Origin of the sequence: Jingyaoa shaoxingensis, assembly GCF_014385005.1 — a bacterium.
GTDB classification, from domain to species: Bacteria; Bacillota; Clostridia; order Lachnospirales; family Lachnospiraceae; genus Marvinbryantia; species Marvinbryantia shaoxingensis.
The window spans coordinates 1-461,373 of the sequence record NZ_JACRSZ010000001.1; the positions used below are offsets into that span (position 1 = coordinate 1).

At 43.5% G+C, this 461,373-nt stretch carries 427 protein-coding genes, 10 tRNA genes, 5 pseudogenes, 1 CRISPR repeat array and 2 riboswitches (1 of these 445 only partly in view); of the genes and pseudogenes, 55 read left to right on the forward strand and 387 right to left on the reverse strand.

All coding sequences use genetic code 11. The annotated features are described in order from the left end of the window. Window positions 1-450, forward strand: a pseudogene (locus tag H8716_RS00005) (IS66 family transposase); the annotation flags it as partial. Between the two features lie 414 nt (window positions 451-864). On the opposite strand, the gene H8716_RS00010 reads toward H8716_RS00005, so the two are convergent. From H8716_RS00010 to H8716_RS00025, 4 genes are all read right to left on the reverse strand, one after another. After that, window positions 865-1,518, reverse strand: coding sequence for a TMEM165/GDT1 family protein (locus H8716_RS00010; protein WP_249306160.1), 654 nt, complete (start codon window positions 1,516-1,518; stop codon window positions 865-867). A gap of 39 nt (window positions 1,519-1,557) precedes the next feature. Then, window positions 1,558-2,553: a calcium/sodium antiporter gene (locus H8716_RS00015; protein WP_249306162.1), complete on the reverse strand. Its 996-nt coding sequence runs from the start codon at window positions 2,551-2,553 to the stop codon at window positions 1,558-1,560. A 391-nt stretch (window positions 2,554-2,944) separates the two neighbouring features. After that, window positions 2,945-4,483, reverse strand: a complete 1,539-nt coding sequence (gene asnB, locus H8716_RS00020) for an asparagine synthase (glutamine-hydrolyzing) (RefSeq protein ID WP_249306164.1) — start codon at window positions 4,481-4,483, stop codon at window positions 2,945-2,947. A gap of 27 nt (window positions 4,484-4,510) precedes the next feature. Continuing rightward, entirely contained in the window at window positions 4,511-5,629 is a 1,119-nt protein-coding gene (locus tag H8716_RS00025; RefSeq protein ID WP_249306166.1) for a DUF4317 domain-containing protein, read from the reverse strand. Between the two features lie 258 nt (window positions 5,630-5,887). On the opposite strand from H8716_RS00025, the gene H8716_RS00030 reads away from it, so the two are divergent. Beyond that, window positions 5,888-6,484 carry an SGNH/GDSL hydrolase family protein gene (locus H8716_RS00030; RefSeq protein ID WP_249306168.1) on the forward strand — a complete coding sequence of 199 codons (597 nt, stop codon included), beginning with the start codon at window positions 5,888-5,890 and terminating at the stop codon, window positions 6,482-6,484. Here the strand turns inward: H8716_RS00030 and sfsA are convergent. The 11 genes from sfsA to H8716_RS00085 all read right to left on the reverse strand — a co-directional run bounded on the left by sfsA (window position 6,476) and on the right by H8716_RS00085 (window position 18,491). Then, window positions 6,476-7,162 carry a DNA/RNA nuclease SfsA gene (gene sfsA / locus H8716_RS00035; protein ID WP_249306170.1) on the reverse strand — a complete coding sequence of 229 codons (687 nt, stop codon included), beginning with the start codon at window positions 7,160-7,162 and terminating at the stop codon, window positions 6,476-6,478. The genes H8716_RS00030 and sfsA overlap by 9 nt on opposite strands. 66 nt (window positions 7,163-7,228) lie before the next feature. After that, window positions 7,229-8,770: a ribonuclease Y gene (rny, locus tag H8716_RS00040; RefSeq protein ID WP_249307192.1), complete on the reverse strand. Its 1,542-nt coding sequence runs from the start codon at window positions 8,768-8,770 to the stop codon at window positions 7,229-7,231. A gap of 152 nt (window positions 8,771-8,922) precedes the next feature. Further along, window positions 8,923-9,384 carry a regulatory protein RecX gene (locus H8716_RS00045; protein WP_249306172.1) on the reverse strand — a complete coding sequence of 154 codons (462 nt, stop codon included), beginning with the start codon at window positions 9,382-9,384 and terminating at the stop codon, window positions 8,923-8,925. 6 nt (window positions 9,385-9,390) lie between these two features. Next, entirely contained in the window at window positions 9,391-10,440 is a 1,050-nt protein-coding gene (gene recA, locus H8716_RS00050) for a recombinase RecA (protein ID WP_249306175.1), read from the reverse strand. A gap of 388 nt (window positions 10,441-10,828) precedes the next feature. Then, window positions 10,829-11,494 (reverse strand): acyltransferase, encoded by a 666-nt coding sequence (locus H8716_RS00055; protein ID WP_249306182.1) that lies wholly within the window; start codon window positions 11,492-11,494, stop codon window positions 10,829-10,831. Window positions 11,495-11,532: 38 nt separating this feature from the next. After that, window positions 11,533-13,524: a DNA topoisomerase gene (locus H8716_RS00060; protein WP_249306186.1), complete on the reverse strand. Its 1,992-nt coding sequence runs from the start codon at window positions 13,522-13,524 to the stop codon at window positions 11,533-11,535. A 9-nt stretch (window positions 13,525-13,533) separates the two neighbouring features. Continuing rightward, on the reverse strand, window positions 13,534-14,253 hold the full coding sequence (locus H8716_RS00065) for a hypothetical protein (RefSeq protein WP_249306188.1): 720 nt from the start codon (window positions 14,251-14,253) through the stop codon (window positions 13,534-13,536). Next, window positions 14,246-15,130 carry an ABC transporter ATP-binding protein gene (locus H8716_RS00070; RefSeq protein WP_249306190.1) on the reverse strand — a complete coding sequence of 295 codons (885 nt, stop codon included), beginning with the start codon at window positions 15,128-15,130 and terminating at the stop codon, window positions 14,246-14,248. Before H8716_RS00070 ends, H8716_RS00065 begins: the two co-directional genes overlap by 8 nt. A gap of 59 nt (window positions 15,131-15,189) precedes the next feature. Beyond that, on the reverse strand, window positions 15,190-16,275 hold the full coding sequence (gene asd / locus H8716_RS00075; protein ID WP_249306193.1) for an aspartate-semialdehyde dehydrogenase: 1,086 nt from the start codon (window positions 16,273-16,275) through the stop codon (window positions 15,190-15,192). A gap of 52 nt (window positions 16,276-16,327) precedes the next feature. After that, a complete protein-coding gene (gene argH / locus H8716_RS00080; RefSeq protein WP_249306196.1) occupies window positions 16,328-17,722 on the reverse strand; it encodes an argininosuccinate lyase in 1,395 nt (464 codons plus the stop codon). A 142-nt stretch (window positions 17,723-17,864) separates the two neighbouring features. Then, complete coding sequence (locus H8716_RS00085) at window positions 17,865-18,491, reverse strand: epoxyqueuosine reductase QueH (protein ID WP_249306199.1); 627 nt, start codon at window positions 18,489-18,491, stop codon at window positions 17,865-17,867. 214 nt (window positions 18,492-18,705) lie between these two features. Between H8716_RS00085 and H8716_RS00090 the strand changes: the two genes are divergently transcribed. From H8716_RS00090 to H8716_RS00100, 3 genes are read left to right on the forward strand one after another with little or no spacing between them, the layout of a single operon-like run. Then, window positions 18,706-19,188, forward strand: a complete 483-nt coding sequence (locus tag H8716_RS00090; protein WP_249306212.1) for a MarR family winged helix-turn-helix transcriptional regulator — start codon at window positions 18,706-18,708, stop codon at window positions 19,186-19,188. A 4-nt stretch (window positions 19,189-19,192) separates the two neighbouring features. Continuing rightward, window positions 19,193-20,926, forward strand: coding sequence for an ABC transporter ATP-binding protein (locus H8716_RS00095; RefSeq protein WP_249306215.1), 1,734 nt, complete (start codon window positions 19,193-19,195; stop codon window positions 20,924-20,926). 58 nt (window positions 20,927-20,984) lie between these two features. Beyond that, window positions 20,985-22,877 carry an ABC transporter ATP-binding protein gene (locus tag H8716_RS00100; RefSeq protein ID WP_249307193.1) on the forward strand — a complete coding sequence of 631 codons (1,893 nt, stop codon included), beginning with the start codon at window positions 20,985-20,987 and terminating at the stop codon, window positions 22,875-22,877. A 119-nt stretch (window positions 22,878-22,996) separates the two neighbouring features. On the opposite strand, the gene H8716_RS00105 is transcribed toward H8716_RS00100, so the two are convergent. The 10 genes from H8716_RS00105 to H8716_RS00150 form a co-directional block, all read right to left on the reverse strand. Next, window positions 22,997-23,572, reverse strand: a complete 576-nt coding sequence (locus tag H8716_RS00105; protein WP_249306219.1) for a nitroreductase family protein — start codon at window positions 23,570-23,572, stop codon at window positions 22,997-22,999. 43 nt (window positions 23,573-23,615) lie between these two features. Next, window positions 23,616-24,083, reverse strand: a complete 468-nt coding sequence (locus H8716_RS00110; RefSeq protein ID WP_249306221.1) for a DUF2284 domain-containing protein — start codon at window positions 24,081-24,083, stop codon at window positions 23,616-23,618. A gap of 123 nt (window positions 24,084-24,206) precedes the next feature. After that, on the reverse strand, window positions 24,207-24,773 hold the full coding sequence (locus H8716_RS00115; protein ID WP_249306226.1) for a Fe-S-containing hydro-lyase: 567 nt from the start codon (window positions 24,771-24,773) through the stop codon (window positions 24,207-24,209). Between the two features lie 2 nt (window positions 24,774-24,775). Next, entirely contained in the window at window positions 24,776-25,618 is an 843-nt protein-coding gene (locus H8716_RS00120) for a fumarate hydratase (RefSeq protein WP_249306229.1), read from the reverse strand. A gap of 120 nt (window positions 25,619-25,738) precedes the next feature. Next, window positions 25,739-26,338 (reverse strand): thiamine phosphate synthase, encoded by a 600-nt coding sequence (locus H8716_RS00125; protein WP_249306232.1) that lies wholly within the window; start codon window positions 26,336-26,338, stop codon window positions 25,739-25,741. Next, the gene (thiH, locus tag H8716_RS00130; RefSeq protein WP_249306235.1) at window positions 26,319-27,578 is read right to left on the reverse strand and encodes a 2-iminoacetate synthase ThiH; all 1,260 of its coding nucleotides are present in this window, start codon (window positions 27,576-27,578) and stop codon (window positions 26,319-26,321) included. The genes H8716_RS00125 and thiH overlap by 20 nt, the downstream gene beginning before the upstream one ends. Window positions 27,579-27,589: 11 nt before the next feature. Next, the gene (locus H8716_RS00135; RefSeq protein WP_249306238.1) at window positions 27,590-28,354 is read right to left on the reverse strand and encodes a thiazole synthase; all 765 of its coding nucleotides are present in this window, start codon (window positions 28,352-28,354) and stop codon (window positions 27,590-27,592) included. Between the two features lie 14 nt (window positions 28,355-28,368). Further along, on the reverse strand, window positions 28,369-29,022 hold the full coding sequence (thiF, locus tag H8716_RS00140; RefSeq protein ID WP_249306241.1) for a sulfur carrier protein ThiS adenylyltransferase ThiF: 654 nt from the start codon (window positions 29,020-29,022) through the stop codon (window positions 28,369-28,371). A 3-nt stretch (window positions 29,023-29,025) separates the two neighbouring features. Next, window positions 29,026-29,220, reverse strand: coding sequence for a sulfur carrier protein ThiS (thiS, locus tag H8716_RS00145; protein WP_249306244.1), 195 nt, complete (start codon window positions 29,218-29,220; stop codon window positions 29,026-29,028). 161 nt (window positions 29,221-29,381) lie between these two features. Next, window positions 29,382-29,489, reverse strand: a riboswitch (TPP riboswitch). A 25-nt stretch (window positions 29,490-29,514) separates the two neighbouring features. After that, entirely contained in the window at window positions 29,515-31,923 is a 2,409-nt protein-coding gene (locus H8716_RS00150; protein ID WP_249306247.1) for a hybrid sensor histidine kinase/response regulator, read from the reverse strand. 222 nt (window positions 31,924-32,145) lie between these two features. Between H8716_RS00150 and H8716_RS00155 the strand changes: the two genes are divergently transcribed. Beyond that, a complete protein-coding gene (locus tag H8716_RS00155; RefSeq protein WP_249306249.1) occupies window positions 32,146-32,535 on the forward strand; it encodes a cupin domain-containing protein in 390 nt (129 codons plus the stop codon). Window positions 32,536-32,603: 68 nt separating this feature from the next. Here the strand turns inward: H8716_RS00155 and H8716_RS00160 are convergent, their stop codons facing one another. From H8716_RS00160 to H8716_RS00185, 6 genes are all read right to left on the reverse strand, one after another. Continuing rightward, window positions 32,604-33,137, reverse strand: a complete 534-nt coding sequence (locus tag H8716_RS00160) for a GNAT family N-acetyltransferase (protein ID WP_249307194.1) — start codon at window positions 33,135-33,137, stop codon at window positions 32,604-32,606. Between the two features lie 269 nt (window positions 33,138-33,406). Next, complete coding sequence (locus H8716_RS00165) at window positions 33,407-34,234, reverse strand: ABC transporter permease (RefSeq protein WP_249306252.1); 828 nt, start codon at window positions 34,232-34,234, stop codon at window positions 33,407-33,409. Then, window positions 34,225-34,992: an ABC transporter ATP-binding protein gene (locus H8716_RS00170; RefSeq protein WP_249306259.1), complete on the reverse strand. Its 768-nt coding sequence runs from the start codon at window positions 34,990-34,992 to the stop codon at window positions 34,225-34,227. The genes H8716_RS00165 and H8716_RS00170 overlap by 10 nt, the downstream gene beginning before the upstream one ends. Window positions 34,993-35,074: 82 nt before the next feature. Further along, entirely contained in the window at window positions 35,075-36,343 is a 1,269-nt protein-coding gene (locus H8716_RS00175) for an ABC transporter substrate-binding protein (protein ID WP_249306262.1), read from the reverse strand. A 102-nt stretch (window positions 36,344-36,445) separates the two neighbouring features. Further along, window positions 36,446-37,285, reverse strand: a complete 840-nt coding sequence (locus tag H8716_RS00180; protein WP_249306265.1) for a carbohydrate ABC transporter permease — start codon at window positions 37,283-37,285, stop codon at window positions 36,446-36,448. A 13-nt stretch (window positions 37,286-37,298) separates the two neighbouring features. Continuing rightward, window positions 37,299-38,186: a carbohydrate ABC transporter permease gene (locus tag H8716_RS00185; RefSeq protein WP_249306268.1), complete on the reverse strand. Its 888-nt coding sequence runs from the start codon at window positions 38,184-38,186 to the stop codon at window positions 37,299-37,301. A gap of 160 nt (window positions 38,187-38,346) precedes the next feature. Here H8716_RS00185 and H8716_RS00190 point away from each other — a divergent pair, with 160 nt between their 5' ends. Continuing rightward, window positions 38,347-40,128 carry a sensor histidine kinase gene (locus tag H8716_RS00190; protein ID WP_249306278.1) on the forward strand — a complete coding sequence of 594 codons (1,782 nt, stop codon included), beginning with the start codon at window positions 38,347-38,349 and terminating at the stop codon, window positions 40,126-40,128. A 63-nt stretch (window positions 40,129-40,191) separates the two neighbouring features. Continuing rightward, window positions 40,192-40,935, forward strand: coding sequence for a response regulator transcription factor (locus H8716_RS00195; RefSeq protein WP_249306281.1), 744 nt, complete (start codon window positions 40,192-40,194; stop codon window positions 40,933-40,935). Window positions 40,936-41,033: 98 nt separating this feature from the next. Here the strand turns inward: H8716_RS00195 and H8716_RS00200 are convergent, their stop codons facing one another. The 13 genes from H8716_RS00200 to glnA all read right to left on the reverse strand — a co-directional run bounded on the left by H8716_RS00200 (window position 41,034) and on the right by glnA (window position 56,871). Continuing rightward, complete coding sequence (locus tag H8716_RS00200) at window positions 41,034-42,029, reverse strand: 2-hydroxyacid dehydrogenase (protein ID WP_249306285.1); 996 nt, start codon at window positions 42,027-42,029, stop codon at window positions 41,034-41,036. An 11-nt stretch (window positions 42,030-42,040) separates the two neighbouring features. After that, entirely contained in the window at window positions 42,041-42,922 is an 882-nt protein-coding gene (locus tag H8716_RS00205) for an amidohydrolase family protein (protein ID WP_249306289.1), read from the reverse strand. Between the two features lie 72 nt (window positions 42,923-42,994). Then, complete coding sequence (gene nrdD / locus H8716_RS00210; protein ID WP_249306296.1) at window positions 42,995-45,127, reverse strand: anaerobic ribonucleoside-triphosphate reductase; 2,133 nt, start codon at window positions 45,125-45,127, stop codon at window positions 42,995-42,997. An 81-nt stretch (window positions 45,128-45,208) separates the two neighbouring features. Then, window positions 45,209-46,510, reverse strand: coding sequence for a polysaccharide deacetylase family protein (locus tag H8716_RS00215; RefSeq protein ID WP_249306299.1), 1,302 nt, complete (start codon window positions 46,508-46,510; stop codon window positions 45,209-45,211). A gap of 67 nt (window positions 46,511-46,577) precedes the next feature. Next, window positions 46,578-48,014, reverse strand: a complete 1,437-nt coding sequence (gene gatB / locus H8716_RS00220) for an Asp-tRNA(Asn)/Glu-tRNA(Gln) amidotransferase subunit GatB (RefSeq protein ID WP_249306302.1) — start codon at window positions 48,012-48,014, stop codon at window positions 46,578-46,580. Further along, entirely contained in the window at window positions 48,015-49,502 is a 1,488-nt protein-coding gene (gatA, locus tag H8716_RS00225) for an Asp-tRNA(Asn)/Glu-tRNA(Gln) amidotransferase subunit GatA (protein WP_249306305.1), read from the reverse strand. 12 nt (window positions 49,503-49,514) lie between these two features. After that, window positions 49,515-49,808 carry an Asp-tRNA(Asn)/Glu-tRNA(Gln) amidotransferase subunit GatC gene (gene gatC, locus H8716_RS00230; protein ID WP_249306307.1) on the reverse strand — a complete coding sequence of 98 codons (294 nt, stop codon included), beginning with the start codon at window positions 49,806-49,808 and terminating at the stop codon, window positions 49,515-49,517. 55 nt (window positions 49,809-49,863) lie between these two features. After that, entirely contained in the window at window positions 49,864-51,195 is a 1,332-nt protein-coding gene (gene aspS, locus H8716_RS00235; protein WP_249306310.1) for an aspartate--tRNA(Asn) ligase, read from the reverse strand. A gap of 526 nt (window positions 51,196-51,721) precedes the next feature. After that, window positions 51,722-52,732, reverse strand: coding sequence for an aspartate--ammonia ligase (gene asnA / locus H8716_RS00240; RefSeq protein ID WP_249306312.1), 1,011 nt, complete (start codon window positions 52,730-52,732; stop codon window positions 51,722-51,724). A 137-nt stretch (window positions 52,733-52,869) separates the two neighbouring features. Next, the gene (locus tag H8716_RS00245) at window positions 52,870-54,084 is read right to left on the reverse strand and encodes an LL-diaminopimelate aminotransferase (RefSeq protein ID WP_249306316.1); all 1,215 of its coding nucleotides are present in this window, start codon (window positions 54,082-54,084) and stop codon (window positions 52,870-52,872) included. Window positions 54,085-54,096: 12 nt separating this feature from the next. Then, a complete protein-coding gene (gene dapF, locus H8716_RS00250) occupies window positions 54,097-54,930 on the reverse strand; it encodes a diaminopimelate epimerase (protein WP_249306320.1) in 834 nt (277 codons plus the stop codon). Between the two features lie 20 nt (window positions 54,931-54,950). Beyond that, the gene (locus H8716_RS00255; protein WP_249306323.1) at window positions 54,951-55,499 is read right to left on the reverse strand and encodes an ANTAR domain-containing response regulator; all 549 of its coding nucleotides are present in this window, start codon (window positions 55,497-55,499) and stop codon (window positions 54,951-54,953) included. Between the two features lie 43 nt (window positions 55,500-55,542). Continuing rightward, complete coding sequence (gene glnA / locus H8716_RS00260; protein WP_249306334.1) at window positions 55,543-56,871, reverse strand: type I glutamate--ammonia ligase; 1,329 nt, start codon at window positions 56,869-56,871, stop codon at window positions 55,543-55,545. 281 nt (window positions 56,872-57,152) lie between these two features. Here glnA and H8716_RS00265 point away from each other — a divergent pair, with 281 nt between their 5' ends. Continuing rightward, window positions 57,153-57,293 (forward strand): hypothetical protein, encoded by a 141-nt coding sequence (locus tag H8716_RS00265; RefSeq protein ID WP_249306337.1) that lies wholly within the window; start codon window positions 57,153-57,155, stop codon window positions 57,291-57,293. Here H8716_RS00265 and H8716_RS00270 read toward each other — a convergent pair. From H8716_RS00270 to H8716_RS00290, 5 genes are all read right to left on the reverse strand, one after another. Beyond that, a complete protein-coding gene (locus tag H8716_RS00270) occupies window positions 57,274-58,554 on the reverse strand; it encodes a S41 family peptidase (RefSeq protein ID WP_249306344.1) in 1,281 nt (426 codons plus the stop codon). The two genes, H8716_RS00265 and H8716_RS00270, sit on opposite strands and share 20 nt — an antisense overlap. Before the next feature lie 164 nt (window positions 58,555-58,718). Next, the gene (locus tag H8716_RS00275; RefSeq protein WP_249306347.1) at window positions 58,719-59,807 is read right to left on the reverse strand and encodes a PucR family transcriptional regulator; all 1,089 of its coding nucleotides are present in this window, start codon (window positions 59,805-59,807) and stop codon (window positions 58,719-58,721) included. 172 nt (window positions 59,808-59,979) lie between these two features. Beyond that, the gene (gene greA, locus H8716_RS00280; RefSeq protein WP_249306350.1) at window positions 59,980-60,483 is read right to left on the reverse strand and encodes a transcription elongation factor GreA; all 504 of its coding nucleotides are present in this window, start codon (window positions 60,481-60,483) and stop codon (window positions 59,980-59,982) included. 66 nt (window positions 60,484-60,549) lie between these two features. Next, window positions 60,550-61,839, reverse strand: a complete 1,290-nt coding sequence (locus tag H8716_RS00285; RefSeq protein WP_249306353.1) for a glutamate-5-semialdehyde dehydrogenase — start codon at window positions 61,837-61,839, stop codon at window positions 60,550-60,552. A gap of 100 nt (window positions 61,840-61,939) precedes the next feature. Beyond that, a complete protein-coding gene (locus H8716_RS00290) occupies window positions 61,940-63,097 on the reverse strand; it encodes a PucR family transcriptional regulator (RefSeq protein ID WP_249306356.1) in 1,158 nt (385 codons plus the stop codon). A 216-nt stretch (window positions 63,098-63,313) separates the two neighbouring features. Between H8716_RS00290 and H8716_RS00295 the strand changes: the two genes are divergently transcribed. Then, the gene (locus tag H8716_RS00295; protein ID WP_249306361.1) at window positions 63,314-63,472 is read left to right on the forward strand and encodes a hypothetical protein; all 159 of its coding nucleotides are present in this window, start codon (window positions 63,314-63,316) and stop codon (window positions 63,470-63,472) included. Between the two features lie 126 nt (window positions 63,473-63,598). Here H8716_RS00295 and H8716_RS00300 read toward each other — a convergent pair whose 3' ends face one another. From H8716_RS00300 to H8716_RS00405, 22 genes are all read right to left on the reverse strand, one after another. Continuing rightward, on the reverse strand, window positions 63,599-66,751 hold the full coding sequence (locus H8716_RS00300) for an ATP-binding protein (RefSeq protein ID WP_249306364.1): 3,153 nt from the start codon (window positions 66,749-66,751) through the stop codon (window positions 63,599-63,601). A 155-nt stretch (window positions 66,752-66,906) separates the two neighbouring features. After that, complete coding sequence (locus H8716_RS00305) at window positions 66,907-67,077, reverse strand: hypothetical protein (RefSeq protein ID WP_249306367.1); 171 nt, start codon at window positions 67,075-67,077, stop codon at window positions 66,907-66,909. Between the two features lie 51 nt (window positions 67,078-67,128). Next, window positions 67,129-67,632 (reverse strand): flavodoxin family protein BilS, encoded by a 504-nt coding sequence (bilS, locus tag H8716_RS00310; RefSeq protein ID WP_249306370.1) that lies wholly within the window; start codon window positions 67,630-67,632, stop codon window positions 67,129-67,131. Window positions 67,633-67,693: 61 nt separating this feature from the next. Continuing rightward, window positions 67,694-68,785: an acyltransferase family protein gene (locus H8716_RS00315; RefSeq protein WP_249306373.1), complete on the reverse strand. Its 1,092-nt coding sequence runs from the start codon at window positions 68,783-68,785 to the stop codon at window positions 67,694-67,696. Between the two features lie 162 nt (window positions 68,786-68,947). Then, entirely contained in the window at window positions 68,948-69,337 is a 390-nt protein-coding gene (rpsI, locus tag H8716_RS00320) for a 30S ribosomal protein S9 (RefSeq protein ID WP_249306376.1), read from the reverse strand. A 17-nt stretch (window positions 69,338-69,354) separates the two neighbouring features. Beyond that, window positions 69,355-69,783, reverse strand: coding sequence for a 50S ribosomal protein L13 (gene rplM / locus H8716_RS00325; protein ID WP_249306379.1), 429 nt, complete (start codon window positions 69,781-69,783; stop codon window positions 69,355-69,357). 202 nt (window positions 69,784-69,985) lie between these two features. Further along, a complete protein-coding gene (locus tag H8716_RS00330; RefSeq protein ID WP_249306382.1) occupies window positions 69,986-71,062 on the reverse strand; it encodes a hypothetical protein in 1,077 nt (358 codons plus the stop codon). A 116-nt stretch (window positions 71,063-71,178) separates the two neighbouring features. Further along, a complete protein-coding gene (locus H8716_RS00335) occupies window positions 71,179-71,949 on the reverse strand; it encodes a formate/nitrite transporter family protein (RefSeq protein ID WP_249306385.1) in 771 nt (256 codons plus the stop codon). Between the two features lie 110 nt (window positions 71,950-72,059). Further along, the gene (locus H8716_RS00340; RefSeq protein WP_249306387.1) at window positions 72,060-73,748 is read right to left on the reverse strand and encodes a formate--tetrahydrofolate ligase; all 1,689 of its coding nucleotides are present in this window, start codon (window positions 73,746-73,748) and stop codon (window positions 72,060-72,062) included. A gap of 100 nt (window positions 73,749-73,848) precedes the next feature. Beyond that, a riboswitch (THF riboswitch) is annotated at window positions 73,849-73,943 on the reverse strand. Between the two features lie 409 nt (window positions 73,944-74,352). Then, window positions 74,353-74,432: transfer RNA gene (locus tag H8716_RS00345), tRNA-Leu, on the reverse strand. 96 nt (window positions 74,433-74,528) lie between these two features. Next, a tRNA-Lys gene (locus tag H8716_RS00350) sits at window positions 74,529-74,601 on the reverse strand. Window positions 74,602-74,611: 10 nt separating this feature from the next. Further along, window positions 74,612-74,683: transfer RNA gene (locus tag H8716_RS00355), tRNA-Gln, on the reverse strand. A gap of 20 nt (window positions 74,684-74,703) precedes the next feature. Beyond that, a tRNA-His gene (locus H8716_RS00360) sits at window positions 74,704-74,777 on the reverse strand. Window positions 74,778-74,831: 54 nt separating this feature from the next. Continuing rightward, a tRNA-Arg gene (locus H8716_RS00365) sits at window positions 74,832-74,905 on the reverse strand. Window positions 74,906-74,908: 3 nt separating this feature from the next. Next, window positions 74,909-74,979: transfer RNA gene (locus H8716_RS00370), tRNA-Gly, on the reverse strand. Window positions 74,980-74,983: 4 nt separating this feature from the next. Next, window positions 74,984-75,058 (reverse strand) — tRNA-Pro (locus H8716_RS00375). Window positions 75,059-75,219: 161 nt separating this feature from the next. Next, a complete protein-coding gene (locus H8716_RS00380) occupies window positions 75,220-75,705 on the reverse strand; it encodes a metallophosphoesterase family protein (protein ID WP_249306388.1) in 486 nt (161 codons plus the stop codon). A gap of 13 nt (window positions 75,706-75,718) precedes the next feature. Continuing rightward, complete coding sequence (gene rdgB / locus H8716_RS00385) at window positions 75,719-76,330, reverse strand: RdgB/HAM1 family non-canonical purine NTP pyrophosphatase (RefSeq protein ID WP_249306390.1); 612 nt, start codon at window positions 76,328-76,330, stop codon at window positions 75,719-75,721. Further along, window positions 76,327-77,652: a lectin like domain-containing protein gene (locus H8716_RS00390; protein ID WP_249306392.1), complete on the reverse strand. Its 1,326-nt coding sequence runs from the start codon at window positions 77,650-77,652 to the stop codon at window positions 76,327-76,329. The genes rdgB and H8716_RS00390 overlap by 4 nt, the downstream gene beginning before the upstream one ends. Further along, a complete protein-coding gene (locus H8716_RS00395) occupies window positions 77,649-78,800 on the reverse strand; it encodes a THUMP domain-containing class I SAM-dependent RNA methyltransferase (RefSeq protein WP_249306394.1) in 1,152 nt (383 codons plus the stop codon). Before H8716_RS00395 ends, H8716_RS00390 begins: the two co-directional genes overlap by 4 nt. 73 nt (window positions 78,801-78,873) lie before the next feature. After that, a complete protein-coding gene (locus H8716_RS00400; protein WP_249306395.1) occupies window positions 78,874-79,197 on the reverse strand; it encodes a rhodanese-like domain-containing protein in 324 nt (107 codons plus the stop codon). 106 nt (window positions 79,198-79,303) lie between these two features. Next, window positions 79,304-79,468, reverse strand: coding sequence for a hypothetical protein (locus H8716_RS00405; protein ID WP_249306397.1), 165 nt, complete (start codon window positions 79,466-79,468; stop codon window positions 79,304-79,306). A gap of 330 nt (window positions 79,469-79,798) precedes the next feature. On the opposite strand from H8716_RS00405, the gene H8716_RS00410 reads away from it, so the two are divergent. Next, window positions 79,799-80,545: a hypothetical protein gene (locus H8716_RS00410; protein ID WP_249306399.1), complete on the forward strand. Its 747-nt coding sequence runs from the start codon at window positions 79,799-79,801 to the stop codon at window positions 80,543-80,545. Window positions 80,546-80,592: 47 nt separating this feature from the next. Here the strand turns inward: H8716_RS00410 and rpoD are convergent, their stop codons facing one another. The 25 genes from rpoD to H8716_RS00535 all read right to left on the reverse strand — a co-directional run bounded on the left by rpoD (window position 80,593) and on the right by H8716_RS00535 (window position 114,710). Then, on the reverse strand, window positions 80,593-81,717 hold the full coding sequence (rpoD, locus tag H8716_RS00415) for an RNA polymerase sigma factor RpoD (protein ID WP_249306400.1): 1,125 nt from the start codon (window positions 81,715-81,717) through the stop codon (window positions 80,593-80,595). Then, window positions 81,710-83,092 (reverse strand): ATP-dependent Clp protease ATP-binding subunit ClpX, encoded by a 1,383-nt coding sequence (clpX, locus tag H8716_RS00420; protein WP_249307195.1) that lies wholly within the window; start codon window positions 83,090-83,092, stop codon window positions 81,710-81,712. The genes rpoD and clpX (H8716_RS00420) overlap by 8 nt, the downstream gene beginning before the upstream one ends. Before the next feature lie 248 nt (window positions 83,093-83,340). After that, window positions 83,341-84,855, reverse strand: coding sequence for a S1C family serine protease (locus H8716_RS00425; protein WP_249306402.1), 1,515 nt, complete (start codon window positions 84,853-84,855; stop codon window positions 83,341-83,343). Window positions 84,856-84,935: 80 nt separating this feature from the next. Then, the gene (locus H8716_RS00430; protein WP_249306405.1) at window positions 84,936-85,907 is read right to left on the reverse strand and encodes a glycosyltransferase family 2 protein; all 972 of its coding nucleotides are present in this window, start codon (window positions 85,905-85,907) and stop codon (window positions 84,936-84,938) included. A gap of 55 nt (window positions 85,908-85,962) precedes the next feature. Next, window positions 85,963-87,459, reverse strand: a complete 1,497-nt coding sequence (locus tag H8716_RS00435; protein WP_249306407.1) for an LCP family protein — start codon at window positions 87,457-87,459, stop codon at window positions 85,963-85,965. A gap of 17 nt (window positions 87,460-87,476) precedes the next feature. Continuing rightward, window positions 87,477-88,877 (reverse strand): undecaprenyl-phosphate glucose phosphotransferase, encoded by a 1,401-nt coding sequence (locus H8716_RS00440; RefSeq protein ID WP_249306408.1) that lies wholly within the window; start codon window positions 88,875-88,877, stop codon window positions 87,477-87,479. Window positions 88,878-88,983: 106 nt separating this feature from the next. Further along, window positions 88,984-89,946 (reverse strand): glycosyltransferase family 2 protein, encoded by a 963-nt coding sequence (locus H8716_RS00445; RefSeq protein WP_249306410.1) that lies wholly within the window; start codon window positions 89,944-89,946, stop codon window positions 88,984-88,986. A 19-nt stretch (window positions 89,947-89,965) separates the two neighbouring features. Then, on the reverse strand, window positions 89,966-91,864 hold the full coding sequence (locus tag H8716_RS00450) for a glycosyltransferase family 2 protein (protein WP_249306411.1): 1,899 nt from the start codon (window positions 91,862-91,864) through the stop codon (window positions 89,966-89,968). Window positions 91,865-91,879: 15 nt separating this feature from the next. After that, complete coding sequence (gene rffA / locus H8716_RS00455; RefSeq protein ID WP_249306413.1) at window positions 91,880-93,019, reverse strand: dTDP-4-amino-4,6-dideoxygalactose transaminase; 1,140 nt, start codon at window positions 93,017-93,019, stop codon at window positions 91,880-91,882. Window positions 93,020-93,032: 13 nt separating this feature from the next. Beyond that, on the reverse strand, window positions 93,033-95,759 hold the full coding sequence (locus H8716_RS00460; protein ID WP_249306414.1) for a YfhO family protein: 2,727 nt from the start codon (window positions 95,757-95,759) through the stop codon (window positions 93,033-93,035). An 18-nt stretch (window positions 95,760-95,777) separates the two neighbouring features. Further along, window positions 95,778-97,334 carry a glycosyltransferase family 2 protein gene (locus H8716_RS00465; RefSeq protein ID WP_249306416.1) on the reverse strand — a complete coding sequence of 519 codons (1,557 nt, stop codon included), beginning with the start codon at window positions 97,332-97,334 and terminating at the stop codon, window positions 95,778-95,780. A 10-nt stretch (window positions 97,335-97,344) separates the two neighbouring features. Next, complete coding sequence (locus H8716_RS00470) at window positions 97,345-101,136, reverse strand: glycosyltransferase (RefSeq protein WP_249306418.1); 3,792 nt, start codon at window positions 101,134-101,136, stop codon at window positions 97,345-97,347. Between the two features lie 4 nt (window positions 101,137-101,140). Next, complete coding sequence (locus tag H8716_RS00475; protein WP_249306420.1) at window positions 101,141-102,394, reverse strand: ABC transporter ATP-binding protein; 1,254 nt, start codon at window positions 102,392-102,394, stop codon at window positions 101,141-101,143. 13 nt (window positions 102,395-102,407) lie between these two features. Continuing rightward, window positions 102,408-103,217, reverse strand: a complete 810-nt coding sequence (locus H8716_RS00480; RefSeq protein ID WP_249306422.1) for an ABC transporter permease — start codon at window positions 103,215-103,217, stop codon at window positions 102,408-102,410. A gap of 4 nt (window positions 103,218-103,221) precedes the next feature. Beyond that, the gene (gene rfbD, locus H8716_RS00485; protein ID WP_249306424.1) at window positions 103,222-104,136 is read right to left on the reverse strand and encodes a dTDP-4-dehydrorhamnose reductase; all 915 of its coding nucleotides are present in this window, start codon (window positions 104,134-104,136) and stop codon (window positions 103,222-103,224) included. Window positions 104,137-104,169: 33 nt separating this feature from the next. Continuing rightward, window positions 104,170-105,096, reverse strand: coding sequence for a glycosyltransferase family 2 protein (locus H8716_RS00490; protein WP_249306425.1), 927 nt, complete (start codon window positions 105,094-105,096; stop codon window positions 104,170-104,172). A 23-nt stretch (window positions 105,097-105,119) separates the two neighbouring features. Next, on the reverse strand, window positions 105,120-106,376 hold the full coding sequence (locus H8716_RS00495; RefSeq protein WP_249306427.1) for a CDP-glycerol glycerophosphotransferase family protein: 1,257 nt from the start codon (window positions 106,374-106,376) through the stop codon (window positions 105,120-105,122). A 28-nt stretch (window positions 106,377-106,404) separates the two neighbouring features. Continuing rightward, the gene (locus tag H8716_RS00500) at window positions 106,405-107,430 is read right to left on the reverse strand and encodes a ribitol-5-phosphate dehydrogenase (RefSeq protein WP_249306428.1); all 1,026 of its coding nucleotides are present in this window, start codon (window positions 107,428-107,430) and stop codon (window positions 106,405-106,407) included. After that, the gene (locus H8716_RS00505) at window positions 107,424-108,149 is read right to left on the reverse strand and encodes an IspD/TarI family cytidylyltransferase (protein WP_249306430.1); all 726 of its coding nucleotides are present in this window, start codon (window positions 108,147-108,149) and stop codon (window positions 107,424-107,426) included. The genes H8716_RS00500 and H8716_RS00505 overlap by 7 nt, the downstream gene beginning before the upstream one ends. A 2-nt stretch (window positions 108,150-108,151) precedes the next feature. Beyond that, the gene (locus H8716_RS00510) at window positions 108,152-109,324 is read right to left on the reverse strand and encodes a CDP-glycerol glycerophosphotransferase family protein (RefSeq protein WP_249306432.1); all 1,173 of its coding nucleotides are present in this window, start codon (window positions 109,322-109,324) and stop codon (window positions 108,152-108,154) included. Then, the gene (locus H8716_RS00515; RefSeq protein WP_249306435.1) at window positions 109,321-110,481 is read right to left on the reverse strand and encodes a CDP-glycerol glycerophosphotransferase family protein; all 1,161 of its coding nucleotides are present in this window, start codon (window positions 110,479-110,481) and stop codon (window positions 109,321-109,323) included. Before H8716_RS00515 ends, H8716_RS00510 begins: the two co-directional genes overlap by 4 nt. Before the next feature lie 11 nt (window positions 110,482-110,492). After that, the gene (locus H8716_RS00520) at window positions 110,493-111,245 is read right to left on the reverse strand and encodes a glycosyltransferase family 2 protein (protein WP_249306436.1); all 753 of its coding nucleotides are present in this window, start codon (window positions 111,243-111,245) and stop codon (window positions 110,493-110,495) included. Window positions 111,246-111,309: 64 nt separating this feature from the next. Next, window positions 111,310-112,713 (reverse strand): sugar transferase, encoded by a 1,404-nt coding sequence (locus tag H8716_RS00525; protein WP_249306438.1) that lies wholly within the window; start codon window positions 112,711-112,713, stop codon window positions 111,310-111,312. A 97-nt stretch (window positions 112,714-112,810) separates the two neighbouring features. Continuing rightward, window positions 112,811-113,608: a hypothetical protein gene (locus tag H8716_RS00530; protein WP_249306439.1), complete on the reverse strand. Its 798-nt coding sequence runs from the start codon at window positions 113,606-113,608 to the stop codon at window positions 112,811-112,813. 22 nt (window positions 113,609-113,630) lie between these two features. Next, a complete protein-coding gene (locus H8716_RS00535; protein ID WP_249306440.1) occupies window positions 113,631-114,710 on the reverse strand; it encodes a DUF6077 domain-containing protein in 1,080 nt (359 codons plus the stop codon). A 184-nt stretch (window positions 114,711-114,894) separates the two neighbouring features. On the opposite strand from H8716_RS00535, the gene H8716_RS00540 reads away from it, so the two are divergent. Then, entirely contained in the window at window positions 114,895-116,247 is a 1,353-nt protein-coding gene (locus tag H8716_RS00540; protein ID WP_249306442.1) for a L,D-transpeptidase family protein, read from the forward strand. Window positions 116,248-116,301: 54 nt separating this feature from the next. Here H8716_RS00540 and H8716_RS00545 read toward each other — a convergent pair whose 3' ends face one another. From H8716_RS00545 to truA (H8716_RS00630), 18 genes are all read right to left on the reverse strand, one after another. Then, the gene (locus tag H8716_RS00545) at window positions 116,302-116,568 is read right to left on the reverse strand and encodes an HPr family phosphocarrier protein (RefSeq protein ID WP_249306444.1); all 267 of its coding nucleotides are present in this window, start codon (window positions 116,566-116,568) and stop codon (window positions 116,302-116,304) included. Between the two features lie 3 nt (window positions 116,569-116,571). Continuing rightward, complete coding sequence (locus H8716_RS00550; RefSeq protein WP_249306446.1) at window positions 116,572-117,903, reverse strand: CdaR family protein; 1,332 nt, start codon at window positions 117,901-117,903, stop codon at window positions 116,572-116,574. Then, window positions 117,893-118,786 carry a diadenylate cyclase CdaA gene (gene cdaA, locus H8716_RS00555; RefSeq protein WP_249306447.1) on the reverse strand — a complete coding sequence of 298 codons (894 nt, stop codon included), beginning with the start codon at window positions 118,784-118,786 and terminating at the stop codon, window positions 117,893-117,895. The genes H8716_RS00550 and cdaA overlap by 11 nt, the downstream gene beginning before the upstream one ends. Window positions 118,787-118,788: 2 nt before the next feature. Further along, a complete protein-coding gene (locus tag H8716_RS00560) occupies window positions 118,789-119,721 on the reverse strand; it encodes a hypothetical protein (protein WP_249306450.1) in 933 nt (310 codons plus the stop codon). Between the two features lie 14 nt (window positions 119,722-119,735). Then, complete coding sequence (locus H8716_RS00565; protein ID WP_249306451.1) at window positions 119,736-120,140, reverse strand: hypothetical protein; 405 nt, start codon at window positions 120,138-120,140, stop codon at window positions 119,736-119,738. Between the two features lie 23 nt (window positions 120,141-120,163). Next, the gene (locus H8716_RS00570) at window positions 120,164-120,901 is read right to left on the reverse strand and encodes a ComF family protein (protein ID WP_330606440.1); all 738 of its coding nucleotides are present in this window, start codon (window positions 120,899-120,901) and stop codon (window positions 120,164-120,166) included. 6 nt (window positions 120,902-120,907) lie between these two features. Continuing rightward, a complete protein-coding gene (recD2, locus tag H8716_RS00575) occupies window positions 120,908-123,118 on the reverse strand; it encodes an SF1B family DNA helicase RecD2 (protein WP_249306456.1) in 2,211 nt (736 codons plus the stop codon). A gap of 95 nt (window positions 123,119-123,213) precedes the next feature. Continuing rightward, entirely contained in the window at window positions 123,214-124,212 is a 999-nt protein-coding gene (mreB, locus tag H8716_RS00580) for a rod shape-determining protein (RefSeq protein WP_249306458.1), read from the reverse strand. 424 nt (window positions 124,213-124,636) lie between these two features. Further along, on the reverse strand, window positions 124,637-127,483 hold the full coding sequence (uvrA, locus tag H8716_RS00585) for an excinuclease ABC subunit UvrA (RefSeq protein ID WP_249306460.1): 2,847 nt from the start codon (window positions 127,481-127,483) through the stop codon (window positions 124,637-124,639). Continuing rightward, complete coding sequence (uvrB, locus tag H8716_RS00590; RefSeq protein ID WP_249306462.1) at window positions 127,480-129,471, reverse strand: excinuclease ABC subunit UvrB; 1,992 nt, start codon at window positions 129,469-129,471, stop codon at window positions 127,480-127,482. Before uvrB ends, uvrA begins: the two co-directional genes overlap by 4 nt. Window positions 129,472-129,764: 293 nt before the next feature. Continuing rightward, on the reverse strand, window positions 129,765-131,018 hold the full coding sequence (locus H8716_RS00595) for an urease accessory protein UreH domain-containing protein (protein ID WP_249306464.1): 1,254 nt from the start codon (window positions 131,016-131,018) through the stop codon (window positions 129,765-129,767). Between the two features lie 2 nt (window positions 131,019-131,020). Next, the gene (locus H8716_RS00600) at window positions 131,021-131,611 is read right to left on the reverse strand and encodes a DUF2318 domain-containing protein (protein ID WP_249306472.1); all 591 of its coding nucleotides are present in this window, start codon (window positions 131,609-131,611) and stop codon (window positions 131,021-131,023) included. A 236-nt stretch (window positions 131,612-131,847) separates the two neighbouring features. Continuing rightward, complete coding sequence (locus H8716_RS00605; RefSeq protein ID WP_249306474.1) at window positions 131,848-132,795, reverse strand: transporter substrate-binding domain-containing protein; 948 nt, start codon at window positions 132,793-132,795, stop codon at window positions 131,848-131,850. Between the two features lie 314 nt (window positions 132,796-133,109). Then, window positions 133,110-133,880, reverse strand: a complete 771-nt coding sequence (locus H8716_RS00610; protein WP_249306476.1) for an amino acid ABC transporter ATP-binding protein — start codon at window positions 133,878-133,880, stop codon at window positions 133,110-133,112. A gap of 3 nt (window positions 133,881-133,883) precedes the next feature. After that, window positions 133,884-134,558, reverse strand: coding sequence for an amino acid ABC transporter permease (locus H8716_RS00615; RefSeq protein WP_249306478.1), 675 nt, complete (start codon window positions 134,556-134,558; stop codon window positions 133,884-133,886). Beyond that, window positions 134,539-135,198 carry an amino acid ABC transporter permease gene (locus H8716_RS00620; protein ID WP_249306480.1) on the reverse strand — a complete coding sequence of 220 codons (660 nt, stop codon included), beginning with the start codon at window positions 135,196-135,198 and terminating at the stop codon, window positions 134,539-134,541. Before H8716_RS00620 ends, H8716_RS00615 begins: the two co-directional genes overlap by 20 nt. 124 nt (window positions 135,199-135,322) lie before the next feature. Continuing rightward, a complete protein-coding gene (locus tag H8716_RS00625; protein ID WP_249306482.1) occupies window positions 135,323-137,335 on the reverse strand; it encodes a HelD family protein in 2,013 nt (670 codons plus the stop codon). Between the two features lie 15 nt (window positions 137,336-137,350). Continuing rightward, complete coding sequence (truA, locus tag H8716_RS00630) at window positions 137,351-138,106, reverse strand: tRNA pseudouridine(38-40) synthase TruA (RefSeq protein WP_249306487.1); 756 nt, start codon at window positions 138,104-138,106, stop codon at window positions 137,351-137,353. 105 nt (window positions 138,107-138,211) lie between these two features. Between truA (H8716_RS00630) and H8716_RS17550 the strand changes: the two genes are divergently transcribed. Beyond that, entirely contained in the window at window positions 138,212-138,334 is a 123-nt protein-coding gene (locus tag H8716_RS17550; RefSeq protein WP_283242893.1) for a hypothetical protein, read from the forward strand. Here the strand turns inward: H8716_RS17550 and H8716_RS00635 are convergent. Then, a complete protein-coding gene (locus H8716_RS00635) occupies window positions 138,322-139,068 on the reverse strand; it encodes an SH3 domain-containing protein (RefSeq protein WP_249306489.1) in 747 nt (248 codons plus the stop codon). The genes H8716_RS17550 and H8716_RS00635 overlap by 13 nt on opposite strands. A gap of 210 nt (window positions 139,069-139,278) precedes the next feature. Here H8716_RS00635 and H8716_RS00640 point away from each other — a divergent pair, with 210 nt between their 5' ends. The 3 genes from H8716_RS00640 (at window position 139,279) to H8716_RS00650 (ending at window position 141,618) form a co-directional block, all read left to right on the forward strand. Next, window positions 139,279-139,977: an amino acid ABC transporter permease gene (locus H8716_RS00640; RefSeq protein ID WP_249306491.1), complete on the forward strand. Its 699-nt coding sequence runs from the start codon at window positions 139,279-139,281 to the stop codon at window positions 139,975-139,977. Between the two features lie 17 nt (window positions 139,978-139,994). Continuing rightward, window positions 139,995-140,717, forward strand: coding sequence for an amino acid ABC transporter ATP-binding protein (locus tag H8716_RS00645; protein ID WP_249306495.1), 723 nt, complete (start codon window positions 139,995-139,997; stop codon window positions 140,715-140,717). 70 nt (window positions 140,718-140,787) lie between these two features. Then, window positions 140,788-141,618 carry a transporter substrate-binding domain-containing protein gene (locus H8716_RS00650; RefSeq protein WP_249306497.1) on the forward strand — a complete coding sequence of 277 codons (831 nt, stop codon included), beginning with the start codon at window positions 140,788-140,790 and terminating at the stop codon, window positions 141,616-141,618. Between the two features lie 47 nt (window positions 141,619-141,665). Here H8716_RS00650 and H8716_RS00655 read toward each other — a convergent pair. From H8716_RS00655 to H8716_RS00675, 5 genes and pseudogenes are all read right to left on the reverse strand, one after another. Further along, window positions 141,666-141,857: pseudogene (locus H8716_RS00655) on the reverse strand (peptidase C39); the annotation flags it as partial. A gap of 178 nt (window positions 141,858-142,035) precedes the next feature. Beyond that, entirely contained in the window at window positions 142,036-144,453 is a 2,418-nt protein-coding gene (locus H8716_RS00660) for a two-component system response regulator (RefSeq protein WP_249306499.1), read from the reverse strand. A gap of 197 nt (window positions 144,454-144,650) precedes the next feature. Next, entirely contained in the window at window positions 144,651-145,646 is a 996-nt protein-coding gene (locus tag H8716_RS00665) for a uroporphyrinogen decarboxylase family protein (protein ID WP_249306500.1), read from the reverse strand. Window positions 145,647-145,665: 19 nt separating this feature from the next. After that, entirely contained in the window at window positions 145,666-146,871 is a 1,206-nt protein-coding gene (locus H8716_RS00670; RefSeq protein WP_249306502.1) for an MFS transporter, read from the reverse strand. Window positions 146,872-147,095: 224 nt separating this feature from the next. Continuing rightward, window positions 147,096-148,592: a PucR family transcriptional regulator gene (locus tag H8716_RS00675; RefSeq protein ID WP_249306504.1), complete on the reverse strand. Its 1,497-nt coding sequence runs from the start codon at window positions 148,590-148,592 to the stop codon at window positions 147,096-147,098. Between the two features lie 144 nt (window positions 148,593-148,736). On the opposite strand from H8716_RS00675, the gene H8716_RS00680 reads away from it, so the two are divergent. Next, complete coding sequence (locus tag H8716_RS00680; protein ID WP_249306506.1) at window positions 148,737-149,429, forward strand: hypothetical protein; 693 nt, start codon at window positions 148,737-148,739, stop codon at window positions 149,427-149,429. 162 nt (window positions 149,430-149,591) lie between these two features. Here H8716_RS00680 and H8716_RS00685 read toward each other — a convergent pair whose 3' ends face one another. The 21 genes from H8716_RS00685 to H8716_RS00785 form a co-directional block, all read right to left on the reverse strand. Continuing rightward, window positions 149,592-150,602: a GGGtGRT protein gene (locus H8716_RS00685; protein ID WP_117448996.1), complete on the reverse strand. Its 1,011-nt coding sequence runs from the start codon at window positions 150,600-150,602 to the stop codon at window positions 149,592-149,594. A 19-nt stretch (window positions 150,603-150,621) separates the two neighbouring features. Next, window positions 150,622-151,314 (reverse strand): iron-sulfur cluster assembly scaffold protein, encoded by a 693-nt coding sequence (locus H8716_RS00690; RefSeq protein ID WP_117448995.1) that lies wholly within the window; start codon window positions 151,312-151,314, stop codon window positions 150,622-150,624. A gap of 235 nt (window positions 151,315-151,549) precedes the next feature. Beyond that, window positions 151,550-151,804 carry an HPr family phosphocarrier protein gene (locus H8716_RS00695; protein ID WP_249306508.1) on the reverse strand — a complete coding sequence of 85 codons (255 nt, stop codon included), beginning with the start codon at window positions 151,802-151,804 and terminating at the stop codon, window positions 151,550-151,552. Further along, window positions 151,797-152,777: a DNA-binding protein WhiA gene (gene whiA, locus H8716_RS00700; RefSeq protein WP_249306511.1), complete on the reverse strand. Its 981-nt coding sequence runs from the start codon at window positions 152,775-152,777 to the stop codon at window positions 151,797-151,799. Before whiA ends, H8716_RS00695 begins: the two co-directional genes overlap by 8 nt. 18 nt (window positions 152,778-152,795) lie before the next feature. Continuing rightward, window positions 152,796-153,656 (reverse strand): RNase adapter RapZ, encoded by an 861-nt coding sequence (rapZ, locus tag H8716_RS00705; RefSeq protein ID WP_249306513.1) that lies wholly within the window; start codon window positions 153,654-153,656, stop codon window positions 152,796-152,798. A gap of 12 nt (window positions 153,657-153,668) precedes the next feature. Beyond that, the gene (murB, locus tag H8716_RS00710; RefSeq protein ID WP_249306515.1) at window positions 153,669-154,580 is read right to left on the reverse strand and encodes a UDP-N-acetylmuramate dehydrogenase; all 912 of its coding nucleotides are present in this window, start codon (window positions 154,578-154,580) and stop codon (window positions 153,669-153,671) included. Between the two features lie 12 nt (window positions 154,581-154,592). Then, window positions 154,593-155,762: an aminotransferase class I/II-fold pyridoxal phosphate-dependent enzyme gene (locus H8716_RS00715; protein WP_249306521.1), complete on the reverse strand. Its 1,170-nt coding sequence runs from the start codon at window positions 155,760-155,762 to the stop codon at window positions 154,593-154,595. Further along, on the reverse strand, window positions 155,759-158,716 hold the full coding sequence (locus H8716_RS00720; protein WP_249306523.1) for a YfhO family protein: 2,958 nt from the start codon (window positions 158,714-158,716) through the stop codon (window positions 155,759-155,761). The genes H8716_RS00715 and H8716_RS00720 overlap by 4 nt, the downstream gene beginning before the upstream one ends. Window position 158,717: 1 nt before the next feature. Then, window positions 158,718-162,305, reverse strand: coding sequence for a helicase-exonuclease AddAB subunit AddA (addA, locus tag H8716_RS00725; protein ID WP_249306525.1), 3,588 nt, complete (start codon window positions 162,303-162,305; stop codon window positions 158,718-158,720). After that, complete coding sequence (gene addB, locus H8716_RS00730) at window positions 162,283-165,711, reverse strand: helicase-exonuclease AddAB subunit AddB (protein WP_249306527.1); 3,429 nt, start codon at window positions 165,709-165,711, stop codon at window positions 162,283-162,285. The genes addA and addB overlap by 23 nt, the downstream gene beginning before the upstream one ends. 300 nt (window positions 165,712-166,011) lie before the next feature. Beyond that, entirely contained in the window at window positions 166,012-168,663 is a 2,652-nt protein-coding gene (locus H8716_RS00735; protein WP_249306530.1) for a valine--tRNA ligase, read from the reverse strand. 126 nt (window positions 168,664-168,789) lie between these two features. Next, complete coding sequence (locus H8716_RS00740; protein WP_249306532.1) at window positions 168,790-169,017, reverse strand: hypothetical protein; 228 nt, start codon at window positions 169,015-169,017, stop codon at window positions 168,790-168,792. A gap of 58 nt (window positions 169,018-169,075) precedes the next feature. Further along, window positions 169,076-170,386, reverse strand: a complete 1,311-nt coding sequence (locus H8716_RS00745) for a sedoheptulokinase (RefSeq protein WP_249306534.1) — start codon at window positions 170,384-170,386, stop codon at window positions 169,076-169,078. 12 nt (window positions 170,387-170,398) lie between these two features. Continuing rightward, window positions 170,399-170,680 carry a hypothetical protein gene (locus H8716_RS00750; RefSeq protein ID WP_249306536.1) on the reverse strand — a complete coding sequence of 94 codons (282 nt, stop codon included), beginning with the start codon at window positions 170,678-170,680 and terminating at the stop codon, window positions 170,399-170,401. A gap of 118 nt (window positions 170,681-170,798) precedes the next feature. Beyond that, entirely contained in the window at window positions 170,799-172,580 is a 1,782-nt protein-coding gene (pepF, locus tag H8716_RS00755) for an oligoendopeptidase F (protein WP_249306537.1), read from the reverse strand. Window positions 172,581-172,822: 242 nt separating this feature from the next. Then, window positions 172,823-173,431: a ribosome biogenesis GTP-binding protein YihA/YsxC gene (gene yihA, locus H8716_RS00760; RefSeq protein WP_249306538.1), complete on the reverse strand. Its 609-nt coding sequence runs from the start codon at window positions 173,429-173,431 to the stop codon at window positions 172,823-172,825. 83 nt (window positions 173,432-173,514) lie between these two features. Continuing rightward, the gene (gene lon / locus H8716_RS00765; protein WP_249306540.1) at window positions 173,515-175,875 is read right to left on the reverse strand and encodes an endopeptidase La; all 2,361 of its coding nucleotides are present in this window, start codon (window positions 175,873-175,875) and stop codon (window positions 173,515-173,517) included. Between the two features lie 8 nt (window positions 175,876-175,883). Beyond that, window positions 175,884-177,182 carry an ATP-dependent Clp protease ATP-binding subunit ClpX gene (gene clpX, locus H8716_RS00770; RefSeq protein ID WP_249306542.1) on the reverse strand — a complete coding sequence of 433 codons (1,299 nt, stop codon included), beginning with the start codon at window positions 177,180-177,182 and terminating at the stop codon, window positions 175,884-175,886. A 126-nt stretch (window positions 177,183-177,308) separates the two neighbouring features. Continuing rightward, window positions 177,309-177,890: an ATP-dependent Clp endopeptidase proteolytic subunit ClpP gene (gene clpP, locus H8716_RS00775; protein WP_249306543.1), complete on the reverse strand. Its 582-nt coding sequence runs from the start codon at window positions 177,888-177,890 to the stop codon at window positions 177,309-177,311. Window positions 177,891-177,933: 43 nt separating this feature from the next. Then, the gene (tig, locus tag H8716_RS00780) at window positions 177,934-179,253 is read right to left on the reverse strand and encodes a trigger factor (protein WP_249306553.1); all 1,320 of its coding nucleotides are present in this window, start codon (window positions 179,251-179,253) and stop codon (window positions 177,934-177,936) included. A gap of 442 nt (window positions 179,254-179,695) precedes the next feature. Continuing rightward, window positions 179,696-180,247 (reverse strand): DJ-1 family glyoxalase III, encoded by a 552-nt coding sequence (locus tag H8716_RS00785; RefSeq protein ID WP_249306555.1) that lies wholly within the window; start codon window positions 180,245-180,247, stop codon window positions 179,696-179,698. A gap of 217 nt (window positions 180,248-180,464) precedes the next feature. Here H8716_RS00785 and H8716_RS00790 point away from each other — a divergent pair, with 217 nt between their 5' ends. Then, the gene (locus H8716_RS00790) at window positions 180,465-180,911 is read left to right on the forward strand and encodes a CYTH domain-containing protein (RefSeq protein ID WP_249306557.1); all 447 of its coding nucleotides are present in this window, start codon (window positions 180,465-180,467) and stop codon (window positions 180,909-180,911) included. Here the strand turns inward: H8716_RS00790 and truA (H8716_RS00795) are convergent. The 16 genes from truA (H8716_RS00795) to H8716_RS00870 all read right to left on the reverse strand — a co-directional run bounded on the left by truA (H8716_RS00795) (window position 180,906) and on the right by H8716_RS00870 (window position 196,747). After that, the gene (gene truA, locus H8716_RS00795) at window positions 180,906-181,658 is read right to left on the reverse strand and encodes a tRNA pseudouridine(38-40) synthase TruA (protein ID WP_249306559.1); all 753 of its coding nucleotides are present in this window, start codon (window positions 181,656-181,658) and stop codon (window positions 180,906-180,908) included. The two genes, H8716_RS00790 and truA (H8716_RS00795), sit on opposite strands and share 6 nt — an antisense overlap. 57 nt (window positions 181,659-181,715) lie before the next feature. After that, the gene (locus H8716_RS00800; protein WP_249306561.1) at window positions 181,716-182,522 is read right to left on the reverse strand and encodes an energy-coupling factor transporter transmembrane component T family protein; all 807 of its coding nucleotides are present in this window, start codon (window positions 182,520-182,522) and stop codon (window positions 181,716-181,718) included. Next, entirely contained in the window at window positions 182,515-183,387 is an 873-nt protein-coding gene (locus tag H8716_RS00805) for an energy-coupling factor transporter ATPase (RefSeq protein WP_249306563.1), read from the reverse strand. Before H8716_RS00805 ends, H8716_RS00800 begins: the two co-directional genes overlap by 8 nt. Further along, window positions 183,378-184,268, reverse strand: coding sequence for an energy-coupling factor transporter ATPase (locus tag H8716_RS00810; RefSeq protein ID WP_249306566.1), 891 nt, complete (start codon window positions 184,266-184,268; stop codon window positions 183,378-183,380). Before H8716_RS00810 ends, H8716_RS00805 begins: the two co-directional genes overlap by 10 nt. Before the next feature lie 51 nt (window positions 184,269-184,319). Further along, a complete protein-coding gene (gene malQ / locus H8716_RS00815) occupies window positions 184,320-185,804 on the reverse strand; it encodes a 4-alpha-glucanotransferase (RefSeq protein WP_249306569.1) in 1,485 nt (494 codons plus the stop codon). 30 nt (window positions 185,805-185,834) lie between these two features. Next, entirely contained in the window at window positions 185,835-186,500 is a 666-nt protein-coding gene (locus H8716_RS00820) for a methionine ABC transporter permease (RefSeq protein WP_249306571.1), read from the reverse strand. Then, window positions 186,490-187,500: a methionine ABC transporter ATP-binding protein gene (locus tag H8716_RS00825; protein ID WP_249306573.1), complete on the reverse strand. Its 1,011-nt coding sequence runs from the start codon at window positions 187,498-187,500 to the stop codon at window positions 186,490-186,492. The genes H8716_RS00820 and H8716_RS00825 overlap by 11 nt, the downstream gene beginning before the upstream one ends. 261 nt (window positions 187,501-187,761) lie before the next feature. After that, window positions 187,762-188,655, reverse strand: coding sequence for a MetQ/NlpA family ABC transporter substrate-binding protein (locus H8716_RS00830; protein WP_249306575.1), 894 nt, complete (start codon window positions 188,653-188,655; stop codon window positions 187,762-187,764). A 132-nt stretch (window positions 188,656-188,787) separates the two neighbouring features. After that, window positions 188,788-189,591 carry a GNAT family N-acetyltransferase gene (locus H8716_RS00835; RefSeq protein WP_249306577.1) on the reverse strand — a complete coding sequence of 268 codons (804 nt, stop codon included), beginning with the start codon at window positions 189,589-189,591 and terminating at the stop codon, window positions 188,788-188,790. Further along, window positions 189,585-190,106, reverse strand: coding sequence for a peptidylprolyl isomerase (locus H8716_RS00840; protein WP_249306579.1), 522 nt, complete (start codon window positions 190,104-190,106; stop codon window positions 189,585-189,587). Before H8716_RS00840 ends, H8716_RS00835 begins: the two co-directional genes overlap by 7 nt. 150 nt (window positions 190,107-190,256) lie before the next feature. Further along, window positions 190,257-191,015: an exodeoxyribonuclease III gene (locus H8716_RS00845; RefSeq protein WP_249306581.1), complete on the reverse strand. Its 759-nt coding sequence runs from the start codon at window positions 191,013-191,015 to the stop codon at window positions 190,257-190,259. A gap of 152 nt (window positions 191,016-191,167) precedes the next feature. Then, window positions 191,168-191,461 (reverse strand): DUF2325 domain-containing protein, encoded by a 294-nt coding sequence (locus tag H8716_RS00850; RefSeq protein ID WP_249306583.1) that lies wholly within the window; start codon window positions 191,459-191,461, stop codon window positions 191,168-191,170. A gap of 160 nt (window positions 191,462-191,621) precedes the next feature. Next, entirely contained in the window at window positions 191,622-192,491 is an 870-nt protein-coding gene (gene aroE / locus H8716_RS00855) for a shikimate dehydrogenase (protein ID WP_249306585.1), read from the reverse strand. Window positions 192,492-192,777: 286 nt separating this feature from the next. Then, on the reverse strand, window positions 192,778-193,668 hold the full coding sequence (locus H8716_RS00860; protein ID WP_334299699.1) for a quinate/shikimate dehydrogenase: 891 nt from the start codon (window positions 193,666-193,668) through the stop codon (window positions 192,778-192,780). A gap of 26 nt (window positions 193,669-193,694) precedes the next feature. Continuing rightward, window positions 193,695-195,716 carry an oxidoreductase gene (locus H8716_RS00865; RefSeq protein ID WP_249306592.1) on the reverse strand — a complete coding sequence of 674 codons (2,022 nt, stop codon included), beginning with the start codon at window positions 195,714-195,716 and terminating at the stop codon, window positions 193,695-193,697. A 101-nt stretch (window positions 195,717-195,817) separates the two neighbouring features. Beyond that, entirely contained in the window at window positions 195,818-196,747 is a 930-nt protein-coding gene (locus H8716_RS00870) for a LysR family transcriptional regulator (RefSeq protein ID WP_249306593.1), read from the reverse strand. Window positions 196,748-197,320: 573 nt separating this feature from the next. Between H8716_RS00870 and H8716_RS00875 the strand changes: the two genes are divergently transcribed. The 5 genes from H8716_RS00875 to H8716_RS00895 all read left to right on the forward strand — a co-directional run bounded on the left by H8716_RS00875 (window position 197,321) and on the right by H8716_RS00895 (window position 202,391). Further along, a complete protein-coding gene (locus H8716_RS00875) occupies window positions 197,321-198,535 on the forward strand; it encodes an MFS transporter (protein WP_249306594.1) in 1,215 nt (404 codons plus the stop codon). An 18-nt stretch (window positions 198,536-198,553) separates the two neighbouring features. After that, on the forward strand, window positions 198,554-199,315 hold the full coding sequence (aroD, locus tag H8716_RS00880) for a type I 3-dehydroquinate dehydratase (RefSeq protein ID WP_249306595.1): 762 nt from the start codon (window positions 198,554-198,556) through the stop codon (window positions 199,313-199,315). A 136-nt stretch (window positions 199,316-199,451) separates the two neighbouring features. Continuing rightward, window positions 199,452-200,078: a TRAP transporter small permease gene (locus H8716_RS00885; RefSeq protein WP_249306596.1), complete on the forward strand. Its 627-nt coding sequence runs from the start codon at window positions 199,452-199,454 to the stop codon at window positions 200,076-200,078. Then, complete coding sequence (locus H8716_RS00890) at window positions 200,078-201,367, forward strand: TRAP transporter large permease (RefSeq protein WP_249306597.1); 1,290 nt, start codon at window positions 200,078-200,080, stop codon at window positions 201,365-201,367. The genes H8716_RS00885 and H8716_RS00890 overlap by 1 nt, the downstream gene beginning before the upstream one ends. 16 nt (window positions 201,368-201,383) lie before the next feature. Further along, entirely contained in the window at window positions 201,384-202,391 is a 1,008-nt protein-coding gene (locus H8716_RS00895) for a TRAP transporter substrate-binding protein (protein WP_249306598.1), read from the forward strand. 86 nt (window positions 202,392-202,477) lie between these two features. On the opposite strand, the gene H8716_RS00900 is transcribed toward H8716_RS00895, so the two are convergent. The 7 genes from H8716_RS00900 to nikB all read right to left on the reverse strand — a co-directional run bounded on the left by H8716_RS00900 (window position 202,478) and on the right by nikB (window position 209,231). Then, on the reverse strand, window positions 202,478-203,266 hold the full coding sequence (locus H8716_RS00900; RefSeq protein WP_249306599.1) for a shikimate kinase: 789 nt from the start codon (window positions 203,264-203,266) through the stop codon (window positions 202,478-202,480). A gap of 168 nt (window positions 203,267-203,434) precedes the next feature. Beyond that, window positions 203,435-204,127, reverse strand: a complete 693-nt coding sequence (locus H8716_RS00905) for an SH3 domain-containing protein (RefSeq protein WP_249306600.1) — start codon at window positions 204,125-204,127, stop codon at window positions 203,435-203,437. Between the two features lie 140 nt (window positions 204,128-204,267). Beyond that, window positions 204,268-205,026 (reverse strand): ABC transporter ATP-binding protein, encoded by a 759-nt coding sequence (locus H8716_RS00910; protein WP_249306601.1) that lies wholly within the window; start codon window positions 205,024-205,026, stop codon window positions 204,268-204,270. Further along, the gene (locus H8716_RS00915; protein ID WP_249306602.1) at window positions 205,023-205,817 is read right to left on the reverse strand and encodes an ABC transporter ATP-binding protein; all 795 of its coding nucleotides are present in this window, start codon (window positions 205,815-205,817) and stop codon (window positions 205,023-205,025) included. The genes H8716_RS00910 and H8716_RS00915 overlap by 4 nt, the downstream gene beginning before the upstream one ends. A 25-nt stretch (window positions 205,818-205,842) precedes the next feature. Further along, window positions 205,843-207,381, reverse strand: coding sequence for an ABC transporter substrate-binding protein (locus tag H8716_RS00920; RefSeq protein WP_249306603.1), 1,539 nt, complete (start codon window positions 207,379-207,381; stop codon window positions 205,843-205,845). 33 nt (window positions 207,382-207,414) lie between these two features. Then, on the reverse strand, window positions 207,415-208,287 hold the full coding sequence (nikC, locus tag H8716_RS00925) for a nickel transporter permease (protein ID WP_249306604.1): 873 nt from the start codon (window positions 208,285-208,287) through the stop codon (window positions 207,415-207,417). Continuing rightward, on the reverse strand, window positions 208,287-209,231 hold the full coding sequence (gene nikB / locus H8716_RS00930) for a nickel ABC transporter permease (protein ID WP_249307196.1): 945 nt from the start codon (window positions 209,229-209,231) through the stop codon (window positions 208,287-208,289). Before nikB ends, nikC begins: the two co-directional genes overlap by 1 nt. Before the next feature lie 519 nt (window positions 209,232-209,750). Here nikB and H8716_RS00935 point away from each other — a divergent pair. Further along, window positions 209,751-210,608, forward strand: a complete 858-nt coding sequence (locus tag H8716_RS00935) for a mechanosensitive ion channel family protein (RefSeq protein ID WP_249306605.1) — start codon at window positions 209,751-209,753, stop codon at window positions 210,606-210,608. 9 nt (window positions 210,609-210,617) lie between these two features. Here the strand turns inward: H8716_RS00935 and H8716_RS00940 are convergent, their stop codons facing one another. The 5 genes from H8716_RS00940 to H8716_RS00960 form a co-directional block, all read right to left on the reverse strand. Continuing rightward, window positions 210,618-211,505 carry an ABC transporter permease gene (locus H8716_RS00940; protein WP_249306606.1) on the reverse strand — a complete coding sequence of 296 codons (888 nt, stop codon included), beginning with the start codon at window positions 211,503-211,505 and terminating at the stop codon, window positions 210,618-210,620. After that, on the reverse strand, window positions 211,502-212,506 hold the full coding sequence (locus H8716_RS00945) for an ABC transporter permease (protein ID WP_249306607.1): 1,005 nt from the start codon (window positions 212,504-212,506) through the stop codon (window positions 211,502-211,504). Before H8716_RS00945 ends, H8716_RS00940 begins: the two co-directional genes overlap by 4 nt. Continuing rightward, a complete protein-coding gene (locus H8716_RS00950; protein WP_283242895.1) occupies window positions 212,503-213,420 on the reverse strand; it encodes an ATP-binding cassette domain-containing protein in 918 nt (305 codons plus the stop codon). The genes H8716_RS00945 and H8716_RS00950 overlap by 4 nt, the downstream gene beginning before the upstream one ends. After that, window positions 213,417-214,427 (reverse strand): ABC transporter ATP-binding protein, encoded by a 1,011-nt coding sequence (locus H8716_RS00955; RefSeq protein ID WP_249306608.1) that lies wholly within the window; start codon window positions 214,425-214,427, stop codon window positions 213,417-213,419. Before H8716_RS00955 ends, H8716_RS00950 begins: the two co-directional genes overlap by 4 nt. 67 nt (window positions 214,428-214,494) lie before the next feature. After that, window positions 214,495-216,036 carry an ABC transporter substrate-binding protein gene (locus H8716_RS00960; RefSeq protein WP_249306609.1) on the reverse strand — a complete coding sequence of 514 codons (1,542 nt, stop codon included), beginning with the start codon at window positions 216,034-216,036 and terminating at the stop codon, window positions 214,495-214,497. Window positions 216,037-216,301: 265 nt separating this feature from the next. On the opposite strand from H8716_RS00960, the gene H8716_RS00965 reads away from it, so the two are divergent. Together H8716_RS00965 and H8716_RS00970 are read left to right on the forward strand one after the other, a co-directional pair. Next, on the forward strand, window positions 216,302-216,565 hold the full coding sequence (locus tag H8716_RS00965; RefSeq protein ID WP_249306610.1) for an autorepressor SdpR family transcription factor: 264 nt from the start codon (window positions 216,302-216,304) through the stop codon (window positions 216,563-216,565). Window positions 216,566-216,569: 4 nt separating this feature from the next. After that, on the forward strand, window positions 216,570-217,211 hold the full coding sequence (locus H8716_RS00970) for an SdpI family protein (protein ID WP_249306611.1): 642 nt from the start codon (window positions 216,570-216,572) through the stop codon (window positions 217,209-217,211). Window positions 217,212-217,681: 470 nt separating this feature from the next. Here the strand turns inward: H8716_RS00970 and H8716_RS00975 are convergent, their stop codons facing one another. From H8716_RS00975 to H8716_RS01055, 17 genes are all read right to left on the reverse strand, one after another. After that, window positions 217,682-218,884 carry a class I SAM-dependent rRNA methyltransferase gene (locus H8716_RS00975; RefSeq protein WP_249306612.1) on the reverse strand — a complete coding sequence of 401 codons (1,203 nt, stop codon included), beginning with the start codon at window positions 218,882-218,884 and terminating at the stop codon, window positions 217,682-217,684. A 14-nt stretch (window positions 218,885-218,898) separates the two neighbouring features. Then, window positions 218,899-219,369 (reverse strand): HD domain-containing protein, encoded by a 471-nt coding sequence (locus tag H8716_RS00980; protein WP_249306613.1) that lies wholly within the window; start codon window positions 219,367-219,369, stop codon window positions 218,899-218,901. A 22-nt stretch (window positions 219,370-219,391) separates the two neighbouring features. Then, window positions 219,392-221,089, reverse strand: a complete 1,698-nt coding sequence (locus H8716_RS00985; protein WP_249306614.1) for a hypothetical protein — start codon at window positions 221,087-221,089, stop codon at window positions 219,392-219,394. Between the two features lie 25 nt (window positions 221,090-221,114). Then, window positions 221,115-222,803 (reverse strand): hypothetical protein, encoded by a 1,689-nt coding sequence (locus H8716_RS00990; RefSeq protein WP_249306615.1) that lies wholly within the window; start codon window positions 222,801-222,803, stop codon window positions 221,115-221,117. Between the two features lie 67 nt (window positions 222,804-222,870). Next, complete coding sequence (locus H8716_RS00995; RefSeq protein WP_249306616.1) at window positions 222,871-224,898, reverse strand: diguanylate cyclase domain-containing protein; 2,028 nt, start codon at window positions 224,896-224,898, stop codon at window positions 222,871-222,873. A 197-nt stretch (window positions 224,899-225,095) separates the two neighbouring features. Continuing rightward, window positions 225,096-225,308 carry a hypothetical protein gene (locus H8716_RS01000; protein ID WP_249306617.1) on the reverse strand — a complete coding sequence of 71 codons (213 nt, stop codon included), beginning with the start codon at window positions 225,306-225,308 and terminating at the stop codon, window positions 225,096-225,098. A 108-nt stretch (window positions 225,309-225,416) separates the two neighbouring features. Beyond that, window positions 225,417-226,073 carry a phosphate signaling complex protein PhoU gene (gene phoU, locus H8716_RS01005; protein WP_249306618.1) on the reverse strand — a complete coding sequence of 219 codons (657 nt, stop codon included), beginning with the start codon at window positions 226,071-226,073 and terminating at the stop codon, window positions 225,417-225,419. Between the two features lies 1 nt (window position 226,074). Next, window positions 226,075-226,824 carry a phosphate ABC transporter ATP-binding protein PstB gene (gene pstB, locus H8716_RS01010; RefSeq protein ID WP_249306619.1) on the reverse strand — a complete coding sequence of 250 codons (750 nt, stop codon included), beginning with the start codon at window positions 226,822-226,824 and terminating at the stop codon, window positions 226,075-226,077. Between the two features lie 15 nt (window positions 226,825-226,839). Next, on the reverse strand, window positions 226,840-227,685 hold the full coding sequence (gene pstA, locus H8716_RS01015; RefSeq protein ID WP_249306620.1) for a phosphate ABC transporter permease PstA: 846 nt from the start codon (window positions 227,683-227,685) through the stop codon (window positions 226,840-226,842). A gap of 2 nt (window positions 227,686-227,687) precedes the next feature. Then, the gene (gene pstC, locus H8716_RS01020; protein ID WP_249306621.1) at window positions 227,688-228,551 is read right to left on the reverse strand and encodes a phosphate ABC transporter permease subunit PstC; all 864 of its coding nucleotides are present in this window, start codon (window positions 228,549-228,551) and stop codon (window positions 227,688-227,690) included. A 27-nt stretch (window positions 228,552-228,578) separates the two neighbouring features. Next, entirely contained in the window at window positions 228,579-229,439 is an 861-nt protein-coding gene (locus H8716_RS01025) for a substrate-binding domain-containing protein (RefSeq protein ID WP_330606402.1), read from the reverse strand. 257 nt (window positions 229,440-229,696) lie between these two features. Then, window positions 229,697-230,602, reverse strand: coding sequence for a dihydroorotate dehydrogenase (locus tag H8716_RS01030; protein WP_249306622.1), 906 nt, complete (start codon window positions 230,600-230,602; stop codon window positions 229,697-229,699). Continuing rightward, the gene (locus H8716_RS01035) at window positions 230,595-231,314 is read right to left on the reverse strand and encodes a dihydroorotate dehydrogenase electron transfer subunit (protein ID WP_249306623.1); all 720 of its coding nucleotides are present in this window, start codon (window positions 231,312-231,314) and stop codon (window positions 230,595-230,597) included. The genes H8716_RS01030 and H8716_RS01035 overlap by 8 nt, the downstream gene beginning before the upstream one ends. Window positions 231,315-231,338: 24 nt before the next feature. Continuing rightward, a complete protein-coding gene (locus tag H8716_RS01040; RefSeq protein WP_249306624.1) occupies window positions 231,339-232,607 on the reverse strand; it encodes a dihydroorotase in 1,269 nt (422 codons plus the stop codon). Between the two features lie 17 nt (window positions 232,608-232,624). Next, window positions 232,625-233,068, reverse strand: coding sequence for a DUF1934 domain-containing protein (locus H8716_RS01045; protein WP_249306625.1), 444 nt, complete (start codon window positions 233,066-233,068; stop codon window positions 232,625-232,627). Between the two features lie 12 nt (window positions 233,069-233,080). Further along, on the reverse strand, window positions 233,081-233,896 hold the full coding sequence (gene murI / locus H8716_RS01050) for a glutamate racemase (RefSeq protein ID WP_249306626.1): 816 nt from the start codon (window positions 233,894-233,896) through the stop codon (window positions 233,081-233,083). Between the two features lie 72 nt (window positions 233,897-233,968). Next, complete coding sequence (locus H8716_RS01055) at window positions 233,969-234,613, reverse strand: YigZ family protein (protein WP_249306627.1); 645 nt, start codon at window positions 234,611-234,613, stop codon at window positions 233,969-233,971. 217 nt (window positions 234,614-234,830) lie between these two features. Here H8716_RS01055 and H8716_RS01060 point away from each other — a divergent pair, with 217 nt between their 5' ends. Continuing rightward, entirely contained in the window at window positions 234,831-237,587 is a 2,757-nt protein-coding gene (locus H8716_RS01060) for a transglycosylase domain-containing protein (RefSeq protein ID WP_249306628.1), read from the forward strand. A 180-nt stretch (window positions 237,588-237,767) separates the two neighbouring features. Here the strand turns inward: H8716_RS01060 and H8716_RS01065 are convergent, their stop codons facing one another. The 74 genes and pseudogenes from H8716_RS01065 to rpsJ form a co-directional block, all read right to left on the reverse strand. Continuing rightward, window positions 237,768-238,700, reverse strand: a complete 933-nt coding sequence (locus tag H8716_RS01065; RefSeq protein WP_249306629.1) for an ROK family glucokinase — start codon at window positions 238,698-238,700, stop codon at window positions 237,768-237,770. Between the two features lie 22 nt (window positions 238,701-238,722). After that, window positions 238,723-239,658 carry an HPr(Ser) kinase/phosphatase gene (gene hprK / locus H8716_RS01070; RefSeq protein ID WP_249306630.1) on the reverse strand — a complete coding sequence of 312 codons (936 nt, stop codon included), beginning with the start codon at window positions 239,656-239,658 and terminating at the stop codon, window positions 238,723-238,725. A 98-nt stretch (window positions 239,659-239,756) separates the two neighbouring features. Beyond that, on the reverse strand, window positions 239,757-241,598 hold the full coding sequence (uvrC, locus tag H8716_RS01075; protein WP_249306631.1) for an excinuclease ABC subunit UvrC: 1,842 nt from the start codon (window positions 241,596-241,598) through the stop codon (window positions 239,757-239,759). Window positions 241,599-241,616: 18 nt separating this feature from the next. Next, the gene (locus tag H8716_RS01080) at window positions 241,617-242,876 is read right to left on the reverse strand and encodes an N-acetylmuramoyl-L-alanine amidase (RefSeq protein WP_249306632.1); all 1,260 of its coding nucleotides are present in this window, start codon (window positions 242,874-242,876) and stop codon (window positions 241,617-241,619) included. A 118-nt stretch (window positions 242,877-242,994) separates the two neighbouring features. After that, on the reverse strand, window positions 242,995-244,164 hold the full coding sequence (gene ftsZ / locus H8716_RS01085) for a cell division protein FtsZ (RefSeq protein ID WP_249307199.1): 1,170 nt from the start codon (window positions 244,162-244,164) through the stop codon (window positions 242,995-242,997). Between the two features lie 175 nt (window positions 244,165-244,339). Next, window positions 244,340-245,383 carry a cell division protein FtsQ/DivIB gene (locus H8716_RS01090; RefSeq protein WP_249306633.1) on the reverse strand — a complete coding sequence of 348 codons (1,044 nt, stop codon included), beginning with the start codon at window positions 245,381-245,383 and terminating at the stop codon, window positions 244,340-244,342. A gap of 33 nt (window positions 245,384-245,416) precedes the next feature. Continuing rightward, window positions 245,417-246,700: a UDP-N-acetylglucosamine 1-carboxyvinyltransferase gene (gene murA / locus H8716_RS01095; RefSeq protein ID WP_249306634.1), complete on the reverse strand. Its 1,284-nt coding sequence runs from the start codon at window positions 246,698-246,700 to the stop codon at window positions 245,417-245,419. Window positions 246,701-246,763: 63 nt separating this feature from the next. Continuing rightward, window positions 246,764-247,822: an FtsW/RodA/SpoVE family cell cycle protein gene (locus tag H8716_RS01100; protein ID WP_249306635.1), complete on the reverse strand. Its 1,059-nt coding sequence runs from the start codon at window positions 247,820-247,822 to the stop codon at window positions 246,764-246,766. Between the two features lie 48 nt (window positions 247,823-247,870). Then, on the reverse strand, window positions 247,871-249,232 hold the full coding sequence (gene murD, locus H8716_RS01105; protein WP_249306636.1) for a UDP-N-acetylmuramoyl-L-alanine--D-glutamate ligase: 1,362 nt from the start codon (window positions 249,230-249,232) through the stop codon (window positions 247,871-247,873). Between the two features lie 26 nt (window positions 249,233-249,258). After that, complete coding sequence (gene mraY, locus H8716_RS01110; protein ID WP_249307200.1) at window positions 249,259-250,215, reverse strand: phospho-N-acetylmuramoyl-pentapeptide-transferase; 957 nt, start codon at window positions 250,213-250,215, stop codon at window positions 249,259-249,261. Window positions 250,216-250,338: 123 nt separating this feature from the next. Continuing rightward, window positions 250,339-252,084: a peptidoglycan D,D-transpeptidase FtsI family protein gene (locus H8716_RS01115; protein ID WP_249306637.1), complete on the reverse strand. Its 1,746-nt coding sequence runs from the start codon at window positions 252,082-252,084 to the stop codon at window positions 250,339-250,341. A 70-nt stretch (window positions 252,085-252,154) separates the two neighbouring features. Next, window positions 252,155-254,332: a peptidoglycan D,D-transpeptidase FtsI family protein gene (locus H8716_RS01120; RefSeq protein WP_249306638.1), complete on the reverse strand. Its 2,178-nt coding sequence runs from the start codon at window positions 254,330-254,332 to the stop codon at window positions 252,155-252,157. A gap of 19 nt (window positions 254,333-254,351) precedes the next feature. After that, a complete protein-coding gene (locus H8716_RS01125) occupies window positions 254,352-254,882 on the reverse strand; it encodes a hypothetical protein (protein ID WP_249306639.1) in 531 nt (176 codons plus the stop codon). 21 nt (window positions 254,883-254,903) lie between these two features. After that, window positions 254,904-255,842 (reverse strand): 16S rRNA (cytosine(1402)-N(4))-methyltransferase RsmH, encoded by a 939-nt coding sequence (gene rsmH, locus H8716_RS01130; protein WP_249306640.1) that lies wholly within the window; start codon window positions 255,840-255,842, stop codon window positions 254,904-254,906. A 15-nt stretch (window positions 255,843-255,857) separates the two neighbouring features. Continuing rightward, window positions 255,858-256,289: a division/cell wall cluster transcriptional repressor MraZ gene (mraZ, locus tag H8716_RS01135; RefSeq protein ID WP_249306641.1), complete on the reverse strand. Its 432-nt coding sequence runs from the start codon at window positions 256,287-256,289 to the stop codon at window positions 255,858-255,860. 281 nt (window positions 256,290-256,570) lie between these two features. Further along, a complete protein-coding gene (locus H8716_RS01140; RefSeq protein ID WP_249306642.1) occupies window positions 256,571-256,720 on the reverse strand; it encodes an aspartyl-phosphate phosphatase Spo0E family protein in 150 nt (49 codons plus the stop codon). A 12-nt stretch (window positions 256,721-256,732) separates the two neighbouring features. Beyond that, window positions 256,733-257,611 (reverse strand): prolipoprotein diacylglyceryl transferase, encoded by an 879-nt coding sequence (gene lgt, locus H8716_RS01145; RefSeq protein ID WP_249306643.1) that lies wholly within the window; start codon window positions 257,609-257,611, stop codon window positions 256,733-256,735. A 30-nt stretch (window positions 257,612-257,641) separates the two neighbouring features. After that, window positions 257,642-258,739 carry a redox-regulated ATPase YchF gene (gene ychF / locus H8716_RS01150; RefSeq protein WP_249306644.1) on the reverse strand — a complete coding sequence of 366 codons (1,098 nt, stop codon included), beginning with the start codon at window positions 258,737-258,739 and terminating at the stop codon, window positions 257,642-257,644. Window positions 258,740-259,103: 364 nt separating this feature from the next. Further along, window positions 259,104-259,223: pseudogene (locus H8716_RS01155) on the reverse strand (TfoX/Sxy family protein); the annotation flags it as partial. 32 nt (window positions 259,224-259,255) lie between these two features. Further along, entirely contained in the window at window positions 259,256-259,639 is a 384-nt protein-coding gene (locus tag H8716_RS01160; RefSeq protein ID WP_249306645.1) for a VOC family protein, read from the reverse strand. A gap of 109 nt (window positions 259,640-259,748) precedes the next feature. Beyond that, window positions 259,749-260,165 carry a hypothetical protein gene (locus H8716_RS01165; RefSeq protein ID WP_249306646.1) on the reverse strand — a complete coding sequence of 139 codons (417 nt, stop codon included), beginning with the start codon at window positions 260,163-260,165 and terminating at the stop codon, window positions 259,749-259,751. A gap of 25 nt (window positions 260,166-260,190) precedes the next feature. Beyond that, a complete protein-coding gene (locus tag H8716_RS01170) occupies window positions 260,191-260,937 on the reverse strand; it encodes an N-acetyltransferase (RefSeq protein WP_249306647.1) in 747 nt (248 codons plus the stop codon). A gap of 66 nt (window positions 260,938-261,003) precedes the next feature. Then, entirely contained in the window at window positions 261,004-261,510 is a 507-nt protein-coding gene (locus H8716_RS01175; RefSeq protein WP_249306649.1) for a flavodoxin domain-containing protein, read from the reverse strand. A 221-nt stretch (window positions 261,511-261,731) separates the two neighbouring features. After that, a pseudogene (locus H8716_RS01180) lies at window positions 261,732-261,927 on the reverse strand (cysteine-rich KTR domain-containing protein). A 14-nt stretch (window positions 261,928-261,941) separates the two neighbouring features. Continuing rightward, window positions 261,942-262,556, reverse strand: a complete 615-nt coding sequence (locus H8716_RS01185) for a TetR/AcrR family transcriptional regulator (RefSeq protein ID WP_249306650.1) — start codon at window positions 262,554-262,556, stop codon at window positions 261,942-261,944. A 295-nt stretch (window positions 262,557-262,851) separates the two neighbouring features. Then, window positions 262,852-263,754 (reverse strand): ABC transporter permease, encoded by a 903-nt coding sequence (locus H8716_RS01190; protein WP_249306651.1) that lies wholly within the window; start codon window positions 263,752-263,754, stop codon window positions 262,852-262,854. Next, window positions 263,754-264,665: an ABC transporter ATP-binding protein gene (locus H8716_RS01195; RefSeq protein WP_249306652.1), complete on the reverse strand. Its 912-nt coding sequence runs from the start codon at window positions 264,663-264,665 to the stop codon at window positions 263,754-263,756. The genes H8716_RS01190 and H8716_RS01195 overlap by 1 nt, the downstream gene beginning before the upstream one ends. Window positions 264,666-264,681: 16 nt before the next feature. Continuing rightward, a complete protein-coding gene (locus H8716_RS01200; protein ID WP_249306653.1) occupies window positions 264,682-264,843 on the reverse strand; it encodes a PF20097 family protein in 162 nt (53 codons plus the stop codon). Between the two features lie 584 nt (window positions 264,844-265,427). Next, window positions 265,428-265,610: a cysteine-rich KTR domain-containing protein gene (locus tag H8716_RS01205; RefSeq protein WP_168932829.1), complete on the reverse strand. Its 183-nt coding sequence runs from the start codon at window positions 265,608-265,610 to the stop codon at window positions 265,428-265,430. Window positions 265,611-265,692: 82 nt separating this feature from the next. Continuing rightward, entirely contained in the window at window positions 265,693-266,160 is a 468-nt protein-coding gene (locus H8716_RS01210) for a GNAT family N-acetyltransferase (protein ID WP_249306655.1), read from the reverse strand. Window positions 266,161-266,167: 7 nt separating this feature from the next. After that, complete coding sequence (locus tag H8716_RS01215) at window positions 266,168-266,398, reverse strand: hypothetical protein (protein WP_249306656.1); 231 nt, start codon at window positions 266,396-266,398, stop codon at window positions 266,168-266,170. A 265-nt stretch (window positions 266,399-266,663) separates the two neighbouring features. Further along, window positions 266,664-267,308 (reverse strand): thiamine diphosphokinase, encoded by a 645-nt coding sequence (locus H8716_RS01225; protein WP_249306657.1) that lies wholly within the window; start codon window positions 267,306-267,308, stop codon window positions 266,664-266,666. Window positions 267,309-267,320: 12 nt separating this feature from the next. Next, window positions 267,321-268,196 (reverse strand): ribosome small subunit-dependent GTPase A, encoded by an 876-nt coding sequence (gene rsgA / locus H8716_RS01230; protein WP_249306659.1) that lies wholly within the window; start codon window positions 268,194-268,196, stop codon window positions 267,321-267,323. Between the two features lie 3 nt (window positions 268,197-268,199). Continuing rightward, complete coding sequence (gene pknB / locus H8716_RS01235; RefSeq protein WP_249306660.1) at window positions 268,200-270,212, reverse strand: Stk1 family PASTA domain-containing Ser/Thr kinase; 2,013 nt, start codon at window positions 270,210-270,212, stop codon at window positions 268,200-268,202. Continuing rightward, window positions 270,212-270,949: a Stp1/IreP family PP2C-type Ser/Thr phosphatase gene (locus tag H8716_RS01240; RefSeq protein ID WP_249306661.1), complete on the reverse strand. Its 738-nt coding sequence runs from the start codon at window positions 270,947-270,949 to the stop codon at window positions 270,212-270,214. Before H8716_RS01240 ends, pknB begins: the two co-directional genes overlap by 1 nt. Continuing rightward, window positions 270,946-272,010 carry a 23S rRNA (adenine(2503)-C(2))-methyltransferase RlmN gene (gene rlmN, locus H8716_RS01245; protein WP_249306662.1) on the reverse strand — a complete coding sequence of 355 codons (1,065 nt, stop codon included), beginning with the start codon at window positions 272,008-272,010 and terminating at the stop codon, window positions 270,946-270,948. Before rlmN ends, H8716_RS01240 begins: the two co-directional genes overlap by 4 nt. Continuing rightward, window positions 272,010-273,365, reverse strand: a complete 1,356-nt coding sequence (gene rsmB, locus H8716_RS01250) for a 16S rRNA (cytosine(967)-C(5))-methyltransferase RsmB (protein ID WP_249306664.1) — start codon at window positions 273,363-273,365, stop codon at window positions 272,010-272,012. The genes rlmN and rsmB overlap by 1 nt, the downstream gene beginning before the upstream one ends. Beyond that, window positions 273,358-274,080, reverse strand: coding sequence for a zinc metallopeptidase (locus tag H8716_RS01255; RefSeq protein WP_249306666.1), 723 nt, complete (start codon window positions 274,078-274,080; stop codon window positions 273,358-273,360). Before H8716_RS01255 ends, rsmB begins: the two co-directional genes overlap by 8 nt. Window positions 274,081-274,094: 14 nt before the next feature. Continuing rightward, window positions 274,095-275,036: a methionyl-tRNA formyltransferase gene (gene fmt, locus H8716_RS01260; RefSeq protein ID WP_249306667.1), complete on the reverse strand. Its 942-nt coding sequence runs from the start codon at window positions 275,034-275,036 to the stop codon at window positions 274,095-274,097. An 81-nt stretch (window positions 275,037-275,117) separates the two neighbouring features. After that, window positions 275,118-275,603, reverse strand: a complete 486-nt coding sequence (gene def / locus H8716_RS01265; RefSeq protein WP_249306668.1) for a peptide deformylase — start codon at window positions 275,601-275,603, stop codon at window positions 275,118-275,120. Window positions 275,604-275,671: 68 nt separating this feature from the next. Next, the gene (priA, locus tag H8716_RS01270) at window positions 275,672-277,897 is read right to left on the reverse strand and encodes a replication restart helicase PriA (protein WP_249306669.1); all 2,226 of its coding nucleotides are present in this window, start codon (window positions 277,895-277,897) and stop codon (window positions 275,672-275,674) included. Continuing rightward, the gene (locus tag H8716_RS01275) at window positions 277,875-279,350 is read right to left on the reverse strand and encodes a UDP-N-acetylmuramoyl-L-alanyl-D-glutamate--2,6-diaminopimelate ligase (protein ID WP_249306670.1); all 1,476 of its coding nucleotides are present in this window, start codon (window positions 279,348-279,350) and stop codon (window positions 277,875-277,877) included. The genes priA and H8716_RS01275 overlap by 23 nt, the downstream gene beginning before the upstream one ends. 154 nt (window positions 279,351-279,504) lie before the next feature. Then, window positions 279,505-280,041 carry a bL17 family ribosomal protein gene (locus tag H8716_RS01280; RefSeq protein WP_249306672.1) on the reverse strand — a complete coding sequence of 179 codons (537 nt, stop codon included), beginning with the start codon at window positions 280,039-280,041 and terminating at the stop codon, window positions 279,505-279,507. 74 nt (window positions 280,042-280,115) lie between these two features. Further along, on the reverse strand, window positions 280,116-281,075 hold the full coding sequence (locus H8716_RS01285; RefSeq protein ID WP_249306674.1) for a DNA-directed RNA polymerase subunit alpha: 960 nt from the start codon (window positions 281,073-281,075) through the stop codon (window positions 280,116-280,118). A gap of 86 nt (window positions 281,076-281,161) precedes the next feature. Beyond that, complete coding sequence (rpsD, locus tag H8716_RS01290) at window positions 281,162-281,755, reverse strand: 30S ribosomal protein S4 (RefSeq protein ID WP_249306677.1); 594 nt, start codon at window positions 281,753-281,755, stop codon at window positions 281,162-281,164. Window positions 281,756-281,771: 16 nt separating this feature from the next. Then, window positions 281,772-282,167, reverse strand: coding sequence for a 30S ribosomal protein S11 (rpsK, locus tag H8716_RS01295; RefSeq protein ID WP_249306678.1), 396 nt, complete (start codon window positions 282,165-282,167; stop codon window positions 281,772-281,774). A 29-nt stretch (window positions 282,168-282,196) separates the two neighbouring features. Beyond that, window positions 282,197-282,565 carry a 30S ribosomal protein S13 gene (rpsM, locus tag H8716_RS01300; protein ID WP_249306679.1) on the reverse strand — a complete coding sequence of 123 codons (369 nt, stop codon included), beginning with the start codon at window positions 282,563-282,565 and terminating at the stop codon, window positions 282,197-282,199. A 320-nt stretch (window positions 282,566-282,885) separates the two neighbouring features. After that, a complete protein-coding gene (gene rpmJ / locus H8716_RS01305) occupies window positions 282,886-282,999 on the reverse strand; it encodes a 50S ribosomal protein L36 (protein ID WP_003497809.1) in 114 nt (37 codons plus the stop codon). A 166-nt stretch (window positions 283,000-283,165) separates the two neighbouring features. Continuing rightward, the gene (infA, locus tag H8716_RS01310; protein WP_005428560.1) at window positions 283,166-283,384 is read right to left on the reverse strand and encodes a translation initiation factor IF-1; all 219 of its coding nucleotides are present in this window, start codon (window positions 283,382-283,384) and stop codon (window positions 283,166-283,168) included. Next, window positions 283,377-283,634, reverse strand: a complete 258-nt coding sequence (locus H8716_RS01315; RefSeq protein WP_249306681.1) for a KOW domain-containing RNA-binding protein — start codon at window positions 283,632-283,634, stop codon at window positions 283,377-283,379. The genes infA and H8716_RS01315 overlap by 8 nt, the downstream gene beginning before the upstream one ends. A 44-nt stretch (window positions 283,635-283,678) precedes the next feature. Continuing rightward, window positions 283,679-284,437 (reverse strand): type I methionyl aminopeptidase, encoded by a 759-nt coding sequence (gene map, locus H8716_RS01320; RefSeq protein ID WP_249306683.1) that lies wholly within the window; start codon window positions 284,435-284,437, stop codon window positions 283,679-283,681. A 1-nt stretch (window position 284,438) separates the two neighbouring features. Next, window positions 284,439-285,083: an adenylate kinase gene (locus tag H8716_RS01325; RefSeq protein ID WP_249306685.1), complete on the reverse strand. Its 645-nt coding sequence runs from the start codon at window positions 285,081-285,083 to the stop codon at window positions 284,439-284,441. Between the two features lie 92 nt (window positions 285,084-285,175). Further along, window positions 285,176-286,489: a preprotein translocase subunit SecY gene (gene secY, locus H8716_RS01330; RefSeq protein ID WP_249306687.1), complete on the reverse strand. Its 1,314-nt coding sequence runs from the start codon at window positions 286,487-286,489 to the stop codon at window positions 285,176-285,178. Beyond that, window positions 286,489-286,929, reverse strand: a complete 441-nt coding sequence (gene rplO, locus H8716_RS01335; RefSeq protein ID WP_249307201.1) for a 50S ribosomal protein L15 — start codon at window positions 286,927-286,929, stop codon at window positions 286,489-286,491. Before rplO ends, secY begins: the two co-directional genes overlap by 1 nt. Before the next feature lie 33 nt (window positions 286,930-286,962). Continuing rightward, window positions 286,963-287,145 (reverse strand): 50S ribosomal protein L30, encoded by a 183-nt coding sequence (gene rpmD, locus H8716_RS01340; RefSeq protein ID WP_249306688.1) that lies wholly within the window; start codon window positions 287,143-287,145, stop codon window positions 286,963-286,965. A gap of 19 nt (window positions 287,146-287,164) precedes the next feature. Next, on the reverse strand, window positions 287,165-287,674 hold the full coding sequence (rpsE, locus tag H8716_RS01345) for a 30S ribosomal protein S5 (protein ID WP_117447688.1): 510 nt from the start codon (window positions 287,672-287,674) through the stop codon (window positions 287,165-287,167). Window positions 287,675-287,685: 11 nt separating this feature from the next. Then, on the reverse strand, window positions 287,686-288,054 hold the full coding sequence (gene rplR / locus H8716_RS01350; protein ID WP_249306689.1) for a 50S ribosomal protein L18: 369 nt from the start codon (window positions 288,052-288,054) through the stop codon (window positions 287,686-287,688). 17 nt (window positions 288,055-288,071) lie between these two features. After that, window positions 288,072-288,611: a 50S ribosomal protein L6 gene (gene rplF / locus H8716_RS01355; RefSeq protein ID WP_249306690.1), complete on the reverse strand. Its 540-nt coding sequence runs from the start codon at window positions 288,609-288,611 to the stop codon at window positions 288,072-288,074. Between the two features lie 76 nt (window positions 288,612-288,687). After that, the gene (gene rpsH, locus H8716_RS01360) at window positions 288,688-289,089 is read right to left on the reverse strand and encodes a 30S ribosomal protein S8 (RefSeq protein WP_117447685.1); all 402 of its coding nucleotides are present in this window, start codon (window positions 289,087-289,089) and stop codon (window positions 288,688-288,690) included. Window positions 289,090-289,145: 56 nt separating this feature from the next. Further along, the gene (locus H8716_RS01365; RefSeq protein WP_117447684.1) at window positions 289,146-289,331 is read right to left on the reverse strand and encodes a type Z 30S ribosomal protein S14; all 186 of its coding nucleotides are present in this window, start codon (window positions 289,329-289,331) and stop codon (window positions 289,146-289,148) included. Between the two features lie 45 nt (window positions 289,332-289,376). After that, a complete protein-coding gene (gene rplE / locus H8716_RS01370) occupies window positions 289,377-289,916 on the reverse strand; it encodes a 50S ribosomal protein L5 (RefSeq protein ID WP_249306691.1) in 540 nt (179 codons plus the stop codon). Between the two features lie 24 nt (window positions 289,917-289,940). After that, a complete protein-coding gene (gene rplX / locus H8716_RS01375; RefSeq protein WP_117447682.1) occupies window positions 289,941-290,255 on the reverse strand; it encodes a 50S ribosomal protein L24 in 315 nt (104 codons plus the stop codon). A 12-nt stretch (window positions 290,256-290,267) separates the two neighbouring features. After that, window positions 290,268-290,636, reverse strand: coding sequence for a 50S ribosomal protein L14 (gene rplN, locus H8716_RS01380; RefSeq protein ID WP_117447681.1), 369 nt, complete (start codon window positions 290,634-290,636; stop codon window positions 290,268-290,270). A gap of 17 nt (window positions 290,637-290,653) precedes the next feature. After that, window positions 290,654-290,908 (reverse strand): 30S ribosomal protein S17, encoded by a 255-nt coding sequence (gene rpsQ / locus H8716_RS01385; protein WP_117447680.1) that lies wholly within the window; start codon window positions 290,906-290,908, stop codon window positions 290,654-290,656. A 29-nt stretch (window positions 290,909-290,937) separates the two neighbouring features. Further along, window positions 290,938-291,141: a 50S ribosomal protein L29 gene (gene rpmC, locus H8716_RS01390; RefSeq protein WP_117447679.1), complete on the reverse strand. Its 204-nt coding sequence runs from the start codon at window positions 291,139-291,141 to the stop codon at window positions 290,938-290,940. Continuing rightward, window positions 291,131-291,568, reverse strand: a complete 438-nt coding sequence (gene rplP, locus H8716_RS01395; protein WP_117447678.1) for a 50S ribosomal protein L16 — start codon at window positions 291,566-291,568, stop codon at window positions 291,131-291,133. The genes rpmC and rplP overlap by 11 nt, the downstream gene beginning before the upstream one ends. Then, window positions 291,568-292,224: a 30S ribosomal protein S3 gene (gene rpsC / locus H8716_RS01400; RefSeq protein WP_249306692.1), complete on the reverse strand. Its 657-nt coding sequence runs from the start codon at window positions 292,222-292,224 to the stop codon at window positions 291,568-291,570. The genes rplP and rpsC overlap by 1 nt, the downstream gene beginning before the upstream one ends. Window positions 292,225-292,234: 10 nt before the next feature. Continuing rightward, window positions 292,235-292,621: a 50S ribosomal protein L22 gene (gene rplV, locus H8716_RS01405; RefSeq protein WP_117447676.1), complete on the reverse strand. Its 387-nt coding sequence runs from the start codon at window positions 292,619-292,621 to the stop codon at window positions 292,235-292,237. A 28-nt stretch (window positions 292,622-292,649) separates the two neighbouring features. Continuing rightward, window positions 292,650-292,925, reverse strand: coding sequence for a 30S ribosomal protein S19 (rpsS, locus tag H8716_RS01410; RefSeq protein ID WP_117447675.1), 276 nt, complete (start codon window positions 292,923-292,925; stop codon window positions 292,650-292,652). Between the two features lie 39 nt (window positions 292,926-292,964). Then, window positions 292,965-293,810, reverse strand: a complete 846-nt coding sequence (rplB, locus tag H8716_RS01415; RefSeq protein WP_249306693.1) for a 50S ribosomal protein L2 — start codon at window positions 293,808-293,810, stop codon at window positions 292,965-292,967. A 107-nt stretch (window positions 293,811-293,917) separates the two neighbouring features. Then, window positions 293,918-294,217 carry a 50S ribosomal protein L23 gene (gene rplW, locus H8716_RS01420; protein WP_249306694.1) on the reverse strand — a complete coding sequence of 100 codons (300 nt, stop codon included), beginning with the start codon at window positions 294,215-294,217 and terminating at the stop codon, window positions 293,918-293,920. Then, entirely contained in the window at window positions 294,217-294,837 is a 621-nt protein-coding gene (gene rplD / locus H8716_RS01425; protein WP_249306695.1) for a 50S ribosomal protein L4, read from the reverse strand. The genes rplW and rplD overlap by 1 nt, the downstream gene beginning before the upstream one ends. A gap of 27 nt (window positions 294,838-294,864) precedes the next feature. Beyond that, window positions 294,865-295,500 (reverse strand): 50S ribosomal protein L3, encoded by a 636-nt coding sequence (gene rplC / locus H8716_RS01430; protein WP_249306696.1) that lies wholly within the window; start codon window positions 295,498-295,500, stop codon window positions 294,865-294,867. Window positions 295,501-295,644: 144 nt separating this feature from the next. Further along, complete coding sequence (gene rpsJ / locus H8716_RS01435; protein ID WP_117447671.1) at window positions 295,645-295,962, reverse strand: 30S ribosomal protein S10; 318 nt, start codon at window positions 295,960-295,962, stop codon at window positions 295,645-295,647. 537 nt (window positions 295,963-296,499) lie between these two features. Between rpsJ and H8716_RS01440 the strand changes: the two genes are divergently transcribed. Next, window positions 296,500-297,357, forward strand: coding sequence for a class I SAM-dependent methyltransferase (locus tag H8716_RS01440; protein WP_249306697.1), 858 nt, complete (start codon window positions 296,500-296,502; stop codon window positions 297,355-297,357). A gap of 102 nt (window positions 297,358-297,459) precedes the next feature. Here the strand turns inward: H8716_RS01440 and H8716_RS01445 are convergent, their stop codons facing one another. The 4 genes from H8716_RS01445 to H8716_RS01460 form a co-directional block, all read right to left on the reverse strand. Further along, the gene (locus H8716_RS01445; protein ID WP_249306698.1) at window positions 297,460-298,086 is read right to left on the reverse strand and encodes a metallophosphoesterase family protein; all 627 of its coding nucleotides are present in this window, start codon (window positions 298,084-298,086) and stop codon (window positions 297,460-297,462) included. Next, complete coding sequence (locus tag H8716_RS01450) at window positions 298,083-300,005, reverse strand: BMP family ABC transporter substrate-binding protein (protein ID WP_249306699.1); 1,923 nt, start codon at window positions 300,003-300,005, stop codon at window positions 298,083-298,085. Before H8716_RS01450 ends, H8716_RS01445 begins: the two co-directional genes overlap by 4 nt. A 148-nt stretch (window positions 300,006-300,153) precedes the next feature. After that, window positions 300,154-300,909, reverse strand: a complete 756-nt coding sequence (locus H8716_RS01455) for a TIGR03915 family putative DNA repair protein (protein ID WP_249306700.1) — start codon at window positions 300,907-300,909, stop codon at window positions 300,154-300,156. Window positions 300,910-300,929: 20 nt separating this feature from the next. Continuing rightward, a complete protein-coding gene (locus H8716_RS01460; RefSeq protein ID WP_249306701.1) occupies window positions 300,930-302,378 on the reverse strand; it encodes a putative DNA modification/repair radical SAM protein in 1,449 nt (482 codons plus the stop codon). 165 nt (window positions 302,379-302,543) lie between these two features. Between H8716_RS01460 and H8716_RS01465 the strand changes: the two genes are divergently transcribed. After that, entirely contained in the window at window positions 302,544-303,515 is a 972-nt protein-coding gene (locus tag H8716_RS01465) for a carbohydrate kinase family protein (protein ID WP_249306702.1), read from the forward strand. A 21-nt stretch (window positions 303,516-303,536) separates the two neighbouring features. Next, window positions 303,537-303,812, forward strand: coding sequence for a type II toxin-antitoxin system HicB family antitoxin (locus H8716_RS01470; RefSeq protein ID WP_249306703.1), 276 nt, complete (start codon window positions 303,537-303,539; stop codon window positions 303,810-303,812). A gap of 569 nt (window positions 303,813-304,381) precedes the next feature. On the opposite strand, the gene pflA is transcribed toward H8716_RS01470, so the two are convergent. The 3 genes from pflA to eno all read right to left on the reverse strand — a co-directional run bounded on the left by pflA (window position 304,382) and on the right by eno (window position 308,802). Next, the gene (pflA, locus tag H8716_RS01475; RefSeq protein WP_249306704.1) at window positions 304,382-305,119 is read right to left on the reverse strand and encodes a pyruvate formate-lyase-activating protein; all 738 of its coding nucleotides are present in this window, start codon (window positions 305,117-305,119) and stop codon (window positions 304,382-304,384) included. 2 nt (window positions 305,120-305,121) lie between these two features. Next, complete coding sequence (gene pflB / locus H8716_RS01480; RefSeq protein WP_249306705.1) at window positions 305,122-307,374, reverse strand: formate C-acetyltransferase; 2,253 nt, start codon at window positions 307,372-307,374, stop codon at window positions 305,122-305,124. A gap of 129 nt (window positions 307,375-307,503) precedes the next feature. Beyond that, window positions 307,504-308,802, reverse strand: coding sequence for a phosphopyruvate hydratase (eno, locus tag H8716_RS01485; RefSeq protein ID WP_249306706.1), 1,299 nt, complete (start codon window positions 308,800-308,802; stop codon window positions 307,504-307,506). 192 nt (window positions 308,803-308,994) lie between these two features. Between eno and H8716_RS01490 the strand changes: the two genes are divergently transcribed. Beyond that, window positions 308,995-309,426, forward strand: coding sequence for a hypothetical protein (locus tag H8716_RS01490; protein WP_249306707.1), 432 nt, complete (start codon window positions 308,995-308,997; stop codon window positions 309,424-309,426). A 41-nt stretch (window positions 309,427-309,467) separates the two neighbouring features. Here the strand turns inward: H8716_RS01490 and H8716_RS01495 are convergent, their stop codons facing one another. From H8716_RS01495 to H8716_RS01525, 7 genes are all read right to left on the reverse strand, one after another. Next, the gene (locus H8716_RS01495) at window positions 309,468-310,451 is read right to left on the reverse strand and encodes a DUF4981 domain-containing protein (protein WP_249306708.1); all 984 of its coding nucleotides are present in this window, start codon (window positions 310,449-310,451) and stop codon (window positions 309,468-309,470) included. Between the two features lie 71 nt (window positions 310,452-310,522). Then, on the reverse strand, window positions 310,523-310,879 hold the full coding sequence (rplT, locus tag H8716_RS01500; protein WP_249306709.1) for a 50S ribosomal protein L20: 357 nt from the start codon (window positions 310,877-310,879) through the stop codon (window positions 310,523-310,525). Between the two features lie 26 nt (window positions 310,880-310,905). Continuing rightward, window positions 310,906-311,103: a 50S ribosomal protein L35 gene (gene rpmI, locus H8716_RS01505; protein ID WP_117447853.1), complete on the reverse strand. Its 198-nt coding sequence runs from the start codon at window positions 311,101-311,103 to the stop codon at window positions 310,906-310,908. A gap of 53 nt (window positions 311,104-311,156) precedes the next feature. Beyond that, window positions 311,157-311,651: a translation initiation factor IF-3 gene (gene infC, locus H8716_RS01510; protein WP_249307203.1), complete on the reverse strand. Its 495-nt coding sequence runs from the start codon at window positions 311,649-311,651 to the stop codon at window positions 311,157-311,159. Between the two features lie 288 nt (window positions 311,652-311,939). After that, window positions 311,940-312,251, reverse strand: a complete 312-nt coding sequence (locus H8716_RS01515) for a DUF1540 domain-containing protein (RefSeq protein WP_249306710.1) — start codon at window positions 312,249-312,251, stop codon at window positions 311,940-311,942. A 90-nt stretch (window positions 312,252-312,341) separates the two neighbouring features. Next, window positions 312,342-314,303 (reverse strand): threonine--tRNA ligase, encoded by a 1,962-nt coding sequence (thrS, locus tag H8716_RS01520; RefSeq protein WP_249306711.1) that lies wholly within the window; start codon window positions 314,301-314,303, stop codon window positions 312,342-312,344. A 3-nt stretch (window positions 314,304-314,306) separates the two neighbouring features. Continuing rightward, window positions 314,307-314,498 (reverse strand): hypothetical protein, encoded by a 192-nt coding sequence (locus tag H8716_RS01525; RefSeq protein ID WP_249306712.1) that lies wholly within the window; start codon window positions 314,496-314,498, stop codon window positions 314,307-314,309. A gap of 406 nt (window positions 314,499-314,904) precedes the next feature. On the opposite strand from H8716_RS01525, the gene H8716_RS01530 reads away from it, so the two are divergent. Continuing rightward, complete coding sequence (locus H8716_RS01530) at window positions 314,905-316,149, forward strand: hypothetical protein (RefSeq protein WP_249306713.1); 1,245 nt, start codon at window positions 314,905-314,907, stop codon at window positions 316,147-316,149. A gap of 56 nt (window positions 316,150-316,205) precedes the next feature. Here the strand turns inward: H8716_RS01530 and H8716_RS01535 are convergent, their stop codons facing one another. The 3 genes from H8716_RS01535 to H8716_RS01545 all read right to left on the reverse strand — a co-directional run bounded on the left by H8716_RS01535 (window position 316,206) and on the right by H8716_RS01545 (window position 318,446). Next, complete coding sequence (locus tag H8716_RS01535; RefSeq protein ID WP_249306714.1) at window positions 316,206-316,979, reverse strand: YdcF family protein; 774 nt, start codon at window positions 316,977-316,979, stop codon at window positions 316,206-316,208. Further along, the gene (locus H8716_RS01540) at window positions 316,979-317,479 is read right to left on the reverse strand and encodes an SEC-C metal-binding domain-containing protein (protein ID WP_249306715.1); all 501 of its coding nucleotides are present in this window, start codon (window positions 317,477-317,479) and stop codon (window positions 316,979-316,981) included. The genes H8716_RS01535 and H8716_RS01540 overlap by 1 nt, the downstream gene beginning before the upstream one ends. Before the next feature lie 289 nt (window positions 317,480-317,768). Continuing rightward, the gene (locus H8716_RS01545) at window positions 317,769-318,446 is read right to left on the reverse strand and encodes a YkgJ family cysteine cluster protein (protein WP_249306716.1); all 678 of its coding nucleotides are present in this window, start codon (window positions 318,444-318,446) and stop codon (window positions 317,769-317,771) included. Window positions 318,447-318,649: 203 nt separating this feature from the next. Here H8716_RS01545 and H8716_RS01550 point away from each other — a divergent pair, with 203 nt between their 5' ends. After that, entirely contained in the window at window positions 318,650-319,378 is a 729-nt protein-coding gene (locus H8716_RS01550; protein WP_249306717.1) for a hypothetical protein, read from the forward strand. Between the two features lie 199 nt (window positions 319,379-319,577). On the opposite strand, the gene yfcE is transcribed toward H8716_RS01550, so the two are convergent. From yfcE to lysA, 3 genes are read right to left on the reverse strand one after another with little or no spacing between them, the layout of a single operon-like run. Next, the gene (gene yfcE / locus H8716_RS01555) at window positions 319,578-320,120 is read right to left on the reverse strand and encodes a phosphodiesterase (RefSeq protein WP_249306718.1); all 543 of its coding nucleotides are present in this window, start codon (window positions 320,118-320,120) and stop codon (window positions 319,578-319,580) included. Next, window positions 320,117-321,445, reverse strand: coding sequence for an MATE family efflux transporter (locus H8716_RS01560; protein ID WP_249306719.1), 1,329 nt, complete (start codon window positions 321,443-321,445; stop codon window positions 320,117-320,119). The genes yfcE and H8716_RS01560 overlap by 4 nt, the downstream gene beginning before the upstream one ends. Window positions 321,446-321,461: 16 nt before the next feature. Next, entirely contained in the window at window positions 321,462-322,730 is a 1,269-nt protein-coding gene (gene lysA / locus H8716_RS01565; protein WP_249306720.1) for a diaminopimelate decarboxylase, read from the reverse strand. Window positions 322,731-322,847: 117 nt separating this feature from the next. On the opposite strand from lysA, the gene H8716_RS01570 reads away from it, so the two are divergent. Then, the gene (locus H8716_RS01570; protein ID WP_249306721.1) at window positions 322,848-323,756 is read left to right on the forward strand and encodes a LysR family transcriptional regulator; all 909 of its coding nucleotides are present in this window, start codon (window positions 322,848-322,850) and stop codon (window positions 323,754-323,756) included. After that, entirely contained in the window at window positions 323,749-323,973 is a 225-nt protein-coding gene (locus H8716_RS01575) for a hypothetical protein (RefSeq protein WP_249306722.1), read from the forward strand. Before H8716_RS01570 ends, H8716_RS01575 begins: the two co-directional genes overlap by 8 nt. A 68-nt stretch (window positions 323,974-324,041) precedes the next feature. On the opposite strand, the gene H8716_RS01580 is transcribed toward H8716_RS01575, so the two are convergent. From H8716_RS01580 to nrdR, 7 genes are all read right to left on the reverse strand, one after another. Further along, complete coding sequence (locus H8716_RS01580) at window positions 324,042-325,325, reverse strand: adenylosuccinate synthase (RefSeq protein WP_249306723.1); 1,284 nt, start codon at window positions 325,323-325,325, stop codon at window positions 324,042-324,044. Between the two features lie 201 nt (window positions 325,326-325,526). Next, entirely contained in the window at window positions 325,527-326,957 is a 1,431-nt protein-coding gene (gene purB, locus H8716_RS01585) for an adenylosuccinate lyase (RefSeq protein WP_330606408.1), read from the reverse strand. Between the two features lie 96 nt (window positions 326,958-327,053). Beyond that, the gene (gene purF / locus H8716_RS01590) at window positions 327,054-328,502 is read right to left on the reverse strand and encodes an amidophosphoribosyltransferase (protein ID WP_249306725.1); all 1,449 of its coding nucleotides are present in this window, start codon (window positions 328,500-328,502) and stop codon (window positions 327,054-327,056) included. 133 nt (window positions 328,503-328,635) lie between these two features. Then, complete coding sequence (locus H8716_RS01595) at window positions 328,636-329,436, reverse strand: hypothetical protein (protein ID WP_249306726.1); 801 nt, start codon at window positions 329,434-329,436, stop codon at window positions 328,636-328,638. Between the two features lie 18 nt (window positions 329,437-329,454). Beyond that, window positions 329,455-330,600 carry a DUF5716 family protein gene (locus tag H8716_RS01600; RefSeq protein WP_249306727.1) on the reverse strand — a complete coding sequence of 382 codons (1,146 nt, stop codon included), beginning with the start codon at window positions 330,598-330,600 and terminating at the stop codon, window positions 329,455-329,457. Window positions 330,601-330,619: 19 nt separating this feature from the next. Beyond that, window positions 330,620-334,156, reverse strand: a complete 3,537-nt coding sequence (locus tag H8716_RS01605; protein WP_249306728.1) for a DUF5717 family protein — start codon at window positions 334,154-334,156, stop codon at window positions 330,620-330,622. A gap of 54 nt (window positions 334,157-334,210) precedes the next feature. Continuing rightward, window positions 334,211-334,660, reverse strand: coding sequence for a transcriptional regulator NrdR (gene nrdR / locus H8716_RS01610; protein WP_249307204.1), 450 nt, complete (start codon window positions 334,658-334,660; stop codon window positions 334,211-334,213). A 109-nt stretch (window positions 334,661-334,769) separates the two neighbouring features. Here nrdR and H8716_RS01615 point away from each other — a divergent pair, with 109 nt between their 5' ends. Then, complete coding sequence (locus H8716_RS01615; protein WP_249306729.1) at window positions 334,770-335,021, forward strand: YlmC/YmxH family sporulation protein; 252 nt, start codon at window positions 334,770-334,772, stop codon at window positions 335,019-335,021. An 80-nt stretch (window positions 335,022-335,101) separates the two neighbouring features. Here the strand turns inward: H8716_RS01615 and sigG are convergent, their stop codons facing one another. The 7 genes from sigG to H8716_RS01650 form a co-directional block, all read right to left on the reverse strand. Then, the gene (gene sigG / locus H8716_RS01620) at window positions 335,102-335,881 is read right to left on the reverse strand and encodes an RNA polymerase sporulation sigma factor SigG (RefSeq protein WP_249306730.1); all 780 of its coding nucleotides are present in this window, start codon (window positions 335,879-335,881) and stop codon (window positions 335,102-335,104) included. Between the two features lie 94 nt (window positions 335,882-335,975). Further along, window positions 335,976-336,674, reverse strand: a complete 699-nt coding sequence (gene sigE, locus H8716_RS01625) for an RNA polymerase sporulation sigma factor SigE (protein ID WP_330606445.1) — start codon at window positions 336,672-336,674, stop codon at window positions 335,976-335,978. Between the two features lie 72 nt (window positions 336,675-336,746). Then, window positions 336,747-337,565: a sigma-E processing peptidase SpoIIGA gene (locus H8716_RS01630; protein WP_249306732.1), complete on the reverse strand. Its 819-nt coding sequence runs from the start codon at window positions 337,563-337,565 to the stop codon at window positions 336,747-336,749. A 213-nt stretch (window positions 337,566-337,778) separates the two neighbouring features. Next, window positions 337,779-339,671: a sensor histidine kinase gene (locus H8716_RS01635; RefSeq protein ID WP_249306733.1), complete on the reverse strand. Its 1,893-nt coding sequence runs from the start codon at window positions 339,669-339,671 to the stop codon at window positions 337,779-337,781. Continuing rightward, window positions 339,668-340,366, reverse strand: coding sequence for a response regulator transcription factor (locus tag H8716_RS01640; RefSeq protein WP_249306734.1), 699 nt, complete (start codon window positions 340,364-340,366; stop codon window positions 339,668-339,670). Before H8716_RS01640 ends, H8716_RS01635 begins: the two co-directional genes overlap by 4 nt. A gap of 139 nt (window positions 340,367-340,505) precedes the next feature. Beyond that, window positions 340,506-341,282: a ZIP family metal transporter gene (locus tag H8716_RS01645; protein ID WP_249306735.1), complete on the reverse strand. Its 777-nt coding sequence runs from the start codon at window positions 341,280-341,282 to the stop codon at window positions 340,506-340,508. A 161-nt stretch (window positions 341,283-341,443) separates the two neighbouring features. Continuing rightward, on the reverse strand, window positions 341,444-341,788 hold the full coding sequence (locus H8716_RS01650; protein WP_249306736.1) for a hypothetical protein: 345 nt from the start codon (window positions 341,786-341,788) through the stop codon (window positions 341,444-341,446). Window positions 341,789-342,155: 367 nt separating this feature from the next. Between H8716_RS01650 and H8716_RS01655 the strand changes: the two genes are divergently transcribed. Then, a complete protein-coding gene (locus H8716_RS01655; RefSeq protein ID WP_249306737.1) occupies window positions 342,156-342,461 on the forward strand; it encodes a helix-turn-helix domain-containing protein in 306 nt (101 codons plus the stop codon). 125 nt (window positions 342,462-342,586) lie between these two features. Here H8716_RS01655 and H8716_RS01660 read toward each other — a convergent pair whose 3' ends face one another. The 22 genes and pseudogenes from H8716_RS01660 to H8716_RS01760 all read right to left on the reverse strand — a co-directional run bounded on the left by H8716_RS01660 (window position 342,587) and on the right by H8716_RS01760 (window position 357,268). Next, a complete protein-coding gene (locus tag H8716_RS01660) occupies window positions 342,587-342,799 on the reverse strand; it encodes a hypothetical protein (protein ID WP_249306738.1) in 213 nt (70 codons plus the stop codon). 4 nt (window positions 342,800-342,803) lie between these two features. Continuing rightward, window positions 342,804-343,499 (reverse strand): M15 family metallopeptidase, encoded by a 696-nt coding sequence (locus tag H8716_RS01665; RefSeq protein WP_249306739.1) that lies wholly within the window; start codon window positions 343,497-343,499, stop codon window positions 342,804-342,806. 116 nt (window positions 343,500-343,615) lie between these two features. Continuing rightward, the gene (locus tag H8716_RS01670) at window positions 343,616-344,608 is read right to left on the reverse strand and encodes an ADP-ribosylglycohydrolase family protein (RefSeq protein WP_249306740.1); all 993 of its coding nucleotides are present in this window, start codon (window positions 344,606-344,608) and stop codon (window positions 343,616-343,618) included. Beyond that, on the reverse strand, window positions 344,583-345,290 hold the full coding sequence (locus tag H8716_RS01675) for a vWA domain-containing protein (protein ID WP_249306741.1): 708 nt from the start codon (window positions 345,288-345,290) through the stop codon (window positions 344,583-344,585). The genes H8716_RS01670 and H8716_RS01675 overlap by 26 nt, the downstream gene beginning before the upstream one ends. Before the next feature lie 99 nt (window positions 345,291-345,389). Next, the gene (locus H8716_RS01680; protein WP_249306742.1) at window positions 345,390-345,947 is read right to left on the reverse strand and encodes a hypothetical protein; all 558 of its coding nucleotides are present in this window, start codon (window positions 345,945-345,947) and stop codon (window positions 345,390-345,392) included. 21 nt (window positions 345,948-345,968) lie between these two features. After that, window positions 345,969-346,475, reverse strand: a complete 507-nt coding sequence (locus tag H8716_RS01685) for a macro domain-containing protein (RefSeq protein WP_249306743.1) — start codon at window positions 346,473-346,475, stop codon at window positions 345,969-345,971. Window positions 346,476-346,610: 135 nt separating this feature from the next. After that, window positions 346,611-346,814, reverse strand: coding sequence for a hypothetical protein (locus H8716_RS01690; protein ID WP_249306744.1), 204 nt, complete (start codon window positions 346,812-346,814; stop codon window positions 346,611-346,613). 136 nt (window positions 346,815-346,950) lie between these two features. Next, window positions 346,951-347,169 (reverse strand): annotated as a pseudogene (locus H8716_RS17800) (AAA family ATPase); the annotation flags it as partial. A 224-nt stretch (window positions 347,170-347,393) separates the two neighbouring features. Beyond that, window positions 347,394-347,756 carry a TatD family hydrolase gene (locus H8716_RS01700; protein ID WP_330606446.1) on the reverse strand — a complete coding sequence of 121 codons (363 nt, stop codon included), beginning with the start codon at window positions 347,754-347,756 and terminating at the stop codon, window positions 347,394-347,396. Beyond that, window positions 347,716-347,847: an acylphosphatase gene (locus tag H8716_RS18015; protein ID WP_408610874.1), complete on the reverse strand. Its 132-nt coding sequence runs from the start codon at window positions 347,845-347,847 to the stop codon at window positions 347,716-347,718. Before H8716_RS18015 ends, H8716_RS01700 begins: the two co-directional genes overlap by 41 nt. 201 nt (window positions 347,848-348,048) lie before the next feature. Then, entirely contained in the window at window positions 348,049-348,477 is a 429-nt protein-coding gene (locus tag H8716_RS17555) for an SEC-C metal-binding domain-containing protein (RefSeq protein WP_283242898.1), read from the reverse strand. Between the two features lie 157 nt (window positions 348,478-348,634). Continuing rightward, on the reverse strand, window positions 348,635-348,802 hold the full coding sequence (locus H8716_RS01710) for a hypothetical protein (RefSeq protein WP_249306745.1): 168 nt from the start codon (window positions 348,800-348,802) through the stop codon (window positions 348,635-348,637). A gap of 209 nt (window positions 348,803-349,011) precedes the next feature. Then, on the reverse strand, window positions 349,012-349,776 hold the full coding sequence (locus H8716_RS01715) for an Rpn family recombination-promoting nuclease/putative transposase (protein ID WP_249306746.1): 765 nt from the start codon (window positions 349,774-349,776) through the stop codon (window positions 349,012-349,014). Between the two features lie 275 nt (window positions 349,777-350,051). Further along, window positions 350,052-350,330, reverse strand: coding sequence for a MazG-like family protein (locus H8716_RS01720; RefSeq protein WP_249306747.1), 279 nt, complete (start codon window positions 350,328-350,330; stop codon window positions 350,052-350,054). 95 nt (window positions 350,331-350,425) lie between these two features. After that, window positions 350,426-351,223, reverse strand: a complete 798-nt coding sequence (locus H8716_RS01725; protein WP_249306748.1) for a TatD family hydrolase — start codon at window positions 351,221-351,223, stop codon at window positions 350,426-350,428. A gap of 12 nt (window positions 351,224-351,235) precedes the next feature. Next, window positions 351,236-351,967: a metallophosphoesterase gene (locus tag H8716_RS01730; RefSeq protein WP_249306749.1), complete on the reverse strand. Its 732-nt coding sequence runs from the start codon at window positions 351,965-351,967 to the stop codon at window positions 351,236-351,238. A gap of 29 nt (window positions 351,968-351,996) precedes the next feature. Then, complete coding sequence (locus H8716_RS01735; protein WP_249306750.1) at window positions 351,997-352,980, reverse strand: hypothetical protein; 984 nt, start codon at window positions 352,978-352,980, stop codon at window positions 351,997-351,999. Beyond that, entirely contained in the window at window positions 352,977-353,783 is an 807-nt protein-coding gene (locus tag H8716_RS01740; RefSeq protein WP_249306751.1) for a hypothetical protein, read from the reverse strand. The genes H8716_RS01735 and H8716_RS01740 overlap by 4 nt, the downstream gene beginning before the upstream one ends. 128 nt (window positions 353,784-353,911) lie before the next feature. Beyond that, the gene (locus tag H8716_RS01745; protein ID WP_249306752.1) at window positions 353,912-354,196 is read right to left on the reverse strand and encodes an acylphosphatase; all 285 of its coding nucleotides are present in this window, start codon (window positions 354,194-354,196) and stop codon (window positions 353,912-353,914) included. 62 nt (window positions 354,197-354,258) lie between these two features. Beyond that, on the reverse strand, window positions 354,259-355,254 hold the full coding sequence (locus H8716_RS01750; protein ID WP_249306753.1) for a hypothetical protein: 996 nt from the start codon (window positions 355,252-355,254) through the stop codon (window positions 354,259-354,261). 57 nt (window positions 355,255-355,311) lie between these two features. Then, complete coding sequence (locus H8716_RS01755; protein WP_249306754.1) at window positions 355,312-356,199, reverse strand: PHP domain-containing protein; 888 nt, start codon at window positions 356,197-356,199, stop codon at window positions 355,312-355,314. A 706-nt stretch (window positions 356,200-356,905) separates the two neighbouring features. Then, window positions 356,906-357,268 (reverse strand): hypothetical protein, encoded by a 363-nt coding sequence (locus H8716_RS01760; protein WP_249306755.1) that lies wholly within the window; start codon window positions 357,266-357,268, stop codon window positions 356,906-356,908. A 674-nt stretch (window positions 357,269-357,942) separates the two neighbouring features. Between H8716_RS01760 and H8716_RS01765 the strand changes: the two genes are divergently transcribed. Further along, window positions 357,943-358,809 (forward strand): Rpn family recombination-promoting nuclease/putative transposase, encoded by an 867-nt coding sequence (locus H8716_RS01765; protein WP_249306756.1) that lies wholly within the window; start codon window positions 357,943-357,945, stop codon window positions 358,807-358,809. Window positions 358,810-358,884: 75 nt separating this feature from the next. Here H8716_RS01765 and H8716_RS01770 read toward each other — a convergent pair whose 3' ends face one another. The 8 genes from H8716_RS01770 to H8716_RS01805 form a co-directional block, all read right to left on the reverse strand. Next, on the reverse strand, window positions 358,885-360,192 hold the full coding sequence (locus H8716_RS01770; RefSeq protein ID WP_249306757.1) for a hypothetical protein: 1,308 nt from the start codon (window positions 360,190-360,192) through the stop codon (window positions 358,885-358,887). Further along, a complete protein-coding gene (locus H8716_RS01775; RefSeq protein WP_249306758.1) occupies window positions 360,189-360,935 on the reverse strand; it encodes a GHKL domain-containing protein in 747 nt (248 codons plus the stop codon). Before H8716_RS01775 ends, H8716_RS01770 begins: the two co-directional genes overlap by 4 nt. A gap of 4 nt (window positions 360,936-360,939) precedes the next feature. Then, a complete protein-coding gene (locus H8716_RS01780; protein WP_249306759.1) occupies window positions 360,940-361,656 on the reverse strand; it encodes a LytR/AlgR family response regulator transcription factor in 717 nt (238 codons plus the stop codon). Between the two features lie 662 nt (window positions 361,657-362,318). Then, complete coding sequence (locus H8716_RS01785) at window positions 362,319-363,803, reverse strand: glutamate synthase subunit beta (protein ID WP_249306760.1); 1,485 nt, start codon at window positions 363,801-363,803, stop codon at window positions 362,319-362,321. A 1-nt stretch (window position 363,804) separates the two neighbouring features. Continuing rightward, window positions 363,805-368,352 carry a glutamate synthase large subunit gene (gene gltB, locus H8716_RS01790; protein WP_249306761.1) on the reverse strand — a complete coding sequence of 1,516 codons (4,548 nt, stop codon included), beginning with the start codon at window positions 368,350-368,352 and terminating at the stop codon, window positions 363,805-363,807. A 365-nt stretch (window positions 368,353-368,717) separates the two neighbouring features. Next, complete coding sequence (locus H8716_RS01795) at window positions 368,718-369,287, reverse strand: Maf family protein (RefSeq protein ID WP_249306762.1); 570 nt, start codon at window positions 369,285-369,287, stop codon at window positions 368,718-368,720. 593 nt (window positions 369,288-369,880) lie between these two features. Further along, window positions 369,881-370,798 (reverse strand): AEC family transporter, encoded by a 918-nt coding sequence (locus H8716_RS01800; RefSeq protein WP_249306763.1) that lies wholly within the window; start codon window positions 370,796-370,798, stop codon window positions 369,881-369,883. 76 nt (window positions 370,799-370,874) lie between these two features. After that, window positions 370,875-373,361, reverse strand: coding sequence for an ATP-dependent DNA helicase (locus tag H8716_RS01805; RefSeq protein WP_408610875.1), 2,487 nt, complete (start codon window positions 373,359-373,361; stop codon window positions 370,875-370,877). 275 nt (window positions 373,362-373,636) lie between these two features. Here H8716_RS01805 and H8716_RS01810 point away from each other — a divergent pair, with 275 nt between their 5' ends. The 3 genes from H8716_RS01810 (at window position 373,637) to glyA (ending at window position 377,500) form a co-directional block, all read left to right on the forward strand. After that, window positions 373,637-374,173 carry a hypothetical protein gene (locus H8716_RS01810; RefSeq protein WP_249306765.1) on the forward strand — a complete coding sequence of 179 codons (537 nt, stop codon included), beginning with the start codon at window positions 373,637-373,639 and terminating at the stop codon, window positions 374,171-374,173. Between the two features lie 62 nt (window positions 374,174-374,235). Next, a complete protein-coding gene (locus H8716_RS01815; RefSeq protein ID WP_249306766.1) occupies window positions 374,236-375,957 on the forward strand; it encodes a carbon starvation CstA family protein in 1,722 nt (573 codons plus the stop codon). Window positions 375,958-376,261: 304 nt separating this feature from the next. Next, window positions 376,262-377,500, forward strand: coding sequence for a serine hydroxymethyltransferase (gene glyA / locus H8716_RS01820; RefSeq protein ID WP_249306767.1), 1,239 nt, complete (start codon window positions 376,262-376,264; stop codon window positions 377,498-377,500). 62 nt (window positions 377,501-377,562) lie between these two features. Here glyA and H8716_RS01825 read toward each other — a convergent pair whose 3' ends face one another. After that, window positions 377,563-378,756, reverse strand: coding sequence for a DUF362 domain-containing protein (locus tag H8716_RS01825; protein WP_249306768.1), 1,194 nt, complete (start codon window positions 378,754-378,756; stop codon window positions 377,563-377,565). 131 nt (window positions 378,757-378,887) lie between these two features. Between H8716_RS01825 and H8716_RS01830 the strand changes: the two genes are divergently transcribed. Then, the gene (locus H8716_RS01830) at window positions 378,888-379,388 is read left to right on the forward strand and encodes a heme-degrading domain-containing protein (RefSeq protein ID WP_249306769.1); all 501 of its coding nucleotides are present in this window, start codon (window positions 378,888-378,890) and stop codon (window positions 379,386-379,388) included. Window positions 379,389-379,559: 171 nt separating this feature from the next. Here the strand turns inward: H8716_RS01830 and H8716_RS01835 are convergent, their stop codons facing one another. Genes H8716_RS01835 through H8716_RS01855 form a run of 5 tightly spaced genes read right to left on the reverse strand, consistent with a single transcriptional unit; the run spans window position 379,560 to window position 386,562 of the window. Beyond that, window positions 379,560-380,432, reverse strand: coding sequence for an RluA family pseudouridine synthase (locus tag H8716_RS01835; protein WP_249306770.1), 873 nt, complete (start codon window positions 380,430-380,432; stop codon window positions 379,560-379,562). Beyond that, entirely contained in the window at window positions 380,429-381,343 is a 915-nt protein-coding gene (locus H8716_RS01840) for a radical SAM protein (RefSeq protein ID WP_249306771.1), read from the reverse strand. The genes H8716_RS01835 and H8716_RS01840 overlap by 4 nt, the downstream gene beginning before the upstream one ends. 13 nt (window positions 381,344-381,356) lie before the next feature. Then, on the reverse strand, window positions 381,357-383,627 hold the full coding sequence (locus H8716_RS01845; RefSeq protein WP_249306772.1) for an ATP-dependent helicase: 2,271 nt from the start codon (window positions 383,625-383,627) through the stop codon (window positions 381,357-381,359). After that, window positions 383,584-386,301, reverse strand: a complete 2,718-nt coding sequence (locus tag H8716_RS01850; protein ID WP_249306773.1) for a DEAD/DEAH box helicase — start codon at window positions 386,299-386,301, stop codon at window positions 383,584-383,586. Before H8716_RS01850 ends, H8716_RS01845 begins: the two co-directional genes overlap by 44 nt. Window positions 386,302-386,304: 3 nt before the next feature. Next, window positions 386,305-386,562 carry a glyoxalase gene (locus H8716_RS01855; RefSeq protein WP_249306774.1) on the reverse strand — a complete coding sequence of 86 codons (258 nt, stop codon included), beginning with the start codon at window positions 386,560-386,562 and terminating at the stop codon, window positions 386,305-386,307. Window positions 386,563-386,712: 150 nt separating this feature from the next. On the opposite strand from H8716_RS01855, the gene H8716_RS01860 reads away from it, so the two are divergent. The 3 genes from H8716_RS01860 to H8716_RS01870 all read left to right on the forward strand — a co-directional run bounded on the left by H8716_RS01860 (window position 386,713) and on the right by H8716_RS01870 (window position 387,914). Then, window positions 386,713-387,435 (forward strand): AzlC family ABC transporter permease, encoded by a 723-nt coding sequence (locus H8716_RS01860; RefSeq protein WP_249306775.1) that lies wholly within the window; start codon window positions 386,713-386,715, stop codon window positions 387,433-387,435. Beyond that, a complete protein-coding gene (locus H8716_RS01865) occupies window positions 387,425-387,736 on the forward strand; it encodes an AzlD domain-containing protein (RefSeq protein WP_249306776.1) in 312 nt (103 codons plus the stop codon). The genes H8716_RS01860 and H8716_RS01865 overlap by 11 nt, the downstream gene beginning before the upstream one ends. Window positions 387,737-387,841: 105 nt before the next feature. Then, window positions 387,842-387,914, forward strand: a tRNA-Thr gene (locus H8716_RS01870). 190 nt (window positions 387,915-388,104) lie between these two features. Here H8716_RS01870 and rlmB read toward each other — a convergent pair. From rlmB to H8716_RS01905, 7 genes are all read right to left on the reverse strand, one after another. Next, complete coding sequence (rlmB, locus tag H8716_RS01875) at window positions 388,105-388,851, reverse strand: 23S rRNA (guanosine(2251)-2'-O)-methyltransferase RlmB (RefSeq protein WP_249306777.1); 747 nt, start codon at window positions 388,849-388,851, stop codon at window positions 388,105-388,107. 73 nt (window positions 388,852-388,924) lie between these two features. Then, complete coding sequence (locus H8716_RS01880) at window positions 388,925-389,404, reverse strand: Mini-ribonuclease 3 (protein WP_249306778.1); 480 nt, start codon at window positions 389,402-389,404, stop codon at window positions 388,925-388,927. After that, entirely contained in the window at window positions 389,389-390,798 is a 1,410-nt protein-coding gene (gene cysS, locus H8716_RS01885; RefSeq protein WP_249306779.1) for a cysteine--tRNA ligase, read from the reverse strand. Before cysS ends, H8716_RS01880 begins: the two co-directional genes overlap by 16 nt. Window positions 390,799-390,945: 147 nt before the next feature. Beyond that, on the reverse strand, window positions 390,946-391,452 hold the full coding sequence (locus H8716_RS01890; protein WP_249306784.1) for a DUF1284 domain-containing protein: 507 nt from the start codon (window positions 391,450-391,452) through the stop codon (window positions 390,946-390,948). Between the two features lie 243 nt (window positions 391,453-391,695). Then, window positions 391,696-392,877 (reverse strand): GNAT family N-acetyltransferase, encoded by a 1,182-nt coding sequence (locus H8716_RS01895; protein ID WP_249306791.1) that lies wholly within the window; start codon window positions 392,875-392,877, stop codon window positions 391,696-391,698. A 6-nt stretch (window positions 392,878-392,883) separates the two neighbouring features. Beyond that, window positions 392,884-393,429: a 2-C-methyl-D-erythritol 2,4-cyclodiphosphate synthase gene (ispF, locus tag H8716_RS01900; RefSeq protein WP_249306796.1), complete on the reverse strand. Its 546-nt coding sequence runs from the start codon at window positions 393,427-393,429 to the stop codon at window positions 392,884-392,886. Window positions 393,430-393,581: 152 nt separating this feature from the next. Beyond that, window positions 393,582-393,839, reverse strand: coding sequence for a hypothetical protein (locus H8716_RS01905; RefSeq protein WP_249306801.1), 258 nt, complete (start codon window positions 393,837-393,839; stop codon window positions 393,582-393,584). A gap of 595 nt (window positions 393,840-394,434) precedes the next feature. Between H8716_RS01905 and H8716_RS01910 the strand changes: the two genes are divergently transcribed. Next, complete coding sequence (locus tag H8716_RS01910) at window positions 394,435-394,911, forward strand: S-ribosylhomocysteine lyase (protein ID WP_249306805.1); 477 nt, start codon at window positions 394,435-394,437, stop codon at window positions 394,909-394,911. 77 nt (window positions 394,912-394,988) lie between these two features. On the opposite strand, the gene H8716_RS01915 is transcribed toward H8716_RS01910, so the two are convergent. From H8716_RS01915 to araA, 20 genes are all read right to left on the reverse strand, one after another. Next, window positions 394,989-396,047 carry a 2,3-butanediol dehydrogenase gene (locus H8716_RS01915; RefSeq protein WP_249306807.1) on the reverse strand — a complete coding sequence of 353 codons (1,059 nt, stop codon included), beginning with the start codon at window positions 396,045-396,047 and terminating at the stop codon, window positions 394,989-394,991. 16 nt (window positions 396,048-396,063) lie between these two features. Further along, window positions 396,064-396,777 carry an ABC transporter ATP-binding protein gene (locus H8716_RS01920; RefSeq protein ID WP_249306811.1) on the reverse strand — a complete coding sequence of 238 codons (714 nt, stop codon included), beginning with the start codon at window positions 396,775-396,777 and terminating at the stop codon, window positions 396,064-396,066. After that, on the reverse strand, window positions 396,777-397,547 hold the full coding sequence (locus tag H8716_RS01925) for an ABC transporter ATP-binding protein (protein WP_249306818.1): 771 nt from the start codon (window positions 397,545-397,547) through the stop codon (window positions 396,777-396,779). The genes H8716_RS01920 and H8716_RS01925 overlap by 1 nt, the downstream gene beginning before the upstream one ends. Further along, entirely contained in the window at window positions 397,547-398,431 is an 885-nt protein-coding gene (locus tag H8716_RS01930) for a branched-chain amino acid ABC transporter permease (RefSeq protein ID WP_249306823.1), read from the reverse strand. The genes H8716_RS01925 and H8716_RS01930 overlap by 1 nt, the downstream gene beginning before the upstream one ends. Window positions 398,432-398,443: 12 nt before the next feature. Continuing rightward, on the reverse strand, window positions 398,444-399,322 hold the full coding sequence (locus H8716_RS01935; RefSeq protein WP_249306829.1) for a branched-chain amino acid ABC transporter permease: 879 nt from the start codon (window positions 399,320-399,322) through the stop codon (window positions 398,444-398,446). A 131-nt stretch (window positions 399,323-399,453) separates the two neighbouring features. Next, window positions 399,454-400,620: an ABC transporter substrate-binding protein gene (locus tag H8716_RS01940; RefSeq protein ID WP_249306832.1), complete on the reverse strand. Its 1,167-nt coding sequence runs from the start codon at window positions 400,618-400,620 to the stop codon at window positions 399,454-399,456. Window positions 400,621-400,696: 76 nt separating this feature from the next. Beyond that, window positions 400,697-402,001, reverse strand: coding sequence for an O-acetylhomoserine aminocarboxypropyltransferase/cysteine synthase family protein (locus tag H8716_RS01945; protein WP_249306837.1), 1,305 nt, complete (start codon window positions 401,999-402,001; stop codon window positions 400,697-400,699). 233 nt (window positions 402,002-402,234) lie between these two features. Continuing rightward, a tRNA-Met gene (locus tag H8716_RS01950) sits at window positions 402,235-402,308 on the reverse strand. 34 nt (window positions 402,309-402,342) lie between these two features. Beyond that, window positions 402,343-402,415: transfer RNA gene (locus H8716_RS01955), tRNA-Val, on the reverse strand. Between the two features lie 124 nt (window positions 402,416-402,539). Continuing rightward, entirely contained in the window at window positions 402,540-403,526 is a 987-nt protein-coding gene (locus tag H8716_RS01960) for a diaminopimelate dehydrogenase (RefSeq protein ID WP_249306840.1), read from the reverse strand. A gap of 156 nt (window positions 403,527-403,682) precedes the next feature. Next, window positions 403,683-404,720 (reverse strand): ABC transporter substrate-binding protein, encoded by a 1,038-nt coding sequence (locus tag H8716_RS01965; protein WP_249306843.1) that lies wholly within the window; start codon window positions 404,718-404,720, stop codon window positions 403,683-403,685. A gap of 59 nt (window positions 404,721-404,779) precedes the next feature. Further along, on the reverse strand, window positions 404,780-405,796 hold the full coding sequence (locus H8716_RS01970; protein WP_249306844.1) for an ABC transporter permease subunit: 1,017 nt from the start codon (window positions 405,794-405,796) through the stop codon (window positions 404,780-404,782). 1 nt (window position 405,797) lies between these two features. Further along, window positions 405,798-406,859 carry an ABC transporter permease gene (locus H8716_RS01975; RefSeq protein ID WP_249306850.1) on the reverse strand — a complete coding sequence of 354 codons (1,062 nt, stop codon included), beginning with the start codon at window positions 406,857-406,859 and terminating at the stop codon, window positions 405,798-405,800. Beyond that, window positions 406,852-408,369: a sugar ABC transporter ATP-binding protein gene (locus H8716_RS01980; protein WP_249306851.1), complete on the reverse strand. Its 1,518-nt coding sequence runs from the start codon at window positions 408,367-408,369 to the stop codon at window positions 406,852-406,854. Before H8716_RS01980 ends, H8716_RS01975 begins: the two co-directional genes overlap by 8 nt. A gap of 270 nt (window positions 408,370-408,639) precedes the next feature. Then, window positions 408,640-409,626, reverse strand: coding sequence for an ABC transporter substrate-binding protein (locus H8716_RS01985; protein WP_249306852.1), 987 nt, complete (start codon window positions 409,624-409,626; stop codon window positions 408,640-408,642). A 168-nt stretch (window positions 409,627-409,794) separates the two neighbouring features. After that, window positions 409,795-411,249 carry a sensor histidine kinase gene (locus tag H8716_RS01990; protein WP_249306853.1) on the reverse strand — a complete coding sequence of 485 codons (1,455 nt, stop codon included), beginning with the start codon at window positions 411,247-411,249 and terminating at the stop codon, window positions 409,795-409,797. A 12-nt stretch (window positions 411,250-411,261) separates the two neighbouring features. Further along, the gene (locus tag H8716_RS01995) at window positions 411,262-412,878 is read right to left on the reverse strand and encodes a response regulator (protein WP_249306854.1); all 1,617 of its coding nucleotides are present in this window, start codon (window positions 412,876-412,878) and stop codon (window positions 411,262-411,264) included. A gap of 10 nt (window positions 412,879-412,888) precedes the next feature. Continuing rightward, window positions 412,889-413,575: an L-ribulose-5-phosphate 4-epimerase gene (locus H8716_RS02000; protein ID WP_249306855.1), complete on the reverse strand. Its 687-nt coding sequence runs from the start codon at window positions 413,573-413,575 to the stop codon at window positions 412,889-412,891. A 12-nt stretch (window positions 413,576-413,587) separates the two neighbouring features. Beyond that, window positions 413,588-415,189: a xylulokinase gene (locus H8716_RS02005; RefSeq protein ID WP_249306856.1), complete on the reverse strand. Its 1,602-nt coding sequence runs from the start codon at window positions 415,187-415,189 to the stop codon at window positions 413,588-413,590. A gap of 84 nt (window positions 415,190-415,273) precedes the next feature. Beyond that, complete coding sequence (araA, locus tag H8716_RS02010) at window positions 415,274-416,770, reverse strand: L-arabinose isomerase (protein WP_249306857.1); 1,497 nt, start codon at window positions 416,768-416,770, stop codon at window positions 415,274-415,276. Window positions 416,771-416,922: 152 nt separating this feature from the next. Between araA and H8716_RS02015 the strand changes: the two genes are divergently transcribed. Beyond that, window positions 416,923-418,419 carry a PucR family transcriptional regulator gene (locus H8716_RS02015; protein ID WP_249306858.1) on the forward strand — a complete coding sequence of 499 codons (1,497 nt, stop codon included), beginning with the start codon at window positions 416,923-416,925 and terminating at the stop codon, window positions 418,417-418,419. A 24-nt stretch (window positions 418,420-418,443) separates the two neighbouring features. On the opposite strand, the gene H8716_RS02020 is transcribed toward H8716_RS02015, so the two are convergent. Beyond that, window positions 418,444-419,814 carry an MATE family efflux transporter gene (locus H8716_RS02020; protein WP_249306859.1) on the reverse strand — a complete coding sequence of 457 codons (1,371 nt, stop codon included), beginning with the start codon at window positions 419,812-419,814 and terminating at the stop codon, window positions 418,444-418,446. Between the two features lie 224 nt (window positions 419,815-420,038). Between H8716_RS02020 and H8716_RS02025 the strand changes: the two genes are divergently transcribed. Continuing rightward, complete coding sequence (locus H8716_RS02025; protein ID WP_249306860.1) at window positions 420,039-421,439, forward strand: MFS transporter; 1,401 nt, start codon at window positions 420,039-420,041, stop codon at window positions 421,437-421,439. Between the two features lie 59 nt (window positions 421,440-421,498). Then, window positions 421,499-422,539, forward strand: coding sequence for a uroporphyrinogen decarboxylase family protein (locus tag H8716_RS02030; protein WP_249306861.1), 1,041 nt, complete (start codon window positions 421,499-421,501; stop codon window positions 422,537-422,539). Window positions 422,540-422,615: 76 nt separating this feature from the next. Here H8716_RS02030 and H8716_RS02035 read toward each other — a convergent pair whose 3' ends face one another. Further along, window positions 422,616-423,053 carry a GatB/YqeY domain-containing protein gene (locus tag H8716_RS02035; RefSeq protein WP_249306862.1) on the reverse strand — a complete coding sequence of 146 codons (438 nt, stop codon included), beginning with the start codon at window positions 423,051-423,053 and terminating at the stop codon, window positions 422,616-422,618. 170 nt (window positions 423,054-423,223) lie between these two features. On the opposite strand from H8716_RS02035, the gene H8716_RS02040 reads away from it, so the two are divergent. Further along, the gene (locus tag H8716_RS02040; protein ID WP_249306863.1) at window positions 423,224-424,099 is read left to right on the forward strand and encodes a hypothetical protein; all 876 of its coding nucleotides are present in this window, start codon (window positions 423,224-423,226) and stop codon (window positions 424,097-424,099) included. Window positions 424,100-424,184: 85 nt separating this feature from the next. On the opposite strand, the gene H8716_RS02045 is transcribed toward H8716_RS02040, so the two are convergent. The 18 genes from H8716_RS02045 to H8716_RS02130 all read right to left on the reverse strand — a co-directional run bounded on the left by H8716_RS02045 (window position 424,185) and on the right by H8716_RS02130 (window position 445,807). Then, on the reverse strand, window positions 424,185-425,480 hold the full coding sequence (locus tag H8716_RS02045) for an ATP-binding protein (protein WP_249306864.1): 1,296 nt from the start codon (window positions 425,478-425,480) through the stop codon (window positions 424,185-424,187). 167 nt (window positions 425,481-425,647) lie between these two features. Continuing rightward, window positions 425,648-426,973 carry a type III-A CRISPR-associated CARF protein Csm6 gene (csm6, locus tag H8716_RS02050; protein ID WP_249306865.1) on the reverse strand — a complete coding sequence of 442 codons (1,326 nt, stop codon included), beginning with the start codon at window positions 426,971-426,973 and terminating at the stop codon, window positions 425,648-425,650. An 11-nt stretch (window positions 426,974-426,984) separates the two neighbouring features. Beyond that, entirely contained in the window at window positions 426,985-427,320 is a 336-nt protein-coding gene (gene cas2, locus H8716_RS02055) for a CRISPR-associated endonuclease Cas2 (RefSeq protein WP_249306866.1), read from the reverse strand. Window positions 427,321-427,324: 4 nt separating this feature from the next. Beyond that, window positions 427,325-428,326, reverse strand: a complete 1,002-nt coding sequence (gene cas1, locus H8716_RS02060) for a CRISPR-associated endonuclease Cas1 (RefSeq protein WP_249306867.1) — start codon at window positions 428,324-428,326, stop codon at window positions 427,325-427,327. 42 nt (window positions 428,327-428,368) lie between these two features. Next, window positions 428,369-430,933: a CRISPR direct-repeat array (repeat unit 36 nt; unit sequence GTTTCCGTCCCCTCTCGGGGTTATCTCTTTTTTTAC). 134 nt (window positions 430,934-431,067) lie between these two features. Further along, entirely contained in the window at window positions 431,068-432,195 is a 1,128-nt protein-coding gene (csm5, locus tag H8716_RS02065; RefSeq protein WP_249306868.1) for a type III-A CRISPR-associated RAMP protein Csm5, read from the reverse strand. Further along, complete coding sequence (gene csm4, locus H8716_RS02070) at window positions 432,192-433,109, reverse strand: type III-A CRISPR-associated RAMP protein Csm4 (protein WP_249306869.1); 918 nt, start codon at window positions 433,107-433,109, stop codon at window positions 432,192-432,194. The genes csm5 and csm4 overlap by 4 nt, the downstream gene beginning before the upstream one ends. Before the next feature lie 15 nt (window positions 433,110-433,124). Beyond that, window positions 433,125-433,790 carry a type III-A CRISPR-associated RAMP protein Csm3 gene (csm3, locus tag H8716_RS02075; RefSeq protein ID WP_249306871.1) on the reverse strand — a complete coding sequence of 222 codons (666 nt, stop codon included), beginning with the start codon at window positions 433,788-433,790 and terminating at the stop codon, window positions 433,125-433,127. A 29-nt stretch (window positions 433,791-433,819) separates the two neighbouring features. Then, on the reverse strand, window positions 433,820-434,218 hold the full coding sequence (gene csm2, locus H8716_RS02080) for a type III-A CRISPR-associated protein Csm2 (protein ID WP_249306872.1): 399 nt from the start codon (window positions 434,216-434,218) through the stop codon (window positions 433,820-433,822). Window positions 434,219-434,222: 4 nt separating this feature from the next. Next, on the reverse strand, window positions 434,223-436,580 hold the full coding sequence (gene cas10, locus H8716_RS02085; protein WP_249306873.1) for a type III-A CRISPR-associated protein Cas10/Csm1: 2,358 nt from the start codon (window positions 436,578-436,580) through the stop codon (window positions 434,223-434,225). Further along, window positions 436,570-437,319, reverse strand: coding sequence for a CRISPR-associated endoribonuclease Cas6 (gene cas6 / locus H8716_RS02090; RefSeq protein ID WP_249306874.1), 750 nt, complete (start codon window positions 437,317-437,319; stop codon window positions 436,570-436,572). The genes cas10 and cas6 overlap by 11 nt, the downstream gene beginning before the upstream one ends. A 168-nt stretch (window positions 437,320-437,487) precedes the next feature. Continuing rightward, entirely contained in the window at window positions 437,488-438,264 is a 777-nt protein-coding gene (gene trpA / locus H8716_RS02095; protein WP_249306875.1) for a tryptophan synthase subunit alpha, read from the reverse strand. Next, the gene (trpB, locus tag H8716_RS02100) at window positions 438,257-439,444 is read right to left on the reverse strand and encodes a tryptophan synthase subunit beta (RefSeq protein WP_249306876.1); all 1,188 of its coding nucleotides are present in this window, start codon (window positions 439,442-439,444) and stop codon (window positions 438,257-438,259) included. Before trpB ends, trpA begins: the two co-directional genes overlap by 8 nt. A gap of 80 nt (window positions 439,445-439,524) precedes the next feature. After that, on the reverse strand, window positions 439,525-440,343 hold the full coding sequence (gene trpC, locus H8716_RS02105) for an indole-3-glycerol phosphate synthase TrpC (protein ID WP_249306877.1): 819 nt from the start codon (window positions 440,341-440,343) through the stop codon (window positions 439,525-439,527). A 24-nt stretch (window positions 440,344-440,367) separates the two neighbouring features. Further along, complete coding sequence (gene trpD / locus H8716_RS02110; protein ID WP_249306878.1) at window positions 440,368-441,378, reverse strand: anthranilate phosphoribosyltransferase; 1,011 nt, start codon at window positions 441,376-441,378, stop codon at window positions 440,368-440,370. Further along, the gene (locus tag H8716_RS02115; protein ID WP_249306879.1) at window positions 441,375-441,962 is read right to left on the reverse strand and encodes an anthranilate synthase component II; all 588 of its coding nucleotides are present in this window, start codon (window positions 441,960-441,962) and stop codon (window positions 441,375-441,377) included. Before H8716_RS02115 ends, trpD begins: the two co-directional genes overlap by 4 nt. Then, window positions 441,959-443,470, reverse strand: coding sequence for an anthranilate synthase component I (gene trpE / locus H8716_RS02120; protein WP_249306880.1), 1,512 nt, complete (start codon window positions 443,468-443,470; stop codon window positions 441,959-441,961). The genes H8716_RS02115 and trpE overlap by 4 nt, the downstream gene beginning before the upstream one ends. Before the next feature lie 379 nt (window positions 443,471-443,849). Then, window positions 443,850-445,142, reverse strand: a complete 1,293-nt coding sequence (locus tag H8716_RS02125; protein ID WP_249306881.1) for a putative ABC transporter permease — start codon at window positions 445,140-445,142, stop codon at window positions 443,850-443,852. Then, entirely contained in the window at window positions 445,139-445,807 is a 669-nt protein-coding gene (locus H8716_RS02130; RefSeq protein ID WP_408610877.1) for an HAD family hydrolase, read from the reverse strand. The genes H8716_RS02125 and H8716_RS02130 overlap by 4 nt, the downstream gene beginning before the upstream one ends. A gap of 366 nt (window positions 445,808-446,173) precedes the next feature. Between H8716_RS02130 and H8716_RS02135 the strand changes: the two genes are divergently transcribed. From H8716_RS02135 to H8716_RS02145, 3 genes are all read left to right on the forward strand, one after another. Then, window positions 446,174-447,343 (forward strand): PqqD family protein, encoded by a 1,170-nt coding sequence (locus H8716_RS02135; RefSeq protein WP_249306883.1) that lies wholly within the window; start codon window positions 446,174-446,176, stop codon window positions 447,341-447,343. After that, a complete protein-coding gene (locus tag H8716_RS02140) occupies window positions 447,340-449,109 on the forward strand; it encodes a peptidase domain-containing ABC transporter (RefSeq protein ID WP_249306884.1) in 1,770 nt (589 codons plus the stop codon). Before H8716_RS02135 ends, H8716_RS02140 begins: the two co-directional genes overlap by 4 nt. An 89-nt stretch (window positions 449,110-449,198) precedes the next feature. Beyond that, entirely contained in the window at window positions 449,199-449,546 is a 348-nt protein-coding gene (locus tag H8716_RS02145) for a hypothetical protein (RefSeq protein ID WP_249306885.1), read from the forward strand. 54 nt (window positions 449,547-449,600) lie between these two features. Here H8716_RS02145 and H8716_RS02150 read toward each other — a convergent pair whose 3' ends face one another. Then, window positions 449,601-449,984, reverse strand: coding sequence for a hypothetical protein (locus H8716_RS02150; protein ID WP_249306886.1), 384 nt, complete (start codon window positions 449,982-449,984; stop codon window positions 449,601-449,603). Window positions 449,985-450,243: 259 nt separating this feature from the next. Here H8716_RS02150 and H8716_RS02155 point away from each other — a divergent pair, with 259 nt between their 5' ends. After that, entirely contained in the window at window positions 450,244-450,720 is a 477-nt protein-coding gene (locus tag H8716_RS02155) for a S24/S26 family peptidase (RefSeq protein WP_249306887.1), read from the forward strand. Window positions 450,721-450,741: 21 nt separating this feature from the next. On the opposite strand, the gene H8716_RS02160 is transcribed toward H8716_RS02155, so the two are convergent. After that, window positions 450,742-451,005, reverse strand: a complete 264-nt coding sequence (locus H8716_RS02160; protein ID WP_249306888.1) for a PqqD family protein — start codon at window positions 451,003-451,005, stop codon at window positions 450,742-450,744. Window positions 451,006-451,083: 78 nt separating this feature from the next. On the opposite strand from H8716_RS02160, the gene H8716_RS02165 reads away from it, so the two are divergent. Further along, window positions 451,084-452,280 carry a nucleotidyltransferase family protein gene (locus H8716_RS02165; protein WP_249306889.1) on the forward strand — a complete coding sequence of 399 codons (1,197 nt, stop codon included), beginning with the start codon at window positions 451,084-451,086 and terminating at the stop codon, window positions 452,278-452,280. On the opposite strand, the gene H8716_RS02170 is transcribed toward H8716_RS02165, so the two are convergent. The 8 genes in view from H8716_RS02170 to pelF are tightly spaced (at most 57 nt apart) and all read right to left on the reverse strand, a layout consistent with a single transcriptional unit that may run on beyond the window. Continuing rightward, window positions 452,277-453,368, reverse strand: coding sequence for a glycosyltransferase family 2 protein (locus tag H8716_RS02170; RefSeq protein ID WP_249306890.1), 1,092 nt, complete (start codon window positions 453,366-453,368; stop codon window positions 452,277-452,279). The two genes, H8716_RS02165 and H8716_RS02170, sit on opposite strands and share 4 nt — an antisense overlap. Further along, window positions 453,365-454,915 (reverse strand): lipopolysaccharide biosynthesis protein, encoded by a 1,551-nt coding sequence (locus H8716_RS02175; protein WP_249306891.1) that lies wholly within the window; start codon window positions 454,913-454,915, stop codon window positions 453,365-453,367. The genes H8716_RS02170 and H8716_RS02175 overlap by 4 nt, the downstream gene beginning before the upstream one ends. Window positions 454,916-454,940: 25 nt before the next feature. Beyond that, entirely contained in the window at window positions 454,941-456,221 is a 1,281-nt protein-coding gene (locus H8716_RS02180; RefSeq protein WP_249306892.1) for a DUF4874 domain-containing protein, read from the reverse strand. Continuing rightward, window positions 456,211-456,996 (reverse strand): glycosyltransferase family 2 protein, encoded by a 786-nt coding sequence (locus H8716_RS02185; RefSeq protein ID WP_249306893.1) that lies wholly within the window; start codon window positions 456,994-456,996, stop codon window positions 456,211-456,213. The genes H8716_RS02180 and H8716_RS02185 overlap by 11 nt, the downstream gene beginning before the upstream one ends. Further along, window positions 456,950-458,212 carry a glycosyltransferase gene (locus H8716_RS02190; RefSeq protein WP_249306894.1) on the reverse strand — a complete coding sequence of 421 codons (1,263 nt, stop codon included), beginning with the start codon at window positions 458,210-458,212 and terminating at the stop codon, window positions 456,950-456,952. Before H8716_RS02190 ends, H8716_RS02185 begins: the two co-directional genes overlap by 47 nt. After that, complete coding sequence (locus H8716_RS02195) at window positions 458,209-458,574, reverse strand: DUF2304 domain-containing protein (RefSeq protein WP_249306895.1); 366 nt, start codon at window positions 458,572-458,574, stop codon at window positions 458,209-458,211. Before H8716_RS02195 ends, H8716_RS02190 begins: the two co-directional genes overlap by 4 nt. Before the next feature lie 57 nt (window positions 458,575-458,631). Beyond that, entirely contained in the window at window positions 458,632-460,089 is a 1,458-nt protein-coding gene (pelG, locus tag H8716_RS02200) for an exopolysaccharide Pel transporter PelG (protein WP_249306896.1), read from the reverse strand. Window positions 460,090-460,134: 45 nt separating this feature from the next. Next, window positions 460,135-461,373, reverse strand: the 3' portion of a protein-coding gene (pelF, locus tag H8716_RS02205; protein WP_249306897.1) for a GT4 family glycosyltransferase PelF. It continues 219 nt past the right edge of the window; 1,239 of the gene's 1,458 nt are visible here — the last part of the coding sequence; its start codon lies off the right edge, out of view; it ends in the stop codon at window positions 460,135-460,137.

The window sequence follows — 461,373 nt, forward strand, 5'->3', positions numbered from 1 at the left end:
GCAAAAAATCACACTGCGGAGCAGAGAAAACAATTTCGTCTTGAAAAGGAGAAGCCGATACTGGAGGCATTCTGGAATTAGCTGGATCAACAGCGCCCAAACAAGGGAACCCGTCTGGCAAAAGCGGTGAACTATGCCCAAAATCGGAAAGACACCCTGATGACTTATCTGGAAGACGGTCATTGCAGTTTGTCCAATAATCTTAGCGAGAATGCAATCAGACCATTCACTGTTGGCCGGAAGAACTGGCTGTTCAGCGCCAGTCCTAAAGGAGCCACCGCTAGTGCTATTGTGTATACAATAGTTGAGATGGCAAAAGCGAATGATCTGAATACCTATAAATATCTGACATATCTCTTATCACAACGGCCAAACGATAAAATGTCAGATGAACAGCTGGAACAACTTGCTCCATGGAGCGAGACTGCGAAAGCGAACTGTCAAAACTAAAATAAAGTAAAACGCTTGCATCTATCATTTTGGTGCAAGCGTAATTTACGAGTAACGTAGCAATATTTTGCGCTTACTCTGTATTACCTATCCAAAGTACGCACCCTTCATCAAATTGCAAATGTATTCGGGATGACATTAAGTAAATTTCTGGATTTTCCAGAGTTGAATGATTATTCAATCGATAATGAAGAAGATGAAGAAACATTTCTCTCTTCCATTTAAGAACACTTGGTCAAAAAAATAACACTTTCTATCTAAACGTTAAAAACAGCCACTTTATTTTTCACAAAAACAAAGTGACTGTTCCTTATAATTCAAGAATGCCTTTTATATCACTATTCTTTGAATCTGCATGGATGCTGTTGTCATACTATCACCACCTCGTATTTATCCTGCACCTGGAGATCTGCTTTACGCAGCTTTTTTCTTCCGGTACAGGGTAAGACAGACGATGGCGAATACTACTGCCGCTGCCACGGTGATTCCCATGATCCATGCATTACCTACACCCAGAAGCAGTGTCAGTCCTTCTCTCAGGGTCAGGATTCCGAATACGGAGAAGATGCAGAATGCTACTGCATTTAAAACGCCCGCAGGCATTTTGTTTTTCAGAAGATAGCCTACCAGCATGCCGATAATGTCGGCTGCGAAGAGTCCGATGGAACAGGCGAGCCAGACAACCAGCGCTGCTTCCATTCCTTCGTTTGCTCCGAATGTAATGGCGGTAAGCTGCGTCTTGTCTCCCAGTTCTGCTACGAAGAATGTGGAAAATACGGACAGTGCTGCGATTTTTCCTTTTCCACTTTCTTTTACTTCCTCATCTTCTTCGTCGCCACCCTTTAATGTGGTAGCCGCAAAGAACAGGAACGCACCCGCTGCGATCAGACGGATCAGCCAGGTCGGGATTACCTCGCTGACCAGACCTCCTGCCAGCACTGCCAGTCCGTTCAGTACCAGGATTGCCACACCGGTTCCCAGAATAATATCTTTTAATTTGTATTTTGATGTCATCGCTACCAGCATGAGCTGTGTTTTATCACCCATCTCAGCGATGAATTCAGTCAAAAGTACTTTCCAAAACAATACCATGTCGTTCCCTCAATTTTATCTCAGAATAATGTAGATTGCATACACCAGATACAGGGCCACCATTGCCATGCCTTCTTTTCTGGTAATTTTTCTTTTTGTCGCGGCAAATGCCCATACAAGGAGAGAAAAGCCTACCAGAATCATGATGTCAATCAGGTTCTCTGCCAGAAGTCCGATTGGATTTATAGCTGAAGCAATTCCAAGAACCATCAGAATATTGAAAATATTGGATCCCACTGCGTTTCCAACTGCCATGTCCACTTCATTCTTTCTGGCAGCCACAATGGATGTCACCAGCTCCGGAAGAGAAGTTCCTATGGATACGATAGTCAGTCCTACCAGAGTCTGGCTCATTCCCAGTTCAACCGCTATGCGGCTTGCCGTATCTACAGTAAGATCACCGCCAATGGCGATTGCGATGGCTCCTCCCACGATGCACAGGATGCTCTTTGGATAAGAGAGAACTTTGAGATCTTCCTCTCCCTCAATCGCCACTTCTTTTCCTTCTGCTCTTGCTTTTAACGCACTGCGGATCATCAGAATAATATAGCCTGTAAATAATACCAGGAAAATCACACCATCCAGATGTCCCAGAATATACGATCCCTTATCGCCAACTGCCAGGATTCCCAATCCTGCCAGAAGCAATGCACAAATAACAGATAACGGGATATCTCTCACAATCGTATCTCGCTGTACCGCAATCGGGGTCAGAATCGAACAGACACCAATGACAAACATCAGATTAAAAATGTTCGATCCGATGACATTACTGACGGCAAGCGCATTATTATTTACCATCGATGCAGTCACGCTGACGGCTGTCTCCGGAAGGGATGTTCCCATTGCCACAATAGTCAGTCCAATGATAATAGACGGTACCTGCAACCTTTTTGCAATACTGGAACTGCCCTCCACAAAAAAGTCCGCTCCTTTGATCAGAAACACAAACCCCACAATCAATAACAGTACTACAAGTGGCATAGATGCTCCCTGAATAAATTGTTCCATATAACTCCTCCTTTTCTTTTTCACTTTTTCCGTTCTGAGTCTTAAAAAGATGCCTTACGGATTGTTTCGTGCTTTGCACTCTCACAGTCCCTGGCATCTAAAAAAAGACCCACGTATGCTCTGTGTTTTAAAAGCATACATGAGTCTCATTCTTTAAGATTTGCCAGGTCTGCTGACCGGGTCTGTTGACAAATCACGTATTTACGCGAACTACTCCCTCACGGAATTCGTTTTCTATTTTCTCTGCCCAGCATCTTTTGATGTAAGCCTTTCTGAACAGTTATATCGTTAAGAGGATATCAAATAGCTCTGCAAATGTCAACCCTGTTTTTTCATTTTTCTGCCTGTTCTTATACCGGTCCGTAAGGAATCTTATGGATTTTCTGAACTATTATCTTTTCACAAAGTATTCTTCATACCATACCAGGAAGGTATAGATGGTCCATACTTTTCTCCAGTTATCAGAGTTGCCTCCTACATATTCATCGAAGATCTTCTGGATTTCTTCCACGTTGAAGAACTTCGCTGCCATCTCACTGTGGAACTTTGCCTGTACATCCTGATTGTAGCGTTCATCTGCCATCCAGATACGGATCGGTACAATGAATCCCAGTTTCTTGCGGAACGCGATTTCTTCCGGAAGTACCTTTGCTGCTGCGGTACGGAATGCCACTTTATTCTGTTCTGCATTTACCTTGTAACAGGATGGCATTCTGGATGCAATATCAAAGACGCGGCGGTCTGTCAGCGGCATACGGATCTCAAGTCCTGCAGCGGTACTCATTTTATCTACATTCAGATAAATGTCACCCTCCAGCCAGATCTGAATGTCAATATCAGACATCTTGGATAACGGATCCAGACCTTCGATTTCCTCATAGATATCCTTTACCAGATTGATCGGCAGTACTTTCGTATCATAGTGTTTCAGAATCCGTTCTTTCTCGTCTTCTTTCATGATATTCGTATTGCCTACATAAAATGTCTTCAGATTATCCCCATAGCGTTCGGCATTCCGGTACATGTTGTATCCACCGAAAAATTCATCCGATCCTTCTCCTGAATAACAGATCTTCGTGTGCTTTGCAGTCTCCCTGCAGGCAATGGCAAAGGCAATCGCTGATGCATCTGCCAGAGGCTGTTCCATCTCATACATGACATACGGTACAATATCAAAATACATCTCCGGTGTGATCAGACATCTGCTGTTCTCTCTGTGAAGCAGATCTGCGGTCTGTTTTGCCAGACCGGATTCATCAAAACGTTCCTCTTCATAACCGCAGGAATCCGTCATCTTCACATCTGATACTGCCACCACATAAGAAGAATCCACACCTCCGGACAAGAACGCTTCTGCGGTCTCATCCTTTGCCAGGACTTCCGGCATAATGTTCTGAACGGTTGTATGAATCTCTCCGGCCCATTCTTCCAGAGACTTGCTGTTATCCGGATGGAACTCTGGTGTCCAGTATCTGGTAATGGTAAGTTCCTGATTTTTCCATACCAGATAGTGTCCCGGCATCAGCTTCTTCAGTCCTTTAAAGAATGTATCTTCTCCCCCTACATATGTCAGTGTCAGATAAATCTGAAGCATCTCTTCGTTTAATTCTTTTTCAAATCCCGGCTGCTTCATGATGTCACGGATCATGGTCCCATATAAGAGATTTCCCTCTTTTGTCATATAGTAATAAAATGGTTTGGTTCCAAACTGATCTCTTAAGGCAAAGAGTTCTTCCTTCTGTTCATCCCACAGGGCAAAAGCGAACATGCCATAAATATGGTCTGCCATATCATGTCCCCATTTTTCATAAGCTTTTACCAGAATCTCTTCTTCTCTTTTTTCTCTTGTCAGAGACGGATCAATCCCCAGTTCTGCACACAGGCTTTCCCAGTTTCTGATATGTCCTCTGTATTCTTTGATGATTATCATACGTGTTCATACTCCTTTGTTTTTCAACTATTTTATCGTAATACCATTGACTTCTACTTCATCATTCAGTTCAATGACCAGACATTTTCTTCCATCAATCTCCCTGGTCTCCACCAGATCTGTCCGTTCCGGATTCACCTGTATCACGATATCCGGTGTCTTAATCTCAAACTTTCTGGTATTCACCACATTGGCGGCCATGAAAGAAGCATTTTCTCCGGCGGTCTCTTCATAATGAGTATCGAATTCTTCCAGTTTATCGTTCGCCACTTCACTCTGTTCCAAAAGACGTTTCACATCTCCCTTATCCAGCTTCAGCGGTTCCGGTTCTTCCTTCTGTTCCTCCAGCATCTCATTCAGATTGTCATAGATGGTTCGCACCATATCATAACTGCAGTCCTCGCCCAGCGTCTGTTCTACCAGCTCCTGGAACGTCTCCTTCTGGTCTCCTGCCGTCATCGGAAGTACACAGCCTAATATGTTGTCCACGAAATCCGTTGCCGGCTGCTCTGGCTTCTGGTTGTAATATAACAGGCTGTGGACATCTGCACTGCGGTCATGAAACGCCGGGAACAGAAATCCCTGCACCGGCATCTCTACTACCCAGTCCTGAATATTATTCTCAAAACAGTGTCCTTCCGCATTATAAGAAAGGCACGGCTTGGACAGATTCACCGGGCAGATACAGCAAATGATATGCTCATAGATCTCATCCGACGCATCAAACATCTCCAGATTATCTGATGACTTTCCGGGGATGTCATAGGTTCCATGTATCAGCAGGATCAGATAATTTCCCACATAATAGTAAGAATCAATGATCTTGTCATAAAACTCTTCCAACAGGCCGTCATCTTTCAGACCTGAATACTTTAACTTCATCAGCAATTCCTGTGTTCCGCCTTCCATCTCAGTATCCAGCGGGAACTCCATAGTCAGAAGATTCTTTCCTATGGTTCCCGACATGGTCTTGCGGAAAATATTCAGATATTTGAAAAATTCTTCATCCGGCAGTGAAAGAAATGCCTGACAGAATTCTGTCTGCTTCTTCTTCTCTCCGTCTACATAGCAGCCACAGATCCTGGTTGCCGGACATTTTTCCTGCGTATATTGCTTTTTAATTTCTGCAATCTCTTTTTTATTCATTCCAACTGCGGGAATCCATCCCGCACCTCCGTTTCTTATCCTTAATTCTGATTGTCTTCTTTCCTGGCATACTTTTTTCGTTACTGTTCAATCCGTTCACAACAGCCATTTTTCGACATAATTCTCTTCTCATCTGATTATAATTGTTTTTTCTTTATTCAGCAACTATAATGTAAAGCGTAATAAGCAGGGATTATGGATGTAGGATATATATAAATCCATATTCTATCTTTTCGTACCAATAGCAGGAGGTTCCACATGAATACGGATTATTTATTTTTAGGTGATAGCATTACTGACTCAAACCATCTCTGGCTGCCGGAAACAAACGGCCTGGGAGATGGCTATGTTGCCATGCTGGCAGACAGACTGGGACCCGATGCCCGGATTACGAATAAAGGAATTGACGGTTTTACCGTCGCCGCACTTCTGGAGCGTCTGCAACGTGGATTTCTGAAAGCACATCCAGATGTAATCTCGCTCCTGATCGGGATCAATGATATCGGCGTTGCCTTAAATACAGGCGTCACACTGGAAGAGCTTCAATTTGCTGAGAATTACAAAGAAGTCCTAAAGCGCCTCTCAGATACCGGTGCAAATCTTCTCTGTTCCGGTCCTTTTATCTTCCCTCATCCTCAGAAATATCAGATCTGGATTCCTTATGTGCTGGAGCTGGAACAGATCATGGGAGAAATCTGTTCCTCACTGTCTGTTCCATTTATTCCACTGCATAGCTATCTGACCTCTCTGGTAAAAAACGGAGATTATGATGCTGTCACAGTCGATGGCATTCATCTGACCACCTATGGTCATGAAATGCTGGCAGAATACCTCCTGCCACATCTTTTATTCTAATACCACTGGCAATGGCCGGTCTGCCCGTATGCTGTCTTCTGTCATAAGGCAGTCATATGCCAGCAGATGCACACCAGCATCTGCTGCCTTTTGCAGGGCATGCCCAAATTCCGGATGCGTCTTCCAGTTCGGTTCAACATGCTTAATACACTTCATCTGTACCACAAAGAACAGATAAGCTTCATATCCATCCTGCATACAGGTTATCAGTTCTTCCACGTGCTTTACTCCACGCAGGGTTGGGGCATCCGGGAAACGCGCAACGCCATTTTCCTCCAGTGTAACACCCTTTACCTCTATAAACGCCCTTTTATCCTCTCCATACTCTACATACAGGTCAAAACGAGACTTTCCATAGGTCACTTCCCGCTTCACCAGTTTCAGGTTCTGAAAATATCCACTTTCCTTTACCCATTCTTCCACTACCGTATTGGTCACCTGAGAGTCTACATTAATCAACTGTCCATTCTTGTATACCGCAATCAAATCATATTTGGTCTTGCGATTGGGATTGTCACTTTCCTGAAGGACAACCTTCACCCCTGACAGGAACAATTCCCTGCATCTTCCCGTGTTCTTCACATGACAGTCCACTACTTCACCATCTATCTCCACTTCTGCAACAAAACGGTTCCTTCGCAGAAGGAATCTTCCTGTTCTGATTCTTTCGTATCTCATAATATCTGCTCCTTGGGATCAAAAAAACCGGCGTCTCACATCTACTGATCAACACCGGTTTTCTCATTATTTTGCGTAATCCACTGCTCGTGACTCACGTATTACACTGACTTTAATCTGTCCAGGATATTCCATCTCCGCTTCAATCTGCTTAGAAATATCTCTTGCCATCAATACCATATCGGCATCGCTGACTTTTTCAGGAACAACCATAATTCGAATCTCTCTACCTGCCTGAATAGCAAATGATTTATCAACACCCTTGAAGGAATTTGATATATCTTCTAACTGTTTTAATCTGTTGGTATATGTTTCCAGAGTCTCTCTTCTTGCACCAGGACGTGCCGCTGAAATGGTATCTGCGGCCTGTACGATACATGCAATCAGAGTTTCCGGTTCTACATCGCCATGATGGGACTCCACTGCATTGATAACAGTAGCAGATTCCTTGTACTTCTTACAGAGATCTGCACCGATCTGCACATGTGATCCTTCAATTTCATGGTCAATGGATTTGCCGATATCATGTAATAAACCGGCACGTTTTGCCATACGGATATCCACGCCGATTTCCCCTGCTAACAGTCCTGATAACTGGGCCACTTCAATAGAATGCTTCAATGCGTTCTGACCATAGCTGGTACGGAACTTCATTCTTCCCAGTAAACGGATCAGTTCAGGGTGAATTCCATGTACTCCTACCTCTAATGCTGCTGCTTCGCCTTCTTCGCGAATCATTGTCTCTACTTCTTTTTGCGCTTTCTCCACCATTTCTTCGATTCTGGCCGGATGAATACGTCCATCCACAATCAGCTTCTCCAGAGCAATTCTTGCCACTTCACGCCTGATTGGATCAAAGCTTGATAAAATGACAGCTTCCGGTGTATCGTCAATAATCAGATCCACACCTGTCATTGTCTCCAGAGTACGGATGTTACGACCCTCACGACCAATAATGCGTCCCTTCATCTCATCGCTTGGGAGCTGCACTACGGAAATCGTAGCTTCTGCAACGTGGTCTGCTGCGCATCGCTGAATTGCGGTAGCTACATATTCCTTCGCCTTTTTGTTTGCGTCTTCTTTTGCTCTACTTTCCAGTTCTTTGTAAAGTCTGGCAGTATCGCTCTTTACTTCGTCTTCAACAGTTTTTAACAGATAGTCTTTTGCTTGTTCGGAGGTTAAACCTGAGATTCTCTCCAGTTCCTGCACTTTTTTCTCATGAATTTCTTCAATCTCTACGCTTTTTATCTTTAATTCTTCTTCTTTGCTGGCCAGATTGCTTTCTCGTCTTTCCAGTGCATCAGACTTTTTCTCAATGGCTTCTTCTTTTGCCAGTACGCGTCTTTCATACTTCTGCAGCTCTGCTCTACGCTCTCTGGTCTCTTTATCGAGTTCATTCTTTCGATTCATAGACTCTTCTTTAGCTTCAAGCAGTGCCTCACGCTTCTTCGTCTCTGCAACTTTCAATGCGTCATCTATTATGTCCCGGGCTTTTTCTTCTGCACTTCCTATCGTCTTTTCTGCTACATTCTTACGATAGATCGTCGCTGCCACCCAGCTAATAGCTGCTGCAATCAAGGCGACCACAATACAGATAACAAACGTCATCGCATTCACAGGAGCACCTCCTTATTTAATTTTCATTGTACAATACAACAGTTCTATTTTATACTGCTTTTATATATCTGTCAAGCAGATGAAAGAAAAAGCCGGAATAAGTGATAAAAAATCTCTCAGCTTATTCCGGCTTTTCATCAGATTTATACAAATTCTGACTTCATTGCTCTCTGGATATTCTCAGCCCGGAATCCCTTTCTTGCAAGAAAGGCATACATTCTCTGCTTTTCCTTCAGATCAGCCTCTTCCGGATGGTAATTCCGCTTCTCCATCCATCTGGCAATCTGTTCCTCTTCCGGCACTTCCCCTGTCTCTTCAAAGGCTTCCTGTATCAGTTCTCTGTCCACACCCTTCTGGTACAGTTCCTGCTCAATCTGTCTTCTGCTCTTACGTGACTGCATTGCCTCGATATACTTGCATGCATATCTGCCGTCATCTACATAGTGAAAACTCTTCACATATGCAATGGCTCCGTCAATCTGTTCTTCCGTGTATTCAGTCTTGCCATTCTCCAGCTTCTGGCGCAGTTCCTTCTCAGTATAGTCTCTCTTCTCCAGAAGATGCATACAGCGAAGCTTTGCTCTCTTTAACATATCATAAGTCATGACAGGTTATTCCTCTGCATCTTCCTCTGGCACAGTCTGTACTGTCTGACCTGCGGATGTGCCCTGAAGCCCGTAATGCTCGCGCACCTTACTCTCAGCCTCAGCCATCACTTCCGGGTGATCACGGAGGAACTGCTTGGCATTCTCACGTCCCTGACCGATCTTATCTCCATTGTAGGCATACCATGCACCACTCTTATTAATCACTCCGATATTCGCTGCCAGATCCAGCACATCTCCTTCACGGGAGATGCCTTCTCCGAACATGATATCAAATTCAGCTTCCTTAAAAGGCGGTGCAATCTTGTTCTTTACTACCTTGATTCTGGTACGGTTACCGATCATCTCACCTGCCTGTTTCAGTGTCTCGATACGACGTACATCCATACGGACAGAAGAATAAAACTTCAGTGCACGTCCACCTGTGGTAGTCTCCGGATTACCGAACATCACACCCACCTTCTCACGAAGCTGGTTGATAAAGATCACGGTACAGTTCGTCTTACTGATGCAGGCTGTCAGCTTTCTCAACGCCTGGGACATCAGTCGTGCCTGTAATCCCACATGGGAATCTCCCATATCTCCGTCGATCTCTGCCTTCGGTACCAGTGCAGCTACGGAATCGACAATAATAATGTCTACAGCTCCGGAACGAACCAGTGTCTCAGTAATCTCCAGTGCCTGTTCTCCGTTATCCGGCTGTGAAATGTATAAGTTGTCAATGTCTACACCGATCTTGGATGCATACACTGGATCCAGTGCATGCTCTGCATCAATAAATCCCGCTACGCCGCCTCTCTTCTGCACTTCTGCTACCATATGAAGTGCTACGGTGGTCTTACCGCTGGACTCCGGACCATATACTTCGATCACACGTCCCTTCGGAATCCCGCCAAGTCCCAGTGCAATATCCAGGCTCAGGGAACCGGTAGGAATCGTCTCTACATTCATATTCGCACTGGAATCTCCCAGCTTCATCACAGATCCTTTACCAAACTGCTTCTCTATCTGGGAAAGAGCGGCATCCAGTGCCTTTTGCTTCTCATCATTTATCATCTTTTTACCCCTTGTTCGAACCTATGTTCGTTTTTTCTAAACTTATAGTATTATATTTGCCTGCAAATGTCAACCCTTATCTCTCATATTCTGATCCGTATCTGTTCAGCACCTTCACAGATAGTTGGTTTTGAACAGTTACTCCGATCATTACTTTCAGGGAAGACAGACTGGCGTGTTCTATCTTCTTTCCTGACATTTCTCAGTTTCGTCTTCTGTATCTTTACAGGGAATTCTGCGGTGAACACCGCACCGGAATGGATGTGAACTGTTCTTATCATAGCAATTGGGTGCTTTTTCTGTCAAGTTTTTTTCATCGACCTTTTTCGACAGCACAGACGTGCCGGATCAGCGTCTGCCTGATAAAGCACTGATCCGGTCAGTTTCGCTACTGTTTTTCTACGATCTCACCCTGTTTTTTGTAAATACTGTTCTCATGGATCACACCACGTACACAGGAAGTCGGATAGATCTGAGAATTTCTTCCCACGACAGTTCCCGGATTCAGTACGGAATTGCATCCTACTTCCACGCAGTCACCCAGCATGGCACCAAACTTTTTCAGTCCGGTGGCAATCTGTTCCTCTGCATCTTTTACAACCACCAGTGTTTTGTCTGATTTTACATTAGAGGTAATACTTCCGGCCCCCATATGTGCACGGTATCCCAGAATGGAATCTCCCACATAGTTGTAATGCGGAACCTGTACTTTATTGAAAAGCACCACATTTTTCAGTTCTGTGGAGTTACCGACTACTGCACCTTCTCCTACGATGGCATTTCCACGGATAAACGCACAGTGACGCACTTCTGCATCCTTTCCGATAATTGCCGGACCGTTAATATAAGCGGTCGGTGCCACTTTTGCACTTTTGGCAACCCACACATTTTCTCCGCGTTTCTCATATTCTTCACTGTTTAAAGTATTTCCCAGTTCCATAATAAATGCGCTGATCTTCGGCAGTACTTCCCATGGGTACTCTGCATCTTCAAATAATTTCCCTGCAATCGTTTCTTCCAGATTGTATAAATTACTGATTTTTGCTGCTTCCATTTATTTTCCTCCTGAAATAATAGTGTTCAATTCCGCCCTCAGGCTTTCGCCTTCACCGGCTTTTTATAATATCTGGCAGATGCATCGAAATACTCTCTCAGCGCAATATGCTGATTCATATGTAAGACAGCATCTGTCCTCGTTCTCACAAAATGATTGAGTTTGTTCATATATTCTTCGGATGTGATGGTTCCTTCTGCCACATAGGTCAGTCCCTTTTCCCAGCTTGCTGTCAGTTCCGGATTCAAAAGTGACCGGATGGATACACTCACCACATCAAAAATCATCTCTCCCAGTAAAGTAGGGGTAAGAATCTGTGTTTTTTTATTTAATGCAATATATTTATTGGATATGAGCTTTTTCAGGATCTCTGCGCGGGTGGCACTGGTGCCGATTCCGCTGCCCTTGATCTGCTCTCTGAGTTCCTCATCTTCAATTAACTGTCCTGCATTTTCCATGGCAAGAATCATGGAACCGGAATTATAACGCTTTGGCGGAGCCGTTTCCCCTTCTTTGATATCCAGACTCTTCACCGGAAGAATACTTCCCTTTTTCAGCGTCTGTAATCGGAGAAGCAGATTTCTGTCCTTCTGTTCCTCTCCATCCTTCTTTACGTTGGTTACCTTCAGGTAGCCTTCCTGATCCAGTACTTTACAGGCCGAGAAGAAACGTTCTTTTCCCATCATGGTCACCATAGATACTTTTTTGTAAACCGCCACCGGATAGAAAATACTTAAAAATCTTCTGGCTATCAGTTCATATACTTTTGCAGATCTGGCAGACACACTTTTTAGTGCCCCCAGTCCCTGTCCGGTGGGAATAATCGCGTAATGGTCTGTAATCTGCTTATCATTTACATACCTAGTGGATGCGATCTTTTTGTAACTTCCATTCTCCAGCACCTCTGTTGCAAAAGCTCCTGTCGGCTCAAAGCTGCACAGTCCGCGGATGTTTTTGTAGATCTCTTTTGCCACGGCTGTGGATAAGACCCTCGCATCGGTTCGCGGATAAGTGACCAGTTTTTTTTCGTACAGCTCCTGTACAATCTTCAGCGTCTCATCCGGGCTGACCTTAAAGAGCCTGGAACATTCATTCTGAAGCTCCGCCAGGTTAAAGAGAAGTGGCGGATTCTTGTTTTCATTTTTCCGTTCGATCTTCTCCACTACTGCCTGCATCGGCTGGATGACTGACAAACGCCGGATCAGCTCTTGGGCGTCCTTTTTCTCTTTGAATCCATTTTCCTTGTACAGCTTCGGTGACTGATACCAGTCTGATCCTTCCACCGCACGGAATTCCCCTTCCAGTTCACTTCCCTGACAGTCCAGCATGCTGACTACACGATAAAACGGTGTCTTGACAAACTGCCGGATCTCCCGTTCTCTTCGCACAATCATACCAAGGACACAGGTCATTACACGTCCTACAGATATCACGGTATAACGGGTATTCAGATAATTGGATATGACATTGCCATATTTCAGTGAAAGAAGTCTGGAAAAGTTGATTCCCATCAGGTAATCTTCCTTCGCCCGCAGATACGCCGCGTCACCAAGATGATCGTATTCTGAAAGATCTTTTGCCGTCTCGATTCCTCTCAGGATCTCTTCTTCGGTCTGAGAATCGATCCAGACTCGCTTTCTCTTCTTTTTCCGAATATCTACCTTCGCCTGCTGTTCCACCAGACGGTAAATATATTCTCCCTCCCGTCCGGAGTCGGTACAGACATAGATAGTATCCACATCCTCACGGTTCAGCAGACTACTGACAATCCGGAACTGCTTTTCCACCTGTGGAATAACTTCATAGAGAAACTTTTCCGGTAAAAAAGGAAGTGTCGCCAGGCTCCACTTCTTGTACTTCTCGTCGTAGACTTCCGGATAGCTCATCGTAACCAGATGCCCAACACACCAGGTCACTACTGCTGTCTCACCTTCCAGATATCCGTTTTTTCTTGTTGTATTTACTTTCAGTGCTTTTGCAAATTCCTGCGCAACACTGGGTTTCTCAGCGATAAATAAGGCCTTTCCCATCGTTCACCCCTATTCTGGAAAATTATGATCATAAAATGCTCTGTTTCCCAAAAGGAAACACAGAATTCCTAAAATCAGTAAAATACCGATTCCGATCCATGACATGACCGAGCCTTTCGCAAACCAGTTCTGACGAAACAAACTGAATACGGTAATATACTGAAGAAAAAATAACTGTGGAATCCGATAATATATAACATAAATGCCATATAACACCATTGGTATGAGTGCACCTGTCAGTATATATTTTTTCAGGCTGCCGGATCTGCATGCCATCCAGTAGCTGAAGCCTCCCAGAAAGATCTGCAGACCGACTGCCCCTGCATTCAGACAAAGATAACTGTTCCGGTTCCATTCTCCTGTCAGGCGGTATACTCTTGTCAGACAGCCCAGAAGTGTTGCTGCTCCAACAAGTACAATACCAGATACCATAATGAAAAAGATCTTACTGAACAGAATCTTCTGCGGCTTGATTCCGGTTGCCAGAATCAGATCCATGGTCCCCTCTTCCCCGCATCTGGTAATGGTCTCATAAGCCAGCAGCATCTCAAGCAGCATGGGAATGATCATCACCGGTATGGTGTCCCAGAAAATATCTGAGATCTCAATCAGTTTCATCTCACAGATCCCGATTGCCATCAGCATACTTACCATCTGCAAAACAAACATTACCAGGATTCTTCCCCGGTTGATTTTAAAATCCTGTCTTATAATCGGTAAATTAAGCATGAAGTCTGCCTCCGTATATATGCTGAAATGTTTCTTTCAATGATGTGGGAACCGATTCAATCTCCGTCACATCGTATGCCGACAATGCCTGCAGCAGCGGCTTTACCGCTCCCTGCACCTCTACCACCAGATTACGGTCCTTCATGGTTTTGATTTCAAATTTTTCTTTTGAAAACTTTATGGTGCTTCTTGCATCATGAAACTGAATCATATATTCCCGGCACATGTTGTCCCGCAGATCTTCGATGTCTCCCAGATATACCATATTCCCGTGATCCAGCAGTCCTACTCTGTCGCAGGTCATATCCACACCGTTCACATCTTCTGTGCCCAGCAGTACCATATGATTCCGTTCCTTTTCTTCCAGAATGATATCCACCAGGACACTGCGGCTCTTCGGATCCAGATGCTCAAAGGGACGATCCAGAAGCAGTATCTGCGGATTGTGCTGCATGGCGCATACAATCCCGGTCTTCTTCACATCAGCAGAACTCATCTTTCCGATTCTCTGATCCACATCCAGATTCAGTTCACCTGCCAATTCAAACAGCCGCTCCAGGTTCTTCACCCCACGCATCTGCGCCATGGATTTCAGGAACTGACGCCCGGTCAGTTCCTGTGGCAGTCTGATGTTTTCTGGCAGATACCCTGTAATCCTACGAAGGGAAAGACCGGCTTTCGCACAGTCTTTCCCGTTCATTGCACATCTTCCCTTAGTTGGTTCCTCGAATCCCATAAGCATGCGAAGCGCCGTTGTTTTTCCGGATCCGGACGGTCCGAGAAGACCAAATACTTCTCCTTCTTCTACTTCAAAAGAAAAATCAAAGATTCCCTTTCCGGGTCCGTAGCTTCTCGTCAGATTCTTAAATCGTATCATGTAACTCCTTATTCTCCATATCATCTACAGATACGACCGGCTAATGTGCTGCCGTATCTTTATTTTCTGGTAATATATCCCAGTGCTTTCAGGCTCTCTGCACAAAGTACGGCTCCACCTGCTGCACCTCTTACGGTATTGTGGGACAGTCCGACAAACTTGTAATCGTAAACAGTATCTTCACGAAGACGTCCGATGGAGATTCCCATACCGTTTTCATAATTTACATCTGCTTTTACCTGTGGTCGGTTGTCTTCTTCCATATAACGGATGAATTGCTTCGGTGCACTCGGCAGTTCTTTTTCCTGTGGAAGACCTTTGAAGTTCACAAGTTTCTCAATTAACTGTTCTTTGGTTGGTTTCTTTCTGAATTTTACAAACACGGCTGCGGTATGTCCATTCAGTACCGGAATACGGATACACTGGCAGGTGATGACAGGTTCTGCTGCCTTCACGATCACACCGTCTTTGACTTCTCCTAAGATTCTCAGTGGTTCCTGTTCGGATTTTTCTTCTTCTCCGCCGATATAAGGGATCACGTTCTCGATCATCTCCGGCCATTCCTTAAATGTCTTTCCTGCTCCGGAAATTGCCTGATAAGTCGTTGCCACTACTTCGTATGGTTCAAACTCTCTCCATGCTGCCAGACATGGGGCATAACTCTGGATAGAGCAGTTCGGTTTTACTGCGATGAATCCTCTTGTAGTACCGAGACGTTTCTTCTGGGATTCAATGACTTTAAAGTGGTCTGCATTAATTTCAGGGATCACCATTGGTACATCCGGTGTCCATCTGTGTGCACTGTTATTGGAAACAACAGGTGTCTCTGTCTTGGCATATTCTTCTTCAATTGCCTTGATCTCGTCCTTTGTCATATCAACAGCTGAGAATACAAAATCCACACTTGCAGCTACTTTTTCCACTTCATTTACATTCATAACTACGATGTTCTTTACTGCTTCCGGCATTGGTGTATCCATTTTCCATCTGCCACCCACAGCTTCTTCATAAGTCTTTCCTGCACTTCTTGGGCTGGCTGCCAGTGTTACCACCTCAAACCATGGATGATTCTCCAGCAGAGAGATAAATCTCTGTCCAACCATACCGGTTGCTCCCAAAATACCAACTCTTAATTTTTCACTCATAATGTTCTCCTCTCCTGTATCTCCTGATATCTCACAATATCATCGTTACCATTTACTTCTGCATCGCAGGATGCTCTGTCAGATATACTTCATTCACTGCAATCACCTTATTCATAGCGTCCTCGGAAGGTGCTCCGATGGTCTGACGCTTCTCCACACAGGTCCTCATACTGATTGCTTCGTAAATATCTTCTTCAAACACCGGACTGATTGCCTTGTATTCTTCCAGTGACATGTCATCCAGTGAAATATTCTTATCTATACAGTATAATACCAGACGTCCCACAATACCATGAGCATCACGGAATGGTACGCCGTGATTTACCAGATAATCTGCTGCATCAGTCGCATTGGTAAATCCGTTCTTTGCACTACTCTCCATCACGTCCCTGCGGAACTTCATGGTAGAAATCATACCGGTAAACAGCGCCAGACATCCTTTGGTGGTATCCATGGCGTCAAAAGTCAGTTCCTTGTCCTCCTGCATGTCCTTATTATATGCCAGAGGCAGTCCCTTCATGGTAGTCATCATAGAAATCAGCGCCCCGTAGACACGTCCTGTCTTACCACGAACCAGTTCTGCAATATCCGGATTCTTCTTCTGTGGCATGATGCTGCTTCCTGTACTGTAGGCATCATCAATCTCCACAAACCGATATTCATTGGTATTCCAGATGATGATCTCCTCACAGAAACGACTCAGATGCATCATAATAGTAGAAAGCGCGGATAACAGTTCAATTACATAATCTCTGTCTGCCACAGAATCCATACTGTTCAAAGTCGGTCCTTCAAAATGTAACAGCTCTGCTGTGTATTCGCGATCAAGCGGATAGGTGGTTCCTGCCAGTGCCCCGCTTCCCAGTGGGCAGAAATTCATACGTTTATAGATATCAGCCAGTCTCTGGCGGTCTCTCTTGAACATCTCAAAGTATGCGCCAAGATGATGAGCCAGTGTAATCGGCTGTGCCTTCTGCAGATGGGTAAATCCCGGCATATAGGTTCCGATATGTTCCTTCATCATGCCAAGAAGGGTATCCAGCAGCTTCTTTACCAGTCCGTCAATCTCTACAATCTCATCTCTGGTATACAGCTTCATATCCAGTGCCACCTGATCATTTCTGCTTCGTCCGGTGTGCAGCTTCTTGCCTGCATCCCCGATCCGGTCAATCAGATTGGCCTCCACAAAGCTGTGAATATCTTCATATTCTTCTGTAATCTGCAGTGTGCCATTCTCCACATCTGTCAAAATGGACTCCAGTCCCTGCAGGATCTGTTCTTTTTCTTCTTCTGTCAGGATGCCCTGTTTTGCCAGCATCTTCACATGTGCCTTGCTTCCTTCAATATCCTGACGATAAAACTTGCGGTCAAAAGAGATGGATGCATTAAAATTATATACCAGCTTATCTGTCTCTTTTGTAAATCGTCCGCCCCAAAGTTGTGCCATATTCGTTACTCTCTTTCTCATATATGTACGGGTCAACACTCCAGTTCTCTTATCCTGCAAGCAGGAACAACCCCTGCACTTTTGACCTTTGTATACCAGAATATCATACTTTTTTTTCGGTATCAAGACAGAGTGGAGAAAATCACTGTTTTTCCTCTCGCTCTCTTTTGGAGAATATGCATCCACAGTAATTCTGGCGGTACATGCCGTATTCTTCAGACAGTTCCACGGATCGTTTATAACCGTTACGCTTTTTAAAGTCTGACGGCAGCCAGGTTACCCCCAGTTCTTCCGCTATCTGCTCTCCTACCTCATTTAAAACCTGCGCATTTTTCAGTGGGCTGATGGTCAGTGTGGTGGTCAGATAGTCTGCCCCAATACGCTTTGCTTCCTGTGCGGCTCTTCGCAGGCGCAGTGCAAAGCAGACACGGCATCTGGCTCCGCCTTCCGGTTCCTTTTCCAGACCCTTTACTGCCTCATAATATTCCTTCGGATCGAATTCCCCTTCTATAAAAGATATGGGATGTTTCACAGGCAGCCGCTCAATGAAGTGCTGCTGTTCTTTTACCCGTTTATAATATTCTTCTTCCGGATAGATATTGGGATTATAATAAAAAACTGTAATGGAAAAATACTGGGACAGATATTCCAGTACATAACTGCTGCATGGTGCACAGCAGCTGTGAAGAAGCAACGTTGGAATCCGTTCTTCATTCTGCTCCTTGCCAATCACCTGATCCAGTTCTTTCTGATAATTTCTTTTATTCATAGTCTTTCTGCTGATCTGTTACATGTCTTCACAGATCTCTTTCTTTATGATGATGTCGGTGTCAAAAGCCCCCGACTTTGATACCTACGGATTATTTCGTGCTATGCCCTCCAGTATAAACATATTTTTTTCTCTTGACAATTATTTTTTCCTAAGTTATTATAATGTTCGTTTTCTAACAATTAGATTTCTAACAAAGAAACGAGGTGATTCTATGCCAATACCAGAACATATCGGTGTCTACGTCAATGTCGCATCCAAGCATATCCGCCGTCATCTGGATTCCATCTTCTATGAGTACGACCATCTGACCGGCACTCAGGCCTGTGTTCTCGGTGAAATCTCCCATGCAGCCCAGGAAGGAAGACCTTACTATCAGAAAAACATTGAGCATCATTTTGGTATGCGTCGTTCTTCTGCCAACAGTCTGATCTCTTCTATGGAGCAGAATGGCTATCTGACACGAGATCCTGTGAAAGAAGATGCGAGGCTGAAGCGCCTTGTTCTGACCGAAAAAGGGCAGGAAACCAGTAACAGTATCCAGCAGCGTCTGGACAACTTTGAAGCTTCCCTTGCATCTCTGTATACAGAGGAAGAACAGCAGCAGCTTCTCACGCTGTTAAAACGTCTGATTGATCAGGTACCTGACCCGAAATGCACATCATACTCAAATATTACTCATCAGGAAAGGATGTGACTCTATGTTAAAAAATGTATTAAAGTCAGTAGGCAAATATAAAAAAGATTCCCTTCTGGCACCAGTTACCGTAGCCATCGAAGTTCTTTTTGAAGTGCTGATTCCTTTTTTCATGGCTGAACTGATCGATAAGGGAATCAATACCGGCGATATGACAGAGATCCTCAAATACGGTGCTCTTCTTGTCGTTCTCGCCATGGCAGCTCTTGGTTTTGGAGTTCTGTCCGGTCACTTTGCAGCAGTTGCCAGTGCCGGGTTTGCCAAAAACTTACGTAAACGGATGTATTATAAGGTACAGGATTTTTCTTTCCTGAATATTGACCATTTTTCTACATCCAGTCTGGTTACCCGAATGACCACTGATATTACCAATGTACAGAATGCCTATCAGATGATTATCCGTGTGGCTGTCCGTGCCCCGATCATGCTGATTCTGGCATTTGCCATGGCATTCAGGGTCAACATCGAACTGGCAACTATTTACCTGTGGGTCATCCCGATTCTGGGTATTGCCCTTGCCTTTATCATGACTCATGTACACCCGATCTTCGTCCGTGTGTTCAAGACTTATGATAAACTGAACAACGTGGTGCAGGAAAATGTACACGGTATCCGTGTGGTTAAATCCTTTGTTCGTGAGGACTTTGAAGAGGAAAAGTTCAAGACAATCTCTTCCAGTATTTACAAGGACTTTACAAAAGCGGAGAAAATGATTGCTTTTAACGGACCGATTATGCAGATCTGTGTATACACTTGTATGATCCTGATTTCCTGGTTTGGCGCCAACCTGATCGTAGGCGGATCCATGACCACCGGTGAACTGACTTCCATGTTCACTTATACCATGCAGATTCTTATGAGTCTGATGATGCTATCCATGATTTTTGTGATGACCATCATGTCCAAAGCTTCTGTAGAACGTATTAACGAAGTGCTGATTGAGGTTCCGGATATTTCCAATCCGCAGAACCCGGTTACCAAAGTTTCTGACGGTTCCATTGATTTCGATCACGTATCCTTCAGCTACAGCCAGAATCCTGACAAGCTCTGTCTGAAGGATATTGATCTGCATATTAAGTCCGGTGAAACCATCGGCATCATCGGCGGTACCGGAAGTGCAAAGAGTTCTCTGGTTCAGTTAATCCCGAGACTCTATGATATCACCAGCGGAACCCTGAAGGTCGGCGGCGTGGATGTCCGTGATTATGATATGGAAGTGCTTCGTGACGCCGTTTCTATGGTACTTCAGAAAAATGTGCTGTTTTCCGGTACCATCAAAGAGAACCTGCGTTGGGGAAATAAAAATGCAACCGATGAAGAACTTGTTCATGCATGCCAGCTTTCTCAGGCCGATGATTTTATCCAGACCTTCCCGGATAAATACGATACCTATATTGAACAGGGCGGATCTAACGTATCCGGTGGTCAGAAGCAGCGTATCTGTATTGCAAGAGCGCTTCTGAAAAAACCCGCCATATTGATTCTGGATGACAGTACTTCTGCTGTTGATACTAAGACGGATGCCATGATCCAGAAAGCATTCATTGAGGAAATCCCGGATACCACCAAGCTGATTATTGCACAGCGTATTTCTTCTGTTCAGAATGCTGACCGCATCATTGTCATGGATAACGGACGTATTGCCGATGTAGGGACTCATGAAGAACTTCTGGTTTCCAGCAAAATCTATCAGGAAGTTTATAATTCTCAGGTAAAGGGGGCTGCTGACAATGAGTAACGAGAACAAACCAACCCAGAGAAAATCAAACAATGAAATGAAAAATATGGCACGAGGCATGTCCAAAGAACAGCGAAAAAAAATGATGAAAGAACAGAATCCCATGATTCCGTTAAAGCGTCTGATGGGATATATCTGGAAGGATTATAAATTCCAGATGCTGCTGGTTCTGGTCTGCATTCTGGCAAGTTCCATTACCGGTGTCATCGCATCCCTGTTCCTGCGGACCCTGATTGACAGTTATATCACTCCGCTCCTGCAGTCCGCAAATCCAGACTTTGGGCCATTGTTCCATACACTGGTTCGTATGGGATGTATCTATCTGGCAGGTGCTTTGGCAACACTGGTTTACTCCAGAGTCATGGCAAATATCTCCCAGGGTGTTCTGCGTGATATTCGTGACGAGCTGTTTACTCATATGCAGTCTCTTCCAATCAAATATTTTGATACCCATTCCTTTGGTGATATCATGAGCCGGTATACGAACGATACCGATACATTACGGCAGATGCTTTCTCAGAGTTTAACACAGATGCTCTCTTCTGCTGTTACCATTATCTCTGTAGCGGCAGCTATGCTGACTACCAGTATTTATTTATCCATCGTGGTTGCTTTTTCTGTATTCTTTATGCTGAAAGTAACCGGAAAAGTTGCTGGAAACAGTGGACGCTACTTTATGAAACAGCAGGAATCCCTGGGTGCCACCAACGGTTATATTGAAGAGATGATTAACGGTCAGAAGGTCGTAAAAGTATTTAATTACGAAGAAAGAGCTGAGGAAGCTTTTGACCGGTTAAATGACGAACTTTGCAGCAACGCCACCAACGCCAACCGTTTTGCCAATATTCTGATGCCTATGATGAATAATCTTGGAAATCTTCAATATGTAGTTCTGGCTATCATAGGCGGTGTACTGGCTTACAATCATATCGGCAACATCACCATCGGTGTGATTGCCAGTTTCCTGCAGCTGAGCAAGTCTTTCACTAACCCGATTGGTCAGATCTCTCAGCAGTTAAATGCCATCGTTATGGCACTGGCAGGTGCGGGACGTATCTTCCAGTTAATGGATGAAGAACCGGAAGTCGATGATGGTTATGTAGAACTGGTTCGTGCAAAAGAAGCGTCTGACGGCACTCTGACAGAATGTAAGGAGCGTACCGGTACCTGGGCATGGAAACACCGCCATGGTGACGGCACTCTGACTTATAAGAAAATGGAAGGTGATGTCCGTTTTTATGATGTAGACTTTGGATACAATCCAGATAAAATCGTGCTTCACGATATTTCCCTGTATGCAAAACCAGGTCAGAAGATTGCTTTCGTCGGTGCTACCGGTGCTGGAAAGACTACGATTACCAACCTGATCAACCGTTTTTATGATCTGGCTGACGGCAAGATCCGCTATGATGATATCAATATCAATAAGATCAAAAAAGCAGATCTGCGCCACTCACTGGGTATCGTTCTTCAGGATACCAACCTGTTTACCGGTACGATCCGTGAGAATATCCGTTACGGAAAACTGGATGCTACAGATGAAGAAGTCATCGAAGCAGCAAAGATTGCCAACGCCCATGATTTCATTGAAATGCTTCCAAATGGTTACGATACAGAAATCGACGGAACCGGATCTTCCCTTTCCCAGGGACAGAGACAGTTACTCTCCATTGCAAGAGCCGCCATCTCCAATCCGCCGGTTATGATCCTGGATGAAGCTACTTCCAGTATCGATACCCGTACTGAAGCCATTGTCCAGAAAGGCATGGACGCTCTGATGAAAGGACGTACCGTATTTGTCATTGCACACCGTCTGTCCACTGTCCGTAATGCAGATGCCATCATGGTTCTGGAACATGGACATATCATTGAACGTGGTACCCATGATGAACTGATTGCACAGAAGGGCAAGTATTATCAGTTATATACCGGTGCTTTTGAACTGGAATAAAATAGTGTAATACCTTTGTATACAGAAATTGCCGGTCGGAACCGTAACTGCTCCGACCGGCATTTCTGTTATCTTCTTGTAACTGTTCAGTACCTTCACAGATAGTGGGATCTGAACAGTTACAGATATTTTACTATATCATCCAGCTTGCGTTTTGGTACAACGTAATCCTGATTCTCATCCAGATAATATTTAATCGCTCCGTCTTTCACATCTTCTATATAGCTTTTGTGGGATGGATACCCAAATGCCACTACTGTATGTAACTGCTGATTCTCTGTCAGTCCGAACATCTCTGACAGTTTTGGCTTGTTGCAGGCTCCGATCATGCAGCTTCCCACACCATGGCTCCATGCTGCCAACGTCAGATTGCTGATGGCAAGGCCCGCATCTGTATCCGCATAATTCTTACTGATATCCAGATTCTCCACGATACCGATAAACAACACCGGTTCTTCTCCTGCTTTCGGGCGGCCTGCATCATTTGGAAAATATCCTGCCCACTTCGTCAGATCAAAGACTTCTTTTACCTTTTCCGGGGTTCTTACTACCACGTAACTGATCGGCTGCTTATTTGCCGCGCTGGAGGCATATCTGGCTGCTGTAAGCATATCCTCCAGAATCTTATCTGATATGGCCTTTTGCTCAAATCGTCGGTAAGTCCTTCTTGTCTTTAACAATTCCATAATGTCCATATGTCCATCTCCTCTTTTTCAATCATTTATTATTCTGTTCATGCTATTCATGGAACAGAATCTCCGAGAAATACCGGATATAGTCATCGTCTGTCCAGCATTTCATCCCCACTGCATTTGCCATCTTCTGCGCATCCACACAATACGCCGACATACAGGAATTGTGCTTATATGGTCCGGCACTCATAATCAGAATATCGGTCTTTCCAGCTTCCTTCATCTTCTCCACCAGCTGCTCTGTCAGCTGATTCTGATGGAGCTTTGCTTTCTTATAGTCCATCTCATAATCCTGCATCGTCTGTAATACCAGCGTCTTCTCATACTTCAATGCCCGCTGCTTCATTTCCTCCACTGTACCACTCTCAGGAGGGCATGCAGGATTCACATTATAACAGCCACATGCGTTCTGTTCACAGTACATCCGGTATTCTGGTACAAACACCAGATCTTTGGTATCCATCAACGCTGCATCCGAAAATCCCAGCTTCTTTGCCTCTTTGATCAAATCCATCTTCTGTTCTGCTCCTCCACTCCATTTCAATTCAAGAATGCCTCTGCATTTTAGATCATTATAGCATATTCCTCAGCTAAGATAGAAGTTAAAAATTGTCAGGCAAATGCGCCTGACAATTTTTTAATCCTCACTATGTTTTTTCAGATACTCTGCCTTGCCGTCTTCATACAGGTTGTTTCCTTCACTGTCGATGATGACAACCAGTGGCATGTCTTCTACATATAATTTTCGAAGTGCTTCTGCTCCCAGATCTTCGTAGGCAATTAATTCTGCTTTTTTGATACATTTTGCCAGCAGTGCTCCGGCACCTCCAATGGCGCCAAAGTATACACCATCGTACTTCTTCATGGCCTCGACTACTTCCGGAAGACGGGCGCCTTTTCCTATCATTCCTCTTGCGCCGACAGACATCATGGTCGGTGCATAGGCATCCATACGTCCACTGGTGGTCGGTCCTGCGGAGCCGATGACCGCACCTGGTTTTGCCGGTGTCGGTCCTACATAATAGATCGTGGCATCGGTCGGGTCAAATGGAATCTTCTCTCCTTTCGCCAGTGCTTCACACATTCTCTTGTGTCCGGCATCACGGGAAGTATAGATCGTACCGGTTAACAATACCTGATCTCCTGCATGAAGTGTTCTGGCTAATTTCTTGGTTAACGGGAGTGTAATTTTTCTTTTCTCCATCTCTAAATCACCTCCGATTTATGACGCGTCACATGGCAGTTAATATTGACTGCACATGGCATACCTGCAATATGCGTCGGCATAGTCTCAATATTCATGCCAATTGCCGTGGTTTTTCCGCCAAATCCCTGCGGACCGATGCCCAGCTGATTGATTTTTTCCAGCATCTCTTTTTCCAGATCTGCGTAGAATGGATCTGGATTCTGGGTATTCAGCGGACGCATCAATGCTTTCTTTGCCAGCAGTGCACATTTATCAAAGGTTCCGCCAATTCCCACGCCGACTACCATCGGTGGACATGGATTCGGTCCTGCTGTCTCTACCACTTCCAGAATAAAGTCCTTGATCCCCTGTAATCCGGCAGATGGCTTGAACATACGGATCTGGCTCATATTCTCACTGCCGAATCCCTTTGGTCCTACCGTTATCTTCACCTGATCTCCCGGAACGATCTCTGTGTAGATCATGGCCGGAGTATTATCGCCTGTATTTCCACGGCGGACTGGATCTTTTACCACAGATTTTCTCAAATATCCCCTATCATATCCACGACGTACGCCTTCATTAACGGCATCTGTCAGATCTCCGCCAACCAGATGCACATCCTGTCCTATCTCCAGAAATACACATGCCATTCCGGTATCCTGACAGATTGGCACATTCTCCTGATCCGCAATCTCATAATTCTCAATAATATTGTCCAGTACCCCTTTTGCGATTTCTCCATCTTCACATGCCCGACAGGTCTTAATGGCATCTTTCACATCTGCCGGAAGATGTTCATTTGCTTCAATGCAGAGTTTTTCAATCACCTCTGTCAGTCTGCTCACTTCTATCTCACGCATTTTGGTAAGCTCCCCTTCTTTTTTCTGATTCGTATCTGTTCACTTCCTTCACAGACAGTGGAATCTGAACAGTTACATTCTTTTTCTATTTTATCCAGTAAAATGGAGAGTGTCAACTAATCAGAAACTCATTTTCATGAATCCGGACATCATGCATCCTCCCGCTGCTCCTGCATCCATAACATCGGCAAGTCTTTCCAGATTCATTCCGCCTATGGTATACACAGGTACGGGGCACTGGCTGCAGATTTCTTTGACAAATTCTGTTCCTTTTCCTTTCAGTCCTTTTTTACAGTCTGTCTCAAAAATCGTACCGAGGATAATCTGCGTTGCCCCACTGTTTATCGCAGTCTGTACATCTCTCAGACTGTGGCAGGAAATGCTGATTTCTTCAAATTCTTTTCTCAGGCGGATTCGCTCCACTTCCGTCAGATTCTGCAGAATCGGTATGGACAGATGTATCCTCTCGCAGCCAATTTTCCTAGCAATAGCAATTCTGGAATGCAAAAAGCAGGCCACATTCTCTTTACGGCAGATTTCCAGCACTTTCCCAGCCAGCTGTTCGTATTCCTCATCCGTCAGATCTTTTTCCCTTAAAATCAATGCACGGGGATGCAGACGGACCACTTTTTCCATCTGCATCAGAAAATCTCCCTGCACCAGGGCACGGTTGGTAATCACTATGGTATGTTCATATTCCCTACACATAAATATAATCATTCAGAACCGGCTGAAGACCTCCCTGTTCCATGTCCTCATACATGGATGCAAAAGAACGGTTATCGTTGATCTCAAACTGTTCATCTCCAACATCTGCCTCTTCTTTTCCTTCATACTTTTCTTCATGGTCTCCTATACCGGTAGAAACTCCTGCTGATACTTTCGTAGCACAAATTTTGGCAATACCATTACGGAATGCGGCGCTTTCTCTGCTGGATACGGTTATTCCCGCAAATGGGAGGAAAATCCGATACGCACAAAGTACCTGACAAAGTTCTTTTTCCCCTACGTCTCTTGGGTTAATCTTGTCGTTATTCACGATCGGACGCAGGCGTGGACAACTCAGTGACAGTTCTGCATGTGGATATTTTCGGTTAATATAATAGACATGCAATGCTGTTGCCAGTGCATCTTTTCGAAAATCATCCAGGCCCAGAAGAGCTGAGAATCCTGCCCCTCTCATGCCTCCCATCAGTGCACGCTCCTGAGAGTCAAACCGGTATGGCCATACCCGCTTATGTCCCATCAGATGCAGTGTTTCGTATTTATCTGTATGATAAGTTTCCTGGAATACCGTTACGTAATCTACGCCACATTCATGAAGATACTGATATTCATCCACATTTACCGGATAAATCTCAATACCAATATTTTTGAAATATTTTCTGGCAATCTTCACTGCTTCTCCAATATACTTCACATCTGAATATGCCCGGCTTTCGCCTGTAAGGATCAGAATCTCTTCCATTCCGGTTCTGGAGATTACCTGCATTTCGTGTTCCATCTCTTCAAATGTCAGTTTTTTCCGGCGTATATTGTTATAACAGTTGAATCCACAATAGATACAGTAATTCTGACAGTAGTTGGCAATATACAGTGGTGTAAAAATGTACACGGTATTTCCGAAATGATTCTTGGTAATCTCTTCTGCCTTTCGTGCCATCTGCTCCAGATAAGGCGCCGCAGCCGGGGATAAAAGCGCTTTCAGATCTTCTATGGAACAGGACTCATGTGAAAGTGCCCGCTCCACATCCAGTGCTGTATAGGTATCATAGTCAAACTCATCCATAGCTTTTAATACTTTATCCTTGATGTCAGATTCAATCACCTGCATGCCTTCCATATATTCCATATGATTGGTTCGGAAAGACGGATCCTGTTCCAGACGGTGCTTTCTCTTAAGTGCTGCCGGTGGAAGCTGGTCGCTGTCTACAAAATATACCTGATTTTCTTCGTTCATCCCTGTTCCTCCTAACGTAAGAAACCTGTCAGTGGGTCAGATGCACTTCCACCTCTTGCCAGGACTCTTCCCATTCCGGTCAGATATGCTTTTCTTCCCGCTTCAATTCCAAGTTTAAAGGCAGCTGCCATCTCCGGCACATCTCCTGCTGTTGCGATTGCAGTATTTGCCATAACAGCCGCAGCTCCCATTTCCATTGCTTCACACGCCTGCGACGGTTTTCCAATTCCGGCATCTACAATAATCGGCAGGTCAATTTCATCAATCAGTACCTGAATCATGGCTTTCATAGCCAGTCCCCGGTTACTTCCAATCGGTGCTGCCAGTGGCATGACCGCTGCTGCTCCTGCGCTTTGAAGATCCCTTGCCACATTCAGATCTGGATTCATGTATGGGAGTACCACAAACCCTTCACTGGCAAGAATCTCGGTTGCTTTTATGGTTTCCTGGTTGTCTGGGAACAGGTATTTGGTATCACGCATGATCTCTACCTTTACAAAATCTCCGCATCCCATAGCTCTGCTTAAACGTGCAATACGAACGGCTTCTTCTGCAGTTCTTGCACCGGAAGTATTCGGAAGCAATGTTACTCCTTTTGGAATGTAATCCAGAATATTTTCACTTTCCTGTGTATTGGCACGGCGCAGCGCAAGTGTAATAATCTCCGCACCACCCTGCTCTACTGCCGCTTTAATCAGATTCAGGTTATATTTTCCAGATCCGAGAATAAAACGACTTTTAAATTCTTTTCCACCTAAAACTAATTTATCTTCCATGACTTTTTCTCCTTTTATCTTTCCATTATCAACTGTATGACTTTATTCGCTTCATGGGCTGCACAGGCTGCTACTCTTGGTGCCATCAGCCCGATGCCGCCACCCACATCTGTTTTCTGGTCTCCGCATACATACAGACGTCTCATTTTCTGGCTGGTACAGATATCATTGGTGTCTCCGTAACCAGCCATTCCATTACCGGACACTACGATCGTTTCCGGGCACTGCATCAATAATTCTCTTACCAGCATGGCTTTCTGGTCTGGCTTATCAAAAGCCTCACACACAATCGGATACTCCTTAAATAATTCTCTGACATTCTCCGGTGTTACTTTTATTCGCATTGATTCACAGATCAGATAGGGATTAATCTGATATAAAATCTGTGGCAGAGCCTCTGTTTTCGGCAATCCCAAATGTGAGATGAAATACATCTGCCTGTTCAGATTGGTCACATCTACCACATCAAAATCCACCAGGAAAAGATGTCCGATTCCGCTCCGTGCCAGCATGACTGCTATGTTCGACCCCAGTCCTCCAAGTCCGGCTACCGCCACCTTTGCTCCCCGTAGTTTTTTCCGCATTTCATCTGGGAATCTCGCATCAAAAGCACGATCCAGTTCCTCATTTGAGATCATCTGCTGCATCTTTATCTGCATTTCTGTCATTTTTCAGCCTCCGCCTACAAATCGCAATACTTCTATTGCATCTTCATCCTGAATGATTACATTTCCAAGTTTCTCCTGTGGAATGATCTCCTGGTTTCGTTCTACTACTACTCTCTCTGGTTCAAATCCGGACTCTTTTAAATACTCCAGAAGATTTTTTCCGGCGAGATTTCTTTCCTCTCCATTGATCTTTACCATGTATCCACACTCCTTTCTCTTTTTCGGCACTCATTCTTTCTCAAAACGCCAAAAAACGCCGAATGATACACTTAATCTGTATCATCCGGCGCCTGTTCTGCTCCTGTGAAAAGTGGTGCCCCCAGTTCACGTAAAACAGAGAGCGGCAACTTTACCTTCTAACATTGCAACATGTATTTCCCTACGTTGGCATTATCCAAATCAGGTTTCAGGTCAAGACTACAAAGTCTACTCTCAGCCCATCCATTTGAGCTCCCTATTTGCTGATCATTATATAGCATTTATCTTTCATTTTCAAGTATGTTTTTTAACACATTCCTTAAGTACATTCCGTAACTGATTCATATCAAGTGGTTTTGCAACGTGCCGATCCATTCCGGAAATACGGCTCTTAATAATATCCTCTGTAAATGCATTCGCACTCATAGCTATTATCGGTATCTTTTCGGCATCTGCCCGCTTCATGGTCCGTATTTTCCTTGCTGCATCCCATCCATTGAGGTTTGGCATCATAATGTCCATACAAATCACATCATAATAACCTGGTTCCGTATTTTGAAATTTCTTTACTGCATCCATCCCATCCACAGCACCCTCAACCTGCATACCATTTTCTTCTAACATATACTTGGCGATTTCCATGTTCAGTTCGTTGTCTTCTGCAACCAGAACACGCAGTCCTTCCAGAGATACTTCTCCCTGTACATACGGCTCTTCTGTCTCAATTCTTTCTCCAATTTTAAATGTTAATGTAATCAGTACGGTAGTTCCTTTTTCCTTCTGGCTCTGAATCTCAATGGTTCCTCCCAGTTTATCCGCAATTTTCTTTGCAATTGCCAGTCCCAGTCCACTGCCTTCATACTTTGATCTGCTGGTTTCATTCTCCTGTGAAAACATATCAAAAGCCCGTTTTACAAATTCTTCGCTCATACCAATTCCAGTATCCGAACATCCAAATTGATATGTCACATGTCTGTCATCTGCGGTCTTTTCTTCCCCCCAGACCTGTATCTGTCCACCTGCATTCGTAAATTTCACCGCATTATCAGCAATAATTGTCAGAATCCGTTCCACATACAGTGGATTCCCGATGAGATAGCGGTGTTTTATTCCCGCACGTTTCCAGTTCACCACATAGTCGATCAGCTTATTGGCCGCCATCTTCTCTCTGCTGGTATTCACTTTGTTCAGCAATTCTGCCAGATCAAACGGAATATTCTGCTTCACCTCTGTTTCTGACTCCAGCTTATTCATATCCAGGATATCATTCACCAGTGCCACCAGATATTTGGAGGATTCCCTTATTTTATCTCTGCATCTTTTCTGCATTTCCTGATCATCCGGATAACGTTCTGCCAGATCCAGCATCCCAAGAATTCCATTCATCGGAGTCCGGATATCATGGCTCATATTCGATAAAAATCTGCTTTTGAGAGCGGCATCCTTCTTAGCTTCCGCTACCTGATACATCAGATCCTGCTCTCGCTTTTTTGTATCACTGATACTTCGTATCGCACAGAGTGCATGAGTCAGACAGCCATTTTCATCTCTCTTCTTTTCTATTAAACGCATTTTATGCCAGCTTCCATCTTTCATACGATATTCCAGATCAACAGATTCTTCCGATTTCATCCTCTCAGGCAGGGTAGTAATATCTGTAAATTTTAAAAATGTTTCCTGATATTCTTCTGCCACATCTTGTCTGCAAACTCTTTTATTGTTTACAGATAAGATACCTGTCCGGATAAAGTTCAGATGTATCTTGTCTCTGTTTATAATTTCTTCAAATGTATCTGCCTGAATATCTATCTGCGAAATATACTGATAGGATTTGGCAATAGCTGTAATGATCTCGTTGCTCAGCTTCGCCTGCTCCAGTGCTTCCTGAAGCTTTTGCTGAATAGAACGTTCTTTGTAAAGAATGCTGTCTATATTACGATATCCTAAAAAAATCTGAAATGTCTGATCATCTGTCTTTTCCTTCACTGCATATGCTTCATAATAACTGTCTTTTCCCTCTCTGGAAACACTGTGATAATGATACGTAATTTTATCTGTATTACATAGCAGTTTTTTCATATTCTTACAGGAATGCCAGTTCTTAAATTCTTCTCTGTCTTCCTCTAGAATAAAATTCTCTGCATAATGCTCTGTATATTCGTCAAAGGTCGAAAATACCATACCGGACTGCTCAGCCATCTGCCTCGCATTGGTATTTCCTATAAGTCGCAGCGTTTCATATTTTCCAGAATTGAGTTCTATGCGGTACAGAGAAACGTATTCCGGCAAAAGCTTTTTTAAGCCCTGTTTTTCCTCCGTCAAAGAATCCTGATTTTTCTCTATTTTTTTATTTCTTTCCGCATAGATCATGCATGAGCAGAAGCCTTTTTGCCCGGCAGGCACAACCACGACATGATACAGTTCGTCCAGCATCAGATCCATTTCACTGATTTTATTCTCATATGCTGCCGCATAATAAGCATTCAGCCATTCCGAATCGATCTGTGGATACAAATTTAAAAATGAATGATTGATCATGTCATCCAGACAATATCCCTTCAGCTCTGCAAATGCAGGATTACAATACCGATAAATCCAGTCTGTCGGATGCCCATCTGTATCCAGTATAAGTTCCGCCACACAATATGCAGCCGGACTGTTTTGAAAAATATCGAGATGAAAATCTTGTTGACAGAAAGCCATAACGAGTTCTCCTTTATCTGATGAAATGGATTATTTCTACACGTTCTTCTTTTTCGGGAGTCATGATTTTATTATTTATCATACCACGAAAATTTCCGTCTCACAATTTTTTTTCCGTTTCTTTCTCTATTTATTTCGGTTTCCTAACTTGATCCTTTCTGTGATTCATGTTACGATTTTTATAAATAAAATCGTAGTATTTATTATACATGGAGGTTCTTTATGGAAAAAGGATTATATACTCATATATCAAAAGGCGATATCAAACATCTTCCCGGTCGTGATGCCATCTGGCTTCAGACACCGGAAACCACAGGCGGGAAATATACCACTGTATCCACCACATTCTATCAGCCAGGTGTGAAAGTGACTCCTGCCCACTCTCATCCATATGGCGAGGAGACCGGATATGTTGTATCCGGACATGGAAAGGTACTGATTGGCGATCAGGTATTTGAAGTGGAACCTGGTTCTGTCTTCCTTTTCCCACAAGGCGTTCCACATATGGTATGGAATACAGGTGATGAAGTGATGCAGCTTCTGTTCGTCTACGCCAACGGGCCAAAAGCATCCGAGAGCATTCCTTACGAAGATGTTGATTTTCCTGAATAGAATCACTGCAAAAGACCGCTCAGAATTGCTCTGCGCGGTCTTTTTTTCAAGAATGCCTCGGCATCCTTCTATAACTGGTAATCCATCTCATGCCAGATTTCTCCGCCCCAGGTGGAATTGGCCATTCCCAGATCCCGGAAACCAAACTTCTGATACATCTCCACTTTACTCTCAAGACAAGTCAGTACCAACCGCCTGCGTCCATTTTTCTTTTCCCGCTCTGCATACTGTCTTACGATCTCACGGGCAAGTCCCTGTCTGCGATACTCTGGTCTCACATCCAGTCCCAGAAGCATGACATTCTCACCTGCCGGGTCATAAAGATGAATCTCTGTAAAGAATTCATCCCGGAATATTGTCTCTTTTGTGGACAGTCCATTTAAAAATCCTGCTATCTTTCCTGTCTCTGTATCTTCTGCCACCAGAAACAGTTCCGGTGCAGTCTCTACCCTTTCCTTCATGGACCTGGCCGAGCAGGCTTCATTTGGCGGAAAACAGATCTGTTCAATCTCTGTCACCTCTTCCTTCTCATCCATTCGGATGTCCCGGAAAAGAAAACGTTCCGGCCAGATACTGCCCTCGTCCAGTCCTTTCTCTGTCATCCATGCATCGGTAACAGATACATACCGTTCCTCTCCATTCTCATTAATAAGTGTCAGGGAAAGCTCTCCTGTCTGTTCTTCTGACGCTTCCTCACAGCCATAATTTCCGTCAAAAATATGCTTGATCTTCCACATAATAACCTCTCTGCCTGTTTTCCAAAACAAATGCTTATATTTGCACCCGTTTCAGAAGTTTCTTGTATCCATCATAACATAATTTTTCAAGTCTCACAAGTTAGTGCAATGCCTCAGTTTCCAAAAACGGGTGCTTATCTCCGCACCCGCTTCTCTACCATATTCAGGATTCCATACAGTACCATGGCAATGACACACAATATTACTATAGCCATGATCAATCTCGTCAATTGAAAAACCTGACTGCTATAAATAATCAGATAACCAAGTCCCCGCCTGGCTCCCATGAATTCTCCGATAATAACCCCCACCAGGCATAATCCAATGTCTACTTTCATAATACTGATGATAGATGGGATGTTACTTGGCAGGATCACTTTCGTCAATACATGGTGCTTTTTTCCCCCAAGTGTATAGATCAGTCTTGTTTTTTCACTTCCGGATTCTTTGAATCCTGTATACAGGTTCAGAATGGTTCCGAAAATTGCTACTGACATACCCGCCACGATGATGGTCTTCTGATTGGCTCCCAGCCAGACGATCAGAAGAGGTGCCAGCGCAGACTTTGGAAGACTGTTTAGGACAACGAAAAATGGTTCGGTAATTTCTGCCGCACTGTCACTGCACCATAACAATACTGCTGTCAGGATTCCAAGCAGTACTGTCAGGAAAAAGCTGATCATTGTCTCAAACAAGGTAGCTCCTGTATGCATCCACAAGCTTCCATCTTTCCCCATACTCATCATGGTTTCCCAGATTCTTACCGGACTGCTGAAGATGAATCCGTCGATCCATCCCACCCGTACCGCCAGTTCCCATAAAAAGAAAAAGGCAATTATAATGCTGATCCTCATTGCCTTTACGAACTTCCTGTGTTGACTTTGCTGCTTTAAATATGCCATCTGCGCCACAGATACCTGCCCAGTGTCCAAAGCAACTCCTGCTTTTCTCTTTACTGACATTGCAGTACCTCCCAGATCTCATTGAAATATTCCTTGAATCCCGCCATATTTCTTGCTTTCATAGGGGTGCGCTGTTCCATCTCAAATGTGGTTTCCACTTCTTTTAATACCGTTGCCGGACGCTTTGATAAAATAAGTACCCGGTCTGCCATACTGACTGCTTCTGACAGATCATGGGTAACCAGAATTGCTGTCTTGTGTTCTTTCTTAATGATCTGGTAGATATCATCTGCCACGGTCAGACGCGTCTGATAATCCAGTGCGGAAAACGGCTCATCCAGAAGCAGCAGGGATGGTCTCAGAACCAGGGTGCGGATCAACGCCGCACGCTGCCTCATGCCACCGGATAACTGACTGGGTCTTGCATGGCGGAATTCCCACAAACCGTATTCTTCCATCAGTTTTCTGGCATATGCCTGATTCTCCTCTGTCAGTTTTTTCTGTATTTCCAATCCAAGCGTGACATTTCCATAGATATTTCTCCATTCAAACAGCTGATCCTGCTGTGGCATATATCCGATATGAAAGTCCATATGATCTCTTAATGGTTTCCCACGAAATAAAATCTCTCCTGCGCTTTCTGCAAGCTGTCCGCACAGAAGTGACAATATTGTAGTTTTTCCGCATCCGCTGGGACCTACGATTGCCACAAACTCGCCTTCATCCACCGTAAAACTGATATGCTTAAGCGCCTTCGTTTCTCCGTTCAGACTGTGATACGTATATTCCACATCTCTGCATTCCAAAAAAGATGGCATCTTTTACACCTCCACTTTCTCTTAGTGTTAATGTATGAGATACCATCTTTATTGTTCACTCTGTGACAAGTAACAATTATCTCTACTGTGCGCCGTCGATTGCTGCCCACTGCTCTTCGATAGAAGCACAGGTAGTGTCTTTGTCTGCTGTTCCGGCTACATATGCCTGCATCAGTTCACCAAATACCTGATGCCAGCTGTCTGTAGAGTAGCATACACCCAGTGGTGCTGCTCCCTCAGATTCTTCCAGTGCACTTCCCTGTTTGATGATCTCAAAATCGCTCTCCGCCTCGGTAGCTACAGGAGGTACTACGCCTGCTACATCTGTAAACCACTGTGTGCCGTAGTCTGAAGTGTACCACCAGTTTACGAAATCCAGTGTAGCCTGAAGAGCATCGGAATCTTTTGCCACACGCAATGCCTGGTCAGATCCGGAAATGATCTGTGACTGTGCTGCATCCTCGGTTACCGGATATCCTGCGAATCCAATCTGAAGGTCTGGATCAATTGCCAGTGAATCTGCTTCGATCCATGCACCCTGTCCCAGAACCATAGCTGCCTGTCCGCTTCCGTAAGCAGCCAGTTCGCCGTCCAGACCAGTCTCCAGAGGTTTGTCATCGCCATATTTTACTGCCAAGTCGATAAACTGGAAGAAGTTATCATACAGTTCCGGATAGTCAGATACTTTTGCTTCTCCGTTTTCAAACTTCTGTACCAGTTCTGCTACTGTTGTATCAGCATTGGTAGCCGCTGCTGCCAGGAAATGCTGCCAGATGTGTTTGAATACCCACCACTCACTGAAGCCTGTGGTAAATGGTGTATAACCTGCTTCAGAGATAGCTTCGCATGCAGCTTCTACTTCTCCTAAAGTCTTTGGAACTTCGATTCCAACTTCATCAAAGATAGCTTTATTATAAACTAATCCGAAATAATTGCCTTTGATAGCCAGACCATAGATACCGCCGCCCTCTTCTGTGGATGCCATAGAAGAAGCTACAGACGGAAGCATGGTTTCTGCCAGAGGCTGGTCAGAAAGATCTGCCGACCATTCACGGTAAACATCGATCTCTTTTCCTGATGTAGAGGAGAAAATATCAGGTACTTCTCCGGAATTCAGTTTGGCTTTCAGTAATGTAGGGTAATCATTCTGTGTGGTTTCGTAGTTGATGGTAACATCCGGTTCTACTTCTTTGTAAGCATCAATCAATTCATTAATCGCGTCTGCATACTCCGGAGAACTGATGAACATATAAATCTCATTCTCTGCTGCGGATGCACTGATACCAAGACCTGAGAACACACCTGCCACCATCACTGTACTAAGTAATACACTCACTAATTTCTTTTTCATGGAATTTCCCTCCTTATACAATATATATTTTTGCCCCTGCCCATGAACTGCAGGTGTTCTTTAACCGCATCACGTCAGATCTTCTATGCGGATAAATTCGTTTTAACCTTTTACTGCTCCTGCCACTACACCATCCACGATATATTTCTGTAAAAAAATGAAGATGATAATGGATGGAACTACTGCCAGCACCATGGCTGTCATAGCATAATGCCATTTGGTATTCATCTGGCCTACAAAGGTATAAGCTGCAAGTACCAGTGTCTTGGTCTCATTACTGCTGTTGACCATCAGAAGAGGAAGCAGAAAGTCATTCCAGATCCACATCACATCAAGTACAATCACTGTGACTGTAACAGACTTTAGCAGTGGAAAAATCACTCTGAAAAATGTCACATGGGTAGATGCACCGTCGATCTCTGCGCTCTCATCCAGTTCCTTTGGTATCGTCTTCATAAAATTATAGAAAATAAAGGTCGCCATCGGGATACCAAATCCCCAGTATTGTACACCAAGTCCCAGCTTGCTTCCAGACAGATGAATCACATTCATGGCTTTCAGCAGTGTGATCATAATCGTCTGAAACGGAATCAACATCGGCGTGATAATCAGCAGATGAGCTATTCTGGTGTAACGGTTTCTTCTCCGGTCCAGCATATAGGCTGCTGCAGAACTGAACAGAACAATTCCTGCAATACCTGTTACCGTAATGATCACGTTGTTTCCAAACAGTTTAAAATAATTGATCTTATCGACAACGTATGTATAATTCTCGATTTCCGGCTTTGTCGGCATCGCAATGGCATCCCTGACAATCTCACCAAATGGCTTGAAGGAATTCATAAACATCAGAAATACCGGGTAGATATAGATCACTGCCACAATCAGAAGAAGCAGATAGAACAATACTCTGTTTACTTTTTTTCTTGTCTTCACGTTCATCCTCTGCCACCTCCTACAGTTCTACTTCACGGCTGCTGAAAATCTTCAGAACTACCTGGGTCACAACCAGCACCACAATAAAGTAGATGATGGATTCTGCGGATCCAAGTCCGTAATTATTATTCTGGAATGCTTCTTTGTAGATCTGCAGCGTCACACTATAGGTAGATCCTCCGGGACCACCTTTGGTCAGTGCCAGAATAATATCAAATACCTTCAGTCCGTTGGTCAGAGACATAAAGATACAGGTAGTCATCGATGGTCCCAGCAGCGGAAGCGTCACCTTGAAAAAGCGCTGTCTGCCGGTGGCTCCATCCACAGTCGCCGCCTCCAGCACATCCGCAGGTACTGCCTGCAGTCCTGCAATATAAAGGACGATATAAAATCCAAGGGACTGCCATACACCTACCAGTACCACAGAATAAAATGCCAGCTTCGGATCACCCAGCCAGCTCATATCCCATATCCCCCATCCGGTGATATCTGCAAGTCTGGCAAACCCCTGAGTGAATATGAATTTCCAGATAAATCCGACAATCGTCATGCTCATAATGTACGGAATAAAAAATACCCCACGAAGTACATTTGCCATCTTAAATTTCTTTGTCAGGCAGACTGCCAGAAACAGTGCCAGCACATTGGAAAAGATAATAAATAACAATGTATACTTTCCGGTAAAAATCAGTGCATTAGAGAATTCCTTACTTTTACTGAAAATCATTACGAAGTTATCCAAACCGATAAACTCTGCGTCTTTTGCTATTCCGTTCCACTTCGTCAGTGAATAGTAACCACTCATAATAAATGGAATATACATCATCATGGTTACCAGAACGATCGCCGGAAGCGTATACAAAACGGTGTCAAACACTTCCTTTCTCTTTCGCTTTGACTTCAGCATAGTTTGCATCCCCCGTTTCTGTTTTTGTATTGTTTTCATAACTTTTTCTGTTATTTTTAGTATATATCTGTTAAAATGACAATGAAATGGAATTTTAAGAACGTTTTCTGGTAAAAAATTGACCAGTTCCGTTTTATTTTTCGAAAAGGAAGTGTTTATTTTGTCAATTATTAACAAAAAAAGTCGATTACAGCTTCGAAGAGAACGAATTCCCCTCTGGTCTCAGCTTGTCATTCTGGTCACTCTGATCACCGCCTTGCTGATCAGTTTTATTCTGATCCGGGATTATAGGAAAAACAGGGACTACCTAATGGAACAGCATGTTTCCACATCCGTCAGGCTTCTGGATCTGGAAATGCAGAATCTGGAGCAGTATATCCGAGATCTGACCTCCTTCTGTCTGCTTCCACTGTATGACAGCCAGTTTACCCAGGCACTGAACTCACGCACCTCCTTCACGCCGTCACAAACCAAGAATATTAAGGAGCTGATTCAATCCGGTTATTATTCCCGCAGTGATCTTGACGGGTACCAGATCTATTTCTGCAATCAGGATCAGACCTACGGGCGGGTAGGTGCTTCACAGCATGTGATGCTGCTTCCATCCTCTTCTCTTTCAGAAGAACCAGGCAGTATCATTTCCGCTTCCGGAAAATATTACAATGCCATTGAACCGTCTGCAGAACAGAACGGTTTCTTTTCCTATTACCAGACAATTATCCGTATTCAGGACTGCAGCCAGCAGGCTGTGGTAAAGGTAGATGTAGATACCAGCTACGCCAGATCTCTGAACAGCAAGCATCAGAACTATGGCGAATTTATCTGCATTTTTAATAGGGACGATGCTCTGCTTTATTCCGGTAAACCAGATATCTTTTCCACAGCAAATACTTTATCAGCCAAGACATCCGTCGATGCTTCTGATGATACATCTTTTCTGCTTACACTGAACGACACTGATTATCTTGGCGTCCTGTGCACAAGCATTCCATATGGGCTGAAAATGACAGCTTTTCTGCCACTTGATAACTTACATCAGGAAATCCGTTCCCTTCTCTATACCAATATTTTTACCGGTATTCTTTTATGGTGCGTTGTCTCTGCGCTGATCTATATTCTGCTGCGCCTTGCCATGCGCCCGCTTGCACAGCTTAGCCGGCAGATGGTCAAAGCCGGGGACGGTAATTTTTCACCGGTTACCGGTATCGGTGGCAGTCTGGAAATCACTGATCTGGCAGACAGTTACAATGATATGGTCCGCCATATTGACCGCCTGATCCGCCGCAGCTATCTGTCTGAGATTAATGAGAAAACTTCACGTCTTGCAGCTCTGGAAGCCCAGTTGAACCCTCATTTTCTCTATAATACCCTACAGGCTATTGCAACCGAAGCACTGGTGAATGACCAGCCTCAGATTTACCAGATGATCACTTCACTGGCCTCTAACCTGCGTTATTCCATCCAGGGCGGTGATCTGGTCTATCTGAAGTCAGAGATCACATATGTGAAAAACTATGTATTTCTTCAGAAAATAAGGTTGGAAGACCGACTTCAGGTTACTTTCGATATGGATGAATCCCTGCTTCAGACTATGATTCCGAAAATCAGCATTCAGATTCTGGTGGAAAATGCCATTATTCACGGGATAGGTCCAGAGACCGACTCTATTACCATTGTCATTGAGACTGTCCGTCATGACCGCTGGCTGTGTGTCTCCGTCTCAGATGATGGCTGCGGAATTTCTGAGAATCAGCTTCAGCAGATGCAGGCTGAATTCCAGAACTATCTTCACCCTGGCAATGCCGGAAAAATAGGTCTCGCCAATCTGAATAGCCGCCTGCATCTCCTGTATGAAGAAGATGCCACTCTGGAGATTCAGAGTCAGGCAGGAAAAGGCACCTCTATTACTATGAAAGTTCCTGTGGATGCCGTCCGTGGCTGAACCTGTGGTCTGTAAAGGCAAGCTCATGTTTTGATATCTATATAAGAAAGAAGGTTTTGGTATATGTGGAAAGCATTGATTATAGACGATGAAAAACCGGTCCGCATCGCAATCAGCAAACTGGGAAAATGGTCTCATTTTCAGATTGATCCGCCACTCATGGCCGCCAATGGAAAAGAGGCTCTGGCAGTCATGCGAGAAGTACACCCTGATCTGGTATTTGTGGACATGTCCATGCCAATCATGGATGGTCTGGAATTTCTGAAAGCAGCTTCCGCCGAGTTTTCTGACAGCCGCTTTATTATCATCAGTGGATATGATGATTTTTCCTATGCACAACAGGCCATTCGGTATGGTGTCATGGATTATCTCTTAAAGCCCATTATTGAGGATGACCTGAATATGGCCATCCAGCGGGCAGTGGAATCCATCTGCCCAGACTTTCGTCCATCTAATGAGAAAAAAGAAGAAACAAATCTGGATTCCGATACCGTAACCACCATCATCCATGATTATATCGATAAACATTACAGTACCAATATTAAGATCTCTCAGTTTGCTGATAAATACTTTTTTTCCAAAGAATATCTGACCCGTCAGTTCAAGGCCCGGTATCATTGTGGAATCTATGAGTATGTCCTTCAGGTACGCATGGAACGTGCCAGGGATCTGCTTCTGAATCCGGATATCAAGATCCAGGATGTTGCCCAACGGGTGGGATATGCCGATAACAACTATTTTAGCAAAGCCTTCCGGACTTATTATGGCATCTCACCGACCACATTCCGCCAGGAACAGCATATCTGAATACGTCCCCAAAAAAGGCATCTCCGGATGGTATAAAACAGTAAAACCTGTCATACCATCCGGAGATGCCTTTTTCTTTCTTATACTTTCATGCTCTTTTATGCAGTTACTTCATTTCCGTTCTTTCTTCCTTCCATGAATGCAAGTGCATTGTCCATAGTTGTCTTACTGATTGCCTGCAGCGCTTCCCTTGCAAAGAATCCTTGGTGAGATGTTACCATAACGTTCGGGAAGTTAAGCAGTCTGGCTACGGTAGAATGTTCCAGAATCTGATCCGAACGGTCTTCGTACACGTTAGCATTTTCTTCCTCATATACATCCAGTCCGACTGCAAAGAACTTACCTTCACGGATTCCCTGAATCAGATCATCTGTTTTGATCAGACCACCTCTGGAAGTATTGACCAGAATGACACCATCTTTCATTTTGTTAATGGTATCAATATTGATCATGTGATGGGTGGATTCCATCAGCGGGCAGTGCAGGGAAATCAGGTCTGACTGTGCCAGAAGAGTATCCAGATCTACATATTCTGCAAAATCCAGATCCGGATTCTGATATACATCATATGCCAGAACCTTCATGCCAAATCCATGGCAGATCCGTGCCATGGCTGCACCGATTTTACCGGTTCCTACAATACCGGCTGTTTTTCCGTGTAATACCACACCCATCAATCCGCCAAGACTGAAGTCGTTTTCACGTACTCTTACGTATGCCTTGTGAGTATGACGGTTAGCTGTCAGTGCCAGTGCCATGGCATGTTCTGCCACTGCTTCCGGCGAATAGCCAGGTACACGCATAACCGTAATACCCTTATCCTGCGCCGTCTTCAGATCCACGTTATTGAATCCTGCGCAGCGCATCAGAATCAGCTTTACGCCGCACTGTGCCAGTGTTTCTACTGCCGGTGTGCTCAGATCCATATTGACAAATGCGCAGACAGCTTCATACCCCTGTGCCAGTCTTGCAGTATCCGGTGTCAAAAGTACATCTACATAATCGATCTCAATCTGTTCATATACTTTATCTTTCCATGTATCATTAAAAAACTGTTTATCATAACTTTTAGTTCCGAAAAATAATATTTTCATGCTATATCTCCTCACTTTCTGTGAAAACGCTCCCGGATCCAGCGCTCTCCCTGCTGTATCCGCTCTCTCACACCGGTCTCATTATACCCTATGTTCGTTAAACTTTCAACAATGATTTGTATTTCCTGCAAAACTCCCTCTCCATGAGGAATCAGATACGCTCCGGCATCGCTGCCTGCCGCCAGCTTCACACCTTTTTCAAATCCATATATCAGATTCTCGCACTCTTTTTCATAGATCTGTTCCAGCACATGTTCCGGGTATCTGCCACATCCCAGCAGATTCCTGGTGGTCACAATCGTAGGCACCCAGACACATTCTCGCTCTGCCATGGCATCCAGACAGTCTGTATCAATATAATTACCATGCTCAATACTGTCTGCCCCGGCTTCCACTGCTGCCAGCACCGGCTCCCGGCCATTTCCATGCACCATAACCGAAAAGCCTTCTTCATGGGCAATATGCACCATCTCCCGGATCCAGTCAGCTTCCAGTCCCGGTTCACTGAGTGCACCAAAGGTCTCGTACTCCATAATGCCGGAAACCATAATTTTAATAAAATCACCGTTCCTGTGTCGGACTTCTGACACCAGCTGTGCGAATTCCGTCAGTGTCTCTGCTGACTTTCCCACAATGCCACCGTAATGCCCTTTTCTGTGAATGGCAAATACAGGAGTACGGTAATCAATACCATACTCCTGTGCCAGATCTCTCGCTCTCTCTGACACACCGTATTTGTCACCGCCATCACGGACAAAATCAATTCCATTTTTCTGATAGGAAGCTAATTCCTCCCTTATCTTCTGCACATTTACTGACTCTTTATGATCCCGTACTGCCTGGCGGTAATCTGTACCATTCATAAAGAGATGTGCGTGGCATTCTCCAAACATATTTTTCCTTTCTAACGCGATTACGCAAATTGTTACGTGCTGCGCACTCCCACAATTTGCCCACTGTAATCGCTACATGCTCACTCTCTCTTTAATCTCAGCCATCTTGGCTGCATTTAATCTGGTATCTCCGTGAACGCGGCTGTAGGACAGGTATCCGTTCATACGGTCGATTTTTGTCAGGTTCTTAGAACCGCATACCGGGCAGACATCCATATCCAGTTCCTGATGACCGCAGTCATCACAGTATGCCAGTGAAAGATTCACCCCTTCGTAATACCCCAGTTCCATGGCACGCAGTACCAGTTTTTTGATGGCTTCTTTGTTGTAATCAATCGGATAGCGTACATACTGGATCTTACCACCGTTACACAGTTCCCAGAATCTTCCTTCCAGATCCTGCTTTTCAATTGGAGTCAGATTCTCAGTCACATGGCAGTGAAAACTATTGCTTACATATGGACGGTCCGATACATTCTTTACGATACCGTATATTTTACGGAACTGTTCTACCTGCAGCCCACACAGGCTCTCTGCCGGTGTACCATAAATAGCATAAAGCCATCCGTCTTCTTTTTTAAATTCATTGACTTTTTTGTTAATATACTGCAATACCTCCAGCGCAAACTGTCCGTCTTCTGCAATGGACTTTCCGTTATATAATTCCTGAAGTTCATTTAATGCTGTAATTCCAAAGGATGCTGTCATCGGTTTTAACAGCTTTTCAATCCGTTCTCCCGGCTGCAGATGGCCACCGTAAAATCCACCTTCACAGTAGGCCAGTGGATTAGTGGATGCACGCATATTTCCCAGATATTCATAAGTCCTAATGTGAATCTTACGTATCATCTCCAGATAATAGTCCAGCACCTCATAAAAATCCACACTGTCCTGTCTCGCTTTTGCCAGTATCATCGGCAAATGCAGACTGACCGCCCCAATATTAAATCTTCCCACAAAAACCGGTTTATCATTCTCATCTGCCGGTTCCATGCCTCCACACTCATACCACGGACTTAAAAAAGCACGGCATCCCATCGGGCTGATGACACGACCATATTTTTTATACATCTCGCAGATATAGCCTTCTCCGGTAAGCGAAAGCCAGTCCGGATACATGGTCTTAGAAGAGCAGTCAATACCTGCTTCGAAAACATCTTCACAGATTTTTCCCGGTCCATGCAGATTCTCATCAAATAAAAAGACAATCTTCGGGAACAGCACCGGCTTTTTGTTTCCAGGCTTTCCCTGACCTCCCTTGTGTACCTCAAGAAGGGAAATATTACACATTTTTTCAAAACGCTTTGTTCCAAGTCCCATGGTCACTGTGACAAACGGATAATCCCCGCGGGAGGATCCTACCGTGTTTAACTTATATTCAATCCCCTGCCAGCCCTGGTCAAACTCCCTTCGCAGCTTGTTCATGGCATATTCTTCTGCCTTCTCTTCCGCGCCTGTCCATGACGGATCTGCATATTTTAAAAATTCCTCTTTATGCTTCACGTAACTTTTTTCTGCATAAGGTCCCAGAATTTTATCCACCTCTGGCACCGTGAATCCACCATACTGCTGTGCTGCTGTACTTAAAACAATGTCTCCCAGCACATCAAATGCAGTATCCAGGCTCTTCGGCTCATTGTACCACACATTTCCCATCTCAAATCCGCCCTTTAATACGGTTCCCGCATCAAAAAGACAGCAGTTCATGGTATCCAGTCTTGCTGACTGGTCATGGATATAGATATAGCCATCCTTGCATGCCTGGCGCTCATCTCTGGTCATAAAAAACTTCTGGTACAGATTCTTATTCAATTCATTAAAAATCAGGCTTCGCTTGGTTGCCACCAGTGCACTGTCTGTGTTGGCATTACTTTTATCTCCAATATACCGGATAGACTGACTCTTGGTATAGACGTCGTCCATCATATGGATAAAATCCACTTTATAATTCCGGTAATCCCGGTAACTTTTTGCCACATCCGGATTCACTTTTTCCAGGGCACTTTCCACAATATTATGCATCTCTGCAATGGTAATGCCTTCTTTTCCCAGGCTTTCCGCTCTCGCCGTCGCATAGCGGCACAGTTCCAGCGTTTCTTCTTCCGAAAATGTGTACATCGCTCTGGCGGCAGATTTATTTACTGCACGGACAATCTTCTGTACATCAAATTTTTCTCTGGTTCCATCTTTTTTGATTACGTACATACTTCATCTCTCCTGTTCTTCTGCCTGTACTTGTTATGTGGTTCCTCAAATATGCAGCTGCTTCCATACTGCTCCTGTACATCATTCAAATGGCGGTCTTGCCGGATCCAAAATCTCTTTTGCATCAAAAAAATCCGTCATATCTTCTCCATAATAATACAGGTCATATCCATCCAGCACACGTCTGGACTGGATCACATAGTCACTGTTTACTTCCAGATAATCTGCTGTTGCCCACAAATTAAAGAAGAAGCGGTATCCTGCATCAAATAGCTGTCCCTGCTTGTAACTTCCTGCTGATACCGAGTCTCCAAACGGATAGAACAGCAGATCCGTATCTCCCACCAGTGCAGCTACCTTGCTTTGCCAGTCATCCAGATCCTCCTGTAGGTCATTGGAATCCATCTCACTTTCCATCATCAGATTACTGTAGCCATTGCATGCAATCAGCCATCCGTCTTCCTTCAGACTGTCGGCAATTGCTTTGATCTCTTCTGCATCGGTACTTATATTATATCCAAAAACTCCTTCATATCCAGTCAGTGAAATAATTCCTTTTGCCCCGCGCAGGGAAAAATCCGGGTGTTCTTCCACAAACTGATCCAGGACTGGTATCACGTCATAGGCTCCCACCAGTGTATTGCCCTGCTCATCTACATATTCATTCTGCACACTTCCATCATCTGCCAGCACTATTTTATCAGAATATGCGCCGTAATTAGTATCACTGTAATAATTTGCTTCCGCAAAAGAAAAGATGATTGGTGTCTTCCCTGCCGGAACGGTTGGTGTATTCAGTGCAAAACTGATCGTTCCATCTTCATTCTCCACTTCTACTACCAGATCATAGACACTCATCAAAATGTAATTTTTCTCATATAATGACTGCAAGATCTGTTCAAATTCATCAATCGTCAGAGACCAGTTATTATAATAATATGCCATATCTGCATCTCCAAACGCCCGGTCTTTGTCTGCAATCAGACTCTTTACAGAAAAATGTGTAAAGTCACCGCCATAGGTAATCATCATTCCCTGTAATCTCTGGTACTCTACCTTGGCACTGATGACCCGTTCATCATCCTGATACTCTTCATTAATCAGTGACAGCTCTGCCAGTGCATTGGTATAATCATAAGAAGCTGCCAGTCTCTGAGCTTTATCCAGATGTTCGCTGACATTATCTTCTTCTTCCTGTTTTGCTTCCTGTATTTCTTTTTCCGCCTTCATCTTCGGGGTCTCCACCGGCTCATTATTCTCATACATGCCCAGTGTCCCGATGCTCTCTGCGATCTGTTCATTCATCTGCGTCCTGGTACAGCCTGTCAGTCCCAGACTCACAGTCAGCAGGCATAAAATAAGAGTAGATATCTTTTTCTTCATGGACCTCTCCTTTCCATGTTTCTTAGTATATCTACTCTTATCCAAAATTACAAGTAAAAGCGTGATGTCAGGCATCCAGGATCTCTTTTAATATCTTATTGACAGATGCCGGATCTGCCTTTCCTTTCATGGCTTTCATGGTCTGACCCACCAGGAACCCAATGGCTTTCTGCTTTCCACCCTTGTAGTCTGCCACTGACTGCGGATTTGCTGCCACGATCTCTTCTATGGTACTGCGAAGTGCTCCTTCGTCATTGACCGTTTTTAATCCATGCTCTTCCACATAGACAGCCGGATCCACATCTTCTTCAAAGATCTTTTCAAATACTTCTTTGGCCACGCTGCTGTTGATGGTTCCTTCCTCTGTCAGTTCTACCAGTTCAGCCAGATGTTCCGGTGAAAACATGATATCTTCCGGATCCTGCCCTTTTTCTTTTAACAGGCGCAGGGTTTCTACCATCAGCCAGTTGGATACTTTCTTTGGCTTTTTGCAAATGGCTGTTGCCGCCTCAAAAATATCTGCCATATGCTTGGATGAAGTAAGAATTTCCGCATCATAATCTGGGATATCAAATTCTTTTTTGTAACGTTCCAGTTTTTCAGTACGAAGCTCTGGCTGTACTGCTTTTACCCGGTCAATCCATTCGTCACTGATGATAACCGGAACCAGATCCGGATCCGGAAAATAGCGGTAATCCTGGGCGTCTTCCTTAGATCGCATCGCATAGGAATATTCCTTGTTATCATCCCATCGCCTGGTTTCCTGAATGACTGGTTTGCCCATTTCCAGAAGTTCGATCTGACGGGCACGTTCTCCTTCGATAGCTCTTGCAATTGCCTTAAAAGAGTTGATGTTTTTCATTTCCGTACGGGTGCCGAATTTTTCTGCGCCCACTTCCCGGACAGATAAGTTCACGTCTGCACGCATGGAACCTTCCTGAAGCTTGCAGTCAGAAGCTCCCAGATACTGAATGATCAGACGCAGCTTATCTAGGTACGCAATGACTTCTTCTGCACTTCTCATATCCGGTTCAGACACGATCTCAATCAGGGGCACGCCACTTCGGTTGTAATCCACCAGAGAGCAGTCTTCCCATTCATCGTGTACCAGTTTACCGGCATCTTCTTCCATATGAATCTCATGAATGCCGACATATTTTTTACCTGCGGTTGTCTCGATCTCCACTTTTCCATCATGGCAGATCGGAAGATAGAGCTGGGAAATCTGATAGTTCTGCGGATTGTCCGGATAAAAATAGTTCTTACGGTCGAACTTGCAGTACTGATTGATCTCACAGTTGGTAGCCAGTCCTACTGCAAGGGCATACTCTACTACCTGTTTATTTAATACCGGAAGAGAACCCGGCATACCGGTGCAGACCGGACAGGTATGGGTATTCGGTGCCCCTCCAAATGCGGTAGAACAACCGCAGAATATCTTTGTCTTTGTGGCCAGTTCCACATGTACTTCCAGTCCAATAACTGTTTCATATTGCTTTGCCATTTACTCCACCGCCTTTTCTAACACTTCGCTCATATCCGGACAAATAATTTTTTCCTGTCTGCTCTGTTCATAGGTATATGCCGCACGGATGATTTTCTTCTCCTGAAAACAGTCTCCCAAGAGCTGTACCCCAATTGGAAGTCCTTTACTGTCGATACCGCATGGTACTGTCATACCCGGCAGCCCTGCAAGGTTACAGGATATCGTGTAGATATCACCCAGATACATCTTCAACGGATCACCCAGACTCTCTCCCAGCTTCGGTGCAGTTGTCGGTGCAGCAGGCCCGAGAATCACATCATACGTGGCAAATGCCTTATCAAAAGCCTGTTTGATCAAAGCTTTCGTGCGCAGTGCTTTCAGATAATAGGCATCGTAATAACCGGAACTGAGTACAAAGGAACCCAGCATAATTCTTCTCTTCACTTCCGGCCCGAAACCTTCAGAACGGCTCTTTTTGTACATGTTATGAAGTCCTTCGTATTCTTTGGCTCGATAACCGTATTTCACACCATCAAAACGTTCCAGATTGGAACTGGCTTCCGCTGCTGCTATGGTGTAATAGGCAGGGATCGCATAATCCACAAGGCTTAAGTCAAATTTTTCCACGACAGCTCCGGCTTCTTCCAGTACCTTTGCAGCTGCCAGCACTGCTTCTTTTACTTCCGGATCCAGTCCTTCTCCAAGATAATCTCTTGGGATACCAATCTTCATATCCTTTACATCCTTTACCAGTGCTGATGTAAAATCACAATCCGTACGATCCAGCGAAGTGCTGTCTTTTTTATCATGGGAGGCGATCACTTCCAGAATGGTCGCGCAGTCTGTCACATCTTTTCCCACCGGTCCGATCTGATCCAGAGATGATCCATAAGCAATCAGTCCATAACGGGATACTGTTCCGTAAGTTGGCTTGATTCCTGTCACACCGCAGAAAGAGCTTGGCTGACGAATGGATCCGCCTGTATCAGACCCCAGTGCATAAAAGCATTCTCCTGCTGCTACAGCTGCACAGGAGCCACCGGATGAGCCCCCCGGTACATGCTCCGGATCCCACGGATTTCTCGTAACGCCATAAGCGGATGTCTCTGTGGTGCTTCCCATGGCAAATTCATCCATGTTTGTTTTACCAAGAATGACAGCGCCTGCCTCTTCCAGATTCTTTACCGCTTCTGCCGTATAGGTCGGAATAAAGTTATCCAGTATTTTAGAACTGCAGGTAGTACGCATTCCAGCGATACACATATTATCTTTGATAGCCACCGGTACCCCTGCCAGCGGACCTGTCAGTTTGCCTTCATCAATTTTTTTCTGTACTTCTTCTGCTTTTTTCAAGGCACCTTCTCTGTCAATGGTCACATAGGCATGAATGGTGCTTTCTGCTTTTTTGATCTGATCCAGGCATGCCATAACCGCTTCTTTTACAGTCACTTCCCCAGATTTTATTTTCTTTCCCAGTTCTACTGCTGTATCATCCAGTAATCCCATATCTGTTCTCCTTTACTCCACCGTCTTTGGAACCATAAATGCGCCGTCTTTCTTTGCAGGTGCATTCTTCAGCATGTTCTCGCTGTCATCTCCATTGGTTACCACATCCTCCCGGAATACATTGTGTACCGGGAAGACATGAGACATCGGTTCCACTCCTGTGGTGTCCAGTTCGTTTAACTTGTCAATATAATCCAGCATGATTTCCATGTCTTTTTTCGCCTGTGTTTTTTCTTCTTCAGACAATTCCAGTTTTGCCAGAATGCCTACATATTCCATTGTTTCATCGGAAATGATATTTGCCATGGTTGTTACTCCTCACTTTCTGCTGCCTTCTTGAATTTCTTCATTCTGTATCTTCCTACGGTTCCAGTCTGGACAGATCTCTTGGAAACAGTGTGGTTTCTCTGACATTGTCTTCTCCTACCAGTTTCATAGTAAGTCTTTCCAGTCCGATGCCCAGACCTCCGTGAGGTGGCATGCCATGTTTGAAGGCTTCCAGATAGGAATCCATTCCTTCTGTGGTCATGCCTCTTGCTGCAATCTTATCCAGCAGCATCTGGTAATCGTGAATACGCTGACCCCCTGTAGTGATCTCCATTCCGTGGAACAACAGGTCAAAGCTTAAAGTGAACTTTGGATCTGCAGGATCATCCATTGCATAAAACGGACGTTTTTTCGATGGATAATGGGTAACAAATACGAAATCCGCATCGTAATCTTCTTTAAAAAGCTGGCCGATCAATGCTTCTTCTTCCGGTTCCAGATCGTATGGGTTCTTGATGCGTCTGTTGTATTTTTCAGATACCATTCTCTTGGCTTCATCAAAACGAACCATTGGGATGTCGTCTGTCTTTGGAAGAGTTACATTCAGAATCCGCAGTTCCTCACTGTAATGTTCCTGCAGAAACTTCATGGTGTACTGCAGGAATCCGGTTTCCATTCCACAGATATCCAGGAAACTGTCAATATAACCCATTTCAAAATCCAGGCTGGTATATTCATTTAAATGACGTTTGGTGTTGTGCTTTTCTGCCCGGAATACCGGTCCGGTCTCAAATACACGGTCGTATACACCTACCATCATCTGCTTGTAGAACTGTGGGCTCTGCGCAAGCACTGCAGGCTTGTGGAAATAGTCCAGACGAAACAGGTTCGCTCCGCCTTCTGCGCCTCTCGCTCCCAGCTTGGCGGTACGGATCTCTGTAAATCCCTGTTCATATAAGAATTCACGGAAGCCCCGTTCGATTCCTTCCTGAATCTTGAATTTGGTACGTTCACGAATGTTCCGAAGGGAGATCGCACGCATATTCAGTTTGGCATCCAAAGAAGCATTCATTTTCCATTTGGAAATGGCCAGTGGCATGGCTTCCGTCGGCTGGCTTAAGATTGTCACTTCTGTCATACGAATCTCAATACCATGAGGCGCTTTTGCTTCTTCTTTTACCATTCCGGTTACTTCCATGGTCGTGCCTTCTCTGATCTCAGACAGTGGCACATTCACCTTGCCATCCTCATAGACACACTGGAGAAGTCCTTCTCTCTTTCGTAAAATCACAAAGGCAATCTCACCCATATCACGGATGACATGCACCGCACCATTTACTTTTACCGTCTGACCTACCAGTTCCGGCTTCACTAATTCACTGATCTCTTTTGTCTCTTTTTTGATTACTCCACTTAACGTTTCCATGTTCATGCTCCTTTCTTTTCATATCGTATTTCCACGAATTGTATTTGCTCCCTGATACACTGGAAATACAAAAAGTCCCGGAACAGAAACTCTCATTCCTGTTCCGGGACGGTATATTCTCATATAGCCGCGGTGCCACCCGCAGTTGCACGCGCCTTTGCATGCCACTTTTGTACTTAACGCGTACCACGTACCGACTTACTTGTCTGAATATCAGATCTGTTCAACCGGTCTGCTCCAGAGTGTTCCCCATTGGTGATTTCCCTAAACAGCGCTCTCAGTCGGTGACGCTGTATTCCTGTCAGGTTCCTCTGCCGGAGTCTCCTTCATTGCTTTGCATCTCATTTATGTCAGTCATATTAACACAGTGTTTTGTAAATTACAAGTCTATGTTTGATGAAAAAAATGCATGGCTGTAATGCAAGAGACCAATTTAACCATACAAAAAATACACCATTTCATATCTCAACGGATATGAAATGATGCATTTCTTCGTTTGTTAATCAATAGAAAAGATCTCAACGACCTACAGTAACTGTATTCCAGCCTTCTCTGCTGTTTCTGTCACATCCTCCGGCCACAGGGATGCTTGTACCTCGCCGATATGTGCTTTTCTTAAATAGAACATACAGATTCGTGACTGTCCGATACCACCGCCGATAGTATATGGCAGCTTACCATCCAAGATAGCTTTCTGGAATGGCAGGTCCTTTCTTTCCGGGCAGCCTGCTTCGTCTAACTGTTTTACCAGTGCTTCTTCATCTACACGGATACCCATGGAGGATAATTCCAGTGCGATGTCCAGTACCGGATAGTATACGATAATATCACCGTTTAAGGACCAGTCATCGTAGTCCGGTGCACGTCCGTCGTGCTTTTCTCCTGATGCCAGCTTACCGCCGATCTGCATGATAAATACAGCACCTTTTAACTTGGTGATCTTGTATTCCCGCTCCTTCGGTGTGCAGTCCGGATACATGTCTTCCAGTTCCTGTGTAGTGATAAAGAAGATATCCTTTGGCAGAATCTCCTCAATATAGTCATACTGCAGGGACATATAGGTCTCGGTAGCTTTTAATGCCTTATACACATTTTTCACTACATTTTTCAACGTTTCCACATTACGTTCTTCTTTGTAAATAATCTTCTCCCAGTCCCACTGATCCACATAGATAGAGTGAATATTGTCTGTATCTTCATCTCTGCGGATGGCATTCATATCGGTGTAAAGACCCTCTCCATGAGAAAAACCGTATTTCTTTAATGCATAACGTTTCCACTTTGCCAGAGAATGCACAATCTCTGCCTGGGCGTCATTCTGCTCTTTGATTCCAAATGCAACCGGACGTTCTACGCCATTTAAGTTATCATTCAGACCGGACTGCGGTGTAACAAATAATGGTGCGGTCACACGCAGAAGGTTCAGTCTGGTAGTCAGTGCCTTCTGAAAATAGTCTTTTACTACCTTGATAGCTACCTGTGTGTCATGCAGGTTCAAAGCGGAAGCGTAATCTTCCGGAATGATCAAATTGTTCATGTCCATATCCTCCTCATATCTGTTCAGCAGTTTCACTGATACGAGGTTAAAATGCCTTCGGGACAGTAATTTCTGAACAGTTATCTCACATTTCCAAAATCTTAGTATAACAGATTCTGGAAAATATACAAGCATTCTTATAATGCTTTCATACGTTCGATTGCCTCGACAGTATTATCATAGCTGCCAAATGCAGTCAGACGGAAGTATCCTTCTCCGCTTGGTCCGAATCCTGATCCGGGAGTTCCGACCACGTTTGCTTTTTCCAGAAGATAATCAAAGAATTCCCAGGAAGTCATCTGATACGGTGTCTTCAGCCAGATATATGGTGCATTCACACCGCCGGATACGGTGTAGCCTGCGGATTTTAAGCCTTCATAGATAACTTTTGCATTATTCATGTAATAAGCTACCTGTTCTTTTAACTGTGCCTTTCCTTCCGGTGAATATACAGCCTCTCCGGCTCTCTGTACAATGTATGGTGCACCGTTGTACTTGGTACCGTGTCTTCTCGCCCAGAGCGGATGCAGATTCGTCTCTCCTGCCTTTAACTCTTTTGGAATGACCGTGAATCCCAAACGCACTCCGGTAAAGCCTGCATTCTTGGAAAAGCTTCGCAGCTCAATGGCACAGGTTCTGGCGCCTTCACATTCGTAGATAGAATGTGGCACATTTTCTTCTGAAATATAAGCTTCATAGGCTGCATCATAGATAATGATGGCACCCATTTTATTGGCATAATCTACCCATACCTGAAGCTGGTCTTTCGTGATCGTAGAACCAGTCGGGTTATTCGGGAAACAGAGATAGATCAGGTCCGGTGTCTCCTTTGGAAGCTCCGGTGCAAAGTTATTCTCTGCGGTACAAGGCATGTAGATCACATCACTCCAGGTCTCTGTCTTCGGATCCCAGGTTCCGGTTCTGCCTGCCATAACATTGGAATCCACATATACCGGATAGACCGGATCACAAACAGCAATCTTGTTATCCAGACTGAAGATCTCCTGAATATTGGAGGAATCACATTTGGCCCCGTCAGATACAAAAATCTCATCTGCCGCAATATCACAACCACGATCCTGATAATCATTTTGGGCGATAGCACTTCTTAAGAATTCGTAACCAAGATCCGGTGCATATCCATGGAAGGTCGCTGCATCTGCCATCTCATCTACCGCTCCATGAAGTGCTGTGATAATGGCCGGAGCCAGAGGCTGGGTCACATCTCCGATGCCCAGACGAATGATCTTTTTGTCCGGATTCGCTGCTGAAAATGCTGCTACTTTTTTACCGATTGTAGAAAACAGATAACTGCCTGGCAGTTTTAAATAATTGTCATTTACTTTTACCATTGTTCTTTCCCCCTATAAATCAATTTCACCGTCAAATACGGTGGTTGCGCTCCCGGTCATATATACCCGGTTCTCCTTACGGTCCCAGAAAATCTTCAAATCACCACCCAACAGTTTTACTGTCACTTCCTCTTCTGTCAGACCATTTAAGATAGAAGATACCGCTACTGCACATGCTCCGGTTCCACAGGCATAGGTTTCACCGGATCCACGTTCCCATACACGCATCTCCACTGTATTACGGTCAATCACATGGACAAATTCTGTATTTACACGATCCGGAAAAATCGCATGATTTTCAAACTTTGGACCGATCTTCTCGATCTCCAGATGCTTTACATCGTCTATGTAAGTAATCGCATGGGGATTGCCCATGGACACACAGGTTATCTTCCACTCTTTTCCGTCTACTGTAACCGGTTCACTGATCACTTGCTCTTTTTTCGAAACCACCGGAATCTCTGATGCCTTTAAAATCGGCGCTCCCATATTTACTTTTACAGTATCTACTTTTCCGTTTTTCAGAGTCAGATCCAGATATTTGATACCGCTCTTAGTCTCTACACTAATACTGGTCTTATCTGTGATACCATAGTCATACATATATTTTGCCACACAGCGGATTCCATTTCCACACATGGCTCCCTGGGATCCGTCTGCATTGTACATCTCCATTTTTCCATCTGCTACTTCAGACGGCTTAATGAGAATCAGTCCGTCAGAGCCGATTCCAAAATGCCGGTTACTGACCTTTATTGCCACTTCAGATGGATTCTCCACCGTTTCTTTAAAACAGTTTACATACACATAATCATTTCCGATTCCATGCATTTTTGTGAATTTCATGGTTTCTGTCTCCTTTTCCTTCAACTCGTCATTAACGCAAATACCATTTCCGCCGTCTCTACCAGATTAGTTCCACTGTCCATACTGCATTTCTGCATATAACGGTGGGCTTCTTCTTCTGTCATACTGTTCCGCTCCATCAGCAGTTTCTTTGCCTCGTCTATGATCTTCTGTTCCTTTTCCGATCTGACTTTTGGCATCTTCTTCTTTTTCTTCTGCCTCCGGATGAGCGATGCCTGCATAAATTCTATGGTATTTATCAGGTCATGTACCTTCAGTGGCAGACAGAGCCGCACAATATCCGAATCCACACAGCCTCCAAGTACACCTTCTGATGCAACCAGAAGCATTTCAAAATCCTTTGGCAGGCATTCCTTCAGATGATCATACTGCATATCCCGGAAGCGGTAACTGCAGACCACCATGCCTTCACCCAGATTATCGGCAGCCTGCAGCACCTGTGCTCCGCTGACACAGACAGCTGACACCTGATATCCATTGCGCACGATAATATTTCTGATGTTTTTCGCATCTTCCACTTTTGGGAAAGCCACAATGATGCTGGTCATTCTTCACGCACCTCCTGTTATAATATTTCTTGAAAACAGGTGGTTAAATTCTGTATAAATACTGATCCAGCTCCCACTGTGTAACCTGATTGGTATATTCTTCCCACTCCGCTTTTTTGGCTTTGCAGTAATTCTTTACAATATGATCACCAAGTACATTACAGATAAATTCACTTTTTTCCAATTCCCGGACTGCTTCATTTAAGTTCTCAGGAAGCCGCTCCAGACCGATATCTTTTTTCTCCTGCTCAGACAATTCATACAAATTGCTGTCCACGCTTTCCGGCGGCTCGATCTGATTCCGTATTCCATCCAGTCCTGCTGCCAGGCAGACTGCCAGTACCAGATATGGATTGCTTGACGGATCAGGGCTTCGCAGTTCAATTCTCTGGCCTTCTCCTTTGGTCATAGGGATACGGATCAACGGCGTACGATTCTGGGTTGACCAGGCAATGTAAACCGGTGCCTCATATCCTGGTATCAGACGTTTGTAAGAATTAATCAACGGATTCGTGATTGCTGCCATTCCTTTCATATACTTCAAAAGACCGCCCATAAAATAGCGGGCCTCTTTGCTTAATTCTTTTTCGTTTTCCGGATTTGCAAATATATTCACTCCGTCTCTGGATAATGACATATTAATATGCATGCCGGAACCATTGATATTCTGTTTTGGTTTTGGCATGAAGGATGCATGCAGTCCATGTCTCTTGGCGATGGTTTTTACTGCCTGCTTAAAGGTCATCAGATTATCTGCCATAGCCAGCGCATCTCCGTACTTCAAGTCAATCTCATGCTGCGCCGGTGCTACTTCGTGATGGGACGCCTCCACGCCGATTCCCACATCTTCCAGTGTCATAACCATATCTCTTCTGGCATTTTCGCCCAGATCGACAGGACCCAGATCAAAATATCCCGCTTTTTCATGGGTGATGGTTGTAGGCTGTCCATTATCATCCAGATGATATAAGAAAAATTCGCATTCCGGCCCCACATCAAACTGACAGCCCATATCTGCCGCTTCTTTTATCACTTTTTTCAGGATATATCTGGAATCTCCTTCAAACGGGGTTCCATCCGGACGATACACATCGCAGATCAGTCTTGCCACTTTGCCCTGCTGCGGTCTCCATGGGAAAATTGTAAAAGTATCCAGATCCGGATGCAGGTACATATCAGATTCTTCCACTCTGACAAATCCTTCAATGGAAGATCCGTCAAACATACATTTGTTATCCAGTGCCTTTTCCAGCTGACTCGCTGTAATCGCGATATTTTTCATAGTACCAAAAATATCTGTAAACTGCAGACGAATGAATTCCACATCTTCTTCCTCTACCATACGGATAATATCTTCTCTGGTAAACTTCATAAACCATCACTCCTTTGTCCAATGTTCATATATTTTATTTGAAAAAAAGGCATTCTACACCCTGTGTTCGAACGCCTTTGCTCTGAAAAAATGATAACAGCGGCATTTTTGTTTGTCAACCAAAAACCCGCTGTCTCATTATGATACTTCATCATCAGTTTTATTCATTATTTCGATTATATTCTCATATTTAATTTCTATTATCTATAGTTTTCTCCTTTACTTTTAGACCCATAATGTCTAGAATAAAGTTGAGAAAATTATTTTCAGGAGGTGGATATATGCAATTTATTCACATTTTTACTGATCAGGAACTTGCCAGACTCCTTGATCTGGTTTCCATGAGTGATGATGACTTCTTTCTGCGTTTCCCAGATGTCTCTGATCACAATAATTCTGTGCCTATTCCTGAAGAACGCTGATCGCCTTCTTAAGCTGGTTATCCTCCTCATGACTGATACTGCTCTGATTCTGCAGATCTTCATCCAGTTCTACTTCCACATCCGGCTGAATTCCCTTCTTGTGGATATCGTGCCCCTTTGGTGTGTAATACTTTGCCATCGTAAGTTTCAGCCCGGTTCCATCTGACAGATAAAAGATCTTCTGCACAATTCCTTTTCCGAATGTAGTCGTGCCGACAATTGTTCCAATCCCATAATCCTGAATTGCACCCGCAAAAATCTCCGATGCACTGGCACTGTTACCATTCACCAGCACTGCCAGTGGTTTTGTAAACTGATGTTCTTCATCTGATGTATATTCTGTTCTTTTTCCATTCTTGTCTTCCGTATACACAATCAGTCCTTCCGGAAGAAACTGATCCAGCATATCGCAGACCGTCTGCAGCACGCCTCCCGGATTGTTCCGTACATCGATAATCAACTTTTCCATGCCCTGACTTTCCAGATCAGACATTGCCTCTTCGAACTGCTGGGCTGTTACCTCATCAAATTCCAGAAGCCTGATATAACCGATCTGATCTTCCAGCATTTCATACTCAACGGTAGGTACCTCTACTGCTCTTCTGGTTAATTTCACTTCCAGTTCTTCACCATCTCTTTCAATCGAAAGAGTCAGATGCTCATCAGGGTCTGTCTTGATCTTAGACACCAGTTCTGAAAGTTCCATATCCGACACCGGATTCCCGTTCCATCCGGTAATTACATCCCCGGGCAGCAGACCAGCTTCTTCCGCCGGTGTTCCCTCAAAACAGGACACTACCGATATCTCTTTCGTATCTGGATCCTGGCTCAGAGTCGCGCCAATACCAGAGTATTCACCTGAAGTGGCTTCTTCCATGCTTTCCAGTTGTTCCTGGGTATAATAGACGGAATATGGATCATCCAGTCCTGCCACCATTCCGGTATACAGAGTATCTTCTATCTGCTGTGCGTCAATTTCATCCAGATAGTAAGCATTGATCAGAGCCTCAATCTCTCCTGTTTTACGCTTCACCTGACTGAGATCCAGATCCAGCTTTTCTGACGTTACACCGGCTGTGGTTCCGCTTTGAATCTTTGCAATCTTCCATCTGGCATAAAACAGTGTCCCTGCCGCACAGATCAACACCAGTAAAATTCCGCAGAATAATCCTTTTATAAAATTCTCACTTTCGGATTCATGATTCTGACCATCTTCCTGATTCTGAATCTGCTTTTCATTCTCGTTTTGTTCCTGTTCCATACAGTCACTCCTTTCTTCGTTTCACCTCCATCGGTGCTGAGCAGGCGCCACTGGCACTTCATACCGCCAGGGCCTTGTACAGGCACAGACTTTGGCTCGTCACCCTAAAATAAAAGAGGGTCTGGTATGCCGTTCATACTCAAACCCCCGTCTCATCTTTTCTGTTAAAAATCAGTGGTCTCCATATACTTCATATACTTCACAACCATCAGTGCAATCTTAAAGGTAATCGCATCTTCAAATACTCTTAAATCCAGCCCGGTACTCTTCTGAAGCTTATCCAGACGGTAAACCAGTGTGTTTCTGTGAATGTATAACTGTCTGGACGTCTCTGATACATTCAGGCTGTTTTCGAAAAACTTGTTAATCGTTGTCAGAGTCTCCTCATCAAAATCATCCGTTGACTTACCGCCAAAGATCTCACGGATAAACATCTTACACAGCGGAATCGGCAGCTGATAAATAAGACGTCCAATTCCCAGTGAACTATAGGCAATCACATTGCGCTCATCAAAGAAGATCTTTCCAACATCCAGTGCCATTCTGGCTTCCTTATAGGATCTGGACACTTCTTTGATCTCATTCACCACAGTCCCGTAAGCCACATGCGCCACTTCTCTGGTATCCGCATCCAGGCTGTTGATAATCGTATGAGCTGTCTGTCCCAGTTCCTCGCTGCCATCTGATTCTTCCAGTTCCTTCACCACAATGATACTCTTCTCATCTACAGCTGTGATAAAATCCCCTGATTTATTTCCCAGATTGGTGCGAATGCTCTCCATGGATATCGTATCCTTTTCATGATTTGTCTCCAGAATAAATACCACTCTTCTGGAATCGGTATTGATATGAAGCTTCTTCGCTCTGTTATAAATATCAATCAGCAACAGGTTATCCAGCAACAGATTCTTGATAAAATTATCCTTGTCGAAGCGTTCCTTATAGGCTACCAAAAGTCCCTGAATCTGAAATGCCGCCATCTTACCTATCATGTAAGTATCATCTGTACTGCCACTTGCCAGAAGCACATACTCAAGCTGTGTCTCATCGTATACCTTAAAAAACTGATATCCCTGAACCTCCTGACTGTCTGCAGGAGAATTCACAAAAATTCTGGCCGGTTCTGAAAAATCTGCGGCCTCCGGAAATGTCGCTGCCAATACATTCCCTTCTGTGTCGATCACGCCAAGTTCTACTCTGCTGATCTGCTTCAATCCTTCTACTGTACTCTGCAATATTTGATTCGAAATCATACCGTTCACCCCAATACGTATTCAAGAATGCACCGACATCCTGCCGGAAATTATATCAGATAAGAGTCTCTGACTCGCATCTGCATATTTCTTTTTCTATCATACACCAATATGAACAAAAAAGAAAGACATTTTTGATATTTTTTTGTAAAGATTTCAGCACTTTTTTATTTTAAAATCTTCGTATCTCATCTTTGCTGTCATCACATTCCTTGCTGATGGAGCGGATTTCCACATAATACCCTGTAGTTTCATTGATTTTAACCATCACCCGTTCTCCCACTTTATGGCCTCTTATGGCTTTCCCCAGCGGTGATTCTATACTGATCAGCCCTTTCATGGAATTTCCGCGAATGGAAGTTACCAGCTTGTAGGTTTCAGTCTCATCATCATCTTCAAAATAGACTTCTACTGTATTATTCAGACCCACTTCATCCTCATTAGACCGGTCTGAAACAATTCTGGCGTTCTTCAGCATTCTTTCCAGATAACGGATTCTGCTTTCGTTGATATTTTTATCCTTCTTAGCTGCATGATATTCAAAGTTTTCGCTGAGATCTCCCTGCGCCCTTGCTTCCTTCACTGCTTCCAGTGCTTCCTTACGGACTACCAGCTTCCGGTATTCGATCTCCTCCTGAATCTTTTTGACGTCATTTTCTGTGAGCTGCTCTCCCATCTTTCCTGTACCTCTTTTTCTGTTCTGTTTTTTCGACCGGCGTCCTGCCAGTCTTTTTACATCTCCTTAATCTTCCAGAGGCAGATCTTTGAAATGAAATGTCTTCTTTCCGCTGGCATAGTCTCCCACAATCTGTCCGTTTCCGAACAGTTTATATTTGTAACTGACCAGTCCCTCCAGTCCCACCGGACCTCTCGCATGAAGCTTACCGGTGCTGATTCCCACCTCTGCCCCAAATCCGTAGCGGTAGCCATCTGCAAATCTGGTGGAACAGTTCTGGTATACACCGGCAGAATCCACCAGCATCATAAACTCTTCTGCTGCCTGTGCGTCTTCTGTGATAATGCAGTCTGTGTGATGGGATCCATAATAATTAATATGATCCACAGCCTCCCGGATATTCTTCACTGTCCTGGCTGATACAATATAATCCAGATATTCCTTCCTGTTATCCTCTTCGGTCGCTTCCACACAGCCGGTCAGCTCCTGCACGGCTTTGCTTCCCCGCAGTTCCACACCATGTTCCTTTAACGCTTTTCCCAGTTCCGGCAAGAGTTTTTCTGCGATCTCCTCATGGATTAACAGTGTCTCTACTGTATTGCAGGCAGATACGTACTGTGTTTTGGCATCCAGAATAATCGGAATGGCTTTCTGTATATCGGCTGCCTTATCCACATAAATATGACAGATACCATCGGCATGTCCCATAACCGGAATTCTGGTATGATTCATGATATACTGTACAAACTGATTGGATCCTCTCGGAATCAGAAGATCTACATATCCGTCACATTCCAGCAACTCTGTGATCTCTGATCTTGCCTCCAGAAGCATCATACTGTGTTCCGGAAGCCCTGCCTCCGCCACAGCACGGTGGATAATCTGAAACAGAATCTTATTCGTACGGATTGCCTCACTTCCGCCTTTTAAAATCACACAGTTCCCGCTCTTAATACACAATGCGGAAATCTGCACCAGCGCATCCGGTCTTGCCTCAAAAATAACACCGATCACCCCAATCGGACAGGTTACACGGTATAAAGTCAATCCTTCATCCAGTTCTCTGGCAAGCTGAGTCTGGAAAAGGGGATCCTTCAGCCGGATCAGATCACGGATTCCTTCCGTCACATCGTGAAGCTTTCCCTCGTCAAACTTCAGCCGTTTTAATACCGGTGCTGCGATGCCGTCTTTTTCCGCCTGTTCCATATCCTGTGCATTTGCCGCAAAAATCTCTTCTTTTGCAGATATCAGTGCTTCTGCCACTGCCTGCAGTGCATGGTTCCTTTTTTCCTCTGACATACCAGCCAGCAATGGCGCTGACAGCTTTACTTTTCTGACTTCTTCCTTTATTTCCATTCCTGTGTATCTCCTTCCCGTTACTTTCCCCTATTATAAAAGAGTTTTTTCATTGCCGCAAGAGATGCTTCCAGATCTTTGCATCCATTTTCCTTGCTGTTCACAGCAACATGTTTCTGATATAGAAAGCAATCTGATATGGAAGTCTCTCTTCCGGTGTCTCCAGATTACTTTTTATAATCTTTTTGATATTCCCCATTCGGTATAATACGGTATTCCGATGTGTATAAAGCTCCCCTGCTACAGCCTGTATGCTCCCATTATGTTTCAGATAAGACTGTAGTGTCTCCACGTAACCGGCGCGATGTTCCCTGTCATAGTCTTCTAATGCCGCCAGACGTTCTGTCCACATTTCCTGTAAGATCTCCGGATCCCCAACCGTATAGAGAAGACGGTACAGTCCACATTCATCAAACTTCACCACAGGCTGTTTTCGTGTCATTGCCATATGTACTGCTGCTTTCGCCCTCTGATAACTGACTGCCAGATGTGCCACATCCAGACGCCTGCTTCCGATTCCCACATACAGCTTCAGCCCTGGCATACGCCGATTTGCACGCCGGATCGTTCCTTCAGCCAGCTGGTACAGAAATTCTTCCGGAACTGCATTGGCCACCAGAACAAAATCTGAATTATAGTAAAAAAAGCTGGCATTGTGGGTGATCTCTTCCAGATACACCTGAATGCGGTAAGACAATTTCTTACGTTCCACCGTATCCATAGCATCCAGTCCCTCACATGTCAATAGCAGCACTTGAAAACTTCCATCCACATCAAAATACTGCAGCAGTTCTTTCCGGTAAGATTCCTGATTATCTGGTGTCTCAATAGCTGAAATCAGTGCCGACATGATCTGTTCATCAGCATTATCCTGTAAAAATACGCGAATACTGAAATCTTTTATCATATCCGACAGATGTACCTCCCATGGTACAGTCAGAAGCGGCAGATCATTTTCATCACAGTACGCCTTTAATTCTTCCGGCACTTCAAAAATATACTGTCCCACGTTGATGATTAACCCCGATGCATGATGCCGGTTCAGCTGCCGTGCCAGATACATCCAGTCCTCTTTCTCCGGAAATCCCAGTCCTGTCGTTACTGCCAGTTCTTTTCCCCAGAAGTTCTGTATAATTGTAGTATCTTCCAGAAGATGCACCCAGCTTATGGAATTGGACCATCCTTTCCTGCCCGCAAGGAACTGCATCTCATATCGTTTTTCTGCAATCAGAACCATATCTTCAATCGTAAAACTCATATGTCCCTTCCTCCTTTTTCTCACCTCAGACCAGTTATGGACATTTTTCATTTCTTTTTGCCAATTATCCCTAATTGTATTTCATTATAGCACAATTTGTGCTGTCAACACATATTTATAGCTAGATTTTTAGAATCATCCACCATAGTTTTTCTACTTTTTTGTGCTAGAATATAAGTAGATAAAAAAAGAAAACAAGTTAAAGGAGGCGAGGTTATGAGATTCATAACTTATACAAATTCTATGGATACTCTTTCTGTACCGGAATGGATCAAGACAGAGCGTTATATGTACTGTGACAATTTTGTAAATGATTATATGAAATCTGATCGATTCAGTCTTCTTTCTTTCATAAGAAATCTGTTTCGTAGATAGGAAGGTGCGGCAACACGTTCTGACTTAATATTCAGAACTGTCGCGCTGACATCTGTTAATATATACACTCTCTTTCCTAAAAGGAGCATCTCATGATCAGGATGCTCCTTTTACCTTTTATTAAAATTATATCTTCTGTTTACAACTCTCCATAATGGTTTTTTCCACCTGTTCTATCTGGAATGGTTTTGCTATGTGTGCGGTCATACCGGCCGCAAAACATCTTTTTGCATCTTCCTCAAATGCATTCGCTGTCATGGCAATGATCGGAATTGTTTTTGCATCTGCCCTCTCCATAGCACGAATTGCTTTTGTTGCTGCAATACCATCCATAACAGGCATCATGACATCCATCAGTATCGCATCGAATGTTCCCGGAGGATTACTTTTAAAACACTCCACTGCCTGTCTGCCATTTTGGGTAACTGTAACTTTCGCACCATCATCTGTCAGCAGCATTTCCACAATTTCGGCATTTAGTTCATTATCCTCAGCAGCCAGCAAATGTAATCCATGGATATCGTATTTTTCTGCAATTTTCTCTTCCTCTTTCTGTTCCGGTGCAATTTCAAAAGGAATCGTAATGACAAACACAGATCCCACTCCCACCTGACTTGTCACTTCAATGCTTCCGTGCATCTGTTCAAGCAGCCCTTTCGTGATGGCCATTCCCAGTCCGGTTCCCTGATAAACACTCCGTGCATCTGTTTTTTCCTGTGAAAACGGATCAAAAATATGTTCCAGGAACTCCGGACTCATCCCTATACCGGTATCAGAAATCGTCCATCTGTATGTGCAGATTCCATCCTGTACATCTACCACCTCTGTTACCGTAGTGATCTTTCCTCCCGGTCGGTTATACTTAATACAATTTCCGTAGATATTCAGAAAAATCTGTCTCAGATGCAAAGGACTTCCATATACATAGGGATACTGGCTTTCCACCTCATTTTTCTCATAAATCCACTGAATTTCTTCTTCTGCTGCCCTGTGAATGATAATGCTCTCAATCTCATAGGCCAGTTCTTTGAGACAGATATTTTCATGGGTAAGAATAATCTGGCCTTCTTCTATTTTACTCATCTGCAGAACATCATTAATAAGGGAGAGCAGATAATCCGCTGCTATCTTCATCTTTTTATGATTTTCCTGTATCAGCATCTTATCATCAAAATGATTCTCATTCATCTTTATCAGACCAATCATACCATTCAGAGGTGTCCTGATATCATGACTCATGCGACTGAGAAAATTCGTTTTTGCTCTGCTCTCGGCCCGCATTTCATTGAATGCCGCCTGAAGACGTGCCTGTTCCTGCTCATCCCGTTCATGTTTCTGTGTAGTATCCTGCAGCAGAACGATTGCATAGATCATCGGTATCTCAGCAAGCATTTCTGTATCAAACACTACCATCCTGGTCATAAGAACTGCTTTTTGTACCCAGCGAATACTTCCATCCTCTTCACAGATACAATATTCCACAGATACATGTGTTTCTCCATTTTCAAATCTCTTACGCAGTTTTTCACAATTATCTGTCATACAATAACCGGCAATTGTTTCCTTGGTGATTTTTTTCTTATATTCCCAGCAATAATCCTGATAGGAACATGGAAGCGGGTAATCCATAAAAAGTTCCCGGCTATTCTGTTCTTTTCCATTCAGTACGATCTTTCTCTCCAGAATATCCTGCGTCAGATTCACGGTATAGATCACATCTGACAATTCCAGAAGTGCATCCACATAGCTGTCATTTTCCAGAATAGACTGTTTCAGCTGTTCATAATAAAGCTGCAGCTGCTCTTTTACCACCGTATGACCTTCCGAGTTTTTTCGAATCGTTTCAAATGCCAGGAGAAAATGATGCAGTTGTCTATCATCATCCCAGTCCACCGGAATTAATGTCAGACGGTTATATGTCCCCTTTTTTCCGGTATCATACTCAAATTCCTGCACATCTTCCTTCGTACACATCTTCTTTTGAAGTTCCGGAATCTGCAGTCCTTTGCGGATATCTGCCTGACAGGACTTTTCCATCTGTTCGTCTATAATCTGTTCCGCTGCACTGGAATAAGTACCCTCAGCTGCAAGAAAAAAATTCTCACTGGAACGAATCGTCCGATAAGTATCCATCCTGGCATCACAGTACAGACAATCCGAAAAATTACTGCCATGCTGATTAAGCAGTTTTAACAGCTGATACCCCCTGTGTTTTTCTGCTGCAGCCTCTTCCCGTTTAACATGATTCTTATTTATATACATGTTTTTGTCAGCGTAGTTAAACAACTCTCGCATTGTACTTTCAGGGAAGTCACAGGACAGTGCAAAACCTGCTGCATAGCTTAACGGGGTATCCGGATACGCTTTTGATTCCTCTTCCATCTCTCTGCGTACCTTTTCAAGACACTGTGTCATCTGTTCCCTGTCCAGTCCGTGGGTGACTGCAAGGAATTCATCTCCGCCATATCTTCCAACAAACTGTTCTGCCGGCATAGAAGCCCGCAGGCAGACTGCGAACCTCCTGATATAAACATCGCCGGCTTCATGTCCCCTGCTGTCATTAATACGCCGGAGGTTGTTAAGATCAAAACTGCATACACCGGTATCTGCAACCGGTTCTGTCTCATTCAGCAATTCTTCACATTTATTCTTGTTTGGAAGCCCTGTTGCTTCATCCAGATACACCTTCCGCTGCAACAAACGGTTCATTGCTGCGTATTGTATCGCTTTGATGAATTCATAACCGATCAGCAGCATCAACACAATAATATCTGCTGTAATATATTTTTCAAGTAATGATAAGGATGTTGCTTTTTTCTGCGAATATTTTTCAGCCAGACCTGTTGCTTCATCACAGATTAGGAAAAACTCTTCACTTTCTGAAATAATATCTGTATTTTCAGATCCCTTGAATCTCATAAGATAAATTTTCTTATACAAGTCGGTGAATTTTTCATCCAGCTCCTGCATTTTATTCTGAAAATCAATATCATTGAGACGTACAAGATTTAATTTATCATTTCCATTGCGCAAACCATCAATAAAAGATCTTATCTCATGGATCATCTCGTTTTGCTGCTGCATAGAAACTTCCAGTTTAATGACCCTCTGTGTCTCTCCCCTGACTAAACCTGTATAATTCACAATACGGGCTGTTCCCTGAATATCAGAAACAATTCCCATCATTATGATAATCAAAATGGCCAGAATAACTGCCAGTATACCAATACTGACCTGAATTATACTGGATTTCTGTTTCTTATTCTTTCCTTTGGGCATGTCCTTCCCCCTTTTATTTTATCCTGACTATTTTATTTCGTATCTGTTCAGTCTCTCCACAAATGCGAAGCCAAAATCCTTATTCTTATTTTACCTCATCTCGTTCCTTCTGCCTACTGTAATTTTTCCTTTACATATAATGATGAGGTCGTAATCTACGACCCCATCACCTTTTCCATTTGATTATAAAATAAATAGTTTTTGGTAAAAATAGCCCCTGCTAATGCCAGAGCCAAACCCAGCCCAGAATAAAAAAATGCAATAAATATTTCCGGGAATATACCAGCTGCCCGAAATCCGATTTCTCCGCTCATCATACAGGTCATAATTAAATATGCTTTCCAATTGTTTTATACAGGCAAATAAAAAACGGTCCGTCATTTCATCATGAGCTTTTTTAATTTTTCGAGATCCTTCATATCCGGATGAGACAAAGCACAATCAAAATTTTTTATCAAAACATCAAGATTCGCCGGATGTTCTGGATTTTCTTTCATTTTTATATATCGATCACGTACAGATTGAGGCATTTTTCCCTGACACATATACTCACCGATGATAACATTACTTGAATCAATAGACTGTTTGACTTGTCCGAGAATCTTTTTAAAATATACATCACTTCCACCAAACCCAGCTGTTCCAAACAGAAATATCTTCTTATTTTTTAATTGAGATAACAATTCTAATGTCTTATTATCTGCATTCCCCTTGTCAGTCCAAAATCCGATATATAGCAAATCGGATTGCGGTACCTTTAATTCGTTCGCACCAAAATAATCACACTTATCTTTTGGTAACATTTCATAAATTGTATCAGCCAGTTTCTTAGTATTGCCTGTTAAACTACTGAATACTATCGAATAATTTTCCTGCTTCATACCTTGTTGCCTCCTCATATAATCAAGTGCTTTTTATTATACAGGATACTCTTTTTGTTTATTACTCTGTCAATATAATACATTTTTTTATCAATGCCGTTGTTATCCCACGCCATCCATTTCTGATTAATCTGACACTTAACTCGCACACTGCCGATGCTGTTACTGTACCTATACACACAAGTGCAATACTCTGCCAGCTGAATTCAGGCATTCCTACTGTATGTCTGATAAGATAGATTACCAAAGTATGGGTTACATATATCAGCATAGAACTCCGTCCGCACATCTCATACAGTTTCTTCATCCATTTTGTTTTCGGATAATCTTTGGCAAATATAAATGCCAGCAGGATCGCTGTCATATAAAGCAGCACGACAATGACTGCTCTCCAGCTATATGTATTAATCAGCTGCTCTCTGTTCCGTGCAGACAGGCATATTCCTGTAAGCATACATAAAACAGACAGAACTGTGCCACCTCTTTTCGCCAGATCTGTAAAATCGTACTTTTTCATTTTTGAATATCCCATATAAGCCATTGATCCACAGGCAAGTCCAGCTATAGCCCGAAAAAGCAGCAACGGAAGAAAAATTTCATTTTCTCCGATTTTCCAGTATGTCCCAATATTCAAGTACCCTTTGCATCGAATGATCGTTATATACCCACCTATTGCAATAAGAATCATACCGATTGATTCATATGTCTCTCTGTGCTTTTTTATATACCAGGATAAAATCAATGTTGCCCAAAGTTGTGCTGTAATAAACCAAAGCTGTCCGGATCCGTTTAACCATGTGACATCTTTGACTCCTTTTAAAATATTGGTCAAAAATAAAAGTTCATGAATATGATTAAACATTAACACGCCAATATTCTGTCTGGTTACCCAGGCTACCACGATACTCGTCGCAATAAAAGATACGATAATATATGGATAAAAGTTACTTATTTTATTCCATATCAAATGTGGTACACTTTCCTCTGGATGTTTTTCAATATGCGCCATTAGTAAAAAACCAGACAATATAAAGAAAAATTCTACGCCAAGACGAAAGTTAGTTTCAATCTCCCAAACTCTCAAAATATGGTATACCAAAATAGATACCGCAATCATGAATCGATATCCCTCTATCAGATATGATTTGCCCATTGACCTTCTCCCTTTTTTCTATCCTACCACTCAATCTGCTTTTGTTTACTTCTTTTCTTACAAGAATACATGCCAGTAGCTAAAAGAAAAGACTTCGTCCCATGCAAGCATAAGACGAAGCCTTGGTATTTACCGTCACATGGCTCATTGCCACTGCAAAGATTATCGTTTGCTGAACTGTGGAGCGCGACGAGCTGCTTTGAGACCGTATTTCTTACGTTCTTTCATACGTGGATCACGTGTTAAGAATCCTGCTTTCTTCAGAACTGGTCTGTACTCAGCGTCTGCCTGAAGTAATGCTCTTGAAATACCATGTCTGATAGCACCAGCCTGTCCTGTTGTACCACCACCATGAACGTTTACTAAAACGTCAAATTTATCTATTGTCTCTGTAGCTACCAGTGGCTGGCGAACGATAACTTTCAGTGTCTCCAGTCCAAGGTACTCATCGATATCTCTTTTATTAATTGTAATCTTACCTGTACCCGGTACAAGGTATACTCTTGCGATAGATTTTTTTCTTCTTCCGGTTCCATAATATTTAGTAGCCAATGTCATTTACCTCCTTCTTAAAATGTTAAAACTTCTGGCTTCTGAGCCTCATGTCCGTGCTCTGCACCAGCGTATACGTGAAGTTTTGTCATCATCTGTCTTCCGAGAGGTCCCTTTGGAAGCATTCCCTTAACAGCCAGTTCGATAACTCTTTCTGGTTTCTTGTTTAACATTTCACGTAAGGTGGTTTCTTTCATTCCGCCTACATAGTCTGAATGACGATAGTAGATCTTCTGATCCAGTTTCTTACCGGTAACTTTGATCTTATCAGCGTTGATTACGATTACATAATCACCTGTATCGATATGAGGTGTAAAGATTGCTTTATTTTTTCCACGTAATACTTTTGCTACTTCTGAAGACAGACGTCCTAATGTACATCCTGTAGCATCAACTACGTACCATTTTCTGTCAATTGTTGATGGGCTGGCCATAAATGTTTTCATTGGTTTTCCTCCTTGAATAATTAACCTGGCAATGCTGGAAAGTTACATCACCTGCTCTATCGTTAAACACCGTTACCGGGGCTTTGGTTTAGGCGTTAACATTCTTTGTCACACTGATTCATTATATTATACAGCTTTTCTCGTGTCAACAGTTTTTTTCTCGATTTTCACTGTTTTTTATATATCCCGTAATGTCTGTATTCTATACCTTAGATAGTACATAATTATAGATCTTCCGGTAAGTAGCTGCTGTGTAATGCAGGCCATCCACTGTCTTGAATTTTGTTTTCTTCAGATAGGAATTAGTATCAATGTAACGATCCGGAAATGCCGCTTTCAGTTTTTTATTAAAACGGTTAATGTCTTTATTGCTGACATAACCTGCCTTGTATTTTGCGTCAATTGGATTTACAGACATAAACCAGATCTGTGCATTCGGATAGCTGTTAACCAGTTTTCGGTAGCTGATAATATACTTTCGGATGTTGCCGTGGTCATTGACTCCAAAATTAATCACAACTGTTGCATTAGGATTCTTTTTCAATACTTTTTTCAGTCTCTTCTCAGCAGTAGTCAGATACCAGGAATGCCCCATTCCAACCTGTGCAATACATTTTTTACTGATTCCGAGTGCTGATCCAAGTCCGACTGTCCGTGAATCTCCTACCCAGTAATCCACTTTGCCTCTGACTTTTTTGTTTGATGCAGACGTAGAAGAAATTCTTCTTCCCTTTGCATCCACCTTATATTTTCCAACCGTTGTATTCACTGCCATCTGCCCTGTATTCGGTGAAAAATAGTAATAATAACCCGCTATCTTTTTCCAGCCGCTCTCCATTACACCTTTCGCCGAAAAATAATAATATTTTTTGGCAATCTGGACTTTTCCGGTGGCAGCGCTTCCAGATAGATTTTCTTTACTTTTCCACATGTAGTATGTATATTTTCCGATTTTCTGCCAGTCTGTCAACAGTCTGCCTTTCTGATCAAAGTAATATCTTCTGCCATTATGTGTTTTCCATCCCGTTTTCGCATAACCTGTTGAAGTAAAATAATAAATATTATTTTTCACCTTCAACCATTTCTTCTTCTCATATTTTTTGGTACGGTTATTATAATATCTCACGCCTTTCCTTGTTATCTCCAGTTTTCCGGATACTGCTTTTGATGACTGCATGACATTTTCCGGTGAGGCTGCCTGTCCGATTATGCCGGAAGATGCAAGCATTAGCATCAGACATACCAATATCCCCAATACATATTTTTTCTGCTTTCTCACAAATTATTCCTCCATTTCATTTGCAATATGTGACTCATCATCTAAAAAATTATACCATAAAAAAAAGGATGTCTCAACCCCTTTTCCAGAGTCAGACATCCTTTGTACTATATTTATTATCCTCTCTCTCTTGAGATCACATAATAAGGCACCGCTACAAATAAAATTCCACCAACCATATTTCCCAATGTTACAATTCCAAGGTTATAGAAAAATCCTCCCATGGTAATGGCTTTTCCCATCGGGTTCATCAGTCCGATAGATAAAAATGTCATGTTGGCAATACTATGTTCAAATCCGCAGGTTACAAATGTTCCAACGCAGCAGAAATTCATGAACATCTTTGCGCCTTCTGATTTCATCTTGGTACCACACCAGATAGCAATACATACCAAGATATTACAGAGGATTGCTTTCGCAAACAGATTAGCCGGTGTACCTGCCATCTTTCCCGCTGCTGCATTTGCAAAGAACTCTCCTACCGCTTCATTGCTGCTACAGATTCCAGTCATCGTAAAAAGTGCAGATGCGATCACTGAACCAATCAGGTTACCGATATAACAGACAATCCAAAGCTTCACAGTCTGTCCCCAGGTCACTGCTTTCTGCATGCTGGCAGATGCCATTACAAAGTTATTACCGGTAAACAGTTCCGCTCCTGCCATGGTAACAAAACATAAGCCTACCGAGAAAACGATCCCGCATACCAGTTTCTGTGCCGGCTGTCCCGTCAGACATCCACCTACAAATCCCATCAGAATACTGCCAAACCCAATATAAAGACCAGCCAATACAGATGCCAGAACATAAGCGAGCGGATTACCTTCCAACAGTTTTATTTTTCCCTTTGCCACATTCCCGACTGACTGATACTCCTCTTTAAACATATTACAATACCTCCCTTTTCCTTAAAAGCAAAAAGAAGACTGTTTCATACTATTTCTATGAAATCAGTCTCCTTTCTAATCTTAAAATCTCACGTACTTAAGTATTCCGCTTAGAACAATCCTGTTATCTTACCTGTCTCATCTACATCAATCTTCTCAGCTGCAGGTACTTTTGGAAGTCCCGGCATGGTCATGATCTCACCTGTGAGAGCTACGATAAATCCGGCTCCGGCACTGATCTTCAGATTTCTTACAGTTACTTCAAAGTCTGTAGGTGCGCCAAGCTTGGTCTGATCATCTGTTAAACTGTACTGTGTCTTAGCTACACAGATTGGGCAGTTACCGAATCCCATATCTGTTAACTGTTTTGCCTGCTTCTGTGCATTGGCTGTCAGCACCACTCTCTTACCGCCATAAATTTTCTGAACAATATCATTCAGCTTATCTTCAATGCTGGTTCCTTCCAGTTCATAAGAAAATGTGAAATCATTTGGCTGTTCAACCAGTCTGATCACTTCTTCTGCCAGAGCAATTCCGCCTTCGCCGCCCTTAGCCCATACTTCAGACAGTGCAACATTTACGCCCAGTTCTTTACATTTCTTTTCTACCAGATCCAGTTCAGCCTTAGTATCTGTAGGGAATGCATTAATGGCAACTACTGCAGGCAGCTTGTAAACATTGGTAATATTGCTTACATGTTTTAACAGGTTTGGAAGACCTTTTTCCAGAGCTTCCAGATTCTCATTGTTCAGATCTGCTTTTGGTACTCCACCATTGTATTTCAGAGCACGTACAGTTGCAACGATAACGACTGCACTTGGTTTTAATCCTGCCATACGGCACTTGATATCCAGGAATTTCTCTGCTCCAAGATCCGCACCGAAACCAGCCTCTGTGATTGCGTAATCAGCAAGCTTCAAAGCCATCTTCGTTGCTGTTACAGAGTTACATCCATGAGCAATGTTCGCAAATGGTCCACCGTGTACGATTGCAGGTACATGTTCCAGAGTCTGTACCAGGTTTGGCTTCAGAGCATCCTTCAGAAGTGCTGCCATAGCTCCCTGTGCATGCAAGTCACCAGCTGTTACTGGTTTCTGTTCTGCAACTTTACCATATGTATAACCGATAATAATTCTTGCCAGTCTGTTCTTCAGGTCTGTAATATCACTTGCCAGACACAGAACTGCCATAATCTCAGATGCTACTGTAATATCATAACCATCTTCTCTTGGCATACCGTTTGTCTTTCCGCCAAGTCCGTCTACTACATTTCTCAGCTGACGGTCATTCATATCCACACATCTTCTCCATGTGATCTTTCTAGGGTCAATATTCAGTGCATTTCCCTGGAAAATGTGGTTATCAATCATAGCTGCCAGCAGATTATTCGCTGCTCCGATTGCATGGAAATCACCGGTAAAATGAAGGTTGATATCTTCCATAGGTACTACCTGTGCATATCCACCGCCTGCTGCTCCGCCTTTTACACCAAATACAGGTCCAAGAGACGGTTCACGAAGTGCAACCATAACCTTTTTGCCCATCTTCTGCATAGCATCTGCCAGACCTACAGTTGTAGTCGTCTTACCCTCTCCTGCCGGTGTAGGGTTAATTGCTGTAACCAGAATCAATTTTCCATCTGGTGCATCACTTTCTTTTAATAAGTTGTAGTCGATTTTTGCTTTATACTTACCATATTGTTCCAGATATTTTTCATCAATACCTGCTTTTTCTGCAATTTCTGTGATTGGAGCCATTGTTGTCTCCTGTGCAATTTCGATGTCTGATTTGTATCCCATTGCGATTCCTCCATCCTTTTAATATGTTAAATATTTTTAGGCAAAAAAATGCTGCGCAAAACAAATAATCTGGTCTTCACCCCAAATTCTTACTTTACGCAGTAGCGGAAGCAATGCTATAACGCGACATGTCTGCCTTCGTTCACCAGAAGCCTTCCCATCTGATGACACTTGACGTACAGCATCTACTCTACTTATTAGCTATTCTTTCCTTATGCCTTGTATTATACTTAATTGTCTGCTTTTTGTCAATTATGTTTTGAAAATTTTCTGTACTTTTTCTCTAACTTTTCCCTGCTTTTTTCATACAAAATGTACTATTATACCATCCTTTATGATAATTAAATAACAAACATATTCAGTATTATACAAATCAAGGTTGCAAATGTCAACCCAGTATTTTTAAGAGAATGAGATTACTAATACACATATATAAAAGATCTCGTTCATGAAGCATTTTTTATTTCAAAAAACGTATTCCATGTAAAATAAAAAACAGTGGTGATGAACTGCTCCACCTGCCACTGCTTTTCAGCATTATATGACATAAAATATGTCAAGAACTCAAAAATATCAGTAAATAAAAACTACTTGTAACTGTAACTGCGGATAACAGGACTTGAACCTGCACCCTCTCGGACCAGAACCTAAATCTGGCGCGTCTGCCAATTCCGCCATATCCGCATAAAACTATAACAAGGCTATTGCTGTAAAACCCATATCATTCAGAATATCATCTTCTGATATGATAAAGACGCATCCAAACCGGATACGTCTCAATGAAGCATCGGGGATTCGAACCCCGGACAACTTGATTAAAAGTCAAGTGCTCTACCGACTGAGCTAATGCTCCTTAATATAAACTGGGCTAGCTGGATTCGAACCAGCGAATGCAGCAGTCAAAGTGCTGTGCCTTACCGCTTGGCGATAGCCCAATTGGTCGCCGTAACGGCAGGGTGGGTAAAGGGACTCGAACCCTTGGCCTCCAGAGCCACAATCTGGCGCGCTAGCCAACTGCGCCATACCCACCATACAACGTTCATGTATTCATGACGTCTACTTTACTTGATAAGCAAAGTAAAACGAGCCTGAAGGGATTCGAACCCCCGACCCACGGCTTAGAAGGCCGTTGCTCTATCCAGCTGAGCTACAGACTCATAAGCGGGTGATGGGAATCGAACCCACGTATCCAGCTTGGAAGGCTGGTGTTCTACCATTGAACTACACCCGCATCATCGGGGTGACAGGATTCGAACCTGCGACCTCCTGGTCCCAAACCAGGCGCTCTAGCCAAGCTGAGCCACACCCCGTAAGCACTTTTGTTTTAGCGCTTTCGTTTGACGCAAATAGAATTATATATTAGTCCACCCAAAATGTCAACAACTTTTTTCAACTTTTTTTGATTTTTTTCAAAAAAAACTGTAAACCCTTGATTTTACAGTGTTTTTGAGCCTTCTCTATCTGCTTTTTTCTATACATCCAAATATTTTATCTCAAAATCTGTCTCGCCATTCTCCTCCAGTTTCATAATTATGTAGCTTGGTTTTCTCCCCTCCTGTCTCGGATATGCCACACTCCCCGGGTTCACCAGAATGACTCCGCTGCGTTCTTCGATCTTTGGACGGTGTGTATGTCCATACAGAACAATATCGAAACCTCTGGCACATGCATCACTTCCCAACATTGCTGTATCCAGGGATACATAATAGTAATGTCCGTGGGTCAGTAAAATATGATGTCCACAGAGTTCCAATTCTTTTTCTTTTGGCAGATCTCCAAACATATCATTATTCCCGGCAACCATATCCATTGGACATTTCACCATTCGGATCAGCTTTTTCTGACTTCCTTCCACATCCCCCAAATGGATGACACGGTCAAATGTTCCTTCTTTTTTTAATATTTTCTCCACATTTTCATCTTTTCTATGCGTATCGCTTATTACCAAAATTCTCATGTATCTGCCTTTCTCACTCACGGGACATATATGCTTCCATTTTTTTCTTTATTTCGCGAAGGGCTTTTCCCCGATGACTTAATTCGTTCTTCTTCTCTGGCGTAACCTCTGCTGATGTGCATCCACATTCATCCAGCCAGAAAATCGGGTCATAGCCAAACCCGTTTTCTCCTGCAATATGATCTGCTATCCTGCCTTCCATTGTACAGCAGCTTGTTACCGCGCCCTGATCCGGAAACACTGCAGCAATTGCACAGACAAATCTTGCAGTCCGTTTTTCTGCCGGTACGTTCTCCAGGCGCTGCAGCAAAGCATTATTTTTTATATCATAGGACGTATGCTCGCCCATATACCGGGCAGAATAGATCCCCGGTTCTTTATTCAGATAGTCTATTTCCAGCCCGGAATCATCCGCCATAATTACATCATTGGGAAGAAGTCTGGATATTGCCCTAGCTTTGATCAGGGCATTTTCCAGAAAAGTCTTGCCATCTTCTACAATATCTGCCGACACTCCCGCCTCTTTCATAGACAAAATCGGAAGATCCAGATCTGACAGAATCATCCTGATCTCTCTCATTTTATCTTTATTTCCTGTTGCAAATACAATTCTTTCTGGTTTCATTTTTTCTCTCCTGTATACAGCTTCATACACACATTACAACCGTACTCCGTCTCTGTTCCGGTCCATTTGGCTCCGTTGTGGCTGATGTAACCATCTCCATCTGATATATCCGCTTCTCTGGTTGCTTCATCCGCCGCATATTCTGTCGCAACCGGATAGGATTCTCCTGGTGTATGAATTTTTATCACTACGGCATATTTTTTCTGTGCTTCCATCTCAACAGTTCTGTCCAGCTGCACCGTATAATATCCTGCATTTTCCAGTTTTCCTGATGCCTGTACTTCTCCAAGAAGGGCATTCGACAGATCTTTTTCTCCGTCCATTACGGTAATACTGTACTCTGTATCCGGGCCAACAGCATAAAATCCCACCGCTTCTATATTTTCCTCTCGTTCCGCTTTAAATATATTGGAAAAATAGCAGGTTCCATCTCCGTATCCCAGCTGGCCAACCCAGCCACACAGATCTGTCTGATACAGATGGTCATAATTGTCTGTACTTTCAATATCCGTATATGCAATCGTATTACGGCCTATATTGGCATCTTCATAGGAAACGTAAAAAATCCCATCTTCACCAAATTCTGTTCCCCAGCTGTTCTGGCAGATAAAAGCTCCGTCCTTGTCTGTGTGCAGATTAAACTTTTCTGCCGGATAGTTGTCATCCCATCCTATGATAATAATATCATGATTGGCTTTTTTCTCTCCAGGATAATTATACGACATATTCAGCTGATTGTAATATACGGAAGACGAAAATGCATTTTCCATATCCATATAGATCGATGACTGCACCGCCCCGTATTGGTATACTGTCTTTTTTATCGCAGTATAATCTTTTTCCTCCAACATCTGCATTTCCTGTACATGCCTCACCGCTGACAAAGAAGTATCCGACACTCCATCTCCATAGGGATCATCTTTTTCCAGGACAGGACCCTGCCAGCCGGCAAGATATGCCATCACCATCGTATAGTCTCCACCATCATTCTGTTCCCTGGAAAATGAATTCAAAAGTGACATATGATCTGCTGAGAACACCAGTTTTTCCTGTGGTTTGAGTACCGATTCCAGTGCAGAAGATGCCGCTACTGCCCAGCAGGTTCCAAGAGATCCCTGATTTTTCACTTCCGGAGCCTTCTGCTTCTGCCTCAGATCATATACCCCCGGCAGTGGTACCTGTTCTTCTGTTATAACCTTTTCCCGGTAAACAACGGTTCCCCTGTCATTTTCCTTCAGGGATATTCTAAGCTGTACACCCAGCCCGCAACACAGGACTGCCAGTACAATAGCAAACAGCTTTTCTACTTGTCTGATTTTCATTTATCCTTTAGTCTTGGCGGCTTCGGACCCTGAAACTGATAAAAATAGGTCTTCATCATTCCATTATAGATCTTTCTGTTCTTATCCGCCTTCTTTCCTATGTATTTTTCTGCATCTTCATATGCAGTAATCACGTATTCTGACCAGCAGTCCAGTCTTGCAAACGCTTCTCCGATCTCTCGATAGAGTTGTGGAAGATTCTTTTTTTCTTCAATTCTTTCCCCGTATGGTGGATTGGTAATCACAAATCCATACCTTTTCGGATGATTCAGTTCGGAAACCGGTCTCTGCTGGAAATGAATCAAATGATCCACTCCTGCCATTTTTGCATTCTCCCTGGCCGCTTTCACTACATTTGGATCAATATCATACCCTTGAATATCTGTATCTACATGCAGATCCAAAACATCATGTGCCTCATCCATCACATCATACCATGTCTTCTTTGGAATCAGGTTCGTCCACCTGTCAGCTAGAAAACTCCTGTTCATTCCCGGTGCCATATTTGCTGCAATCATGGCAGCTTCTATGGGGAATGTACCACTTCCACAGAATGGATCCACTAAAATACGGTTCTTTTTCCACGGTGTAAAAAGAATCAGAGCAGATGCCAGTGTCTCTGTAATCGGAGCCTTACTGGTCAGTTTCCGGTATCCCCGTTTATGAAGTGATTCTCCGGATGTATCCAGCCCGATCACTGCCTCGTCTTTCATAAAAGTCACTCTCACCGGATAGGATGCACCATCTTCTGTAAACCATTCTTTATGATATACTTTTTTCAGTCTCTCTACCATTGCCTTCTTCATAATTGACTGAATATCTGACGGACTGAACAGCTTGCTTTTAATGGATGTTGCTTTTGCCACCCAGAATTTGCCATCCTCCGGGATATATTTTTCCCATGGAAGTGCCCTGGTTCCTTCAAACAGTTCATCAAAGGTCTCTGCATGAACTGTCCCGATTTTGATCAGGATTCGTTCTGCTGACCGTAAAAATACATTTGCATAACAGACTGCTTCCATGTCACCAATAAACGTAATTTTCCCATCTTCTACCCTGCTGACATCATAGCCGAGATCCTGTATTTCTCTTTTCAATACTGCTTCCATGCCAAAATGACACGGTGCAATTAATTCTATTCTCTCCATACGAAAGGATTTCCTCCATTTTCTTTCCGGCTTTTGCTTTACTCTTTATATTACGTTTCTATCTGCCCATCTGTCAATACGTCTCTGTCATTTTTCCGCGATAGGCATGAATCCCACCTGCCATGGCATTTACCCGTATTCCTTTTTCTGCCAGTTCTTTTGCCACTGCAAAACTGGTTGGACCTCTCTCGCAGTATAACACCAGTTTCTTTTTTGCAGTCACTATAGCAAATTCACGGCTCCTCTCATACTCTTTCCACTCTCTGTAAGGAATATTTACAGCTCCCACTATATGTCGCGCTGCAAATTCTTTCCTATCCCTCAGGTCAATAATCACACTTTCCTCATCCTGTACAAAACGTTCAATCTCACCTGGCGCTATCATCGCAAAGTTCATTTCTTCTTCCCTCTCCCTATATAATCTTTTCTACTATCAGCATATGAATTTCTTACTGAAAGGTCAAAAAAGCCTGTCCGCAACAGACAGGCTTTTTCCAGAGAGTTTAGTACTCGTCCCTCTCCTCCATATCCTCATCATTTCTGTTTTTGTAAGAACTGTTTGTCTTATTCTTCTCAGAATACTGATTCTTTCCGCAGTTTGTAGTATTAGATTCTGCTTTATTACCACTCACTGTGTTCTTATTCTGAAGATTTTTATTCTTTGTCATCACAAATACCTCCTAAAAATATTAATTTTTTATTACGGTATTTATTATTTCTTAATACTTCCAAAATATGTATTGCAATTTTTACCAAATTATATTATAATGCATTTTGTAAGAGTTACCACTCTTACAACCCCTTATTAATTATTTATACTCCCCTCGAGACAGTCGGTAGCTCCCCTACCGGCTGTCTCATTTTTTATTTCTAAGAAAAGTACATACTGTAACTTGATTTCTATTTTCATCTGCATTATACTAAAATATGGTTTGCAATGTTTTGCCTATTAGGGCAAAGTCTCATTGTAGCAATTTATAAAGGGAGAGTATATTTATATGAGAAAAACATGGAAGTTTGCGCTTCTTATTGCAATTAGTTCCACGTTTCTTCTAACAGGATGCAGACGACAGCCTGTTGAAACAGAATCTGAAACGCAATCCGAAACGCTTACAGAGAAAGCTACAGAAAAACAGACAGAAAAAGTTACTGAAAAAGCAACGGAAAAACAGACAGAAAAGCAGACGGAAAAACAGGCAGAAACTACCTCTGCAAGCAAGAAAACGGATCAGTCTACACAAAAAACGTCTGTAGCTCCAAGTGAAACAAATTCAACAGAGCAGGGAGGCTCTTCGGACAGTTCTTCTACTCAGATCTGTCCATACTGCTATCAGAGCTTCAGTACTGTCCAGAATGCTGACGGTACGTCTGAATACTCCACACATTATGCGCAGGAAAAGGCATATGCTGATATGTATGGAATCCAGCCATCCAGCGATGCTTCTGACTCCGGTGATGATATCAACACAGATTCTGACAGTTCATCCGGATCCGATGACAGTTCTTACAGTAACTCAGATTATAACAGTGGCTACGCATCTGATCAGTGTCCTTACTGCGGACAATGGTTCTCCACTGCTCCTGATGAATCTGGCTATTCGCCTTATGGCGAGCATCTGGCAGCTGAATCCGCTTATGCAGCCGCTTCTGCTGCTCAACAGGGTCAACAATATCAAGAATGTCCTTATTGCGGACAATGGTTAGATCCGGCCACTTATCAGGATCATGTGACCAATCTTTATTAATATTGCCTGCAAAAAAAGAATGTGCCGCGGCACATTCTTTTTTTGTATTAAACCAGAAAATCTCTTAAACGTTTGCTTCTGGACGGATGTCTCAGCTTTCTGAGAGCTTTTGCCTCAATCTGTCTGATTCTCTCTCTGGTTACATTAAATTCTTTTCCCACTTCTTCCAGTGTACGGGCACGTCCGTCAATCAGTCCAAAACGTAACTGTACCACCTGTCTCTCTCTGTCTGTCAAAGACTCCAGTGCCGTGCTTAATTCCTCTCTCAGCATAGAGAATGCGGCAGAATCTGCAGGTGATAATGCAGAATCATCCTCAATAAAATCTCCCAGATGGCTGTCATCCTCCTCACCAATCGGGGTATCCAGCGATACCGGATCTCTGGAAATCTTCAACACTTCTCTGACCCGCGCCACCGGCACGCCCAATCTGTCTGCCACTTCCTCCGGGGTCGGTTCACGTCCCAGTTCCTGTAAAAGTGTTCTGGTCATGCGAAGTGTCTTATTGATAGTCTCTACCATATGCACCGGCACACGGATTGTTCTTCCTGTATCCGCAATTCCTCTGGTAATTGCCTGTCTGATCCACCATGTTGCATACGTACTGAATTTAAATCCCTTAGAATAATCGAACTTATCTACTGCTTTCATCAGTCCCATATTCCCTTCCTGAATCAGATCCAGAAACGGCATTCCACGACCTACATACTTCTTGGCAATACTTACCACCAGTCTTAAGTTCGCTTCTATCAACTGCTTCTTTGCACTTTCATCTCCCGCCTCCACGCGCTGTGCCAGTGCCACTTCCTCTTCGGTGGAAAGCAACGGTACATTACCAATCTCTTTCAGATACATACGTACCGGATCTTCCGTGCTGACGCCTTCCAGTACATCTGCATCGTCAATGATCTCCACCTCATCCTCGTCGCTGAGAATCATCTCATCGTCGGTATCCAGCAGCAGTTCTGTTGTATCTTCCACATTGTCATCCTGAAGAACATCAATGTTATTCTTTTCCAGATATTCCAGAATCAGATCCATCTTCTCTTCATTGATCGGCATAGACGCAAATGCATCATTGACCTGCTTATAGGTCAGCACATTTTTCTTAGTCTTGGCATCCTCAACTAATTTTGTAAGTATTTTCGTGAACTGTTCCTGTAATTCATCCATAAATTACCAAATCTCCTCTCAAGGTAATCTTCGGGCCACCTTTATGTTCTATATACTCTCTGGTAATTGTTACTTTACCAATATTATCATCTTTTGGAATTTCATACATAATATCCAGCATGATTTCCTCAATAATTGCCCTAAGCGCTCTGGCACCGGTCTTTCTCTCCAGTGCTTTTTCAGCAATTGCCTCCAGCGCTCCATCCTCAAACTCCAGCTTTACTTCATCCAGTGCCAGCAGCTTCTGATACTGTTTTAAAATCGCATTTTTCGGCTCTTTTAAAATCTTGACCAGCATTTCCTTGTCCAGTCCCTTCAGGGTAAATATAATCGGCAGTCGTCCGATAAATTCCGGGATCATTCCAAAATTGCGAATATCCTCAATGGTTACCTTCTCCAGAAGGTTCGGGTCACTGTTATATTTATCCTTCAGGTCTGCCTGAAATCCCATAGAAGACTGCCTGTTCAGTCTCTCTTTTATAATGTCTTCCAGACCTGGAAAAGCACCTCCACAAATAAACAGAATGTTCCTGGTATTGACTGTCTCTAACGGGACCATGGCATTTTTACTGTTGGACCCTACAGGGACCTCCACTTCACTGCCTTCTAAAAGTTTTAACATTCCCTGCTGAACAGACTCACCGCTGACATCACGCTGATTTGTGTTCTTCTTTTTTGCAATCTTATCTATTTCATCGATAAAGATGATCCCCTGCTCTGCCTTCTGCACATCATTCCCTGCTGCTGCAAGCAGCTTGGAAACAACACTTTCGATGTCATCACCAATATATCCTGCCTCAGTCAGTGATGTAGCATCTGCAATAGCCAGTGGAACATCCAGAAGTTTTGCCAGTGTCTTCACCAGATAAGTCTTGCCACATCCTGTTGGTCCTATCATTAACATATTGGACTTCTCAATCTCAATATCATCCATAGTACCTGTGGCAACTCTCTTATAGTGATTATAAACTGCAACTGATATCACTTTCTTGGCATATTCCTGCCCGATCACATATTCATCTAACTTCTCTTTAATCTTATGAGGTGCAGGAACAGACTTTAGATCCGGTACAGGTGCTGATTTTTTCTTCTTGACTTTCTGTCTCTGTGGTATCTGACTGGTCAGATCTGACATATTAATCATCTGCATATTCGGGAATTTCTTTGACATCTCCATCAGTTCCTGATACGTATTCGCATCCATCTTGCTCATACTATCAAAAGACTTCTGCATACAGTCCGGGCAAATACACATATTCGGCATCAGTTCAATCATCTTGCCCGCCTTACTCTCTGGTCTATGACAGATGCAGCAAACTTTCTCATATTCGTCAGTATCCGTCTCAGCAGGTGATGTCACCTCTTCCTTACTCATATCTTCTGTCTTATTTTCTTCTGACACGTATTTTTCTCCTTTATTGATGCATATATTATGCATACTGAACCCATAATAAGCAATATTAACACAAAATTCTTTTTTGTACAAGTAGAAATTAAGAAAAGAATCTCGTGAAGTGTTTTTTCATGTAGAAATGGCGTTCCCCATATGATAAAAAGCCATGGGATTTTGATATGCCCCATGGCCTTTTACTGTACTGGTACAGTTATTTGCAGTATAATGTACTAGAATCCAAAGTAACGGAACAAGTCACCCAGTCCCCCATATTCATCAGAATATGGTATCTGGCTTCTTCCTCCGAAATCATACCAGTTCTCTCCATATGGATCCTGATTGTACTGGTCTCCTTCATCCGGATAGCTGTCATTTCCGCCGCTCTCGTCACTTTCTTCTTCATTATCCTCGAAATCACTGTCTTCCTGTGCAGACTTTCCACTGTCCGTCAAATCTGCTTTGCTTCCAAGTGTTACCTCTATCACTTTTTCTTCGTATCCATTGTCACCGTTACGTTTCACAGTTACTAAAACAGTCTCGCCGGCTTCATAATACTGCATACGATCCAGAAGTTCACTTTTGGAGCTGATACCTGTTTTATCCAGTTTCACAATGATATCACCTTCCCGGATTCCAGCTTCTTTTGCTGCACTGTTATCTGTCAACTGGTATACAAACGCCCCTGTTGGAATATTATAGATCTGTCTGGCTTCTTCTGATACATCCACTGGAATCAGTCCAAGGGCTCCTGCTTTATCTGCATCTACCTTCACTCTGGTAGTCTGATCCATCAGGTCTTCAATAATCGGCTGTGCAGTATTCACCGGAATGGCATATCCCATACCCTCTACACCAGTCTCTGCTGCCTTAGCAGAATTGATACCGATCAGTTCTCCCTTAAGATTCAGCAGTGCTCCACCGCTGTTACCAAAGTTAATTGCCGCATCTGTCTGGATCATATGATTACTCACCACACCATTATTCGTAGAAACAGAAATCTCCCTGTCCAGTGCACTGATAATTCCGAAAGTAACCGACTGTCCATATCCGAGAGCATTGCCGATTGCCACTGCATACTCTCCAACCTGAATTTCATCCGAATCACCCATCTGGACAATCCGTATCTTTCCGGCCACATCCTCACTGATGTCACTCAAATTCACTGCTATTACTGCCAGATCCCATGTAGAATCTGTTCCCTTCACCTGTGCCGGAACCAGTTTTTCATCTTCATCTGCATCCACACTGAAGCATACTGTCAATTCTTCCGCACCGTCTACTACATGCTGATTGGTGGCGATCAGAAGCTCTGTATCATTTTTTCCTACGATAATGCCTGAACCTGTGCTTTCACTGTCCATCTGATACTCTGCACCAAAATAACTGATCGTCTCTACTCCCACATTGGTGATCGCAACGATTGACGGCATTACATTCTCTGCTACAGCAGAAATATCTGGCATGGATGTCTGCTCTTTCTCATTCATGAGATCTGTCTGTCTGATCAAGTTCCCGATTTTACTGTCGGCTGCACTAACTTTCTGTTCTTTGCTTTCTGTCTGTTGTTCTTCCGTCTCCGTCTCAGTCTCTTCGGTCTGTCTCTTAGAAAAATCTGATCCGATCTTTATACGTTCACTTTCCTGTGCGCCATCTGCATAAACAGTAATGCTTCCTGCGGAAGTTGTCATCATGCAGGCTGCTATCATCCATGCGGCTATCATACGCAGATACTTTTTCCTGTGCATCGCTTCTCCTTCTTTCTCTTCTAATCTTCGGGTTCACACCCAACTCTGAAAATTACATTTATTTTACCAGATATTTGTGTTCAATTTGTGACAACTTCGGATTTCTTTTCCTTCCAGTAACTTTTATTAGACGTACATTTCAAAATAACTCTTCGTGGCAGCATCCTGTATTTTTTTCCCATCCGATAACCAATATATTTACATCCGCTCTGCAAAAGCAGCTCTGGAAGCAACCAGTAATATTTTTTCTGAATGAGATAAGCAGCTGTCTTCTTTACCATTTTCACTCCTTCACTTTCCGAGGATACGGCCTGAAAAATCTCCGGATGCTGTGCCTGGGAAACTGCCAGATCAAAATTCCGTTTAAACTGCTCTTTGCCTGAATAATTATGAGAATGAATCACTCTGGCATCCGCCGCATAAGCAATCTTATATCCTTTTTGTATCATATTTCCCGCACAGATCATATCTTCATTAAAAATCGTATGCTTTACAAATCCTCCTGCTGACAGATAAATATTTCTCCGGTACATGGCACATACATTGGAACAGAAATAGGTCTTGATGCCAAGTTCTGCCACATCTGCCTCAGACTTGATTCTGCTCTTTTCACCATAATTGAATTCCCTGGTATACCGTTCTATTATCCCACAGTCTGCTGCCGGGAGCTGTCTTGCATAAGCCGCTCCAATCAATGGATCCTGATTTGCTGATTTAAGAAGATTTGCAACCAAATACTGATCTGCAGGCATAGCATCCTGCGTCATAAACAACATATATTCTGCCTGTGATTTGTTTGCCGCCCATCTTCTAGTTCCGCCATGATCAAATTCACTTTCTTTTATATGATATAGTTCTAACCTGATTCCCGCCAGTGTGCCAAATATAAACGGAGACTTGTCAAACTCTGCCTGTTCCCAGTATTCTTCTCCTGTATTCACCACAATAATCCGTTCCGGTTTTACCGTCTGCTTCTGAAGACGGTAAATCAGTTTTTCAAAAACTGCCCCCGGCTTGTATGTAGGAATCACTATGTCAATACTATGCTCCATTTTTCTTCCTTTCCCATCTGAAAATGGGGACTGTGATCACAGTCCCCATTCTGTCTTATGAAATACCTGTACGATAAGCAATCTCATCACTAATTCCCTGCACTACATCAGAAGGTTCATATTCTTCATTTGCGAATAAGAATTCATGAAGCTGCTTTACATTCTGCGCAAGGTTCACAGGAATAACACAGTCACCTGCATCCACATCTGCAGTCTGTTTATCAAACGGAAATCCTGTTGTATCTGTCAGATTATACGAAGCAACGTCCTTTGCAAGGCTCAGAATCTCAGTTGTAGAAAGGCTGGTGGATACATCTGACATAACATCATTGATAATATTATTGATCGTCAGAACATCCATTGTCTTTACTTTGGCCAAAATCTGTTCCAGTACCTTTCTCTGTCTGTATGTACGTTCATAGTCCAGACCTTCATGTTCAGAATCAATTGCGTCTGTATAACGGATACGGCAGTATGATAATGCCTGCAGGCCATTCAGTGTCTGCATACCGGCTGATGTAACAGGTACAATTTCCAGTCCTGTAATCTCTGATCCTTCATTCTGATATCCGTTCAGGAAATTGATCTCATCTTCACGTACATCAATATCGACACCGCCAATATCATTCACTACCTCTGCTACAACATTCATATTCACAGTAGCAAAATCAGAAATATCCAGATCCAGATTCTCATTCAACATACTGATGGAACGTTCTACGCCATAAATTCCGTATACATCCGTTGCCTTTCTGAAATTATAGGATCCATCTCCTGTCTCCAGATAGGTGTCACGGTATACAGATGCCAGTTTGACTTCCTTAGTATCCTTATTGATACTGCATACCATAATGGTATCACTCTGTCCTACATCCAGTCCTTCACGGGAATCTACACCATACAGTGCAATATTCCAGTAACCTTTCAGTGCCTTTGCTGTGTACTCCGGAAGCTGTTCTTCTACTTTTTTCTGAATCTCACTGTCCTTAATCTTCACACGCTGTACACGAGATAAAGTTGCTGCTGCATATAACCCTACTGCCAGCACCAATAATAACAGTAATTCGAAAATAAACAGAATCTTACGTCTTTTTTTCTTCTTTTTCTTCTTATCAGAAGCTGCCGCTGATTCTGCATGATAAGCATTTCCATACGGCTGACCACCTCTTGGATTCTGCTGATATCTCTGCTGGCCATACGGATTCTGCTGATAGTACTGCTGGCTGTTCTGATTCTGCTGATAATACTGCCGGCTGTTCTGACCCTGCTGATAATACTGCTGGCCATTTGGGTTCTGCTGATAATACTGCTGACCATTCTGGCCCTGCTGATAATACTGCTGGCCGTTCTGACCCTGCTGATAATACTGCTGGCCGTTCTGACCCTGCTGATAATACTGCTGGCCGTTCTGACCCTGCTGATAATACTGCTGGCCATTCTGACCCTGCTGATAGTACTGCTGACCACTTTGTCTCTGCTGATTTGCCTGCGCAGTTTGTCCGGCATCTTGTCCGGTTCGTCTTACATCGCGTTCATCTCTGTCTCTCGCCATAATGATCCCCTTTTTCTTTAATATGCATTTTTATTTACAAATCCTTTGAAAACGGTCATAAACAGGATCTTAATATCAAGTCCCATAGTCCAGTTCTCAATGTAATATAAATCACAGTCAATCCTCTTGCGAATTGAAGTATCCCCACGGTATCCGTTCACCTGGGCCCATCCTGTCATTCCCGGACGCACCTGATGTTTCACCATATAGCGTGGTATTTCTTCCCGAAACTTCTCCACAAACTGCGGTCTCTCCGGTCTTGGACCAATCAGACTCATTTCGCCCTTCAACACATTAAATAACTGCGGAAGTTCATCTATACTGGTCTTTCTCATAAACTTTCCAACTCCGGTTACTCTGGCATCGTTTTTCGTAGTCCATCCGGTACGTTCTTTTACCTTGCTCTGTACCTGCATGGATCGAAACTTGTACATAATAAATGGCTTGTTATGAAGGCCAACTCTCTCCTGTTTAAAAATCACAGGTCCCGGTGATGTCAGCTTGACAAGTGCTGCCGCCAGAAGCATGACCGGTGAAAACAGGATAATGCAGATAATAGAACCCACAATATCCATTGCCCGCTTGGCAATTGCATTAAAGGTATTAGACAATGGTACATACCGGATATTGATCACCGGTAAACCCATGAGATCTTCTGTATATGGTCTGGTTGGTATGATATTGCCATAGTCCGGAATCAGCTTGGTGTGGACTCCTGATTTTTCACATACCGCTACAATATGAGCAAGCTTATAATACTCACTCAGCCCCAGTGCAATGATAATCTCATCCAGCTGATGTTCTTTCAACAACTGTTCCAGGTCATCTGTTCTTCCAATGATGCGGATTCCACGGTATACTGCCTGCCGATCCATAGTGTCATCCAGTATTCCCAGGACGTGATATCCCCATTCTGGATTATCCATAATACGGTCAATGTATCCCCTCGCAGCGGATCCCATTCCCACCAGCAGAATATGCTTCAAGTTCATTCCTCTGCGGCGGATCTTCCGAAGTCCCCATCGGATAATGACTCTCTCCAACGTTTCAAAGCAAATATTAAATCCGAAAAAGATAAAAATAAGCTGTCTGGAGAACTCATGCTGTTTTACCAGTGTCACAGCAGCCATGAATATCAGCATGCCAAGCAAATTGGCTTTTACTATATTACTCAGTTCTAATCGTCGTCCCTGTACTCTCTTGGGCGTGTACAGATTAAATGCCGAATTCAATAAAAGCATTCCCGGAATCAATGGAACCATAACCAGCATATAAACTTCTGCCGGAAGTACTCCAATCTCATTCCCTGTGAGAATCTTTATCTGAATAAACCATGCCAGCATATAGGAACCGGCTGTAATCAAAGCATCTATCAGGACATGCAATCGATTAAAATACTGTTGGTTATCCTTAATCAATGTATTATACCCCTTATAAGCTACGTACTTTTACATCATACATGACGATTTTCAAAATTGCAATAATTCTTTCAATTTTATTACAATTTTATTTATTTTCCCTTAATTATTTCCGTTTCAATAATATTTTTATCATATTTCCCCACAAAGTAATCTGAATCCTCCAGCAGCGGTCAAAATTCTCCGGGATATGCACAAATTTATCTCCTTTTCTGCTTAACAAAACGCCCTGCCAAAGACCTTTCAGATAAATATGACCCAGCTTTTTCGGCAGAAAATAGAGAAATTTTACCACGCATCCCAGAAACAGGAAAGGCAGATTAATCAGGATCTGCCATTTTGCCATATTCTTATAAATGAGATAAATATTATTTCTGGAAGCATGTAAAACCTTAAAAGCATTGTGTCGGGATCCGGTAGCTGCACTGCCTTTATGGTACACAACTGATTTTGGTTCATACCAGTTCTCATACCCGCAGATCTTTGCACGATATCCGATATCTACGTCTTCCAAATAAGCAAAATGAGCTTCATCAAACAAACCAATCTGCTCAAATACTGTCTTCCGGTATAATGCAGCGCCCCCACAGGAGGAAAAAATCTGTTCCGCCTTATCAAAATACCCTGCCTCTGAATCCTTTCCTCTGGTATATGCCCAGCCAAGTGCACAGTATTCATCTCCTGCATTATCAATATGATCCGTACGATCCATCTGCAGCATTTTAGACTGACAGGAAAACAGGCGTGGATTCGCTTCGGCACGAAGAAGCAGATACTTTACGAAATCTTTATCTGTCACAATATCATTGTTCAGCAGAACTACATATTCCGTCTCTGCTGCCTGGATTCCGGTATTGACTGCCCTGCAGAAGCCATAGTTCTGATCCATACAGATCAGCTGAACCCATGGATACTCCTTTTTTAAAAGTTCCGGACTTCCATCCTCTGATCCATTGTCCACTACAATCACCGGAACCTGCCCGATACTCTGACACATCAGGCTGTCCAGACATTTTTTCAGATATTTTTTTCCGTTCCAGTTTGGTATCACAATTGTTACTTTGTTCATATTCTTTCGAACTCCAGTTTTATTTACGAAGCGAAAAATTATGTTTCGCCAGTGTCAGATTCTGATTGTAACACGGATCTCCTGCTGCCAGGAAATCAGCCCATTTTTCCTGCGTATAACGCACTTCTTTTGCATGACGTTCTTTTTTCTCATCATTTACACCGCGGGACTTGGACTCATAATGATACAGCTCAGCATACGGATCAAATACGATCAGATATCCTGCCGTCACGATCTTAAGTCCCAGATCTACATCATTAAATGCAACGGTAAGTTTTTCTTCCAGACCTCCGACTTCCTCATAAATAGACCTCTTCACCATGGCACATGCTGCTGTCACGCCGCTCATATCCACCTGAATGGAAGCCCGGTGCATATAACCTGACTTCTTCCGGTCCATGTTGACAAATGCATGATCTGCCATGCCGCCCATTCCAATAATGGTTCCCGCTGACTGAATGGTATTATCCGGGAAGTAGAGCTTTGCTCCAACCATTCCTACTTCCGGTCTCTGGCAATGGGATAACAGCTCCTTCATCCATCCTCTGGTGATTACTTCCGTATCATTATTCAATAGCAGCAGATACTCTCCTTTTGCCTGAGCCGCGCCAAAATTGTTGATCGCAGAATAATTGAATTCTTTATCCCAGTAGAGTACACGCACATGCTGTCTTCCATCGACCTTCTTATAAAATTCAAAGGTTTCTTTCTCGGTACTGTTATTTTCAATAATCAATATCTCATAATTCTCATATTCTGTCTTGTCCCATATAGATTTCAGACATTTTTTCAGAGTTGCAAGCTGATCCTTGTTTGGAATCAGAATAGATACCATTGGTCTGCCTGTTACCTGATATCTGACACGATAATATCCCAGATCACAGGTTTCTTCTACCGATGCATGCACTCCCATTCTCTGCAGATGTGCCTCCACAGCCCGTTTACCTGCATGAAATGCATACAGTTTGCTGTCCGGATTGTCAGAAGTCGACTTCTCATGTGTCCGCCAGTGATAAAGCACTTTATGCACATGGGCAATCCGGTCTGCTTCCTCGGTACAACGGAAAATAAAATCATAATCCTGCGCTCCGTCAAATTCCTTTCGGAACCCTCCGACTTTTTCAACGATAATTCTGCGGACTACAAACAGATGGCAGATATAATTATTAGAACGCAGCAGATCCAGATTAAAATCTGGTTTCATATTCGGTGTCAGATGCTTCGTTCCCTTACTGTTAATCTTATCTTCATCGGTGTATATGACATCCACACGGTCATCCTGTACGATCTTATCCGCCACTTCATAAAGGGCATCTGGTTCCAAAAGATCATCATGATCCAGAAGACATACAAAGTCTCCTGTTGCCATCTCCAATGCCGCATTGGAGTTTTCCGCAATACTTCTGTTCTCTTTCAACATCTGATAGCGGATTCTTCCATCCCGGATCTGATACTCACGGATCAGCGCTGTAAGCTCAGTTTCTTTTTCCGGTACTGCCATGATAGCTTCTTTTTTCTTTTTTCCACGGAGCTTTCCCAGCTCCTCCCTGAGCTTCTCACCTGTCGGACTGGCATCCGCAATACACAGTTCCCATTCAGTGTAAGTCTGCTTCTGGACGGAATCTATCATCTCCCGCAGAAAAACTTCCGGTGTACGGTAAACAGGAACAACGATACTGATCTTCGGTGTCTGTTCCCAGACCCTCTTACGCTGTTCTTCCAATTCTTTTTCCGATGCACGGTTCAGTCCAAACCAGGTTTCATAATCTATGTCTTCCTGCTGAAAGCGCTCTGTCAGACGAATCAGAAACTGTTTCATGCCATGCCGCTTCAGATAACGGTATCCTTTTTTGATATAAGCAGGGGAAATGCTTCGAAATACTTTTCCCCACTGTGTACTGTATTCTTTCCTTCCCATATAAGCCCCCGCTACTTATATTTCCTTATATCCAGGGAACTTACGAACAAGATCTGCCACCTGCTGTGCCTGGGACAAATCCAGATTATAGTACATTGGCAGACGTACCAGACGTTCACTTTCTTTTGTAGTATAGATATCTTCCCCATGGAATCTTCCGAACTTCTTACCTGCTGTTGCAGTATGAAGTGGAATATAATGAAAGACGCACTGTACTCCGTTTTCCTTCATATAACGGATGAATGCGGTTCTGGTTTCCAGATCCTTCAGTTTCAGATAATACATATGTGCATTATGTACCGCATAATCCGGTACAAACGGGCGCTCCACCACATGTTTTTCTTCCAGTTCAGCTAAGACTTCATTGTACAGATTCCAGATGGACATACGCTTGTCATTGATCTCTTTTGCCATCTCCAGCTGTGCATACAGGTATGCTGCATTCAGATCACTTGGCAGATAAGAAGATCCGAAATCTACCCAGGTATACTTATCTACCTGGCCACGGAAGAACTTGCTGCGGTCCGTTCCTTTTTCTCTTAAAATCTCAGCCTTTTCCTGATATTTTTCTTCCTGGAACAGAAGCGCACCGCCCTCTCCCATGGTATAGTTCTTTGTCTCATGAAAACTGTAACATCCAAAATCTCCGATAGTTCCCAGTGCTTTTCCCTTGTACCATGCATTCACACCCTGGGCTGCATCTTCCACTACCAGCAGATTGTGTTTTCTGGCAATCTCCAGGATCTCATCCATAGCGCAGGAAACTCCTGCATAGTGTACCGGTACAATTGCTTTTGTCCTGTCAGTAATCGCATCCTCAATCAATGTTTCATCTATATTCATGGTCTTTGGATTGATGTCTACAAAGACGATCTTCGCTCCCCGCAGTACAAAAGCATCCGCAGTGGATACAAAGGTATATGCAGGCATAATCACCTCATCTCCCGGCTGGATATCACACAGATAAGCTGCCATCTCCAGCGCATGAGTGCAGGATGTAGTCAGCAGGCAGTGGTTTGCCTGAAAATGTTCCTTCATCCATGCAGAACATTTTTTTGTAAACGGACCATCTCCGCAAAGCTTGCCATTGGCAATCGCCTGCTGCATATATTCGGTTTCTTTTCCCGTAAAAGGTGCTACATTAAAATCAATCATCCCTTTATTCTCCTTATACTTTTTCCTTTTTCTTCTTGTATCTGATGTTCACAACGATACCGGCAAATACCAGTGTACTGCATACACTGACCAGTATGCCCACATGAAGCAGCGGTGCTGTAAATATCACTTCCATATCATATTCCCCTGCTTTTACCGGGAAACTGATGAATCCATAATCTCCGTTAGAAAGTTCCTGCTTTTCTCCGTTGAGTTCCACACTCCATCCGGCTTCATTCGGAACCGCCAGCATAACATATCCATCCAGGGAAGCACTGATATGACCTGTCAGATAACTGTCTTTTTTCGGTGCATCCACTGTAATCTCTGCCAGATCTGAAAATTCCGGTTCTTTTTCCAGTCCGTATACCTGAATCTGATCAATCCTGATGGATCCTTTTGGATTCTTCACGGTAAGAGTTACTTTTTTCGCATTTTCCGGCAGTTCAATATGCACTTTTCTCGGTGTATCCCAGTTGTGTACATATTCATGACTGTATCCGTCATTGATCTGTATCTCCACCACATTCCTCTCATCTGAAGTCATAATGAATTCCAGAATAGCTGACGGGAACTCTACACGTTTGTTCTGATCCAGATTCAGTTCGACCTGCATCGGTTCTGCAATCTCTTCTCCGTCTTCTGACATACCAGTCTCATATCTTTCCTGTATGTCACCTGTCAGTATACCACTGATTTGTTTCTTTTCATATGTTTTTATTTCAGAATCTGTCAAAGTGCTGTCGTCCGCGGTACCGACAATCAGCGTATCTGCCAGAAGTGCTCTGGTATTCAGGCTGTCCCGGTATTCCTCATACTGTTCCTCTGTAATCGTCTTGGTGAAAAATTTACCCAGTGACTGTGTTCTGGTATTTTGATAAATGCTGATTTCACCTTCTTGATGAATCAGCTCATATCCATCAATATCCATATCCGCCGATCTGGATAAGATGTATTTCACATCTGTCAGTGCTGCAAAAGTACTGTCCCACAGTGCATTAAGGAACTGAATATGGTTCACATCGTTCTCATTGTTAATCTGTGGCCATACCTGTGCCACGAATGCCTTAATATCTGCATTCTGATTAGAGTTGTATGCACTGATACCACGATAGTCCTGTGCCAGCGTATCAAAGCAGCTTGACGCAGTAAAATAATCTTTTTCCACACGATAGAACGTGGTGTCATTGGCTTCCAGCCAGTCCAGTGCTGCATCCACTCCGGAATGATACGTTCCTTCATAATAATCTGTATTCTTCTTGGATAATGCGATACGGTCATTATAACACAGATAAGAATCTGATACGACATTCACAAAAGTCACTGCGGTAAGCAGCAGATATATGCTCTTTCCATCCAGCCATTTGTTCCTGCAGTACATCCAGATCAGTACAATCATTGCCATACCGGTCATCCACAGCAACATGGCATTGTCCTTAAACTGCTGTTCCGGCAGGATCTGATATGCCTTCGCATACACAGCTGTAATCAGTACCGCTGCCGCTGCCAGTGCAGGTATGCTCACTTCTTTTCTGATCAGTATACGATCCAGAACCAGACAAACCATCACGGCAAATACCGGCATTAAAATGAAGGTATGTCGGAAAAACGGCTTATACAGCCCGTTAAACCAGGTAGTGATGTTGGCAATTACCACACTGGATACACACAAAATCACACACAGGTATTGCATCGTCTTGCTTCGTCTGCTTACCTGCTGTCTGCGGATGCATACCAGATACTGAAGCAGTAATATAATAAACAAAGTAGAAAAGAACAAATTCGGATCTTCGTAAAAGTTCTTCATTCCCACATAAGTCTCATTACCATTTCCCTGTATACAACTGGAAAACAGACGGTAAATAATCGTCTTATTGATCGCCATCGGCCAGAGCTGTGGCTTAAACAATCTCTGTAATAATGGTACCTGGGATACCATTCTCTCACTGGATCCCACCTGTGCTGCTGCAGAGGGGAAAAATCTCCATGCAGACATCAATACCCCCAGCACCATGGTTCCCGCTGCCAGCAAGAATGCTCTGCCACGATCTTTTATGGTGTCTTTTTCCTGCATCAGGATCCGTACACATACATAGGCACCGCCTCCGAACATACACATATATCCCTGATAAAAGCTGCTGAGCATAGCGATGCAGCATACCAGGCAGAGTCCCACGCTGAACTTCTTCTTACGTACTACACGCTCTGCAAAAATAAGTACTGCCGGAAAATATACCACGGAGCTTCCCAGTGCATAATGCTGTCCCCATACCATCATATAACTGTTAAATGCATAAATCACTGTGGCAATCAGTTTGGATCTTTCACTGAAATCAAACTCAGACAGATACCAGTAACAAAGTGTGGCTGCCACAAAAATACGGAAGATCTCCATCCAGACCATGTACCAGGTAATGTGTTCCGGTCCGAAAATGACTCCCAGAATGTAAATCGGAATCAGAAACGGCTCCGTCAGATGATGCCCCATGGTATTCATACCAAATCCGTTACGGAAATCCCATGCTGAGAAATTCCCGTCCCGGATACTGTTCACAATACCGTTATACCACATAATATACTGGTCTTTTCCGTCTGTACCCACATCATAAAATGCGATGGTATAATCTCCTATGGTATACATATGGAAAATATAAAGACATCCCAGTCCTATCAGAAACCAGCTCATCAATATGGTATTCCGGTCTCTTCCTTCACTCTTCATCTGATACTTTGCTGTCATGCTGCTCCTCCGGTTATGCTATCGTTTCAGGGAAAAATCTGACTTTTCCAGTGTCAGGTTCGGATTATAGAACCGATCCCCCTTATTCAGTTCCTTTTCCCATGTCCGGCAGAAAAGATCTGCCTCCCTTTTTACCCGCTCCGCTTTCTGTGCGGTCATCTCAAACCCTCTTGTCTGCGATTCATAATGATACAGTTCTGCCTTCGGGTCATACAGAACCATGTAGCCCTGCTTTTGCAGTTTCATACAAAAATCAATGTCATTATAAGCCACACCCAGTTCTTCTGTAAATCCCCCGATTTGCCAAAATGCTTCCCGGCTTACCAGCATGCAGGCTGCCGTAACTGCAGACATCTGTCGGATCATACGGGCATATCGCTGGCACGCATAGTCACATTCCGCCATACCTTCAAAGGCATGACCTGCCACACCGCCATATCCCAGTACTACACCTGCATGCTGGATCGTACCATCTCCATAGATCAGACGGCATCCAACAGCTCCGGCAGCGGTCGTACAAATACATTGAACCAGTTCTTTTATGGCTCCCACTTTTTTTATCTTTGTGTCATTATTCAGAAACAGCAGGTAGTCTCCTTTTGCTTCCATGGCAGCATCGTTGTTAATTCTGGAATAATTAAACATCCCTTTCCAGGTTATAAGACGAATTCTTCTGTCTTTTTCCATCAGCCGTTCATACTCCCGGAATGTCTCTGGCTGTGTACTGTTATTTTCCACAATCAGGATCTCCAGATGTTCATAACCACCAGACTTCAGGACACTGTCAATGCAGCAGATCAGGTCATCCATATGATCTTTATTGGGAATAATGACAGACACCAGCGGCTCTGTTCTGACCATTTCTTTTTCTGTCTGGATCCAGACCGGACTTTCCAGTTCCTGATCCATTTTTTCGGAAATATGATACAACAGTTCCGGTACATGACAGATCTGTTCTGCTTTCGCAGCCAGTTTTCTCCACACTTCTTCCTGTTCTTCCTGCTTCAGGTCTTTTACAAGCTCTGTATCTGCCAAAAGCACCGGTCCCAGATAATTCATCTGGCTTTGAAGTACCGGATCATAATCTGGTTTACAAAAAGGATCTTTCAGATGACCGTTTTTTTCCAGTATATCATGATCGGTATACAGAAGGCTCTTCTTCTGCTTTTCTGATGCCACAGTCACCAGCCGATATACCGCTTCCGGTCTTAAGACAGCCCCCGCCTGAATCAGCAGTATATACTCACATTTCTGAATATCTTGTGCATTCCACGTATCCTGTGTATACACAGAGATCTCTCCAAATGTCTGCTGCATCAGACTCTCCCGGCTTTGCTGTTCTTCCTGTGCAGTCCCATAAAGCAATACTGCACTTACCGGCACCCTTTTCCACAACTCTGCAGCCCTTTGTCGTTCCAGTTCTCTCCGGTCAGCACTATGAGATTTTAGCCACTTTTCATAATCTACAGGCCTGGACAATGCAGCCTTTCTTCCTGCACGAATCAATGTCTGACGGATTCCGTTCCGCTTCAGATAGGCAACTCCTTTATCCAGTTTTTTTTTCAGCTCTGACATGATTCTGCCGCTATTCCTTTCCTTTCTTTTCTGTCTCTGGCGGAATCCGGAAGGTACAGTTCCATGTGGTTCTGGAAAGATTCACATTGTAATATGGATCTCCCTTTTTCAACACCTCTCCCCATCTATTTCGAAAATAAGACACTTCCCGGTTATACCGTTCCAGTTTCTCCGGAGTATCTTCCAGACCCCTTGACTTGGATTCATAATGATATAATTCTGCTTCCGGATTGTATACTACCTGTTTGCCAATCTTCTGGACTTTCATACAAAAGTCCACATCATTTAAGGCAACCCGGAGAATCTCTTCAAAACCTGCAACTTTTTCAAAACACTCTCTTGACACCATCATGCAGGCTGCTGTAACGGCACTTAAGTTCTGCATGGTACATGCCCGTCCCATATAGCCACTGATATCTCCCGGTTCTTTTACAAAGAGATGTCCGGCAATATTGCTCAATCCCAGGATCACTCCCGCATGCTGAATGGTTCCATCTGGATAATAAAGCTTCGATCCTACCACGCCCACATCCGGCTGCTGGCACACAGAGAGCATCTCTTCCATCCAGTCTTCCGTCAGGATCTCGGTATCATTATTTAAAAAGATAAGATATTCTCCTTCTGACTGTTTTGCCGCAAAATTGTTAATGGCAGAATAATTGAATTCTTTTTCCCATGTGAGAAGTCGTACCTTCGAATACCGTTCCTGCATTTTTTTATAATAAACAAACGTATCCGCACGTTTGCTGTTGTTCTCTACCACCAGCACTTCATAATTGGAATACGTGCTTTTCTTCGCTATGGATCTCAGACACTGGTCCAGATCTCCGATATGATCCTGGTTCGGAATAATAACCGATATCTTTGGACTCCCCTGTACCTGCCATTTCACCCGGTATCTCAGAGGATAGTTGGCCCAGGTCACCTGCGCCGGAATCTGCTTCTTCGCATAGTAATCCTGCAGTACCTGTTTTCCTTCTTCCCATTCCCGTACCAGTTCCTGTCTCTGTGCAAGATTTCTTTCCATCGGACAGTTCTGATGATAGAGAAGCCTGCTCATATGTGCCATACTTCCTGCCAGTTCCCGGCACCTGAGAATCAGGTCATACACAGATGCTCTTCCATATTCCGGATGAATTCCTCCGGCTCTTTCTGCCAGTTCTTTTTTTATCCAGATACTGTTCCCAATATAATTTCCACTCTGTAAGGTATACGGACTGTCATCCGGCTTGAACTGCGGATCAAAATATTCCTTTTTCTGTGGATCCCATTTATCAGAATCTGAATACAACATCTGTGTATCCGGATACTGGTTCAGATATTTTACCATCTCATACATTGCTCCCGGCTCCAGGGTATCGCCTGCTTCCATCAGCAGCACATAGTCCCCGGACATTCCAGAGAGATTCTGTGCTTCTCTGCCAGTCAGCAGTTTCCACTTCTTCCATGTCTGCTTTTCCAGACTTTCCCTGGTATATTCTGCCAGTCTTTCATTTCCTTCACCGATATGCATCAGCACGGCAATCTCCGGCTGACGGACAAAGGTTACTTTTTCCTGCTGCACACGCTCTTCTTCTGTAAACCGGTGTGCCATACGCCAGGTGTCAAAACGCTGATTTTCCACGCGATACGCTTTGCCTTCTCCGAACAGCCCCATCTCATGAGGTGCAATGTACGAGATCACATCTCTGGCGCCACGCAGATCCATTAGCTTCTTTCCGATCCTGCTCTGCTTGATACGCAGTTTTTCCACCGGAATCAGAAAATGCACTTCACTGATACCGTCTTTTGCCAGCAATGTAAACTTTCTGTTTTTCTGCGCCTGTTCCGGTAACCGGAACTCCAGACGAAAACCTGCCTTACTGCTCTTTCCGCTTAACTTAAACCGCTCTGCCACATCTCTTCGGTAAAGATAATCCGTTTTTACCAGATCCAGTTTCCGGTTCTGCTCATCCAGAAGAGCGAAATGCACCTGTTTATCCGCCTTGCTCACCGCCCATCCATTCACATGAATGCCTGTCATTGCAATCTCAAAGGTATCTACAAAAACTTCGATTCCATGATTTGCCTCTGCATTGGCACGGGCAATCTCCTGACGGTGTGCTTCCTCTGCCTGGAAGTTCACGCATCCCGGGGAAATCTCCTCATATAGATAGCGGAGCGGTATATGTTCTCCTGTGATATACTTTTGGAAGGACTGTTCCATACAGGTATACTGAGCAATCTCCTGTTCGGTCAGCCCCGCCTTTTTATAAAGCAGTTCCTTGTACAGAGCACTTCTCTCTACATTCCCATAAAGATAATTCTGAATAATACGGAACACTACATAATTCACCGGAATCGGAAAATCAAAGGTCCATTCATAATCCATATGAATCCATCCGTCTCCGGTGCAGATTACATTGCCCGTCACCATATCAATATCTGTCACTTTGGCGCATGTAAGGTCTTCCGGAAGCAATACCTCCCCAAATACTTTCTCAAATTCTTCCGTCACAACGAATTGTTCACAGCTCCCGGATTTCTTAATTACTTCTATATACTTCATCAGAAGTGCAATTGCTTCTTCTGTCTGTCCTTCCAGCAGGAAATGATCCATCTGTTCTTCCAGCGTCTGTCCTGTAAGGAAATCAATCGCTATCCCCACTTCTGTCCTCCGACATCGGTTCATAGTCATGCCACTGCCCTTATATGCATCATTCAGTGCTTCCATCCAGTGTTCCAGACGGTCAATATGATCCTTTCCCTCCGGATAGCACGCCACCTTTCTGGCATAACGTCTGCCTGCACCATCCATCTGTATATCGGTACGGATGGCAAACTTCGCGGCACGCTCGTTGGAATACTTGGAAAAAATAGTACGCTTCACATCTGTATCTGCGTTTTTTTTCTCCCGTATCACAACCAGATAGGAATTGGAAAATACCGGAAACAGCCCATCCTCAATAATCTGGTCAAAGGCTTTGGACTCATCAAACATCAGATAGCGTTCCCGATCAAAATTGCGCAGATTATCCCATAGTTCTCCTACTTTGGGCAGATGTGCATCGGAATAAATCGTCATCGGAAGTCGATAATCCGGATAAGGATAATAAAACTGCATCTCTTCCAATCCTGCTGACCGGATGATCTTTTCCAGTTCCGGTCTGGAGAATGTCCGTTTCTGCGCATCTTCACGGTAACCTTCCATTCCTCCAAAGTATTTCCCGGAATACTCTTCCCTGCATCCTGCAAAGTAACGCAGTCCCAGACGATTCTGTGATGCAATCACGATGCTTCCGCCCGGCGCCAGAAGTTCTTTTGCGCTCATCAAAAGATCCCGGTAAGGCGCAGTACCGTCCATCAGCATTCTTCCAGCTTCAAAAGCACCTATCATAAAAATCCAGTCATACTTTTCTTCCAGCTGAGGCACCACATCCCTGTATGCTCCATTATAGATCTCTATATTTTCCCGTTCCCGGTTACGCAGCGCATTAACCCGGCACTTCTGCGTCGAAGGCTCAATGCAGGTTACCGCTCCGGCCTTTTCCGCCAGAATCCCGGTCAGCGAACCTTCCTGTGATCCAATCTCCAGTACCCGGTCTTTTTTCTCAACAGGAAGCCACTCTACTGCGTTCCATCGAATATGGGAAAGTGAAAACAAAACAGCCCAGTTTTTCTCCTGGGCAATTTTGTGATTATATTCAGTTTCAGGGAAATCTGTCACGATCTCCTCCAGCTTCTTTTCTGCTTCTGTGATGTCGTAATCGTCCTTTACCGCATACGCATCCTCAATTACTACTCTTCCAATCTCAGTCTTCATGCTCTCAGTCTCCGCAATTCTGTACTGTTATCTGTGAATCCATATCATAAAATCCCACAGTATTCTTGTCAGATACTACCGATATACTGCATACATCATACAGGCGGTGATATACATTAAAATCTCCGTTCTCGTATCCGGTGCAGCTAATGGACAGCAGATATTCCCCGCCCTGCAGATTCATGATCTGGGTAAAACTGATAATCTGGCTGTCTCCTTTTTTCTTTGGCTCAATGGTAACTCTCTCATACATGGTGTTGGTTCCGGTGATCTCTGTGCCTTTCAGGTCCTTGATCGTAAAGGTATAGATCGGTGCATTCACATCTTCATGGAAAACAACCTTGTACTTAATCGTGAAAGTACTCATTTTCTCAATGGTATTTCCAGGTACTCCATTCTCATCTTCAATGGTAAAATCTACGATCTGTGCCTGTGATCCGCCATACTCCAGCACATTGGGATTCTGGCTGAAAGGTCGGTCAAAGACACCTTCTTTTTCTACTTTGGCAGCCTTATTTTTGTCACCATCCATCTGTACCAGAACCTTTTTGTACAGGTTAATCATCTCCTTCGGTTTTCCTTCATTCAGAAGAACTCCCTTATTCAAAAGAATGACTCTGTCACAGTAACGACTGATGCTCCCAAGATCATGGCTGACAAAGACAATGGTCTTTCCCATCTTCTTAAACTCTTCAAACTTTCGGTAACACTTTGACTGAAAGAACACATCTCCCACTGAAAGTGCCTCATCCACAATCAGAATCTCCGGATCAATATTAATAGCCACTGCAAACGCAAGACGTACGAACATACCACTGGAATACGTCTTTACCGGCTGGTATACAAAGTCCCCGATATCTGCAAACTGCAGAATATCATCCAGCTTCTGATCGATCTCTTCTCTGGAAAATCCAATCATAGTTCCATTCAGATAGATATTCTCCAGTCCGGTATACTCCATGTTGAATCCAGCTCCCAGTTCCAGGAGAGCTGAGATTCTTCCATCTACCTTTACTTCTCCCTCTGTGGGATTCACTACACCGGTAATGATCTTCAGTACGGTAGACTTACCAGAACCGTTGGTTCCGATAATGCCTACGCATTCCCCTTTCTGAATCTGGAAATTCACATCCCGAAGTGCATAATGTTCCCGCACATTGACTTTCTTTCCCAGTGCTTCCTTCAGACGGTCGGAAGGTTTGTCATATAACTTGTATCGTTTGCTCAGGTGTTCCACCGAAATGGCCACATCATTCATATCTTTTCTACCTCTACAGTACATCTGCAAAATGTACTTTTAATTTTTTAAATAATCTTGTTCCGAACAGGAACAGTACTACTGTCACTGCCCAGAAGTAAATGGTCTGTCCCGGATGCTCCCAGAACCACTGTTTGTCCACCAGGGCATTCCGGTAACCGGATACAATGTAATACATGGGATTCAGCTTCAGGATTCTTGCAACTAATGCATTCTCTGAGATCCCCATATCCACAAAATCCCACATAATCGGGGTCATCCATACTCCGATCTGGAGCAGAATGGTAATCAAATGGGTCAGATCCCTGAAAAATACAACCACAGCACTGGTAATATAGGTCATGGACAGAACCAGCGCAAAAGCACAGATGCTGTAGTACAGAAGCTGTATTGCATAAATATCCGGGAATTTTCCATAGCAGCAAAACAGTACTAATGTAAATGCCACAAAAAATACATGTACAAATACTGCTGAAATCACCTTAATTAACGGCAGGATACTGATCTTAAATACAACCTTCTTTACCAGGTAACTGTATTCAATCAGTGCATTGGTTCCCTGCACCAGCGCATCCTGAAAAAAGAACCACGGCACCAGCCCACACACCAGCCATAGTACAAACGGTACGGCTTTCGGTGCTCCCTGACGTACTACCCCAAAGACAAACCAGTAAACCAGTACAGTAACCACCGGCTGTATAAATGCCCAGATGATTCCCAGATAAGATCCGGCATATTTAGTTTTAAAATCATTCTTCGCCAGTGTCCAGATCAGTTTCCGGTTCTGATACAGTTCCGATGGAATCATAAATAACTGCTTCATAGATTCACCCCTGAATTTCCTTCAGGTAACGGATCAGGGCGTCCTGCCAGGTCGGAAGCGGTGTGAATCCGTTCTTTACCAGCTTGCTCTTATCCAGTCTGCTGTTAAACGGACGTGCTGCCTTAGACATTCCATATTCTTCTGTAGTTACCGGAATTACTTTTGTATCATAACCTGCCTGTCTGTAGATCTCGCAGGTAAAATCATACCAGGAAATATATCCTCCCTCGTTAGTTGCATGATAATAACCGTATTTGTCTGTCTCGATCATATCGACCAGGAGTCTTGCCAGGTCATATGTGTAAGTAGGTGTACCGATCTGATCCTTTACCACTCTCACGGTATCATGAGTCTTTCCCACATTCAGCATGGTCTTAATAAAGTTCTTGCCATTCACACCGAATACCCACGCAATACGTACGATAAAATACTTGTCCAGATTACCGCTGACTGCCAATTCGCCTTCCAGCTTGGTCTGTCCGTATACATTCATTGGTTTGTAATCCTTGCAGTCCGGATCCCACGGGGTCTCTCCCTGTCCATCAAAGACATAGTCTGTGCTGATATATACCATCTTACAGTCCAGCTTCCTGCAGACCAAAGCAATATTTTCTGTTCCGCCTGCATTGACCGCACGTACCTTTGCTACTTTATCATCATCTTCTGCCATATCTACAGCAGTCCATGCTGCACAGTGTACCACTACATCCGGCTGAATCTCTTCCAGAATCTTCTCTACAGCTGCCTTATCTGTAATATCCAGAGATACATAAGCCATCTTCGTCACTGCACTGCCATCCTGAATTCCGGCATATTCAGCAGCCACATCACTTCCAATACCTTCATAGCCTCTTTTTTTCAGTTCATTCATCACATCATGTCCCAGCTGTCCTGCCACACCTGTCACAAATATCTTCATTTTTCTCTCGCCTTTCCAGTTATTTTCTTATTTTTATATTTCACTGTCTATCTTTCTGGAGATGAGATAACGCGGTCTTCCCTTTACCTCCTCATAGATCTTGGAAATATAATATCCAATAATTCCAAGGCTGATCATCAGAATACTTCCGATCAGTAACAGCAATAAAATCACAGTAGTAAATCCCTCTACTGCATTACCTGTAAAGTAATGTATCAGTGTCTGTATTCCCAGAATCACTGCCAGAAAAAACACAAACACGCCTGCTCCTGTTACAAACTGCATCGGTGCGGATGAAAAGGATACGATATTGGTAATTGCATAACGAATCAGTGATTTGGTGGACCATTTGGATTCGCCTTCTTCTCTTTCTCTCACATCGAATTCCACAGAAGTTGTCTTATATCCAATCCACGCAGACAGTGCGCGGAAAAATGCATTACGCTCCGGCATATCCAGAAGTGCATCTACTGCCTTACGGTCCAGCAGCTTAAAGTCAGATGCTCTGGACATGTCAATCCCTACTGCTTTGGAAATCAGTTTATAGAACATTCCCGCACTTGCCTTATGCGCCAGGCTCTCTTTTCCACGGCTGTGTTTCACACCTTCCACCACTTCATATCCCTGTTCCCACAAGCGGTACATCTCTACTAACGTTTCAGGTGGATGCTGCAGATCACAGTCCATCACTACGCAGCAGTCTCCTTTTGTATTTGCCAGTCCTGCCAACATTGCAGATTCTTTTCCAAAGTTCCTGGAAAAATGTACTCCGGCAATATGCGGATCTTTTTGGGCTGTCCGCTCAATCTCTGACCAGGTGCCGTCCTTGGATCCGTCATCTACAAACACAATTTCATATGGTATCTTCTGTTCTTCCAGAATCTGTCCTATCACAATTCCTGCTTTTTCGATCATCTTCTCCTCATTGTATGCCGGAAGAACCACAGACAAAAGCTTCATTTTTTCATAATCTCCTTTCTGGTTTACTCATGTCTCCCCATAACAAGATCCAGAATTCTCTCTGTGGCGTGTCCATCGCAGGAACGCATAAATTTGTATTTGAAATTGATCACCTGCTGACGGTCAAATCTGGTATCCAAATGCTGTATGTAATCCAGCATTTCCTCATTCTCCGTGCAGATCGGACCAGGTGTCATCTCATCATAATTATAATAGAATCCTCTCCAGTCATCATACTCCGCCTTGTCATAAGCAAAGAAAATCATTGGCCGTTCAAACAGCGAATACTCAAATACCAGAGATGAATAATCAGAAATACAAATGTCAGACACACATAACAGATCATCAATTGCCATACTGTCTGTCACATCCATGGCAAACTCTCTGCAGTCTTCCGGTACTTCCGGACGCACTCGTACCAGTGGATGCTGCTTGATCAGCAGAACATATTCCTCCCCCAGTGCTTCTTTAAACATGCGGATATCCAGTTTGTCCGGTGCCTGTCCGTGTGCCACCCTTCCCCTGAAGGTCGGTGCATAAAGGATCACTTTCTTTCCCTGACTCTGTGGCATCTGTCTGTGCAGTTTTTCAAATGCATTTGCAATAAACTTTTCATCAAAAAATACATCTGTCCGGCTGATTCCAGTCGCTTTCAGGATTTCAGGGCGGTCAGAAAGATTCATGGCTTCTTCATAGGCCCATGCCACTTCCGGACTGCTTAAGGTTACATAGGTATAGTTTTTGTAAAACGGATATTTGAGCTGCTGCTCTCTGTTCAGTCCGAAAATCAGATCTGCAGTACTGAAACCAAACTTCTTAAATGCGCCGCATCCGTGCCATGTCTGTGTCACAATGGTCTCCGGACGCATTGGCACACAGCTTAATACATTGGATGCCTCATCTGCAAAAATGTATTTTGCAGTGGCAATATCCTTTACAAATTCCACGCAGTTCCTGTCATACTGTTTCCTGCTGACAAAGGTCAGTCTCAGAAAATGTGTATGGACATCAAAGGTATTCATTGCTGTCACTGCCTTGTACAAAGTCTGAAAGCTGTTCGTCAGCTCTGCCAGTCTCACCTCAAAAAACACTATTTTTTTCTCATCCACCGGCTTTCTGGCATACTTTCTGTATATTCCCGGCAATTTAATCTTCAGCATATAATAGCGGTGCCACTTTCCTGCCAGTGAACGCATTTGCTTCAGAGGTGGTTTCTTTTTTGCGAATCTCCATGCTCGAATCAGAGGCGTTTTTCTTATAAAATCTTTCAAAGTTCCCATTCTAATTTCTCCTTACTCTCTGATCTGTCTATCCATTCCAGATCATAACGGTCTTGCCGATCAGCTTATGAATGTCTGTCTCAAAAGCCTGCGTCATATCTTTGATGGAACGCACTTCGAACGTAGTTCCAACGATATTTTCCAGGTATTCCGGTACATCCGGGTTCTGTCTGTATAGTTCCATCAGACCTTCAAAATCTGCCCTGCCGCTTCTGCTGCTTCCAAAAATATGGAGTCCTTTTTCCAATACCATTCTTGTATTGATCGGTGCCAGATCCTCAGTCACTCCGAGAATGCTGATGGTTCCTTCAGGCTGAATATAATCAATGATCTGATTAATGGCTGCCGGTGAACCATTGCCTCCCACACACTCAAATGCATGATCGATCTGCATGTCTTGTGGAATTTCAGAAATCAGGTACGTCTCATCTGCAAAAGAAAAATCACTGAGCTTATTGGCATTCACTCCGAAAATGCAAACTTTTGTCTCAGGAAGCATTTTCTTCAGAAGAAGGGACGTAATATATCCAAGATTACCATCTCCCCACACCCCGATAGTACGACGTCTCTCATGGGAAAATCTCTGAAATCTGCTGATCGCGTGATAACTTACCGATACAATCTCTGTAAACGCCGCTACAATCTTGTCAATGCCTTCCGGCAGTCTTACCAGACGATCCGGCAGGAGTGCTACATATTCCTGCATAAATCCATCCTTACTGCTGCCACAAAACTTCGTACTGCGAAGATAATTTTCTGCAATAATCTCATCTTTTTCCATCGGATGATTCGGTATCATAACAACCTCTTCTCCGATCTGATAATTTCTTGTCGGGTCATATACCACTTTTCCAATGCCTTCGTGAATTAATGCCATGGGAAGCTTGGACCGCAGTACTGCCTCAGGACGGTTTCCCTGATAATATCTCTGATCTGCATGACAGATGGACAAATGTGTCGGACGTACCAGCACATGTTCCTGATCCAGAGGAATATCCTTGAATACAGCTTCAAACTGCCGTGGCGCTTTCAACTGGTAAACGGTATTCAGCATGATTTTTCCCCTCCCAGAATTGCTTCTGCCACACGCAGATCATGAGGATAAGTAATCTTGATATTGGATACCTCCCCCTGTACCAGATGAACCTTTTCTCCCTTTAACACCAGGATCTTGCAGGCATCCGTCAGAATCTTCTTTTCCTCTGGAGTCAGTGCCTCAAAGACACTTCTTAGCTTACACGCTTTAAAGCTTTGCGGCGTCTGTCCCTGATACATGCAGGAACGATCTGGAATGTTGCTGATCACCTCATGATCTGTACTTTCTACAATAGTGTCCGTTGCCGGAATCACGGTATCGCAGGCTCCGGTCTCTTTTGCGTAACGTATATTCTCTTCCAGAATCCGGTGTGTCACAAATGGCCGGACAGAATCATGCGTTACTATCACAGTCTCTTCATCCAGACCGTACTGTTTTTCAATGTGGCTGATCGCATTCATAATGGTGTCATTTCTGGTGGCACCACCTTCAATTACGTCAATTTTATCTTTTTCACTGATATATTTGCGGATTACATCTTTGGTATAATTCAGCCATGCCTTTGGTGAAAGCACAATGATCCGTTCAAACTGCGGCTGTACCACAAACTTCTCAATTGTATGAATAATAATTGGTTTTTTTCCGACTTCCATGAACTGCTTTGGCTTTTCCACATTTCCCATACGGCTGCCAATGCCGCCTGCCAGAACTACACCATATACATTTGTCTTTTCCATCTCTAATGCCTCCGTTCTGTTACCAGCTCAATCAGCCGGTCTGTTGCGTGCCCATCACAGGCACTCATAAATTTATTGCGAAATGCCCGGATCCTCTCTGGGTCAAATTCTTTTTCTGTCTCTCTGATATACTGTATCACTTCTCCTGTTGTACGCACCACAGGCCCCGGTGTCAGTTCTTCATAATCATAATAAAATCCCCGCCAGTCCCCATATTCTTCCAGATCATATGCAAAAAATACCAATGGACGCTCAAAAAGTGAATATTCAAAGATCAGCGAAGAATAATCGGAAATGCACAGATCACAGGTACATAACAGTTCCTCAATCTCCATAGACTCCGTCACATCCATCGCAAACTTCCTTGCTCCATCTGGGATCTCAGGTCTCTTGCGGATAACCGGATGGTGCTTAATGAGAAGCAAATACTGATCTCCCAGTTCTTCTGCCATCTCCTCCAGATCCAGTGCATCCGGTGCCACTGCCTCACTGACATTGCCACGGAATGTGGGTGCATACAGAAGGACTCTTTTTCCTTCTGCTTCAGGGATCATATCCAGGAGCTTTTGTCTGGCCTTTTTCAGGAATTCCTCCTGAAAAAATACATCTGTTCTGCTGATTCCAATCGGCTGTATCTGTCCGGACCCCGGCTTCAGGCTCATAGCCTCTTCATATGCCCATGCCACTTCCGGACTGGATACCGTCACATAGTCCAGATTCTTATAATAGGGATACTTCTCATAGTCCCGTCTGCTTCCTCCGAAAATCAGTTCTGCCGTACTCATTCCAAACTTCTTAAAGGCACCGCATCCATGCCATAGCTGAGTAATCACAGTCTCCCATCTCGGATGAATACAGCTCACTACTCTGCTGGCATCACACAGGAACACATATTCCGCATCTGCCATATCTTCCAGACACTTCATTGCCAGACGGATAAAAGTCCCTTTATCCACAAAGGACTCTCGAAGACAGTGAATATGAAGTTCCCATCCTCCTTCTGCCTCCAGCCTGTCATACAATACCTGCAGACTGTCTGACAATGTAGGAAGCTGCGATTCCAGAAAAATAGCTTTCTTTTCTTTTAATGGCTTCTTGCTGTTTCTCTTATACTGCCACGGAAACAGTACTTTTAATGTCATATACCGATAGGCTTCTCGAATCAAACTACTCATTCTTCACACACCCCGGCAATCTTTTCCCTAATGTATTCACAGGCTTCTCCCGTCTCCATACATCCCATCATTCGGTGATGTTCTTCAATTCTCCTACGGTTATTCTCAGGATCATAATTCTCTATCAGATGCCACAGTTCTTCCTGTGATTTTGCCATTCTGAATGGCCACTGATGAATATCCACATAAAAACCGGTCTTTTCCAGATATTCATCCAGATCCGGTGTATACAGGAAACAAGGCCTGTACAGGAAGGAATAATCCCAGATATTCGAAGAATAATCCGTAATCATCATGTCTGCTGCTGCCAGAAGTTCCTGCATATCCGGATATGCAGAAGCATTTTTTATCTTCTGTCCTGTTACATGAAGCTTCATGCCTTCTTCCTGATAGCGGTGCGCCCGGTATAAAAATACCCACTTTTCTCCCCTCTGTTCCAACATGCGAATCAGCCAGTCTGCATCCAGTACCACATCCGTACTGCTGTAACGGTAAGTCGGTGCATATAATACAATCTTCGTTTCTTCATCCAGATCGTAAAACTTACGCACTGCCTCCACTGCCGCCGTCAGTTCACCCTTTACCAGAAAATCATTCCTTGGCATGCCGACTTCCATCACTTCTCCATCATAACAGAAAGAACCACGAATCAGTTCCTTCGTGGCAACTTTACATGTGGATATGAATAAATCTATATTGTCTGCACAAAACTTTGCACGGTGACGGGTAGCCCAGTTTGCTCCAGGCTTACTGTTCTCTATCTTCTTATATGCGCCGCCTCCATGCCAGGTATTGATAAAATACTGCTCTTTACGGAATGGGAACCACGGTGCATAAGATCCATTAGATACAATTACTTTTGCGGTCAGCAGCCATCCAAAAGAATCCCAGGTAAAATGCTTAACAAAACGTATCCCCTTTTTTTCAAGGAAACGGTACTTCTCCGGATCACTGACTGCCCAGATGATCTCATATTTCCCCGGATCATTCTTCATCAGATACTCGCAGAGATACATGGGATTTCCTGAATACTCCCAGGAAGTTCCTCCTGTCAGACCTGTGAATACAATACGGTTCTTCTTTATCTTTTTTAAATGAAACGGGAACAGCACAATTCTCATCAGTTCTGAAAATAATGCCTTTCCATAAGTCTTCATGAACTGCCCTCCTAACGAGCTCTCAAATACTTCCAGACCCCATGGACTGCATAACTGCAAAAATACCATGTGGATCTTAATAATCCAAATCCACTGTAACGGTACACTCTGTACGTCATCTTTGCTGATTTCAGCTTATTACCAGACTTCCCGCTGGAACTTAACCTATATTTTAGCAGAGGTTCATTCACTCCGCAAGCCCTTTGGTATTTTCCAAGGATCTGCAGCCACAGGATGTAATCTTCGTGACTGTCCTCATGTTCCATCCGGTATTGCTTTATCACTTCACTTTTCACCACAACCGATGAACAGTTAATACTGTTATGATGCAGAAGCTGTCGATAGGTAATGGTCTCGCTGACCGGAATGACTCTTCCTGTCAGATTCCCTTCCGGTGTCATCAGTTCTCTTGCAGTACAGGAAAGTACTGCATTCTCTTCTTCCATTCTGTGTATCTGTTTCACCAGTTTTTCTTCTGCCCACCAGTCATCTGCATCCAGAAATGCCACATATTTTCCTCTTGCCATGGCAATTCCTTTATTTCTGCTCTCTGCGGCTCCAAGATTCTTTTCGTTTTTTACATAAAGAATCACAGGGTTGTCCGTATAGGATTCCATGACCTGATCCAGTTCATCCGGTGAGCAGTCATTGATCACGATCAGTTCCAGTTCCACCTTCTGTTTTAATACTGAATCAATTGCCCTGGTTATCGTCCCGGCACATCCGTATGCCGGCATAATAACCGATACCATTGGGTCTGTCATAAAAAATCCCTCCGTCACCCTGTGACTTTTCTGATCACTGCCTTTCCTGTTATTCACGTTCCGGTCAGTCCTCTGTCTTTTCTTCTTTTTCCTTATTCTCTTCCGTCGTTGCTGCAGTTACCTGCCAGCTTTCCACTCCTTCTGTATTCTCCTTCTGAAACAGAATCTTAAAAGTCAGCATCAGCAGCTTGATATCCAGTACAAAACTGTACGTTTCAATATAAGTCAGATCCAGCTTTAACTTATCATATGGCGTGGTATTGTATTTGCCATATACCTGTGCATAACCGGTCAGTCCTGCTTTTACTTTGAGACGGTAATTGAATTCCGGGATCTCTTCCAGATACTGTCTGGCAATCTCCGGCCGTTCCGGTCTCGGTCCCACCAGAGACATATCTCCCTTTAGAATATTAAAAATCTGTGGAAGTTCATCAAAGTGTATCTGACGCAGCACTCTTCCCACCGGAGTAATCCGGTCGTCGTCCTTCATGGCAAGACGTGCTCCTTTCTTTTCCGACTGCACTTTCATGCTTCGAAACTTCAGTATCTTGAAAATTTTTCCATCCTGTGTCAGTCTCTCCTGCTTATAAAACACCGGGCCGCCATCATACATCTTAATCAGAATCGCAATTACCAGCATAAACGGTGATGCAATCACCAGTCCCAGCAAAGAAAATACGATGTCCATGGCACGCTTGACAAATGCCTGTTCTGCCGTAAGTCCTCTGTTTCTGGAAAGCATCAGCGTTGTATCAAACAGATGAATATCATCTGCATTTCTCAGAAGAATATCTGAGATCTTCGGAATACTATAACACCGGATATTTTTTTCGAAACAATACTTCAGGAACAGGTTTCTTTCATGCGACGGGATATCCCCCAGAATAATCGCCGGATATTCATCAATCTTAGCCTTAATCTTCTTTTCTCCACAGGAGAGATGTATCATTTCCCGGATATTATACTTGTCTTCCCTGGTGGAGATCTTATGAATCAGGTCTTTTGGGTTATGCTCCCCATAGATTAGCAGCATATCCCTTGGCGGATAGATCTTCACATATATCATCCGCATCAGAATTACCCACAGAATCATAATCACCAGGTCAATTCCTGTCATATACACCAATGGTAAAATATGTGTGGAAAACTTCCATCGTCCAATCAGACTCAGCTGCAGATATGTGATCATATTTACACAGATCACCGACAGGATCTGAGAATACAGCACCTCAAAAACTCTCAGATATCCTACCTTGAATCCACCATAAATCCGATAAAACAGAAAAATCATCAATGCATACTGGCCAATTACCACAAAGTTTCCTTTTCTCCAGAATGTCTTTCCGATAATTGCCTCATCTGCGTAGTGATTGTACCATATATAAGCAAAAATCGCCGTCTCCAGTGCTACGAGCAATGTCGAAGCCAGAAACATTATCAGGCGCTTATACTGTTCTCTCTTTTTCATGCTTCCTACCTTCTGTAAAAGTTTTCGTATCTGTTCTGAACAGTTACCGTTTTTCAAAACATTCTACAACATTTTCTGACAAAATACAACCTCCGCTTTATTCCACCCAGTCCATATCCTTAAAAATAATATAACTTCCCACTCTGCCGATCACCTCAAAGTGATATGTCTGCATGTTCTCCACACGGCTCGCCCCGTCCGGAAGCACAATATAATTGCAGTTTATTCTGCGGCATTTTGCAATCAGCGTTTCGTAATCCAACACCTCATTCTTCAGCGCTTTTACGATATAATTACCGCCTTTTCCAGGCATCCAGTAATCCCCTTTTCTACCATATACCTGATGAATGCCTGCATCATAAACACGAATATAAGGTACCATATCTTCCGGTGCTGCCAGAAGTACCCATTCATCCTCGCTTCCCCTGTTCGCATTGATAATATTACAGATTGCTACCGGAGATTCTGGTATTTTTTCCCAGTTCGTCCGCTTCTCATACGGACACCCATCCAGATAGATAAATTGTCCCAGCATTACCAGAACCGTAAAAAATCCGGCAATGGATACTGCTCTCTGCCACTTTTTCTTCATCCGGCACCAGATCTTAACCGCAGCATAAGCAATGATAATCGGCAGTGGCATCATCCAGAGCATTCTCCAGTAGACCAGCTCTCCCACTGCTCTTGTAATTACCCAGGAAGTCACCGGACAAAAATAAACGAGTGTAAAAATCAGGCTGTAACCGATAAACAGTCTCCGGTGATATTTTTCCTTCTTACTTATAAGAATGTAGATAAGTGCAAGGAACATCAGTATAAAATGAAGTCCTTCGTCATTAAAATCTCTCAGCCAGCTTACTGACATGTTTAATTGATTCATCATCAGATCTGTCATTGCTTTTCCTTTGTCTTTTCCTCTACCATAATTTTAATGCCTTCAGTGCTACATACAGAATACCATACAGGATTCCCGGTACGCACCCTGCCGCCATCTTTGCCACATATCTTCCGTTTTTCTGAAACACACCAAAAAGCAGGGCAAAGATTCCCATCATAACCATCGGCAAAACAATTCCCATGGAGGAAACCAGGCAGCATGCAAACGCCGCCATCACCAGTATTACCGTGTTTCCCTTTTCCCATGGCTTCTGTGCCATACGGTAGCAATGATAAAACAGGAACGGAATCAGAACCGCCGCCAGCGTTGCCTTTCCCTGCCAGATACGTACCAGCAGTACAGATCCCTGATTTCTCATACAATAATAGGAAGTGACATGTACCATGGAAAGGAACACCAGAAACAGCCCGATCATTTTCTCCCGGCTTTCTTTTTTCTCTCCTGCCATACTTTTTTCTGAAAAAAGCAGTCTGCCCATAGATATATATACAAAATATGCCACGATCACCATCACCGGCGCCATAATTGTATGATCCAGTGTGGATGGGTGCACACCCAGACACTGACTGAAAAATGCCTGCAGCATTGAAAATGGTGACAGGCAGTACCTCAGATTAAATCCGGTTACTGCTCTTCCCGTATACGGCGAAAAACGATACATCGTGTCCGTCTCAATTGCCGTAGTTGCCACGGCCACATAATAAGCATCATCCAGATTCGTTACCATATACTGTACATAATAATATGCCTGCACCAGTACGGCTGCCACCGCTGCATATACAGTCCAGGCATGATGCGTCAGATTCCGAAATAACTCCCATATCATTCCGACAAACCATTTTCCGCCCTTCAGGAATCCCAGTATTGAAGTTATCATATATATTGCTGCCAAAATCCTGCAGAAAGTTGAAAAATGTATTTCCAGAAATATCATAGGAATGGCTATGATCTGACAGATGGCAAACATCAGCAAATATCCGGTTATGATGCATTCTGCCAGCCTGTCATCATGTCTCTTCCAGAATGAAAGCACCAGTGTTCCGGCAAGGCTGGGTACCACGCCAAACCAAAGTATAATTCCAATTATCATTTTCCACATATTTTATCCTCAGGACTTCTTTCGTTTTCATTTTTACAGAATTTCTTTTTTCTATTCTATCGTAAGCGCTCTTTTTTATCAAGTTAAACAACTGTTTTTCCCTTTCCATCTTGTGGAAGTTTCCGCCAGATGTTATACTTAAAGAAAACTAAATATCTATTTTCAAAAGGAGGAGTCTATGCAAATGAAAAACAAGCACAAGATCTTATCTGTTTTCCTGTTTCTCTGCCTGATTTTCTCAATGTCCGCTCTGGTATCGGCAAAATGGCAGACGACCAGCGATGGATCAAAATATTACACTGTAAACGGGAAAAAAGTTACTGGTCTGAAGACCATCAACCGCAAGAAATACCTGTTTAATGCTAAAGGAAATCTAGTCACCGACGGTGTTTATTCCTACAAAGGAAAATTATATGTCTGCCAGAAGGATGGTTCTATCCTTACTTCCTGGGGCAAATACAAAGGTAAGAATTATTATCCGTCTTCTACCGGTGCTCTGCGAACCGGACTGTGTAACTACAAGAACAGCCTTTACTACTTTAACACCAAGAATGGCGCCATGGTGAAAAAAGCCTGGCAGCGAGTTGGAAAGAAATATTATTATTTTTCTTCCACAGGTAAGGCATATCGGAACGGCATTAAAACGATCGGCAAGAAAAGCTATCTGTTTGGTCCAAAAGGCGTCCGTCAGAGCGGATTGAAAAAAATCAATAATCATATTTACCTGTTTTCTTCCAAAACCGGCGAAATGCAGCTGGGTACGGTAAAATACAAGGGACATTATTATTACTTCAGCCGCAATACAGGACGTGCCTACACGAACCAGTGGCGCTATATGAAATATAGCGACGGTAACCATTACTACTACGATTACCAGGGACACCGCCAGACCGGATGGCTGGTTCTCGGATCCAAAAAGTACTATCTGGATCCTGCCAAAGACGGTGCAAGGACCTACGGAACCAAGCGAATCAACGGCAAAACCTATAATTTTGGTACAAAAGGATATGTTTCCTACGCACCTTCTTCCAACAATATCGTTGTGAAGGTAAATCGTAAAGCATGTGTCGTTACTGTCTATGACAACAATATTCCAATCAAGGCAATGACCTGCTCCGTAGGAAGAAAAGGAAACGAAACGCCAACCGGTTCCTTTGTCGTTCAGGATCATCATGCCTGGTGGTATCTGGACGGTCCTTCCCTTGGACAGTACTGTAGTCATTTTCTTTCTGAGTATCTGTTCCATTCTGTACCAATGCATGGCTCACCGCTGAACCGTAACCCTTACAAGGTTTCATCCAGTGACTTTAATAAGCTGGGGCAGCCGGCATCAGGTGGATGCATCCGTCTCTGTATTGCAGATGCAAAATGGATCTATTACAATGTTCCTGTTGGTTCTACTGTCATCATCAGTGACCATGAAGCAACACCGCTTGGTAAACCTAAGATGGTAAAAATGCCTAAGAATACCGTTGGAGCTGATCCAACCGATGATTTCAAGAATCCTGCCGGATATGATGTAAACATCCGAAAATAAGCAAAAGAATGGGGATGAAACACAATTCGTTTCATCCCCACTTTTTCTGCCTTTTCACTGTTCTCCCAGTCCGCTCTCAATGAGCTTTCCCAGATTCTCCAAAGCTTCTTCCTCATCTTCTCCGTCACAGGTCAGTGTAATATCATCTTCACACTTCACACAGGCACTCAGGATATTTAATACACTCTTGGCATTCGTTGTCGTATTTCCAAATGTCAGTGTTATGGATGACTTGTACTTAATTGCCTCCGTGCACAACGCCGCGGATGGCTTCAGATGCAGCCCCGCCAGATTCTTAATAGTAAATGTTCTGCTCACCATATGCTAGTCCTCCGTATTTGCTTCTACTTCTGTCGTATTGTCCTGTTCTTCGATATTAACTACAATTGTCACTTCATTTACCAGCTCATATCCTTCCGGAAGTGTAATCTCCACCGGTAATGTATAACTTCCGTTTATCTCGCAGTTCTTCAGATCTATCTCTGCCGTGATTTCTTCCAGCGTCATATTAATTTCACCATTTTCATTTGAGTCAGTCGTTTTTACGCTGACCGAAATTGCATCTGCAGGTGAAAAAATCAGTTTTTTATCATCTGGAGTATTATGCATGATAATATCTGAAATCGGCATCTGAAAAGTCTTGCTTCCCACCTCGTCAATTCCCACATACACCGTAATTGCAGAAGAGATATCTGATTCCAGGCGCACATTGTCATACTGACTCAATGTATCATTCACATCTACTGTATAATTCTGTGACTTTGATAAGCCATCCACTGAAATATTATCATTCAGTGTCAGTGCCCCACCCAGCTCATTGATTCCTTCCTTCGATGCGACCAGATTAATCGTCTGAGGAGAAAGCGTTATAGATGATACCTTAAATCCCGCCATCACTTCACCTGATACATTTACTTTCAATGGAATATCATTGTATACCTTCCAGATCTCTGTACGTACTTCTGCTGAATTGTTCTGCAAGCTCACTCCGTCACTGTTCTTCAGTTCCAGATTGCTCATCTGACTATCCGTCAGCGTAGCACCGTTTTTATCCTCAATACGGATCGGATAAAAATTCGTGGAATCCGTATTCATATTGGTAATATCCACAGATATCGTCACTTTTCCGATGATATTGATCAATGACTGTGGTCCTGCAATCCGGATAGTATCTCCACTCACAATCGTGGTTTTTCCAAGTTCATAACCTTTATCTGTTTTTCCTGTGGTCACAACAGCCACTCCGAAATTCTGTTCCACCTTGTCTTCCATATTAATCTTCAGCGAAGATGGAATAATACGGATATCCTCCTGGTGAATCCGGGGATCCTCACAGGAAATCTCCAGTGGTACCGTTCCCAGTGCTTCATTATAATTCTCCATATCAGCTTTTACCGTAAAACTTCCGGAATTCAAAGCTGCACGTACCGTTTTTCTTGCAGTCACATACACATTAATTTTATCTACACCATCAACTACCGTAAATGTCTTATTCGCATTCGTCACAGTATCCTGATTCTTAATGGTGATCGGAACATTCTTGTAAACCTGCGTACTTTCCGGATCATTCGTATTCGTCACTACCAGCCAGATCAGACAGGAAACCAGAAGAGACAAAACTTTCAGACCCAGATTATTTGCCCACTTATGCTTCATCTGTCTCTTTTCCCTTCTTTCTTAAAATTCCTACGCCCGGAATTCCTTTCTTTGCAGCCGGAACTTTATTCTGTAATGCTACAAGACAGGCTCTCAATTCCTCTTTCTTCACGTTATGACGCAGTCTGCCACGCTGGGCAATGGACACTCTTCCTGTCTCTTCTGACACAATAATGGTCACAGAATCCGTCACTTCACTGATTCCCACCCCGGCTCTGTGCCTGGTTCCAAGGGCTTTGCTCAGGGACAGATTCTCAGACAGAGGCAGATAACAGGTTGCTGACCGTATCTTGTCTCCCTTAATAATAACCGCACCATCATGAAGCGGTGTATTATGTTCAAAAATATTTATCAAAAGCTGGCTGGTCACAATGGCATCCAGATCAATTCCGGTTCGTTCATATTCTTCCAGTGTCTCATTCTGTTCCAGCACAATTAATGCACCTGTCCTGGCTTTTGCCATCTCCAGCGTTGCACGAATCACCTCATTGACTGTTTTATCACTGCAGCGCTGTTCCACATCTTTTTCATTGCCGCCGCCAAAAATGTTAACCAGAAACATCTTTTCTCCAAGAATCTCCAAAGCTTTCCTGAGCTCTGGCTGGAAAATAATAATGGCCGTTATAATCGCAATATTGAGCCCCTTATTAATAATGAAAATCAGTGTATCCATATGGAACAGATATACCAGCGCCACAAAAAATCCAAGAAAAATAATACCTTTCAACAGCGTCCATGCTCTGGTATTTTTGATCCAGATTAAGATTGTATACACCAGAAAAGATAACAGAATAATTTCGATAATATCTATAATTCCTATCGGTATTCTGAACATATACAGACCTGGTATATATTGTATAAACCACATCTTAATTGTCTGCATCCCTATCTCCTTTCTGATCTTCTGCTCCGCTTCCTGCGATAGACCTTGCGCTTCGGAACTGCTTTTACATAATAAAAATAATCATCATCTTCAAACCGTACATTCTCAGTACGACGATAATCCAGACTGAACAGAAACGCCTGAGCAGTCATTGCAGTCACCGCTGCAAGTGCCACATCCAGAATCACTGTCAATGCCGGAACTGGTATCTGCAAAACCACTCCGCTGATGCAGCGAATTCCCACATATATCAACAGCCCCGTTCCCGCTGCCACCATCCATGCATATTTGACTGCCATTCTGTGCATCAGCCAGACGATCCACAATAATATTGTCAGTGCTGCTGCCATCACTGCCATCTCCCGGTTACTGATGACAGAATTCATCAATTCAGTCATCTTCTGCACCATTGCTTCTGCTGCATCCACTGCCTGAGACTCCAGTGTTCCCCCCATCCGGTTGGTAGTCTCTACCAGATACCAGGTAAATACTCCAAAAATCACACCAACAGCTGACAACGGTCCTCCTACCAGTCCAAACAGTACTGCAGCCGCAGACGGTATCCCCATCCGCATGGTAATTGCTGTAAGAATCAATGGTACTGCTGAGTGTGGCGCTATGCTGAAATACAGAAGCATTCCCACAATCAACATTCCTCCGCCTGCAATTGCTGCTTCTAATGAGATTCCGTAAAAATGCACCAGAATCATTCCTGCACCTATCATAACCGTACTGTTCGATGGTAAAAATGCACATACCAGCGCCAGTGCACCTACTACTACCGGCTTACACAAAAAAGATATCTGTCCCAGTGATGCATTAATCATGGCAAAGGCACATAATGCCATGCAAAACTTTGACAATATTCGTATTACGGTATCATGTTCTCCATAAAACCTGCTTATACGATCTCTTACCTTCAGTAACAGCCACATGTTGTTCCCCTTTTCTAGTTCTGTTTTCTTCTGTCTTCTTTTGCGTACTCATTCTCCAGCTTCGTCAGCATCTCCCGGTATTCATCCAGATCCTTCAATGCTCTTACATAACGTACGCTTTGTATGCTGTATGTCAGCACAAGAAATGCACACAGCCAGACAGCATATAAAAACAATATCTGTTTTCCGAATGCCCAGATATCTATTTTTGATATGTCCAGCAACAGTGTCTCTGCATGATACATCCCCCAGCCAGCCAGTATACACAGAAAAGCTGCCGTCACTCTCAGTCCGTTCCTGATCATATGCCTTCCTATATAATCACTCCTGAAAAACGTCCGTACGCCGTTTAACTGTTCCTTATGATGTTCTTCAAAAATAGCCAGTCTGGTCATCAGATAAATTCTCTTCTCATTCATATGTATACCCTCTTTTTCTTTTTTCAGTATACCATATCCCCATGTCCAATACAAATTGCTGTGAAAAAAATCTCATAAATTCCACATGCTCTCAGTGCAGATGCCGCTGCATCTACTGTGCTTCCCGTTGTATACACATCATCGACCAGCAGTACTCTCTCATACTGCCTGTCACTCTCCGCCACGAAAGCTTCCTGTAGATTTCTTCTTCTCTCGGTGCGGTCCAGTTCCTTCTGAGCGCCTGTATCTTTTCTTTTTCGCAGGATATCTGTATCTACCGGAAGCTTCCAGTATTCCCCCAATAACTTTGCCAGAATCTCTGCCTGATTGTATCCGCGTACCTTCTGTTTTTTGGGATACATGGGGATGGGAATCAGCACTTCCGGTTGCCACAGTGCAATCTTATTTTCTCCATATCTGGCAAGAAGTTCTGCAAAAGTTTCCAGATATTCCCGCTTATTATTATACTTTATCTTATGAATGGCTTCTTTTACTTTTCCTTCGTACAACAGCATGGCGCATCCCTGTGTATAGCTGTGATGTCCTTTCAGACAATCCGGACAGTACTCCTGTTCCGGTGAGTCCACCGGTTTACCGCACTGATAACAGTAAGGCTGCCTTACTACTTTCAACTGCACACCGCAGTCCATGCAGATTCCCTGCGCAATTTCTCCACAAATGGGACATCTGGTCGGATACAGCAGCTTTGCTGCTCCCTTTGCCAGCTTCTTTTCTCTGTCCTGCCATTCTATTTTTCTGATTCTGAATCACTCCTCTTCCTGCCACTGCTGAATCTGTTCCTTCAGCGTGGAATATCGTTTCTGTTCCATCTCATTGTCAATCATCTGCTGAAATACCTGATCTGAGCCCACAAGTGTCACGCATTTTCTTGCCCTGGTGATGGCTGTATACAACAAATTCCGGCTCATCAGCATGCGCGGTCCTGACAGCAGCGGAATTACCACCGCCGGATACTCACTTCCCTGGGACTTGTGTATGGTTATGGCATAGGCCAACTCCAGCTGCTCCAGTTCTTTAAAAGAATACTCAATATATTTATTATCATCAAATACTACTGTCATCTGTTCTGCATATTCGTTAATCTCTGAAACAATTCCCATATCTCCGTTAAAAACGCCAACGCCTTTTTCCACAGGGATACCATATGCCCCACGGATCTCCCATTCAATCTGGTAATTATTCTTGATCTGCATGACCTTGTCGCCTTCACGGAACAGACCTGCCCCATATTCCTTTTCCTTTTTCTCCGGTGAACGAGGATTCAGGTACTCCTGCAGAATCATATTCAGGCGTTCCACTCCCAGAAGTCCTTTTCTCATCGGCGTCAGCACCTGAATATCCAGCATACCGGCATCTACGTATTTGGGCATCTTCTTCATCACAAGGGTAAGCATTACACTGATAATCACATTGGCATCATCCCTCTTCAGGAAAAAGAAATCCCTGCTCTTGTTATCCAGCACCACATGCTGTCCTTCGTTGATCTTATGAGCATTTACCACAATGTCACTTTCACTCGCCTGCCGGAAAATCTTATTCAGCCGTACCACCGGAAAACACTCTGAATGAATGATATCCCTAAGCACACTTCCCGGTCCCACAGACGGAAGCTGATTTACATCCCCTACCATAATCAGTCTGGTTCCTACTGACACTGCTGAAAGCAGCGCATGCATAAGAAACAAATCCACCATAGACATCTCATCAATGATGATCACATCAGCTTCCAGTGGATTCTCCATATTCCGTTCAAAATGATAACCGGCAGATTCCTCCTCCGGTACCCCGGAGATCTCAAGCAGACGATGTATGGTCTGTGCCTCATATCCGGTTGCTTCTGTCATCCGCTTGGCGGCCCGCCCTGTAGGTGCTGCCAATAGAATCTCCAGCCCCTCCGATGCAAAATAATGAATGAGTGTATTGATTGTCGTTGTCTTACCGGTACCAGGACCACCGGTAATCACCAGCAGACCATGGTTCACAGCCTGCACAACTGCCTCTTTTTGAAGATTCTCCAGCGTCGTCTGCGTCTCCGTCTCGATATCTGCCAGCTTCTTCATCACCGTATCATCTGCGATATCTGCTGTCACATTCAGATCATGGAGCATCTTGGCTGTATTCAGTTCCAGATAATAATTCTGTGAACAGTACACCCTGTCCTCTTTCAGAACTATCTTCCGGTCCATGGCAAGATCCATCAGATTCCGCTCCATGGCTTCTGCTGACACTCCAAGCAGCTCTGCGCCTCTCTGAAAAAGTTCCAGACGCGGCAGATAGATATGCCCTTCTGACATGGACTGCTTTAACGCATAAAACAGCCCGCTGCGGATACGGAAGTCCGAATCTGTGTGGATTCCTGCCTTTTCTGCGATCTCATCTGCGATCTTGAATCCCACTCCCTGGATCTCATCTGTCATCTGATACGGATTCTCTTCTATGATACGATACAGGCGCTCTCCATACTGATTATAGATCTTTACGCTCAAAGCGGAAGAGATTCCGTACTTCTGAAGAAAAATCATGGCTTTACGCACATCACGCTTTTCTTCCATCTGCCGGGCAATCTCCCTTGCCTTCTTCTCACTGATGCCCTTAATCTCCGCCAGCCGCTCTGGTTCTTCTTCCATAATACGGAAAGTATCACCCTTAAATCTGCGTACGATTCTGGCAGCCAGAGCACTTCCAATTCCTTTTATAGCACCGGAGCCCAGATATCTTTCCATCGCCATCTCATCTTCCGGTGCCTTTAATTCAAAAGAGCTGATCTTAAACTGGGTGCCATACGTGCTGTGCTGCGTATAGGTTCCTTCCGCTTCAATCAGCTCTCCCTCATTGATATACTGCAGGCTGCCCACACAGGTCACCTCTTCCCCGTCGCAGATCATTACCATGACTGTATATCCATTCTCTTCATTTCGGAAAATGATATGATCTATGTATCCCGAAATTTTTTCCATCTCTGTTTCCCTTCTGATCTGTGTCCCTTATAAAATGTTTTTCATCCCACAGGACACGTTTTCAGTTACTGTTCACTCCATAAACAGCAGCTGTTTTAACCTTCCAGCCGGTTATTGTGTGCAGTCAGTTCGGCATAGGTTCCTGTTCCGATGGCTACCGCAGCAACCGGTTCTTCTGCTGTCACGGTATTGATGCCAGTCTTTTCCTCAATCAGTTCTTCCATTCCGTCAAGAAGTGCTCCTCCTCCTGTCAGTACAATGCCACGTTCTACAATGTCTGCTGCCAGCTCCGGCGGCGTCTTCTCCAGTACACTGTGTACAGCTTCCACGATCTGTCCGGTTGTTTCTTTTAATGCTTCACGTACATCCTCAGAGGTAATGCGAACAGTCTTTGGAAGCCCGGTTCCCAGATCCCGTCCTTTTACTTCCATAATCTTTTGTTCCGGACGTTCAATTGCCGTTCCCACATGGATCTTGATATCTTCTGCCGCCCGCTCTCCGATAATCAGATTATGTTCTACTCTGGCATACTTCATAATAGATTCGTCAAAATTATCTCCTGCAACATTAATAGTATGGTCTACCACAATACCATCCAGTGACAGAATCGCGGTCTCACAGGTACCTGCCCCGATGTCCACAATCATCTTGCCACATGGTCTGGAAATATCAATACCAGCTCCAATCGCCGCCGCAATCGGCTCCGGCACTGTCAGTACCTCTCTGGCTCCTGCCTGATATGTGGCATCTTCCACAGCTTTCTTCTCTACTTCTGTGACATTACTTGGTACACAGATGCTGATACGCGGCTTACGAAAAGACAGTCTTCCCGTTGCCTTCTGAATAAAATACTTTAACATCTGTTCTGTCACAGCATAATCTGCTATGATTCCATTCTTTAACGGACGAATAGCTACAATATTCCCTGTTGTTCTCGAAAGCATAATACGCGCTTCATCACCAATTGCCCGAATCTTATCTGCATCACGATCATAGGCAACAACAGAAGGTTCCTTTAAAACCACGCCTTTTCCTCTTACATAAATCAATATGCTGGCTGTTCCCAGATCGATTCCAATATCTGATACGTTCATATACTTCCCCTTTCTGTATCTGTCCAGTACCTTTACAGATCCCCTTTTCTTACCCCTTGTTAAAGTATAAAACACCACCCTGAAATTTTAAAGTCCTTTTTCTGATTTTCCCAAAACTTATCGAAGTTCATATTTTCTTTTCTTTTTGGACACATTTTGAACACATTTTACCGATATACTATAGCCATATTAGCGAAGAGCTAATATATTTCATAACTCAAGCTTCGCAGCACCACACGTTGCGGAGCACTCCCTCAAAATAATTTAGTTTTTTCTCTTTCCTGAAATGAGCTGTGCAAGACGCACAGCTCATTTCATGTTATATCAGATGTGAAATGCCTCCCACTTCTGCGGGTGACGAGCAACAAATTAGGATCCACCCATGAGCAGTCTCATGTGGATTCCGATCTTTTCCCCATTGGTATCACAGATACTTTTTAATATATTTTCCTGTATAAGATACTGGGCTCTCGGCCACTTCTTCCGGTGTACCTCTGGCAATGACAGTTCCTCCGCCATCTCCGCCTTCCGGTCCGATATCTATGATATAATCTGCAGTCTTGATTACATCCAGGTTGTGCTCAATAACAACTACGGTATTGCCGCCCTCTGCCAGCCGCTGAAGAATCTCAATCAGCTTGTGTACATCTGCGAAATGAAGACCTGTGGTTGGCTCATCCAGAATATAGATGGTCTTTCCTGTGCTTCTGCGGCTCAGTTCGGTGGCCAGTTTCACACGCTGTGCCTCCCCCCCAGATAACTGCGTCGACGGCTGTCCCAGCTTGATATAGGACAGTCCCACATCATTCAGTGTCTCGATCTTTCTGCGGATAGACGGTACATGTTCAAAGAATTTCACAGCCTCTTCTACCGTCATATTCAATACATCGTAGATACTTTTTCCCTTGTATTTGACTTCCAGTGTCTCTCTGTTATAACGTCGTCCTTCACAAACCTCGCATGGCACATACACATCCGGAAGGAAGTTCATCTCGATCTTGATGATACCGTCTCCGGAGCAGGCTTCGCATCTTCCACCCTTCACGTTAAAACTGAATCTGCCCTTACTGTAACCTCTGGCTTTGGCATCTGCAGTTGCTGCAAACAGGTCACGGATGGCATCAAATACACCGGTATAGGTAGCCGGATTAGAACGCGGGGTACGTCCGATCGGTGACTGGTCAATGTTGATGATCTTATCCAGCTGCTCGGTTCCCTCGATCCTGTCATGAGCTCCCGGTATGGTCCGTGCGCGGTTCAGTGTTTTCGCCAGACTCTTATACAGAATCTCATTAATCAAAGAACTTTTACCGGAACCGGATACTCCGGTTACACAGGTCAACACTCCCAGCGGAATCTCTACATCGATATTCTTCAGATTATTCTGTCTGGCTCCTACAATCCTGATAAAACCGGTTGGTATTTTACGCACCTTTGGTACCGGTATCTGCAGTCTGCCACTTAAATAGGCTCCTGTTATAGATTTCTCACATGCCATCAGTTCTTCCGCTGTTCCGGCAGCCACCACTTCTCCGCCGTGCTCTCCTGCTCCCGGTCCGATATCTACGATATAATCCGCTTCTCTCATGGTATCTTCATCATGCTCTACCACAATCAAGGTATTGCCAAGATCCCGCAGACTCTTCAGAGTAGCCAGCAGTTTATCGTTATCTCTCTGATGAAGTCCGATACTTGGCTCATCCAAAATATAGGCTACACCCACCAGCCCGGATCCGATCTGGGTAGCCAGACGGATTCGCTGCGCTTCTCCACCTGACAGACTGCCTGTGTTACGGGCCAGTGTCAGATAATTCAGTCCCACATCCATCAGGAACTTCACTCTGGAACGGATCTCTTTTAGTAAAAGTCTTCCGATCAGTTCCTGCTGCTTCGTCAATGTCAGATGCTCCATGAACTGCTGTAACTTATCAATAGAAAGTGTAGTCACTTCGTAAATATTCTTATCATTAATCGTCACTGCCAGCGAAGATGCCTTCAGGCGCTGTCCTTTACAGGTCTTACATGGCGTAATGTTCATAAAGGTCTCATATTCTGCCTTGCTGCTTTCCGATCCGGTCTCTCGGTATCTGCGCTCTACGTTCTTAATCAACCCCTCAAAAGCCACATGATAGACGCCTTCTCCCCTCTGTCCCACATAATGGACATCCACCTCATGTCCATTCGTTCCATGGATCAGAATATCCCGTATCTCCTGTGGATAATCCTGATATGGGGTATCCAGACTGAAATGATATTCCTCTGCCAGTGCATCCAGAATGGCTCTGGTAAAACTGCCCTTATCCTTGCAGGACTGCCATCCCATGATAGCAATGGCACCTTCCTTAATACTCAGCGACTTATCCGGTATCATCAAATCTTCGTCAAACTCCATTCGGTATCCCAGTCCATAGCAGTCCGGGCAGGCACCAAACGGATTGTTAAAGGAAAAGCTTCGTGGCTCAATCTCGTCTACACTGATGCCACAGTCCGGACAGGAAAAGCTCTGACTAAAGCTTAATGTTCCCTGATCTGCTGCATCTACCACAACCAGTCCGCCAGTTAGTGACATAACTGTCTCCAGCGAATCTGTCAGACGCTTTTCGATGCCTGGCTTAACAATCAGTCGGTCTACCACAATCTCAATGGTATGCTTCTTATTCTTCTCAAGCTTAATGTCTTCTGACAGTTCATAGGTCAGACCGTCAATCACTGCACGCACATAGCCGTTCTTTCTTGCCTGCTCCAACAGCTTGACGTGCTCACCTTTTCTCCCCCGTACCACCGGTGCCAGAAGCTGGATCTTCGTACGCTCCGGAAGCAGCATGATCTGGTCTACCATCTGGTCTACGGTCTGCTTCTTGATCTCTCTGCCGCAGGACGGGCAGTGCGGTGTTCCGATTCTGGCATACAGCAGACGGAAATAATCATAGATCTCGGTTACCGTTCCCACGGTAGATCTTGGATTGCGGTTGGTGGACTTCTGATCTATAGAAATAGCAGGCGGCAGTCCTTCGATGCTCTCCACATCCGGTTTTTCCATCTGTCCCAGAAACATTCTGGCATAAGAAGACAGGGACTCCATATAGCGCCGCTGCCCCTCTGCATAGATGGTATCAAATGCCAGCGAAGACTTACCGGAACCTGAAAGTCCAGTCAGCACTACCAACTTGTTTCTTGGAATATCCAGACTGATATTCTTCAGATTATTCTCATTCGCCCCACGAATCCGAATATATTGTTTTCTGTCTATCTTTTCTTTGTTATCGCTCATTCTTCCTCCAGTTCCTGCAGATGCTTCTTCAAATCAATCATCTTATCCCGCAGTTCCATCGCTGCTTCGAAGTTCAGCTCTGCGGCTGCTTTCTTCATCTGTTTTTCTACCTTACCAATCAGTTTCTCCAGATCCTTCCTGCTCATAGATTCCGGATCTACCTCATGATCCTGCTCTTCTTTGGCTACTGCCTTGGAGATACTGATCAGATCGCGGACAGCCTTGCGCACCGTCTGAGGTGTAATGCCATGTTCTTCATTATAAGCTTCCTGCACAGCCCTTCTTCGATTGGTCTCCTCAATGGCAATCTTCATGGAATCCGTCATTACATCAGCATACATAATGACGTGACCATCCGCATTTCTCGCCGCACGGCCAATGGTCTGGATCAGTGATGTGGCAGATCTCAGGAATCCCTCTTTATCTGCATCCAGAATCGCCACCAGGGTAATCTCCGGAATATCCAGTCCCTCTCGCAGCAGGTTAATTCCTACCAACACGTCAAAAACATCCAGACGCATGTCCCGGATAATCTCGGTCCGCTCCAGAGTATCCACATCCGAATGCAGGTAGCGCACCCGGATACCGATCTCCCTCAGATATGATGTCAGATCTTCCGCCATTCGCTTGGTCAGAGTGGTAATCAGCACTTTATTTTTGGCTGCAATCTCTTTATTAATCTCACCCACGAGATCGTCAATCTGCCCTTCTACCGGTCTGATATCCACTTTCGGATCCAACAGACCTGTCGGACGAATGATCTGTTCCGCACGGAGCATCTCATGCTCTTCTTCATAATTGCCCGGTGTGGCCGATACAAATAATATCTGATCAATCTTGCTCTCAAACTCCTGAAAGTTCAACGGTCTGTTATCCAGTGCAGATGGCAGGCGGAATCCATAATCCACCAGTGTGGTCTTTCGGGAGCGGTCACCAGAATACATAGCCCCGATCTGAGGTATCGTCTTATGAGACTCATCGATCATAATCAAAAAATCATCCGGGAAATAATCTATCAGTGTATGTGGCGGCACTCCCGGTTCCAGTCCTGCCAGATGTCTGGAATAGTTCTCAATGCCGGAACAAAAACCTGTTTCCCGCATCATCTCAATATCAAAATTTGTCCGTTCTGCAATACGCTGAGCTTCCAGAAGCTTATCGTTGCTCTTAAAATACTCCAGCTGCTCTGCCAATTCTTCCTCGATATGTTTCGTGGCTTCCAGCATCTTATCCATCGGAACTACATAATGGGATGCGGGAAAGATAGCTATATGTTCCAGCCGGTTGCGTATCTCACCGGTAAGCACGTCAAACTCTGTAATCCGGTCTACTTCGTCTCCGAAAAACTCAATACGGATGGCTGTCTCCGATGCATTTGCCGGAATCACCTCCAGCACATCCCCATGTACCCGGAAGGTACCACGCTTGAAGTCAATCTCGTTCCGATCATACTGCATATCAATCAGCTGACGGATCACATCGTCCCTGTCCTTTTCCATGCCTGGGCGCAGGGACACTACCATGTTCTTGTAGTCCACCGGGCTTCCCAGTCCATAAATACAGGATACGGAAGCCACAATGATCACATCCTTACGCTCCGCCAGTGCCGTTGTCGCTGACAGACGCAGCTTATCAATCTCCTCATTAATAGAAGAATCCTTGGCAATATAGGTATCCGAGGACGGAACATAAGCCTCTGGCTGATAATAATCATAATAGGAGACAAAATATTCTACCGCATTGTGCGGAAAAAATTCTTTAAACTCCCCGTATAACTGAGCCGCTAGTGTCTTGTTATGGGCAATGATCAACGTCGGCTTGTTCATCTGCTGGATAACATTCGCCATAGTAAATGTCTTGCCGGAACCTGTCACACCCAGAAGCGTCTCACACTGATTGCCCTCTTTAAATCCCTTCACCAGTTCCGCAATCGCCTGAGGCTGATCACCGGTCGGCTGGTACTCAGAAACTAATTCAAAATGATCCATAGCACACTTCCTTATAATATATTGTTATCATTTTTAGTTTTGCTACCTGTCAAGTATATCATTCCTTATAAAAAAAGTACAGAACAAATCGAATGTCTGTTCTATACTTTTTTAGTTCCCGCTAAATGCGCCGTTCCAAATAAATGTTCCTTCACCGTCTGAACTCTTGTTTCCTGCTTATGAGCTATATAATCCATCTCTTCCCCTCGTTCTTCAATATTGTTTTCAAACATTATATATGCAACAATTTCATTATAACATATTTTTTAAGGGAAGCTTTCGCTTCCCTTCTTTTACTCCACCACATGTATGGTTGCCCTGAGCATGCCCATCCAGCAACTATACAGGTAATCTCCCGTCTTTTCTGGCAGAAATGTGATCTTGTTTTCTCCCGGTTTCAGTTTTACATCCAATCCGTATTCTGGTATACGGATCTCATTATTGCAGCCATTCAGACTGCTTTCATCTGCTTCGATGATCCATTCTACCGGAATACCGGCTTTTACGGTGATATCTTCGTATCCATTTGGTTTTAATGTTGTAGTCACATGCTGCACATCTTCTCTTTTTTCTGCCTGAATTCCCGTGCCCCCAGCTTTCGGAATTCCAAGTCCCAGAAGCGCGCTGTTATTCTGAATCATATATACAGAAAAGAGAAAAATCAGGCAGCTTCCTGCCAGCAGCATTCTGGAGCGCCATTTCTGAAGCAGTGTGCCCGCCGCCAGCCCGAATATCAACATCAGAGGTACCGTTCCAATCGAAAAGAAAAACATGGAAAGCGCACCGGTTACCACATTCCCGGACGCTACTGCCACAAGCTGCATGGCCTGCAATGGTCCGCAGGGCATCAGTCCGTTGCACAGTCCAACAAGAAGCGCAGATCCTGACTGAATTCTTTGAGGACATGAAATATGGATTTTTCGCAGGAAAGGCAACAAATCCAGCATGTTTAACGCCATCAGCAGCATGACAAGTCCTGCGAACAGACCAATGCATGCCCGTACTTCCACGGAAATAGAAACAACACTGCCCAGCGCTCCAAGTAATGCTCCTGTCAGGGTATAACTGCATATTCTTCCAATATTATATAACAGACTGTCTTTCCAGATGCTCTGTTCTCCACTTTTTATACTCTGCGACAGACTTAAGCCTCCGCACATGGCTATACAATGAACCGATGTCAGTAATCCGGTCAGAAAAAGTGCCGCATACCCCACCCCTTCTTCTGCTCTCGGAAAGGAAGAAAAAATGGTCATCAGCCCCATTCGTTCTCCCATCAGGAATATCACCAGCAATCCAATCAGAAGCAGCCATTTTTTCCACTTCCGACCGGATTTCTTTCCATTCTGATAACCGGAAGCCGTCACTGCCTGTTCAATCTGCTTCGAACTGCAAATTTCATTTTCATATGTGACTGTCAGCACGCCTTTTCCATAATCCGCTTTCACAGATTCCACGCCAGCTATCTTGTCCACTGCATGTTCCAGCGTTTTTTCGCACTGACGGCACATCATGTCTTTCACATAAAACTTTGTTGTTACAGTCATCTCTAGATTCCCTTTTTCCAATTGGTAAATGCCCCTGCCTGCTCATCCAGCACGGCAGTATCTATCACCACATTTTTTCCGTCGTCAGAAAGCTCCAGCGGAACCGGATTGCAGCCGCCGTGTGCATCTCCAATGGCATCTACAGAGAAATGATTGCCACAATTCTGGCACACCACGTCACTGCCTTCCTGTTCAAAATAGGCATATGGAGAGCCAGCGCACACCTGACAGGTATTCAACGCTCCACGTACCGTTCCATCTTCTCCTTTATATAGCATCACCTGCATGGCAGTACCATTGGAATCATAATCAATAAATGCCACCTGATCTCCCATAGAATCTACTGCAACCTGCAAATTGCCGTCCATCAGAGTCACATCTGCAGAGCCTGATGTACTCTCTCCCTTCGCTGCATCCCCGGTATTTTCTGTTGCTGCACTTTCATTCTGAATGACAGCATTTTCCTGTGCCGTCTCTGTCTGCGTTGCTTCTGTCTGTACTGTTTCTGTCTCTGCTTTCTTTTCTCCGCATCCGGTCAGACCTGCTGTCATAACTCCTGCTGCTATCATTGCATAGATCATTTTCTTTCTCATATCTTTTTGTCTCCTTATCGTGATTCTCCCCCATTCTCTTCACTGCTCCTAAATTTTTGAACAGTTATCCATTTCTTATCTTTACATTACCCATATTCGAAAAAGAAAATGCGGGATCTTATGGCATATGTCATACGCTCCCGCACTTTTCTATTCTTTTATCTTTATGTTACAGATCCCACTTTACAGGTTTCTCTGTATCCTTCGCTCAATTCTGGACTTGTTCATCAGGCTTCTTAAGCGGCTGTCTCAGATTCTGTTTCTGCAACTGCCTCTGTTTCTGCTGCTGTTTCACTCTCTGCTTCTGTCTCATCAGCAACTGTTTCGCTTTCTGCCTCACTGTCAGCTTCTGCATCTGCTGATGTTACACCGCCTTCTACAACCAGTTCGTCTTCGTAGTCTGCACCATAAGTATCTAACAGCGTTGCTTCATAATCTGCGTGGAAGAAGTTCTCTTCGCCAAGTGTCTGGATTTCTTCATTGATCCAGTCTAACAGTGTATCATTTCCTTTTGTAACAGCAGGTGCGATAGTATCAGCGCTTCCCAGAGAAGGGATACCTACAGTATAACCTTCGTTCTGTTTTGCAAATGCAATTACTTCTGTATTATCGTTTGCCCACGCTACGCCGTTTCCGTTCTCCAGAGCATTCTTAGCTGTTGCATAGGAATCATATTTCTGTAATGGGATATCCGGATAATTCTGTGTCAGATAAGTTTCTGCTGTTGTTCCGGAGATAACGATCATCTGATCATCTGGATTCCAGTTATCCAGGCTGTCGATGACATTAGAATCCGGTGAAATCACACCAAGCGCTACATTCATGTATGGAAGTGCAAAGTCAACTTCTTCTGCACGTTCCGGTGTTACAGTGAAGTTTGCAAGGATAACATCCACTTTTCCCGTCTGCAGATATTCGATACGGTTTGCTGCTTCTGTGGAAACAAAGTTGATATCCACTCCAAGGTCTTCGCCCAGACGGTTTGCAAAATAAACATCATATCCCTGATAGTCTCCGTTCTCGTCTACATAACCAAATGGGTTCTTATCGGAGAAAACACCGATGTTAATAGTTCCGTCTTCCTTGATTTCATCCAGTGTACGGAATCCGTCTGCTGCAAACGCTGAGGTTGCAAATAAAGTGGATAATGCCAGAGTTGCTGCGAATACGATTGATTTTTTCATGATACTGTTCTCCTCTTTTCATGATATTTATTTAGTCTGCAAGCAATGCATTATTCGCAATTCACCATGCGGCTTCTTGCTCATGTACGGCATGCGCCATATAATTTTACGAAACCAGCCTTGTTCAAGTAAACTTGAACCGTCTGTTTTCTGTAAAACTGCATTGCTTTATGTTAATAACATACTAATCCACTAGGTTAAATATGTCAATAATTTTTTTCTGATAATTGGGTATAGATTCAATCTATATCAGAGTCTGATAGCACGCTCCTGTAAATCAGAAAACACCCACTCAAACGAGCGGGTGTCAGAGTCTAATTTTCTTCTGCAGTTTTATGTTTTACATTTTCAAATGTGAAGACATTGAGGAACTGTTTTGCCCTCTCTGTCTGTGGATGGTCAAAGAAGGTATCCGGATCTGCATCTTCTACGATCTTGCCGCCTTCCAGAAAAATGACACGGTCTGCAATGGCGCGAGCAAACTGCATCTCATGGGTTACGATGACCATGGTCTTGCCCTGCTGTGCAAGTTGGAGCATAACATCCAGTACCTCACGTACCATCTCCGGATCCAATGCTGCAGTCACTTCATCAAATAACAATATCTCCGGGTGCATGCAAAGAGCGCGGACAATTGCCACACGCTGCTTCTGTCCACCGGATAACTGACGCGGAAAGCTGTCTGCTTTTTCCTTTAACCCTACGCGGTCCAGAAGTTCCATAGCTTCTTTCTTTACTTCTTCTTTCTCTCTTTTCTGAACCTTGGTTGGTGCCAGGAGAATATTGTTCAATACCGTCAGATGCGGAAACAGTTCATAACTCTGGAATACCATACCGACCTTCTGGCGCAATTCTGTCAGATTCTTGCTCTTCTGACTGATCTGCTGACCATCGATCTCTATAGTTCCGCCCTGAATCGGTTCCAGCGCATTGATACAGCGCAGCATGGTACTTTTTCCACAACCACTTGGTCCTACTACTACAATAACCTCTCCTCTGTGAACCGTCAGGCTCACATCATCCAGAATCATATTATCTTCAAACTTTTTGGTCAGATGTTCTATTTTCAGTAATTCTTCTGCCATCGTCTATTTCCACCTCTTTTCCAGATATTTGGCCAGCATACTGATCGGCCAGCAGGCCAGGAAGTATAACAGGAATACTGCCAGGTAAATGCCAAATGCAGCATTCGGGCTGGCCATACGGTTTGCCTCGATAATCTGCTGTGCCACTTTCAGCACTTCCACCACACCAATCATCAGAATCAGACTGGTCGTTTTGATCATACGTGTAATCAGATTGATGGACAGTGGAATCAGTCTGCGCAGTGTCTGTGGAATGATAATATACAGATAAGTCTGTACCTTACTCAGTCCCAGCGCCTCGCTGCTCTCATACTGATGCTTCGGAATACTGCTCAGCGCCCCTCTTACCAGGTCACTCATCTCTGCAGTTCCCCACAAAATAAATACGATAATGGACGCTGTCTCACCGGACAGATCCCATCCGAATGCCCTGGTGCTTCCAAAATAAACCAGGAACAGCAGCACCATCTGTGGCATAATCCGAATAAATTCCAGATAGAGACGTAAGATAGCCTTCGTAATCGGGTTCTTCCATGTCATCAACGCACCCAGCAGAATGCCAAGAGGAATGCTGACAACTACAGAAATCAGACTGATCTTCAGGGCGATTCCAAGCCCCCCTATCAGTCGCATCATATTTTTACCTTTTAATAATACCTCAAGCCCCAAATCCGGCATAACGCAGCCTCCTTTCCAGAATGCTGCCCAGAATGGATATCGGGAGCAGAATAATCAGATAAAATACTACCAGCAAAAACAGACTCTCTGTGGTCTTGTAGTACAGACCAATCAAGTCTTTTGCAGTAAACATCAGATCCATCAGACTGATGGCGCTGAACACACTGGTCTCCTTCAGCAAAAAGATCACATTTGCCATAAATGCCGGTACACTGATGGACATTGCCTGTGGAAGAATCACATACCGCATCATCTGATAACGGTTCATTCCAAGGCTCATGGCACTCTCTGCCTGAATCGGTTCAATGGCTTCCAGCCCGCTTCGGAAGGCTTCTGCCATATAGCTTCCACCTAAAAATGCCAACCCGATCACACCGCAGACATCCGCCTGTGTGCGGATTCCCACTTTTGGCAATCCATAATAGATAAAAAAGAGCTGCACCAGAAGTGGCGTGTTTCTGCTCAGTTCTATGTAGATTCCCACAATGTGTTTCAGTACTGGTACTTTATAATATTGAATTGCTGCACAGATCAGTCCCACAATAATAGCAATTACCACACCCATCAGACCGATCCGCACCGTGAGTACTGCCGCTTTTTCATAAAGCGGCAGATATTTCATAATAAATTCCCAGTTCATAACTTCTTTTCCTTATGAAATTCTTCACATTTCCTTTCCTGATTTTTCCAGACATCCTGTATCTCTGTTAGGCTGTCTTTTTACCACTTTATCACATCAAAAGGATCATAGCACCATATTCCTACTATGTCAATAGGATATATGTTTTCAGCTTGTGTAGAGCGCGGGTCACATTGATGTACATAGCCTGTTTCTCCAAAGGTGTCTGATACTTCTGTGCATCCGGAATATAGACCGCATCAAACTCCAGACCTTTTGCCAGATAAAATGGCATGACAGAAATACCTGTACGGAACTTCATGCTGTCTTTGGTCAGCAGGTCTGCCTCAATCCCCTTTTCTTTTAATGCACTCCAGACCGACTCTGCCTCTTCCTGTGTCAGGCACAGTACACCCTGAGTCCTGCAGTCTGACCCGTCTCTCAGATCTTCTGCCAGCATCTCATACATCTGCTCTATGCTGCCGGCTTCCCTTGTATGAGGCAATTCCCCATGACGATCTACGTATTCTGTCTCACTGTTTTCCTGTATTAACTGCTCTGCAAACTGCATGATCTCACATGTGGAACGGTAGGATTTCTTCATATCTATATAGAAGATCTCTTTTCCGTAGATCTCCGGCAGGAACTTCATTACATTGGACTGCTTCTCGCCCATAGTCTGCCTGCGGTCTCCCAGGATGGTCATTGGACAGTCAAAGAGCTTCTGCAGAATCCGGTACTGAAGATAGGAATAATCCTGCATCTCATCAATCACCACATGCTTTACCTTTCTGCGCTTAGGCAGTTCTTTCATGGAATATTTCAGATAAAGCAGTGGATATACATCTTCATAAGGAATCGTATCGCCGGTAAGGAGCTGTTCTTCCCTTCCGGATTCTGCCAGAAAACGGTTATATAATTCCAAAGGATCCATAGTCACATACATACGGTTGATCTTTTCCAGAACCTTCTGCCGCTCTTCATCCTCCATATCGCGCCCCTGAATCGTCTCCTGTTCATCAATCAGATACTCTGCTATTTTTTCCAGTCGGTCCAGCATCGGCACATCGCAGAATTTTTCATAGAAAAATCTGGAAATTGTCTCTTCCGGACAAAATATCTTCTTATATTTAAAGTCTCCAATCTCCACATTTTCCCACTCCTGCTGCATCAGAAACAGATCCAGTTCCTTTACATAAGCTTTGTTCTGCTTGTATTCTGCCTCTTCTGAAGCACAGCCGTGGAGTACCCGCTCCAGTTCATCATACTTATCCTCAGCTTCCCCATAGCAGTTCAGTTCCCGGTAAGCATAGTCATCCAGCGTCAGCTCGCAGATATTTTCCTCTCCCAGCTCAGGCAGGATTCTGGAAATGTAATCTCCGAAAATGCTGTTTGGCGAAAGCACCAGAACCTGTGCTGCCTGCAGGGATTCCCTGTTATGATAGAGCAGATAAGCAATACGGTGGAGGGCAACGGATGTTTTGCCACTTCCGGCACATCCCTGCACTACCATGATACGGTGTCTGGTATCCCGGATAATACTGTTCTGTTCCTTCTGGATCGTAGTAACAATGCTCTTCAGCCGGTTATCTCCATTTTCCGACAGGGTCTGTTGCAGGATCTCATCATCAATGTTCATCTCTGTCTCAAGTGCAAATACCAGCCTGCCATCACGGATCTTGTACTGGCGTTTTCTGGTAATCTCGCCCTCCATGATACCCGCCGGTGCCTGAAAACTGGCTTTTCCCTTATCATAATCATAGAACAGCCCTGATACCGGCGCCCGCCAGTCATACACATAAGCACCCTTTCCATGATCTTCCGTCAAATTCCCCACGCCAATATAATAGACTTCCGGTTCTTCATCTCCGTCATAGCAGAAATCCACTCTTCCAAAATATGGTGCATCCAGCATCTTCTCATATCGTTTCCGGTCACGTCGGTACTCTTCCTGCTGGGTCAGTCTGGTCTTCAGTGCCATTTTATTGTCAAACATCTCATATCCATACTCATCAAACTCGGTATAGTTTTCCCAGAAATAGTCGTTCATACTCTCCATATCTCTGGCATTATCACCCAGCTTTTTCTGTACTTCTTCCAGCTTCCTGTGTACTGTCTGAAGCACCAGTTCCAAATACTTTTCTTCTTCGATTCTCATATAGTGCCACACCTTTTAGTCATAGTCTACTTTGATCAGCGTCAGTCCCTGTGCCGGTGCTGTCGGTCCGGCAAGTCTTCGATCTTTCTTCTCCATAATGTCAATCACCTGAGTCGGCTCCATCTTGCCATATCCCACTTCCAGAAGTGTTCCCACCAGGACACGCACCATGTTCTGCAGGAACCCGGTTCCGTGAAAGGTAAAATAAATATACCCCTTCCGTGTGGATACATCGATCTGATCCACAATCCGCACGGTAGACTTCTTCATCTTAGGATTGGTACAGAAGCTGGCAAAATCATGTTTGCCCTTCAGATATCCTGCCGCCTCCTGCATGGCTGACACATCCGGCATCTGGTCCAGAGACGTCACATACTTCCGGTCAAAGATTGTCTTCACCTCTCCTGCATAACAGACATACTGATAGGTCTTGCCCACTGCATTGTAACGGGCATGGAACCGCTCAGATGCCTCACGGACTTCATTCACTGCTATATCATCCGGCAGGTAACGATTCATATAATCCCGAATCTCCAGTGGCGTTATATCCACATCCAGGAAAATATTAGCAGCCATAGCTCTTGCGTGAACTCCGGCATCTGTCCTTCCGGCACCGTTCAGCTTCAGTTCCGTGATCGGAACCTTTTCCTCACACATGCGGAATAACACTTTTTCCAGCTTCCCCTGTATGGTCTCTCTGTTTGGCTGATGCTCCCAGCCATAATACCGGGTACCATCGTAGCTTATGATCATTTTATAATTTTTCTTCATATCTTATTCTTTTCCTTATTTTATGATGTTTGAGTTAAAAGTCTTCAATTATCATACAATAATCTTCTGCTTCTGTCATGGATTTCTTGCAGGAAATCAAAAATTATGTCTGTTTTATACATCAGAAAACCGGAAGAACAACGGGATCTCCCATCCTTCTTCCGGTTCCTGTTCTGTTATTCCCTGTATCTGTCCGGCAATCTGATCGATACACTTTATCTCAGGTAATTCTTGTTCACATAGCCATATTTGTTCAGCTGTGGAGCATATACATACCAGTATGTGCTGTCACTGGTATCCTGTACATAAACGTAATCTCCATTATGAAGCTTACCAATCTCATTGGCTGCATCGTAAGCCTTGGCATTTCTAAGTGCCAGATAATAGGTAGTTCCTGTCACATAATACTCTGGGCCACAGACAGTAACTGGTGCAATCAGGTAATCCTTATTGACATAACCATATTTATTCAGCTTATAAGAATATACATACCAGTAACCGCTGTCACTGCTGTCGATAACCTCTACTGTATCTCCTGTATACAGCTTTCCGATTTCATTGCGGTAATCGTATGCCTTCTCTGTTCTCAGTGCAAGGTAACCAGTTGCCACACTTACTGTATAATCTGTGTCGTCCGTAATTCCACTATAATACAGATAGTTATTGTTCACGTATCCGTATCTGTTCAGCTTGGCTGAATATACGTACCAGTAATCACCGGATCCATATTCTTCTACTTCTACGGTATCTCCGGTATATAACTTACCGATCTCATTGCGATAGTCATATGCCTGCGCCGTGCGAAGTGCAAGATACCCTGTCTCCACACGTACTGTATACGTATCTGACGAAGCTGCTCTTCCAAGGCTTCCTGCTGCAATCCAAACGCCAATCATCAGCAGTAACGCCAACATCCATTTTATCATAGTTTTTGATTCTGTTCTGTCCATTTTTCCTGTCATACCGCACCTCCCTGCCACTTTTGCTTTTCTTTTATTATACTAAAATTCCTTCTACATCGCAACTAACAGTTTCATTCATTTCAATGTATAATTATACAATTTTCACAAATTCACTTTATAAATATGCAATTCCAGAATTATTGGCTTTATTTAGGCAATATTCTATGCTATAATGGCTCAAATAGGTCAAAATAGGAAAGGAAGAGAAAAATGGAATGGTTTCAAACATGGTCGGCTGACTTCTGCGACACCTTTACCAGATGTTTCATCAAGGATAACCGTTATATGCTTCTGCTGGACGGTATTGGTGTTACCATCCGTGTGTCCCTGGTAGCCGTACTCATCGGTATTGCGATAGGTCTTCTGATTGCCCTGTGCAACCTGTCCAGTAACAAATTACTCAAAGTAATCGGCGGTATTTATACAGATGTCATTCGTGGTACACCATCAGTTACTCAGCTGATGATTATTTATTTCGTTATTTTTGCATCCGTGAACTTAAGCAAATGGATTATCGCGGCAATTGCATTCGGTATCAACTCCGGTGCCTACGTATCCGAGATTATCCGTGCCGGTATTCTTTCGGTAGATAAGGGACAGACTGAGGCCGGACGTTCCCTGGGATTAAGTGCATCCCAGACCATGACCCGTATCGTCATTCCTCAGGCAGTGAAGAATATTTTTCCTGCACTGTGCAACGAATTCATCGTACTGATCAAGGAGACAGCGATCGTCGGTTATGTGGGTCTGATGGATATCCAGAAGGCCGGAGACTTTATCAAGAGTGCTACATTTGAAGCATTTATGCCTCTGATTGGCACCGCTATTATTTATTACGTACTGATCAAGATTCTTACACTGGTTCTGAGCCGTATCGAGAGCCGTCTGAGAGCATCCGAAGTACGGTAGAAGGGAGTAACGAACGCATGATTAAAGTAAAAAACTTACACAAGCAGTTCGGAGACCTGAAGGTATTAAACGGAATCAACGAACATATTGAAGCAGGCGAAGTTGTAGTAGTCATCGGACCTTCCGGTTCCGGTAAAAGTACATTCCTTCGATGCCTGAATCTTCTGGAGGATGTCACAGAAGGAGAAATCTACGTAGACGATGAGATGATCAATGCACCGTCTGTGAATGTCAATCTGATCCGTCAGAAGATGGGAATGGTATTCCAGCACTTTAACCTGTTTCCTCATTTAAGTATTATGGACAACATCACACTGGCGCCTGTTCTGTTAAAAAAGATGACAAAGGAAGAAGCCGTGAAAAAGGGTCAGGAGCTTCTGACAACGGTTGGTCTTCTGGATAAGGCAGATGCCTATCCTGCCCAGTTGTCCGGCGGTCAGAAACAGCGTGTAGCCATTGCCAGGGCACTTGCCATGAATCCGGAGATTATGCTTTTTGACGAACCTACTTCTGCTCTTGACCCTGAGATGGTCGGCGAAGTACTTGATGTTATGAAAGATCTGGCAAAAAGTGGTATGACTATGGTCATTGTTACCCATGAGATGGGATTTGCCCGTGAGGTTGCATCCCGCGTCCTGTTCATGGATCAGGGACAGATTCTGGAAAGCGGTACCCCGGATGAAGTATTTAATCATCCGAAGAATGAACGTACCCAGAGTTTCCTCAGTAAAGTGCTTTAAGACGAATGTCTAATTTCTGTTTCAGAAATTTCACATAGAAGAATTTTCAGAAAAGAAAAGGAGAAAAATTATGAAAAAAATGTTCAAAACCGTAGCTATCGCAGCAACAGCAACCATGCTTTTAGGAGCTTCCGCATGTGCAGATGAAGGAGTCATCAAATTCGGAACCAACCCGGAATTCCCACCATTCGAATACATTTCCGCTAATGGTGTTCTTGGCGAATATGACGGTATTGATATGGCTATTGCTGCCAAGATCGGTGAATTAACAGGTATGGATGTTGAGATGGAATCACTGGAATTCGACTCTCTTCTGATTGCTCTTCAGAATGGTCAGATCGATGCTACTATCGCAGGTATGACCATCACTGATGAAAGAAAAGAAGCCGTAAACTTCTCTACACCATACTACACAGCAACACAGGTTATGATCGTTCCAGAAGATTCTGATATCGAAAAAGCAGAAGATATGGCTGACAAAAAGATCTGTGTTCTCCAGGGTTACACTGGTGAGACCTGCGTAAATGAAATGGGTTACAAATACGAAGCATTTAAAAAAGGAACAGAAGCTATCATGGAACTGGTAAACGGTAAATGTGATGTTGTTGTTATCGACTCCGCTACCGCTCAGAACTACGTAAACGACAACGAGGGTCTGAAAATCGTAAAAGATCCAGATGCTTTTGCTTCTGAAGAATATGCAATCGCTGTAAATAAAGACAACGAAGAACTTCTCGACACCATCAACGATGCTATTAATACTATGCTGGAAGACGGAACTATCTCCGAAATCGCTGCACAGTATGCAGAAGCTGATGACACAGAAGAAGCTACAGAAAGTGCTTCCGAAGCAGATACAGAAGCTGCTAGTGAAACAGAGACAGAAACATCTGCTGAATAAATTGCTCTGAATATACTGCGAGCCACCCTGACGGGTGGCTCATTTTATATAATAGACCGTTCTCCTGAAAGGTAACTGTTGCCAATCGGCAGAGCGTTTCCTGCTTTTCCGAATTCATTCAGCCAATTGGCGAGAAACATCATTGCCATACGGGACGTTCCACACTTTCCCGGTACACCTTCTGCACTGTAACAATCCAGGCAGTACAGCATCACGTTGCGGATCACTTCCGGCGGGATCTCTTCCCTTCCAGTCCCAGCTTTTCACAGAGGTCATTCTCGTAAAGCCAGCCATAGAATGCATTTCATCTGTCGGCATCAAAGACACCCCAGCTATCAGCATGTCTGCTGCATATTCATAGCCTTTTGCAGTAGCTTCCATATAGTACAGGTAACCTGGAAATACAAGATTTGATTTTCATGCTTTCTGTTCTTCATCCAGCAACTGACTAAATACTTCAAGCGGAAGGGGACGTGCATAATAGAATCCCTGGATCTCATCACATTCCATAGTCCGTAGAAATTCTACCTGTTCTTTTACTTCCACTCCTTCTGCCAGCACCTTCATTCCAAGGCCATGCGCCAGTGCAATGGTATGCTGAATGACCTGATCACCTCTTGAATTGCCAATGAAATCAATTAATGCCTTATCCAGCTTCAGTACACGGAACGGTAATACATTCAGACTGGTCATGGAAGAATATCCGGATCCAAAATCATCCATATGTAAAAGGAATCCTACATCTACCATCTTCTCCGTCAATCCCTGAATCTGGATACTGTAAAGTGCAGCGGTCTCTGTCAGTTCAATTGGAACTGCTTCAAATGGCACCTGACTGTCGTATACAATCTGTGCATACCGTTCTACGATGCCTTCATGATGTAAAGTTGCTCTGGACAGATTTACCGATACCGGAAGTACCCGTTCTCCTCGCTCCATCCTTTCTCTCTGGATCTGACATACTTTGCGGAACACATATTCATCTAGACGGACAATGAGACCGTTCCGCTCAAACAGTGGGATAAACTCTCCTGGCGAAATCATGGTACCGTCACTCTTCTTCCAGCGAACCAGAGCTTCTGCACCTTCGATCCTTTCTGTCTTCACATCATACTTGGGCTGATACCAGATCACAAATTCTTCCCTCTCAATAGCAGATTCAAATTCATTCTCCATCATCATTTCCCGGATATGTTTCTGACTCATGGAGCCATCATACGTTGCCACATTCCGTTCATAACTGTACTGAATACTCTTCATAGCAGTAAATGCACGGTCACAGATAATGGTCAGTGGCTGCGAAATATCCGCATTCTGATACATACCATACTTGATCACAAGATTTGGTATCGGTGCCTCTTTTGTGATCTTCCTTACCCGCTGTTCTACCAGATCCAGTGACAGATCCACATCACCACATACGAGACATATAAACTGGTCGCTTCCATAGCGGGCCACCAGTCCATCTCCGATATGTCCCGAAAACACCTTCGCCAGATATTTCAGAACCTGGTCTCCCATTTTTTCTCCGTAAATGCTGTTCACTAACTTAAAGTTGTGAATGTCTGCTACCAAAACATGGAACTTCTTATCTGAACGGAAATTAATCAATGTTTTCGCATGATGATAAAATGCCTGTCTAGTATACAGCCCTGTCAGCTCATCATATTCAATCGCTGACAGGGCTGCTGCGGACTCTCTCAGCTTGATAACACTGTTCAGCCTTGCCTTTACCACCTTAGGCTTATATGGCTTGGATATAAAATCCACTGCTCCAAGTTCCAGACAGTGTTCTTCATCCTCCGGCCGGTTGCTTCCGGTTGTTACAATGACAGGGACAGAAGAAAGCATCACATCATCCTTAATTCGTTCAAGGAATTCAAATCCATCACATACCGGCATATATACATCCAGCAGAACTGCTGACAGTTCACGGTAATGCTCTGACAGCATCTTCAGTCCAATCTCACCATTCTCAGCGGTAAGTATATCAAATTTCTCTGACAATAATTCTGTCAGGATCTCTCTGTTCAGTTCATTATCTTCCACAACCAGAATCTTACGCTTCGCCGACACACTGCTAGGAATAATCATACTTTCCAGTTCGTTACGCTTCACATCTGTGTCTTCATTTGAAAATGCAATCACCAGATTCTCTATCTCTTCTTTTCCGACTCTGGCACACTTCATATAATAATAATGTATCTCACCGTTCACTCTTGCCCTGTAATGTACGGTAACCTGCGGCAATACCTTTAACTGGTCGCACAGCTTCGACAGGCTCTGGGCAAACCTGAGCTTCCCCTGATCTTCCGAGATTACATTCGTATCAATGTATTCCTCCATTGCCTGTTCATAGGATGTCTGCTGACACAGTGCTTCTTTTATCCCAAGTGCCTTTCCGCTGTAACGGAAACTCTGCATCTTCCCGGACTTCACATCTACAGAATAGATATCACTGTAATCATTCCCCAGTACATTGATCACACCGAGAAGTCTCAGGCCTTCTTCGTTATTCGGAAGCTGTTTCACCAGCTTCTCTCCTTCTCTGACAGTACTGAATACCAGTACATATCCTTTTTCCGCCTCAGACAGATTCACTTCTATTGCATCTGCTGCCTGATAACTATGGCGCATGGGATCAAAGTAAGTTCTCGATTCGTCTGTCTTATTTAATACCGGACATTCTTTGCATGGAGAATCCAGGTTCATCAGGCACTGATAACAGTGATTTCCCTTTTTTAACTGTGGATATAGCCTTTGAGCAGTGTCATTATAACCCACAATTTGATAATTTTGATCTATAATATATACCCCAAACGAATTCTCCCTCATTACTGCTACCTTCCCTCAAAACTGATACGAACTATGATCCACTTTCTGTTAATTATAACATTCCATTTTATGCCTGTCTACTGATCAACCACTTTTTATTTTACCCCCCCCCCCCCGAGTATTTTTTATTTTTTCTTCCAGATTACATAAAAACAGCCCCTTTTTCAGAGACTGTTTTTAACACTTTTATGTAATTCTTATTTGAAATATTCTTTGCTGAGACGGTCAATGGTCTCTGTTGCACACTCATAAGCACCTGCAAATGCGCTTCCTTCTCCCCCCTGTGTGAAGCCCGGAATCACATATTTGGTGCCAACAGTATCAAAGAATTCCCTTAAACCTGCTTCAATCTTTTCCGGTGACCAGTCCGCAGTATCATATTTTCCATTATCCAGTCCACAATGGAAGGAGATCTGTCCGCCGTATTTCTTTACCAGTTCCGGAAGATCATTTTCCTTTACAGGTCCCTGCCATACATCGATACCCATTTCAATCATGGCCGGTACCAGTGTTGCACTGTATGCATCGTTGTGATGTACAATCACTTTTACTCCATTTTCTTTCCATGTTCCGTAGATCTTTTTGTATGCCGGAACAATGAATTCCTCGAACATGTCCGGAGAAAGGAATGTGGATCTCTGGCTGCCCCAGTCATCATGATGGAACAGTGCTTCCGGATGCATATGCTTGCATACTTCTCTGGCATTGGCACATTCATACTCTGTAAAGTAGTCAATCAGCTCGTGCATAGCCTCCGGTTCTTCATAGAAGTTTATCATAGTATCTTCCATTCCCATAAAGTAATGCAGTTTTTCAAATACACCTGGCATTACCATAGCTGTTACCAGTTCTTTGTCTCTGTCAACTCCATCTGCCATGGCAACAAACGGTGCCCATGCTTCATCAGAATATTCTGTCGGAGGCATTTTGACCACATTTTTCCATTCTGTGATATCTTTGAGCAGCTTGTGTTCTCCTTCACACATTGGAAATGGTCCCGGAGTTCCTTCTGCCCAGCACATGGTTACTCCAAATCCCGTTTTCTTGGTTCCTCCCGGTTGAAGATCTCCTTCTCCCATTAATCCTAAAAAGATCGGGTCTGGCAGCATCTTCAGATATCCAAACTGATTTACAAAACGGTCCGGATGGCCACCTTTTAATGTTTCATATAAGTTTTCTTTTGTTGATAACATGGTTTTTCTTCCTTTCTTTTTACGCTTCTTTTTTTACAAATACACCACATGATTTCATCAATATAAAACAGATAATACTTGCCAGCAGCATTGCTGCCCCTGCCAGCATGAAATAGTTCAGATAAGATCCACCTCCCAGAGGTACAATCACATAAGTTGGAATCACTACGCTTCCAATCAGCTCCAGTGTTACCATAAATCCTCCTGCTGTTCCCGCATACTTCGGTCCGATCTCTTTTAACATAACCGGAAGCATCATCATTACGGCAATAATTCCGCTTCGGAATGCTCCGTTTAAAAATCCACAGATATAGATGCCGATTGCCGGAAGTGTTACCATTCCTACCGCAGATACGGCTGTGATAATTCCCATTACCAGCATCATAACCGGTGTCTTCTCCGGATTCTTTGTCACGTAAACCGGCAGGAACATAGATCCAAGAATAGCTCCAATCATCAGGACTGTGTTAAAGGTTCCTGCATAACTCTCGGAATATCCTTTTAATTCTACTACTGCAGATACATGAAAACTGGAAATAATCATAGAACCTCCCAGTATCAGCATCAGTGTCAGTCCTGCCAGCCAGATATTTTTGCTCTTTACACATACCAGGAGAGATTCCTTTACCTGAGATGCATCCTCTCCTGCCATCTTATTTTCTGAAAATACAGATTCTCTCGCAAATACCAGCCACAGTACCAGTACCACGATACTGATCACGGCCGGAATCCAGAATGCCACGCTCAGGCCTGGAATCGCCGCTGTGGTTGCATATGCCACTGCCATGGATGCAGTTGATGCCGCCATCATGATACCAACTACTTTGCTCACTTTATCCATTGGATACAGAGAGGATACGATCTTTGCCAGATTGGAATTCAGAATCATACATCCTGCTCCGGATAAAATCATGGCAATCAGCATGGTAGTGTAATCTGTGGCAAATGCTCTCAGCACCAGACCTCCTGTTGCCACTGCCAGGCAGATTCCTACCATTTTGGAAATACCAAAACGGTCTACCAGCAGACCAATGATAATACTTAAAAAGATGGATGGCAGCATCGGTGCTGTCATCAGACTGGAAAACTGGGTATCAGTAAGCTGAAATGCCTGGAATATTTTTCCCGGAATGGCAGCTAACTGGTAGTTCCCGTAGTTTCCAATAAACTGTGCACAGAAAATCAGTGCAGCAACCAGAAAAACAAGATTCTTTTTGTTCTTCATATACCTTTCCCCCATTTCTTTTTTCTGGATTTATTATATAAAATCTCTGTCCTTTCAGACTAGGCGCACAATGTGACTTTTTTGATCCTTCTGTGATACAAAGTGCTACTTCTGTTTTTTTCTTAACAACTTCTAACCAAAGACTTAACCATGGCGCATTCTCAGTCTGGATGTGGAATTGTTTTCCGCAAAACAAAAGACCGGATATTCTCCGGTCCAATTGTCTATTTTTCATGTGATTTGTGATATTCCAGAAGCCGGCAGGACATGTCTACATAGAACCGTTCTTCCTGTTTTTCTAATCGAATTCCGGTCAGACTCTGTATCTTGTCCAGACGCTTCATCAGAGAGGAACGATGGATATATAGTTTCTCTGCGGTCTGTGTGGCATTTCCGCCATGATCCAGATAGGTCTTCAGTGTCTGGTACAAATTAGAACTTTTTTCTTTGTCGTATTCCATCAGCTGAAACAATCCAGGATGTACAATCTGATCCAGACCATATTCTCCTGTTGCCCGCTCCATGAGATAAGGCACCATATAATCTCCAAACTCATAGTGCCAGAAATATGGAGCATTCTTTTCTCCCAGCCGCAATGCCTCATATGCCTGCTTCAGATAGACCGGCAGTTCCTCATATCCCGTAAATGCATTGCTGCTGCCTGCTTTTGCCACATTTTCTCTCAAGAATACGGCCATCCTTTCACGGTAATTCTCATTCTGGGATTCCCGGCTCAGGTTACGGACACAGATCAGGTCTTTTTCCCGTATCAGCACGCAGCTCTCCGGGAACAACTCCCAAAGCTTCTTATATAAGAAGCGAATGCCTTCTTCCATAGGGTAGCGTGCATCAAAACTCAACACCATTACCTTGTAACGGTCTTCCACGCTCCAGTGATTCCGCTCCATGACTGTCTCATCTGCTTTTTTCTCCCCGGCCAGTAATGCTTCTACCTGCATCTGCAGGTCGCTGTTTCTTCCAGTCAGAAAAGAATGAATCCGCTGATTCACAAAAATGCTGTTCACGGCAATCGCCAGTCTGGTAAACAATTCTTCCTGAAGTGCTTCGTGCTTCGGGTCTTCGATGCTTCCCAGCACTCTGGCATAATACTGCCCGCTTATAAAGATGTTAAAACAGAGCAGATCTTTTTCTTCTGTTTTCAGTGGCAGATGAAATACGCTGTTTCGGTGCAGGCACTGGCGAAAATCCTCCTGCCAGATCAGATCATTCATCTCGTCCCGGTCCAGTACTTCTGTAGGAAATTTTTCCTGATACCATTGCCCTTTCGCCAGAAAATGAAACCTGTTATCGGAAACTGCCAGAGGCATCCGCAGGATCGTCTCTGAGGTATCCAAAAGCACATTCAGATCCATCTCCTCGGAATACAAAAGAATAATCTCCCACTTCTGCAGATCCATCCACAGTCTGTTCAATGTATTCAGTATCCTTGACAGTGAATACTGCTCTGATGTATAGAATCCGTTTCGCACTTTCATCTCCGGTTCTGACGGGCATCCATACACACAGAACAGCTCTTCTTTTTCTTTCTCCGCTATGCTTTTCCTTTCATATGGAATCAGGTACAGTACCCGTTCCTTCAATGTCTGTCCTTCTTCCCAGATCTCGATTTTTTCCACGCTGCCGTTTCTGGCATAATGGAATAATGTATTTTCTATCCCATAATAAGGAAGCTGATATTGTATATACGTAAGTTTCAGCATGTTGTCTTCTCTTTCTGTTTTTCTATTCGTCTTTTGTCTATCTGCTATCTTAACAAATATTCTATTTCAAAATCAAGGTGCTTTCTGTGCTATTTTACTTGTACATCCTTTTCGAATGCATTATAATCGGACTGAGGTGTTACGATGAATATAGATTCTAATTTAAAACAATTACTGGAAAAAGAAACGCATGTCCATCAGGCTGAAATCCATGCTCTCTATCAGCAGCTGGACCTCCGTTTTGGTCTGCACGCTTCCTCTGTTCCGGTATTTTTCAGCTATGATGAAGGACTTCTGGGATCCTATACACAGGAAAGGCATCATGAAAAGGAACATTTTTGTTTCTCCCTGCTTTTTATCGGATATGCTGTAAAAAACCCTCTCCAGAAAAGTGACCGCATGGATCTGTATAAGCACGAATATGCCCATTATATGCAGTATCATATGGATATTCCGGCAAAATATCACTGGCAGCCCGGTATCCACGGCAGTGCCTGGAAATACTGCTGTTCTCTGATCGGCGCAGCTCCGACGCCATACTACAAAGTCGGAGAAAGCCTGATGAAGCACGATTATCAGAAAGCATTAAAAAATCCCATTCATGACAAAACCATCCCTGTACGTGACCGCTACCGCCGGGAACGGGAATATCAGAACACGAAAAACCGCACGATACAGTACAAGGTAAATGACGTGGTAAAACATCCGAAGTTTGGCGAGGGGATTATCGAAGAAATTGTCCAGCTTGAGAACTCCGTAAGACTTCATATCCGATTCCAGGACGAACTGAAAAAGATTGACCAGAAATGGCTGTTGAAAACAGGACGAAAGAAATGATAATTATGATGAGTTTTCTTTCTCTGATAAAGTGAAAGCCGGTATCTATGCTGATCTGTATATCGATTTTAGCACCATACAGCTTTAATTCAGAAAAAAGACCGCCATTATACATTTTCCTGTATAGTGACGGTCAGTTTTTATGTCTTTTTAAGCCATTTCTTAGAATTTACCAGCTGTTGCTGCTTCCTCGATGGATACGGCTACGGATACAGTCATACCAACCATTGGGTTGTTACCTGCACCGATCAGACCCATCATTTCTACGTGAGCAGGTACAGAGGAGGATCCAGCGAACTGAGCGTCACTGTGCATACGTCCAAGTGTATCTGTCATACCGTAGGAAGCAGGACCTGCTGCCATGTTATCTGGATGAAGTGTACGTCCTGTACCACCGCCTGATGCAACGGAGAAGTACTTCTTACCAGCTTCCAGTCTTTCTTTCTTATAAGTACCTGCTACAGGGTGCTGGAAACGTGTAGGGTTGGTAGAGTTACCTGTGATGGATACGTCTACGTTTTCTTTCCACATGATTGCTACACCTTCTGGAACGCTGTTCGCGCCGTAGCAGTTAACTTTTGCACGAAGTCCTTCAGAATAGGATTTTCTGAATACTTCTTTTACTTCGTTCTTGTATGGATCATATTCTGTCTCAACATATGTAAATCCGTTGATACGGGAGATGATCTGTGCAGCATCTTTTCCAAGACCGTTCAGGATAACACGCAGTGGTTTCTGACGAACTTTGTTAGCCTTTTCAGCGATACCGATGGCACCTTCTGCTGCTGCGAAAGATTCGTGACCAGCCAGGAATGCGAAACATTCTGTTTCTTCTTCCAGAAGCATTTTACCAAGGTTACCATGTCCCAGACCTACTTTACGTGTATCTGCTACAGAACCTGGGATACAGAAAGCCTGAAGACCTTCACCGATTGCTGCTGCTGCTTCAGAAGCTTTACGGCAGTTTTTCTTGATTGCGATTGCTGCACCTACCGTGTAAGCCCAGCATGCATTTTCAAAACAGATTGGCTGAATGCCTTTGATCTGATCGTATACATTCAGACCAGCATCTTTTGTGATTTTCTCTGCTTCTTCAATAGAAGCAATTCCATAACTATTCAGAACGGAATTGATCTGGTCAATTCGTCTTTCATATGATTCAAATAATGCCATTGTACTAGTCCTCCTCTGATTATTCTTTTCTTGGGTCGATGATCTTAACAGCATCTGCTACACGGCCATACTGTCCTTTAGCTTTTTCCCAAGCTGTGTTAGGGTCATCCCCCTTCTTGATGAAGTCTGTCATCTTTCCAAGACTTACGAACTGGTATCCAATGATCTCATCATCTGCATCCAGAGCGATACCGGTAACATAACCTTCAGCCATTTCCAGATAACGAGGACCCTTTTTCAGTGTTCCGTACATAGTACCAACCTGAGATCTGAGGCCTTTTCCAAGGTCTTCCAGACCTGCACCTACTGCCAGACCATCTTCTGAGAATGCGGACTGGGAACGTCCGTAAACGATCTGCAGGAACAGTTCTCTCATAGCTGTGTTAATTGCATCACAAACAAGGTCTGTATTTAATGCTTCCATAACAGTCAGTCCCGGAAGAATCTCTGCTGCCATAGCTGCGGAATGTGTCATACCTGAACATCCGATAGTCTCAACCAGTGCTTCCTGGATGATACCTTCTTTTACATTCAGGCTCAGCTTACAGGCACCCTGCTGTGGAGCACACCAGCCTACACCATGTGTAAAACCAGAAATGTCTTTAACTTCTTTTGCCTGTACCCATTTTGCTTCTTCCGGAATCGGAGCTGCGCCATGATGAACACCCTGTGCTACTGGGCACATTTCTTCTACTTCGCGTGAATAAATCATTTTTAAACTCCTTTCAATAGTAAAAGTCTTTTATGTAACCAGAATGTGCTGCATTCTGAACATACTTCGGTTACTATTCTCGCACAAAATGACAAAATAGTCCAGCCTTTTTCTGTTGTCAAATGTTAAAAAAAAAGCAAAATGCAAATCGTTTTGTCATATCAGAAAGAAATATCCTATGTTCAAAAAAAGAGAGACAATCATACGATTATCTCTCTGTACCATTTTATCTTACTTAGTGTGTGCTCAGATATTTCTCAATATCTTCAATTGCTGCCTTCTCATCAGATCCTTCTGCCTCTACTACGATCTCTTCGCCAGCTTCCAGTCCCAGAGTCATCATACCCATAATACTCTTGGCATTCACACGCTTCTCTTCCACTTCTACGTGAATCTTGCTCTCATACTGACTTGCCACCTGTACCAGTAATGCCACCGGGCGCGCCTCCAGGCCACTAGGCAATTCAATTTTAATAGACTTCTTAATCATAATGCTTCTCCTCCTTACAGCACCTTAGCCCATCCGCTATCTCACTTAATTTTTTCAAGCGGTGGTTCACACCAGATTTTCCCATCCGTGGGGATAATAACATGCCTAATTCTTTTAACGTTGCGTCTGGATTCGCCAGCCTGACTTCTGCCATATTCGCCAGTCCCTCCGACAGTTCTTCAAAGCCAATCGTATCCTGAATATACCGGATATCTTCGATCTGCTTCACTGCTGCATTCACGGTCTTGTAAATATTCGCAGTCTCACAGTTGACCTTTCGGTTCAGTGAATTTCTCATGTCTTTTAATATACGGATATTTTCCAGTTCCATCAGTGCCTGATGTGCTTCCATGATATTCAGCACATCCACAATTCCGTCTCCTTCTTTGATGTACACCACATAATACTTTTTGCGCTGTATCATACGTGCCTCTATTCCAAAAGAACGAAGCACCTTACGAATCTGCTCTGCATGATATTCCAAAGTACAGGCAAATTCCAGATGATAAGACTTCTCAGGATTGGTGACTGATCCGGTAACCAGAAATGCCCCCCGCAGAAAAGCTCTTTTGCAGCATATCCTCCGAAGCAGCTCTGTCTCTGTCAGTTCGAAGTCTTCTGCAAAATCCATATAACTCTTTCCATCCGGCTTCATGATCCCGATCTCCCGTAAAATCTGCAAAGCGTCTTCATGCTTTTTCACATACAGATGATAGGTTCGACCTCTTTTTTCTCCATGATGCTGCCTGATAGAAAGTTCAATTTCTATATTAAATGTTTTTTGCAATAATGTAAAGTACTTTCTTGCCACAAACAGATTCTCTGTCTGGATCTTCAGTAAAAATCTGTCATTTCTGGATACCGAAATTCCGCCACACATACGGATGATGGCTGCTATTTCTGCTATCTGGCAATGTCTGGCACCCAATTTCTGTTTTGCCAGTTCTTCCTTCACAGTTCCGGAAAACGACATATTCTTCTCCTTTACCCATTATCTTACTTTTTCGATGTCTCTGTGTTCAATCTTCACCTTATATTCTCTGTTTTCCTTCAGAATCTCATATAATTTATTGGCAATCGTCACAGAACGGTGTTTTCCGCCGGTACAGCCAATGGCTACCACAAGCTGATTCTTACCTTCTGCCACATAGTTTGGAATCAGGAACTGTACCATATCACTTAATTTATCCAGAAATTCTCCTGCCTGATGGCAGTTCATCACATACTCCTGTACCTCCCGGTCATTGCCGGTCTTTGTCTTCAGATCATCCACATAATACGGATTCGGAAGAAAACGGACATCAAATACCAGATCTGCATCAGATGGAATTCCATTCTTAAAACCAAAGGAAAGTACTGTCACCATCATATTTTTGAATTCCTGGTTCTGGCGGAAGATCTCATCCATATTCTGAACCAGTTCCCGTACCAGAAGCTGACTGGTATCCATAATATAATTAGCTTCTTTTTTCAGGAATTCCAGCCTGGAGCGTTCCTCCTTCAGTCCTGTCTCCACTCTTCCATCCACTGCCATCGGATGCTGGCGTCTGGTTTCTTTATAGCGCTTAATCAGTGTCTTATCCGATGCATCCATAAACAGGATCTCATATTCATATCCGGCTGTTTTCATACCTTCCAGCTGACCGTCCATATTATCTAATTCTTTTCCGTTACGGATATCTATACCAACTGCTGCCTTGGTAATATCCGGATTATCATTCATCAGCTGTGCAAACATTGGCAGAAGGGAAATTGGCAGATTGTCCGCACAATAGTATCCCATATCCTCCAGAATCTTCAGGGCTGTAGATCTGCCAGCCCCGGACATTCCGGTTACAATTATAAATCTCATGTATTCTCCATCTTAGAATTCTCCTAACCGTTTTACCTCCGGTTCCAGAACAACTCCAAATTTCTCCATCACAATTTTTTTCGTCTCTTCCATCAGGTTCACCACATCCTCTGCTGTGGCATTCCCCCTGTTAATTACAAATCCGCAGTGCTTTTCCGATATCTGCGCACCACCGACTGTAAATCCGCGTAAGCCCGCATCCATAATCAGCTTTCCTGCAAAATACCCTTCCGGTCTTTTGAAGGTACTGCCTGCACTTGGATACTCCAGCGGCTGCTTGGTAACCCGCTTTTCTCTCAGTTCATCCATTTTTGCACGGATGGCTTCCGTATCTCCCTTTTCCAGCTTCAAACAGATATCCAGTACAATATATCCTTTTCTGGCAATGATACTGGTACGATACCCCAGTTCCAGTTCTTCGGCTGCCAGCGTGTGTACCCTGCCATCTTCATCCAACACAGTTACTTCCTTCAGAATATCCTTCATCTCTCCGCCATAAGCGCCGGCATTCATGACCACAGCTCCTCCTGTGGTTCCCGGAATCCCCGCTGCGAATTCAAATCCTGTCAATCCTGCATCCAGTGCCTGTCTCGCCACTGATGCATTCACTGCTCCTGCCTGAACATGGATCTCTTCGCCACTTACTTCTATCTGATTAAAATTACGCAGCAGCTGGATCACGACTCCACGTACCCCTTTATCACTCACCAGAAGATTGCTTCCGTTCCCGATCACATACCATGGCTGTCCTTCCTTCCGGCACAGTGCGGTCACTTCTTCGATCTCCTGTGACGTCTGCGGAAGTACCAGAAAATCAGCCGGTCCTCCAATCCGAAATGTGGTATGTTTCTTCATCGGTTCTTCTGCCAGTACCTGTTCTTCTCCAACTATGCTGCATAACTTCTGATAAAATTCCTGATTCACCAAATGCCTCCTTTATTTCAGAATTCCGCTTATCTTTATACTCTCAATTGCTGCCTGCAGTTCTTCCTCCGGCAGTACCAAGGCGAATCTCACATAGCCTTCTCCCAGACTTCCGAAGCTGCTACCCGGTGTACAGATTACCCCGGATTTTTCCATCAATTCCATACAGAATGCATTGGCATTGTCATACCCTTCCGGCAATGGTGCCCATACAAACATGGTTCCTTCTGTGTCTCTTACCTTCCATCCGATCTCAGACAAGCCCCTGCTCAGTGTGCGGCTTCTTCTTTCATACTTTTTACACTGATCAATCACACTGTCCTGCGGTCCGTTAAGTGCTGCAATAGCACCATATTGTATCGGATAAAAGATACCATAATCGATCTGGGAACGGATTGCCCTGAACTTTTCTACAACCTGTTCATTTCCCACGCAGAATGATACTCTGGCTCCTGTGTAGTTAAAAGACTTGGAAAGGGAATAGAACTCTACCCCCACTTCTTTTGCTCCTTCGTACTGCAGGAAGGAACCGCCCTGTTTTCCTCCAAACACAATGTCAGAATAAGCATTGTCATGCAGAATGACGATGTCATACTTTCTTGCAAAATCAATCAGCTCTCTGTAGAATGTATCATCCGCTACGGAACATACCGGATTGGACGGATAATTGACTACCATGAAACGGGCTTTTTTTGCAGTCTCTTCCGGAATGTCTTCAAACTTCGGAAGGAAATGGTTCTTTTCATATAAAGGATACTCCACGGTCACTGCATCGCACAGTTCTGGCCCGATCTTGAAAATCGGATATCCCGGATTCGGTACCAGTACCACATCTCCCGGATTGCAGAGAGTCCATGCAAAATGTGCCATTCCTTCCTGGGATCCGTTCATGGACATGATCTCATTTTTCTCCAGTTTTACCCCAAAACGCTTCTGGTAAAAGTCCTGTACTGCCTGTGTCAGTTCCGGCAGATCAGCCAGAGAATATTTGTAATTCTCCGGTTTTGCTGCTGCTTCTGCCACTGCCTTACGGATATGTTCCGGTGGTTCAAAGTCCGGTGTTCCAACGGAAAGATTATAGATCTTCTTTCCTTCTGCCAGCATCTCATTCTTCTTTTCATTCAGTACGGCAAAAATACCTTCCCCGAACATTTCTGTTTTATCTGAAAATGTAAGCTTCATCTATTTTCTCCTTCAGTCTCTTCCTGTTTCTTTCTTTTCTGTCCATACTGTTCCAGCATGGCAGTGAGCAGATACAGCCCTATGCAGACAATACTGATCATACTGCCCTGCCACAGTCCTGCAGGTGTAAAATTCATCTCAATGGTATGGGTACCTGCTTCCAGATCAATTCCCATCATGGCATCGCCTACCCGGTAGGTTGCAGTATCCCTGCCGTCTACCTTTACCGTCCATCCTTCATCATACGGCATTGTCAGCAGCAATGTTCCTGCCTGCTGCGCATCTACCGTTCCGCTTATATGGTTTCCGTCTTCTGTAACATCTGTCATCTGGCTGGCTGACAGTTTCTGGTAAACAGCATTGTATTCCTCATCTGTACAGGTATAGACCCGTACCGGAACAGGACCACTCTGATTATCTTTAAAGGTAAGGGTAATATTAGCCTTGCTCTCTTCCCCTTCCTCTGTTACCGTTCCCAGATTGAACAGGTTTTTCGTATAGTTATTGACTGTCTTTTCTCCCTGCGGGGTCTTGATGGTAATGCTCTTCACATTCTCAGTAATCTCAATATAAGTTTGGTCTCCCGGATGCAGCCGGATAATATAGGTCGGTCCCTCTTCCAGGGAATAAGCTTCCCGCAACGTATAATGGAACGCTTCGCCTGTTGCAAGCTGTGCAAACTCTTCCTGCACCTCCATGGCTGTCCGATTACTGTAGATATCCCACGCCTTGATATTCGAAGATACCATGAATCCAAGTGACAGGGCATCCTCATTCTTATACAGATATAACGGCTCCTCATATCCCACCTGATTCATCTGATATAAAGTATCGTATCCTTTTCTTGATACCAGATAGCGGACGCCAAATACATCGTTAAAAAGTTTGGTCATACCATTGTAGCCATCCTTGTTTGTTCTCGCTTCCATACCGATACTGCGGCACATATTAACAGTTGCTTCCGGCATGGTAGAAGAAAACATCACCACTCCATTGGCACCCATAAACATATTTTCATTTCTCATTCTCTGGCTGTCGATCTCACTACGATAGAAATCATCTGTCTGATCGTATTCTTCCATCAGCTTCTTATAGGCAATCTGTTCATCCACGTAGGTACTTCTTCCCACCGTTCCATTCATGCAGATACCATAGATCCCGGTTACTGCCATCTCCAGCGTCATTACTGCTGTCAGGACACGTTTTGTCAGTACTTTGTGTTTTCCGCTCTCATAGTACCACAACAGTAAAATTCCATATAACACCAGCAGAACCAGAGTTGCCATGTAGACATACCATTCCCGGTCACCTGTCTGTGTCACCATACAGTAGCCCACAAACAGAATCGACAGCAGCCATGCCAGCATAATCTTCCAGACCTTCATCTTCTGTATGTGGTGTATAACATCAAAGCCCATGGTCAGAAGCATGGCAATATACAGGAATGCAAATCGGTTCGGCAGACCATTCTGTACATGGAAACCATGCCAGATATAATTCAGCATATTAAAATTCATACTGATAGCCAGCAAACCAGTCAGAAGAAGCTTTGCCACTCTCTCGGACAGTCTCAGTTCCTGGTCCAGCAGATACAGGATAATCAGAATCATCACAATCACACCACAATAGATATTCACGCCAGACTGATCATCATAGATATTGATCGGTTCAACCAGTGCAAAATGTCCCGTCAGCTGGGTAATCCCGTCTGTATAGAACTTGATTTTGCTCGGGAAACTGCTGTCTGCAGATTCTGTAATGGCAAGATTCAGATATGCCGGCAGCAGAACCAGTGCTGCCATTCCGCCTGAAAGCAGAGAATACCATGTGAACTTCAGTCCGGAACAAAGGAACCTGCGGATGCTGAACTTCTTTGCTCCGATCCATAATACGCAGAAATACAGGCATGCAAACAGACACAGCATATATCCGATATAATAATTGCAGTACAGCGCATAACATAATGCCAGTGCATAAAAACGTCCTTTTTTGCCTGCAACAATTTTCTCAATTCCAAGCATCACCAGCGGCAGCACCATAATACTGTCCAGCCACATCAGATTAAAATAGTATCCGATCATAAAGGCTGACAGGGCATACATGCACCCAAAAGCTATCGGAAAATAGTCTCTGTCTTTTCCTCTTCTTGACAGATACCATCCAAAGATCCCGCCTGTCAGAGCAATCTTCAGCAAAATGAGGTATGCCATAAAATCCATGACATGCTTTGACGAAACTATGGTAATCAGCAGGTTCAACGGACTTGCCAGATAGTAGGCAAATACTGCCCACATGTTATATCCCAGCCCCCCTCCGAAAGAATAGGTCAGGGACTGGCTGTTCACCAGCTTATCATGAAAATCAGTAAAGAACGGCAAGTACTGATGCAGCGAGTCAATGATCAGCACTCCATGATCCCCAAAAGGATAGACTCCGTTCACAATATATGCAATCAATACCGTAACAGCCGGTATTGTAAAAGAAAGCATGGTACATCTCTTACGGATCATTTTCCTTTTCAGTTGCTCCGGTGTATATTCCTTATGATCCGTCTGAAAGACGATCATCTTACTGAATACAAAGTTCAGGACCAGAACCACAACCTGGATCGCCAGCTTGGCAATCATGTCCGGCATATCCCATACACAGCAGAACATAACTACGCCAAAGATCTCAATAAACATGGTCAGAAGACGCATACCTATAAACTGCCCCATCTCTTTGAGAAGGGCAATCCTGCCTTCTGTCTTACTCTCAAATACATACAGCTTATTCACCACATAGGCAAACAGAATCGACAGTGCAATGGCAAAGAAATTCGCCTTGGTCACATCGATATGAATCAGATTCCGTAATATCCAGTAACTTACCAGATTCACCATTGTGGTGCAGCCACCGAAAAAGATATAGCGGAGTCCCTGATTATTCATCAGCTTTTTCACAAAATTCTTCATCTTATTCACTTCCTGTCAGCTCACGGTCCAGGCAGAAAGAATAGATGATCTGTTCTTTTACCGGATACCCCGTCAGCGATTCTAACGCTTTTTTATAACAGCCTAATTGTACTCTATATTTTTCATAGAGGGAAGAGGCTTCTTTAAATTTCACAAAATCCGTTTTATAATCCACCAGCACAATATGATCTTCTTCTATAAAATAGGCATCGATAATTCCCTGTACTAAAATGTATTCCTCTGAGTTCCATCTGGAATTTACGTCCCCCGCAGGCAGTTCCATTACAAACTGCTGTTCCCGGAAAAGCTGGTCCTTACGCTGTGCCTGTGCCATTCTTTTTCCCAGAGGCGAGGCACACATTTTGGCAATCTTCGCTGAATTCACACATTCCAGTTCCTTCTCTGTTACCAGTCCTCTGCTGCACAGTTCCCGCAGTTGTTCCTCCGCGTCCCGGTCAAAGTGCAGTTTTTCCATAATCTTATGGTATACAGTTCCTCTTCCGGCTCCGGATACCTCTGCTTCTTCCTGAAGGAATTTCGGCATAATCACTGTACTCTGTGCGTTTTTCTCCTCTTCTGCTTCCGGCACCAGACTGACGCTTTCTGTCTCTTCCTCTTTCTGACTCATACGCTTCAGTTCCGATACACTGACCTTACTTGGTATCGTTTCCTCTTTTTCATAAGGATACTGGTATGCCAGACTGGTTTCCAGTTCTTCCTTCGCATCGGCATCAAATACCATCCCGGACGGCATTCCCAGAAGTTCCTGTTCCTGAATCAAATATTCGCTCTGTCTCTCTACTTCTCCTTCCAGAAGCTGCTGAACCGTGCAGACAGAAAATGCAATGTCCGGTGCTGCCTCTTCACTCAGTATCACAGGCATCATCCAGTCCAGATCACATTTGGCCTGCACCCGGTCTGTATAGGACAGCTTCTTCTGCCATGGTTGCAGCCTCGCACTCCATTTTGCCAGTTTTTTATCCAGACCGTCTGCTGCTCCGGTGATAATAAGCTTTTCTTTTGCGCGAGTCAGAGCAACATAGAGTACCCGCAGTTCCTCACCCAGATTCTCATTGCGAATCTGCATTTTCACAAAGTTCTTAAACAGCGTACTTCCGCTGACACGCAGAACCGGATCTACATCATCGCAGCCGATTCCCAGATCCATATGTGTCACAAACTGTGAGGTGGAATCTGTCTGATTCAGATTCTTCCCCATTCCTGCCACAAACACCACCGGGAATTCCAGTCCCTTGCTTTTATGGATACTCATAATCCGCACCATATGGCTTTCTTCCCCTCCGGACACGGCTTCTCCAAAATCAATTTCGTATTTATGAAGGTTTTCAATATAGCGCACGAAGTGGTACAGACCGTGATAACTTCCCGTTTCATATGCTGCTGCCTTTTCCACCAGCATATCCAGATTGGCACGCCGCTGTCTGCCGCCCGGCATAGCCGTCACATAATCCAAATATCCAGTCTCATCCAGGAGTTCCCACAACATTTCCTGCATTGGCGTATACACTGCCCTCTTACGAAACTGCTCCAACATGGCAAAAAATGGGTGAAGTTCTTCTGCTTCCATGCAGACCTGATAAAATGCCTTACCTTCACCTCTGCCTTTCAATTCTGCAAGCTGCTGTGGAGACTTCTTACCAATTGGAGAATACAGCACCGATGCCAGCGGTATATCCTGGCATGGATTGTCAATCACTTTCAAAAGTGCCAGTACCGTCTGTATTTCCGGTGCTGAAAAATAACCGCTTCTGGCTCCGGCAAATACCGGAATTCCCATATTTCCCAGTACTCTTGCAAAATCCTCTGCCCAGCCGGTTACCGTACGCAGCAATATCACAATATCGCCAAACTGTACCGGACGATAGGACTTTTCATTTTTATCCCAGACCTTTTGTGTCTTCATCAGTTCCAGAATCCGCCTGCCGACCATACGGGCTTCCAGTTCCCTGTCTGTCTCTTCGGATTCCTCGTTCTCAGCCAGATCCAGCAGCAGCATTTCACTTCCATAGCTGTCCGGATCAGGCGCATCTTCAAAAACTGCTCCCGGATACAGCCTTGCCGCCTCATCATAGGCTACCTTTCCCAGATCCCGGTCCATAATTTTATCAAACAATTCATTGGTACTCTCCAGTACCTGAGCACGGCTTCGGAAATTTTTATGAAGGTCAATTCTTCGATTGCTGCCCTCCTGAAGATCATAGGTTTCATATTTTTCCATAAACAGCTCCGGTCTTGCCAGACGAAAACGGTAAATGCTCTGCTTTACATCCCCCACCATGAACAGGTTGTGGATACCTTCCGGCTCACCGCTGATCCCCGTCAGAATCATTTCCTGTACCAGATTGCTGTCCTGATATTCGTCAATCATAATATACTGATAATAATCTGCCAGATCTCTTGCTGCCTGAGTACGCGTACAGGTTCCCTCCTTACGCTCCATCAGTATCTGCAATGCCAGATGCTCCAGGTCATTAAAATCGCAGAGATTCCGTTTGCGTTTTTCCTGTGTATAACAATCTGCAAACTCTTTTGTCAGATCCAGCAGCTGCTCCATCATCGGACGGCAGCGTTTCATATGTTCATACAGCACTTCCGGCGGAGCGTAAAAATAAGTATCCCGGATTTTGGTGAAATTTCTTTTTACCTCTTCCCGGATTTCCTTCACCGTATCCCGGCTCTTAGGATCTACCTGTTCATCTCTTTTGGAGGAAAGGGTTTCCCATTTTCCCATGCTCCGTATTGCATTTCCCAACTCCCGGTAAGTCTCCGGTGTCCGTAACTGCTCCAGCATATCCAGATCACTTTGCAGTGCCTCTTCATACATATAAGGTCCATGTTCTTCCCTGCAGAGTTCCAGAGCCCGTCTGAGCATCTGTAACAGATCCCCAACCTGTACTTTTGCCACCTTCACCAGTTCCGCAATCCAGGGCATATCCAGAAAATTTTCCACATTTTCTGCCTCATATTCCCTGCGGCACTGATCCAGCCACTCCTGTGGCCATGGAAAGCTCATGGAAAAATGATATAACTGCAATACGGCACTTTCCAGTACCCTGTCGTCCCGCCCGGTAGCAATGGATTCCACCATATAGAGAAAAGCTTCAGATTTTTCTGCATACTTTTCTTCCAGAAGCTGTTCCAGCACATCGCTTTGCAAAAGTTTCTGTTCTCCGTCATCTGCGATCCGAAAATCCGGATCCAGATCAATGGTATGAAAATAATTGCGTATCACATACTGGCAGAAACTGTGAATAGTGGAGATCTGTGCATTCTGAAGCAGTGCACTCTGTCTTTGCAGATGCTCCATCATTCCAGGTTCCAGTTCTTCTTCCAGCTTTTCCTCCAGGCGTTCCCTGATACGGTCACGCATCTCTCCTGCTGCCGCATTGGTAAAGGTCACGATCAGCATACGGTCAATCTCTGCCGGATACCTCTCATCCATAAGCAGTGACAGAATCCGTTCTACCAGTACTGCGGTTTTTCCGGATCCTGCCGCAGCAGATACCAATATATTACAGTTTCTCAAATCAATAACTGCTTTTTGCTCACTGGTCCAGTTCGTTGCCATCTTCCTGATTCTCCATTTTCTTCCATATCATTTCTTCTGTATACTCTTTCAGTCTCCGGTAATGTGTGCCCGGCAGCTTCGGATCCATTCTGCAGATCGACCGATAAATGCAGTAATCACATCCGGTCTGCGTTTTTCTCTCGAAGGGAACAGCTGCGATCTCTCCATCCAGCATTCTTCTGCCCAGTTCCTTCATTTTCTCCTGTACAAAGGAAGACAGCGTATGGAACTGCTCTTTTTTTACCGCTTTGGAACGTTTGGATAAGGTTCCGTCCTTATTCTCGGCCACCGGAATTACATCCGATGTCCCTGCAAAATGCTGATCCATTTCCCGGTAAACCTTCTTATCGGAACTTACCAGACCGGTCAGCTTTAATTCCTTCAGAATCTCTGACGATATCTCTTCAGCTGACTCTGTATCTTTTCCGGTCAGCATCGGATCCTTCACATGATAATAAAAAATTCCTGCCGGAATAATCTCTTTTTCTTTGTAGATTCTCTGTTCCATCTCCACTGCGGCATTCAGATAAACCACCAGCTGAAGCTGCAGTCCATAATACAATGCCACCAGGTCAAAAGATTTATTTCCTGATTTATAATCGATAACTTTGATGTAGACTTCCCCATCCTTCTCACAGGTATCGATCCTGTCAATCTTACCCTTTAGGCGCATTTTTTCTTCCTCTGACAATGCAATATTTACTGCATCCAGGTCGGCTACCTGGGTAAAAGATACTTCATAACCGGCAGGTCTGAAACTCCCTGCCAGAATCTGCTTCTGCAGCGCCCACGCAGTACGGCGCAGAATTCTCCTGAGCCTCTCAATTACGAATTCATTTCTGGCACTGCTGTGGAGAATCTGATGCCCGTATTCTTCTGCAACCTGATCTACACACTCATCAATGAGTTTATTTCTGGTCTCTTCCGTCAGCCCTTCCCAGCTTCCCTCTTCCAGTTCCACTTTTCTGGAAAAAAGTTCTATGATCCGGTGTGTCACCGATCCCATATCCACAGGGTGGAATTCATATTCCTGCCGCTCCTTTAACTGCAGACCGTACTGCAGAAAATGAGCAAAAGCGCAGGACGCAAACTTTTCCAGACGGCTGACGCTGTTGCTTAAAATCTCCCCGTATAATTTTGATGCTGCTGCTTTTCCGATTCCACTTTCATCAAACCTGAGGAACGCAGCATGTACCAGATCTTCGGTCTGTTCCTGCCAGTTTTCCTGCTTCCGGTACCACTGATACAGTTCCATCCACGCAGCTGATGGGCTGGTCTCACGAATATTCTGAAGTCCTTCTGCCAGCAGTGTTATTCCGCTTCTGGTCGTCACCGCACGCTTCAGCAGATTCTCTGTATAATCTTCATCCTGCACCTGTATCTCAGGGAACAGACGCATCACCATACGGATCACGTAGGACGAACGCATGGCACTGCCATCCGAAGTTGCCTTACAGTAAGATAAATACAGTTTTTCAGATGGCTTCGTCAGATTCTGATACAGGTAAAACTTCTGTATATAACTCTCCTGTCTCGCTGTCGGTGCCAGTTCTACCCTGCTTTTTTCCAGTGTCTCGCGCTCCATCTGGGACAGCATGCCACCGCCGCTGCCGCTTCCCGGCACCCATCCGTCATTCAATCCCATGAAAAACAGTGCACGGATATCCTTCAGACGGGTACGCTCGATGTCTCCCACCTGCACTCGGTCCATGCTTGGGGGAATAATCCCCACACGCAATTCTTCAAATCCAGTCTCCAGAAGTTCCGTGTATTCTGCCAGAGTCATCTTTTCTTCCCCAAGCAGCTCCACCATTTTATCAAACAGATCCATTACCAGCTGATAAACCTGTTCATATTCCTTCTGCATATCCAGTTCACCCTTTTTTTCAAAAACGGATGCATACTGTTCCAATTGTGTCTGCACATTGTATACACAGCCAAGCTGATACAATGCTGTTGTTTTTTCTCTTACTGTTGTCCTGGAAGACCTCAGAAGTTTCCGGGGTTCTTCCAGTGATTCCATAATCTGGCGGCGCATCTCTTCACATTTTTCACACTGTTCCGTGGTAAATCCTTCTGGAATCCAGTCGAATTCCTTTTTCCATCTGCCATGGGACTTCATACCTGCCGCCAGTGTGTAATTTTCCAGAATATCCACATCTTCTGCCGCCAGTCCACACATTCCTGTGCGCAGGATACGGAAAATCCCCGGCAGCATCTGATCTTTTCCTGCCAGATCCAATACTGCCCTCAGCAGCTCGATATATGGATTGGAAAAAACAGCTCTGCGACTGTCCATGAAGATCGGAATCTCATATTCCTGAAATACATGGGGCAATTCATCCGCATAGGCTGCCAGATCTCCTGTGATAATGGCAATCTGGGAATAACGATACCCCTTTTTTACCAGACTACGGATGGTTCTTGCCACATAATGGGACTCCTGTGCAGGGCTGGCTGCTGTATGCACACTGATATCCCCATTTATCTTTTCTCTGTACACTTTTCTTTTGGTGCGGAAAATATTTTTTTCCAGATGTGCCAGTTCCCGACTCCTGCAAAATCTTGGCTGAACTTTATTTTCCAGAATCCAGGGTTCTCTTATCTCACAGCCACACTCCTGCGCCATATGGCTTAAAGAACGGATGGTTTTCTTACTGAGATAGAATAGTTCATGTTCACCATAAATACGAAAGAAATCTTCCCCTGTATCTATAGTGACGGTTACATAGACTTCCTTCGCCAGCACCAGCAATTCCCGCAAAAGCTTATGCTGAATTGGTGTAAAACCGGTAAATCCATCCAATACAATCACACTGTCTTTCAGGATCTCTGACTGTCCCGCCACCTGACACAATGCTTCCAGTGTTTCCTCGGCAGTGATATACTTTCCTGCCAGTTCTTCTTCGAATCCACGATAAAGAATATCCAGATCCTGTAATTTATAATAAAGCTGGGGTCTCTCCTTACTGGCCTCCAGCATCTGATTCATTTTCTCCTGATCTATATCATACTGGGCGAACTCAGATATCAGCGACTTGATCTGTGCCAGATATCCTTTTTTATTCAGATTGCCCTTTAACACCCGCAGTTCCTCACGATGTCTGGCAGCTGTCCGCCGAAGCATCAGCGTTTTTCCCATATCCTCCAGAACCGTCCTGCGGTCAGCACCCACTTCCTCAAAAATGCGGTGTGCCAGTCTCTGAAAACTTAAAATATCAATATTTAAAATACCTTTTCTCGGATGCAGACGCACCAGTTCCTTCTGTGTCTGCATAGTAAATTGCTCCGGCACAATCACCAGGAACCGAGTTCCCGGTGACTGAACCGAAGCTGTTATGATGTGCTTATACAATTCATAAGATTTTCCGCTGCCGGAATTGCCAAGTATTAACTGAAGGGACATACATTCCTCCTATATAATGCATATCTATGCTCTGTGACGATGCAAAATATACGTATCTGTTCAGTACCTTTACAAATACGAATTCCATTACCTGACACAGTATCTTATAAATTACTGTATCAGACATCCTATAGATTAGATATATCCGTTCCAGTCATGCAAAAATATGCTTGCTTATCGGACCGTAGAATAACGCCGGTGTTTAGGCGCTGTATTTTAGCGCCTTATGCACCGCTGCGTTATGATAAGAGCGAGAGCGCGTCCGATAGCAATATATTTTGCATGACGTCCGTTAAACTATTATTTACATAACTGTGCAAGTCTTTCCTTCACCTGAGTCATCATGTCAGTGTATTTTGCCAGCTTGCCCTTTTCTTCTTCGATCTTGGCTGCCGGTGCTTTGCTGACGAATTTTTCGTTGCTAAGCATACCGTTTACACGGGCAAGTTCTTTGGTCAGGCGCTGCTCTTCTTTCTTCAGTCGTTCGATCTCTTTCTCGATATCTACCAGTTCTGCAAATGGCATGTAGATCACTGCTTCGTGGATCACTGCGGATACTGCATCATCTGCAATACCTGCCTTGTCTGCCTGGATCAGTACTTCACTGGCATATCCCAGAGTAGCAAAGAAGACTTTACCATTTTCGAAAATATCACGAACTGTTTCATTTTCAGAAACAACATATACTTTTGCTTTCTTACTTGGCGGTACGTTCATGCCGGTTCTGACGTTACGAATGGCACGTACTGCTTCTTTGATGGTCTCTACGGCTGTTTCTTCTGCTTCGAAGTTCCAACTGTCGGTGTACTCTGGCCATGCAGAGATCATAATGGATTCTTCCTGTGGATTCAGTGTACAGTAGATCTCTTCTGTTACGAATGGCATAAATGGATGCAGTAATTTCAATGCATTTCCAAGTACCGTCTTCAGTGTCCACAGTGCGGCTGCCTTGGTGGTATCTTCGTCATTGTATAGACGAGGTTTTACCATCTCGATGTACCAGTCACAGAATTCTTCCCAGATAAAGTCGTATACCTTCTGTACTGCAATACCCAGTTCGAATTTGTCCATGTTCTCAGTTACATCTTTTGCCAGCGTATTGACCTTGGATAAGATCCATTTATCTGCCTGGGTAAGCTGATCTGCCGGCATCTCCTGTGGCACTTCGGCTTTTTCCAGGTTCATCATAATAAATCTGGAGGCATTCCAGATCTTATTTGCAAAGTTACGACTGGATTCTACTCTCTCCCAGTAGAAACGCATATCATTTCCAGGTGCATTACCTGTCATCAGTGTCAGACGCAGTGCATCTGCACCGTATTTATCAATGACTTCCAGAGGATCGATACCGTTTCCAAGAGACTTACTCATCTTACGTCCCTGAGAGTCACGTACAAGACCGTGAATCAGTACATGATGGAATGGTGCCTTTCCGGTCTGTTCCAGTCCGGAGAATACCATACGGATAACCCAGAAGAAAATAATATCATATCCGGTTACCAGTACATCTGTCGGATAGAAGTAATTCATCTCCGGTGTGTTGTGTGGCCATCCGAGTGTGGAGAACGGCCACAGTGCAGATGAAAACCAAGTATCCAGAGAATCTTCATCCTGCTTAAAGTGTGTGCATCCGCATTTCGGGCATTTTTCCGGTGCGCCGCCTTTGTTTACTACCATCTCACCACATTCTTCGCAGTAATATGCAGGGATTCTGTGTCCCCACCACAGCTGTCTGGAGATACACCAGTCTTTGATATTTTCCAGCCAGTGTAAATAAGTCTTATCAAAACGTTCCGGAACGAAGGTCAGTTCGCCGTCTTCCAGCGCTTTGATAGAAGCCTTTGCCATATCAGCCATCTTTACGAACCACTGTGGTTTTACCATTGGTTCTACGGTAGTGTGGCATCTGTCGTGAGTTCCCACTGCATGGCTGTGTGGAACTACTTTTACCAGGAGACCTAAATCATCCAGATCTTTTACCATGGCTTTTCTTGCTTCATAACGATCCATGCCTGCATACTTGCCGCCCAGTTCGTTGATGGTAGCATCATCATTCAGGATGTTGATCTCTGCCAGATTATGGCGTTTTCCAACTTCAAAGTCGTTCGGGTCATGAGCCGGTGTGATCTTTACGCAGCCTGTTCCGAATTCTTTGTCTACATATTCATCTGCGATGACAGGGATCTCACGATCGGTCAGTGGCAGCTTTAACATCTTGCCAACGATATCGGTATATCTTTCATCAGTCGGGTTTACTGCTACAGCGGTATCTCCCAGCAGCGTCTCTGGACGGGTGGTGGCGATCTCTACGAAACGTCCTTCTTCTCCCACTACCGGATAGTTGATATGCCAGAAGAATCCGTCCTGATCTTCATGCTCTACTTCCGCATCAGACAGAGATGTCTGGCAGACCGGACACCAGTTAATGATACGGCTTCCCTTGTAGATCCAGCCCTTTTTATAAAGCTTTACAAAAACTTCTTCTACTGCTTCGGAGCATCCTTCATCCATGGTAAAACGTTCTCTTTCCCAGTCTGCGGAAGCTCCCAGCTTCTTTAACTGGTTGATGATACGGCTGCCGTACTCTTCTTTCCATTCCCATGCATATTTCATGAATGCATCTCTTCCAATTTCATGCTTGTCAATGCCTTTTTCCTTCAACATATTGGTTACTTTTACTTCTGTGGCAATGGCTGCATGGTCTGTTCCCGGCTGCCACAGTGCTTCGTACCCCTGCATTCTCTTGTAACGAATCAGGATATCCTGCATAGTGTTATCCAGTGCATGTCCCATATGAAGCTGACCGGTTACGTTTGGTGGCGGCATAACAATGGTAAATGGTTTTTTATCTGGATTGACTTTTGCATGGAAATATCCGTTGTCTACCCATTTCTGGTAAAGACGGTCTTCCAGCCCCTTCGGGTCATAGGTTTTTGCTAATTCTTTGCTCATAACTGCTCCTTTCAAATCTTGTGGTCAAAACAATGAACATCCTCACGGAGTGTTTGTTATTTCACAGGATGCACTTTCCTATGAAATAACAAACGCCCTCTGCATGCATTCGCATGCAAAGGGCGACTATATCGCGGTACCACCTTTGTTCACAGTGACTTCCCATATCTCCGGCAATTGTCTGCTGCATCTTGTTATTCTGTAACGGGAATTCCCGGAATGGCTTACGCACCGGATCTGATTCTCTTGTCCTGTCCGGCTTGGGTCATTCAGTTCCAAAGCTACCTTCTGTCTGTCTCTATACGTGGTGCCTTCCAGCCTGTGGGCATCCTTCTCTGGCGCGATAACAGACATACTCCTCTTTGTCACAACCTTTCGCTATGTTCCATGATAACGAAAGGGGTCAGGTTTGTCAAGGGATTTCCGCAAGTTCTGCGGATCTCACTGCTCCCACTGCTGCTTCTTCTTCATATTCTGCCAGTTGCACCTGCATGCAAAACTTCTCGTTCACGATCTTCTGAAGCCATAGATTTTTGCGGATTCCATTTCCTGATGCTATTACTTTTGACTTTTTCTGATCAGTTTCTGATACAATTATCTGATACATCTCATACAGTTCCTGAACCATTCCATCCAGCACCCCATAAATAAGTGCTGCAGGAGTAAAGTTTTCTGTTGAGATAGCTTCTATACTTCCTCTTTGATCAGGATCTGATCTGGTTCCGGAAAATCTGGTATCCACAATAAGTTTTTCTGCTTCTTCCCTGGTTTCCAGCAGTTTTTCCATCACGGCATAATGATCAATATATCCCACACCAGCTGCCTCTGCATAAGTTTGAAAGAACTTCTCCAGTGTGGAATAAGCTCTTCCTCCACAAAGAGATGATCCTGCCAGAAGATATCTGCCTTTCATTAACGGACGTGCCTCTATATTCTCTGTTGTAAAACAGTGATCTGAGAGTACTGAGATTTGCCCTCCAGTCCCTATATTCACAAGAACAGAGTTCTCCATATCATGGACTGATCCCAGAAAACTCGCCTGATTATCACCGATTGCTACGCTCACAAGACATCCCCTGTATTCACCCATCACCGTAAACTCTTCTGTAACCGTCGGAAGAATCCTGGTATCCACACCCAGACATTCCAAGTCTGCTTTTGCAAAGCATCCATCTTCTGTATCATAAAATCCCAGACTTGCTGCATTACTGCTATGAAGCAACGGTCTTTTCTCTCCGGTTAATACCATTCCAAAGTAATCCATAATCGTACAGATCTGCTCTGCTTCTTTTGGTACAATTCCCATCTTCAAATTAAAAATATGTGTGGCAAGACCGTATCCCGTAGGAACCATCCTACCAGTCTCTTCTGCTATCACCTGACAAATACTTTTTCCCTCAAAGCACTTTTCATCACATCTGCGATCCTGCCAGGTATATAATGGGCTGATTGCTCTTCCATTCTCATCAATATAAACAATGCCGTGCATTTGCCCGGTCAGTCCAATTCTGGCGATCTCTGGATACTCTTCCAGAATGGAATCCACCAGCTTCTTCGCTTTCGTGATCATTACAGCAGGATCCTGTACCTTCTCCCATACATGGCTTGTTGCAAGAAAACTGTTGTTGCTGACAGTATAAGACTTCTCCACTTTCTGAGTATCCATATTCATCACAACCGCACTGATCGTTGTAGTTCCAATGTCAATACCTAATGCTTTCATTTCAACTTCCTTCTACTTCAATCCCGCCATAAACAGTTCGTAAAAATCATCTTCCCCATCCAGAAGTGGTGAATTCTCTCCACCTCCATTGGTACTGCGGCGCATGGATGCATAGAATTCTTCTCCTGCATTTACCACTTCCATCTCGTATAATTCATATCCCAGTCTGCGGCAGGTACTACAGAATTCACGAAGCGGATCTTTTGCCTTCTGAGTATCCAACAAGGTTTTTCTCAAGGTCTCGTCTTTTCTTGCATCATGCTGAAGCTGTTCCAAAATCTCTACGGTATTCATATTTTTTCCTCCCAATCCTTGTTTTCGCTCATATATCCCCATGTTTGTCTTAATGAATATAATCCATCAGGCATTCATTTTTTTTATCATATATCAGTCGTTACTGCTTTTTCAAGTACTAAATACTTTTCTCCAGTTCACTCAGATAGCTTTCAAACACATCCAATGCTTCTTCCACCGGCTGTGGGGTAGACATATCAACATCACAGAGCTTTAACAGGTCGATTGGATCCATGGAACTTCCGCTGCTTAAGAACTGTTTATATTTCTCCACGATTCCTTCCTCTCCCTTTAAGATCTTGCTGCTGATAGCAATAGCTGCTGCAAATCCTGTGGCATACTGATATACATAAAATGGAGTATAAAAATGTGGAATGCGTGCCCATTCATATGCAATTTCCGGGTCTGAAATCATTTCTTCGCCAAAATATTTTTTGTTCAGGGTCAGATATAATTCACATAACTGCTCTGCCGTCAGTACCCCGCCCTGATTCACGATATCATGGGTCAACATTTCAAATTCCGCAAACATTGTCTGACGGTACATGGTTCCCTTAAACTGATCCAGGAAATAATTAATCAGATACTTTCGTTCTGTCTGGTCATTGGTACGTTTTAACAGATCTGAAATCAGCAGTGCTTCGTTACAGGTAGATGCTACTTCTGCCACAAAGATCTTGTATCCTGCATACAGGTAAGGCTGTTTATGATCAGAATGCCAGGAATGAAGTGCATGTCCCATCTCATGTGCCAGAGTAAAGACATCATTCAGACTTCCATGATAGTTCAGAAGCACATACGGATGGCTGCCATAGGCTCCCCAGGAATAGGCTCCTGTTCGTTTTCCTTCATTTTCATAAACATCAATCCATCGGTTGTTGAACCCTTCCTGAAGCAACGCCTGATAGTCTTCTCCCAGTGGTGTGAGAGCTCGTTTTACAATCTCTTTGGCTTCCTCGAAGCTGTATTTCTTTTCCGGAGTCTCTACCATCGGCACATATACATCGTACATATGGAGCTCCTCATAGCCGAGAAGCTTCTTACGAAGTGCCACATAGCGGTACATGGCAGGAAGACGCTTTCTCATAGTCTCAATCAGGTTCTTATACACTGAGACCGGAATACTGCTTCCGTCCAACGCTTCTTCCATTGCATTGCCGTAATGACGCTCTTTTGCAAAAAAGTCTGCCTGCTTTGCGTTGCCGTAATATGCTGCTGACAGGGTATTAATATACTGCTTATATTCACCGTACAGAGCCTGAAATGCATGCCTTCTCAGTGTACGGTCTTTGCTTTCCATGCAGGAAATAAAGGTACCCACAGTCAGCTTCCGTTTTTCTCCCTTTTCATCCGTAATCTCCGGAAAGGTAATATCTGCATTATTAAACATGGCAAATACGTTAGAAGGGGTCTGCGCCAGTTCCCCTACCCTTGCCATCAGTGATTCTTTTTCCTTATCCAGAATGTGCGTTTTTTTTCTGGTAATCTGAGTCAGAAACCAGTCGTATTTCTTTAATTCCGGCTCCTGTTCCATTTCTTGTCTTAATGCTGCTTCATCCAGTTCCAGGATCTCACTCTCCAGCCATGCTGTCACCTGACTCAGTTTGGCAGCTACAATATTCATCTCACCGCTCATCTTCTGGTACTTCGCATTGGCAGTATCTTCATGATTACGCTGATTCGCATACACATACAACTTCTCAAAAATCTGGTTCATCTCTTCATAAAGCCGCATTACCTTTAACAAAGCTTCTCTGCCATCCTTCAAAGTTCCCTGAAATCCCGCAAACTCATCCATCAGTGCATCTAATTTTTCCGCATCACGGGAGAAAAGATCCTCATTCTCATAAATATCCTCCAGACGCCAGGTGTTCTCCACCTGCTGTTCCTGTCGTTTCATACTGCAAACCTCCTGTTCTTTATCCAAATTCTATCATTATACTCTGAGCTGCCAAATATACAGAAATAACATCTCCATTAGAAACACAGAACACTCTATGATTATTGTCCTCCAGACCGCAGCACAGCGTCGGTGCTTAGAAAGCGTAGTTTGCTTCCTTATGCACCGTTACGCTGCGCTAAGAGCGAAAGCGCGTCTGGAGATCATAACCTAGAGTGTTCATCCGTTTGTGTTATATTCATCTATTCTTTATCACTTTGTTGTTCAGGTTCCATCCAGCTGTCAATCAGGTTCCAGATTTCTTCTCTTCCCTGCTTGGTTTCTGCTGAAAACGGTATGACAATGCCATCTGACTTCATATTCAGTCCGGTCTTGATTGCCTTAACCTGTTTCTGTAACTGGCTGCGTTTGATCTTGTCCAGTTTGGTGGCAATGATGATCGGATCGTATCCATTGTATACAATCCAGTCGTACATCATTTTGTCATTAGCTGACGGATCATGGCGGATGTCAATCAGAAGAAAAACAGCTTTGAGCATCTGTGACTTCTGAAGATAACGCTCGATCAGCTTCCCCCACTTTTCTTTCTCAGACTGGGATACTTTTGCATAACCGTACCCCGGCAGGTCCACCAAATACATAGCGTCATTAATATTATAAAAATTAATGGTCTGGGTCTTTCCAGGCTGTGCGCTGGTTCTTGCCAGTGACTTACGGTTCATCAGTGCATTGATCAGAGAAGACTTACCTACATTGGATTTTCCTGCAAATGCCACTTCCATCTTCGTATTTGCCGGTAATACACTGGTAACACCGCATACTGTTTCTAATGCTACATTTTTTATAACCATTCGTTTCTCCTGTATTCTCTGTGCGCCCTGCATCTGTTTTACCGCAACATATCTGTTCCTTATTTTCCTTCACAGGACGTATTTTATTCTGCTTCTGCCCTTTTCTTCTTTTTTCCAGGCTTCTTTTCTGAGATCTTTCCCATAAGAGCCACAGGAAGAATGTCTTCCATCGTCTCTGCATAGCGGATATCCAGTCCTTTTTTGATCTCTTCTGAGATCTCTTCCACATCTGGCTCATTCTTGGCTGGAACAAATACAATCTTCATTCCTGCATTCTTGGCTGCCAGAAGCTTTTCTTTCAGACCTCCGATCGGCAGAACCCGTCCACGAAGCGTAATCTCTCCGGTCATTGCCACGTCTGCACGTACCGGAATCTTTGTAATAGCAGATATCATGGCTGTTGCCATGGTCACACCTGCGGATGGTCCGTCTTTTGGCACGGCACCTTCCGGAATGTGGATATGTATATCATGCTTACGGAAATATTCGTCAGAAATGTGATACTGTTCACTGACAGAACGTATATAACTGATTCCTGCCTGTGCAGATTCCTTCATGACGTCTCCCAGCTGTCCTGTAAGACGGAATTCTCCTCTTCCCGGCATAGTATTTACCTCAATCTGAAGAGTATCACCGCCTACACTGGTCCATGCCAGTCCTCTTACAATACCAATCTCATCCTGATTATTGAGTGTCTGGATCGTAAAACGTACCCTTCCAAGATACTTTTCCAGATTCTCTTCTGTAATCTTCACAGACTTCTTTTTCTTCTCCAGGGTTTCTCTGGCAGCTTTTCGGCAAATCTCACCCAGCTTACGTTCCAGTCCACGAACACCTGCTTCCCTTGTATATCCGGAAATCACTTTTCTCAGTGCCTCATCCGTGATACTGATCTTTTCCGGATTCAGACCATTCTTTTCCACCTGCTTCATCCAGAGATGTTCTTTTGCAATATGAAACTTCTCATTCTCCGTATAACTTGTGATCTCAATCAGTTCCATACGGTCAAGCAGAGGTCTTGGTATGGTCTGTACATCATTGGCTGTTGCAATGAATAGCACTTCTGACAGATCCAGTGGAATCTCAATATAGTGATCTCTGAACTTCACATTCTGCTCGCCATCCAGAACCTCCAGCATGGCAGATGCTGTATCACCTTTGTAATCACTGCTGAGCTTGTCAATCTCATCCAGTAGCATCAGTGGATTCTTCACGCCTGCAGTGCGGATACTATTGGCAATCCTTCCCGGCATTGCACCGATATAAGTTCTGCGATGTCCACGGATCTCTGCTTCATCTCTGACTCCACCCAGACTGATGCGGACATATTTTTTATCCAATGCTTTCGCAATAGATCTTGCAATGGAGGTCTTGCCGGTTCCAGGCGGTCCCACCAGACAAAGAATCGGACTGTCTCCTTTTTTTGTCAGGATACGGACAGACAGGAACTCCAGAATACGCTCCTTGACCTTCTCCAGACCATAATGATCTGCTTCCAGAATCTCCTTTGCCCGTTCAATGTCCTTACTGTCTTTGGACGCCTTATCCCATGGCATCTCCAGAAGTGTCTCAATGTATCCCCGGATTACTGAACTCTCACCGGAATTCATCCCCACACTGCGGTAACGCTGAATCTCCTTCTGAATCTTTTCTTTTACTTCTTTGGATGCCTTCAGCTTTTTCAGTTCTTCTTCAAACTGATCTGCTTCGTTCACATTATCTTCTTTTAATTCTTCACGGATCAGCTTCATCTGCTCACGCATGATATATTCCCGCTGATTCTTGTCAATCCGCTCTTTTACCTTTTCCTGGATCTCGATCTTGATCTGCATGATCTGGATCTCATTCTCCATAATGGAACACAACAGTTCACAGCGCTCTTTCAGTTCTACAGCTTCCAGAACTTTCTGCTTCTGTTCATAAAACAGTGGAATGTTCATGGCGATCTGTGCCGTTGCTTTCTCCAGATCTGTGAGTTCCATAATCTGGCTGATCAGTTCTTTGCTGACCTTTCCATTCACGCCACAGTAACGCTCAAATGTCTCCTTCATGGAACGCAGTAATGCTTCTTTTTCATTTGGCTCCATGACATCTTCTTCAGCAAAAGTAAGAATATCTGCATCCAGATATTCCGGATTGTCATCAATATCTACCAGTTCTGCTCTCTGAATGCCTTCTGCCAGAACACGCAGGATATTCTTTGGCATCTTGATCACCTGTTTAATCTCTACGATCGTTCCAATCCGGTACAGATCATCCAACACCGGCTCGGAAACTTCCGGATCCTTCTGAGTCACTACAAAAAGCTTCTGGTCTTTCAGCATGGCCTGCTCTACCGCTTTGACAGACATCTCCCGGCTGATATCAAAATGAACAATCATCGCCGGAAGTATGGTCATGCCACGCAGTGCCACTGCCGGAATATGTTTGATTTCTTCTGTCATCTTTACTCCTATGCGGATTCCGGTGTCTGAACAATCTTATTCTTGGTATTATGGACCGGAATCAGTCTCTCTTCACTGTGGATCAGCTGGGCTTCTCCAGTCCCATCCACCAGTTCTTTTGTGATGGTGCATTCTGTAATCGTCTCATCGGAAGGAATTACATACATCAGATCCTGCATGGTTCTTTCCATTACGGAACGAAGTCCTCTGGCTCCGGTCTTACGTTCCATGGACTGATGTGCGATCTCTTTTACCGCATCATCCTTGAATTCCAGCTTCACACCATCCAGTTCAAACAATTTCTTGTACTGTTTAATAATAGAATTCTTTGGCTCCTGTAAAATACGTACCAGAGTCTCTTCATCCAGTGCATCCAGAGAAACGACTACCGGCACACGTCCCATAAATTCAGGGATCATACCAAACTTCACAAAATCCTGTGGTACTACTTCTTTTAATACTTCTCCAACATTGCGCTCTGCTTTTACATCAAGCGTACGGTTGAATCCCATGGTCTTGGTATCCATACGTGTCTCAATGATCTTATCCAGACCTTCAAAAGCACCGCCGCAGATAAACAGGATATTCGTTGTATCAATCTGAATCAGTTCCTGCTGCGGATGCTTTCTGCCGCCCTGTGGCGGAACACTGGCAATGGTTCCTTCCAGAATCTTCAGCAGTGCCTGCTGTACACCTTCACCGGATACATCTCTGGTAATGGACGCATTCTCAGACTTTCTTGTGATCTTATCAATCTCATCAATGTAGATAATGCCTGTCTGAGCACGCTCAATATCATAATCTGCTGCCTGGATCAGCTTCAGAAGAATATTTTCCACATCTTCTCCCACATAGCCTGCTTCTGTCAGCGTTGTTGCATCTGCAATGGCAAACGGCACATTCAGAAGTCTTGCCAGTGTCTGTGCCAGATACGTTTTTCCGCTTCCTGTTGGTCCCAGCATCAGGATATTACTTTTCTGCAGCTCTACCCCCAGATCTTTTCCCGCCAGAATTCTCTTATAATGATTATAAACCGCTACTGCCAGTGCTTTCTTGGCATTGTCCTGTCCGATTACATAATCATCCAGTACACCTTTGATCTCTTCTGGCTTCAGCAGATTGATCTCCTGCTCCACATGCTCGCCATAGTCCTCTGCCAGTTCTTCTTCGATAATCTCACCGCAGATCTCTACACAGTCATCGCAGATGTATACCCCATTGGGTCCGGCTATCAGCTTGCGTACCTGGTCTTCACTTTTGTTGCAAAATGAGCAGCGAATCTTCTGCTCTCCGATTCTTCCAGCCATTCCTGTTCTCCTCTTATCAGATGCCAGTCTCAGATCGAAACAGACATCATCTGACTCTATTCTCTCATTTATTACCTGTATTGTGAAAATGACGGCACAGTCCCTACACTCCGCCGTCATTTACTCTTATCTGTTTGATATTACCATATCAATCAGACCATATGCTTTTGCTTCTTCCGCTGTCATGTAATTGTCACGTTCTGTATCACGTTCGATTACTTCCAGTGGCTGTCCTGTATTTGCTGCCAGATATTCGTTCAATCTTTTTCTGGTTTTCAAGATTTCTTCTGCTACGATCTTGATCTCAGTAGCCTGTCCTCTTGCACCACCTGACGGCTGATGGATCATAATCTGTGCATTCGGCAGGGCAATTCGTTTGCCCTTGGTTCCGCCTGCCAGAAGGAATGCTCCCATACTGGCTGCCATACCTAAGCAGATCGTGGATACGTCGCACTTGATATACTGCATGGTATCATAGATTGCCCATCCTGCACTTACAGATCCACCCGGACTGTTGATATACAGCTGAATGTCCTTTCCCGGATCTTCTGCTTCCAGGAAAAGGAGCTGTGCAACAATCAGATTGGCACTCACATCATTTACTTCTTCACCTAAAAAGATGATTCTGTCTTTTAATAATCTGGAGTAAATATCATAGGATCTTTCACCTCTGCTTGTCTGTTCAATGACATAAGGTACAAAACTCATGATAACACCTCCCGCCTTCCGGCATTCTTCCTGTCAGACTGAATTAGTCTTCTTTTTTCTCTTCTTCAGCTTTCTTTTCTACTTCTTTTGCTTTGTCTCTGATGAAGTCTACTGCTGCCTGAATCTTCAGGTCTGCTTTCATCTGATCCAGTCCGCTCTCTCCAAGAGCTTCTTTGATCTTGTCTACTTCCATCTTATAAGCTTCAGACATCTTCTTCAGTTCTTCTTCGATCTTTTCTTCTGCGATCTCAAAGTTCTCTTTTGCTGCGATTGCTTCCAGAACCAGGCTGTTCTTGATGCGCTTCAGAGCTTCTGGCTTCATCTGATCCATCAGCTTCTCTGCTGTCATTCCTGTAAACTGGAAGTACTGATCTACTGTAAGACCTTGGGACTGAATTCTTCTTGCGAAGTCATTTGCCATCTGTCTTACCTGTCCGTCTACCATAGCATCCGGGATATCCATCTCAGCGTTAGCAACTGCTGCTTCTACTGCTGCAGCTTCTTTTGCATTCTTTGCTGCTGTTTCTTTACGTTCTGTCAGTTTTTTCTTCAGATCTTCCTTGTACTCAGCCAGTGTATCGAATTCAGATACATCCTGAGCAAATTCGTCATTTGCTTCCGGAAGTTCTTTTACTTTAATCTCATTTACTTTGCACTTGAAGACCGCTTCTTTTCCAGCCAGATCTTTTGCATGGTAATCTTCTGGGAAAGTAACTTTTACTTCTTTTTCTTCACCGGCTTTTACACCTACTAACTGGTCTTCAAATCCCGGGATGAAGCTTCCTGATCCAACTGTCAGGTCATAGTTCTCAGCTTTTCCGCCATCGAATGCAACACCGTCTACAGAGCCGTCAAAGTCAAGTTTGATCATATCTCCGTTTTCAACACCTCTGTCTTCTACAGCGATGGTTCTGGAGTTCTTTTCTCTTTCTTTGTCAACTTCTGCATCTACTTCTTCATCTGTAACGTTGATCTCTGTCTTCGGAACTTCTACTCCTTCATATGCTCCAAGAGTAACTTCCGGTTTTACAGCTACTTCTGCTGTGAAGATGAATGGTTTGCCTTTTTCGATCTGAACTACATCGATCTTTGGCTGGGAAACCAGATCCAGATCACAGTTCTCGATCTCTGCGTCATATGCCTTCGGGATCAGCTCGTTTGCTGCATCTTCATAGAAGATACCTGCGCCGTACATCTTTTCGATCATAGCCTGTGGAGCTTTTCCTTTACGGAATCCGTGGATGTTGATCTTGTTTTTATTTTTTACATATGCATGCTTGATTGCTTCTTCAAACTCTTCAGCGCTGACTTCGATGGTCAGTTTTGCCATATTGTGCTCTAAATTTTCTACCTTTAAACTCATTTTAGATAGTTCCTCCTTGATATCTTACTTCTCGTCTTTCAGGTGGACATATCACCGACAGGCGACATACCCACAAATAAAAATGCGCACTTTCCCATGCTTACACTCATTTTAGTACTATAACATAAGTTGGCGTAAATGGCTAGTACTTTTTTCGTGATGAAAATGTATTTTGTCTGACGGACGTTGCGCGAAGAAGAAACTCTGTTCCAAAATACGCTTGTTTTCTATGATTCGCACGCGCCTATTGCTGTCTGCTCCCGCGAACTCGCTGCTTTGCAGCTCAGACACGCTCCGCAGACACCGCTTGCGTGCTGCATCATGGCGAAAACTTCGCTGCCATTTTGTGAACATGAGTTTTCTTCTTCTGCAACTGTATGCAGACAAATACCACTGATCACCAAAAAAACACAATTTCTGTGACTATATATGTCTGCTATTATCAGATATTGTATATGATGCTTTTCGATAACGCTTCAGATTTTTCTTTACCGCACATGCGTGTTACCAGTTCCAGCGCAAATGGAATTGCGGTTCCCATGCCGCGGCTGGTGGTGATGTGTCCATCTGTCACTACCGGGTCGGTGGATGTGGATGCTCCGGTCAGTCTTTCTTCAAATCCCGGATAGCAGGTTGCTTTTTTGCCCTTTAACAGTCCCAGATCTCCCAGTACGCTTGGCGCTGCACAGATGGCTGCGATGCCTTTTTTCTCATGATCTGCTTTCTTCAGAAGTTCCGCAAGATACTGATGTTCTCCCAGATGAAGTGTACCTGGCATTCCTCCAGGCAGAACGAACATATCTCCGTCTGAGAAATTGCAGTCTTCAAATACCTCATCTGCTTCCAGTGTAATCTTATGTGCTCCCACAATGGTCTTTTTGCCCATAATGGATACTGTGGTTACTTCCACGCCTGCACGTCTCAGGATATCCACTACAGTCAGTCCTTCGATCTCTTCAAATCCATCTGCCAGAAATATGTATAATTTGCTCATAGTTATTCCCCCTCTTTTTCATATATATTTTCATTCATAAAATCTGATTTTTCACATCTCTGTCTTCTATTATACCCACTTTCACTCCTTCCACGCAATTTCTTTTTCGTAAAAATTCTGTGAACTCCTATCTGTCTTGACATCATTTTTTTCTCTCGCTACAATACAAAATGAATACATTATCAGGAATTCTGTTCCTGCCTGAAAGGAGTCTCTTATGGAAATCGAACGTAAATTTTTAATTCCGAAGCTGCCGGATGATCTGGAATCTTATGCTTTTCACCTGATTGAGCAGGGTTATCTCTGCACTGATCCGGTGGTACGTATCCGCCGTCAGGATGATAATTATATTTTAACTTACAAAGGAAAAGGGCTAATGTGCCGGGAAGAGTATAATCTGCCTTTAAATCAGGAGGCTTATGAGCATTTAAAAGAAAAAATCGACGGCAATCTGATCTCTAAAAAGAGATATCTGATTCCCATCGATGATGAATTAACCATTGAGCTGGATGTGTTTCACGAACCATTTGAAACGCTTAGGCTGGCAGAAGTGGAATTTCCATCCGAAGAGGCTGCCAATGCATTTGTGCCGCCAGCCTGGTTCGGCAAAGACGTTACCATGGACGGACGTTATCATAACAGCTGTCTCAGCAAACAATTATAATTTTTCTTCCTCCGGATACCGGATCTCCACCAGGGTCAGTCCCTGGGGAGGCGCCGTCTCTCCGGCAGCCTGCCGGTTTTTTAATTCCAATAGTTCTTTCATATATTCCGGTTCGTAATAACCACTTCCGATGCGAAGCAGGGTTCCTACGATGATACGGATCATATTGTATAAAAATCCGTTTCCACAGATCCTTATCCGGATCAGATCGTCTTCTTTGATAATGTCCACAGAATAAATCGTCCGAACCGTATTTTCCACCTCTGGCTTCTGAGTACACAGACTCTTGAAATCATGTTCTCCTACCAGATATCCTGCTGCCTGTCTCATTTTCTCCAGATCCAGTGGATAGTAGTAGAATAATGCATAGAGCCGTCTGGTAGGATCCGGGAACTTTCGGTTCAGAATGCAGTATTCATAGGTCTTCACCGTCTCACAAAATCTTGGGTGAAAGTCCGGCCGTACTTCCCGCGAATCCTGAATACGGATATCTGCAGGAAGCCTGGTATTTAACGCATAGGAGATCTTTTCTGCCGGCATTCTGGCGCTGGTGTCAAAGACTGCCACATTGCCTCTGGCATGCACCCCGGCATCCGTTCTGCTGGCTCCGATAATCTTAATCGGTTCCCTCAGAAGTTCAGATAAATGATGATTTAATACTTCTTCTATCGTGACTCCGTTTGGCTGAATCTGCCAGCCATGATAATTGGTGCCATCATAGGCCACAGTCAGTTTTACTCGCTTCATATACTATATCTCTTCATGTCTGTTCATTGCCTTTTGGTGGCAACAGTTTCAGAACAATTATACTCCTACAATTTTCTTTGCCGCAAACATAGCCATCAGATACAATGGTAAAATTATATAAGCAATCCGGTCATTTTTCTGATAAACGAGAGGACGCATCTTAGTTCGTCCTTCCCCTCCGTAATATCCTCTTGCTTCCATTGCCATGGCCAGATCATTAGCACGGCGGAAAGCTGATATAAACAACGGTACCAGAAGCGGAATCATATTTTTTGCCTTAGTAATCAGATTACCTGTTTCAAAATCCGCTCCCCTTGCCATCTGTGCCTTCATGATCTTGTCTGTCTCTTCCAGCAAAATCGGAATGAATCTCAGGGCAATGGACATCATCATGGCCACGTCATGTACCGGTACATGAATTTTATTTAACGGCGCAAGCCCCTTTTCCATTCCGTCTGTCAGCTGGTTCGGCGTGGTGGTCAGTGTCATCACAGAAGAACCAATGATCAGATAAGTCAGGCGCAGTGCCATAAAGACTGCCGTATTTAATCCTTCATAGGTAATGCGCAGCTTCCAGATCTGTACCAGAGTCGTTCCCGGTATAAGGAACAAATTAAACGCAACCGTTATCAAAAGCAGGATCACCACTGCTTTCATGCCCTTTACCATAAACTTGAATGGTACTTTTGATATCTTAATTACAGTAATCAGCAGTATGGTTGCCACTGCATAGGACGCAAAGGAACGGAACAGAAACAGTGAAAAAATATACGCCAGAGTCCATACCAGCTTGGTTCTAGGATCCAGACGATGAATGACCGAATCGGTTGGGTAATACTGTCCGATAGTAATATCTCTAATCATGGTTCACCCTCCGATCTTCCATTCCAAATGCATGTAAAATGGACTGTTTTGCTTCTTCTATGGTAATCGCATGCACATCCACATCAAATCCTTTTTCTTTTAAAGTCTGCATCACGTAAGTCACCTGCGGTGCAGCCAGTCCAATGCTTTCCAGTTCTTTGTAGTGTTCAAATACCTTTTTCGGTTCCCCGTCAAACTTCATACAGCCATGATCCATGACAATAATACGATCCACGTATTTTGCCACATCCTCCATGCTGTGGGAAACCAGAATGACCGTAATCCCCTGTTCTTTATGGAGCTTCTGGATCTGATCCAGAATATCATCCCGGCCTTTGGGATCCAGACCTGCAGTCGGTTCGTCCAGAATCAGTACCTCCGGGTGCATAGCGAGAATTCCTGCTATTGCCACACGGCGCTTCTGTCCACCGGATAAATCAAAAGGTGACTTGTCATAATGCTTTTCTTTTAATCCTACCTGGTGCAATGCTTCCAGACTTCTTGCTTTCACTTCTTCTTCCGGAAGTCCCAGATTTTTCGGGCCGAAGCAGACGTCCGATAATACATCCGACTCAAATAGCTGATACTCCGGATACTGAAATACCAGTCCTACATGACTGCGCAGCTCCTTCATGGAATATCCATCTGCATAAATATTCTCTCCATTATAGTAGATCTCACCGCTGGTTGCCTTGATCAGTCCGTTCAGGTGCTGAATCAGTGTAGACTTCCCAGATCCGGTATGTCCGATAATTCCCACAAACTGACCATCAGGTATCTCCAGATTGATATCCTTCAGTGCATGCTTCTCGTAGGCAGTTCCCGCTCCATAGACATAGTTGATGTGTTCCAGTTTTATGGACATATGGCCCCCCCCTCTGTTGCACCCGTCGTTTTGAGTTTTACCAGTTCCCCGATCAGTTCTTCACGAGTCAGTATACCTTCCGGAATATTCAGGCCACTCTTTCGCAGTTCATGCGCCAGCATAGTCACTTGTGGCACGTCCAGACGGTGCTCTTTTAATTCTTCTACTCTGGAAAATACTTCTTTGGGTGTTCCCTGCATCAGAATCTTTCCCTGATCCATGACAATCACCTGATCCGCAAAAGTCACTTCTTCCATATAATGCGTGATCAGAATAATCGTCACATGTTCTTCTTTATTTAATTTCCGTGCTGCTCGAATCACCTCTCTTCGTCCAACCGGATCCAGCATAGCCGTCGGTTCGTCCAGCACAATGCACTTAGGGTGCATGGCCACTACTCCTGCAATGGCTACACGCTGCTTCTGTCCACCAGACAGCTTATTCGGAGAATGAGAACGATACTCCCACATCTCTACGGTCTTCAGACCTTCTTCTACTCTTTTTTCAATCTCTTCTGACGGAACGCCCATGTTCTCCGGTCCAAACGCCACATCCTCATCCACCACAGTTCCGATGATCTGGTTATCCGGATTCTGAAAGACCATACCGGCAGTCTGACGGATCTCTCTGATCTTCTCTTCGTCTCTGGTATCCTTCCCGTCTACATAAACGCTTCCTTCTGTCGGAAGCAAAATGGCATTCAGATGCTTCGCCAGAGTGGACTTTCCGGAACCGTTATGTCCCAGAATGGCGATAAACTGTCCCGGCTGTACGTCCAGGCTCACCTCATCCACTGCCCGGTAGGTGGACTCCACCTGCCCGTCTTCGTTATACTTCTGATAATCGTGTATCAGTTTCTTGATGTTAATAATACTTTTCATGTCACGCTGGCTCCTTTTGTTCCATGTGTGCATATGTGAATCTTTTTATTTTTACAGTCTGCAGCTTAATTTTGTCAGATGCAGAATCTCCTTTGCCAGTTGTTTGGTCAGATCTTCTTTTCCCACTCTCCACTTCCAGTTGTTTCCTGTGGTAGAAGGGAAGTTCATTCTTGCTTCCTGTCCCAGTCCCAGATAATCCTGCATTGGTACAATACAGGTATCTGCCACAGAAAGCATGGCCAGACGAATGAAATCCCATTTGATCTCTTCTCTGGTGGAATGCGCATTATTCAGATAATCGGTAGTAAAGGCAAGGGTCTTTTTGTCCATGCCATCGTACATTTGCATCAATGTCTCATTGTCATGTGTTCCTGTATAGCAGACACAGTTTTTTTCATAGTTATGTGGAAGATGCTCGCTGGTTCCTGTCGGATCAAAGGCAAATCCCAGTACCTTCATATTCGGATATCCACTGTCTTTTACCAACTGGCGCACGGTCTCTGTCATCATACCCAGATCTTCGGCAATGACTTCTTTATGTCCCAGACGGTGCTCCAGTGTACGGAAAAGATCCATCCCAGGTCCCTTTTCCCAGTGACCGTTCACTGCTGTCTCATCCCCGTAAGGAATGGAATAATATTCATCAAATCCACGGAAATGGTCGATTCTTACCACATCATAAAGTTCATAGCAATGCTTCATACGGCTGACCCACCAGTCATAGTTCTGATGGCGGTGATAATCCCAGCGGTATAACGGATTGCCCCACAGCTGTCCGTCATCTGAAAATGCATCCGGCGGGCATCCGGCTACTCCCTTTGGCTTACGATCCTCATCCATCTGGAACAGATCCGGATGAGCCCATGCATCTGCACTGTCCATCGCCACATAAATCGGAATATCCCCAATGATCAGAATACCTTTTTCATTGGCATAGGTCTTCAGCTTCTTCCACTGCTGGCTGAACTTGTACTGAAGATATTCGTAAAATTCGATTTCTTCCGGATACTGACTGTAATAGTAGTCCACAGAATAGTCCCATCTCAGACGGATATCATCTGCCCACTCCAGCCAGGACGCTCCATGAAAGCATTTCTTTACAGTCATAAACAGGGCGTAATCTTTGATCCACTCTCTGTTTGTGTCCACGAACTTCTGAAAATCCGGATCTTCAGAAATATGGCTGCGTTTGTATGCCTTCTTCAACAAGTCAAAACGCTTTTCATATAACTCTCCATACTCCACATAATTCGGGTGATGAGTGCAGTCAGCAGCCTTACACTCTGCTCTTGTCAGTACCTTTTCTCTGACCAGTTCATTCAGGTCAATAAAATATGGATTCCCTGCAAAGGTAGAAAAAGACTGATACGGTGAGTCTCCGTAGCTGGTAGGTCCCAGCGGGAGAATCTGCCAGTAGGTCTGTCCGGCATTTGCCAGAAAATCTACGAATTTATATGCTTCTTTTGAAAATGTTCCAATCCCGTACGGGGATGGAAGGCTGCTGATTGGCAGCAAAATGCCACTTGCTCTCTTCACTTGTTCTTCCTCTTTTTCTCTTTTTATATTTTAGTCGATCCGTCTTCTGTCCATCTTCTTGGAGATCAGCATTCCGATGCTCTGGAATAACTGCACCAGAAGTACCAGAATAATGACGGTCACAATCATGATATCCACCTGATAACGGTAGTATCCATAACGAATGGCGATATCTCCCAGACCACCGCCGCCGACAGTTCCTGCCATAGCAGAATATCCAAGAATCGTTCCTGTTGCGATAGTTGCATTCACAATCAGGGATGTTCTGGCTTCTTTTAAATAGACCTTCCACACAATCTCCCATGTGCTGGCTCCCATACTCTGTGCTGCCTCAATCACACCACGGTCTACTTCTTTTAAAGAAGACTCTACCATACGTGCAATGTACGGTGCTGCAGCAAAGGTCAATGGTACAATCGTTGCTGTGGATCCATAACTTTTTCCGACCAGCTTCGCAGTCAGAGGCATAACCAGAATCAGTAAAATCAGGAACGGTATACTTCTGAATATGTTGGAAATCAAGTCAAAAATCTTGTAAACAAATGCATTCGGACGAATGCCGTCTTTTGCACAGATTACCAGTAAAATACCCATTGGCAGTCCCAGAACATACCCAAGCAGGGTGGATGTCAGTGTCATATATAAGGTCTCTCCGATACCACGGACGATCATCATAATTATAGTACTATCCCACATAATCTTCTAACACCTCCACTGCAAGTTTTGCTTTTTTCAGATACTCAATCATCTGATCTCCGATGATTCGGTCTTCCGGCAGCTGCAGGATCATCTCTCCCTTGGCTACCCCATCAAGATCTGTGGTATGAGCATAAAGAATGTTTACCGGTGCCTTGCATGTTAATACCATGTTTCCGATTACCGGCTCAAAAGATGAGTTCTCCGAAAATACAATTCGCACACAACGCTTACCTTTCATCTCTTTCACATGTTCATAGCCCTGATAGATCAGCTTCTTAGCTTCCTTGGACTTCGGTGCAGTGAAAATGTCACTGACCAGACCGTGCTCTGCCAGCTTACCGTGATCAATGATTGCCACATGGCTGCAAATCTCCTGCACTACTGCCATCTCATGGGTAATGATTACAATGGTAATACCATACTTCTGATTGATCTCCTTTAACAGTTGTAGAATGGACTTAGTAGTCTGCGGATCCAATGCACTGGTTGCTTCATCACAGAGCAGGATCTTAGGATCACTGGCCAGCACTCTGGCAATGGCCACACGCTGCTTCTGTCCACCGGAAAGCTGCGCCGGATAAGCTTTTGCTTTCTCTTCCAGTCCTACAATCTTCAGATATTCCAGTGCCTTTTCTCTGGCATCTTTTTTCTTAACCCCTGCCAGTTCCATCGGAAAACATACATTGTCCAGTACATTTCTCTGCATCAGCAGGTTGAAATGCTGAAAAATCATACCAATGTCTTTTCTGGTGGCACGCAGCTCTTTATTGGATAACTTTGCCAGATTCTTTCCATCTACAATCACATCTCCGGATGTGGGTCTCTCCAAAAAGTTCAGGCAGCGCACCAGAGTACTCTTACCTGCACCGGACATACCGATGATGCCGTAGATCTCTCCCTTGTAAATATCGAGAGAAATATCATCCAGAGCATGTACATCCATGTCTTTGACTTTAAACCACTTATCCAGATGTTCTATTTTAATAATCGGTTCCATGGGTTTCCTCCTCTTATTTCTTTGCAACACGCTTTATTCTATCGTAAAAACAGGGCAGTTGCAAGATAAAATCCCACATCTGCCCCTCGTTCATGTTCCGGTTTCTTTTTACTGTTCACTCCGTGACCAGCAACGCGCTTCGCGATGCACAGAAATCATGCATATGCATGATTTCGCGCGGTATGTCTCGGGTTTTCTGTGACCTTTGATCACAAAAAACACCTCGCGAGACATTGGCTGTGAACAGTAACATTTTTTTCTCTACTGCGCCTCTGTCTCAGTCTCAACTACTTCAGTTGCCTCTTCAGTTGCTTCTTCAGTTGCTGCTTCTGTATCAGCTTCTGCGTCATCTGATGATTCGTAAGGAATGACTGCTCCGTTGTATGTCTCGTTGATAAAATCTTTGATCTCGTCAGACTTCAGTGCATCTACCAGTGCTACAATACCTTCGTTGTCTTCATTTCCTTCTTTTACTGCGATGATATTTACATAGGTCTTAGCTGCTTCTGAATCAGATGCTTCGTATGCGATTGCATCATCTGCTACGGAAAGTCCTGCTTCTACTGCATAATTACCATTGATAACTGCGAATGCTACTTCACCAAGTACTCTAGGTACCTGTGCTGCTTCCAGTTCCTGAATCTTGATATCTTTTGTGGTAGATTCAATATCATTTACTGTAGCTGTCAGACCAGCACCTTCTTTTAAGGTAAGTACTCCGTTGTCCTGAAGAAGAAGAAGTGCTCTTGCTTCGTTTGTAGTATCATTTGGTACTGCAATGGTATCTCCGTCTTCCAGTTCATCCAGGCTGCTCTTTGTTCCAGGATAGATTCCGAATGGCTCGTAGTGGATGTCACCTGCATCTACCAGATGCGTTCCTTTCTCTTCATTGAAGCTTTCCAGATATGGTACATGCTGGAAATAGTTGGCATCAAAGTCACCACTTTCTACTACCAGGTTTGGCTGAACATAATCTTCAAATTCAGTTACTTCCAGATCCCATCCTTCTTCTGCAAGGATCTCTTTTGCTGCGTCCAGGATCTCTGCATGTGGTGTCGGTGATGCTGCTACCTTAATGGTTCCTTCTGCTGCTGCAGGTACGGCCAGTGCCAGGGTTAATGTTGCTGCTGCGATGGATGCAAGTACTCTTTTCATAATTCTAATCTCCTTTTTCTCTCTGAAATATATTCGTTCTTTTTCAGGATATCAAGGATTGCTGCGCGCCCTGCACTCCAGTGATATCATCCTATTTCTTAATAGGTTTTGTATGGGTTAAATGATATACTCTTATCTCTCAAAAGTCAATAAGCCACAATATAGCAAATCTTTATACTTAGTTATAGATTCAACCTTTAACAGGCCAAGTTTTTCTGCCAGTTTCTGAGAAGGAAGATTGCTTTGGGAGGTTCTTAAATAAATTCTTTCCATCTCCAGTTCTTCTGCGGAATAATTCAGAATAGCCTGACATGCTTCTGCAGCATAGCCATTTCCCCGGTATTCTTTTCCGAACAGGTAGGACAACTCCGGTTCGCCGGACAGACCGCCATAGTTTTCCGGCAGTTCTTCAATCCCCGCCCTGCCAATCACAGTATTAGTTGCCTTATCCACAATCGTCCAGAGCCCATACTCAAAAAATGGATAACGGGTGGTGATGTAAGTGCGAAGCTGCTCTTCTCCTTCACTCAATTGCTGTACATCAAGGTTGCCTCGTTCCTCCTCATAAAACTTCTGAAAATACGGCAGATCTTCCATGACAGATTCCCGGATGATGAGACGCTCCGTCTCTGCGATCAGCCATGGAAGATGCATGTGGCGCTGCCAGATGCGATGAATATAGATATCATCCGGAAAATCAATTCCATCAGACATCTGCCAGATGTAATCGGCTTCGTAGCAAGTGGTTCCATTTTTCTCTTCCAGATAAATACTTGCCCCACCCAGTTGCTTTATTCTTCGCAGAATCTCTGGCTGACTGGTTAAATACACCGCCTGTATACCATGTATCTTCCACTTTTCTTCTAATTCTGCTTCTTTACTTACAAAAATGCCGGGGATATTGCTATCCCCGACACCCTTCATTTGATTTAACATTTTTCCGGTTCCGGATAATTCACTCCAAATGTCTCTACTGTCATGGATTTGATCTTCTGCTCATCCAGTGGTCTGTCGCTGTAATCGGTATCTACTTCTGCGATCTTGTTTACCACATCCATGCCCTCGATCACTTTACCAAATGCTGCATAAGAACCATCCAGATGCGGAGCTGCCTTGTGCATGATAAAGAACTGAGATCCACCTGAGTTTGGATGCATCGCTCTTGCCATAGATAATACACCAGGAGTATGTGCCAGATCATTCTGGAATCTGTTGTCTGTGAATTCTCCCTTGATGCAGTAGCCAGGACCACCCATACCGGTTCCCTGCGGGCATCCACCCTGGATCATAAACCCATTGATCACACGATGGAAAATCAGTCCATCATAGAAGCCCTTCTTCACCAGGCTGATAAAGTTATTTACAGTATTCGGTGCAATCTCCGGATACAGTTCTGCTTTCATTACATCACCGTTATCCATAGTGATGGTAACAATTGGATTCTGTGCCATAATCGTTCTCCTTTTCAAACTATTCTGGTGTTGATTATAGTGGGTTTCCTGAAAAATATCAAGTATACATCTACGCTATCCAGATAATTCCCATATAAAGTTCTCTGCTCCTTTCCGTCGAATGGTAATCCTGTTACTCATCAAACTCGCTTACACTTCTATATCCAGTTCCACCGGGCAGTGATCAGATCCGAATACCTCGGTATGGATGGACGCCCCTTTCAGTCTGTCTTTCAGGCTTTCGGAAACACAGAAATAGTCAATACGCCATCCGGCATTTTTCTCTCTGGCTTTGAACCGATAGGACCACCAGGAATAGATACCTTCCTGATCCGGGTAAAAATAACGATAAGTATCAATAAATCCAGCGTTGACTACATTCGTGAACTTTTCCCGCTCTTCATCGGTAAATCCTGCATTCTTCCGGTTAGTCTTCGGATTCTTCAGGTCGATTTCTTTGTGGGCCACATTCAGATCTCCGCAAAAAATCACCGGTTTTGTCTTCTCCAGATTCTTCAGATATGCCAGAAAATCATCTTCCCATTTCATACGATATGGCAGTCTGACCAGCTCATTCTGGGAATTCGGTGTATAGACCGTCACCATATAAAAAGGATCAAACTCCAGTGTGATGACTCTGCCTTCATGATCGTGCTCTTCGATTCCGATTCCATAAGCTACCGACAACGGCTCCTCTTTGGTAAAAATTGCAGTTCCGGAGTAGCCTTTCTTCTCTGCATAATTCCAGTATGCATGGTATCCTTCCGGTGCAAAATCAATCTGCCCTTCCTGCAGCTTGCTCTCCTGAATACAGAAAATATCTGCATCCACTTCTTTAAAATATTCGGTAAATCCCTTCTGCACACAGGCACGAAGCCCATTCACATTCCATGATATTAATTTTTTCATGCGTATTCTCCAATCCGTTATCATCTGCAAATTCCCGCATTTGCCAGACATTCTGTATCTATTATATCATAAATTGCAGTCCAGTAAACAGCAGAAAAGCAACCAGACTATAACAGACTGACCGCTTTTCCTGTAGTTATCTTCTTTTATTTTTATGCTGTTGCATTTGCTGCGTATTCTTCCAGACCCTGCTGAAGCGCTGCTGAACTGCTGCTGTGAATGTGGAGAATCGGGATCTCCATTCTCTTTGCTTCCTGCGTGGCGCTGTTGACCATCTTATGAGATACCGTATTGGTGAACAGCACCATCAGATCCGGACATCCCAGTTTCTTGCGGATTGCTCCCTTTTCCTTAGTAAATACCTTTGCCTTATATCCGTTTTTCTTACAGATCTCACGATAACGACATTCCATACATTCATTTCCACCAATAATTACGATACTCATATTCGCACTCCTTTTAGTTAGTTTTTGCTAACCATATGTTTTTAGAAAACCTTCCCGCCATAGCGTCCTGATGGGAAGGTTTACGATTTCATTAGTCGATTCTAACTTGAATTAGTGTAATTCTATCTTATAAAAACATATTTGTCAAGTAGGCTGTTCCTTATTTTGAAAAATATTTTTCTTTTACAATTTCTACCGGCATATCCTGTCCTGTCCACAGTTTGAAGGAAGCTGCTCCCTGGTATAACAGCATGTACATACCATTGGCTGTCTTGCATCCTGCTTCTCTTGCTTCGCGAAGGAAACGGGTCTCCTGTGGATTGTAGATGACATCGAATACGAAAAGATCCTTGTGGAACATGCTGGTATCTGTGATGATGGTGCGGTCTGTGTTCGGTGCCATGCCTACAGATGTTCCGTTTACCAGAATCGCACTGTCTTTGATGGATGCACGCAGTACTTCCGGATCTTCATAGTCATGAAGAGTTACTTTACATTCAGTACGTTCGTTTAACTTTGCTACAATCTCTTCTGCTCTTCCCCAGAAGGCGTCTCTGACATTGAAGACATTGATCTCTGCCACACCGTCCAGTGCTGCCTGTACCAGAATGGCTGTGGCTGCTCCACCGGCACCGAGAAGTGTCATCTTCTTACCGATAATATCTACATCATTTTCAGCTACTGCTCTCATGAATCCCACACCGTCTGTAGTGTAAGCAGTCAATACCCCGTTGTCATTTACGATCGTATTACATGCTCCAGAAATTTCGGATGCAGGAGATACCTTATCTGCCAGCCTGCACATGATATTCTTTCCCGGCATGGTAATGTTCCATCCTCTTGCTCCCATGGTGCGGAGTCCTTCTACTGCTTTTGGCATCTGATCTTCCGGCACGTCAAAAGCCAGATATGTATAATCTAGTCCTAACTGGTTGCATGCTTCGTTGTGCATCTCCGGAGATACGCTGTGTGCAACCGGACTTCCAAGTAAACATAATAATCCGGTGTGTCCTGTGATATGGTTTGACATAATTTCAATTCCTTTCTGTTCAAAATTCGTCCTGTTGAATTGAACTACGTCAAGTATACACGATTTAGCACTGTAAAGCAAGAAAAACTAAATCTGATTTTTTCTTAACGATGAAATGCGTAGCATTTTGGAGATTGGCTCTGAACAGTTACTTAACATGCAGAAACACCTGCCGATTGATTCAGAATCGACAGGTGTCTCCTTTGTTACAATTTACCTAATTGTGAGTCTGTGAGGTGTGAAGCCCTACATGACTCTGGCGCTTGTTATCTATTTGGAGGTATTGTTAGATACCAAGTTTCTCTTTCATATAATCTACCGGTGTAGATTTGCCTGTATATAACTCAATGGCAATCAGTGCCTGGAACAGCATCATGCTCATTCCGTTGTATACTCTGGTGCATCCTGCTTCTTTTGCCTGTTTCATCATAACCGTTTCACGCGGTGCATATACGGTATCTGTTACAATCAGGTCTTTCTTGAAGTAAGAAGGATCCGGAATATTGGATAAGTCTTCCAGTGGATGCATGCCAACTCCTGTTGCATCACAGAAGATGTCAGCTTCCTGCATCAGTTTCTTCAGGAGATCTTTGTCTGCCAGATCATGCATAGATGCCTTGCAGTTCGTATTCTTGTTGATGGTCTCTACGATCTCTTCTCCACGTGCATAGAATTTATCTTTGATATTGAAGATTGCCAGTTCTCCCAGACCATCCAGGGCACCACGTACTGCGATTGCAGTAGCAGCTCCGCCGGTTCCGATCAGAACCATCTTCATTCCCTTGAAGTCAATGCCTTCTTCTTTAATTCCCTGCCAGTATCCCATACCGTCTGTATTGTAACCTTTCAGTTTGCCGGTTACATTACCGTTCTCATCACGGGTATTAACAACAGTATTGATTGCTCCGCACAGTCTTGCTGCTTCGTCTACCTCATCCAGATACTGATGTACAACTGTCTTGTTTGGCATGGAGATGTTGGATCCCAGCATCTTCAGTGCGCGGATCGCCTGTACGGCATCTTTTAAGGAATCATTATCTACTTCAAAAGCAAGCTGGATGACATCATCGCCGTTTTTGTCGTATGCAAGGTTGTGTGTGGATGGTGACTGGCTGTGGCGGATTGGATAAGCCATCAGTCCTACTAATTCTGTATGTCCTGTAATATTTGGCATAATACTTTCCTCTTTTCTTTCTATTTATCTTACTCCAGCGGATCCAGTGCAATGAATCCCTGTGATTCCAGTACATTTAAGATGGCACGTCCGTCCATGGTTCCTTCCATGATACGGCGGGCACGTACTGAATCACCGATCACATATACGTAAGTATCTGTATCTTCAAATGCTTCCTGCAGCTTCGGGAGAAGCGGATTATTGGATCTCATACCCAGACAGTTGAATCCAAGATCGAATTCCAGATCCTTCACTTCACCATCCGGAAGTTTCACAGTAAATGCATTTTCTTTTACTTCCTGAAGAGCAGTATTCACATACTCTTTTACATGGTATTTGTCATGTGTTTCACGCATGGAGCATTTGGTGATCGGATCTGCCAGCATACCAATCTGTGGCAGCATATCTACGATAGAGCACTCCGCGCCACGTGGAGCAAAATATTCGATCACGTCCAGACCTACGGAACCACCGCCGACCACAACGACTTTCTTACCTTTGCAGAAATCATCCGGATATTTTCCGGCATTCAGGTTGTTGATCATATCAAAAATCGTTGCTACATTACCTGCTTCAATATTTTCTACCAGTCCCTTGATTGGAGGTACCAGTGGCACAGAACCGGTGGCATTTACTACAATGTCAGGCTTGAACTGCTTGATCATATCTACGGTTGCTTCTGTATTCAGGAAAACATAAAGGTTCTTCAGTCTTGCTGCACGGGCTTCCAGATATTTCGGGAAGTCTTTCATACGTGTTTTGCTTGGAAGGTCTGAAATAAAGGTAGACAGACCGCCCAAGTGATCCTTTTTCTCCAGAAGGAAAACATTACATCCTACTTCTGCCGCTGTACAGGCTGCTTCCAGACCTGCAGTTCCGCCACCGACTACAACGACATTACAGTTCTTATTGATTTTCAGCTTCTTGTAAATATCGCCTTCCGGTACAGCCGGATTGACCGTACAACGGATCGGACGGTTTACACCTATACGGTTTCCTGCACATCCAACGTTACAGGAGATACATTTACGAATTACATCCACATCGCCGTTCTGCACTTTCTTTACCCAGTCCGGATCTGCAATCAGTCCACGTCCCATTCCGACGATATCCACATCTCCGCTTTCCAGAATCTTTTCTACTATTTCCGGATCTCTGTAGTTACCTGCATTGATAACCGGCTTTTTGAATTTGTCTTTTACGGCTCTTGCCATGTATGAACGCCATCCATCCGGCAGATAGTTGGAATCGATCTGATACTGAAGGGATGGATTCAGGCCGCAGGATACATCATACATATCCACGAATTCATCCAGGTATTCCAGATATTCCAGTGTATCTTCCAGTGTATTTCCACCCGGCACACGTTCCTCGGCAGAGATACGTACGATAATCGGAAACCATGGTCCCACATTTTTTCTGACTTCTTCCAGTACCATACGTGGAAAACGAAGACGGTTCTCTACAGATCCTCCGAATTCGTCTGTTCTCTTGTTATAATATGGAGAAATGAACTGACTCATCAGATAGGAATGTCCACAGTGAATCTCCACTGCATCAAATCCGATTGCCTGTACACGCTTTGCTGCTTCTCCGTATTTCTTTACGGTAGTCAGGATTTCTTCCTTTGTCATTGGACGTGGCATCTCACCACCGACCTTCGTTGGAATATTGGAAGAAGACACAGTCTCCATTCCGGTTCTTGCTGAAGATGCCGATGCACCTGCATGGTTGATCTGAATGGCTACTGTCGCACCATTTTTGTGAAGATTCTCAACCAGCTGATAATAACGCGGCATAAAGCTGTCATGATCAATACGGATCTGGCTGGTTCCGTTAGAACCTACCGGATATTCCACATTGGCATTCTCCAGAATAATCAGACCAACACCGCCTTTGGCACGCAGTGAATAATAATTCATATGACGGTTACTCATCTCACCGCTTGTTTCACCATAGTTGGTTCCCATTGGTGTCATGGCAATACGGTTCTTAATGGTAGTACGTTTTACCGTAATTGGTTCAAATATTTTCTTATACTTGGTTTGCATGATATACCCCTCACACTTCTTCGATAGTTTGCCTTCTGAAAAATCATTTGTTCATTTCTTATTCTTTGTTTGTGACAGATTTATCATACACCGTATTTTTACTAATTAAAAATATCTTTCAGGTAAATTTTCAATGCATTCTTGCTATCATTTTCTTCCTGCGCCTGCTGCTTCATATATTGTATAAAACGCTCTACTGCAGGCAGATGGTAACGATTCTTCATCCAGAACATAAAGATCTGATGCACAATCTCTACATCTTCAATAGAATGAATGATGATTCCCTCATCATCCAGAATGTCTGTCTTCGGAAGAAACGCAATACCAAAATTTTCTTTTACCAACGCAACTATGTTGTATTCATCCGGACATTCCACAATGATATCCGGCTCTATATTATACTTCTTATAGAAGAACTGAGAGTGTGTCCCCATCCAGGAATCCCGGTCGTATCCAATAATCGGATAATTTCCCAGTTCTGTAACCGGGATACTTTTTCTTTCACTTAATGGATGTTCTTTCGGAGTAATAATCACCATCTCCTGGTCCACCACCGGGAAAGTTTCAAATTCATCCCCCTCCATACAGCCGCCGAATCCCACATCCAGTTCACCCATTTTTACTTTTTTGGAAATTGCCGATGTATGATTCTGGAAAAAATTAAATACTACTTTTTTATTTTCCGGAAGTTCCAGAAATTTCTTTACTTTATGAGGAATATAATGCCCTGCCAGTGGAAAAACATAGCCAATATCAATCTTTCCGCTTCCTGTTGCCAGCTCCTGCATTTTTGCAGTTGCTGCATCGCACTCTGCCAGAATACGTTCTGCATATTCCAGGAAAAGACGTCCGGCTTTGGTCAACACCACTCCCCGGCCCTTTTTTTCAAACAGAAAAACACCCAGTTCCGTTTCAAGGGATGCTATCGCACGGCTCAAAGACGGCTGTGAAATATACAACTCTTCTGCCGCCTGATGGTAATTCTCCAGACGGGCTACTTTTTGAAAATACTGAATCTGATTGAATGTCATATTTACTCTCCTTGGCTTTTTTCGCCTGTAAATTGTCTCACCGCCACGAGGTCTCCGCAATTTCCGCGAGCAGGAATAGTTTTTCATATTTTCAAGAATGCCTCGGCATTCTTGCTGCGAGATGCGCGTCATGCAAAGCATGACATATTTCTTTTGCGCATCTCTGCAATCCTGCTGGAGGCTATATCAGATGGGGGATTGACTCCCACCACTGATACTAATTTGCTCCTCGCCACCTAAAGGACGCCACTGAAAAACTGTTTTTACATACAATATATAGTAGCGCAAAACATATAAATATACTTTATCTTGTGCTACTTTGCGCAAAATAAGGACTTTTTCAGTGGCGTCCCTAAAGAGGTGGGAGTCATCTCACATCTAATATAGTATCATATCAATACACTGGGTGCATTAATTTTTTGCTTTATAGGTATTAGACCAATCCCTGTTTTATCTGTTATTATAATACAGAACGTTATTTTTTTAACGCTTTCTGAATTTGATTTCCATTGTTTGTGACGGAACAAAAGTAAATCAATTGCAAAAAGAATTTTTCAAAGGAGACAAAACACCATGAACAAAAAGTATTTACCAAGTGCGCTGATCCTGTACTTAAATTATTTCATTCACGGTATCGGCTGCTCTATTCTTGGACAGGCTGTCATTAAAGATGCCCTGGCAGCATCCTGGGGTGTGGAAGCCATGGCGATCACTGCGATTTCCGCAGCACTGGGGCTGGGACGTCTGATTGCCCTTCCATTTGCAGGGCCTCTGTCCGACAAACTGGGGCGCCGTATTTCCACTGCAATCGGAAGTGCTTCTTATGCCGTATATCTGATCGGCCTTGCACTTGCATTTAACGCCGGAACCAACGGTGGTTATACGATTGCTTACGTGTGCGCAATCATCGGCGGTATTGCCAACTCTTTCCTGGATACCGGTATTTACCCGGCAGTAGGCGAAATTATTTACAAAACACCTGGCGTTGCTACCATGGGTATTAAATTCTTTATCGCAATCGCACAGATGCTTCTGCCGTTTGCACTTGGCATGGCTGTTACCACAACTGCTGCAGGACTGACATCTTACAACCCATTATTCTTCGCCTGTGGTATCTGCTATATTGTTCTTCTGATTCTGGTATTTTTATTCCCGCTTCCTGATGCAGATCAGAAAGCAGCAGGTAAAAAAGAAGGTCTGATTGCCAGCCTGAAACATACTCATTTTTCACTGGAATCTATCGCTATGATCCTGATCGGATTCACCTGTACCGGTACCTTCCAGCTCTGGCTGAACTGTGCACAGAACTTTGCAAAAGAAAATGCAGGATGGGCAAATCCATCCATTATGCAGACTTACTATTCTGCCGGAACTATGCTGGCTCTGATCGTAACTGCATTCCTTACCAGAAAAATCAAAGATGTACGTTTTATCGTTGCATATCCGGTAATCTGCCTGGTAACTATGATCGTTGTACTGGTAAGCCCAAGCCAGGCTACCATGACCGCAGGTGCATTCCTGATCGGATGGGCCGGTGCAGGCGGACTTCTGCAGATCGCAACTTCCGTATGCAACATGCTGTTTCCTAAAATCAAAGGTACCGTTACTGCTCTCGTTATGATTGCTTCCTCTCTGTGTAACTACACTATCCTGACTGCGGCATCCAAAATGCAGCCATCACAGGTTATGCTGATGAACATCATTCTGACAGGTGTCGGTGTTGTCCTTGGTCTTTACGTAAATTTACGTTATACTAAAATGGTAGAATACGCAAACGAAGAAAACTAATTTCAGGAGGTATATATCATGAATACTGTAAAAGTAAGAGATATTGAAATCGGTGCAGGCGCACCAAAAATTATTGTACCAATTGTTGGCAAAACCAAAGACGAAATCATTACAGAAGCAAAAACTTTTGATTCTATACCTGTAGATGTTGTAGAATGGCGTGCAGACTGGTTTGAAGGTGTTTTTGATTTTGCACAGGTAAAGGATGTTCTCACTGATCTTCGTGAAGTTCTGGGCAACACTCCGATTCTGATGACTTTCCGCACTTCCAAAGAAGGCGGAGAAAAAGCCATTGATGACAAGGCTTACGCTGAACTGAACCTGAACGCTGCAAAGAGCGGTCTGGTAGATCTGATTGACGTAGAGATCTTTACAGGCGATGCTGTTGTAAGAGAAATCATCGACGGTGCTCATGCTGCCGGCGTAAAAGTGGTTGCTTCCAATCATGACTTCCACAAGACTCCTGCCAAATCCGATATTATCTACCGTCTACGCAAAATGCAGGATATGGGAGCAGATATTCCGAAGATTGCCGTTATGCCACAGAACAAACGTGACGTACTGACTCTTCTGGCTGCTACAGAAGAGATGGTGACAGATTATGCAGACAGACCAGTTATCACTATGTCCATGGCCGGAACCGGCGTGATCAGCCGTCTCTGCGGTGAAGTATTTGGTTCTTCCATGACATTCGGCGCCGCAGGCAAGGCTTCTGCACCTGGACAGATGGGTGTTAATGACCTGAATACTGTACTTGGTCTTCTTCATAATGCCCTGTAGGATAACCTGATCTTTATATTCCAGTTGAAAACATCGGCATTTTTCTTTAAAATTAAAAATGTCGGTGTTTTTGTTATTTCACCGGAAATTTTGTCTGTGAAATGATAAAGCAAAATTTTACTTGAGGAGGTTGTTTATGAAAAAAATACTCCACTGGCTGGACGAGAATCTGGAAGAATTTCTGCTTGTCCTGTTTCTGATTCTGATGACCCTGATTATGGGCGTACAGGTTCTATCCCGTTATATTCTGGGCGCATCCCTGTCCTGGTCTGAGGAACTGACCCGTTATCTGTTTGTCTGGAGTGGCTTTTTAAGTGTCAGCTACTGCTCTAAAAAGTGTCTTTCCATTAAGATCGAACAGTTCGTTGCTGTCTTCCCAAGGCGCGGAAGAGCCATCTTCAAGGTTGTAAACCATACCTTTGAGCTGATCTTTTTTATTTACATGATTCCTTTTGCATGGTCTTATATGATGTCTGCCGTACACAGCGGCCAGCTCTCACCGGCCTGCCGGATTCCGATGTACTATGTACAGGCCGCCCCACTGTTTTCTTTTATTTTGGTGGCATTTCGTGTCCTGCAGCGCTGGATCATTGAATTTCGGATTGCAAGAGGAGAACAGGTCTACGACCCTGCCCATCCGGAACGTAACACTCCGGATTCCTTTATTGAAGCAAACACGGATTCCGCTGAAGATTCTGCTTTAAGCAGCGGCGTAGATAACCGTGTACAGACTATTACGAATGCAAATGAGGAGGAAAAATAATGCCGGTTGTGCTTTTATTTATTATTTTTGTTGTTCTGCTGATGATTGCCATTCCGGTATCCATTACCCTTGGTATTACCGCAGTACTTCCTTCCATCTTTGATCCTTCGTTTACCGTAGGTGCCAAATACCTGATCCGTGCCATGTTCGGCGGACTGGATTCTTTCCCGCTGCTGGCCGTTCCGATGTTTGTCCTCTCCGGTATTATTATGGCAAAGGGAGGTATCTCCAGAAAATTATTTGATGTATTCGCCTATTTCCTCGGTAATTTTACAGCCGGTATGCCATGTGCTGTGGTGGTAACCTGTCTTTTCTACGGTGCGATCTCAGGATCGGCTCCTGCTACGGTTGCTGCTGTGGGAAGCATGACTATCCCGGTGCTGACATCTCTGGGATATGACCTTACCTTTTCCACTGCCATCGTAACCGTTGCCGGTGGCCTGGGTGTTATCATCCCGCCAAGTATTCCGTTTATTATGTATGGTATGGCTTCCGGTGCATCAGTCAGTGATCTGTTCCTTGCAGGTGTCATTCCGGGACTGATGATCGGGCTTCTTCTGATGCTCTATGCCATTTACCACTGCAAACGCTATGGAGAAGATAAGGAAAAGATTCATGCTGAAGTAAAGAAACTTCACGACAAAGGTCTTCTGAAAGTCCTGAAGGAAAGTTTCTGGGCGATCTTAAGCCCTGTTATTATTCTCGGCTGTATCTACATGGGTATTGCATCTCCGACAGAAGCCGCTGTTATCTCTGTATTTTACGCATTGATTATCAGTCTGTTCGTATACAAAAGCATCCGTATCGGACAGCTCTGGAATATTCTTGTGGAAGCCATTAAGACTTTTTCTCCGATCCTGTTTATTCTGGCTGCTTCCACTGCCTTTTCCAGAGTTCTGACCCTGATGCAGGTTCCACAGGCAGTCAGCACCTTTATTCTGGAAAACTTCCACAGTCAGGTGGCAATCCTTCTGGTCATCAACCTGTTCCTGCTGATCGTGGGAATGGTCATGGATACCACACCTGCAATCCTGATTCTCACACCGATCCTGCTTCCGATTATCGAAGCCATCGGCATGAATCCGGTTCAGTTCGGTGTCATCATGGTCGTAAACCTGGCCATTGGCTTTGTCACACCGCCAATCGGTGTAAACCTGTTTGTTGCCAGCTCCCTGACCGGAGTTTCGGTTATGGACATTGCAAAAAAATCCATGGCAATGATTGGACTGTTCCTGATTGCTCTGTTACTGATAACTTTTATTCCGGCTCTGTCTCTGGGATTATTATAAGGAGGAGCGAATCATAATGAATACACGTTTTTTGAAAAAAAGTCTTCCTTTGTTTGCATCTGTCTGCACGCTTAGCCTGGTTTTGACCGGCTGCGGTTCCAAAGGCAGTGATGTGCAGCGTTATTCCTGGCCACTCGCAACGGCCAGCCCGGAAGACACTGTTACACAGATCTTTGCAGAAAAATTTGCAGAAGAAGTAGCTGCACTCAGTGATGGCAAGATGAAAATTCAGGTCTATGCCAACTCTACTCTGGGCGGTGACCGTGACCTGCTGGAGACCTGCGCTGACGGCGATATTCCTTTTGTCGTGCAGAACACTGCACCGCAGGTTACCTTTATGAATGATCTGGCTGTCTTCGACCTGCCATGTGTATTTGATACACTGGATCAATGCCGTGCCAAGATCGACGATCCGGAATTCATGAATCTGATCAGTGATGTCTATACAGAAGGCGGCTATCATCTCCTCGGTATGGCTGACCAGGGATTCCGTGTGATGAGTACGAATAAGCCTGTACAGTCCCTGGCTGATTTTAAGGGTCAGAAGATCCGTACTATGGAGAATCCTTACCATATGGCCTTCTGGAAGGCTCTGGGGGCCAATCCTACCCCTATGAGCTTCAGTGAGGTATATATCGGTCTGCAGCAACATACCATCGATGCACAGGAAAATCCATATGAAGTCATTGTCTCCAACAACCTGTTTGAACAGCAGGATTATGTGGTGGAGACCAACCATCTTCCTCACCTGATTTCTCTGATTGTCAATGATGACTTCTTCCGGGATCTGCCGGAAGAAGAACAGGCAATTATGGCAGAAGCGGCCCAGAAAGCTACGGAATATGCCCGTGATCAGTCCGATGCACGTATTGCAGACCGTATTGCTACCATCGAGGATAGCGGTACCCAGGTGGTTACACTGTCTGAAGAACTCCACGATCAGATTCGTGACATATCCCAGCCAGTATATGAAACCATCCGGTCCAGTATTGCTGAATCCATCTACGATGCTTATCTGAATTAACCAGGCAGTATGATGTACTAATCAAAAGGGCAGTGATTTCATGATCACACGAAATCACTGCCCCTTTATTTTTGTTTTCTTTTTTCCTAATTCTCAGAGTCCAGTGCCCGAAGCTTCTTCACCAGTTCTTCGCAGATTTCCAGTTCGCTCTTGTCGTCTGTCTCAATGACGATATCCGCAGCTGCCTGATACTTCTCGCGACGTTTTTCCATCAGATCTGCAATAAAAGGAACTGTCTTGTTTCCTTCCAAAAGAGGTCTGTCGTGATTGTCCTTTACACGATTCAGAATCGTCTCTGGTTTTGCGGTCAGAAGCACAACACGTCCATTCTTCTTCATCTCAACCACATTACGTTCACGCATTGGTACACCACCGCCGCAGGAGATTACCATGTTTTTCTTAGACTGCATCTCAATCAGAAGATTGGTCTCCAGATCACGGAAATATTCTTCTCCATAGGTTTCAAAAATGTCAGAAATAGACATGCTCTGACGTTCTGCAATGATCTGATCCATCTCAATGACTTCCATAGCGAATACGGTCTTCAGAAACTCTGAAATGGTGGACTTGCCTGCTCCCATAAATCCGATCAGTACAATATTGTAGTCAAACAGCTTACGTGCCTGAATACGCTTACTGTTTCTGGTAATCTCTTCAAATACCGCTGCCACTTCATTCTTGTGACGGCGTCCTTCCATTCTGCCTTCCAGCCACTTCTTCTGCTTTGCTTCCTGCTCCGGCTGAAGGATCGGAAGATCATGTTCCTCTTTATATGCCATGATATCTTCCACAATACGGTTTCTCATAAGCAGTGCATCGAGAAGAATCTCATCACACTGACCAAGGCTTTCTCTGAATACTTCCAACTGGTTCATAATACAATCTCTCCTGCTCTTTGTTTAAAATCGCTGCTGTTCACTTCGTGTCCGGCAACGTAAAATCTTCGTATAGTATAACAGACTTCCGTCACTTTAGCAATATGAAGTGCTAAAATATCAAAAAACCGCCAGTACAATATGTACCGGCGGTGGATCTGCCACTCTTTATTTTTTCTTCAGGCATACATTGGAAACATATCCTTTGTAAGTTCTGCCATTGGATGCCTTATAAGAACAATAATACCATTTTCCATTGGATAGATTGGTTACGTTTACTGTCTTTCCCTTTGGTACAACAATCACAGAAGAGGAAGACATGCTTGGACTGCGATGCATATATACGGAATCCGTTGTCTTATAAGCGCCTTTCTTAGCGCCTTCTCTTCTCAGATAACTCTGATGTGTGTATCCACGGTAAACTTTGCCGTTCGGTGCAAAGTATACAGTCTTATACCATGCCCCTGTATAAGTATTCACAATAATTGCTTTTCCACCCTTCGGAATTGTCTTCACAACTGGTGTATTTGTACTGGTTCCTCTGCGGATATTCAGACTCGCAGATGTGATATAAGTTTTAGCATACTGCAGATATTTCTTGTAAATATAGCCTCTGAACTTCTGCTGGTTGTTATTCTGATATTCTACCTTATACCAGTTTTTTCCAGACTTGCCGAGGTACTTTACAACTGCTTCCTTCGGAAGCTCTAAGACTCTTGCAGTATTGGTACTGGCACCTCTTCTTAAATTCACTGTTGTTGTTGTCACATAAATTCTGGCTGCAGAACTGGTAACCGGAACTGCCAGTGCGAAGACAAACATTAACAGCATGGTAATTACAAGACTTCTTGCTTTTTTCATGAATGTATCCTCCCGTCATTCTTTCCTTTTTGCTAAAAGTTACCTTAATTATATGATACCAGCCTTCAAAGGTCAATATGCAGTTTATGCTTGCATGATACTGTATTTGATCTTGGAAGGTGCCAGACAGCCTTCAAAGGTCAACTGGCGGATTCTATTAATTTTTTCGTATATTCATTCTGCGGATGAAGGATCACTTTATCTGTTGTTCCTTCTTCCACATTTTTCCCATCATATAATACCAGTACTCTATCACAGAATTCCTGTACCAGTGCCAGATTATGACAGATAAAGATGAACGACAATCCCCGTTTCTCTTTTAATTCCTGCAGCAATTCCATTATTTGTTTCTGAATCGTCACATCCAGTGCACTTGTTGCTTCATCGCAGATCAGTATCTTGGGTTCTACAATTAATGCTCTGGCTATGGCAGCTCTCTGGCACTGTCCGCCACTGACTTCATGGGGATACCTGTCAGCAAATTCACTGCTCAGTCCACATTGCTCCAGTGTCTGCTTCACTCTTTCATCCACTTCCGTTTTCTTCATTCCACGATTGCGCAGACTTTCACAAATGCCATACCCAAGTGTTTTCCGAGGATCAAATGAACTCATCGGGTCCTGAAACACCATCTGTATTGTTCCATATATTTCTCTCAGTTCTCTTCTCTTTAACGATGTAATGTCTTTTTCTTCCACTCTCAATGTACCGGAAGAAATATCTGTCAGTCTGGTCAGCATTTTTGCCAGCGTACTTTTCCCGGAACCTGATTCTCCTACAATACCAAGAGTCTCCCCTGATTCCAATTGAAAACTGACATCATCCACGGCTTTCAGCGGCTCACTTCCCCTTCTGGTAAATATTTTCGTCAAGTGTTCTGCTTCTAAAATGATACTCATAAATGATCTGACCTCCGTAATACCGGAACTGCTGACAACAGCCTCTGTGTATAAGCATCCTGTGGATGATTTAACACATCTTCTGCCCTGCCGTATTCCACTTTTCTCCCATCTTTTAACACCAGCACCTTATCTGCCATTGCTCTTACCACTCCGATATCATGGGTAACGATCATGATCGCTGTTCCGAATAATTCTCTTAAATGCTTCATCTCTGAGAGTACCTGCTTCTGTACAGATACATCCAGTGCACTGGTCGGCTCATCTGCTAATAAAATTGGTGGATTCATAAGCATCGCAATTGCTATTCCTGCCCGCTGATTCATTCCTCCGGACAATTCAAAGGGATAGCTGTCCCATACCCGTTTTCCATCCTTAAAATTCATCTTTTCAAACAAATCCAGTGCATGCTCTTTCGCCTCTGCACGTGTCACTTTTTTATGGGCACGCATACTTTCATAAATCTGTTCACCAATCGTCCGTATCGGACACAGGGAAGCACCTGCGTCCTGGAAAATCATTCCAATCTGTGCTCCCCTGATTTTTCTTTTTTCTTTTTCTGAAATATCCAGTATATTCTGTTCCCTGTAAAAGATATCTCCTCTGGTTACCATTCCGGTTGTTCCTAAAAGCCCCATTGCCGCTTTCATCAGAGTACTTTTTCCACTTCCGGATTCTCCGACCAGTCCCAGTATTTCTCCGTTTTTCAGAGAAAAACTTATGTCTGTCACCACTGGTTTCCCATTGAAAGAAATCTCCACAGAATCATATCTCAGTATTGTTTCCTGCACTTTTGCTAACTCCTTCGCCGGTTTTTTAATTGATATCAAGATCCGCTGTCAGTTCATAATAATCGCAAGGATGTGCAACAAGACCGGTTACATTAGACTGCATGATCATACTCATTTTCAAATGAGAACAGAATACATAGGCATGGTCATCTAATACTGTCTGCTGCATCTGGATACCAAGTTCACTTCTTTTTTCTGTATCAAATTCTTTCTCTATCTGCGCTGCCAGTTCTTCCAGTTTATCACTGTGATAATGACCATTATTGGATACAGAAGAATCCAGTGCACAGGAGGTAAAGAAATACTGCGGATCACCGGTAGGCGCTGTCACCATGGCACTTGCATAGACATCCCATAAAGTCGGATCCTTACGGATCGTATTATTATCAGATGTGCAGTTTACCTGAACATCCATACCAATTTCTTTTAATGTTGCCTGTGCAGATTCTGCTAATAACGGAAGTTCCTGACGGCTTGGATAAGTCAGCCAGCGTATTACCAGATCCTGTCCGTCTTTTTCACGAATTCCATCACCATCTGAATCTACCCAGCCCGCTTCTTCCAACACTTGTTTGGCACCTTCCGGATTATAACTTTCAGTAGTCAGATTCTGTCCACCAAAGCTGAACGTATCCGGAAATGCGCCCTCTGCAGGATAACCATATCCATTTAAAAGTACGGATACAAAACTTTCTTTGTCGATTCCCATTGCAATGGCTTCTCTTACCGCCGGATCAGAAGTTACCGGACTTTCAAAGTTCATCCATGCATAAAATGCACGGCTGGTTGGAGTACTGGTGAATGTAAAATCATCATTTTCAAAAAGAGGATAACTTGCATAAGCCATTCCATAAGCTGCATTCACTTCTCCGGCCTGAAGTGCAAAGGCCAGTGTATCACCATCAGAAATCGTACGCACTGTGATTTCATCAATATTGACATTTCCATTCCAGTAGTTTTCATTTTTTACAAGATCCAGATGATCGTCTGCTACCAGATCTGTTGCCACATATGGTCCGGTTCCGATCACAATGCCATTATCTGTGATTCCTGCTTCTGCATCAATAATACACCCATACGGATCACACAGATAATTTATCAACGCTGGTTTTGGTTCTGTTGTCTTTATTGTAACCGTATTACCATCTGCTTCAATAGAATCAATACATAAATCTCCTGCTGCACGTTCATGATTTGCCACCAGAGATTCCAGACTTTCCTTTACTGCCTCACCATCACATACGCGGCCATTTGAAAATACCACTCCATCATTTAGCGTAATCTTCCAGGTCAGTTCATCTACATTTTCAAATTCTTTCGCAATCCATGGTTCAATTTCCATATCATCAGAATACTTAAACAACGTTTCACCGATTCCATAACGAATACAAGCCCAGCCTGCATAGGTATTCTGCGGGTTCACATCTGCCTCTTCATTTTCTGCATTAAATGTAGTGTCTCCGAATACAAATGTCTTTTTTTCATCTGCTGATGCAGAGATCACTGACAAGCTTACTGTCAGCCCCAGCATCAGGGTCATCGCAATTCCTCTCTTTGTTCTCATGTATTCTCCTCCTCGTATAATAATTTATAGATATCATCTTCTGGCGCTGCGGTTGTTTTTCGGATCCAGATAATCTCTCACCGTATCACCAAGAAGATTAAAAATAACTACCGATATAAAAATAGCAATTCCAGGTGAAAGTACCACCCATGGGTAAGTCTGAAGCATACTCCTTCCGGTACTCATCATGCTTCCCCATTCCGCCATTGGGATTTGTGCTCCAAGTCCAAGAAAAGACAGACCTGCCAGTTCCATCATCATGGTTCCTATATCAAGCATAGCTGTCACCAACACCGGTCCCAGCATATTTGGCAGCACGTGACGCCAGATAATTTGCCCGGATGTATCGCCTGCCAGAATCGCCGCATGGATATATGGTGCATTTTTCAGTGCCAAAGTCTGCCCTCTGGCTATCCGTGAATATTTAGGCCAGCTTATGGCTGCCAGGGCAATAACTGCATTCTGAATACCGCCTCCCAGCACAGCTGCAATTGCCATCGCAAATACCAGTCCTGGAAATGCAAGGCAAATATCCGATACCCTCATCATCAGAGAATCCAAAATTCCACCATAGTAACCGCAAAATACGCCCACTGCTGTACCAAAAACGGAAATGACCGCAACCAGAATAAATGTGGAAAATATACTGGCTCTTGCACCACTGATTACTCTTGAAAGCATATCTCTTCCATAAGTATCCGTTCCACACGGATGCAGTACACTGGGTGCCTGCATGGCGCTGGACAAATCCTGGGCATATGGATCATAGGGACAAAGTTTGTCTGAAAAAACAGCAGCAAATATCAACGCTGCTGCAAGTATCAGGAAAAATATCAGTTTCTGTTTTATGTAATTTTTCTTAATTTTTTGAACACGAACGGTTACTTTATTTTTTTCATTTTCCATTATGCTTCCTCTCTTCCCAATCGAATTCTTGGATCCAGGAAACGATAAGATACATCTGTAATCAGATTTACAACAACATAGATAATGGCCATCCACATCACATATGCCTGAATAATTGGATAATCTCGCATTGAGATTGCATCTACTGCCATCTTTCCTACACCATCCCACATAAATATGGATTCTACAATCGCAGTTCCTCCAAGAAGACTTCCTACAGAGAGCATCAACAGTGTAATAATCGTAACCAATGATGCTTTCATAATACTCTTCCATAAAGTTACTGAAAACTTCACGCCCCTTGCTTTTGCTCCTGCCACGTAATCTTTATTCAGTTCATCCAATACCGTTGCCCTGACCTGGCGGAGGTACTTTGCCGACATAGCAATCGCAAGTGTAATGGCCGGCATTGCCACACTTTGTAAACTGACATCTTTGGCGATGACCGGAAACCATCTCATTTTAATTGCCAGAAAATACATAAGAATCAAAGATACAAAAAAATTTGGAAGGCTGTTTCCAATAAAACTGCAAAATCGTATCAAATAATCGATGATTGTATTTTGCTTTACTGCTGCCAGCACACCAAGTGGAATCGATATTATAAGCGTCAGCACAATCGACACAATTGTCAGCAGTAAGGTTGCCGGAAGCTTCGATATAAATGTGATAAACACCGGCTTCCCGGAAACATAACTGTTTCCCATATCTCCTCTTAGCAGCTTACCAAGCCATACAAAATACTGTGTCAGAAACGGCTTATCAAGCCCCAGCTGCTCTCTTGCAGCATCCATCACATCTTCCGAAACGACTGTCCCTGTATTTTCCATTTTCTGTGTAACTACGTCGCTTCCTGCAATTCGCATCATTCCATACGAAAGAAATGTAATGGCAAATAAAATCGGAATCAACTGTAACATTCTTTTTAAAATATAATGGTTCATCTGGTTTCGCACTTTCTGATTATTTTCTGTTGTAATATTAACAAAATTCACTTTTTTCTCCAACCCACCCAGGGGGATATTGGTGGTATTCCTTTTTTTCATGTTTTATTCCTCATATGGAATATCTAATTCAAATCGAACGTCCGTGAGACTTGGCGCGTGATTCTGGTCAGCGAAGCTGACATATTCCTATCAGAATCACTGCGCATCCTCGCGGAGCGTTTATCTCAGTCGGAGATGGACTCCCACTGAGACAAATTTGCTATTACTCACCGCCTGAAGGACGCCACTGAAAAAGTCCTTATTTTGCGCAAAGTAGCACAAGATAAAGTATATTTATATGTTTTGCGCTACTATATATTGTATGTAAAAACAGTTTTTCAGTGGCGTCCCTGAAGAGGTGGGAGTCTTCTCGACTGAGATAAAAGCTTCATTTCCTCTTGCATAATCTTACGTATTCGATATAGAATAGGAAAATAAAATCAGCTACATAATTTCAGTTTGGAAAGGAGCTTTCTATTGTCTCATTTTTTTAAACAATTTCCACAAATTTTCAAGACTCTGTGGTCTTCCAATCTGTTCAAAGCACTGCTTCTGGTGATTCTGATGCTTTTAACGATCCGTATTATGAACTTTTGCTTTGACTATTTTAAAAAGAAAAATAATCTTCATACCAATTTCCTGAAGGGAGTTCTTCAGGCTCTGATTATTATTTTCTTTCTGATCCAGATCGGAAGTTTATCAGATGCCATGGCAAGTTTTTATAATTCAATCTTGATGTCTTCTTCTCTCCTGGTTGTCGTTCTGGGTTTTGTTTTTCAGGAAGGTCTGTCTAATATCGTTCATGGCTTTATCCTGACTTTTTTTAAGCCCTTTGATATTGGAGATCGGGTGAATGTAACTATTGACGGAGTACAGATCACCGGATATATTCAGTCCATTAATCTGCGCAATACCATCATTCGGAATGTTTATAACAACAGCAGTGTCATTGTTCCAAATGCCAAGATGGATCTTTGTGTGATTGACAACAGTTATTTTGATGAGAATTCTGTAAATTCCAATTTCCTGGATATTGAGATCACTTACGAATCCGATCTGGATCATGCCTGTGAGGTTTTCTCCCAGATTATTGACTCACATCCTCTTGTTCAGGCCGCAAAAAAACCCCAGTCTGAACCGACTAAAGTATTAGTCAGTCAGCTTGGAGCCAGCGGCATCACGCTGCGGGCCAGTGTCATCACTTCCACTATCGAAGAGAACTTCACCGCCTGCAGTGATATCCGCAAAGAATTGATTCATCGTTTTCATGAGGATCCTGCTTTGGATTTTGCTTATCCTCATACAGTCGTCGTTCCTTACGAAACAGAGTCTTAAGTACGGTTATTACAAGTTACTTTCTTTTCGATTTGCCTGCTGTCTGCAGGCATTTCCTATGTTCGTCAGACAAAGTACTGTTACCACCAGGAATACCCCCGGTATCAGTATAATCCACCAGGAGCCTGTCATCAGGGCCTTTTCAGCCAGGGACAGCATACTTCCCCAGGTAATAATCTCCACCGGAAGTCCTATTCCCATAAAGCTTAAGGTTGCTTCTGACATCATGGCTGTTCTCACATTCATGATAACCATGAACATAATCGCAGAGAAAAAGTTTGGCGTCAGATGCTTCCATAATATATGAAAGAAGCTGCCACCCATACATCTGGATGCAATCACAAACTCACTGTTTCGAATCTGACGCACTTCGGTACGTACCACTTTCGCAATACTGGTCCAGCTGGTCACTCCAATTACGAGAGATAAACTAAGCACTGTTGCATTTCCCATAATTGCCTGTAATAAGATAATCAAAAGCAGTGATGGTATACTTAAGAAAATTTCTGTAAAACGCATAATTGCTTCATCTAGCCAGGCTGGTGCCATTCCACTGAACGCTCCGATGATAACTGCCAGCAGTGTGGAAATTACCGTCGCAAGTCCTCCTATCATTAACGAGATTCGTCCTCCGTACCAGATCATGGAGAATATATCTCTCCCCATCGTATCTGTTCCAAATAAAAACTCTCTGTCCGGCGCTTTGTTATAATTCAGCAAATCCATATAGGCAGGATCTTTTGTCATAATGCATTCTGCAAATATGCACCCCAGTATAATAAGAAGCAGTATAGCAATTGAAACAATTGGTTTTCCCTGATGCCATTTTTTCTTTTTCTCCGGAACTGTCACTTCCATTTTCCGGATACCAGCCAGTTCAAACGCTTTCTCTGTCATTGTTCTACCACCTCCGACTGCTCTGTAATCTCTTCCGCTCTCATTCGTGGATCAATCTGTTCATTAATGGTCTGACTGACAATATTACAGAAAATTACCAGAATTCCTGACATCATGCACAGCAGCATCAGTAAATTGTAATCATGATATCTGGCACTTTCATAAGACAGTGCTCCAATTCCCGGATAGGAAAATACACTCTCTACCACATAAGTTCCCCCCAATATATGAGGCACCGCAATCGCCATAATACTGAGATATGCCGGCATTACATTTCGTATACAATGATGAAACATAATTTTTTTCTTATTTAATCCCTTTGCTTTTGCCAGCAGCACATAATCTGCTCTTACCTCTTCCAGAATCTTATTTCGAATCATATATGCGTAATACCATAGATGTTCCAGAATTACGATTGCCAGAGGCATCACCAGGTGGATAACTCTGTCACCGATATCCCCTGCTTTTCCTGTACTGTACGCACCACTGCTCGGCAAAATCCTTAAATTTACAGAAAAGATCAGAATTAATACCAGTGCGATCCAGAATTCCGGAATACAACTGGATATAGTGCCAAGTTTACACAAAATCCGGTCTGTCAGCTTATCTTCCTGCCAGGCACAAAGAATTCCCAACAGTAAGGATCCTCCAAATATGCACAGAAATCCGATTCCTCCAAGAATCAGCGTATTACCGATTCTTCCTCCGATAACTTCTGTCACATCCTGCTTATATTTAAAAGAAATCCCAAAATCTCCATGCAGGGCATTTTTCGCCCATTTTATGTATTGCACAGATATCGGGTCATTTAGTCCCATTTTTTCCATGGCCCATTCCCGTTCTTCCGGACTCATTTTCTCTGATCGTTCTCCATAATAAGAAACCAATGGATCTCCCGGAGCCAGGCGGGCTACGTAAAATACAGTAATCGACAATATCAGTACGGAAAAGATAAAAATCAGTATTTTTTTCCCGTAATATGCCATCTTCTTCTGTTTCATGACTGCACTCCTTTCCCGGACTCGCTATGTGGGAGCAGTACAAAATGTCCAGGAGTGATTTCTGTCCATTCACTGTTTTCCAGTTCTTCTCCATCGTATGTCCGCAAAACTCTTTTTCTTTCCCGGATCGGATCCGGAACAGGTATTGCTGATAATAAAGTCTGCGTATAAGGATGTACCGGATTGGCAAACAATTCTTCTGCATCTGCCATTTCTACCAGTTTACCGTGATACATTACTCCTACCCGATCACACAGGTATTCTACCATTGCAAGATCATGGGCAATAAACAAAAAAGTAAATCCATGTTCCTGCTGCAAATGACGAAACAGATTTACAATCTGTGCCTGTATGGACACATCTAAGGAAGCAATCGGTTCATCTGCCGCCAGAAATTCCGGTTCCATACTTAAAGATCTGGCAATGGCTACGCGCTGGCGCTGCCCTCCCGATAATTCGGAAGGATACCGATCCAGAAAACTTTCATCTAATCCCACATATTCCATCTGAAAAGCAGCTTCTTTTCGAAAACTTCCTCTTTTCGGTGTAACGTGCTGAATTTTCATAGGTTCTGCTATGATATCTGCTACTTTCATCTTCTGATTCAGACTGGAGGCAGAATCCTGAAAAATCATCTGCCGTCTGGTCTGCAGCATCTTTTTATTTTTTCGTGCCTCTTTTTTATCACAGACATTGACATCATGATACCAGATCTCCCCCTTTGTAGGCTGATAAATATTCATAAGACATCTGGCTACCGTAGATTTTCCGGAACCGGATTCTCCCACCAGTCCAAAAATTTCTCCCTTACGAATCTGAAAAGAGACATCATCCACTGCACGGACTTTCATTTTTTTTGTCAGCTGAAATAGATGGGTGAGGTGTTTAACATCTATAAGTACTTCGTTTTTCAATGTTTTCGTCCTCCTATCGGAGATTCTATCTTCGGTGCTCTCGGATCCAACAGCCAGGTAGCTGCATAATGAGTATCTGTGATCTGAAACATCGGAGGCATTTCCTCATAATCAATATTCAAGGCATATTCATTTCTGCAGGCATATGCATCACCTTTTGGTGGATTAATCAGTGTCGGTGGCATTCCTGGTATTGTATATAAGCTTTCTTTTCCCCTTGCGAAGGCCGGAAGCGACTTCATCAACCCCCAGGTATAAGGATGTCTTGGATCATAATAGACTTCTTCCGCTGTACCGATCTCTACGATTTTTCCTGCATACATCACAGCCACCCGATCTGCCACTCTGGCTACTACACCAAGATCATGGGATACCAATATCGTCGCTGTCCCTAGTTTCATTTGTATTTCCCGCAGAAGATCCAGAATCTGAGCCTGAATCGTTACATCCAGGGCTGTGGTCGGCTCATCGGCAAATAAAATATCTGGATCTGCCGCCAGCGCAATGGCCATGACACATCTTTGACGCATTCCACCGGAAAACTGCCACGGATACTGATGATATCTCTCTTTTGGATGAGTGATTCCTACCAGTTCCATCAGTTCCAGAACTTTCTGATATACCTCTTCTTTGGAGCTTTTTTTATTGTGGATGATGACTGCCTCCGCAATCTGCTTTCCGATTTTTATCGTTGGGTTCAACGCCGTCATGGGATCCTGAAAGATCATGGAAAAAGTTTTTCCTCTTAAATTCTGCATTTCTTTTTCCCGATACCCGGTAATATCCTGTCCGCAAACGCTTATGCTTCCGTTTGTAATTCTGGCACTTGGTGGAAGGAGTTTCATTACACTTTTACAAAGCATACTTTTTCCACATCCGGACTCTCCTACGATGGCCAATACTTCTCCTTTTTTCAGAGAAAAAGAAACATCTCGCACTACCTGCACTTCTCCGGCAAGACCGTCAATACTGACGGAAAGATTTTTTACTTCTAATAATTGTTCCATTTTTGTCCTTTTTCTGATCGTGCGAAAAAGGGGCACAAACTGTGCCCCCATCACACTTTCTGACTTTTTATTCTTCTATTGTCCAATCTGCTACATTCCAGAAAATACCAACTCCGTGATGTCCCATAATGGTATCCGGATCAATTCCGTGAATATCGCTGTCTGCCACATAGTTTGCATCAATATAGCAGATAAATGCATACGCCGGATCATTTGCCAGTTCTACCTGGAACTTGTCATAAGCTTCTGCTCTGACTTCCGGATCACTGGACTCTCTGGCCTCTGTCAGATATTCATCTACCTTTTCATTGGAATAGCTGGAGTAGTTTGCTCCCTTATCTGTACCAAATACTTTGTAGGTATGATCATCCGCATCAAATGGACTTCCCCATCCAATCAGGAATGCCATCTGTCCTGCCCAGTCTGTCTGTGCCGGAATCTCAACTGTTACATCCATGCCGATTTCTTTCAGTTCCTGTGCTGCGATCTGTGCCATATCGATACGCACCTGATCTCCTGAACTCACACTGATGACAAAACCGACCTTTTCTCCATCACGGTAATAGAAACCGTCATCTCCCATTTCACATCCGGCAGCTTCCAGTACTTCTTTTGCCTTTTCCGGATTGTAGTCATAATGTTCTACATCTTCATTGTTATAAATATTTCTCTGAAGCGGTCCATATGCTTCCATTCCCTGTCCTAACAGCACTGCATCGATGATAGCCTGACGATCCAGTCCATAACATACTGCCGGGATCAGATCTCTGTTTTTCTGCCAGTATTCATTTCCAAAGTTGAACATGATTCCACGATAATCAGCAGTCTTCATATCATAGCAGGTATATGCATCATCGTCCACAAATGTAGCAGCATCCTTTGGAGTCAGAAGTGCCAGATCCAGTTCCTGGGATTTCAGCTGCAATGCTTTCGCATTATCATCCGGAACTACTTTAAATACAATAGTATCAATGTTTGGTTCGCCCTTGAAGTAATCTTCATTTTTGGTCAGGGTAATTGCCTGTCCTTCTTCCCAGGATTCCAGTTTGTATGGGCCTGTTCCGATTGGATTACGGAAGAAATCAGAAGTCTGCATATCTTCACCTTCCAACAAATGTTTTGGAAGGACTGCCATCGTCATGTAATCCAGGAATGCCACGTTTGGAGCATCCAGCTTAAATGCGATCGTATGATCATCAATTACTGTAATTTCCTGAATATCTTCATAGTTTGGTGCGTTTTCAGAACCGTTTTCCGGATCCATAATTGCTTCGATAGTGAACTTCACGTCTTCCGCTGTCACAGGTTCTCCATCCTGCCACTTTGCATCTTCCACCATATGGAATGTATAAGTATTAGTTTTTTCGTCAAATTCCCAGCTCTCAGCCAGTGCCGGAACTACCTGGTTATCTCCGTCATGTCCTGTCAATCCGTTAAAGATCAGGATGTTGATCTCTCCATGTTCATCCATTGCAGGATTGATTCTGGTATAATCACCACTACCGTAAACCAGTGTTTCTCCTTCCGCAGATACGGTCATTGCAGCCCCTGCACTAACCAATGATAAAGCCATAAATAATCCGGCAATTTTAAGCATTCTTTTTTTCATATCTTGTTCCCCCGCATTTTTGTTTGTTACGCAAGACCTATCATACCAGACAAAGCTGCTTTGTATAAGCCCCTCTGGGGGATATATAGCCATTCCATTTTTGCTTGTGATATTCCATTTTGGAATATCTTTTTTCTTTTCTGGTGCAACAATTTCAACTGGTCACTATTTAGATATTTTTCTAAATACTTGTTGACTTCTCATACACATCCGTATATATTATATTTAGAAATATTTCTAACTAGTTTTTGAAAGGAGGAATGTGATGGCTTTTGCAGATACCTTTAAAGCGCTGTCAGATCCTGTGCGCCGGGAAATCTTGCAGCTTCTGAAATCCGGCAGGCTGTCCGCCGGAGAAATTGGCAGCCATTTTGATATGACTGGTGCTACTGTCTCCTACCACTTGAAAATTCTGAAAAAAGCAGATCTTGTATGGGAGACAAAAGTTAAGAATTATGTTTATTATGAATTAAATACTTCAGTTGTAGAGGAACTTCTTCTGTGGCTGAAAGATCTGAAAGGAGAATGATATCATGCTGAATATGATAAAAAAATATAAATGGTCACTGCTGTTTGGCAGTCTGCTTTCTCTGAGTCCGATAATGATAGGACTGATTCTATGGAATAATCTCCCTGTACAGATTCCAACCCATTTTTCCACCGGAAACGTACCGGATGGATGGAGTAATAAGCCCACTGCTGTCTTTGGTCTTCCAATCTTCCTGTTTGCAATGATGTGGTTCTGTTTTCTGATCATCAGTACTGATCCCAGACGCAAAAATATCAGTTCAAAACTGATCCGGTCATTAATCTGGTTCATGGCAGTTCTTTCCCCGGTAGTCATATGTTCCAGCTATGCCATTGCTCTTGGCATCAATGTAAACATCTCTATGATTGTTTATCTAATCATCGGAGTCATGCTCATGATCATTGGAAATTATCTTACAAAGGTAAAACAAAACTACAGTACTGGTATCCGCATCCCATGGACACTGTTCAGTGAAGAAAACTGGAACAGAACCCACCGTGTCAGTTCCCGGATATTCGTCCTTGCAGGACTGGCAATGATCATCAATGCCTTTGTAGATTCCGATGTCATTTTATTTATAATCATTGCTGCACTGCTTACCATACCATATGGATATTCCTTTTTTCTGTATAAGAAAGGGATCTGATCAACTCATAAAATATTTTATTTAGTATGTTTAAAAGAGATATTCATCTGTCAATTACTGACACTTGAATATCTCTTCTTTTATTATGTTGCTTCGTCATACAATATATGATATCATATACTCAGTCAGATGAAACATTGTAGGGATAGTCTGGTGATTGCCTTTCTGGAAACGGAAAGGAGGTATGTATTATGAATACTATTGAAGTGTTAACACTGGTTCTTGTGATTTTTACGATACTTACATACCTTGACAATCACTTTAAGAAATAAGAAGAATGGCTATCTCCTACGCCAATAGGAAATAGCCTCACGTCAAGTTACTGCAATTTGTTTTCAGTGACAATCATCAGACAAGCACTATCCTTTGATTGTTTCTAATCTGATTATAAGTCACACCTTGCTCATTTGCAAGGATAAATTTAGGAATGGGATGTAACTCCAAAACACATCCCATTTTTCATATTATATTTACTTCTCATCCACCACCTGGAAGATGTAGAATTTAAGATAATAGGATTCATCTGCGGACCACAGAATCGGATGGTCTGCTGCCTGGGTGCGGAATTCCACCTGGCGCAGGCGTTTATGGGCACTGACGGCCGCCTGATGTATCACTTTTGTGAAATTCTCGTAGTCCATATAATGAGAACAGGAGCAGGTTGCCAGATAGCCACCGTCTTTCACCAGTTTCATGCCGCGGATGTTGATCTCCCGATACCCTTTCATGGCATTTTTGATGGTATTTTTCGCTTTGGTAAATGCCGGTGGATCCAGAATGACGACATCATACTTCTCCCCTGCTGCTTCCAGTTTCGGCAGTTCATCAAAGACATCTGCCGCGCGGAATTTCACAGTATCCTGCAGTCCATTGCGCACTGCGTTTTCCGTTGCCTGCTGTACTGCATACTCAGAGATATCCAGTCCGGTAACTTCCTTTGCACCGGCGATTCCGGCATTTAAAGCAAAGGTTCCCATATGGGTGAAACAGTCCAGAACACGTTTATCCTTGCAGATTCTCTGGATAGCCAGCCGGTTGTACTTCTGATCCAGGAAGAAACCTGTCTTCTGTCCGTCTTTCACATCCACCAGGTATTTCACACCATTTTCTGTGATCTCTACATTGGTATCGAATTCCGGTCCTATAAAGGCTTTTACTTGCTGCATGCCTTCTTTTTTACGTTCTTTCGCATCACTGCGCTCATAGACTCCGGTGATCTGTATTCCATCTTCAGCCATCACTTCTTTTAACAGGCGAACAATGGTCTCTTTCATCTGCTCCATACCAAGTGCCAGACACTGTACTACCAGTACATTTTCATATTTATCTACGACCAGTCCCGGCAGGAAATCTGCTTCTCCAAAGATCACTCGACAGCTTGAAGTATCCACGGTATTCTTACGGTATTCCCATGCATTCTTCACTCTCATACGCAGGAATTCCTCATTCACTTCCTGATCAGCTTTCCGTGTCATCATCCGGATACGGATCTTGGAATTCTGATTGATGAATCCCCGTCCCATCGGATAGCCGTCAAAATCATGCACGATCACGATATCTCCATTTTTAAAAGTTCCTGTAATCGTAGCAATCTCATTATCATAAATCCACAAACCACCTGACTTGATAGTTCGTCCTTCTCCTTTTTTCAAAGTCACAATTGTATTGCTCATCTGTACTCTCCCATCTATCTCTTGCGAATTGTCTCATCCAGTGCACTGATTTTATCTGCTACACATACCAGCACACTTTCTTTATATTTAGGCGGCTTTAAATTCAGGGGAAACATGTGTTTCTGAATCACATCCTGCTCAATCTCACCTAATTCAAAATCCTTCCTGGCATTTTTCAGTGCTGTTTGTGCATGGGAAAATCCATGCCATCTATGACTGGCATCCTTTTCATGCCAGTCATAAAGAAAATAATCATGGAGCAATGCGCCCCGCATCATGGCATCCCGATTCACTTTTACACGGAACAATTCTGCTAAAAATAAACTGAGTACTGCCACTTTTACAGAATGAGAATACACAGATACTTTCCCATGCTGCATGAACTTCTTTTCTTTCTGCATATTGGAAGATTCCAGAATATTAGCCCCCTTCACATGAACCATCTCATCCCAGTGTGCCCTTCTGTCTTTCCATTTCTGAAACATTCTTTTTGACTTCCTTCCCAGTTCAGGTAGAACTTTTCTTGCTCACCAAACGATAGACTGGCCAGCGTCCGTTATCCTGCAGCTTTTCTGCTTCAACGTTTTCATCATAGTATTCCCTGATATATTGCAGTGTCAAGTCAATTTTGTGATCTACCAGGTATACATGTTCCTTATTAATCAGATCGCGGTATGGATTTTCTATATTATACTCCGCCAGTTTCGCTTTCCAGATCGGATTTTCCATCTCCCATCCGCCGTACCAAATCACATTCTCAAAAGTTCCCTGAGGAATGCTATCCAACATATCATAAAAAGTATAGGATATCGTCTCGATCTTCGCCAGATATAATCCATCCGGATCTATCGCCCGGACATCCTCATACAACCCCTGAAGATATTTCTGATCAATACTCTGTTGTTTTGTAAACACTCTCCAATGGCCTTTCCAGTCTCTCTGATTGACAATCAAAAGTCCCATTACTGCAACGAATGCTGTTTTTTTACTGATCTGAATCTTCTTTTTTTGGTAAAACCAGATCGCAGTCAGAGAAATCGCAAACCACAAAGCAGCTTCTACTCTATTCTTAAGATAACGCCCGGAATAATACAAATAAAAATCAATCATTCCCATTGCCAGAATTTCATAAGCCACAACGATCCAGACTTTTTTGTTCTTTTCTCCCCAGAACAACCATAAAAAGGCAACCATCAGGAAACAGAAGAATACCGTCATACCGGAATATCCAATCGGATATTCTTTCAGAAAATTGATTACCAGTGCTTTACTTAACGTATTTTTCGGTCTGAGCGCATCCAGTTTTTCCAAAGTCTCCAGTGAGAATACGTCCGGATCTCCAAAATTGAGACCTTCCTCTAATATACTGTATGCTGTCTTCGTGATTCCAAGCTCGTTATACAATGCTTTATTTTCTTCATAATCCGGTCTGCTGTAATCTGTCAGATCACTTCTGCAGTTATTATACTTCATGAAAGCATCCCACTTAGGATCTGAGGCATAAATATACTGATCAAACAGTTCTGCGCCAACCATCAACGCCCCCATGAAAATAAAACTGCTAAAAAGAAGTATCAGTTTCTTCTTCATCTGTACACCCCAGCGTCTGGCATCCAGAAGAAAATAAATTCCGATTCCTGCCATCAGAATACAACAGATTGCAGTTTCTTCAAATCGATACAATGAACCGGTAAAGCCCAGCAGGATTCCCCATAAAATCCCATACCATCGGGTCTTTTCCTTTTCTATTTCATAGTACAAAATCAATGCTCCTGCAACCAGCATTACACCCGCTGTCTTACTATACTGCATCCGGATATAACATTCATATCCAAAATAAATCAGCAGTATACTGCTCATCAACATTGCCTGTTCACTTTTCAGCTTCTGAAATATGACATAAGTTACTGTGGAAAATGCTGCCAGTAAAAATGCATACTGCAAAATCGGATACCACGGTATCACACCATGCCCTATACGATAAAAAACAGTATACAGCAATCCCATTAAATAGTTCTGGCAGATTACATGAGCATTTCCTGTTCCCCATGAGCCATTCGCAATCATTGACACACTGATATCATCATTCGTCTCATATCCCGGTTTTAAAAATAACAGCATCACTGCCAGTATCACAATATTTAAAAGGCAGGCAAACCAGACGGTTCCGGTCTGCCTGTCCAGCCATTCTTTGAATTTTTTCACCTTTTACTTCCTCTCAGCTAATTATTCAGGATTTTGTCTTGATCCGATATACTTTCAGATAAGTTGATTCTTTTACCAGTTCTGCTTCTACATCTTTCTGATAGTATTCTTTGATATACTTCAATGTAAGATTTATCTTATCATCTACAATATATACATGTTCCTGATCAATCAGATCCCGATACGGATTTGTCACATGATACTCAGCCATCTTATCTACCCACAGTGGATTTCCCATTTCCCATCCGCCATACCAGACCACATTTTCAAATGTTCCTTCCGGAACCGGTGAAAACATTCCATATCCGGTATACGTAATGGTTCCAAGCTTGGCAAGATACAGACCATCCGGATCCACACTGACAATATCCTCAAATCCTTCTCTTAAATACTTCTGATCGCGTACTTCCTGTTCTGATAAGCCTCTCCATCTGCTCTTCCAGGTACTCTGATTCGCTATCAAAAGACATCCCAGTGCTATCAGCACCAGCTGTCTGTTCAGATGCATCTTTGCGGAATCCAAACACCATATCACAACAAGGGATATTGCAAACCACATTCCTACTTCTACCCGGTTCTCCAGATAGCGTCCTTCATAATAAAGATAGAAATCAATCAGACCCATAGCCAGGATCTCATAGGCAGCCACCAGCCATACCTGCTTCTCTGATTTCCTCCAGAACAGCCATAAGAAAGCCAACAGCAAAAATCCAAGAAAGACGGTTATCTTCACATATCCTACCGGGAATTCCTTCAGGAAATTCTCTGCCAGTGCCCTGCTGAGATTGTTCCGCGGACGCAGTTCATCCATCTTCTTTAAGGTATCTAAGGAATATACATCCGGATCATAGAAATTCAGACCGGTACGAAAGATCTTGTAGGCAGTCTTACTGATCCCCATCTCCTTGTATTCTTCCTCAAAATCAGCAAAAGCCGGAATACTGTAATCTGTTAGATTACTTCGATACTCATTATACTGCATAAATGCATCCCAGTCAGGATCTGAAGCGTAGAGCCGCTGATCCATCAGTTCGCATCCCACCATAAGTATCCCCGTCAGTCCAAACACTCCAAGCATCGTCAGCAGACGCTTCCTTTTCTGTTCTCCCCACTGTTTCAGATTCAGCAGGAAATACAGACCGATACCGGCAATCAGTACACAGCAGACCGCCGTCTCCTCAAACCGGTAGAGCGAACCGGTCACTGCCAGTAAGATTCCCCATACCACTGCTTTCCATCTAATCTTTTCCTTCTCCATTTCATAAAAAAGAAGAAATGCGCCTGCACCCAGCATAATTCCAGCGGTCTTGGTATACTGCATACGGATATAACATTCATATCCAAAGTACAGCAGCAGAATTCCATTCACCAGAAAGGCCTGTTCACTTTGCAGTCTGCGAAACAGAACACAGGTCACTGTAGTCAGTGCAGAAAATACAAAGGTATACTGAAGAACCGCATACCAGGGAATCATGCCATGTCCAACTGTATAAAAAAGATTATACAGCTTTCCCAACAGATAATTCTGGCAGATCACATGCATATCTCTTACACCCCATGCCCCATTTGCAATCATGGAAATACTGATATCATCGTTTGTCTCATACCCCGGTCTGAGAATCAGTAACATCAGAACGAGCACCGTCAGATTAAAAACACAGGCAAACCAGACGGTACTGGTCTGCCTGTGCAGCCATTGTTTCAAGTTTTTCATTTACGCTTTCCTTTTTTACTTTACTTGTCCGTTTCCAGTTATTTATCATATCTGGTTTTGACGCAAATTACAACTCATTATTTTTCTTTTTGATGGATTTTTTACGTGTTTTCTTCGCTTCATACAAATCCTGATCTGCGCTGATAGTTGCCAGATGCAAGTCTTCGTAGCATTCCATCTGAAAGGTTTTAATTCCTACAGAAATTTCCACGTAATATGGTTTCCCGGAAGTCTCATTAAACTGCTTACATGCTTCAACAATACGATTCTTCAGAATATTTTCGAATCCTTCCTTCTCCGAAAATACAAGACAGGAAAATTCATCTCCGCCTATTCTGGCTATCATATCACTTCCCCGGATACAGCTTTTCAAAATATCTGCGCATGACCGGATGGCAAAATTTCCTTCTGCATGTCCCCAGGTATCATTGATCTCTTTCAAATGATCCAGATCACCATATAACAAGTGTGCCTTTCTGGATTCTCCTTCTTCACACAGTTTATTTGCCCGGTCCATAAATCCACGCAGATTCAGCAGCCCGGTAAGCTGATCATAGGCAGACTTCATATCCAGTTCCCGGTTCTTCTCCCTGATTCGTTCCATATCCTGAAACATCTGCTGGCGGTGCAATGCCTCGATCTTATTCAATTCATAGTTATGCAGTGCAAAACCAATCTGCAGGCTGACTACATAATAGAAAGAAAGATCTTTCACCGGAACATCACATACCAGAAGACCGTACTGCCGCTCCCCTGAAAACAGAAGATATACCATAAACTGATGAATCTCTCCATCATCCGTCATATGTGCGATACCATTTTCCTCTGTCACCAGTGGCCGTTCCAGCAAAGAATACGCATAAGTCTGTTCTTTTCTGCAATAGGCTGCCAGACGCAGATTGTCCGGACATACCCATTCATCTTCTCCGTTATAATTAATCGGCAGATCCAGCAAAAACAGATAACTGTTCGGTACTCCCAACGTCTTCATGGCATCCATAATACGCAGACAGAATCCTCTCTCATCATCCACGGTCTCATTCAGTTCCCTTACCATCAGCGGAATCAGCCAGGAATTTCTCTGAAAATCTATAAATTCCTGCTGTTTCTCTGCAATCTCATGACGAAGTCTCTGGATCTCTTCTGCTGCCCCTTCTTCATTGAAATAATTCTTCTCTTCTTCTTTAGGCTTTTTACCCTTGCATCCGCAGGATTCTCTTACGACCAGCCTGGTCGGATACCGACAGAATGGTACTTCTTCTCCATCCAGAATGCGGAGCATATTCTGAACAGCCAGCTTACCCATAGAACGTCCATCCTGCAATACCGTTGTCAGCGGAGGATCCGTTCGCAGTGACAGCTCACTGTTATCGTAACCAGTTATAAAAATGTCTTTGCCTACACGCAGTCCTCTTCTCTTACAGACTCTGCATCCTGAAAATGCCATCTCATCATTGGCAAATGCAATGGCATCTGCATCAGGATTTTCATCCAGAAGCCGCTCTACGTTAGCATCTATGAACTCTGAGTAGTCTCCTGGTGCGATCATCTTTGGTTCTACCCTTAATCCATGGGCACTCATGGCATCCAGATATCCCTGAAAACGCTCGTGGGCATCTGTGTTGCCTTCCGGCCCCTTTACAAACAGTATCTTCCTGCATCTATGTTCCTCAATCAGGTGCTCAACTGCTGTGTGCAGTCCCTGATAATTATCTGATATGATGGAATAGCAGTTGGGCAAGTCCACTCTATCTGTCAAAAACACCACCGGCAGATTATTATATCTCCGTGCAAACGCAGTCGAGTTACCATCTTTGAAATAAGTACCGATCGTACCGTAATTGATTATGACCCCCTTCACTCCTGCGATCCTGCAATAATCATAGATCGTATTGAACTGATAATCATAAAATGCATTACTTTCCTCTCCCAGCGCCTGTTTCAAAAAAACCTTCGTCTGCATTCCCAGAAAATAAAATATGTTAACGCTCTCTTTTTCTGCCTCTTTTGATATTCCCCTTATAAGCTCCTTTGGGAAATAGGTATGAACGCCGCCAATCAGAACTCCCAGCGATTTCTGCGTACTGTTCTCCATTGAACTCACCTCAGATATTTTTTGTCAATTTTAACATATGACATTTTTCATATCTTAACATAATTATACATTTTTTTCAATTTATTCCGCAAAAAATTAGTTTTTTTATCACATTTCCGTTCTGCTCTGCACCAAAAAAAGAATCCATGTATGACTACATCTGTCATAATGGATTCTCTTTTCTTTTTTATTCTGTCTTAAAGATTCAGGATCCAGAGGAGGGATGCCAGTCCGCCTATCAGAACCTCAAGTGAAATAATAGTATCTGCATATCCCCATAATCCAATCATGCTAATCACAATTGCCGTCAGCAATGATACCATGCTCAGCATCAGTGCCACTGTCAGAAATGCTGCACTTTCTTTTGACATTTTTCCTTTTTCCTGCATTAATTCATACATAAATCTCATACTCGCCTGCCAATCCTTTAACTTTACCTATATTCTAACAGTGCTATGTAAAGTTCATTATCCGCTTTATGTAAAATGTATGTAAGTTTGTGGTAAAAATGCCATCTGCTACAGCTGACTTACATCCGGATGCTCTCCGGTAATATAAAACAGTACCCACTCTGCAATGTTGGTGGCATGATCCCCGATTCGTTCCAGATATTTGATGATCATCAGAAGGTCTGCTTCCTGTTCTCCGCCTTCGCTGCTTTCATTGATCTGACGAATGATCTCTTTCTTGATTCGGGAGAAATAGTCGTCTACTACATCATCCTGGTGGATGACTTTTACTGCCTTCTGGGCATTTTTCTCAATATATGCATCCAGACTGTCCTTCAGCATATTGATCGTCTCTTTTGCCATTTTCTTCACTTCTGTAAGATCATGTGGATAGCCGGACTGTGTCAGCTGCAGGGTGATCTCTGATATATCTGCTGCATGATCCCCGATGCGCTCCATATCGGTCACCATCTTAATGGCAGATGAGATCTGTCTCAGATCAGTAGCCACCGGCTGCTGGGATAACAACAGCTGCATACAGAGATCTTCAATTTTTTTCTGTTGATGGTCTACCTTTTCATCATTCTGAATGATCTCTTTTGCTTTTTCCTGATCTTTTTCCAGAAGTGCTGTCATGGCATCCTCAATGGCTGTTTCAATCATCTGCCCCATATTGCACATCATCTTTTCCAGTTCTGATAACTGCTTGTTATAATAATCTCTCATATCAACCAAACCTTCCTGTGATATAATCTTCTGTTCTCTTATCAAATGGCTTGGAGAACAGTTTCTGAGTGTTTCCATATTCTACCATCTCTCCCAAAAGGAAAAATGCGGTATTGTCTGATATACGTACTGCCTGCTGCATATTGTGAGTTACAATAACAATGGTATAGTTCTTCTTCAGTTCCAGTGCCAGATCTTCAATCTTAGATGTGGAGATCGGATCCAGTGCAGAAGTAGGTTCATCCATCAGCAGTACTTCCGGCTGTACAGCCAGTGCTCTGGCAATACAAAGTCTCTGCTGCTGGCCGCCGGACATACCCAGGGCGCTCTTTTTCAGACGATCCTTGGTCTCTTCCCAGATTGCTGCGTCACGCAGGGATTTTTCTACGATATCATCCAGCTTTTCCTTTGAACGAATTCCATGGGTACGCGGCCCGTAAGCAATATTATCATATATACTCATTGGAAAAGGATTCGCTTTCTGGAACACCATTCCCACTCGTTTTCTTAACAGGTTTACATCCATATTTCCGTAGATATCCTCTCCGTCCAGGCGGATATTCCCTTCGATCCGGCAGCCCTCCACCAAATCATTCATACGGTTCAGGGATTTTAACAGCGTGGACTTTCCACATCCGGACGGTCCGATAAATGCTGTAATTTTATTCGGTTCAATATCCAGATTGACATCTTTTAATGCATGAAAATCTGAATAATACAGGTTCATATTTTTTATCTCAATCTTGTTCATTCTCTATTTCTCCCGTCAGCTTTTCGCCAGTTTCTTTGCCACCAATCCAGACAGGCTGTTGATTGCTACTACCAGTATCAGAAGGATGACCGCTGTGGCATAGGATTCATCTACATGAAGACCCTCACTGGATAAGTTATACATATGTACTGCCAGAGTACGTCCTGATCCCATCAGTCCGGACAGGCTGTGCGGAACCTGCGCCACAGTTCCCGCTGTATAGATGAGGGCCGCCGTCTCTCCCACAATTCGTCCAACTGCCAGAATCACACCTGCCAGAATACCAGGGATTGCGGTCGGCAGGATCACGCTGAATACTGTTCGCAGCTTTCCAGCCCCCAGTCCAAAACTTCCTTCCCTGTAAGAATCCGGTACGGATTTTAAAGCCTCTTCTGTAGTTCTCATAATCAGTGGCAGAATCATAATCGCCAGAGTAAATGCACCAGCCAGTATGGAGTTACCCCATTTCAAATAAGTAACAAAAAACAGGAAGCCAAACAGACCGTATACAATAGAAGGTATTCCGGAAAGTGTCTCTGTAGTCAAACGGATCACTTTCACAAATTTGTTGCCCCGTTTCGCATACTCTACCAGATAGATGGCAGAGAAAATACCAAACGGTACGGCAATTACCAGAGATACCAGGGTCATAATAAGGGTATTAATAATGGCCGGCATCATGGATACATTATCCGAAGTATACTCCCATGCAAACAGAGACGGCTTCAGATGTGGTACCCCTTTGATCAGAATGTAAGCGATCAGAAACAGTAATACAGAAAAGGTGATCACAGCTGCCAGCATAACCAGAATCACAAGAATCAGTGATCCGGTATGGCCTTTATATTTTTTCAAATTCATGTTTATGCATCCCCTTTCCGGTTGTTCAGACAGGCAATGGTAAAGTTAATAATCAGAATAAAGATAAACAGTACTACTGCCGTAGCAATCAGTGCTTCTCTGTGAAGTCCGGTTGCATAACCCATTTCCAGAACGATGTTAGTGGTCAGGGTTCGTACTCCCTGTAAAATACTGTTTGGCACTCGTGCCTGATTTCCTGCTACCATCATAACTGCCATTGTTTCACCAATGGCACGCCCGATTCCCAGAACCACACCTGCCATGATACCGGACTTTGCTGCAGGAATCATTACAGTAAAAATACTGCGTTCTTTTGTTGCTCCCAGAGCCAGTGCTCCTTCAAAATAAGCTCTCGATACGGTACGCAGAGAACTTTCTGTTACTCCGATGATGGTTGGCAGAATCATCATGCCAAGAAGAATAGAAGATGTTAAAATACTGCTTCCATTGGTTTTTCCCTGGAATAAAGTACGGATTACCGGAACCAGTACCACCAGTCCGAAGAATCCATATACAATAGAAGGAATTCCTGCAAGAAGTTCAGTTGCCATCTTCAGAGGTCTGTAGATTTTCTTTGGGCAATACTCTGCCATAAATACAGAAGTAAGAATACCCACCGGTACACCGATCACAATCGCTCCGGCGGTTACATAGATACTTCCGAGAATCATTGGGAAGATACCAAAGATATCATTTCCCGGTTTCCATTTTGTTCCAAGTAAGAATTTGAATACACCGATTTTTCCCATAGCCGGCAGACCGTTTGCAAACAAAAATACACAAATCAGCACTACTGCCAGTACAGAAGCACAGGCGGCAATGAAAAATACCGCCTGCATTATCAGTTCTTTAAAGTTTGACTTCATACAACTGCTCCTATTTATCCGGGATCCTTATTTTGCCAGATCTCCCCATGTGGTTACTTCACCTACATAAATGTTCTTTACCTGGTCTGTTGTAAGATCATCTGTCGGGTTATCATTATTTACAATAATTGCAATACCATCGTTTGCGATTGTGGTAGCGGTAAGACCTGCTTCCAGTTCTTCGTCTTTCAGATCTCTGGATGCCATTCCGATGTCGCAGATACCGTCGATTGCGGATGTCATACCTGTGGTGGAATCACTCTGCTGAATCTCGATCTCAGCATTTGGATTTACTTCTGCGTAAGCTTCTTTTAATTTTTCCATAACCGGTGTTACAGAAGAAGAACCTGCTACTACTACTTTTCCTTCTGGCTGTGTAAACTCTGCTTCTGTTGAATCAACAGCAATATATCCGTTCTCTTCTACTACTGCCTGTCCTTCCGGGCTTAAGATGTAATCAATGAAATCCTGAGCCACATCACTCACTTCTCCGTTGGTTGCAATGTTGAATGGTCTGGATACTTTATATTCTCCGGATTTGATGTTTTCTGCTGTTGCTTCTACTCCATCGATCTTAACTGCTTTCACGCTGTCATTTAAAGATCCAAGGGAGATATAACCGATGGCATCCACATTGCCTGCTACGGTAGACATCATAACTGCTGTATTATTTGTAATTTCTGCTTCTTCTGTTGTGTTATCTACTTTATTGCCATCTGCATCTTTTTCTTCTACACCAAACAGTTCAATGAAAGCTCCTCTTGTACCGGATCCATCCTCTCTGGATACTACAGTAATTGGATCACTGCCAAGGTCTGCTGCCATAGTTGGCACTGCCATTCCTGTTGCCATTACTGCTGCTAAAGCCATCACTGCTATTTTTTTCATAATGATTATCCTCTTTCTGCAGGGTCTCTATTTTTAGTTTTTTATTTTTCTTTTTGTTTTTTCTTTTCTCTCAATCACCCTACGCCAGTTATATTATCAGTGGAATGTAAAATTCATTACCATCTGAATGTAAAAAATATGTAAGTTTGCAGTAAAAAACACCCAGACGAAAAAGTACTCTTTTTTCATCTGAGTGTCTGTTATGGTTACTTCAACTAATTATGTACCAGTGCTCCGCCATCGTTCATTCCCAATGGCTAGATGATTCCTCGAATCTCTTCTATACTTTCGTATCCGTTATCTTCCAGATATTTTTCCATTCCGTCTATGATATCCATGCTGATATCTGGCTTCATAAAAGTAGCGGTACCTACCTGAATTACTGTAGCGCCTGCCATGATGAATTCGATGGCGTCCTGCCAGGTGGTGATGCCTCCCAGTCCCATAACCGGGATGTTTACTGCATGGCTGACCTGATGTACCATACGCAGGGCAATCGGCTTAATGGCAGGACCGGAAAGTCCGGCATATGTATTATTAAATACCGGTTTCTTTTTCTGCAGATCAATTGCCATGGCAAGGAAGGTGTTGGTCAGGGATACACCATCTGCCCCTTCTTCTTCGCACATTTTTGCCAGAGATACGATGTCTTCTGCATTTGGAGATAATTTTACCACCAGCTTGTGACGGCATATCTCACGGATCTTCCGCACGATCTCTCTCGCTACCTCTGTCTTGGTTCCAAAATTCATTCCGCCGCTTTTTACATTCGGACAGGAAATATTCAGTTCCAGAATATCCAGATCCACCTGATTTAGTTTCTCCATTCCCTTCAGGTAATCTTCGATGGAATGACCGCCCAGATTCACAATATTTACCAGATTCTTCTGATTGATCCAGTCCAGATCCTTTTCAATAAAGGCATCTACACCTGGATTCTCCAGACCTACACTGTTCATAATACCGCTTGGTGTCTCCCAGATACGAATCCCGTCATTTCCGCCATGAGGATGCTCCAGAAGTCCCTTGGAGCATAAGCCTCCCAGACGTTCAATATCAAAATATTCATTTAATTCTCTTCCAAATCCACAGGTTCCGGAAGCAAGTACCACCGGATTCTTGAACTCTACTCCGGCAAATGTCGTCTTCAGTCTGCTACTCATTGCCAAACACCTCGCTTCCTAAAAATACCGGTCCGTCCTTGCAGACCTTCTTATTGCCTCCACTGGTCTTGCAGGTGCATACCAGACAGGCTCCGATTCCGCATGCCATGCGGTTCTCCATAGATACATACAGAGGCGCTGTTGCACCCACTTTCTGACATTTTTCATATAATACCTTCATCATAATGCCAGGTCCACAGGTACAGATGGCATCATAATCACATGGATTGATATCATCCGTTACAAAACCGCCTACGTTAACAATCACATTGTCTGCAACTGCCTTGTATTCCTCAATGAGAATCGGTTCTCCTGAAAAGCCCAGATATACATCTACCTGCACTTCCGGGTCTGCTGCCTTGTAGGTCTTCGCCGCAAGGAAAAGCGGTGCAATTCCAACGCCACCTCCCACAAGGGCAATCTTCTTCTTTCCCGCAAGTTCCGGGAATCCGTTGCCGTGAGGTCCGTCCAATGTGATCTCTGCTCCTGCTTCCAGTTCTGATAACAGCTTTGTTCCTTTTCCGATTACTTTATATAAAAAGCTGACGCTCTTTTCATCTGCATCAAATACACTGATCGGTCTGGATAATACCGGATAGGTATCCCATGCACGGAGCATATAAAACTGTCCCATACGGGCATCATTGTCCTGTTCTGCCTTCATCAGGAAAAAATCCTGATCCACTTTCTGATTACTGAGTATTTTTCCCATTCTATACTTTCTCCCTTAACTGACTTATCCTGCCTGATACACAATCTTACCGCCACAGATGGTATACTGCACCTTCCCGGTCAGTTCCATACCGATAAACGGTGAGTTATTCGCCTTAGAATAAAAATGATCTTCTACCGTCCATTTCTTATCCGGATCAAAGAGTACAAGATCCGCTGGTCCTCCTTCTGTAACACGTCCTGCATTCAGATGATATAACATCGCCGGATTAATTGTCATCTTCTCTAGCAGATCGATCAGTTCCAGTTCTCCTGTCTTTACCAGATTCGTGATCCCCAGTGCCAGTGACGTTTCCAGACCGATCATACCGCTTGGTGCATCTTTGATATCCTTTGCTTTTTCCTCTCTGCTGTGAGGTGCATGGTCGGTTGCAATGATATTTAAGGTACCGTCTTTTAATCCTTCGATAATTGCCCGCCGGTCTGCTTCCGTACGAAGCGGCGGGTTCACCCTTGCCAGTGCTCCCTTTTCCAGTACCAGATCTTCTGTCGCTGAAAAATGCTGCGGTGTGACTTCTCCATAAATTCTTCCGCCTCTTCTCCAGCACTGACGCACTGCTTCCACAGACTCTGCGCTGCTGATATGCTGAATAACCGTCTTGGCACGAGTCTGAAGGGTCAGCTCACAGTCTCTTCGTACCATTTCATACTCAGATCTTGCCGGTGCACCTCCATAATTCAGCTTTTCTGATACTTTTCCCTGATTCACGCCCGGGCGCTCAATCAGATCTGGGTCCTCTTCATGAAGACTGATCGGAACATCCAGCTCTGCTGCCAGTTCCATGGCTGCCTTCACCGTCTTGGCGTCTTTAATTGGAATACCGTCATCTGTGAATCCTACAGCACCTGCCTTCAGCAGGTCTCTGAAATCCGTCAGATTCTTCCCGTCAAAGGCTTTCGTCACTGCTGCTGTGGCATAAACATGGATATTCGTTTTCTTTCCTTTGTCCACAATATACGAAACCGTATCCACATTATCAGCAACCGGTTTCGTATTTGCCATGCAGACTACAGAGGTAAAGCCTCCGGCCGCCGCTGCATGGGCACCACTGTAGATATCTTCTTTATAAGTCAGTCCCGGATCACGAAAATGTACATGGGTATCCACCAGTCCCGGTGATGCCACCAGTCCCTTTCCATCCAGTACCTGATCCTCTGCCTTCGTCTCCACTGTTCCAATTGCCGTAATCTTCCCATTCTCGATCCCAATATCTCCTGTCATATCTGTTGCGGATGCCGGATCCAGAATTCTCACATTTTTAATAACAAACATCTGTCTTCTCCCGTTCTCTAACTCAGATGAAACTCCTGATTGTTCTTTGACTTGATATTCAAATTAATCGTACAGTCTGCCATATGTTCATAGTTCAGATCCAGAATATAGCGTACTTCGATATCAATGTTCTCCTCTGTGGTATTCACATCAATATTGGTAGCTGAGATCCCCACCATCAGATTGCCAAACGGAGTACTGTAGCAGGTCATGTTCTTTTTGTCTTTTTCAAAAATCATATGCACATTGGTCAGTCCTTTTTTGGTGACTTCCATGCCATGCTCATCCAGCTTGATCAGATTCTGAATCTTCCCGTCCATCCCCTCTACTACCTCTTCATAGGTGATATAGTGCTTATTACCTTTTTTCAGGTACTTGCCATGGGTGACGATCTCCACCTCATCCTGATCATCGGTCATCATCTGCATGCCTTTTACACTTACCAGAACTTCTTCTGTCATATTACTTCCTTCCTAATACTCTTCTATGTTAATCTTCTTCGCCCTGTCAATATCAATCGGCAGAATGGCATTGGCAAAATCACGGAAACTCTCTGCCGCATCACTGACAAAGAACTCATACGGATTCTCCCCTTCCGGTACACTGTCACTGGCAATTTCATACTCATTCAGCAATTCGTGAAGCTGAAGTGCTGTCTCATATGCCGGATTCACCAGTGTCACCTTTTCACCCATCAGTTCCCCGATCATGGAGCGGAGTAACGGATAATGGGTACATCCCAAAATCAATGTATCGATATCTTTATCCTTCAGTTCCTCCAGATAACGGGCTGCCACTTCTCTGGTCACCGGATCCTTTCTCCAGCCTTCCTCTACCAGTGGTACAAACAGCGGACATGCTTTGCCAATCACCTCAGCCTGTGGCTTGATCTGATGAATAAAATCCGTATACAGTCCGCTGGCAATGGTTCCCTTTGTGGCAATTACACCGATCCGGTTATTCTTTGTTGTCTTACACGCAACCTTGGCTCCCGGTTTTACCACGCCAATGATCGGAATATCCACTTCCTTCTGCATCTCTTCCAACGCCAGTGCACTTGCTGTATTACAGGCTATCACCAGTGCCTTCACATCCTGGGTCTGAAGGAAATGAACAATCTGTCTGGAAAACCGTATGATGGTCTCTTTTGATTTATTTCCATATGGGAGTCTTGCCGTATCACCAAAATAAATAATACGCTCGTTTGGAATATTTCTCATAATTTCCCGCACCACAGTCAGACCGCCAATACCAGAATCAAATACCCCAATTGGTTTGTCTTTTTCCATTTTAAATAGTCACCTTTCTGATTTACAGAGTAGTTACAGTATACTGCACCCCCTGAAAAAATTCAACCATGGTCAGAAGATCACCGGTTCTTTCTCGATAAATGCAAAAGACAGATTCTTCTCTTCCTCCCATCCAGCCTTGCCACTGGTGGCTTCTGTCACTGCTTCTTTTAATTCTGTGATCTTTTCCTCTTCCACAAGAAGCTGTAATTTTACCACGTCCGTATACTGGGAATCTATGATTGGGATTCCTCTCTGTCCCAGCAAATACTGCAGTTTCCCCACGCCATTGTAGTCTGTCCGGATAGTGATTCTGCTGCCCTTCGTCTTTTCGATGATGATGCTTTGTTTCAGACCTTCCTGCACACTTCTGGAATAAGCCCTTACCAGACCTCCTGTTCCCAGCAGTGTTCCTCCAAAATATCTGGTTACCACTACTGCCACATTATGCACGTCTTCTCCCAGAAGTACATCTAGCATCGGTCGCCCCGCCGTTCCCTGCGGCTCTCCGTCATCACTGCACCTTTGTATCTCCTGCCGCTCTCCAATCACAAAAGCAAAACAGTTGTGTGTGGCATTCCAGTATTTCTTTTTTAATCCTGCAATAAATTCCAGTGCCTCATCCTCTGAATCCACCGGTTTTACTGTTGCAATAAAACGGGACTTTTTCTCAATCAGCTCCCCTTCTCCGCCTTCATATACGATCTTTGTTCCCATGTAATCTCCTAAAATGTTACTTTCATTTCTATATGCTCTGGTTATTTTATCATACTTTTTCTCTCTGGAACAGACCCGGTCGTGATTTTGCCAGATTCCTTCTGGCTCTTTTTTTTATCTGTATATTTTGGTATACTGTGGGTAAAGTATCAGAAGAATGGTCTGATATCATTACTGAAATTTTTAATCTAAGACACAAAGGCAGGATATTTACCATATGAAATACGGAAGACAGGATATTCAAAAGAAAAAGCGCAATATGACCGCAGAAAAGATTGAACAGAAGGCAGGCATGACCCTGGAGCGCCTCCTGATTCTGATCTCAGTGACCATTCTGGTGGGGCTGGTCTGTGGCGGCTATGGCATCATGCAGGGACTGATCAAAAGTGCTCCGGATATCACCGATCTGAGCACAGCACCTTCCGAATCGGCTACCTATATCTATGATGCAAATGGAAAGCAGCTCCAGAAACTGACTGCTCCTACTTCCAACCGTACCCCGGTGTCCATCAGTCAGGTACCGGAAGATCTGCAGCATGCAGTGGTCGCCATCGAAGATGAGCGTTTTTATGAACATAACGGCATTGATGTACGCGGTATCCTGCGTGCTTTCGTGGTGGGAATCACCGGCGGCAGCTTTTCCGAAGGTGCCAGCACCATCACCCAGCAGTTACTGAAAAACAGTGTTTTTACTGACTGGGTCAGTGAATCCACTCTGGTGGAAAGCTTTAAACGAAAGTTCCAGGAACAGTATCTTGCCATGGAACTGGAAAAAGATATGGAAAAAACCTATTCCAAACAACAGACTAAGCAGAAAATTCTGGGGGATTATCTGAATACCATTAATCTGGGTGCCGGCACTTACGGGGTTCAGGCTGCTGCAAAACGGTATTTTAACAAGGATGTGTCTGAACTGACTCTGTCTGAATGTACCGTCATTGCCGGCATTACCCAGAATCCTACCGGATATAATCCGATTACCAATCCGGATGCCAACGCAAAACGCCGAAAAAAAGTTCTAAATGCCATGCTGGAGCAGGGATATATCTCAGAGTCTGCTTATCAGGAAGCTCTTTCCGATGATGTTTACTCTCGTATTCAGGAAACTGCTTCCGAGACAGATGACAACGGTATCTATTCTTATTATACGGATGCCATGATTGAACAGATTCTGGAAGATCTGGTAAAGGAAAAGGGCTATTCCAGCACGCAGGCGTCCCACGCCCTGTATTCCGGAGGTCTGCGCATTTACAGTGTGCAGGATGCTGCTATACAGCAAATCTGTGATGAAGAATTTGCCAATGCAGACAACTATCCAGCCGAGACACTGATCGGTCTGGATTATGCCCTAAGTATCCAGAAAGCTTCCGGCGAAACCATTCATTATGGAAGCAATGACGTTCAGGCTTACTTTGAAGAACAGGATGGTTCTTTTAATATGATGTTCTACGATGAAGATACCGCCCGTTCTTACGCTGAGCAGTTTAAATCTGCCATGACCGGAGAAAATGACACAGTACTGGGAGAACGCATTTCTCTGGTTCCACAGCCTCAGGCTTCGGTTGTCGTCATTGACCAGTCTACCGGCTATGTTAAAGCTATTGTGGGCGGACGTGGATCCAAAGAAGCCAGCCTGACGCTGAACCGTGCTACTTCAACCCGCCGCCAGCCCGGTTCCACTTTCAAACCAATTGCAGTTTATGCACCGGCACTGGAATCCGGTGGCAAGACTCTGGCTTCTGTATATGACAACGCACCATACCAGTATGAATCTGGGACGGAACTGAAAAACTGGGACAGCGATTATGGATACAGCGGTCTGGAGACAATCCACACGGCTTTGATGAAATCTGTGAATGTAGTTGCTGTCAAGGTACTGACAGAACTTACCCCACAGGTAGGTCTTGATTATCTGGAACGGCTGGGGATCACCACCCTCTACGATCAGGACACAGACAGCAATGGCAATGTCCTCACCGATGCCTACCAGCCTCTGGCACTGGGCGGTGTTACCGACGGAGTTGTCAATCTGGAGTTAACCGCAGCTTATGCTGCCCTTGCAAACGGCGGAAACTATATTAAGCCAAAATTTTATTCCCGCATTGAAGACAGTAACGGCAGCGTCATTCTGGATAACACCAGTGAGCAGACTCAGGTATTTTCCGCTGCTACTTCCTACCTGATCACTAAAGCCATGGAAGATGTGGTCCGTAATCCTCTGGGAACTGCCTATAATATGATTAACCTTGGCGATATGCCGGTTGCAGGCAAGACCGGTACTACGGATTCTGCAAAGGATATCTGGTTTGAAGGTTATACCCCTTATTACACCTGTGGTGTCTGGGGCGGCTACGACAACAACGATGCCCTGCCTGACAGTGATGTATCCTACAGCCGTTATGCAAAGGTTCTGTGGAATGCCATTATGACAAGAATCCACTCTGAACTTCCGGTTACAGACTTTGTACAGCCGGAAGGCATCACTACGGCACAGATCTGTAAAAAATCTGGTAAGCTGGCTGTTGCCGGGCTGTGTGATAATGACCCTCGCGGATCTCAGGTTATGACAGAATATTTTAAAGAAGGTACTGTTCCGACAGAATCCTGTGATGTGCATGTATCTGCAAAGATCTGTAATCAGACTGGTAAACTGGCTTCTTCCACCTGTCCATCCACCACAACCAAAGTATATATCCGACGACCGGATGGAAGTACCGGAACTACCGACGATTCTAATTATGCTGCTCCAACTGAAACCTGTCCCGGACATGGTTCTGCCATCAAGATCGAAGGCAGTTCCGAAAAGCAGAGTGAATCAGACCCTCAGGATGGCGTTATTGATATCGGCGGTATCGACCTTTCCTCCGGCAGCTCTGGGAACGTAGTCGAAGACAACGCTGATAACGGTAATACCTCTTTCGAAAACATCCCGTCTGATGAATACTACGACGACGGAATCATTCGGATCTATTGATTTGAGTTATTGAAGCCATTAGGGACGCTGTTGCTTTTTCTCAGACATGATCAACAACGAAAATGAAGAAAAGCCCGGCAGGGGAGAAAGTGGTATTTTAAATCCACATTTTTCACCTCTGCCGGGCTTTATTCTGCACTTATCGTGTTAATAAAGAGCCGCAAAACTCCGTCCTATGGCTTACAGTACCATCTTGGCTGCGCCATAGATTCCCGCATCATTTCCCAGCTCTGCCAGGGCAAATCTGACCTGTTTGCAGGTCATAAATGCGTTTGCCGTATAATACTTCTTAATGTAATCGATCACAACCTGTCCAGCCTTGGACACACCACCGCCGATAACGAATACCTCCGGGTCAGCGACACATGCCACATTGGCCAGCGCTGTTCCAAGATATTTGCCGAATTCCTCAGCAACTTCCATTGCCAGGGCATCTCCTGCCTTCACAGCATCAAATACCGTCTTGGCACTGACTTGACCATTTCTTAAAACAGACGGCATATCGTCTTTCTGAAGTCTGCGGTTTGCCAGATAAGTAATACCTGTCGCACTGGCTACCTGCTCCAGACATCCCCGGTTGCCACAGTTACAGTTGCGTTCCACATCATCGGTTACATGGATATGACCAATCTCTCCACCAGCCCCATGGACACCGGTTACTATCTTACCATTGTTAATGATACCTCCCCCTACACCGGTTCCCAGTGTAACCATGACAACGCTGTCACTTCCGGCACCGCCGCCCTTCCACATCTCACCAAGGGCTGCCACATTGGCATCATTGCCAGCCTTAATCGCAAGTCCAGTCATCTTTTCCATGTCATCTGCCAGATTCACGTATCCCCAATGCAGATTTACTGCTCCTGCTACTTCTCCCTGATCATTTACCGGTCCCGGTACACCGATTCCAATACCTGCGACCTCTTCCTTGTCCAGATTCTTCTCGCTGATCTTCTTCAGAACCGTCTCTGCCACATCCGGTAGAATGGCTGCTCCGTTATTCTCTGTTCTGGTAGGAATCTCCCACTTTTCCAGAAGCTCTCCTTTTACTGTAAAAAGACCGCATTTTACTGTTGTTCCTCCAACGTCAATCCCAAATACATACTTCTTCATTCTGCCTGTTCCCTCGCATTCTTTAATTTTCTCTTCTCTTTACCAGATTCTGCTGAACTCTGTTATATAATTCCTGTGCTGCATTGTATCCCATCTTCTTCTGTCTGTGGTTTACCGCAGCAGTCTCTACAATAATTGCCAGATTACGTCCCGGACGAATCGGTATGGAATGACATACGACCTTATTTCCAAGAAACTCGGTATATTCTTCCTCCAGTCCCAGCCGGTCATACTCTTTCTCCCGGTCCCATTCCTCCAGCTTGATGACCATATCAATACTCTGATTATTCTTAACACTCTCTACACCATACAATGTCTTGACATCAATAATACCGATACCACGCAGTTCGATAAAATGACGGGTAATATCCGGTGCCGTACCCATCAGAGTCACATCACTGATTTTGCGGATCTCCACCACATCATCAGATACCAGACGGTGCCCTCTCTTAATCAGTTCCAGAGCTGCTTCACTTTTACCGATACCACTCTCACCCATAATCAGCACACCTTCACCGAATACATCTACCAGCACGCCATGAATTGAGATACATGGTGCCAGTTCTTCATTCATCCATCGGATAATCTCTGCCATGAAATTCGAGGTGGCCTTTTCTGTATGAAAAACCGGTACGCCGTAAATGTTGCACAGATTCAGAAGTTCTGTATCAGGCTCCGTCTTGGAAGTAAATATGATACAAGGAATCTTGAAAGAAACGAACTTCTCATAGATCGGTAGCTTCTGTTCCATGGGAATACCCTGCAAATAGGTATATTCCACATACCCCACAATCTGTACCCGCTCATAGGCAAAGTGATCAAAATATCCTGTGAGCTGAAGTGCCGGACGATTAATATCCGGGACATGTACTTTTATCTGCGAAATGTCAATCTCCGGTGTCATATTTTTCAGATTCATCTGTTCTGCCATTTTAGTCAAGGGAATACAACTTGCCATTTGATTTCTCCTCACTTCTCATCTTAAATTAAGATTCGAACGCGTATCTTCTGCCGCGCCCTACAATAATTTCAGTATAACACATCCCTATTTTAACATCAATGAAAGAAATCATATACTTTCTGCGCTGCCACGCGGTTCATGGAATCAGTCTGTTCCAGTTCTTCCAGTGTAGCATCCCGTACTGCTTCTAGAGATTTAAATCGGCGCATCAGTGCCTTTCTTCTGGTTTCTCCGATTCCTTCAATGTCATCCAGAACAGAATGCACCTGCTGTTTTCCTCTTAAAGATCTGTGGTATTCAATGGCAAAACGGTGCGCCTCATCCTGAATTCTGGTAATCAGGTGGAATCCCTCAGACCTTGTATCAATCGGTATCTCTTCGTTATTATAGTATAATCCCCTGGTTCTGTGATGATCATCTTTTACCATACCGCAGACCGGAATGGTAATATGAAGTTCATCCAGCACACGCAGTGCCACATTTACCTGACCTTTTCCGCCATCCATCATGATAAGATCCGGGAAACGGCTGAATTTACCATAATCTTCTTTTCCTTCCTGCCGTTCTGCCATACCATGTTCAAATCTTCTTCGCAACACTTCTTCCATACTGGCATAATCATCCGGTCCTTTTACTGTCTTGATCTTAAACTTGCGGTAGTCACTCTGCTTTGGCTTGCCTTTTTCATAAACAATCATGGAACCCACAGATTCAAATCCACTGATATTGGATATATCGAATGCTTCCACACGCATTAGATGCTCCAGCCCCAGCCAGTTGCCAATCTCTTTTAAGGCACCGATCGTCCGGCTCTCTTCCCTTCGAATCTTTTCACTGTCCTGAATCAATACCATACGGGCATTCTTCTCTGCCAGTTCTACCAGTTTTTCTTTGGTACCTTTTCGCGGTACCCGGATATGCACCTTTGCATTCCTTCTGGCGCTAAGCCACTGTTCCAGGATCTCCTGATCTTCAATTTCCTCCTGCAGCATGATTTCTCTTGGAATAAACGGCGTTCCGGAATAGAACTGCTTCAGGAAACTATTGATAATCGTACTTCTGCTGTCATGAGGTGCCACCTGCAGATAAAAATGTTCCCGTCCAATCAGTCTGCCGTCTCTTACAAAGAATATCTGCACCACAGCTTCTTTTCGATCCGTAGATACTGCGATAACATCCTTATCTTCTCCGTCACTGGCGGTGATCTTCTGTTTCTGTGCCACCTGCTTCACACTGGTAAGCAGGTCTCTTTTCTCAATTGCTTTTTCAAAGTCAAGCTGATCCGATGCTTCCCGCATCTCTTCTTCCAGCATTTGAATCACCGGCCGATAATTGCCATTCAGGAATTCCAGTGCCTGTTCCACATGTTCCCGGTAATCTTCTTTGCTGATATAGCCCTGACATGGCGCATCGCACTGCCGGATATGATAATTCAGACATGGACGGTCCAGGCCGGTATCCCTTGGCAGACTTCGATTACATGTGCGCAGATGAAAGAGCTTATTCAGCAATTCTATGGTATCTTTGACCGCCCCTGCACTGGTGTATGGTCCAAAATATCTGGACTTGTCTTTTTTCATAGTTCTGGAAAAAAGAATACGCGGGAATTCCTCCCCAACTGTCACCTTAATGTATGGATACGTTTTGTCATCCTTGAGCATGGTGTTGTATTTCGGTCTGTGTTCTTTGATCAGATTACATTCCAGCACCAGTGCTTCCAGTTCCGAATCCGTAACAATGTATTCAAATCTCCGAATTCTGGTCACCATCTGCTCGATCTTTGGTCCCTTGTTCCGGCTGGACTGAAAATACTGCCGGACACGATTCTTCAGACTGACTGCCTTTCCCACATAAATAATTGCATCTTTTTCATCATGCATAATATAAACTCCCGGCTTAGCCGGGAGTTTTTTTAATTCTTCCTGAATATCAAACATCTCTGTCTCCACATTCATTTATTTGTTGGTACATACACCCTTCTTATTAAAAGTATATGTTTTCTTGCCAATCTTTCTTGTACAGTTCACAAGTGGTGTACCATTGCGGTCCAGACGGTACCACTTATCATTATACTTCAGCCAGTAGTGTGTCAGAAGCTTACCATTCACTTTGCTGAAATAATAGCGTTTGCCTTTCATGGTAACCCATTTTGTTCTCATAACACCCTTAGATGTGAAATAATATTTATTTTTTCCTATCGTCTGAAATCCTGTTCTTGCTGCTGCGGTTGTTCTGTCAAAATAATATTTTTTCGTTCCGATTTTTTTCCATCCGGTTTGCAGTTTTCCATTCGGACCTGCAAAATAATAATGCTTATTGTACTTTACAAGACCTCGTCTGACCGTTCCGTCTGTATCATACAGATACAGAGATTTTCCTTTTTTTACAATACCACTCTTTGTTGTCACCGGAGTTTTATCGTTTTGCGTAGAATTATTTCCGGAATTAGTGGATGTGCTGCTCTTTTTCTGCAATCCATAGTATTTTGCAATACCGGTCGCGTCTGCCACTGCCATCTTTTTGATCTGTGCATTTGTTTTCAGATGTTTTCTCAAATCATTCTTATTATCTACAAAACAATGCTCAATGATCATACTCGGAATCTTGGTATTGATCTGTGCTTTTGTCATACCAAACTGTCTTGCCTGAGATGCTGTATAATTACTCTTCTGTCCGAATGTGATGATTCCAAAGTCATCTCCCGGCCAAAAACCGTTATTCTTCAGCCCTGTCTGACTGTGCAGTTCCTTTAAGATTACCTTTGCCAGTTCTCTTGCTGTCTGTGCAGAAGCAGTATTAAAATGGGATTTCAATGGCACAAGCGCATATGTTCCGGTAGCTGATGTCTGAAATCCTTCCCTCACTGCATTAATGTGAAAACTTACCAGGGCATCTGCATGCTTTTTCTTCGCAATATTCAGCCTGGTTTCTCTTCCCTGTGCAGCCTGACTCAGTCTGCTTCTGGTCAGATATACTTTCACGCCCGCATATGTTTCCAATTCTGCCTTACAGTAATTGGCAAGCTTCATATTGATCTCAGCTTCTCTGTACCACTTTCCATCCAGTTTACGGTCTGCACCTGATTCTTCACCGCCGTGTCCCGGATCCAGGACAATCACCAGATCCTGCGCCTGTATATTTTCTTTCGGAAGCATACACAAAGTGCATACCAATACAGTAAAAATCAGCATCAGTTTCTTTCTCAATGCATTCATATTTCTCTTTCCTTTTCCTCTCAAAACTATCTCAACAACAACTCTCACAGAACACTGATTCTTCTGAAATCCTATTATACCAGAAAAAGAGGCTGTCCAAACAGCCTCTCTTAGCATTCTATCTTCTCTTTAAGAAATCCGGGATCTGAATATCTCTTTCCTGAACCTTGCTTTCCGGTGCCTTTAATCTGCCGGAATTATTCTGCATGGTCGGCATAGAAGTATTCACACTGCCCAGATTCGACATTCTCATGGACTGTGCTGATGCAGTCGGCTGGCTGAATTCCGGTACAATTCTCTTATTTGCCGCTGTCTTTGCTGCGGTTGTCTTCTTCGGCTCTTCCAGAGTCATATCTGTCAGTCCTGTTGCAATCACAGTAATGGTTGCTTCATCTGCGTATGTATCATCATACATAGCACCAAAGATGATATTCGCATTCTCTCCTGCCATCTCCTGTACATAACTTGCTGCATCATTGGCATCCATCAGGGAGATATCTCCGGAGATATTAATAATTACATGGGAAGCACCTTCAATGGTAGTCTCCAGCAGTGGACTGGCAACTGCCTGTTTTACAGCCTCAAGTGCCTTGTCATCACCCTTGGCCTGTCCGATACCGATATGGGCAATTCCTTTGTCTGTCATAACCGTCTGTACATCTGCGAAGTCCAGATTGATCAGAGCCGGCAGGTTAATCAGGTCTGTGATGCCCTGCACTGCCTGCTGAAGTACTTCGTCTGCCTTCTTCAAAGCTTCCGGCATGGTTGTACGTCGGTCTACGATCTCCAGCAGCTTGTCATTCGGGATGACAATCAGTGTATCTACGTTGTCTTTCAGCTTTTCAATACCTGCAATAGCATTATTCATACGGGTCTTTGCTTCGAAACGGAATGGCTTGGTTACCACACCAACAGTAAGAATACCCATCTCTTTTGCAATACCTGCCACTACAGGTGCTGCACCGGTTCCGGTACCACCGCCCATACCACAGGTAACAAATACCATATCTGCGCCCTGGATGGCTTCTTTGATCTCTTCCGCGCTTTCCTCAGCAGCCTGCTGGCCAACCTGAGGCTTAGCTCCTGCACCAAGTCCCTTCGTAACCTTCTCACCAATCTGAATTGTATGAGGAGCTCTGCAAAGATCCAGTGCCTGTTTATCTGTATTTATCCCGATGAATTCTACACCGGCAATTGTCTCGTCTACCATTCTGTTCACAGCATTGTTACCTGCACCGCCCACGCCGATGACGATAATCTTGGCTGCTGCTTCAGCTTCATTTGACATTATTTCTAACAAGGTACTTCCTCCTTCTATCTTTCTGTCCCATGACAGTAATTTCCACTATTTCTTCTATCATATATTCTTTTTTTTCATTAATCAAGTGTTTTTTTGTATTCTGTAATTTTATTCAGAGCAACATTCGCAAAATCGCCTCTATGAGGCTTTACTTTTGCTCTGACTAATTCAGAATATAAGCGCCGGTATATGGATCAATATAACCGTATCCATCTGAAATGATCTGTCCGTCATCTCCCAGATACATCTGATCCATGTTATTGGTTACATTACCGCTGGCATCTGTGTAGGTATCGTTGCCACTGGCATCCGTGGAAAATGTTCCACTGTCTTCGCTGTAACCGCTCTTATTTTCGCTTTCATCTGTACTGTCTTCCTCTGTTTCTGTAGATTCTTCCACATCTTCTGCGTTTCCGCCTTCCGGCTGATTAACGTTCATCAGCAATTCCTCTTCTCCCTTTTCCCCTTTTTTAAAAGTAATCGTGGTCGTTCCTGCTGTGTAGTCCTCCATGTGGAGTGTTCCTGAAAGTTCTTCCATCTGTGGCATCAGAGACTGAAGATTGGACAGTTTCTCTTCCATATAAGAATTATCTCCAAGCATGACCCGGTTATTCGTAAAATACAGAATCAGCTGCTGCTTATCATCATAATGTACTTCTCTCGGCTGAATTCCATTCTGTCCCAGAATCTCCTGAATCATCTGTGCTTCTGATATGATATCATCCCTGAATTTTTCATCTGCCACCGGTATCAGTTCCGATACCTTCGGTTCACTGATATCTACACCGGAATATGCCGGAATACCCTCTCTCTTTTCCTGAGAGATCTCAATCACTACGCCATCCTTATCAAAATACGCCATAGATCCTGAATACATCAGATATCCTACAATGCTTTTCTCATATACTTTAATCTGCACATGATAAGGATTCACCATGGTAACATCCACTGCACTTAGAAATGTAAGATCGGCAGCCGCGTCCGGCTGGCTGTATTTCCAGGTCAGATACAGTGAATTCTCACTTAAAGAATCTGACATTACCATTTTCTGTATCTCCTCTGCAGAATAATATTCATTTCCGATTACATCCACCTGACGGATGTGAAACAGACCGAATAATACAAACAAAGCAATCACAATGACGCTTACCAGAACCAGTAAAACAATATATATCGGCCTGCCTGTTTTCTTCTTCTGTAACTGCATGCTGCTCTACTCCTTCGCTGAAAGTTCACGGCTTTATGCTTCCCAGCTGACATCTGCTCCGAGTTCTTTCAGATCTTTGCATATATTTTCGTATCCTCTTTTTATATAATCATCCGGTGTAATCCGGCTGACTCCTTCCGCTGACATTCCTGCCAGAATCAATGCTGCTCCGCCTCTCAGTTCCCGCGCGTACAGCTCCGTTCCGTGTAAAACAGGCACTCCGTAAATATGTGCCTCATTTTCATTCATCCGGATATCTGCCCCCATCTTTTTCAACTGAGCTGCAATCATAAAACGATTTTCAAACACGTTTTCTCTGATATGACAGATGCTTCCACAACAGGATGCCATCACCGCCATAAGCTGTGACTGCAGATCTGTCGGAAATCCGGGATAAGGTGCTGTCTCTGCAAACAGAACTGCATTTTTCCGACCTCTGCAGTCTGCCCTGACTGTACAATTCTTCCATTCCTGCGCCTTCTTCTCCAGATCATACTCTGTAAGGCTTCCTCCCATCCTGCAGATCAATTCTGCAAGTACATGTAATGCCGCTGCCGGCACTTCATGGAGTACGGCATCTCCTCTGGTTCCGAGTACTGCCAGCAAATACGTTCCTGCCACAATCCGGTCCGGCATCAGGACATATTCACTGTCATGCAGCTCTTTGACACCTTCCACAGCTACATGACCGTTCTCTATCTGTACTCTTGCTCCCTTTTCCCGTAAGAAAGAACCCAGTTCCTGAATCTCAGGTTCCATGGCACATCCTGACAAATAAGTCCTTCCCTCAGCCAGTGTACCGGCAAGTATACCGTTTTCCGTTGCTCCCACACTGGGAAATGGCATCTCCATAACAGTTCCCTTTAGCTTTCCGGTTCGCAGTACCATCCGGTCACCTTGACAGACTACTTCTGTTCCCATTCGCCGCATCATATCCAGATGATAATTTACCGGTCTCTTGCCAATCACACATCCTCCTGGAAAAGGCAATACCACTTCACGGCATCTGCCAAGTAATGCGCCCATCAGCAGAACAGATCCCCGCATCTTTGCCGTAAGTCCGGCATCCAGTTCATTTTTCTGAATCTCAGATGCATCAATCCACAGCGTATGCCCATCCATCCCAGTGTGGCATCCCAGATCTTCCAGTAAGAGTCTCATGCATTCTACATCCTGTATCACAGGACAATTATGCAATACCGTCATTCCTTTATGCAGAACTGCTGCCGCCATCAACGGTAATGTGGCATTTTTCGACCCCTGTATCGTAGTTTCCCCACACAGAATCTTTCCTCCGGATACATGAATACTGCCCATTCTACGCCTCCTGCTGCCGGAGAACTATAGACTATTATATGAGCGTTCCATATGAGATGTTCCTCACGCCTGCCGGTTCTGCCATCTGCTCACCGCCAGTGCCACTCCCATCTCTGCCAGTAAAAACAATGATGATGTGCCACCATAACTGATAAACGGCAGTGTAATTCCTGTATTGGGAATGGAATTGGTTACTACCGCCACATTCAGTATCACCTGTATGGCAATGTGTGCCATAATACCTGCTGCCAGGAACGCTCCCAGCCGGTCTCTTGCATGGGTTGCAATGACCATGAATCTCCAAAGCAGAATCAGGAAAAGAGTAAGCAGTAAAATCGCACCGATCAGACCATTTTCTTCACAGATAATTGAAAAGATCATATCATTCTGTGCTTCCGGAACGAATCCCAGTTTCTGGATTCCTTTTCCGAATCCGGTTCCAAACAGACCTCCTGATCCTATAGCATAGAGCCCCTGAATTGTCTGGAATCCTTTTTCATGGGCTTCCGGATTCTTCCAGATAACCAGTCGTTCAAGACGATATTGTTCCATACTCAGAAACAGGGCAATGAACCCAATTCCAGTCAATCCAATCCAGATAAACTGTAGGTACCCAGGACGAGATACGAATGCCAGTATCACGGCAATCCCCAGAATAATAATGGCAGTACTTAAGTTATTGGTTCCCACCAGTGCCACAATAGGAAGTACCAGACACACACACCAGATGAGTGAAAAAATACTGTTTCCCATTTTTTCTTTCCGGCTGATGATCCTGGATAAGAATAGAATGACCGCAGGTTTTGCAAACTCGGATGGCTGAAAGGACAGTGGTCCTACTGACAGCCATCTTCTGGAGCCGTTATAAGTATCTCCTACAAGCAGAACTGCCCCTGAAAGCGCCATGGACAATATATAGGCCAGGATCGCAAACTGCGCCATTTTATGATAATCCATTCTGGAAATCAACCACATACAGACAAATCCCAATACTGCCGCAAACAGCTGCTTTTTGAGATAATATCCTGCATCGGAGAATCTCACCCGTCCATTATAGGCGCTGGCACTGTAAAGTATCACAAGCCCGGATATCTCCAGAACCAGTACAGTTATCAGAAGCATCTGATCCAGTTTTCCTGTTTTTAAGGGTACCACTTCCCTGCATAGAATTTATTTTTTTAACTGGTAAACCAGTTCTTTAAACATTTTTCCTCTTACTTCATAATTCGGGAACATGCCCCAGCTGGCACATGCCGGTGACAGCAGGACTGCATCTCCCGGATTGGCATGCTCTGCGCAGAACTTAACCGCTTCTTCCAGACTCTCTGTCATCACAATATCCTGGAAGCCGCATTTTCTGGCTGTCTCTGCGATCTTCTCTCTGGTCTGGCCCAGCAGCACCAGATACCGGACTTTTCCGTCAAAGGCGTTGATCCATTCTTCATAAGATGAATTCTTATCGTATCCGCCTCCAATCAGAAGGGTCGGACGGTCCATTGCCTGAATGCCCTTGATGGCTGCATCCGGATTGGTTCCCTTGGAGTCATTGTAATATACCACGCCGTTTACTTCTGTAACATATTCAATCCGGTGTTCCACTGCCTTGAAACGGAGCAGCACATAGCGGATATCTTCCAGACTGATCCCATATGCCAGTGCCATGGCAACTGCCGCACAGACATTTTCATAATTATGTCTTCCCGGCAGATTCAGTTCTTTTACACTGCAAACTGTGATGATCTTCTGTCCGTCATTGTACTCTATCATCTCTCCATTCAGATAGATGCCCTTTTCCAGTATACGCAGGCTACTGAAAAATATAACCTGACAGTTCAGTGTTTTTCCAAACTCTCTGAGCACTTCATCCTCATAATTCAGGACACAGGTATCTTCCTGATTCTGATTCAGCGTGATCAGTTCTTTGACCCTGATATACTCCTCCATGGTATGATGCCGGTTCAGATGATCCGGTGTGATATTCAGGATTGCACTGACCTTTGGATGGAACTGTTCGATAGTCTCCAGCTGGAAACTGCTGATCTCAGCCACCGTAACAGAATTTTCCTTTGTCTCTTCTACGATCTGCGTATAAGGTATTCCAATATTTCCCACAATAAATGCAGATTCTTTTGCATGCTGCATAATAGCACCCAGAAGGCTTGTTGTCGTTGTTTTACCGTTGGTGCCCGTGATGGCAAGTACATCTCCTTTGCCACATTCATAAGCAAGTTCAATCTCTCCCCAGATCTTCAGGCCTGCATCGCGCATTCGTTTCACCAGTGGAATATCTGTCGGCACTCCGGGGCTTAATACTACCAGATCCAAAGACTGAATCTGCTCATCCGTCAGATCTCCCAGAAGGATCTCTGTATGACTTCCTTCCGGAAGCTTTGCCCGGATATCTTCTTCTTTTAACTGTGTGTTCCCGTCAAATAATACCGGAACAGCTCCCGCATCTTCCAGCAGCTTTACAGCTGCGATTCCACTGATGCCGGTACCAAATACCAGTACTTTTTTGTTCTGTAACTTCATATTTGCCTCCAAATTTAAATCTGTTTTTATAATCCATAGAGGCAGATCAGGCAGAGCAGTGCGGTAACAACCGTAAACAGTGCCACAATCTGTGTCTCTGACCATCCACATAATTCAAAATGATGATGGATTGGTGCCATCTTAAAAAATCGTTTGCCACCGGTTTTCTTAAAATAAGTTACCTGGATGATAACAGACAGCACCTCAACCATATAGATAAACCCAAACACCGGAATCAGAATCGGGATCTGAAGTACATATGCAGTACCTGCCACGAATCCACCCAGTGCAAGGGAACCGGTATCTCCCATAAATACCTTTGCCGGATGAGAATTGAACATCAGAAATCCCAGCAGCGCACCTGTCACAGCTGCGGTAATCGGCTCAATTCCTGCATGGGTTCCAATTGCTACCACGGTAAAGAATACCGCAACCATCGTGGTAACGCCAGTCGCCAGTCCATCCAGTCCGTCCGTAAAGTTCACTCCGTTTACAGTTCCAAGCACCACAAAGTAAACAAGTGGTACGGTAATCCATTTGCAATCGAAATACATGCCCTGAGTAAACGGCAGCAGCATTACCAGACAGTCCGGATCTACCACCAGTATGTAAATTACAAATACAGTAGTCACTACCACCTGCAGCAGGAACTTCTGCTTAGGCATCAGACCGTCTGATCTTCTCAATACTACTTTCAGGTAATCATCCAGAAAACCGATAATTCCAAATCCAAGTGTCAGGAACAGAATCGGTATGATTCTCGGATATCTTCCCACAAATAATAAAGAGGTAATCAGTACACTGATCAGTATGATCAGACCTCCCATAGTCGGTGTCCCCGCTTTTTTCAGGTGGGACTGTACCCCTTCTTCCCTCTCTGTATTTCCGATCTTTAGTTTTCTTAAAAACGGAATCACAAACGGACTCAGTAATACGCTTATCGCAAATGCAATAAGTAACGCCAGAATCACTTCTATGCTTATCATTTTTCCTTCCTCCAAAAAGACTATATATGAATCATATGTAACTGCTCAGACCCCACTGTGAGGATACTGAACAGATACAATTATACGTCTTTTCAGAGTATCTGGCAACTGAAAGTTGTCTCACTGTATGGATGCTCCATCCTTTTTCCGGATTTCTTCTTTTTCAATTCCAAGATAAGGAAGAATATTCTGAAAAATATCCCGAATCACCGGTGCTGCAATGGTTCCCCCATAATAAACTCCCTGTGGATTATGAATCACACACAGTCCCAGAACCTGCGGATCATCAGCCGGTGCAAAACCTATAAAGGATGAAATATACTGATTGGCACTTCGGGGCAGTGTCTCAGAGGTTGCCGTTTTACCACCAATCCGGTATCCTTCGATATATGCATTTTTTCCGCTTCCTCCATCCACTACCTGTTCCAGGACATAACGCATGGTACTGGAAGTCTCTTCTGACAGAATCTGTTCTCCTTCTGGGTATTCCAGTTGTTCTTTTAATACACCCTCTGCATCCCAGATGCTGACACCCAGATGGGGTGTGATCCTTTTTCCGCCATTGATCAGTGAAGCCACCGTTGCTGCCAGCTGTATGGGCGTAATCTGAAAGGACTGACCAAATGCTACGGTTGCCAGCTCCACCTGTCCCATATTTTCCGGATGATGCATGATGGTTCCGGCTTCTCCCGGCAGGTCAATTCCCGTTTTTTCCAATAATCCAAACTGCTGAAAATAATGATAATACCGCTCCACACCAAGACGGAGCCCCACTTCGATAAATACCGGATTACAGGAATTCTGCGCTGCCTGTACAAAATTTTCTGATCCATGACCGCTGACTTTATGGCATCGTATCCGTCTGTCATCTACAATCTTATATCCCGGACAAAAGAATTTGTCCTGCAGAGAGACCACTCCTTCTTCCAGCCCGGCCGACGCTGTGATGATCTTAAATGTGGATCCTGGCTCATAGGTATCATTGATACAGTCATTACGCCACATCTGGTTTCTGGCATCCTGAATCTCCTGTTCACTCATCTGTACGGTGTCCGTCTCCAACGTAAATGGATCATTCAGATCATATTCCGGTACATTGACCATGGCCAAAATCTCCCCATTGTCCGGCTGCATCAACAAAACAGATACTCCATCTGCCTGCTTTTTTTCCATGACCTGCAGTGCTGCCTGTGTCGCATAAGTCTGTATATTCACATCCAGACTTATCTGCAATGTATCACCTGCCTCCGCTTCCTGCCTGCTTTCCCCCGCATCCGGAAGCTCCACACCTCTGGCATCTGTCATGGTCAGGATTTTCCCAGGTGTCCCCTGCAGTACATCATCATACTGCACCTCAAGTCCTACAATTCCCTGATTATCCCCTCCTGTAAATCCAATCGCAGTAGATGCCAGGTTTCCAAAAGGATAATAGCGCCGATAATCTTCATCCACCTTTACCCCCGCCAGTTCCTGCTGGCGGATACGGTCTCCTGTTTCCTTTGGTACATTGGTCCGGATTCTCTCAATGGAACTTCTCTTTTCCACCCTTGCCCGTACTTTTTCTTCTTCCATATCCAGTTCCTCTGTCAGTACCCGAATCACTCTCTCCGGATCCGTAATCTGGCTGTGTATGACGGATACGGTACATACTGTCCGGTTTGCTGCCAGAACCGTTCCGTTTCGGTCCCAGATTTCTCCTCGCTCTGCCTTGATGCTTCGCTCCCTTTCATGCAGATCCTGTGCCTTTTTCCCATAGTACTCTGATCTGCCCAGCATCAGCCATCCAAGCCTTCCTATCAGTGCCAGCAGAAGCAGTATGCTTCCCAGAAATACCACTATAATTTTCCTTTTATGAAACGTATGCATAAAAAATCCCCGCAAATGATCTTCTTTTTAATTTATGAATGTCTCTGCGGGGTTATTTCTTATATTTTATTTACTGGGTTCCTATCTGCAGATCCTGACTGGTCACTCCATCTGACCAGTTCTCGTCGATCTGTTCTTCTCCCTGGGGATCCGGCGGTGCGACATTGCCATACAGACTGCCGTTCTCATTGGTGTCTTCGCTCTCTGAAGATACCACATTGCCGTTCTCGTCCACTTCTACCATTTCAGTCAATGGCTCCCATGTTGTCTCATCATACATCAGGTTGCCATAATCATCATAGACATACTGGGATACCCACTGGGTATCGCCGCCTTCTTTTTCGACCTGCATACCGAGGGACTGGCGTTCTTCTTCGGTGATCTCTTCCGTCGGATAAATGCCCAGATAAGGCAGAATCTCTGTCAGAATGTTTCTTGCCAGATCCTTGGTATAACTTCCGTCTTCCTGGTTCTCAATGTTTGGTTCATCGATCACTGTATAGACCACCACCTGTGGGTCATCAATCGGTACTGCACAGATAAAGGAAATAATATATCGGCCGTCTCCACGCGGCAGTTTTTCTGCTGTTCCTGTCTTACCACCGATCCGGTACCCCGGAATTGCTGCGGAAGTCGCAGTACCATCAGTCACTACCGCTTCCAGATATTCTCTGATCAGAGATGATGTCTTGGATGATACCGGCTGTGCCATCAGCAGCGGATCAATGTTCTTTACCACTCCGCCGTCTGCATCAAGGATCTGCTTCACCACATGTGGTTTATAGAGATATCCTCCATTGATATCCGCACAAAATGCCTGAAGTTCCTGAATCATCGTCGCTGTAAATCCCTGTCCGAAGGAACAGGTTGCAAGTTCCATGGTTCCCATCGTATTGGTGTCATACAGATATCCTGCATTTTCGTTTGGAAGGTCAATACCGGTTCGCTTTCCGAATCCGAAGATATCTTGGTATTTACAGAATGTATCGATGCCCATTTGAAAACCAATGGTCATCATTCCCGGATTACAGGAATTCCGAATAATATCCTTCAATCCTTCCTCTCCGTGGGTTCCGGTACAGGCAATCGGATCTTCATTGGTCAGTGGCTGCAGATAACCGATACAGGTCATACCGAAGTCCTCAGTGACGCTTCCACTGTCCAGAGCTGCCGCCACTACATTCGGCTTGTAGGTGGATCCCAGTTCAAAGGCCTCAGATACGCAGTAATTATACCAGAGACTATTCAAAGCCTCACTCTTTTCTTCTTCGGTCATAGCCTTCTGTTCTTTTTCCGTATACCAGCCATCCAGATTCTGTGGATCATTCAGGTTGAATGTCTTGTCCGTAGCCATGGCAAGGATCTCTCCATTATTCGGATTCGCCACAATTACACCAGTGTTCAGGCTGGCATGTCCTGCTGTCTTCTCCTGAGGACCGTTCTTATTCTCTTCTTCCAGCTGGGCAATATACTTTTCCACAACCTGCTGGATATTTACGTCAATTGTGGAGACAATACTGTTGCCGTCCTCCGGTTCAATAATGTTCTCTTCCAGTTCCATGTCCTGGTTCAGATAGCCGTATTCTCTTCCATCCACACCATTGAGAATCTCTGTATAATAAGATTCCAAACCGGAAATACCGTCATTTAACTTATTGGAAAAACCGATTACAGTACATGCCAGCGTATCCAGCGGATAGGTTCGGACATAATCTTCTTCGAACCATACCCCCTGAACATTTTCCAGTTCTTCTCTCTTTGCCTTGGACATTTCTTTGTCCTCAGATGTGTCAATATAGTCCTCAAATGCCTGCTTTTCTTCCACACTGATTTCTTTCTTGATTACCTGATAACGGCTGTCCTTTGTCTCTTCACTGCAGATCACATCTCTTACCGTTGCGGAATCCAGTCCGAATTGTTCGGATACTGCTGCAATCGTCGGTTCAATATAGTCATCCATGCTGTTAATAGCATAACAATCCAGAATAACATTGTATACCTTCTCACTTTTCGCCAGTACATTGCCGTTGCGATCCAGGATCTCACCTCTCCGATACGGTATCGTCCTGCTGTCATATGTCTGCTGAGACAATACCTGCTTGGCATATTTATCCCCATTCGTCACATTGATATGTGCAATCACCAGATTCAATGCAACCATCAGTAATAAAACAAATGCAAATACAGCCATAAGCTTTATTTGCATTTGTCTGGTAAACTTCTGTTCTCTTTTTCGCTTTGTTTCCAATTTGACCACCTGTCTGTTTTTACTCGGCCGGGATCTCCGCATACTGACGGATATAATCCCCATCCTGATTACTATAGGTTATAATCTGTCCCTCATCAGCATAAGTCATTCCAAGATCATTTACTGCAATTCTCTTTACTTCTTCCATATCAACAGAAGAAAGAGTCTCCTCATAGGCATTGTCATTTGCCAGCTTCAGTTCCGTAAGCTGACTCTCCAGCGATGCAATCTGATTACGGTAACTTATTCCCTGTGCCTGCAATTGCAGAAAATTCACACAGACAAACACTGTAGCAATAGACACTGCCGTAAGGAAAGATACATATGGCACGTTCATGCGAAGTGCTCTTTCGCGATTTCTCTTTGCCTGAACCTGTGCCTCTTCTCTTCTTCTTTCCTGCGTCATGCTTCTACGGTCCGTTCTCTTCTGCGGAACAGCCTGTACATGTCTGATCACATTTCCATCTATATAGGTATTCGTAAACTGGCGGCTGCGCTGACTGCCATTTATTCTTCTATTCGATTGTATTCTTCTCTCTGATGCAGCCATCTGTGCCAACTCCTTTAGATACTAGATACTTCTTTCAAATACTCTTAATTTTGCACTCTTGGATCTGGAATTCTCCTCCAGTTCCTCTTCTCCCGGCAAAATAGGCTTTCTTGTCACGACTTTTCCTTTTGAGATCCGTCCACACACGCAAACCGGGAATTCCTTCGGACAGATACATGGATGTTCACTGGTACGGAAATGATTCTTTACGATCCGGTCTTCCAGTGAATGGAATGTTATAATACACAATCTGCCTTCATCATTCAGCAAATCAATCATGTCATCCAGTGAATCCCTCAGGACTCCCAGTTCATTGTTCAGTTCAATTCGAATAGCCTGGAAGGTCTTTTTAGCCGGATGCCCTCCTACAGCCCGCACCTTCATAGGTATCGCCGCCTTGATTGCCTGGATCAACTCCCCAGTTGTCTCCAATGGCCTTTCCTGCCTTGCCTGCACGATATGTTTCGCAATATTCTTTGCGAACTTGTCTTCCCCATAGTCACGGATGATGCGATACAGCTCCATCTCACTATACTCATTCACAATATCCTTTGCAGTACGTGCCTGCCGCTGATCCATTCTCATGTCCAGTGGCACATCCTCTCGATAGGTAAAGCCGCGCTCTGCTGTGTCGAGCTGATAAGAGGATACACCAAGGTCTAAAATGATCCCATCTACCGATGTAACTCCAATGCTATTCAACTGCTTTTTCATCTCGCAGTAGTTGCTGCGGATGATCGTTACTCTATCTTTAAACTCCCCTAAGCGCTCTGATGCCGCTTCAATCGCAGCAGCATCCTGATCGATTCCGATCAGCCTTCCTTTGTCAGACAGTCTCTTACAGATCTCATAAGAGTGTCCGCCACCTCCAAGTGTACCGTCTACATAAATGCCATCCGGTTTGATCTTTAATGCATCTATGGTCTCATTGAGTAACACAGATTTATGACTAAATTCCATATAGTCCTCCCCAGGTTATATGATCAGCCCCAAGTCTGTCATCTGTTCTGCAATGTCATCCATATCGTCAAATGAATTGTTCTCCATCCACTTGTCCTTACTCCAGATCTCTATCCGGTTCAACATTCCAGTCAGTACGACTTCTTTATCCAGACCAGCAAATTCTCTCAACGTTGCCGGTAAAAGAATTCTCCCCTGCTTGTCCAGCTCACATGGTGTGGCACCAGCCACAAAGAAACGTGAGAATTGTCTTGCGCTCTTATTGGTAAGCGGTAAAGCACGGAGCTTCTCCTCAAACTCCTGCCATGCCTGATTCGGAAATACAAAGAGACAGCCATCCAATCCCTTTGTCACCACAAATTCATCTCCGAGTTCTTCTCTGAATTTGGAAGGGATGATCAGTCTGCCTTTGGTGTCTATCGTATGGCTATATTCACCCATGAACATAAATAGCACCTGCTTTCAGAAAATCTCTTTCGCTTTGTATGACCTGGGAATTGAACCACTTTCACTCCATTTCAATCCACTAATCACCACTTTTCTCCACTTACATACTAATAATATAGCATCCATTCGAAAAACACAAGCTTTTTTTCCCATCAATCTAAAACTTTTATCAACATTTTTATATCAAATTTGACAAAAATACAAAAATTATACCCTTTCCTGTTCATAACTATGAAACAAAAAGAACACTCATTACTGAGTGCTCTCACCTGATCTGTTATTTAATTTGCCATATCCAGATACTGTTCTATCATCCGGTCCAGTTTCTGGCTCTGTTCAATCACTTCTGACATTCCTTTGGTTATCAAAAGCTCATTTAAAATACTTCGCTCTTTTTCAATCTCCTGTTTCAGGATCTCCAGGCTGATCATGTATCCTTGTCCTTATCCTTTCTTTTCCTCTGCGGATTCGCCTTGTCCTCTACTTTTTTTTATCATAAGTATCACAGAAACCAGAATCATGATCCCGGCAACCACCTGCGAAACCGGTATCTGAATCACCGGGAGCAAAAGCTGGTCTGTCCTCAAACTTTCGATCCAGATTCTTCCCAGTCCATATCCCGCCAGATACGTAAATACAATCTGTCCATGGTATTTTCTGTGCTTCCACAGATACAGTAAACCTATAAGTAACATCAGATTCCAGAGCGATTCATACAGAAATGTGGGATGCACCTGTATGAATTCCATCCCATCTATCACTTTTAAGTGCTCCAGCATCTGTCCGGTAATCTCTCCCTGACGCACGGCATCACGTGGCAGATCCATTGCCAAAAGCCCGTTGCTGTAGTCTCCGAACGCTTCTCTGTTAAAAAAGTTCCCCCAGCGTCCCAGGATCTGTCCAACTGCCAGTCCCGGGCAGACGGTATCCAAGAGCAGATATACATTCATCTTTTTTACTTTTGCAAACACCAGGATCGTAACCAGTCCGGCAATGACTCCTCCGTAAATCGCAAGCCCGCCGCCTCGGATATTGAATATCTGCAGCCAGTCATCCTTATAATCCTGCCAGCTGAATACCACATAGTAGATTCTGGCACCAATGATTGCAAATACAATCGTGATAAGTGTCAAATCTACGTAAGTATCCTCATTCTGCCCGCTTTTCCGCGCTATATGAAGGATGAGCATAATTCCCAAAGCCATCCCCAGGGCAATTACCATCCCATAGTAGGCTATCTCAAACCCGCCTATCGAAATGGACTTTCCCACATTGGTCAGTATCAGATTCAAATTTGGAAACAGAATTGTGGATTCATTCATATTGTCTCTCCAATAACAGTCTGCATCTGATTATACATTGAAACGGAATAAGATCACGTCTCCGTCCTTTACCACATAGTCCTTGCCTTCCAGACCAACCAGGCCTTTGTCTTTTGCTGCCGCCAGACTTCCACATTCCAGAAGATCTTTGTAATTTACCACTTCTGCACGGATAAAACCTCTTTCAAAATCAGAATGAATCTTTCCTGCTGCCTGTGGAGCTTTGGTACCGAGCTTGATCGTCCATGCTCTGGTTTCAGTCTCACCCGCTGTCAGGTAGCTAATCAGTCCCAGCAGACGATAGCTTGCCTTAATCAGTTTCTCCAGACCAGATTCAGATAATCCCAGATCTTCCAGGAACATCTTCTTCTCATCATCTTCCAGTTCAGCAATCTCCTGTTCGATCTGTGCGCAGATTACAAATACTTCACTGTGCTGTTCCTTCGCATGCTCCCGTACTTCCTGTACATACTGATTGGATGCTCCGTCATCTGCCAGATCATCTTCTGATACATTCGCTGCAAAAATGACAGGTTTGGCAGTCAGCAGGTTATATTCTGCCAGCCACTTCTGTTCATCTTCATCATCTGTCTGATAAGTAATAGCAAGATTGCCTGCTTCCAGATGCTCTTTCAACCGGTTCAGAAGTTCCAGTTCTTTTGCCAGAGTCTTGTCATTTCTTGCACCGCGCACGGTCTTGGCAATTCTTCTCTCCAGGATCTCAATATCAGAAAAAATCAGTTCCAGATTAATTGTCTCGATATCTCTGACCGGATCTACACTTCCATCCACATGAATAACATTCGGATCCTCAAAGCAGCGTACCACATGTACTACGGCATCTACCTCACGAATGTTGGCGAGGAACTGATTCCCCAGTCCTTCCCCCTTGGATGCACCCTTTACCAGTCCGGCAATATCAACAAATTCAATCACTGCCGGTGTTACCTTTGCTGAATGATAAAGATCTGCCAGAAGCTTTAATCTCTCATCCGGCACCATAACCACACCCACATTCGGATCAATGGTACAGAACGGATAATTGGCTGATTCCGCTCCTACCTTTGTCAGTGAATTAAATAACGTACTTTTTCCTACATTTGGAAGTCCTACGATTCCAAGTTTCATTTTCTCTATTTCCTCCTGTAAATCCTTTGATTTCAAGGGATTCCAACATACTTATTTTTATAAACTCATTGTAATTCCAATATTCGAATGGCCCGGTAACATCTGAAGTGTTTTCGGTTTCATTCCTTCTTGACTGGTGTTCCTTTTCGACACAGAAACACAAATTCTTCCCATTCTGTTGAAATTTCTGAAATCCTCTTATTTTTCTTTTTTGTATAGTAACCTCTTCTTTTCATAAGAAAACCTAATACAGTACCTTGTATTATACCATAGCATCTTATCTTTGTGAATATTCATTTTCATCTCCTGTCATTCATTTATATTTCATCGCAGATTTGTTTTTAATTTATTGTTTGATTTATGAACCGGCAATTCTGCCCCGATAATATATGATATATTCTCCCATCATTGCACGATAATGAATTTCTTCTAAATCAGATAACTGCTCTAATATAAATTGTAAATAGTCTTTGCTTGAAGCCATGTTTTTGTCCTTTCAAATGCCTGCATTTCAAATTATACTGTGATCTCAATTTGATTATCCTCAATTGCAACAATACAGCTTTCGTAATATCCATCACCTGTAGTCCTTGGTCCACTGACAACCTCATAACCATCCGCTTTTAATTCTGCTGTCAATGCATCTACTTTTTCTATACTTCCCACGCTAAAAGCTATATGTGAATATCCAGTACGAACTATTTTCTTCGGTAAATCAGCCATTTCCGGTATATTCATAATTTCAATACGTGCACCATCCTCAAATGTGAGAAAATAAGAATAAAAGCCCGTTTTCTGATTATGATATCCATCATTTGATTTTGCTCCCAGATATTTCATAAAGAATTTTTTTGTATTTTCCAAATCATTTACATAAAGTGCAACATGTTCAATTCTCATGATTATTACTCCTCCAGAATACTCGCTCTTGTCACCATCGATGGATGATACTGATAATAAATACTGTTTTTTATGCTTAAATTATATACTATGTCTACATCTGATTTTTCTAAAACATCTGTATAATTCTTGCGATCTCCATAACTACAATCTTTAGCATCACTCCACCGGACATCACATAAAACCATATCTCACGCATATGCTGTGACTTTGCAATTGGTGTTGCTATTGCTGCAATCATTATAATTGCAGCTCCGACACATCCGACGATGTTTGGAACACTCACAAGTGAAAATATTCCAGGATTACAGCTTCCATCTATCGTATACTGAATTGTTTTATCCAATCCGTCCCTTGCCGCTGCAAAGCAGCATATAACAAGACCATATGCCAAAACAAACAGGCTCCTTCTGCCCCAGAAATTAATGTTGCTTCTGTTACCGATTGAATATCCGACAAACCCAACCAGCGATACAATCATAAGTGTAGTAACTGTTGTTACCATATTTCCAAAATATAGTTTCATCCTTTTTCCTCCATCTATTTTTCATTTACCTTGATAACAGTTTCAAAAATTTCCTGTCATTCATTTGCTCGTTGGTTAAATATGCCCCATCATAAAACAACGCATACGTTGTAACCGGAGTAGGTGCATTCTGAGCTTCTTCTTTACTCTGTAAATGAATAGCCCGGAATGATACACCATTTTCTTTTGCAACTTCTTCTACAATCGGAACATATTTCGCATTAAACGGACACTGGCTAGTATAATATAAAACATAACCCTTCTCCTCGATATGGGGATGTCTGGCACATTCCTTAAATTCAGGCAGAGGCGCATCTGCTACAAATGGCAGATACCATAACTGAATCCCGTTGTCCGCTTCATCGCATACCTTGAATCCCTTATACTGCAGGAATTTTGGATCTGACAAAAATGGTTTTTTCTTTTCGGAAGATAATATACACAGCCCTTTTTTTCCCTTGCTCTTACTGTCCTCCATACAGGCATCCAGCAGATCTGCTCCATAACCATGTCCTTTGAAAGAACCAGCTACCCACAGGCAGTCAATATACATATAGCCATCTGCAGAAATCGGATTCCATGCATTTTCAGCAGGCAGATACTCAATAAAACACTTCCCCCGTTCTGCACTTTTCAGAAAAACAAGTCCCTCTCTAAATTGCTCTTTTAACCATTCTTTTTTGGATGACACCTGAATATCGTTGTTATTGGAAATAGCACAGCATATGTGCTCTTTGTCTATATTCTCGTTTGTCACTTTGATATATTCCATAAATCTTTCCACCTCCATAGCATCACTTCTTCTATACCTGTAACATCATGCATAATTCAACTGATCCTAATGAATGCTTTTGTACCACTCTGTAATTGCCTTCATATTCTGTAAAGATACTCGTTTTCCACCATTTACCATCATATCTAACATATCATCCTCTTCGGTCGTACGGTCGGTTTTATTTGCCAGTCCCTTTCCGGCGGTTTTAACCATGACATTCATCATGAAACGATACGCTCCATGAAGCTTCTTCACATCAAAGTTCCCCTGTAACGTAAATAAAGGAATCCTCTGTGGAATAGCATTTTTATCCCTGACTTCTTTTAGCTGTGTGCCTGTCTGTCCCATGCCAACGCCACAGACTGCACGCACTTTATACAATTTTGCTGCCTCTTTATATCCTTTGATTCCTCCTGCCATAATCCAGCCGAGATAAATGATTTCACTGCCGGCAGGCACCTTGTTTTTTGCCTGCTGTAAACTATGTACCGGAAGATTCAATTCATTTCCCAGTAATTGTGCATACTCTGCTGTGCTTCCGGTATTTGATGTATATATGATTGCTTTCATTCTTATCTGACCTCCATATTCAAGAATGCCTCGGCATTCTTGCTGCGAGATGCGCGTCATGCAATGCATGACATACTTCTCCTGCGCATCTCTGCAATCCTGCCGGAGGCTATATCAGATAGGGATTGACTCCCACCACTGATACTGATTTGTTGCTCGCCACCTACAGGGTGGGAGTCATTTCACATCTGATATAAATGACGCAGTGCAAAACTGTAATATTACAATCTGCACTGCGTCTTAGCGTCTGGCTTCCTTTACTATAAATTTTTCTGCATCAATCAGGCTTTCTTCTTTACACTTTGGACAAAACAACGGAAAATTTGTTAGTACCGTATCTTTCCTTAATTTCAATCTTGTCTTATTTCCACATTTTGGGCAAAGAATCCATTCCTGATGCTCTGATTCATTGTTCAAATTGCTTCACCCTTTCAACTTATCTGCATTTCCTGTAAGAAATGATCCATATGCTCTTCCAGTAACTTTATCACATGACTTTTGTCTTCTGCTCCATCATATATGCTGTAAAGCAAAAAAATAGGTCCATAAAAATTAAGTGCTGTCTGTCTGGCTTTTCCTTCATCGCCCAGCATTCCTGAAAACAAAGCTTCCATATAAGTTAATGGTCCGCTTGCAAGATAATTCTGATATAGCTGTGCCATCTGTGGCTCCCTGTACTGTTCCAATGTCAACATCTTACGAAAACAACTTGAAAATTCTTCCTCCGTCCAATGAAGAAACTGCACCTTTGTGAACTGCTTAATCTTATCAAATGCCGTTTCTTTATACTCGGCTGTAACCTTTTCCAGATCACCCTCTGGCATTTCATACTGCTTTACTCTCTTAATATCCAATTCATTCATTTTTTCAATAATACTGTCCAATATCTCCTGCTTGCTTTTATAATGCTTATACAATGCAGCCTTGGTTACTCCAAGTTTTGAAGCAATATCATTCATGGATGTTCCTATATATCCACTCTGTGCAAATAACTTCAAAGCTTCTTCCAATATTTTTTCCTTTGTGTTCTTTTCCTTGCTTTCCATGTCTATCTCTCCTAATTTAAATCTGTTATTAAGTTACCTTTTGGTTACTTTAATTATAGTTACCTATCGGTCACTTGTCAACAGTTATGATTAGAAAATACAAAAGAATATTGCTAACTTAATCATCGTTTCTCGATAACCTGATCTATTAACCCATACTGCAATGCTTGCCTGTTGGCTGATTGGAAGGTAACATATATTACGAAAAATAGTAAGAATCGTGCTGTCACATAAGCGCCACCTATCGTGTCATCAGCTAATACACGCGACTTTCACCCGCCGAAAATAATATTTTCTATCGTCCGCCTTCACCATCTGGCAGCAATGTAACAAAATAATAAATAATTCCGAATACAGCTATACTTCCCATCATAATACCGATCATCTGATTTACACCTACTACATTTCCATGAAATACCGGATTGCAATCAAGAGTATCTCTTATCGCTTCAACCATTTCATCCGGATAATGTTTTCTCTCCATCTCCATGAATACTCCGTGAAGCATATGATTCTTGATCAATGAAGTGGCATATGTACTAGGAAGATAAGACAGTGCCTTCTGAAGACCTGAACCAAAATTTGAAATCGGCATATAAGCACCACATATAAAACCATATCCTGCGCTGACAATTGTACCTACAGCCGAAAGCTGTCCCTGTGTTGTCAACGGAAAGCTAATGATACTTGAAAGCGTACTTCCAAACAGGACGAGCAATATCATATCAAATAAAACCCATAATACATCTGCTGTATTCATATACCATCCCATTTTAAACAGATATCCCAGGCATAATACAAACGCAAGTCCATTGACCATCAAAGAATTAACTACTGTTGAGAGAAAATATCCCAAATAAATTTTCCCCTTGCTGACCGGCGAAACATTAAAATCCTTCCTTGTTCCATTTGCCTTGTCCTGCACCATAGTCAGATTCACACAAAATGTTACAGTGATACAGCTCACTGCCATAAGTGACGCTGTCAGCTGTGCTGCCACGGTTCCATTAATAAGTTTGTCCGAAATCGTGATCATATCCGGAATCGCAGCTGTAAAAGAATCTCTGAAAACCTTTGCAAGAAACGTAGCGTACAGAACAATCAGAATGACGGGTGTGATCATTGACGTAAACAACATCCCTTTATCTTTAAAAAACAGTTTCCTGTTCCTGTTCATTAATGCCAATACTGTTCTCATCAATGCTCACCTCCAAGCCTTTTTCCTGTGACTGAAAGAAATACATCATCCATACCGCCTTTTACCACTTCATAATCCCTGAATACATCCTGATGCTCTACAATAAGCTTCGTTGCTTCCTGCGTATTTCTTACTTTTATCTGATATCCGTCACGTATTTTTTTATATTCTCTGTTCAATGACTTTATTTCATCTTCGGGAACACCATAAACAGACACGATATCCTGTACATATTCATTTTTAAGTTCAAACGGTGTACCTTGTGCTGCAATACTTCCTTTGTCAAGAATTACAACATACCCGGCATTCGCAGCCTCTTCCATATAATGTGTGGTTAGGAATACCGTCATATTTTCCGTTTTCTGAAGCTTCTCAATAACATTCCAAATTAATTGCCTTGTCTGCGGATCAAGCCCTGTAGTAGGCTCGTCAAGAATCAAAATTTCCGGTCTGTGCAATAATGCACGGGCAATATCAATTCTTCTTCTCTGACCTCCCGACAGCTTACCTACTGGTCTGTTTAAAAACTCGTCAAAATCCAGAATCTCAACCAACTCCTGTAATCTCTTATCAAAGGCATTTCCTGTAATGCCATACAAAGCAGCTCTGCTCATTAGGTTTTCTTTCACCGTAAGCGGCTTATCAAGTACGCTATCCTGAAATACAACACCAAGCATCCTTTTTGTCTGTGCACCGGCTTTGTCAGTTTCTATTCCGTTTACCTGAACCGTTCCACTGTCTTTTTTCAGCAATCCACAGAGAATAGAAATGGTTGTACTTTTCCCTGCACCGTTTACTCCAAGAAACGCAAACAATTCTCCTTTTTTCACGCGAAAGCTCAAATCATTTACCGCTTTTACTTCGCCAAAGCTTTTATTCAGGTGACTGATTTTAATGATATCTGATTCCATATTTTCTCCTTTTATTTCATCTTTCCTTAAATGACGCAGTATACGTTGGATTTACTTTTTTAATAGAATCCATATTCTCAAAAACTCCCGGTACTTCATTTGCAAAGCTGAAAGCTCCGTCCTTACTGCTGAATAAATATCCTTTTCTCATTTCTTTACCACATTTTGAACACTTCATCTTCTAGTCCTCCCCCTGTGCTTTCTTCTGCTCTTTCCAATTATGATATACACAGACAATTGCTAACACAATTCCAAATGTTACAAATGGCATTGCTGCCATAGTAAATTCTCTCATATACTTATCTTACCTCCATTCTCTAGTTACCGTTTGATAACTTACATTATAGTAACCAAACGGTAACCTGTCAATCTTTTTCATATTCTTCTTCATCACACTGTTTCCCCCTGTTTAACCCAATACCCACTGTTCATAAAAGGAATTGTAAGAAACATGCTGAAAAACAGCCAACCCTCCCAATCTGCTCAAGAGATTCAACTAATTTATTCTGGTACCGATTTTCGAATCCATCTTTACATGTTATTACAAACACAATATTAGAGATTAAAATCAGAATAACAAAAATCAGTCCCCAGTAATTCAAGTATTTATTCATAATACACTCCTCTCCCACAGAGCGAGATACGCTTTGCGAATCTCGCTCTGATTAGCGGTCGTCAAATGCACTGCATAAATGCGTGCATTTTCCTCGTCGCCCTAACAAAAAGACGCAGGCAAAAAACATTTCGTTTCTGCTCTGCGTCTTAGCGTCTGGCGATGGATTTGTAATCTACTATATGATCCTTTACATTGATAATAAAACTTTCTTTACATTTTGGACAAAACAGCGGAAAATGTTTTAATTCCGTATCATCCAATATCTGTGTCCGTGTCTTTGCACCGCATACCGGACATAGTATCCATTTATCCGTTACTACTGCTTTCAACTGACCTGTCACCGCCTGATAAATCCCATTCTTAACACAATATTTAAAAAATCAATTTTTTCAAATTAACTTTGAACTGCACTTACGATAACATTAAGGATAGCTCTATCTCATCTTCATCCATCGTTCCAGTCTCTTTAAAACCTTTGTTCTTATATAAATTTAATGCGTGAATATTGTCCATATTACAGGTTAATGTTACTTTGTCCGATGTTCCAAAGGGTTTCGTTTTAATGTACTCAATCGTCAGATCCAATGCAATACTTCCATACCCCTGTCCCTGATTAGATTCATCAATCATCATATGCCATATATCGTATTCCGGAATATCATAATCATAAATCACCATGACATAACCAATCATAGTATCATCCTTATAGATTCCAAACGGCTGACATTGATTCCTGTAAACATAAGCCTGTGCAAGGCTTCTAATTGGATGTGAAACAAAGCGTTCCTGTCCGTTTGCAAGTTTCAAATTAAATGCTTCAATAAAATTATCTTCTGTAATTATCCTAAGGCTTATCTTAAAATTCTCCATGTTATCCATACGCCTCCTATTCTTCATTCTCTTTATTTCTTCTGTGCTCTGCAATCCTTCGGTTTATCTTATCTGCTTCTTCTTTTTCCAGATACCACTTCACAAGGTATGAAAGCACATCGCATACTGCTGTAGAAACCAGTATTGCAACATACACTACTATGGAAACACTGTCACCCATAATAAAATAAATCACAGCACACATTGCAATTTCCAAAACTACAAGCTCTATACCTCTCTGCCACATGAAATATTTCCTCTTTCCTATTACCCATACACATTCCCCCCAAAGCAAATAAACGATCGTTTATATTTATATATAAGTAAACGGTCGTTTATTTGTCAAGACTTTTCTTTTTGCTTATATTATCTCTTTTTATAAATCAGAAGCTCTGTATTTTTCCCATCTTTCTCATATGTACATTCCAACATAAAATCCATATTTGCCAGAATGCCAAAGCACCTGTCTCCTCCAAATTCAGGCTTCAGTTGCATAATCATATCGTAACCTGTCAGTCTCTGGATTCCACCACAATCAATGTTCCGGACTCCAGACAAATCTCTGCCACTTCTTCTGTTATCTCATTGCTGATACCTATCCCGTCCCCAGCCCGCATAGTGTATCCATGAAGCGGATAATAAAATCCTGTTAACGTAATCTTCTCTGCACTGCCTCCAAAGGCCAGAAGTGACACATATTTTCCATATTGTTCTTCTTTACGGATCTTCAGACCTTGCCGGATCATCCGGATCCGGTTGTGGGCATCCACCAATGCGCACGGCACCCCAGCCTCCAGTGCAATATTCAGATCATAGATACTCCCCAGCACATGATCCATCCTGGTTCCGGTAGCTCCAAGAACCAGTATCTCGCTGCTGCCACGCTTTAACGCAAGGCGCATGGCATTCTCCATATCTGTCTGATCCTTCTCCGGCTTATAAAGCTGAACCGGTATCTCCAGTCTTTCAAAATAATCCCTGACCGTCGGCGCTGCTGAATCAAAATCGCCCAGCATCTCATCTGGCCGGATTCCTGCCCGGTAGCAGAATTCCAGTCCTTTGTCCACTGCAATCAGATAATCATATTGTTCTTTCTGCAAAAAAGGAAGGGCAAAATCATCCTCGATGTTGCCCCCGTTGATAATGATCGTCTTCATTCCTCTGACCTCTTAATATCTCCTTTTTTCTTTGAGTTCTGTGTACATTTCCAGATAATTGTCATACCGCTGCCGGCTGATCTTTCCCTCATCCAATGCTTCTTTTACCCGGCAGCCGGGTTCATGGGTATGTGTGCAGCCCTGAAATCTGCACTGCCCTTCATATTCGCCGAACTCTCTGAAGTAATCTTTTAATTCTTCTTTTTCCATGTCCCAGACTGCAAGGGAAGTAAATCCTGGCGTATCACATATATAGGTTCGTTCACCCACCAAAAGGATCTCTGAATGTCTGGTAGTATGTTTTCCCCTGTCAATCTTTTTACTGATCTCTCCGGTCTCCATCTGTGCTTCCGGTGCAAGAAGATTCACCATAGTGGATTTGCCCACTCCTGACGGTCCCGCCACTGCTGTAGTCTTTCCATTCAGAAGTTCACGCACCTGTCTGATTCCTTGATTTTTTTCTGCGCAGGTAAACAGCACCCGGCAGCCACTGTTCTCATAAATGTGCCTCAGGCGGTGCTGTTCCTCTTCCTCAACCATATCCTGCTTATTAAAACAGATCACCGCAGGAACCCCCTGCTTTTCCATTGATACCAGAAATCGATCCAGCAGATTCAGATTCGGTTTGGGACTGGCTGCTGCAAATATCACCAGCACCTGATCTATATTCGACACAGCCGGGCGGATCAGAGTGTTTTTTCTCGGAAGGATCTGATCCACATTTCCCGTCTTCTTGTCCTTATCGGTAACTGAGATCTCTACATCATCTCCTACCAGAGGTTTTATTTTCTCTTTTCGGAATATCCCCTTTGCCTTACATTCATACAGTCCTTCTGTTGTCTGTACATAGTAAAATCCTGCAATTCCTTTTATTATTTTTCCCCGCATGCTTTAGTTTACCTGACTGAATGGAATATTATCATAGGTTACCAACAGCTCATAATCACCAGAAGCATCATTATATACATACAGATATACTCTTCCGGTTGACACACCAGGTTCTCCCTGTACATACAGATCATATGGGAAACTGATCGGTGTTCCTTCTGAAAGCACGGTCTGGTTTCCATCCTGTTCCAGTACCATACGCACTGCCGACTGTCCATCATAACTTGCCGGTGCCTCAAGCTGTGCATTACATGCCCAGGTTCCTTCTGAGGAAGAACTGTTATCCGGTCCACTGCTGACAATCAGTATCACCGTACTTCCCGGTGTGGCATTGCCTGTCATACTCTGGTTCATAACCGTTCCGGCAGCATAGGAATCACTGGTATCATCCTGTCTGGATGCATAGAATCCAGCCTGCATTAATTCATTAACTGCTGTATCATAATCTTTCCCTGTTACGTCTGGTATCTCTGTTGCACCATCCTCTATCGTGAACGGTGCTTCTGTTGTTTCTTCCTCTGTCTCTGTAGTTTCTGTTTCTGTATCTTCTGTCTCACTTGCCTCTGTAGCCTCAGTATCTGTTGACTGAACAGTCGCATCGGTCTGAATCTGAATTCCGGAAGCATCATAATCCTGCTGCTCTCCATCATCGTATGTGTAATTATAGTCTTCCCCTGTACCGGTACTGACATCTGCAGAATTATCTGCCTGTACCTCTGTTGTTGCTTCTGATTTCTGTGTAAACAATCCTGGCAGACTTAATTTGAAAATACCAAGTGCATTGGCAATTAACCCAAGAAATATAGCTGCAATCAGAATGGCAATAATAATACTGCCAACGGTCATAATTTTTTCTAACTTAGGATTCAATAAACTGTCCTCATCTTCTTCATTGTACTGGTAAGTACGGTTCTTATCAAATTCTTCTCCCTGATAGTCATAGGAAGGATTCCCATATGTTCTGGCATCCATCCCATAAGTATATGGATCATAGGAAGCTTCACCGTTATATCCATTCCGATATCCACCATTATCACCTGGTGCCTGCACGTTTTCCTGAGTCCCATATGGACGATAAATATTCTCCTGCCCAGCTCTTGCACTATTGTACCCTTCCTTGATTGCTCCCAGTTCTTCTTTGGAAATAACCACTGTTCTTCCGCCTGGATTCGTAGCAATCTGTACAAAATCCCCATCTGGATTTACCAGAGATTCTTTCAGGTCACGGATTAGCTCCGTCATATTTGCGTAACGTCGATCCGGACTTTTCTGTGTACATTTGTAAATAATCTGTACTACGCTTCTTGGCAGATCCGCCACATAGACTTCCGGTGACTTCATCTCCTCCTGCAGGTGTTTGATTGCAATTGCAACAGTACTCTCTCCATCAAATGGTACATGACCTGTCAACATCTCATACAGTGTTATACCCAGTGAATAAATATCACTCTTGGCATCACTGTATCCGCCTCTTGCCTGCTCAGGTGAAGTGTAATGTACCGATCCCATGACTGCTGTGCTGATGGTATTATTGGTTGCGGCTCTGGCAATCCCGAAATCTGTTACCTTCACTTTTCCATCGGTGGATATAATAATATTCTGTGGTTTCACATCTCTGTGAATAATCCCACTGTTATGTGCTGCTTCCAGTCCCTGTGATACCTGTATGGCAATACTGGTTGCTTCTCTGACTGCAAGTCTTCCCTTCTTGGCTATATATTCTTTTAATGTGATGCCTTCCACCAGCTCCATTACAATAAAATATACACCTTTTTCTTCACCTACATCATAAATATTCACAATATTAGGATGCGCCAGACCAGCTGCTGCCTGTGCCTCTGCCCGAAACTTTGTGATGAATGCCTTATCCTCTCGGAATTCTGCTTTTAATACCTTTACAGCTACAAACCGGTTCAGTTTGTGGTCTCTTGCCTTATAGACATCTGCCATTCCGCCGGCACCGATTTTCCCGACGATTTCATACCGTCCCTGTATAAACATGCCTTCCTTCAACATTATTTCACCTCATTACTTTTCCTGCTAATCAGTAGTACTGTAATGTTGTCTCTCCCCCCATTACGGTTTGCTGCATCAACAAGCGATTCAGCAGTCTTCTGCAGGCTTTTTTCTGTCTTTATAATCTGTTGAATCTGCTCATTGCTGACCATATTGGTAAGTCCGTCAGAGCATAATAGAATCACATCCCTGATTCCTGTCTTTTCTTCGAAGCAATCTACTGTAACTGTCTCTTCTGCCCCGATTGCTCTGGTAATGATGTTCTTGTCCGGATGATTCCTTCCTTCTTCCTGCGTAAGCTTACCCAGCCTGACCATCTCCTCCACCAGAGAATGATCATGAGTAATCTGCCGTATCTCATTACCTATAATATACAGACGACTGTCTCCCACGTTCGCCACATAAAGTGTGTCTTTATAAAGTGTGGCAGCCACCATGGTTGTCCCCATCCCGCGGCTGCACTCTTTTGTGGTTGATTCTTTGTATACCATATCATTCGCATGCTCCATGGCACGTCTTAAGATCTTCACCGGGTTCTTTTCCCTGCTTTTGCGAATATTCTGCAAAAGAACTTCTACTGCATAACTGGAGGCTCTCTCCCCGGCATTCTGGCCACCCATTCCGTCTGCAACCACAAAGAGATTCGGAAGATTTCCAATCGGACGTTCTGACACAAATACATAATCTTCATTCCTGCGCCGTACCCGTCCGGTATCTGTCAAACTGTAACTCTTCATGTTCCTTCCTTTCCTTTTATCTCCAACTCTCCATCTATGTAACTTTTTCTGAGCTGGCCGCATGCGCCGCCAATATCCCGTCCCATTTCCCTTCTAATTGTAGCATTTATTCCGCATTTTTCAAGTTTGCTTTTAAAATTCGCCACAACATGGGCATTGGACTGTACGTAACTTCTTTCTTTTATAGGATTCACCGGAATCAGATTCACATGTCCGTGAAGTCCTCTGAGCAGTTCACTGAGCTGCTGTACATCCTGATCTGTATCATTCACGCCGCCCACCAGACTGTATTCAAAGGTAAGCCGTCTTCCTGTCTTTTCAAAATAGTACCGGCACGCTGCCAATACATCCTTCAAATCATATTTATATGCAATGGGCATCAGTTCCATTCTTTTTTCCTGCGTTGCCGCATGAAGGGAAAGTGCCAGGGTGATCTGGAGTTTTTCCTCTGCCAGATCATAGATCCGTGGTACGATCCCACAGGTAGATACCGTAATATTTCTCTGGCTGATGTTCAGTCCGTGTTCATCACTGAGCATATGGATAAACTTCAATACATTATCATAATTATCCATTGGCTCACCGGTACCCATCAATACCAGATTAGACACCCTCTCCCCACTGTATTTCTGAATCTGATAGACCTGATCCAGAATCTCGCCCGGAAGGAGATTCCTGGTAAGCCCTCCAAGTGTGGATGCACAGAACCTGCATCCCATCCGGCATCCTACCTGAGATGACACACATACAGAATTCCCATGCTTATACTTCATCAGCACACTTTCGATTACATTCCCGTCATGGAGACGAAACAAATACTTCTGCGTTCCGTCGATCCCTGATGTCAGTACGTCAATCATCTGCAAATGTGTACAGGTATATTCATTCCTCAGCCGTTCCTTCAGCTTTGCAGGAATATTGCTCATCTCATCCGGTGAGTCTGCCAGTTTTTCATGCAGCCACTGGTAGATCTGTTTGCCACGGAATGCCTTTTCCCCACAGGCACTCATCTCTTCTGTCATTTCACTGTAATCCAGTGATTTGAGATCTTTTTTTTCCATTATCTTATCCTCTTAAATCTGGCTATGAAAAATCCATCTGAGCTGTGTACTCCCGGCAGAAGCTGCAGATAACCGGCTTTTGTCGTCTTGCTGCGAAGTTCTTCACAGATATACGGGTCCATGGAATCAAGTTGAAACGGATAATTATCCAGAAACCATTTTACGTTATACTGATTCTCATCTGCACCGATGGTACAGGTGCTGTAAATCAGTGTACCTCCCACTTTCACATAAGACCATACGGTATCCAGTATTTTTCTCTGTATTTTCACCAGTTCCTGCTGCTTGGCCTCCGTCATCTTATAACGGATATCCGGCTTTCTTCCCATAACTCCCAGTCCGGAACAAGGCAGATCTGCCAGCAGAATATCTGCTTTTTCTACAGAATTCTCATCAAATACAGTAGCATCCTGCTTCACAGCCTCCATATTAATCCGCTTGGTTCTCTCCAGATTCTCTCGCATCAGTTCTACTTTATAATCTGTCAGGTCTCTTGCTTCCACATAACCGCTGCCGGCCAGTTTATCTGACAGATGAAGGCTTTTCCCCCCTGGTGCCGCACATACGTCGATACAGTAATTTCCCCATTTCGGATCTGCTACTTCTGCCACCAGCATAGAGCTGACATCCTGTACCTGGAACCATCCATCCTTAAACGCATCAATTGCCTGCAGATAATTGTAGTCTGAAATCTCCAGCGCATAGTCCAGATAAGGCACTTCTTTCACTGTAATATGCTGTGCCTCCAGACTCTGAATAATTTCTTCTTTGGATGCCTTGCTTAAGTTGCAGCGGATACAGGTCGGACTTTCTTTGCGCATGGTCTGACAGATGGTCTCTACAGTATCAAAATCAAACTGTGCCAGCCATTTTTTCAGAATCCACTCCGGCATGGAATAGGTCACAGAAAGATACTTCCTCGGGGTCTTCTCTTTATCCGGATAGGCGACCTGATCCAGCTTTCGCGCAGTATTACGCAGTACTCCGTTTACAAAATTCTTTAATGTGTAGAATCCCTTTTTCTGTGCCAGTTTTACTGCCTCATTGCAGACAGCCGAATCCGGCACACTGTCCATATATTTTAACTGGTATACCGACATTCTCAGGAGATTGCGGATAAAAGGCTTCATATCCTTTACTTTCACGCTGGAGAACTGCTCCAGAATATAATCAATCTGAATCAGGTTCTCCATGGTTCCTTCTGCCACTCTGGATATGAATGCCCGGTCTCTTTTCTCCAGATACTGGTATTTTTCCAGTGTTTCTCTTATCACAACGTGACTGTATCGTTCTTCTTCTGTGATCTCCCACAGAATTCCAAGAATGATTTCTCTGGTATTGACTGGCTTAGTCACGATCGTTCCTCCTTGCTATTAAAATCAGTCTCAGCAGCTGTAGCAGTGAACTTGCAAGTGCTGCCACATAAGTCATGGCTGCTGCACGAAGCACTTTTCGTGCCCCATCCATCTCTGTACTTCCCAGAATACCGCCCTGATCCAGAATCTCAAGTGCTCTGGAAGACGCATTAAATTCCACCGGAAGTGTTACCAGCTGAAATAGCACTGCCAGGCAAAATAATACGATTCCAACTGTCACCAGCGGACGCAGGGAAAAGATCAGTCCAGCGAAAAATACCGGCCAGGAAAGCTGTGAACCAATATTGGCTACAGGAACCAGGGTACTTCTAAGAACCAGTGGTCCATACTGTTTCTGATCCTGCACTGCATGTCCACACTCATGAGCCGCCACACACACTGCTGCCACCGAAGTGCTTCCGTAAGTACTGTCTGACAGACGCAGGACTTTATCTCTTGGATCATAATGATCCGTCAGGTTACCGGAAACATGTTCGATACGTACATCATAGATTCCTGCCATATGGAGTACCTTTTCCGCTGCCTGTGCCCCGGTCAGACCGGCCATACATCTGACTTTATTATATTTTGCAAATGTTGCATTCACTCTGGATGAAGCAATGATGGTCAAAACCAGTCCGATCAGTGCCAGAATCATTGTCGGATCATAATACATTCTGCCATATCCATAATAACCTGCATAACTTAATAACATGATCTATACCTCTTTTACTGTTCTCCAATCTTTATTCCGTCTTCCAGCTGATATCCACGCAAAAATGCATCCGCATCCATTCGTTTCTTTCCCTCTAACTGCAGTTCCAGAATCTCCAGCATACCATCCCCGGTCTGCACGCCAAAGTGTTTTTTATCCATCAGGATCACGGTTCCCGGCTCTTTTTTCTGTTCTGATAATGGATGAACAGCCGCTCTCCATATCTTTAAAGTCTTCTGCCCAAGATGAGTATAGGCACTTGGCCATGGATTCAGTCCACGTACCAGTCTCTCAATCTGGACTGCACTTTGTGTCCAGTCGATCTCCCCCATCTTCTTGGTAAACATTGCGGCATAGGCTGTGGTACTCTCAGACGGCTGCTTCTGTGGATGTATGTTTCCTGCTTCCAGCTCGTCCAATGTTTTTAACAGAAGTCCTGCTCCCACTTCACTTAATTTGTCAAACAGGCTTCCTCCTGTCTCCTGAGGATCCAATACCACTTCTTCTGTCAGCAGCATATCTCCGGTATCCAATCCTTCATCCATCTGCATCGTAGTAACTCCCGACTTTTCTTCCCCATCAATTACAGCCCACTGGATCGGCGCCGCACCCCGGTACTTCGGGAGAAGGGATGCATGTACATTCACGCAGCCATACTGAGGCATATCCAGAATTGTTTTCGGTATTAACTGGCCAAATGCTACCACTACAATCACATCTGGATGAAACTGTCTGATCTCTTCCACCACTTCCGGTTCTCTTACTTTCTTTGGCTGCAGTACCGGAATCTCAGCCCGCACCGCCACCTCTTTTACAGCGGTGAACTGCATGGCTTTTCCCCTGCCTTTTGGTTTATCCGGCTGTGTTACAACTGCCACAACCTGATGTCTGGACTGAAGCAGTGCTTCCAGTGTTCCCACTGCAAAATCCGGTGTTCCCATAAAAACAACTCTCATACGATCCTCTCCTGTCTGTTATTCTTCTTGTCAGCTCTGTATCTTCTATTCTTTCCTGATACTCACCGATATGTTTCTTGCTTACTCATTGTCTTCGTTCTGGTACAGTTCCTCATTGTCATAAAGTTCTCCCTCTACCAGCGAAGTATACATGATTCCGTCCAGATGATCACATTCATGGCAGATAGCCCTTGCCAGAAGTTCTTCTCCTTCTAACACGAATTCTTCCATGTCTTCATCCATGGCACGTACTCTTACATGCATCGGTCTTGTAACCAGTCCGCTTTTTCCAGGCAGACTTAAGCATCCTTCATATCCGGTCTGAGATCCCTCTTTCAGTTCTATCACCGGATTAATCAGTACATACGGTCCATCCCCGATATCAATGACTACTATTCTTTTCAGAATTCCCACCTGTGGTGCTGCCAGTCCCACTCCATTTTCTTCATACATGGTTTCCAGCATGTCATCGATCAGTTCCCTGATTCTCGGTGTCACTTCCTTTACTTCTTTGCATTTCTTTTCCAGTACGCTGTCTCCCTGGATTCTGATTTCCCTGATTGCCATTTTATTCCTCCTGCTCCGATCATCTGATCTTTCGTTTTTCTTTTGTATTTTCAAAAAGGAGCTGAACATCAGTCATTCAGGTCAAACTGTACCATAACGGTACGGTAACCTTCGTTCAGTTCCATGTATTTTTCCAGTTTATTTTTTATTCCGGTAAGTACTGACAGCTGCTCTGCCTTCAGATAAATGACCTTTCGATACTCATCCTGTATTTTTCCAATACTTTCCTGTACAGGACCGAAGATCCTTACTTTCTGATTCTCTGGCATGCGCTGTATCATTTTTACCAGATACTCCATTGCCATCTGCAAATGCTGTTCATCCTTCCCTGTTCCATGCAGGGACATCATATATACCGCCGGTGGATAACCGGCCAGCATGCGATAGCTCATTTCTTCACCGTAAAACTCCAGATAATCCTGTTTTGCTGCCGATGTAATGCAGTAATGATCCGGATCGTAAGTCTGGATGACCACATTTCCCTTTTTTTCCCCCCGTCCTGCTCTTCCTGCTGCCTGCGTCAGCAGCTGAAAGGTCCTTTCGCCTGCTTTGTAATCGTCTGCATGAAGGGATAAATCCGCTGCCAGAATCCCCACAAGGGTTACATTGGGAAAATCATGCCCTTTTACAATCATCTGGGTGCCGATCAGTATATCCGCTTCCTGGTTCTGAAATGCGGACAGGATCTTCTCATGTCCATCCTTGGCTCTTGTCGTATCCATATCCATACGAAGCACCTCAGACTGTGGAAACATCTTTTTTACTACCAGCTCCACCTGCTGGGTGCCAATACCAAAGGTGCTGATAAAAGAAGAACCGCACTTGGGACATACTTCCGGTCTTTTTTCCTCATATCCACAATAATGGCAGATCATCCTCCCATAATTGTGGACAGACAGCGAAACATCACAGTGCGGACACATCAGCACATGTCCACAGGCACGGCAGGACAAAAATCCTGCATATCCACGCCGGTTCAGAAACAGCATGATCTGTTCACCGGCATCTAACTTGAGCTGTATCTCTTCCCTGAGCTTCGCACTGATCACAGATCTGTTTCCGTTTTTCAGTTCTTCTCTCATATCTACAACATCTACATCCGGAAGACTGCTGCTGCGTGCACGTTTATCCAGTGTATATAATGCATATTCTCCCTTTTTTGCACGATAATATGCTTCCAGCGACGGTGTTGCCGAACCCAGCACCACTTTTGCATCTTCCAGTTCGGCTCTCTCTATTGCCACCTCTCTGGCATGATATCTGGGCGTGGTTTCACTCTTATAAGAACTTTCATGTTCCTCGTCTATAATAATCAATCCCAGTCTGGAAAAGGGCGTAAACAATGCAGATCTGGGTCCGATCATAATATCGATATCCCCGTTTTTCGCTCTTTGGAACTGATCATATTTCTCTCCGGCTGAAAGTCTGGAATGGATGATGGATATCCGGTCACCAAACCTGCGGTAAAACCGCATAACTGTCTGGTAGGTAAGCGAAATCTCCGGTATCAGCACAATGGCCTGCCTGCCCTTCTCTATCGTTCGTGCAATCAGTTCCATATAGACTTCCGTCTTTCCGCTTCCGGTTACTCCGAAGACCAGCGACACTCTGCACTGTTCTTCCTGCCAGATGGCATCCGTAATACGCTGCTGCTCTGGATTCAGACGGATCGTATAATCTTCCTGTTCTCTCTGATGTAATGGATTACGATATACCTGTACTGCCTCAACTTTCAGGATTCCCTGTTCTTCCATGCCTCTGACTGTGGCTGATGTAATATTCAGTTTCCCTGTTGCCAGATCATATGGAATCTCTTTTTCTTCCCGTAGAGCCTTCAGCAGACGATATCTTGCCCTCTGACTCTTCTTCTCGTAAAACTTTAATTTTTCTTCTGTCTCATCCTTTGATAAAAGTAAAACCAGCGTCTTTTTCTCCTTTGGTTTTACCTTCTTCTTAATCGGAATCACCGTCTTTAATGCCTGAATCATGGTAGAACCATAGGTATCCCGCATCCACGCTGCCAGCGTAATCAGACGGTCTTCTCCCGTTGTCTGTTCTGTTCCCACCAATATTTCCTGTATGGACTTCATTTTGCTTTCTTCATACTGGGTTATGCCGGTCAGCTCCACCACATATCCTTTTGTCAGACGATTGCCCTTTCCAAAAGGGATCGCCACCACATCTCCTATATGAATCAGTTTCTGCATGGAATCCGGAACCAGATAACTGAATGTCCGGTCCAGCTTTTCCTGAGAAATATCTACAATAATATTAGCGTATAGCTTTCGCTGCATCTTCTTCCAGGATCTCCTTAATCAGTACTCTTTCATCCATGGGATGCTTTACGCCGCAAATTTCCTGATAATCTTCATGACCTTTTCCTGCCAGTACGATAACATCCCCCGGCTGTCCGTGATGAATCGCATAGGCAATGGCCTCTTTCCGATCTGTGATCTTGATGTATTTTCCTTCTGTTTTGGAAATAGCTGATTCAATATCTGCCAGAATTGCCTCCGGTTCTTCGAATCTTGGGTTATCCGATGTGATAATTGTAAAATCTGCCAGTTTTCCAGACACTTCACCCATTTCAAAACGTCTGGATTTGGAACGGTTTCCACCACATCCAAATAGGCACACCAGTCTCTTCGGATGATACTCTTTTAATGTTGTCAGCAGACTCTCTAATGCCATAGCATTGTGGGCATAGTCAATCATCAGTGTAAACTCATCAGAGACCTTGATCATCTCAATACGTCCCTTTACCTTTGCCAGTCGCAGTGCTGAAACAATATTCTCATCTGTTACTCCAAAATGGTCGCATACCGCTATGGCCGCAAGGGAGTTGTACACACTGAATTTTCCAGGGATGTCAATCTCCACCTGGAAATTGCGCTTGCCACTGACATAGTAATCTATTCCCAGATATCCCGGTGCTGACACCAGCTTGGTATCCGTTGCTCTGAAATCTGCATTCTCTGCAAAACCATATGTCTCAACCTGACAAGTGTGTCCTTTGAGAATCTCTTCCAGATGCTTATCATCTGCGTTCATAATTCCCAGCTTACACTGTCGGAACAGGCGGGATTTGCATTCCAGGTATTCTTCAAAACTGGAATGTTCTGCCGGTCCGATATGATCCGGTTCCAGATTGGTAAAGATACCGATCTCAAACAAGATTCCCGCTGTGCGGTGCAGCATCAGCCCCTGAGAGGATACTTCCATTACTACACTGTCACAGCCAATCTGAACCATCTCTGCAAAATATTCCTGAATAGTCATTGATTCCGGTGTGGTATTGCAGGCTGGAATTACTTTATCCCCGATAATTGCTTCAATGGTACCAATTAACCCGACTTTATGTCCTGCTGCTTCCAGAATAGAACGGATCATATAGGTCGTCGTTGTCTTTCCTTTTGTTCCTGTGATACCGATCACTCTTAATTTTTCTGCCGGATAATCATACCAGGCCGCAGCGATCAGTGCCATGGCATATCGGCTGTCCTCTACCTGAATAACCGTTACAGACTCTGGGACTTCTACCGAATCCTGTACCACAATGACAGATGCTCCTTTTTCTGCTACCTGTGCTGCATACGCATGCCCATCTGATACGGCCCCTCTAATGCATAAAAACAGTGCCCCTTCTGTTACTTTTCTGGAATCATTATAGATTCCGGTGATCTCTTTATCCATATCTCCCTGCAGGCAGGTATAATCTAAACGTTCCAATAACTTTGATAATTTCATGCTGTTTTCCTCCTTTTAGAGTCTGTGTTTCTCCTGAAACCACGAAATTGCATAGATAAATAGATTATAGGGCAATTGATTTTTTATGTCAACAAATGGGCCGTCAGAGATGAAAAAAAAGAGGTGTGATGCCACACCTCTTTCAAAAACAATCTTATACCAGCTCAAGAAGAACTTCCATTGCTGCATCACCTTTACGAAGACCAATCTTAACGATTCTTGTGTAACCACCGTTACGGTCAGCGTATTTTGGTGCATATTCATTGAAGAGCTTTTCTGTAAGATCGATTTCTTTTGTGTTTTTCTTCTTACCAGCTGCTTCTGTAGGAACTTCTTTTACAGTATACAGAACTTTTTTCATCTGTCTTCTAGCGTGAAGTCTGCTAGGAGAATCTTTCTTGATTTCTTTCTGTACTTCGTCGTATACAGTAACTTTCTTTCCGTCTACAACTTCTTTTACTCTCTTACCTTCTGCATCTTTGCGAGGTACTTTAGCTGTAACTGTTACTGTTTCGAAGTTATCTTTTTCTCTTACTGCCAGAGCAATCAGCTTTTCAGCTTCCTTACGGATTTCTTTTGCTTTTGCTTCTGTAGTAACGATTTTACCATGCTGAAGAAGAGCTGTAACCTGACCTCTGATCAGAGCTTTTCTCTGTGCTGATGTTCTGCTAAGTTTTCTATAACCTGCCATTTTATTTTCCTCCATTTTGGAGCACGCGGGAACGCTCTTCGGGCTTACTCCCCGTGCAACATCATTCTATTGTATTATTCTTCACTTGGATTTAACTGCAATCCCAGTTCTTTCAGTTTTGCAAGAACTTCTTCCAGAGACTTGCGACCAAGATTACGAACCTTCATCATATCTTCCGGAGTTCTGTTGCAAAGTTCTTCAACGGTATTGATACCGGCTCTCTTCAGACAGTTATATGAACGAACAGATAATTCCAGTTCATCAATATTCATTTCAAGAACTTTTTCTTTTTCATTATCTTCTTTTTCAATCATGATCTCAGCGTTCTTTGCGCTTTCAGACAGATTGATAAAGAGGCTTAAATGCTCACTGAGCACTTTTGCAGCAAGGCTGACTGCTTCATCCGGAGCAAGTGTACCATTGGTATACACATCCAGAGTCAGTTTATCAAAGTCTGTAGCCTGTGCTACACGGGTATTTTCTACAGTCATATTTACACGTTCAACCGGTGTGTAAATAGAGTCAACTGCAATCACACCAATCGGCATATCCGGAGTCTTTCCTTCATCTGCACTGATGTAACCTCTACCTGTTGTAATAGTGATCTCCATATACAGCTTGCTGTCAGGACCACCGCTGAGCGTTGCGATTACCTGGTCTTTATTCAGAATCTCCAGATCCTGATCAACCTGAATATCTGCTGCAGTAACCACACCTTCGCCTTCATATTCAATGTAAGCGACCTTTGGCTCATTTGTCTCACTGGTATTCTTGATAGCCAGTGATTTCAGATTCATAATAATCTCGCTGACATCCTCTTTTACACCTGGAATGGAGCTAAACTCATGCAGAACACCTTCGATCTTTACACGGCTGACAGCAGCTCCAGGTAAAGATGAAAGCATAATTCTACGAAGTGAATTACCCAATGTAGTACCATATCCTCTTTCAAGTGGTTCTACAACAAATCTTCCATATTTATGGTCTTCAGAAATCTCAGCAATTTCAATTCTTGGTTTATTAAAATCGAACACTTCTTGCGCCCCTCCTTTTGGGTTGTTGTAATTGAGGGTTATAGGCAGGACCCGCATCAGCGAGTCCTGAATTTACTTCCTAATGCTTATTTGGAGTATAATTCGACGATAAGCATTTCGTTTACTGGAACGTCAATTGCTTCTCTTGCAGGAAGTTCTTTTACAGTTCCTTTTAAGTTCTCCTGATCGCTTTCCAGCCATTCTGGAACCAGACGTCCGCCTGTTACTTCCAGAATGTCTTTGTATCTCTGAAATCCTTTGTTCTTTTCTTTGATTTCGATTGTATCGCCAGCTTTTACAAGGTAAGATGGGATATTAACCTGCTTGCCGTTTACCAGTACATGCTTGTGGTCAACGATCTGTCTTGCTTCTTTACGTGTTCTTGCAAATCCAAGTCTGAAGATTACGTTATCCAGTCTTGTTTCCAGCATGATCATCAGGTTAGGACCTGTCATGCCTGGCATTCTTTCAGCCTTAGCGTAGTAGTTACGGAAAGGTTTTTCAAGTACACCGTAAATGAATTTTGCTTTCTGTTTTTCTCTTAACTGCAGACCGTATTCACTCATCTTACGGTTTGCTCTCTTTAATTCTCTATTGGATTTTTTATCGATTCCTAAATATACAGGATCCAGACCGAGTGATCTGCATCTTTTCAGGACCGGAGTTCTATCTACTGCCATCTTATTTACCTCCTAATTAGACTCTTCTGCGTTTTGGTGGGCGGCATCCATTGTGTGGAACCGGAGTTACATCAGTGATGCTTGTTACATCAATACCGCATGCACTCAGTACACGGATAGCTGCTTCTCTTCCTGAACCAGGACCCTTTACAAATACGTCTACTGTCTTTAATCCGTGAGGGATAGCTGCTTTTGCAGCTGTCTCAGCAGCCATCTGTGCTGCATATGGAGTAGATTTCCTTGAACCTTTAAATCCCAGACCGCCGGCACTTGCCCAAGATAATGCATTACCTGCAGCATCTGTCAATGTAACAATTGTATTATTGAAAGATGACTGAATATGTGCCTGTCCGCGTTCAACGTTTTTCTTAACGCGCTTTTTTGTCACTTTTTTCGTAACTTTTTTAGCCATGATAAACTAACCTACTTTCTTCCTATTAATTATTTCTTCTTATTAGCTACTGTTTTCTTAGGACCCTTACGTGTTCTAGCGTTTGTCTTGGTCTTCTGACCACGAACAGGAAGTCCTTTACGATGACGGATTCCTCTGTAGCATCCGATTTCCTGAAGTCTCTTGATGTTCAGAGCGATTTCTCTTCTCAGGTCACCTTCTACTGTATAATGTTCATCCATTACGTCACGGATTCTGGAAACTTCTTCATCTGTAAGATCTCTGACACGAGTATCAGGATTTACATTTGCTGCTTCCAGGATCTTATTTGAGCTTACTCTACCAATACCGTAGATGTAAGTCAAACCGATTTCAATTCTTTTCTCTCTTGGTAAGTCTACACCAGCAATACGAGCCATGTAATTTTTCCTCCATTTTCTCATAAGCTACCGTTCACACGCAGCCCGCCATAGCCAGACGTCTGAAATGTTGTGCGCTGCCCGGTGCTCAGCTATATTGTCTTTAATTGGGGTTCTGGAATTCTTCCAGCACCCAGCCGCGAAAAACGACCTTTCCGTATCATGTGCATGATTCGGTATTAGAAGCAATATAGGGGATGTATCTGCTGTGTAAACTCTCCAGCATTAAGAGCACTGCCGGATACATCTTCGCATATATTGTCATCAGCATGTCAGACATGCTGCAGCCGTGTTCAATCATCCACAAACTTTACCGGGAATTAACCCTGACGCTGTTTGTGTTTTGGGTTCTCACAGATTACTCTGATACTTCCCTTTCTTTTAATGATCTTGCATTTTTCGCAGATAGGTTTAACTGATGATCTAACCTTCATGTGTTAAATCCTCCTTTCCTATTTACTCGCCTTATAGGGCATAATAACCCCTTTATCTAAAAAGGTACGCTAGAGAGTATAGCACTAGCGCACCTTTTTTGCAAGTATTTTTTTAAATTTTTTGAATTATTTTAAAAATGATTTGAAATTCGGCTTTCGCCAGCTCTTATTTATCTCTCCAGATAATACGTCCCTTAGATAAGTCATATGGAGAAAGTTCAATAGTAACTTTATCTCCCGGAAGAATACGGATAAAATTCATTCTCAGCTTTCCACTGATATGAGCCAGTACCACATGCTTGTTTTCCAGTTCTACCTTAAACATGGCATTTGGCAGTTTCTCCAGTACTGTTCCTTCTACTTCAATAACATCTGCTTTAGACATTTGAAAACCTCCTGATTGCTTTTCTGATTTCTTCGTTTTTGATTGTTACAATGTTCAAACCCAGAAGTTCTTCCGGTATCTGTCTGACGATCTGAATATGTCTGATCTTTTTCTTTTTTGGATGGTCCACCGGTTTCAGGCGGCCATCGGAGAGATAGACATATTCCCCTTCTGTCTTCACAATTACATAAAGTGTATCTTTATCATGCCCTGCTCTGGACCAGGCAAGCATTCCCGCTTCATAATTCATGTTCTGTTACCTCCCGGCATAGATAGTCAGTAATTTTCTAACTTTTATATCTGACCTAATGTCAGGATCTCCGGTTCCCCATCCGTAATCAGTATCGTATTCTCGTAGTGAGCTGACAGTGAGCCGTCTTCTGTTACAACAGTCCAGTCATCATCCAGCCAGCATACATCGTAACTTCCTGCATTGATCATCGGCTCTATCGCAAGCGTCATTCCTGATACAAGACGGATGCCCCTTCTACGCTGTGCAAAATTAGGGATCTGCGGGTCTTCATGAAGATGTGTGCCGATTCCATGTCCAACCAGGTCTCTGACCACTCCATATCCAAATCCTTCAGCGTAGGCACCAATGGCTGCTGATATCTGATGAAGATGATTTCCCTCACGGGCAAATTCTATTCCTTTAAAGAAACTGTCCTGTGTCACCTGAATCAGCTTACGGGCTTCTTCTGAGATTTCACCTACTGCATGAGTTCTTGCTGCATCGGAATGATAGCCTTCATAAATAAGACCAGCATCCAGACTGACAATATCCCCTTCCATCAGAATGTGTTCGTCACTTGGAATTCCATGTACGACTTCATCATTTACGGAAACGCAGATTGATGCCGGATAACCATTATAATTGAGGAAATTAGGAATACACCCCATATCCCGGATCAATTTTTCCCCATACCGGTCAATATCCTTTGTGGAAATACCTGGTTTTACATACTCTGCCAGTTTGGCATGAACCAGTTCAAGACGTTTTCCAGCTTCTCTCATAAGCTGTATTTCTCTTGCAGACTTTATTGATACTGACATACTATTCTCCTAATATCTGCACAATGTTCTGGAATACTTCTTCCATATCCACTGTACCATCCACTTCTTTTAAGATACCGGCTTTGGTATAATAATCGATCAGTGGCTGAGTCTGTTCATGATATACGCCAAGACGCTTCTGAACGGTTTCCGGTTTGTCGTCATCTCTGAGGATCAGCTTTTCGCCGCATGCATCACAGATACCTTCTACTTTGGTTGGATTGTATACAATATGATAAGTAGCACCGCATCCTACGCAGGCTCTTCTTCCACCCATACGGTTTACGATGTTCTCATCCGGTACATTGACATCAATGGCATATTCCATTTTGTCACCAACTTTTGCCAGTGCAGCATCCAGACTCTCTGCCTGTGGAATGGTTCTTGGAAAGCCATCCAGTACATATCCTTTTTTGCAGTCATCCTGTTGTAATCTGTCTACTACCAGATCTACTACCAGTTCATCCGGAACCAGAAGTCCCTGATCCATGTATGTTTTTGCTTTTTTTCCAAGTTCTGTTCCTTCTTTGATATTTGCGCGGAAAATATCACCTGTAGAAATGTGTGGAATTCCATATTTTGCTGCGATTTTCTTTGCCTGTGTGCCTTTACCGGCTCCAGGTGCGCCTAACATAATAATTTTCATAATGAAACCTGCCTCGTATTTTAATTTTTACCATTAAACACATATAGTGCACCATCTCATCCAGAAGATGAAACGGTACACTTTATCTTTGTCTACTCGCTTAAAAAGCCTCTATAATTGCGAACTACCATCTGTGATTCGATCTGTTTGATTGTTTCGAGTACTACACCAACGATAATGATAATCGAAGTTCCTCCAAATGATACATATGCTCCAAATACTCCGTTAAAGAAGATCGGAATCAGTACCACCACGGTAAGACCAAGTGCACCGATCAAAACGATATAATTCAAAATCTTATTTAAGTAATCGCTGGTTGGTTTGCCTGGACGAATGCCCGGAATGAAACCACCCTGTTTTTTCATATTATCTGCTACTTCAATTGGATTGAAAGTAATTGAAGTATAGAAATATGCGAATGCGATAATTAAAGCAATGTAAATGATCAATCCGATGGAATAGATTGGCTTGGATGGACTAAACCAGTTGTTCTGACTTAAAGAAGCAATGATTTTTCCGCCAATGCCATCCTGAGAAATACCCGCAAATGCTGCAATCATACTTGGCATACTAAGAAGAGAAGAAGCAAAGATAACAGGAATTACACCTGCTGTGTTCACTTTTAATGGAATAAATGTGGACTGTCCACCAACCATTTTTCTTCCCTGCATCTTTTTTGCATACTGAACAGGGATTCTTCTTGTTGCATCACTTAATAAAATAACAAGTACTATTGTAATAATAATAACAGCCAGGATAATTACGCCAGCCAGAACACCTTTGGCGAGTGTTTTCCCTTTGATGAATGACTCATACAGAGATGCCATATCGGATGGCACCCTTGAGAGAATATTAATCATCAGGACGATGGAAATTCCATTTCCAACACCATGCTCTGTGATCTGCTCACCAATCCACATCAGGAATGTGGAACCTGCTGTCATAGCAGCAATTACAGTAAGCCCTGTCAGGAAGTTCATATCCGGGATCAGCCCCTGTCTTCCGAAACCAATGGTCATTGCCAGAGATTCTGTCAATGCCAGACCTACTGTCACATAACGGGTAATCGCTGTGATTTTTTTTCTGCCTTCTTCACCGTCTTTGTGCATCTCTTCCAATGCCGGAATAGCAATGGTAAGAAGCTGCATAATAATGGAAGACGTAATATATGGTGTGATATTCAAAGCAAAGATAGACATTTTCTCAAATGATCCGCCTGTAAATGCACTAAAGAAATTAAATGCATCACCGGTCTGATTAGCAAACCAGTTTGCCAGGTAGTTACGGTCCACACCCGGAACCGGGAGCTGTGAACCGAATCTGACAACAAGGAGCATCAGAAAAGTAAATAACATTCTTTCTCTGATATCTTTAACCTTAAACGCATCACGAAGTGTCTTTAACATTAGATCACCTCTGCTTTTCCACCAACTGCTTCTATTTTAGCTTTTGCGCCTTCACTGAAAGCATTTGCTTTAACAGTAAGCTTCTTGGTAAGTTCACCGTTTCCAAGAATCTTAACACCGTCTTTTACGCTCTTAATGATACCGGTTTCAATCAGTGTATCGATTGTAACTTCTGTATCATTATCAAATCTTTCCAGTGCGCTTACATTGATAGCTTCGATATCAAGAGTGTTTCTGTTTGTGAAACCTCTCTTAGGAAGACGTCTGTACAGTGGCATCTGACCACCTTCAAAACCTGGTCTTGTTGCGCCTGAACGTGCTTTCTGTCCTTTATGTCCCTTACCAGCAGTCTTGCCGTTTCCTGAACCATGTCCACGACCTCTTCTGAAGTTATCGCTCTGTCTGGAACCTTCAGCAGGTTTTAAGTTTGATAAATCCATCATGGCACCTCCTTATTCTAATCTCAATATAAATTAAACTTCTTCTACTTTTACTAAATGCTGAACCTGTTTTACCATTCCCATTGTTGCATCATTGTTTGGAAGCTCAACAGATTTGTTCAGTTTCTTCAGTCCCAGTGCTGCAACAGTAGCACGATGCTTTGGAATAGCTCCGATTGGGGATTTAACAAGTGTTACTTTTACTTTATCTGCCATTTTTTACCTCCTGTGCAAATTACGCACGAACTTCTTCAACAGATTTTCCACGGAGTCTTGCAACTTCTTCAGGGGACTTCAGCTGTTTCAGTCCTTCCAGTGTAGCAAGTACAACGTTCTGTTTATTTCTGGATCCCAGACATTTTGTACGGATGTTGCGAATTCCAGCAAGTTCCAGTACGTTACGTGCAGGACCACCAGCGATGATACCAGTACCTTCCGGAGCTCTCTTCAGAACGATCTGAGATCCGCCGAATTTACCATCAAAGTTGTGTGGAATACTTGCATTTTCATCTAATGCAACAGTGATAAGTTTCTTTGTAGCGTCTTCTTTACCTTTACGGATAGCTTCTGGAATTTCAGCAGCCTTTCCAAGTCCGGCACCAACGTGTCCGTTGCCGTCACCAACAACTACCAGGGCTGTAAAACGCATATTACGACCACCTTTTACAACTTTGGTAACACGCTTAATTGACACTACTTTTTCTGTTAATTCTAACTGATTAGCATCAATAATTTCACGTTTCATGTGTCTACCTCCTAAAACTCCAGACCAGCTTCTCTAGCTGCATCTGCTAATGCCTTGATTTTACCCTGATAAATAAAGCCGCCTCTGTCAAAAACAACTTCTTTAATACCTTTTTCCAGAGCTCTCTCTGCGATTACTTTTCCAAGGTATGCTGCTGCATCAACGTTATTAGTCTTCTCAACTTCTGCTTTTACTTCTTTCTGAAGTGTACTTGCAGAAACCAGAGTATTTCCGACTGAATCGTCAATAATTTGAGCATACATATGATTATTGCTTCTGAATACTGCCAGACGAGGTCTCTGTGCAGTACCTGCAAAACGATTACGAAGTCTTCTGTGTTTCTTTACACGAACTTCTGTTCTAGATTCTTTACTAACCATTTTCACACTCTCCTTACTTATTTCTTACCAGTCTTACCAACTTTACGTCTGATAACTTCATCAGCATACTTAATACCTTTACCTTTGTATGGTTCCGGAGCTCTCTTTTCTCTGATTTCAGCTGCGTACTGGCCAACTTTTTCTTTATCAATACCCTTAACAGTGATTACGTTTCCGTCTACAACTGCTTCCAGGCCTTCTGGATCGATCATCTCTACCGGATGAGAATATCCAAGAGATAATACCAGTTTCTTACCCTGCTTAGCTGCTTTGTAACCTACACCGTTAACTTCCAGCTTCTTTTCGTATCCTTCGCTTACACCAACTACCATATTGTGGATCAGTGTTCTTGTCAGACCGTGCAGAGATTTCATTTTCTTCAGGTCGTTTGGTCTGCTTACTACTACATGACCATCTTCTACCTTGATATCCATTTCAGCAGGCAGTACTCTTACCAGAGTTCCCTTGCTGCCTTTAACTGTAACTTTGTTGCCTTCTGCAACTTCAACGGTAACGCCTGCAGGAATTGCTACAGGCAGTCTTCCTATACGTGACATTCAAATGTCCTCCTTACTTAGATTTTCGGAGAGAGACTTACGCTCTCTCTGTTTTCAGTAACTTTTACGGGGTATCCTACCAAACAAATGCCAGAACTTCTCCACCAACTCCAAGCTTACGAGCTTCTCTGTCAGTGATAACACCTTTGTTTGTAGAAAGAATAGCTACACCAAGACCACCAAGAACTCTTGGAATATCTTCTTTGCCTGCGTGTACACGAAGACCTGGTTTAGAAATTCTCTTAATACCTGTAATGACTCTCTCATTTTTATCAGCACCGTATTTCAGTGTGATGCGGATAACTGGGAAACCGCCTTCTTCAACGATGTCATATTTTGCAATATAACCTTCATCTACCAGAATGTTTGCAATAGCAAGTTTCATTTTGGATGATGGAACATCTACTGTATCGTGTTTTGCAGTATTTGCATTACGGATTCTTGTAAGCATATCTGCAATAGGATCACTCATTGTCATCTGGATTTTCCTCCTTATATTCTCAGATCATTGCTGATCAATCAAGTTGTATCGGCTTACCAGGAAGCTTTCTTAACTCCCGGAATTTCACCTTTGTAAGCCAGTTCACGGAAGCAGATTCTGCAGATTCCGTATTTTCTCAAATATGCATGTGGACGACCACAAATTCTGCAGCGGTTGTATTCTCTTGTGGAGAATTTCTGTGGACGCTGCTGTTTAATCTTCATTGCTGTCTTAGCCATGAAATTTCCTCCTATATTCAATCACATTGACTGTTAACAATTCGCTTATTTAGAGAATGGCATATTGAACTGTGTTAAAAGTTCACGTGCTTCTTCGTCAGTCTTTGCTGTTGTAACAAAGATAACGTCCATACCTCTTACCTTGTCAACCTTATCATATTCGATTTCAGGGAAAATTAACTGTTCTTTGATACCAAGAGCGTAGTTACCTCTTCCATCAAACGCATTCGGGTTAACACCTCTAAAGTCACGTACTCGAGGTAATGCAAGGTTAACCAGACGGTCAACGAATTCATACATTTTTTCTCCACGAAGTGTAACTTTACATCCGATTGCCATACCTTCTCTGATCTTGAAGTTAGCAACAGAATTCTTTGCTCTGGTCAGAACTGCTTTCTGGCCTGTAATAGTTTCCATATCCTTAACAGCTGATTCCAGTAACTTAGCGTTTTCTTTTGCTTCGCCAACACCCATGTTTACTACAACTTTATCCAGCTTCGGAACTTCCATAATATTCTTATATCCAAACTTTTTGATCATAGCATCTACGATCTCGTTCTGATACTGTTCTTTCAGTCTACTCAACTTCTAGTGCCTCCTCTCTTACGATTATTTATCGATAACTTCGCCTGTAGCTTTTGCTACACGAACTTTTTTGTCTCCGTCCATCTTAAAGCCAACTCTTGTTGCCTTTCCATTGTGGAGAAGCATTACGTTAGAAGCGTCAATGAAAGCTTCTTTGTTCACAATACCACCTTGCTGGTTAGCAGCTGATGGTTTTGCATGTTTTACTACCATGTTGATGCCTTCAACAAGAACTTTGTGGTTCTTTACATCAACTTTGAGGACTTTGCCCTCTTTATCTTTATCTTTACCAGCGATAACTTTAACTGTATCACCTGTCTTGATTTTTAATGCTGACATTCGGGTACCTCCTTATAATACTTCCGGAGCCAGTGAAACAATTTTCATAAACTGTTTATCACGAAGCTCTCTTGCTACTGGTCCAAAAATACGAGTTCCTCTTGGATTCTTGTCATCTTTGATGATGACTGCAGCATTTTCATCAAATCTAATATAAGAACCATCTTTACGACGGGTTTTGTTTACTGTACGAACTACGACAGCCTTTACAACATCACCTTTTTTAACAACGCCGCCTGGTGTTGCATCTTTAACCGTAGCAACGATTACATCACCGATAGCTGCATATCTTCTGGTAGATCCGCCCATAACTCTGATGCAAAGTAATTCTTTTGCTCCAGTGTTATCAGCAACTTTCAGTCTACTCTCCTGCTGTATCATGCTGATTACCTCCTATACTATTTCACTCTTTCAGTGATTTCCACAAGTCTCCATCTCTTATCTTTGGATAAAGGTCTTGTTTCCATTACTTTTACTGTATCACCGATGTTACATTCGTTGTTCTCATCGTGTGCTTTTAATTTATATGTGCTCTTTACGACTTTTTTGTAAAGAGGATGTTTCACATGGTTCTCAACTGCAACAACGATTGTCTTGTCCATCTTGTTGCTGACAACTTTACCAACACGGGTTTTTCTAAGATTTCTTTCCACGTCTATTTGCTCCTTTCGTGGTAATTCACTTACGCATTAGCTTTCTCTGTGATAACGGTCTGAATTCTTGCGATGTTCTTACGAACTTCTTTGATTCTGCTTGTGTTATCCAGCTGATTGGTTGCATTCTGGAATCTTAAATTGAAAAGTTCCTTTTTAGCAGCTACTAATTCTTCGTTTAATTCTGCAGCTGATTTGCTCTTTAAATCTTCTACATACTTATTAATTTTCACTGTTATCACCGCCTTCTAAATCTGCACGAGATACGATTTTGCATTTGCACGGTAATTTGTGCATAGCAAGACGTAACGCTTCACGGGCTACTTCTTCCGGAACTCCTGCCAGTTCAAACATAACACGTCCCGGTTTTACTACTGCTACCCAGTATTCCAGTGTTCCTTTACCGGAACCCATACGAGTTTCAGCAGGTTTTGCTGTTACAGGTTTGTCTGGGAAAATCTTGATCCAAACTTTACCACCACGTTTGATGTAACGAGTCATAGCAACACGGGCAGCTTCGATCTGGTTTGATTTAATCCAGCATGGTTCAGTTGCAACAAGTCCATATTCACCATTGGAAATTGTATTTCCTCTTAACGCCTTACCAGCCATACTTCCACGGAACTGTTTACGACGTTTTACTCTCTTAGGCATTAACATTATTTATCGCTCCCTTCCTTTACGTTTTTGGTTGGAAGGATTTCGCCGTTGTAAATCCATACCTTTACGCCCATTTTGCCGTAAGTGGTATCTGCTTCTGCGAATCCATAGTCAATATCTGCACGAAGTGTCTGAAGTGGAATAGTTCCTTCACTGTAGAACTCTGTACGAGCCATATCTGCTCCGCCAAGACGTCCAGAAACAGCTGTTTTAATTCCCTTAGCACCTGTCTTCATGGTTCTTCCCATTGTGGATTTCATAGCACGACGGAAGGAAACACGGTTTTCCAGCTGCTGAGCAATATTTTCAGCTACTAACTGAGCATCTCTGTCCGGTCTCTTAACTTCTTTGATATCTACAAGAAGCTTGCCAGTTACGAACTTCTGAACTTCAGCTTTTACTTTTTCGATCTCTGAACCGCCTTTACCGATTACAACACCCGGTTTAGCTGTGTAGATGATCACTTTTACTCTTCCTGATGCTCTTTCGATTTCGATTTTTGCAACACCAGCGCTATATAATCTCTTTTTCAGGTATGTTCTGATCTTGTTATCTTCGATCAGGTAATCAGCAAATTCTGACTCAGCATACCACTTGGAGTCCCAGTCTTTAATAACACCGACTCTTAAGCCGTGTGGATTAACTTTCTGTCCCATGCTTTACCTCCTATCTTTCATTCAGCACGATTGTGATGTGGCTCATTCTCTTTTCGATACGATAAGCTCTACCCTGTGCTCTTGGTCTGATTCTCTTCATTGTAGGTCCTTTGTTTGCGTAGCATTCTTCTACGTAAAGGTTTTCTACACTCATTCCATTGTTGTTTTCAGCATTTGCGATTGCTGACTCTAATAATTTTTTAATTAATGTAGAAGCGTATCTTGGGTTGTATGTTACAATACCAAGTGCTGTCTGCACATCTTTGCCTCTAATAGCATCTAAAACGAAGCATGCCTTCTGAACAGAGACTCTCGCATAAGATAACTTTGCGGATGGTCTTGTGTCCTTCTGAGCATTTCTTTCTCTCTTGATTTGGGATCTATGTCCTTTTGCCATGGATGAAGCCTCCTTTCAAATATTATCCTTAACGAGATTTCTTCTCGTCTTTACCATGTCCTCTGTATGTTCTTGTTGCAACGAACTCTCCGAGTTTGTGTCCAACCATATCTTCTGTTACGTATACAGGCACATGTCTTCTTCCATCATGAACTGCAATTGTATGTCCAACCATCTGTGGGAAAATTGTAGAACGGCGGGACCAGGTCTTGATAACCTGTTTAGATCCTGCTGCGTTCATTTCGTCAACTTTTTTCAGTAAGCTTGCGTCCGCAAACGGTCCTTTTTTAAGTGAGCGAGCCATAGGTTCTAACCTCCTTATATTTCTCGATTAATATTGTTATTAGTTGATTGCTTTACCATCGCGTCTTCTTACGATGAGCTTGTTAGAAGCTTTCTTCTTGCTTCTGGTCTTAAGACCCAGTGCAGGTTTGCCCCAAGGTGTGCATGGACCTGGACGACCGATACCGGTCTTACCTTCACCACCACCGTGTGGATGGTCATTCGGGTTCATAACAGATCCACGAACAGTAGGTCTGATACCCATGTGACGTTTTCTACCAGCTTTACCAATATTAATCAGGTTGTGATCACCATTTCCAACAACACCGATTGTTGCACGGCAGATGATCGGAACCATTCTCATTTCTCCTGAAGGGAGACGAAGTGTTGCGTATTTACCTTCTTTAGCCATCAGCTGTGCTCCGTTACCAGCGGCACGAACAAGCTGACCACCTTTGCCTGGATAAAGTTCAATATTGTGAACCATTGTACCAACCGGGATCAGGGATAATGGCAGGCAGTTACCGATTTTTACTTCAGCTTCAGCTCCGCTCATAACTTTCATTCCGTCTTTCAGTCCCTGTGGTGCAAGGATGTATGCTTTTTCTCCATCAGCGTAAGTAATCAGAGCGATGTTAGCTGTTCTGTTCGGATCGTACTCGATACCGGTTACTATTGCTGGGATACCATCTTTTTTATTTCTCTTAAAATCGATGATTCTGTATTTTCTTCTGCTTCCGCCTCCGCGGTGTCTTACAGTAATTTTTCCCTGATTGTTACGTCCGGAGTTTTTCTTAAGAGATACAACAAGGCTCTTTTCCGGAGTAGTCTTTGTAATTTCAGAGAAATCAGATCCCGTCATATTTCTTCTTGACGGTGTATATGGTTTATAGGTTTTAATTCCCATTTTTGTTTCTCCTTTCAATATATTTCGCATGCATATCAAAATGCATATACCTTATATATCGTCCGGCATATTCCGTTCTCAGAATCGCCGGAGCCTGTCAGTCAATCTTATAATCCCTGGAAGATCTCGATTTCTTTGCTGTCTTCTGTCAGAGTAACGATTGCTTTCTTTGTCTTAGCTGTTTTACCAACTGTCATTCCACGACGTCTGGTCTTTCCATCCAGGTTCATGGTGTTAACACGTTTTACTTTTGTTCCTTCGAACATTTTTTCAACAGCTTCTTTGATCTGAGATTTTGTAGCCTCAGTGTGTACCTGGAAAGTGTATTTCTTTTCAGCCATAGCATTCATACTCTTTTCAGTTACGATTGGTTTAAGGATTACATCATAATACTGAATTGCTGCCATTATGCGTACACCTCCTCGATTGCCTGAACGGCTTCTTTTGTCATAACCAGTGTGTTATGTTTCAGAATGTCGTATACATTGATGGTATTTACCAGAGAAGTCTGGACATCAGCAATGTTTCTTGCAGAAAGCATTACTTTCTCATCATTCTCTTTCAGAACAACGATTGCCTTTTCAGCTTTTACATTGTTCAGTACATTTACCATAGCTTTTGTCTTAACTTCATCCAGTTTCAGTTCATCAAGGATTACTACCTTGTTTTCCTGAACTTTTGCAGTTAATACAGATTTGAGAGCTGCTCTCTTTTCTTTCTTGTTCATCTTGAAAGAGTAGTCTCTTGGAACTGGTGCGAATACAACTCCGCCGCCTGTCCACTGTGGAGCTCTTGTTGAACCCTGTCTTGCATGACCGGTTCCTTTCTGTCTCCAAGGTTTTCTTCCGCCTCCGGAAACTTCAGAACGTGTTTTTGCTTTCTGGGTTCCCTGACGATTGTTTGCCAGCTGCTGAAGCACTGCCATGTGTACCAGATGTTCGTTTACTTCTACACCAAACACAGCATCGTTAAGCTCCATTGTGCCAACTTCTTTGCCTTCCATATTGTAAACAGATACGTTTGCCATCTGTGTGTTCCTCCTTTCCTACAAGACCTATTTGCCAGATTTTACTGTTTCTTTGATCGTAACCAGAGATTTCTTTGGTCCAGGAACTGCTCCCTTAACCAGAATCAGATTGTTCTCTGCATCAACTCTTACTACTTCCAGGTTCTGGATTGTAACACGTTTGCTTCCCATATGTCCTGGCATTCCTTTTCCTTTGAATACCTTACTTGGATCAGAACAAGCACCGTTAGAACCCTGATGACGATGGAACTTGGAACCATGAGCCATAGGTCCTCTGTGCTGACCAAATCTCTTGATCGCACCCTGGAATCCTTTACCTTTGGAGATTGCTGTAGCGTCGATCTTATCACCTGTTGCAAAGATATCAGCTTTGATTTCCTGTGCTACTGCGTATTCCTCAGCATTCTCAAACTTAAATTCTCTGACAAATCTCTTGCAAGAAACTCCTGCTTTGTCAAACTGACCTTTCATTGGTTTGTTAACCAGATTCTCTCTCTTGTCAGCAAAACCAACCTGTACTGCGCTGTAACCATCATTCTCAACTGTCTTGATCTGTGTTACCACACAAGGACCAGCCTGAAGAACGGTTACTGGAGTTAAAACTCCGTCTTCGTTGAAGATCTGTGTCATTCCGACTTTTGTTGCTAAAATCGCTTTCTTCATTCTTCTTACCTCCTGTTTTTCTACAGCGGATTACACTGTGTTGTGCAATCATCCTAGTCAAACAGTCAATATAAGTGGAACTTTGGCTTTCGCCACTGTTGCTTCTATATCAACCCGTAGGATAATTTACTCATGAATCAGAACTTATTTGTTCTTCATTTTGATGTCGATATTTACACCTGCTGGCATTTCCAGTCTGGACAGTGCATCAACTGTCTTCTGTGTTGGTGCAATGATATCGATCAGTCTTTTATGAGTTCTCTGTTCGAACTGCTCTCTGGAATCTTTGTATTTGTGAACGGCACGAAGAATTGTTACAACTTCCTTCTTAGTTGGAAGAGGTACAGGTCCACTCACCTGAGCTCCATTCTTTTTTACAGTTTCGATGATTTTCTTAGCAGATGCATCAACCAGCTGGTGATCATATGCTTTTAATGTGATTCTCATTACTTGACTTGCCATAAAAAAAGTCGCCTCCTTTTCGCACTTTTATTGCTAAGTACGACAAGCGGTGACTGTACACGCTCCCGTGTGTATCCTGCGGCATGTTGCCCGTTATTCACACGTTGTTTCCGGTCATAGCCGGACAGTTAATTTGTACAGTGACTTGTCGCCAGTTTTCTAACTTGACATTCGCTCCACGGAAAACCTGTAGAATTTCTACAGCAACCTCACGCTTCAACGCTATCAAGGTCACAACGATTGCATTATATATGATATTTTTTTATTTTGCAAGGGTTTTTTGAAAATTTTTGTTTTTTTTCCTATACACGTTTTTGTGTTCTTGAAATGAGTACTTATATCAAATATAATGAATTTCATAAAAAGCCTGTTGGGTGATTCTGAACTATTTTCTCCAGTAACTACTGTTGTGGTTCTTACTTTTCTCTCAGGCACTATTATATAAGAAGAAACACAAATTACAATATCATAATGATAAAATAATGAATAACGAAAGGATGTTACCGGGTCATGGTACTCTGTAACAAAGGTTAATGTATGTGGATCGCTGATCATTGGAAAGATTATGAAGTCATTGACACTTCAAAAGGAGAAAAGCTGGAGCGCTGGGGTAAGTATATTCTGGTTCGTCCAGACCCTCAGGTTATCTGGGATACCCCAAAAACCTGTCCAGAATGGAAACATATGAATGGTCATTACCACCGCAGTAAAAAAGGCGGTGGAGAATGGGAATTTTTCAGTCTCCCGGAACAGTGGACAATTCATTACCATTCTCTCACTTTTAATTTGAAGCCTTTTAGTTTCAAACATACTGGTCTGTTCCCGGAACAAGCTGCCAACTGGGACTGGTTCTCCCGCAAGATTAGTGAAGCAGGACGCCCTGTAAAGGTTCTGAATCTGTTTGCCTATACAGGTGGTGCTACTCTTGCCGCTGCCGCTGCCGGAGCTTCTGTGACCCACGTAGATGCTTCCAAGGGTATGGTAACCTGGGCCAAAGAAAATGCCCGTTCCTCAGGCCTGGAGAATGCACCGATCCGCTGGATCGTAGATGACTGTGTGAAATTCGTGGAACGGGAAATCCGCCGTGGCAATCACTATGATGCCATTATCATGGATCCGCCTTCTTATGGTCGTGGTCCAAAAGGCGAAATCTGGAAGATCGAGGATGCTATTCATCCGCTAGTAAAGCTCTGTGCCCAGCTGCTCAGTGACCAGCCTCTCTTCTTCCTGATCAATTCCTACACTACCGGTCTTGCACCGGCTGTACTGACCTATATGCTGGCTACTGAACTGAAGAAGTTCCATGGTCATGTAGATTCTCAGGAGGTCGGTCTTCCGGTATCCTCTAACGGTCTGGTTCTTCCATGCGGTGCTTCCGGGCGCTGGGAAGTATAGATCATTTGTTTTTCAGCTATTACTCAGATTGCTAAAAAAGATGGGTAAATGTATCTGTTTTATTTGCACAGATATATTCCCATCTTTTTATTGTTTTATAACCTATTTTAAACTTTCCCGCAGAGACTTTTCATCTGCTTCATATTCAAATACACATCTTTCATATGCATTGATAATATGTGTTTCCTTATATTTGTCATATCTCTTATGTGTCCGCCCATAAGTCATATGTACGTGACCGTGAATAAAAAACTTCGGCTTATATTTTTCAATCAGCTTTACAAAAATACGAAATCCCTGATGTGGCAGATCCCGTCCATCATTAATCTCAAATGCCGGTGCATGCGTCAGCAAAATATCAACCCCACCATACCGCAGCAGTTTCCAGCGTAGCTTCTTCACACGCTTGTCCATCTCTGCATCCGTATACTGGTGGTCTCCCGGACGATATCGCATAGATCCGCCCAGCCCCATAATCCGTACTCCCTGATATACATAGATACTGTCATCAATACAAATACAGCCCTCCGGCGGCTTATAAGCATACTTATCGTCATGATTTCCATGTACATACAGAACCGGCACGGATGCCATAGTCACCAGGAATGTCAGATATTCCGGTGCCAGATCTCCTGCAGATAAGATCAGGTCAATATCCTCCAGTTTGCCTCTTTCATAAAAATCCCACAGATATTTTGATTCTTCATCCGCAATTGCCAGTATCTTCATTTGATTTCCCCGCTGATTCCCTGTTCCATCACAATTGGTCTGGCATGCTCTGTCAGTTCTGACATTTTCGGAATTCTTCCTATTACATTGTCACACAGCCAGTCCATGGTAATAATCTTCTCCGGTGTCAGTGTCTTTTCCTTATCCTCCTGTATGATTCCATTCTGGGAATACAGTATACCGGAAAATGGATTAAACTCTCCTTCGCAGATCATCTTCTTCAGCAGTTCAATCAACCGTTCCGTTCCTCTTGGCAGACTGTCGGAACAGATGACATCCACTAATCCAGATGACATGCCCCACCAGTAATTCAAAGATTTTGCTCCTGTTCCTTCTGAATTCTTCCAGTTGCCTTCCATAATATTCTGAATCATCTGCTCATAAAACTTACCCCAGTGAATCACTGGCATAGCAAGATTGTGGTGGGTAAAATCTGCAAGCTCAAACAGGCCGAAATGCCTGCTTCCCGTATTCTTATTCGGAATAATAATGTTCCTTCCGGATACATAAGAAACATCATGTTCCTGAAAACGTTCCACATAATCCACGTTCTTCTCTGATTCCCACTCTACATAAACCTCTGCTCTTGGATTGATCATCTGCGCACCGAGTGCAAAGGCATTGATATTGGCTACCGTTCCATAAATCGGATAATCTGCCAGATATCCGAGCCTGTCATTGGTTGTCATGGCTCCCGCAATGGCTCCAAGCAGGAACTTTGCTTCATATATACGGGCATTATAATTCCGGATGACGCCCTTATCCGACATCAGGGAACAGTTCAGTATCTTCACTCCCGGATGATCCAGTGCGGCCTTCAGGCTGGCATTATACAGCACCGGAGATGTGGTAAAAATAATGGTATTTCCATCTTTCACCGCCTGATGTAGAGCATCCTCTGCTGATAAGTATTTCTCCGCCAGATAGGTACTTATCTTGATCTGATCAGAAAAAGCATTCTCCAGATACATGCGTCCCAGATCATGGATATAGGTCCAGGCTGACCTGTGCGGATCCACTTCATGCACAAATGCAATCTTCTGCACCGGTTCACTGACCGGAATCAGCCTCTGCAGAAGCGGCTTCTTGATGCTCTCCGGATTCATACGTATCTCAAGACTCTCCTCTTTTCCCTGTGTCTCGAATACTTTCACACTTCTGGCAATCCGCATCTGCATCTCTGACGCAGTCATCTCTGTCATTGCCTTATAACCATATATCTCCATAAATGCCAGCAGCGCATCCCCAACGGTTCGTTCTTCATTCTCTTTCACCAGCGTCTGAAAAATATTTTCAAAGCAGGCATATACCGAACTGAAATTCATGCGGTCATCATCATTCCATTCTTCGTCCGGTGCTTTTCCAATCAGACTCTGCAGCCTTGCAAACTTCCCTTCTTCCGAAAAATAGATATAATTTATGGAAGACAGTTTATAAAAATCCATAAATTCATAATAGATCTTGTTCTTCTTTTCTTCTGTCCGGTATGGGACAATTCTGGTTACCGTACCTGCGATAGATACTGCATCAAAAAACTTCAACACACTGACCCGCTTGTTGCCTTCCATTACATAGAATTCATTCATATATTCGTAAGCTACAATCGCATCATGAATCCCTTCCTTCAGGTGTGATTCACACAGTGAGGACCATTTCATGGCAAATTCTGTATTTTCACCAAGAATCGGCATAAAATTGCAGGCAAAGGCATTTCCTCTTCCCCTTGTCTTGGTACCCACAATTCGCTCTGCCGGAATCTGTACCAGTCCCAGCGAATATTCCATGACTGAGTTCGCTGCTTCCGGAATCTCATCCAGCACTTTCAGATATGGATTCTTCTTTCTCGCACTCTGCCCCATCATTGCACGTTTTCCAAGTTTTACTGCCTTTTGATAAAACTCCATTCCTTCTTTTCCCATACTCAGCCCCCTACTTCAACATTTCTTATCAAAAAACCTAAAAAAATTATATCCTTTCTTTCGCTCTTTTTCAACCACAGTCCTTCGTTTCCCTTATGAATTTTTCCTTCCGACTGCTATTCATCCCGTGACCGGCAGCACTCTGCTTTTACATAAATTCCGTCATGTGCTTCCGATAGTGAAGCGGCATCATGGTATTCTGGCACTTTCGATTCTCGCGCTCTCTGATTCCGATTGTATGAAAGAATTCATTCCACAGAGTAGTATAGATATCTTTTATCCGCTCCGTCTCCTGAAGCTGTTCCCACTCTTTCTCCGTCAAAACCGTCTGATACATCCTCTGGTCTTTCGGGTGTATGACAGCAGTTCTCCTTCCGTCATCTGTAATCATCCATGTCTCTGACGGCATCCGATCCTCAAAATACTCAGCAAGCATCAGAAGAATATCGTGTTCCGGTTCTATGTGACAGACGTAAATCCCTCTTTCGTGGCAGGTAAACCTGGCAGCCTCGCGCATGATATGTTCTTCATTTGTCACTCTCCTGCTTAGTTCCATGATCCGCATTACTGTGTTCTCTGTCAGCATTTCTGTTATCTTTTTTCCGAAATGAAACCCAAGAATCAGGAAACGGTAAATACATTCTGTCTTTTCCGGTCTGGCCGAATGTGCCGCATAATATACCCACTGATACGCCTGCCACGAAATCTTTTTCCTGATAGCACTGCATACCTTCATGGCTTTCTGTTCTTCTGCATCTATATGGATATACTCACAGAATAATTCCTGCTGGCTGACCGGCTCCAGTTCCAGCCGGATATTCCGATGTCCCTTTCCCGAAGCCCACGCCTCATAAATGCAGGTCAAAATATCTTCCCAGTTATCCCTGCAGGTAAATACCGTCATCTTTCTTCCTCCTCTTCGGCTCATCTTACTCCAAAATCATCAAATAATGACAACTGGTAAAAACTCTGCTGCCGGCTAATCTGCCAGTTATCTTTACGGTTCAGATCTGTCATCTGCCTGAAAATACTCTTTTCTTCCAGCTTCACAGGATACAGCATCCTGCCCTGACAGGTAATAAAGTAATGTGCTCTCTTCAGTAGCACTCCCATCCTTTTCAAGTGATCAAAATCAACTCTGCCATTCTTCCGGGCGTATACAATTCGCATAGCCGATTTGGGACCTATTCCAGGTATTCTCAGGAGCATATCATAAGAAGCCTGATTCACCTCTACCGGAAACTGTCCCAGATGTCTCAGTGCCCAGTCACACTTTGGATCCAACTGTTCATGAAAATTCGGCTGATCCGCAGATAGCAGTTCATCCGCCTGAAAACCATAATAACGCAGAAGCCAGTCTGCCTGATACAGTCTGTGTTCCCTCAACAGCGGCACCGGTGTGCCCGGCTGCGGAAGCTGTGTATCTTCATTTAATGGTACATATGCCGAAAAGAAGACTCTCTTCAAATCGTACTTCTGATACAGGTACTGCGTTGTCTTCAGTAAATGATAATCTGTCTCATCGGTTGCCCCAATAATCATCTGTGTGCTCTGTCCTGCTGCCGCAAAACTTCTTCCTTCAGTTGATTTTTTCAGATCAGCCGGAAGGTATAATTCCTTCGTTCCAGACTCCTGCAGCAATGCAGGAGTCTGTACACTCACCTTTTTCTGCTGTTCAGATGAAAAAATGCTGTTCTCCAGATACAGATTACCTCTGCTTCTCTCCATTCTCTCGTCCTTACCCAGTGCCAGCCTATGTGCTGCTATAGTTCTCGCCACCATACCCATTGGTCTTAAAATGGCTGTATGGTTCTTATTAGGCGCAAGCCGCTTCATCCCTTCTGCTGTTGGCAGTTCCAGATTAATGCTCATACGGTCGGCCAGATATCCGGCTTCTGTCAGAAGTTCCTCCGGTGCTCCAGGTACAGCCTTCACATGAATATAACCTCTGAAATGATACCTGCTTCTCAGCAGCCGTAAGCTCCTGCACATCTGCTCCATCGTATACGCTGGACTGCGGTCTACCCCTGAACTCAGGAAAAGTCCTTCAATATAATTCCTTTTATAAAATTCTATAGTCAGGCTGCAGAGTTCTTCCGGTGTAAATGACGTTCTCTCTACATCATTAGATGTTCTGTTCAGACAATACTTGCAGTCATATATGCAATGATTCGTCTGCAATACCTTCAGAAGAGAAATACATCTTCCATCTGAGGCAAAGCTGTGACAGATCCCTGATGCGCAGGAATTCCCCAGAAATCCCTTCTGTCCTCTTCGTGAAACACCGCTGGATGTACACGCCACATCATATTTTGCTGCATCTGCCAGAATATGCAGCTTCTTATATAATTCCTCTTCTCCTCTGTTCTGCATTCTTTTCCCTTCTTTCGAACGTATGTTCTTTTTTCTGTAGCATAACATATTTTTATCTCCATATCAAGAGTTGATTTCCGTAAAAGAAAAAGATGTTTTTTGCTGAAATTCTGATACAACTATGCTATACTGGGTAACATAAAAATGAAATCGGGAGGTTTTACTATGGCTGAGAAAAAAATAGATGTGACTGCGCTCGGTGAATTGTTAATTGACTTTACCGAAAACGGCACCAGTGCTCAGGGGAATCCTATTCTGGAGGTAAATCCAGGCGGCGCTCCTTGTAATGTTCTTGCCATGCTTCAGAAGCTCGGCAAGCAGACTGCCTTTATCGGAAAAGTTGGTGATGATATGTTCGGGCGCCAGCTCACAGAAGCTGTTTCTTCTGTTGGTGTTGACACACGCGCTCTTCTTGTAGATAAGGAAGTTCACACTACACTCGCTTTTGTCCACACCTATCCGGACGGAGACCGCGACTTTTCCTTCTACCGCAACCCAGGGGCAGATATGATGCTGACAAAAGATGATGTGGATGAAGATCTGATCCGTTCTTCCAGAATTTTCCACTTTGGAACACTTTCCTCCACACATGAAGGTGTACGAGAAGCAACCAGATATGCTATTGAGGTTGCCAGAGAAGCCGGAGACCTGATCAGCTTTGATCCAAATCTTCGTCCTCCACTGTGGTCCTCTCTGGATGATGCAAAAAGAGAGATTGAATACGGACTGGGCAAATGTGATATTCTAAAGATTTCTGATAATGAAGTAGAGTTTCTGTTTGGCACTACAGACTATGATCTCGGTGCAAAATTACTGAAAGAGAAATACAATATTCCTCTGATTCTCATTACACTGGGACCGAATGGCAGCCGCGCATACTATAAAGATATGCGTGTGGAAGTTGCTCCGTTCCTTCAAGAAAAGACGATTGAGACCACCGGTGCAGGTGACACTTTCTGCGCAAGCTCTCTGAACTACATTCTGGAACACGGACTGGACAACCTGACCGAAGAGAACCTGACAGAACTTCTGACTTTTGCCAATGCTGCTGCCTCCCTGATCACCACTAAAAAAGGTGCCTTAAAGGTAATGCCTGAAAAAGAAGAAGTGCTTGCTTTTATCGCATCTCGCTTATAAATATAGGAGGAGTGATTTTTTATGAAGTTTATTTATCCGGCAATTTTCCGTCAGGACACTGACGGACTGTATCATGGTTATTTTCCAGATCTTGATGACTGTCTTTCCACCGGAGAGACACTGGATGACGCCATAGAAAACGCAAATGAAGCAGCCTGCAACTGGCTGTCTGTAGAATTGGAAGAAGGCGGTCATCTGCCACCTGTTTCTGATCCATCTGACCTGACATTAAAAGAGGGCGAGATCATCCGCAATATTGCAGCTAATATCCGCCTCTTCGAAGGGTATGATGAATAATATTTTATTTGTTCTGATAAAATGCTTTGCCCGCATGGGCGAGGCATTTTTATTTAGACTCAATCATTAGACATAAAATAAGCCCGATCGATTCTTTTTTCTCTCGACCGGGCTCTCAATGAATTTCCAGCAATTTCATTGTCTACACCTTCGCTTTCTCAGATTATGGGGTACTTCCTTCCGTTTTCTTTGGACCATACCTCCTGTTTTATTCTGTTGTATGAATTGGTTTAGCTATGCCATTGGACCTTACCTCTTATTCTTAGTTTATCATTAGATAAAAGTTCTCATCTCATTGGAGTGTACCTCTTTCTTTTATTTTCCTTTGGTTTAAATTTTTATGCCATTGGACTGTACCTCTTTCTGAAATCTGATGTATTTAACCTTTAGTTTTAGGTTCCATCTATGTGAACTCCTAAGAGATTGTTATCCTTATATGTCTAACGTCCCAATGGTATGCACCCCTTTCTTTTTATGATTTGATCTTTTTGATTTTAGATCTCTCTTTCTTTTGTTGTCTTTATACTATCATGCTTTTCTTATTTTGTCAATTATTTTATTCTACTTTTTTATATATTCAGAATTTTCTGATAATTCATCATATCTTCTTCTGTAGGAACCGGAACTCCTTTTAAAGAATACGAAAGTCCCAGCTTTTCCCATTCCATTTCTCCCATCGTATGATATGGAAGAAGATCGACTCTGGTCACTGTCTCAAGGCTATTCAGAAATTGTTTCATCTCAGTCAGTTCTTTTTCTGAATCTGTCAGGCCAGGTACACAGACATGGCGGATCCATATCTCTTTTCCATGATCGGACAGCCACTGTGCCATTTCCAGAATATTGCTGTTATCTCTGCCTGTCAGTCCCCGGTGTCCTGCTCCATCCATCATTTTCAGATCCAACAGTACCAGATCTGTCGCTTTCATCATTCTTTCAAACTGTTCCATCGGAAGCTGGTCTGTAGCAAACAGGCACCCAGAAGTATCCAGTGTCGTGTGTACTCCTTTTTTCTTTGCCAATTCAAACAGCTCTGTTACAAATTCGCATTGCAGCAGCGGCTCTCCGCCGCTGACTGTAATGCCTCCATTTTCTTTGTTTTTCTTTTTCCAGTAGTTCTTATACCGATACGCACGCTGAAACAGCTCCTCTGCTGTCCACCAGGTGCCAGTATCTCCGCTCCATGTTTCCGGATTGTGGCAGTATTGGCACCGCATTGGGCATCCCTGCATGAATATCACAAACCGTACTCCCGGTCCATCTACCAGTCCAAAACTCTCAACGGAATGTATTTTTCCTTTTTTCATTCTTACACCCTTGTATGGCATGTTCTTGCCAGTACATCCATCTGTTGTTCTCTTGTCAGATCTATGAATTTTACGGCATAGCCGGATACACGAATGGTAAAGTTTGCATACTCTTCTTTTTCCGGATGTTCCATGGCATCGATCAGTTTTTCTCTGCCAAATACATTCACATTTAAGTGATGTGCACCCTGATCAAAATAACCATCCATGATCTGTACCAGATTCTCGATTCTTTCCTCTTCACTGTGTCCCAGTGCATCCGGATTCATGGTCTGTGTATTGGAAATGCCGTCCAGTGCCCATTCATAAGGCAGCTTGGCAACAGAATTCAGGGATGCCAGCAGACCATTCTTCTCTGCTCCATAAGACGGATTTGCTCCGGGTGCCAGTGGCTCACCTGCCTTTCTTCCATCTGGCATACTTCCGGTTGCCTTACCGTACACTACATTCGATGTAATGGTCAGAATGGATGTGGTCGGCTCCGAATTACGGTAGGTATGCTGTTTCTTCAGTTTATCCAAGAAGGTCTTCAGAAGCCATACTGCAATGTCATCTGCACGGTCATCGTCATTTCCGTAACGAGGAAAATCTCCTTCTGTCTCATAGTCCACTACCAGTCCGCTCTCATCACGGATGGTCTTTACTTTTGCATATTTGATGGCGCTTAAAGAATCTACTACATGCGAAAATCCTGCAATACCTGTTGCAAAAGTTCTTCTTACGTCTGTATCAAGCAGCGCCATCTCTGCTGCTTCATAATAATATTTATCATGCATATACTGAATCAGATTCAGGGTATTGACATACAGCTCTGCCAGCCAGTCCATCATCTGATCGTATTTCTTAATCACTTCATCATAATCCAAATATTCCGAGGTGATCGGCTTATAGTCAGGGCCTACCTGTTCTCCGGATTTCAGATCAATACCACCATTGATGGCATATAACAGGCACTTGGCCAGATTTGCTCTTGCTCCGAAGAACTGCATCTCTTTTCCTGTCTGTGTGGCTGATACACAGCAGCAAATGGAATAATCATCTCCCCATACCGGCTTCATAACATCATCGTTTTCATACTGGATAGAACTGGTCCGGATAGAGATATCTGCCGCATAATCCTTAAAATACTCCGGTAATTTTGATGAATACAGAACTGTCAGGTTTGGCTCCGGAGACGGTCCCATATTTTCCAGTGTGTGCAAAAATCGGAAGTCATTCTTCGTTACCATCGAACGTCCGTCCATTCCCATTCCGCCGACTTCCAGCGTTGCCCATACCGGGTCTCCGGAGAAGAGCTGGTTGTAAGACGGAATACGTGCAAACTTCACCATTCGGAACTTCATAACCAGATGGTCAATTAACTCCTGTGCCTCTATCTCTGTCAGCGTACCGTTATCCAGATCTCTCTGAATATAAATATCCAGGAATGTGGATATTCTTCCCACACTCATAGCAGCACCATTCTGGGTCTTGATTGCTGCCAAATATCCAAAATACAGCCACTGTACTGCTTCTTTTGCATTTTGGGCCGGCTGAGAAATATCATATCCATAAGAAACTGCCATCTCTTTCATTTCGCCCAGTGCCTGATACTGTCTGGAGATCTCCTCTCTCTGTCGGATTATATCATCTGTCATCGTGCCATTTCCGCAGTTTACAAAGTCCTCTTTCTTCTTTTCCATCAGGAAGTCAATTCCATACAGAGCCACCCGTCGATAATCGCCTACAATACGGCCTCTACCGTAAGTATCCGGAAGTCCTGTAATGATCTTATTGTGGCGGGCTTTCTTCATCTCCGGTGTATAGGCATCAAATACTCCCTGATTGTGGGTTCTGCAATATTTGGTAAAAATCTCATGAAGCTGTGGATCCGATTCATATCCGTTGGTGGTACAAGCCTGCTCTGCCATTTTAATGCCGCCAAATGGCATAAATGCACGCTTCAGAGGCTTGTCTGTCTGCAGTCCCACTACCTGCTCCAGATCTTTGAATTCTTCACAGATATAACCTGGCTTATGCGATGTAATGCCGGATACGATATGTGTATCCATATCCAGAATTCCACCTTTTGCACGCTCCTCTTTCTGCAATTCAGATAGCTTACCCCAGAGCTTTTTGGTAGCTTCTGTAGGATCTGCCAGAAAGGACTTATCTCCTTCGTAAGGCTGATAATTGTTCTGTATAAAATCACGTATGTTAATCTCTTCTTTCCAGAGACGGCCTTCGAATCCATCCCACTGTGCAAATGCTCTCATGCTGTTATCCTTCCTTTCCTGTTGATCGTATGATATCTTTATCCGGAATACTGAAAACAGGTTTGAGCTGCCGGCTTTTCTCTGCTGCCCTTGTTTTCCGGTGCCCTTATTCTGATGAACTGTCATCTGCTACTGTTTTACATTAAATGCTTTCATGCCCGGATATACTGCTGCTTCACCAAGCTGTTCTTCAATGCGGAGAAGCTGATTGTATTTTGCCACACGTTCTGTACGGGATGGTGCTCCGGTCTTGATCTGGCAAGTATTTAGCGCAACTGCCAGGTCTGCAATCGTCGTATCCTCTGTCTCACCGGAACGATGTGAAGAAATTGCGGTGTAACCTGCCTTGTGTGCCATCTTAATGGCTTCCAGTGTCTCCGATACAGAGCCAATCTGATTCAGCTTGATCAGAATGGAGTTACCACATCCGAGAGAGATTCCCTTTTCCAGTCTTTCTGTATTGGTTACGAACAGGTCGTCACCTACCAGCTGTACTTTATCTCCCAGTTCTTTTGTAAGTTTCTGCCAGCCTTCCCAGTCTTCTTCATCCAGAGCATCTTCAATAGAAATAATCGGATATTTTCCCACCAGTTTTTTCCAGTGTTCAATCAGCTCTTCTGATGTATATACGGTGCCTGCTTTTGGAAGCCTGTATTCACCCTTCTTGCCTGTTTTCCATTCGGAAGATGCTGCATCCATAGCAATCTTAAAGTCTTTTCCCGGCTCATATCCTGCTTTTTTCACAGCTTCCAGAATGGTCTCTATTGCCTCTTCATCGGATGCCAGTGCCGGAGCAAATCCTCCTTCATCTCCAACGGAAGTAGCCAGTCCTCTCTCTTTCAAAATAGATGCAAGTGCATGGAATACTTCTGCACACCAGCGCAGTCCTTCTTTAAAGGTTGGCGCGCCTACCGGCATAACCATAAATTCCTGTACGTCCAGACCGGAAGATAATGCATGGCATCCACCATTTACAATATTCATCATTGGAACCGGAAGACGGTTGCCACTGACTCCTCCCAGGAAACGATATACCGGAATATCCAGTGCTGCAGCCGCCGCACGTACTGTTGCAATTGATACTGCCAGAATTGCATTTGCTCCCAGGTTTGATTTATCCTTCGTTCCATCTGTCTTGATCATAGCTGCATCTACTGCATAAATATCCGATGCATCCATTCCGCAGATCGCTTCGTTAATTTCTTTATTAATGTGTTCAACTGCCTTCTGTACACCCTTTCCGAGATAGCGGCTTTTGTCACCGTCTCTCAGTTCCAACGCTTCAAATTCTCCAGTTGATGCCCCGCTTGGTGCCATTCCTCTTCCCACAGATCCATCCATCAGATACACTTCCGCTTCCACTGTTGGATTACCTCTGGAATCCATGATTTCCCGTCCAATTACTTTTTCAATCTGTAAATATTCCATACCAGACACCTCTTTCTGTTATTTGTTAGCCTTTTCTAACCAGATGTTAGTATACACTAACTTTCATTTAAATGCAATATTATTATCTTTTCAAATTTGACATTTTTCTATTCATGAAGTAAACTGGACTTAAGAATTTTTTTAGAATTTGAAGAACATTTTAACCTGTATATTTTGTGCGGAGAAAATAGTATGTGGAAAAATGTGGTTTATCGTAAGCTGCGAAGTCAGCACTTATTTGAAAATGAAGCTCATCTGTCACGCTTTAAGGAATTACTGGACTGCTATGCCGATGCCAGCTTTTTTACTGCGGGGCTGTGCAAGTGTATGTACCTGTCCTGTTGGGATGATGAGCATTTTGCAATTATGCTGGATATGTTAAATCAGTTAAAACTTAAGGATCATATGACGCTTACAGATATGGATGAGAATGGAAAGCTGATGGCAGAAGAGATGCCGGACGGTGATTACGAAGCTACCATTATGCAGTTGTCCTGCGATTTTCTTTCCGGGGCGCCTTTTGATATTACCTCTCTCCCGGAAAATTTTAATCCGGTCGGGCGTCATATTATTGAACAGGCTCTCAAAGCCGCCGCTGTAATTGACAGCGTTCCCATAAAATAACGCCGCAGTTTCAAAAACTGCAGCGTATAAATGATATTTTACTACTTCTCCGGTCTCTCATAGAGATTGGAGATTTTGGTTTCTGCCGATACAATGGCATATCCTTTGGCTGCCCACGGAGTATCCCTTTTCAAACATAAAGATACACAAAAACGGTATTCTCCCGGCTGTGCCGGCATCGCAAAAGGAATATCCACATATCTGCTGCTTCCGGCAGATATCTCTGTGCATAACTGGCCTTCTGATATGATTCTTCCGTTCATATCACACACTTCATAATGCATTTCATATTCCGATACATCTACAAAGGTACTTCTGTTTTCAACCAGTACTCCAGTCTGTACAACCTGAAGCGAAAAATTCGGATTGCTCTCTTCTTCCTTTTCAAGATCCAGTCTGGCTCGCAGCCATCCTGCGTCCACATCCTTTCCTTCTTCCAGAAGATAAATTCCATATTCCAGACACCATCTCTGCAACTGTGCACTTTTCTGTTCTGTTTTCACCAAAAGTGTGTTCTGAAAGTTCTGTTTCATCGTCTGTAGAAATTCCTGTATATCTTCCGGTTCCTTCTTTTCCTCCGGAAGGGCCACACCTCGGAATACTACCGCTTTTCCATTGATGCAGGTTTGCCCGTCTACAATCTTCCACCAAGAAAAAGCCACCGGCTCCACTCTTCGATCCTGGCAGAAGTTCTCGCCTTCCATGATCTCCAACACCAGCTGATAGCAATAGGGATCTTCCGCATTCCAAAGCTGTGGATCTTCTGCTCTCATACAAAACTGCATCTCCTCTTCCAGTGGAAGTGGAAAAATCCGGTCTATTTCCTGCCCTTCCCGGTTTACCAGGCTGGCACAGAGTACCGGGCTTGTATAAGCTTCTGCACTGGTAAGATATAGTCCCGGCTTCTGAATCTCTTCGGTCTGCTGCTCCATACCGCCAATCCATACGGACGCTTCTACATTTCCAACTGCCTGTTCTTCCTCCCAGGTTACTTTTGTCTCGATTTTTTCTATCGTGTATTTCATATCCACCTGCAAAAAATCCCCGGTAAAACCGGGGACTCTTTCGTTACTTTTGTTATGTCTGCTATCGTTAATTATGCAAGCTTGCTTTTTGCAAGTTCTGCAAGTGTTGCAAATCCTTCTGCATCATTAACAGCCATGTCAGCCAGAACTTTTCTGTTCAGTTCTACACCTGCAAGTTTAAGACCATACATGAATTTGCTGTAAGACAGTCCGTTGATTCTTGCTGCTGCGTTGATACGAGCGATCCACAGCTGTCTGAACTGACGTTTTTTCTGCTTACGTCCTGCATATGCGCTGGTAAGTGCACGCATTACAGACTGTTTTGCAATCTTATACTGTTTGGAACGGGCTCCTCTGTAACCTTTAGCCAGTTTTAATACTCTGTTATGTTTCTTTTTAGCGTTCATTCCGCCTTTAACTCTTGCCATGTCTTATATTCCTCCTCAAACTCTTCTTATAAATACGGTAAAATCTTCTTCATGTTCTTGAAGTTAGTAGCATCTGTCATAGTTGCTTTTCTAAGATTTCTCTTTCTCTTAGTGGACTTCTTTGTTAAGATATGGCTCTTGTAAGCTTTATTTCTTTTTAATTTACCTGTACCTGTTTTTTTGAAACGTTTTGCAGCTGCTCTGCTTGTTTTAATTTTTGGCATTGTGAATTCCTCCTTAAATAAATGGTTATTTTACCTGTTCGTCAGTCTGATGCCTAACGCTTTTCAGTTAAAAACATTGTCATGCTTCTGCCCTCAACCTTTGGAGCCTTATCGACCTGCGCAATATCCTGTAATTCTGCTGCGAAATCATCCAGAATATGTCTGCTGGCCTGCATATGTGCCATCTCACGTCCACGGAAACGTAAAGTAACTTTTACCTTATTTCCCTTTGTCAGGAACTTTCTGGCTGCAGAAATCTTTGTATTTAAATCATTCACATCAATGTTTGGAGAAAGACGCACTTCTTTTACTTCAATGGTCTTCTGCTTCTTCTTTGCTTCCTTTTCCTTGCGAAGCATTTCATAACGATACTTACCATAATCAATAATCTTACATACTGGCGGCTTAGCCTGCGGTGCAACCTTCACAAGGTCAAGATCTGCTTCTCTGGCAAGCTTTAACGCATCTCTGGAAGACATAATTCCCAGCTGTTCTCCATGTTCCCCGATCAGACGGATCTCTTTATCCCTGATCTGCTCATTAATCATTAAATCGCTAATTGTAGTACACCTCCATACATTGTGGCTGCAGCACTTATCCCCAACAAAAAAAGTGGATAAACCTATCCACTCCATAATATCTCTATACTTCACCTATTGCGAATTATAAAACATATTAACCGACAGTCATATTTCTTCATGCTGCGGTGAGAGTGGAAACTCTGCTTTGATTTCTTTCATACTCTGCCATCATACCATGTGTTTTTCCGTCTGTCAATAATAAAATGTATTTTTTTATGTAATCAGTTCAGCCATGCGGCCGAACTGACATCTTAGTTACTTTTCAAAAGTGCTGCACTCGGTCTGTGTACAGGTACATGCTGACTGACCTGAGATATCTACCTTTCCTGCTATACATCTGTTGTCTTCATTATAGTGACATTTGCATGCGGTACAGTCAATCTGCACGGTAGCAGATGGTGTGCCCACTGAGTTTTTCATGCTTCCTTCTCCGGCTTCTTTAAAGCTGGAACAGCAGGTCTCACAGGCTGTCTGCGCCTCATCACCCTGAATCAGGATATCTCCCTTTGAACAGTATCTGTCTTCGTTATATACACAGTTCTGTGCACTACATGATAATAACGGCATGCTATTACCTCCTTTTCTTTTTATGGGAGATAGTGTCTGCCGTTATTATCTTTTTATGCAGTGAATCGCTTCCTGATTTTTCCAGTTACATTATTTCTGTTCTTCTACTTCAATCTTGCGGATCTCTTTGGTGCGGATCTCTTTGCACAGAGCATCGATGAATTCTCCCAGATCCTTCTGACCTTCATCACCCAGATATCTGCTTCTTACAGAGATCTTCTGTTCCTCTTCTTCTTTGGCGCCAACCATGATCATATATGGTACACGAGCCATACGTGCATCACGGATCTTCCAGCCGATCTTTTCGGAACGGTTATCTACGGATGTACGGATACCGTTTTTCTTAATCTCTGCATTGACTTTTTCTGCATAGTCTGCATATTTTTCAGAGATTGGCAGTACACGTACCTGTTCCGGGCAAAGCCATGTAGGGAACTTGCCGCCGTAGAATTCGATCAGCCAGGCCAGTGTTCTCTCGTAGCATCCGATGGATGTTCTGTGGATGATGCATGGACGGATCTTTTCACCCTTTTCATCAATATAGTACATATCAAACTGTTCAGCCAGCAGGGCATCCCACTGTACGGTAATCATGGTATCTTCTTTTCCGAATACGTTCTTGGCATTGATATCCACCTTTGGACCATAGAATGCAGCTTCTCCCACATCCTCTACAAACGGGACTTTCAAGTCAGTCAGAATCTGACGAATATCTTCCTCTGTCTCATTCCATACATCTGCATCACCAATGTATTTATCTCTGTTATTTGGATCCCATTTTGACAGATGATAAGTAACTTCTCCATCCAGTCCCAGTGTCTCCAGGCAATATTTTGCCAGGGCCAGACAACCCTTAAACTCTTCCACCATCTGGTCTGGTCTTACAATCAGGTGTCCTTCAGAAATCGTAAACTGACGTACACGGGTCAGTCCATGCATTTCTCCGGAATCTTCGTTACGGAACAGAGTAGATGTCTCGCCCAGACGAATCGGAAGATCGCGGTAAGAATGCTGTGTTGCTTTGTATACATAGTACTGGAACGGGCAGGTCATTGGACGAAGGGCAAATACCTCTTTGTCTTTTTCTTCATCACCCAGCACGAACATGCCGTCTTTGTAATGATCCCAGTGTCCGGAAATCTTATACAGATCGCTCTTTGCCATCAGCGGAGTCTTGGTTCTCACATAGCCCCATTCGTTATCTTCCAGGTCTTCGATCCATCTCTGCAGTTCTTTTACCATGATAACACCCTTTGGCATCAGCAGTGGCAGTCCCTGACCAATCACATCTACGGTTGTGAAAAGTTCCATCTCACGTCCCAGTTTATTGTGGTCGCGCTTCAGTGCTTCTTCTCTCTGCTCCAGATATTCTTTTAATTCATCTTTGCTGGCAAATGCAGTTCCGTAGATACGTGCCAGCATCTTATTCTTTTCATTTCCTCTCCAGTAAGCGCCTGAAGATGAGGTCAGCTTAAATGCTTTAATATGTTTTGTATTCATCAGATGTGGTCCTGCGCACAGATCTGTGAATTCTCCCTGACTATAGAAAGAAATGGTTGCATCCTCCGGCAGGTCCTGAATCAGTTCTACTTTATAAGGCTCTCCTTTTTCTTCCATAAACTTAATTGCTTCTGCTCTTGGCAGTGTGAATTTTTCCAGACGTGCACCTTTTTTGATGATCTTCTTCATCTCTTTTTCAATATTATCCAGATCTTCTCTGGAGAATGGTGCGTGGTCAAAATCATAATAGAATCCGTTTTCAATAGATGGTCCGATTGCAAGCTTTGCTTCCGGGAACAGATTCTTGACTGCTTCTGCCAGTACATGAGATGTCGTATGACGAAGTGCTGCCAGACCTGCCACATCCTTTGCAGTCAGAATGCTCAGTTCACAGTCCTCTTCGATTACTGTTCTTAAGTCTACTACTTCTCCGTTTACTTCTCCGGCACAGGCTGCTCTTGCCAGCCCTTCGCTGATATCCCATGCAATATCATATACAGATTTGCTTTCTGCGTATTCTTTCTTTGATCCATCTTTTAATGTGATAACCATTGCTTATTCCTCCTCATCTTCATCATAAAAATTCTCATTGTTTGATCCTAATACATTATTGCTGAATAATCCGCCCTTGAACGGAGCTGTCAGCCACCCGATCAGGACACCTGTAAGCAACAGATCTGTGATCAGCAACACTTTTTCTGTCATAGTCCAATCCTGATGCAGGAACTCTTTTATTTTTTCCAACATGGTTATTCTCCTTTCGCTTTCGATTACTGTGCGTTGAAAACTGTATGGATCTGATAGTCTTATCAAATAAAAAATCCCTTACAGTCTTCATATCAACTGTAAGGGACGATATTCTCGCGGTTCCACCCTGATTGCTCTCTCTTATCTTCTGAAAAAGCCACTTCATTATGATGATAACGGAATCACCGGGCTGGATTAGAGCCACTCAGAGCTGGTCTTCAAATGCTTCCTCATCAGAATACTCTCACCGATTCTGTATTCCTCTCTGGGAGATTCCACATCCTACTCTTCTCTTCAACGTTTTATCTTTCTCGATCATATCCCTTTCTTATTTATTTGTCAAGGATAGATTTTTCCTATTTGATATGTTATTGTAAATACAAAATTAGTATTTAGGAGGTTACTTATGAAAAAGAAGGTATTACTTTGTTTTCTTGCCACAATGTATGGTTCGACACTTTTCTCTCTGAGTGCTATGGCTTCTGAGACAGAAACAGAAGCTATATCTGAGATCTCATCTGAGACAGCACTGACCACAGATACCGAGACAGAATCCACATCCGAAAGCAGCAATTCTACATCCGAATTATCAGATGATATCTACAGCTTTCAGATTAAAATCAATTCCGACATCTACTCTTTTCCGATGTCCTTTGATGATCTGATTTCCATGGGATGGGAATACATTGATGATGACTCTGCCGAACTGGCACCGAATAACTATTCTCCAACTGAGCGCTTTAAGCTGGGTGATCTGGAAGCTTATGTTACTATGGTAAACCTTGGCATCAATACAGAACCGATTTCAGACTGTACTGTTGCCGGTATCTCCATTGACTCTTTCCAGATGGCCGATGTGACCGATGTGGCCATAGAACTTCCTGGTGGCATTCAATATGGCGTTTCTACTCTGGATGATATCACTGCTGCCTATGGTACACCGAGCGATACTTACGAAGGAGATTTGTATACAAAAGTCTCTTATGAAAAAGATTATTATCAGGATGTCGAGCTGTATGTAGATTCTGAAACAGGTTTCTTAAACGAAATCTCCCTTGAAAATATGTCGGCTGAGGAAGATGCCGGTTCCGATGCCGCTGCAGACCTCAGTGATGAACCTACTTCGGAAGTTCTGGCTTATCAGGCGCCTTCTGAACTGGGTGATGACTTCACTTCTTTTATCGTCGAATATGCAGGTGATCTATACCAGCTTCCGGCCCCACTTTCTGAATTTGTGAAAAATGGCTGGACAATTGATGCCTCTCAATCAGCTTCTTATGTTGCCGGTAAGAGCTATGACTGGGTATATATGAGCAAAGACAATCAGAATTACCATACCATCGTTCGTAATTACAGTCCAGATGCTGCCGTCATCGAGAACTGTTTTGTAACAGATGTAGAAGGCAATGTAAATTCTACCAATCTTCCAATTACTGTACAGAAAGGTCTGACCCTCGGACTGACGGAAGCGGAAGTCGTTTCTGCTCTGGAAGGTGTGGACTATGAACTGGAAGATGAAAGTGAAACTTTCCATTATTACAATATCAAGAGTCCGGAAAGCAGCCTAGACTATGTACAGATTGTGATAAATACAGAAGATGATTCCGTGATTGCCATTAATGTGACAAACACCCCAAAGACTCTGGACTGATTACAAATATTTACATATGCAAAGTTCTTTTATAAACACAAGAGGAGATATCACCGTCAGATATCTCCTCGTATTTTTGCCTTCAGAACAGCAAAATATTCTCTTACCATATAATGGATCTGCAGCTTCCAGTCTGATGCTGCCGGGACTCCATACACCTTACGGTACCCGAATTTTTCTGCAAGCAGCAACGCACGATAAATATGGAAATTATTCGATACAAGTCCGATTTTGCTTCCAAGCACAGTCTCTGTAGTTACTTCCTGCCTGCTGTCAGCCAGTACTCTGGCACTGTACATAAGATTTTCCCTGGTAGTTGTGGAGCACTCTTCCTTCAACAGTCGTTCTTCTGGTATACCATGTTCTGTCAGATACCGGTACATACATTCTGCCTCTGCGATCTCCTCCCCCGAACCCTGACCTCCGGATAATACAGCCTTTGTCTGCGAATGCTCTTTCAGATATTCACACGCCTTTTGCAGACGCAGTCCCAGTGCCTTGCTCGGCACAGTCTTTTTTACCTGTGCTCCCAGTACAATCAGATAATCCAGCTCTTCCTCCGGCTCTGATGTCATTCCATGAATGATCTTTCCTTCCGTCACGGAAAATGACAATATTCCAACTGCCAGTACAACACCAAGAATTACGCTCATCCAGACTGGTACTGAAAATCCGTCGGGATGAAGACTTCTGTATCTCAGATATCCGCCCCAGATATACAGAACTGCTGCGCCAAAAAGCCAGATGACGCAAAAATCCACATGTTTTAAAACCAATATAAGAAAATACAGCAGGCAGATACTGCCTGCTGCAAATAATATACCACTCATTATCTTCCGCAGCATTTTTTATACTTTTTGCCACTTCCGCACGGACAAGGATCATTTCTTCCGATCTTTGGTCCTTTTACAATAGTATTGGCCTTCTTTGCCTCTCTATAGAGTTCTTTTAACTTCTCTTCCGAGAAGATCTGCTGCCATGCCGGAAGTCCGTACAGCCAGTCAGCCTTAGCGTCTACCATGTTCTTGTAAAGAAGTTCTTTATCAAAAGCAAGGCTAACTACGCTGTCCTCTGTCATCTCTTCGATGTTGTTCTTCATCTTCAGGCTGTCATCAATACCATCCAGGAATCCAACCATTGTCATAACAGAAATACCGTACTTGTCAGCCAGTTCCTTTACAGTACCCTTTACTTCTTCATCAGGATTTGCAAGTAATTTTTCATAAATGCCTTTTTCAATCATGAAATAGTCTGTCCAAAACTTCTGGAGCTGTCTTTTATCTGTCTGCTGAGAGTACGCCATGTCTCTCCAATCCTGTAATAAACTCATGTTTTAACCATCCTTTTTTCTGTAAATATTCAAACGGTGCAACTCTTCTGTCTCCCTGTGAAAACAATCCACAAAACGATCCGGCGATTCTCACATCTTTTCGCCACTCCACCCGTTTAAGCTATAGTATATAACACTTCTCTTATTTTTTCAAACTTTTTTACCGGAAACTGCATAAACTTCTGTTACACGGCTATACTAGGAACATACCAAAGATAAATTTAATACTTATCCTCCCCTTGCAAGCCCTGCAGGTACGGAAAATCACCGTATTTGCAGGGCTTTTGTTTTATTTTGTCTTTCTCAGAACCTGCAGAAGCTTTTTCATTCTGTGATACCGTTCTTCAAACTGTTCATAAAAATCCACATTTTCCTTATATGGTGTCAAATAACAGGTATTAAGCAGATACACTTCCAGTTCTTTGGTAAGTTGATCATCTTTAGAATTTTCCGTCAAATCACGTACCTCTTCCAACAGTCCATGCCATTTTGTAATATACTCCTCGTATTTTTTCAAATTCGGAATACCCAGCCACTTGCTGACTTTCACCTTTGTCTTATCTTCTTTCGGGCATTCTTTACTCTGCAGAAAATAACGGAATTCTCCGTTTTCCTCATAATACCGTCCCAGCGGAAACATTCTGCAGATTCCAGGGCGGAAATCGTGGATACAACATCTTCCATTATCTGTCAGAAAGACACACCGTTCTTCCTGCCCCTGCATCATCAGATTTGGAAGTACTATTCCATCTACTATATTCCATTCTACAAATTTGCCTGCCAGATCCGGGAATGCAATTCCAATTCCGCCGGTCAGGCAATAACTGTCATAAGGATCCAGGACAACTGATGTTCCCATTCCACTGCAGCACTGAGAACATCCTTTGCATCCCCCACAGTCTGTTTTTACCATATCATTTGCTGTATACAATCTTTTTAAATCTTCAGTTAATACTTCTCGTCTCATTTTCACATCCTCCCTGCCTCCGGCAGGTATCCTTTTTTCTTTTTCTTATATATCTGCACATATTTCCACCAGCAGTCTTCAGCTTCTTTTCAGTGTACTGTATCTTCCCTTTCCCGTCAACATTATTGCATTCTGACGTTGACCTGTATCTGGCAAAGTGTTAGAATGATCTCACAATAAAGAAAGTAAAGGAGATGATTTTTATGAAGAAAAAGACTTTTCTGGTTTTCATACTTGCTGCATCCATGATCTTTGCCCTCAGCGGATGCCGTGCCAAGCTTACAGAAACAGAGTCAGAAACTGCCACCAGCAGCGAGACTGAGTCAGAAACTATAAAAGAGACCGCGACAGAAAAGAAAACAGAAAAGCAGTCTGAGACACAGAAGGCAACCGAAAAAGTTTCTTCTAAGAATACTTCCTCTAAAGATAAAAATGCTTCTACTGAGAAGACTGCTTCCACTGAAAAGACCACGGTAAAGCCTTCCACCATCCAGAATAATACACAAAGTACGGAATCATCTGCTTCCTCAGCCGGCACACAGATGTGTCCTTACTGTTATCAGCAGATTTCCCTTGCTTCTGACGGAGCAGGCAGTACACTCTATGCCGATCATGTTGCTCAGGAAAAGGCCTGGTCTGATTACATTAACTCCACAGAAAATACACAGACTACTCCTTCCACGGATACCGCTTCCACAGATGCATCCACGCCTGAGACTTCTTCTACCAACAGCGATACCGCCCAGTGTCCTTATTGTTACCAGTATTTTACGGTATCTGACGGAAGTTACAGTGCACATCTGAATGCCGAGAATTCCAGTCTGGGACTCCCGGAAGGTTCTGATTATGTTACCTGTCCACTCTGTGGCAATACCTATCAGCGTGGTGTAGAATACGATACCCACTACTGCACCGGAATCAATCATGAATAGACAGTTCAAGAATGCCTCGGCATTCTTGCTGCGAGATGCGCAGGAGGCTATATCAGATGGGGAGGATTGACTCCCACCACTGATACTGATTTGTTGCTCGCCACCTGCAGAGGTGGAAGTCATTTCACATCTGATATAAAAGGCTCCCTTTTCAACAGGGAGCCTTCTTCAATCCACATCTTTATGACATGTTCATTTTTTATAATTCTATACTTTTCAGTATCTGTCCATCCAGATCTCTTACAGAAAACACCCTGTCCTCCAGGATTCCATATGTTGGCGGATTCCCGCCCTTTGGAATAGATACGGAACCAGGATTTAAGATCACATGTTCTCCAGTTTTTTTGATCTCATAGATATGAGTGTGTCCATGAATCAGAATATCTCCAGCCATCAGTGGAGGCATATGCTGTTCATTGTATACATGACCATGTGTGGCATACAGCCTTAGTCCGTCTGCTGCCAGCAAGCTGTAATCTGCAAGAATCGGGAACTCCAGAACCATCTGGTCTACTTCTGTATCACAGTTTCCTCTCACGGCGCAGATCTCTTCTTTGATGTCATTGAGCATGGCGATCACTTTTTTCGGCGCATATTCCTTTGGCAGATCATTCCTCGGTCCATGATAGAGAATATCTCCCAGAATCCAAAGACGTTCTGCTTTTTCTCTGCGGTAGCACTCCAGCATCTTCTCACAGTAATATGCTGATCCATGAATGTCCGACGCAAACATCAACTTCATTTCTTTTCCTCCCATTTACAGGTTTTATAAAAATAAACAGACAGCAAAGTTCCAATGATCCAGCCCACAGGCCATGCACACCAGATCCCCACTGCTCCCATTCCGGATGCCAGAACAACTGCAAATCCCACGCGCAGAATCAGATCTGCAAATGTATCGATCATGAATTGCTTCATGCATCCGGTTCCACGCAGCACTCCGTCTGATACCAGTTTCACGGATACTACAAAATAAAATGGTACCACAATTCTCAGGAACTGTACACCCGTATCCATGGCAAGTCCGGTACTTTTATCCATGAACAGATGCACTGCCTCCCTTCCTGCCAGCAGATACAGCAATACCACCGGTACACACAGAATCCAGATCATCTTAATTCCTGCTCTGCAGCCCTGACGGATCCTGTCTATCTTTCCGGCTCCATAGTTCTGGGCGGTAAAGTTGGACATTCCATTTCCCAGTGTGGTGAATGACGTAATTACCAGATTGTTCAACTTGACAGCCGCCGCATATCCGGCTGTAATGCTTGCACCGAAGCTGTTAATCAAGCCCTGAATAATGATATTTCCAAAGGACACAAAACTCTGCTGTAAAATACTTGGAACTGCAATGGCAACCAGCTTTTTAAATATCGGTAGTGAAAACCACTTCGGGTTCTCTTCTGTATGAATGGTCTTTAGTCTCTTCATCAGATAATATACAGACAACATACAGCTCACGCTCTGGCACAGGAACGTTGCCCATGCCACTCCTGCGATTCCCATATGGAATGCAATCACAAACAGCATGTCCACAAAAATGTTTGTTACCGAGGAAAATGCCAGAAACAGAAACGGTGTCCTGGAATCCCCCATTGCCGAGAAAATACCGTTTGTAATATTATAGAAAAAGAGAAAAATCAGTCCTGCTGTATAGATATTCAGATATAACAGAGAACCGTCAAAAATCTCCGCCGGTGTATTGATCAGCCGGAGCATCTGGGGCGCAAACACAAATCCAATGAGCATGAGTACTGCGCATAAAACAGCACTGGACAGATACGTTGTACGCACTGCTGTCTTCATATCTGTCCAGTTTCTGGCACCAAAGAACTGGGATACAATGACCGAACAGCCGATATTGCATCCAAACCCGAATGCCAGATAAATTAATGTAATTTCATAGGAATTTCCCACTGCTGCCAGTGCTGTCTCTCCGACAAACTTTCCGGCAACCAGACTGTCTGCGATATTGTACAACTGTTGGAATACAATGCTTCCCAACAGCGGCAGTGAAAACTTCCATAATACTTCTTCCGGTCTTCCAACCGTTAAATCTTTATTCAAAACAAAACGCCTTCTTTTACACTTCTTCCAAAGGAATCACATGTCTCATCAGATCCTCCAGGACTTCTCTTTCTCTGGTAAGAACCACCTGTCCGTTTTCACGAATCATGATCTCTGCCGGACGGAGACGGTTATTATAATTAGATGCCATGGTAAAGCCATATGCTCCGGCATCCAGAATGCCCAGTACATCACCTTTTCTGATCTCCGGCAGTTCTCTGTCTTTTGCAAGAATATCACCACTTTCGCAGATATTTCCCACAATAGTCACTGTTTCTGTCTGTTCGGATGGTTCTTCGGTTCCACGGTATATTTCTATTCCATGGTAGGAATCATACATGATCGGTCTCTGAAGTACATTAAATCCGCAGTCACATCCCACAAACTTCTTGTCATGGTTGTGCTTTACAGAATGTACTGCAGACAGAATCACATTGCTCTCTGCGGAAATATAACGTCCCGGCTCGATACGCAGGGTAATCTGCTCACCATATTCCTCTGCAAACTTGTACAGCGCTTTATCAATGGCCTGTCCCAGTTCCTTCAGATCCAGTGGTGCTTCATCAAATTCCTTCTTATATGGAATGCCGAATCCGCCTCCCATATCTACAAAACGAAGTCCCTTGAACTGTTTTGCAATCTCAAATAACGCAGCAATACTTGCTACAAAGGCTTCTCCTGTCATAAACAGGGAACCGATATGCTGATTGATACCAATCAGTTTTAAATCATATTTTTCAAGGAGTTCTTTTACCTGAGGCACATATTTGGGCTCAATACCAAACTTGGTCTTCTTGCCGGCAGTCACTACTTTTTCATGATGTCCTGCTCCTACTCCGGGATTAAACCGAACTGCCACCTCATGCCCAGGTGCAATCTGTCCGAACTGTTCCAGCTGACTTAAAGAATCCACGCTGACCACTACACCTTCTTTTACTGCGTATTCCATCTCTTCTGCAGATACATTGTTGCAGATATAGAAGATCTGGTCTGCACGGAAACCTGCCTTCTTTTCCATATAGATCTCACCAGGAGACATGGCATCTACTTCCAGTCCTTCTGATCTGACGATCTGTAGAAACGCCAGTCCGCAGTTTGCCTTTGCAGAATAGTCTACTACAAAATTCGGATACGTCACCAGATTCTTCAGATCACGGCAGCGCTGTCTCAAAATCCGCTCATTAGTCACATATAATGGAGTTCCGTATTTTTCTGCCAGAGCAACCGGATCCTGACCTTCCCAGAAGTTCATCTGATCTGTTACTTTGGTATATATCTTATTCATTCGTTATAATCCTCCTTGAAAATTCAACTCTCTATTGACTTATTATAATGATGGCTGTAAAATTTGTATAATGAATTTTATAAAAATGTTTATTTACGATTTCGATAAGAGGGAACCATGAACATAGAGAATTTAAAGACATTTATCACTCTGTCTGAGTTAAAGAATTTTACCCAGACTGCTGACCGTTATTTTATTGTACAGTCTACTGTTACTAACCGTATTATGGAGCTGGAAAAGGAACTGGGAAAGAAGCTGTTTATCCGTAACCGCAAGAATGTGGAGCTTACCGAAGAAGGGCAGCATTTTCTCGCCTATGCCAAGCGAATTGTGGCACTGGAAGCTTCTGCCATTGAAGAACTGAGTATGCTACATACTTTTTCAGAAAATCTGCGAATCGGTACTGTTAATACGGTATATGATTGTTATCTCATCGACCCGATCACTGCATTTGTAAAAAATCATAAAGATATTTCTGTGAAAGTCATCGTTGATCACACTGGTCCGCTTCTTAGGATGCTCCAGGATGGTACCGTAGATGTGGCATTTTGTTATGCACCACTGAAGAAGGCCGGTTTTATCTGCAAACCATTTATGTCAGATGACTTACTCCTTGTTACATCGCCGGATCACACTGAGCATATAGACGGTATTACTCAGAGTCAGTTAGCAGAGATCGGTTATCTGTACTGCGATTTCATCGTACATGATAACGGTACTTTCATCCGCGATCTGTTTCCAAAGAACTTCGCTTTCTCTTTTGAGATTGATAAGCTGACCCATCTTCCGCATTATCTCATGGAGGGGATTGGTTATACTTTCCTTCCACGAAGTCTGGTACAGCCATATCTGGATAACGGCTCCCTGATCTCTATTCCGCTGAAGGGATTTGAGGCACCGGAAGTACAGAGTTTCGTTATTATTCCAGAGGGGAAGGCAGATGTCTTATCCATTGAACGCTTCCTGCAGGTGCTTCCACAGGAAAACGCTCAGAAGGAAGCACAGGAGGATTTCCTGAATGCATAAGTTAAAAAGGATCCTGGCACTGCTCACCGTCATTGTTCTGGTCGTTCTCTATGCTGCCACACTTATTTTTGCTCTGATTGACAGTCCATGGGCATTTTCCATGTTTAAGGCATGCATCGGCATGACCGTTATTCTGCCGGCTCTGCTGTATATTTATTTCTGGATTTATAAAATACTAAATAAGGATCCTCAGGATGAGACCCGGAACAGAAAATAATTTATTTTCCACACATTCAAAGACCGCCCTGCATTGCAGGACGGCCTTTTCTATATCTTCATATTATCTTATTTTACATTTCTGTAAATGATGTCATGTCTTCCCGGTCCGTTTGATACCATAGTAATCGGGAAGCCAATCTGTTCTTCAATAAACTCGATGTATTTTCTGCAGTTTTCCGGCAGTTCTTCATATGTCTTAATACCGCGGATATCGCACTTCCATCCCGGGAGCTTTTTCAGAACCGGTTTTGCTTTTTCCAGTTTTGCTGTGGTTGGGAAGTCTGTCGTTACTTCACCGTCGATTTCATATCCGACACATACAGGGATCTCATCCAGATATCCCAGTACATCCAGTACTGTGAATGCAACATCTGTGGTACCCTGAATACGGCATCCGTATTTGGAAGCCACACAGTCGAACCATCCCATACGTCTTGGACGTCCTGTTGTTGCTCCGAATTCTCCGCCATCTCCGCCTCTCTTACGAAGTTCATCTGCTTCATCACCAAAGATCTCACTGACAAATGCGCCTGCACCAACTGCGCTGGAGTATGCTTTTACAACAGTTACAATCTTCCGAATCTCATATGGCGGGATACCTGCACCGATGGCACCGTATGCTGCCAGTGTGGATGAAGAAGTTACCATTGGATAAATTCCGTGATCCGGATCCTTCAGGGAACCAAGCTGACCTTCTAACAGGATCTGCTTGCCCTCTTTGATCGCATTCCACAGATATGCGGATGTGTCACATACAAACGGCTCTACCATTTTCTTATAATTGTGAAGTTCTTCCAGTAAGTCTTCCGGCTTCAGTTCCGGCTTGTGATAAAGATATTTCAGAATTACATTTTTCTGTTCACAGATACGAACCACTTTCTCTTTTAACAGATCTTCATCAAAGAGTTCACTCACCTGGAAACCAATTTTGGCATATTTATCTGAATAGAACGGGGCAATTCCTGATTTTGTGGATCCAAAGGACTTTCCACCCAGACGTTCTTCTTCATACTGGTCGAACAGAATGTGATAGGACATCACCATCTGTGCTCGGTCTGATACCAGAATCTTCGGCATCGGAACGCCACGATCTACAATACTCTTTACTTCATTAAACAAAACAGGAATGTTCAGGGCAACACCGTTTCCGATGATGCTTGTTGTGTGATTATAAAAAACACCTGACGGTAATGTATGCAGTGCGAACTTACCATAATCATTTACGATCGTGTGTCCGGCATTTGCTCCGCCCTGGAAACGCACAATAATGTCTGCTTTTTCTGCGAGCATATCTGTGATCTTACCCTTACCTTCATCTCCCCAGTTTGCTCCAACTACTGCCTGTACCATAATTTCCTCCATTTAAACATTGCTAACTACCCGGAACATCTCTGTCCCAGGCAGTCTACATATCGTGTTAGTTGCTCACTGTCCACTTCGTGACCAGTAATGTTTTTTGCACCACGGGTATTATAACCCAAAATATGTCGGTTGTACAACCTTTTTTTTGTTACCCTGCGGATTACTCTTTGAATATCTCTGATACTGTAATTATACGTTTATTTCAGCTTTCATTCCCAGCACTTCTTTGTTGGATTCCAGTACCGGATTCACCACATCTCTTAAGAATACTTCTACCTGGCGTGGTGCTCTTCCCACATACCTGGATGGATCCATGGACTTCTGCAGGTCTTCCAGTGACAGGTTAAATGCAGGGTCTGCTGCGATCAGTTCCAGAAGATTGTTATCTTTTCCTTCTACTTTGACGGTCTTGCCGGCTTCCATAGAAAGTTCACGAATTCTTTCATGAAGTTCCTGTCTGTCTCCGCCTGCTTTCACCGCATCCATCATAATATTTTCGGTCGCCATAAATGGCAGTTCTGCCATCATATGTTTTTCAATTACCTTCGGATATACTACCAGTCCGTCTACCACATTCAGGCACAGATCCAGGATACCATCGATTGCCAGAAAGCCTTCCGGAATGGACAGACGTTTGTTGGCAGAGTCATCCAGCGTTCTCTCAAACCACTGGGTTGCGGATGTAATTGCCGGATTCAGTGCATCACACAGTACATATCTGGACAGGGAAGCGATTCTCTCACTTCTCATTGGATTTCTCTTATAAGCCATAGCAGAAGATCCGATCTGTGTCTTTTCAAACGGCTCTTCTACTTCTTTCAGATGCTGGAGAAGACGGATATCATTGGACATCTTGTGGGCACTGGCTGCAATACCTGCCAGTATATTCAGAACTCTTGTATCCACTTTTCTGGAATAGGTCTGTCCGGATACCGGATAACAAGCTTCAAACCCCATCTTCTTTGCAATCATCGGGTCGATCTTATCAATGGTCTCCTGATCTCCTTCAAACAGTTCCAGAAAGCTTGCCTGGGTTCCTGTGGTTCCCTTACTTCCAAGCAGTTTTAAAGTTCCCTGCACATAGGTCAGATCTTCCAGATCCATCATGAATTCCTGCAGCCACAGTGTAGCTCTCTTTCCTACTGTAGTCGGCTGTGCCGGCTGGAAATGGGTGAATGCCAGTGTCGGCTGATTCTTGTAAGTATCTGCAAATTTAGCCAGCTCTGCAATCACATTCACCAGTTTCTTGCGAACCAGCTTCAGAGCCTCTGACATAACGATGATATCTGTGTTGTCTCCCACATAACAGGATGTGGCACCTAAATGGATGATTCCTTTTGCTTTTGGGCACTGTACTCCATATGCGTATACGTGAGACATGACATCATGACGGACAATTTTTTCTCTTTCTTTTGCCACATCGTAATTGATATCCTCTGCATGCGCCTTCAGTTCATCAATCTGCTCCTGGGTGATGTTCAGTCCCAGTTCCTTCTCTGTCTCTGCCAGGGCAATCCACAGCTTTCTCCAGGTTCTGAACTTCATATCCGGTGAAAAAATGTACTGCATTTCTTTGCTTGCATATCTTTCTGATAATGGGCTCTGATATCTGTCGTTCATATTCATTTTCCTTCCTGTTTATATATTATTTATTATTATACGGAAAGCAGATATTCCCGATATTCAACCATCCGTAATATTCCTGATTCTTCCTGCTTACTTGTCATACTCTCCGCGGATGTCATCTTTCGGTGGTTCCATCGGGTACCTGCCTGTAAAACATCCCTCACAGATGTCCAGGCCGTTTACCAGTTCTTTTAGTCTCTCGATCTTCAGATAGCCAAGGCTGTCTGCACCGATGATCTGACGGATCTCTTCTACCGAACGGTTGTATGCAATCAGTTGTTCTCTTGCCGGCACGTCAGTACCAAAATAACATGGCCACAGAAATGGCGGTGAACTGACACGCATATGCACTTCTGTTGCGCCTGCGTCTCTGAGCATCTTCACAATCCGGTCACTGGTCGTTCCACGGACAATGGAGTCATCAATCATAATGACTCGTTTTCCGGCCACAGCCTCCCGCAGCACATTCAGCTTAATCTTAACACTGGACTCTCTGGTACTCTGCTTCGGCTTGATAAAAGTTCTTCCCACATAACTGTTTTTCACAAACGCAGTTCCGTAAGGGATTCCGGATTCCATGGCATATCCCATGGCTGCCGCATTTCCCGACTCCGGTACACCCACTACAATATCCGCTTCCACCGGTGAATCCATTGCCAGAAATCTTCCTGCCTTGATTCTGGATCCATATACACTGACGCCGTCGATATGGCTGTCCGGTCTTGCAAAATAAATATATTCAAAAATACAGCGTGCCTGCTGCTCCTTAGGCAGACACATGGAGGTATCGGATTTGATACCGTCTTTTGTAATCGTCACCACTTCTCCCGGCTCAATATCCCGGATATATTCTGCTCCCAGAGTCTCCAGTGCACAGGTCTCAGATGTAATGATGTATGCATTATCTCTCTTACCGATACACAGTGGCTTAAATCCAAACGGATCTCTGGCACCAATCAGTTTTCTTGGTGACATGATAACCAGTGAGTAGGCACCCTTGATCTTCTTCATTGCATTAAGTACTGCACTCTCTACATTCTTCGTCTTAACACGTTCCCGTGCAATGTGATATGCCACAACTTCCGAATCAATGGTAGTCTGGAAAATCGCGCCGGAATAAGCCAGTTCTTCACGCAGCTCCGGTGCATTGATCAGGTTCCCGTTATGTGCAAGCGCCAGCGTTCCCTTCACGTAGTTCAGAACCAGTGGTTGGGCATTCTCTCTGGTACTGGCTCCCGCCGTAGAATATCTCACATGTCCAACTCCGATATCCCCGCGCATCTGCTCCAGTTCTTCTCCGGTAAATACTTCGTTTACCAGTCCCATGCCCTTATAGGAAGTAACCTTCCCTTTGGGTCCGTTCGTCTCGCTGACCGCGATACCACAGCTTTCCTGTCCACGGTGCTGCAGTGCAAACAATCCATAATATATGGATGCCGCAACGTCTTTTCCGTCCAAGTCATACATCCCAAATACGCCGCATTCTTCACGCAGCTTTTCCTCTACTTCCATCTGCTGATGGACCCCTGGTTTTTTCATAAGACATCTCCTCGCTGTTTGCTGATTTCTCCCCACCTAATACACTCTGACGTCAGGGTCAAAAGTCAGAAATACCTAACATCATTCGACCTTAACATCATAACGTATGAAAAATCAAATTACAAGCCAAACTTCACATGCCACCTGCCGTGTTCCTCAGATATTCTGTCTTCATATGGTCGGTCAGCTGTCTCCACTGCTCCTGGCTGCGTGTCTCCTTTTCGTCATCTTCCATTCCTTCCTGTATAATACTCTGACTGTCTTCCCACAGTTCCATGGCACCTTTACGGTCTGCCCTGATCTGCTCCAGCCGTTCCTGATATTTCTTTTCCGAGAGAAACAACGGCAGAATACGCAGATATTTTTCATATACTTTTTTTGACTTCATGGTCTGGTAAGACTCCCATAGACAGCGGGCTGCCTCTTCAAACTCAAACAGACGGGCGTATGCTGCCGCCATGTTCTCCTGAACAACGGCATAAAACTGCATCCCCATTTTCCCCCTTTTCTGACCGGAAAGGATCTTCTCATATTCCTGAAGTGCGATCACATACCTGCCGAATTCCACCAGATAGTCTGCTTTCATTTTTCTGCGCACCTCTTCCGGTTCCATGAGAATCTCTGCAAACTGTTCCTGAAACAACTTCAGTTCCTGCCGGCCCAGATAACCACATTCCTGGAAAACTGCCAGGACAAATTCTTCCGGGTTTTCCCGTTCCAGTGCCCGCATCAGCCTGTTCTTCAGCTTTTCCAGCCCCAGCTCGCTTCCGGTCCATTTACAGAGTTCCAGATTCATCACGGATTCATCAATCAGATAGATATACTGGCCAAAATAGTAACACAATTCCTCCAGTGAATAAATATTTTTTCCGATACTCTCTATATAAAAGGGCTTTTCGGCACATTCGGTTCTGCACAAATAATAACTGCTCATACCAAAAATCTCCTTTCTTTACTCCATATTCAGCATGCTTTCCCAAATCAGTCCGGAAGATGGGAAAAATTCACCGAATCCCATATCTTTCACAGTTACCTTGCATACTTTTGCTGACTGATATGCCAGACTGATTCTTAAGCGGGTGGTTTTTAACGGGCGCTCCGGCAATCCCTTCAGTCCAATGGTGAAGCTGGACGTCTCTCCGCCCCTCATGGATCTTGCATACAGCACCAGTTCCTTTCCTTCATCCAGCAGAATCTCACAACGGTTCTGTGCATCATACCAGTTCATTCCAGCGCTGAGCAGCATATAGTCCGTCTTCTGTCCCCGGATATTCATCTGCATGCTGATATTGTACTCTGTCATGTCCTCACTCTGATACAGCCATGCATCCAGATTCTTTCCGATGTGAAGCTTATGGCACATCGCATAACATGCTCCTTTTGTATACAGGTTCTTTCCCTGGAATACATGCCGCTTCCTGCAGAGGTACTGGAGGGATTCCACTGCCCATGTTTTGTCAAAACTGTCCCCGATTAAGAACGTAGAGGATACAATCTCTTCCTGAAATGTACTTTGAATCAACTCCAGAAACTTCTGATCCCTTACCGTATTCCATTCTGCCTCACTTCTTCCCGCCGGACTGCCCAGATGGATCTTCTCTCCCTGTATCACGGTAACCAGTGCCGGTCTTGTCCTGTTATCTATCTTCATAAGCCAGGAGCGAATACCTGACTGGGTATATTCAAACAGCGCCGCATCATGATTCCACAGTTCTTTTTTTTGATTCAGTACATAATAGAAAAAGCTTTCCTGATAACTCTGCAGAAAAACATTCTCCCGATCCATACCCAGCATCTGGCAGGCATCATGCAGCCAGTCTATCCACGGCTGCTGTATCTCTCGCATAGTAATCATCAGAAAAATGTCCGTCATACGGGAAATCGGACGCAGATATGAAATGCAGGATTTGATAAATTCTGCCAGATCTCTGACTTTCTCTTTTCCCCGTTCCCTTAGCAGACCTTCCGGTGTGGGAATCAGGTATTTATCCTGATTTTCCACAATACTGACTGTTTCCGGCTCTCCTGCCCGGTCACTGTAATAGGATATCTGTGAATATTCTTTTTCCAGATCCAGTCCTATGATCATTCTCTTCATCTCTTTTTGCTCCTGCTTCCTAATTTAATCCAAAAATGGATTCCACCAGATACTTCTGTCCTGCATAGCGTCTGTGCAGGTTCTCCAGCTGTGTCAGATCTCCCTGCTCCCGTGCCGCAATCATCTGATTCACCAGATCATATCTGGTTCCGCCATGACGTGATGCCGGTGCAGTATGGGAATACGACTGCCATTTTGGTTCTTCCGTCTCTTCCTCCTCTGCCACATACCACTCCAGTCTGTCTTTATAAAATAACGTGAATTCTTTTACATAGATTCCTTCAAAGATCTCCGGCATGGAAACTTTCTTTTCCTCCTGATCTCCATAACGGTAATGCAGCACAAGTTCTTTTCCCGGCTCCGCATGATATTCCAGAATATACTTGTCATACAGATGATACCTTTCTTTCAGTCTGCCCGGAAGCTTCTGCATAAATGCAAAATGCATTCCCTGTTCCAGGTACTTCTCCAACAAATAAATCATCCACTTCTGCTGGCCGGCACTCTTTTCTTTTCGTTCCGTATAACGCTTCAACAGTGCCAGTTTGCAGATATCCGGTGTTCCCACTATGCCGAGCATATGTTTCTCCATATATGCAAAAACCGGCCATTCCACATATTTTTCCCGCACAAAGGATTCATAGGACATCCAGGTAACATACGCCCTGCATATTCTGGACTTGCCCATCTTTTTCTCATAAGATACAAAAATCTCTTCTGTATGTTCTGATCCCTGCTGTAAAAACAGAAGCAGTACCAATATCTTCTCTTCCAGTTCAAAAGATTCCAGTTTAAATGTCTGACCGGCTCTCCAGATCTCTTTCATCAGTTCCAGTGAGCCTTCATAATTTTTCATAAGGTATGCCAGCATCTTCTCATCATACAGTTTCTTTTCAAAGCAGTATACACATACTGCCAGGAACATTCTGTCCTGTTCCATCTCATCTTCCGTCAGCAGACTGCTGCACATACGTACCAGAATCTGCAGTTCCACTTTTTCTATTCCATAGATACAGATAAGCTGATATAACTCCCGGTAACGGTCCTGACCGCTTAACAGTCTGGCTGCTGCTGTCATCTGGTGCTGTGCCATAACCGTAAGATCTGCCGCCTCCAGGAACCTCTCTGCCGCCTCATGGGACGGATGCTGTGAAAAAAATTCCAGCAATCGTCCTTTTAATTCTTCTCTGTAACTTTCTTTCAGCTCTGACACCTTCAACAGCATCAGATACTGCTCCATCTTCTCTTCCTGGATCTGTACCGTTTTCTCTCCGGTCATACAGTCGTGCAACAGCATCCGGTGCGGCTGCTCCAGATATCTGCGGCACAGTGCTTCCATCTGTGGCTGTTCCATGAGTCTTGTCTGTATACAGTAAGGACCTGCCGCATATCTGCGACCTTCCCTGTCTTCTGCCAGAAGCACGTAATCCGGCGTCATAATCTGTACCAGTGCTTTTCCGTCTGTGACCGCCGCTTTCTGTTCCAGCTCCAATGCCCTGTGTATCACAATCAGATGACGTATACCAGGCATCTGACAGGTAATCTCGTAAGTAAACAGCACTTTCTCCAGTCCTGATGCAAGCCGCGGTGTCATCACAGCATCAGCCAGCAGATCTTTATAAAGTTCCACCAGATCACGGCTTACTTTTCCTTCCGCAAGCTGTTCTTCCATAAACAGTCCCATTCCCTTGCGATAGCTTGCATAGGTCTGTTCATCCTGGTCACGGTTGCGGATCACCGCCGCATAGATTGACGCCTTGCGTACTGAGTCTAATGTATTGTGGTATACAAAATACAATCTTATTGCCATCGGGAGTTCATTTGCTTCCAGATGGTCTGCCGTCTCTATAAAAGCTTCATACAGACCTGTGATTCTCACGTCCTGCATTACACCTCTTGCGAACCACACTGCATATTTTTTTTCTTTTTTCCGGCCATCCATAAGCATCTTGCAAATGGCAGACAACAGGTTCTTCGTCGGCGACTCCCTGTAACATGCTGTCAGTACACGGAACAGGATTGGATCGAATCCACTCAGCCTCTGAGCGAGCTGCGCTGCCTGTCCGCTGATTTCCCGGTCAAAGACCTGATTCCTGCACAAAAATGCCAGCAAATGGACTTCGAATCCTTCCAGCCTGCGCAGCATCAGTGGTTCCTTCTTCAGAATATCACAGGCATCCAGATACAGCACCGGGCTATGCACTCCCTGAAGATACTTCAGTCTGATCTCTTCCAGCCGTTCCGTATCATTGCGGTACATCTGTCCATTCACACGCAGCATCAGCCACAGCAATATCCAGCTCTCCTGATGTTCCAGATAAAGTTCCTGTATCTTCTTCTGCACATATTCCTGATATTCTTCCTCTTTATTCTGCATCGTGGTCAGATAGAGATAACATGCCTGCCATCTGCCGTCCTTCAGTTCCTCTTTCCGCTCCTGTACCTGTCCAAGAAGAAGTTCTGCCTGAATAGAATCCTGCATCTGAAACAGTACATAGCTCTCATACAGATCATAGAAGATATGTCTGCCTTCTGCCCTGCGGTAACGGTCCAGCGCATGCAGAGTCTCTTTCGCCCACTTCTTCTGCTCCATTCTGCCGGTACGGTAACAAATGTACATAGACAGTACTCTTACCACTTCTTTCTTCTGCCTGTGCAGCATCCCTTCTGCTGCCCTTTTCGCCGAATTCTGTACCTCCACAACACAGGTCATTTCTTCCAGGCCAGTAGAAATGATAATTCTGGCAAACTGTTTTCCTGCATGCAGCTTCTCCTGATTCACCATAAATCCAAGATGGTATACACTTCCGACAAATTCTTCCGTAGTAATCTGTGTCTTTTCCAGTGTGAGAAACTCTGCATCACAGGAAATGGTAAGTACTGCGAATCCCCATGTATTCTTACGGATAACCAGTTCTTCTTTCCGAGTCTCAGTGATATCGGACAATACCAGATGATGATTCTCCGATTCCACAGAAATGGCTTCTTTGGTTCCCATTCCCACAAGAAACTGTTCCAGACTGCGATAAGACACTCCCTCTGCCAGAAGTCCGTCATACAGTGTCTGGCTGTTCTGCCCCCACTCACGTATCATTCTGCGAAAAGCACCGGATACAAACAGTAAGTAAGCTCTGGTGAAGTCTTCTTTTGCCAGAGCTGCGAACTGCTCCGGTGTCAGAAACGGTACCTGCACTTCCCTGCGCTCCTCCTGACGGTTCTCTACGGTAATCTCATACGGCAGACGATACTCCCCGGCAGAAGTGTTCAGCAGGAATTCGCCCTTCAGAACCTCTCCTGCTTCCATTCCCTTCACATCAGCTTCATACCGTATGGTCTCACCGATCCCCGCAAAACTGTCCGGACGCAGCCCCACTCTTGGATTGGTAGACTGCACAAATCCCTGTATGCTTTTCTCTGCCGGTGACAAAATGGAAAACTTGCCGAAGAAGTTCTCATTTTCCATTGTCCTGGCACAGATCCGCTGCTCAGACAGCTCCAGCGTATTCTGTAAATCTGTAAATTTTCCGTTTAGTAATTCATTTATTCTCTTCTTCAATCGAATCTTCCCCATAAAGAGCAGGGAGCTGCAACACAGCTCCCCACTCTCTTTTTATTTTAACAGTTTTTTTAATTCATCCATAAAGGTGTTCACATCTTTAAATTCCCGATAGACCGATGCAAACCGCACATAAGCAACCGGATCCAGATCCTTTAACTGATCCATAACAAGCTCCCCGATCACTTCACTGCTGACTTCCCGTTCTTCTCTTCCAAACACCTGATTCTCAATCTGATCCACGACTTTCGTGATCTGCTGGGCGGAAATCGGCCGCTTATAGCAGGCCCTGATCACCCCATTCTCAATCTTCCTGCGATCGTACTGCTCCCTGTTCTGATCCTTCTTGATCACGATCAGTGGTATGGTCTCTACCTTCTCATAGGTAGTAAAGCGCTTTCCGCAGGCATCACACATCCGGCGGCGGCGAATGGAACTGTTGTCATCCACCGGTCTGGAATCTACTACTCTGGTATCATCCTGATTACAAAATGGACACTTCATCTGAATTGTTCCCCCGTTCATTTCTATTCCCAGTTTCAAGTATAGCCTAATAGAAGTCTGGATGTCAATTGCATATACTGGTATGAAAGAATTTTTTTCAGGTGTCGCTATGAGATTGTGTGAACTTCGTCAGAAAGAAGTTATTAATGTATGTTCCTGTGCCTCCATGGGCTGTGTCATCGATGTGGATATTGATCCCCAAAACGGGCAGGTACTTGCTCTGATCGTTCCGGGTCCCGGACGCTTTTCCACGCTGTTTGGCAGAGATCATGAATGTCTGATTCCCTGGCACTGTATCTGTCAGATCGGGGATGAAATCATTCTGGTGGAGTTGAAAGAACCACATCCGCCCAAACGATAACGCCTGTATTTTCAGGGTCGAATACATCCGGACCGTAATGCATACGGTCTTGGAAATTATCTCCGTCCAGACGGTGATATCTACGGTTTCAGGTAACTTCGCATGGCTTTCAGCGCATTTTTCTCCAGACGGCTGACCTGTGCCTGGGAGATGCAGATCTCGTCTGCCACTTCCATCTGGGTCTTACCCTCATAAAAACGCATATTGATAATTCTCCGTTCCCGGTCACTCAGTCTGGACATGGCATCCCGCAGGGCAATGGATTCTACCCAGTTTTCTTCTTTGTTTTTCTTATCACTGATCTGATCCATTACATAAAGAGCATCTCCGCCCTCTGAATACACCGGATCGTAGAGACTTAAGGGATTCTGTATGGCGTCCATGGCATATACAATCTCTTCTTTTGCGATACCGATTTCCTCTGCGATCTCGTTAATGGTAGGTTCCTTCAAATGCTTTTTGGTATACGCTTCTCTGGTGTAAAGTGCCTTGTATGCAGTATCCCGAAGAGATCTACTGACCCGGATCACGTTATTATCCCTGAGATAACGCCGTATTTCTCCGATAATCATGGGAACTGCATACGTAGAAAACTTCACATCAAGTTCCGTATTAAAATTGTCGATTGCTTTCATCAGTCCGATACAGCCGATCTGAAACAGGTCATCTGCATTCTCATTACTTCCGGAAAACCGCTTTATGACGCTGAGCACCAGTCTCAAATTGCCTTTAATATACTGTTCTCTTGCTTCCATGTCTCCCTGCTTGATCTTACAGAATAATGCTTCTTTCTCCGCTTCTGTCAAAACCGGCAGCTTTGCTGTATTTACTCCGCATATTTCCACTTTATTCAGTGCCATCGCAAGAATCCTCCTAAACTTGTGTTACCTCATTTCTATTTAAAGAATTCTCACAAATATCACTGATTATGCGGTTTCCCGAAAAATATAAAAATTAATAGCCCTTGACAATTTCCTTTCGGAGCCGTCCTATGATCTTCTTTTCCAGTCTGGAGATATAAGACTGAGAGATTCCAAGCATGTCTGCCACTTCTTTTTGTGTTTTTTCTTTTCCTTCCCGGCTGCCCAGTCCAAAACGCAGCTGTATAATCACACGTTCCCGGTCACTCAGTCTGGCAATTGCTTTTCTTAAAAGGCGGTATTCCACTTCCATTTCCAAATCCCGGTAAATCACATCCTCATCTGTCCCAAGGATATCGGATAATAACAGTTCGTTCCCGTCCCAGTCTACATTCAGAGGTTCATCAAAGGATACTTCCAGCCGGATCTTATTCGTCCGCCGCAAGTGCATCAGGATCTCATTCTCAATACACCTGGATGCATAAGTGGCAAGTTTGATTTTCTTATCCGGATTGTAGGTATTAATTGCCTTGATCAGCCCTATGGTTCCGATAGAAATTAAGTCTTCCACACCCACACCGGTATTATCGAATTTCTTGGCAATGTACACTACCAGCCGAAGATTATGTTCAATTAACAGTTCCCTTGCCTGTGCAGAAGTCTCCCCGACGAGACTTTCGATTGCCTGTGCCTCTTTCTCCGGTTCCAACGGTGCCGGAAGCACTTCGCTCCCTCCTATATAATGTATCTCATTTTTTCTTCTCCACATGAATTCTGACACCGGTGCCAGCATCTGAACCGGAAGTGTCTGTGGTATACTCGCTTTTGCTAACATGTTTCATTCCCTCCTGCCTTTCACGTTCTGTCAGGGATGCAGTATCATCTGATATGCTCCCGTCCGGCTCACCGCATCTTTGCTTACGGCTGCCAGTACTTCTGGTGTATCCACTGTTTCATTTTCTTTTTCCACCCGGATCTCATCCAGTTTCAGGACAGGAAGTATTCCATGTTTTTTTCCGATGCTCTGATAGGGTACGAAAGAAAATATACCTGACGGACATTCTGACGCTTTCAATTCCAGCAGAAGCATCAGTTCTCTTCGTTCCTCTTCTTCCAGAAGTGGCTGCACAGACTCCAGTTCTATGATATGTACCGGTCGTCCCGTCAGTGGCTGTTTGAGCTGGTTGCCACTGTCCCACAGTGCCGTAAGCTGCTTCTGCCTGCCGCGAAACACCACTGTCACAGGATAGAGAAACTGTTCCTTCTGTTCCCTTGTGCGTACCTTCAGCAATACCAAAAAAGGCAATAAAATACCTGCGGCCATACTGTATGGAAATGGCATGTGAAAATAGTCCCTCAATATCTGCCAGCTTCCTTCCGCCAGTAATGACAGCAGGCGAAATATCACTGCTCTATACATTAATTTTTTCCAACCCTGCCAGACAAAAGCAGCCAATGTCATACCTGCCTCCACTGTCATGCATACAATTGCCGTCATCCATTGTACTTTATATACTTCAAGAATCATCATCAGACACATTGCCAGGCTGCCGGACACTGCTGTCAGCAGACATCGTATTCTGGAAGAATATTTCTTCTCTATAATCGTGATCATTCGTAACACGGTATAATTCATTACCAGATTTTCCAGAAAATAGATATCCAGATAAAACTCGTAAATCACGATTCGCCTCCCGCCTGTTATGCAAGTAAGTATACCGATTTTCCCCTACAGATTTTGTCAAACGAAGGACTGGATTTTGGGATATTCACCGATGATTTTCGACGGCTCTATCCGACAAAAAAAACAGAAGTAACCGTTGTCTTAACCATCACTTCTGTCTCTTTTTCCACATTCTGTCTTCATTTCGTACAGAATATGTGCTTTTCACTTTTTCTATTCTATCACCTGGAATTCCAGTACTGCTTTGAAAAGATCGCCGTCGATCTTGATGCTCAGTGTTCCCTTCTGAAGTTCTGTCAGGCTTCTGGCAATGGACAGACCCAGTCCGTTTCCTTCTGTATTTCTGGAACTGTCTCCCCGCACGAACCGTTCCATCAGCTCTTCTTCTGATATATTCAGTGCATCCCTTGATGTATTCTTAAATGTGATCACAGCCTTCTTTTCTTTTTCCTCCAGGATCAGATAGACTCTGGTTCCCGGCTGTGCATATTTACAGATGTTGTTCATCAGATTATCAAAGACTCTCCACATCCTTCTTCCGTCGGCAAGAATTCGAATCTCGCTGTCCGGCTGCTGCACCACCAGCGTCAGATCTGCTTTTTGCAGTTTTTCCTCGTATTCTCCATCCGCCTGTATCAAAAATACCGACGCAACACATGGCTGCAGGCAGACTTCCAGATTGCCGGTAGAGGCCTTGGATGCTTCCACCAGATCTTCTATTAATCTTTTCAGACGTACAGATTGTCTGACCAATACTTCTGCATACTCGGTAATCTTCTCATTCTCACATGGTTCTTTTCCAATCAGATCTGCATAATTGATGATAGAAGTCAGTGGCGTTTTGATATCGTGTGATACATTGGTAATCAGTTCCGTCTTCATCCGCTCACTCTTTAACTGTTTTTCCACTGCAAGACTCATTCCGGAAGCAATACTGTTCAGATCTTCTCCCTGCTTTTTAAAATCTCCCCTCATAGGTTTTGTATCGATCTGATATGCCAGTTCGCCTTCTGCCAGGGCTGCTGCTCCTTTTTGCAGCTTCTTTATCATCAGTGCTCCGTAGAAAACAATCGGAAAAATGACTGCTTTTTCCAAAAGCCAGAATGCCACCAGATTTCCTGTATCATAACTGAATGCGATTATTCCAAAAAACTCCAGAAAAGAAAGAATACCTGCCCCTAATATTACTTTCCAGATCACCGGAATCTCCATCAGTATATACAGGCTTCCCTTGCAGATTTTTTTCAGCAAATATAATCCTTTGTAAATCAGGGTATTTTTCCATAGAGTCTTTCCCTTTACTCTGGCTGCAATGCTCATGCAGTATCCCAGGAAGGTATTGCCTATAATCAGAACAAGTCCGCCTGCCAGCATAAAATCTGCAATATTGCTGTTAACCATACTTAACACCGCCATACTCATCACCAGCCAGCAAGTTCCTATTATCACAGTTAGCAGATCTGCCGGTATCCCGTAAAGAGGCCCTGTGTAAAGTTCTGTACTGCCTGTTCTCCTTCCAGTCACGTTCATCAGTGTCACAAAACTGATCAGGCCAAGGACAAAAGCAAATGCCATAATAATATATATTGTATATCTAATGCCATAGAGGATATGAACCACTTTTCCTGCAATGAAAAATGCATCCTGTTTTGCCAGTGACTCATCAATATTAAAATGAACAATATCATACTTCTGATCCTGACTTGTTTTCACATGAGTATCATATACGGGATAAGTCCACACTCCCTCCTCGTTTTCATACACTTCATAATATTCTGTATACTGCCACTTTTCTTTGGAGTCTTTCACCCCGGCTTTGACTTTTCCATCCATCCCAACAATCTGCCAGGTAAGATTTCCTGTACTGCCCTGCGCCTCTTCCTCTGACAAACTATCATTTTCCAGCTTCCAGGTAAGACTCCGCCCTTCTCTTGACAGCAGTCCATTGAAAACCTCTTCCCTGATTGCCTTTTCCTCTCTGGTGTAAAAATCCGTCTCCACCATTACCACGCTTCCCAGTATAGTTGCTGCAAATAGAATGCCGCACACTCCGCATGACAGAAATAATAACATCTTTCCTGTTACTGTTCTCCAAAACTGCCTCATGATTTTCGTCCTTTCTCCAGCTTATATCCCTGTCCGAATACCACCTTCAGATATCTGGGTTCTGCCGGATTGATCTCTATTTTTTCCCGGATGTGCCGAATGTGTACCGCCACCGTGTTATCTGTTCCGATTGGCTTCTCCTTCCACACTTCGGCATAAATCTCCTTCGGTGAGAATACTTTGCCCGGATTGGCAAGAAATAATTTCAGTATTTCAAATTCTTTTGGTGTCAGGGAAATCTGGTTTCCGTCCACATAGACTTCTTTTTCCTTATCCCTTAATTCAATTCCGCCAATTGTATACACTTCACTGTTTTGAACGCCTCCACCCAGCTTCAGGTATCTCCTTAACTGCGACTTCACTCTGGCAGTTACTTCCAGTGGGTGAAACGGCTTGGTAATATAGTCGTCTGCCCCTACATTCAGTCCCAGTATCTTATCTGCATCCTCACTTTTCGCTGTCAGTAGAATAATGGGTATATTGCTTTTTTCACGGATCTTTGTCATGGCTGTGATCCCGTCCATCTGAGGCATCATAATGTCCATCAGGATCAGATGAATCTCCTGTCTGTCCAGGAGCTCCACTGCTTCCCTGCCATTGTATGCTTCAAAAATCTGATAATCCGGATCTGATAAATAGATTTTCAGTGCATTGACGATGTCCTTCTCGTCATCACAGATTAATATGTTCGGCATAATTTTCCTCTCCCCTTTCATCTGTGGATATTGTACTACAGGTATCGGTTAAGATGAAAGTAGGAATAGGATTAAGATTTGATGAAGATATTTCATAAAGATATCTGATGTGCGTTATTACTTGAACCAATGTGCTGCATTATCCCAGGGTAACATCCAGTATCATCATGATGCTGAATCCTACTGCAAAGAAGATGGTCCCCAGATTGGTGTGGTCTCCCTGGAACATCTCCGGGATGAGTTCCTCTACTACGACATACAGCATGGCTCCGGCTGCGAAGCTGAGCAGATATGGCAATACGGGAACGATCAGGCCAGATACCAGTATGGTCAGCATGGCTCCGATGGGCTCAACGATTCCTGACAGAACCCCTCCGGCAAATGCTCTGGACTTTTTCATTCCCTCTGCGCGAAGAGGCATGGAGATAATTGCGCCTTCCGGGAAGTTCTGTATGGCAATACCCAGGGACAGAGCAAATGCTCCGGCCGCTGTGATGCTCGCATTTCCCAGCCGGTATCCGGCATAGACCACGCCCACTGCCATTCCCTCCGGAATGTTGTGAAGGGTGACTGCCAGAATCATCATGGTCGTTCTCTGAAATCCACTTCTTGGTTCCTCTGCCTTTTCACTGTTCTGATGAAGATGTGGAACAGCGCGGTCCAGCATCAGTAAAAAGAAAATTCCGATCCAGAATCCAACAGCCACCGGAACGAACTGCCATACTCCTAAGTCTGCCGACTGCTCCAGTGCCGGAATCAGAAGACTCCAGATAGATGCAGCTACCATGACTCCGGACGCAAATCCAGTCAGAGAACGCTGCACCAGATCACTCAGTCCTCTTTTCATAAAGAAAACACAGGCTGCTCCAAGGGATGTGCCCAGAAAAGGGATCAAAATGCCAATAAAAATATTCATATGCAAAATCCTTTCATATACACGGATGTTTGTCATTACCACGAACACATTATATGTTAGTCTTATCTAACTTGTCAATTACATTCTTTTTTCCCGGTTCTTATTTTCAGTATACACAAAACCACCGCATCTCAGTATGAGACCGGTGGTAGTTCGCACAATTATTTTTTCATGAAATGTTCGCTTCCTTTATGTTCCGAACTGACTTTGCGCTCTTTTCTGGAAATCAGGCTTTCTGTAACTTCATTGGCTATATAAGACAGGTAAAGCAGTATCGTTGCTATCAGTCCTGCAGCCCACCATACGATCTTTATGATCTCCCAGATTCCGCCCTGAGCATAAAGAATGCGTAATTTATATATTGCTATCATCCTTTTGATGGCTGCATCTGAACAAAACAGATATCCCTGCCACCACAGAATAAGTCCTATTATGATTCCAAGAATAACAAGTTCGATCTTAAATATACTCCGTGACATTCTGTGTTTTTCATCCCCTGATGACATATCTTTTCTCTCCATCTTTATTATTTGTAACTGTTCAGATACCTTCACGGAACAGTGGGTTCTGAACAGTTACATTATTTTAATTTTCTGCTGTATTCGGCTGTTACTGTTTGTTCCTGTATTAATCTTTCATATTATTTGTTTAAATTATATTATACTAATTCAGGCGTGTCAATTTGTTTTATATTCTGTTTTCAAATAGTATTAATATCATTGTTACTCTCGCTTATATAGGTATTTCTATTGCGATGTTCCGTTTTTAATCGTCCATTTTGTCATCTTTTTCCAGTTAAAATAGTTCTATACTGTCTGTGTTCCCACAGACAACTAATCATTTTTACATTACATTTACAAAAGAGGAAACGACATGGAAGAAAATTTCATAAGAGAACGATTGACACAGCTTCGCATGAAGAAAAACGTGTCCGAGTACAAAATGAGCCTGGACCTCGGTCACAGCAAGAGCTATATTCAAAGTATTGTGTCAGGACGGGCTATGCCCTCCATGACCGAATTTTTATACATCTGCGATTATTTAGATGTGACCCCGGCAGAATTCTTCAATGAAAAAATCGAAAATCCGGCACTTTTAAAAAATATGATCGAAAAAGCCAGTGAAATGGGGGATGATGACCTTCAGCTTCTCTGTCAGCTTATCGACCGTATAAAATAAATCTGGTGCTTTCGGAACCAACACTCCCGATTCTACACGGCATGTCAGGAAATGACTCGTAAGGCAAAGAAGGACAGAACCGCGAAATCGGTTCTGTCCTCAATAATTTTTAAATTATTAATCGTCTAAATAATATGCGTTATCCGTTGTAAATACTCTGTAGGTGCATTTTTCAATTGTTTTTTCACAGACACTTTTCCGGCTTTCAATGCTGCAAATGGATTCTCATATCGGCGTACCACAATTCTAAATTTGTTGGAATATTTTTTGCCGCCTTTCCAGTAGTTCAATGTCACCGTTGCCTTACCGGAGTTTCCTGGATGTAAATTTTGTTCCATACATTTACATTCTTTTCTCAAAATGCTGGTAATCTTTCGGGTTTGTCCAGCTTCCACCCCAGGTAAAGCCATGATCGGTAAACACCTGCCAGCAGACATCCCCTTCTTTAATCTCGTGCACATCCTCTAGTGAGCGATCCATATATTCCAGTGCATTTTCATGATCGCAGTAATAGGTTCCGTCCTCTTCCAGTGTCAGATAGGGATTCTGCTGTGGATTGATGTCAATGGCACAGCCATAGGCATGTCTGGAAAGATTCTGTCCGCCAGTCACTACACGGTAGCAAAAAGCCGAAGTATTATTGTGATCGATGGAGTTCGTATCTGCCTGATCCGGATCCTCATTCACCCAGTAATCATCAATCAGATGCATGGATGCAATTTCATATTCTGCATCATATAGCTCCTGAAAAATCTCCAGCACTTCATCTGCCAGTTCTGCATTCACAATCAGTTCCCCAGTCTGTATTTCATGATCAAAGTCATAATGAGATATTTGCAGATAACGCAGATCCTCTAATGAAATATTCTCATTCTCCTGATAAGACTTGCCATTAATACGGTTATAGACTTCGTCCCCCTCTGCGATCTCAGATGAGGTAAAAACAGGCTCATCTGCTTTCGCTGCCTGCACCGGTGATGGTTGCAGGATCAGCATACCGGCCAGTGCTACTATATAGGTTACACATGTATTTCTCATTATTATACCTTTATATTTTATAAAATTCTTAGTCGTTTCAAGAGTGCCTCGTATCATTCATACCACGCAAATACAACGTATTTCTTTTCGTTTCATTTGCATTTCAAATGCAAATACTAAAATTCCATTTCTGCCTGTCGGCATAATTCTTCTATCCATTCTTTTCCTTTTATCACTGCAATCCACTCCTGTGGAATTGCCTCATACCCATAATATAAACCGGCAAGTCCCCCTGCAATCGCTGCAACAGTATCCGTATCATCCCCAAGATTTACTGCCTTCAACATACATTCTTTATAAGAATCTGTAGTAATCAGACACCATATTGCAGCCTCAAAGGAATCTATTACATATCCGGTAGTATTGATTTTATCTTCTGAAGTACCGGAAAACTCAGATAAATGATACAATCTTTCAAGATGCGCCATCTCTGTCAGGTTCCTGATATCCTGTCTGTAATACTTACGTCCATGATCCATTCCCTCCTGAAGCAGCACTTCAAGTGGTGGCACTGTTGTCTTCCTGGTTCCCTCAATAATACTTTTCACGCAAAAATAATAGATTCCACAGCACATTTTGCTTCTTAAATGATTATGAGTCACCCCACTGATACGATGGATTCCTTCAATTGCCTCATCTTCTGAAGTACATACCAGTTTCTGTTTCTCGTAATAATACAAACATACCGGAAGGATTCTCATTAAAGCTCCGTTCTCATTGGCATGCTCACCGATTGCTCCGCAAGTCCTAATATCCGGATTTTTTATAAACTGATATATTGCATTGCTGCAGGTAATTCCCTGATCAAACGCTCTTCCAAATGGAGTATATTCTCCTTCCTGATCCCACTTCACAAACCGCTGCATGATATCCAACGGATCAGCTTCTTTCTTTTCCAGCAGACTCTCCAACGTGGCAAGAGCCATACTGCTGTCATCTGACCAGGTTCCCTCCGGCATCTGATAAACTCCACCGGATTCCATTCCTGTTACAGGTCCCTGCGCTCTGTTTCTTATTTCCGTTCTGTCCATAAACTGTACCGGAACTCCAAGGGCATCTCCCACAATAAGTCCCATCATTCCATTAAACCAGATATTTGTCTTCATCATCTTCACCTCGCTTTGCATCTTTATGCCGTTTTTCATAATCTTCTCTAATTGGCGCACAACCGGAAAATAATGCCTCATCCATTTCACGTTTACTTCCGGATTTGCGAAACGCCGATATAGTCGTGGAAAGTACCTGAAAATTCAGTTGTGTTCCTTCTCTGTCACACTGATAATTCATTGCTCTGTCTGCTCCAATTCCGAATCTGTCCGCTGTTTTAATTGCATCCATGTTCGCTCCAAGAAATAAAAACTCCCATCCATATTTTTCTTTTTCCATTTCCACCATCTTCTTCACTTTATGACAGTTGTAGATATGGCTGGCATTTTCCATCCCATCTGTTGTAATGATAAACAAGGTCTTCTCCGGTCTGTCTTCCGCTCTGGAATACTTATGTACATTTGCAATATGATGAATTGCGCCTCCAATTGCATCCAGAAGTGCCGTACAGCCTCTCACATAATACTGTTTTTCATTCATTGGCTCCACCTTTGCAACAGGTACTCTGTCATAAAGAATTTCGGTCTTATCATCAAACAGCACTGTAGAAATATACGCCTCTCCATCTTCCTTTCGCTGTTTCTCAATCATAGAATTAAAACCGCCAATGGTATCTTCTTCAAGTCCTCTCATAGAACCGCTTCTGTCTAAAATGAAAACTACTTCTGTTAATCCTTTACGCATAACTTTGTCCTCCTTCACACCAACTATTAAATCGTGTTTTCTTTTGATGGACTCATTATACACAAAAATTTTTTCAAACCTGTCGCCTGCCAGACGACACTATGAAATGATGCATGGCAATCCATGTTCTTCCAATTGAATATCCAGTTCAATCATATCATATATCTCATTTTCGATAAAATACGAAAAAATAATATCCGTTTTGTCACAGGGTGACAGTGCATACCCTGCTCTGGCAAGCAGATCTCTGGTCTCGTCCATGTTTAGTTTTGCGCCTACGCATAAGCATAATGCTGTCAGTTTATTGGGATGATAACTGGCATTGTTCTTGATCTTTGAGAATATTTTCCGGTCAACAATTGCACGTTTCCAGACCTCTGCATTTTCCATGTTCCTTTCCTGAATCAAATACATCAGATACTCCGAAAATGTATCTGACATATGTCTCATTCGCTCTTCCAGTCTGCTTTCATGCTCCGTCTCAAAATCCGAAAGCATGGTGGACTCATATTCGCATACATCTTCTGATCCGATAGATTTCTTTGATGTTTTTTCTGTTTTCTGTGCTGATTCGAAAAATGGGAGACTGTTTAATCTTCGCTGTGTCTCACTATTTCTCCTATCGTCACCATACTCTTCTTTTCTGGCCTCTTCCACATAATTGCAATCAATGTAGGCTTACAGATCCGGATAAATCTTTTCTCCCAGATGCGTTGCCTTTCCATCAAACACAACCAGATAGATCTCCATCTCGTTTTCAAGCAGAAAGGCATGAATCTCATCTACTGCAATCCTGATTCCTTCTTCTTTGGGATAGCCAAAACCACCGGTGGATATCAGTGGAAAAGATATGGATGCGATTCCTTTCTCTTTTGCTATCTGCAGGCTCTTTCGATAACAGGCATGAAGCTTTTCCGCTTCCCCCTGCGTCCCTCCTGTGTAACGCGGACTCACTGCATGGATAATGTACTTCGCCTGAAGCCGAAAGCCCGGCGTAAGAAATACTTCTCCCTCTTCAGCATAGCCGATATGTTCTCTGCGATAATTCAAAAGTTCCTTATAACCGGCAGCTTTGTAAATCGCACTGTCACAGCCAGTACCAACCGTCGGATGATCATTGGCTGTATTGACAATCGCTTCTGTATTCATCTTTGTAATATCATTACGAACTATTTTAAATGGCATATATGAGATCCTCTTTAGATTTTTTTTATTTTCCACACGTTGCCGGAGTAACTTATATCCCAGGAGTCGGAAATAAGGTAAAAAAGCCCACCTACGAGCTATATAAAATTTACAGTTCGTAAGCGGGCATGGATGTTAGTCCTTCTCGTATTTTTCAATCAGGCATTGATGTTCTTTAGTGTCCTTGTCATAATTGATTCCAACGAGCAGAATATCACCTGTATAGCTCAGAATGGACTCCGGATACCGCTTGTTTTTTATCTGTTGCAGAGCTGTTGCCGCATCTCCATCCATTGCCAGTGTACGATTGAGTAACTGTTCCGATTCCTGCTGAAACATAACAAGTTCATTCCACTTTTTTCTTTTAGTTGCTCGAGTGAGTTCTTGCCTGATTTCTTCATTCGGAACAAAAGCAGTCTTCGGAAGTTAATGTAATCCTCCTGTGCCTTCGTATTGGCAGCTTCATCGCGAATAAGAACATCCCTTCTGAATCGCAGCCCCTGCTGTAATAAGCCGTGAGCATATTTGCTGTAATAGACTTTCCAAATCTTCTTGGACGGCTGTTGCAAATATAGCCCTGCAGCGTATTTAAAACCCTGTTTGTATATTTTATAAGTCCGCTTTTGTCTACATAAATCTCAGAATTCAAAGCAACCTGGAACGCAGAATTGTCTGGATTAACAAACATTCCCATGTATATCACGCTCCTTTCTTGGATGGCATGGTATACCATGTCTATTGTCCTTTGATTTTACCATCTAACAGAACAAATAGCAAGTTGATGCCCCGGTGCCGCGAAACTATTTTCTCCCAACGGAGGTACTTATACGGGAACTAAAGGTACCAGGCTCCATAAACCATGTTTATTTCCATTCTTCAATTTAATGATACCTGACACCTTATACTCTTTATAGTTCTTCACCATAATCCAAACAGTGTTTGCGCATTTTTCACATTCTCTGCTTTTACTTTCCCTGCATCCAGATCTTTTAATTCAGCTATCGTTTCTGCAATCAAGGGCAGATTCTTCGGTGTATTATATCCTTCCAGCGGCTCTGGTGTTAAATAAGGGCAGTCTGTTTCTAACACAATTCTCTCTATCGGAATATCTGTCATGGCTTTTCGCAGCACACTACATCTGTCTGTATAAGTGACAAGGCCGCCGATTCCAAGATAAAATCCAAATTCCATATATTGATTTGCCAGTTTTATATCCCCCTGAAAGCAATGAATAACGCCTTTAAACTGCCTTCGTTTCTTCTTCAGAATCGTTCTGATTATTCCATACCCATCCTGCTACGCCAACCAAGTCAGCCATATCACGAATTCTGCGGCAAAAACCACATCCCTGAACCTTTCCGGAAATAATCAATCATTTTCTAACTATAATATCCGCACTCATATACTGCCTCCCTGAAAATGCTATACTAAAAGATCTACATATCCTCAGTTTTCTCCTTCCTGTCGATTGTAATGATTCTCAATTCTAAAATACTCCCATGCGTTATATGTAATGTTCACCAGATCAAAATAAAAGAATAAAAAGTCAGCATCATTTAACCGCATTCTTTCTTCATTTTCCACAACACTTTTTATATTTTTTCCCTGATCCACATGGACATGGATCATTCCGTCCTATTTTCGAATTCTGACGTACATAAGGCTGTTGTGATGCAAGAAAATCCTCATCCCATATCCAACCAGGATCCATACTGTTTTCTTCCCAGTCATCTGTTACATTCTGTCCATCCTCTATGTTATCTGTTAATCTTTGCGCTGCTTTCTTTCCATACATTGAACTCTTCTTCAACAGACCCGTCAGATATTTTGCCTGCTCGAATTCTCCACACTGAATGCAACAGTCTGCCAGAAGATATAAAAATTCCTCTGAACAGATGGTCTCCTGCTTCTGGTATTTGATCAGTTTTTTTCTGCTTTCTTCCATTCCAAAAGAACATGCCTCATGCATCATCTGCTGAATCTCTGATGGAAATTCACACATCTTACGCTCTTTTGTGTTCTTTTCAGATATCTTTGTAGTAAGCGCAAAATAATACTTTCTTATAAAGAAAAACGGAGATGTCAATCCCCGTTTTTCTACTCTTATTCTTTTGTCTGTGTCATTTTCTAATTTTCATGTTTTACAGTTTCGATTTTATTTATTTCTCTGCTTCTAATCTGGCAAGTTTTTTCCGCAATTCCACCAGTTCTGCTTCCGCAGCATTTGCACGTTGTTCTGCAGCATCCGCACGTTCTTTTTCTCTTGCAGTATTCCTTCGTTCAGTCTGTATGTCCATCTTTTCTGCATGTTCAAATAAGATTCCCATACCACGCCCTCCTATCTCGCCCATCATCTCTCTGGCTTCTTCATTTGGAACATTCATTTGCTTTAATAATGCCCATAGTGTATCTGTTCAGTACCTTCACAGATACAAAGCCAAAATTCAATAAAATCGCCTTTGGCGATGGAATTTTGGCGTGTATGTCTCGGGATTTTGGCATTTACATGCCAAAACACCTCGCGGGACAATGGTTTCTAAACAATACCCAACACTCCCTCTTTTATAATCTCTTTTATCTCTTCAGGTGCTTTTTCATATACTATATTCACAAATTCTTTTGCTTCTTCTGTGAATTTCTTCCAGTCACCCGGATTCTGTATCTTATTAATCAGCATCACGAGAGCCATCTCGTCTCCCTTTTCGCTGAGTTCCTCATTTGTATATTGATGCACACTTACTACATGGTATCTGAAATCCGGTATGTACTCACTCATTTCTTCTGCGAACTCAATCCTGTCCTTCAGATGTAAATCTGCCGTCCATTTATCTTCTCCTTCATAATATACAAACGGAATGATCAATGGATAACGAAATGATTTTCTCCGATTTGCATCCTTCTTAATCGCATTCTGCTTCGTTTTGTAATCATGCCATATGACACTCATATAGCGCAGCAACTGCATGGCTACATCATAATCCACTGCGCTTTTATGCTCTATCAGAGAGATTACATAAATCTCACGATCTGGTGTACCGTCTGCCCTATGCAAATACACTTTCTTGATGGTATCCGATTCAAATTCAATTCCGAGAAATGCCTGATATCGTTTTGACACATCTTCAATATCTTCTGGTTTCACCCCAGAAAGCATCTGAATCCCAGTATAATTGCTCAGGAACTGGCTGGTCAGAAGATTGCTTTTAAAAATCTCATGACCATTCACATCCCTCACATGAGACGTTGCATCGTAGTCCGTGTGCTTTCCTCTTTTGTTCTGTGACTGTGGTTCTTTCTTCATCGTACCTCCGTATTTGAAAACAAGTCACAGACAAAAGATGTCTACAAAATTACTGTAGCATAAGCACTCCATCTCTACAAGATATATTACAAATAATTCAACAAATATTCACTTCCATACGCTTTCACTTGCAAAACTGTTAATACGAAAAATCTGTATGCGGAATTCGGGCCTGCCTTGTTAAAAAGCTCCTGCCTTGACAATAATTTATTGTCTATTGGCAGGAGCCTTTGTTTTACGCAATAAAAGAAGACAGAGATGCTCTATTTTCGTTTTCACACTCCATTTTCCTGAGTATATACTCGTTCTTCATTTATCTTCATTTTACGATCAATGGATTTGTCCAGATCTACTCCCAGTATTTCTGCAATTCCATAAAGATAAATTGCCACATCAGCAAGTTCTTCCCCTATTTCATCTAAACTTTTCTTTTTTCTCCATGCCTCGAAAGCCTCTGCCATTTCTCCATATGTAAGAGAAAATTCCAGTGGAATATCTGTAATGTTAAAATTATGCGCTACTTTATTCCTATATATTCTTTCCTGTCGTTTCATTTTCTATTCTCCACTATTTTTCTTAAATAACAAACATCGTATTCTTGTTACAAGATGCATATCATACAACGCATGACATCATCTGCCTCAATTTACTATAACCCAAATAATTTCTTTGCATTATGCGCCGTCTTTTCCTTTACATATATGATATCAACACCCTTTAACTCTGCCACCATGCCTGCTATCAATGGCAAATTCTTCGGTGTATTATATCCTTCCAACGATTCTGGTGTCAGATACGGACAATCTGTTTCTAGTACGATTCTCTCCATCGGAATATCTGTAATGGCTTTTCGCAGCGCACTGCATCTGTCTGTATAAGTGACAGATCCTCCGATTCCAAGGTGAAATCCAAGTTCCATATATTGGTTCGCCAGTTCTACATCTCCCTGAAAGCAATGAATAACGCCTTTAAACTGTCTTCGTTTTTTCTTCAGAATCTCCAGTATACGTTCATCCGCTTCCCGTGTATGCAGGATCACCGGTAGGTTTACTTGATCCGCAAGATCCAGGAAATACTCAAACCACTCTTCCATCTGATTTACAAATTCTGTATCCAATGTGGCAACATGAAAATCCAGTCCTGTTTCCCCAATGGCTACAGTATCTGGGTATACAGCCAGTTTCTCCAGCTGTTTTCTGGCATCTTTTGCTGTAATTTTCGAAACCCGTGTAGGATGAACCCCAGCTGCAAATCTGGCATTTTCAAAACCGGCAAGCTTTTCCCGCATCAGGAAATTGGAATCATATTCTATTGGAATCTCAATGTTCCGTATCCCGGTATCCTGCATCCACCGCAAAATATTTCCCCGTTCTCTATTGAAGCGTTTTGCATGTAAATGGGTATGGGTATCGATCCAGGGAAGATCCTTTTCATAACTATTTTCCATTTCTCTATTCTCTCATTCCTTGTGCAAAATATCAGATTTTATTCCAGCATATTCCCACGTCTCTGTATCCAGCAACAAAAACTCCTGTGTTCCGATTGGTCTGCCATCCCGGTACGTGGAAAACACATCTGAACTGATCAGGTTCTTTTCTCTTGTAATCTCATCCATCGGGGTATGACCCACTACCTGAAGCAGCTTCCGTGGCTTATACAACCGTATACCCGAACGCTGTGGACGCAGCCAGATCGGGGACATATCATTCCACATCTCTGTCCTGCCAAGCTTATTGATCTCTTCTATCACCGCATCTACATCGTGATATTTCGATTTTGCAACATACTCTTCAACAAAATAATCTAACACTCCTCCATGGGAAAACAACACATTATCTATCTTCTGTACATAGCAAATGGGATTATCTTCCGGAACCGTCCTTCGCAGTTCCAACAGTTTTTTCTGCACTGTTTCTGATGCCATCGGGCTGTATCCACTCTCCAGACAATGCCAGAAGTAGCTCAAGTCATGGTTGCCATAACACCATGCCGTATCTGAGAACTCCGTGGCAAACCGGATTGCTTCGTCATAGGTCTTTTCATAGAGTTCAATATCATATTCTCTGCCCCAGTCATCCGGGATATCCATCAGACATACCGCCCGTTCTGCTTTACCCGTTCTCATAAAATCTGCCGCCTGTCGAAACATCCAAGGCTTCAGATGCACATCTGGAATTACCAAAACTTTCATCTATGTCACTCTTTCTTTCCACACTTGTATCAGCAGCTTTCATTCTCTATTTTAATTTTATTCATAAAAATATTTATGATCAAAACAAATTGAAAAGCATACATTACGTTATTCAACCAATTAGCTGTCATGAATGGCAGCTCTCCCCTTGTTTTTCTTTGAAATTTAGGAATCCATATTTGAAATACCCACATAACAGACTGAATCCATGCATAATGCATTATCATTCGATCTTCCGATCTCAGATATTGTCTTGTGACTCTGTACATATAAATCAGGACTATCGCTAAAATGATAAAAATAAGGCCATATTCGCAATATTTGCCCAGCCCCCATGAATGGGCAATATATTTCACTCTTATCCCATTAAACCATTCCTCCAGTATTGGTCCTGACAGGTATGATATTCGATGCCATAAATAGATGCCAATTATTGTCATTATGATAACCAATGCATAACATATCTTAATTTTTACTGATCCCTGATACTCCCATATCATATACGCCAAAACGATAAGTGCAATTAAAGTTGCGCAATAGAATTGTTCTGCGTTACCTAAAATGATGACATCCACAATCATTAACATCATTGGGAACATACTGTTTCTTATATGGTTACGATTCATCGACTTATCTGAATGGTCCGCCAGCATAAAAACCGCGCATAATATAAGCAATAAAGCCATACCCGATAACGAAAATACCGTAATCATCATTTGCTGAATAATGTCTATTCCAAGGAACTCTCCACTGAATAACAGATAAGTCAACAACACTGTATGTACGATCCGGCTATATTTTTTCAAATATCTGCCAAAATCTTTTTCAAAGATAACAGTAATCAATCCCAGCACACACCCGATCACTCCAGGCCATCCAATACCGTCAGCCCATTTATAATCAATTTGTAAAAATCTGTAGAAAAAAATAGCGCTGCATATATACAATATCATTCCCAGTATAGATACTATACCTGCACACCATTTACTTACTGTCACTGATGTTTTTCTCACTTATCGTTCACCTCTTTCCCTCTGACTGCTATACTATACACCATTCCCAGTTCCATGAGGCAACCTGCGTTTATAACAACTGTCTTAGAGAAAAACGGCATTTTTTCATTAAACAGATAAGAAACAATCGGATCTTTCATTCCAACTATGAATATCGCCACCGCACTTATGAAATGAATCATCACTGCCAATGAGATTATACTTTCCGTTAAATCATTCTTTTTTCTTGTCTGGATATATACTCTGCTAATCCATGCAGTTAATGTTCCGAATGCGATCACTAATACGAGAAATCCAATGATTCCCAATTGTCCCCACACTAACGCATTCATATACCAGTCTGACGCATCTCCACCATAGAGCATCTGGGTGCCATATCCACTCCCCCATATTTTTCCATTCTGAATCGCAGAGGAAATATTCACCATACTGCTTTCCATATATCTTTGATATGATAGCAGACTACGTAATGGTATACGAAATGTCCTGTGAAAGGCCACCACGTATAATCCCATTGCACTTCCCATCTGTAACACACGCCTCGTCCGGGCTTCTTTACTGATTACAAGTGCATAAATAATTAATGTGGCACTAATGACATGTATATACAATCTTTGTTCTGTTACCAAAAATAAAACCACAGCTCCCAAAAATCCAACCATTCCCAATCGTTTTGGGACACAGGAAATCTTTTTTCTATCCCTATATTCTGAAATTCCGTACACTATTACTACGCTCAAAACTGCCATTACGACCTGTTTTGCCAATTCTAATACATTGAATTGTGTTGCCGCAAATGTCATCGCAGTCCCATATACCCACAAAAAACTAATCAGCATCAAAATTCTCAAATTCATTTTTCTCTTTTTCGTATTCATATTCTGACATATCCTTTACAAAGATTTCTCACATGTAATGCAGTTCCTACTCATCATCTAATCCCAAACCCCGAATCGCCAATTTCTACCGGAATATCTGCTACATCAATTTTTCTGATCTTAATCAGATCACTGCTGTTTTCAACCAATTTCAACGTCTTTTTTATCTGTTCTTCCGTTCCCTGCATCTCTGCAGTCACACTGCCATTCTGATTATTCCATACCCATCCTGCTACTCCAACCTGCTCAGCCATATCACGAATTCTGTGGCGAAAGCCACATCCCTGAACCTTTCCAGAAATAATCAATCGTTTTCTAACTATAATATCCGCACTCATATACTGCCTCCCTGAAAATGCTATCCTAAAAGATCTGCGTATCCTCAGTTTTCTCCTTCCTGTCAGTCGTCATTATTTTCAATTCTAAAATACTCCCATGCATCATATGTAATGTTCACCAGATCAAAATAAAAGAACAAAAAATCAGCATCATTTAACCGCATTCTTTCTCCATTTATATCTAATACATCTTCCAACTCACCATCTGGATTCACTAACAAGATTGCTCTGATATTTTCCGAAAAATTTTTTATGACTTCCAGTAAAATGATCATCTCTTTCTTTACTACTTTTTGTATCCACCTATACAGGCAATTTTCCTGCATGTCCGATGCCCTGAGATATTCTTCCACTGTTTCCGGAATCATGATCTTCATCTCTGCACTTTCGACTTCATACCTACAACATTCTTTTTTCCACTCTTTCAGGCTTCTATCCAATACTCTTGCATTCCCGATCAATGATATAACTGTACTCTGTTCCCGTATCGTATCCTCCAGTTCCGCTAATTCTGGAAATATCTCATAAAAATGATATCCCTTTTCCCTCAAATAGCGCCTGTTTTTCATATATACGTCATAGTCCCTGTTCTTCCTCTGAAGAGAACGCATATCCACTTCCCACAGCCATATCTCTTCTGGCGTCTCTCCAAATAGATTTAAATCCGGCAAGCGTTCCATCAGAATCGCCAGATTCGGCAGTCCAGCCTGATAAAATACTATATATGCACCAGATGCCCAGCTGCAGTAATAAATATGACGCAGTATATTTTCTGTCACTTCATCTGTATACAATCCATGGAGCAATTCAGGAAATATAACTTTGCACTTCTCTACAAATTCCTTTCTGGCAACTTCATCAAATTCTATGTACTTTTCGTCAATGATTTTCAGGAACTCATTTTCCTCTTCTTTATTCAAAGGCTCATCCACTTTCCAGATAAAATCTCTTTGCCACGATTGTCCATCCGTTTGCATTACGAAATTTACCTGAATAAAAATGGATTTATTCTCCTCTTTTCGAATATATGGATATGCAATGCATTTTTCTACTTTCATTCCACTCTCCTGATTTGCATCTTACTGTCCGTTCTCTTGAAAACCAGCATACTCGACTCACTCATGATCATTGTTCAAACTATTCAACATTGCCTTAAATAATTCTATCGTACCACCAGTTGCAAACGGCTGGTCTTGTCTGTGTCTATCACTTCCACAAGAAGCTAAAAGGTCATATTTTATCTGTAGCTTTTTAAGAAATTTCATACGTACCGGATCATTCAGGTACATTTCGTAATAAATTTCCATTCCGGCAACTGCTCCTGCTGCCTGTTTAAAATCCCTGACAAGTTGTTCTATTTCTTCTTTATTTAATGAATATCCATATGGATGTGCCAGACATGGGATTCCTCCATATTCTATAATCTTTTTGACAGCTGTTTCCATGGTTACATAATGAACGTACTTTGTACTTGGTATATAATATGGGCTGAAGTTTCCTATCTGATGATCAAATGCATCATCTATACTGGATTCTATGCCTTTCTCTACCAGAACTTTTGCAATCTGATGTCTGCCTACATGTTCACATGTACGTTCCACATTACACACTTCATTCAATGTTATATTAATCTTTCTCTTTTTAAGATCTTCCAGAATTGCTTTCACATAATCCAGTTTTCCATCTTCAATTCCAGAAAACACATCCTCAAAATCTTCTGGATTCACACCATTAGGAAATATTCCTACTACATGAATTTCCGTTGTATCCTTCCATGCCGGTACATAATATTCCGTAGACAACTCTATTCCCGGAACAATCATCATCTGCCCAGACATTTTACATTCTGTAAATGTAAAACAATTATGATCTGTAATTGCAATCAGCGAAAGACCAGCTGCCTGTGCTTTTCCAATTACCTCATCTGGAGATTCCATTCCGTCTGAATTCGTTGTATGTAAATGCAGATCAATAAGACCATTCCTTTTTTCTAATAAATCCATATGTTTTTTCATAATTAACGTTTCATCTTTCCTAATTTGCCTAACTTCAATTCAACTGCCATATCTGAATACTTCATTACTTACTAACCGATCCGACTGGACTCTTCCATAATATCATGATGTACAGCCAAAATAATCCCTAAGTTCTTCCGATGCTGCACAAACACAAGATGTATTTGAAACAGCCATGCCTATAATCATCAGTAACACCATAATTCTTTTAATACTCTTCATAAACAAGAGTAAATCCAACCAGTGCAATGATCATTAAGTAAAAGAAAACATCTTTTGAAAACCGATTTTTAATATATTTTGATTTTCGTTCTCTCAGTTTCATTAGTACATCCTCCTGTTTTTGTATATATAGAATATACATCACAAAGCAGAAATACCGTCTCCGTTTCCTTTGCCGTAATTCTATTCATACCAGCCATAACATTCAAGTATATCTCAGAAAACATAATCGATTCAGACTATCCCATTTAGCATAAGGGATCTTACTCCGCGCAGTCCCTTTTTGAAGCAGTCTTCATCATGCCTACCATGTTCTATTGGATAAAACCAATAATCCATGTCTTGAACCACTTCATCACCATACAGCTTTCGATTCAGATAAATCTCAGGCTCATCTTCCAGACACTTCTGTATGCTATTACTTATCATTTGAAGATGCTCACAAAATTCTGTTTCTCCTAAATGGAGATAGTCACGCAAAACAATTCCCAGCATCACAATTTGTAATCAATATTAAATTTTGTTTTTCAACATATCCACTTATCCAAAATGCTGAAAATCGTTTTCTGTGAATCTTTGTGATTTTCTCTTTTCGCAATGAGGAATTCTCACGGCAATATTGTTCCACTTTATATTGAAACAGACCATCCAGTTCTTTCGAAATCCGTTCTGCGGATATTTTTTCTATTCCTCTCTCTTTTAAGTTATCAATATATTTTCTTAATATATCACTCCAGATCTTTTTCCCGATAAATCCATAAGTTGTTGAAAAATCCATTTGTTCTTCTACAATGGCAAATTTGTCATTTTCATTCCATACAGTAATACTTCCCATTTTTCCGAGCAGCCATCGTTTCATTCCCGTTATACAAAAACTTTCTATCATTTCTCTCCCCTCAAAGTTCTTCATATTAATAAAAGGGATGCTCACCACATCCCTTTATCATGTACATCAATCAATATACCCATCCGGTGCCTTTGCACACTGGACAATCTTTGCCATTCTGTTTTTTCGTTCCATTACATGCGCTACATACATGTTCTGCCATATCTGTCTACCTCCTCTCCTTGATACGATTGTCTCACTACATTTCGCCTTTCTTTTGGAAATTAAAGCCGAATCATTCTTCCGCCACACTGTGAGCAAGTTGCTGTATCTCTCAGCGCTCTCATGCGGACTGTATAACCACAACTCGTGCATTTAAACCATTCGCTCATATTCTCTAGTCCTCCTCTCTTTGATAATACGAGTATGCCATGCCTTTCCGCTTCTTGTTTGGAAAAATTTGTCGAACGATTTTGTTTGCATCCCTCTCATATTTATGCTATCGTAAAACGACATTTCAACGGAATCTAATTATCCTGCCATTCGGCATTTATTCCTAAAATGTAAAATATAATAGAAACGAGGTATTGCCTATGACTGAAACTGGCAAACATGCGCTGACACAGAACCCATACAATCTGATATGGAATTCCATTAATCCTGAAGAGAAAGTGCCCTATGGCATGATGAATGATTATATGTTCCGCGCTGTTCTCCAAAGATCTCCAGCTGCTTTACGAGGACTTCTCAGTGCTCTTCTGCATATACCGAAATCGGAAATCATCTCCTGTGAGATCTGCAATCCGATCATACTTGGTGACGCACTGGATGAAAAGACATGCATTCTTGATATTCTGGTATTATTAAATAAGAATCGGCAGATCAATCTGGAAATGCAGGTTGGCCCCATTGAGAACTGGACCGACCGCTCTTTGTATTACCTCTGTAAAATGTTTACAGATCTGAAAGAAGGGATGGATTATACACAAACCAAACCTTCCATCCATATTGGTATCCTTTCAAAATCACCGGTACCAGAAGACGCTGCTTTTTATAATGAGTATGCTTTAAAAAACAGAAAAACCGGCTATGAATTTACTGGAAAATTCTCGCTTCACGTGTTAGACTTATCTTATATCAGTAAAGTCACAGATGATGTAAAGAATACCTCATTATATCACTGGGCATGCTTATTTAAAGCAACAACATGGAAGGAGATGCTGGCTATGGCTGAACAATCAGAATCTATCCGAAAAGCGGTTGTAACCCTTCGTCAATTGACAAACGATGAGAAAATAAAATTACAGTGCGAAGCCAGAGAACGCTACCGCATGGACTGGCAAAGCTCCATGCGTACCAGTTTTGAAAAGGGAAAAAAAGAGGGGCTGACTGAAGCTGCCGTCGATACGCAAAAGCTTATTCTTCTGACGCAAACCCTTATGGCTGCAAACCGTATGGATGATTTAGACAGAGCTTTAAAAAATGTATCTTACCGAGAGCAGCTTATCCATGAACTTCATATTGCTCCAGATGATTCCATATCTCAATAAATGATAAAAACCCCCACTGCAGATCAGATTTTCTGATTCCGCTGTGGGGGTTCTCAGTTATTTTCAGTGGAGCTCTCAATTCTTTTCCGCGAACGTCACACAGATCTTCATTCTTCCCTCAACCTTCTCGACCTCTGTGTTTCCTTCCCGTTCTTTTGTTAATTCATTGATCTTTTTCTTTAAGCCGTATGTCTTTTTCCCTGCCGGGCAGGTGAGCAGTACCACGGCCTGTTTGGCAATGACGTTGATCTGGACATCAATTTGTTTTTTATCTGGATCGTGTATTTTCTCATTCTCTGCTATGGCATACTCAAAGAGTTTCACCAGCACTTTTCCCATGCACTGTATCCCGTCCTGATCTTCCGGATAGTTCTGCACTTTACATGTAACTTTGATTCCCTGCTGCCGTGCCCGTTCTGTCTCAACATATAGGATGGAGTCCAGTTTCCAGTCCCTGCAATAGATGCCGGCGTGAATGTTCTGGTATGCTTTTTCCAGATCACTCAGGTATTCTGTTATCTGGGTCTGTTTTTCTGACTGTTCTCCCCGTTGTATAATCTCCTGCATCTGTCGGTCAATCAGTTTCCGGCTCTCTTCGATATGACTTCTCTGATATTGCATTGCCTGATATTGGGACTGCATCATGGTCAGCTCCAACTGCAGGAACTGGCTCTCTGTTCGGATCTTTTCTTTTTGATTACTGAATATTTTAACTAATCCAAGCGTTGCTGCCGCTGCTACTATAAGGCACGGCATCACCATTCCACGTCTGGTTCCATCTTCGGTTGCAATCGGGATGAGCTGTGAGGTCTGCATCACCAGAAAATATTCCAGGTAAATGATCCAGATCAGCCTCGTATGAGGAATTTCGTAGTTCCGGAATAAAATTTGAATTTTTTTCATTATGGCATAAATCGATATAAATAAAAGTAATTCAAAGATCCATGCCAGCAGATCCTCTGGTCTGAAAGTCAGGTACCAGCCAAACATTCCTTCCGGTCGTTTTTCCAGCCAGTTCAAGACAACCATAGAAAATACCATAACAGGCATAGCAGATAGTTCCGAAATTGCAATTGCAAATAAGACTCGTATCGGTTCTGCTTCAACCAGATAAATACAGAGAAGGCATGCGCCTATACTTCCCAAGGCTCCCAGTACAATTTCTGTCAGATGTCCTGATACGGAAATCTGATCACCAAGAGACTGAAAATAACACAGCAATGTAGTTCTGACAAGCATAAAACCAATCATATAGCCTTTATGCTTCATTTTTCCCACCAGAAGTTCCAGGATTTTGACAGCAAAAAGCTGGAGGGGCAGATTGATCAGCACCATTCGGATCCAATGGTTATCTCTCAGAAACCATTCTATTACACTGCTCATTTGCTCTCATCCTCCTGTATTCTGTTTTTCAATAAAACTATCTCACAAAAAACAGACATTTTCTGATCAATACTTACTTTTTCTTCACCCTGATATTGTTTTACCAGATATTCTATAATTCCTCTTCCTATCCCGTGCTCTCCCTTTTTCTCCGTTTGAAAATTGATCTTCTTATCTGGACGGATTTTATTCTTTATCTGCAGCCAGACTTCTCCCTGCTCTTTTTCTTTCATATCAAGCCAGATGCCCCGCTGCTCTTCCGATTCTATTCTCTCATTCTCTTCTATGGCATTATCCAGAAGATTGACCAGAAGCCCTACCATATCTATATCTCTGACCAGTGCGTATCCTTTTTCTTCTATATTCATGCAGAACGGAATGTTCTTCTCCCGGCATTGCCGTCCCTTCATAGAAAGAATGGCATTCACCACTTCACTTTCGCTCTCACCTTTGTTCTCCACTTGCCGGTATTCCTGCTTCAGGCTGTCCGCATATTCCCGGAGTTCCGATTCATTCTGCTCCTCCATCAACTCTTCAAGGGTCTGGATATGTTTTGCCAGGTCATGCCGGAACTTTCTTGTCATATCAATCTGACTCTGTATGGTTTGATAAAAGCCCTGCAGCGTAACCATATAAGACTGTATCAGCTGATTTCGTTCTGCCTCCTTTTCCAGCTGCACTGTTTTCTTCGCTAATACCAGTACAGAAAGAGCAATGACTAAATAAGCTGCTATAATATACATCTTGCTATGCTCCTTCCATCTGTCTCATCACCCAGCGCGTAAAAGCTGCCTTTGTCTCTTTCTCATAGGCTCTGCTGACAGCAAGTCTGTCACCGTTTTTCATATGAAAGACGCCGCCTTTATACTCTTTCACGTTAGGCAGATATACAATATAGCTGTTATGACATCGCAGAAAATCTGGCTTTGTCAGATAAGTTTCACACACATCCAGACGGTCTTTGATCTCATAATCTCCCCAGGCTGTAACCAGTCTGGTCTTGCGCGCTGTACGCTCCAGATAATAGATGTCATCCGGCGAAAAACTTATCATTTCTCTATTCGCACAAAGAAATGGGATCTGTTTTTTCTGTTTTTCCCTGCACCGCAGAATTCTGTCAAAGATCTCACCGACCCTGCTCTGAAACTGTTCTTTTAATGCAAACCAGATATGTTCTGTCCGATACACATCCGTAGCATAACTGAGATGATTCGTCAAAAAAATGATCAGGCAGGATGACCATTTCTTATGTACTTCCTCTGCCAGTTCGATTCCATTCCCGTCTCCAAGTTCGATATCCAGAAATAACGCTTCAATCGGATCGCCTTCATAATTTAACAGGCTTTCTTTATCCGGAAAATATTGTATCTCGACATCCAGTGAAGTCTTTTTCCGGTACTCTCCTATGATATGGCTGGCTCTTCTGCCCCATACTTTGTCATCATCACAGATTCCTATGATCATCGTTGTACCTTCTCATTCTGTATAAGTATATACCGTTATAATTATTCTTTTAAATTATATTATCATGCTATAAACGTGTCAAATGATTTAGTCGGAATTTTGCACAATGAAACTTTCATTTGTGTAATTCTTTACTGGATGTTTATATCTGAATATGTTAGACTTGTTTTGTTGATTTGTCATATATTATTTATGAAACGTATCGTTTTGTATTATTATTTTGTTGTTTATTATAAAAATATAATATGCTTAACCGAGTAGCTGGGGGATGTGCTCTCATCTGATCTGAGCCTACAGAAAGGGTGATTATTATGAGTACATACGAAGAATTGCAAATCATACTTACTACTGCTCTGCTCATCGTTGCAATTTTGACTTATACATGTAATAGAATCTCACTTGTGAGATTCTGCGCCTGCGGCAGGTCGCTTGCGGCATATTCCATCCTGCCGCAGTGCGATCCTTGCGGAGCATTTTCTTTCATTGAATGTAATTCATATGAAAGAAAAATAGCCGTCCTGTTCTCCGTTAAAGTCCAGACGGCTATTCTTATAGTCTAAATTAGATTTTGCCGGGTCGGGTGAGCTGCGTTCACTTTCCGGCTACCTTGTTAAGTGTATTATATGCAATTCCTGCAGATTTGTCAAACACAAAACTTGATTCTACAGATTCGTATATCCCATCAGTGACTCATCCACAGCCTTGGCTGCTTCCCTTCCTTCCCGGATGGCCCATACGACCAGTGACTGTCCTCTGTGCATATCTCCCGCGGTGAAGACGTTTGGTACGCTGGTCTGGTATTTTCCAGGTGCGGTGTCTACGTTGGTGCGTCCGTTGATGTTGACTTTGAATGCATCAGTGACGTATTTCTGAGAGCCCAGGAATCCTGCTGCAATGAGCACGATATCTACATTGATGATCTCTTCGCTGCCTTCGATCGGCACCATCATCATACGGCCGCTCTTCTCGTCTTTTTTGCTCTGGAGTTTAACCAGTTTCGCCTGTACCAGTTCTCCGTTTTTGTTCTTGATGAATTCAGAAACGGTGGTGGTGTAGATTCGTGGATCGTGACCGAACTTGGCGATAGCTTCTTCCTGACCATAGTCTGTCTTGCAGACTCTTGGCCACTGCGGCCATGGATTGTTGGCTGCACGTTCATCCGGTGCTTTTGGCATCATTTCCAGCTGAATGACATTCTTGGCTCCCAGACGGATAGAAGTTCCCACGCAGTCATTTCCGGTGTCACCGCCACCGATAACCATGACCGTCTTACCCTTGCAGTCAATGTATTTATGATCCTCAAAGTTGGAATCCAGCAGGCTCTTGGTGGTTGCCTTCAGGAAGTCTACGGCAAAGTAGATACCCTTGGCATCTCTGCCCGGTGCGTTGATATCTCTTGGATTAGAAGCACCACAGCACAGAACCACACGGTCATATTTCTGAAGTAATTCTTCGGCTGTGATATCCACACCGATATTGGCATTGGTCACAAATTCGATGCCTTCTTCTTCCATCAGCTTCACACGGCGGTCGATGACCTGTTTTTCCAGCTTCATATTCGGGATACCGTAGCGGAGAAGTCCGCCGATGCGGTCATTTCGTTCAAATACAGTTACTTTATGTCCTCGCTTATTCAGCTGCATGGCAGTAGCCAGTCCGGAAGGTCCGCTTCCTACTATCGCTACGGTCTTGCCGGTGCGTACCTTAGGAGGATTTGCTTTTATCAGCCCTGTGGCAAAGGCATTTTCGATAATGGTGCGCTCATTTTCCTTGGTGGAAACCGGGTCTCCGTTCAGGTTGCAGGTACATGCTTTCTCACACAGTGCCGGGCACACTCTGGAAGTGAATTCCGGGAAACAGTGTGTCTTCATCAGTCTGGCGTAAGCCTGTTCGTAACATCCGTTGTACAGCAGATCGTTCCACTCCGGTACCAGGTTGTTCAGAGGACAGCCGCTGGCCATCCCTCCGATCATCATACCTGCCTGGCAGAATGGTACCCCGCATGCCATACATCTTGCCGCCTGCTGGCGCTGTTTTTCTTTGGAAAGAGGAGTATGGAACTCATTAAAATGCTTAATTCGTTCCAGAGGGGACTCTGCTTTCGCCGTTTCTCTTTCATAATCCATGAATCCGGTTGGTTTTCCCATCTTATTTTCCTCCTTTCATAATGGCATTGAATGCTTCGATCTGGGCCTGCTCACTGTTCAGACCTTTTTCTTCCATCTGTACAATTGTGTTCATCATCTTTTTATAATCGTTTGGAATTATTTTCTTAAATTTTGGAAGGTACTCATCAAAATGATCCAGGATCTCTTTTCCTTTTACGGAATTAGTGTAGGAAACATGGTCTGTGATCATCTGTTTCAGTTCTTCCACATCGTATTTATTTTCCAGCTTTTCAATAGCTACCAGTTCTTTATTTACCTTACGATAAATGTCACTGTGTTCATCCAGAACATAAGCCACACCGCCGCTCATACCGGCTGCAAAGTTCTTGCCGATCTTACCGATAACAGCTACACGGCCTCCGGTCATGTATTCACATCCGTGATCACCCACACCTTCCACTACTGCGGTTGCTCCGGAGTTACGAACACAGAAACGTTCACCTGCCAGACCGTTGATATAGGCTTTTCCACTGGTGGCACCGTAGAGAGCTACGTTACCGATGATAATATTCTCATCCTGTTTATAAGTAATGCCCTTTGGTGGATAAACGATCAGTTTTCCTCCGGAAAGTCCTTTTCCGAAGTAATCGTTGGAATCGCCCACCAGTTCTAGGGTCAGTCCCTTTGGAATAAAGGCTCCAAAGCTCTGTCCGCCGGCACCGTTACACTTCACGGTGAAGGTATCTTCTTCCAGTGTGTCGTCATATCTGCGTGTGATCTCAGAACCGAAGATCGTACCAAATGCACGGTCGGTGTTGGTCACATCCACTTCAATGCTTCTCTTCTGTTTCTTATCCAGAGCCGGTTTCAGCTTCTTCATCAGGATACGCTCGTCAGCGGTCTTCTCCAGATGGAAATCATAGACATGTTCCGGATCGAAGATGCATTTCTCTCCCAGATATGGGTTATCCAGAATCGCACTTAAGTCTACGCGGCTGGCTTTTTCTTTGTAGAAGCCACTGCCCTTTTTCAGCAGGTCAGTTCTTCCCACCAGTTCATCCACACTGTGTACACCCAGTTTGGCCATGTATTCACGCAGATCCTGAGCAATGAATTTCATAAAGTTTTCCACATATTCCGGTTTGCCTTTAAATCTCTTGCGTAGTTCCGGATTCTGTGTTGCCACGCCCACCGGGCAGGTGTCCAGATTACATACACGCATCATGACGCATCCCATGGTTACCAGCGGTGCGGTTGCAAAACCGAATTCCTCTGCACCAAGAATCGCTGCAATGGCTACATCACGGCCACTCATCAGCTTACCGTCGGTCTCGATACGGACTTTATTTCTCAGGCCGTTCATGATCAGGGTCTGATGAGTCTCAGAAAGTCCCAGTTCCCAAGGAAGTCCTGCATTGTGGATAGAACTTCTCGGTGCCGCACCGGTACCTCCGTCATAACCGGAGATTAGGATAACCTGTGCTCCCGCTTTGGCTACACCGGCTGCGACGGTACCAACACCTGCTTCGGATACCAGTTTGACAGAAATTCTTGCCTGCTTGTTAGCATTTTTCAGGTCATAAATCAACTGTGCCAGGTCCTCAATAGAATAAATATCGTGGTGTGGCGGTGGGGAAATCAGGCTCACGCCCGGTGTGGAATGTCTGGTCTTGGCAATCCATGGATAGACCTTTCCACCCGGCAAATGACCACCTTCACCCGGTTTTGCTCCCTGTGCCATCTTAATCTGAATCTCCTTGGCACTGGTCAGATATTTGCTGGTCACACCAAATCGTCCAGATGCTACCTGTTTGATCGCAGAACTTCTGTCATCCGCAGTTCCGGCTGTCGCCAGACGTTCATCACTTTCGCCACCCTCTCCGGAGTTGGATTTTCCATGGAGATGGTTCATGGCAATAGCCAGTGTCTCATGGGCTTCCTGTGAAATAGAACCGTAAGACATGGCACCTGTCTTAAATCTGGTCACAATATTTTCCACCGGTTCCACTTCATCGATCGGGATGCCTTCTTCCGGATAGTTAAAGTCCATCAGGCTGCGCAGATATCCGCTTTCTTCCCGGTTGACACGGTCGGTGTATTCTTTAAACATGGCATAATTACCCTGTCTGGTTGATTCCTGTAATAAATGAATGGTCAGCGGATTGTAACGATGTTCTTCTCCCTGACTTCTGGACTTATGACGTCCGATGCTGTTCAGAGTCAGATCGGTGGTCAGTCCCAGTGGATCAAAGGCTTCATTGTGAAGTGCTTCGATCTGTTTTTCAATATCTTTTATAGTAATACCGCCTACACGGCTGACGGTATTGGTAAAGTAGCGGTCGATCACTTCTTTGCTGATACCGATGGCCTCAAAGATCTGAGATCCCATGTAGGACTGAATGGTAGAAATACCCATCTTGGATGCAATCTTAACAATACCGTGAAGCACTGCTGCATTGTAATCATCCACTGCTGCATAGTAATCCTTATCCAGCATCTTGCTGTCAATCAGTTCATGGATGGTATCCTGAGCCAGATACGGGTTGATGGCACAGGCACCATAGCCCAGCAGGGTTGCAAAATGATGTACTTCTCTTGGTTCCCCGGATTCCAGAATGATGGCCAGTGAAGTACGTTTCTTGGTCTTTACCAGATACTGGTGAACAGCGGATACTGCCAGCAGGGATGGAATCGGCACGTGGTTCTCATCCACACCACGGTCTGTCAGAATCAGAATATTCACACCATCTCTGTGTGCCTTATCTACCTCTACGAACAGGCGGTCAATGGCACGGTCCAGACTGGTACTCTTATAATAAGTAATCGGAACTTCCGCTACCTTGAAGCCTTCCACCTTCATATGCTTGATTTTCAGCATATCGGTGTTAGTCAGGATCGGGTTATTCACTTTTAATACTTTACAGTTTTCCGGTTTTTCTTCCAGAAGGTTGCCGTCTTCGCCAACGTATACGGTAGTGGATGTGACTACTTCCTCACGGATGGCATCGATTGGCGGATTGGTAACCTGTGCAAATAACTGCTTGAAATAGTTAAATAATGGCTGCTGCTGGTCAGATAAAACAGCCAGCGGGGTATCAATACCCATAGCACCAATGCTCTCTGCTCCGTTTAATGCCATGTTGCGGATAGAGGTACGATACTCTTCAAAGGTATAACCAAATGCCTTCTGCAGTCTTGCACGCTCTTCATCGGAGTATTCCGGAACACGCTTATTCGGAATCTTCAGATCTTTTAATTCTACCAGATTGTTATCCAGCCATTCACCGTACGGCTGTCTGGATGCATAGAATTCTTTTAATTCTTCATCGTCTACGATTCTGCCCTGAACGGTATCAATCAGCAGCATTTTTCCTGGATGAAGACGTTCTTTCATGACGATCTTTTCCGGTGGGATCTCCAGTACACCTACTTCAGAGGAAAGAATCATATAGCCATCGCTGGTGACATAATAACGGGATGGACGCAGACCGTTGCGGTCCAGAACCGCTCCTACCAGGTCACCATCACTGAACATGATAGATGCCGGACCATCCCATGGCTCCATCATGGTTGCGTAGTACTGATAGAAATCTCTCTTGTTCTGGGACATGGTCATGTTGTTGGCCCATGGTTCCGGAATCAGAATCATCATAGCCAGTGCCATATCCATACCGCTCATGATCAGGAATTCCAGTGTGTTATCCAGCATGGCAGAGTCAGAACCGGATGCATTGATCACCGGAAGGATCTTGTGAAAATCTTCTTCCAGATATGGGGATGCCATGGTCTCTTCTCTGGCCAGCATCTTGTCGGCATTGCCACGGATGGTGTTGATCTCACCGTTATGCACAATAAAACGGTTTGGATGTGCACGTTCCCAGCTTGGGTTGGTGTTGGTGCTGAATCTGGAATGTACCGTTGCAATGGCAGATTCATAGTCCGGACTCTGCAGATCCTTGAAGAAGGTGCGCAGCTGTCCTACCAGGAACATACCTTTGTATACAATGGTACGGCTTGAACATGATACCACATAGGTGTTTTCATTACTCTGTTCAAACTCTCTTCTTGCCACATAGAGTATACGATCAAATGGCAGTCCTTTTTCCACATCAACCGGTTTCTTAATAAATGCCTGCATAATATACGGCATTTTATCTAATGCTTTCTGTCCCAGTACTTCCGGTACGGTCGGAACTACACGCCATCCAATAAGCTCCAGTCCATTCTTTTCCAGAATGATCTCGAACATCTTCATGGCCTGGCGTCTCTTTAATTCATCCTGTGGAAAGAAAAACTGTCCAATACCGTATTCCCTTTCTTTTCCAATAGAAAAGCCGAGAGCGTCACAGGTCTTTTTGAAGAATTTGTGGGAAATCTGTAAAAGGATTCCTACTCCATCACCTGTTTTGCCCTCGGCGTCTTTGCCGGCTCTGTGTTCCAAATTTTCAACTATCTTTAATGCATTCTCTACGGTTGCCCGGGTCTTGATACCCTTAATGTTTACCACTGCTCCGATACCGCAGTTATCGTGCTCAAATTCTTCTCTGTACAATCCAGGAGACTGAGCAGGTACTGTTCTGTTTTCCATAACCTGACTTGCATCCTTTCTTTGGGTTTTAGAAACGCTGTAAAGTGCTTTCCGAATTATTATGATCGATATTATTGATTGTTCTCAATTCTGCATTTCCTTTGTGCATTATCATACACCTGTATTCGAAAAATGTAAACTACTTTTTTTCATTAAATTGTCAGATAATCTGATAATTTGGTTTTCTGTTCCTTGTTTTTTCAAAATTGTGTAAATTATCTGTTTTTTAATGTCTCAGGCGAAAAAAAACATGGAAGAAAGCCAATTCTTTCCTCCATGTTTTTTTATTATTTCTTTTGCTGTTTTTCGTTTTCAGAAACTTTCAGACAATTAGTAGGATCTAACTTTTAGCATTTGCCGCAAAATTATCTCATAAACTTCGTAAGTTCATGCCACAATCTTCCCAATGGAAGTCCAACAATGGTCGTATATTCTCCCCGAATTTCCCTGATGTATTTTGCAAAATGTCCTTGAATGCCATAGGCTCCGGCCTTGTCCATCGGTTCTCCGGTATGAATGTACTCCCATATCTCATCATCCGTCATAGGGTACACAGATACATCACTCTTCTCATAAAAAGACACTTTCTTTTCCCCGCTTATCAGAGTCACACCGGTATAGACCTGATGGGTCTGTCCCTGCAGAATATGAAGCATCTGAAAAGCATCCTCTTCATCCTTAGGTTTGCCAAGAATACGGTCGTCCTGTGCTACCACCGTGTCTGCACCGATGACCACTGCATCTTTCTGATCTTCATTTAACGTCAGAGCAACTGCCATCGCCTTGCAGCCGGATAACTCCTTCACCACCTCACCCGGATAGGTACTGGTCATTACCTCCTCGGCATCACTGACAATCACTTCAAAATCCAGGCCGATCTGCGCCAGAAGCTCCTTTCTTCTTGGCGATCCAGAAGCTAAAATAATCTTCTTCAAAATATGTCACTCCTTTGTGAAAAATTTTCTTATGTTATCATTTGTTCTATTGAATGTTTATAGTATATTGAATATTCACGGTATGTCCTCTGTTACGTACCACGCATCTACGTCGATTTTCTGTCTGTGCTGCGTCGCTTATTATGTGCCTCTTTGTTGCGATAGATGCGTTTGCCCCAAAGAGGCACAAGTTATACTCGCACAGACGACGAAAATGCTCCTACCAGATGCTTAGGTACGTAACCAGAGAACATACCTGTGACTCAAAATTGTTTATGAACTGAATGATACTGGCATTCGCAAGAAATCTCTTGTATATTATTTAACTTGCATTTTTACTATTCTTCTCAAATATCTAAAAATTTTTTTATCAAATACACCTGCCATATATTTTCATTAATTCGAAACACAGGTGCATCAGCTTCATTCATGAATCTAAGCATTCGGTAGGCAGATTTTCGTAAACAGAGCGAGGCTAGTTCATCCCTCTTCTTTGTAACGCTTCTATTGCAAAGAAGAGGGATGTTATAGACGACGCAGCTCTGTTCGAAAATCAACGTGAATGCGTGATTCTCGCACCGTTCGTTCGATGCTTACAAGAACATCGCCACAATCGGTATGGACGCCACCGATAACACCGTACTGAAAAAGATCCCTTTTGATACCAGATCTACATCTCCGTCGTACTGGATAGCCAGCATGGTGGCATTGGTTGCAACCGGTGTAGCTGCAAGTACAACAGCAGTTCCACGAATGAGATACTGCTGTTCGTGAAGAAGGTTCATTGCTGCAAGTACAGCCAACGGCATTACAATCAAACGAAAAACTGTGAAAACATAGATTCTCCAGTCATTAAATAATTCCCTTGCTTTCATTTTAGCAATGGTACCGCCTATAATAATCATTGCCAGTGGTGTCGTCAGATTTCCAAGATAATTCAGCGCATCATTCAGATATTCCGGAAGCGGAATCGGCGTAAAAAACCATATCAATGCAATCAATGCAGTAACCATTGGGGTATTGATCAGAAGTTTGGGATTAAACTTTCCTGCTTTTTCTTCACTGATCAGCATAATTCCAATGGAATATACAATAAAGTTAAACATAACATTAAAAATCACTGCATAAATCATTGCATCAATCCCAAACACTGCCTGTATAACCGGATAACCCATAAAACCTACATTTCCAAACAGAAGCATAAAAATGTAGGTTTTCCTCTGCTTTTTCGGTGTTCGTGTCACAATCACAAACACCACACCAACAAGAAAATAAACCACATAGCAAAACAAGCTGATTCCTGTTACTTCCAGCAATGTCATATTAGACACTTTCCCTCTTTTTGCTAAAAAGGATACCAGTATCTGTGCCGGAAGTGATACATTCAGTACCAGTTTTGTCAGATACCTGACAGCATCATCATTTGTTACATGCGCCTTGTAAGCCACATACCCCGTCACCAGAAGCAGAAACAGTGCCAGCATCTGGTAAGTAATCATTACAATATCCATTTTCTCTCTCCATCTCTCTCACTCTCATAATCCTTATGTATCTTAGCATAATCCGCCCAAATGTAAAACGCTAATTTTATTTAAAATTCTGATTCCAGAATGCGGTCAGCTTCTCTTTCACATTATTTAAGGTACAGGTCTCATAATCTGCCCATTCTCTTGGGAAACTGCTGCGGTATTGCTGCTGCCCAAACCGCTCATCCAGCAATACAATGACCCCCGTATCTTCATCGGTCCGGATCACACGCCCTGCAGACTGCATGACCTTGTTCATCCCCGGATAACGGTACGCATGGTCAAATCCGTCCATATTCCGTCTGTCATAATATTGTTTCAAAATCTCACGTTCATTGCATACCTGTGGCAAACCCGGTCCCACCACAATGGCTCCTATGAGACGATTTTTCTTCAGATCAATCCCTTCTCCGAAAATTCCTCCCATGACACAGAATCCCACCAGCATACCTGTTTCCCTTTCCTGAAACTGATCCAGGAATTCTTCTCTCTGCGCTTCTGTCATATGCGTACTCTGCTCAATGACTTCCGTCTCTGGATTTTTCAGCTCGTCAAAATACTCTTTCACATCTGTCATCATCTTATAGGATGGGAAAAATACCAGATAGTTTCCGGCTTTCGCTTCTGTCACCTGCTGAATGTAAGACGCAATTTTCCGGAACTCTGCGGTTGTCCTCCTGGTATATTTCGTACTGACATCCAGACCAAGAAGTACCTTTTTCCGCGCCGGATCAAATGTAGATTTTGCATAGACTGCATAATCATCCTTCTCTCCGGATAACAGTTCCATGTAATACTGTACAGGAAGGAGAGTCGCAGAAAACAGAATCGCCGCTCTGCCTTTTTCCAGACACTGCCCCAGCTTATCTGCCGTATGAATACAGTATAATCTTAAGGCAAATCTGCCATCCCGGTCATGCTGGACATAGATCTCATAGCTGTCATCAATCTCTTCATAAATATCCAGAAATGCCCGCACCTGAAAATAAAAATCCAGTGTCTTCTTTTTGGCTTCTTCTGTTTCTCCATCTCCGGATGGACGGTTCATGATGGATTCCCGGTCTTCCAGAATCTGTTCCAGTGCATGGCTGACATTGAACAGATTCAAGGCAAAGGTATCAATATTCGAAAGCAAAGTATATTCTTCACATTCCCGCTTCCATTCCAGCAGATATTTATTTCCCCGTTCCAGTGCAGCCACTGCCTTCCGGCTGTACGGCTTCAGGAAACGCTTCACATCCAGAAAATCTTCTTTATAGAGAGTGGCACTGTACATTTCCCGCCCACGCTCTACCAGGTTATGAGCTTCATCAATAAGGAAGAGATAATCCCCCTTCACCCCTTCCGAGAAAAAACGCTTCAGCTTTGCCTGCGGATCAAACACATAATTATAATCACAGATGATGGCATCTGACCATAATGATACATCCAATGCCATTTCAAACGGGCATACCTGCCATTTCTGCGCCTGTTCCATGATCCTGTCCCGGTTGTAGTTTCCCGGATTTTCCTCATATTCAGTCAGCAGTTCAAATACCGCATCATTCACACGGTCAAAATGTCCTTTTGCATAAGGGCATTTTTCCGGATTGCAGTCCGGTTCCCCGCAAAAACAGATCTTCTCCTTTGCCGTCAGAGTCAGGACTTTATAGTGCAGTCCCTGTTTTTTTAACAGTGTAAATGCCTCTTCTGCCACGGTTCTGGTAATGGTCTTGGCTGTCAGATAAAAGATCTTGTCCCCCAGATCCTGTCCCACTGCCTGCACCGCCGGAAACACCGTAGAAAGCGTTTTTCCCACACCTGTCGGTGCCTGGATAAACAGCTTTTTTCCGTGCCAGATCGTCCGGTAGACCGCTGCCGCCAGATCCTTTTGTCCTTCTCTGTAAGGATAGGGAAATACCGTTTTTCCAATGGAGTCCTTTCTGGCATGCTTCCATTCCAGCTGCATCTGCGCCCATTTCCGGTAGGCTGCAGTCAGTTCTTCAAACCAGCTTTCCAGTTCCGCCTTCGTATAGGTATAATGAAACCTGCGTATCTCTTCGGTGTCCAGATTCGCATAGGTCATCTGCACACCGATCTCTTCCAGATTCCGCTGACCTGCATAGATGCAGGCATAACATTTTGCCTGGGCAAGATGAATGGGATCTGCCTCTTCCATTCGCTCCACATCCCGGAATACGCCCTTGATCTCATCAATGACATATTTTTCCTGCTCTTTAAAAATACCGTCTGCCCGTCCTTCCACCACCAGAAGAAAGGTTTCATAGTCGATCTCCGTCTTTAACGGTACTTCTGCATGATAATCTGCCCCCATCCTGCCCTGGATCTTACGGTGCAGGCGGCTTCCCATCTGCATGGCATCTTTATCTGCCACAGTCCCTCTTCGATTGTCTATATCACCGCTGCGCAAAATGAATTCTACCAGATTCCGCACAGATACCCTGATCAGTTCCACTTTATCTCCTGCGCTTATGCGCCCTTTCTCATTTTCTGTCTGTTTGCTGCCTTTGCGTGACACAACTGCTGCTTTTCTTATTATTTGCCTCATCCCAGTATAGCGCAGTGACTTCTCAAATGTAAAGCCTATCTACTTTCCCCGTGCTTATAGTCAGTTCTAACCGTTACAGGGATATTACATTATGTAAATAAATGTAAATTTTATAATAAATAATCGACATATATTTGCATTTTTATACACTCTATGTTATATTACTTTCTGCATTTTATAATTTTTTTATAATTTACAGATTTAATTTAGAAATGACAATCGTGTCAATTGTGATCTCAGATACTGATGTCCGGGGTCATCTTTTAGGAGTTTTTATGAAATTAGAATTAACTCGAGAGGAGATCTTAGAGAAACTGATCCATTCCTACGAGGGGTACTTTGATATTGAACGTTCCGATGATTTTGAACCGCCACTTCAGGCTGTCTGTCATTTTAATGTACGTTCTGCCAAGTATGTTCTGCTGAAAAAGGCGGAACTGTGGAGTGCCACTTCCAACGAACATGTTTACATATTTTCTGTTCCGGAACTGACCGAAGAGATCTACCGCATATGTGAAAAAAAAGCCTATGACGAGGGCATGAAGCTGATTGATCCGAAGCCCGGTCATATGTATACCTATATTACGGCAATATTTATCTGCGACACCTGCACACCGGAAGCGAAAAAGCTTCTGAAGAAATGCAGGATTTACAAAAGTTTTCATTTTTCGCTGCACGGCTGGATGGATTTCCATACAGTCCTTATCCAGCGGGGTGAATCGGATTTTCCGACCAACCGCAGTGGTAAGAGCAATGCGAAATTTATGAAAAATATATTCATGAAGAAAGTCAGACGTAAAAAGGGCGCCTGACACCTGTGGCAATGACCTCAGGTTATTGCTCACAGAGAAAAAAGAAAAGGAGAGTGTAATTCATGAATGCAGCATTATTGTTAGTAGTAGGTTGCGTGATCCTGATCGTAGGTTACGTAACATACGGCAAATGGCTCGCCGAACAGTGGGGCATCGACGAGAACCGCGTAACACCCGCCCATGAACTGGAAGATGGTAATGACTATGTTCCGGCTAAAGCACCTGTACTGATGGGTCACCATTTTTCATCTATCGCAGGAGCAGGTCCTATCAACGGACCAATTCAGGCAGCCGTATTCGGCTGGGTACCTGTTCTTCTGTGGGTACTGATCGGTGGTATCTTCTTCGGAGCAGTACATGACTTCGGAGCATTATTTGCTTCTATCCGTCACAAAGGACAGTCTATCGGTGAAGTTATCGAAGACAGCATGGGAACAGGCGCAAAGAGATTATTCATCATCTTCTCTTACCTGACCCTGATCCTTGTTGTAGCAGCCTTTGCTTCTATTGTTGCCAACACATTTAAAGCAACTTACGATGAAAGCGGCGTACTTGATAAAGTAGCAAGTTCCGCAAATGCTTCTACAGCAATGATTTCTATCTTATTCATCCTTGTAGCTATCGTATTCGGTTTCCTCGTATACAGAAGAAATGCCGGACTTGGAATCTCAACTGTAATCGGTGTAGCAGCTATCGTGCTGTGTATGGCAATCGGTCTGAACTTCCACCCACTGTACCTGAATGGTACAACCTGGATGATCATCGTTGGTATCTACATTACAATTGCATCTGTAACACCTGTATGGATTCTGCTTCAGCCACGCGACTACTTAAGTTCCTTCCTTCTTTACGGAATGATGATCGTAGCCGTTGTTGGTATCGTTGGAGCTCATCCGACTATCGACATCCCTGCATTTACAGGATTTGTTGACCAGGCTACAAACGGTTCCGGTGTATCTCTTGGTACCCTGTTCCCGGCTCTGTTCATCACTATTGCCTGTGGTGCTATTTCCGGTTTCCACTCACTGGTTGGTTCCGGCACAACAGCAAAACAGCTGGATAACGAAAAAGACGCACGGCCAATCGCATACGGCGGTATGTTGATCGAATGTGCACTGGCACTGATTTCTCTGTGTGCCGTTGGTTATATCTGGAAAGAATATGTTCCAGGCGGAGTTACTACTCCTACTGCAGTATTTGCAACCGGTATCTCACGTATGTGTGCTACCATCCCATTCCTTGCAGGCGCAGAACACGTTATTTACTCTCTGCTGATCCTTGCAGTATCTGCTTTCTGTCTGACTTCTCTGGACACAGCTACACGTCTTGCACGTTACATGTTCCAGGAATTCTGGCTGAATCCAGGTGAGGATGTTGCTTCTGTAACAGGATTCAGAGCCATCCTTGTAAAACCAATCGTTGCAACTCTGATCACTGTAGTTCTTGGTATCTTCCTGGGACTGAACGGATATGCAAATATCTGGGCTCTGTTCGGAGCAGCAAACCAGTTACTGGCAGCTCTGGGTCTGATGGCTGTTGCCACATGGCTTGGCCAGATCGGTAAGAACAACAAGATGTTCTTCATCCCAATGTTCTTCATGCTGATCGTAACAATCTGCTCACTGCTTCTGACCATCAAGGCAAACCTTGGTGCAATCGGTGCAGAAGGCGCAGGTTCATGGCCAATCGTTCGTCTGGTACTTGCAGTGCTGCTGATCGTGCTTTCTCTGATCCTTGCAGTAAAAGCTGTTAAGACAATCAGCGGACAGAAAAAGAATGCTTAATTGATCTATATCAGTTTCATAAAAGAGATATCTGAAGAGATTCGGATATCTCTTTTTTTGCTGTAAGATTCTTTCATCTAAACATTTGGTTCTGTTCAGATATGTTCTGTTCTACATTTTTTACAATCGTATTTGTCTTTGCAATACAAACATTTGTGTTTTTCTGGTTGACACTTTCGTCAATTGACGATATAATGAATCCCAAGTTCGGTCTTTTCATGCAGACACAATAACAGACATTTTAGATGTCTTCCCTGTCGTCTGTTGACCGCAGTCTATCAAATACACTCAGGAGGAACCCAACATGTATTCATTAGAAGAAATTCGATCCGTAGACCCTGAAATCGCTTCTGCCATCGAAGCAGAGGCCGCTCGTCAGAATTCCCATATCGAGCTGATTGCTTCCGAGAACTGGGTAAGCAAAGCTGTTATGGCAGCCATGGGAAGCCCTTTGACTAACAAATATGCTGAAGGCTATCCCGGAAAGCGATACTACGGCGGGTGTGAATGCGTAGATGTTGTGGAAGAACTTGCGAAGAAACGTGCCTGTGAGCTGTTTGGATGTGAATATGCCAATGTACAGCCGCATTCCGGTGCACAGGCAAACATGGCTGTAGAATTCGCCATTTTAAAACATGGTGATACGCTGATGGGTATGAACCTTGCACATGGCGGACATCTGACACACGGAAGTCCAGCCAACTTTTCCGGTTCTTATTTTAATGTAGTTTCTTATGGAGTAAATGACGACGGTTTTATTGATTATGAACAAGTACGTCAGATTGCATTGGAGAACAAACCAAAGCTGATCATTGCCGGCGCCAGTGCTTATGCACGTATTATCGATTTCAAAAAATTCCGTGAGATTGCAGATGAAGTGGGGGCTTACCTGATGGTGGATATCGCCCATATCGCAGGTCTGGTTGCCGCAGGTCTTCATCCGAGCCCAATTCCTTATGCGCATGTGACCACTACTACCACTCACAAGACTCTGCGTGGTCCAAGAGGCGGTATGATTCTCTGCAGCAACGAGATTGCAAAGAAGTTTAACTTCAATAAAGCTATTTTCCCAGGTATTCAGGGTGGTCCTCTGATGCATGTGATCGCAGCGAAGGCAGTCTGCTTTCAGGAAGCTCTGCAGCCGGAATTCCGTACTTATCAGGAGCAGGTAATAAAGAACTGTGCGGCACTCTGCCAGGGACTGATCAAACGTGGCGTAAACATTGTATCCGGCGGTACCGACAATCACCTGATGCTGGTAGACTTGCGCGGAACCGGCATTACCGGCAAAGAGATGGAACATCTCCTGGATGATGCAAATATCACCTGTAACAAAAATGCGATTCCAAATGATCCGGAATCTCCATTTGTAACCAGTGGTGTTCGTCTTGGAACCGCAGCAATCACCTCCAGAGGCCTGAAGGAAGACGATATGGATCAGATTGCAGAAGCAATCTCCCTGATGATCCAGAGCCCTGATAATAAAGAAAAGGCCAGAGCTATTGTAAAGACTCTGACTGACCGTTATCCACTTAATGTCTAATAATCCATTGGGGACGGAGTTTTCTGGCTTTCACAGGCCGGAAAACTCCGTCCCCATCGGCTTTATTTCACTTTTATCGCATGTTTCGGACACATTTCCTGACAACAATAACATCGGATACATTTTTTATAATCATATACCGGTGGCTGCTCCTTGCCTTTCTTAAAGTCAACTGCCTTGCCGGGTACCGGACAGTGGGATACACAGATTCCGCATCTTATACATTTTTCTTTCTCGATTACCGGGCGGCGGATCAGCCGTGTCATGAAGTCAGAATACCTGCTTAAAAACGTCTTCTTTCTTCCGGTACGATCCACGTCAAACCGTGGATTGCCGTATTTTTTCTGCATTTCTTCCATGATCAGATTCCTGCTTGTCACCGTTTCACTGCCTGCTTCATTGGCACGATTCTTCTGACCGGAAGCAAAAACTTCCGTAATCTGTATCTCTTCCTCTTTATAAGTACCAATACCCATTGCCTGTCCCTGCACACAGGTCGGCACCATCTGTGGATCAAGATATACCATATGACAGAATACACTGTCCAATGCCACCGGATCTGTGGATAACAGGAGTACTTTCATATTAACAGGCGTCCCTGATCCCGGCCCGTTTCCTTCCATGGCTGTGATTCCATCCATAATATGCAACCGGATATCTGTGCATCTGTGAATATCTGCCAGTGCTCTGGCGAATACACTGGCATTCGGATATTTTACATGTCCCGCTGCCTTTCTTGCGCCACAGATAAATCCATACACATTCTTTACGGCTCCTGTCACCCGCTCCAATGCGTGAGTTTTCATCTTACAGACATTGATGATGGCATCTGCTTCAGTGATCCCTTTTGCAAAATGGAATTCCTTTGCTGTCTTTCCGCCTGGAAATGAAGTCAATACCTCTTCTTCCATATTGGCCCGTTTCACTCCGTATCGCTCCGCTGCTTCCTCCAGCCCGATCTTTCCTGCTGCAGCCTGACAGCTTCCATGCCCCGGTGAATCCCCGTACTGCACATGAAAATATCCTTCTTCCTGCAGAATGCGAAATACTGCTTCAATTACTGTCGGATGGGTGGTGACAGCCTTTTCCGGCAGTGCCGCTGAAAGGAAATTTGGCTTTACCAGAATTTTTTCTGACTTGTCCAGAAATGTCTCTATTCCTCCCAGTGCCTCTATTCCGGCTTTTACTGACCTGTATACCGGTTCTTTTTCGTAGCTGTCACAGGGTACGACGATTACTTTTACTTTCTCTGTCATATTGTGTCCTTTCTGAAAAGTTATTTTTACATAGCTCATTTCCATCTGAGTCTCTGAATATTTTCAATTTTTGTCACTATCTTGTATTTTTTCCCGAACAAGAGTATAGTAGTCTCATTGGAGGTGTTACTATGATAGAAGAATTACTTGCTATGCTAGAGATGCAGGAAGAGATCCTGCAATTCACTCATTTCACCAACGAAGATGCCTGGGAGCTGGGAAAACTCATCGTTTCCGAGATCCAGCGCCAGAAGCTTCCGGTGGCTGTTACGATACGCCTGAACAATGGATATACCGTTTTTCGTTATGCGGCAAATGGCACCAATATCCAGAACGAGAACTGGATGCAGCGTAAATTCAACACCGTACGTACACTGGAAACCAGCACACTTCACGCAGCCATGCTGCTGAAAAAGTCTGAGCAGACACTTGCCGACTGGTTCCTGGATGAAAAAGAATATGCAGCTGCAGGCGGCGGTTTTCCGATCCGTATCGAAGAAGTCGGTGTCATCGGAGCTGTCATTGTCTCCGGTCTTCCTCATTTTGCAGACCACGACCTGATCGTCAAATGCATCAGCCGTTATCTTCATGTAGATGAAGTTCCACGAATTCGCGGAAGCGTAAATATCTGATACCAGAGTCAAAAGCCGGAAACCACGATGTGCTTGCACAAGAGTGGTTTTATGGCTTAATGACTCGCCCCCATATGAGCATAAAAGTGAAGCGTAGGCTTCGCGATATGCGAATATGGGACGGATTGTGGGAGTACAAAGTACGGAACAATCCGTATGGTATCCTCCATTTCAAGGCAGTTTCCATGGTGGATCTGCCTTGAACTGCATCTGCGCTCCTGTAACCGGATGCCGGAATGCCAGTTTCCAGGAATGGAGCGCCTGATGATCCAGTATCCGGTAATCTGGATTGTACAGATAATCACCTGTCAGAGGATATCCAATGTATTTCATATGTACACGAATCTGATGGGTTCTTCCTGTTTCCAGCTTTAATCTCACCAGCGAATATCCATTTCGATAATCCAGTCTCCAGTAATGGGTCACTGCCCGGTCTCCCTTTTCAAAGTCCACGCAACGTTCGATTACCGATTCCTCTTTTCGGGCTATTGGTGCATCTATCACGCCTTCCTGTGGTACTTCTCCTTCTGCAATTGCCAGATACTCCCTTTGTATCTCTCTTTTTTTACTCATGTCCGACAAGCTTCCACCGCTGAGCATATTTTTTGCGACAATCAATAGTCCTGTGGTATCCCGGTCCAGACGATTGATACAACGATATACAAACGTTTCTCCCTTTTGCTGATAATACCACATCAAAGCATTGGCCAGAGTATTATTATAATTGTTGATAGACGGATGAATCGGCATGTCCGCCGGCTTGTTGATAATAAGCAGATCTTCATCTTCGTATACAATATCCAGCGGCAATTCTGCCGGTACAATCTGCTCAGAAGATTCAGATTCTATGATACGGATCTCAAGATGATCCCCTTCTTTCAAAAACTGTCCCACATACGCCCACTCTCCATTTAACAGAATTCCATTTTCTGTCTTTTTCAGATGAATGATCACATGTCTGGAATATCCTGCCCTGCGCAGAAAATCCCCGATTTTCGTGCCTGCCTGTTCTGCTGTAATCTCATAAGTCAACACTCTGTTCATTTCCTGACTCCTTCGCCGTTAAATGCCGGTATGAAGCTCTCGCCCACCGGATCACCTTCCTGGAAAAATCCATTCTCGATGCCCAGGACCATGGCATAATCCAGTAATCGGCTGTATTCCCTCTTTGTCACTCTGCGGTTCAGTTCCGGATATGTTATCATCTGCGGCATCGGCGTATACTGGCTCATAATGCTGATATAGATCTGATTCTGATAAGTTTCATGCAGATACTTCAATACCGCTTTTGAATCCTTCACATGACCAGGCAAAAGAAGATGACGTACAATCACGCCCTTTTTCATCATTCCCCGTTCATCGAACTCACACACCGGGCACTGACGTACCATTTCTGCCAGTGCTTCTTTAGCCACATCCGGGTAATTCTGTGCGTGGGAATATTTCCCTGCCAGTTCTCTATCCATGTATTTCATATCCGGGAGATAAATATCCACCAGGCCATCCAGGAGGCGTAATGTATCCGGCAGTTCATATCCACTGCTGTTATAGACTACCGGGATCTGTAATCCCATATCTTTTGCTCTGCGGAGACTCTCTGCCACAGCCGGTGCATAATGGCCTGCTGTCACCAGATTGATATTATTGGCTCCCTGCTCCTGTAGATTCAGATAAATCTCTGCCAGCCGCTCTACTGACACATTTTCTCCCGCCTGTCCTCTGGAAATCTCTGTATTCTGACAGAATACACACCCCAGAGTACAGCCTGCAAAAAAGACAGCCCCTGAGCCTTCTTTACCTGATATACAGGGTTCCTCCCAGAAATGAAGAGCCGCCCTTGCCACACGCATCTGCGCATCCACATGACATGCCCCCGTCCTTCCTGCTATTCTGCTCACCCCGCATTTTCGCGGGCACAATGTACAATTCTCAAATGGTTTCATCCAATCTTCCATATTTTTATTCCTGTTATATCTCCTCCAGCATGGCAAACTGCCGGATAAATTCTTTTCTTCCGTAATCTTTGAATTCCACAATGATCTGCATATCATTCTCTTCTACAATCTCGCCGATGCCATATCTGACATGACGCACACGTTTTGCTTGTACTGTATTCTGACCGTCACTCTGTGGTGCCACAGTGCCCGTCTTCTCAGCATCTGCATTTTCTATTCGATTCTTCTCTACCTGCTTTCGGATTGACTGCAGATGTGACTGAGCATCTTCCCTGTTTCTGGTTCCCATTGGCTTTCCCTCCGGATATTCCACCAGACGATCTGGCAGGAATCGCAAAAAACGTCCCGGTCCGGGCATCACTCTTGGTCCGTCCGGGCTGGTATACCAGGAAAGCTCCAGATACTCTTTTGCTCTGGTCATTCCCACAAAAAACAGCCTGCGTTCTTCTTCCTCTGATTCCATGCCGCCGGACAACAGTGGAATCAGTCCATTGTTCACACCAATCAAAAATACATGGGAGAACTCCAGTCCCTTGGACGCATGTAAAGTCATGAATTTTACTGTATCTGTCTGGGAATCCTTCTCGTCTTCTATCCGCATGCCCGCCAGCGCAATATCATTCAGACAGTTCTTTGCCGCTGTAATCCACTCCTGTCGGCTGATTCCCTCATCCGACTTTTTCTCACTGATACGACAGATTTCCCTGCAAAGTATCTCCAATACTTTCTGTACCTGTCCCATCTCTTCTTCATACGCTGCGCTGGTAGGCAGAATCTGCATCTGAAGTGCCAGAAGGTCAGGAAGCATTCCACTCATCTCCTTCACGGATGCACGTTCCGGCAGAACCTCTGGCATATACTGAATGCGCAAAAGCAACGACATTTTCTCCAGATTCCTTTTTTCTGGCATCTGTTTCTCCACCATCTGATTTCCTGAAAAGCCCTTATTCGGATGCCCGCTTTCCGCTGTCTGATTGTTTTCTGTCTTCCCTGCCTTTGCCAGTTCTTTTTCTGCCCGTTTCTGCGTCCACCCTTCTCCATACTGCTTATCACAAAGAGCCAGAAGCAGATCTGTCTTATTTTCCGGATACAATGCACTTTTCAGTACATGGAAAAACCATGCCAGAACCGGAATATCCTGCATACTTTTTTTCACAGACACTTCACATGGGATACCTTCTCTTGTGAACGCCTTCTCCAGTATCTCTGACTGGTTCTGCATACGGTAAAATACGGCTATTTCACCGTATGGAATCCCATGTTTATGCAGTTCCCGTATTCTGCCTGACAGATAGTCTGCCTCCTGAAAGGGATCGTAATGATTCTTAATTACAATCTTCTGTCCAGCTTCCCTGCATCCTTCCAGGTGGGAACCATTTTGTAAAAAACGTTTTGCCGCTTCCAGAATCGTGCCTGTGGAACGATAATTCACCGGAAGTGATACTTCTCTTGCCTGATACTTCATACGCAGCAACGGAAATATCTGAAAAACACTTCCTCTCCAGCTATAGATCACCTGATTGGGATCTCCCACTGCAAACAGATGGGTCTCCGGCTTTTTCAGCTGTTCCAGAAACAGCATCTGGCTGTGGTCGCAGTCCTGTACCTCATCAATGATCACCCATTTTGCCCGAATTGCCTCTGGATGCCTTTCCAGAAGCTCTGTGGCATTTTTCAGCAGATCCGCATACGTCATCTGATTCTGTCTGTGTTTCTCAGCTTCCAGCAGTGTCATCAGTTCTTTCCAGTCATCCTGATAACGCACACACATCTCTCCTGATGCACGCTCCTGATCCAGACGCTTTTTCATGCGATTCTTATATTTAATCTTCAGTCCATGTTCTGTGATGAGCTGCAATGCCATCTCCAGTTCTTCCTCAGGTGTCATAACCTGGAATCCTTCTCTGTATCCCAGGTCTTCCACCGGAAGATACTTCTGCAGCAGATTCAGTGCTACTGCATGAAACGTCCCGAAAAACAGCATCTCTTCCCTGTCGGAAACAAGCTGCTGTTCTCTGAGACGTTCCTGTATCTCGCCTGCCGCCTTGTTGGTGAACGTGAGTACAAACATATCCTGAAATGCGATCTTTTTCTCTGTATGCAGGAAACGGATTTTCTCGATCAATACCGTAGTCTTTCCACTTCCCACATTGGCATTAACCAGACAGGCATTGCTTTCATCCTGCACTGCTTCCCATTGATATTGATTTAACTGTATAGTCTCCATTTTCGTCACTCTTTTACTGCTTCCTGCCCCCGTCTGAGGATGTCTCAGTCCGCTCATAGCGTCGCGCCACCTTCTCCTGCTTTGCCTTTCGCTCCTGCTGTATGTCACTGTCCCGGCTATTCTGTCCGGAAATTACCGCGATTCTTGTATTCTCCGGCATTTCCACGTAATATCTCAATACATTTCTGATTACTGTCAGATTCTCAAAACTCTGAGCCCAGTCCGCATAAAATGCACTTTCCACGGTCAGACATATCCTGTTCTTTTCTGTCTCCACCTTCTGAACGCTGGCGAAAAATGCTGCGAAACTCTCTCCGTTTTGTTTGGCTGCCTGCACAAATTCCTTCCACTTTTCTGTCAGATTTTCCAATGTGAATGCCTTCTGTCTCCAGACAGTCGGTGCCCACGTCACTACTTTGCTGCCTTCCGGAAGTGGTTCTTCTGCAATCAGATTCTTCAGTCCCCACAGCACCATCTTCTTATCCAGCCGGTAATCCCCGACGCACGCCACACAGCCATCTGCACACCTGCAGCCACTCACCATATGAATAGCCTGCTGTACCACCTGTGGAATCAGATCATAGATCTTCTCGGAAAATCCCAGACCGCCTACATAACGGTCATAAAAATACAGATCTGTTTCCTGTTCCTGCGGTCCCATCAGCTCCATGGCATCAAGGGACGTAATCACACCGATGTCCTCCTGCTCTGTCATCGTTACCATCTGAGCTGCATTTTTCAGTGCAAAGTTTAAGCCTTCAAAATGATTATTCCTTGTATATCTGCCTTCCTGATCAGGTTGAAGCAGACCTCGATATGCCCGAACTATATTGTCCGGAATTCGAAGCCAGGTTCCTTCTGTCTCGTATTTTTTCACCAGTGGTCTGCGAAGCTGCTCATATCCCAGATTCTGGTGATTATGAAACTGTAATTTTTTATACATATGTACATAATCTTCCACCTTCAGTTCCCCAAAGCTTAATGCTGTCCGTTCCCAGGTCTGGCTCTTTTGTTCGTGTATGATCTCGATATTGGTTTCACCGCCGGATACGGTGTAATAATTTCCCTGAAAAGGAATGGCATAGCCTGTCTTACTCTCCAGATTCAGTTCTGTTACCTGATAGGCGTCACCGTCATGGAGGTACACCGCTCCCGGATGGATCTCGCGGAAAGCCTGGCTCTCATCCATGCGGGTAATCACTTTTCCTGTCTCCCGTTCCATTAACTGATACTGATTCTCGTCAATATTGCGCATGGAAAATTCGCCTGCCGGATATTCTCCGCCAGACCACGCAAACCGTCCGTTCTGACTGCGCAGTTCCTCCATATTCATCAATACCGGTATGGTTTCCCCCAGATCCGGGAACAGTGCAATATCATCCAGAGACAACGGCAGTTCTGCCGCAGCCGCACGGATATGTGCCAGTTCAATCAGAAGATTATCCGGATCAATGATGGCATGCTCGCTGCTGTTTTCAAAAAGCCAGTCCGGTTCCAGTGCAATATACTGATCCATAGGAAGCTGTTCCAGAATCAGATAATTCGTACAGCTGCTCCCGCTTCGCCCGGCACGTCCCGTCTGCTGCCAGAAGGATGCTCTGGTACCCGGATAGCCAACCAGGACGGTGGTACTGATCTGGCCGATGTCTATTCCCAGTTCCAGGGCATTCGTAGATACTAATCCAAGTAGTACGCCTGCAATCATCTTCTGCTCAATCTCTTTTCGTTCTGCCGGAGTATAGCCGCCTCTATATCCAGAGATCTGATCAGAACGGCTTCTGCCCAGAAATCCAGCCTGATCCAACCGGTCTCTGGTCTCTTTTAATATAATCTCCACATTTCTTCTGGATCTGGTGAAGGCAATAAAGCTGCGCTGTTCCTCCATAAGCTGTGGAAGAAGCTGCGCTGCCACTGCTACGGCAGATTCCTGTCCATAATATTTGCCGTCTTTTCCCTGAATCTTCGGAGGCTGTATCAGACAATAACGCCGTTCTGCTGTCCCTGATCCGTCATGACTGACGCAGACAAACTTTTGTCCACAGATCTTCTCTGCCAGTTCCAGTGGGTTGGCAATGGTTGCTGAACTACACAGGAACTGTGGCTGTCCATGATAATACCGGCAGATCCGGTCCAGACGGCGGCATACATTCGCCATATGGGAACCAAAGGCTCCCCGATAGGTATGTAATTCATCCAGCACCACGAATCTCAAATTGCCAAATATAAAATCAAATCCGTACTTGCTGTGATTGGGCAGCATGGAGCCATTGAGCATCTCCGGATTGGTCAGAATGATATTGGCGCTTTTGCGGATACGGCTGCGTTCTGTCACCGGTGTATCTCCATCGTAAACACCTGCACTGATTCTGCTTTTTCCGAAGTATTCCAGTATTGGTTGAAGTGCCCGGTACTGATCTGCTGCCAGCGCCTTAGTTGGATAGACAAAGATAGCACGTGTCATGGGATTTTCCAGTATACTCTGTACCACAGGAAGAAAAAAGCTTAAGGTCTTCCCGCTGGCCGTAGATGTGGTAATGACGACATTTTTTTCCTCTCTTGCCAGTTCAAACATCTCTGCCTGATGAGTGTAGAGTTTCTCGATTCTCTGCTCCTGCAGGTACTTCTTCAGTTCCTCATGCAATTGCAGTGGATACTCTGTATACTGCGCCTTCCGTTCCGGGATCGTTTTTTCATAAATGATACAATCCTTTCCGTAATTCTCTGCGCTCATCCCTTATCCTTCCACAATCAGGAATCTTCCGTCCGGAAGTGGGAATACCTCGCTTGCTTCCAGAATCTCTTCATCAGACATTCCCGTAATATCCATGTTGTCTTTGAAGTATTTTTTCACTTCTTTCATATCTTTTTTTACCACTGCCATAGAATCTTCCAGAAAGGCATCTGCCTCTTCCAGATTCTCTGCCACCGGCTCATCAAATAACTGACTCTGTTTCTCCAAAAATGTTTCCAGACATACCTTATCGTACTGCATATTTATCCTCCTGTTAGTCCCGTAAAAGGGTTGCTTTTCTTACTTTAGAATCCTATAATGAATGTCGGGCGTCGATGCATATTTATTCATATTCATTGCATCCCTTATCTCTGCCCTGACATTACTATTATACATAATTTGGGGGTATTTATGAACAGTTATAATTTACAAAATTTCCGGGAGGGTCTGCGGGACGGTATTCCCATTGCCCTTGGTTATCTTGCGGTGTCGTTCACACTTGGGATTGCCACAAGGAACTTCGGTATCCATGCACTTCCGGCTACCATTATGAGTCTGACCAATTTCACCTCCGCGGGTGAATTTGCCGCTTTAGGCATTATCAGTGTGGGGGCTCCCTATCTGGAACTGGCACTGTCACAGCTGATCATCAACCTTCGTTATCTGCTGATGTCCTGCGCACTGTCACAGAAGCTCTCTGCTGAGACTTCTCTGTTTCACCGCTTCTGGACCGGATTTTTTATCACTGATGAGATATTCGGTGTGTCTTCTTCCAGACCCGGTAAACTGAATCCCTTTTATACTTACGGTACCGCTGCTGTGGCAATCCCTGGCTGGGCACTTGGCACCTGTCTGGGTGTAATCCTTGGAACTGCACTTCCGGCACGTATTACCCGAGCCTTAAGCGTTGCCCTGTATGGCATGTTCCTGGCTGTCATTATTCCACCTGCACGGAAAAATAAAGTGATCGCCGGACTCGTCATAGCAGCTATGCTCTGCAGCAGCCTGTTTTCTTATCTGCCATTCCTGGCAGATATTTCCACCGGCATGAAGGTTATCATCCTGACCATACTGCTCTCTGGAGCTGCTGCCATCTTATTCCCGGTAAAGGAGACTGAAGAAAATGCAAAATAATATTTATATCTACATTGTAATCATGGTAATCGTTACCACACTGATCCGTGTGCTGCCTCTGACACTGATCCGTAAGGAAATCAAAAATGTAACCTTACGTTCCTTCCTGTATTATATTCCTTATGTGACACTGGCAGTCATGACCTTTCCGGCCATCCTGTCTGCCACCGGAAGTCCTATCTCTGCATGGGCAGCCCTGGCAGTGGCTGTAATTGCCGCATGGCTGGGAAAAAGCCTGTTCTTTGTATCCTCGGCAGCATGTGTCGTGGTATTCGTACTGGAACTGCTTCTCCATGTATAGATATTCACCTGAATATCCATTTAAGTCAAAACATTTTTCCAAAAACCGCTTGACAGTTTTTCCTCCATATGATAGTATATCTAACTGTAGCGAGTAATCGTTCAGGCTGATGTGGCACAGGTGGTAGCGCACCTCATTGGTAATGAGGAGGTCACGGGTTCAACTCCCGTCATCAGCTTGCAAGAGGATGATCCGAGTGATCATCCTTTTTTTGTGTCCAAATCAACTCTCCCAGTTGTCTGGACAGCAAAACGGCCGGGAACCCCCGGCCGCCAGTCCCCTTATATCAGATGGGGGATTGCAGAGATGCGCGTCATGCAATGCATGACGCGCATCTCGCAGCAAGAATGCCTCGGCATTCTTGAATTTTATTTCTCACCCAGTCTCTGGCGCACGATCTCGTAAGCTAATACTCCTGCTGCCACAGAAGCATTCAGAGAATCGATATCGCCTTTCATCGGAATGGAAGCCACATAGTCGCATTTTTCCTTTACCAGACGGCTGACACCCTCTCCTTCGTTGCCAATCACCAGTCCGATCGGACCTGTCAGGTTCAGATGGTACATACTTTCCCCTCCCATATCGGCACATACAAACCACATGCCCTGCTTCTTCAGGTCTTCTATGGTCTTGCTTAAGTTGGTCACCTTTGCCACCGGTGTATAATTCAATGCCCCTGCTGAGGTTCTGGCTACTGTCGCAGTCAGTCCCACTGCCCGGCGCTTCGGAATAATCACGCCATGGGCACCTGCCAGATTCGCAGTACGGATAATAGCTCCCAGATTGTGTGGATCTTCAATATTGTCTAGCAGGAAAATAAATGGCGGTTCTCCCTTTTCTGCTGCCAGAGCCAGAATGTCTTCTACTTCTGCATATTCATAAGCTGCTGCCATAGCAATCACACCCTGGTGCTTACCGGTCTCACTCATCTGATCCAGACGCTCTTTTGCAACGTAATTGATGATGGTATCATGCTTTTTTGCTTCCCGGATAATAGTTCGTACAGGACCGTCCTGACAGCCATCCAGCACAAATAACTTGTCAATGGTCTTCCCGGAACGAAATGCTTCGGTCACTGCATTTCTGCCTTCAATGGTTAATTCTTCGTATCTCATAATTTCCTCACTTATAAAGATTCAGAGCCATGCGCATATCGACAAATATGTGGCTCTGAATACTTACACTCAGTTAATGTTCTTTTTGCTCTCTATAATGGTTGTGGGCATCTATTCTCTTAAAGTCCTCGCCTTCCAGTCCGATCTTTACCAGATCGATGATCCGTTCCAGCTTCTTCTGTAAATAAAGATAGCCGATCAGTGCTTCGAATCCCGTTGCCTTGCGGTAGGTTCCTGTGGATGCATTCTTCGCCTTGGTATAAGACTTGGCATTCCTTCCTCTCCGGTATGCGGTCTGCTCTTCTTCCGTCAGATACGGCATCATCCGGTCGATCATCTCCGCCTGATTCTCCGCTTTTACCAGTGTACTGGTTCTTCTGTGAAGCTTCTGCACCGGGCAGTTCTCCTGCTGAACCATAATGGTACGGATAATCAATTCAAACACCCCGTCCCCGATATAGGCCAGAGTCAGAGGAGAGTACTGCCGCAGATCTACCTCCGGCAGATTCATCTGCTGTTCCAGATAATCCTGATTTATTATGCTCTCTCCCATTTTACGCCTTCTCTGGTGTCTTTTAATACAATGCCCTTTTCCAACAGAAGATTACGGATCTCATCTGCTCTGGCAAAGTTCTTTTCTTTTCTTGCTGCCTGACGTTCTTCAATCAGTTTTTCAATGTCACTGTCCAGAATCTCTTCTTCTTTTTCCACAATCAGTCCGAGAATATCAGAAAGGCTGATAATCTTTTCTTTTACTGCATTAATAAAGGCCTTGGTATTCTCTGCTGTCACATTGCTGTTGGCATATTTTACCAGTTCAAAGATTGCTGCGATGGCATCTGCGGTATTGAAGTCATCATCCATGGCTTCATCAAACTTCTTCTCGTATTCTGTCAGTCCTTCTGCCTCTTTCTTCTCGGCTTCGGTCATCTCGCCTTCTGCCGCACTGCCAGCCAGGAACTTCAGATTGTCCACTGCATTGATGATACGGTCCAGTGCATTCTTGGACGCTTCCATAAGGTCTGCACTGAAGTTCAGCGGGCTTCTGTAATGGGCACTGAGCATGAAGAAACGCAACACCTGAAGATCGTATTTCTCTCCGATTTCACGAACGGTAAAGAAATTGCCAAGAGATTTGGACATCTTTCGGTTATCAATGTTCAGGAATGCATTGTGCAGCCAGTATCTTGCAAATTCTTTTCCATTGCAGCATTCACTCTGTGCGATCTCGTTCTCATGATGTGGGAAAATCAGGTCTTCCCCGCCGGCATGGATGTCAATCTCTTCTCCAAGATACTTCTTAGACATCACGGAGCACTCAATATGCCAGCCAGGACGTCCGTCGCACCATGGTGACGGCCAGGACGGTTCTCCTTCTTTCTTTGGCTTCCAGAGTACGAAATCCAGTGGGTCTTCCTTCTGGTCTTCACCGGATACCAGGAGAGATCTGTTACCCGCTCTTAAGTCATCCAGATTCTTGTGGGACAGCTTGCCGTATTCCTTAAACTGACGGGTACGGAAGTATACAGTACCGTCTGCCGCCGGGTATGCATAGCCTTTTTCAATCAGTGTGGAGATCATATCGATCATGCCGTCAATCTCCTGAGTTGCCAGAGGATGGGTGGTAGCCGGTTTTACATTCATGCCTTCCATATCCTTCTTGCATTCTTCAATATAACGCTGTGCCACTTCTTCGGCTGTTGTGCCTTCTTCAATGGCTTTTTTAATAATCTTGTCATCTACATCCGTAAAATTGGATACATAATTTACTTCATATCCTTTATGTTCCATATAACGTCTCGCTGTGTCAAAAACAATCATCGGACGTGCATTTCCGATGTGAATCAGATTGTATACAGTAGGACCGCATACATACATACTTACCTTGCCAGGTACCAGAGGCACAAACTCCTCTTTTTTCTTTGTCATCGTATTATAAACTCTCATGTTGTTTCTCCATTTATCTTTCTTTATCTATATCTGCTCAGTCTCCTCACAGATACGCTTTCATTCTTTCTAAGTGTATGAAAAAAACATGTATTTGTCAACAAAGCGAGATAAAAAACACAGCTTCGTCAACATATCTTCTGTGGATTATCTGGAAAACAGCTTCGGAAAATGATCCTGCCACATCTCATAATTACACAATCCCTGTTCTCTCCAGGAACACTTGCCGCAGGACTTCTCAAATACAGCTTCTGTCATATTTTTCTGTACAGTTGCAACCAGTTCCTCTATGGTATAAATCTGACCACCGGTCAGTCCGAAAGCATTCAAAAGCATGCTGTCTTTATTGGACGTCCGTGCCTCATGTTTACAGGATCTTCCTGCTACTCTCGGATCTTCGGAACGTATTTTACTCCAGTCCAGTTTTTCTCCCTCAAGATCTGTTTCTGCCAGAGATGCAGGCTGCAGATTCGGACAGTGGCTGCACACTTCATCCGGTGTAGGCAGAATCCTTAAGTTCACCTTGCCTTCATGAAGGCAGTCAATCACCTCCGACATGTGTATGCAAAACTCTTCGCTGTACCCATGTCCGGAATACATCGGCATGCAGAGCAGATGGTGCGCCCGCAGCTCTATCAGTTCTTTATCTTTCATAATATAGTTCTCCTCTCTGTTCTTCTCTTACGTTCTTGCTGCGAGATGCGCGTCATGCAATGCATGACATACTTCTCCTGCGCATCTCTGCAATCCTGCCGGAGGCTATATCAGATGTGGGATTGACTCCCACCACTGATACTAATTTGTTGCTCGCCACCTGCAGAGGTGGGAGTCATTTCACATCTGATGTACTTTCTTCGTATCTTTTCAGGACCCACTGTCCGTTTTTATGAATCAATATCAGACAATCTCATTCAGATATACACGGCTAAGCAGGCAGATCTCTCCCTGTGGTATCTTCTCATTTTGCTCCACACCATACAGTGCTGCTGCCAGCTCTGAGATGGTTACTTCCGGTATCTCCCAGTCTGACTGGCGCTGTTCTTCCTTCTCACTTATGCTGATCAATTCTGACTGCTCTCTTCCCAGTTCAAAGCGGAATACTCCACAGTTCTCCTGTATTACAGGATCTTTAACCTTAAGTAGAAACTGCACCGGATTCTTCGCCCGCACCCTGTTGACAAAGGTCTTCAGATTCACGATCCGCACCATGGTCATCGGACGGCTTGACAATTCCCTTACCGTAATCCCCTCGATACCGCTTCCCGGTAAAAATCCGCAGATCCGTACCGGAAGCTGATTTCTTTCTCCAAACCAACGGGTCAGTGCTTCCATTGCCCTGCGGTTGGCTGCTGCCTGACGTCTGCTTTCTTCCCCAAAAACGTAACTTTTGCTACTCTGATGTTCATCCGTTACTGCAATCTCCCAGCTTTCCGCACTGCCTTCATATCCAGTGAAGCAATACCCCCGAAGCTGTTCTTTCTCATAGAATAACAGAATCTGACCGTTCATAGATTCCTGTTCCTTCCAGATGCGTTTGTAGTAGTCTTCTGTCCTCACAGTAACTACATCACTGTGCTTCTGCAAAAAGGCATCTGACCATTCTGCCAGTTCCTGTAACTGATCCCGGCGGCAAGGCACACAGTGCCATGATCCGTCTGGCTGCACGTCCATCTCCGCACCGTAAGTAAACATGCTCTGATGATATACTGTCACAAAATCAAAGGGCAGATAGATCGACTCTGATGCCGGCATCAGAAACGTAAATGGGATCTCTTTCTGATACATGTGGTTCATGGCTTCCGTCAGAAGTCTTCTCATACGCCCCTGATGGCGGTACTCTTCTCCGGTAGCAACAGCTACAATATAATAGCTGTCTGCCTTCTGATCTCCCATGTGAACCCTGTATGGATTCAACTGCAACATGGATACGATTTTCCCCTGTTCCTGTTCTGCAAAAATCAGGTTATGATCTGCCACATAGCATTCATAATAATCCAGGAACTGCTCTGTATCTTCATCAAATACTTCTTCCCACAGTTTCCTTGCCTTTTTCCATTCTGTCTTTCCCAGTACAGCCATGCCTGCTTACCTGCTCTGGCAGCCGCCACAGCCGCCACATCCACCTGGCTGTCCTATATAATCAAAACTGCTGATATCCATCACAGGTGTCAGCATACAGATAGCCTGAGAGGAAATCCCCTCTCCGCTTCCGGTAAATCCCAGACCTTCTTCTGTGGTTGCCTTAATATTCACCTGATTTTCTTCCAGTCCCAGAGCCTCTGCCACATTCTTCACCATCTGTGGTATATGAGGAAGCATCTTCGGCCGCTGGGCAATAATAGTCGCATCAATATTTTCAATCACATAATTATGTTCTTCCAGAAGTTCTCCCACATGCTCCAGAAGCTTCATGCTGGAAGCCCCTTCATAAGCCGGATCTGTATCCGGAAAATGTTTACCAATATCTCCAAGTGCCGCTGCCCCAAGAAGTGCATCCATAATGGCATGCAGTAATACATCTGCGTCCGAGTGTCCCAGAAGTCCTTTCTCATAAGGAATCTCCACTCCCCCAAGAATCAGCTTTCTGTCTTCCACCAGACGATGCACATCATATCCCATTCCAACTCTCATTGCCTGACTCCTTTCACGTTCTCTGTACAGTTCCCTCTTACATTGGATTCTGAACAGTATGATTTCTTCTTTTCCTGTTCCATAGTATACACTAAAAAAAGAATAAAAAAAAGCACTGTGAGAATTTTCTCACAGTGCCCCACAGCTTTTGCTTATTCAGCTGCTTCTGTTGTCTCTGCTTCGGAAACTGCTTCTGTAGCTGCTGCTTCTGTAGCTGCTGCTTCTGTTGTTGTCTCTTCGCTTGCTGCTTCTGTTGTTGTCTCTTCGCTTGCTGCTTCTGTAGCTGCTTCTGTTGACTCAGTTACTGCTGTAGTAGCTGCCTCTGTCTCCTTTGTCTTGCTTCCACATCCAACCATAACAACACCTGCTAATGCAACGACTGCTGTTAATGCTAATAATTTCTTTTTCATGATAACTTCCTCCTCTTATTGGTGTTCTTTTTAACACTGTAGTTATTCTAGCACTTTTTTCAGAAAATTCAATACTTACTTCCATAATAATTTGTGAATTTTTTATGAAGACTGGTACAGTTAATTTTTGTATGCTGTACTGGTATTACCGTTTTACCCATACGTAATAACCAGTAATTGACATTTTACGCATTTTGATTCATACTAATATGGTAGGTTTCAAGAATGCCTCGGCATTCTTGCTGCGAGATGCGCGTCATGCAAAGCATGACATATTTCTTTTGCGCATCTCTGCAATCCTGCCGGAGGCTATATCAGATGGGGGATTGACTCCCACCACTGATACTAATTTGCTCCTCGCTACCTAAAGGACGCCACTGAAAAACTGTTTTTACATACAATATATAGTAGCGCAAAACATATAAATATACTTTATCTTGTGCTACTTTGCGCAAAATAAGGACTTTTTCAGTGGCGTCCCTAAAGAGGTGGGAGTCATCTCACATCTGATATAAATATTCAGTACCTTCACAGATAAGCAGGAAGAATATAGGAATGCTTACAGCATTCTAAGATGCAAAAAGGAGACTTTATTATGGAAAAAATTGCTAGTTTTACTGTGAACCACCTTACTTTAAAACCAGGTGTTTACGTATCCAGAAAAGACCATGTAGGATCTGAAACAGTTACTACTTTTGATCTTCGTATGACCACACCAAATCTGGAGCCGGTTATGAATACTGCTGAAATTCACGCCATTGAACATCTCGGTGCCACATTCATGCGTAACCATCCTGTATACAAAGATAAAACGGTGTATTTCGGACCTATGGGATGTCGTACCGGATTCTATCTGATCCTGGCGGGTGATTATGAATCTAAGGATATTGTAGATCTCATGGTAGAGATGTTCCGGTTCATCCGCGACTACGAAGGTGACATTCCTGGTGCTTCTGCAAGAGACTGCGGCAACTACCTTGACCTGAACCTTCCGATGGCCCAGTACTGTGCAAAACATTATCTGCAGGTTCTGGAGAACATTACAGAGGATCGTCTGGTTTATCACGAATAAATAACCTGATTTTACATTTATCCACAAAGAAAAACCCCGTACTCACATTTTGTGAAATACGGGATTTTTCTATTCTTTTATTTTTCTCCAATCCGAATCAGCACTTTGATATTTTCCGGTCCGTGCTGGATCAGATATTCAAAACCATCATCCACCAATGTATCCAGTGTCACTTCTCTGGTAATCAGTTCATCGGCATTGATCTTGCCCTCTTTCATATACTCCAGTGCTGTGGCAATCTCATTCACATGTGCCTGGCTTGTATACAGTACACGTTCTGCTTCCTGCAGTGTGTTCATATCAATCACTGGTTTCTTTCCAAATACGCCCATAATCATCAGCTTTGCTCCAGGTTTACTGATGCGGATCGCCTGATCCAGTGTCTGTTCTGCTCCGATGCATTCGTATACCACATCGGCAAGCCTGCCATCACTCCACTGCTGTACGAAGCTTTCCAGATCTGTTTTGGATGCATCCACGTAGGTACCGCCGTATTTTTCGATCAGCTCTTTTCGGTAGTCTCCGATACCGGATACCAGAATACGTCCTGCCCCTGCATACTTGGCACCCAAAAAGGCTGACAACCCGATGATGCCAGGTCCGATCACTACCACATCTTTTCCTTTGATATCTCCCAGAAGATTGGTGGCATGAATACCGCATGCCAGCGGTTCTGCAACAGCCGCATGACGCTGGCTGACACCTTCCGGAATAGCAAACAGTTTTGCAGCTTCTACTACCACATAATCTGCAAATGCGCCATCATCCCCTACACCTAAAAAGCCAAGCTTCTGGCAGATATTATATCTTCCACTTCTGCAGGCTTCACAAACACCACAGGTCAGACTGCCGTTTGCCGTTACTTTGTCTCCTACATTCCATCCTTCCACGCCTTCTCCCAGTTCTACAATCTCTCCTGAGAATTCATGTCCTATCGTCAGCGGTGCTACCCGTCCGGTAAGTCGATGTGGTTTCTTTACCGGTATAAAGTTCGGTCCCTCATATTCATGCCGGTCTGTCCCGCAGATTCCCGCCCAGTCTACTTTAATCTTCACCTGTCCAGGTTTCGGTGACGGTTCTTTTACTTCTTCAATTCTGATATCTTTATATCCATGCCATACTGCTGCTTTCATCATCGCTGTCCTTTCTGTCCTACTGTCCCAGATATGCTTCCATCAAGGTACTGTCTGCCAGTAATTCCTTACCGGTTCCTTCTGTTACAATATTTCCTACGTTCATCAAATAGGCTCTGTCACAAAGCTTTAGCGCCTTTCTTGCATTCTGTTCAATCAGAAGAATGGTCGTTCCTTCTTCATTAACTTCTTTCAAAATGTCCATGATCTGATTTACAATAATCGGCGCCAGTCCCAGTCCCGGCTCATCCAGCATCAGAAGCCTTGGTTTTGCCATCAGTCCGCGGGCAATTGCCAGCATCTGCTGTTCTCCTCCTGAAAGCAGTCCTCCATACTGGTTCTCACGTTCTTTCAGACGCGGAAACATGGCGTAGACCCGTTCAAAATCCTTGCGAATTCCATCTTTATCATTTCTCAGGCAGCATCCTACTTTCAGATTATCTTTTACAGACAATTTATAGAAAATCTGTCTTCCCTCCGGGACAATGACCATACCGTTTTCCACTACCTGATACGGCTTGGACGGCAATGGTTTTCCATCAAAGGTAATGGAACCATTCAGGAACTTTTTCTCGCCGGAAAGACACTTCAGCAAAGTGGATTTTCCAGCTCCGTTTGCGCCAAGAACTGCTACTATCTCCCCTTCCTCTACTTCCAGGGAAATATCATGCAAGGCATGAATTCCGCCGTATGCGGCAGACAGATGTTCTACTCTCAATAATTCCTGTGCCATTATTCGTCTCCTCCCAGATATGCAGCGATAACTTCCGGATTCTTCTTAATCTCCTCTACAGTTCCCGCTGCCAGTGTTTTACCAAAATTCAACACGGTACATGCATCGCACAGGCTGGTAACTACATCCATGTGATGCTCTATCATGAGAATCGTAATCTGAAATCTTTCTTTTAATTCCCGGATAAATTCTACCAGCTCCAGTGACTCATCTGCATTCATTCCGGCTGCCGGCTCATCCAGAAGCAGAAGCTTCGGATTCGTTGCCATGGCTCTGGCAATCTCCAGCTTTCTCTGATGACCATACGGAAGACTGCTTGCCCTCTCTTCTCCCTTGTCTGCCAGTCCTACAATCTTCAGGAATTCCATGGCACGCTCTTCAGTCTCTTTGGTAACACGACGATAGCGAGGAGTGCGAAGCAATGCATCTCCCAGATGGTATCCTGCATTCATGTTGCAGGATATCTCTACGTTACTCTTTACTGACAGATTCCCGAACAGACGGATATTCTGAAAAGTTCTGGCAATTCCCAGTCTTGCCGCCTGATGCGGCTCTACTTTGGTAATGTCCTTACCCTGAAACAGTATTTTTCCGGCATCCACATGGTAGATACCTGTTATCGTATTAAAAATCGTGGTTTTTCCCGCTCCGTTTGGTCCGATCAGTCCGTACACCATCCCCGGCTCCACTTTCAGACTGAATTCATCGATTGCGCGTACTCCGCCGAACCGTTTTTCCACACCACGCATTTCAAGTATTGGTTCGCTCATTATTTCTGCTCCTTTGCTGTTTTACTTTTTCCAGGGTTCGTGATTCTAGCAATCAGACGTTTCAGACTGAACTCCCGGTATCCGTATAATCCGTCCGGACGTAAGAGTATCATGAGTACTACTGCGATTCCGTAAAACAGCATACGGTATTCTGACATGCTTCGGAAGATCTCCGGCAGAATCTGTACAATGATCGTTCCCAGCACACTTCCGGTCAGACTTCCAAGTCCTCCAAGGACCGTGGTAATCACCAGTTCACTGCTCTTTCCCAGATTAAACAGTGTCGGTGTAATGAAACGGAGGTAATGCGCATACAGTCCGCCTGCCCATCCTGCATAGATGGCACTGAATACAAAAGACATTTTCTTATAACGTACTACATTGATACCGTTTGCTGCTGCTGCCAGCTCATTTTCACGAATGGCAGATAATGCCTGTCCGTATCTGGAATGTATAAAGTTCCAGGCAATGATGAATGCCAGCACCGTGCAGATTACCGCTACGATACCTGTGGTTTTATAAGGAATATTAGAGTAGCCGTTGGCTCCTCCGGTAATATTTTTCGTATAGTTAAACAAGACTCTGACACACTCTCCAAATCCCAGACAGCTGATCAGGAAATAATCGCCTCTTAAACGGATGGTCAGACTTCCCAGTACATAAGATACTGCTCCCGCTGCCGCTGCCCCGATCAGAATGGATACCACAAACGGCATATGATATTCTACACTGCAGATCGCAGCTGCATAGGCGCCGATGGACATAAATCCGGCATTTCCAAAAGAAAACAGCCGGGTAAATCCAGTCAGTACGGACATTCCCAGAACCGCAATCATATTCACACAGCAAATTATCAAAACACCTTCCTGAAATGAATTTAACATGTTCTTCTCCTCCTATGCTTTTTCCTGTACGTCTACACCGAATAATCCACTTGGACGAACCAGCAGAATCAGAATCAGCAGACAGAATGAAATCAGGTCACGAAGACCGGAACTGATATATCCGGATACGACGGTCTCAATCAGTCCCAGAAGTACGGCTCCTGCAATGGCTCCTGGAACACTTCCCAGACCTCCGATGACAGATGCGATAAATGCCTTCAGTCCCACATTTCCCATAGTCGGATAAATATTATATTTCATACCATACATAATACCTGCAAGACCTGCCAGTGCTCCTGCCAGCATGAATACCACTGCAATGACACGATCGATCTTTACGCCCAAAAGCCCGGCTGTCCGGCTGCTGCAGGCTACTGCTCTTACGTGCAGGCCAAACTTGCTCTTATTTATAATAAGAAGTAATATCACAAGTGCCACTGCCGACAATCCCAGACAAAGCATGTCTGTAGTTCCAATATAGATCCCGTCAAAATTGATGGTTCCTACAGAAAAGATCTTCGGAAGCTGTTTGAACTTAGATCCCCAGATGACATTTGCCAGGTTCTGATAAGTAGTGGATAATCCCATTGCTGCAATCATCAGGAACATATTTGGTGAACCGTTGTTTCGGATCTTGCGGTAGGCAATCTTCTCATTGAGAAAACTGATCACTGCTGCACCACCGATTCCAAGCACGCAGGACAGCCAGTACGGCATATTATTCACTGTGGTTGCCATAAAACATACATAGGCTCCCAGCATACAGACTTCTCCATGTGCCCAGTTGGAAAAATCCAGTAAACTGTAAACAAGCGCATATCCAGATGCAATCAATGCATACACACTTCCGATGGAAATTCCGGTAATGATCTGCTGAATCAATATCTTCATTTTTTCGTCTCCTCATCTGTTTCTTGTTTTATTAATAAAAAGCAGACCCAAGACCGGAAACGGATACTTTTACCTGTTACAGTCCTGGTATCCCACCCCCGGTCTCGCTGCTTTTCTTATTTTATTCTTGTTTATTTACTTTCCGGATCATAAATTCCCACATACTGTACTTCGTTGTCTTTGACTTCGAAGATTGCTGCATCTCTGCTTGGATTGTGGGTTTCCGGATCAACACTCATGTGTCCCAGAAGTCCGTCAAAGCTGTCGGTTGCCTCTAACTGATCACGGATAGCCTTTGGATCATCACTTCCGGCTGCTTCGATAGCCTGTTTGATCCACTGTACGCCATCATTTCCATAGAGGCATTCGCTTTCCAGTGCTACGTTGTATTCTTTCTGATAAACTTCTCCATACGCTGCTGCATCCGGAAGATTGAAACCAGGTCTGGATACGTAATAGCATCCTTCCAGTGCACCATTGGACAGATCAATCAGTTCTGTAGTATCCCAGCCGTCTGCTCCGAAGAATACGCTTGTGATACCCAGTTCTCTTGCCTGCTGAGCAATCAGGCAGACATTTTCATAGTTCCATGGAATGAAAACTACATCCGGCTGTGCTGCTGCGATCTTGGTAAGCTGTGCACGGAAATCGTTGTCTCCATTCTGTGCTTCTTCGGATGCTACCAGTTCGCCTCCCAGATCGGTAAAGGTCTGCACCATGTAGTCACCCACGCTGGTGCTGTAGCTGTCTGTGATATCTTCGATGACTGCACAGGTCTTCAGTCCCAGTTCATCGTAAGCATAAGTTCCTGCCAGATATCCCATATAGGAATCAATAAAGCATAAACGGAAAGAATACGGATGCAGATTACCGTCTGAATCTACCGTTACCTGGTCATTGGATGCTGCTGTGGCGATTACCGGAACTTCCAGTTCGTCTGCAACGGCTGCAATGGCAATGTTGCAGCTGGAGAAGTTGGTTCCCACTACTGCACATACGCCTTCTTCTTCCACCAGCTTTTTATAAGCTGTAACAGAATCATCCGGAGCGCCTTTTCCATCCAGACCAATGATCTGAACTTCTCTGCCAAGGATGCCGCCTTCTTCATTGATCTGCTTTGCAGTCAGCTCCATGCCGTTTAATCCTGCCTGTCCCCAGAGAGCAGTGTCTCCGGAAAGGGCTCCTACATATCCGATCTTAATCGGATTCTCTGTATCCAGATCCTGAGCAAATGCTCCGCAGCCTAAGGCAAGTGTCAATGCGGCTGCCGCTGTAACGGTAAGTACTCTCTTTTTCATAATTTTTCTCCTCTTGTCATTCTTTTTCTTGTCATTCTTTTTCCATGTTTTCATGGGGAGTCATTTCACATCTGATTTATTTTACTGCTTCGAAAGCTGCATCCAGTGCTGCAATCAGGTCTTCCACTTTTTCAATACCGATGGAAAGACGGATGGTGTTTGGCTTGATACCCTGATCTAACAGTTCTTCTTCGGTACACTGGCTGTGTGTGGTAGTTGCCGGATGGATTACCAGAGATTTTACATCGGCAACATTTGCCAGCAGTGAGAAGATGGACAGATGATCTATAAAGTTCTGTGCTGTCTTTTCATCACCTTTAATCTCAAATGTGAAGATAGATCCACCACCGTTTGGAAGGTATTTTTTGTAAAGCTCATGGCTCGGTTCGCTTGGCAGTGATGGATGATGTACTGCTTCTACCTGTGGATGATTGTTCAGATATTCTACGATCTTCAGTGCATTGCTTACATGTCTCTCTACTCTCAGTGAAAGTGTTTCCAATCCCTGCAGGAAGATAAATGCATGGAATGGGGAAAGTGTTGCTCCTGTATCACGAAGGAGTACGGCACGGATGTATGTTACAAATGCTGCTGGTCCTGCTGCTTCGCTGAAGGATACTCCGTGATAGCTTGGGTTTGGATCTGAGATCCATGGATATTTTCCGGATGCCTTCCAGTCAAAGCTTCCTCCGTCGATGATCACACCACCGATGGCTGTTCCGTGACCGCCGATGAACTTGGTTGCAGAATGTACCACGATATCTGCGCCATATTCCAGTGGGCGGATCAGGAACGGTGTTGCAAAGGTAGAGTCCACTACCAGTGGAATGTTATGTGCATGTGCTATTTTTGCAACTGCTTCGATATCAATCAGATTAGAATTCGGATTGCCCAGTGTCTCGATGAAGATTGCTTTTGTATTTTCCTGAATAGCTGCTTCAAAGGAACCTTCTACTTCTGGATCAACAAATGTGGTTGTGATGCCGGATGTCAGCGGAAGTGTATGTGCCAGCAAGTTGGAGGTTCCACCATAGATGGTCTTTGCTGCTACGATATGTTCACCTGATTTTGCCAGTGCCTGGAATGTATAAGAGATAGCTGCTGCTCCGGATGCTACTGCCAGTGCTGCGCTTCCGCCTTCCAGTGCTGCGATACGTTCTTCAAATACGCTCTCTGTCGGGTTGGTCAGTCTTCCGTAGATATTACCTGCATCTCTGAGACCAAATCTGTCTGCTGCATGCTGTGAATTATGGAATACATAAGAAGTTGTTGCATAGATTGGAACTGCTCTTGCATCGGTTACCGGATCAGCCTGCTCCTGTCCGATGTGCAGCTGTTTTGTTTCAAATCCCCAGTTTTTAGAATCGTTAATATTTGCCATGATTGTTTTCCTCCGTGTTCTCTATGTTATATTTCAATGTGTTTTTCGTTTTTTGATGTAATCATAGTAACACAGTAGGTTAATGCTGTCTAATATATGGAAAAAATATCCTGCCATAGATTCAATCTATAGCAGGATGCTTAGTGTCAATGTTTGACCGGTCTGTTTCCGTTTTGTGCAAAAATGATATTCTAACAAAGAAAAAGCCTGGACAAACTGTCCAGGCTACGTAGTAGCGGAAGGGAGATTTGAACTCTCGACACCACGGGTATGAACCGTGTGCTCTAGCCAACTGAGCTATTCCGCCATATTCTGTTCTGTGATCAATTCCGAAAAATAAGTGGGGCCTACAGGGCTCGAACCTGTGACCCTCTGCTTGTAAGGCAGATGCTCTCCCAGCTGAGCTAAGACCCCACGTTGTTCGGTTCTCTCGAACACTTCATTAGTATACAATGACTTACGTCATTCGTCAAGCACTTTTTTTATTTTTTCAAAAAATGTGGCACCTGAGAAAACAGGTGCCATATTTTATTGCTTTTTACAGCAGATGTGCACGGATTTCTTCTCCGCTCATTGCGGACAGATATGCCGGTGCAATATCGAATACGGTCTTGCATCCGGATACACCTTCATCTGCCAGTCTCTTGGCAGCTCTTGCATAAGCTACCAGAATGCTGGATGTGAATTCCGGATTGGAATCCAGCTTCAGTCTGTATTCAATGATATGTTTGTTGGTTCCGTCTCCGGTTGCACCACTGCGGATAACAAATCCGCCATGTGGAATTCCTTTATGGTTCTTGTCCAGTTCTTCCTGTGAAATGAAATGAACCGTTGTATCATAATCTGCAAAATAGTTCGGCATGGTCACAATATCATGTTCGATCTGCTTCAGATCTGCACCTTCTTTTGCTACTACGTAGCATTCTCTGGTATGTTTCTGTCTGGTGGTCAGTTCCGGATTCTCACCGTTGCGAACGGCTTCTACTGCTGCTTCTACCGGTACGGTGTACTGTCTTGCATCCTGTACACCTTCTACACGTCTGATAGCATCAGAATGTCCCTGGCTGACTCCGCGTCCCCAGAAGGTATAATCCTTTCCTTCCGGAAGAATCGCATTGCCATAGAGACGATTCAGAGAAAACATTCCCGGATCCCAGCCCACAGAGATGATTCCTACATGTCCGCTTTCTTTTGCAGCTGCATCTACATTGGCAAAATGCTCCGGAATTCTTGCATGAGTATCAAAACTGTCTACTACGTTAAACATCTTTGCAATCTCCGGGGTCTGCTTTGGCAGGTCTGTAGCACTTCCGCCGCATACGATGCAGACATCAATGTCATCTTTATGTGCTGCCAGTTCACTGACCGGATATACTTTTCCACCTTCTGTGGTGATCTTCACTGTTGCAGGATCACGTCTGGTGAATACACCAGCCATTTCACAGTCCGGGTTCTGCTTGATCGCAGCTTCCACGCCACGTCCGATATTTCCATAGCCGATAATACCAATTCTTACTTTGCTCATATCCTTAAATCTCCTTTTTATCAATTTAAAAAGCCGAAAAGTGTCCAGTTTTTCGGCTTTTCCGTCCTCTTTACGGAGTTTATCATATCACAATCACATGCAGCATGCAAATTAAGAAAATGTGTGGTTCTTATTCATTTTTTTAATTAGTTTTTTCTAATAAGCCCGGTCCTTCATCAATGTTTCCAGATCCATGGTGGTATCAAAATATGTCTCATCCACATACTGGATCTTCTCTACCTCTTCTCCATTTTCCAGCCGTCTGATGGTCTCTGCCAGTAACGGACCCTGAAGCGGATTGCACTCAAAATCGGCATTAATCTCACCTGCCATCATAGCTTCCAGTGCCGCTCGGACTGCATCAAACGAAATCATAATCATGTCCCCATCCGGTCCGCAGGATCTTCCCGCTGCCTGTATGGCATCCACAGCGCCAAAAGTCATATTATCATTCTCACTGATCACCACATCGATATCATCATACTTTTCCAACAGTGTCTCCATGGATTCCCGCCCCTTTGCCTGTGTAAAATCCCCGCCAAGCCGTTCCAGTATCTTCCAGTTCTCATGATCCGCTGCAACTTCTGCAAATCCCTTAGTTCGTCCGATCTGTGCAGATGCGCCTTCTGTTCCCAGAAGCATAACAATATTGATATCTTCCTCATCTCTTCCCTGTTCTTCCAGATAATCTGCAAGCCAATATCCTGCATTACGGCCTTCTGCTTCAGAATCCGTTAAGATGCTGGTGACATAGAGACTGTCATCCTCCAGTTCCACATTACGGTCAATCACAATAACCGGAATTCCGGCATCTTTGGCATTCTGAAGGACATTATCCCATCCACTTACCACAATCGGATCCAGCACAATATAGTCCACTTCCTGCAAAATAAAATTGCGAACCGCCTTAATCTGATTTTCCTGCTTCTGCTGTGCATTATCAAAAATCATATAAAATCCATTTTCTGTTGTCAGTTCTTCTTTGATAGAGTTGGTCTGGGCAATTCTCCAGTCTGATTCCGCCCCCACCTGGGATACTCCTACCACGATCAGATTCTCATCAATTTCAGTTTCTGTCTGTGTCACAGAAGAGGTATAACTGGTTTCTCCCTGCCAGCTTCCAGAACTCTGACATCCACTGCAGACAAATGCCACGCCTGCCATCAGGATACCGAGCAGTACTCCTCTCTTCATCGCTTCCTCCTTGAAACACAAAAAGGAGCCTGCTATCAGGCCCCTTCTTGTATGTATCTTTATTTTTTACTTTCTTTGATCTTAGCGAAAATACTCTGCAGGATAATGAAGAAGCAAAGCAGAATCGCTGTTACGATATTTGCCCAGGAACTGATCAGTTTACCGTTCGCTTTTACCAGTGCGGAGATCGTACCATTAATCAATACTCCGAAGAGAGATCCAATGACATTTCCCACACCACCGGTCAGAAGTGTTCCACCGATAACGGCTGAAGAAATGGCATCCATTTCCAGACCGGTTGCCTGAGTAGTTGTTCCTGCCATCGTATTCAGACAGAAGCAGATACCACCGATGGAGGTCAGGAAACTGGATAACATATAGGTTTTCAGTTTTGTCTTCTTTACATCCAGACCCATCAGGGTTGCTGACTGCTGATTTCCGCCGATCGCATAAATGCTGCGGCCGAATTTAGTATACTTCAGCATCAGGTAAATTGCAACTACCACGATCAGTGCTACGATAACGGTGATTCGGATATACGGAAGTACCAGAACACCTTTTTTATTTATGGTTCCGCCAAACGGGAACTGGATCTTGAAGTTGGACAGTGCCGTAAAGATCTTGTCAGATACAATACTTACCTGTTCCTTACAGATCACTGCGGTCATACCACGGGCAAAGAACAATCCCGCCATAGTAACGATGAATGGCTGAATATCCAGATACGCAATACAGAATCCCTGTACGAATCCAAATACAATGCCGATGACCAGAATGAACAGCATCAGCACCGGGCTGCTCCAGTGCCAGCGTTCAATACCGACTGCCAGAATCATACAGTCCATGGCAATCAGTGAACCAACAGAGATATCAATACCACCGGTCAGCATAACACAAGTCATACCTGCGGTTACACAAATCAGACCGGCATTATTAATCAGAATGTTCATAAAGTTCTGTGCTTTTGTAAAACCTTTGCTTGCATAGACTCCACATCCTGCCAGATACATTACAAAAAACAGTACAATTGTAATCAGGAGCAGCAGATTGTTACTGCTGATTTTTGATTTTTTCATCTTATGCTGCCTCCTTTGCCTGTGCTCTTTTTGCTGTCAGTTTCTTCATGTAAACCTTAAACGGCTCTGCCTGAATAACTACGATCAGGATAACTACGATAGCCTTGAATACCGGTGCCTGTGCAGAGGATACGCCCAGTGCATACAGCGTTGTAGTAATTGCCTGAATGGTATAAGCTCCGATAATGGAACCTGCCAGGTTAAACTTACCACCGCCAAGACTGTTACCACCGAGGGCTACGGAAAGGATCGCATCCATTTCCATGTTCAGACCAATGTTATTGGTATCTGCGGAGTAGATACGGGATGTTGCCACCATACCTGCCAGACCTGAGCACAGACCACAGATAATATAGGTCAGAAGAATAATCTTTGCAGAGTTAAATCCGGCAATTCTGGATGCTTTTTTGTTGATACCAACACTCTGAATATAAGTTCCGAGAGCGGTAAACTTCAGTACACATGCTGCAATAGCTATACAGATTGCTGCAACAATGATTGGTGTCGGGATAATTCCTGTGTATGCACCAATTTTCTGGAAAGAAGGTACACGTACATATACGATCTGGCTGTTACAAAGAAGAAGACCTATGGCACGGCCTGCCGACCACAGGATCAACGTGGCGACCATCGGCTGAATATTCAGGTAAGCAACCAGAAGACCATTAAACAGACCACAGATCGTAGTAACTGCAAGACCGCCAAGAATACCAACCAGAAGCGGATGTGCATAACTGGAAACATTAACATTACCGTAACCTGCCAGGATCATACAGCAGACACCTGCGTACAGACTCATGACAGATCCAACGGAAATATCAGTTCCTGCTGAGGAAGATACAACCAGTGTCATACCGATTGCCAGAATGGCAATCTCACTGCCTCGGTTCAGGACATCGATCAAACGTCCGTATAAAACGCCATTCTTAATTGTAATTACGAAGAACTGCAATGGCATATTACCACATGCGATATCGTAAATTACGTTAATGAGCATGACTAAAATCATACTGAAGATCGGCAGGAACAGGCGTTTCTGTGTCAGTTTTTTCAGACTACTCATTCTTCTCACCTCCTGCGATTGCTTTCATGACACTCATCTGGTTCATGTCACATTCATCAATTTCTCCAACTTTTGCACCGTCACGAAGAACTGCCATACGGTTACAGGTACGAAGCATTTCTTCGATCTCGGAAGAAATGAAGATCAGACTCTTACCTTCATCTGCCAGCTGTCGAACCAGCTTCTGAATCTCTGTCTTCGTTCCGATATCAATACCACGGGTCGGCTCATCCAGGATCAGGAAATCCGGATTGGTTGCCAGCCAGCGGGCAAGAATAACCTTCTGCTGATTACCACCGGAGAGCTGTTTGATCAATGTCTCACGGCTTGCACATTTGATCTGAAGAAGATCTATGTATTTATCTGTGATCTCAATCTGTTTTGCCATTGGAATTCGTTTCATAATTCCGGCTTTTGCCTGAATAGCAAGAATAATATTCTCGCGAATAGAAAGATCTCCGATGATACCTTCTGCCTTACGGTCATCCGGAAGGAGTCCCATACCAAGCTTCATTGCATCGATTGGCTGTTTGATCTTTACTTCTTGTCCTTTTACCTTCAGGGTACCGGTCTGAGCACGGTCAGCACCATAGATTGCACGAGCCAGTTCACTTCGTCCGGATCCCAGAAGACCGGTAAGACCGATAACCTCACCTTTGTGGATTTCCAGATCGAATGGCTTGATGGTTCCGGCATGGCTGATGCCTTTTGCTTCAATGACCATCGGTTCTTTTCTCTTATCTCCGGTATTTTCCGGCTTAATTGCTGCCAGATCATCAAAGTCTTTACCCATCATAGCTGCTACCAGCTTCACTCTTGGCAGATCTGCGATCTCATATTCTCCAACCAGTGTACCGTTTCTCAGTACAGTAATACCATCACAGACTGCATATACCTGCTCCAGGAAGTGGGTTACAAAGATAATTGCTACTCCTTTTGCTTTCAGGTTACGCATCATGGTGAACAGCTTCTCTACTTCATTATCATCCAGGGAAGATGTCGGTTCATCCAGAATCAACACTTTACTGTCCATATCTACAGCACGGGCAATGGCAATCATCTGCTGCAATGCCAGTGAATATTCTTCAAGGTTTCTTGTTACATCTACGTCCAGGTCCAGTTCCTTCATCAGAGCCGCTGCACGTTTGTTCATCTCTTTTCGGTTTACCGTTCCGATCTTAGTCAGAGGTTCACGTCCGATATAGAGGTTTTCTGCCACAGAAAGGTTCGGACAAAGATTTACCTCCTGATATACAGTGGAAATACCCTTGTTCTGGGCATCCATGGTATCTTTATTTATAATCTGCTTTCCATCAAGGAAGATCTCACCTTTCTGGAACTTATTTACACCGGTCAGACATTTGATCAGTGTGGATTTACCGGCACCATTTTCACCCATCAGTGCACGGATTTCACCTTTTTTCAGTGTGAAATCTACATCTTCCAGAGCTTTTACTCCAGGGAATTCCATGCAGATTCCTTTCATTTTCAATACTACGCCTGCTTCCAAAGTTTCTCCTCCCTTCGCTGCCTGTGTACAGCGTACACAGTGTTGCCGGGTTATTTTTACTCCTCATATATTTAAACAATAAGAGGGAGAAATACCCTTTCGGGAATTCCTCCCTCCTGCTTATTTGGCTAATTTGTTACTGCTCACTCCGTGATCAGCAACACGCTTCGCGCGATATGTCTCATGTTTTGTGTGATCTTCGTTCACACAAAACACTTCGCGGGACATTGGTTGCGAAAATTACGCTAATTTACCTGCAAAACAAGTGGATTAGTATGCACGACCTGCCAGGATTTCGTCTGTCATTGTTGTTGCATATTCGCTTTCGATACCAGGAGCTACGAATGCAGAGTCTTCTACCAGAGTAGTCTTGTCATAGTCTTCTCCGGCTTCCATCTTCTGGATTACACCAGCAACAACTTCTGCCTGAATTGGGTTACACTCAACATCACAGTTGATCTTGCCATCCAGTGTGTACTGAAGTCCATCATGTGTAGCATCGAAAGAAATCAGAGTAACATCACCGTCAACACCGTATGTGATGCCTGCTGCATCCATTGCATCCATTGCGCCGTATGCTTCGTTATCGTTGTGGCAAACAACTACGTTAAACTGTCCTTCGTAAGATTTGATGAAGGATTCCATAACTTCCTGTCCACCATCCTGTGTGAAGTCACCAGACTGGGAATCAAGGATTGTCCATTCGTCATGTTCTGCTGCTACCTGATTAAATCCGTCTGAACGTCCGAGTGCTGCAGATGCTCCAACAGAGCCTTCGATTACAAGGATATTAGCTTCTTTTCCATCCAGGTTTTCTGCCAGCCAGTTACCAGCTGTGATACCTTCGTTTGTGGTATTGGTTCCTACCCATGCATCATACAGATCATCAGATGCTTCGATTTCACGGTCAGCGATGATAACAGGGATTCCTGCATCCTGTGCTTCCTGAAGTACGGTATCCCATCCTGCAGACTGGATTGGAGCAATTACAATGTAATCCAGTTCCTGGTTGATGAAGTTACGAACTGCTTCGATCTGAGCTGCGTTATCGTTATCGCAGTCTACGAAAGAAAGCTCATATCCGTTTGCTTCTGAGAACACATCCTGATAATTCTGTGTGTTAGCGGTACGCCAGTCAGATTCATGTCCTACCTGAGCATATCCAACTTTGATCAGATCATCTGATGCGGATGCTCCAATTGCCATAGAAGCTGCTACTGCGCTACAAGCTACAACACCGATAATTTTTTTGTTCATTTTTACCATCCTCCTAATTTTTCACGAACTATTTAGTCCTTATTGACTATAGCTGTATTCTATCTCTTTTTTCTTTTGTTGAATACGGATAGAATTTTGAAAACGGTTCGTTTTTTTTACTGCATTTTTCAGTCAAGTGAAAAAAAGTTTATTTTTTTTAGAAAATGGTTATTTTTTTATTGCCGGAATCTCTACTCTGGCTTCGGTGCCTTCTCCATAGGTACTGGAAATCCAGATTCCATACTGTGGTCCATAGTTCAATTTAATTCTCTGCACTACATTATAGAGTCCGAATCCCGACGGGTCTGTATTCCTTTCATCCAGATGGTCACTGTTCATCTCTTCCTGTACCTCTGCCAGCTTCTCCGGTGTCATGCCCAGCCCGTTATCTGTCACCAGAAAGACCAGATACCCGGAATCTATATGACCGGATACACGGATATGTCCCATGCCACGCTTATTTTTAATGCCGTGATACAGCGCATTTTCCACCAGTGGCTGCAGCGTCAGCTTCAAAATCTGGTATTCGTGCATCTCTTTCGGTATATCAATCTCGTATTCCAGGATATCCTGATAGCGGAATTGTTGAATCTGAAGGTAGCTTCGGATATGGGATTCTTCTTCCTCTACTGTGATGTAATCCCTGCCTTTGCTTAATGTAGTGCGGAAAAAATCTGACAACGCCGTTACCATCATAATTACCTGCTCTTTTTCCCCTGCCTCGGCCAGCCAGATGATAGCATCCAGCGTGTTATAGAGAAAATGCGGATTGATCTGAGCCTGAAGAAGCTTCTGTTCTGTGGTACGTAAGTTCAGCTGTTCCACCTGAATATCTTCCACCAGATTACCGATCCGTTCCACCATCTGGTTAAAACCATCTGCCAGTTCTTCCAGTTCCTCGTCCCCATCTTCCAGACTTGCACGAACCGCAAAATCACCGTGTCCGGCTTTTCTGGTCACCATACGAAGCTGGTCAATTCCTTTTGTCAGATTGTGGCTGATCTTACGGCTAAGCAGCAAGGTACTTACCAGAATAATCAAAATACAGGCAATGGTAATCTCTATTGCTGTCGTTACATCTCTTCGGATTCCTTCTCTCAGTGCCTCCAGATCACTTGCTTCATGATAGATATATTCCTGGATCTGATCCTGAATCAGTTCTGTCTGTACCCGAATATCCAGATCCAGACGTTCCAGATTCCGGTCATAGTTACCGGTGACCGTAGCATCCTGCTTAATCTCTGCCACACTGGTCTCCAGCGACTGGAGTGATTTCAGAATGCGCTGAAGATTATTTTTGGCATAAGAAGCACCAGCGTTGTCATACAGCCTTTTAAAATCTTCCTGTGCCTGAGTGATCAGCAACTGTGGCGCAGCCGTATCCACCAGTTCATCGGCACGTTCCGAATTCACTACAATAATGTACATGGTATAATCCACCTGTTCCTTCAAGTCCAGGTTATATTCGTTAGCTGTGGTAATATTCTGAACCGTCTCATCATACCGTTCTGAAAAGCGGTATAACATGATGATCAGATAGAATGCGATTACCAGAAGAGGAATCAGGCAGACGGCAACCATAACATTCAGGCGGCTGCTCAGTGAAGTTTTCTTTTTTTTCATAAGAATCTCCTGTTACTTGCGGTTACGGTATTCTTTCGGACTGCATCCTACCACTTTTTTAAAGATATAGCTGAAATAATGGGAATCCTTATATCCCACCTCATATCCAATCTCCGCCGTTCTCATATTCGAACACATGAGAAGCTCTTTGGCTTTTTCCAGGCGCACGTGAGTCAGATATTCTACAAAAGTCTGTCCCATTTCACTGCTGAAAATGGTACTGAAATAGCTTGGACTGATATTCACCTGTGCTGCCACCATATTCAGCGACATATCATCATGTCTGTAATTCTCATCAATAAACGCTTTTGCATCTTCCAGCAATTTACTGTATTTTTTCTTAGAATGCCCATCTCGCAGCATCATGGTCTCCGAAAACAGAATACCGATCTGGTGCCGCAGAGATTGGGCATTTCCTGCCTTTTCCACTATCTGATTGATATCTCTGCATTCTTCCGGCAATTCTTCTGTGCCAATTTCCAGATTTCCCAGAAAATCAGTGGCGCAGAAAAACAGATCCATTACCACATACTGTCGGTACAGGAGTGACTTGCAGTTCTGCTCCCCGATACCCTGAAACAGTTCATCCAGAAAGCTGTCTACTTCTTCCACGGTTCCGTTTTTGAAGAACTTTTCCACCAGCTCATGCTCTCTCTTTTTTGACAGCATTTTACTGACGTCGATCTTTCCATCTTCTTCATTATGTAGTGAAACCATATCAGCACTGTCTGCAATCTGATTGGCATCCAGGAAAAATCGGCTGGAAAATGCTCTTGCAGCTTCTTTATAAGAATTCTGGATGTCTCCAATCCGCTGCACAATACTTCCCAGTCCTCCGAAGTACTCTACTTTCGGATACATCGCTACCAGATTCAGAAGTTCCCTTTTCGTCTCGGCAAAGTTCTCCAGAACCTCAGCTTCTGACTCTCCCTTAATCAGAAATGCCCATCCTTCCGGACTTCGGTCAAAGCTCAGCACCTTTTTCCAGGTTCCTGACAGACTGTTCACTTTTTCCGATGCCCGGTTCAGTTCATCCGAGCATCCGGTCGCATCACCCTCCTGCATCAGTTTAAACAAAAATACCATATATGCAGATGCGGTAAAATCCATTCCAAGACGCTGTCCTTTTTCCAGCAGTTCGATGGTAGATAACCGGTTGGATGCCAATGCGCCCCACAGCTTATGTTTTTCCTGAAGGATATTCTCCTCCATCTCTTTTTCGTAACGCTCCATCAGTCGGACATTGTCCTGCTCTTTTTCTATCATATCTCCGACTTTTTTCACAGCTTCCAGAAGCTTGGCCGAACTGATCGGCTTCAGCAGATAGTCTGTGACGCCAATGCTGATGGCAGTCTTGGCATAGTCAAATTCATTATAGCCACTTAAAATAATGATCTTGATCTGTGGCAGTTCCTTCTTTACCAGTCTGCTGAGTTCAAGACCATCCATAAACGGCATACGGATATCCGTGATCAGGATATCCGGTTTTTCTCTCTTTATAAGAGGATAGGCCAGCTCCCCGTCGCTGGCCTCCCCTACAAATTCAAATCCTTCCTGCTCCCACGGAATATTGTTCTTGATTCCGTTTCGCATAACTACTTCATCTTCTACTAAAAACACTTTTAACATGTACTGTTACTTACCTCTGTCCATAATATGCGTTTGCACCATGTTTCCGATAGTAATGCTTGTCCTGAAGTTCCTGCGGTGCCGGCTGGATTCTCGGATTGATCTGCTCTGCACGTGCAGCCATCTTGGCTACTTCTTCCAGAACTACTGCGTTATGTACAGCCTCATGGCCGTCCTTGCCCCAGGTAAATGGTCCATGATTCTTGCACAGAACTGCCGGAACTGCTTCATAATCACGGTCTTTGAATACATCCACAATCAGAAGTCCTGTATTTTTCTCGTATTCATCAAATTCGTGTCCGGTCAGACATCTTGCACATGGAATCTCACCATACATATAGTCTGCATGTGTGGTTCCGTAGCATGGAATGGATCTTCCTGCCTGTGCCCAGCTGGTTGCCCACGGTGAATGGGTATGTACCACGCCGCCGATCTTCGGAAATGCCTTATACAGTTCCAGATGTGTGGCTGTATCAGAGGAAGGGTTGTATCTTCCTTCTACTTTGTTACCGTTCAGGTCCATTAGCACCATGTCGTCCGGTGTCAGTTTATCATAATCCACACCGCTTGGCTTGATGGCGAAAATACCGCTTTCACGGTCGATCTCGCTGACATTTCCCCATGTAAATGTAACCAGTCCATGTTTTGGAAGAAGCATATTTGCTTCATATACACGTTTTTTTAATTCTTCTAACATCGTTTTCTCTCCTTAGCTGTTCACCTTTAATGTCTCTACAGCGGCTTTTTCTGCTGCCAGTACCGGTACGTAAGATGCCATGAAGTCTTCGAATCCCTTCACATCTGCTGCATCCGGAGCCATTGTGGTTCCTTCCTGTCCTGCAAATACTTCTTTGCTTAAGTATTCATCCAGGGTCTGTCCTTCTGATTTATTCTTCATATAAGAAGCCAGAAGTGCAATGCCCCATGCGCCGCCTTCTCCGGCTGTCTCCATAACCGTAACCGGTGTATTCATAGCTGCTGCCATGATGCTCTGTCCTACGCCTTTGGTCTTGAACAGTCCGCCATGTCCCATGAGACGATCCAGTTCTACATTTTCCTGCTGTGTCAGGATATCCATACCCATCTTCAGTGTGGCAACGGAAGAATACAGGTGAGATCTCATAAAGTTTGCCAGATTGAAGTGTGCGTTCGGTGTACGAACAAATAATGGACGTCCTTCTTCCAGTCCGGAAATCGGTTCGCCCGAGAAGTAGTTGTAGGATACCAGACCGCCACAGTCCTTGTCACCTTCCAGTGCTTTGTTGTACAGAGTACCGTACAGATTGTTCATATCTACTTCCATACCCATGGTCTCCATGAATTCACGGAACAGGCCTACCCACGCATTCAGATCTGATGTACAGGTATTGCAGTGTACCATAGCTACCAGACTGCCATCCGGTGTGGTTACCATATCCAGTTCCGGATATGCCTTGGAAAGATCCTTTTCCAGAACTGCCATCAGGAAAATAGAAGTACCGGCAGATACGTTACCTGTTCGCTGTTTTACACTGTTGGTTGCTGCCATGCCGGTTCCTGCATCACCTTCTGCCGGGCATACCGGAATGCCGCTCTTCAGCCTGCCGGATACATCCAGCTTCTTAGCGCCTTCTTCTGTCAGGACACCTGCTTTTTCGCCTGCAACCAATACTTTTGGAAGAATGTCTCTTAATTTCCAGGAGAATTTCTTATCTGCTACCAGCGCATCAAACTTCTGTACCATGGTTTCGTCGTAATCCTTCTTGCTGCAGTCAATCGGGAACATACCGGATGCATCGCCGATACCCAGATTCTTTTCTCCGGTCAGCTGCCAGTGAATGTAGCCTGCCAGTGTGGTAAAGAATGTGATGTCTTTTACATGTTCTTCGCCATTTAAGATCGCCTGATAGAGATGTGCGATACTCCATCTCTGAGGAATATTGTAATTGAATTCTTTGAACAGCTTCTCAGAAGCTTCTGCCGTGATGGTATTTCTCCAGGTACGGAACGGAACCAGAAGCTCATTTTCCTTGTTAAATGCCATATAACCGTGCATCATAGCAGAGAATCCGATGGCACCGATGTTGTCCAGTTCTACGTCATACTGTTTCTTCACATCTGCTGCCATATCTGCGTAAGCATCCTGCAGGCCACCCCAGATATCTTCCAGTGTGTAAGTCCAGATACCGTTATCCAGACGGTTCTCCCATTCATGGCTTCCGGATGCAATCGGTGCATTGGTGGAATCTACCAGGACCGCTTTGATTCGGGTGGAACCAAATTCAATACCAAGTGCTGTTTTTGCATTTAAAATATCTTCTCTAATACCCATTTTTCCATTCTCCTTTTTAACCCATATTACCGAGGGCAGAATTCGGTTCTGCCCTCGGTATAAAATGATTTTATCATATTTTCTTTATCTGTAGAAGATGCTTCCAAGCTGAAGATCTTTCTTGAAGTCTCTGATCCTGGTATCTTTATCAATATAAACTGCTTCGATACCCATTGCTGCTGCCCAGTCACCCATCTGTTCTGCCGTCAGGTCATAAGAGAATGCAGTATGATGAGCGCCGCCCGCCAGAATCCATGCTTCAGCACCTGTAGCCAGGCTTGGCTGTGGTGTCCAGAATGCGGTTGCTACCGGAAGCTTCGGCATAGGTTTTTCTACCTTCTTGCAGTCTACATCATTGATGATCAGACGGAAACGGTTGCCCAGGTCTACCAGAGAGGTTGCGATAGCAGGACCTGTCTTGGAGGTATAAACCAGACGTGCCGGATCTTCTCTGTCACCCATAGAAAGCGGGCAAACCTTGATGCCAATCGGACCATCTGCGATGGTCGGGCAAACTTCCAGCATATGTGCTTCCAGAATGCCTTCTTTGCCAGGAACCAGATTATATGTATAGTCTTCCATGAAGGATGTTCCCTTTGGATTCTTCACGCCTGCTGTCATAATCTTCATCAGGCGAACCATAGCAGCTGTCTTCCAGTCACCTTCTGCTCCGAATCCGTAGCCTTTTTCCATCAGTCTCTGCATAGCCAGACCAGGAAGCTGCTTCAGTGCGCCAAGATCACCGAAATGTGTAACCACTGCCTGATAATTCTTCTCTTCCAGGAACTTCTCAAAACCAATCTCGATACCGGCCTGAACAGCTACATGTTTCCTGAATTCCTGAGGATCTCTTCCTTCCAGAATAATGTCGTATTTGCTGTAGTATTCTTCTACCAGCGTATCGATCTCATTCTGTGGAACTGCTGCCACATATTCTGCCACTTCATTTATCGGATAAGCATCTACTTCCCAGCCAAACTTGATCTGTGCTTCTACCTTGTCACCTTCGGTAACCGCTACGTTTCTCATATTATCTGCCACACGGCATACACGGATATGGCTGCTCTCCATGATACCAACTGCAGTTGCCATCCAACTTGCGATTCTTTCCTGCACTTCTTTATCTGCCCAGTAGCCAACGACTACCTTCCTCTCGATGCCCATTCTGGAAACAATGTGACCGTATTCTCTGTCACCGTGTGCAGACTGGTTCTCATTCATGAAATCCATATCAATGGTATCATATGGGATCTCACGGTTAAACTGTGTATGAAGGTGCATCAGTGGTTTGCGGTATTCCTGTAATCCGAGAATCCAGGACTTGGCCGGTGAGAATGTATGCATCCAGGTAATCACACCTGCACATTCTTCATCTGCGTTTGCTTCATTAAAAGTCTTACGAATCAGTTCGTTGGTAATCAAAGTCGGTTTCCATACTACCTCATATGGAAGTACTCCGGACTTATTCAGTTCTTCCACGATCTTCTGTGAATGTTCTGCCACATGTGCCAGACACTCATCTCCGTACAGATCCTGTGATCCTGTACAAAACCAGAATTTATAATTTTTCATTGTTTTCATTGATGCAAACCTCCATTTATTTTATAATAAATCTACATAAAAAGATATTATAAATATATCGTGAATGGCAATTTCCTACAAGGGAAGAATTTGCGAATTTGGTTGGATATTTTTGTGACACGAATTACATAAAAAGAAAGTTTGGTACTATCATGAAACTGAGTATGTGGATGATTGCTAATCGGCTGACCTCCTTTGATCTGGAACTTCATATAAAAAATGACGCAAAACAGGTATTAAAAAGTGCCCGTCAGGTATATGCCAATGACTGCGCAGTTGTCACAGCCAGAGGCTCTAACGTGATCTGCTATGATGCCTCTGATGTAGCAAACCAGATTATCATTAAAAATATGTCTGTTACACAGGGTATGGAACTGGTACAGAGTGTTTTTGACTTTTATCAGGACTGGATTGATGAAATCAAGCAGCAATTAAAAGACTTCAATTACCAGAAGGTGATTGATCTGTCCTGGAATGTTTTTCATAATCCTATTCTGCTTTTTAACGGTAATCATCGGATTCTTGCTATGAGCAGGTACTATACCGACGAAGAAATGGGGATTGAATGGTCATATCTGAAAGAGTTTGGCTATCCTTCCATGGAACATTTCCAGGTTATGCGAAGCAACAATATGCTTCGTGACGTAGAATATGCCCAGCTTTTTGCCTTTACAAAAAATGACTCTTCCAACGCCATGTCCAGCCCAATCCGGTTCCGGGATAAAATCTGTGGACGTCTTATCGTTTTGGAAAAAGACAGAAAATTTAATCAGGGAGATGTGGAACTCCTGAATATTCTCGTAAATGAACTGCGTCTTCCTCTGGCTGAACAAAAATCAGAAGATAAGACTTTATCCGAGATTAATTTCGACTGTCTTGGTAATCTGCTGGATGGTACAGGCACAAATATTCAGAGTCTCACATTTTTGCTCTCTTATATGCAATGGAACATCAATGATTACTACAAAGTCTATAAAATCAAGATTCAGGAAAGTCAGGAAACTCTTACTGTAAAAGAACGATTCTTTCTGGAGACCTTGCGCCGCAACACTATGGGCTGTGCTGTTCTGAAAAAAGAAAAGGGCGGAGAATTATACATTATACACAATCTGCATCATTCTCCTGAATCTGCAGTGAAAGAACGTCTGTTAAATCTTGCTAAGTATAATCGTTTCTTTCTTACAGAAAGTCTGGAATTTCAGGGAATATATCATCTAAATTTTCTGCGCGAGCAGGCTGATTATGCCATGGATCTGATCCATATTTATCACTATGATCCTGACATGCTTGCTGAACACCTGCCGTGTATTTCTTTCTATAACTGTGCAATTGAATATCTGATTACTTCCGGTAATCTCGGAAAAAGTATGTACGCCCTGCATCCAGATATTCTTCGCCTGTGGAGAGAACGCTGCAGAGATAAAGATCACAAGCTGGATACTTACATCTGCTACCTTGAAAACGGACGTTCTTTAAAAAAAGCAGCAGAACATCTGCATCTTCACCGCAACACACTTGTATATCGTATCAACAAAATACAGGAGTCCCTTCATTACCATTCAGATGATCTTTACACCATGGATTATATCCGGCTTTCTATCCGGATTCTGTATATTCTGGAAAAGCGGGGATTTCCTCTGAATATTTAACATCTATCTGGTAGGAGTGCAGTCTTACTGCGCACCTTTTCTCCATCTTCCAGACAGGAAAAATACCGTTCCAATCAGAATCGGGGCAAAGCCTGCCACTGCATCTCCATACCAGAAGCCCGCACTTCTCCAGTTCAGAACAAACCCCAAAAGTGCTGCCAGACCAATTCTTCCTATCACGCCGTCAATCAACGCCACCAGAAGATTTAATCTGGAATTTCCTGAACCATTAATCAATGAAAATGCTCCCGATCTGGTTGCGCAGCCGAAGAAATTCAAAATCACCGGCATCACCACAAGAGATGCCTTTGCCAGTACATCTCTGTCACTGGTGAACATGGAACAGACTACATCCGGGAAGCAATACAGCATCACAGATACTACGATGGTTATCGCCAGTCCGATCGTCAGCACTACCTGTAAAATTCTTGGTACTCTGTCATATTTTTCTGCACCAATACTCTGTCCGGTCATTGAGCTTCCTGCCGTAGTAAATGAATTGGACACAATTCCCATCATCAGAGCCGATTTATTATAGATGCCTGCCAATGCCGAATAAACCACACCCTCTGCATTAATCCAGGCTGTCAGTACTATCTTAGATATATTAATTGCTGCAGACTGTATCGCCATTGGTATCCCAAGTACCAGTAAAGGTTTCAGCACTTCTCCTGATATCCGGAAACTTTCTCTCTTAAAATCAAAGCCAAATTCCTCTTTCCTCCTGTACAGATAAAATATAGAGATCACGAAACTGGCTCCCTGTCCAATTACAGTGGCAAGCGCTGCTCCTGCTACCCCCATATGGCAGAATGCAACGAAAAAAATATCCAGTAGGGTATTTATGACCGCTGCAATTGCGATAAATACAAACGGTCTTCTGGAATCGCCCATTCCGCGCAGAATAGCCGATACAATATTATATCCGTAAATAAAAATCAGTCCAAAAATACAGATAACCATGTAATCCATCGTATATGTATAAGATTCTGAAGGTGTATTCAGAATATTCAGAATCTGATATCTGAGTAAATAACAGCTTACTGACATGATAATCGAAATTGCAAATAAAAAAGTAAACATCGTACCTATCATCTTGCTGATTAAATGATGTTTCCTTGCACCTACATACTGAGAAATAATCACCTGACCTGCTGATGCAAATCCCATAGCCAAAAATGTCAGTAAATGCAGTACATCACCACCTATGGATACCGCTGACATTCCTGTACCTCCTATCACCTGTCCCACCACTACCATATCAACCAGATTGTATATTGCCTGCAGTGCATTGGCAACAAACAACGGCATTGCGAAAATCAGGATCTGCTTTGTCACGCTCCCACTGGTCAGATCACGAACCATAGAAGCCTGTTCTTTGGTCTTTTCACCCATGTCTTTTCTCCTCTCTTCCTATATTCATATATCTACTGTTAGTTTAACTTATTCTTCCCCTTCCATTTTTCGTACTCCGATACGAATTTTCATTCTTTTTTTCTTTGTTTTTTTGTACCAAAGGACAAGGTATTTTTCTTTTTTGATTTGTATAATTATGACAGTACTTAAGAATATTCTTAACATAAAAATTTACACAGGAAAATGTATTGGGAGGTGTTTTTATGGCAAAGCAAAAGAAACCTGTTAGTAAAGGGTTAAAGGTCTTTTTCGGTGTGGGTGATCTCGGTTTTAACTGGATGACAAATATTGAGACTTATTACTATGCATATTTCCTTACTAATATCGCACAGTTTCCACTGGCTCTCGTTACTGTAATCCAGACCATCGGAAGTGTTATAGACGCTGCTTTATCGTGGACCTACGGAATTATGTTAAATAAGATGAAACCATTAAAATGGGGCCGGTACCGTTCATGGCTGGCAGTTCTTCCATGGGTTGTTCCGTTTCTGTATCTTTTCCAGTTTAAGAATATTGGAACTGGCGTAGGTGCAGCTGCCATCATTATTATTGGAACCGTATCAAGCCACATTGCATGGAACATACCATACGTTGCCAATATGGCAATGGTAAACATTGCTTCCAGTTCTGCCGATGACCGAAATACTCTTTCTTCTGTCAGAACGCTGTGGACTTATCTGGCAAGAATGACTTATTCCTACGTAGGACCTGGTCTTGTCGCATTCTTTACTGCTAAATTAGGTGAACATAACGCCTATGCAGCAACTGCATTTGCACTGGGAGCTATCATGGCAGCTCTTTATTTCGCACACTTTGTAATGTTTAGCGGATACGAAGAAACCGGTGCTGAAGAACTGGAGCGTCTGGCAAAAGAAGCTGCATCCAAAAAAGGCAGTGGTCAGAAACAGGCCGGTATTGGCACTGCAATTGTATCCAATCCTCAGGTTCTCGGCGTACTTGGTGCTTATCTGTTTTACATGATGTACAGCTTCTGCTTTTCTGCATTCGCAGTATATTATGGAAATTACATCGCACTGGATCCGAAATTCCTGACCCGATTCCTGTTATTCTCAAATATTACCGGAGTCCTTGGTTCTGTTGTGTGTCGAAAAGTAGCTAAGCAGCTTTCCTCCAAAGGAACATTCTCTGTTGCATTAATCTGTATTTCTGTACTGTACTTTGCATCCTATGTATTCAGACATACACCAAATATCGTTATCGTTCTGATGTCCATTGGTGGGTTCTTCGCAGCATTTGTAACCTCCATGACCATTCCTATGCTGGCAAACTGCTCCATTTACAGTGAATATAAAACCGGTGTTAACTGTACCGGTGCTGTTATGGGCTTCCTGAATGTACCTATTAAAGTGGCAGTTATCACCAGAGGTCTTTTCATCTCTACTGTTCTGGGTATTACAGGATTCAGTCCTGCTATCGCAGTAGAAGAGGCTTCAGAATCCGTAAAAAATGGTATTGCAGTTGGTTTTACCATTATTCCGGCAGTACTTCTGTTAATTGCCCTGGTAATCATTACATTCGGTTACCGCATAAAAGACAGTGACGTTGAAACTTATTCTGCAGAAATTGCAAAAAGAAGATCTTAATACTGAAAAGAATTCATTAACAGGAACGCAAACAAACACAATAAAGGAGGTAGTAAAGTATGTTAACAGCAAAAGAAAACTTATTAGAATGTATCCGCGGTGGCAATCCTGACCGTTTCGTAAATCAGTACGAATTTGTCAGACTTCTTATGAATCCTTCCGGTCTGCACAGCCCTCGTCCAAAAAGAGGCGAACCAGACTGTAAGAATGCCTGGGGTGTAACCTACAGCTATCCAATGAATGTTCCTGCAGGTTTCCCAGTACACACACCTGATAAGGTTGTCATTCAGGATATTGAGCAGTGGCAGAAATATGTGCACGCTCCTTCTCTCGATTTTTGCAATGAAGAATGGGATATGTTCAAAGCACAGTATGATGCAGTTGATACTACCAAAGCTCTGAAAGCTGCTTTCGTAGCTCCTGGCTTATTTGAGCAGTGTCATCACCTCGGTGAAATCGTAAATACGCTCCAGAACCTGATTGAGTATCCTGACGAAATGCATGATCTGATCAAATATCTGACTGAATATGAACTTCGTCTTGCAGAACTGATCTGTGACAAACTACATCCTGACACCTTATTCCATCATGATGACTGGGGTGGACAGAAGACCACTTTCATGTCTCCTACAATGTTTGAAGAATTTTTCGTAGAACCTTACAAAGAAATCTACGGATACTATCATAATCACGGAGTAGATATTGTAATCCATCATTCCGACAGCTACGCAGCTACCTTAGTTCCGGATATGATTGAAATGGGTATCGATATCTGGCAGGGATGCTTCTCCACCAACAATCTTCCTGAGTTGATTAAGAAGTATGGCGGAAAGATCTCTTTCATGGGTGGCATTGAAAACTGTCTTGTTGACTACGAGGGATGGAATCGGGAAGAAATCCGAAAAGTAGTAGATAAAACCTTAGGAGAATGTGGTAACAAATACTTTATCCCATGTATTGCACAGGGCGGTCCTGGTTCTGTATTCAAAGGTGTTTATGCTACACTTGGAGAAGAAATTGACAGTTACAACTGCGAACACTTTGGCTTGAAAAAAGAAGATATCGAAGCCGCTCGTTTACCAGAGATTATCATGTTCTAAATATTTTATCCAAACAGCGCCGATCTTTAAAAGGCCGGCGCTGTTTTTCTGTTTTATGATTACTGTATTCTGAGTCTTACCTGCAAAGTTCTGCTACGACCTGATTGATGACTTTACCATCAGCCTTGCCCTTCAGTTCAGCCATGACAGTCTTCATAATCATTCCTTTATTCTTCGTCGCAAGCACTTCTGCGAACTTCTCCTGAAGCACTGCTTTTACTTCTTCTGCAGACATCTGCTGTGGTGCAAATTCCTGCATCACATTGTAACGGAACTGATATTCTTCCTTCAGATCTCCTCTGCTCTCCGGGCAGGTATCGATCTGCTCTTTTACAGACTTCAGTTCCTTTAAGATTACCTGGTCTACCATGGATGTCGGGATATCATCTCTGCATCCTGCATCGATTCCTGCTTTTTTCACTGCGGAAACCAGTGCGGAAATAGCATCCTTTCTTGGCTTGTCCTTTGCTTTCATTGCTGCGATCATGGCAGACTGTAATGTTGCTAATTCCATTTTGCAAAACCTCTTTTCTATGTGTTCTGTAATAAATCTATCACAGGTTTTTTGTCATTTCAACAGTTTCTTGACAGGTTCCTTATTGAAATATTCAGCTCTTTTTGTTACACAGAAAATGTCAGTAACATCCGCTGACTAAACTATCTAAAAAGAGAGGGAAACGAATTATGAAAGTATTTAAAAAATTATCCATGTGTATCTTATCCGGTCTGCTTTGTCTTGGCATTGGCGCAACAACTCAGGCGGCTACAAAAACAGGAACCAATGTCTATGAAATGAATACCTGGGCTGGCAGCTCTGTTACAAAAGACAGACTCACTTCTGTTGATATTACCGGAAACGGCAAAAAAGACAAAATTGAGACCGAAACCACCCGCGTAGAGATTGAATTGAAAGTGAACGGAAAAATTGTCGGAATGTATCTTACTGGCGAAACCAATATTCAGGTTGTAAAGCTTTCCAAAAAATCTTTCTTTGAAATCACAACTTATGAAAAAGGCAATAAAATCAACTGTGGCTTATATGAAATGAAGAAAAACAAACTGACTCGTGTTCTGGATTACAAAAAACTGGTGAATCTGAAACAGTATGTCAAAAACAACTTCATTACCAGCAATGGCTGCTGGGGCGGTTTCCAGGCAACAAAAGCCAAGGGTAACACCATTTATCTGCGCGGATGGTTCGGAACCAAGAATCTGGGACAGGTGAATGCCTTCAATATGCCGCTTTCTTACTCCGGTAAGAACTTTACTTTAAAATCAACAGCAGCAACAGCAGATGCAGGTATGATTCCACCTAGCAAAAACGAATCCTTTACAAGATCCTTTACTGCAGCTCAGAAAATTCAGACCTACAAAGCTGCTGGTTCTTCCAAAAAATCATTTACTATTAAGAAAAATGCCAAATTCTCTGTAAAGAAACTTGCTGTTGTAAAAAAGAACCTCTATGTTCAGGTAAAATCCGGACGCAAAACCGGATGGATCAGATTAAATACATCCAGCAAAAAAATGGTGAAAGCTGCTGCAATTTCTATAGCAGGTTAATCACCTTATCCAATTAGATTTATCCGTCAAAAACGGTACATTCGCATAAAAGACAAATGCGAATGTACCGTTTTTATAATTCCAATTATGATTCCAGACTTTTCGGATTCAACAGGAAATCGTATATATTCATAGTCAATATCCCATGTTCGTCATAATATGGTGTTACTATATCTTTCGTCACTACAATTTTTTTAAAGGAATCATCAATCTTACGAAATGGTCGAATCTCCTGTGCCCTTTTTTCTTCATCTGGCAGGGCATAAGCCGACTGTATATAGTACCTTGCTGAACCAAGATTACATACAAAGTCCACTTCCATCTGTTTTCGAGTTGCTTTTCCGTCTTTTCCTTTTTCTGAAGTCTGAATTACACCAACATCCACACTGTATCCCCGCATACGAAGTTCATTATAGATAACATTTTCCATAGCATGGGTCTGTTCAAACTGTCTGAAATTGATTCTGGCATTTCTCAGTCCCAGATCTGAAAAATAATATTTTTTTGGCGTCTCGATATAAGATTTTCCTTTAATATCATACCTTTGGGCTGACTCAATCAAATATGAATCTTCAAAACAATCCAGATATTTTTTTATTGTATTAGATGTAATTTTTGACTTCTTTACAGTCTTAAATGTATTTTTCAGCTTTTCCGGATTGGTCAGGGAACCAATTGACGAAGATAAGATATTCAACAAATCCTCCAGTTCCCCCTGATTACGAATACGGTTACGTTTATAAATATCCCGGATGTAGATCTCCTGAAACAGATTCTGTAAAACTGCCGCCTTATCAGCTGCCCCCTCCCTAAGTACTACCAGCGGAATGCCGCCATAGAGCATGTATTCCGATAACCCCATATATTTGTCGCCCTGATAGACCGACATAAATTCTGAGAAACTCAGGGGATACATATGAATCTCATCCCCACGTCCGGCAAATTCTGTGATGATATCCTTGGACAGAAACTTTGCATTACTTCCTGTCACAAACACATCCATATTGTCTTTTCGAAGATATCCGTTCAAAACTGCTTCAAAACAGTCCATCAACTGTACCTCATCCAACAGCAGATAATACATCGCATCGTCTTTCACCTGGGCTCGAATATATGCCGTGAATTTTTCTGGATCCACACCACGTTTCTCTTTTTCCATCTGAATCAGACTCTCGCCAATCAGATATAAGTCATCCGCAGAATCAAAGGCAAAACGAATGATATGGTCCTTCTCTACTCCGCATTCCAGAAGATGATGATAAAAAATCGTATTCAGTAAATAAGACTTTCCACATCTTCGGATACCGGTAATCACCTTAATCAGTCCATTATTTTTTCTTTTTATTAATCTATCCAGATAAAAGTTTCTTCGTATTTCCATGCCCGCATCTCCTTTAGAAAAGATTTTTGCATTTAATTACAGTTTTCCGTTTTATTATAACCAAATAAAAAGCATAAAACAACCTGCATATATTAAATTTCCAAAGGATGCTACCTGTATTTCTTCACATACCAATCCGTAATCTAAAGATACACTGGTACTTTTTCTCAAGAACCACTTCTGAGCAATCGTTCCTGAATTTTATCATTCATTAATTCATAGGAATCCCAGTCTTCTCTTTTTACACCGATTCCGGCTTTTACACATAAAAATCGAATAATATCCATGATTTCCTGGGGTTTTAACCCAGTGCGTTCTTTTATCCACTCTGGTGTAACCGAAACGATTTCATGAGCTGCCACATTGCGCACCCTTTGTTCTACCTGTACCAGACTGGCAATCTTTTTCTTCATAACATCGTCTGAACTCATATTTTTGATCAAAGCTTTTAAATGAATGGAAGATACCATATCATATCGAAAATTCGTGAACTCTTTTGTTAAAATTTCATCTACCTGCGTATTTTCCAGCTTTTTCTGGTTCCAGACAAGCGCATCTTTTCTTAGTACACAATAATTTTTTAACTGAATGCCGCAATTATTTTCCACTATAATTTCCAGTAAATCATCGCTGATTGGTGTAATGCCACGCAGGAAATCTGCCAGTTCTTCCCTCTTTAACTTCAATTGCAGAACAAGCGCATATTCAAAAATTTTCTGTTTGCTTCCTTCTTTCACAGGAAAAAGAGAAAAATGATATTTGCAATCCAGCTGTGTTATCCGATTCTGATTTAACTTCACCCTTTCCACAGCTGCTTCCAATATTGCCAGTGCTTCGTCTGGCACTCTGTCCTTCAATTCTTTTGCCACCTCGTAAGCTGCATGATAATCATAAGCCAGCACATGCTTTTTGATCATATCCAGCTTCAACATCTGCATCAGATTTTTACAAATCGTTTCCTTGCAGCGGTTCTGAAATTCTTCCTTATTGTCTTCGTCCAGTTCCCAATTTGTCTCTACATCATACTCTACTCTTTCTTCAAATTCCAGATTGCTCATTCTCTGAGGAGATGCCACCTGAATTGGAAGGAATCTGTATTCTGCCAGCGTTGCCATTACTACCAGTGCACTTTTCATTCCCGGTGTTCCAGATGCCATGTTCACCAGTAAAATATCATCTTTGTCCATACCCTTTTCAATCTCTGAAAGAATTGCGTGAAACTCATCATAAAACACATCGTATTCATGTGCATTCACCATTTTCTCGTTCCTGATGATATGTACTGTAAACTGATGATTTAACTTTTCTCCCAGTAATTCCACAGTTCTGACATAACGGTTATCTTTGTCATGATGAACCAGCATCTCTTTCGTCAAATATAAGTAGATCTCATCTGGCTGATATACTCTGGCAATATGCAGCATCGATCCATCATGAAAATATTTTATCGGATCTGTATTTCCAATCGGTGAAAATAAAATCTTCTTTCCCATTTCAAATCTCCTTAAATCAATATTACTTCTTCCTGATCCCAGTCCTGAGTCACTCCCCAGGATAGCATCTGACTCTTTCCGGATATCTTATATACTCGGATATTATCTTCTTTTTTATTGATATATTTCGGTATTTCATCCAATAATTTTTCATACTTTCCTATCGGCAGCATTGCTTCGAATGCAGATTTTTGTACTCTGGTTCCATACCCCTGCAAAAATTTTGCAAATTTTACTCTTCGCTTGTTATCTACTATATCATAGATAATCAATATAAACAGACGGTTATCTCGATAATTTTCTATCACCTGAAAATAATAATCTTCTCTTAATCTGTCCTCTTCCATTTTCTCACCTTATCACTATTGGTTCATAGATAGAAGGATTTTCGCATTCAATCGCTCTGGACAATTGCTCCATTTGAAGGAAAATTGCTCTTCTAAAACTTACCGCATAGTCTACATAGGATAAATATTTTACCTCGGTCTGAAACTTTTTCTCCAGTTTAGTCAAATAAAGTTTCAAACCGTTTTTCGTCAAATAACATCCCGGATTCTCATAATCAAATGTAAAATCTTCTTTATGTATCTCATGTCCATTTATCATACTCATTGCCGTCGCATCCACAATGACCGCACGCCATTCTTCCATCAAATCACTGGCTAATGTTGGATGTTTTTCCGCATCTCGATGAATAAAACCAAAGTATGGATTTAATCCCTTCATTTCTATTTTGCAATAGACTTCATTCATCAAAATCGAATAACCAAGACTTATCATCGAATTGAATTCATCAATCGGCGGACGTTTACTTCTTCCATGGAAAGCAAATTCTGGCTCAATACATTTTGCCAAACCTGCAAAATAGTATTTAGCAGCCTGACCTTCATAACCAATCAATTCTGCAATACTTTTACAGCCAGACATTTTATTTCTGCAGATAGTCAGCATCTTCTGTTCTTCCGCGGCATCTGCTCCCTTGCTTCTTTCATATCTGCGCAAAACCACACTTTGATTTTTCACCTTCGCTGATAAAATTCTTTTTCCAAGCTCTAATGCAAATTCTGTATCATACAACTGGCATTGCTTTCTCTGTCGTGCAGTATTTACATGTCCTGTGGATTGTACTCTTCCAAAATAATTCCCGCCCTTAGAAAAATAAGACAAGGAAATTCCCCTCTTTAGGAATTCTTCCATACAGACAGTCGTCACCTGCGATTTACCCAGAATCGTTACGCCCTCTAGGGATTCTATCGGAATACTTCTTTTCAATCCATCTTTATACTTTATCATACAACGATTCGCTTCAAGACCAATGACAGCGCCATCTTCATTTACATATAAGAGACTCATAGAGATCCTCCTTTTTATAAAAATTGTGCCTGTGTAAACCTTCCTAACGTCCCCTTACGGGGGTATCTCTTTTTTTACCATGATGAACGTAACATTAACAGAAAACATTTTAACGTTTCCGTCCCCTCTCGGGGTTATCTCTTTTTTTACACTTACAACCGCAACAGTCAAACCAACACCACATACAAGTTTCCGTCCCCTCTCGGGGTTATCTCTTTTTTTACAGTTTCTGGAAGATCGACAAGCGAAAAGGCAATTATAGGTTTCCGTCCCCTCTCGGGGTTATCTCTTTTTTTACTATTACTTGATTTACACCCTAACAACACCTTATCTTTCGTTTCCGTCCCCTCTCGGGGTTATCTCTTTTTTTACGATATACTTGAACAAACACGCTGGAAGAGCCAATTCTGTTTCCGTCCCCTCTCGGGGTTATCTCTTTTTTTACAAGAAAAGGAGAATTAAAATGAGTGCGAAAGTAGTTTCCGTCCCCTCTCGGGGTTATCTCTTTTTTTACAAGCACAGCTCTTCCATGGAACGGTTCACCGAACTACTGTTTCCGTCCCCTCTCGGGGTTATCTCTTTTTTTACAGGTGAACGAAATGACACTAAGAGAATATATGGATAAAAGTTTCCGTCCCCTCTCGGGGTTATCTCTTTTTTTACTTTCTCTGATCTTCTGCTGCATCTGTGGATCATCTGTTTCCGTCCCCTCTCGGGGTTATCTCTTTTTTTACAAGGAAGTGGAAAATGAATAAAAACAATGAACCAGATCTTGTTTCCGTCCCCTCTCGGGGTTATCTCTTTTTTTACAAAATTTTCTCTTTTCATAGTTCGCTTTCTTCCCTTAGTTTCCGTCCCCTCTCGGGGTTATCTCTTTTTTTACCATATTTCATCTTTGATTGATTTGGATTCTTACAAAAAGTTTCCGTCCCCTCTCGGGGTTATCTCTTTTTTTACGGTCATTCCTGTTTCTTCCATGCAAAATTCCAATTTGTTTCCGTCCCCTCTCGGGGTTATCTCTTTTTTTACCATATTTCATCTTTGATTGATTTGGATTCTTACAAAAAGTTTCCGTCCCCTCTCGGGGTTATCTCTTTTTTTACACTCAGAAAGAATGGGCTGAATTGCTTGGAGTTAGTTTCCGTCCCCTCTCGGGGTTATCTCTTTTTTTACCCACTACTCCTGTACCGTTACAATCCAGTTTCTAGTTTCCGTCCCCTCTCGGGGTTATCTCTTTTTTTACGAAAAAGAAAACAGCTTCACATTTTACTCATCTGTTTCCGTCCCCTCTCGGGGTTATCTCTTTTTTTACAAAGTATCAGACTGTTTTAGCATAACTCCAATGGTTTCCGTCCCCTCTCGGGGTTATCTCTTTTTTTACCTAAGCACAAGTCGGTGGTATGAGACTATACAGGGTTTCCGTCCCCTCTCGGGGTTATCTCTTTTTTTACCTTCTCTGTCTCAAATCCCTGTCCTACCACGAAGATCCTTGTTTCCGTCCCCTCTCGGGGTTATCTCTTTTTTTACAGGTTCAAAAAAAATCTTGTAAGCCAATTTTTTAAAGTTTCCGTCCCCTCTCGGGGTTATCTCTTTTTTTACAATATATTGAACCCTAAAAACACATTTGTTTATGTTTCCGTCCCCTCTCGGGGTTATCTCTTTTTTTACTGATGCATATGACACAGTTGTTGACTGCGAAATTTCAGGTTTCCGTCCCCTCTCGGGGTTATCTCTTTTTTTACTGGAACACTGGAAGATGTAAACGAGTTTTTGGAACAATTGTTTCCGTCCCCTCTCGGGGTTATCTCTTTTTTTACCCAAACACTTTTATAAAAGAAGTTGTTGCAGCAGTTTCCGTCCCCTCTCGGGGTTATCTCTTTTTTTACAAAAACTATATTGATACGATCATTCCTCTTTTCGTAGTTTCCGTCCCCTCTCGGGGTTATCTCTTTTTTTACATGTTATTATAATATTGTCGAAAGACGATAAAAGTTTCCGTCCCCTCTCGGGGTTATCTCTTTTTTTACAAAATATTCTTTTTTCTCTTTTTCGTAGTCACTCAGTTTCCGTCCCCTCTCGGGGTTATCTCTTTTTTTACTGTGGAAAGTCGGGCACGTATCCAATGGCGTATGCGTACTGTTTCCGTCCCCTCTCGGGGTTATCTCTTTTTTTACCCCATCTGTCCAGATTCCAACATTAAATGAACCAATTGTTTCCGTCCCCTCTCGGGGTTATCTCTTTTTTTACTATAAATCTTACATTTTTAGCATTCATTTTAATAGTGTTTCCGTCCCCTCTCGGGGTTATCTCTTTTTTTACTAAAATCGGTCAAGATGTAATCTGTATTATTGATACAGTTTCCGTCCCCTCTCGGGGTTATCTCTTTTTTTACAGTAAGAAAGTGGAGGGAAAGAAAATGAAAGAAAAATGTTTCCGTCCCCTCTCGGGGTTATCTCTTTTTTTACGAATAGAGGTGAAAAGAATGTTAAAGTATATAACAGTTTCCGTCCCCTCTCGGGGTTATCTCTTTTTTTACTTTGTAATGTAAATCCATTGTTGAGTGTTTCGTTCGTTTCCGTCCCCTCTCGGGGTTATCTCTTTTTTTACCCCATCCCTCATCCCCCGCTTTTTTTTAGGCTTCTGCATTAATTTTGCGGGGGAAACTATGATGGATGATTTTTTCTCTGAAAATTGGTTCGTTTTTGGCTGCAAAATCCGTATATAAGCCCTGCGGCGTAAAATCATTCTATTCTCTCGATTTTGCAGCGACATTGTCCCATTTGATACCGCTTTCCAGCGTAATATGTACTTTTCAAGATGTGCGGCGATACTCCGTACTGCATATCTTTATAATGTTTATGGTTTCTTGGCACGTTGGTTTTCTCAAATATACTCTGACAGGCTTTGATGCCTTCTGTTCCCTGAAACAGTGCATAAATAATGGTTTTCGATACGAATCCAGCACCTCCACCAAGATATACCATATCCTCTGAAGGACAATTCGCTCCCCTGAATTTTTCTGAAAAATTCTCATTATAAATAGAGTTGAAATTATGTATAGCTTTCATCATCTGTCTGTCATCCAATGGGAACAAGTCTGTATCTATTGTCAGCATCATCTCGATTTGTGTCTGAGGCTTGATGCATTCTCGCAGTAAATTCAGTTTCTTCTCTACCCCATCTGGATGCACTTCTACCTTCTGGCATAGTGTCAAATCATCTGTCTGCAATGGCTTGCTGTCGCCTATGATGATTCCTGATAATCTGTCATTTACTGCATTCTCTCTCTTCTTTTCAAATCGATTCAGCAAATGATAACATTCTACTTCTGCATTTTTCATACTTGCCGCCAGTACTCTTTTCCGGCTTACATTCTGATTCCGATTTTGGAACAGTTCTCTTTCCATATCCGCCGCAATCCGTTCATATTTCTGTGGATGTTCACAAATATCATTACACAGCAGAATAGTTCGCATCATACCTTTCACAGAACTTCCTGGAATATATGGCTGACCATAGGAATCCTTTATATATTCCATAATCTGAACCGGTTTGCCATGTTCCAGTTCCATATCACTGTTTTTCAGACGATATCGAATACAGTTCTGAATATCCTTTACCTGAATTTCCTGGTTCAGGATCCAGTTTCCAAGTGACATTCTGTCATTTTTCAGCATAAAATCCAGATATTGTTTTTCAAGATGCTTCTTTTCTATAAATGAATAGAATTTCTCAATATCAAGAACCAGGACTGTCCCATCTTTTAGACGAAGATATTCCTTTTTCGATATCTCTTTTCCACTTCCCACAAAGACAGGACCTACTGCTGTCAGTGTCAGCGTATATGTCTGTAATTTTCTTTTCATCATCCAACCCCCATGAATATGCCCATTGCATACCGATACACTGGATGTCTTCCTGCATCAGATACATCTACAATCTGTCCAGAAAATGTTTTCCCAAAACAAGATCCAGACTGAAAAACATACAGATCTCTCTTTCTCATCTGCTGATCCGCATAATCTGTGGATGCGACAAATCCACTTCTTTTCAGCAACTGATATTCTGCCTGTTCCAATATCTGTTCCAGTTCATTCTCTTCTGGAAGAGCAGTGGACAGGAGCATATATTTTTCTGCCGATGTTTCTAACTTTGTGCGCAATATTACAGGCATATCACAGCGCTCATATTCAAATCTTCCCATTCCGGTATGTCTTTTTCCACCAATTCCACTGTAAGATAATCCTGTCATCAATTCATCTAACAGCTGAATCCCTTCTTCATTGTCTGTCTTTACAAGAAAATACAATCCATTTCCTTCCTGAAAGGTAAAATATCGTACCCGATATGGTTCTGGTTCTTCTTTTCCTCTCACCGCAACAGATACCTTCATTCCGATATATCCCAGTTCCTGTTCTTCTTCAAATTCTTCTGCCTTGGTTTCGCCTTTTAAGTATCGCTCTAACGTACTAAGTGGAATGTATTTTAATTTCTTAAATTCCTTTTTCTCTTTGGAATTGCCCTTTTTATCGGTTCCCTCTATTCGAATATACGGTTTTGGAAGATAATATTCCCTACCCTGATATGGAAAACCATCCGAAAAAATTAATTTTCCAGTATGAACCATCTGGTAAAAACTATTTTCTTTTTGCTGCTTCATTGCCTCCTGATAGAGAGCAGAAAACAAGGTATCCGCATACAGTGTAGGATTGGTGTCATTTAATGACTGTTTTCCAAAACGCACATTACTCAGGAACTCCATTTTATATATCTGGTATATCATGTTGTTTCCCTTCTCCTAATTCTCCACTGCATTTTGCAATATCTCATTACATTTTTCCATGACGGATTCTTCTATATCCCCAATTACCACATCTGCATACAGATGGCTGAAACCAACTTTTCCATATCCTCTGGAACCACTTCCACCCAGGTAATCATATTGGAGTAACTTCATGCCTTCGCCGATTGTCTCCATGTCTTCCAGTAGCTCTTCTATATTTTCTACTTCGTAGATGATATCCAGTTCAAAGATACTGCCACGTACCACACGTTCTATCTGTCTTGGAGTCGCTACTGCGGTAGCTCTGTTAATCGAATTCTCAAACTTTACTTCTGTCATGCTTTGCAGACCTTTTTCACGTAATTCCTGATCATTTACCATGATCATGTCTGATATCTGGATTCTGCTTGGTTTCACACTTCCTTTTTTGGCTGATCCAAAAAGACGGGTAAGGCGTATGTCATCATCATCCGGGGACACAACTCTTTCGTTAAATTCTTTTGCCAGAAGACTTCTCATTTTCCCTTTCAAGGAGCTTCCCGGTATCATTGGTAAGTTTGTTCTTACATCCTTAATCACACTGGAATCTACAGCTCCAATCGCAGCAAACGCACTGCTGCCTCCAATATGCATACCTGTTTTTACTTCTAAATCACCTGTTATCTGAATTTTAGCGTACATAATTTGTCCTCTTTCTTTTATCTGAATTACTACTCTTGTCCATCATAAAATCTATGAAAAGCTACTAACGCTTCCATATATCGATGAAATAGTAAAAATTTCTGTTTATTTCCTCTAATTTCCTTTAAATTTTCCAGAATACATGCATCTCTCACGAATGCTTTTACTTTTGTATCCCTACCTGCCTCATATACAAAACGTATTTTTAAATAATTAATCCGTCCACATATTTCATCATTCAGGTCATTGCCTCTTGTATTGGTTTGGCTCATAATCTGATTGTAGATATCTGCGCACATCGATAACATATTTCGAATCTGAGACATTGTAAGAAGGCCCAATTCCTTTCCATTCTTTTGTTTCTCTTTTTTCAACTGCAATATAACCTTTTCTGCAACATCTACATAGTTTTCTTCCGTAACCAACATATCTCTATTCCTCTCCCTTCCGATTCACATATACATATAAGGAAATAGCTGTCTTTAATTGCCTGCAGTCTTGTTCTGACCGAATCCAATTACACATATGTTCTGAAAAGCTGCGATACATTGCTTTTCTTTCAGTGCTTTCCCGCTCTTCTGGCTCCAGTCTTGCTATCAAATACACAAATCTTGCAAAATTAATCTTTTCTTTTTGATTCCGAATCAGCTCCAGCATTTTATATAAGAAGGCATTGCCTTTATCTTCGAAATTTTCCAGATATTCCGACAAAACCCGATACTTTTCTCCGATCACTTCGTTCTCAAATGTATCCCATTTATAGGTTCCGTCACTGATTTTCCCATTTAATCCGGCTTCTGTATGTTTTTCTCCATCTTCCAGTATTGTCACTGCGTTTTTTCCTGGCAATCGCTTGGAAGAATCTTCCTGTTCTCCTGCTTCTTCTGCAATTGCTCTGATCGGATAACTGGCGTCATAAATACCAATACCACCAGATAATGTCAGTGTATTCTGTGTATACAATTTTAACTTATTTTTCAGATCAATGGCTAACTCTATGATGTCTTTCCATTCACCAACCAGAAAAACATCATCCCCTCCGGAATAGATAATCGTCGCATTCCTTCCCGTTTCTTTCTTTTTTCCATCCATGGTATATTCCGGGTTATTCAGGATCTGATTGATATGCAACTTGAAAAATAAGGAAAGCAGTCGCGATAACGTTGCCGTTCTGGAAATTGTCACATAGCGGTTATTATTTTCTGCATTTTCAAATCCAGATACGAATGTCTGTCCAAGATTATCCACATCTGCTCTTAATACTCCGATTCGCTTTATTCCTTCTGATGAGTCTGCCAGTTCTTCAAATGTCTGTCCCTGGGTATATTCCCCTACCCATAATTTTGTCGCCAGCTGCTTTCCGGTATATCTTCGATTCTTTGCATAGACTCGCTTAAACTCAGGCTGATTCATCCACTTTATGATATTTTCTTTTTTCTCCGCAATAAGTGCGTAACCTCCCGGAAGTGGCAGTGCATCTCTGTGTTCTCCTTTTAAAATCAGGAAAAAGTTCTCATACAGCACCGCATTTGACAGTTTCTCGATTTTGCGGCATATACTGCATACACCTTCTTTATCTACTTTATCAATTTTTCTGCATACTTTACACTCTCTCGTGTAATCATCTGCTCTTCTGCTATTCAAATACAAAATATCCTTTGCCTGATATCTTTTTACTTTTCTCTCCGAAATCATCGTACCAACTTTTCGGAATAGTTCTGCATAACTTCCATTTGGTTCATTTTTCAAAGTTTCACTGTTACAAATAGCATAGCCGCCTGCAACGTAAAGTGCTATCTGATATTCCTCCAGACACCATTTCTTCAGCCTTTCCAAATAATCATCTACGATTTGCTGTGCTTTTACCGTTCCCGGAAGGATCATATAACAATGTCCTCCTCCACTATATAACAGATTTGCTCTGGACAAATTCAGTTCTTCCAACAGACAGTCAATCATATGTTCCATCAAAATCTCCAGATAAAATGATCTGGCTCTCAACGTCCGAAGTGCTTTTCTGGTGCTGATCGTGTAGATAAAATCCTGTATGCCTGAAATATCCATGGAAAACAGCATAAAGCAATCTTCTTTGTATACTTCCTTTGTGTTCTTCCAGATGATATCTTTATAATTTTCCTGCTCTTTTTCCTGACAATATTGGTACAGACAGCTTGCAAATGCCGCTGTCAGCTTCACATGATCATACAAAGATACATCCGCCAGTTCTCCCGTTGAAGTAGAAGACGGTACATAACTCAACGTAGCTTCCAATACTTCCAATAAGGAATTGATATAATCTGCATTCCATTCTCGGCCTTTCAAATTATCCGTAATCTGGTCTTTCACCCTGCTATAAAAGAACTCCTCAAATGGAATTTTTTCTTTTTGTGGATAGATCCTTTCGGATGTCTCTTCCATCATTCCCGGCAAATAATAATAGCTCTGATGATTTCCGTTTAAGATATTAAATACGCTCTGCAGCGGCATTGTTTTTTCAAATCTTACATCTTCATTTTCTGAACTCCGCCTGTCAGTGGCAGCCGCAATATTATCTGCCACATACACCAGATATGCCAGATCATCCTCATCTATATCTGCCTTGCTTAATGCATCTGCATGATGATATTTCACACAATGTAATATTTCTTCAGAGTCTATTCCTACTTCATCTTTTAAATAATCGTATCCACTCTGGCTGTGTTTTCTCCGATCATCTCCCTGACGATATATCACTTTTCCCACATCATGTAAAAGCGCACCTATGATCAGTTTTACTTCCTTATCTGTCATTTTTCTTTTCTCCCTGTTCCATAAGCCTTATGGCGCCCATTCCCATTGCTGTTTTTATCCCCACGCCTGAATACTGTCCATACTTCATCAACATTCTTGCATATCTTGCCATTGTACCTGTTCCCTTTATCTTCAAACGAATGCTTCCCACAAATCCAGGTATATTTACTCCCTCCAACGGAAATGACATGCTGCGCAAATGGTATCGAACAATTTCACTGTTTTGTGTCAACTGCTCCAATGTGTCTTCGTCTATCATGTCCATCTCTTCTGATGACGCTGTATACTTCATCATCAGACTCTGATAAATCATACGAATATCTGGATAGAAAACGTATTTTCCATTACTTTTAAATGCTGTAGGCGTCTGAAATGTCAAATTTAAGAATCGATTTGCAGGTATTTCATAAAATTCTTTTAACAGTTCATTTTCTGCACGAGTCTCAAAATTCCTGCGCACAATGTTCACATGAATCTGCCCGTTTTTTATCTCAAATTCATTTAACTGACTCAATGGAATGATCATTTTTTTATAGGCTTCCTGTGTCACAGTCCTTATATACCATATTCTCTTATCATCTTGCTTAACGACACATTGGCTGTATGGTTTCAAATTACTCTGATGCAATATCTCCGCATACTCTTCCTCAATATGCTCCATAATCACTCCCTGTAAATTGGAAGACTGTTTATAATCTAATGTCTCATTATCTAATTCCATTTTCAGTTCCGCGTACATTTTCGTTCCACCTTTATTTATATTACTATCTCAATTATAATTTCATTGGTATTTTTAGTCAATATTTTATATTTGCAGATCATTTTTTTAGTAATATTAGCACACAAAAAGAGATGATAATTCTCGTTTACCATCTCTTTCTACACTGTCTATATTACATATACCGAATTAAATTGTCCGAATCGCATCTTTCATGCTCTTAATATATTCCTTCACATATGGCACACATTCTTCTCCGTACTGTCCGCACAATTTCACGATTGCGCTTCCCACAATAGCTCCGTCTGACACTGCTGCCATCTTCGCTGCCTGATCGGGTGTGGAGATACCGAATCCAATGGCACATGGAATGTCTTTTGCTTCTTTGACCAGTTTCACCATAGCACCGATATCGGTGGTGATCTCTTTTCGCACACCGGTTACACCAAGGGAGGATACGCAGTAGACGAATCCGTTGGCTTCTTTTGCAATCATAGAGATACGCTCATGGGAGGTTGGTGCAATCAGGGAGATCAGATCCAGACCGTATTTCTTGCACGGTTCATCGAATTCTGCCTTTTCTTCAAATGGCACATCCGGAAGGATCAGTCCGTCCATGCCAATCTCTGCTGCTGTCTGCAGGAAACGGTCCGTTCCGTAAGAATAAACCACGTTGGCATAGGTCATAAACACCAGCGGAATCTGTGTGTTTTTGCGGATCTTCCGTACCATGTCAAAGATCTTGTCTGTGGTGACGCCACCGCTTAAGGCGCGGATATTGGCTGCCTGAATCACCACGCCTTCTGCTGTCGGATCAGAGAATGGAATTCCCAGTTCGATCAGGTCTGCACCGGCTTCTTCTGCGGCATAGACTAACTGCTCGGTCACTTCCAGAGACGGATCCCCACAGGTAATAAATGGAATAAATGCTTTTCCGTTTTCAAATGCTTTCTTTACGTTACTCATGGATATCCTCCCCTCTGTATCTGGCGATTGCCGCACAGTCCTTATCTCCTCTTCCGGAAATGGTAATAACGATGATCTGTTCCCTGCTCATGGTCGGTGCCAGTTTTCTCGCATAGGCTACTGCATGAGCGCTCTCGATAGCCGGAATGATACCTTCTGTTCTGGCGAGATATTCAAAGGCTTCCACGGCTTCCTCATCAGTTACCGGCACATATTCTGCTCTTCCGATATCATAGAGATGTGCGTGTTCCGGTCCGATGCCCGGATAATCCAGCCCTGCGGAAATAGAATAAACCGGGGCAATCTGTCCGTATTCATCCTGGCAGAAGTAGGACTTCATACCATGGAATATGCCAAGGCGTCCGGTAGCGATGGTAGCTGCTGTCTCTGCGGTATTAACGCCTCTTCCGGCTGCCTCGCAGCCGATGAGACGCACGTCTTTATCTTCAATAAAGTTATAAAATGTACCGATGGCATTGGAACCGCCACCTACACATGCCAGTACCGCATCTGGAAGTCTGCCCTCTTTTTCCAGCATCTGTTCTTTGATTTCTTTGGAAATCACGGCCTGAAAATCACGCACGATGGTCGGGAATGGATGTGGACCCATGACGGATCCCAGACAATAGTGGGTATCATCCATGCGGTTCGTCCATTCACGGAATGCTTCTGATACTGCATCCTTCAGGGTTCCGGTACCGGATTTCACCGGAATCACTGTGGCTCCCAACAGTCTCATACGATACACATTCAATGCCTGGCGAATAGTATCTTCCTCACCCATGTAAACCACACATTCCATATCCAGAAGTGCCGCTGCGGTAGCGGTAGCCACACCATGCTGACCCGCTCCGGTCTCTGCAATCAGACGGGTCTTTCCCATCTTCTTAGCCAGCAGCGCCTGTCCCAGCACGTTATTGATCTTGTGAGCGCCTGTATGGTTCAAATCCTCTCTTTTCAGATAGATCTTCGCTCCGCCCAGGTCCTTCGTCATGCGCTCTGCATAATACAGCCGGGATGGTCTTCCCGCATAATCATTTAACAGCTGGGTCAGTTCCGCCTGGAACTCCGGGTCTTTTTTATAATGTTCATAGGCAGCTTCCAGTTCAATCACTGCATTCATCAGTGTCTCTGGAATGTATTGTCCACCGTGGACGCCAAATCTTCCTTTACTAGACATTTTCTCTTGCTCCTTCTATTCTTTAACTTATTTCTGCTATGTTGCTGAATATCTTTACATAACCGGTTTCATCTGCCTCATCACTGTATCGAAGTTCCATTTCTCAGTTCATCCAGCATGGCTTTTTTATCAGCTGCCCGCATCAGTGTCTCCCCGATCAGAACCGCATCGGTTCCGTTTTCCCTCAGTGCCTGTATATCTGCATGATTCTTGATACCGCTTTCTGATACAAAAAGCACATCGGATGGCACCATACTGCGAAGCTTCCTGCTCTGCTCCACATCCACCGTGAAGTCCTTCAGGTTCCGGTTATTGACTCCCAGAATCTTGGCTCCCGCTTTCAGTGCCCGGTCAATTTCTTCTTCGGTATGAGCTTCTGTCAGCACGGAAAGTCCCAGTTCCGCTGCCAGCTGATGCCATGCCGCAAGCTGTCCGTCATCCAGGATTGCACAGATCAGCAAAATGGCGGATACCCCCAGATTTTTTGCCTGATAGATCATGTATTCGTCAATGGTAAAATCCTTTCGCAGTACCGGGATCTGTACCTGTCCGGTAATCTCTTTTAAGTACTCATCTTTCCCCAGGAACCAGAATGGTTCGGTCAGGCAGGAAATGGCTGATGCCCCTGCCTGTTCGTATTCTCTGGCAATCTGCAGATATGGGAAAGCTTCTGCAATGATTCCTTTGGACGGGGATGCTTTCTTCACCTCACAGATAAAGGAGATATCTTTCCCCGCTAATGCCTGCTGAAACCGATAAGTAAATTGTCCATTTTCCTCTTTCTTTTCTGCTGCAGCCTTTTCTTCCGCCATGTTTCTGACCGTTTCCAGTGATAACTGCTTCTTTTCTGCTTCAGTCCGTTCACGGGTCTTTGCCGCAATTGTCTCTAAAATGTTCATGTTACTGTCCTCTGTTTTGGAGTTTTATGCATTACTCTTCTCAATGAACTCATCCAGTTTCTTCATCGCTGCACCGCTGTCAATAAGCCTCTCTGCCATGCGCACGCCTTCTTCTAATGTCTCTGTTTTTCCTGCAATATATAATGCTGCTCCTGCATTCATGCAGACTGCATTTCTCCTGGTTCCTTTTTCCGTTCCATTTAAAATGGCTTTTGTAATTTCTGCATTTTCCTGCGGTGTGCCTCCGGTCAGTTCTTCCGGTTTCCCTGCTGTGTAACCGAACTGCTCCGGTGTGATCTCATAAGAAGTAAATCCCCCATTCTTAATTTCACAAACTACGGTCGGACCACAGGCTGAGATCTCATCCAGCTTTTCTTTTCCAAATACCACCATGCCACGTTTAACACCGAGGTTGGCCATAACCTGTGCCAGCGGCTCTACCAGCAGTTCATCGTAGACACCCATCAGTTCCATATTGGCACCTGCCGGATTGGACAACGGGCCTAAGATATTAAATACGGTACGAATACCCAGTTCCTTACGAACCGGAGCCACGTACTTCATAGCTGTGTGATACTTCTGTGCAAACAGGAAACAGATATTGATATTTTTCAGCAGAGCCAGGCTCTCCTCCGGTTCCAGCGTGATCTTAACCCCAAGAGCCTCCAGCACATCAGCGGCACCACTTTTGGATGAAGCTGCGCGGTTTCCGTGTTTTGCCACCGGTACGCCGCCTGCTGCGATTACCAGAGAAGACGTGGTGGAAATATTAAAGGAATTGGATCCGTCCCCACCGGTTCCCACGATCTCCAACACATCCATGTCATGCAGAAGCTTGGTTCCATGTGCTCTCATGGCTGCTGCTGATGCCGTGATCTCATCAATGGTTTCTCCCTTTAATGCCAGGGCCGTCAGGTAAGATGCCATCTGAATCTGGCTTGCCTCTCCACTCATAATCTCATCCATCACTTTTTCAGCCTGTTCATAAGTTAAATCCTGTTTCTTTGCCAGTGCGATAATTGCTTCCTTGATCATGATCTGTTTCCCCCTTTTGCAATGTTTAAAAAATTTTCAATCAATGTCATGCCTTTCGGTGTCAGCACCGATTCCGGATGGAACTGTAATCCATACACCGGATAGTCTCTGTGTTCTACTGCCATCACTTCGCCATCATCGGTCTCTGCCGTGACCTTCAGTTCCCCCGGAAGGCTGTCCCGGATGGCTGCCAGAGAATGATATCTTGCCACCTGCATTTCCGTTCCAATATTCCGAAAAAGTGGTGATGCTTCTTTGATCTGTGCCATGGAGCTTTTTCCATGCATCAGTTCTTTTGCATAAGAAACGGTCCCGCCAAAGGCTTCGCAGATGGCCTGGTGTCCCAGGCAGACCCCTAAAATAGGGATCTTATCTTTAAAATACCGGATCGCTTCGATACAGATTCCTGCCTCAGATGGTTTGCCGGGTCCCGGAGAAATGACGATGGCATCCGGTCTCATAGCTTCGATCTCCTCCGATGTACAGGCATCATTTCGTATAACCCGGATATCCGGCTCCAGTGCTCCGATGTACTGCACCAGATTGTACGTAAAACTGTCATAATTATCTATTAATACGATCATTCGTCCAGTCCTCCTTCTGCCAGCCGGATGGCCTGTACCACGGCTTTTGCTTTATTGCAGCATTCCTGATATTCCTTTTCCGGTACGCTGTCTGCCACGATTCCGGCTCCTGACTGTACACATACCTTTCCATTTTTCTTATAAGCCAGCCGGATTCCGATACAGGTATCTAAGTTACCAGTGAAATCCAGATATCCAACAGCACCTCCGTAGATGCCACGTTTTCTGCCTTCCAGTTCCTGAATGATCTCACATGCCCGGATCTTCGGTGCCCCTGACAGGGTTCCTGCCGGAAGTATGGAATCCACTGCATTCACCGCATCCATGTCTTCCCGGATCTTGCCCGATACGGTAGATCCGATATGCATGACACAGGAATAACGGTGAACGGTACAGTATTGCTCCACTTTTACACTGCCCAGCTGACTGATTTTGCCGATATCGTTTCTTCCCAGATCCACCAGCATATTGTGTTCTGCCAGTTCTTTTTCATCCTTCAGCAGTTCCGCTTCCAGCTGCCGGTCTTCCTCTTCTGTCTTGCCTCTTGGTCTGGTTCCCGCCAGCGGAAATGTGAATAATTTACCGTCTTCCAGTTTGACCAGTGTCTCCGGCGATGCTCCTGCGATCTCCACATCATCACTGGAAAAATAGAACATATATGGAGATGGATTACTGGTCCGCAACACCCGGTAGGTATCAAACAGGCTTCCATCTGCTTTTGCTGTCTGCGGATTGGATAATACCACCTGGAAAATATCTCCTTCATGAATATAATGTTTCGCTTTGTTGACCATCTCCGTATAACATTCCTGTGAAAAATCCGGTGTCAGTTCTTCCTTCAAACGAATTGGTTTGAAGATAGCTTTTGCCCCGCTGTTCAGCAGCTGCTTCATCTCTTCCAGTTCTTCTTCTGCTCTCTGATAGGAGCTTTCCATATCGGAAGTATCCACTCCGGAGATCAGAATCAGCTTCTGTCGATAGTGGTCAAACACCAGAGCTTTCGTAAAAAGCATCAGATCTACATCCCGGAAGTCCTCGCTTCCTGACAGGACTTTTTTCAACGTTGGCTCTGCATACTTCAGATAATCGTAGGAAAAATATCCTACCATGCCACCGGTAAAAGGCGGCATGCCTTTGATCTTCGGGCTCTTATACTCTGCCAGGATCTTCCGGATCAGTTCACCCGGATGCGTTACTTCCGTATATTCTTCTTTTAAAAAGGATTCCTTCATGGACGGAGCAATCTGTTCCTCCTCCGTTCGAATCCGAACTCTTCCATCCAGACAGGACAATTCCAGAACCGGCTCGTATCCAAGCATGGAATAACGTCCCCACTTCTGATCATTTTCCGCACTTTCCAGCAGATAACAATGCTTGCTGGCCGCATGTAATGTTCTCATAACTTCTACCGGAGTAAAACGGTCTGCGTAAAGTTCCCTGCAAACCGGGATTCGCCGGTAGTCTCCCTGCGATGCAATTACCTTCACGTCTTCCAAAGATGGATACATATCTGAACCTCCTTATATGAAAATACAAAAACCCGCCCTCGACAAAATCCTCTGATTCTGTCAAGGGCGGGTAAAATTCCAATCCCGTGGTGCCACCTCGATTCACGGCAAGCCGTGCACTTTCCAAGATACTAACATATCTCTGGCAACTAACGTATGCCTTACGTCATAGAATACTCGATCAATTCTGATCTTTGACTATGCCCTCAGCGGTCCATTTAGCTGCCTGCATCTCAATCCGGCTCTCAGCACCCCGGAATCTCTGTGTGCGCATCTGCTGCTTTTATCTCCGCTTCAACGGTTTGTTCTTTTTCAATTCAACGTTTTACCATACTATAGTATTAACTAACCAATTTGTCAAGTATGATTTTTCTTTTATTTATCTGCGAAATCTCATATATGGATATCGCTTTGCCATCCGTTCATCCGGAAAATGCTCATCAATCATTTTCACAACCGGATTCTCTATATCTGCTGCTGACGGATCGCAGTTTCTGGCTGTGTATCGAATGACTGCAGCCGAAGAAATGATCATATTTACAATCATGAATACTGCCAGCAGCCAGGCACAGATATGACCGGCTTTCCTGGGAATCCTGTCAATCAGATCAGACAGCCGCGGATAGATTCCTTTGATCCATACCACGCTGGCAATGCCCCAGAAAAAGCAAAACAACAGGTTGATTCGTCCGCCCAGGTTAAATGGCAGCTTGCTGTAATTCCAGAATACAGCTCCGAATACCACTTCGGTAAATACGCTGCATACATATTCGTAAGCTCCGCCAAGAACAGTTCCCCATAAGAACACGTATCGGTCGCTTTTTTCCCGAAACTGATAGAGAAAGATCGTTGCCAGTGCGCATGCCAGTCCCCACACAATGCTGAACTGTCCATATACCACACTGCTTCGGCAGACCAGTTTTCCTGTCGTTGCCAGCATGAAAATCGTCTCTGTAATATCTCCCAGGAAGGAAGCAATCATAAAGATCATGAACAATTTATAGATTCCACATCCGGCACCAAATACAGAGATATCCTTCTCCCGTGCTTCCGGGAATGCTTTCATCATACGTTTCTGAATCTGGCGGGTCAGGGCATTTTCCAGCAGTCTGGATGTCTTGCTCAATTCTTCCCTGATACTGTCAATCTGTTCATTCTTACGCAGTCCCAGAATCGCCGCAAAAGATCCCAGATAATCCGCTGCCAGCAGTCCAAGTAATATCCAGACGCAGATCCATCCGATTGGTTTGGGAATCAAATGCAATAACCGGATCAGCAGTCCGTTTCCCATTTTAATGGCAAACACGCCACATGTTCCCCATAACAGTGATGTTGGCAGCGAAATAATACCATTCAGGTTGTAATGGAATCTGGAATAATCCCACCACATCTTGCCGGTTATCGCCGTCAGACATTTGCCGGTTATGTATTCAATAAAAGATGCCAGAATCATAGCTCCCAGAAACAGGAACACCCAGTCATCTTTCAGGTCCGGCAGGAATATGGCAAACGCAAATGCTCCCAGCCCGTAAATCGGACATAATGGACCGGTAATAAAACCACGGTTGACAAACTTATGCTGCTTTATTACAGAAACAGCAACTTCACCGCACCATCCTATAAAGGAATAGATCAGGAAAAACCAGAAAAGCTGATACCATGTATATGTCATAATGCCAGATCCTCATAGTCATTGATAAAATACTCTGCCAGTTCTATTTTTTCCTGTCTCATGTCCTTTGAATAATCATCTTCAATGGCTATCACAGTCATTCCCGCTGCATTTCCTGCCTTGATTCCAGCTGAAAGATCTTCAAAAACCAGACAGCGTGACGGCTCCACACCCAGGCGCTCAGCCACTGCCAGATAGACATCCGGTGCCGGTTTCCCTCTCTTGGCCTCGCAGGAAGTCATTATGCAGTCAAAATACCGGTCGAAATGAAGAATCTTTCCCACTGCATCCACCAGTTCTCTTGAATTGCTGGTCGCTACCCCCAGCTTCTTTCCATTTGCTTTACAGTGCTCCAGAAATTTCAGGGCACCTTTTTTATAAAGCACTTTTGTACAGTAGATTTCATATGCCATCTGATTCCAGTCCTGCTTAATCTGCTCCAGTGAATCTGTAATATTGAATTTTTCTTTAAAATAAATGGCTGTCTCGGTAAAGCTCATGCCCTCGATCTCTTTCTGAATGGTCTCGATCTGCTGTGGATCATGAGGTGCTGCCACACCATACCGCTTCAGATAATCAATATCAATCTTCTTCCACATCCACATGGAATCCACCAATGTTCCATCCATATCAAAAATCACTGCATCGTGATCCGGCAGTGTTATCTTTTGTCTGTTCATGTAGTTTCCTTTCTGATGTAATAATCCTGTTGTGTCTCTGTTTCTTTTCATTATTGCAAATTCTGAACAGCCACCCTGGGCTGCATGCCCTTTCAGTATATAAGAAGCCGGAACAGATTACAATCTTTTCCTGTACTCACTGTTCTGGCAGTGTTATAATTTATCCGTATCTGTTCAGTACCTTCACAGATACGAAGCCAAAATTCAATAGAATTGCCTTGGGCGATGGAATTTTGGCGTGCATGTCTCGGATTTTTGGCATATACATGCCAAAACACCTCGCGGGACAGTGGATTCTGAACAGTTACATTTATCCCATGAATGACTTACGAAAGAAAGGTAACCCGTTTCATGATATTCAAATGTCAATCCGGATATACGCTCCGGCAAATCGAAAATGATTCTTATCTGCTTCCCTATGGGCAGCAGATTGCAGATCAGAAAAAGGGGCTCCTCTTAAATGAAACCAGTGTTTTTCTGTGGAGGAATCTGCAGGAACGAGGCAGCGCAACCGCTGAGCAGCTTGCCGCTGCACTGACCAGATATTACCAGATTCCAGATGCATCCTTTTCTTCTGTTGTGACAGATGTGAACGACTGGATCCATCAGCTGTGTCAGCTGGGAATGCTCACTGCATCCCTGCATTCTGTCCCGAAAGATGCTTCCTGCTGTCTTTCCATTGCCGGACTGATCCTGCATCTGTATGATCCATCGGATCTTGTGAGTGCCTCGTTTGATGCTTTTCGCACAGACTCTTTTACACAGATTCCAGATCAGCGCATAGATCTTCTGACCGCGCCGCCGGAAAGCCATTCTTATGAACAAGTTCTGCTGCAAAACAGAGAAATGACTATTTTTCAGAATTCTGACCGTTATGTGATGCTTTTTCCTACTATGCCGGATATTTGCGAAGCACATATGACTCTGGATGGCAGTTATGTACGTATCTTCTGCCAGGCTGTGCATACCGGCGAGGAATCCGATGACCTGTTTCACGCCATCCGGCTGTTCTTTCTGTACCTTGCCCAGAGAAAAGGCATGTTTGCCCTTCATTCAGCCTCCATTCTGTACCGTGATAAAGCCTGGCTGTTCTCCGGTCACTCCGGCATGGGCAAGTCCACACATACGGCCCTGTGGCACGAACTGTTTCAGACTCCGTATCTGAATGGAGATCTGAATCTGATCGGCAGCCAGAACGGAAGCTTATATGTCTATGGTATCCCATGGTGCGGAACTTCCGGTATCTACACCACCAGACAGTATCCACTGGGCGGTATTGTACTTCTCGGGCGACACCCTGATCAGGATGTCATGGACGAACTGTCCACGCAGGAAAAAATACTGCGTGTCATGCAGCGTATGATTTCACCTGCCTGGACTGCAGAACTGTTGGATCAGAACCTGTCTTTTGCATCCAAAACAGCAGATACGGTTCCTGTATTTCACCTGTCCTGCACCATGCGTCCTTCTGCTGCTCAGACTGCCAGAGAAGCAATCGACCGTCTGGAGGATCTGTCATGAAAGAGAAACTTCAGCTGATTCAAAAACACCTGAAACAGGGCACTCTGAAGAAAATGTGGGCTCAGACGTTGTGGATCTATCAGTATGGCCGCCGCTACTGGAAAGCTATGATCCTGTATACCCTGCTTGGACTCACGGGCACCGGTGTCTCTCTGATCTCCAGCCTGATCTCCAAAGATCTGGTGGATATCATTACCGGTCACCAGACCGGGCAGCTTCTTGGCACCTTTGCCGCCATGATCGGTTTTTCCATTGCCAACATTCTGGTTTCCCAGGCTTCCGGATATGCTTCCACTTTTATCAGCCTGAAAGTGGATACAGAGATTAAAAATGAAATTTTTGCGAAAATGCTGGTGACGGACTGGGAATCTCTGACGGATTACCATACCGGTGATCTGGTTACCCGGTGGAGCTCGGATGCATCCAATATATCCAGCGGTATTCTGAACTGGATTCCGAACCTGATCATCTATAGCTTCCGTTTTATCAGTGCATTGGCAATCGTATTGTATTATGACCCTACCTTTGCCCTGTTTGCACTCCTTGGCATGCCTTTCAGTGCACTCCTTTCTCGTCCTCTGCTGCGCAGAATGACAAAAAACAATGAACGCAGTGCTGCCATGAATGCCAAGCTGTACGGATTTAACCAGGAAGCATTTTCCAATATCCAGACCATTAAGGCTTTTGACCTAATCCATTTCTATACATCCAAACTGAAAAGCCTTCAGAATGACTACATCCATATGCGTCTGGATTTTCAGAAAATGTCCATGCTGACCTCTGTTCTGATGTCCATTATCAGCTTTATTGTATCCTACAGCTGTTACGGATGGGGGATCTACCGGGTATGGAGCAATGCCATCAGTTACGGAACCATGACCATGTTCCTGTCACTCTCCGGCACACTGACCGGCGCGGTGAATTCTCTGGTCAGCCTGGTTCCATCCGCCATCTCCCTGACCATTTCTGCGGGACGTCTGATGGATATCGTAGAAATGCCTCAGGAAGATTACAGCCAGGACTATGCTGTACGGTGCTTTGAGAAACAGTATCGTTCAAAGGGAATTGGTCTGAATATGCAGAATCTGAGTTATGCCTACCGTAATGGTACATCTGTCTTTGCCGATGCTTCCATGGAAGCTTATCCCCACGAAATCGTTGCACTGGTCGGTCCGTCCGGTGAAGGTAAGACCACCATGCTGCGTCTGATTCTTTCTCTTTTAACGCCACAGGCTGGATCCTTTTTCGTCTGCGCCGGTGAGCAGCATGAACACCGTATAGAAATGTCCCCTTCCACCAGGAAATTATTCTCCTATGTGCCACAGGGCAATACCATGTTTTCCGGAACGATCGCTGATAATATGCGAAATGTAAAACCGGATGCCACCGATGAAGAAATAATCGAAGCCATGAAGCTTGCCTGTGCATGGGATTTCGTGGAAAAGCTTCCGGACGGCATCTACAGCGAGATCAAGGAACGGGGCGGCGGCTTCTCAGAAGGACAGGCTCAGCGCCTCTCCATTGCCCGGGCACTGCTTCGTAAATCCCCGATCCTGCTGCTGGATGAAGCTACTTCTGCCCTGGATGTAGCAACAGAACGAAAAGTCCTGCGCAATATCATGCAGGACACCTATCCAAGAACCTGTATCGTGACCACCCACAGGCCAACGGTTCTGAATATCTGCACCAGAGTCTATGCGATACGGGATAAAAAATGCGATGTGCTGAATGAAGAAGAGATTGCTCAAATGATAAAAGAATTCTGACTTGAATTTAAACAAACTATCTACCATAAAATATTGACGTTTCTCCCCAATGCGCTATAATTAAAACAAAAAGAAGGGGGGACAGATTCATGAACACCTATAAAAAGCCATTAATCACAGTTGATTCCGGTGTAGCAGAAGGTATTTATCTTGCCAGCGGAAGCAGCAATAATGGTCCGAAATGCGACAGCAAATACATGAACGGAGTCTGGCAGGCACCGGACTACTCCAGCTGGAATGGTGGCACAAGAGGCTATAAACAACAGTTTGCCTGTCTTGGCTGTCCAGCCAATACGGCCAATGGATGTGGTCTTTTGACACATTATGAAGATTCTGGACATGCAGGAAGCTACGACGTAGACAATGGTAATCGCAAGCCAAGCTGGGAAAAGAAAGGTTATGGTCCTAATGATTCCGTCACTGACTGGAGCATGTAAAAAACAGACACAGAGTCTCGACTCTGTGTCTGTTTTTTTATTTTCCTTCTTATTTTATTTTACAGAATAGCTATATCCCGTTATCTTTAAATTATCAATACTGGTTCCATGATTCAGATGAATACCGATGGTAAGTGGATTTGAAGCTGCACTGGAAAATGTCAGTGTTGCTGTATTGCCTGACCATGCCTTCTGTACAGAAGCATCATCTGCCTCGATTCCATCTACCGTATCATTAAAACTAATGTGCAGGGTAACGGTTCCGTTAATGCCGGACCAGCTTGCAGATGCAAGCCCTTTTCCGCCGTTGGTGCCCCATCTGTCCCATACACCATAATATGTTACACTCAAAGTTCCCTGTGCTGCTCCGCTGGCTGCATAAATTCCCTCTGCCAGTCCTGTATCCACAATAACTACCGGTTTTCTATATTCTCTCATAATTACTTCTATCTCCTCATGTCTGTCTTCTTCAGGCAAATCTTTTCACCTTTTTTTCTGTTTTTAATATAGCTATCCAACATCAAAAAGTCAAGTAATTCGGCGAAAAATATCCTTCTGAATTTCGTTTTTTCTTGTTCTTTTTCTGGCACAATGTTATAATACCTCTGTTTTGAATTCAGCAGAATTTACAGACATTTTCTATATTATTTTAACGTTGCATATCATTCTGTTTATCTTTTACAGGGAGTTTTATATTATGAAAAAACAGCCTCATTTGCTTCATACGAATCAGGTGGATTCTTCTGACCGCCAGATCGATCTGGAACAGCTTCTGAAGGACGGCAATATCATCCGTATCCATCCCCAGGGCTACAGTATGTATCCTATGTTTCTGCCGGGACGGGATGAGGCTCTGATTGAATCTGTCTGCGCAGATTCCTGTCGAAAAAATGATGTGGTTCTCTATCGAAGAGATTCTGGTATCCTGGTGCTTCACCGGATCTGCCGAATCACGGAAGAAGGATTTTACCTTGTTGGGGACAACCAGTGGGAAATAGAAGGTCCTCTGCGTCCCTCTCAGATCATCGGCAGACTGGTGGGTTTTATCCGCAATGGAAGCGAAATCTCTATCAGCCACCCACTTTACCGCATGCTTTCTTCCCTGTGGCTTCTTCTCCTTCCGGTACGCCCAGTCTGTTTCCGCCTTTCTGCCTTTTTACGGAAGAAAAAGTAGGAAGCGCCATGTGCGCCAAGCCTATAACAGAATTCCTTTTTTCTGCAATGTTTCTACTACTTCTGACACATCTATGTACACGAGAGATGCATCCACTCCGAATTCTTTTCCTACCAGTTCCGCAAGCTGTTCGATATTCTCTGCCTGCTCTGCATTCTCATAAATGAATCCGGCTGTCTCACTCAAAGTCACCACTTCCCGTACTTCTTCTGTTTTTTTCCCATATGGGAGAATGATATATTCATCCTCCAGTCTTTTCATAATATAGCCTTCTGCTTTTTTCATTGTGAACAATATCCTTTATTTCTCTGAATTTTCATGTTATACTTACCCATATTCAATGATTGAAAAACGGGAGTTTTTATGGAATCTGTTTATACTGCTTATTTATCTGTGATCCGCCGGAGCTGCTGTCCTTCTTCCGACACTGACATTGTCATTTTACCCGAAGAAGCGAAGGCTCTTGCAGATCTGTCACTCGAACACCGTACTGCGCCTTTTTTGCTGCCCTTCCTGCACGGCACAGACTGTTATCCATCCCTGAAACAGCAGACCAAAAGCATGATGCTCAATTATTATCAGATCGAGCATTTTACACGCTATACGGTCTCTCTGCTGGCAGAACATCATATTTCCTGCTATCTGCTGAAGGGACTGAGCCTTGCAGACTGCTATCCTGTTCCCGAATACCGCAAGCTGGGGGATCTGGATCTCTATATCAATGATAAAGATGCTTTCGCCCAGGCAAAACGTATACTGGAAGCCCAGGGTTATATTGATGAGGAAGAACTCAGTGACCACCATGTTACTTACCGGTATCGTTTTTCCAAAACCGGCCGGGATTTTCTTCTGGAACTGCATTACCGCGTTGTCGGACTGTATCAGTATTCCCGTGCGAATGAGATCGTGGATGAGGTTTTTTCTTCCGATCATCTTGGTCGCTGTGAACAGATTATTCACGGTTATACCTACATAATTCTTCCACCTTCCGAATACGTATTTTACCAGATTCATCATATGTTGAAGCACTATCTGTACAGCGGATTCGGTATCCGGCTGCTATGTGACTTCACCTTGTATCTGAACCGCTATGCCGGTGAAGTGGACTTTGATCTTCTTCATACCTGGTGCCGGGAATCACGAATTCTTCATCTTTATGAAATCGTTCTGGAAAGCTGCCGTCTCTATCTTGGTCTGTCCGATACCATTGATCCTGAAATTCATTACAGCCGCACTGACTGCGAACAGTTTGTGACGCAGATCCTAAAAGACGGGGACAGGGGAACTGACACTGCTTCTTCTCTTGTGGGAAGCAGTTCTTATCAGAAGGTCAATCTGGCATCCTGTCTGAAAGAGGGACACACCCAGATGAAGGTACGTTTTCCGAAAGCCTGCCATTATCCGGTTCTATGGCCGGTTCTATGGGGTGTCACATTTTTCTGTTTTCTGAAAAATACTTATACTGTAAGGAATACCACTTTCCTGCAGACACTGCAAGACTTCAAAAAAAGCAATCAGAAAACCCATTTGATAAAAATATTTGAGAACAGTGAATCCTAAACTTCACTGTTCTTTTCTTCTCTTATTCCGGTATCAGAAAATCGCTCATCGATTCTTGAATCTATCAGAATCTTTATTCCTGCTGCCAGAACCATATGCCACCGTCTGGTCATTCCAAAAGAAAATACACGAATCGCAGTTCTCCATGCTGTCTGCCGTATCTGCAATTTCTGTTTCCTGTCTGACAGCCTTCTGAATGCTTCCTGTCCCAGTTCATCCTGATGATATTTTTTCAGGACTTTCCTTATGGCAAAAACAGATTTTTTTCGCTGTACATACTCCATTTTGCTGTCAAAAAATGCCGCAAAAAATATCGTATACCAGATCATATTTTCGAATTCCGGTCTCTGTTCTCTCTCTATCCAGTCTGACAGTAAATGTGCCATTTTCAGCCAGTTTTCCGTTGCATCTTCATGGTACTGCCAGGAAATGGATTCTTTATTTCTCCGGTAAATATATCCGATATCTTCCAGAAACAGGTATCTCGCCCCACAGATATAGCACTCCATGTTGAACAGTTTATCTTCTGCGTACGTAAGATTGGTAAACATAATCTGATTCTGAATCAGAAACGATCTACGGTAAAGTCTGCCCCATACATACGACAGTGTCCCGTTTCCAAAGAATCCCCGAAAGCGAAATTCCTCGGAAGATGGGCTGTATACTGAAAATGCACTGTGTTTCACAGCTGGAAGTATCCGTTCTTCCCAGAGCCTTGCATAGTTACTGACTACCACATCCACTTCCGTCTGATCTGCCGCTTTTACATACTTTTCCAGTATTCCTGTATCAGGAAGGTAATCATCTGCATCTACAAACAAAATATACTCTCCGGCTGCCTGTTCCATCCCCATATTCCTTGCAGTACCGGCTCCGCGGTCCAGACAGTTTATAATCTTTATTTCATCGTGTTTTCCCGCATACTCCAGAAGAATTTCTGAGCTCTGATCCTCACAGCCATTTTCCACCAGAAGGATTTCTCTGTCCGGATAGCTCTGTGCCAGCACACTGTCCAGCGTCTTTCGTATATATTTTTCTGCATTATAAACGGGTATGATTACCGAAACTTTTTTTGTCTGAGTCCTCATCTTCCGCCACCTCTTACTGTCCATACTTTTCCTGTCATTTTTTTCAGTAATGCCATCAGATTCTGGCATTTTTCAGTATTCCTGTAAACAATCCACAGCAACAGATTGGGGATCGCCACACAGATCACTATTCTCTGCAGCAACACCAGAAACGGTCCGCCGGTCATCATCCGGCAAAGTACTTCCGTCACTTCCCATATGGCTGCCATTACCGCCAGATACCCTGCATACATTCTGAAAAATCCGGATACCGGCTTCTGCAGCCTGTATTTATAAATCACATATGGTTCTACCCACACAGATGTCAGGACTGTGCTGGCGAATGTTCCGGCAAATACTCCTGCCACACCAAAATTCACAACCAACAGAATCGAAATCACCAGATTCAGTATGGCCTCTGCCACTGCCTTATAACGGTCATACCAGAACAATCCCATGGATTCCTTGAAAATCAGCACAGCCCGTCTCATTCCGTTAATAAAGAAGTTGATACACAGGATCAGCACAATCTCTTTCGGAAAGAGGTATTTTTTTCCGAATGCCAGTTCTACAAAAGGATTCAGCAGCTCCAGCAGACAGATACCCGCAAATCCGAACATCCAGTAACCGATAAAAAACAGCTGGTCAAACACCTGTCCCACTTTTTCTTTTTCCTCTGTTGCCCCCAGATTCCCTACACTGGCCGCCACTCCCAGCATTGCCTGATCAAACACCTGTCTTACCGATCCGATAATCAGAAAATAATTGGAATAGATCCCTGCTGTTACCACCCCGACAAAGCTGGAAATCAGAAGATTGTCCGTATTATTTACCACCACATTTCCCAGTTTATGCATCAGCATTGCTTTTACGTTTTTCACAATATCCTGCCGCTCTTCCTGGGGCAATTGTTCTCTGCACGGTTCCTTCAGATATGGGAACATGCGGTCCGCCTGTCTGGACATGCAGATATTTCCTGTTATGGTACAGATCACTGCTGCCAGCAAGAACAGTATAAAATTGCCGGTGATCAGCAGAATCGCAATCTGCAGCAGATCCTGTATGACCAGAAAACCATTATGAAACAAGACCGTAATATAGTTCATCTGATGTGCATCAATGAGCGTTTTCTTATAAATCAGTAAATAAGACACCACCGAGTTCAGCAGGTACAGCAGATAAATCCAGATCAGATGATCCACATCCGGTCTGTCCTTCATCAGAACATCCAGAAACGGAATCAGACATAATCCGGCTGTCAGTACGAATGCAGCTGTAATCCGGTAAAATGTACGAAACATGCGCATCAGAATCTGCTGTTTTTTGATATCTCCTCTGGCAATCGGTCCATACAGCGCATAAGTAATGGCAGTTCCAACCCCCAGTTCTGACAGGGACAGTATATTCAAAATATCTGTAAACAGACCGTTGATGCCCACATATCCTTCACTTAAGGTATGGGTAAAGACCACTCTGGTGAAAAATCCCATCAGTATGGCTGTTGTCTGCGCTGCAAACGCCACGGTTGTATTTCTGACTGAATATTCTGTCCTGGATTTCTGTTTCACTCTTCACGAATCCTTTCTTTTTGGATTATTTGTGCAGACTGCCAAGTAAAAGGCAGTCTGCTTTTTTTCTATTGGCAAACCGGACCGGACGCCTATCCTTTTTTCTTCGTAATTTCAAAAACACCTGACTCTCCCGAGGACAAAAATACTGTATAATTTTATTCTTTTCCCCTGAACAGCATCTTTTTGCATCAAATTCAACGGGATATTCCCACACTTTATCTTCAGACTGTAACACCAGCAGTAATTCCATTTCCTGAAACGGTGCCGCAAAACCTGTATTCTCTATCTCAATTTCCAACCGGAATTTTCCTGACAGGCATTTTTTTATCTCCACCTTACGAACAATGAACCGATAACCAAGATGACTTCCCGCATAGTCATAGAGATTGTGTTCACTCCATACATCTTCTGTTTTCAGGTTTATGCTTTTCCAGTCGTCCAGTACCCTTCTGTCATGTGCACAGTTCAGATAAGTCAGATGCATGATCTTCAGCTCACTTAACACGAAATCAGCATTGTCTTGTCCGCCATCTGTCCCCAGTACTGCCTCTCCGCCACAGGGTGTGTCTTTTGTAATCTGCTCCAGAAACTCCAGTTCTTCTTTTCTCGTCCACGCCGCTTTCCAACCTGCTGCATCCCTTGTCATGGTTCCAAACGTTCCGAGATGCGTCATAGATCCTAAGATTCCATCGTCAAATATCGCTGTTTTTCCCATATCTCCCCGTTGAAATTGTTCTTCGCCCGTCAATATTCTCCATATTGCCGGGGTACGCACTGCCAGATAAATCTCGCTGCCAAGATACGATTCTAATGTATCATACAGTTTTCTTAAATGCTGTTCTGACAGATACCGGGAATCATGCATTTCTCCCCAGCTTCCTACTAACAGCCCCTGAAAAATACACACACTGTGTTCTGTCTGCTGCAGTAGTTCCCCAATCTGCCTGATATGCGTCAATACGGTATCAAACTTATCTGGTTCTCTCTCACGACCTTTTCCCTCTGTATCATACGTTGGACGCAGTATCACATCCTTCTGATACTGCATAAAAAAACTGAGCATGCTTCTGATATTTTCCAGGGCTATATCATCCAGCGCTCTTTCCCGGTATGCCTTTAAATTTATCAACACCAGCGCCAGAGTCTCACCCATTCTCAGACTCCATCTCAGTTCCAGTGGAGCGATGCCATTCTCAGCCTGAAAAGTATAGATCTCCAGCCAGCCCCTTGCCGGATTTTCCAGTTCTTCTGTACTTTCCGGCAGTTCTTCCGGCACCCATTCCCACTTTTGTTTAACTTTCATATTTTTCCAGCTCATTTACGCTTTCCACATCCATCTTCAGTATTTTTTCTCTGATCCATACTGCAATAATAGAGAATGTCATTCGAAACATATAGAGCACCGGCTTTAAACCAGAGTGCATACTCACACCGGTTGTCCTTGCATGCATAATTGCCGGAATCTCCTCAACCCGAAAGCCCAGTAGCAGCATCTGCATAATCATATTGGCATCCGGATATTTATCATCATAATGGTTGTACATGGAATAAAACAGAAAAGTTCTCCAGCTTAATCCCTGCAGTCCTGACGTTGGATCTGTCACATGCTTTCCGGTTCCCAGACGGATGATACCGCGAAACCATACGAATGCAATCTTCTTTGCCACAGACAGAGGGAAACTGCTGCTTCCTTCCAAAAACCTGGATCCCAGTACAATATCCGGATAATTTCCGTCACTGTCTTTTGTTTTCAGGGCTTTATAAATTCTTGGGATATTGCATACATCATGCTGCCCGTCTGCATCCATCTGAATCACATACTGGTATCCCTTTCGAACCGCATATTTATATCCAAGCTGCAGTCCACTTCCGTATCCCAGATTAAATACGTGAGTAACCACTTCATGATGTCTCTTCTTTGCTATATAATTCGTGGCATCCAAAGATGCATCATTCATAATCAGGACATCTGCTATCTGTGCGATCTCCGGCTGTTCCAGCTTTTCCAGTAACGGCACAATCGTTTTTGCCTCATTGTACGCAGGAATAATGACCAAAACTTCTTTTTGCTTTTTCATCCGTATCACTCTTTCCCTCATTTATTTCAAACAATTCCAAACCTTTTTCATCTTCCTGATCCATCTTTTTCGCTGCATTTCTTCCGTATCTGTCACAGAGTTCCTCATCATGCAAAAGTTGTTTTATGTGCTCACTGATATCCCGGGCATCCAACTGGCACAAAACACCATCCACGCCATTTTCCACCTGTTCTCTGTTGCCACTGCAGTCTGATACCAGAATCGTGCAGCCGAGAATCTGTGCCTCCTGCACTGCAATGCTCTTCCCCTCAAATCTGGTCTCATGTACATACAAATCGCACTGCCGGTAATATGGGTATGGATTTTCCACTGCTCCAAGTAACAGAAAGTCTTCTGTCAGTCCCAGTTCCTCTATTTTCTGCTGAAGTTTCTTTCGCAGTTCTCCTTCTCCCAGCACATACCATCTCACCTGTTCGCTCTGGTCTTTCAGGAGCTTCATGGCATCAATGGCTGTCTCATAGGCTTTCTGTGCAGTCAGCCTGCCTACAGTCAGAATCCGTTTGCCCTTATATTCATCCGAAAAACCTCCCGGCAGCTCTGCTTTTCTCTTTATTTCTTCTTTATCCAATAGATTATGAAATACCACTGTTTTCCCCGCACATTCCGGATATATCTGGAGAAAACTTTTTTTCACCTCATCAGAAACTGTAAAAATGCGGTCAAAATCAGGATAGCAGTCCAGATCCAGTGCTCTGGTATATCCCGCATAGCTGTAATCCACATGCAAAAATGTAAATTTCTGGTCTGCTTCTACATGATCATGTACAAAATATGTGGCTCCCCCCTCCAGATAGGCAACTGCCATATCATAATGCTTCTTCAGAACCATTCCGCTGTCTGACATGATTCTCCACAATAGCTTATCTGTATGTATCTGTTTCTTTTTCAACATATCTGTAAGATTCTTTAGCAGATAGATCAGATTCTTTCCCAGCGCCATATGTTTCCATAGACGATGCCAGACTGTTTTTCCAAGTTTTTTCTTTCCTTCCACAGACAAAACTGATTCTGACAAATACTTTGTATTCAATATGTTCACATGTTCCGGCACCTGACTGATCAGTTCTCCCTGATCCAGGAGTACATATAGATCGATTTCATACTGCTGTGGTGAAAACCGCTTCAGCAATTCCAGCAAAGCCTTTTCCGCGCCTGCACCACCCAGTGTATTGATGACAAACAGTACCTTTTTCATTGTTCTTTCCTTAGTTCTTCCAGTTCCTTTAATATTTTCTCACAGTCTCTGTTCAGCAGAGAGATCTGCATGGCAAGTTCCTGATTCCTGCGCTTCAATATGGATACCTGTGAACTGATAAACCACAGTCCCCAAAGCAGTCCGGAAATTACGAGAATAACCAGAATCAGACCTCGGAAGCTGATAAAATTGTCAATCTGAACCGGATTCAGCAGGATTCCAGCCAGCACCATCAATACAGCCAGAAGTGCCCACGCAAGGCAGAACGGCTCTGTCATTTTTCTCTTTGCAAGAGATAAGATTGCCTTCAGGAACATGTACGCTCCTGCAACAATTACAAATATCCTTAATATGTCTCCCATGATATCTCTTCTGTCCTTTTGTTTCTGTTCAGTACCTTCACATTGAATTCTGAACTGTTACGACCTTTCTTCTTTTTCATATCTGTCAAATACCTTTGGAGACGGACAGTCTCCTTTTTTCTTTTTCAGCAAATGTCCATTGCAGAATATATGAATATCCAGGTGTTTTTCCATCCAGCGAAGCCTGCTGTATGCCATGGTCCATCCGGCAAAGCTGCCTGCCACTACACCGGCCCCATACCAGATCTCAGATCCCTTTGAAGCAATCAGGCTTCCTGCCATGGTCACCAGACAGAACACCAGCCCAGTCAGCACACACCCCTTCATATCATTAAAATAATACAAAAAGATAATCTCTGCATACATCAAAAACAAGATGAAATACCCTGCTGCCAGACATGGATAAATTCTCATGGTCATTCCACCGAATCCGATCTGAGGGAGAAAAATCATACAAAACAGGAATATCACAAGAGTGATGATAAACTGTACTCTTGCCAGACTCATCAGTTCTTCTGAAAGTGTACGGAACATTCTCTTCTTGGTAATCGCTATATCTGCTCCTCTTCCACCGATAACAGCCTCTGAATATGCCTTATATCTTTCATGAAAGTACATCTCCACTCTGCTGATAAAGATAACACTTGCCGAAATATTTGTAAACATGGCAAGACAGGTTGCCATATCATATGTGGTAACACATACAAAGGATTTTACCACAATCATGTGAAGATCTGTTGTCCAGAAAACAAAATTGTGGATATAGAGCCCCAGCGTATACAGGAAATTGGTAGCTACCAGTGGCCAGTATTCTTTAAAATATGCCAGAACCGGCCGGTATCTTCCACTGTTTTCCTTAAAATAACTTCTTACAAGCGCCATCTCCAGACATGCTATCAGCCAGAATCCAATGGTCAGTGACAGCAGCATACCATAAGTGATGCTCCAGTGAAGCCGTTTTACCAACAAAAACGACAGTAACACTGTCACCGTCATTCCTATTGCAAAGAAAAACGAAATCTTTTTGTAATCCTTGCAGATCGAAAGATACAGCATGGAATAAAAAACCAGAACCAATGCCATGTAGCCGCTGTATCCGGTAAACACATACAGAATATCTACTCCTCCGACCAGATATTCATGTACACAAAATGGGATTCCCACCAGCGCGCTCAGAAGAATATTCATAATCATTCCCACATAATAGCACGGTAAAATATCCTCATAATGTTCCTCGTAAATGATATCTGACATGTATTTAGACAATACCGAGTTGAACGGAGATGCCGTAAGCAGTGAAAAAATAAAAATATACAGTACCGTACAGGAAAACAATTCTCTTGTGAGATAGTCCACCGAAGAAAAATCCAGATAATACTCCATAATAATCAGTGCACCGATTACAACAAGCATTGGGGCAATGGTTACTGCCATACTGTATCCAATTCCTATAATATCTGTAGTCAACGTATTTTTCTTATATATGTTAGTAAGTTTGACACCTATTCCAGCCATCTTATCTCTCCATCTGCCATTTAGCGTTATTTCCGGTGTCCTCTGTTACCGGATCTGAAAAGGTTCTTCTGTCCATGGAATCTTATGCTGCTCCGCAAAGCCTTTATAAATATCCTGATATACTGCTTTCATCTGCTCAATCCTGTAAAACGCATTGACTCTCCGGTAACCGGCTTCTCCCATGCGCGCTCTGTCTTTTTCATATACTGCCATTCGTACCATGGCATTGGCTATTTCTTCTATATTCATAATATGAGTCAGGATTCCCGCTTCGCCAAAATCATCCTTGCTGCCGTAGATCAGTTCACGGCAGTTTCCCACGTCGGTGGCAATGACCGGCTTATGTGCCGCATAGCTTTCCAGAATGGTCAGAGGCTGACCTTCGCTGATGCTGGTAAGCAGTGTGAAATCCATCTTTCCCAGGTAATCTTTGATATTGACTCTTCCCGTGAATTCCACATCTTTTACGCCCAGTGTCTCCACCAGTTCAAAGCATTCTCTGGCATATTTTTCATCTTCATCTGTCGGTCCCATAATCCAGAGCTTCAGATTCTCCACCTGTTTTTTTGCAAAATCAAATGCCTGTATCATGGTTTTAACGTCCTTTATTGGTGTCACACGTAAGATTGCTCCTACATTGATGTACTGTTTTTCCTCTTCATTTTTCCCGGGAAGGTCTGACAGTCCTTCCACTAAAATACCATTTGGCGTTACACGAATCTTCTCTTCCGGGCATCCCAGTTCCATCTGCAGTTCCCTGGCATGGTCAAACAGACAGGTCACCACATCTGCTGTATCATAAGCAAGCTGAGACATTTTCTTAAACTGTTCAATCCAGATATTCTTGTAAATTCCCTTTACCCAGGCTGCCTTAATCAGTTCTTCCTCTCTCTCTCTGGTATAGATACCATGTTCTGAGATCAGTAACGAGCTTCCATGGAAATGCTTCGCCATACTCCCCAGAATTCCCGCATATCCGGTTGCCACACAGTGATACAAATCAGCCTTAGGCACGTCCATCCGGAGTGTCCAGAACATCGGCAGATAGATAGATCTTAACGTCCACAGGAAATCAGAAAAATTGATATTCTGGTAATTTCTGTTATAACATTCTCTTGCAATTTCAAAGAAATCCGGTCCCATCAGCAGTTCATCTACTGAAAGGTTCTTCCTATGAAACAGGTCAAAAATCACACCCCAGTCTGTTTTACGGTTCAGTACCATATTCAACAATTCATCATGCTGTTTATGTGAAAGATGCTCTTTTCTTCCTGACTTCTTTCT

Bases quoted from the DNA above. Each gene is read 5' to 3' on its own strand.
- H8716_RS00015 (WP_249306162.1), bottom strand. From the start codon at position 2,553: ATGGAACAATTTATTCAGGGAGCATCTATGCCACTTGTAGTACTGTTA.
- asnB (WP_249306164.1), bottom strand. From the start codon at position 4,483: ATGATAATCATCAAAGAATACAGAGGACATATCAGAAACTGGGAAAGC.
- H8716_RS00025 (WP_249306166.1), bottom strand. From the start codon at position 5,629: ATGAATAAAAAAGAGATTGCAGAAATTAAAAAGCAATATACGCAGGAA.
- H8716_RS00030 (WP_249306168.1), top strand. From the start codon at position 5,888: ATGAATACGGATTATTTATTTTTAGGTGATAGCATTACTGACTCAAAC.
- sfsA (WP_249306170.1), bottom strand. From the start codon at position 7,162: ATGAGATACGAAAGAATCAGAACAGGAAGATTCCTTCTGCGAAGGAAC.
- rny (WP_249307192.1), bottom strand. From the start codon at position 8,770: ATGACGTTTGTTATCTGTATTGTGGTCGCCTTGATTGCAGCAGCTATT.
- H8716_RS00045 (WP_249306172.1), bottom strand. From the start codon at position 9,384: ATGACTTATGATATGTTAAAGAGAGCAAAGCTTCGCTGTATGCATCTT.
- recA (WP_249306175.1), bottom strand. From the start codon at position 10,440: ATGATAAATGATGAGAAGCAAAAGGCACTGGATGCCGCTCTTTCCCAG.
- H8716_RS00055 (WP_249306182.1), bottom strand. From the start codon at position 11,494: ATGGAAGCAGCAAAAATCAGTAATTTATACAATCTGGAAGAAACGATT.
- H8716_RS00060 (WP_249306186.1), bottom strand. From the start codon at position 13,524: ATGGGAAAGGCCTTATTTATCGCTGAGAAACCCAGTGTTGCGCAGGAA.
- H8716_RS00065 (WP_249306188.1), bottom strand. From the start codon at position 14,253: ATGCTTAATTTACCGATTATAAGACAGGATTTTAAAATCAACCGGGGA.
- H8716_RS00070 (WP_249306190.1), bottom strand. From the start codon at position 15,130: ATGATACGATTTAAGAATCTGACGAGAAGCTACGGACCCGGAAAGGGA.
- asd (WP_249306193.1), bottom strand. From the start codon at position 16,275: ATGAGTGAAAAATTAAGAGTTGGTATTTTGGGAGCAACCGGTATGGTT.
- argH (WP_249306196.1), bottom strand. From the start codon at position 17,722: ATGGCACAACTTTGGGGCGGACGATTTACAAAAGAGACAGATAAGCTG.
- H8716_RS00085 (WP_249306199.1), bottom strand. From the start codon at position 18,491: ATGAATAAAAGAAATTATCAGAAAGAACTGGATCAGGTGATTGGCAAG.
- H8716_RS00090 (WP_249306212.1), top strand. From the start codon at position 18,706: ATGCCAATACCAGAACATATCGGTGTCTACGTCAATGTCGCATCCAAG.
- H8716_RS00095 (WP_249306215.1), top strand. From the start codon at position 19,193: ATGTTAAAAAATGTATTAAAGTCAGTAGGCAAATATAAAAAAGATTCC.
- H8716_RS00100 (WP_249307193.1), top strand. From the start codon at position 20,985: ATGTCCAAAGAACAGCGAAAAAAAATGATGAAAGAACAGAATCCCATG.
- H8716_RS00105 (WP_249306219.1), bottom strand. From the start codon at position 23,572: ATGGACATTATGGAATTGTTAAAGACAAGAAGGACTTACCGACGATTT.
- H8716_RS00110 (WP_249306221.1), bottom strand. From the start codon at position 24,083: ATGGATTTGATCAAAGAGGCAAAGAAGCTGGGATTTTCGGATGCAGCG.
- H8716_RS00115 (WP_249306226.1), bottom strand. From the start codon at position 24,773: ATGGAGAAAAGAAAAATTACACTCCCGTTAACCAAGAAATTAGCCAGA.
- H8716_RS00120 (WP_249306229.1), bottom strand. From the start codon at position 25,618: ATGCGTGAGATAGAAGTGAGCAGACTGACAGAGGTGATTGAAAAACTC.
- H8716_RS00125 (WP_249306232.1), bottom strand. From the start codon at position 26,338: ATGATTATATTTATGTGTAGGGAATATGAACATACCATAGTGATTACC.
- thiH (WP_249306235.1), bottom strand. From the start codon at position 27,578: ATGAACGAAGAAAATCAGGTATATTTTGTAGACAGCGACCAGCTTCCA.
- H8716_RS00135 (WP_249306238.1), bottom strand. From the start codon at position 28,354: ATGGAAGATAAATTAGTTTTAGGTGGAAAAGAATTTAAAAGTCGTTTT.
- thiF (WP_249306241.1), bottom strand. From the start codon at position 29,022: ATGACAGAAATGCAGATAAAGATGCAGCAGATGATCTCAAATGAGGAA.
- thiS (WP_249306244.1), bottom strand. From the start codon at position 29,220: ATGGTAAAGATCAATGGAGAGGAAAGAAATCTCGCCGGAAAAAATCTT.
- H8716_RS00150 (WP_249306247.1), bottom strand. From the start codon at position 31,923: ATGGCTTTCTGTCAACAAGATTTTCATCTCGATATTTTTCAAAACAGT.
- H8716_RS00155 (WP_249306249.1), top strand. From the start codon at position 32,146: ATGGAAAAAGGATTATATACTCATATATCAAAAGGCGATATCAAACAT.
- H8716_RS00160 (WP_249307194.1), bottom strand. From the start codon at position 33,137: ATGACAGAGAAAGGACTGGACGAGGGCAGTATCTGGCCGGAACGTTTT.
- H8716_RS00165 (WP_249306252.1), bottom strand. From the start codon at position 34,234: ATGTCAGTAAAGAGAAAAGCAGGAGTTGCTTTGGACACTGGGCAGGTA.
- H8716_RS00170 (WP_249306259.1), bottom strand. From the start codon at position 34,992: ATGCCATCTTTTTTGGAATGCAGAGATGTGGAATATACGTATCACAGT.
- H8716_RS00175 (WP_249306262.1), bottom strand. From the start codon at position 36,343: ATGAAAAAGAAATTAGTGAGTGTATTACTTAGTACAGTGATGGTGGCA.
- H8716_RS00180 (WP_249306265.1), bottom strand. From the start codon at position 37,285: ATGAACGTGAAGACAAGAAAAAAAGTAAACAGAGTATTGTTCTATCTG.
- H8716_RS00185 (WP_249306268.1), bottom strand. From the start codon at position 38,186: ATGCTGAAGTCAAAGCGAAAGAGAAAGGAAGTGTTTGACACCGTTTTG.
- H8716_RS00195 (WP_249306281.1), top strand. From the start codon at position 40,192: ATGTGGAAAGCATTGATTATAGACGATGAAAAACCGGTCCGCATCGCA.
- H8716_RS00200 (WP_249306285.1), bottom strand. From the start codon at position 42,029: ATGAAAATATTATTTTTCGGAACTAAAAGTTATGATAAACAGTTTTTT.
- H8716_RS00205 (WP_249306289.1), bottom strand. From the start codon at position 42,922: ATGTTTGGAGAATGCCACGCACATCTCTTTATGAATGGTACAGATTAC.
- nrdD (WP_249306296.1), bottom strand. From the start codon at position 45,127: ATGTACGTAATCAAAAAAGATGGAACCAGAGAAAAATTTGATGTACAG.
- H8716_RS00215 (WP_249306299.1), bottom strand. From the start codon at position 46,510: ATGAAGAAAAAGATATCTACTCTTATTTTATGCCTGCTGACTGTGAGT.
- gatB (WP_249306302.1), bottom strand. From the start codon at position 48,014: ATGGCAAAGCAATATGAAACAGTTATTGGACTGGAAGTACATGTGGAA.
- gatA (WP_249306305.1), bottom strand. From the start codon at position 49,502: ATGGGATTACTGGATGATACAGCAGTAGAACTGGGAAAGAAAATAAAA.
- gatC (WP_249306307.1), bottom strand. From the start codon at position 49,808: ATGGCAAATATCATTTCCGATGAAACAATGGAATATGTAGGCATTCTG.
- aspS (WP_249306310.1), bottom strand. From the start codon at position 51,195: ATGGAAACGTTAAGTGGAGTAATCAAAAAAGAGACAAAAGAGATCAGT.
- asnA (WP_249306312.1), bottom strand. From the start codon at position 52,732: ATGAACAATTTGATCATTCCGGAAGATTACGCTTCCGCTTTGAACCTG.
- H8716_RS00245 (WP_249306316.1), bottom strand. From the start codon at position 54,084: ATGGTAAAAGTAAATGACAATTATTTAAAACTGCCAGGCAGTTATCTG.
- dapF (WP_249306320.1), bottom strand. From the start codon at position 54,930: ATGAAATTCACAAAAATGCATGGAATCGGAAATGATTATGTGTATGTA.
- H8716_RS00255 (WP_249306323.1), bottom strand. From the start codon at position 55,499: ATGACCAGCATCATTGTGGCTTTCCCAAAAGTGGAAGATGCGAAAAAC.
- glnA (WP_249306334.1), bottom strand. From the start codon at position 56,871: ATGAAGTTTACCAGAGAAGATATTATCCGTATGGTAGAGGAAGAAGAT.
- H8716_RS00265 (WP_249306337.1), top strand. From the start codon at position 57,153: ATGCAATTTATTCACATTTTTACTGATCAGGAACTTGCCAGACTCCTT.
- H8716_RS00270 (WP_249306344.1), bottom strand. From the start codon at position 58,554: ATGGAACAGGAACAAAACGAGAATGAAAAGCAGATTCAGAATCAGGAA.
- H8716_RS00275 (WP_249306347.1), bottom strand. From the start codon at position 59,807: ATGATTTCGAATCAAATATTGCAGAGTACAGTAGAAGGATTGAAGCAG.
- greA (WP_249306350.1), bottom strand. From the start codon at position 60,483: ATGGGAGAGCAGCTCACAGAAAATGACGTCAAAAAGATTCAGGAGGAG.
- H8716_RS00285 (WP_249306353.1), bottom strand. From the start codon at position 61,839: ATGGAAATAAAGGAAGAAGTCAGAAAAGTAAAGCTGTCAGCGCCATTG.
- H8716_RS00290 (WP_249306356.1), bottom strand. From the start codon at position 63,097: ATGAGTTTTACGATTGAAGATATGGTTCTGATTGCAGAAAAACGATAT.
- H8716_RS00295 (WP_249306361.1), top strand. From the start codon at position 63,314: ATGAGATTCATAACTTATACAAATTCTATGGATACTCTTTCTGTACCG.
- H8716_RS00300 (WP_249306364.1), bottom strand. From the start codon at position 66,751: ATGCCCAAAGGAAAGAATAAGAAACAGAAATCCAGTATAATTCAGGTC.
- H8716_RS00305 (WP_249306367.1), bottom strand. From the start codon at position 67,077: ATGACCTGTATGATGAGCGGAGAAATCGGATTTCGGGCAGCTGGTATA.
- bilS (WP_249306370.1), bottom strand. From the start codon at position 67,632: ATGAAGCAGGAAAATTATTCGATAGTATTCAGTAGTTTAACAGGCAAT.
- H8716_RS00315 (WP_249306373.1), bottom strand. From the start codon at position 68,785: ATGGGCAAATCATATCTGATAGAGGGATATCGATTCATGATTGCGGTA.
- rplM (WP_249306379.1), bottom strand. From the start codon at position 69,783: ATGAAAACATTTATGGCCAGCCCATCAACAATTGACAGAAAATGGTAC.
- H8716_RS00335 (WP_249306385.1), bottom strand. From the start codon at position 71,949: ATGTTTAAAGAGGAGTATCAGTCAGTCGGGAATGTGGCAAAGGGAAAA.
- H8716_RS00340 (WP_249306387.1), bottom strand. From the start codon at position 73,748: ATGGGATACAAATCAGACATCGAAATTGCACAGGAGACAACAATGGCT.
- H8716_RS00380 (WP_249306388.1), bottom strand. From the start codon at position 75,705: ATGAGAATTTTGGTAATAAGCGATACGCATAGAAAAGATGAAAATGTG.
- rdgB (WP_249306390.1), bottom strand. From the start codon at position 76,330: ATGAAACCAGAAAGAATTGTATTTGCAACAGGAAATAAAGATAAAATG.
- H8716_RS00390 (WP_249306392.1), bottom strand. From the start codon at position 77,652: ATGAAAATCAGACAAGTAGAAAAGCTGTTTGCTATTGTACTGGCAGTC.
- H8716_RS00395 (WP_249306394.1), bottom strand. From the start codon at position 78,800: ATGGAGAGAATAGAATTAATTGCACCGTGTCATTTTGGCATGGAAGCA.
- H8716_RS00400 (WP_249306395.1), bottom strand. From the start codon at position 79,197: ATGAACTTTGCGATGATAGCGCCAGGTGAGATTGAACGTTTTGTACAG.
- H8716_RS00405 (WP_249306397.1), bottom strand. From the start codon at position 79,468: ATGACAAAGAATAAAAATCTTCAGAATAAGAACACAGTGAGTGGTAAT.
- H8716_RS00410 (WP_249306399.1), top strand. From the start codon at position 79,799: ATGAGAAAAACATGGAAGTTTGCGCTTCTTATTGCAATTAGTTCCACG.
- rpoD (WP_249306400.1), bottom strand. From the start codon at position 81,717: ATGGATGAATTACAGGAACAGTTCACGAAAATACTTACAAAATTAGTT.
- clpX (WP_249307195.1), bottom strand. From the start codon at position 83,092: ATGAGTAAGGAAGAGGTGACATCACCTGCTGAGACGGATACTGACGAA.
- H8716_RS00425 (WP_249306402.1), bottom strand. From the start codon at position 84,855: ATGCACAGGAAAAAGTATCTGCGTATGATAGCCGCATGGATGATAGCA.
- H8716_RS00430 (WP_249306405.1), bottom strand. From the start codon at position 85,907: ATGGAGCATAGTATTGACATAGTGATTCCTACATACAAGCCGGGGGCA.
- H8716_RS00435 (WP_249306407.1), bottom strand. From the start codon at position 87,459: ATGGCGAGAGACAGAGATGAACGCGATGTAAGACGAACCGGACAAGAT.
- H8716_RS00445 (WP_249306410.1), bottom strand. From the start codon at position 89,946: ATGAACAAAGTAACAATTGTGATACCAAACTGGAACGGAAAAAAATAT.
- H8716_RS00450 (WP_249306411.1), bottom strand. From the start codon at position 91,864: ATGGGAAGGAAAGAATACAGTACACAGTGGGGAAAAGTATTTCGAAGC.
- rffA (WP_249306413.1), bottom strand. From the start codon at position 93,019: ATGATTGATTTTAATGTAGCACCTTTTACGGGAAAAGAAACCGAATAT.
- H8716_RS00460 (WP_249306414.1), bottom strand. From the start codon at position 95,759: ATGACAGCAAAGTATCAGATGAAGAGTGAAGGAAGAGACCGGAATACC.
- H8716_RS00465 (WP_249306416.1), bottom strand. From the start codon at position 97,334: ATGTCAGAGCTGAAAAAAAAACTGGATAAAGGAGTTGCCTATCTGAAG.
- H8716_RS00470 (WP_249306418.1), bottom strand. From the start codon at position 101,136: ATGAAGACTGAGATTGGAAGAGTAGTAATTGAGGATGCGTATGCGGTA.
- H8716_RS00475 (WP_249306420.1), bottom strand. From the start codon at position 102,394: ATGAATGATGTGGCCATTTCGGTGGAACACCTGAGCAAACGATACAAG.
- H8716_RS00480 (WP_249306422.1), bottom strand. From the start codon at position 103,217: ATGAAGCAGTTATTTATGATTCCATCGGAACTGTATCAGAACCGGAAA.
- rfbD (WP_249306424.1), bottom strand. From the start codon at position 104,136: ATGAAGATATTTGTGACAGGTGTGGCAGGACAGCTGGGACATGATGTG.
- H8716_RS00490 (WP_249306425.1), bottom strand. From the start codon at position 105,096: ATGAAGCTTTTGTCTGTGGTTCTTCCGGCATACAATGAGGAGAAGATG.
- H8716_RS00495 (WP_249306427.1), bottom strand. From the start codon at position 106,376: ATGGGAACTTTGAAAGATTTTATAAGAAAAACGCCTCTGATTCGAGCA.
- H8716_RS00500 (WP_249306428.1), bottom strand. From the start codon at position 107,430: ATGCTGAATACCGTTTACCAGTTGAAAGCGCCACGGCAGTTTGAAGCT.
- H8716_RS00505 (WP_249306430.1), bottom strand. From the start codon at position 108,149: ATGGAAAAGACAAATGTATATGGTGTAGTTCTGGCAGGCGGCATTGGC.
- H8716_RS00510 (WP_249306432.1), bottom strand. From the start codon at position 109,324: ATGAGTAGTTTGATTCGAGAAGCCTATCGGTATATGACATTAAAAGTA.
- H8716_RS00515 (WP_249306435.1), bottom strand. From the start codon at position 110,481: ATGAAGACTTATGGAAAGGCATTATTTTCAGAACTGATGAGAATTGTG.
- H8716_RS00520 (WP_249306436.1), bottom strand. From the start codon at position 111,245: ATGACAGACCCAATGGTATCGGTTATTATGCCGGCATACGGATGTGCC.
- H8716_RS00525 (WP_249306438.1), bottom strand. From the start codon at position 112,713: ATGAAAAAGAGAGAACAGTATAAGCGCCTGATAATGTTTCTGGCTTCG.
- H8716_RS00530 (WP_249306439.1), bottom strand. From the start codon at position 113,608: ATGACAGATCTGATGATGAATCAATTAAACATGTCAGTAAGCTGGCTG.
- H8716_RS00535 (WP_249306440.1), bottom strand. From the start codon at position 114,710: ATGTGGAAAATGATAATTGGAATTATACTTTGGTTTGGCGTGGTACCC.
- H8716_RS00540 (WP_249306442.1), top strand. From the start codon at position 114,895: ATGAAAAACAAGCACAAGATCTTATCTGTTTTCCTGTTTCTCTGCCTG.
- H8716_RS00545 (WP_249306444.1), bottom strand. From the start codon at position 116,568: ATGGTGAGCAGAACATTTACTATTAAGAATCTGGCGGGGCTGCATCTG.
- H8716_RS00550 (WP_249306446.1), bottom strand. From the start codon at position 117,903: ATGAAGCATAAGTGGGCAAATAATCTGGGTCTGAAAGTTTTGTCTCTT.
- cdaA (WP_249306447.1), bottom strand. From the start codon at position 118,786: ATGCAGACAATTAAGATGTGGTTTATACAATATATACCAGGTCTGTAT.
- H8716_RS00560 (WP_249306450.1), bottom strand. From the start codon at position 119,721: ATGTGGCTGTTACTGAAGGTAAGAGATCGTATAAGCAGGTTTTATGGA.
- H8716_RS00565 (WP_249306451.1), bottom strand. From the start codon at position 120,140: ATGAATGAGAAGAGAATTTATCTGATGACCAGACTGGCTATTTTTGAA.
- recD2 (WP_249306456.1), bottom strand. From the start codon at position 123,118: ATGGAAAAAATTTCGGGATACATAGATCATATCATTTTCCGAAATGAA.
- mreB (WP_249306458.1), bottom strand. From the start codon at position 124,212: ATGAACGTATCAGATATTGGAATCGATCTGGGAACAGCCAGCATATTG.
- uvrA (WP_249306460.1), bottom strand. From the start codon at position 127,483: ATGAGCGATAACAAAGAAAAGATAGACAGAAAACAATATATTCGGATT.
- uvrB (WP_249306462.1), bottom strand. From the start codon at position 129,471: ATGGATCATTTTGAATTAGTTTCTGAGTACCAGCCGACCGGTGATCAG.
- H8716_RS00595 (WP_249306464.1), bottom strand. From the start codon at position 131,018: ATGACTGTAACAACAAAGTTTTATGTGAAAGACATGATGTGCCGTCAG.
- H8716_RS00600 (WP_249306472.1), bottom strand. From the start codon at position 131,611: ATGAGAAAGAAAATGATCTATGCAATGATAGCAGCAGGAGTTATGACA.
- H8716_RS00605 (WP_249306474.1), bottom strand. From the start codon at position 132,795: ATGAAAAAATCAATCGTATTCGCAGCAACTCTGGCATTATCCACTTTA.
- H8716_RS00610 (WP_249306476.1), bottom strand. From the start codon at position 133,880: ATGGCAGAAGAATTACTGAAAATAGAACATCTGACCAAAAAGTTTGAA.
- H8716_RS00615 (WP_249306478.1), bottom strand. From the start codon at position 134,558: ATGCCGGATTTGGGGCTTGAGGTATTATTAAAAGGTAAAAATATGATG.
- H8716_RS00620 (WP_249306480.1), bottom strand. From the start codon at position 135,198: ATGAACTGGGAATTTATTATGAAATATCTGCCGCTTTATGAAAAAGCG.
- H8716_RS00625 (WP_249306482.1), bottom strand. From the start codon at position 137,335: ATGAGAATCGAAGAAGAAAAGTATTTGGAACTGGTGCTTCAGACAGTA.
- truA (WP_249306487.1), bottom strand. From the start codon at position 138,106: ATGAAGAAAAATTATAAAATGATCATAAGCTACGATGGTACCCGGTAT.
- H8716_RS17550 (WP_283242893.1), top strand. From the start codon at position 138,212: ATGTCTGTTTTATACATCAGAAAACCGGAAGAACAACGGGATCTCCCA.
- H8716_RS00635 (WP_249306489.1), bottom strand. From the start codon at position 139,068: ATGACAGGAAAAATGGACAGAACAGAATCAAAAACTATGATAAAATGG.
- H8716_RS00640 (WP_249306491.1), top strand. From the start codon at position 139,279: ATGGAATGGTTTCAAACATGGTCGGCTGACTTCTGCGACACCTTTACC.
- H8716_RS00645 (WP_249306495.1), top strand. From the start codon at position 139,995: ATGATTAAAGTAAAAAACTTACACAAGCAGTTCGGAGACCTGAAGGTA.
- H8716_RS00650 (WP_249306497.1), top strand. From the start codon at position 140,788: ATGAAAAAAATGTTCAAAACCGTAGCTATCGCAGCAACAGCAACCATG.
- H8716_RS00660 (WP_249306499.1), bottom strand. From the start codon at position 144,453: ATGAGGGAGAATTCGTTTGGGGTATATATTATAGATCAAAATTATCAA.
- H8716_RS00665 (WP_249306500.1), bottom strand. From the start codon at position 145,646: ATGTTATCAACAAAAGAAAACTTATATGAAACATTAAAAGGTGGCCAT.
- H8716_RS00670 (WP_249306502.1), bottom strand. From the start codon at position 146,871: ATGAAGAACAAAAAGAATCTTGTTTTTCTGGTTGCTGCACTGATTTTC.
- H8716_RS00675 (WP_249306504.1), bottom strand. From the start codon at position 148,592: ATGCTGAAACTTACGTATATACAATATCAGCTTCCTTATTATGGGATA.
- H8716_RS00680 (WP_249306506.1), top strand. From the start codon at position 148,737: ATGAATATAGATTCTAATTTAAAACAATTACTGGAAAAAGAAACGCAT.
- H8716_RS00685 (WP_117448996.1), bottom strand. From the start codon at position 150,602: ATGGCATTATTTGAATCATATGAAAGACGAATTGACCAGATCAATTCC.
- H8716_RS00690 (WP_117448995.1), bottom strand. From the start codon at position 151,314: ATGATTTATTCACGCGAAGTAGAAGAAATGTGCCCAGTAGCACAGGGT.
- H8716_RS00695 (WP_249306508.1), bottom strand. From the start codon at position 151,804: ATGATTAAGAAGTCTATTAAAATTGAATTGCCTAGTGGCCTGGAGGCG.
- whiA (WP_249306511.1), bottom strand. From the start codon at position 152,777: ATGTCGTTTTCCGGAACTGTGAAGGAAGAACTGGCAAAACAGAAATTG.
- rapZ (WP_249306513.1), bottom strand. From the start codon at position 153,656: ATGAGATTTATAATTGTAACCGGAATGTCCGGGGCTGGCAGATCTACA.
- H8716_RS00715 (WP_249306521.1), bottom strand. From the start codon at position 155,762: ATGAAGCTTACATTTTCAGATAAAACAGAAATGTTCGGGGAAGGTATT.
- H8716_RS00720 (WP_249306523.1), bottom strand. From the start codon at position 158,716: ATGAAGAATTTTGTGAAAAAGCTGATGAATAATCAGGGACTCCGCTAT.
- addA (WP_249306525.1), bottom strand. From the start codon at position 162,305: ATGGCAACGAACTGGACCAGTGAGCAAAAAGCAGTTATTGATTTGAGA.
- addB (WP_249306527.1), bottom strand. From the start codon at position 165,711: ATGTCCCTTCAGTTAATACTTGGCAATTCCGGCAGCGGAAAATCTTAT.
- H8716_RS00735 (WP_249306530.1), bottom strand. From the start codon at position 168,663: ATGAGCAAAGAATTAGCAAAAACCTATGACCCGAAGGGGCTGGAAGAC.
- H8716_RS00740 (WP_249306532.1), bottom strand. From the start codon at position 169,017: ATGTCTGTTATCGCGCCAGAGAAGGATGCCCACAGGCTGGAAGGCACC.
- H8716_RS00745 (WP_249306534.1), bottom strand. From the start codon at position 170,386: ATGAAAGCATTAGGTATTGACATTGGAACTACAACGATCAGTGCGGTT.
- H8716_RS00750 (WP_249306536.1), bottom strand. From the start codon at position 170,680: ATGAATACCGTAGAGATTTTGGAACAGCTTCAGCATGATGCAAGAAAA.
- pepF (WP_249306537.1), bottom strand. From the start codon at position 172,580: ATGAAACGACAGGAACAGCAGGTGGAGAACACCTGGCGTCTGGAGGAT.
- yihA (WP_249306538.1), bottom strand. From the start codon at position 173,431: ATGGTTATAAAAAATGTAGCATTAGAAACAGTATGCGGTGTTACCAGT.
- lon (WP_249306540.1), bottom strand. From the start codon at position 175,875: ATGACAGAAGAAATCAAACATATTCCGGCAGTGGCACTGCGTGGCATG.
- clpX (WP_249306542.1), bottom strand. From the start codon at position 177,182: ATGGCTGGAAGAATCGGAGAGCAGAAGATTCGCTGCTCATTTTGCAAC.
- clpP (WP_249306543.1), bottom strand. From the start codon at position 177,890: ATGAGTTTTGTACCTTATGTCATTGAACAGACAAGCAGAGGTGAAAGA.
- tig (WP_249306553.1), bottom strand. From the start codon at position 179,253: ATGAGTTTAAAGGTAGAAAATTTAGAGCACAATATGGCAAAACTGACC.
- H8716_RS00785 (WP_249306555.1), bottom strand. From the start codon at position 180,247: ATGAGCAAATTATACATATTTCTGGCAGATGGATTTGAAGAGATCGAA.
- H8716_RS00790 (WP_249306557.1), top strand. From the start codon at position 180,465: ATGGAAATCGAACGTAAATTTTTAATTCCGAAGCTGCCGGATGATCTG.
- truA (WP_249306559.1), bottom strand. From the start codon at position 181,658: ATGAAGCGAGTAAAACTGACTGTGGCCTATGATGGCACCAATTATCAT.
- H8716_RS00800 (WP_249306561.1), bottom strand. From the start codon at position 182,522: ATGATTAGAGATATTACTATCGGACAGTATTACCCAACCGATTCGGTC.
- H8716_RS00805 (WP_249306563.1), bottom strand. From the start codon at position 183,387: ATGTCCATAAAACTGGAACACATCAACTATGTCTATGGAGCGGGAACT.
- H8716_RS00810 (WP_249306566.1), bottom strand. From the start codon at position 184,268: ATGAAAAGTATTATTAACATCAAGAAACTGATACACGATTATCAGAAG.
- H8716_RS00820 (WP_249306571.1), bottom strand. From the start codon at position 186,500: ATGTGGGATAGTACTATAATTATGATGATCGTCCGTGGTATCGGAGAG.
- H8716_RS00825 (WP_249306573.1), bottom strand. From the start codon at position 187,500: ATGGAACCGATTATTAAAATAGAACATCTGGATAAGTGGTTTAAAGTC.
- H8716_RS00830 (WP_249306575.1), bottom strand. From the start codon at position 188,655: ATGAAAAGAGTACTTGCATCCATCGCAGCAGCAACATTAACCCTGGCA.
- H8716_RS00835 (WP_249306577.1), bottom strand. From the start codon at position 189,591: ATGTTAAATCAAATGAAGGGTGTCGGGGATAGCAATATCCCCGGCATT.
- H8716_RS00840 (WP_249306579.1), bottom strand. From the start codon at position 190,106: ATGGCACAGAATCCAATTGTTACCATCACTATGGATAACGGTGATGTA.
- H8716_RS00845 (WP_249306581.1), bottom strand. From the start codon at position 191,015: ATGAAAAAATTAATATCATGGAATGTGAATGGGCTTCGTGCCTGTGTG.
- H8716_RS00850 (WP_249306583.1), bottom strand. From the start codon at position 191,461: ATGAGTATCGTAATTATTGGTGGAAATGAATGTATGGAATGTCGTTAT.
- aroE (WP_249306585.1), bottom strand. From the start codon at position 192,491: ATGTCAAACCATATCACAGGACACACCGGATTATTATGTTTACTTGGA.
- H8716_RS00865 (WP_249306592.1), bottom strand. From the start codon at position 195,716: ATGCAAACCAAGTATAAGAAAATATTTGAACCAATTACGGTAAAACGT.
- H8716_RS00870 (WP_249306593.1), bottom strand. From the start codon at position 196,747: ATGACATTCAATCAGATTCAGTATTTTCAAAAAGTAGCCCGTCTGGAG.
- H8716_RS00875 (WP_249306594.1), top strand. From the start codon at position 197,321: ATGAACAAAAAGTATTTACCAAGTGCGCTGATCCTGTACTTAAATTAT.
- aroD (WP_249306595.1), top strand. From the start codon at position 198,554: ATGAATACTGTAAAAGTAAGAGATATTGAAATCGGTGCAGGCGCACCA.
- H8716_RS00885 (WP_249306596.1), top strand. From the start codon at position 199,452: ATGAAAAAAATACTCCACTGGCTGGACGAGAATCTGGAAGAATTTCTG.
- H8716_RS00890 (WP_249306597.1), top strand. From the start codon at position 200,078: ATGCCGGTTGTGCTTTTATTTATTATTTTTGTTGTTCTGCTGATGATT.
- H8716_RS00895 (WP_249306598.1), top strand. From the start codon at position 201,384: ATGAATACACGTTTTTTGAAAAAAAGTCTTCCTTTGTTTGCATCTGTC.
- H8716_RS00900 (WP_249306599.1), bottom strand. From the start codon at position 203,266: ATGAACCAGTTGGAAGTATTCAGAGAAAGCCTTGGTCAGTGTGATGAG.
- H8716_RS00905 (WP_249306600.1), bottom strand. From the start codon at position 204,127: ATGAAAAAAGCAAGAAGTCTTGTAATTACCATGCTGTTAATGTTTGTC.
- H8716_RS00910 (WP_249306601.1), bottom strand. From the start codon at position 205,026: ATGAGTATCATTTTAGAAGCAGAACACTTGACGAAAATATTTACCAGA.
- H8716_RS00920 (WP_249306603.1), bottom strand. From the start codon at position 207,381: ATGAGAACAAAGAGAGGAATTGCGATGACCCTGATGCTGGGGCTGACA.
- nikC (WP_249306604.1), bottom strand. From the start codon at position 208,287: ATGGAAAATGAAAAAAATAAAGTAACCGTTCGTGTTCAAAAAATTAAG.
- nikB (WP_249307196.1), bottom strand. From the start codon at position 209,231: ATGAACCATTATATTTTAAAAAGAATGTTACAGTTGATTCCGATTTTA.
- H8716_RS00940 (WP_249306606.1), bottom strand. From the start codon at position 211,505: ATGACAGAGAAAGCGTTTGAACTGGCTGGTATCCGGAAAATGGAAGTG.
- H8716_RS00945 (WP_249306607.1), bottom strand. From the start codon at position 212,506: ATGAAACAGAAGAAGATGGCATATTACGGGAAAAAAATACTGATTTTT.
- H8716_RS00955 (WP_249306608.1), bottom strand. From the start codon at position 214,427: ATGGAACAATTATTAGAAGTAAAAAATCTTTCCGTCAGTATTGACGGT.
- H8716_RS00960 (WP_249306609.1), bottom strand. From the start codon at position 216,036: ATGAAAAAAAGAATGCTTAAAATTGCCGGATTATTTATGGCTTTATCA.
- H8716_RS00965 (WP_249306610.1), top strand. From the start codon at position 216,302: ATGGCTTTTGCAGATACCTTTAAAGCGCTGTCAGATCCTGTGCGCCGG.
- H8716_RS00970 (WP_249306611.1), top strand. From the start codon at position 216,570: ATGCTGAATATGATAAAAAAATATAAATGGTCACTGCTGTTTGGCAGT.
- H8716_RS00975 (WP_249306612.1), bottom strand. From the start codon at position 218,884: ATGAGCAATACAATTGTGACTTTGAAAAAAGGAGAAGGACGAACTATC.
- H8716_RS00980 (WP_249306613.1), bottom strand. From the start codon at position 219,369: ATGTTTCAGAAATGGAAAGACAGAAGGGCACACTGGGATGAGATGGTT.
- H8716_RS00990 (WP_249306615.1), bottom strand. From the start codon at position 222,803: ATGAAAAACTTGAAACAATGGCTGCACAGGCAGACCAGTACCGTCTGG.
- H8716_RS00995 (WP_249306616.1), bottom strand. From the start codon at position 224,898: ATGGAGAACAGTACGCAGAAATCGCTGGGAGTTCTGATTGGCGGCGTT.
- H8716_RS01000 (WP_249306617.1), bottom strand. From the start codon at position 225,308: ATGAGATTTATGTATGAATTAATGCAGGAAAAAGGAAAAATGTCAAAA.
- phoU (WP_249306618.1), bottom strand. From the start codon at position 226,073: ATGAGAGATTATTATAACAAGCAGTTATCAGAACTGGAAAAGATGATG.
- pstB (WP_249306619.1), bottom strand. From the start codon at position 226,824: ATGAACAAGATTGAGATAAAAAATATGAACCTGTATTATTCAGATTTT.
- pstA (WP_249306620.1), bottom strand. From the start codon at position 227,685: ATGAATTTGAAAAAATATAAAGGCCATACCGGATCACTGATTCTTGTG.
- pstC (WP_249306621.1), bottom strand. From the start codon at position 228,551: ATGAAGTCAAACTTTAAAGAACTGATAATGCAGGCGGTATTTTTCATT.
- H8716_RS01025 (WP_330606402.1), bottom strand. From the start codon at position 229,439: ATGAAAAAAATAGCAGTGATGGCTTTAGCAGCAGTAATGGCAACAGGA.
- H8716_RS01030 (WP_249306622.1), bottom strand. From the start codon at position 230,602: ATGAGTAGCAGACTGAAGACGACATTTGCCGGAGTAGAGTTCAAGAAT.
- H8716_RS01035 (WP_249306623.1), bottom strand. From the start codon at position 231,314: ATGGGAAAAATACTCAGTAATCAGAAAGTGGATCAGGATTTTTTCCTG.
- H8716_RS01040 (WP_249306624.1), bottom strand. From the start codon at position 232,607: ATGTTTGTTATTAAAAATGTGAGAATTCTGGATCCGGCATCCGCAACA.
- H8716_RS01045 (WP_249306625.1), bottom strand. From the start codon at position 233,068: ATGACAGAAGAAGTTCTGGTAAGTGTAAAAGGCATGCAGATGATGACC.
- murI (WP_249306626.1), bottom strand. From the start codon at position 233,896: ATGGAAAAAGACAAACCAATTGGGGTATTTGATTCTGGTATTGGCGGT.
- H8716_RS01055 (WP_249306627.1), bottom strand. From the start codon at position 234,613: ATGGGAACAAAGATCGTATATGAAGGCGGAGAAGGGGAGCTGATTGAG.
- H8716_RS01060 (WP_249306628.1), top strand. From the start codon at position 234,831: ATGAAATACGGAAGACAGGATATTCAAAAGAAAAAGCGCAATATGACC.
- H8716_RS01065 (WP_249306629.1), bottom strand. From the start codon at position 238,700: ATGAAGAAGTATGTATTTGGGATTGACGTTGGAGGAACAACAGTAAAA.
- hprK (WP_249306630.1), bottom strand. From the start codon at position 239,658: ATGGCAAGTTGTATTCCCTTGACTAAAATGGCAGAACAGATGAATCTG.
- uvrC (WP_249306631.1), bottom strand. From the start codon at position 241,598: ATGTTTGATATTCAGGAAGAATTAAAAAAACTCCCGGCTAAGCCGGGA.
- H8716_RS01080 (WP_249306632.1), bottom strand. From the start codon at position 242,876: ATGAATGCATTGAGAAAGAAACTGATGCTGATTTTTACTGTATTGGTA.
- ftsZ (WP_249307199.1), bottom strand. From the start codon at position 244,164: ATGTCAAATGAAGCTGAAGCAGCAGCCAAGATTATCGTCATCGGCGTG.
- H8716_RS01090 (WP_249306633.1), bottom strand. From the start codon at position 245,383: ATGCAGTTACAGAAGAAGAAAACAGGCAGGCCGATATATATTGTTTTA.
- murA (WP_249306634.1), bottom strand. From the start codon at position 246,700: ATGGGCAGTATTCATGTATCCGGAGGAAAGATTCTGTGTGGGGAAACT.
- H8716_RS01100 (WP_249306635.1), bottom strand. From the start codon at position 247,822: ATGCTTCTGATAACTGTACTGGTTCTGGAGATATCCGGGCTTGTGATA.
- murD (WP_249306636.1), bottom strand. From the start codon at position 249,232: ATGAAGTTACAGAACAAAAAAGTACTGGTATTTGGTACCGGCATCAGT.
- H8716_RS01115 (WP_249306637.1), bottom strand. From the start codon at position 252,084: ATGCATACGTTTCATAAAAGGAAAATTATAGTGGTATTTCTGGGAAGC.
- H8716_RS01125 (WP_249306639.1), bottom strand. From the start codon at position 254,882: ATGGCTGCATCAGAGAGAAGAATACAATCGAATAGAAGAATAAATGGC.
- rsmH (WP_249306640.1), bottom strand. From the start codon at position 255,842: ATGGAATTTAGTCATAAATCTGTGTTACTCAATGAGACCATAGATGCA.
- mraZ (WP_249306641.1), bottom strand. From the start codon at position 256,289: ATGTTCATGGGTGAATATAGCCATACGATAGACACCAAAGGCAGACTG.
- H8716_RS01140 (WP_249306642.1), bottom strand. From the start codon at position 256,720: ATGATCAGCCTGGAGATCCTGAAACAGGAGATTGAAAAAGAGCGAAGT.
- lgt (WP_249306643.1), bottom strand. From the start codon at position 257,611: ATGAATGAATCCACAATTCTGTTTCCAAATTTGAATCTGATACTGACC.
- ychF (WP_249306644.1), bottom strand. From the start codon at position 258,739: ATGAAACTTGGAATCGTAGGACTTCCAAATGTAGGAAAAAGTACGTTA.
- H8716_RS01160 (WP_249306645.1), bottom strand. From the start codon at position 259,639: ATGAGAATTGAACATGTTGCACTTTATGTAAATGATTTGGAAAATACA.
- H8716_RS01165 (WP_249306646.1), bottom strand. From the start codon at position 260,165: ATGAAACTATATTTTGGAAATATGGTAACAACAGTTACTACACTTATG.
- H8716_RS01170 (WP_249306647.1), bottom strand. From the start codon at position 260,937: ATGGAATATATCAAAGTGACAAACGAGAATATAGACAAAGAGCACATA.
- H8716_RS01175 (WP_249306649.1), bottom strand. From the start codon at position 261,510: ATGAAAGCAATCATATATACATCAAATACCGGAAGCACAGCAGAGTAT.
- H8716_RS01185 (WP_249306650.1), bottom strand. From the start codon at position 262,556: ATGGAAAGCAAGGAAAAGAACACAAAGGAAAAAATATTGGAAGAAGCT.
- H8716_RS01190 (WP_249306651.1), bottom strand. From the start codon at position 263,754: ATGAGAACAGTATTGGCATTAATGAACAGGAACAGGAAACTGTTTTTT.
- H8716_RS01195 (WP_249306652.1), bottom strand. From the start codon at position 264,665: ATGGAATCAGATATCATTAAAATCAGTCACCTGAATAAAAGCTTTGGC.
- H8716_RS01200 (WP_249306653.1), bottom strand. From the start codon at position 264,843: ATGAAGTGTTCAAAATGTGGTAAAGAAATGAGAAAAGGATATTTATTC.
- H8716_RS01210 (WP_249306655.1), bottom strand. From the start codon at position 266,160: ATGGATAACATGGAGAATTTTAAGATAAGCCTTAGGATAATTACAGAA.
- H8716_RS01215 (WP_249306656.1), bottom strand. From the start codon at position 266,398: ATGTGGCAGAGAGGTATAGAGCTTGTAGTTTTGGAAATTGCAATGTGT.
- H8716_RS01225 (WP_249306657.1), bottom strand. From the start codon at position 267,308: ATGAAGACGATCATTATCAACGGGGGCAACATCGAGGATGATTTTGCC.
- rsgA (WP_249306659.1), bottom strand. From the start codon at position 268,196: ATGCGGGGAAAAATAATAAAAGGAATTGCAGGATTTTACTATGTACAG.
- pknB (WP_249306660.1), bottom strand. From the start codon at position 270,212: ATGTTGAAGGAAGGCATGTTTATACAGGGACGGTATGAAATCGTCGGG.
- H8716_RS01240 (WP_249306661.1), bottom strand. From the start codon at position 270,949: ATGAAGAGTTACAGTTTGACAGATACCGGACGGGTACGGCGCAGGAAT.
- rlmN (WP_249306662.1), bottom strand. From the start codon at position 272,010: ATGGAAAAAAAAGATCTCAAATCACTGGATTACAGTGAAATGACAGAA.
- H8716_RS01255 (WP_249306666.1), bottom strand. From the start codon at position 274,080: ATGTTATTAAGTTATGCAGGTTATTATGGATATGGCAGAATGTATTAT.
- fmt (WP_249306667.1), bottom strand. From the start codon at position 275,036: ATGAGAGTTGTTTTTATGGGAACACCGGATTTTGCAGTGGGAACACTG.
- def (WP_249306668.1), bottom strand. From the start codon at position 275,603: ATGGCAATCAGGGAAATCAGAATCCAGGGAGACAGCGTACTGGAAAAG.
- priA (WP_249306669.1), bottom strand. From the start codon at position 277,897: ATGCAGCGAAAGCTATACGCTAATATTATTGTAGATATTTCTCAGGAA.
- H8716_RS01275 (WP_249306670.1), bottom strand. From the start codon at position 279,350: ATGAAATTATCAAAGTTATTGGAACGTTTAGATTATACCTGCCTGCAG.
- H8716_RS01280 (WP_249306672.1), bottom strand. From the start codon at position 280,041: ATGGCAGGTTATAGAAAACTTAGCAGAACATCAGCACAGAGAAAAGCT.
- rpsD (WP_249306677.1), bottom strand. From the start codon at position 281,755: ATGGCAGTAGATAGAACTCCGGTCCTGAAAAGATGCAGATCACTCGGT.
- rpsK (WP_249306678.1), bottom strand. From the start codon at position 282,167: ATGGCTAAAAAAGTTACGAAAAAAGTGACAAAAAAGCGCGTTAAGAAA.
- rpsM (WP_249306679.1), bottom strand. From the start codon at position 282,565: ATGGCTCGTATTGCTGGTGTAGACTTACCAAGAGAGAAAAGAATTGAA.
- rpmJ (WP_003497809.1), bottom strand. From the start codon at position 282,999: ATGAAGGTTAGATCATCAGTTAAACCTATCTGCGAAAAATGCAAGATC.
- infA (WP_005428560.1), bottom strand. From the start codon at position 283,384: ATGTCTAAAGCAGATGTTATTGAAGTAGAAGGAACAGTACTGGAGAAA.
- H8716_RS01315 (WP_249306681.1), bottom strand. From the start codon at position 283,634: ATGAATTATGAAGCGGGAATGCTTGCCTGGTCCAGAGCAGGGCATGAT.
- map (WP_249306683.1), bottom strand. From the start codon at position 284,437: ATGTCAGTATCAATAAAGTCTGCAAGAGAAATACAGCTTATGAGAGAA.
- H8716_RS01325 (WP_249306685.1), bottom strand. From the start codon at position 285,083: ATGAAAATTATTATGTTAGGCGCACCTGGAGCCGGTAAAGGCACACAG.
- secY (WP_249306687.1), bottom strand. From the start codon at position 286,489: ATGTTAAAGACACTTCGTGATGCGTTTAAGGTTAAAGATATCAGAGAA.
- rplO (WP_249307201.1), bottom strand. From the start codon at position 286,929: ATGGATTTATCAAACTTAAAACCTGCTGAAGGTTCCAGACAGAGCGAT.
- rpmD (WP_249306688.1), bottom strand. From the start codon at position 287,145: ATGGCAGATAAAGTAAAAGTAACACTTGTTAAATCCCCAATCGGAGCT.
- rpsE (WP_117447688.1), bottom strand. From the start codon at position 287,674: ATGAAACGTGAAATTATTGATGCTAATCAGTTAGAATTAACAGAAAAA.
- rplR (WP_249306689.1), bottom strand. From the start codon at position 288,054: ATGGTTAGTAAAGAATCTAGAACAGAAGTTCGTGTAAAGAAACACAGA.
- rplF (WP_249306690.1), bottom strand. From the start codon at position 288,611: ATGTCACGTATAGGAAGACTGCCTGTAGCAATTCCTGCAGGCGTTACC.
- rpsH (WP_117447685.1), bottom strand. From the start codon at position 289,089: ATGACAATGAGTGATCCTATTGCAGATATGCTTACAAGAATCCGTAAT.
- H8716_RS01365 (WP_117447684.1), bottom strand. From the start codon at position 289,331: ATGGCTAAGACAGCAATGAAGATTAAACAGCAGCGTCCACAGAAATTC.
- rplX (WP_117447682.1), bottom strand. From the start codon at position 290,255: ATGTCAGCATTAAAAATCAAGACAGGTGATACAGTTAAAGTTATCGCT.
- rplN (WP_117447681.1), bottom strand. From the start codon at position 290,636: ATGATACAGCAGGAGAGTAGACTGAAAGTTGCTGATAACACTGGAGCA.
- rplP (WP_117447678.1), bottom strand. From the start codon at position 291,568: ATGTTAATGCCTAAGAGAGTAAAACGTCGTAAACAGTTCCGTGGAAGT.
- rpsC (WP_249306692.1), bottom strand. From the start codon at position 292,224: ATGGGACAGAAAGTTAATCCACACGGCTTAAGAGTCGGTGTTATTAAA.
- rplV (WP_117447676.1), bottom strand. From the start codon at position 292,621: ATGGCAAAAGGACATAGATCCCAAATCAAGAGAGAAAGAAATGCTCAG.
- rpsS (WP_117447675.1), bottom strand. From the start codon at position 292,925: ATGGCTCGCTCACTTAAAAAAGGACCGTTTGCGGACGCAAGCTTACTG.
- rplB (WP_249306693.1), bottom strand. From the start codon at position 293,810: ATGGGAATTAAAACCTATAAACCATATACACCGTCAAGAAGAAATATG.
- rplW (WP_249306694.1), bottom strand. From the start codon at position 294,217: ATGGCAGCAATTCAGTATTATGATGTAATCCTTAAACCAATCGTAACT.
- rplD (WP_249306695.1), bottom strand. From the start codon at position 294,837: ATGGCAAACGTATCTGTTTACAATATGGAAGGCAAAGAAGTTGGCACA.
- rplC (WP_249306696.1), bottom strand. From the start codon at position 295,500: ATGAAGAAAGCGATTTTAGCAACAAAAGTCGGAATGACACAGATCTTC.
- rpsJ (WP_117447671.1), bottom strand. From the start codon at position 295,962: ATGGCAAGTCAAGTAATGAGAATCACATTAAAAGCATATGATCACCAG.
- H8716_RS01440 (WP_249306697.1), top strand. From the start codon at position 296,500: ATGTGGATCGCTGATCATTGGAAAGATTATGAAGTCATTGACACTTCA.
- H8716_RS01445 (WP_249306698.1), bottom strand. From the start codon at position 298,086: ATGAAGATACTGGCAATTGCGGATGAAGAATCAAAATATCTGTGGGAT.
- H8716_RS01450 (WP_249306699.1), bottom strand. From the start codon at position 300,005: ATGGGAAAAGAAGGAATGGAGTTTTATCAAAAGGCAGTAAAACTTGGA.
- H8716_RS01455 (WP_249306700.1), bottom strand. From the start codon at position 300,909: ATGACGGTATTTACCTGCAGGGATAACTGGGAAGATATTTTGACCTGC.
- H8716_RS01460 (WP_249306701.1), bottom strand. From the start codon at position 302,378: ATGCAGAACAGAGGAGAAGAGGAATTATATAAGAAGCTGCATATTCTG.
- H8716_RS01465 (WP_249306702.1), top strand. From the start codon at position 302,544: ATGGCTGAGAAAAAAATAGATGTGACTGCGCTCGGTGAATTGTTAATT.
- H8716_RS01470 (WP_249306703.1), top strand. From the start codon at position 303,537: ATGAAGTTTATTTATCCGGCAATTTTCCGTCAGGACACTGACGGACTG.
- pflA (WP_249306704.1), bottom strand. From the start codon at position 305,119: ATGAAAAAAGGAAAAATACATTCCGTTGAGAGTTTTGGACTGGTAGAT.
- pflB (WP_249306705.1), bottom strand. From the start codon at position 307,374: ATGAGAGCATTTGCACAGTGGGATGGATTCGAAGGCCGTCTCTGGAAA.
- eno (WP_249306706.1), bottom strand. From the start codon at position 308,802: ATGGAATATTTACAGATTGAAAAAGTAATTGGACGGGAAATCATGGAT.
- H8716_RS01490 (WP_249306707.1), top strand. From the start codon at position 308,995: ATGTGGAAAAATGTGGTTTATCGTAAGCTGCGAAGTCAGCACTTATTT.
- H8716_RS01495 (WP_249306708.1), bottom strand. From the start codon at position 310,451: ATGAAATACACGATAGAAAAAATCGAGACAAAAGTAACCTGGGAGGAA.
- rplT (WP_249306709.1), bottom strand. From the start codon at position 310,879: ATGGCAAGAGTTAAAGGCGGAATGAACGCTAAAAAGAAACATAACAGA.
- rpmI (WP_117447853.1), bottom strand. From the start codon at position 311,103: ATGCCAAAAATTAAAACAAGCAGAGCAGCTGCAAAACGTTTCAAAAAA.
- infC (WP_249307203.1), bottom strand. From the start codon at position 311,651: ATGATTAATGAGCAGATCAGGGATAAAGAGATCCGTCTGATCGGGGAA.
- H8716_RS01515 (WP_249306710.1), bottom strand. From the start codon at position 312,251: ATGCCGTTATTATCATGTAGTGCACAGAACTGTGTATATAACGAAGAC.
- thrS (WP_249306711.1), bottom strand. From the start codon at position 314,303: ATGGTTATCACATTAAAAGATGGATCAAAGAAAGAATACGCAGAAAGC.
- H8716_RS01525 (WP_249306712.1), bottom strand. From the start codon at position 314,498: ATGTTGGAAAAAATAAAAGAGTTCCTGCATCAGGATTGGACTATGACA.
- H8716_RS01530 (WP_249306713.1), top strand. From the start codon at position 314,905: ATGAAAAAGAAGGTATTACTTTGTTTTCTTGCCACAATGTATGGTTCG.
- H8716_RS01535 (WP_249306714.1), bottom strand. From the start codon at position 316,979: ATGAGTGGTATATTATTTGCAGCAGGCAGTATCTGCCTGCTGTATTTT.
- H8716_RS01540 (WP_249306715.1), bottom strand. From the start codon at position 317,479: ATGAGTTTATTACAGGATTGGAGAGACATGGCGTACTCTCAGCAGACA.
- H8716_RS01545 (WP_249306716.1), bottom strand. From the start codon at position 318,446: ATGAGACGAGAAGTATTAACTGAAGATTTAAAAAGATTGTATACAGCA.
- H8716_RS01550 (WP_249306717.1), top strand. From the start codon at position 318,650: ATGAAGAAAAAGACTTTTCTGGTTTTCATACTTGCTGCATCCATGATC.
- yfcE (WP_249306718.1), bottom strand. From the start codon at position 320,120: ATGAAGTTGATGTTTGCGTCGGACATTCATGGATCAGCATATTACTGT.
- lysA (WP_249306720.1), bottom strand. From the start codon at position 322,730: ATGAATAAGATATATACCAAAGTAACAGATCAGATGAACTTCTGGGAA.
- H8716_RS01570 (WP_249306721.1), top strand. From the start codon at position 322,848: ATGAACATAGAGAATTTAAAGACATTTATCACTCTGTCTGAGTTAAAG.
- H8716_RS01575 (WP_249306722.1), top strand. From the start codon at position 323,749: ATGCATAAGTTAAAAAGGATCCTGGCACTGCTCACCGTCATTGTTCTG.
- H8716_RS01580 (WP_249306723.1), bottom strand. From the start codon at position 325,325: ATGGTACAGGCAGTAGTTGGAGCAAACTGGGGAGATGAAGGTAAGGGT.
- purB (WP_330606408.1), bottom strand. From the start codon at position 326,957: ATGAACGACAGATATCAGAGCCCATTATCAGAAAGATATGCAAGCAAA.
- purF (WP_249306725.1), bottom strand. From the start codon at position 328,502: ATGAAAAAACCAGGGGTCCATCAGCAGATGGAAGTAGAGGAAAAGCTG.
- H8716_RS01595 (WP_249306726.1), bottom strand. From the start codon at position 329,436: ATGAGCAGTTATTATTTGTGCAGAACCGAATGTGCCGAAAAGCCCTTT.
- H8716_RS01600 (WP_249306727.1), bottom strand. From the start codon at position 330,600: ATGAAGAGAATGATCATAGGACTGGATCTGGAAAAAGAATATTCACAG.
- nrdR (WP_249307204.1), bottom strand. From the start codon at position 334,660: ATGAAGTGTCCATTTTGTAATCAGGATGATACCAGAGTAGTAGATTCC.
- H8716_RS01615 (WP_249306729.1), top strand. From the start codon at position 334,770: ATGAGATTGTGTGAACTTCGTCAGAAAGAAGTTATTAATGTATGTTCC.
- sigG (WP_249306730.1), bottom strand. From the start codon at position 335,881: ATGGCACTGAATAAAGTGGAAATATGCGGAGTAAATACAGCAAAGCTG.
- sigE (WP_330606445.1), bottom strand. From the start codon at position 336,674: ATGCTGGCACCGGTGTCAGAATTCATGTGGAGAAGAAAAAATGAGATA.
- H8716_RS01635 (WP_249306733.1), bottom strand. From the start codon at position 339,671: ATGAGGCAGTTTTGGAGAACAGTAACAGGAAAGATGTTATTATTTCTG.
- H8716_RS01640 (WP_249306734.1), bottom strand. From the start codon at position 340,366: ATGCCGAACATATTAATCTGTGATGACGAGAAGGACATCGTCAATGCA.
- H8716_RS01645 (WP_249306735.1), bottom strand. From the start codon at position 341,282: ATGAATATTTTTATTGGCATTTTGATCCCTTTTCTGGGCACATCCCTT.
- H8716_RS01650 (WP_249306736.1), bottom strand. From the start codon at position 341,788: ATGTCATCAGGGGATGAAAAACACAGAATGTCACGGAGTATATTTAAG.
- H8716_RS01655 (WP_249306737.1), top strand. From the start codon at position 342,156: ATGGAAGAAAATTTCATAAGAGAACGATTGACACAGCTTCGCATGAAG.
- H8716_RS01660 (WP_249306738.1), bottom strand. From the start codon at position 342,799: ATGGAACAAAATTTACATCCAGGAAACTCCGGTAAGGCAACGGTGACA.
- H8716_RS01665 (WP_249306739.1), bottom strand. From the start codon at position 343,499: ATGAGAAATACATGTGTAACCTATATAGTAGCACTGGCCGGTATGCTG.
- H8716_RS01670 (WP_249306740.1), bottom strand. From the start codon at position 344,608: ATGATGAAGACAAATATCTGGTTTAATGGAATGATGGGACTTATTGTG.
- H8716_RS01675 (WP_249306741.1), bottom strand. From the start codon at position 345,290: ATGCGTAAAGGATTAACAGAAGTAGTTTTCATTTTAGACAGAAGCGGT.
- H8716_RS01685 (WP_249306743.1), bottom strand. From the start codon at position 346,475: ATGCCATTTAAAATAGTTCGTAATGATATTACAAAGATGAATACAGAA.
- H8716_RS01690 (WP_249306744.1), bottom strand. From the start codon at position 346,814: ATGTTTCAGCAGGAATCGGAACAGTTACTCAATCGTACACTGGCAATG.
- H8716_RS17555 (WP_283242898.1), bottom strand. From the start codon at position 348,477: ATGTGTGAATTTCCATCAGAGATTCAGCAGATGATGCATGAGGCATGT.
- H8716_RS01710 (WP_249306745.1), bottom strand. From the start codon at position 348,802: ATGGGAATCTTATTTGAACATGCAGAAAAGATGGACATACAGACTGAA.
- H8716_RS01715 (WP_249306746.1), bottom strand. From the start codon at position 349,776: ATGAAGAAAGAACCACAGTCACAGAACAAAAGAGGAAAGCACACGGAC.
- H8716_RS01720 (WP_249306747.1), bottom strand. From the start codon at position 350,330: ATGAAACGACAGGAAAGAATATATAGGAATAAAGTAGCGCATAATTTT.
- H8716_RS01725 (WP_249306748.1), bottom strand. From the start codon at position 351,223: ATGGAAAATAGTTATGAAAAGGATCTTCCCTGGATCGATACCCATACC.
- H8716_RS01730 (WP_249306749.1), bottom strand. From the start codon at position 351,967: ATGAAAGTTTTGGTAATTCCAGATGTGCATCTGAAGCCTTGGATGTTT.
- H8716_RS01740 (WP_249306751.1), bottom strand. From the start codon at position 353,783: ATGACATTTGCGGCAACACAATTCAATGTATTAGAATTGGCAAAACAG.
- H8716_RS01745 (WP_249306752.1), bottom strand. From the start codon at position 354,196: ATGAGTGCGGATATTATAGTTAGAAAACGATTGATTATTTCTGGAAAG.
- H8716_RS01750 (WP_249306753.1), bottom strand. From the start codon at position 355,254: ATGAAAGTAGAAAAATGCATTGCATATCCATATATTCGAAAAGAGGAG.
- H8716_RS01755 (WP_249306754.1), bottom strand. From the start codon at position 356,199: ATGGATTTATTAGAAAAAAGGAATGGTCTTATTGATCTGCATTTACAT.
- H8716_RS01760 (WP_249306755.1), bottom strand. From the start codon at position 357,268: ATGGGAAGTATTACTGTATGGAATGAAAATGACAAATTTGCCATTGTA.
- H8716_RS01765 (WP_249306756.1), top strand. From the start codon at position 357,943: ATGATGAATGATTATATGTTCCGCGCTGTTCTCCAAAGATCTCCAGCT.
- H8716_RS01770 (WP_249306757.1), bottom strand. From the start codon at position 360,192: ATGAGCAGTGTAATAGAATGGTTTCTGAGAGATAACCATTGGATCCGA.
- H8716_RS01775 (WP_249306758.1), bottom strand. From the start codon at position 360,935: ATGTATATTATAGCAGCTTATTTAGTCATTGCTCTTTCTGTACTGGTA.
- H8716_RS01780 (WP_249306759.1), bottom strand. From the start codon at position 361,656: ATGATCATAGGAATCTGTGATGATGACAAAGTATGGGGCAGAAGAGCC.
- H8716_RS01785 (WP_249306760.1), bottom strand. From the start codon at position 363,803: ATGGGAAAACCAACCGGATTCATGGATTATGAAAGAGAAACGGCGAAA.
- gltB (WP_249306761.1), bottom strand. From the start codon at position 368,352: ATGGAAAACAGAACAGTACCTGCTCAGTCTCCTGGATTGTACAGAGAA.
- H8716_RS01800 (WP_249306763.1), bottom strand. From the start codon at position 370,798: ATGGATATTGTAATGATTACTTACCAGATGCTGGCACTGTTTCTGCTT.
- H8716_RS01805 (WP_408610875.1), bottom strand. From the start codon at position 373,361: ATGAGGCAAATAATAAGAAAAGCAGCAGTTGTGTCACGCAAAGGCAGC.
- H8716_RS01810 (WP_249306765.1), top strand. From the start codon at position 373,637: ATGAAATTAGAATTAACTCGAGAGGAGATCTTAGAGAAACTGATCCAT.
- H8716_RS01815 (WP_249306766.1), top strand. From the start codon at position 374,236: ATGAATGCAGCATTATTGTTAGTAGTAGGTTGCGTGATCCTGATCGTA.
- glyA (WP_249306767.1), top strand. From the start codon at position 376,262: ATGTATTCATTAGAAGAAATTCGATCCGTAGACCCTGAAATCGCTTCT.
- H8716_RS01825 (WP_249306768.1), bottom strand. From the start codon at position 378,756: ATGACAGAGAAAGTAAAAGTAATCGTCGTACCCTGTGACAGCTACGAA.
- H8716_RS01830 (WP_249306769.1), top strand. From the start codon at position 378,888: ATGATAGAAGAATTACTTGCTATGCTAGAGATGCAGGAAGAGATCCTG.
- H8716_RS01835 (WP_249306770.1), bottom strand. From the start codon at position 380,432: ATGAACAGAGTGTTGACTTATGAGATTACAGCAGAACAGGCAGGCACG.
- H8716_RS01840 (WP_249306771.1), bottom strand. From the start codon at position 381,343: ATGGAAGATTGGATGAAACCATTTGAGAATTGTACATTGTGCCCGCGA.
- H8716_RS01845 (WP_249306772.1), bottom strand. From the start codon at position 383,627: ATGAGCGGACTGAGACATCCTCAGACGGGGGCAGGAAGCAGTAAAAGA.
- H8716_RS01850 (WP_249306773.1), bottom strand. From the start codon at position 386,301: ATGAGCGCAGAGAATTACGGAAAGGATTGTATCATTTATGAAAAAACG.
- H8716_RS01855 (WP_249306774.1), bottom strand. From the start codon at position 386,562: ATGCAGTACGATAAGGTATGTCTGGAAACATTTTTGGAGAAACAGAGT.
- H8716_RS01860 (WP_249306775.1), top strand. From the start codon at position 386,713: ATGAACAGTTATAATTTACAAAATTTCCGGGAGGGTCTGCGGGACGGT.
- H8716_RS01865 (WP_249306776.1), top strand. From the start codon at position 387,425: ATGCAAAATAATATTTATATCTACATTGTAATCATGGTAATCGTTACC.
- rlmB (WP_249306777.1), bottom strand. From the start codon at position 388,851: ATGAGATACGAAGAATTAACCATTGAAGGCAGAAATGCAGTGACCGAA.
- H8716_RS01880 (WP_249306778.1), bottom strand. From the start codon at position 389,404: ATGGGAGAGAGCATAATAAATCAGGATTATCTGGAACAGCAGATGAAT.
- cysS (WP_249306779.1), bottom strand. From the start codon at position 390,798: ATGAGAGTTTATAATACGATGACAAAGAAAAAAGAGGAGTTTGTGCCT.
- H8716_RS01890 (WP_249306784.1), bottom strand. From the start codon at position 391,452: ATGAAAGATAAAGAACTGATAGAGCTGCGGGCGCACCATCTGCTCTGC.
- H8716_RS01895 (WP_249306791.1), bottom strand. From the start codon at position 392,877: ATGGCTGTACTGGGAAAGACAGAATGGAAAAAGGCAAGGAAACTGTGG.
- ispF (WP_249306796.1), bottom strand. From the start codon at position 393,429: ATGAGAGTTGGAATGGGATATGATGTGCATCGTCTGGTGGAAGACAGA.
- H8716_RS01905 (WP_249306801.1), bottom strand. From the start codon at position 393,839: ATGAAAAAGAAATTATTAGCATTAACAGCAGTCGTTGCATTAGCAGGT.
- H8716_RS01910 (WP_249306805.1), top strand. From the start codon at position 394,435: ATGGAAAAAATTGCTAGTTTTACTGTGAACCACCTTACTTTAAAACCA.
- H8716_RS01915 (WP_249306807.1), bottom strand. From the start codon at position 396,047: ATGATGAAAGCAGCAGTATGGCATGGATATAAAGATATCAGAATTGAA.
- H8716_RS01920 (WP_249306811.1), bottom strand. From the start codon at position 396,777: ATGGCACAGGAATTATTGAGAGTAGAACATCTGTCTGCCGCATACGGC.
- H8716_RS01925 (WP_249306818.1), bottom strand. From the start codon at position 397,547: ATGAGCGAACCAATACTTGAAATGCGTGGTGTGGAAAAACGGTTCGGC.
- H8716_RS01930 (WP_249306823.1), bottom strand. From the start codon at position 398,431: ATGTTAAATTCATTTCAGGAAGGTGTTTTGATAATTTGCTGTGTGAAT.
- H8716_RS01935 (WP_249306829.1), bottom strand. From the start codon at position 399,322: ATGAAGATATTGATTCAGCAGATCATTACCGGAATTTCCATCGGAAGT.
- H8716_RS01940 (WP_249306832.1), bottom strand. From the start codon at position 400,620: ATGAAAAAGAGAGTACTTACCGTTACAGCGGCAGCCGCATTGACACTT.
- H8716_RS01945 (WP_249306837.1), bottom strand. From the start codon at position 402,001: ATGGCAAATATTAACGATTCTAAAAACTGGGGATTTGAAACAAAACAG.
- H8716_RS01960 (WP_249306840.1), bottom strand. From the start codon at position 403,526: ATGAGCAAAGTAAGAATTGGTATTATCGGCTATGGAAATATCGGACGT.
- H8716_RS01965 (WP_249306843.1), bottom strand. From the start codon at position 404,720: ATGAAGAGAGGAGTACTGCTCGGTATCCTGATGGCAGGCGTGGCATTT.
- H8716_RS01970 (WP_249306844.1), bottom strand. From the start codon at position 405,796: ATGAAAAAATCAAAAATCAGCAGTAACAATCTGCTGCTCCTGATTACA.
- H8716_RS01975 (WP_249306850.1), bottom strand. From the start codon at position 406,859: ATGAGTAGTCTGAAAAAACTGACACAGAAACGCCTGTTCCTGCCGATC.
- H8716_RS01985 (WP_249306852.1), bottom strand. From the start codon at position 409,626: ATGAACAAAAAAATTATCGGTGTTGTAGCTTGTAGCGCAGTAGCAGCT.
- H8716_RS01990 (WP_249306853.1), bottom strand. From the start codon at position 411,249: ATGAAAAAAAAGAAAACTTCACTGAGCAGCCGCCTGAATGTTATGGTT.
- H8716_RS01995 (WP_249306854.1), bottom strand. From the start codon at position 412,878: ATGTTAAAAGTGTTTTTAGTAGAAGATGAAGTAGTTATGCGAAACGGA.
- H8716_RS02000 (WP_249306855.1), bottom strand. From the start codon at position 413,575: ATGTTAGAAGAATTAAAAAAACGTGTATATGAAGCAAATATGCTTCTT.
- H8716_RS02005 (WP_249306856.1), bottom strand. From the start codon at position 415,189: ATGGGTATTAGAGAAGATATTTTAAATGCAAAAACAGCACTTGGTATT.
- araA (WP_249306857.1), bottom strand. From the start codon at position 416,770: ATGAAAACAATGAAAAATTATAAATTCTGGTTTTGTACAGGATCACAG.
- H8716_RS02015 (WP_249306858.1), top strand. From the start codon at position 416,923: ATGAAACTGAGTATGTGGATGATTGCTAATCGGCTGACCTCCTTTGAT.
- H8716_RS02020 (WP_249306859.1), bottom strand. From the start codon at position 419,814: ATGGGTGAAAAGACCAAAGAACAGGCTTCTATGGTTCGTGATCTGACC.
- H8716_RS02025 (WP_249306860.1), top strand. From the start codon at position 420,039: ATGGCAAAGCAAAAGAAACCTGTTAGTAAAGGGTTAAAGGTCTTTTTC.
- H8716_RS02030 (WP_249306861.1), top strand. From the start codon at position 421,499: ATGTTAACAGCAAAAGAAAACTTATTAGAATGTATCCGCGGTGGCAAT.
- H8716_RS02035 (WP_249306862.1), bottom strand. From the start codon at position 423,053: ATGGAATTAGCAACATTACAGTCTGCCATGATCGCAGCAATGAAAGCA.
- H8716_RS02040 (WP_249306863.1), top strand. From the start codon at position 423,224: ATGAAAGTATTTAAAAAATTATCCATGTGTATCTTATCCGGTCTGCTT.
- H8716_RS02045 (WP_249306864.1), bottom strand. From the start codon at position 425,480: ATGGAAATACGAAGAAACTTTTATCTGGATAGATTAATAAAAAGAAAA.
- csm6 (WP_249306865.1), bottom strand. From the start codon at position 426,973: ATGGGAAAGAAGATTTTATTTTCACCGATTGGAAATACAGATCCGATA.
- cas2 (WP_249306866.1), bottom strand. From the start codon at position 427,320: ATGGAAGAGGACAGATTAAGAGAAGATTATTATTTTCAGGTGATAGAA.
- cas1 (WP_249306867.1), bottom strand. From the start codon at position 428,326: ATGAGTCTCTTATATGTAAATGAAGATGGCGCTGTCATTGGTCTTGAA.
- csm5 (WP_249306868.1), bottom strand. From the start codon at position 432,195: ATGATGAAAAGAAAATTACAGACATATACGCTGACACTGACAGCAGTA.
- csm4 (WP_249306869.1), bottom strand. From the start codon at position 433,109: ATGATATACCAGATATATAAAATGGAGTTCCTGAGTAATGTGCGTTTT.
- csm3 (WP_249306871.1), bottom strand. From the start codon at position 433,790: ATGTACGCTAAAATTCAGATAACAGGTGATTTAGAAGTAAAAACAGGT.
- csm2 (WP_249306872.1), bottom strand. From the start codon at position 434,218: ATGTTGGTTACGGAAGAAAACTATGTAGATGTTGCAGAAAAGGTTATA.
- cas10 (WP_249306873.1), bottom strand. From the start codon at position 436,580: ATGACAGATAAGGAAGTAAAACTGATCATAGGTGCGCTTTTACATGAT.
- cas6 (WP_249306874.1), bottom strand. From the start codon at position 437,319: ATGTACGCGGAACTGAAAATGGAATTAGATAATGAGACATTAGATTAT.
- trpA (WP_249306875.1), bottom strand. From the start codon at position 438,264: ATGAGTAACGTAAAGAAAGCATTTGAAAACGGAAAAGCATTTATTCCA.
- trpB (WP_249306876.1), bottom strand. From the start codon at position 439,444: ATGTCTAGTAAAGGAAGATTTGGCGTCCACGGTGGACAATACATTCCA.
- trpC (WP_249306877.1), bottom strand. From the start codon at position 440,343: ATGAACATTTTAGAGACAATTGCGGCAAAGACCCGTGAACGGACTGAA.
- trpD (WP_249306878.1), bottom strand. From the start codon at position 441,378: ATGATCAAGGAAGCAATTATCGCACTGGCAAAGAAACAGGATTTAACT.
- H8716_RS02115 (WP_249306879.1), bottom strand. From the start codon at position 441,962: ATGATCGTATTAATAGATAATTATGACAGTTTTACGTACAATCTGGTG.
- trpE (WP_249306880.1), bottom strand. From the start codon at position 443,470: ATGTATCCATCTTTGGAAGACGTGAAGGTAATTGCATCGCAGGGAGAC.
- H8716_RS02125 (WP_249306881.1), bottom strand. From the start codon at position 445,142: ATGACATATACATGGTATCAGCTTTTCTGGTTTTTCCTGATCTATTCC.
- H8716_RS02135 (WP_249306883.1), top strand. From the start codon at position 446,174: ATGATATTCAAATGTCAATCCGGATATACGCTCCGGCAAATCGAAAAT.
- H8716_RS02140 (WP_249306884.1), top strand. From the start codon at position 447,340: ATGAAAGAGAAACTTCAGCTGATTCAAAAACACCTGAAACAGGGCACT.
- H8716_RS02145 (WP_249306885.1), top strand. From the start codon at position 449,199: ATGAACACCTATAAAAAGCCATTAATCACAGTTGATTCCGGTGTAGCA.
- H8716_RS02150 (WP_249306886.1), bottom strand. From the start codon at position 449,984: ATGAGAGAATATAGAAAACCGGTAGTTATTGTGGATACAGGACTGGCA.
- H8716_RS02155 (WP_249306887.1), top strand. From the start codon at position 450,244: ATGAAAAAACAGCCTCATTTGCTTCATACGAATCAGGTGGATTCTTCT.
- H8716_RS02160 (WP_249306888.1), bottom strand. From the start codon at position 451,005: ATGAAAAAAGCAGAAGGCTATATTATGAAAAGACTGGAGGATGAATAT.
- H8716_RS02165 (WP_249306889.1), top strand. From the start codon at position 451,084: ATGGAATCTGTTTATACTGCTTATTTATCTGTGATCCGCCGGAGCTGC.
- H8716_RS02170 (WP_249306890.1), bottom strand. From the start codon at position 453,368: ATGAGGACTCAGACAAAAAAAGTTTCGGTAATCATACCCGTTTATAAT.
- H8716_RS02180 (WP_249306892.1), bottom strand. From the start codon at position 456,221: ATGAAAGTTAAACAAAAGTGGGAATGGGTGCCGGAAGAACTGCCGGAA.
- H8716_RS02185 (WP_249306893.1), bottom strand. From the start codon at position 456,996: ATGAAAAAGCAAAAAGAAGTTTTGGTCATTATTCCTGCGTACAATGAG.
- H8716_RS02190 (WP_249306894.1), bottom strand. From the start codon at position 458,212: ATGAAAAAGGTACTGTTTGTCATCAATACACTGGGTGGTGCAGGCGCG.
- H8716_RS02195 (WP_249306895.1), bottom strand. From the start codon at position 458,574: ATGGGAGACATATTAAGGATATTTGTAATTGTTGCAGGAGCGTACATG.
- pelG (WP_249306896.1), bottom strand. From the start codon at position 460,089: ATGGCTGGAATAGGTGTCAAACTTACTAACATATATAAGAAAAATACG.